395 protein-coding genes and 6 pseudogenes (2 of these 401 cut by a window edge) are annotated in these 461,373 nt (G+C 65.5%); 162 read left to right on the plus strand and 239 right to left on the minus strand.

Annotation, left to right across the window (positions count from 1 at the left end):
• The 33 genes from QP457_RS10330 to QP457_RS10490 form a co-directional block, all read right to left on the minus strand.
• A protein-coding gene (locus QP457_RS10330; RefSeq protein WP_025878978.1) for a protein phosphatase CheZ crosses the window boundary here: on the minus strand, window positions 1–244 show its beginning. It extends 362 nt beyond the left edge of the window; the window shows 244 of its 606 coding nt (coding positions 1–244); it begins with the start codon at window positions 242–244; its stop codon lies off the left edge, out of view.
• A complete protein-coding gene (gene cheY, locus QP457_RS10335) occupies window positions 244–636 on the minus strand; it encodes a chemotaxis response regulator CheY (RefSeq protein ID WP_006365466.1) in 393 nt (130 codons plus the stop codon). The genes QP457_RS10330 and cheY overlap by 1 nt, the downstream gene beginning before the upstream one ends.
• A gap of 19 nt (window positions 637–655) precedes the next feature.
• Window positions 656–1,399, minus strand: coding sequence for an RNA polymerase sigma factor FliA (locus QP457_RS10340; protein WP_025878979.1), 744 nt, complete (start codon window positions 1,397–1,399; stop codon window positions 656–658).
• Window positions 1,396–2,283, minus strand: a complete 888-nt coding sequence (locus tag QP457_RS10345; RefSeq protein ID WP_025878980.1) for a P-loop NTPase — start codon at window positions 2,281–2,283, stop codon at window positions 1,396–1,398. The genes QP457_RS10340 and QP457_RS10345 overlap by 4 nt, the downstream gene beginning before the upstream one ends.
• Window positions 2,270–3,889 (minus strand): flagellar biosynthesis protein FlhF, encoded by a 1,620-nt coding sequence (gene flhF / locus QP457_RS10350; RefSeq protein WP_205405312.1) that lies wholly within the window; start codon window positions 3,887–3,889, stop codon window positions 2,270–2,272. Before flhF ends, QP457_RS10345 begins: the two co-directional genes overlap by 14 nt.
• A gap of 145 nt (window positions 3,890–4,034) precedes the next feature.
• Window positions 4,035–6,137, minus strand: coding sequence for a flagellar biosynthesis protein FlhA (flhA, locus tag QP457_RS10355; protein ID WP_205405313.1), 2,103 nt, complete (start codon window positions 6,135–6,137; stop codon window positions 4,035–4,037).
• On the minus strand, window positions 6,134–7,264 hold the full coding sequence (flhB, locus tag QP457_RS10360; RefSeq protein WP_089240997.1) for a flagellar biosynthesis protein FlhB: 1,131 nt from the start codon (window positions 7,262–7,264) through the stop codon (window positions 6,134–6,136). Before flhB ends, flhA begins: the two co-directional genes overlap by 4 nt.
• 85 nt (window positions 7,265–7,349) lie before the next feature.
• Window positions 7,350–9,476: a bifunctional diguanylate cyclase/phosphodiesterase gene (locus QP457_RS10365; protein ID WP_205405314.1), complete on the minus strand. Its 2,127-nt coding sequence runs from the start codon at window positions 9,474–9,476 to the stop codon at window positions 7,350–7,352.
• Between the two features lie 162 nt (window positions 9,477–9,638).
• Window positions 9,639–10,430 (minus strand): flagellar biosynthetic protein FliR, encoded by a 792-nt coding sequence (gene fliR, locus QP457_RS10370; RefSeq protein ID WP_089241001.1) that lies wholly within the window; start codon window positions 10,428–10,430, stop codon window positions 9,639–9,641.
• Window positions 10,431–10,446: 16 nt separating this feature from the next.
• Window positions 10,447–10,716, minus strand: a complete 270-nt coding sequence (locus tag QP457_RS10375) for a flagellar biosynthetic protein FliQ (protein ID WP_005413254.1) — start codon at window positions 10,714–10,716, stop codon at window positions 10,447–10,449.
• A 77-nt stretch (window positions 10,717–10,793) separates the two neighbouring features.
• Window positions 10,794–11,573, minus strand: coding sequence for a flagellar type III secretion system pore protein FliP (fliP, locus tag QP457_RS10380; protein WP_205405315.1), 780 nt, complete (start codon window positions 11,571–11,573; stop codon window positions 10,794–10,796).
• A 1-nt stretch (window position 11,574) separates the two neighbouring features.
• Window positions 11,575–11,982 carry a flagellar biosynthetic protein FliO gene (gene fliO / locus QP457_RS10385; protein WP_180167000.1) on the minus strand — a complete coding sequence of 136 codons (408 nt, stop codon included), beginning with the start codon at window positions 11,980–11,982 and terminating at the stop codon, window positions 11,575–11,577.
• Window positions 11,979–12,314 carry a flagellar motor switch protein FliN gene (gene fliN / locus QP457_RS10390; RefSeq protein WP_089241007.1) on the minus strand — a complete coding sequence of 112 codons (336 nt, stop codon included), beginning with the start codon at window positions 12,312–12,314 and terminating at the stop codon, window positions 11,979–11,981. The genes fliO and fliN overlap by 4 nt, the downstream gene beginning before the upstream one ends.
• On the minus strand, window positions 12,311–13,315 hold the full coding sequence (gene fliM, locus QP457_RS10395) for a flagellar motor switch protein FliM (protein WP_025878989.1): 1,005 nt from the start codon (window positions 13,313–13,315) through the stop codon (window positions 12,311–12,313). The genes fliN and fliM overlap by 4 nt, the downstream gene beginning before the upstream one ends.
• A 10-nt stretch (window positions 13,316–13,325) precedes the next feature.
• Window positions 13,326–13,841 (minus strand): flagellar basal body-associated FliL family protein, encoded by a 516-nt coding sequence (locus QP457_RS10400; protein WP_191078651.1) that lies wholly within the window; start codon window positions 13,839–13,841, stop codon window positions 13,326–13,328.
• 219 nt (window positions 13,842–14,060) lie between these two features.
• Window positions 14,061–15,194 (minus strand): flagellar hook-length control protein FliK, encoded by a 1,134-nt coding sequence (locus QP457_RS10405; protein WP_205405316.1) that lies wholly within the window; start codon window positions 15,192–15,194, stop codon window positions 14,061–14,063.
• Window positions 15,194–15,676 carry a flagellar export protein FliJ gene (gene fliJ, locus QP457_RS10410; protein WP_089241011.1) on the minus strand — a complete coding sequence of 161 codons (483 nt, stop codon included), beginning with the start codon at window positions 15,674–15,676 and terminating at the stop codon, window positions 15,194–15,196. The genes QP457_RS10405 and fliJ overlap by 1 nt, the downstream gene beginning before the upstream one ends.
• A complete protein-coding gene (locus tag QP457_RS10415; protein WP_089241013.1) occupies window positions 15,673–17,073 on the minus strand; it encodes a FliI/YscN family ATPase in 1,401 nt (466 codons plus the stop codon). Before QP457_RS10415 ends, fliJ begins: the two co-directional genes overlap by 4 nt.
• Window positions 17,070–17,678, minus strand: coding sequence for a FliH/SctL family protein (locus QP457_RS10420; protein ID WP_180167444.1), 609 nt, complete (start codon window positions 17,676–17,678; stop codon window positions 17,070–17,072). Before QP457_RS10420 ends, QP457_RS10415 begins: the two co-directional genes overlap by 4 nt.
• A 29-nt stretch (window positions 17,679–17,707) precedes the next feature.
• Window positions 17,708–18,694: a flagellar motor switch protein FliG gene (gene fliG / locus QP457_RS10425; RefSeq protein ID WP_089241304.1), complete on the minus strand. Its 987-nt coding sequence runs from the start codon at window positions 18,692–18,694 to the stop codon at window positions 17,708–17,710.
• Between the two features lie 10 nt (window positions 18,695–18,704).
• A complete protein-coding gene (gene fliF, locus QP457_RS10430; RefSeq protein WP_100552475.1) occupies window positions 18,705–20,351 on the minus strand; it encodes a flagellar basal-body MS-ring/collar protein FliF in 1,647 nt (548 codons plus the stop codon).
• A gap of 12 nt (window positions 20,352–20,363) precedes the next feature.
• Window positions 20,364–20,729 carry a flagellar hook-basal body complex protein FliE gene (gene fliE, locus QP457_RS10435; RefSeq protein ID WP_025878997.1) on the minus strand — a complete coding sequence of 122 codons (366 nt, stop codon included), beginning with the start codon at window positions 20,727–20,729 and terminating at the stop codon, window positions 20,364–20,366.
• Between the two features lie 806 nt (window positions 20,730–21,535).
• Window positions 21,536–23,041, minus strand: a complete 1,506-nt coding sequence (locus QP457_RS10440; RefSeq protein WP_205404039.1) for a sigma-54 dependent transcriptional regulator — start codon at window positions 23,039–23,041, stop codon at window positions 21,536–21,538.
• The gene (locus QP457_RS10445; RefSeq protein WP_049460600.1) at window positions 23,038–23,415 is read right to left on the minus strand and encodes a response regulator transcription factor; all 378 of its coding nucleotides are present in this window, start codon (window positions 23,413–23,415) and stop codon (window positions 23,038–23,040) included. Before QP457_RS10445 ends, QP457_RS10440 begins: the two co-directional genes overlap by 4 nt.
• Window positions 23,416–23,429: 14 nt before the next feature.
• Window positions 23,430–24,839 carry an RNA polymerase factor sigma-54 gene (rpoN, locus tag QP457_RS10450; protein ID WP_205404040.1) on the minus strand — a complete coding sequence of 470 codons (1,410 nt, stop codon included), beginning with the start codon at window positions 24,837–24,839 and terminating at the stop codon, window positions 23,430–23,432.
• Window positions 24,840–25,139: 300 nt separating this feature from the next.
• The gene (locus QP457_RS10455) at window positions 25,140–25,772 is read right to left on the minus strand and encodes a response regulator transcription factor (RefSeq protein WP_205404041.1); all 633 of its coding nucleotides are present in this window, start codon (window positions 25,770–25,772) and stop codon (window positions 25,140–25,142) included.
• A 91-nt stretch (window positions 25,773–25,863) separates the two neighbouring features.
• Window positions 25,864–26,442, minus strand: a complete 579-nt coding sequence (locus QP457_RS10460) for a PilZ domain-containing protein (RefSeq protein WP_180167006.1) — start codon at window positions 26,440–26,442, stop codon at window positions 25,864–25,866.
• A complete protein-coding gene (locus QP457_RS10465; RefSeq protein WP_099818402.1) occupies window positions 26,439–26,732 on the minus strand; it encodes a hypothetical protein in 294 nt (97 codons plus the stop codon). The genes QP457_RS10460 and QP457_RS10465 overlap by 4 nt, the downstream gene beginning before the upstream one ends.
• Complete coding sequence (gene fliS / locus QP457_RS10470; RefSeq protein ID WP_089241027.1) at window positions 26,729–27,145, minus strand: flagellar export chaperone FliS; 417 nt, start codon at window positions 27,143–27,145, stop codon at window positions 26,729–26,731. The genes QP457_RS10465 and fliS overlap by 4 nt, the downstream gene beginning before the upstream one ends.
• 129 nt (window positions 27,146–27,274) lie before the next feature.
• Window positions 27,275–28,693, minus strand: coding sequence for a flagellar filament capping protein FliD (gene fliD, locus QP457_RS10475; RefSeq protein ID WP_100552479.1), 1,419 nt, complete (start codon window positions 28,691–28,693; stop codon window positions 27,275–27,277).
• Between the two features lie 443 nt (window positions 28,694–29,136).
• Window positions 29,137–30,315 (minus strand): flagellin, encoded by a 1,179-nt coding sequence (locus QP457_RS10480; RefSeq protein ID WP_100552480.1) that lies wholly within the window; start codon window positions 30,313–30,315, stop codon window positions 29,137–29,139.
• An 86-nt stretch (window positions 30,316–30,401) separates the two neighbouring features.
• A complete protein-coding gene (locus tag QP457_RS10485; protein ID WP_100552481.1) occupies window positions 30,402–31,592 on the minus strand; it encodes a flagellin in 1,191 nt (396 codons plus the stop codon).
• A 72-nt stretch (window positions 31,593–31,664) separates the two neighbouring features.
• Window positions 31,665–32,882, minus strand: a complete 1,218-nt coding sequence (locus tag QP457_RS10490) for a flagellin (protein ID WP_100552482.1) — start codon at window positions 32,880–32,882, stop codon at window positions 31,665–31,667.
• Between the two features lie 31 nt (window positions 32,883–32,913).
• On the opposite strand from QP457_RS10490, the gene QP457_RS10495 reads away from it, so the two are divergent.
• The gene (locus QP457_RS10495; protein WP_180167008.1) at window positions 32,914–33,087 is read left to right on the plus strand and encodes a hypothetical protein; all 174 of its coding nucleotides are present in this window, start codon (window positions 32,914–32,916) and stop codon (window positions 33,085–33,087) included.
• Between the two features lie 194 nt (window positions 33,088–33,281).
• Here the strand turns inward: QP457_RS10495 and flgL are convergent, their stop codons facing one another.
• From flgL to QP457_RS10555, 12 genes are all read right to left on the minus strand, one after another.
• On the minus strand, window positions 33,282–34,484 hold the full coding sequence (flgL, locus tag QP457_RS10500; protein WP_205404042.1) for a flagellar hook-associated protein FlgL: 1,203 nt from the start codon (window positions 34,482–34,484) through the stop codon (window positions 33,282–33,284).
• Entirely contained in the window at window positions 34,481–36,361 is a 1,881-nt protein-coding gene (gene flgK, locus QP457_RS10505) for a flagellar hook-associated protein FlgK (protein ID WP_180167010.1), read from the minus strand. The genes flgL and flgK overlap by 4 nt, the downstream gene beginning before the upstream one ends.
• An 8-nt stretch (window positions 36,362–36,369) precedes the next feature.
• On the minus strand, window positions 36,370–37,563 hold the full coding sequence (gene flgJ / locus QP457_RS10510; protein ID WP_100552485.1) for a flagellar assembly peptidoglycan hydrolase FlgJ: 1,194 nt from the start codon (window positions 37,561–37,563) through the stop codon (window positions 36,370–36,372).
• A 1-nt stretch (window position 37,564) separates the two neighbouring features.
• A complete protein-coding gene (locus tag QP457_RS10515; RefSeq protein ID WP_240196375.1) occupies window positions 37,565–38,698 on the minus strand; it encodes a flagellar basal body P-ring protein FlgI in 1,134 nt (377 codons plus the stop codon).
• A gap of 8 nt (window positions 38,699–38,706) precedes the next feature.
• Window positions 38,707–39,399, minus strand: a complete 693-nt coding sequence (gene flgH / locus QP457_RS10520; protein ID WP_025879104.1) for a flagellar basal body L-ring protein FlgH — start codon at window positions 39,397–39,399, stop codon at window positions 38,707–38,709.
• A 22-nt stretch (window positions 39,400–39,421) separates the two neighbouring features.
• Entirely contained in the window at window positions 39,422–40,207 is a 786-nt protein-coding gene (gene flgG / locus QP457_RS10525) for a flagellar basal-body rod protein FlgG (RefSeq protein ID WP_025879105.1), read from the minus strand.
• Window positions 40,208–40,310: 103 nt separating this feature from the next.
• Window positions 40,311–41,060: a flagellar basal body rod protein FlgF gene (locus tag QP457_RS10530; RefSeq protein WP_099818408.1), complete on the minus strand. Its 750-nt coding sequence runs from the start codon at window positions 41,058–41,060 to the stop codon at window positions 40,311–40,313.
• 32 nt (window positions 41,061–41,092) lie between these two features.
• Window positions 41,093–42,316 (minus strand): flagellar hook protein FlgE, encoded by a 1,224-nt coding sequence (flgE, locus tag QP457_RS10535; RefSeq protein WP_205404043.1) that lies wholly within the window; start codon window positions 42,314–42,316, stop codon window positions 41,093–41,095.
• Between the two features lie 32 nt (window positions 42,317–42,348).
• Window positions 42,349–43,032 (minus strand): flagellar hook capping FlgD N-terminal domain-containing protein, encoded by a 684-nt coding sequence (locus QP457_RS10540; protein WP_025879108.1) that lies wholly within the window; start codon window positions 43,030–43,032, stop codon window positions 42,349–42,351.
• A gap of 23 nt (window positions 43,033–43,055) precedes the next feature.
• On the minus strand, window positions 43,056–43,463 hold the full coding sequence (gene flgC / locus QP457_RS10545) for a flagellar basal body rod protein FlgC (protein ID WP_025879109.1): 408 nt from the start codon (window positions 43,461–43,463) through the stop codon (window positions 43,056–43,058).
• Between the two features lie 3 nt (window positions 43,464–43,466).
• Window positions 43,467–43,862 (minus strand): flagellar basal body rod protein FlgB, encoded by a 396-nt coding sequence (gene flgB / locus QP457_RS10550; protein WP_089241053.1) that lies wholly within the window; start codon window positions 43,860–43,862, stop codon window positions 43,467–43,469.
• A 147-nt stretch (window positions 43,863–44,009) separates the two neighbouring features.
• Window positions 44,010–44,954, minus strand: coding sequence for a chemotaxis protein (locus tag QP457_RS10555; RefSeq protein WP_089241055.1), 945 nt, complete (start codon window positions 44,952–44,954; stop codon window positions 44,010–44,012).
• A gap of 131 nt (window positions 44,955–45,085) precedes the next feature.
• Between QP457_RS10555 and flgA the strand changes: the two genes are divergently transcribed.
• The 4 genes from flgA (at window position 45,086) to QP457_RS10575 (ending at window position 47,767) form a co-directional block, all read left to right on the plus strand.
• Window positions 45,086–45,742, plus strand: coding sequence for a flagellar basal body P-ring formation chaperone FlgA (gene flgA, locus QP457_RS10560; RefSeq protein ID WP_191078046.1), 657 nt, complete (start codon window positions 45,086–45,088; stop codon window positions 45,740–45,742).
• A gap of 75 nt (window positions 45,743–45,817) precedes the next feature.
• Window positions 45,818–46,123 carry a flagellar biosynthesis anti-sigma factor FlgM gene (gene flgM / locus QP457_RS10565; RefSeq protein ID WP_025879113.1) on the plus strand — a complete coding sequence of 102 codons (306 nt, stop codon included), beginning with the start codon at window positions 45,818–45,820 and terminating at the stop codon, window positions 46,121–46,123.
• Entirely contained in the window at window positions 46,120–46,458 is a 339-nt protein-coding gene (locus tag QP457_RS10570) for a flagella protein (protein WP_025879114.1), read from the plus strand. Before flgM ends, QP457_RS10570 begins: the two co-directional genes overlap by 4 nt.
• A 91-nt stretch (window positions 46,459–46,549) precedes the next feature.
• On the plus strand, window positions 46,550–47,767 hold the full coding sequence (locus QP457_RS10575; protein ID WP_099818410.1) for an ATP-binding protein: 1,218 nt from the start codon (window positions 46,550–46,552) through the stop codon (window positions 47,765–47,767).
• 95 nt (window positions 47,768–47,862) lie between these two features.
• Here the strand turns inward: QP457_RS10575 and QP457_RS10580 are convergent, their stop codons facing one another.
• Together QP457_RS10580 and QP457_RS10585 are read right to left on the minus strand one after the other, a co-directional pair.
• The gene (locus QP457_RS10580; RefSeq protein ID WP_099818411.1) at window positions 47,863–49,638 is read right to left on the minus strand and encodes an EAL domain-containing protein; all 1,776 of its coding nucleotides are present in this window, start codon (window positions 49,636–49,638) and stop codon (window positions 47,863–47,865) included.
• Window positions 49,639–49,642: 4 nt separating this feature from the next.
• The gene (locus tag QP457_RS10585) at window positions 49,643–51,745 is read right to left on the minus strand and encodes a PAS domain-containing sensor histidine kinase (protein WP_180167013.1); all 2,103 of its coding nucleotides are present in this window, start codon (window positions 51,743–51,745) and stop codon (window positions 49,643–49,645) included.
• Between the two features lie 143 nt (window positions 51,746–51,888).
• Here QP457_RS10585 and QP457_RS10590 point away from each other — a divergent pair, with 143 nt between their 5' ends.
• On the plus strand, window positions 51,889–54,648 hold the full coding sequence (locus QP457_RS10590) for an EAL domain-containing protein (RefSeq protein ID WP_205404044.1): 2,760 nt from the start codon (window positions 51,889–51,891) through the stop codon (window positions 54,646–54,648).
• A gap of 236 nt (window positions 54,649–54,884) precedes the next feature.
• Here QP457_RS10590 and QP457_RS10595 read toward each other — a convergent pair whose 3' ends face one another.
• From QP457_RS10595 to QP457_RS10630, 8 genes are all read right to left on the minus strand, one after another.
• Window positions 54,885–55,412, minus strand: coding sequence for a hypothetical protein (locus tag QP457_RS10595; protein WP_205404045.1), 528 nt, complete (start codon window positions 55,410–55,412; stop codon window positions 54,885–54,887).
• 151 nt (window positions 55,413–55,563) lie between these two features.
• Window positions 55,564–56,028, minus strand: a complete 465-nt coding sequence (locus QP457_RS10600; protein ID WP_205404046.1) for a hypothetical protein — start codon at window positions 56,026–56,028, stop codon at window positions 55,564–55,566.
• 161 nt (window positions 56,029–56,189) lie between these two features.
• Complete coding sequence (locus QP457_RS10605) at window positions 56,190–56,405, minus strand: hypothetical protein (RefSeq protein ID WP_205404047.1); 216 nt, start codon at window positions 56,403–56,405, stop codon at window positions 56,190–56,192.
• Between the two features lie 98 nt (window positions 56,406–56,503).
• Window positions 56,504–57,694 (minus strand): methyl-accepting chemotaxis protein, encoded by a 1,191-nt coding sequence (locus tag QP457_RS10610; RefSeq protein WP_100552494.1) that lies wholly within the window; start codon window positions 57,692–57,694, stop codon window positions 56,504–56,506.
• A gap of 164 nt (window positions 57,695–57,858) precedes the next feature.
• Window positions 57,859–58,473 (minus strand): high frequency lysogenization protein HflD, encoded by a 615-nt coding sequence (gene hflD / locus QP457_RS10615; protein ID WP_205404048.1) that lies wholly within the window; start codon window positions 58,471–58,473, stop codon window positions 57,859–57,861.
• A complete protein-coding gene (gene mnmA / locus QP457_RS10620) occupies window positions 58,470–59,612 on the minus strand; it encodes a tRNA 2-thiouridine(34) synthase MnmA (RefSeq protein ID WP_205404049.1) in 1,143 nt (380 codons plus the stop codon). The genes hflD and mnmA overlap by 4 nt, the downstream gene beginning before the upstream one ends.
• Window positions 59,609–60,070 (minus strand): NUDIX hydrolase, encoded by a 462-nt coding sequence (locus tag QP457_RS10625; protein WP_180167018.1) that lies wholly within the window; start codon window positions 60,068–60,070, stop codon window positions 59,609–59,611. The genes mnmA and QP457_RS10625 overlap by 4 nt, the downstream gene beginning before the upstream one ends.
• 1 nt (window position 60,071) lies before the next feature.
• Entirely contained in the window at window positions 60,072–60,560 is a 489-nt protein-coding gene (locus QP457_RS10630; RefSeq protein ID WP_205404050.1) for a hypothetical protein, read from the minus strand.
• 113 nt (window positions 60,561–60,673) lie between these two features.
• Between QP457_RS10630 and clpS the strand changes: the two genes are divergently transcribed.
• Complete coding sequence (clpS, locus tag QP457_RS10635; RefSeq protein ID WP_025879127.1) at window positions 60,674–61,000, plus strand: ATP-dependent Clp protease adapter ClpS; 327 nt, start codon at window positions 60,674–60,676, stop codon at window positions 60,998–61,000.
• A gap of 113 nt (window positions 61,001–61,113) precedes the next feature.
• Here clpS and QP457_RS10640 read toward each other — a convergent pair whose 3' ends face one another.
• Complete coding sequence (locus QP457_RS10640) at window positions 61,114–61,926, minus strand: APH(6) family putative aminoglycoside O-phosphotransferase (protein WP_205404051.1); 813 nt, start codon at window positions 61,924–61,926, stop codon at window positions 61,114–61,116.
• Between the two features lie 138 nt (window positions 61,927–62,064).
• Between QP457_RS10640 and clpA the strand changes: the two genes are divergently transcribed.
• Entirely contained in the window at window positions 62,065–64,347 is a 2,283-nt protein-coding gene (gene clpA, locus QP457_RS10645; protein ID WP_049467362.1) for an ATP-dependent Clp protease ATP-binding subunit ClpA, read from the plus strand.
• Between the two features lie 72 nt (window positions 64,348–64,419).
• On the opposite strand, the gene QP457_RS10650 is transcribed toward clpA, so the two are convergent.
• The 3 genes from QP457_RS10650 to aat form a co-directional block, all read right to left on the minus strand.
• Window positions 64,420–64,815 (minus strand): hypothetical protein, encoded by a 396-nt coding sequence (locus QP457_RS10650; protein WP_205404052.1) that lies wholly within the window; start codon window positions 64,813–64,815, stop codon window positions 64,420–64,422.
• Between the two features lie 203 nt (window positions 64,816–65,018).
• On the minus strand, window positions 65,019–65,237 hold the full coding sequence (gene infA, locus QP457_RS10655) for a translation initiation factor IF-1 (protein WP_005409596.1): 219 nt from the start codon (window positions 65,235–65,237) through the stop codon (window positions 65,019–65,021).
• Window positions 65,238–65,323: 86 nt separating this feature from the next.
• Window positions 65,324–66,064 (minus strand): leucyl/phenylalanyl-tRNA--protein transferase, encoded by a 741-nt coding sequence (aat, locus tag QP457_RS10660; protein WP_100465323.1) that lies wholly within the window; start codon window positions 66,062–66,064, stop codon window positions 65,324–65,326.
• A gap of 71 nt (window positions 66,065–66,135) precedes the next feature.
• Here aat and QP457_RS10665 point away from each other — a divergent pair, with 71 nt between their 5' ends.
• A complete protein-coding gene (locus QP457_RS10665) occupies window positions 66,136–67,404 on the plus strand; it encodes a hypothetical protein (protein ID WP_205404053.1) in 1,269 nt (422 codons plus the stop codon).
• 59 nt (window positions 67,405–67,463) lie between these two features.
• Here the strand turns inward: QP457_RS10665 and QP457_RS10670 are convergent, their stop codons facing one another.
• Window positions 67,464–68,588 carry a GNAT family N-acetyltransferase gene (locus tag QP457_RS10670; RefSeq protein ID WP_205404054.1) on the minus strand — a complete coding sequence of 375 codons (1,125 nt, stop codon included), beginning with the start codon at window positions 68,586–68,588 and terminating at the stop codon, window positions 67,464–67,466.
• A gap of 345 nt (window positions 68,589–68,933) precedes the next feature.
• On the opposite strand from QP457_RS10670, the gene QP457_RS10675 reads away from it, so the two are divergent.
• On the plus strand, window positions 68,934–70,316 hold the full coding sequence (locus QP457_RS10675) for an N-acetylmuramoyl-L-alanine amidase (RefSeq protein WP_240196376.1): 1,383 nt from the start codon (window positions 68,934–68,936) through the stop codon (window positions 70,314–70,316).
• A 68-nt stretch (window positions 70,317–70,384) separates the two neighbouring features.
• Here QP457_RS10675 and trxB (QP457_RS10680) read toward each other — a convergent pair whose 3' ends face one another.
• The gene (gene trxB, locus QP457_RS10680; protein ID WP_025877237.1) at window positions 70,385–71,356 is read right to left on the minus strand and encodes a thioredoxin-disulfide reductase; all 972 of its coding nucleotides are present in this window, start codon (window positions 71,354–71,356) and stop codon (window positions 70,385–70,387) included.
• Between the two features lie 232 nt (window positions 71,357–71,588).
• Between trxB (QP457_RS10680) and QP457_RS10685 the strand changes: the two genes are divergently transcribed.
• The 5 genes from QP457_RS10685 to QP457_RS10705 all read left to right on the plus strand — a co-directional run bounded on the left by QP457_RS10685 (window position 71,589) and on the right by QP457_RS10705 (window position 78,735).
• Entirely contained in the window at window positions 71,589–73,952 is a 2,364-nt protein-coding gene (locus QP457_RS10685; RefSeq protein WP_180167026.1) for a DNA translocase FtsK, read from the plus strand.
• 36 nt (window positions 73,953–73,988) lie between these two features.
• Window positions 73,989–75,929: a DUF3857 domain-containing protein gene (locus QP457_RS10690; RefSeq protein WP_205404056.1), complete on the plus strand. Its 1,941-nt coding sequence runs from the start codon at window positions 73,989–73,991 to the stop codon at window positions 75,927–75,929.
• Between the two features lie 110 nt (window positions 75,930–76,039).
• Window positions 76,040–76,678: an outer membrane lipoprotein chaperone LolA gene (gene lolA, locus QP457_RS10695; RefSeq protein ID WP_100552505.1), complete on the plus strand. Its 639-nt coding sequence runs from the start codon at window positions 76,040–76,042 to the stop codon at window positions 76,676–76,678.
• A 269-nt stretch (window positions 76,679–76,947) separates the two neighbouring features.
• The gene (locus tag QP457_RS10700) at window positions 76,948–78,246 is read left to right on the plus strand and encodes a replication-associated recombination protein A (protein ID WP_223880159.1); all 1,299 of its coding nucleotides are present in this window, start codon (window positions 76,948–76,950) and stop codon (window positions 78,244–78,246) included.
• Between the two features lie 87 nt (window positions 78,247–78,333).
• Window positions 78,334–78,735 carry a DUF805 domain-containing protein gene (locus QP457_RS10705; RefSeq protein ID WP_205404057.1) on the plus strand — a complete coding sequence of 134 codons (402 nt, stop codon included), beginning with the start codon at window positions 78,334–78,336 and terminating at the stop codon, window positions 78,733–78,735.
• An 84-nt stretch (window positions 78,736–78,819) separates the two neighbouring features.
• On the opposite strand, the gene QP457_RS10710 is transcribed toward QP457_RS10705, so the two are convergent.
• The gene (locus QP457_RS10710; protein WP_180167029.1) at window positions 78,820–79,194 is read right to left on the minus strand and encodes a hypothetical protein; all 375 of its coding nucleotides are present in this window, start codon (window positions 79,192–79,194) and stop codon (window positions 78,820–78,822) included.
• A 254-nt stretch (window positions 79,195–79,448) separates the two neighbouring features.
• On the opposite strand from QP457_RS10710, the gene QP457_RS10715 reads away from it, so the two are divergent.
• The 6 genes from QP457_RS10715 to QP457_RS10740 all read left to right on the plus strand — a co-directional run bounded on the left by QP457_RS10715 (window position 79,449) and on the right by QP457_RS10740 (window position 85,692).
• Window positions 79,449–80,477, plus strand: a complete 1,029-nt coding sequence (locus QP457_RS10715; RefSeq protein ID WP_205404058.1) for an alpha/beta hydrolase-fold protein — start codon at window positions 79,449–79,451, stop codon at window positions 80,475–80,477.
• A gap of 121 nt (window positions 80,478–80,598) precedes the next feature.
• Window positions 80,599–81,978, plus strand: a complete 1,380-nt coding sequence (locus QP457_RS10720) for an ATP-binding protein (protein WP_205404059.1) — start codon at window positions 80,599–80,601, stop codon at window positions 81,976–81,978.
• A gap of 50 nt (window positions 81,979–82,028) precedes the next feature.
• On the plus strand, window positions 82,029–83,075 hold the full coding sequence (locus QP457_RS10725; protein ID WP_205404060.1) for an ABC transporter substrate-binding protein: 1,047 nt from the start codon (window positions 82,029–82,031) through the stop codon (window positions 83,073–83,075).
• The gene (locus tag QP457_RS10730) at window positions 83,072–84,115 is read left to right on the plus strand and encodes an iron ABC transporter permease (RefSeq protein WP_205404061.1); all 1,044 of its coding nucleotides are present in this window, start codon (window positions 83,072–83,074) and stop codon (window positions 84,113–84,115) included. Before QP457_RS10725 ends, QP457_RS10730 begins: the two co-directional genes overlap by 4 nt.
• Complete coding sequence (locus QP457_RS10735) at window positions 84,112–84,873, plus strand: heme ABC transporter ATP-binding protein (RefSeq protein ID WP_205404062.1); 762 nt, start codon at window positions 84,112–84,114, stop codon at window positions 84,871–84,873. The genes QP457_RS10730 and QP457_RS10735 overlap by 4 nt, the downstream gene beginning before the upstream one ends.
• Before the next feature lie 69 nt (window positions 84,874–84,942).
• A complete protein-coding gene (locus QP457_RS10740; RefSeq protein ID WP_205404063.1) occupies window positions 84,943–85,692 on the plus strand; it encodes a hypothetical protein in 750 nt (249 codons plus the stop codon).
• A gap of 187 nt (window positions 85,693–85,879) precedes the next feature.
• Here QP457_RS10740 and QP457_RS10745 read toward each other — a convergent pair whose 3' ends face one another.
• Window positions 85,880–86,683 (minus strand): lysozyme inhibitor LprI family protein, encoded by an 804-nt coding sequence (locus tag QP457_RS10745; protein WP_205404064.1) that lies wholly within the window; start codon window positions 86,681–86,683, stop codon window positions 85,880–85,882.
• A 306-nt stretch (window positions 86,684–86,989) separates the two neighbouring features.
• Here QP457_RS10745 and QP457_RS10750 point away from each other — a divergent pair, with 306 nt between their 5' ends.
• The 4 genes from QP457_RS10750 to QP457_RS10765 all read left to right on the plus strand — a co-directional run bounded on the left by QP457_RS10750 (window position 86,990) and on the right by QP457_RS10765 (window position 90,981).
• Window positions 86,990–87,151, plus strand: coding sequence for a hypothetical protein (locus QP457_RS10750; RefSeq protein WP_205404422.1), 162 nt, complete (start codon window positions 86,990–86,992; stop codon window positions 87,149–87,151).
• 399 nt (window positions 87,152–87,550) lie between these two features.
• Window positions 87,551–89,593: an elongation factor G gene (gene fusA, locus QP457_RS10755; protein WP_205404065.1), complete on the plus strand. Its 2,043-nt coding sequence runs from the start codon at window positions 87,551–87,553 to the stop codon at window positions 89,591–89,593.
• A gap of 248 nt (window positions 89,594–89,841) precedes the next feature.
• On the plus strand, window positions 89,842–90,114 hold the full coding sequence (locus QP457_RS10760; protein ID WP_025877210.1) for a hypothetical protein: 273 nt from the start codon (window positions 89,842–89,844) through the stop codon (window positions 90,112–90,114).
• 111 nt (window positions 90,115–90,225) lie between these two features.
• Complete coding sequence (locus QP457_RS10765) at window positions 90,226–90,981, plus strand: SapC family protein (RefSeq protein ID WP_100554115.1); 756 nt, start codon at window positions 90,226–90,228, stop codon at window positions 90,979–90,981.
• Window positions 90,982–90,983: 2 nt separating this feature from the next.
• On the opposite strand, the gene QP457_RS10770 is transcribed toward QP457_RS10765, so the two are convergent.
• The 3 genes from QP457_RS10770 to QP457_RS10780 all read right to left on the minus strand — a co-directional run bounded on the left by QP457_RS10770 (window position 90,984) and on the right by QP457_RS10780 (window position 97,675).
• Entirely contained in the window at window positions 90,984–93,311 is a 2,328-nt protein-coding gene (locus QP457_RS10770) for an ATP-binding protein (RefSeq protein WP_286041591.1), read from the minus strand.
• Complete coding sequence (locus tag QP457_RS10775; protein WP_306669843.1) at window positions 93,308–94,000, minus strand: response regulator transcription factor; 693 nt, start codon at window positions 93,998–94,000, stop codon at window positions 93,308–93,310. The genes QP457_RS10770 and QP457_RS10775 overlap by 4 nt, the downstream gene beginning before the upstream one ends.
• Before the next feature lie 300 nt (window positions 94,001–94,300).
• Window positions 94,301–97,675 carry an autotransporter serine protease gene (locus tag QP457_RS10780; RefSeq protein WP_205404066.1) on the minus strand — a complete coding sequence of 1,125 codons (3,375 nt, stop codon included), beginning with the start codon at window positions 97,673–97,675 and terminating at the stop codon, window positions 94,301–94,303.
• Between the two features lie 1,356 nt (window positions 97,676–99,031).
• On the opposite strand from QP457_RS10780, the gene QP457_RS10785 reads away from it, so the two are divergent.
• Window positions 99,032–99,478 (plus strand): hypothetical protein, encoded by a 447-nt coding sequence (locus tag QP457_RS10785; RefSeq protein ID WP_205404068.1) that lies wholly within the window; start codon window positions 99,032–99,034, stop codon window positions 99,476–99,478.
• Between the two features lie 37 nt (window positions 99,479–99,515).
• Here the strand turns inward: QP457_RS10785 and QP457_RS10790 are convergent, their stop codons facing one another.
• From QP457_RS10790 to arsH, 5 genes are all read right to left on the minus strand, one after another.
• Window positions 99,516–100,562: an NAD(P)/FAD-dependent oxidoreductase gene (locus QP457_RS10790; protein WP_205404069.1), complete on the minus strand. Its 1,047-nt coding sequence runs from the start codon at window positions 100,560–100,562 to the stop codon at window positions 99,516–99,518.
• 63 nt (window positions 100,563–100,625) lie between these two features.
• Window positions 100,626–100,973 carry a metalloregulator ArsR/SmtB family transcription factor gene (locus QP457_RS10795; RefSeq protein ID WP_019186249.1) on the minus strand — a complete coding sequence of 116 codons (348 nt, stop codon included), beginning with the start codon at window positions 100,971–100,973 and terminating at the stop codon, window positions 100,626–100,628.
• A 31-nt stretch (window positions 100,974–101,004) separates the two neighbouring features.
• On the minus strand, window positions 101,005–102,228 hold the full coding sequence (locus tag QP457_RS10800) for an MFS transporter (protein WP_205404070.1): 1,224 nt from the start codon (window positions 102,226–102,228) through the stop codon (window positions 101,005–101,007).
• Window positions 102,229–102,258: 30 nt separating this feature from the next.
• Window positions 102,259–102,678, minus strand: coding sequence for an arsenate reductase (glutaredoxin) (arsC, locus tag QP457_RS10805; RefSeq protein WP_074038341.1), 420 nt, complete (start codon window positions 102,676–102,678; stop codon window positions 102,259–102,261).
• Window positions 102,675–103,415: an arsenical resistance protein ArsH gene (arsH, locus tag QP457_RS10810; protein WP_205404071.1), complete on the minus strand. Its 741-nt coding sequence runs from the start codon at window positions 103,413–103,415 to the stop codon at window positions 102,675–102,677. Before arsH ends, arsC begins: the two co-directional genes overlap by 4 nt.
• A 40-nt stretch (window positions 103,416–103,455) precedes the next feature.
• Between arsH and QP457_RS10815 the strand changes: the two genes are divergently transcribed.
• The 7 genes from QP457_RS10815 (at window position 103,456) to QP457_RS10845 (ending at window position 109,001) form a co-directional block, all read left to right on the plus strand.
• Complete coding sequence (locus QP457_RS10815; protein WP_046272489.1) at window positions 103,456–103,770, plus strand: metalloregulator ArsR/SmtB family transcription factor; 315 nt, start codon at window positions 103,456–103,458, stop codon at window positions 103,768–103,770.
• A 27-nt stretch (window positions 103,771–103,797) separates the two neighbouring features.
• Window positions 103,798–104,289 carry an arsenate reductase ArsC gene (locus QP457_RS10820; RefSeq protein WP_205404072.1) on the plus strand — a complete coding sequence of 164 codons (492 nt, stop codon included), beginning with the start codon at window positions 103,798–103,800 and terminating at the stop codon, window positions 104,287–104,289.
• A 20-nt stretch (window positions 104,290–104,309) separates the two neighbouring features.
• Complete coding sequence (arsB, locus tag QP457_RS10825; RefSeq protein WP_205404073.1) at window positions 104,310–105,368, plus strand: ACR3 family arsenite efflux transporter; 1,059 nt, start codon at window positions 104,310–104,312, stop codon at window positions 105,366–105,368.
• 3 nt (window positions 105,369–105,371) lie between these two features.
• Window positions 105,372–106,358, plus strand: coding sequence for a thioredoxin-disulfide reductase (gene trxB, locus QP457_RS10830; RefSeq protein ID WP_205404074.1), 987 nt, complete (start codon window positions 105,372–105,374; stop codon window positions 106,356–106,358).
• A 24-nt stretch (window positions 106,359–106,382) separates the two neighbouring features.
• Window positions 106,383–107,213, plus strand: coding sequence for an ArsO family NAD(P)H-dependent flavin-containing monooxygenase (locus QP457_RS10835; protein WP_240196378.1), 831 nt, complete (start codon window positions 106,383–106,385; stop codon window positions 107,211–107,213).
• Entirely contained in the window at window positions 107,177–107,452 is a 276-nt protein-coding gene (locus QP457_RS10840; protein WP_240196379.1) for an NAD(P)/FAD-dependent oxidoreductase, read from the plus strand. The genes QP457_RS10835 and QP457_RS10840 overlap by 37 nt, the downstream gene beginning before the upstream one ends.
• 208 nt (window positions 107,453–107,660) lie before the next feature.
• Window positions 107,661–109,001, plus strand: coding sequence for an ISL3-like element ISStma11 family transposase (locus tag QP457_RS10845; RefSeq protein ID WP_205404075.1), 1,341 nt, complete (start codon window positions 107,661–107,663; stop codon window positions 108,999–109,001).
• An 82-nt stretch (window positions 109,002–109,083) separates the two neighbouring features.
• Here QP457_RS10845 and merA read toward each other — a convergent pair whose 3' ends face one another.
• From merA to merT, 3 genes are read right to left on the minus strand one after another with little or no spacing between them, the layout of a single operon-like run.
• The gene (merA, locus tag QP457_RS10850; RefSeq protein ID WP_205404076.1) at window positions 109,084–110,778 is read right to left on the minus strand and encodes a mercury(II) reductase; all 1,695 of its coding nucleotides are present in this window, start codon (window positions 110,776–110,778) and stop codon (window positions 109,084–109,086) included.
• Between the two features lie 10 nt (window positions 110,779–110,788).
• Entirely contained in the window at window positions 110,789–111,067 is a 279-nt protein-coding gene (merP, locus tag QP457_RS10855) for a mercury resistance system periplasmic binding protein MerP (RefSeq protein ID WP_012480190.1), read from the minus strand.
• A 12-nt stretch (window positions 111,068–111,079) separates the two neighbouring features.
• On the minus strand, window positions 111,080–111,430 hold the full coding sequence (gene merT, locus QP457_RS10860; protein WP_019183730.1) for a mercuric ion transporter MerT: 351 nt from the start codon (window positions 111,428–111,430) through the stop codon (window positions 111,080–111,082).
• 74 nt (window positions 111,431–111,504) lie between these two features.
• Between merT and merR the strand changes: the two genes are divergently transcribed.
• From merR to phoU, 7 genes are all read left to right on the plus strand, one after another.
• On the plus strand, window positions 111,505–111,912 hold the full coding sequence (merR, locus tag QP457_RS10865; RefSeq protein ID WP_012480188.1) for an Hg(II)-responsive transcriptional regulator: 408 nt from the start codon (window positions 111,505–111,507) through the stop codon (window positions 111,910–111,912).
• A 356-nt stretch (window positions 111,913–112,268) separates the two neighbouring features.
• Window positions 112,269–112,703 (plus strand): helix-turn-helix transcriptional regulator, encoded by a 435-nt coding sequence (locus QP457_RS10870; protein ID WP_205404077.1) that lies wholly within the window; start codon window positions 112,269–112,271, stop codon window positions 112,701–112,703.
• 77 nt (window positions 112,704–112,780) lie between these two features.
• Window positions 112,781–113,833, plus strand: coding sequence for a PstS family phosphate ABC transporter substrate-binding protein (locus QP457_RS10875; RefSeq protein ID WP_205404078.1), 1,053 nt, complete (start codon window positions 112,781–112,783; stop codon window positions 113,831–113,833).
• Between the two features lie 50 nt (window positions 113,834–113,883).
• Window positions 113,884–114,828 (plus strand): phosphate ABC transporter permease subunit PstC, encoded by a 945-nt coding sequence (gene pstC, locus QP457_RS10880; protein ID WP_195840019.1) that lies wholly within the window; start codon window positions 113,884–113,886, stop codon window positions 114,826–114,828.
• The gene (gene pstA / locus QP457_RS10885; protein ID WP_154582508.1) at window positions 114,828–115,754 is read left to right on the plus strand and encodes a phosphate ABC transporter permease PstA; all 927 of its coding nucleotides are present in this window, start codon (window positions 114,828–114,830) and stop codon (window positions 115,752–115,754) included. The genes pstC and pstA overlap by 1 nt, the downstream gene beginning before the upstream one ends.
• Before the next feature lie 14 nt (window positions 115,755–115,768).
• Window positions 115,769–116,596, plus strand: a complete 828-nt coding sequence (gene pstB / locus QP457_RS10890) for a phosphate ABC transporter ATP-binding protein PstB (protein ID WP_240196380.1) — start codon at window positions 115,769–115,771, stop codon at window positions 116,594–116,596.
• A 12-nt stretch (window positions 116,597–116,608) separates the two neighbouring features.
• The gene (phoU, locus tag QP457_RS10895; protein WP_205404079.1) at window positions 116,609–117,316 is read left to right on the plus strand and encodes a phosphate signaling complex protein PhoU; all 708 of its coding nucleotides are present in this window, start codon (window positions 116,609–116,611) and stop codon (window positions 117,314–117,316) included.
• A gap of 67 nt (window positions 117,317–117,383) precedes the next feature.
• Here the strand turns inward: phoU and QP457_RS10900 are convergent, their stop codons facing one another.
• From QP457_RS10900 to QP457_RS10955, 12 genes are all read right to left on the minus strand, one after another.
• Window positions 117,384–118,967, minus strand: a complete 1,584-nt coding sequence (locus QP457_RS10900) for a DUF4209 domain-containing protein (protein ID WP_205404080.1) — start codon at window positions 118,965–118,967, stop codon at window positions 117,384–117,386.
• 434 nt (window positions 118,968–119,401) lie between these two features.
• The gene (locus QP457_RS10905; RefSeq protein ID WP_205404081.1) at window positions 119,402–119,818 is read right to left on the minus strand and encodes a hypothetical protein; all 417 of its coding nucleotides are present in this window, start codon (window positions 119,816–119,818) and stop codon (window positions 119,402–119,404) included.
• A complete protein-coding gene (locus QP457_RS10910) occupies window positions 119,815–120,333 on the minus strand; it encodes a hypothetical protein (RefSeq protein ID WP_240196381.1) in 519 nt (172 codons plus the stop codon). The genes QP457_RS10905 and QP457_RS10910 overlap by 4 nt, the downstream gene beginning before the upstream one ends.
• Window positions 120,334–120,447: 114 nt before the next feature.
• Window positions 120,448–121,248 (minus strand): DNA-binding protein, encoded by an 801-nt coding sequence (locus tag QP457_RS10915; protein ID WP_286041597.1) that lies wholly within the window; start codon window positions 121,246–121,248, stop codon window positions 120,448–120,450.
• 78 nt (window positions 121,249–121,326) lie between these two features.
• Window positions 121,327–124,293 carry a Tn3 family transposase gene (locus tag QP457_RS10920; protein WP_041015698.1) on the minus strand — a complete coding sequence of 989 codons (2,967 nt, stop codon included), beginning with the start codon at window positions 124,291–124,293 and terminating at the stop codon, window positions 121,327–121,329.
• Window positions 124,294–124,459: 166 nt separating this feature from the next.
• Window positions 124,460–125,746, minus strand: coding sequence for an arsenic transporter (locus QP457_RS10925; RefSeq protein ID WP_003799992.1), 1,287 nt, complete (start codon window positions 125,744–125,746; stop codon window positions 124,460–124,462).
• Window positions 125,746–126,090 carry a CBS domain-containing protein gene (locus tag QP457_RS10930; RefSeq protein ID WP_205404084.1) on the minus strand — a complete coding sequence of 115 codons (345 nt, stop codon included), beginning with the start codon at window positions 126,088–126,090 and terminating at the stop codon, window positions 125,746–125,748. Before QP457_RS10930 ends, QP457_RS10925 begins: the two co-directional genes overlap by 1 nt.
• 137 nt (window positions 126,091–126,227) lie before the next feature.
• Window positions 126,228–127,640, minus strand: coding sequence for an FAD-dependent oxidoreductase (locus QP457_RS10935; RefSeq protein ID WP_003799988.1), 1,413 nt, complete (start codon window positions 127,638–127,640; stop codon window positions 126,228–126,230).
• Entirely contained in the window at window positions 127,637–129,439 is a 1,803-nt protein-coding gene (gene arsA / locus QP457_RS10940) for an arsenical pump-driving ATPase (RefSeq protein WP_003799986.1), read from the minus strand. Before arsA ends, QP457_RS10935 begins: the two co-directional genes overlap by 4 nt.
• A 40-nt stretch (window positions 129,440–129,479) precedes the next feature.
• Window positions 129,480–129,845: an arsenite efflux transporter metallochaperone ArsD gene (arsD, locus tag QP457_RS10945; RefSeq protein ID WP_003799984.1), complete on the minus strand. Its 366-nt coding sequence runs from the start codon at window positions 129,843–129,845 to the stop codon at window positions 129,480–129,482.
• 40 nt (window positions 129,846–129,885) lie between these two features.
• Entirely contained in the window at window positions 129,886–130,365 is a 480-nt protein-coding gene (locus QP457_RS10950; protein WP_012387025.1) for an arsenate reductase ArsC, read from the minus strand.
• On the minus strand, window positions 130,362–130,739 hold the full coding sequence (locus QP457_RS10955) for a helix-turn-helix transcriptional regulator (RefSeq protein ID WP_003799982.1): 378 nt from the start codon (window positions 130,737–130,739) through the stop codon (window positions 130,362–130,364). The genes QP457_RS10950 and QP457_RS10955 overlap by 4 nt, the downstream gene beginning before the upstream one ends.
• A 145-nt stretch (window positions 130,740–130,884) precedes the next feature.
• Here QP457_RS10955 and QP457_RS10960 point away from each other — a divergent pair, with 145 nt between their 5' ends.
• The 6 genes from QP457_RS10960 to QP457_RS10985 all read left to right on the plus strand — a co-directional run bounded on the left by QP457_RS10960 (window position 130,885) and on the right by QP457_RS10985 (window position 133,443).
• Complete coding sequence (locus tag QP457_RS10960; protein ID WP_200523673.1) at window positions 130,885–131,256, plus strand: metalloregulator ArsR/SmtB family transcription factor; 372 nt, start codon at window positions 130,885–130,887, stop codon at window positions 131,254–131,256.
• Window positions 131,257–131,258: 2 nt separating this feature from the next.
• Window positions 131,259–131,516, plus strand: coding sequence for an SHOCT domain-containing protein (locus QP457_RS10965; protein WP_264884981.1), 258 nt, complete (start codon window positions 131,259–131,261; stop codon window positions 131,514–131,516).
• Window positions 131,516–132,118, plus strand: a complete 603-nt coding sequence (locus QP457_RS10970) for a class I SAM-dependent methyltransferase (protein WP_205404086.1) — start codon at window positions 131,516–131,518, stop codon at window positions 132,116–132,118. Before QP457_RS10965 ends, QP457_RS10970 begins: the two co-directional genes overlap by 1 nt.
• A 19-nt stretch (window positions 132,119–132,137) precedes the next feature.
• Window positions 132,138–132,416 (plus strand): carboxymuconolactone decarboxylase family protein, encoded by a 279-nt coding sequence (locus QP457_RS10975; protein WP_205404087.1) that lies wholly within the window; start codon window positions 132,138–132,140, stop codon window positions 132,414–132,416.
• A gap of 40 nt (window positions 132,417–132,456) precedes the next feature.
• Complete coding sequence (locus QP457_RS10980; protein ID WP_205404088.1) at window positions 132,457–132,879, plus strand: hypothetical protein; 423 nt, start codon at window positions 132,457–132,459, stop codon at window positions 132,877–132,879.
• Between the two features lie 234 nt (window positions 132,880–133,113).
• Entirely contained in the window at window positions 133,114–133,443 is a 330-nt protein-coding gene (locus QP457_RS10985) for a hypothetical protein (RefSeq protein WP_240196382.1), read from the plus strand.
• A 220-nt stretch (window positions 133,444–133,663) separates the two neighbouring features.
• Here QP457_RS10985 and QP457_RS10990 read toward each other — a convergent pair whose 3' ends face one another.
• Window positions 133,664–134,500 (minus strand): hypothetical protein, encoded by an 837-nt coding sequence (locus QP457_RS10990; RefSeq protein WP_240196383.1) that lies wholly within the window; start codon window positions 134,498–134,500, stop codon window positions 133,664–133,666.
• Window positions 134,501–134,687: 187 nt separating this feature from the next.
• Here QP457_RS10990 and QP457_RS10995 point away from each other — a divergent pair, with 187 nt between their 5' ends.
• The 3 genes from QP457_RS10995 (at window position 134,688) to QP457_RS11005 (ending at window position 140,099) form a co-directional block, all read left to right on the plus strand.
• Window positions 134,688–135,251: a recombinase family protein gene (locus QP457_RS10995; RefSeq protein WP_003799980.1), complete on the plus strand. Its 564-nt coding sequence runs from the start codon at window positions 134,688–134,690 to the stop codon at window positions 135,249–135,251.
• Window positions 135,252–135,470: 219 nt separating this feature from the next.
• Window positions 135,471–136,550, plus strand: coding sequence for a site-specific integrase (locus QP457_RS11000; RefSeq protein WP_240196384.1), 1,080 nt, complete (start codon window positions 135,471–135,473; stop codon window positions 136,548–136,550).
• Between the two features lie 504 nt (window positions 136,551–137,054).
• Window positions 137,055–140,099, plus strand: a complete 3,045-nt coding sequence (locus tag QP457_RS11005; RefSeq protein ID WP_205404090.1) for a TrlF family AAA-like ATPase — start codon at window positions 137,055–137,057, stop codon at window positions 140,097–140,099.
• Window positions 140,100–140,185: 86 nt separating this feature from the next.
• On the opposite strand, the pseudogene QP457_RS11010 reads toward QP457_RS11005, so the two are convergent.
• The 4 genes and pseudogenes from QP457_RS11010 to QP457_RS11025 all read right to left on the minus strand — a co-directional run.
• Window positions 140,186–140,319: pseudogene (locus QP457_RS11010) on the minus strand (integrase core domain-containing protein); the annotation flags it as partial.
• Between the two features lie 1,522 nt (window positions 140,320–141,841).
• Entirely contained in the window at window positions 141,842–142,855 is a 1,014-nt protein-coding gene (locus QP457_RS11015; RefSeq protein WP_205404091.1) for an ATP-binding protein, read from the minus strand.
• 7 nt (window positions 142,856–142,862) lie between these two features.
• The gene (locus QP457_RS11020; RefSeq protein WP_205404092.1) at window positions 142,863–144,800 is read right to left on the minus strand and encodes a hypothetical protein; all 1,938 of its coding nucleotides are present in this window, start codon (window positions 144,798–144,800) and stop codon (window positions 142,863–142,865) included.
• Window positions 144,784–145,314, minus strand: a complete 531-nt coding sequence (locus QP457_RS11025) for a hypothetical protein (protein WP_205404093.1) — start codon at window positions 145,312–145,314, stop codon at window positions 144,784–144,786. The genes QP457_RS11020 and QP457_RS11025 overlap by 17 nt, the downstream gene beginning before the upstream one ends.
• Window positions 145,315–145,951: 637 nt before the next feature.
• On the opposite strand from QP457_RS11025, the pseudogene QP457_RS11030 reads away from it, so the two are divergent.
• The 5 genes and pseudogenes from QP457_RS11030 to QP457_RS11050 form a co-directional block, all read left to right on the plus strand.
• A pseudogene (locus QP457_RS11030) lies at window positions 145,952–146,866 on the plus strand (site-specific integrase); the annotation flags it as partial.
• Between the two features lie 122 nt (window positions 146,867–146,988).
• Window positions 146,989–148,779, plus strand: a complete 1,791-nt coding sequence (locus QP457_RS11035) for an ATP-dependent endonuclease (protein ID WP_205404094.1) — start codon at window positions 146,989–146,991, stop codon at window positions 148,777–148,779.
• Window positions 148,776–150,536 (plus strand): ATP-dependent helicase, encoded by a 1,761-nt coding sequence (locus QP457_RS11040; protein WP_205404095.1) that lies wholly within the window; start codon window positions 148,776–148,778, stop codon window positions 150,534–150,536. The genes QP457_RS11035 and QP457_RS11040 overlap by 4 nt, the downstream gene beginning before the upstream one ends.
• A gap of 109 nt (window positions 150,537–150,645) precedes the next feature.
• Window positions 150,646–153,291, plus strand: a complete 2,646-nt coding sequence (locus tag QP457_RS11045) for a hypothetical protein (protein WP_205404096.1) — start codon at window positions 150,646–150,648, stop codon at window positions 153,289–153,291.
• Between the two features lie 230 nt (window positions 153,292–153,521).
• Window positions 153,522–154,613 (plus strand): hypothetical protein, encoded by a 1,092-nt coding sequence (locus tag QP457_RS11050; RefSeq protein ID WP_205404097.1) that lies wholly within the window; start codon window positions 153,522–153,524, stop codon window positions 154,611–154,613.
• A gap of 370 nt (window positions 154,614–154,983) precedes the next feature.
• Here the strand turns inward: QP457_RS11050 and QP457_RS11055 are convergent, their stop codons facing one another.
• On the minus strand, window positions 154,984–155,667 hold the full coding sequence (locus QP457_RS11055) for a hypothetical protein (RefSeq protein WP_240196385.1): 684 nt from the start codon (window positions 155,665–155,667) through the stop codon (window positions 154,984–154,986).
• A 605-nt stretch (window positions 155,668–156,272) separates the two neighbouring features.
• On the opposite strand from QP457_RS11055, the gene QP457_RS11060 reads away from it, so the two are divergent.
• The gene (locus QP457_RS11060) at window positions 156,273–156,629 is read left to right on the plus strand and encodes a hypothetical protein (RefSeq protein WP_205404099.1); all 357 of its coding nucleotides are present in this window, start codon (window positions 156,273–156,275) and stop codon (window positions 156,627–156,629) included.
• A 12-nt stretch (window positions 156,630–156,641) separates the two neighbouring features.
• Window positions 156,642–157,145 (plus strand): hypothetical protein, encoded by a 504-nt coding sequence (locus QP457_RS11065; protein WP_240196386.1) that lies wholly within the window; start codon window positions 156,642–156,644, stop codon window positions 157,143–157,145.
• 90 nt (window positions 157,146–157,235) lie between these two features.
• Here QP457_RS11065 and QP457_RS11070 read toward each other — a convergent pair whose 3' ends face one another.
• The 4 genes from QP457_RS11070 to QP457_RS11085 all read right to left on the minus strand — a co-directional run bounded on the left by QP457_RS11070 (window position 157,236) and on the right by QP457_RS11085 (window position 168,834).
• The gene (locus QP457_RS11070) at window positions 157,236–164,498 is read right to left on the minus strand and encodes a calcium-binding protein (protein WP_286040594.1); all 7,263 of its coding nucleotides are present in this window, start codon (window positions 164,496–164,498) and stop codon (window positions 157,236–157,238) included.
• Window positions 164,499–164,651: 153 nt separating this feature from the next.
• A complete protein-coding gene (locus tag QP457_RS11075) occupies window positions 164,652–165,176 on the minus strand; it encodes a transporter (RefSeq protein WP_205404100.1) in 525 nt (174 codons plus the stop codon).
• A gap of 77 nt (window positions 165,177–165,253) precedes the next feature.
• Entirely contained in the window at window positions 165,254–166,675 is a 1,422-nt protein-coding gene (locus QP457_RS11080; protein WP_205404101.1) for an HlyD family type I secretion periplasmic adaptor subunit, read from the minus strand.
• Complete coding sequence (locus QP457_RS11085; RefSeq protein WP_205404102.1) at window positions 166,672–168,834, minus strand: type I secretion system permease/ATPase; 2,163 nt, start codon at window positions 168,832–168,834, stop codon at window positions 166,672–166,674. Before QP457_RS11085 ends, QP457_RS11080 begins: the two co-directional genes overlap by 4 nt.
• Before the next feature lie 281 nt (window positions 168,835–169,115).
• Between QP457_RS11085 and QP457_RS11090 the strand changes: the two genes are divergently transcribed.
• Both QP457_RS11090 and QP457_RS11095 read left to right on the plus strand, forming a co-directional pair.
• On the plus strand, window positions 169,116–169,316 hold the full coding sequence (locus QP457_RS11090) for a hypothetical protein (protein WP_240196387.1): 201 nt from the start codon (window positions 169,116–169,118) through the stop codon (window positions 169,314–169,316).
• A 382-nt stretch (window positions 169,317–169,698) separates the two neighbouring features.
• Window positions 169,699–170,946 carry an arsenic transporter gene (locus tag QP457_RS11095; protein WP_205404103.1) on the plus strand — a complete coding sequence of 416 codons (1,248 nt, stop codon included), beginning with the start codon at window positions 169,699–169,701 and terminating at the stop codon, window positions 170,944–170,946.
• A gap of 24 nt (window positions 170,947–170,970) precedes the next feature.
• Here QP457_RS11095 and QP457_RS11100 read toward each other — a convergent pair whose 3' ends face one another.
• From QP457_RS11100 to QP457_RS11120, 5 genes are all read right to left on the minus strand, one after another.
• Window positions 170,971–172,410 (minus strand): porin, encoded by a 1,440-nt coding sequence (locus tag QP457_RS11100; protein ID WP_205404104.1) that lies wholly within the window; start codon window positions 172,408–172,410, stop codon window positions 170,971–170,973.
• Between the two features lie 134 nt (window positions 172,411–172,544).
• A complete protein-coding gene (locus QP457_RS11105) occupies window positions 172,545–173,321 on the minus strand; it encodes an ABC transporter permease (protein ID WP_032974771.1) in 777 nt (258 codons plus the stop codon).
• Window positions 173,305–174,138: an ABC transporter ATP-binding protein gene (locus QP457_RS11110; RefSeq protein ID WP_165377137.1), complete on the minus strand. Its 834-nt coding sequence runs from the start codon at window positions 174,136–174,138 to the stop codon at window positions 173,305–173,307. The genes QP457_RS11105 and QP457_RS11110 overlap by 17 nt, the downstream gene beginning before the upstream one ends.
• A gap of 14 nt (window positions 174,139–174,152) precedes the next feature.
• Entirely contained in the window at window positions 174,153–175,214 is a 1,062-nt protein-coding gene (locus QP457_RS11115; protein WP_205404105.1) for an ABC transporter substrate-binding protein, read from the minus strand.
• Between the two features lie 75 nt (window positions 175,215–175,289).
• Window positions 175,290–176,411, minus strand: a complete 1,122-nt coding sequence (locus tag QP457_RS11120; RefSeq protein WP_205404106.1) for a 4-oxalomesaconate tautomerase — start codon at window positions 176,409–176,411, stop codon at window positions 175,290–175,292.
• 109 nt (window positions 176,412–176,520) lie between these two features.
• Here QP457_RS11120 and QP457_RS11125 point away from each other — a divergent pair, with 109 nt between their 5' ends.
• Entirely contained in the window at window positions 176,521–177,423 is a 903-nt protein-coding gene (locus QP457_RS11125) for a LysR family transcriptional regulator (RefSeq protein ID WP_099818458.1), read from the plus strand.
• A gap of 7 nt (window positions 177,424–177,430) precedes the next feature.
• On the opposite strand, the gene QP457_RS11130 is transcribed toward QP457_RS11125, so the two are convergent.
• From QP457_RS11130 to QP457_RS11170, 9 genes and pseudogenes are all read right to left on the minus strand, one after another.
• A complete protein-coding gene (locus QP457_RS11130) occupies window positions 177,431–178,780 on the minus strand; it encodes a chloride channel protein (protein WP_205404107.1) in 1,350 nt (449 codons plus the stop codon).
• A gap of 93 nt (window positions 178,781–178,873) precedes the next feature.
• Entirely contained in the window at window positions 178,874–179,926 is a 1,053-nt protein-coding gene (locus QP457_RS11135) for a sensor domain-containing diguanylate cyclase (protein ID WP_205404108.1), read from the minus strand.
• A gap of 73 nt (window positions 179,927–179,999) precedes the next feature.
• Entirely contained in the window at window positions 180,000–180,866 is an 867-nt protein-coding gene (locus QP457_RS11140) for an aldose epimerase (protein ID WP_205404109.1), read from the minus strand.
• A complete protein-coding gene (locus QP457_RS11145; RefSeq protein ID WP_338126683.1) occupies window positions 180,856–181,872 on the minus strand; it encodes a glycoside hydrolase family 43 protein in 1,017 nt (338 codons plus the stop codon). Before QP457_RS11145 ends, QP457_RS11140 begins: the two co-directional genes overlap by 11 nt.
• A pseudogene (locus tag QP457_RS11150) lies at window positions 181,849–183,318 on the minus strand (MFS transporter); the annotation flags it as partial. The pseudogene QP457_RS11150 and the gene QP457_RS11145, both read right to left, overlap by 24 nt.
• A gap of 10 nt (window positions 183,319–183,328) precedes the next feature.
• Window positions 183,329–185,998, minus strand: coding sequence for a glycoside hydrolase family 3 C-terminal domain-containing protein (locus QP457_RS11155; protein WP_338126766.1), 2,670 nt, complete (start codon window positions 185,996–185,998; stop codon window positions 183,329–183,331).
• The gene (locus tag QP457_RS11160; protein ID WP_205404112.1) at window positions 185,998–187,689 is read right to left on the minus strand and encodes a glycoside hydrolase family 43 protein; all 1,692 of its coding nucleotides are present in this window, start codon (window positions 187,687–187,689) and stop codon (window positions 185,998–186,000) included. The genes QP457_RS11155 and QP457_RS11160 overlap by 1 nt, the downstream gene beginning before the upstream one ends.
• Entirely contained in the window at window positions 187,689–189,668 is a 1,980-nt protein-coding gene (locus QP457_RS11165) for a sialate O-acetylesterase (RefSeq protein ID WP_205404113.1), read from the minus strand. The genes QP457_RS11160 and QP457_RS11165 overlap by 1 nt, the downstream gene beginning before the upstream one ends.
• Window positions 189,665–191,779, minus strand: coding sequence for an alpha-glucuronidase family glycosyl hydrolase (locus QP457_RS11170; RefSeq protein ID WP_205404114.1), 2,115 nt, complete (start codon window positions 191,777–191,779; stop codon window positions 189,665–189,667). Before QP457_RS11170 ends, QP457_RS11165 begins: the two co-directional genes overlap by 4 nt.
• A gap of 111 nt (window positions 191,780–191,890) precedes the next feature.
• Between QP457_RS11170 and QP457_RS11175 the strand changes: the two genes are divergently transcribed.
• Window positions 191,891–192,949, plus strand: coding sequence for a LacI family DNA-binding transcriptional regulator (locus QP457_RS11175; RefSeq protein WP_205404116.1), 1,059 nt, complete (start codon window positions 191,891–191,893; stop codon window positions 192,947–192,949).
• A 20-nt stretch (window positions 192,950–192,969) separates the two neighbouring features.
• On the opposite strand, the gene QP457_RS11180 is transcribed toward QP457_RS11175, so the two are convergent.
• The 8 genes from QP457_RS11180 to QP457_RS11215 form a co-directional block, all read right to left on the minus strand.
• Entirely contained in the window at window positions 192,970–195,534 is a 2,565-nt protein-coding gene (locus QP457_RS11180; protein ID WP_205404117.1) for an exo 1,3/1,4-beta-D-glucan glucohydrolase, read from the minus strand.
• The gene (locus QP457_RS11185) at window positions 195,531–196,940 is read right to left on the minus strand and encodes a sugar porter family MFS transporter (protein WP_205404118.1); all 1,410 of its coding nucleotides are present in this window, start codon (window positions 196,938–196,940) and stop codon (window positions 195,531–195,533) included. The genes QP457_RS11180 and QP457_RS11185 overlap by 4 nt, the downstream gene beginning before the upstream one ends.
• A 47-nt stretch (window positions 196,941–196,987) precedes the next feature.
• A complete protein-coding gene (xylA, locus tag QP457_RS11190) occupies window positions 196,988–198,322 on the minus strand; it encodes a xylose isomerase (RefSeq protein ID WP_205404120.1) in 1,335 nt (444 codons plus the stop codon).
• A gap of 44 nt (window positions 198,323–198,366) precedes the next feature.
• Window positions 198,367–199,860, minus strand: coding sequence for a xylulokinase (gene xylB / locus QP457_RS11195; RefSeq protein WP_205404122.1), 1,494 nt, complete (start codon window positions 199,858–199,860; stop codon window positions 198,367–198,369).
• A gap of 64 nt (window positions 199,861–199,924) precedes the next feature.
• Window positions 199,925–201,454 (minus strand): tryptophan halogenase family protein, encoded by a 1,530-nt coding sequence (locus QP457_RS11200; protein ID WP_240196388.1) that lies wholly within the window; start codon window positions 201,452–201,454, stop codon window positions 199,925–199,927.
• 14 nt (window positions 201,455–201,468) lie between these two features.
• On the minus strand, window positions 201,469–202,488 hold the full coding sequence (locus tag QP457_RS11205; RefSeq protein WP_205404126.1) for a cupin-like domain-containing protein: 1,020 nt from the start codon (window positions 202,486–202,488) through the stop codon (window positions 201,469–201,471).
• Between the two features lie 3 nt (window positions 202,489–202,491).
• The gene (locus tag QP457_RS11210) at window positions 202,492–203,250 is read right to left on the minus strand and encodes a SapC family protein (protein ID WP_180167092.1); all 759 of its coding nucleotides are present in this window, start codon (window positions 203,248–203,250) and stop codon (window positions 202,492–202,494) included.
• 68 nt (window positions 203,251–203,318) lie between these two features.
• Window positions 203,319–206,450 carry a TonB-dependent receptor gene (locus tag QP457_RS11215; protein ID WP_205404128.1) on the minus strand — a complete coding sequence of 1,044 codons (3,132 nt, stop codon included), beginning with the start codon at window positions 206,448–206,450 and terminating at the stop codon, window positions 203,319–203,321.
• Window positions 206,451–206,859: 409 nt separating this feature from the next.
• Between QP457_RS11215 and QP457_RS11220 the strand changes: the two genes are divergently transcribed.
• Window positions 206,860–207,897 (plus strand): LacI family DNA-binding transcriptional regulator, encoded by a 1,038-nt coding sequence (locus QP457_RS11220; protein ID WP_240196389.1) that lies wholly within the window; start codon window positions 206,860–206,862, stop codon window positions 207,895–207,897.
• 24 nt (window positions 207,898–207,921) lie between these two features.
• Here the strand turns inward: QP457_RS11220 and arsN2 are convergent, their stop codons facing one another.
• The 3 genes from arsN2 to QP457_RS11235 are packed head-to-tail and all read right to left on the minus strand — an operon-like array spanning window position 207,922 to window position 209,512.
• On the minus strand, window positions 207,922–208,392 hold the full coding sequence (arsN2, locus tag QP457_RS11225) for an arsenic resistance N-acetyltransferase ArsN2 (RefSeq protein WP_205404133.1): 471 nt from the start codon (window positions 208,390–208,392) through the stop codon (window positions 207,922–207,924).
• 4 nt (window positions 208,393–208,396) lie between these two features.
• On the minus strand, window positions 208,397–208,861 hold the full coding sequence (locus tag QP457_RS11230; protein WP_205404134.1) for a Rap1a/Tai family immunity protein: 465 nt from the start codon (window positions 208,859–208,861) through the stop codon (window positions 208,397–208,399).
• Entirely contained in the window at window positions 208,862–209,512 is a 651-nt protein-coding gene (locus QP457_RS11235; RefSeq protein WP_099818477.1) for a hypothetical protein, read from the minus strand.
• A gap of 141 nt (window positions 209,513–209,653) precedes the next feature.
• Between QP457_RS11235 and QP457_RS11240 the strand changes: the two genes are divergently transcribed.
• Window positions 209,654–209,932: a hypothetical protein gene (locus QP457_RS11240; RefSeq protein ID WP_180167098.1), complete on the plus strand. Its 279-nt coding sequence runs from the start codon at window positions 209,654–209,656 to the stop codon at window positions 209,930–209,932.
• 78 nt (window positions 209,933–210,010) lie between these two features.
• Here the strand turns inward: QP457_RS11240 and QP457_RS11245 are convergent, their stop codons facing one another.
• Window positions 210,011–210,358 carry an RcnB family protein gene (locus tag QP457_RS11245; RefSeq protein ID WP_025877128.1) on the minus strand — a complete coding sequence of 116 codons (348 nt, stop codon included), beginning with the start codon at window positions 210,356–210,358 and terminating at the stop codon, window positions 210,011–210,013.
• A 133-nt stretch (window positions 210,359–210,491) separates the two neighbouring features.
• Window positions 210,492–211,454 carry a helix-turn-helix domain-containing protein gene (locus QP457_RS11250; RefSeq protein WP_286040595.1) on the minus strand — a complete coding sequence of 321 codons (963 nt, stop codon included), beginning with the start codon at window positions 211,452–211,454 and terminating at the stop codon, window positions 210,492–210,494.
• A gap of 94 nt (window positions 211,455–211,548) precedes the next feature.
• Here QP457_RS11250 and QP457_RS11255 point away from each other — a divergent pair, with 94 nt between their 5' ends.
• On the plus strand, window positions 211,549–212,004 hold the full coding sequence (locus QP457_RS11255) for a hypothetical protein (protein WP_205404137.1): 456 nt from the start codon (window positions 211,549–211,551) through the stop codon (window positions 212,002–212,004).
• Between the two features lie 41 nt (window positions 212,005–212,045).
• Here the strand turns inward: QP457_RS11255 and QP457_RS11260 are convergent, their stop codons facing one another.
• Complete coding sequence (locus tag QP457_RS11260) at window positions 212,046–212,585, minus strand: NADPH-dependent FMN reductase (RefSeq protein WP_205404139.1); 540 nt, start codon at window positions 212,583–212,585, stop codon at window positions 212,046–212,048.
• Between the two features lie 123 nt (window positions 212,586–212,708).
• Between QP457_RS11260 and QP457_RS11265 the strand changes: the two genes are divergently transcribed.
• From QP457_RS11265 to QP457_RS11280, 4 genes are all read left to right on the plus strand, one after another.
• Window positions 212,709–213,404 (plus strand): response regulator transcription factor, encoded by a 696-nt coding sequence (locus tag QP457_RS11265; RefSeq protein ID WP_205404141.1) that lies wholly within the window; start codon window positions 212,709–212,711, stop codon window positions 213,402–213,404.
• A gap of 9 nt (window positions 213,405–213,413) precedes the next feature.
• Window positions 213,414–214,670, plus strand: coding sequence for a HAMP domain-containing sensor histidine kinase (locus tag QP457_RS11270; protein ID WP_205404143.1), 1,257 nt, complete (start codon window positions 213,414–213,416; stop codon window positions 214,668–214,670).
• A 60-nt stretch (window positions 214,671–214,730) separates the two neighbouring features.
• The gene (locus QP457_RS11275) at window positions 214,731–215,123 is read left to right on the plus strand and encodes a diacylglycerol kinase (protein ID WP_180167102.1); all 393 of its coding nucleotides are present in this window, start codon (window positions 214,731–214,733) and stop codon (window positions 215,121–215,123) included.
• Between the two features lie 118 nt (window positions 215,124–215,241).
• On the plus strand, window positions 215,242–216,837 hold the full coding sequence (locus QP457_RS11280; protein WP_286041611.1) for a phosphoethanolamine--lipid A transferase: 1,596 nt from the start codon (window positions 215,242–215,244) through the stop codon (window positions 216,835–216,837).
• Window positions 216,838–216,849: 12 nt separating this feature from the next.
• Here QP457_RS11280 and QP457_RS11285 read toward each other — a convergent pair whose 3' ends face one another.
• The 11 genes from QP457_RS11285 to QP457_RS11335 form a co-directional block, all read right to left on the minus strand.
• The gene (locus tag QP457_RS11285) at window positions 216,850–217,986 is read right to left on the minus strand and encodes a serine hydrolase domain-containing protein (RefSeq protein WP_205404409.1); all 1,137 of its coding nucleotides are present in this window, start codon (window positions 217,984–217,986) and stop codon (window positions 216,850–216,852) included.
• Between the two features lie 137 nt (window positions 217,987–218,123).
• Complete coding sequence (locus QP457_RS11290) at window positions 218,124–218,699, minus strand: TetR/AcrR family transcriptional regulator (protein WP_205404146.1); 576 nt, start codon at window positions 218,697–218,699, stop codon at window positions 218,124–218,126.
• Between the two features lie 62 nt (window positions 218,700–218,761).
• Window positions 218,762–220,039: a beta-ketoacyl-ACP synthase II gene (gene fabF / locus QP457_RS11295; protein WP_205404148.1), complete on the minus strand. Its 1,278-nt coding sequence runs from the start codon at window positions 220,037–220,039 to the stop codon at window positions 218,762–218,764.
• Window positions 220,040–220,078: 39 nt separating this feature from the next.
• On the minus strand, window positions 220,079–223,144 hold the full coding sequence (locus QP457_RS11300; RefSeq protein ID WP_205404149.1) for an efflux RND transporter permease subunit: 3,066 nt from the start codon (window positions 223,142–223,144) through the stop codon (window positions 220,079–220,081).
• Window positions 223,141–224,253 (minus strand): efflux RND transporter periplasmic adaptor subunit, encoded by a 1,113-nt coding sequence (locus QP457_RS11305; protein ID WP_205404150.1) that lies wholly within the window; start codon window positions 224,251–224,253, stop codon window positions 223,141–223,143. Before QP457_RS11305 ends, QP457_RS11300 begins: the two co-directional genes overlap by 4 nt.
• 62 nt (window positions 224,254–224,315) lie before the next feature.
• Window positions 224,316–224,945: a TetR/AcrR family transcriptional regulator gene (locus QP457_RS11310; RefSeq protein WP_205404152.1), complete on the minus strand. Its 630-nt coding sequence runs from the start codon at window positions 224,943–224,945 to the stop codon at window positions 224,316–224,318.
• A 71-nt stretch (window positions 224,946–225,016) separates the two neighbouring features.
• Window positions 225,017–225,394: an antibiotic biosynthesis monooxygenase family protein gene (locus QP457_RS11315; protein WP_205404153.1), complete on the minus strand. Its 378-nt coding sequence runs from the start codon at window positions 225,392–225,394 to the stop codon at window positions 225,017–225,019.
• Window positions 225,395–225,442: 48 nt separating this feature from the next.
• On the minus strand, window positions 225,443–226,111 hold the full coding sequence (locus QP457_RS11320; protein ID WP_205404156.1) for a carboxymuconolactone decarboxylase family protein: 669 nt from the start codon (window positions 226,109–226,111) through the stop codon (window positions 225,443–225,445).
• A 37-nt stretch (window positions 226,112–226,148) separates the two neighbouring features.
• Window positions 226,149–226,496 carry a cyclophilin-like fold protein gene (locus QP457_RS11325; RefSeq protein ID WP_205404157.1) on the minus strand — a complete coding sequence of 116 codons (348 nt, stop codon included), beginning with the start codon at window positions 226,494–226,496 and terminating at the stop codon, window positions 226,149–226,151.
• 137 nt (window positions 226,497–226,633) lie between these two features.
• Complete coding sequence (locus tag QP457_RS11330; RefSeq protein WP_205404159.1) at window positions 226,634–227,842, minus strand: MFS transporter; 1,209 nt, start codon at window positions 227,840–227,842, stop codon at window positions 226,634–226,636.
• Entirely contained in the window at window positions 227,839–228,897 is a 1,059-nt protein-coding gene (locus QP457_RS11335; protein ID WP_205404161.1) for an alpha/beta hydrolase, read from the minus strand. The genes QP457_RS11330 and QP457_RS11335 overlap by 4 nt, the downstream gene beginning before the upstream one ends.
• 109 nt (window positions 228,898–229,006) lie before the next feature.
• Between QP457_RS11335 and QP457_RS11340 the strand changes: the two genes are divergently transcribed.
• Window positions 229,007–229,900 carry a LysR family transcriptional regulator gene (locus tag QP457_RS11340; protein WP_205404163.1) on the plus strand — a complete coding sequence of 298 codons (894 nt, stop codon included), beginning with the start codon at window positions 229,007–229,009 and terminating at the stop codon, window positions 229,898–229,900.
• Window positions 229,901–229,990: 90 nt separating this feature from the next.
• On the opposite strand, the gene QP457_RS11345 is transcribed toward QP457_RS11340, so the two are convergent.
• Window positions 229,991–230,572: a TetR family transcriptional regulator gene (locus QP457_RS11345; RefSeq protein WP_205404164.1), complete on the minus strand. Its 582-nt coding sequence runs from the start codon at window positions 230,570–230,572 to the stop codon at window positions 229,991–229,993.
• A gap of 133 nt (window positions 230,573–230,705) precedes the next feature.
• On the opposite strand from QP457_RS11345, the gene QP457_RS11350 reads away from it, so the two are divergent.
• The 3 genes from QP457_RS11350 to QP457_RS11360 all read left to right on the plus strand — a co-directional run bounded on the left by QP457_RS11350 (window position 230,706) and on the right by QP457_RS11360 (window position 233,654).
• Window positions 230,706–231,803, plus strand: coding sequence for an alkene reductase (locus QP457_RS11350; protein WP_205404166.1), 1,098 nt, complete (start codon window positions 230,706–230,708; stop codon window positions 231,801–231,803).
• Between the two features lie 61 nt (window positions 231,804–231,864).
• Window positions 231,865–232,647 (plus strand): SDR family oxidoreductase, encoded by a 783-nt coding sequence (locus tag QP457_RS11355; protein ID WP_205404167.1) that lies wholly within the window; start codon window positions 231,865–231,867, stop codon window positions 232,645–232,647.
• The gene (locus QP457_RS11360; protein WP_205404168.1) at window positions 232,644–233,654 is read left to right on the plus strand and encodes an NADP-dependent oxidoreductase; all 1,011 of its coding nucleotides are present in this window, start codon (window positions 232,644–232,646) and stop codon (window positions 233,652–233,654) included. The genes QP457_RS11355 and QP457_RS11360 overlap by 4 nt, the downstream gene beginning before the upstream one ends.
• Window positions 233,655–233,725: 71 nt before the next feature.
• Here QP457_RS11360 and QP457_RS11365 read toward each other — a convergent pair whose 3' ends face one another.
• Window positions 233,726–234,970, minus strand: coding sequence for an MFS transporter (locus tag QP457_RS11365; protein WP_205404169.1), 1,245 nt, complete (start codon window positions 234,968–234,970; stop codon window positions 233,726–233,728).
• A 104-nt stretch (window positions 234,971–235,074) separates the two neighbouring features.
• Between QP457_RS11365 and QP457_RS11370 the strand changes: the two genes are divergently transcribed.
• Window positions 235,075–236,043, plus strand: coding sequence for an AraC family transcriptional regulator (locus QP457_RS11370; protein ID WP_205404170.1), 969 nt, complete (start codon window positions 235,075–235,077; stop codon window positions 236,041–236,043).
• Window positions 236,044–236,058: 15 nt separating this feature from the next.
• On the opposite strand, the gene QP457_RS11375 is transcribed toward QP457_RS11370, so the two are convergent.
• Window positions 236,059–238,710, minus strand: a complete 2,652-nt coding sequence (locus QP457_RS11375) for an excinuclease ABC subunit UvrA (RefSeq protein ID WP_205404171.1) — start codon at window positions 238,708–238,710, stop codon at window positions 236,059–236,061.
• Between the two features lie 200 nt (window positions 238,711–238,910).
• Between QP457_RS11375 and QP457_RS11380 the strand changes: the two genes are divergently transcribed.
• Window positions 238,911–247,622 carry a glycoside hydrolase family 94 protein gene (locus tag QP457_RS11380; RefSeq protein ID WP_240196390.1) on the plus strand — a complete coding sequence of 2,904 codons (8,712 nt, stop codon included), beginning with the start codon at window positions 238,911–238,913 and terminating at the stop codon, window positions 247,620–247,622.
• On the plus strand, window positions 247,619–247,879 hold the full coding sequence (locus QP457_RS11385; RefSeq protein WP_205404172.1) for a hypothetical protein: 261 nt from the start codon (window positions 247,619–247,621) through the stop codon (window positions 247,877–247,879). Before QP457_RS11380 ends, QP457_RS11385 begins: the two co-directional genes overlap by 4 nt.
• Before the next feature lie 71 nt (window positions 247,880–247,950).
• Here the strand turns inward: QP457_RS11385 and QP457_RS11390 are convergent, their stop codons facing one another.
• From QP457_RS11390 to QP457_RS11405, 4 genes are all read right to left on the minus strand, one after another.
• On the minus strand, window positions 247,951–248,532 hold the full coding sequence (locus QP457_RS11390) for a hypothetical protein (RefSeq protein ID WP_205404173.1): 582 nt from the start codon (window positions 248,530–248,532) through the stop codon (window positions 247,951–247,953).
• Between the two features lie 72 nt (window positions 248,533–248,604).
• Entirely contained in the window at window positions 248,605–249,738 is a 1,134-nt protein-coding gene (locus QP457_RS11395; protein WP_286040596.1) for a serine hydrolase domain-containing protein, read from the minus strand.
• Between the two features lie 153 nt (window positions 249,739–249,891).
• Window positions 249,892–251,835, minus strand: coding sequence for a MacB family efflux pump subunit (locus QP457_RS11400; protein ID WP_205404175.1), 1,944 nt, complete (start codon window positions 251,833–251,835; stop codon window positions 249,892–249,894).
• Window positions 251,836–251,837: 2 nt separating this feature from the next.
• Window positions 251,838–253,019 (minus strand): efflux RND transporter periplasmic adaptor subunit, encoded by a 1,182-nt coding sequence (locus QP457_RS11405; RefSeq protein WP_205404176.1) that lies wholly within the window; start codon window positions 253,017–253,019, stop codon window positions 251,838–251,840.
• Between the two features lie 236 nt (window positions 253,020–253,255).
• On the opposite strand from QP457_RS11405, the gene QP457_RS11410 reads away from it, so the two are divergent.
• From QP457_RS11410 to QP457_RS11420, 3 genes are all read left to right on the plus strand, one after another.
• On the plus strand, window positions 253,256–253,972 hold the full coding sequence (locus QP457_RS11410) for a response regulator (RefSeq protein ID WP_205404177.1): 717 nt from the start codon (window positions 253,256–253,258) through the stop codon (window positions 253,970–253,972).
• 3 nt (window positions 253,973–253,975) lie between these two features.
• Window positions 253,976–255,052, plus strand: coding sequence for an ATP-binding protein (locus tag QP457_RS11415; protein ID WP_180167130.1), 1,077 nt, complete (start codon window positions 253,976–253,978; stop codon window positions 255,050–255,052).
• 128 nt (window positions 255,053–255,180) lie between these two features.
• Window positions 255,181–256,113, plus strand: a complete 933-nt coding sequence (locus QP457_RS11420; RefSeq protein WP_205404178.1) for an ABC transporter six-transmembrane domain-containing protein — start codon at window positions 255,181–255,183, stop codon at window positions 256,111–256,113.
• 15 nt (window positions 256,114–256,128) lie between these two features.
• On the opposite strand, the gene QP457_RS11425 is transcribed toward QP457_RS11420, so the two are convergent.
• The 4 genes from QP457_RS11425 to QP457_RS11440 are packed head-to-tail and all read right to left on the minus strand — an operon-like array spanning window position 256,129 to window position 259,001.
• The gene (locus tag QP457_RS11425) at window positions 256,129–256,512 is read right to left on the minus strand and encodes a nuclear transport factor 2 family protein (protein ID WP_205404179.1); all 384 of its coding nucleotides are present in this window, start codon (window positions 256,510–256,512) and stop codon (window positions 256,129–256,131) included.
• A gap of 41 nt (window positions 256,513–256,553) precedes the next feature.
• Window positions 256,554–257,240, minus strand: coding sequence for a hypothetical protein (locus QP457_RS11430; protein WP_205404180.1), 687 nt, complete (start codon window positions 257,238–257,240; stop codon window positions 256,554–256,556).
• Window positions 257,241–257,283: 43 nt separating this feature from the next.
• Window positions 257,284–258,150 (minus strand): MBL fold metallo-hydrolase, encoded by an 867-nt coding sequence (locus QP457_RS11435; RefSeq protein WP_240196391.1) that lies wholly within the window; start codon window positions 258,148–258,150, stop codon window positions 257,284–257,286.
• Window positions 258,147–259,001: an MBL fold metallo-hydrolase gene (locus QP457_RS11440; protein ID WP_205404182.1), complete on the minus strand. Its 855-nt coding sequence runs from the start codon at window positions 258,999–259,001 to the stop codon at window positions 258,147–258,149. The genes QP457_RS11435 and QP457_RS11440 overlap by 4 nt, the downstream gene beginning before the upstream one ends.
• A gap of 69 nt (window positions 259,002–259,070) precedes the next feature.
• Between QP457_RS11440 and gcvA the strand changes: the two genes are divergently transcribed.
• Entirely contained in the window at window positions 259,071–259,997 is a 927-nt protein-coding gene (gcvA, locus tag QP457_RS11445) for a transcriptional regulator GcvA (protein WP_240196392.1), read from the plus strand.
• A 33-nt stretch (window positions 259,998–260,030) separates the two neighbouring features.
• Here the strand turns inward: gcvA and QP457_RS11450 are convergent, their stop codons facing one another.
• The 3 genes and pseudogenes from QP457_RS11450 to QP457_RS11460 form a co-directional block, all read right to left on the minus strand.
• Window positions 260,031–260,357, minus strand: a complete 327-nt coding sequence (locus QP457_RS11450) for a CPCC family cysteine-rich protein (RefSeq protein ID WP_306669847.1) — start codon at window positions 260,355–260,357, stop codon at window positions 260,031–260,033.
• Window positions 260,334–261,215, minus strand: a pseudogene (locus tag QP457_RS11455) (methylenetetrahydrofolate reductase); the annotation flags it as partial. The gene QP457_RS11450 and the pseudogene QP457_RS11455, both read right to left, overlap by 24 nt.
• Window positions 261,215–262,129 (minus strand): LysR family transcriptional regulator, encoded by a 915-nt coding sequence (locus QP457_RS11460; RefSeq protein ID WP_205404184.1) that lies wholly within the window; start codon window positions 262,127–262,129, stop codon window positions 261,215–261,217. The pseudogene QP457_RS11455 and the gene QP457_RS11460, both read right to left, overlap by 1 nt.
• A 173-nt stretch (window positions 262,130–262,302) precedes the next feature.
• Between QP457_RS11460 and msuE the strand changes: the two genes are divergently transcribed.
• Genes msuE through QP457_RS11475 form a run of 3 tightly spaced genes read left to right on the plus strand, consistent with a single transcriptional unit; the run spans window position 262,303 to window position 265,000 of the window.
• A complete protein-coding gene (gene msuE, locus QP457_RS11465; RefSeq protein WP_205404185.1) occupies window positions 262,303–262,884 on the plus strand; it encodes an FMN reductase in 582 nt (193 codons plus the stop codon).
• 57 nt (window positions 262,885–262,941) lie between these two features.
• On the plus strand, window positions 262,942–263,919 hold the full coding sequence (locus tag QP457_RS11470) for a DUF1852 domain-containing protein (RefSeq protein WP_205404186.1): 978 nt from the start codon (window positions 262,942–262,944) through the stop codon (window positions 263,917–263,919).
• Between the two features lie 40 nt (window positions 263,920–263,959).
• The gene (locus QP457_RS11475) at window positions 263,960–265,000 is read left to right on the plus strand and encodes a methionine synthase (protein ID WP_205404187.1); all 1,041 of its coding nucleotides are present in this window, start codon (window positions 263,960–263,962) and stop codon (window positions 264,998–265,000) included.
• 116 nt (window positions 265,001–265,116) lie between these two features.
• Here the strand turns inward: QP457_RS11475 and QP457_RS11480 are convergent, their stop codons facing one another.
• A complete protein-coding gene (locus QP457_RS11480; protein ID WP_205404188.1) occupies window positions 265,117–266,115 on the minus strand; it encodes a PHB depolymerase family esterase in 999 nt (332 codons plus the stop codon).
• Between the two features lie 87 nt (window positions 266,116–266,202).
• Window positions 266,203–267,606 carry a GntP family permease gene (locus tag QP457_RS11485; RefSeq protein ID WP_205404189.1) on the minus strand — a complete coding sequence of 468 codons (1,404 nt, stop codon included), beginning with the start codon at window positions 267,604–267,606 and terminating at the stop codon, window positions 266,203–266,205.
• Between the two features lie 170 nt (window positions 267,607–267,776).
• On the opposite strand from QP457_RS11485, the gene QP457_RS11490 reads away from it, so the two are divergent.
• From QP457_RS11490 to QP457_RS11505, 4 genes are read left to right on the plus strand one after another with little or no spacing between them, the layout of a single operon-like run.
• A complete protein-coding gene (locus QP457_RS11490) occupies window positions 267,777–269,951 on the plus strand; it encodes a TonB-dependent receptor (RefSeq protein ID WP_205404411.1) in 2,175 nt (724 codons plus the stop codon).
• A gap of 11 nt (window positions 269,952–269,962) precedes the next feature.
• On the plus strand, window positions 269,963–270,841 hold the full coding sequence (locus tag QP457_RS11495; RefSeq protein WP_205404190.1) for an alpha/beta hydrolase: 879 nt from the start codon (window positions 269,963–269,965) through the stop codon (window positions 270,839–270,841).
• A complete protein-coding gene (locus QP457_RS11500; protein ID WP_205404191.1) occupies window positions 270,838–271,323 on the plus strand; it encodes a MaoC family dehydratase in 486 nt (161 codons plus the stop codon). Before QP457_RS11495 ends, QP457_RS11500 begins: the two co-directional genes overlap by 4 nt.
• Window positions 271,324–271,369: 46 nt before the next feature.
• Complete coding sequence (locus tag QP457_RS11505; protein ID WP_205404192.1) at window positions 271,370–274,702, plus strand: PAS-domain containing protein; 3,333 nt, start codon at window positions 271,370–271,372, stop codon at window positions 274,700–274,702.
• A 7-nt stretch (window positions 274,703–274,709) separates the two neighbouring features.
• Here the strand turns inward: QP457_RS11505 and QP457_RS11510 are convergent, their stop codons facing one another.
• On the minus strand, window positions 274,710–275,384 hold the full coding sequence (locus QP457_RS11510) for a response regulator transcription factor (protein WP_205404193.1): 675 nt from the start codon (window positions 275,382–275,384) through the stop codon (window positions 274,710–274,712).
• Window positions 275,385–275,472: 88 nt separating this feature from the next.
• On the opposite strand from QP457_RS11510, the gene QP457_RS11515 reads away from it, so the two are divergent.
• The gene (locus QP457_RS11515; protein WP_205404194.1) at window positions 275,473–277,326 is read left to right on the plus strand and encodes a 3-hydroxybutyrate oligomer hydrolase family protein; all 1,854 of its coding nucleotides are present in this window, start codon (window positions 275,473–275,475) and stop codon (window positions 277,324–277,326) included.
• A 25-nt stretch (window positions 277,327–277,351) separates the two neighbouring features.
• Window positions 277,352–279,076: a fatty acid--CoA ligase gene (locus QP457_RS11520; protein ID WP_205404195.1), complete on the plus strand. Its 1,725-nt coding sequence runs from the start codon at window positions 277,352–277,354 to the stop codon at window positions 279,074–279,076.
• Between the two features lie 67 nt (window positions 279,077–279,143).
• Here the strand turns inward: QP457_RS11520 and QP457_RS11525 are convergent.
• The 3 genes and pseudogenes from QP457_RS11525 to QP457_RS11535 form a co-directional block, all read right to left on the minus strand.
• Window positions 279,144–279,392 (minus strand): annotated as a pseudogene (locus QP457_RS11525) (GFA family protein); the annotation flags it as partial.
• 121 nt (window positions 279,393–279,513) lie between these two features.
• The gene (locus QP457_RS11530; RefSeq protein WP_205404196.1) at window positions 279,514–280,560 is read right to left on the minus strand and encodes an aspartyl protease family protein; all 1,047 of its coding nucleotides are present in this window, start codon (window positions 280,558–280,560) and stop codon (window positions 279,514–279,516) included.
• Window positions 280,529–280,687: a hypothetical protein gene (locus QP457_RS11535; protein ID WP_205404197.1), complete on the minus strand. Its 159-nt coding sequence runs from the start codon at window positions 280,685–280,687 to the stop codon at window positions 280,529–280,531. Before QP457_RS11535 ends, QP457_RS11530 begins: the two co-directional genes overlap by 32 nt.
• Window positions 280,688–280,850: 163 nt before the next feature.
• On the opposite strand from QP457_RS11535, the gene QP457_RS11540 reads away from it, so the two are divergent.
• Complete coding sequence (locus tag QP457_RS11540) at window positions 280,851–281,255, plus strand: hypothetical protein (RefSeq protein ID WP_205404198.1); 405 nt, start codon at window positions 280,851–280,853, stop codon at window positions 281,253–281,255.
• 55 nt (window positions 281,256–281,310) lie between these two features.
• Here the strand turns inward: QP457_RS11540 and QP457_RS11545 are convergent, their stop codons facing one another.
• From QP457_RS11545 to QP457_RS11565, 5 genes are all read right to left on the minus strand, one after another.
• Window positions 281,311–282,885 carry a CocE/NonD family hydrolase gene (locus QP457_RS11545; RefSeq protein WP_205404199.1) on the minus strand — a complete coding sequence of 525 codons (1,575 nt, stop codon included), beginning with the start codon at window positions 282,883–282,885 and terminating at the stop codon, window positions 281,311–281,313.
• Window positions 282,886–283,010: 125 nt separating this feature from the next.
• Window positions 283,011–284,282, minus strand: coding sequence for a carbohydrate porin (locus QP457_RS11550; protein WP_205404200.1), 1,272 nt, complete (start codon window positions 284,280–284,282; stop codon window positions 283,011–283,013).
• Window positions 284,279–285,679, minus strand: coding sequence for a cytochrome c (locus QP457_RS11555; RefSeq protein ID WP_205404201.1), 1,401 nt, complete (start codon window positions 285,677–285,679; stop codon window positions 284,279–284,281). The genes QP457_RS11550 and QP457_RS11555 overlap by 4 nt, the downstream gene beginning before the upstream one ends.
• Window positions 285,676–287,316, minus strand: coding sequence for a GMC family oxidoreductase (locus QP457_RS11560; protein ID WP_100552570.1), 1,641 nt, complete (start codon window positions 287,314–287,316; stop codon window positions 285,676–285,678). The genes QP457_RS11555 and QP457_RS11560 overlap by 4 nt, the downstream gene beginning before the upstream one ends.
• Before the next feature lie 46 nt (window positions 287,317–287,362).
• Window positions 287,363–287,896, minus strand: coding sequence for a sugar dehydrogenase complex small subunit (locus QP457_RS11565; RefSeq protein WP_205404202.1), 534 nt, complete (start codon window positions 287,894–287,896; stop codon window positions 287,363–287,365).
• A gap of 247 nt (window positions 287,897–288,143) precedes the next feature.
• On the opposite strand from QP457_RS11565, the gene QP457_RS11570 reads away from it, so the two are divergent.
• From QP457_RS11570 to QP457_RS11580, 3 genes are all read left to right on the plus strand, one after another.
• A complete protein-coding gene (locus QP457_RS11570; RefSeq protein ID WP_205404203.1) occupies window positions 288,144–288,383 on the plus strand; it encodes a hypothetical protein in 240 nt (79 codons plus the stop codon).
• Window positions 288,384–288,565: 182 nt separating this feature from the next.
• The gene (locus QP457_RS11575) at window positions 288,566–288,865 is read left to right on the plus strand and encodes a hypothetical protein (RefSeq protein WP_205404204.1); all 300 of its coding nucleotides are present in this window, start codon (window positions 288,566–288,568) and stop codon (window positions 288,863–288,865) included.
• A 146-nt stretch (window positions 288,866–289,011) separates the two neighbouring features.
• Window positions 289,012–289,515, plus strand: a complete 504-nt coding sequence (locus QP457_RS11580) for a DUF892 family protein (RefSeq protein WP_205404205.1) — start codon at window positions 289,012–289,014, stop codon at window positions 289,513–289,515.
• A 56-nt stretch (window positions 289,516–289,571) separates the two neighbouring features.
• On the opposite strand, the gene QP457_RS11585 is transcribed toward QP457_RS11580, so the two are convergent.
• The 3 genes from QP457_RS11585 to QP457_RS11595 form a co-directional block, all read right to left on the minus strand.
• Complete coding sequence (locus QP457_RS11585; protein ID WP_205404206.1) at window positions 289,572–290,384, minus strand: DNA-formamidopyrimidine glycosylase family protein; 813 nt, start codon at window positions 290,382–290,384, stop codon at window positions 289,572–289,574.
• A complete protein-coding gene (locus tag QP457_RS11590) occupies window positions 290,377–291,141 on the minus strand; it encodes a DUF72 domain-containing protein (protein ID WP_205404207.1) in 765 nt (254 codons plus the stop codon). The genes QP457_RS11585 and QP457_RS11590 overlap by 8 nt, the downstream gene beginning before the upstream one ends.
• A 122-nt stretch (window positions 291,142–291,263) precedes the next feature.
• Window positions 291,264–291,611, minus strand: coding sequence for a hypothetical protein (locus QP457_RS11595; protein ID WP_205404208.1), 348 nt, complete (start codon window positions 291,609–291,611; stop codon window positions 291,264–291,266).
• Window positions 291,612–292,068: 457 nt separating this feature from the next.
• On the opposite strand from QP457_RS11595, the gene QP457_RS11600 reads away from it, so the two are divergent.
• The gene (locus QP457_RS11600) at window positions 292,069–292,809 is read left to right on the plus strand and encodes a DNA/RNA non-specific endonuclease (protein ID WP_205404209.1); all 741 of its coding nucleotides are present in this window, start codon (window positions 292,069–292,071) and stop codon (window positions 292,807–292,809) included.
• An 82-nt stretch (window positions 292,810–292,891) separates the two neighbouring features.
• On the opposite strand, the gene QP457_RS11605 is transcribed toward QP457_RS11600, so the two are convergent.
• The 4 genes from QP457_RS11605 to QP457_RS11620 are packed head-to-tail and all read right to left on the minus strand — an operon-like array spanning window position 292,892 to window position 294,949.
• Entirely contained in the window at window positions 292,892–293,122 is a 231-nt protein-coding gene (locus tag QP457_RS11605) for a hypothetical protein (protein WP_205404210.1), read from the minus strand.
• A complete protein-coding gene (locus QP457_RS11610) occupies window positions 293,119–293,550 on the minus strand; it encodes a VOC family protein (protein ID WP_205404211.1) in 432 nt (143 codons plus the stop codon). The genes QP457_RS11605 and QP457_RS11610 overlap by 4 nt, the downstream gene beginning before the upstream one ends.
• A gap of 11 nt (window positions 293,551–293,561) precedes the next feature.
• A complete protein-coding gene (locus QP457_RS11615) occupies window positions 293,562–294,023 on the minus strand; it encodes a helix-turn-helix transcriptional regulator (protein ID WP_180167165.1) in 462 nt (153 codons plus the stop codon).
• On the minus strand, window positions 294,020–294,949 hold the full coding sequence (locus QP457_RS11620) for a LysR substrate-binding domain-containing protein (protein WP_180167166.1): 930 nt from the start codon (window positions 294,947–294,949) through the stop codon (window positions 294,020–294,022). The genes QP457_RS11615 and QP457_RS11620 overlap by 4 nt, the downstream gene beginning before the upstream one ends.
• 89 nt (window positions 294,950–295,038) lie before the next feature.
• Between QP457_RS11620 and QP457_RS11625 the strand changes: the two genes are divergently transcribed.
• From QP457_RS11625 to QP457_RS11640, 4 genes are all read left to right on the plus strand, one after another.
• Complete coding sequence (locus QP457_RS11625) at window positions 295,039–296,103, plus strand: hypothetical protein (RefSeq protein WP_205404212.1); 1,065 nt, start codon at window positions 295,039–295,041, stop codon at window positions 296,101–296,103.
• A complete protein-coding gene (locus QP457_RS11630; protein ID WP_205404213.1) occupies window positions 296,100–297,020 on the plus strand; it encodes a PD40 domain-containing protein in 921 nt (306 codons plus the stop codon). Before QP457_RS11625 ends, QP457_RS11630 begins: the two co-directional genes overlap by 4 nt.
• A 79-nt stretch (window positions 297,021–297,099) precedes the next feature.
• Window positions 297,100–297,585, plus strand: coding sequence for a hypothetical protein (locus QP457_RS11635; protein WP_286041612.1), 486 nt, complete (start codon window positions 297,100–297,102; stop codon window positions 297,583–297,585).
• Complete coding sequence (locus QP457_RS11640; protein WP_205404215.1) at window positions 297,578–298,570, plus strand: alpha/beta hydrolase; 993 nt, start codon at window positions 297,578–297,580, stop codon at window positions 298,568–298,570. The genes QP457_RS11635 and QP457_RS11640 overlap by 8 nt, the downstream gene beginning before the upstream one ends.
• 35 nt (window positions 298,571–298,605) lie before the next feature.
• On the opposite strand, the gene QP457_RS11645 is transcribed toward QP457_RS11640, so the two are convergent.
• Window positions 298,606–300,459 (minus strand): XVIPCD domain-containing protein, encoded by a 1,854-nt coding sequence (locus QP457_RS11645; protein ID WP_205404216.1) that lies wholly within the window; start codon window positions 300,457–300,459, stop codon window positions 298,606–298,608.
• Between the two features lie 120 nt (window positions 300,460–300,579).
• Here QP457_RS11645 and QP457_RS11650 point away from each other — a divergent pair, with 120 nt between their 5' ends.
• Both QP457_RS11650 and QP457_RS11655 read left to right on the plus strand, forming a co-directional pair.
• Complete coding sequence (locus QP457_RS11650; RefSeq protein ID WP_240196394.1) at window positions 300,580–302,775, plus strand: hypothetical protein; 2,196 nt, start codon at window positions 300,580–300,582, stop codon at window positions 302,773–302,775.
• Between the two features lie 80 nt (window positions 302,776–302,855).
• The gene (locus tag QP457_RS11655) at window positions 302,856–303,341 is read left to right on the plus strand and encodes a TspO/MBR family protein (protein WP_205404217.1); all 486 of its coding nucleotides are present in this window, start codon (window positions 302,856–302,858) and stop codon (window positions 303,339–303,341) included.
• Window positions 303,342–303,352: 11 nt separating this feature from the next.
• On the opposite strand, the gene QP457_RS11660 is transcribed toward QP457_RS11655, so the two are convergent.
• From QP457_RS11660 to QP457_RS11675, 4 genes are all read right to left on the minus strand, one after another.
• Window positions 303,353–303,649, minus strand: a complete 297-nt coding sequence (locus QP457_RS11660) for a hypothetical protein (protein WP_089235735.1) — start codon at window positions 303,647–303,649, stop codon at window positions 303,353–303,355.
• A gap of 71 nt (window positions 303,650–303,720) precedes the next feature.
• A complete protein-coding gene (locus QP457_RS11665; RefSeq protein ID WP_205404218.1) occupies window positions 303,721–304,404 on the minus strand; it encodes an NAD(P)H-binding protein in 684 nt (227 codons plus the stop codon).
• A 19-nt stretch (window positions 304,405–304,423) separates the two neighbouring features.
• A complete protein-coding gene (locus QP457_RS11670) occupies window positions 304,424–305,098 on the minus strand; it encodes a ChrR family anti-sigma-E factor (protein ID WP_205404219.1) in 675 nt (224 codons plus the stop codon).
• Window positions 305,095–305,718, minus strand: a complete 624-nt coding sequence (locus QP457_RS11675) for a sigma-70 family RNA polymerase sigma factor (protein ID WP_205404220.1) — start codon at window positions 305,716–305,718, stop codon at window positions 305,095–305,097. The genes QP457_RS11670 and QP457_RS11675 overlap by 4 nt, the downstream gene beginning before the upstream one ends.
• Before the next feature lie 144 nt (window positions 305,719–305,862).
• Here QP457_RS11675 and QP457_RS11680 point away from each other — a divergent pair, with 144 nt between their 5' ends.
• The 19 genes from QP457_RS11680 to QP457_RS11770 all read left to right on the plus strand — a co-directional run bounded on the left by QP457_RS11680 (window position 305,863) and on the right by QP457_RS11770 (window position 327,419).
• The gene (locus tag QP457_RS11680) at window positions 305,863–306,630 is read left to right on the plus strand and encodes a hypothetical protein (RefSeq protein WP_205404221.1); all 768 of its coding nucleotides are present in this window, start codon (window positions 305,863–305,865) and stop codon (window positions 306,628–306,630) included.
• A gap of 84 nt (window positions 306,631–306,714) precedes the next feature.
• Window positions 306,715–307,671: an acyl-CoA desaturase gene (locus QP457_RS11685; protein ID WP_180167176.1), complete on the plus strand. Its 957-nt coding sequence runs from the start codon at window positions 306,715–306,717 to the stop codon at window positions 307,669–307,671.
• A gap of 1 nt (window position 307,672) precedes the next feature.
• A complete protein-coding gene (locus tag QP457_RS11690; protein WP_205404222.1) occupies window positions 307,673–308,950 on the plus strand; it encodes an FAD-dependent oxidoreductase in 1,278 nt (425 codons plus the stop codon).
• Window positions 308,947–309,714, plus strand: coding sequence for a DUF1365 domain-containing protein (locus tag QP457_RS11695; protein WP_205404223.1), 768 nt, complete (start codon window positions 308,947–308,949; stop codon window positions 309,712–309,714). Before QP457_RS11690 ends, QP457_RS11695 begins: the two co-directional genes overlap by 4 nt.
• Window positions 309,711–310,976 carry a cyclopropane-fatty-acyl-phospholipid synthase family protein gene (locus tag QP457_RS11700; protein ID WP_205404224.1) on the plus strand — a complete coding sequence of 422 codons (1,266 nt, stop codon included), beginning with the start codon at window positions 309,711–309,713 and terminating at the stop codon, window positions 310,974–310,976. The genes QP457_RS11695 and QP457_RS11700 overlap by 4 nt, the downstream gene beginning before the upstream one ends.
• Window position 310,977: 1 nt before the next feature.
• Window positions 310,978–311,520 (plus strand): DUF2878 domain-containing protein, encoded by a 543-nt coding sequence (locus QP457_RS11705; RefSeq protein ID WP_205404225.1) that lies wholly within the window; start codon window positions 310,978–310,980, stop codon window positions 311,518–311,520.
• On the plus strand, window positions 311,520–312,296 hold the full coding sequence (locus QP457_RS11710) for a DUF1295 domain-containing protein (RefSeq protein ID WP_205404226.1): 777 nt from the start codon (window positions 311,520–311,522) through the stop codon (window positions 312,294–312,296). The genes QP457_RS11705 and QP457_RS11710 overlap by 1 nt, the downstream gene beginning before the upstream one ends.
• Window positions 312,297–312,301: 5 nt before the next feature.
• Window positions 312,302–313,378 (plus strand): class I SAM-dependent methyltransferase, encoded by a 1,077-nt coding sequence (locus QP457_RS11715; RefSeq protein WP_205404227.1) that lies wholly within the window; start codon window positions 312,302–312,304, stop codon window positions 313,376–313,378.
• Window positions 313,379–313,392: 14 nt separating this feature from the next.
• The gene (locus QP457_RS11720) at window positions 313,393–313,926 is read left to right on the plus strand and encodes a lipocalin family protein (protein ID WP_205404228.1); all 534 of its coding nucleotides are present in this window, start codon (window positions 313,393–313,395) and stop codon (window positions 313,924–313,926) included.
• A gap of 269 nt (window positions 313,927–314,195) precedes the next feature.
• Window positions 314,196–316,634 carry an aminotransferase class V-fold PLP-dependent enzyme gene (locus tag QP457_RS11725; protein ID WP_205404229.1) on the plus strand — a complete coding sequence of 813 codons (2,439 nt, stop codon included), beginning with the start codon at window positions 314,196–314,198 and terminating at the stop codon, window positions 316,632–316,634.
• Window positions 316,635–316,939: 305 nt separating this feature from the next.
• Window positions 316,940–318,088 carry an SPFH domain-containing protein gene (locus QP457_RS11730; protein ID WP_089235748.1) on the plus strand — a complete coding sequence of 383 codons (1,149 nt, stop codon included), beginning with the start codon at window positions 316,940–316,942 and terminating at the stop codon, window positions 318,086–318,088.
• A gap of 24 nt (window positions 318,089–318,112) precedes the next feature.
• Window positions 318,113–319,462: a TFIIB-type zinc ribbon-containing protein gene (locus tag QP457_RS11735; RefSeq protein WP_205404230.1), complete on the plus strand. Its 1,350-nt coding sequence runs from the start codon at window positions 318,113–318,115 to the stop codon at window positions 319,460–319,462.
• Window positions 319,459–319,719 carry a hypothetical protein gene (locus QP457_RS11740; protein ID WP_099818559.1) on the plus strand — a complete coding sequence of 87 codons (261 nt, stop codon included), beginning with the start codon at window positions 319,459–319,461 and terminating at the stop codon, window positions 319,717–319,719. The genes QP457_RS11735 and QP457_RS11740 overlap by 4 nt, the downstream gene beginning before the upstream one ends.
• 220 nt (window positions 319,720–319,939) lie before the next feature.
• Window positions 319,940–321,598 carry a tyrosinase family protein gene (locus QP457_RS11745; protein ID WP_205404231.1) on the plus strand — a complete coding sequence of 553 codons (1,659 nt, stop codon included), beginning with the start codon at window positions 319,940–319,942 and terminating at the stop codon, window positions 321,596–321,598.
• A gap of 211 nt (window positions 321,599–321,809) precedes the next feature.
• Window positions 321,810–322,466, plus strand: a complete 657-nt coding sequence (locus tag QP457_RS11750; RefSeq protein WP_205404232.1) for an AprI/Inh family metalloprotease inhibitor — start codon at window positions 321,810–321,812, stop codon at window positions 322,464–322,466.
• A 129-nt stretch (window positions 322,467–322,595) separates the two neighbouring features.
• Window positions 322,596–323,828, plus strand: a complete 1,233-nt coding sequence (locus tag QP457_RS11755) for a hypothetical protein (RefSeq protein WP_180167187.1) — start codon at window positions 322,596–322,598, stop codon at window positions 323,826–323,828.
• 96 nt (window positions 323,829–323,924) lie between these two features.
• Window positions 323,925–324,884, plus strand: a complete 960-nt coding sequence (locus QP457_RS11760; RefSeq protein WP_205404233.1) for a cation diffusion facilitator family transporter — start codon at window positions 323,925–323,927, stop codon at window positions 324,882–324,884.
• 46 nt (window positions 324,885–324,930) lie between these two features.
• Entirely contained in the window at window positions 324,931–325,593 is a 663-nt protein-coding gene (locus tag QP457_RS11765; RefSeq protein WP_205404234.1) for a DNA-3-methyladenine glycosylase, read from the plus strand.
• A gap of 119 nt (window positions 325,594–325,712) precedes the next feature.
• Entirely contained in the window at window positions 325,713–327,419 is a 1,707-nt protein-coding gene (locus QP457_RS11770; protein ID WP_205404235.1) for a PAS domain S-box protein, read from the plus strand.
• Between the two features lie 33 nt (window positions 327,420–327,452).
• Here the strand turns inward: QP457_RS11770 and QP457_RS11775 are convergent, their stop codons facing one another.
• Together QP457_RS11775 and QP457_RS11780 are read right to left on the minus strand one after the other, a co-directional pair.
• A complete protein-coding gene (locus tag QP457_RS11775) occupies window positions 327,453–328,547 on the minus strand; it encodes a crosslink repair DNA glycosylase YcaQ family protein (protein ID WP_205404236.1) in 1,095 nt (364 codons plus the stop codon).
• A 99-nt stretch (window positions 328,548–328,646) separates the two neighbouring features.
• Window positions 328,647–329,327, minus strand: coding sequence for a TraX family protein (locus QP457_RS11780; protein ID WP_205404237.1), 681 nt, complete (start codon window positions 329,325–329,327; stop codon window positions 328,647–328,649).
• Window positions 329,328–329,467: 140 nt separating this feature from the next.
• Between QP457_RS11780 and pip the strand changes: the two genes are divergently transcribed.
• The 6 genes from pip to QP457_RS11810 all read left to right on the plus strand — a co-directional run bounded on the left by pip (window position 329,468) and on the right by QP457_RS11810 (window position 336,447).
• Window positions 329,468–330,415 (plus strand): prolyl aminopeptidase, encoded by a 948-nt coding sequence (pip, locus tag QP457_RS11785; protein ID WP_205404238.1) that lies wholly within the window; start codon window positions 329,468–329,470, stop codon window positions 330,413–330,415.
• 265 nt (window positions 330,416–330,680) lie between these two features.
• Window positions 330,681–330,980: a hypothetical protein gene (locus tag QP457_RS11790; protein WP_100552609.1), complete on the plus strand. Its 300-nt coding sequence runs from the start codon at window positions 330,681–330,683 to the stop codon at window positions 330,978–330,980.
• Between the two features lie 62 nt (window positions 330,981–331,042).
• Window positions 331,043–333,802, plus strand: a complete 2,760-nt coding sequence (mgtA, locus tag QP457_RS11795) for a magnesium-translocating P-type ATPase (protein ID WP_205404239.1) — start codon at window positions 331,043–331,045, stop codon at window positions 333,800–333,802.
• A gap of 25 nt (window positions 333,803–333,827) precedes the next feature.
• On the plus strand, window positions 333,828–334,565 hold the full coding sequence (locus tag QP457_RS11800; RefSeq protein WP_100552611.1) for an MgtC/SapB family protein: 738 nt from the start codon (window positions 333,828–333,830) through the stop codon (window positions 334,563–334,565).
• A 189-nt stretch (window positions 334,566–334,754) separates the two neighbouring features.
• Window positions 334,755–335,813 (plus strand): ATP-binding protein, encoded by a 1,059-nt coding sequence (locus tag QP457_RS11805; RefSeq protein WP_205404240.1) that lies wholly within the window; start codon window positions 334,755–334,757, stop codon window positions 335,811–335,813.
• Window positions 335,806–336,447 (plus strand): response regulator, encoded by a 642-nt coding sequence (locus QP457_RS11810; RefSeq protein WP_205404241.1) that lies wholly within the window; start codon window positions 335,806–335,808, stop codon window positions 336,445–336,447. The genes QP457_RS11805 and QP457_RS11810 overlap by 8 nt, the downstream gene beginning before the upstream one ends.
• Before the next feature lie 72 nt (window positions 336,448–336,519).
• On the opposite strand, the gene QP457_RS11815 is transcribed toward QP457_RS11810, so the two are convergent.
• The 12 genes from QP457_RS11815 to QP457_RS11870 all read right to left on the minus strand — a co-directional run bounded on the left by QP457_RS11815 (window position 336,520) and on the right by QP457_RS11870 (window position 354,572).
• A complete protein-coding gene (locus QP457_RS11815; RefSeq protein ID WP_205404242.1) occupies window positions 336,520–339,636 on the minus strand; it encodes an ESPR-type extended signal peptide-containing protein in 3,117 nt (1,038 codons plus the stop codon).
• A gap of 217 nt (window positions 339,637–339,853) precedes the next feature.
• On the minus strand, window positions 339,854–343,084 hold the full coding sequence (locus QP457_RS11820; RefSeq protein ID WP_205404243.1) for a YadA-like family protein: 3,231 nt from the start codon (window positions 343,082–343,084) through the stop codon (window positions 339,854–339,856).
• A 197-nt stretch (window positions 343,085–343,281) separates the two neighbouring features.
• Window positions 343,282–346,581, minus strand: coding sequence for an ESPR-type extended signal peptide-containing protein (locus QP457_RS11825; RefSeq protein ID WP_205404244.1), 3,300 nt, complete (start codon window positions 346,579–346,581; stop codon window positions 343,282–343,284).
• A gap of 166 nt (window positions 346,582–346,747) precedes the next feature.
• Window positions 346,748–347,236 (minus strand): fimbrial protein, encoded by a 489-nt coding sequence (locus QP457_RS11830; protein ID WP_205404245.1) that lies wholly within the window; start codon window positions 347,234–347,236, stop codon window positions 346,748–346,750.
• Between the two features lie 8 nt (window positions 347,237–347,244).
• Window positions 347,245–347,724, minus strand: a complete 480-nt coding sequence (locus tag QP457_RS11835) for a fimbrial protein (protein WP_286040597.1) — start codon at window positions 347,722–347,724, stop codon at window positions 347,245–347,247.
• A 7-nt stretch (window positions 347,725–347,731) separates the two neighbouring features.
• Window positions 347,732–348,226, minus strand: a complete 495-nt coding sequence (locus QP457_RS11840; RefSeq protein ID WP_205404247.1) for a fimbrial protein — start codon at window positions 348,224–348,226, stop codon at window positions 347,732–347,734.
• A gap of 1 nt (window position 348,227) precedes the next feature.
• The gene (locus QP457_RS11845) at window positions 348,228–349,295 is read right to left on the minus strand and encodes a fimbrial protein (RefSeq protein ID WP_205404248.1); all 1,068 of its coding nucleotides are present in this window, start codon (window positions 349,293–349,295) and stop codon (window positions 348,228–348,230) included.
• A complete protein-coding gene (locus QP457_RS11850; protein ID WP_205404249.1) occupies window positions 349,292–351,970 on the minus strand; it encodes a fimbria/pilus outer membrane usher protein in 2,679 nt (892 codons plus the stop codon). Before QP457_RS11850 ends, QP457_RS11845 begins: the two co-directional genes overlap by 4 nt.
• A 52-nt stretch (window positions 351,971–352,022) precedes the next feature.
• Window positions 352,023–352,763: a fimbria/pilus periplasmic chaperone gene (locus tag QP457_RS11855; protein WP_205404250.1), complete on the minus strand. Its 741-nt coding sequence runs from the start codon at window positions 352,761–352,763 to the stop codon at window positions 352,023–352,025.
• Window positions 352,764–352,827: 64 nt separating this feature from the next.
• Window positions 352,828–353,391: a fimbrial protein gene (locus QP457_RS11860; RefSeq protein WP_205404251.1), complete on the minus strand. Its 564-nt coding sequence runs from the start codon at window positions 353,389–353,391 to the stop codon at window positions 352,828–352,830.
• Window positions 353,392–353,619: 228 nt separating this feature from the next.
• A complete protein-coding gene (locus tag QP457_RS11865) occupies window positions 353,620–353,784 on the minus strand; it encodes a hypothetical protein (protein WP_205404252.1) in 165 nt (54 codons plus the stop codon).
• A 98-nt stretch (window positions 353,785–353,882) separates the two neighbouring features.
• Window positions 353,883–354,572 (minus strand): response regulator transcription factor, encoded by a 690-nt coding sequence (locus QP457_RS11870; RefSeq protein WP_205404253.1) that lies wholly within the window; start codon window positions 354,570–354,572, stop codon window positions 353,883–353,885.
• Between the two features lie 116 nt (window positions 354,573–354,688).
• Between QP457_RS11870 and QP457_RS11875 the strand changes: the two genes are divergently transcribed.
• Window positions 354,689–355,348 carry a response regulator transcription factor gene (locus QP457_RS11875; RefSeq protein ID WP_205404254.1) on the plus strand — a complete coding sequence of 220 codons (660 nt, stop codon included), beginning with the start codon at window positions 354,689–354,691 and terminating at the stop codon, window positions 355,346–355,348.
• 11 nt (window positions 355,349–355,359) lie between these two features.
• Here QP457_RS11875 and QP457_RS11880 read toward each other — a convergent pair whose 3' ends face one another.
• From QP457_RS11880 to QP457_RS11895, 4 genes are all read right to left on the minus strand, one after another.
• Entirely contained in the window at window positions 355,360–358,701 is a 3,342-nt protein-coding gene (locus QP457_RS11880; RefSeq protein ID WP_286040598.1) for a hybrid sensor histidine kinase/response regulator, read from the minus strand.
• 58 nt (window positions 358,702–358,759) lie between these two features.
• Window positions 358,760–361,423 (minus strand): ATP-binding protein, encoded by a 2,664-nt coding sequence (locus QP457_RS11885; protein ID WP_205404256.1) that lies wholly within the window; start codon window positions 361,421–361,423, stop codon window positions 358,760–358,762.
• A gap of 159 nt (window positions 361,424–361,582) precedes the next feature.
• Window positions 361,583–362,758: a low temperature requirement protein A gene (locus tag QP457_RS11890; protein ID WP_205404257.1), complete on the minus strand. Its 1,176-nt coding sequence runs from the start codon at window positions 362,756–362,758 to the stop codon at window positions 361,583–361,585.
• Window positions 362,759–362,772: 14 nt separating this feature from the next.
• A complete protein-coding gene (locus QP457_RS11895; protein WP_099818590.1) occupies window positions 362,773–363,039 on the minus strand; it encodes a hypothetical protein in 267 nt (88 codons plus the stop codon).
• A 208-nt stretch (window positions 363,040–363,247) separates the two neighbouring features.
• On the opposite strand from QP457_RS11895, the gene QP457_RS11900 reads away from it, so the two are divergent.
• The 4 genes from QP457_RS11900 to blaL1 all read left to right on the plus strand — a co-directional run bounded on the left by QP457_RS11900 (window position 363,248) and on the right by blaL1 (window position 368,099).
• Window positions 363,248–363,781 (plus strand): RNA polymerase sigma factor, encoded by a 534-nt coding sequence (locus QP457_RS11900; RefSeq protein WP_180167199.1) that lies wholly within the window; start codon window positions 363,248–363,250, stop codon window positions 363,779–363,781.
• Window positions 363,778–364,638, plus strand: a complete 861-nt coding sequence (locus QP457_RS11905) for a FecR domain-containing protein (RefSeq protein ID WP_286040599.1) — start codon at window positions 363,778–363,780, stop codon at window positions 364,636–364,638. Before QP457_RS11900 ends, QP457_RS11905 begins: the two co-directional genes overlap by 4 nt.
• Window positions 364,639–364,708: 70 nt before the next feature.
• Window positions 364,709–367,135 (plus strand): TonB-dependent receptor, encoded by a 2,427-nt coding sequence (locus QP457_RS11910; protein ID WP_205404259.1) that lies wholly within the window; start codon window positions 364,709–364,711, stop codon window positions 367,133–367,135.
• A 94-nt stretch (window positions 367,136–367,229) separates the two neighbouring features.
• Window positions 367,230–368,099 (plus strand): L1 family subclass B3 metallo-beta-lactamase, encoded by an 870-nt coding sequence (gene blaL1, locus QP457_RS11915; RefSeq protein ID WP_205404260.1) that lies wholly within the window; start codon window positions 367,230–367,232, stop codon window positions 368,097–368,099.
• A 266-nt stretch (window positions 368,100–368,365) separates the two neighbouring features.
• Here the strand turns inward: blaL1 and QP457_RS11920 are convergent, their stop codons facing one another.
• Both QP457_RS11920 and QP457_RS11925 read right to left on the minus strand, forming a co-directional pair.
• A complete protein-coding gene (locus tag QP457_RS11920; RefSeq protein WP_205404261.1) occupies window positions 368,366–368,908 on the minus strand; it encodes a DUF411 domain-containing protein in 543 nt (180 codons plus the stop codon).
• Window positions 368,909–369,029: 121 nt separating this feature from the next.
• Window positions 369,030–369,383, minus strand: coding sequence for a CopL family metal-binding regulatory protein (locus tag QP457_RS11925; RefSeq protein ID WP_100552623.1), 354 nt, complete (start codon window positions 369,381–369,383; stop codon window positions 369,030–369,032).
• Between the two features lie 80 nt (window positions 369,384–369,463).
• Here QP457_RS11925 and QP457_RS11930 point away from each other — a divergent pair, with 80 nt between their 5' ends.
• Together QP457_RS11930 and QP457_RS11935 are read left to right on the plus strand one after the other, a co-directional pair.
• Window positions 369,464–369,898, plus strand: coding sequence for a hypothetical protein (locus tag QP457_RS11930; RefSeq protein WP_205404262.1), 435 nt, complete (start codon window positions 369,464–369,466; stop codon window positions 369,896–369,898).
• A 143-nt stretch (window positions 369,899–370,041) separates the two neighbouring features.
• On the plus strand, window positions 370,042–371,046 hold the full coding sequence (locus QP457_RS11935; RefSeq protein ID WP_240196395.1) for a DUF4034 domain-containing protein: 1,005 nt from the start codon (window positions 370,042–370,044) through the stop codon (window positions 371,044–371,046).
• Window positions 371,047–371,100: 54 nt separating this feature from the next.
• Here the strand turns inward: QP457_RS11935 and QP457_RS11940 are convergent, their stop codons facing one another.
• Entirely contained in the window at window positions 371,101–373,386 is a 2,286-nt protein-coding gene (locus tag QP457_RS11940) for an FdhF/YdeP family oxidoreductase (RefSeq protein ID WP_205404264.1), read from the minus strand.
• Between the two features lie 212 nt (window positions 373,387–373,598).
• Between QP457_RS11940 and fdhD the strand changes: the two genes are divergently transcribed.
• On the plus strand, window positions 373,599–374,456 hold the full coding sequence (gene fdhD, locus QP457_RS11945) for a formate dehydrogenase accessory sulfurtransferase FdhD (protein ID WP_205404265.1): 858 nt from the start codon (window positions 373,599–373,601) through the stop codon (window positions 374,454–374,456).
• Between the two features lie 10 nt (window positions 374,457–374,466).
• On the opposite strand, the gene QP457_RS11950 is transcribed toward fdhD, so the two are convergent.
• Window positions 374,467–375,003, minus strand: a complete 537-nt coding sequence (locus QP457_RS11950) for a peroxidase-related enzyme (protein ID WP_099818599.1) — start codon at window positions 375,001–375,003, stop codon at window positions 374,467–374,469.
• 105 nt (window positions 375,004–375,108) lie between these two features.
• On the opposite strand from QP457_RS11950, the gene QP457_RS11955 reads away from it, so the two are divergent.
• Window positions 375,109–375,990: an AraC family transcriptional regulator gene (locus QP457_RS11955; protein WP_205404266.1), complete on the plus strand. Its 882-nt coding sequence runs from the start codon at window positions 375,109–375,111 to the stop codon at window positions 375,988–375,990.
• A 7-nt stretch (window positions 375,991–375,997) separates the two neighbouring features.
• Here QP457_RS11955 and QP457_RS11960 read toward each other — a convergent pair whose 3' ends face one another.
• From QP457_RS11960 to QP457_RS11995, 8 genes are all read right to left on the minus strand, one after another.
• Complete coding sequence (locus QP457_RS11960) at window positions 375,998–376,558, minus strand: TetR/AcrR family transcriptional regulator (RefSeq protein ID WP_180167211.1); 561 nt, start codon at window positions 376,556–376,558, stop codon at window positions 375,998–376,000.
• 5 nt (window positions 376,559–376,563) lie between these two features.
• The gene (locus QP457_RS11965) at window positions 376,564–378,096 is read right to left on the minus strand and encodes an MFS transporter (protein WP_205404267.1); all 1,533 of its coding nucleotides are present in this window, start codon (window positions 378,094–378,096) and stop codon (window positions 376,564–376,566) included.
• A 124-nt stretch (window positions 378,097–378,220) separates the two neighbouring features.
• Window positions 378,221–378,943 carry a hypothetical protein gene (locus tag QP457_RS11970; RefSeq protein WP_205404413.1) on the minus strand — a complete coding sequence of 241 codons (723 nt, stop codon included), beginning with the start codon at window positions 378,941–378,943 and terminating at the stop codon, window positions 378,221–378,223.
• A 32-nt stretch (window positions 378,944–378,975) separates the two neighbouring features.
• The gene (locus tag QP457_RS11975) at window positions 378,976–379,605 is read right to left on the minus strand and encodes a DUF3299 domain-containing protein (protein WP_205404268.1); all 630 of its coding nucleotides are present in this window, start codon (window positions 379,603–379,605) and stop codon (window positions 378,976–378,978) included.
• Window positions 379,595–380,149: a DUF3299 domain-containing protein gene (locus QP457_RS11980; protein ID WP_205404269.1), complete on the minus strand. Its 555-nt coding sequence runs from the start codon at window positions 380,147–380,149 to the stop codon at window positions 379,595–379,597. Before QP457_RS11980 ends, QP457_RS11975 begins: the two co-directional genes overlap by 11 nt.
• Window positions 380,146–381,399 (minus strand): ABC transporter permease, encoded by a 1,254-nt coding sequence (locus QP457_RS11985; protein ID WP_100465539.1) that lies wholly within the window; start codon window positions 381,397–381,399, stop codon window positions 380,146–380,148. Before QP457_RS11985 ends, QP457_RS11980 begins: the two co-directional genes overlap by 4 nt.
• Complete coding sequence (locus QP457_RS11990) at window positions 381,392–382,087, minus strand: ATP-binding cassette domain-containing protein (protein ID WP_205404270.1); 696 nt, start codon at window positions 382,085–382,087, stop codon at window positions 381,392–381,394. Before QP457_RS11990 ends, QP457_RS11985 begins: the two co-directional genes overlap by 8 nt.
• Entirely contained in the window at window positions 382,084–382,617 is a 534-nt protein-coding gene (locus QP457_RS11995) for a DUF2796 domain-containing protein (RefSeq protein ID WP_100552636.1), read from the minus strand. The genes QP457_RS11990 and QP457_RS11995 overlap by 4 nt, the downstream gene beginning before the upstream one ends.
• A gap of 32 nt (window positions 382,618–382,649) precedes the next feature.
• Between QP457_RS11995 and QP457_RS12000 the strand changes: the two genes are divergently transcribed.
• Window positions 382,650–383,126 carry a MerC domain-containing protein gene (locus QP457_RS12000; protein WP_099818609.1) on the plus strand — a complete coding sequence of 159 codons (477 nt, stop codon included), beginning with the start codon at window positions 382,650–382,652 and terminating at the stop codon, window positions 383,124–383,126.
• Between the two features lie 7 nt (window positions 383,127–383,133).
• Here the strand turns inward: QP457_RS12000 and QP457_RS12005 are convergent, their stop codons facing one another.
• Window positions 383,134–385,323, minus strand: a complete 2,190-nt coding sequence (locus tag QP457_RS12005) for a TonB-dependent receptor (RefSeq protein WP_240196396.1) — start codon at window positions 385,321–385,323, stop codon at window positions 383,134–383,136.
• Window positions 385,324–385,446: 123 nt separating this feature from the next.
• Here QP457_RS12005 and QP457_RS12010 point away from each other — a divergent pair, with 123 nt between their 5' ends.
• The 5 genes from QP457_RS12010 (at window position 385,447) to QP457_RS12030 (ending at window position 389,891) form a co-directional block, all read left to right on the plus strand.
• Window positions 385,447–386,364 (plus strand): AraC family transcriptional regulator, encoded by a 918-nt coding sequence (locus QP457_RS12010; protein ID WP_205404271.1) that lies wholly within the window; start codon window positions 385,447–385,449, stop codon window positions 386,362–386,364.
• 135 nt (window positions 386,365–386,499) lie between these two features.
• Window positions 386,500–386,877: a copper homeostasis periplasmic binding protein CopC gene (gene copC, locus QP457_RS12015; protein ID WP_205404272.1), complete on the plus strand. Its 378-nt coding sequence runs from the start codon at window positions 386,500–386,502 to the stop codon at window positions 386,875–386,877.
• 8 nt (window positions 386,878–386,885) lie between these two features.
• A complete protein-coding gene (gene copD / locus QP457_RS12020; protein ID WP_205404273.1) occupies window positions 386,886–387,770 on the plus strand; it encodes a copper homeostasis membrane protein CopD in 885 nt (294 codons plus the stop codon).
• Between the two features lie 43 nt (window positions 387,771–387,813).
• Entirely contained in the window at window positions 387,814–388,512 is a 699-nt protein-coding gene (locus tag QP457_RS12025; RefSeq protein WP_205404274.1) for a heavy metal response regulator transcription factor, read from the plus strand.
• On the plus strand, window positions 388,509–389,891 hold the full coding sequence (locus QP457_RS12030) for a heavy metal sensor histidine kinase (protein WP_205404275.1): 1,383 nt from the start codon (window positions 388,509–388,511) through the stop codon (window positions 389,889–389,891). Before QP457_RS12025 ends, QP457_RS12030 begins: the two co-directional genes overlap by 4 nt.
• Here QP457_RS12030 and QP457_RS12035 read toward each other — a convergent pair.
• Window positions 389,888–390,778 carry a LysR family transcriptional regulator gene (locus QP457_RS12035; RefSeq protein WP_205404276.1) on the minus strand — a complete coding sequence of 297 codons (891 nt, stop codon included), beginning with the start codon at window positions 390,776–390,778 and terminating at the stop codon, window positions 389,888–389,890. The two genes, QP457_RS12030 and QP457_RS12035, sit on opposite strands and share 4 nt — an antisense overlap.
• A gap of 106 nt (window positions 390,779–390,884) precedes the next feature.
• Between QP457_RS12035 and QP457_RS12040 the strand changes: the two genes are divergently transcribed.
• On the plus strand, window positions 390,885–391,628 hold the full coding sequence (locus QP457_RS12040) for an SDR family oxidoreductase (protein ID WP_205404277.1): 744 nt from the start codon (window positions 390,885–390,887) through the stop codon (window positions 391,626–391,628).
• Window positions 391,629–391,702: 74 nt separating this feature from the next.
• Here the strand turns inward: QP457_RS12040 and QP457_RS12045 are convergent, their stop codons facing one another.
• Entirely contained in the window at window positions 391,703–394,054 is a 2,352-nt protein-coding gene (locus QP457_RS12045) for a GH92 family glycosyl hydrolase (protein WP_205404278.1), read from the minus strand.
• Window positions 394,055–394,517: 463 nt separating this feature from the next.
• Here QP457_RS12045 and QP457_RS12050 point away from each other — a divergent pair, with 463 nt between their 5' ends.
• A complete protein-coding gene (locus tag QP457_RS12050) occupies window positions 394,518–394,766 on the plus strand; it encodes a hypothetical protein (protein WP_089235796.1) in 249 nt (82 codons plus the stop codon).
• Window positions 394,767–394,864: 98 nt separating this feature from the next.
• Here the strand turns inward: QP457_RS12050 and QP457_RS12055 are convergent, their stop codons facing one another.
• A complete protein-coding gene (locus tag QP457_RS12055; RefSeq protein ID WP_205404279.1) occupies window positions 394,865–395,188 on the minus strand; it encodes a thioredoxin family protein in 324 nt (107 codons plus the stop codon).
• A 4-nt stretch (window positions 395,189–395,192) separates the two neighbouring features.
• The gene (locus QP457_RS12060) at window positions 395,193–395,609 is read right to left on the minus strand and encodes a host attachment family protein (protein WP_089235798.1); all 417 of its coding nucleotides are present in this window, start codon (window positions 395,607–395,609) and stop codon (window positions 395,193–395,195) included.
• 584 nt (window positions 395,610–396,193) lie between these two features.
• Between QP457_RS12060 and proP the strand changes: the two genes are divergently transcribed.
• Window positions 396,194–397,681 (plus strand): glycine betaine/L-proline transporter ProP, encoded by a 1,488-nt coding sequence (gene proP, locus QP457_RS12065; RefSeq protein ID WP_191077972.1) that lies wholly within the window; start codon window positions 396,194–396,196, stop codon window positions 397,679–397,681.
• A gap of 47 nt (window positions 397,682–397,728) precedes the next feature.
• Here the strand turns inward: proP and QP457_RS12070 are convergent, their stop codons facing one another.
• The 8 genes from QP457_RS12070 to QP457_RS12105 form a co-directional block, all read right to left on the minus strand.
• Entirely contained in the window at window positions 397,729–398,349 is a 621-nt protein-coding gene (locus QP457_RS12070; RefSeq protein ID WP_205404280.1) for a hypothetical protein, read from the minus strand.
• Between the two features lie 35 nt (window positions 398,350–398,384).
• Window positions 398,385–399,038 carry a hypothetical protein gene (locus QP457_RS12075; protein WP_100552649.1) on the minus strand — a complete coding sequence of 218 codons (654 nt, stop codon included), beginning with the start codon at window positions 399,036–399,038 and terminating at the stop codon, window positions 398,385–398,387.
• Window positions 399,039–399,041: 3 nt separating this feature from the next.
• Complete coding sequence (locus QP457_RS12080) at window positions 399,042–399,383, minus strand: type II toxin-antitoxin system prevent-host-death family antitoxin (protein WP_205404281.1); 342 nt, start codon at window positions 399,381–399,383, stop codon at window positions 399,042–399,044.
• Window positions 399,384–399,479: 96 nt separating this feature from the next.
• Window positions 399,480–400,940: a porin family protein gene (locus QP457_RS12085; protein WP_205404282.1), complete on the minus strand. Its 1,461-nt coding sequence runs from the start codon at window positions 400,938–400,940 to the stop codon at window positions 399,480–399,482.
• Window positions 400,941–401,030: 90 nt separating this feature from the next.
• Window positions 401,031–401,795: a Slam-dependent surface lipoprotein gene (locus QP457_RS12090; protein WP_205404283.1), complete on the minus strand. Its 765-nt coding sequence runs from the start codon at window positions 401,793–401,795 to the stop codon at window positions 401,031–401,033.
• 55 nt (window positions 401,796–401,850) lie between these two features.
• On the minus strand, window positions 401,851–404,961 hold the full coding sequence (locus tag QP457_RS12095) for a TonB-dependent receptor (RefSeq protein WP_205404284.1): 3,111 nt from the start codon (window positions 404,959–404,961) through the stop codon (window positions 401,851–401,853).
• A 273-nt stretch (window positions 404,962–405,234) separates the two neighbouring features.
• Window positions 405,235–406,188: a FecR domain-containing protein gene (locus tag QP457_RS12100; RefSeq protein WP_205404285.1), complete on the minus strand. Its 954-nt coding sequence runs from the start codon at window positions 406,186–406,188 to the stop codon at window positions 405,235–405,237.
• A gap of 82 nt (window positions 406,189–406,270) precedes the next feature.
• Window positions 406,271–406,774 (minus strand): RNA polymerase sigma factor, encoded by a 504-nt coding sequence (locus QP457_RS12105; protein ID WP_205404286.1) that lies wholly within the window; start codon window positions 406,772–406,774, stop codon window positions 406,271–406,273.
• Between the two features lie 177 nt (window positions 406,775–406,951).
• Here QP457_RS12105 and QP457_RS12110 point away from each other — a divergent pair, with 177 nt between their 5' ends.
• The 4 genes from QP457_RS12110 to QP457_RS12125 are packed head-to-tail and all read left to right on the plus strand — an operon-like array spanning window position 406,952 to window position 413,593.
• Window positions 406,952–408,895, plus strand: a complete 1,944-nt coding sequence (locus QP457_RS12110) for a TonB-dependent receptor (protein ID WP_205404287.1) — start codon at window positions 406,952–406,954, stop codon at window positions 408,893–408,895.
• A gap of 2 nt (window positions 408,896–408,897) precedes the next feature.
• On the plus strand, window positions 408,898–412,803 hold the full coding sequence (cobN, locus tag QP457_RS12115; RefSeq protein ID WP_205404288.1) for a cobaltochelatase subunit CobN: 3,906 nt from the start codon (window positions 408,898–408,900) through the stop codon (window positions 412,801–412,803).
• Window positions 412,800–413,276, plus strand: coding sequence for a MotA/TolQ/ExbB proton channel family protein (locus tag QP457_RS12120; protein WP_205404289.1), 477 nt, complete (start codon window positions 412,800–412,802; stop codon window positions 413,274–413,276). The genes cobN and QP457_RS12120 overlap by 4 nt, the downstream gene beginning before the upstream one ends.
• The gene (locus QP457_RS12125) at window positions 413,276–413,593 is read left to right on the plus strand and encodes a DUF2149 domain-containing protein (RefSeq protein WP_089235810.1); all 318 of its coding nucleotides are present in this window, start codon (window positions 413,276–413,278) and stop codon (window positions 413,591–413,593) included. Before QP457_RS12120 ends, QP457_RS12125 begins: the two co-directional genes overlap by 1 nt.
• A gap of 97 nt (window positions 413,594–413,690) precedes the next feature.
• Here the strand turns inward: QP457_RS12125 and QP457_RS12130 are convergent, their stop codons facing one another.
• Entirely contained in the window at window positions 413,691–414,617 is a 927-nt protein-coding gene (locus tag QP457_RS12130; protein WP_205404290.1) for a LysR family transcriptional regulator, read from the minus strand.
• 150 nt (window positions 414,618–414,767) lie between these two features.
• On the opposite strand from QP457_RS12130, the gene QP457_RS12135 reads away from it, so the two are divergent.
• The 4 genes from QP457_RS12135 to QP457_RS12150 all read left to right on the plus strand — a co-directional run bounded on the left by QP457_RS12135 (window position 414,768) and on the right by QP457_RS12150 (window position 417,584).
• Window positions 414,768–415,634 carry a pirin family protein gene (locus QP457_RS12135; RefSeq protein ID WP_205404291.1) on the plus strand — a complete coding sequence of 289 codons (867 nt, stop codon included), beginning with the start codon at window positions 414,768–414,770 and terminating at the stop codon, window positions 415,632–415,634.
• A 69-nt stretch (window positions 415,635–415,703) separates the two neighbouring features.
• Window positions 415,704–416,384 carry a hydrolase gene (locus QP457_RS12140; RefSeq protein ID WP_100465562.1) on the plus strand — a complete coding sequence of 227 codons (681 nt, stop codon included), beginning with the start codon at window positions 415,704–415,706 and terminating at the stop codon, window positions 416,382–416,384.
• Window positions 416,385–416,463: 79 nt separating this feature from the next.
• Complete coding sequence (locus tag QP457_RS12145; protein ID WP_100465563.1) at window positions 416,464–417,105, plus strand: hydrolase; 642 nt, start codon at window positions 416,464–416,466, stop codon at window positions 417,103–417,105.
• Window positions 417,106–417,185: 80 nt separating this feature from the next.
• Window positions 417,186–417,584: an OsmC family protein gene (locus tag QP457_RS12150; protein ID WP_205407013.1), complete on the plus strand. Its 399-nt coding sequence runs from the start codon at window positions 417,186–417,188 to the stop codon at window positions 417,582–417,584.
• A 78-nt stretch (window positions 417,585–417,662) separates the two neighbouring features.
• Here QP457_RS12150 and QP457_RS12155 read toward each other — a convergent pair whose 3' ends face one another.
• The 6 genes from QP457_RS12155 to QP457_RS12180 all read right to left on the minus strand — a co-directional run bounded on the left by QP457_RS12155 (window position 417,663) and on the right by QP457_RS12180 (window position 424,448).
• The gene (locus QP457_RS12155; RefSeq protein ID WP_100465565.1) at window positions 417,663–417,992 is read right to left on the minus strand and encodes a hypothetical protein; all 330 of its coding nucleotides are present in this window, start codon (window positions 417,990–417,992) and stop codon (window positions 417,663–417,665) included.
• 97 nt (window positions 417,993–418,089) lie between these two features.
• Entirely contained in the window at window positions 418,090–419,835 is a 1,746-nt protein-coding gene (locus tag QP457_RS12160; protein ID WP_205404292.1) for a putative porin, read from the minus strand.
• Between the two features lie 42 nt (window positions 419,836–419,877).
• Window positions 419,878–420,576, minus strand: a complete 699-nt coding sequence (locus QP457_RS12165; protein WP_205404293.1) for a cell envelope integrity protein TolA — start codon at window positions 420,574–420,576, stop codon at window positions 419,878–419,880.
• A gap of 3 nt (window positions 420,577–420,579) precedes the next feature.
• Window positions 420,580–420,993, minus strand: coding sequence for a biopolymer transporter ExbD (locus QP457_RS12170; protein ID WP_089235818.1), 414 nt, complete (start codon window positions 420,991–420,993; stop codon window positions 420,580–420,582).
• A 10-nt stretch (window positions 420,994–421,003) separates the two neighbouring features.
• Window positions 421,004–422,788 (minus strand): MotA/TolQ/ExbB proton channel family protein, encoded by a 1,785-nt coding sequence (locus QP457_RS12175; protein ID WP_205404294.1) that lies wholly within the window; start codon window positions 422,786–422,788, stop codon window positions 421,004–421,006.
• 37 nt (window positions 422,789–422,825) lie between these two features.
• Window positions 422,826–424,448 carry a ShlB/FhaC/HecB family hemolysin secretion/activation protein gene (locus tag QP457_RS12180; protein WP_205404295.1) on the minus strand — a complete coding sequence of 541 codons (1,623 nt, stop codon included), beginning with the start codon at window positions 424,446–424,448 and terminating at the stop codon, window positions 422,826–422,828.
• A 201-nt stretch (window positions 424,449–424,649) separates the two neighbouring features.
• On the opposite strand from QP457_RS12180, the gene QP457_RS12185 reads away from it, so the two are divergent.
• Window positions 424,650–424,991, plus strand: coding sequence for a hypothetical protein (locus QP457_RS12185; protein WP_180167240.1), 342 nt, complete (start codon window positions 424,650–424,652; stop codon window positions 424,989–424,991).
• 7 nt (window positions 424,992–424,998) lie between these two features.
• Here the strand turns inward: QP457_RS12185 and QP457_RS12190 are convergent, their stop codons facing one another.
• Window positions 424,999–425,457 (minus strand): general secretion pathway protein, encoded by a 459-nt coding sequence (locus tag QP457_RS12190; protein ID WP_205404296.1) that lies wholly within the window; start codon window positions 425,455–425,457, stop codon window positions 424,999–425,001.
• A gap of 116 nt (window positions 425,458–425,573) precedes the next feature.
• On the opposite strand from QP457_RS12190, the gene gspH reads away from it, so the two are divergent.
• From gspH to QP457_RS12230, 8 genes and pseudogenes are all read left to right on the plus strand, one after another.
• The gene (gspH, locus tag QP457_RS12195; protein WP_180167242.1) at window positions 425,574–426,020 is read left to right on the plus strand and encodes a type II secretion system minor pseudopilin GspH; all 447 of its coding nucleotides are present in this window, start codon (window positions 425,574–425,576) and stop codon (window positions 426,018–426,020) included.
• Complete coding sequence (gene gspI, locus QP457_RS12200) at window positions 426,017–426,379, plus strand: type II secretion system minor pseudopilin GspI (RefSeq protein ID WP_205404297.1); 363 nt, start codon at window positions 426,017–426,019, stop codon at window positions 426,377–426,379. The genes gspH and gspI overlap by 4 nt, the downstream gene beginning before the upstream one ends.
• Window positions 426,376–426,990, plus strand: a complete 615-nt coding sequence (locus QP457_RS12205) for a prepilin-type N-terminal cleavage/methylation domain-containing protein (protein ID WP_205404298.1) — start codon at window positions 426,376–426,378, stop codon at window positions 426,988–426,990. The genes gspI and QP457_RS12205 overlap by 4 nt, the downstream gene beginning before the upstream one ends.
• A 390-nt stretch (window positions 426,991–427,380) precedes the next feature.
• Window positions 427,381–427,638 (plus strand): annotated as a pseudogene (locus QP457_RS12210) (GNAT family N-acetyltransferase); the annotation flags it as partial.
• A 215-nt stretch (window positions 427,639–427,853) separates the two neighbouring features.
• Window positions 427,854–429,101, plus strand: coding sequence for an HlyD family efflux transporter periplasmic adaptor subunit (locus QP457_RS12215; RefSeq protein WP_180167245.1), 1,248 nt, complete (start codon window positions 427,854–427,856; stop codon window positions 429,099–429,101).
• An 82-nt stretch (window positions 429,102–429,183) separates the two neighbouring features.
• On the plus strand, window positions 429,184–429,360 hold the full coding sequence (locus tag QP457_RS12220) for a hypothetical protein (protein WP_180167246.1): 177 nt from the start codon (window positions 429,184–429,186) through the stop codon (window positions 429,358–429,360).
• Between the two features lie 51 nt (window positions 429,361–429,411).
• Window positions 429,412–429,600, plus strand: a complete 189-nt coding sequence (locus QP457_RS12225) for a Blp family class II bacteriocin (protein ID WP_053505629.1) — start codon at window positions 429,412–429,414, stop codon at window positions 429,598–429,600.
• 400 nt (window positions 429,601–430,000) lie between these two features.
• The gene (locus QP457_RS12230) at window positions 430,001–432,127 is read left to right on the plus strand and encodes a peptidase domain-containing ABC transporter (RefSeq protein WP_205404299.1); all 2,127 of its coding nucleotides are present in this window, start codon (window positions 430,001–430,003) and stop codon (window positions 432,125–432,127) included.
• 71 nt (window positions 432,128–432,198) lie between these two features.
• Here the strand turns inward: QP457_RS12230 and QP457_RS12235 are convergent, their stop codons facing one another.
• The 16 genes from QP457_RS12235 to QP457_RS12310 form a co-directional block, all read right to left on the minus strand.
• Window positions 432,199–432,363 carry a hypothetical protein gene (locus QP457_RS12235; protein WP_240196398.1) on the minus strand — a complete coding sequence of 55 codons (165 nt, stop codon included), beginning with the start codon at window positions 432,361–432,363 and terminating at the stop codon, window positions 432,199–432,201.
• Between the two features lie 242 nt (window positions 432,364–432,605).
• A complete protein-coding gene (locus QP457_RS12240) occupies window positions 432,606–444,992 on the minus strand; it encodes a filamentous haemagglutinin family protein (protein ID WP_205404300.1) in 12,387 nt (4,128 codons plus the stop codon).
• A 201-nt stretch (window positions 444,993–445,193) separates the two neighbouring features.
• On the minus strand, window positions 445,194–446,387 hold the full coding sequence (locus tag QP457_RS12245) for a substrate-binding domain-containing protein (RefSeq protein ID WP_205404301.1): 1,194 nt from the start codon (window positions 446,385–446,387) through the stop codon (window positions 445,194–445,196).
• Between the two features lie 227 nt (window positions 446,388–446,614).
• Window positions 446,615–447,814, minus strand: coding sequence for a type II secretion system inner membrane protein GspF (gene gspF, locus QP457_RS12250; protein ID WP_205404302.1), 1,200 nt, complete (start codon window positions 447,812–447,814; stop codon window positions 446,615–446,617).
• Window positions 447,815–447,821: 7 nt separating this feature from the next.
• Complete coding sequence (gene gspE / locus QP457_RS12255) at window positions 447,822–449,264, minus strand: type II secretion system ATPase GspE (RefSeq protein ID WP_180167250.1); 1,443 nt, start codon at window positions 449,262–449,264, stop codon at window positions 447,822–447,824.
• Window positions 449,261–451,636, minus strand: a complete 2,376-nt coding sequence (gspD, locus tag QP457_RS12260) for a type II secretion system secretin GspD (RefSeq protein ID WP_205404303.1) — start codon at window positions 451,634–451,636, stop codon at window positions 449,261–449,263. The genes gspE and gspD overlap by 4 nt, the downstream gene beginning before the upstream one ends.
• Entirely contained in the window at window positions 451,633–452,145 is a 513-nt protein-coding gene (gspM, locus tag QP457_RS12265; protein WP_240196399.1) for a type II secretion system protein GspM, read from the minus strand. Before gspM ends, gspD begins: the two co-directional genes overlap by 4 nt.
• A gap of 11 nt (window positions 452,146–452,156) precedes the next feature.
• The gene (gspL, locus tag QP457_RS12270; protein WP_205404305.1) at window positions 452,157–453,323 is read right to left on the minus strand and encodes a type II secretion system protein GspL; all 1,167 of its coding nucleotides are present in this window, start codon (window positions 453,321–453,323) and stop codon (window positions 452,157–452,159) included.
• Window positions 453,320–454,225, minus strand: a complete 906-nt coding sequence (gene gspK, locus QP457_RS12275; RefSeq protein ID WP_240196400.1) for a type II secretion system minor pseudopilin GspK — start codon at window positions 454,223–454,225, stop codon at window positions 453,320–453,322. The genes gspL and gspK overlap by 4 nt, the downstream gene beginning before the upstream one ends.
• Before the next feature lie 9 nt (window positions 454,226–454,234).
• Window positions 454,235–454,672, minus strand: a complete 438-nt coding sequence (gene gspG / locus QP457_RS12280) for a type II secretion system major pseudopilin GspG (protein ID WP_089235831.1) — start codon at window positions 454,670–454,672, stop codon at window positions 454,235–454,237.
• A gap of 57 nt (window positions 454,673–454,729) precedes the next feature.
• The gene (locus QP457_RS12285; RefSeq protein WP_205404306.1) at window positions 454,730–455,314 is read right to left on the minus strand and encodes a hypothetical protein; all 585 of its coding nucleotides are present in this window, start codon (window positions 455,312–455,314) and stop codon (window positions 454,730–454,732) included.
• Between the two features lie 119 nt (window positions 455,315–455,433).
• Window positions 455,434–455,985 carry a hypothetical protein gene (locus QP457_RS12290; RefSeq protein WP_205404307.1) on the minus strand — a complete coding sequence of 184 codons (552 nt, stop codon included), beginning with the start codon at window positions 455,983–455,985 and terminating at the stop codon, window positions 455,434–455,436.
• A gap of 53 nt (window positions 455,986–456,038) precedes the next feature.
• Window positions 456,039–457,019 (minus strand): DUF4880 domain-containing protein, encoded by a 981-nt coding sequence (locus tag QP457_RS12295; protein WP_205404308.1) that lies wholly within the window; start codon window positions 457,017–457,019, stop codon window positions 456,039–456,041.
• A gap of 69 nt (window positions 457,020–457,088) precedes the next feature.
• A complete protein-coding gene (locus QP457_RS12300; protein ID WP_089237960.1) occupies window positions 457,089–457,619 on the minus strand; it encodes a sigma-70 family RNA polymerase sigma factor in 531 nt (176 codons plus the stop codon).
• 16 nt (window positions 457,620–457,635) lie between these two features.
• Window positions 457,636–458,316 carry an STN domain-containing protein gene (locus QP457_RS12305; protein WP_205404417.1) on the minus strand — a complete coding sequence of 227 codons (681 nt, stop codon included), beginning with the start codon at window positions 458,314–458,316 and terminating at the stop codon, window positions 457,636–457,638.
• 149 nt (window positions 458,317–458,465) lie between these two features.
• The gene (locus QP457_RS12310; protein ID WP_025874361.1) at window positions 458,466–458,930 is read right to left on the minus strand and encodes an Lrp/AsnC family transcriptional regulator; all 465 of its coding nucleotides are present in this window, start codon (window positions 458,928–458,930) and stop codon (window positions 458,466–458,468) included.
• 124 nt (window positions 458,931–459,054) lie between these two features.
• On the opposite strand from QP457_RS12310, the gene QP457_RS12315 reads away from it, so the two are divergent.
• From QP457_RS12315 to QP457_RS12330, 4 genes are all read left to right on the plus strand, one after another.
• Window positions 459,055–459,789: an AzlC family ABC transporter permease gene (locus QP457_RS12315; RefSeq protein ID WP_100552679.1), complete on the plus strand. Its 735-nt coding sequence runs from the start codon at window positions 459,055–459,057 to the stop codon at window positions 459,787–459,789.
• A complete protein-coding gene (locus tag QP457_RS12320; protein ID WP_099818656.1) occupies window positions 459,786–460,100 on the plus strand; it encodes an AzlD family protein in 315 nt (104 codons plus the stop codon). Before QP457_RS12315 ends, QP457_RS12320 begins: the two co-directional genes overlap by 4 nt.
• Window positions 460,101–460,217: 117 nt before the next feature.
• On the plus strand, window positions 460,218–461,045 hold the full coding sequence (locus tag QP457_RS12325) for a hypothetical protein (protein ID WP_205404309.1): 828 nt from the start codon (window positions 460,218–460,220) through the stop codon (window positions 461,043–461,045).
• Window positions 461,046–461,192: 147 nt separating this feature from the next.
• Window positions 461,193–461,373, plus strand: partial view of a PAS sensor domain-containing protein gene (locus QP457_RS12330; protein WP_032128130.1) — the 5' end (the start) only. The gene runs 248 nt beyond the window's last position; the window shows 181 of its 429 coding nt (coding positions 1–181); the start codon lies at window positions 461,193–461,195; its stop codon lies beyond the right edge, outside the window.

Consider the following 461,373-nt stretch of genomic DNA (forward strand, 5'->3'; position numbering starts at 1 on the left):
CGTGATCCAGGCGCGCGCAGGCGTCGTCAAGCTCGCCGGCTTCATCGGGCACGGTCGGCAGTTCGCCCAGCGCCTGGCCCAGTTCGCGGGCCAGCCGCGAAAGGCCGCTCATCATCGGCTGGGTGCGTAGTGCGACCAAGCCGTCGATGCGCTGGCGCCAAGCCGCTTCGTCGCCGGATTCCAGCGCGTCCAGGGCTTCCTGCAGGCGCAGGGCGAGGGCACTCTTGTCGACCGTGGTATCCATCAAGCGCTGGCCGCCAGGCGTTCGAAGATCTTGCCGAGCTTCTCTTCCAGCGTCTGTGCGGTGAACGGCTTGATGATGTAGCCGTTCACGCCGCTCTGCGCTGCCTCGATGATCTGCTCGCGCTTGGCTTCGGCGGTCACCATCAGCACCGGCAGGGTCTTCAGCTTGGCATCGGCACGGATCGCCTTCAGCAGTTCGATGCCGGTCATCACCGGCATGTTCCAGTCGGTGACCACGAAGTCGAACGGCTGGCTCTGCAGCAACGACAGCGCGGCATGCCCGTCCTCGGCTTCGGCGGTGTTGGTGAAGCCCAGATCGCCCAGCAGGTTCTTGACGATACGACGCATGGTCGAAAAATCGTCGACGATCAGGATGCGCATGTTCTTGTTCAAAGCAGAGTTCCTTTGTTGATCAGCTCTCGAGGCCGGCGTCGGCCGCCTCGAAAATCTTCAGTCGGCCACGCAGGCGCAGGACCGCCTGGCCGTGGATCTGGCAGACCCGCGACTCGCTCACGCCGAGCACTGCGCCGATCTCCTTCAAATTCAGTTCCTGCTCGTAGTAGAGCGACAGCACCAGCTGTTCGCGCTCGGGCAGGTGGCCGATGGCATTGCCAAGCTCGCGGCCGAACTCGCCGCGTTCCAGTACCTGCTGCGGGGTCGGGCCGCCCTGGGCGACGGTGTCCAGCTCGCCCTGGTCTTCAATGCGCGACTCCAGGCTGAGCACCTGCCCGCGCGAGGCATCCTCCATCAGGCGCAGGTACTCGGGCAGCGGCATCTCCATCGCGGCGGCCACTTCGGTGGCGCTGGCGGCGCGGCCGGTGCTCTGCTCCAGGCGGCGGATGGTGGCAGCAGCGTCGCGGGCACGGCGGTGCACCGAACGCGGCACCCAGTCGCCACGACGGATCTCATCGATCATCGAGCCGCGGATGCGGATCGAGGCGTAGGTCTCGAACGAGGCGCCCTGGTCGGCGTCGTAGCTGCGCGACGCTTCGATCAGGCCCATCATGCCGGCCTGGATCAGGTCGTCCACTTCAACGCTGGCCGGCAGGCGCGCGGCCAGATGGTGGGCGATGCGCCGCACCAGGTCCGAGTGCTGGGCGATGACCTCATTGGCCGCCGTGCGCTGGACCTCTCTGTACTGGGCGGCGCCTTTCATGCGGCCACCCCGCGCTGCTTGATGATGCGTTCGAGGAAGAACTCGACGCCACCGCGCGGCTCGGTCGGTGCCTGCCAGCGGGCGGTGCGGCGGGCGATCTCGGTGATCGCCAGCGCCGACGGGCTGGACGGATAGGCCTTCACCACCGGCTGCTGGCGCTGCACCGACAGGCGCAGCCAATCGTCCTGCGGCACGCAGCCGAGGTAGTTCAGCGAGACATCGGCGAGGAATTTCTCGCAGACGCGGGTCAGCTTCTCGTACAGCACGCGGCCTTCGTTGGGGTCGCGCACCATGTTGGCCACCACCTGGATGCGGTCCACGCCACGTTCGCGCGACAGCACCTTGATCAGGGCATAGGCGTCGGTGATCGAGGCCGGTTCATCGCAGACCACCACCACGGTGTCCTGCGCGGCCTGGCAGAAGGTCAGCACGCCATCGGTGATGCCGGCGGCGGTGTCCACCACCATGATGTCCAGCTCGCGCTCCAGTTCGGAGAACACGTTGACCAGGCCCACATGCTCGGCCGGGGCCAGCTCGGCCATGTGCCGGCGGCCGGACGCGGCCGGGACCACCAGCACGCCGTTCGGGCCTTCGATGATCACATCATCCAGGCTGCAACGGCCAGCGACCAGGTCGGCCAGGGTATTGGTGGGGCTCAGGCCGAGGATCACGTCGATGTTGGCCAGGCCGAGGTCGGCGTCCAGCAACAGGGTGCGTTTACCCATGCCGGCAAGCGCCACGGCCAGGTTGGCCGACACGTTGGTCTTGCCGACGCCGCCCTTGCCGCCGGTCACGGCAATCGTGCGCACAGGGCCGAGCGGCTCGCTGCGGGTCGCCGTCAGCGGGAAGGTGGTGGTCAGCTTGGCGTACTCACGCGACGGCATGGTTCAACTCCGGGTTGCAGGGCATATCGGCCGCGCGGCGCAAATCTTCAAGGCGAAGTACAAGATTGGCTGCACTGGCCCGGTGCAGGTCGTCCGGGACGTCCTGGCCATCGGTCACCCAGGTGATCGGCAGCTTGTGGTCCACTGCCACCGACAGGGCGTTGCCGAAGCGGCCGGTCTCGTCCAGCTTGCTCAGCACCAGGCCCTGCAGGTTGGCCGCGCCGAAGCGGCGCACCACCTCGTCCATGTCGCCGAAGCTGGTGTTGGCCGGCAGCACCAGCAGGGTGCGGACCTGGCGGGCGGCGCGCAGCCACTGCAGCTGGGCGGCCAGTGCACGGTCGCGCGGGCCCAGGCCGGCGGTGTCGATCAGCACCAGCTTGTAGTCCTTCAATCGCTCCAGCAGCTGGTCCAGGTCGGTGCCGCTGTTGGCCTCGTGCACCGCGATGCCGAGCTGGCGGCCGTAGCCGTACAACTGTTCACGGGCGCCGATGCGCATCGTATCGGTGGTGACCAGGGCGACATCGCGGGCGGCATGGGCTTCAGCGAAGCGCGAGGCCAGCTTGGCGATGGTGGTGGTCTTGCCGGCGCCGGTCGGGCCGACCAGGGCGATCACACCGCCTTCCTCCATCGGATCGACCGGGGCGATCGGCAGCTTGCGCGAGATCAGCCCCAGCATCAGGCCGCGGCCACGATGCGCTTCGGTTTCCAGCGGAATCTGCATGGCCACGTCGCGGGCGATGCCGGCGTCGAAGCCGTACTCGTCCATCAGGTCCAGCGCGGTTGCGCGCACCGGGCAGCCGCGCAGGCGCTCATCGGTGAAGCGGTTCATTTCGCGCTCGATCACCTGGCGCATGCCGGCCACTTCCTGGCGCAGGTGGCGGATCTCGGCGTCGTCGGCAACCAGAGTGAGAGCAGGTGCCGGGGCCAGGGTCGGCAGCGGTGCCGGCGCAACTTCCGTCGGCTGCACGGCAACCGGCGCATGGGCTGTGTCGTCTTCGTGGGCCGTGGTCGCCTGGAGGGCAACCGGCAGCGGCGGCGGCGAGACTGCCGGCAGCTGCGCGCTGTCTTCCAGCGGCGGATCGATCTGGAAGCGGGCGCGGTTCACCGCGGCAGCTGCGGCCGGCAAGGGCGCAACGATGGCGTCGGCAAACGGGGCGAAGATCTGTTCCGGCAGCGTCGATTCATTGACGGCGGCACGCGCCAGCGTAGCGGCGAAACCGGTGCTGCCACGGGTCGGCACGATTTCGTCGGCGCTGTCGAGGGTGCGGCCGGTCGCGCCGACGGCAGCGCGGGCGAGGGCGGCGACGGCGGAAGTGGTGGCTGCCACCGGCTCCGGTGCCGGGGTGTTGCTGCGACGGCGGGTGACCGCGGCGATCACCGCGTCGGCGGCGGTACGCGGCTTCGGTGCGGGCGGCGGCGCCACGTCGCGACGCGACGCTTCCAGGGCGCGCTGCACGGCGCTCTCATCGTAGTTGGCGGCTGCCACGATCTCGATGCCTTCCTCGATCCGGCGGTTGGACAGGATCACGGCGTCAGGACCATGTTCCTTGCGCACCAGGTTCATGGCCGAGCGCATGTCGGCGGCGACGAATCGTTTGATTTTCATGCTGTGGTCACGGGACGAAGTCGGCGGAGTGGCGGTCGGAGAACGCGGGTGGTCGGTGGTCTGCACGGTTCGGGTTCCCCTTGGAATCTGTCTGTTGCGAGTGTTTGAAAGTGGTGTCTGTTTTCTGGCGCTTTGCAGGGCGGCGTCAGCTGATCGTTCCGACCAGCTTCAGGCGCTTGTCCTCCGGCACCTCGCTGTAAGCCAGGACCGACAGCGACGGAACGCTGTGGCGGACCAGGCGGGCCAGCGCGGCGCGCACCGGGCCTGGTACCAGCACCACCGCGGGCTCGTTGCGGGCTTCCTGCTTGCTGACACATTCGGCCAGGCTCTGGTGCAGTCGCTCAGCGAGTCCGGGTTCCAGCGCGGCGCCGTTGCCCTGCGTGGACTCCTGCAAGACACGTTCCAATTGCGGGTTGAGGGTGAACACCGGCAGCTCCGCCGACATTCCGGCGATCTCCTGCACGATGAAGCGGCCCAGCGCGGTGCGCACAGCGGCGGTCAGCGTGGCCGGGTCCTGGCTGTGCGGGGCATGTTCGACCAGGGCTTCGGCGATCTTGCGCAGCTGGCGGATCGGAATGCGCTCGACCAGCAGGTTCTGCAGCACGCGCACCACCGCCGACAGCGGCAGCGCCTTCGGCGTCAGATCTTCGACGAGCTTGGGTGCGCTCTTGGCCAGGTTGGCCAGCAGGTGCTGCACTTCCTCGTGGCCAAGCAGTTCCGGCGCGTGCTCGCGGATCAGGTGCGAAAGATGGGTGGCCACCACCGTGGCCGGGTCGACCACGGTGTAGCCCAGGGTTTCTGCCTGGGCGCGCTGGTGCGGCTGGATCCAGGTCGCATCCAGGCCGAAGGCGGGGTCCTTGCCGGCGATGCCTTCCAGCGGACCGAGCGCACTGCCGGGGTCCAGTGCCAGTTCGCGGTCGGGATGGATTTCTGCGGTGGCCACCGGCACGCCATGCACCAGCACCCGGTAGCCGTTGGCCGGCAGTTCCAGGTTGTCGCGGATGTGCACCGACGGAATCAGGAAGCCGACGTCCTGGGTGAGCTTGCGGCGCACGCCCTTGATACGCGGCATCAGTTCGCCGCCCTGGTTGCTGTCCACCAGTGAGATCAATCGATAGCCGACTTCCAGGCCAAGCGGATCGACCGGGCGCAGTTCATCCCAGCTCAGTTCCGCCGTGGGCGCGGGGGCGGCGGGGCGGCCCAGCGCGTTCAGTGCGTTGGTTTCGCCTGCCGCGGTGTCGGCCTGCGCCGGCGCCAGGCCCTTGCGGTACACCTTCCAGGCGATGAAGCCGAGGATCGCGGCCAGCGTCAGGAAAGCGACGTTGGGCATGCCCGGCACCAGGCCGACCACGCCGAGGATGCCGGCGGTGATGGCCAGCGCACGGTGCTGGCCGAACACCTGGCCGGTCATTGCCTGTGCCATGTCCTGCGAACGCGAGGCACGGGTAACCAGCATCGCCACCGCACTGGAGACCAGCAGCGCCGGCAGCTGCGCCACCAGGCCGTCACCGATCGACAGCAGGGTATAGGTGGCCGCGGCCTCGCCGAACGGCATGCCATGCTGCAGCACGCCCACGGCCAGGCCGCCCAGCATGTTGATGAACAGGATCAGGATGCCGGCGATCGCATCGCCGCGGATGAACTTGCTGGCACCGTCCATTGCGCCGTAGAAGTCGGCTTCCTCGCGGACCTCTTCGCGGCGCAGCTTGGCTTCCTCGCGCGTCAGCAAACCGGCGTTGAGATCGGCGTCGATCGCCATCTGCTTGCCGGGCATGGCGTCGAGGATGAAGCGCGCGGTCACTTCCGAGACGCGGCCGGCGCCCTTGGTGATGACCACGAAATTGATGATGGTCAGGATCGCGAACACCACGATGCCGACGGCGTAGTTGCCGCCGATCACGAATTCACCGAACGCGGCGATCACCTTGCCGGCCGCTTCGTGGCCGTTCTGGCCATTGAGCAGGATCACGCGGGTCGAGGCCACGTTCAGCGCCAGCCGCAGCATGGTGGTGATCAGCAGCACGATCGGGAAGATGGTGAAGTCCAGCGGGCGCTTCACGTAGACCACCGCCAGCAGCACCATCAGCGAGATGGCGATGTTGAAGGTGAACAACGCATCGAGCACCGGCGCGGCCAGCGGCACCACGACCATGGCCAGCAGGGCCAGCACGATCAGCGGCGCGCCCAGACCCTGGCGGATCATCTCAAGCGCGCGGCGGGTATTGAAGCTGGAGGCCTGGGCGCTCATGGACGGCCCCCGTTGCCGAACTCATCAACCTGGATGTGTGGCGTGGACGGCATCGGGCCGGTCCGCCAGCTGCGCAGCTGGTAGACGTAAGAGAGGACCTGGGCGACGGCTGAATACAGTCTCACGGGGATTTCCTTGCCGAGTTGGCCTTCCCGATACAAGGCGCGTGCCAAAGGCGGGGCAGAGACGATGGCAACCTTGTTGCCGTCGGCCACTTCACGGATGCGCAGAGCGGTTTCATCCACGCCCAGGGCGACCACGGTGGGCGCATTCATCGCCCCGCCTTCGTACTTCAGGGCCACCGCATAGTGGGTCGGGTTGACCACCACCACGTCGGCGGTGGGTACCGCCTCCATCATCCGGCGGTTGGCCATCTGCTGCTGCAGCTGGCGGATGCGGCCCTTCACCTCCGGGCTGCCTTCGCTTTCCTTCATTTCCCGGCGCAGCTCTTCGCGGGTCATCTTCAGCTTGCGCATCCAGTTCCAGCGCTGGTACGGCGCGTCGATGGCGGCCAGTACCAGCATCGCTCCGGCGGTGGCCAGCAGCAGCCGCAAGGTGAAGCCCAGGCCGTCGCCGATGGCGGTTTCCAGTGGCTGGTGGATCAGCCCGCGCAGGGTGTTGAAACTGGTCCACACGACCATGCCGGCGGCGACGCCGACGAAGGCTACGCGCAGCAGCGACTTGATGAACTCGGCGACGGCTTCGGGGCCGTACAGGCGCTTGAGCCCGCTCATCGGGTTCATGCGGTTGATGTCGGGCATCATCGCCTTGGCCGACCAGCGCAGGCCGCCCATCACCACCGGCGCCAGGAAACTGGCCAGCAGGCAGACCAGCACCAGCGGGGCGATCACCCACATCAGCTGCAGCAGCAGGTCGCCGAAGTGGCCGAACAGGGCCTTGGGGTGCTGGCGCAGGCTCTGTTCGGGGCTGAGCGCATGGCGCATCCAGGCGCTGGCGCCGCTGGCCATCGAGCCACTCATGGCCATCACCGCGATCACCCCGGCGCCGAATACGGCGGCCGTGCCCAGTTCACGCGAGCGCGGCAGGTTGCCCTGTTCGCGGGCGTCGCGCAGGCGTTTTTCTGTGGGTTGTTCGGTTTTTTCGCCGGCGGATTCGTTCTCGGACATCACAGGCACTGCAGCAGGGGATGCCGGGGTGCGTGCAAGAATCGTTCCGTGACGGCGGCGTGGGCCCTCCACGCATGGCGTGGATCTACTGGGGATTGCGGGGTGGGCCGCTGGCCAGCTCCACCCGTGGCCGCGGCAGGTCGTGCAGCTGCATGAAGCGGGCCGCGTCCACCGGCCGGCCCAGCAGGAAGCCCTGCAGGTAGTCGCAGCCCAGGCGTTCCAGGTAGGCGCGCTGCGCCGCGGTCTCCACGCCTTCGGCGACGATATCCATGTCCAGTGCATGTCCCAGGGCAACGATGGCCGACACTATCACCACGTCTTCGGCGCTGTGTTCCAGGTCGCGCACGAAGGCATGGTCGATCTTGATCTCGGTGGCCGGCAGACGCTTCAGGTACAGCAGGCTGGAGTAGCCGGTGCCGAAATCATCGATCGAAATGCCCACGCCCAGGGCGGAGAAGCTCTGCAGCAGGCGCAGGCTGGTATCGGTGTCGCGCATCACGGTGCTTTCGGTGATCTCCAGCACCAGGTTGCGCGGGGCGATCGCGTAGCGCTCGATCACCTCGCGTACGTCCTGCAGCAGATGTGGCGAACTGAACTGCACCGGTGACAGGTTCACCGACATCGTCCAGCCGTCGTGGCCGGCATCGTGCCAGTGCCGCAACTGCTGGCAGGCCTGGTCCAGCGCCCAGCGGCCGATCTCGTTGATCGCACCACTGCGCTCGGCCAGGCGGATGAAGCGGTCCGGCGGAATCAGGCCCTGTTCCGGGTGGCGCCAGCGGATCAGCGCTTCGGCGCCGGCCACCTTCTGCGTGGCCACGCGGATCTTTGGCTGGTAGTGCAGGAACAGCTGCTCGCTGCCGATTGCCCGGCGCAGGTCGGCCAGCAGGCGGAACTGCTGCTCGGCGCTGTCGTTCATCCAGTCGGCAAACAGCACGAACGCGTTGCGGCCCGACTCCTTGGCCTGGTACATCGCCGCATCGGCGAAGGCCATCAGCTGGCGTTCGCTGGCGGCGTGGTCGGGGCAGATCGCGATGCCGATGCTGGCGGTCACCTGCAGCTCGTTGTCCGGCAGCAGCGGGCCGCTGCCCACCGCCTGCAGGATGCGCCGGGCCAGTGTCGGCAGGTCCTCGTCGTGCTCGATGCGCACTACCAGCACGAATTCGTCGCCGCCCAGCCGTGCCAGCATGTCGTGCGGCCGCAACAGCTGGCGGGTGCGTTCGGCCACCGCCACCAGCAGCGCATCGCCGGCCTGGTGGCCATAGGCATCATTGACCTGCTTGAAGCCGTCCAGGTCCATGAACATCACCGCGAAGCGGCTGCCGCCCTGTTCGGCCTCGGCCAGGGCCTGCACGATGCGCCGCTGCAGCAGCAACCGGTTCGGCAGGCGGGTGAGCGGGTCGTGCAGTGCGGCCTGGGTCAGTTCCTGCTGGGCGTCGGTCAACGAGGTGCTGAGCAGCGAATTGCGCAGGCGCAACAGCTGTGCCTCCACCCGCTGGTCCAGCCAGGACACCACCAGCACCACCGCCAGGATCGCCACGGTCAGCACCACCACCAGCATCGCCAGCCAGTTGTTCTGCAGGCCATCGCCCACCGCGGCGCCGCAGACGCTGCCTTCGGGGAAACGGGCGGCGGCCATGCCGGTGTAGTGCATGCCGACGATGGCCAGGCCGAGCAGGCCGGCGGCGGCCAGGCGGTCGCCGATGCGGGTGTGCTGCGCGCGCAGGCGGAAGGCCACATACAGCGCGGTCCACGACGCGGCCACCGCGACCAGCAGCGACAGCAGCAGCCACACCGGCTGATAATCGATGCCTGGCTGCATGCGCATCGCGGCCATGCCCACGTAATGCATGCTGGCGATGCCGCTGCCCATCAGCAGGGCACCACCGGCCAGGCGCGGATGGGGCAGGGTGCGCAGCGATACCAGCCACAGCGCGAACACCGACGAGCCGATCGCCAGTGCCAGCGACAGCAGGGTGATGGGCAGGTCGTAGCCCAGCGGAATGGGCAGGTCGAAGGCGAGCATGCCGATGAAGTGCATCGACCAGATGCCCAGCCCCATCGCAAAGCCGCCGCCGAGGCGCCACCACCAGGTCGCGCCCTTGCCAGGCGCGGTGACGGTGCGCCCGGCCATCGCCAGCGCGGTATAGGACGCCATCACTGCAACCAGCAATGAGGTCGCCACCAGCCACGGGTTGTACGTGCCTTCCAGCATTCGTCAGTCTCCCGGACCTGCCTGTCAACGGAAAAACTACGGTGGGGCATGCGTAAGGCGGGCGACCAGAGGCCGCCGGTTGCAGCGTCCCCCCGGTCGCTGCCCATTCACTCTAACGCGGGCACCGGGGGGGACGGCAAGCAGCAAAACGTGATGACCGCGTCAGCGGGTCACGGCACCCGCAGCCTCGAAGGCGGCATCGAACAGGCGCTGCACCGGCGGGCCCATTTCACCGACCAGCAGGGTCAGCAGGAACAGGCCCAGCAGCAGCGAGACCGGCAGGCCCAGCTGGATCGGATTCAGCGCCGGCGCCGCGCGGGCCAGTACGCCGAAGGCCAGGTTCACCGCCAGCATCGCCACGGTCAGCGGGATGGCCAGGGTCAGCGCCCCTCGCAGCACGGTCAGCAGGAAGGTCGGGGCGATGCTGAAGAAGGCGTGCGGGTCGGGCAGGGGCGCCCCGATCGGCAGGGCGCGGTAGCTGTCCACCACCAGCGAGATCAGCGCCAGATGGCCGTTGGCGGTGAAGAACAGCAGGCCGAACAGCAGATAGAACCATTGGCCGATGACACCGGAGGTGCCGCCGCGCAGCGGGTCGCTCATCTGCGCAAACGCCAGGCCGGTGCCCTGGGCGACCAGTTCGCCGGCCATCGCGCCCGCCTCGAACACCAGCCGCAGCATGAAACCGATGGCCACGCCGATCGCCAGCTCGCGCGCGATGGTCAGCACGGTGGCGGCGTCGAAGCCGGTCCAGTCCGGTACCGGCGGCAGCAGGGGCGCCAACGCAATGGCCAGGGTACCGGCCAGCATCACCCGCACCCGGCCGGGCACGGCGCGGGTACCGATCATCGGCATCGCCATGGCCACCGCGCCGATGCGCAGCATGGTCCACAGCACGGTGCCGATCATGCCGAAGGCATTCAGGCCGTCGGCAGCCATCTGGGTGGCGGCGTCCATCTGCGTGCGCGTCCGTCTAGCCGATCAGGTGCGGAATGCGCTGGAACAGCAGCGTAGTGAATTCGACCAGATGGCCGATCAGCAGGCTGCCCAGTGCGAACAACACCGCAGTGAGCGCTGCGGCCTTGGCAACGAAGGCGATGGTGGGTTCGTTGAGCTGGGTCGCGGCCTGCACCACGCCCACCACAACGCCGACCACCAGGACGGTCAGCAGCAGCGGGCCAGCCACCCACAGCACGGTGATCAGGCCGCCACGCAGTTCGGTCAAGGCAAGTTCGGGAGACATCAGGGTTCCATCGGTAGCGCCGGGCCATGCCCGGCGGTGGTCAATGCGGCGGCCGGCACTGCCCGGCGTCGCGTCTGTCAGGCCGGATTGAAGCTTGCCGCCAGCGTGCCGACGGTCAGTACCCAGCCATCGACCAGCACGAACAGCAGGATCTTGAACGGTGCCGACACAAGCATCGGCGACAGCATCATCATGCCCATCGACATCAGCACACTGGCCACGACCAGATCGATGATCACGAACGGGATGAAGATCAGGAAGCCGATCTCGAAGGCGGTCTTCAGTTCACTGGTGACGAACGATGCGACCAGCACCGGGAACGGAATCGCATCGGGGCTGGCGTAGGTACCGTGCCCGGCGATGCCGGCGAAGGTCATCAGGTCGGTCTCGCGGATCTGCGCCAGCATGAAGGCGCGCAGCGGCGTGGTGGTCAGCGTCCAGGCGGTCTGGAAGTCGATCTCGCCATTGAGATACGGCGCCATGCCGGTGCTCCAGGCCTTGTCCCAGGTCGGCAGCATGATCATCGCAGTGAGGAACAGGGCCAGCCCCAGCAGTACCTGGTTGGACGGCGTCTGGCCGGTGCCCAGCGCCTGCCGCAGCAGGCCCAGCACGATGATGATGCGGGTGAAGGAGGTCAGCACCAGCAGCATCGACGGGATCAGGGTGATCGCCGTCATCAGCAGCAGCGTCTGCAGCGGCAGGCTGACCGGCGCACCGCCGATCTTGCCGACGTTGATGTCCGGCATCGGTGTGGTCGGTGCGCCCGGGGCGGCGAACGCCAACGCAGGCAGCAGGCACAGGGCGATCAGGCTCAGCCACGGCAGCAGGGCGGCAAGTCGGGAACGGGTCACACGCATGTCAGGGGTCCTTGCGCAGCCGCTGTTGCAGCAGCTGGGCGAAATTCGGCAGGTTCTTCAGATCGGGTACGCGTACCGGCGCGGGTGGAGGCAGCGGTTCGGGCAGGGTGTGCAGGGCGTTGATGCCGCCTGCAGTCACGCCCAGCAGCAGCTGCTGGCCATTGACCTCGACCACCACCACCCGCTCCTTGGCGCCAACATTCAGGCTCGCCACCAGCTTCATGCCCTCGGCCGGGCGGAAGCCGCTGCCGGGCAGGCGCTTGAGCAGCCAGCCCAGGCCGATGACCAGGGCCAGCACCGCCAACAGGGCCAGCACCGCACCGAACAGGCTCGGTGCGGCCGGCGCATGCTGGCCGATCTGCGGGGCCGTCTTGGCGACGGCCAGCGCGGTGGCGGCGAGCAGGCTCAACGCAGTCTCCGGATCCGCTCGCTGGGGCTGACCACATCGGTCAGGCGCACGCCGAAGCGGTCGTTGATCACCACCACTTCGCCATGGGCGATCAGCGTGCCGTTGACGAACACGTCCAGCGATTCGCCGGCACCACGCTCCAGCTCCACCACCGAACCCTGGTTGAGCTGCAGCAGGTTGCGGATCGGCAGGCGGGCGCGACCGACTTCCAGCGACAGCGTCACCGGCACATCGAGGATCACGTCCAGGTTCAAATCCGGGCCGGTCGCCTCATCGGCCTGCAGGCTGCTGAACTGGGCCGGGGTCGGTTCGAGGGCGTCGATATCGTTCATTGCGGGTCTTCCTGGATGACGGGTACGCGCGGACGGGTGCCCGGCGGATGGGTAGCGGTGATCTTTACGGCGTTCATGCCGTTGGCGACGCCGAACTCACCGGTGAACACCGGGATGTTCTCCACGCACAGCGGCACCTGCGGGCTGAGGTCGATCGGCAGGATGTCGCCGACCTTCAACCGGGTCAGGTCGCGCAGGGTCATGCGCTTGCTGGCCAGCACGCTGGACAGGGTGACTTCGGCCACGTTGAGCTGCTCGCGCAGGGTGCGGCCCCAGCTCTCGTCGCGGTCGTTGCGGTCGCTCTGGATGCCGGCGTCGAGCAGTTCGCGGATCGGCTCCAGCATCGAGTACGGCAGGGTCACGTGGATGTCACCGCCACCGCCGTCGAGTTCGACATGCAGGCGGCACACCACCACGTATTCGCGCGGCGTCACGATGTTGGCGAAGTGCGGGTTGATCTCCGAGTTGATGTACTCGAATTCCACGTCCATCACCGGCGCCCACGCTTCACGCAGGTCGGCGAAGGTCTGCTTCAGCAGCAGGTGGATCACCCGCATTTCGGTGGCGGTGAACTCGCGACCTTCGATGCGTGTGGGGTAGCGCCCGTCGCCACCGAAGAAGTTGTCGACGATGGCGAACACCAGGGTCGGCTCGAACACGATCAGGCCGGTGCCGCGCAGTGGCTTGAAGCGGATCAGGTTCAGGTTGGTCGGTACATACAGCGAGTGCATGTAATCGTTGAACTTGATCAGCTCGATGCCGCGCACGGACAGTTCGGCCGAACGCCGGATCAGGTTGAACAGGCCGATCCGCCACAGGCGCGCGAAACGCTCGTGGACCATTTCCAGGGTCGGCATGCGACCGCGGATGATGCGGTCCTGGCTGGCGAAATCGTAGGAGCGTGCTTCGCCACTGGGGGCGTCCGGCTCGGTTTCGACCGCGCCACTGTCCACGCCATGCAACAGGGCATCGATCTCATCCTGGGACAGCAGGTCATTCATCGGGGAGCCCTTACTGGGTCACGAAGCTGGTGAACAGCAGGTCGTCGGCACCGTTGCTGCCGGTCTCTGCCTTCAGCACCTTCTGCACTTCGGCCAGCGAATCGGCCTGCAGTTTCTGCTTGCCGGCGATGTCGGCGATCTGCTGCGGGCTGACCTGCGAGAACAGCATCAGCAGGCGTGCGCGGATGGCCGGGGCATGGGTCTTGATCGCTTCCAGCGCGGCCGGATCGCGGGTCATCAGCTGCACTTCCACTTGCAGGTAGCGCGGGCCGTCGATCGAACCGTTGAGGTTGACCACGAACGCCGGTTCCAGTGCGAAGTACTGCGCCGGGGCCGGGGTGGCAGTCTTCTTCGGCGCCTGCGCGGTCTTGTCTTCGTGCTTGGACTGGGTGAAGAACCACACCCCGCCACCGGCGGCGCCGGCGGCCAGTACGGCGACCAGGGCGGTGATCAGGATCGGACTGCGCGGCTTGGCGGTCTTGTCCTTCTCGGCGGTCTTCTTGGTTTTGTCAGCGGCTGCGGCCACGGGGTGAAGCTCCTGAGGGTTGCTTCACCGGGATATGCAAGGGGTGTGCCGGAGTGACCGGCGAGGGGTGCGACGGAATTCTGTCGGGTGTTCATATCGGTAGCGCCGGGCCATGCCCGGCGGGATGTCGGGAATCCGCCGGGCATGGCCCGGCGCTACCGATTGGCGGTTGCCAACCGTCCCGCTCTTGGTAGGTGCCAACCTTGGTTGGCACGCCTGTCAGGCGTACGCGTCCAACAACCCGCGCTGGCGGATCAGCTGCGATGCCGACACTGTGGTGTCGCCCAGTGACGGTTCTCCGTCACCACCGCGACCGCCGCCGGCCTGGCTGCCCGGATTGCCGTCGCCGCTGTGCTGCTGGCCGACATCGGCATGGGCCAACTGGAAGCCCTGCTCGCCGAGCAGTTCACGCAGGCGCGGCAGGCTGCTTTCCAGCGCCTGGCGTACGTCGACGTGCGGGCTGCTGAAGCTGGCATGCACCTTGTCACCGTTCATCTGCAGACGCACGTCCACCGGCCCCAGGTCTTCCGGATTGAGGCGGATGTGGGCATGACCGATCTTCTGGTCAGCCAGCCAGCCGATGCGCGCACCAATGGCCTGGTCGAAACCATCGTCGCCCAGTACCGGCTTCGGTGTGGGTTCGCCGTTGAAGACAGCATTGCTGGCCAGTGCGGCCTTAAGGTCCTGCAGGGCGGCGGGCAGCGGGGGCTGCAGCGGCGCCGGCGGCGCGCGGTCGCCGATCTGCAGGCTGTCGCCATCCTCGGCCCGATCCAGCGCCTTGCCACCCAGCACCAGTTCGGGCAACGGCAGGCCGCTGGCCTCAGCGTCGCCGGCAGCGGATGCCGATGCGCTGACCGCGGCTGGTGCCGCTGCGGCGGGAAGTGTCGGCGCAGCCAAGGGCAGTGCACCGCCGTCGGCATCGCTGGCCGTCGGCGGCGGCACAACAGGCACCGGATCGACGCCGGTGGGCACGGCCAGCACCAGACCGGCCAACCCCAGCGGCGGCCAGGGCGCGTCGTCCGTGCTGGCCGGGGAGCCCTTGTCATCGGCAGCTGCCGACGTTGCCGGTGCAGCGGGTGTCGAAGTCGCAGGGTCAGTGGCGGCGGTTTCGCCGTCGCCCGGCCGTGGCGTCGTCTTGCCCGGATTACCATCGGAAGTCGATGGAGCGGTGGTAGGTTTCGCCGGGCTGCTGGCGGTGGCCGTAGCACCGGTAGTGCTGCTCGACGCGCTTCCACCCTGCAGCATCTGGCCGAAATCCTTGCCCGAATCACTGCTCGAGGTGCGTGCACCGCTGGCATTGCCGCTGCCGCCGGGCGTCGGTGCGCTGGCGTTGCTGCTCAGGGGGGAGGGCATCACGATCGGCCTCCCTGCTCGCCATCATCCTGGTCTTCGGTCTGTGCCAGGCGCGCGCGACGTGCGCCGATGTCATCCATCTCGCGCTGGTCGCGGCGGTCGGTTACCACCTTTTCCTGCGCGCGGTAGCTGGCGGCCAGCTGTTCCAGCACCGCCTTGTCACGGCTGGCCAGGATCAGGCGTGCGCGCTCGGCTTCGACCTTCTCGCGGTTGCCGTTGACGGTCTGCTGCTGCTGTTCCACCGCGCTGTCCAGCCGGTCCAGGAAGGCGCGCCGGTTCAACAGCTGCGCCGGGCTGGTCGCGGCCATCTGTGCGTCGGCCATCTGCTGCGAGGCATATTCCTCGGCGTAGCGACGCAGTTCGTCCAGGCGCGACAGATGGGTGTCGAGCACGGTCTGGCGCTCGGCCAGGTCGCGGGCGACCGCGTCCTCGTGTTCCTGGGCCCGCTTCAGCAGCGGATCGATGCGCTTGGACTGGATCATGTCAGCCTCTCATTCTCTTGTTCCACCAGGCGCTGCAACGCCGCCTGGCTGTGCGGTAGATCTGCGGCCTTGGCAACATCCTGGCCGAGGAATTCCATGATTTCCGGCCAGCGCTCAAGGGCTTCATCGGTCGCGGCGTCGTTGCCGCGCTGATAGGCGCCGATGGCGATCAGGTCGCGGTTGGCCGAGTAGGCCGAGACCAGCCGTTTCAGCTTGCGGATGCGCAGGCGCCACGGTTCGTCGGCGATTTCCGTGACCACGCGGCTGACCGACGATTCCACGTCGATGGCCGGGTACAGACCGCTGTCGGCCACGCGGCGCGAGAGCAGGATGTGGCCGTCGAGAATCGCGCGCGCGGCATCGGCGATCGGATCCTGCGGATCGTCGCCCTCGGTCAGCACGGTGTAGAAGGCGGTGATCGAACCGCGGCCCTTGGCACCATTGCCTGCACGTTCGACCAGTGCCGGCAGCTTGGCGAACACCGATGGCGGGTAGCCGCGTGTAGTGGGGGGCTCGCCCACCGACAGACCGATCTCGCGCTGTGCCTGGGCGAAGCGGGTCAGCGAATCCATCAGCAGCAGGACGTTCAGGCCCTGGTCGCGGAACCACTCGGCGATGGCGGTGGCGCGGTAGGCGCCATGCAAGCGGGCCAGCGGCGGGCGGTCGGCCGGGCTGGCCACCACCACCGCGCGGCGCAGGCCTTCCTCGCCGAGGGTGCTTTCAACGAAATCGCGCACTTCGCGGCCACGCTCACCGATCAGGCCGACCACGATCACGTCGGCGGCGGTGTAGCGGGTCATCATGCCCAGCAGCGTCGACTTGCCGACGCCGGAGCCGGCGAACAGGCCGACACGCTGGCCGCGACCAATCGGCAGCAGCGCATTGATCGCGCGCACGCCCACATCCAGGGGCTGGGTGATCGGTTCGCGTGCCAGCGGATTGATCGATACGCCGGCCATGCCGACATGGCCTTCCGCGCGGATCGGACCCTTGCCGTCCAGCGGCACGCCATCGCTGTCGATGACGCGGCCAAGCAGGCCTTCGCCCACTTCCACGCCGCCACGGCGGGCCGATGGCACCACCCGCGCATTCGGCAGCAGGCCATGCAGTTCGGCGCTGGGCATCAGGTAGGTGCGTTCGCCGGCGAAGCCGACCACTTCGGCATCGACCCAGCCGCCGTCGACCACTTCCACCTTGCAGCTGGCGCCCAGCGGTGCTTCGCAGCCGACCGCCTCAAGTGTCAGGCCGACCGCCCGGCGCAACACGCCCTCGCGGATCAGCCCGCGGCCGTGCGCGGTGTCGACCTTCAGGCCGTCGAGACGGTTGGCCAGGCGCAGGTTGCGGGGAATGGTCCAGTCGGCCGGCGGAGACGACGGCGATGCGGTGTCGGTGTTCATGCGATGGCTCCGGTCTGGCGGATCACGGCATCCAGGGCGCCGCGCAGGCGCGCTTCCAGCGTGCCGTCGATGCGCACCGCTTCGGCATGCACGCGCAGATCGCCACGGCTCAGGCTGGTGTCGGGCACAAGGCGCTGCTGCGGCGACAGGGTCAACAACGGGGCGAGGGCGGTGATGTCATCCGGATGCAGGCGCACTTCCACCTCACGGTTGCTGCCGCCTACGGCGTCAATCGCCTCGCCGACCAGTTGCCCCAGCAGCGCCGGATCGGCCTCGTAGGCACGGCCGACCAGCGCACCGGCGATGCGTACCGCCAGTTCGCCGAGCGCGCCGACCACTTCATTTTCCAGGCGCGCCAGCGGCCGCCCGAAGTTGTCGAGGATGCCCTCGATCTGTGCGACCAGTCGGCGCACTTCGGCTTGGCCCTGGCTGAAACCATCGGCATGGCCGTGGTCGAAACCTTCCTTCTCGGCGCTGTCCTGGATCGCCTGGATTTCTTCCAGGGTAGGCAGCTGCAGCGGCGGCTCCGGCTCATGCTCCGGGTCCGGCTCGGTGAGTTCGAAGGCATCGTCGTGGTCCAGCACCGGTTCGGGCTGGGCCAGCAGGTCCGGGGCAAGCCAGCGCACGACGTTGCTCACAGCATCGCCTCCGCGCTGCCACCGATGGTGACGGTGCCCTCATCGGCCATGCGCTTGACGATGGCCAGGATCTCGCGCTGCGCCACTTCCACGTCGGACAGGCGCACCGGGCCGCGCGCTTCCATGTCTTCCAGCAGGATTTCGGCCGCGCGTTGGGACATGTTGCGGGTGATCTTGTCGCGCACCTTGATGTCGGCACCGCGTAGGGCCAGGCCCAGCCGCTCGCCGCTGACTTCGCGCAGCACCAGCTGCATCTCGCGGTCGTCCAGGTCCACCAGGTCGTCGAACACGAACATCAGGTCCTGGATGCGGCCACTCAGCGGCGCATCGATGCGTGCGATTTCGCCCAGGATCGCCTGGTCCTGGCCGCTGTCCATGAAGTTGAGGATGTTGGCCGCGCACTGCACGCCGCCGATGTTGGACGACTTCAGGTTCTGGTTGCCGGCGAACTGGCGTTCCATGATCTCGTTGAGTTCGTTCAGCGCATTGGGCGGAATGCCGTCGAGGGTGGCGATGCGCAGCAGCACGTCCACACGGGTGCGGTCGGGCAGCAGCTTCAGCGCATCGGCGGCCTGGTCGGTTTCCAGGTGCGCCATCACGATGGCGATGATCTGCGGGTGCTCGTTGCGCACCAGGTCGGCCACCGCACGCGGGTCCATCCACTTCAGTGCATCCAGACCGGTGGTGTTGCGGCCCAGCAGGATGCGGTCGATCAGGTTGCCGGCCTTTTCGCTGCCCAGCGCCTGCACCAGCATGTTGCGGATGTAGTCGTCCGAGCCCACGCCCAGCGAGGTCTTCGAGCCCAGCTCACTGCTGAACTGGTCCATCACCCGTTCCACCTGTTCGCGGGTGATGTCGGACATGGTGGCCATGGCGATGCCGATCTTCTGCACCTCCTTCGGTTCCATGTGGCGCAGCACTTCGGCCGCGTCCAGTTCACCCAGCGACAGCAGCAGGACGGCGGCGCGCTGCACGCCGGTCAGGGGGGCGACCTCAGTCATTGGCCACCCAGCCCTTGACCACCTGGGCCACGCGCTTGGAGTCGGTCTTCACGGCTTCACGCGCCATCCGCAGTCGTTCCTCATAAGAATCCACCGGCAGGGCCAATGCTTCCGGCCCGCCCAGGCTTGCCCGGTCGGCGCCGAGCGCCGGCAGCGGGGTGCCATCGTCATCGACCAGCTGCACGTCCGCGGTATGCGGTTCCAGCGCCAGTTCTTCGTTCCTGCGGTTCTGCCCGGTGATGCCGCGCAGTGCCGGGCGCAGCACGCCGAACAGCAGCGCCATCACCACCAGCGCACCCAGCAGCATGCGGCCGGCATCGTGCACCCACGGCAGTTCCCACCAGGCTGGGCCTTCCACCGGCGTGGTATCACGCACGAACGGGGCATTCATCACCGACACGGTGTCGCCGCGCTCGGCACTGAAGCCGACGGCCTGCTTGACCAGTGCCTCGACCCGGGTCAGTTCGGCCGCCGACAGCGGCTGCGGCGCAACCTTGCCGTTGGCACCGGCGCGCGGCACGTTGTCCACCAGTACCGCCACCGACACGCGCTTGATGCGGCCGGCCGGCTGCCGGGTGTGCTGCAGGGTACGGTCCAGCTCGTAGTTGCGGGTCGCGTTCTTGCTGCTTTCGGTCGGTGCCTGCGCGGTGGCCGGTGCGGCGGCCTGGCCCGGCGGGCTGTTGCTGGTGGCACCCGGTACGCCCTGCGGGCCCGGCGTGCTGCTGCTGTTCTCGCTCATCTGCTCGCTGCGCAGTTTCTGCGGCTCGCCGTTGTAGAGCTCGCGCGCTTCTTCGGTCACCGAGAAGTCCATGTCCACGCTGACTTCCGGGTTGACCCGGCCGGGACCGGTCATCGGTTCCAGCAGTTCGCGGATGCGCTGGTTGAACGAGGTTTCCTGGCGGCGCACCTGTTCGAACTGGGCAGCGTTGACCGCCGCTTCGCTGTTCGGGTCACTGACGCTGAGCATGCGCCCGCTCTGGTCGACCACGGTGACGCGTTCCGGCGCCAGATCGGGAATGGCGGCAGCGACCATGTGCACGATCGCATCGACCTGGCTGCGTTCCAGCTGCTGGCCGCCGCGCAGTTCCAGGGTGACCGAGGCACTGGCCACGTCACGCTGGCGGGTGAACGCGCTGGGCTTGGGAATGGCCAGATGCACGCGCGAATCGCGCACCGGGCGCAGCGTGTTGATGGTGCGCGACAGCTCGGTTTCCAGCGCGTGCTGGTAGCGCGCGCTTTCCACGAACTGGCTGACACCGAAACCCGGGTCGCGCTCCATCAGCTCAAAGCCGAGTTTGCCGCTGTCGGTCAGGCCCGAGCCCGCCAGTTTCAGGCGGGCATCGTGCAGGTTCTTTTCCGGCACGGTGATGCCACCGGTGGCCGGGTCCAGCTGGAACGGAATCTGTGCGGCACGCAGCAGGTCGGTCGCTTCAGCGGTGGCCTTCTGGTCCAGGCCGGTGTACAGCGGCACCATGCCCGGCTTCTGCGACCAGAAGAACACGAACAGGCCTGCCGCCACGGCCACGGCTATCATCGCCATCAGTCCGAGCCGACGGGTGATCTGCAGGCTTTGCAGCCGGTCGAACCACTGGCCCGCCTTTTCGGCGTTCAGGGATTCCTTGGAGAGCGACAGGGCCATGCGTTTCTATCCTTACAGCGGCATGTTCATCACGTCCTGGTAAGCCTGGACGAGACGGTTACGGACTTCCACGGTGGCGCGGAAGGCGATCTGGGACTGCTGCGAGGCGACCATCACCTTGGCCAGGTCGGCGCCGGGTTCACCCAGTTCGAAGGCTTTGGCGAGGGCGCCGGATTTCTGTTGCGCGTCGTTGACGCCGGCGATGGCGCCGCGCAGGGTTTCGGTGAAGCTGGCAGGCTGGACCTGCGGCGCATCCAGCACCGTGCCCGGCAGGGCATTGCTACGCGGCGCTTCGGCCAGCGGGTTGAGCGCGGGCTGTCCCACCTGGGTCTGGTAGGAGCGGATCTGGGAAAGGATCGAAGTGACGGAGTGGGACATCTGCAACGGTTCCAGAAACAGGGATGGGGGTGTCTGCTGGAGCTAGTGCAAGTGCCGTGCCGAAATCGCTGATCGGTTCAGTGACGTGAGGGTTGGGGGGTGTTCGGCAGGGCTGCGCCCTGCACCTGCCGAAGCAACGGCAACGTCAACGTCAAAAACCTGCATTCCGTGGGATGGCGGGGTGGGTCCGATTGCGGGGGACGCCGCAAGTACGTCCCTGTAGGCTTGGCCGCGGCATCCATGCCGCGGACACCCCCGCAACCGGACCCACCCCGCCTTCGACAGATCTCCGCGATGTGTCGGAATGGCGTTCTGTGCTGCTGGTGGGTGTCGACCTTGGTCGACACAGTAGATCCACGCCATGCGTGGATGGGGCGTTCCTGGGGATGTGTGACGCGTCATTTCACCGGCGTCGGTTTTTTGGCCTATGGCTGCAATGGGAGCGGCGCAGACCTTCAACAGAAATATGTGTCGACAGATACTCCGCGTGCTTCGCAGCCGGCTCGACGCTACGTGGCGCGAACCCTCCGTGACAAGGAAACCGTCGGAGGCGTGGGCGGGTCAGGGTGCGGGGGCGTGAGCGCCATGGATGGCGCGACCGAGCTTACATGGACGTACTTGCAGCGTCCCCCGCACCCTGACCCGCCCGCGCATCGCGCAGGAAGCCAGCTGTTGCCGTTGCTTCGGCCGTTGCTTCGGCCGTTGCCTCTGCGGGTGCCGGGCGGCAGCCCGGCAACAACACCCCACAAACACCAACGCCCGGGCAAGCCCAGGCGTCCGTGCCCCCTTCATGCTGGCAACGCGGGTCAGCTGGCCAGTTCGGCCGGCTCGCGTTCGATGCCGTACTTGCGCAGCTTTTCCACCAGGGTGGTGCGGCGCAGGCCGAGCAGCTGGGCGGCGTGGGCGACCACGCCCTGTGTGCGTTCCAGTGCTTCGTTGATCAGGCCCAGTTCGATGTTGGCCATGTGGTTGCGCAGGTCCAGGCCGTCGTCCGGCAACGCGGCGGGCGCTGCGGCGCGGTTGACGGCGATGCCGTGTTCGAGCGACGGTTGGTTGCCGCTGCCCGGGGTGTGGAACGAGAAGCTGCGCAGGTCCAGGCGCTCTTCGCTGGCAACCACCGGCGGCGCTGCGGCAACTGCCACGGCGGCCAGTGCGGCATCGCCGCGATAGCGTGCCGGCAGATCCTGCACGCGCACCGAGCCACCCGGGTGCAGTACCGCCAGGCGTTCGACCAGGTTGGTCAGCTCGCGCACGTTGCCCGGCCACTCATAACCGGCCAGCGCCTGCAGTGCTTCCGCAGTGAAGCGCACTTCGCCGCGGCCAGTGCGCGCCAGCTGGGTGGCGATGGTTTCCACCAGCGCCGGCAGGTCTTCGCGACGCTCGCGCAGCGCCGGCACGTCGATCGGGAATACGTTGAGGCGATAGAACAGATCCTCGCGGAACTTGCCATCGGCAATCCGGCTTTCCAGGTCGCGATGGGTCGCGGCGATCACCCGCACGTTGCAGCGGATGGTCTGGTTGCCGCCAACACGTTCGAAGCTGCGCTCCTGCAGCACGCGCAGCAGCTTGACCTGCATCGGCAGGCTCATGTCGCCGATCTCATCGAGCAGCAGGGTGCCGCCCTCGGCCATTTCGAAACGGCCCTTGCGCGCGGTCAGCGCGCCGGTAAAGGCGCCTTTCTCGTGACCGAACAGTTCGCTTTCCAGCAGTTCCGCCGGAATCGCGCCGCAGTTGATTGCCACGAACGGACCATCGCGGCGCGGCGAGCGCTGGTGGATGCTGCGCGATACCACTTCCTTGCCGGTGCCCGATTCGCCGAGCACCAGCACGGTGGTGTCGAACGCGGCGACCTGCTCGATCATCGTGCGCAGTGCGCTGACCGCCGGACCGTTGCCGGTCGGGCCCTGGTCCTGCACGGCACCGGCCTGGTGTTCGGCATCCAGGCGCTTGAGGCTTGCGCGACGCAGCAGGGCTTCCATCTGCGCATGGCGCAGCGGCGCTTCCAGCGGCCAGATGTTGGCTTCATGCAGGCCATGCCGGTGGGCGAACGCAGTGGCATCACCGTCGGCCAGCAGCACCGGCGGCGGCAGGCTGCTGCCGCCCAGCCAGGCGTACAGCGCGGTGCTGGCGGCACTGTCGTCCAGGTTGCCGACGATCACCGCCATCCAGTCGTTCTGACGCTGGCGGGCCAGGTCGAAATCGGCGGCGTCGGAAACCCAGCGCGGGTTGAAGTCCATGAATTCCAGCAGGGCGACGGTGCGCTCGGCACGCACCGCATCGTTGTCCAGTACCAGGATGCGCGATTCGCTCACGACCGATCCTCCCTGAGGCCTTCCAGGATCGGCATGACTTCCTGGATGTAGGACAGCTTGCTGACGAAGTTGTCGGCGCCGGCGCGCAGCGCGTGTTCGCGGTGCTCGACGTCGTCGAAGTGGCTGGCGATCACGATGTACGGTGCATCGTCCTGAGACTTGATCAGGCGGGTGGCCTGCAGGCCGCCCATTTCCGGCATCGCCAGATCCATCAGCACCACCTGCGGGCGCAGGCTTTCCGAGCGTTCGATCGCCTCCAGGCCGTTGCCGGCGCTGCCGACGATCTGCAGCCAGTCGATCTTGCGGAAGTGTCGCATCGCCGCGTTGATGAAGCCCTCGTGGTCATCGACCAGCAGAACTGTGAGCTTGTTCATGTCCAACATCCTTTTCAGCCCACCCGGGCCAGCTGCGGTTGCCTGGCGTTGACCCGGCGCCGTTCGCGGGCCGGGGCGATATCCAGTTGTTCGCGGTATTTTGCGACGGTTCGACGGGCAATGTTCACCCCCTGGCGGGACAGCAGGCCAGCGATGGCCTCGTCCGCCAACGGGCGACCGGCGGGCTCGGCATCGATCAGGCGGCGGACCATGGCCTTGACCGCCTGGCCGGACACGCTGGCGCCTTCCAGGCGCACGGCGAAGAAGTGCTTGAGCTCGAAGGTGCCGCGCGGGGTCTGCAGGTACTTGCCGGTGGTGATGCGCGAAACGGTGGATTCGTGCATGCCGATTTCCTCGGCCACTTCCTTCAGGGTCAGCGGTGCCATGGCTTCCTCGCCACGCACAAGGAAGGCCGCCTGGCGCTCGACGATCACCCGCGCGGTGCGCAGCAGGGTGTCGTAGCGCATCGACAGGCCGCGGCTGAACCAACGCGCCTCCTGCAGCATCTCGCGCAGCGCGGGGGCGGCGTCGCTGGTCTCGGCGAGGGCCTGTTCGTACTGGCTGTTGATCGACACCCGGCGGCTGGTGGCCGGGTTCAGTGCCACCTTCCATTGTTCATCGGCGTGCCAGGCGACCACGTCGGGCACCACCACTGCATTGCGCTCGGGCAGCAGGCTGTCGCCCGGGCGCGGCTGCAGCGACAGGATCAGGCGAACGGCTTCGCGCACGTCCTCGATCTCGGCATCGTGCTGGCGGGCGAGGGCAGGGTAGTCGTGGGCGGCCAAGGCATCGAGCGCGCCGTCCAGAATGCGCGCGGCGAGATGACGTGCCGGCACCACCCCGTGCAGGCTGCACAGCTGGGCCAGTAGCGATTCGCGCAGGTCCTGCGCGGCCATGCCGGCCGGCTCGCCCTGCAGCAGGTGCTGACGGATCGCTTCAACGCCGTTGGCATCGATATCGAACTGCGCGCTGGCCAGCAGCTGCAGCTGTGCCAGCGGTGCCTGCAGGTAGCCGGCATCGTCGCAGTGTTCCAGCCAGAAGGCGGCCACGGCCAGTTCGCGCTCGTCCAGGTCCAGCGCCAGGCGCTGCAGCACGCGCAGCTGCGGGTCGCTCGACTCGCCAGCGGCAATGCGCGCCATGCGGTCGTCATCGCCGTCCTGCCAGTTGGCGCCGGACACATCCCACATCGAGGATTCGGGCAGCTCGTCGAACGCAGCCGTATCGAGCGTGGTGCTGGCTGCATCGGTGGCTTCAGCGGCGGGCGCTTCGGCGTCTTCGATTTCCAGCAGCGGATTGGATTCCAGCAGGCGCTGGATTTCCTGCTCCAGGTGCAGGCCGTCGAGCTGCAGCAGCCTGATCGACTGCAGCAACTGCGGGGTGAGGTGAAGCTGTTGACCCAGCTGGGTCGAAAGTGAAGCCTTCATCGTGATTCCCCGGCGCCGCTCCCCGACGCCTTGTGGAACACATCTTGCTTTTGATCCGGCAGGGGCGGAATCAGGGGGTTCCTGAGGGGGTTGGTGGTATTCCCGACAGCTTGTAAGGAAATCCCCTACACAAGCGCGGGAATTTGACGATTGCGGTCGCTAACTCGTTGATTCGTGGTCGATCGCCGAGCTGCGCGCTCGCGCCTGCTGTACGGAATCCCGTCGGGGCACGTGTGGGTGACGGTATTTCGTCGTCAACCCCGTGGGCGGCACCACGGTGTTACCCGTGGCGCGTGGACGTCATTCCAGCTCGTGCTGGTGGCGCGCAGCCAGCAGCAGCAGATCGTTGGCGCGACGGCAGCCCAGTGATTCCATCATGCGCGCGCGATGGGTCTCCACCGTCTTGACGCTGATGCCAAGGTCGGCGGCGATTTCCTTGTTGCTCTCGCCCTTGCCGATGCGGCGAAGGATCTCGCGCTGGCGCGGCGACAGTGCGGCTATGCCGGTCGGCTTTTCGCGGCCGAGCATCGGTGCCAGCATCTTGGCCGAGATCTGCGGGCTCAGGAACACCTGGCCAGCATGCGCGGCACGCAGCGCCAGTTCCAGTTCCTGCGGCGCGGCATCCTTCACCACGAAACCGACGGCGCCGCGATCGAGTGCATCGCGTACGTGGGCGGCGTCATCATGCATGGTCATCATCACGATGCGCGTACCCGGTGCGCGCAGGCGGATGTCGCTCAGTGCTTCCAGGCCGGTACGGCCGGGCAGCGACAGGTCCATCAGCACCACATCCGGCGCGTGCTTCAGGGCCATCTGCAGTGCCTGTTCGGCATTGCTGGCCTCGGCGACGAGCTGCACGTCGGCAAACCCCTGCAGCAACCGCGCCAGGCCGGCGCGAACCAGGGTGTGATCGTCGACGATGAGAACTCGCACAGGCACGCTGGAGGTTGGGGAGGGGGGTCCACCTTAACTTAGCTGAACGGGCACGCCAAGGGCTGGCCGTCTGCCTGCATGGTGGCAGATTTCAGCGTGCGCGACGGGCCTCGGCCACCTGCCGCCGATGCAGCCGGAACAGATGCCGTTCCATCGCCATTTCCAGACCATCGCCGAGGTGATGGAAACGCAGCCACAGGTAGTGGCCGCCGCCGCCATCAGCTGCTTCGGCGATGACTTCCACCGGCAGGTCGATATGGTCGGGCAGCCAGTCGCTGGGTTGCAGGCGGACCACGCCGGCCTGGCCGGGCAGGCTGCCACTGCGCGGGCCCAGCTGCAGGCGGATGCCGCGGCGCGACCAGCGCACCGGGCGCAGCGTCGGTTCCTGGCCCTGCTGGCGGATCAGGCGGCCGAGCAGGACCATGGTCAGGTCCACCTTGGCTTCCAGGCGCTGCAGCTGCAGGCTGGCTTCGCTGCGTTCTTCGTGTTCGTCGATGCGACTGTCTTCGACCAGCGCCAGGCTGCGCAGCAGGCCCTCGGCACTGCTGGTCCGGCCTGTTGCACTACCGGCCTGGAACTCGGCGGGAAGGGCCAGTTCGCAGCTGAGCGTTTCGTCGAACAGCTCGCTTTCGGCCGGGTGGTGCAGGGACGTGGTCGGCAGGACGGTCATGCCAGCGATTCTGCCTGCAGGTAGGCATGCGCGGCGCGAAGGGAGCGGCGGCCGTCCTGCATCTGCACCGATACGGCATCGCGACGCTGGCGCAGCAGGCCAATCAGGCTCTGCTGGCGTTCCAGCAGCGCCGACAGCGGTGCGTGGTCGGCGCTGGTCAACGGTTGGCTCAGCAGTGCATGCAGGGTGCTGTCATGGCCGTCGAGCAGGCTGTCGGCCTGTTCGAATGCCTCTTCGTCGAGGGCTTTCTCGAAGGCATCCAGCTGCGCATTGAGTTCAAGCAGGCTCATGGCGCCACCGCCGCGGGACGGCGCTGTTCGTGCGGAATGGCATTCCAGGCACCGTCGATCTCGCCCAGCAGTTGCAGCGATTCGTCCAGTGCAGCGCGATCGTTGTGCAGGTTGGCCTCGGTCAGGCGCTGCAGCAGGTAGTCATACAGCGCCGACAGGTTGCCGGCGATCTCGCCGCCGGCTTCGTGGTCCAGCGAGCCGTTGAGGTGGGCGACGATCGCGCATGCTTCGCCGATCGCCTTGCCCTTGCCGGCCTGGTCGCCCTGCTCGAGCGTGGCCTGTGCACGGCGCACGCGCTCCAGTGCGCCGGACAGCAGCAGCGCCACCAGTTTGTGCGGATCGGCATCGGCGACCGCACTGGTCACACCCACCTGGCGGTATTGCTCGGCGTACTGACGGCTGGAACCGTACATTCGTGATTCTCCCTTGCGCGGGGTGCCGGGGTGCGGTCGAAGGGACCGTTGACGCCGGCACTGCGATGATTGCTGTTGCGTCCGTTATCGGTGCGTACGGCGCCAAACTTGAGCGCCGCGCGTGTTTCCTCAGCGGTTCAACTGGGCCAGCTGCTGCTGCAGGGCGGTGTTGCTCTGCTGCAGCTTGCCCATCAGGCTGTCCAATGCCACGAACTGCTTCTTGTAACGGGCCTCGACACCGACCATGCGCGCGTCCAGGTCCTTGCGGCGCTTGTCGATGTTGTCCAGCGTGGTGTTCAGTCCCTTGGTGCGGGCGACGAACGCGCCTTCCTTGCCGACCGTGGTGCTGACGTAGCCGTCAACCAGCGAATACAGGCGGCCGGCACCGCCGGTATCGCCGGTGACCGCCTGGCGGATCTTTTCCGGCTGGGCGGCGAGGGCGGCAGCGAACTTGGTGCTGTCCAGCACCAGGGTGCCATCGGCGTTGGGGTAGCCGCGGGTCTGCAGGCCCAGCGCCTTGGCGTCCAGCTGGTCGCCTGCCAGGTCCTTGAGCACGCCGGACATCGTCGAACGCAGCTGCGCGATCGCACCACGCATCTGTGCGTCGCCGGTCAGTGCAGCCGCTTCCTTGGTCTTCGGGTCGTACTTGGTTTCGGTGTTGATCGCCGCGACGGCCGCGTTGTAGGCGGTCACGAACTCCTGCATCACCTTGGTCGCGGCAGTGGTGTCGGTGCTGATGACCACCGTGCTCTTGCCCTGTTCCTTCAGGTTCAGGGTCAGGCCTGGCACGGCATCGGCCACGGTGTTGCTGGCACTCACTACTTCCACACCATCAATGGTCAGCAGCGCATCCTTGGCGGGGCTGTTTTCCTTCAGGCTGCCGACCAGCGCGCCCAGCTTCGGATCGCTGCCGGCGTACTCCAGCTTGATGGCGCTGGCTGCACCGGTCTTTTCCTGGGCGATGGACAGGTACTGGTTGTCGCCGGAGGTGATCAGTGTCGCCTGCACGCCTTCCTTGCGGCCAGCCGCGTCGATCTTGTTGCGGACGGTGGTGAGGGTGTCGCCTTCCTCCACCTGCACGTTCATCGTCTTGGCCTTGTCGCCCACGCCAACGGTCAGCGTCAAGGTTCCGGCACCGAAGGTGTCGGTCTTTGGCACCGAGGTGTCGGCGATCAGCTTGTGCGCCGATGCCAGGTTCTTCACCTCGATCAGATGGGTGCCGTTGGACGCGGCGGCCTTGCTGGTGCCCACGTCGTACAGCGCTACCGACGCGGTCAGCACATCGTTGGCGTTGTTGGGGCCGGCTTTGCCGGTGGCGGTGACGGTGCGGGTGTCGAAGGCAGTGGTGGCCTTCAGCGCGGTCAATGCGGTCTTCAGCTTGTCGAACGCCGAGGTGACCGTGCCGAGCGACGACAACTGCATCTTGGTCTTGGACTGCTGCAGGTTCAGCGCGTTGTCGGCCGGCTTGCGGTCCGCCGCGACCAGCTGGTTGACGATGCTGGAGATATCCAGCCCTGAGCCAATGCCACCGTATCCAAAGTCTGCCACGTCGTTTCTCCTGGTATACGGGCCTGGCCATCGTGCGGCGGCCCGTCGTCAACGAAAATAGCGGCCTGCGCCGCTGGGTCTTGAGGACTTCGTTGATGCATGCGCCGTGCCACTGGCCGGAAGGGCAGTTCTGGCACGCCGGTTGCAGGAGGTCTGGGGCAGGGTGCGGGTGGGTTCACCGCGGGCTGCCGGGGGTCTGTAAAAAACCCTCCCCCAATGCAGGGGAGGGATCAGGCTACTGACAATCGGGGGGAGACGAAGCCGCCCGGTACGTACAGTCAAAATGCACAACGCTGAAAGAGAGGTCCGCAGGGGCGGGCGATGCCAAGCCGGTTCGGGACGCTTCCCGGGCCGGGCATGGCCCGCATCTGTGTACGCCGTGGCTGTCGGGTTGCCGCTACCGTCGGTTCAAGCCGACGGTAGCGGCGCCTTCTTGCCGTGGATCAGCGCAGCAGGCTGAGCACGCCCTGCGGCACCTGGTTGGCCTGGGCCAGCATGGCCGTACCGGCCTGCTGCAGGATCTGGGTGCGGGTCAGCTCGGCGGTTTCCTTGGCGAAGTCGGTGTCCTTGATGCGGCTACGCGACGAGGACAGGTTTTCCGACGAGGTCTGCAGGTTGGCTACGACCGAGGTGAAGCGGTTCTGGATCGCACCTAGGTCGGCGCGGGTGCTGTTGATCGCACCCAGGGCCTTGTCGACCACTTCCAGCGACTGCTGGGCGCCGAGCACGGTGCTCACATCCAGCTTCTGCACGTTGGCGGCGGTGTCGGTGCCGGCGGTGTAGGCGCCGGCTGCAGCCTTCGCGCCCCACACGCCGGTACCGGCGTTCAGGTCGCTGCGCTCCAGGGCGATGTCGGCGGCCACGATTGCCTTGCCTTCCTTCACCGAGCTCAGCTTCATCGTGCCGTCGGCATTGGCTTCGGCGTAGATGCCGGCCTCACCGATCTTGGCGTTGATCGCGGTCGCGACCGCCTTCGAAGCGTCTGCGGTGGTGGCGCCGGCCTTCAGTTCGACCGTACCGATGTCCACGCCCATCACCTTGCCGGTGATGCGTGCGCCGTCGGTGCTGGCAACCAGGGCGTCAGTTGCGCCGTTGGCGAAGGTCGCGGTGCCCAGCGAGCCAGCCTTGGCGTCGATGGTCTTGTCGATGGCGATCGACTGGCCGGCGTTGGCGCCCACCTGGAACAGCTGGCTGGAGAACGAGCCGTCCAGCAGCTTGGTGCCGTTGAAGTCCGACTGCTTGGCGACGCGGTCGATTTCCGAAACCAGCTGGGTCACTTCGGCCTGCAGCGCCTTGCGGTCGCTGGCCGAGTTGGTGGCGTTGGAGGCCTGCACCGACAGCTCGCGGACGCGCTGCAGGTTGTTGCCGATTTCAGTCAGCGAACCTTCGGCGACCTGGGCCAGCGAAATGCCGTCGTTGGCATTGCGGATGGCCACGTCGGTGCCACGGATCTGGGTGCCGAAGCGCTCGGAGATTGCCAGACCGGCCGCATCGTCCTTGGCGCTGTTGATGCGCGAACCGGAGGACAGGCGCTGGATGGTGGTGGCCAGCGAGCTGCCACTGGTGCTCAGGTTGCGCTGAGCATTCAGGGACATGGTATTGGTGTTGATGACTTGTGCCATGGTGCTTTTCCTTTGGCGAAGGTGGAACGTGTTTCAGGATCCGGGCGCCGCGTCATGCAGCGCCCGGAGGTCGATCAGAGAGCAGATCAGCGCAGCAGGCTGAGCACGCCCTGCGGCACCTGGTTGGCCTGGGCCAGCATGGCCGTACCGGCCTGCTGCAGGATCTGGGTGCGGGTCAGCTCGGCGGTTTCCTTGGCGAAGTCGGTGTCCTTGATGCGGCTGCGCGACGAGGACAGGTTTTCCGACGAGGTCTGCAGGTTGGCCACGACCGAGGTGAAGCGGTTCTGGATCGCACCGAGGTCAGCGCGGGTGCTGTTGATCGCACCCAGGGCCTTGTCGACGATTTCCATCGCCTGCTGGGCGCCCTTCACGGTGCTGACGTCCAGGTTGCTGGCGTACTTCGCTGCCGGGGCCGCAGCAGCGGCAGTGGCGGTGAAGGTGGCCTGCGTGTTGCCTGCCCAGGTGCCCGGAGTCGCAGTGATGGCCTTGAACGAGCCATCGGCATTGGCGCTGTCCTTGACCGAAGTCAGGGTCACGCCGGCGGTGCCGTTCACTTCGGCGTAGACGCCGGTTTCACCGATCTTGGCGTTGATGGCGGTCACCAGCGCTTCACGCGACGCCTTGCCGGTGGCAGCGGCGTCGGCGCCCTGCTTGACCGAGACGTCGGCGATGGCCACACCGTTGATCGACAGGCCGGTGGTGGTGAAGTCCGCGTTGGTGCCCGGGTCGGCCAGGACCAGCGCGTTGGTGTCGAACTTGGCGCCACCCAGGGCATTGGCCTTGGCATCGATGGTCTTGTCGATGGCGATGGCCTGGCCGGCGTTGGCGCCGACCTGGAACAGCTGGCTGGAGAACGAACCGTCCAGCAGCTTGGTGCCGTTGAAGTCCGACTGCTTGGCGACGCGGTCGATTTCCGAGACCAGCTGGGTCACTTCGGCCTGCAGCGCCTTGCGGTCGCTGGCCGAGTTGGTGGCGTTGGAGGCCTGCACCGACAGCTCGCGGACGCGCTGCAGGTTGTTGCCGATTTCGGTCAGCGAACCTTCGGCGACCTGGGCCAGCGAGATGCCGTCGTTGGCATTGCGGATGGCAACGTCGGTACCGCGGATCTGCGTGCCGAAGCGCTCGGAGATGGCCAGACCGGCCGCATCGTCCTTGGCACTGTTGATGCGCGAACCGGAGGACAGGCGCTGGATGGTGGTGGCCAGCGAGCTGCCGCTGGTGCTCAGGTTACGCTGAGCATTCAACGACATCGTGTTGGTGTTGATTACTTGTGCCATGAGGAGAGGTCCTTGAGCGGTTGCACGTGAGTTGGGTTAGACGCCCCCGACGTGCCCCGGGGGCGGCTCATGTCAGCGCTGCAACAGGCTGAGCACGTTCTGCGGTACCTGGTTGGCCTGGGCCAGCATGGCCGTACCGGCCTGCTGCAGGATCTGGGTGCGGGTCAGCTCGGCGGTTTCCTTGGCGAAGTCGGTATCGCGGATGCGGCTGCGCGATGCGGACAGGTTCTCCGAGGAGGTCTGCAGGTTGGCGACCACCGATGTGAAGCGGTTCTGGATCGCGCCGAGGTCGGCGCGCACGCTGTTGACCGATTCGAGGGCCTTGTCGACGATCGACATCGCCTTCTGCGCGCCCTCGGCCGTGGTGACGTTCAGGTCCTTGACGAAGCTGGCCGTTGCGCCGGTCAGCGTGCCGCCGTTGGTGCTGGTCTCGGTCAGTCCCAGGCCGGCGATGGTGGCGGCGGTGACGCCGGCCGGCGGGGTGGCCGCGCTGACGCCCAGGGTGAAGGTCTGGCCGTCCTTGACCGACGCCAGGCTGACCACGCCAGCGTTGACGGAGGCAACCACGCCGGTTTCGCCCAGCTTGTTGTTGATCGCAGCTGCGGTGGCCGAGGTGATCGACTCGCCGGCCTTCACGGTGAAGTCGCTGACGGTGACCGTGGTGGCGGTGCCGCCCGGCGGGGTCACCGAGATCTGCAGGCCGGAATAGGTGGTATCGGCGGTGGCCTTGTCGACGGCCAGAGCGGTTCCGGTGTAGCCGTTGGCGAAGTTGGCCGCGCCCAGAGAATCGGCCTTGGCGTTGACCACGCTGTTGATGGCGATGGCCTGGCCGGCGTTGGCGCCCACCTGGAACAGCTGGCTGGTGAACGAACCATCCAGCAGCTTGGTGCCGTTGAAGTCGGCCTGCTTGGCGACGCGGTCGATCTCGCTGACCAGCTGGGTCACTTCGGCCTGCAGCGCCTTGCGGTCGCTGGCCGAGTTGGTGGCGTTGGAGGCCTGCACGCCCAGTTCGCGGATGCGCTGCAGGTTGTTGCCGACTTCGTTCAGCGAACCCTCGGCGACCTGGGCCAGCGAGATGCCGTCGTTGGCGTTGCGGATGGCCACGTCCAGACCACGGATCTGGGTGGTGAAGCGCTCGCTGATGGCCAGACCGGCGGCGTCGTCCTTCGCGCTGTTGATGCGCAGGCCGGACGAGAGGCGCTGGATGGTGGTAGCGAGCGAGCTGCCGCTGGTGCTCAGGTTGCGCTGAGCGTTGAGCGACATCGTATTGGTGTTGATTACCTGTGCCATGGGGTCGTCTCCTCTTATGTGGAACCCGTTGGTGAATGAAACGAAGCGCCGCCTGATTTTTTTGTTTGGCTGTGTGCTTCGCCGTTGCCAAATGAATAACGGCGCTTTGTCAACAACCTTTAGCGGGGAATTTCGTTGCAGCCGAATTTCGTCGCTGAAAGCTGTTTTTCCGGGGATTTCCGCCGGCCCGGAAGGGGCGGGGTGAACCCTGGAAGGGGTGGCCAGTCATGCCCGCCCCACGCTGATGAAGGTATCGGCGGGGCCCGGCTGGGCTTGATGGGCGATCCCGGCACATCCGCCGGGCATGGCCCGGCGAGCGCAGCGGTACATGACCGCGGAAACGAAAAAGGCCGCGATGCAGGGCATCGCGGCCTTGGGCTCCAACGCGGGCGCGTGGAATCAGCGGATCTTGTTGAACAGCGACATCGACTGCATCTGCGAGAACAGTGTCTGTGCCGCCTGCAATGCGGTGCTTTCCAGCTGGTACTGGCTCAACGCATCGGCGTAGTCCAGGTCACGCATCTGCGACAGCGTGGTCTTCAGCGTTACGCCATTGGCCTCGCGCATCTCCGCCGCATTGTCCAGCGCCTTCAGCTGCGCGCCACCGGCAGCGCGGGAATCGATCATCCGTTCCGCAGCGCGGCCGACATCACGCAATGCGCTCTGCAGCTCGTTCTGCTGCGCGGCCATCTTCGCCGGGGTACCGGTATCGGCATCCAGCGCGGCGATCAGCTTGTCCATGGTGCCGAAGATGTCGCGGCTGCTGGCGGCCTGCACGTTGAAGCTGTCCCCAGTCGCTGGCGTGCCTGCGATCTGCAGGCGAACGCCATTGATCTCCAGTTCGCTGCCGGCCTTGTAGGTGCCGGTGCTGGTCACGTTGCCGGCACCGTCCAGTACTTCGTACTGGTCGGCGGCCGTGAAGCGCACACTGAACGCCTGCCCGTTCCAGCTGTCGCTGCCATCGCGGGTGATGTTGGTCAGCACGCCGTTGCCGGTGTTGCCTGCCGCTGCACTGCCATCGACGAAGCCATCGCCGGTGGGAATGCGCAGGAAGATCTCGCTGCCGGGCAGGGCGTCGCGCACGTAGGTGTCCGGGCCGACTTCCACCTGGCGCTGGGTCTGGTCGCCGCGATAGACAACTTTGCCGTCAATCTTGGCGAACGGCGGATCGCTGTCGTTGGTACCACCGAACACGTAGCGGCCGGTGCCATCGCTGCTGTTGGCCAGCGACAGCAGACCGTCGCGGATCTGGTTCAACTCGGTGATCAGGGTCTTCTTGTCAGGCGCACTCAAGGCGGGATTGCTGGCCTGGATGGTCAGATCGTTGACGCGCGCCATCAGGTCGTTGACCTGGGCGAGGGTGTTTTCCTGCACGCCCAGGCGGTTCTGCACGTTGTTGCCGTTGAGCTTCATGCGCTCCAGTGCGGCCAGGCTGCGGTCCAGGCCAACCGCGGCACCTGCGGCGACCGGATCGTCCTTGGCGCTGACGATCTTGCTGCCGGTGGCGATCTGCTGTTCCAGATGGCTGAGCTTGGCCTGCTTGGCCATCATCAGCGCCACCGACTGGCTGTACATCATTCCGGTGGAGATGCGGTTGCTCATCGGCGCACGGCTCCCAGGATGGTCTGGAACATCGAGTCGGCGGTGGAGATCAGCTGCGAGGCGGCCTGGTAGGCCTGCTGCAGGCGCAGCATGTCAGCCGCTTCCTCATCGAGGTTGACGCCCGAGACTTCGTCACGCGCCGCCTGCGCCTGGTCGGCGATCACCTGCTGCGCCCCCAGCGAGTATTCCGCCGAACGCGCCGCCGCGCCGACCTGGGTGGTCAGCCCGCCCAATGCCCCGCCCAGTGTCACCGTGCCGGCGTTGAACGCCTTGGCCGATTCCACCTTGGACAGTTTGGTCGCGTTGCTGTTGTCCGACGAGCCGGCCGGGGTCGGAGTGATGTTGAAGGTGTCGCCATTCTTCGGCACGCCATCGAGCACGAAGCTCCAGCCGTTTGCGCTGATGGTCTGGCCGGGCGTGTAGGTCTGCGGCGGGCCACCATCGATGGTGTAGGTGGTGGCCGAGGTGAACACGATTGCAGCAGGATTGCGCAGGTTGGCGTTGGCCGAGTCGGTCACGGTCACGCCGCTCAGCTTGCCGGTACCGGTGTTGGCCAGTGCCGCCGCACCCTTGATCGCGGCCGCCGCGGCAATGCGCGAGGGATCGGTGATCGCCATCTCCAGGCTGCCGGCCACGCCGGCCGTCGGCTGCAGCAGGAAGCGATCGTTGGCCGCCGGGGTACCACCGACCACCAGCTTCACACCGTTGATGAGCAACGGGTCAGCGGCGGTGCCGGTACCGGTCAGCGGAACGCTCGCACCGGTGTCGGCGCGGCTGGCGGTCCAGTTGCTGCCATCGAACTTCAGCACGATGTTCTGCGCTTCCAGTTTGCCAAGGTCGCCATAGCTGGCGCTGATCGAACCGGTGCCGGTGTTGCTGGCATTGCCGGTGACACGCGGCGTGCCGATGTTGAAGAAGTCGCCGCCCATCTTGCCGTACAGATCGACGCCCTGGCGATGGGTGCTGTTGAAGGTCTCGGCCAGGCCGACAGCCAGTTTGCCCAGTTCGGCCTGGGCCGGGGTCAGCACGGTATCGCGGAACTCGAGCAGGCCCCCGATCTGGCCGCCCACAGCCTTCGGGTCCAGGGTAATGGTGCCGCCCTGGGTCTGCAGTGCGAGCTGCAGGCGCTCGGGCTGGTACGGGTCGGCCACCGTGGTGACCTTCGATGCCGTGGTGCCTACCACCAGCGCCTGGCCGCCGGCGGTGTAGACGTTCATGATGCCGCCGTCCTGGATCACCGCCGTGCCGCCGGTGTAGCCCACCAGCTGCGAGATCAACTGGTCGCGGCGATCGAGCAGGTCAGGGGCGGCGTTGGCGATGTTGGTGCCGATCGCGCCGTTGATCTGCGCGATCTCCGACGCCAGCCGGTTGACCTCGGTGGCACCGGCCATCAACCCGTTGTTGACCTCGCCATTGAGGTTGTTCAGATGGGTGTTGAGCTGGCTGAAGCGATTGGCCAGCGCCTTGCCACCATCCAGCATGTTCTGCCGGTCGGCGGTGCCGGCCGCGTTGGAGGACAGGCCGCTGACGGTGTCGAAGAAGTTCGACCAGACCCCGGCCACGTTGGTGGCCGCGTCGGAGAACAGCGCATTGACCCGGTCGGCCATGCCCGAAAGCTGCTTCAGGCGCGCCAGCTCACCGCTGCTGTCGAGCAGGCGCGAGATCGCCAGCTGGTCGGCCGCGCGGCGGATGTCGACGATGCGGGTGCCGTTGCCAACGTCGCCGTAGCCATAGTTCTGCGGGGTGGCGGTGGCGAAGTCGACCTTCTGCCGGCTGTAACCGGGCGTGTTGAGGTTGGCCACGTTGTGGCTGGTGGTGGCCAACGCACGCTGGAAGGCGAGCAGGGCACTGGTACCGGTGGAAAGTACGCTGGACATGGGGTTCCTCAACGACGAGTGATACCCAGCGCCGCGGTTGCGGTGCTGGCGAAGGTCTGACCGATGCGTGAGCCGGCGTCGGCCACGGCGGCCACGGCGCGCTCGATGGTCGGGCCGCCGGCGATCGCGGCGATCTTGGCCGCGTAGCGCGGATCGGTGGCGTAGCCGGCGCGTTGCAGGCCGCGCGCGAAGCCCTGCACATCGGTGCCGGCCTGCAGCGCCTGCTGGTAGCGCGGGCTGGTCTTCAGCAGGCGCACGTAGTCGGCAAAGCTCTCCGCGGGCGAGGTGTAGGCGCGGAAGCTGGCGGTCTCGTTGCGGCGCACGCCATCGACATACTCATGGGTGCCAGCGGTAGCGCTCTGGCCCTTCCAGCCGGTGGCCTTGATGCCGAACAGGTTGTGCGAGGTGCTGCCGTCGGCATGCTTGATCTGGCGCTTGCCCCAGCCGGTTTCCAGCGCTGCCTGCGCAACCAGGGCGCGGGCGTCCACGCCCAGTTCCTTGGCCGCGCTCTGCGCGTGCTGCCAGATGCTGGCGACGAAGCCTTCGGGTGTGTGCGCGCCCAGCTGGGCGACGGCGGTGCGGGTGGCCAGCGCATCGGCCGGGGTGCCGCTGCTGCCGCGGTTGCTGGCGGTCGGTGCCCACTGGTCGCTGGCAGCGGCCCAATCGGCACCACCGATGGCGCCGGCATAGGGATCGTCGGTGCCCAGCGAACGGTGCATGCTGCTGCTTTCCCGGCCCGCGATCAGGTCCAGCGCCTGCTCCATCGGTGCGACCGAAGACTGCGCGCCCTCCTGCACACCGGCCGCCATCTGCTGCAGCATGCGCACGGCCTGGCCGGCATCCTGCAGCGGCAGCGACGGCGCCGCCGGCGCATTGAGCTGGTAGGCGCGGCTGGCCTTGGCCGGATCCACCCGGGTATCCAGTGCCGGGCCATCGGCCTGTGCGCCGGACAACTGGCGGGTGATCATGCTCGACAGGCCCAGGCCCTTGCCGCGGGTCATCGCCTCGGCGATCTTCTGGTCGTACATCTCCCGGAACATCTTGTTTTCCCCGGGGAACAGCGAATCGCCGAAGCTGGCATCACGCATGCTCTTGACCAGCATCTGCGCGAACTGGCCTTCAAGCTGGCGCGCGACCTTGTCGATCTTCGCCGGGTCGTTCTGCTGTGCGGGGCTCAGCTCGAATGCGGGAGTGATGCGCATGTCAGATCACCTCGAGCTCGGCGCTCAGGGCGCCGGCCTGCTTCAGTGCTTCCAGGATCGCGATCAGGTCGCCCGGTGCCGCGCCAACGGCATTCACCGCATGCACGATCTCGTCCAGGGTGGTGCCGCCGTTGAACTTGAACATGCGACTGCCATCGTTTGTGGCGGTAATGGTGGACTGCGGCGTGGCCACGGTCTGGCCACCGGCAAAGGCGTTGGGCTGGCTGACGTTGGTGTTTTCCTGGATGGTCACCGTCAGCGAACCGTGCGAGATCGCGGCCGGGCCGACCCGTACCTGCTGGCCGATGACCACGGTGCCGGTACGCGAGTTGACCACCACCTTGGCCGGCGCAGCACCCGGGGTCAGTTCCAGGTTTTCGATGCGGGCCAGCAGGCCGATGCGCGCACCGGCATCGGTCGGCGCACGCACGGCAACCGTGCCACCATCCACCGCGCGGGCCGAGCCCTCGCCAAAGGCATTGTTGAGTGCACCCACCATCCGCGAGATGGTGGTGAAGTCGCTGTTGTGCAGGTTCAGGGTGATCTCGCCGCTGGCACCGAACACATCGGGCAGGGCGCGCTCAACGGTCGCACCGTTGGGAATGCGGCCGACGCTGGGCACGTTCACCGAGACGCGCGAACCGTCCTTGCCCTGCGCGCCAAAGCCGCCGACGATCAGGTTGCCTTGGGCAATCGCATAGACTTGGCCATCGGCACCGCGCAACGGCGCCATCAGCAGCGAGCCACCACGCAGCGACACGGCGTTGCCGATGGAGGAAACAGTGATGTCGATCGGCTGGCCGGGCTTGGCGAACGGCGGCAGCTCGGCATGGATCGCCACGGCGGCAACGTTTTTCAGCTGCGGGTTGACGTTGGCCGGCACGTTGACGCCGAGCTCGCCCAGCAGGTTCTTCAGGCTCTGCACGGTAAAGGGCGCCTGGCTGGTGCGGTCACCGCTGCCATCCAGGCCGACCACCAGGCCGTAGCCCACCAGCGCATTGCCACGCACGCCACCCACCTGGGCCAGGTCCTTGATGCGCTCGGCGCTGGCCGGGGCCACCACCATCAGCAGCAGGACCAAGCAGTAGAGCGACGCCATGCGTCGCTGCAGGAAATATCGGAATGAAATCTTCATGGCCATACTCAGAACGGCGTCAGGCCGGAGTTGAAGAAGCGGCTCAGCCAACCCATCGCGTTGGACTGCGCGACAGGGCCGCGGCCGCCATAGACGATGCGCGCTTCAGCCACGCGGCTGGAGGGCACGGTGTTGTCCGCGCTGATGTCGCCGGGGCGCACGATGCCCTGTACCTGCACCAGCTCATCACCCTGGTTCAGGCGAAGGTTTTTCTGCCCCTGCACCACCAGGTTGCCGTTCGGCAGGCGCTGCACCACGGTCACGGTCACGTTGCCCTGCAGGCGGTTGCTCTGCGCGCTGTTGCCCTTGCCGGTGAAGTCGCGCGCGCCCTTGGCCGTCGCACTCAGGATGTCCTTGCCGCCCAGGGTGACCGGTGCACCGAGAATCGACGGTGTGCCGAGGCTCAGGTTCGATTCCTTGTTGGTGGCGGTGTTGGCACTGGTCTGCGCGGTGGTGTTTTCCAGCAGAGTGATGGTCAGCAGGTCGCCGACATCGCGCGCACGGCGGTCCGAATACAGCTGCAGCGTCGGGCCCGCGGCGTAGATCGCGCCGGCGGTCGGTTCGGCCTGCGGCGGCATGATCGGCTGCAACGGCGCCATCGTCGGATAGGGGCGCACGTCGCCAGCGATCACGCAGCCACCGAGCAGGGCAGCCACGGCGCAGGCAAGGGCGGTACGGGCGAAGGAAGAAAGGGGCGACATGGCAGTTTCCCGGTGAGGGCGGTCAGAGCTTGTTGCTGAGGTAGCCGAGCATCGAGTCGGTGGTCGAGATCGCCTTGGCGTTCATTTCGTAGGCGCGCTGGGTTTCGATCATCGACACCAGCTCTTCCACCACGTTGACGTTGCTGCCTTCCAGCGCCCCCTGCACCACGGTGCCCAGGCCGTTCAGACCGGGGTTGCCGTTCTGTGCCGGGCCCGACGCGGTGGTTTCCAGGAACAGGTTTTCACCGCGTGCCTGCAGGCCCGCCGGATTGACGAAGTCGGTCAGGGTCAACGCACCGACTTCCACCGATGCCGCACCGTCAGCCATCTTCACGCTGATGGTGCCGTCGGTACCGATGGTCACCGACTGCGCGCCTTCGGGAATCTGGATGCCCGGCTGCACCGGGTAGCCACTGTTGGTGACCAGCTCGCTGTCCTGGTTGATCTTGAACGAGCCGTCGCGGGTGTAGGCCGAGCTGCCGTCGGGCATCTGCACTTCGAAGAAGCCGCGGCCGTTGACCATCACGTCAAGCGCGCGACCGGTCTGCTGCTGGCTGCCCTGCTCGAAGTTCTTGGCCGTGGCCACCACGCGCACGCCGGTGCCGATCTGCAGGCCGGTGGGCAACTGGGTCTGTGCCGAAGACGAACCGCCGGGCTGGCGCACCTGCTGGTACAGCAGGTCCTCGAAGCTGGCGCGGTCCTGCTTGAAGCCGGTGGTGTTGGTGTTGGCGAGGTTGTTGGAAACCACCGACATGCGCATCTGCTGCGCATCCAGTCCGGTTTTCGCGATCCACAATGCCTGGTTCATCTTCGGAGTCCTGTCTGGGTGAAGCCGGCCGCGCGATGCGGCCCATGGGGTAGGGAGTGCAAGCGGCGTGCCAGCACCGGCGCAGGCCGGTGCCGGAATTCCGTCAGCTGCCCAGGCGCAACAGGCTGTTGGCGCTGCGCGCGTTGTCATCGCCGTGCTTGATCACCTGCACCTGCATTTCGTACTGGCGCTGCAGTTGGATCATCTGTACCAGCGCGCCGGCGGCATCGACGTTGCTGCCTTCCAGCTGGCCGCTGTGCACCGCCGTGCCCTGCGCCTGGGCGAACGGCTGCAGCGGATCGGTATTGCGGAACAGGCCATCCAGGCCGCGTTCGAGGCGCTCATCCGGCGCCTGCACCACCTTGATCCGGCCGATCATCGCCATCGTCTGCGGGCCTTCGCCCTGCGGGATGATCGAGATCGTGCCGTCGTTGCCGATCTCCATCGCCTGGTAGGGCGGAATCGCGATCGGGTTGTTGTTGTCATCCAGTACCGGACGGCCGCTGGAGGTCACCAGTTGGCCGTTCGGGGTCACCGACAGCGCGGCGCCACGGGTGTAGGCCTCGCTGCCATCGGTGGACTGCACGGCCAGCCAGGTGCCGGTCTGCAATGACAGGTCCAGCGGCTTGCCGGTGATGTGCTGCGCGCCGGCGGTGCGGTTGAAGCCCGCATCGACGTGCAGCGCATCCACCCGCGAGGCAAAGCCCGGGCCACGGATCGGGAAGGCTTCGGTGTTGGCCAGCGCTTCCTTGAAGCCGGGGGTGTCCGAGTTGGCGAGGTTGTGGCTGAGCGTTCCCTGCGCCTGCAGGGAGGCGCGGGCACCGGTCATCGCCACGTAAAGGGCTTTATCCATGCGGGGAGTTCCGTGACAGGGTCAGCAGGTCATCAACGGATGTTGATGACGGTCTGGGTGATCTGGTCCTGGGTGGTGATCATCTGCGCGTTGGCCTGGAAATTACGCTGCGCGGTGATCATGTTGACCAGCTGTTCGGTCAGGTCGACGGTGGAGGATTCCAGCGAGCCAGCCTGGATCTTGCCAAGGTTGGAGGTGTCGGCGGCGCCGGTGCGCGGCGTGCCCGAATCGAAGGTCTCCACCCACAGGTTGTTGCCCTTCTGTTCCAGGCCCTGCGGATTGTTGAAGCTGGTCAGCGCCACCTGGCCCAGCGGCTTGTCGTCGCCGTTGGAATAGCGGGCGAACACCACGCCGGTTTCCGAAACGGTGATCTCGTTGAGCTTGCCGGCCGCGTAGCCATCCTGCTGGGTGTTGCGCAGGGCGAACTTCTCCCCGTACTGGGTCGAGCCGCTCACATCCAGCGTCATGTTCAGCACGCCAGCGCCGGTGGTCGGGGTGAAGGTGCCCAGGCTGATCTTGCCGTTGGCCGGTGCGGTCAGCTTGCCGGCGTTGTCGAAGGTCAGCGGGGTCGGCGTGCCGGCCGGCTGGCCATCGACGTAGTTGTGCACCGTCCAGGCGTTGGTGGCCGCTTCCTTCACGAAGTAGGACACCTGGGTGTGGCTGACGCCCAGCGAGTCATAGACGGTGATGCCGCCGCTGGAGTGGCTGTAGCTGTTGGAATTGGTAGGGTCGAAGGGGTTCACCGTCGGCTGCTTGGCATTGCCCGGCAGGGTGAAACCAACCTTGACTTCACTGGTCTGCTTGGGCGGGCTGTCGGTGGTCAGCAGCTGCAGGTCGACCAGGCGGCCGGCATCGAAGTTGGTGCCGTCGGCGTTCGGTGCCAGCACCTGCAGGCGTGCGCCCTGCGGGTTGACCACGTAGCCGGCGGCGTCGGTCTGGAAGTTGCCGGCGCGCGAGTAAACGCGTGCACCGTTCATGTTCATGGTGAAGAAGCCCTCACCGGAAATGGCCATGTCCAGGCTGCGGCCGGTCTGCTCGTTGTTGCCCTGGATGAACTGCTGGGCCACGTTGGACACGCGCACGCCCGAACCGATCGCGTTCTTGGACAGGCCGTAGCTGGTGGCGGCGAACAGGTCGGCGAATTCCGCGCGCGACTGCTTGAAGCCGGTGGTGTTGACGTTGGCCACGTTGTTGGCGGTGACGCTCAGGTCCGAGTTGGCAGCGTTGATGCCGGACAGGGAAATGTTGAAGCCCATGGGATGCTCCTGTTGGATGCGGTGGGTGCGGCTCAGCTGACGCGGAGCACGTAGTCGAGAGGGGCCGTGCCCAGGCCCTTGAGATTCAGGTAGAGGCCGTCGGAACCGACGGTCACGCTTTCCACCGGTGCCTGCACGAAGGTGGACAGCTTGGTGCTCTTGCCGGTGGTGTCGACGTGGTTGGCAACGATGTTGTACTTGCCCGGCTCCATGCGCTTGCCGTTGGCATCCTTGCCATCCCAGGTGAACGCGGTCTCGCCGGCAGCCTTGGCTTCCACGCTGATCGAGGTGACCTTGGCGCCATTGGCGTCGGTGACGTCCACGGTGACGATGCCGGCGGCCGGTGCGGCAACCGTGCCTTCCACCGAGCCTTCCTTCTCCAGCACCAGCTTTTCCGACGGCACCAGCACCTGGTGGCCGACCAGCGCGGCGCCACGCAGCACCTGGTCGCTGGCCATCGACTCCTGGAAGCCCTTCACCGACTTGTTCAGATCGGTGATGCCCTGCACGGTCGACATCTGCGCCATCTGCGAGACCATCTGCGTGTTGTCCATCGGCTTCAGCGGATCCTGGTGCTGCAGCTGCTCGGTCATCAGGCGCAGGAAATCGGCCTGGTCCAGCGTGTTCTTCTTCTTGGTGGCGTTGCTGTTGGGGGCGTTCAGGCCGAGGGCGGCGTAGACGTCCTGGTTGCTCTGGTTGTTGACGGCAGTGGTCATGGCGGTGTCCGGTGCAGCGGGCCTCAGCGGCCCATGGTCAGGGTGGCCAGGGCCAGTTCCTTGGCGGTGGTCAACATCTCCACGCCGGCCTGGTAATTGCGCGAGGTCGAGATCAGGTTGACCATCTGCGCCACCGGATCGACGTCGGGCTGGTAGATGTAGCCATCGCCGTCGGCCAGCGGATGGCCCGGCTCGTAGCGCTTGATCGGCGCCGCGTTGCTCTGGGTGATTTCCTTGACCTGCACCGAGGTGATGTTCGGATCGGTCTTGCTGGTGACCGCCTGGAAGATCGGTTCCAGCGGCTTGTACACCGCGTCGGCGGAGCCGGCGATGCTGTCAGCGTTGGACAGGTTGGAGGCGATGGTGCTCATGCGCACCGACTGCGCCTGCAGTGCGGAACCGGCGATGTCGAAGATCGGCAGGTTGCTCATGGCTTATTGCCCCGTGATCGCGGTGAGCATGGAACGCACCTTGCTTTCGACGAAGCTCAGCGAAGCGCGGTATTCCAGTGCAGCGCGGCCATAGGCGGCGCGTTCGGCATCGGGGTCGACGGTGTTGCCGTCGATGCTGGGCTGCACGCCCTCGCGGGCCACCTGGAACGGATTGAGGCCACTACTGATTTCGTAGTGCTGCTCGTTGGTGGTGGTCATCAGGCCGTTGGCATCCAGCCCCTGGGCGTGGCGCAGGGCCGAATCGAAGTCCAGGTCCTGGGCCTTGTAGCCGGGGGTGTCGGCATTGCCGAGGTTGCTGGCGATCAGCTTCATGCGCTGTTCGCGCAACGGCATTGCCTGGGCATGGACGCCCAGGTAGTCGGTAATCAGGTTGCGCACGGTGCACTCCCACGGGAACATTGCCCGGGAAGCTGCAAGCGGTGTGCCAAAGTGGCGCGCGATCCTGTAGAGCCGAGCCATGCTCGGCTGCGTTTCGTTCAGGCCCCGTGCAAGCCGAGCATAGGTTCGGCTCTACCGGAGAGGGCCTTACGCCGCCATCGCCACCTTGCGCAGGCGGTCCAGCACGAAATCGGCCAGCTCGTGCGGCGAATACTTGGCGACGAAGGCATTGGCACCCACGCGCTCGACCATCGCATTGTTGAATACGCCCGACAGGGAGGTATGCAGCAGCACGTACAGCCCGGACAGGCCGGCATGCCGCCGGATTTCCGTCGTCAGCGTATAGCCGTCCATCGCCGGCATCTCGATGTCCGAGATGACCATGGCGTAGCGATCGGCCGGATTTTCACCCGAGGCATGGATCTGCAGCAGGTGGTCCAGCGCCTGCTTGCCGTCCGAGAGCAGGGTCGCACCCACCCCCAGCTGGTCCAGCACGCTGCGGATCTGCTGGCGCGCCACCCGCGAATCATCCACCACCAGCACCTGCAGCTGCGGGGCATCGGCGGGCATCGCCATGGCCGGGTCGAGCACCGCTTCACCGCGCACCTGGGCGATGTCGGCCAGCACGCTTTCCACGTCGATCACCTGGATCAACTCGCCCTGGAAGCGGGTCACTGCGGTCAGGTAGCTGGATTCAGCGCCCAGTTCCGGCGGCGGGTGGATGTCTTCCACCGCGATGTTGACGATGCGCTCCACGCCGCTGACCAGGAAGCCCTGGATCGAGCGGTTGAACTCGGTCACCACCAGATAGCCCGGTGCAGTGTCCGCATCCGGCTCGCGCTCGGGGTGGCCGATGGCCAGGCCCAGGTCCAGCACCGGCACCGAGCGGCCGCGTACATCGGCCACGCCGGCAAACTGGCCGGGCAGGCCGGGCACCTGGAACAGCTCCGGGCGGCGCAGCACTTCCTGCACCTTGAAGACGTTGACGCCAAAAAGCTGACGTCCGCCGAGGCGGAACAGCAGCAGCGCCAGGCGATTGTGGCCGGCCAGTCGGGTTCGCTGGTCGATCCGGTTGAGCAGGTCATGGGACATGGCTGCTGTATCGGCGCGGGCAGGGCGGAACTTGAGGGCCTGTGCAGAGACGGGCCGGGAAGCTGTCCGCCCTTGGCCAGTGGCACGCAGCTTGCACGCGTCTGGGCCAGGTCTTACCGACAGGAGGCGCCATGCGCCGCATTGCTTCTTTCCTTGCCATTGCACTGGCCGTGGCCGCGCCGTGGGCAACTGCGGCCGACTGGCAGCCGGTGGCCAGCATCCGTGCCGCGGCACTGTCGACCCTGGCCGCCGGCACCGAAGGTGAGGCGGTCGTCGCCGATGCGCTGCGCCTTCCAAAATGTGGCGGCGCATTGCAGGTGCAGCCCACGGCCAACACCACGGTGGAGGTGAGTTGCCCGGACGCCGGCGGCTGGCGCCTGTTCGTGCCGGTGAAGGTGCGCCGCAACCAGACCGTGCTGGTGCTGACCCGTGGCATTGGCACTGGAGAATCCATCGCCGCCGCCGATATCAGTACTGCCCAGCGTGACGCGGCACGGATTGCCGGCGCAGTGCTGGCCGATCCTGCCGCAGCGATCGGCCGCATCGCCCGTCGGCCGTTGCCGGCGGGAACCCTGTTGTCGAGCAATGATCTGGTTGCACAGCGTCTCATCAAGCGTGGAGACAATGTGGCACTGGTATCGCGGCGTGGTTCGGTCGAGGTCCGCATCGCCGGGCGCGCACTGGGCGATGCCGGGCAGAACGAGCGCGTCTCAGTGGAAAACCTGTCCTCGCGCCGTATCGTGCAGGGCACGGTGGACGCGGCCGGTGACGTAATCGTGGCGCGTTGAAATAATTCAGAATTCCCCTAAAGATCACGGCCCTGCGGCCGTTATCCCTTGTGTACGGCAACTCCAGGAAACCCCATGAGCCAGAAAATCGACGGCAACCTGCAGGTCCCCCAGGCACTGCGCAGCGTGACCACCCCGGCCGCAAAGCCCGGCGTGAGCACCGATTCGGCGGCACGTCCGGTCGAGGCGGCCGACAGCCTGCGCCTGACCGGCGAAGCCACCAACCTGCAGGCCATCGAGCGTGAGCTGAGCACCGCCCCGGCGATCGACGCCCAGCGTGTTGCAGCGGTGCGCGAATCGCTGCAGAACGGCACCTACAAGATCAATCCGGACGCGATCGCTTCGCGCATGCTTGAACTGGACCAGCAGCTGCAAGGATGACCGCGGCGATGAGCGAGCCGCTGCAGCGCCTTGCCCAGGCCCTGGACGTTGAACGCCAGGCCCTGGTCGAGCACGACGTGCACGCCCTGATCCGTGCCACCGGTGCGAAGCTGGAAGCGCTGCGTGCGCTGGAAGGCGCGCCACCGGTGGGCGAGGGCGAGCAACTGCAGGAACTGGCCGAGCGCAACCGCGCCAACGGCGTGCTGCTGTCGCGGCGCCGGCGCGAGGTCAACTGGGCACTGCGCCAGATGGGCCGCACCGAAGAGTCCTCGGCATACGATGCCAAGGGCCAGTCGCACACCGTCACCGCGCGGCGGCCACTCGCCGTCGCCTGACAGGCCGGCGGTCGGCTGACCGTCCGATGGCGGCTGTCGGCCGCCGCATGAACGCGTATATTGGGCGCCTGTTTGATCGCCCCGAGCCGCCGTGTCTGCTGCCAACGTTCTGGTTACCGCCCCCCTTCCGCCGCAACCGGTGCTGCAGGCCCTGCTTGAGCGCCTGCGCGAAGGCTTGCTGCTGTTCACCGAAGATGGACAGGTGGCCTTGGCCAACCCGGCCGCACAGAGCCTGCTGGGCAGCGACGAAGGCGCCTTGCCGCCGCCGCAGCGCCTGCGTGAACTGCTGCCGCCGGATGCCCTCGAACATGCGCGCCAGCACGGTCACTGGAACGGCAGCCTGCCGCTGGGCGAGGGCGTGGTCATCGCCCATCTGTACTTCCATGGTGAACCCGGTTCGGGGCACTACCTGGCGTTGTTCCGTCATATCGAAGGCCAGGAAGACTACGAGCGCGAACTGCAGCAGCGCCATGCCGAACTGCGCCAGGCGTACCTGCGCTTGAACGGCACCCAGGAAAAACTGTTGCAGTCGGAGAAGATGGCCTCCATCGGCCAGCTTGCCGCCGGCGTCGCGCACGAGATCAACAACCCGATCGGCTACGTGCATTCCAACCTGGGCAGCCTGCAGGAATACCTGCGCAGCCTGTTCACGGTGATCGAGGCCTACGAACGTGCTCTGCGCGCGCCGGACCCGAAGGCGTTGATTCCGGAAATCGACGATATCCGTGACCGCCTGGACATCGATTTCATCAGCCGCGACCTGCCGCAGCTGATGGCCGAATCACGCGAAGGCATCGAGCGCGTCACCCGCATCGTGCGCGACCTGAAGGACTTCTCCTATTCCGGCCGCGATGAGTCGTGGAAGCTGGTCGACCTGCATTCCGGCCTTGAATCGACCATCAACATCATCTGGAACGAGCTCAAGTACAAGGTGCACCTGGTGCGCGAGTTCGGCCAGCTGCCGCTGGTGGAATGCCTGCCGTCGGAGTTGAACCAGGTCTACATGAACCTGCTGCTCAACGCCGGTCACGCCATCGCCGAGCGCGGCACGATCACCGTGCGTACCGGCGTGGACGGAGACACGGTGTGGGTGGAATTTGAAGACACTGGCGGCGGCATCTCGCCGGAACTGCGCCAGCGCATCTTCGATCCGTTCTTCACCACCAAGCCAGTGGGCAGTGGTACCGGCCTGGGCCTGTCGATCTCCTACAGCATCATCAACAAGCACCACGGCCGCATCGACCTGGACAGCACGCCGGGCGTCGGCTCGCGCTTCCGCCTGGTGCTGCCGATCAAGCAGCCACGGTAAAGGCCTCTGGTAGTGCCGGCCGCTGGCCGGCAACCCGATGAAACCGGCTACCCCGCAGCTGCCGCCCAGCGGCCGGCACTACCCCGTGTGCAGGTTCAGCGCAGCGGTGACCGATCCTCACCACCATCAGCCGGCTCGGCGGCAACCGGCCCACCGTTGCTGCGCCGCTGTTCCTCGTACGTACGGAACGCCTGGTGGATGTGCTTGCGCAGCTCGTCGTCATTCCACGGCTTGGTCAGGAACCGGTAGATCGCACCGCGGTTGATCGCATCGGTCACCGTGTTCAGGTCGGTATAGCCGGACAACACCAGACGGATCGTGTCCGGGTAAAGCATCTTCACCCGGCCCAGAAACTCGGTGCCGCTCATGTCGCTCATGCGCTGGTCGGACAGGATCACCTGCACGTCGTTGATCGCCAGCAGATCGAACGCATCGCGCACGTTGCCTGCGGCCAGGATGCGGTAGCCGTCGCGGCGGAACAGGCGCACCAGCGAGCGCAGCACGTTCTCCTCGTCGTCCAGCAGCAGCAGGGTGCGGTCGGGACGGGTTTCGGCGAATGCCTCCGGGCGCAGGTAACGGCGGCGCAGGGTCATGCCGGCGGCATCGGCCGACATCGGTTCGCCGAACAGATAACCCTGGAACACGTCGCAGTCGTTGCGGCGCAGGAAGCCCAGCTGCGCCTGCGATTCCACGCCGTTGGCGATCACCGTCATGCCCAGCTGGTGGCCCATCGCGATGATCGCGCGGGCGATCGCCGCTTCACGATTGCCGGCAGGCGCGCTCTTGATGAAGCTGCGGTCGATCTTCAACTTGTCCACCGGGTAGCGCACCAGCGCACTCAGGCTGGAATCACCGGTACCGAAGTTGTCCAGGCTCAGGCTGATGCCTTCGTTGCGCAGGTTGGCCAGCGTTTCGTGGACGAAGTTGACGTTGTTGGTCAGCGCGCTTTCGTTGATCTCCAGCGTCAGCATCTGCGCCGGCACGCCAGAGGCCTGGATCACGCCCATGACCTCGGCAAAGAAGTTCGGCCGCAGCAGCTGCAGGGTGGAAACATTCACCGCGATGGTGAAGTCATCGAAGCCCTGGTCGCGCCACAGCCGGGCCTGCTTCAACGCGCCTTCCAGCACCCATGTGCCGATCTGCACGATGATGCCCAGGCGCTCGGCGGTGCGCATGAAACGCTCCGGCACCAGCATGCCCAGGGTGGGCGACTGCCAGCGCAGCAGCGCCTCCATGCCCACCACGTGGCCATCGCGGGCGCTGACCAGCGGCTGGTAGCGCAGCTTGAGTTCGCCGTTGGGAATGGCATCGACGATCTGTCGCGCGATGATGCTCTCGCTATGTGCGCTCGGCGGCGTGTCCACCGCATGGATGCGCACCGCATTGCCACCTTCGCGGGCGGCTTGGTACAGCGCGTCCTCGGCATGGTCGAGCAGGCGCGAGGCATTGCTGGCGTGCTCCGGGCACAGGCTCACGCCCAGCTTGCCGGTCATGAACAGCGTGTAGGGCAGTACCGAGAGGGGCAGCTCCATCTGCTGGCGGATCTCTTCGGCGAAATCCTCGGCCAGCGGCAGATCGGCGGTGCGCGGTACGGCAATCAGGAACTCATCGCTGCCATGCCGCCACAGCATGCCGCGTCCGCGCAGGTAGGACTGCAGGCGCTGGGCGACCAGCACCAGTGCCTGGTCACCGACCTCCGCGCTCATGTTCTCGTTGACTGAGGCGAAGTGGTCGATGTCCACATGCATCAGCATCAGCGGGGTGCCTCCGGAAGCGGCTTCCGCGACCATCGCCTGCAGCTCGGGGTTGCCGGCGCCGAGGCGATCAGGCGCATCATCGATGCTGACCGGGGGCAGGTTGGGGTTCCACATGGGCTCAGTATTCCGCTGACTCGACGGCCGCGGTAACAGCGGCCTGGTAAGGAAGGTGGACATCGACGAGGGTGCCGGCGCCATGCGCCGACTCGATCCGGACATGGCCACCCACGCTCTGCGCACGCTCGCGCATCACGATCAGGCCCAGGCCGCGCGGGCCATCCGGGTCGAACCCCTCGCCATCGTCACGGATCATCAGGTGCAGCCCGCGCTGGTCGACGTCGCGCAGCTGCAGCACCACCTGGCTGGCGCGCGCGTGGCGCAGCGCGTTGGTCAGGCTTTCCTGGGCGATGCGGAAGCACGCCTGTTCGATGCTGTTGTCCGGGCGCGTGGGCAGCGATTCGATCTCAGCCTGCAGCTCGACGCTGGACGAGCGGAACAGCACGCGCGCCTGCCAGCTCAACGCCGCTTCCAGGCCCAGCGCATCCAGCTGCGGCGGCCGCAGCAGGGTGGAGATGTCGCGCAGCTTGGCGACGGTGGTATCGGCCAGGCTGACGATCTGTGCCAGGTCCTCGCCGCGCCGTTGCGCGTCGTCCTCGTCCTGCGCCGCATAGGCCGAAAGCTTGATCGCGGTGATCGCCTGGCCGATGTCATCGTGCAGGTCGCGCGAGATTGCCCGGCGCTCGTCTTCCTGCAGCGAGAACAGACGACCGGCCATCGCCTGCAGCTCGCGGTTGCTGGTCTCCAGCGCGCTGCGGGTCTGCTCCGATTCGCTCAGGTCGCGCACGATCAGCAGTTTGCAGTCACGCCCGCCGTAGCGCACGTCACCCACCGCAAGGCCGGCCTGGAAGCTGCGGCCATCGGCGCGCTGCATGGCCAGCACGCTGCTGTGGCCTGGGCTGTGCTGGGGCTGCCCAGCGCGCATCTGCGCGCGCAGCCGGGCCAGATCGCTGCCTGCCACCAAGGCTGACAGCGGCTCGCCCAGCAGCGTGTGGCTGCCGTAGCCGAACAGGCCGGCCGCCCACGCATTGGCGTACAGCACATGTTCGTCGGACAGGATCACCACGCCATCGGGCAACACCCGCACCAGCTCGCGGAACTGCTCCTCGCGTTCGCGCAGCAGGCGCCGTGACTGCTCTCGTTCGGTCACGTCCTGCAGGGTGCCCAGGATCCGGTCACGGCCGGCCTCATCCACACCGCTGGCCGCACGCAGGTGCACCATCAGCGCGCGGCCATCCATTGCCAGTACCGGCAGCAGCACATCCACCTGCACCTGCTCGCCGGAGCACAGCCCGGCCAGCACCTGATCGGTCTGTGCGGCGGTGGCCGGGTCGGCTGCCACCAGCAGTTCGTCGAAACGGTGCCAGCGTCGCGCCTCGGGCGGGCGACGGCCCAGCAGGCGATAGACCTGGTTGGAGTAACGGCCCTGGCCGGTGGACGGATCCAGTTCCCATGCGCCGATCCGCGCCAGTTCGTGGGCTTCTTCCACCCGGGCCAATGCCTGGTCGCGCCGCAGCTGCGCCAGGTCTTCGGCGGTGCGGTCGATGGCGATGAGCAGGCGCGCCGTGTGCCCGTCGTAGTCGATCGCGTTCGAGCGCAGTTCCATCTGCCGCAGGCTGCCGTCGCGCAGCTGCAACTGCGCGCGCAGGATGCACAGCTGCTCGGGCGCCTCGCGGATCTCTTCCAGCTTGGTCTGCAACGCCTGGTCCTGGCCCGGTGGCCAGAGCACGTCGATGGTCTGTGCCAGTAGCGCGTCGCGGTCCCAGCCGAAGGTGCTGCAGGCGGCCGGATTGGCATCGAGGATGGCCAGCGTGTCCAGGTCATAGACCAGGATCGGGCCCGGGTTGCCTTCGAACATCTGCCGCAGGCGCAGCTCGGAAGCCTGCAGGCGGGCATGGGTGTGCAGCACGTGCTCGGCCAGCGGCCGCAGCAGCAGGTACAGCAGGCCCGCGCTGGCCAGGGCGAAGAACGCTCCCTTCATGCTCTGCCAGAGTGCCGCCTGCTGCGGGTCGGGCACCAGCGCTGTCACCGCGCCGTCTGTGGCGATCATCCAGGCCAGCGCCATCGCCAGGTAGCTCAGCACCACGCGCCGACGGTCGCGCCCCAGCGCCTGCGCCATCCGCGGGTCGGGAACAGGGGCAGTGCCGGTCGGTTCTACGGGCATGGACAGGGCAGGGAGGTGGGCAGGGAAGAGGGGTGCCGGTCATCTTACCGCGCAGGTGTGCCCTGGCCACTCAATTATCCGCCGCAGGCGCCGTTAACCACTGCGTGCCCCGCTGTCGGGCGTTTCATCCGGAGCAAGATCGCGTGGACCAAGGGATCATCGCCAGCCTGCTGCAGCATCCGCTCGCCTCGGCGCTGGTCATCGTCGACCGTAGCGGGCGCCCGCTCGCGGCCAATCCGGCCGCGCGCGAGCATGGCCTGCCGGCTACGGTGGCCGCCTACGCGCCGATGCTGGAAGACCTGCGCCTGCTGGCCGCCGACGGTGGCATCGTCGCCTGCACGCTGCCAGGCGGCCCACGCGGCCACTACGATGGCCACCTGCGCGCCGTGCATGACAACAGCGGCAACCTGCTCGCCTTCACCCTCAGCGTACCCGAGCCGGTGCCGATCGACGGCGGTGGCCGCTGGGAACTTGCGCTGGACAGCGCCGGCCACAGCCTGTGGGACTGGGACATCCCCAGCGACCGGGTGGCCCGCACGCCCGCGCTGGGTGAGGAAACCGCCGCCCAGATTCTGGCGCGCGTGCACGCCGACGACATCACCCAGGTGCGTGCCGCGCTGGATGAACACCTGCAGGGTGGCAGTGAGCAGTACAGCGCCCAGTTCCGCTTTCGCCAGGCCGATGGCCAGTGGCGATGGGTGCTGGACCGCGGCCGGGTGGTGGCCCGTACCGCCGATGGCCAGCCGCTGCGCATGGTCGGCACCCATACCGACATCGAGCAGCAGAAGCAGCTGGAAGCCATGCTGCAGGAGCAGCAGCTGCACCTGCGCGAAGCCCAGCGCATCGCCAGCATGGGCAGCTGGTCGTTCGATCCGCACAGCCGCCACTTCTGGTGGTCGCCGGAGCTGCGCTCGCTGCTGGCGCTGCAGCAAGGCAGCATCCCGGGGCAGCGACGCTGGCTCAAGCAGCTGCACCCCCGCTCACGCGGCGCACTGCGTGCCGCCTGGCGCCGCCTGTGGCGTGATGGCCGCGCCGCCAACATCGAACTGGAACTGACCCGCGGCAACGAACCCTCCCAGCACCTGCGGCTGTGGATGCAACCGCTGCTGGACATGGACGGCCAGCCCAAGCGCTTGCTGGGGCAGGTACAGAACATCACCGAACAGCACCAGACCGATGCGCTCATCCGCTGGCGCACCGAACTGCTCAACCGCGTATCCGCGCTGGGCCGCATCGGCGGCTGCGAGATCGAAGTTGCCACGCGCAACATGCAATGGACCGAGGAGTGCTATCGCATCCACGGCCTGCGCAAGGAACCGATCACCCTCGACCAGGCGCTCGCACTGTACGCCGAGGAGTCGCGTGCGGCGTTCGAAGCGGCGCTGGGGCGGATTGCCGGTGGCGGCCTGCCCGAGCAGCTGGATCTGTGCTTCTACCGCCAATCCGGCCTGCGCGTATGGGTGCAGGTGCTGATCGAACTGGATCGTCGCGATGGTCTGCCGCCGCGCTTCGTGGTCCTGTTCCGTGACATCACCCGCGAGCGTGAAGCCAACGAACGCATCGAGCTGCTGGCGCACTACGATCTGCTCACCGGGCTGCCCAACCGGGTTCTGTTGGGTGAGCAGACGTCCGAGGCCATCGAGGAGGCGCGCGATCGCGGCACCTCACTGGCCATGCTGTTCATCGACCTGGACGGCTTCAAGAACATCAACGACAGCTTCGGCCACGCCACCGGCGATGCGCTGCTGAAGGCCGCCGCGACCCGCCTGCACCAGAACCTGCGCAACAACGACCTGTTCGGCCGCTTCAGTGGCGACGAGTTCATCGTGGTGCTGCGCGACCTGGCCGAGCCGGAAGATGCCGGCCATGTAGCGCGCAAGCTGATCAATTCGCTGGCCGAACCGTTGCGCCGCGGCGATACCACCTTGAAGGTGGGCGCCAGCGTGGGCATCGCCATGCTCGGCGAGAGCCAGACCGACTTCGATTCACTGCTGCGCGCAGCCGACGCGGCGATGTACGCGGCCAAGGAAGCCGGTCGCAACACCTACCAGTATTACAGCCAGGACGCGTTGGCGCGGATCCAGCGGCGGCTGGAGATCGAGCACGGCCTGCATGGCGCCATCGAGCGCGATGAGTTCAGCCTGGCCTATCAGCCGCTGCTGCATGCCCATCACGGCGAGCCGCCAGCCATCGAGGCGCTGCTGCGCTGGCATCGGCCGGGGATCGGCTACTGCAGCCCGGCCGAGTTCATTCCGATTGCCGAGAAGTGCGGCGAGATCGTCCGCATCGGCGACTGGGTGTTGTCCGAAGCCTGCCGCCAGGCGGCCGCGTGGGATCGTGCTGGCCTGCATTTCGAGCGCATCGCCGTGAATGTATCGGCGGTGCAGCTGCGTGATCGCGGCTTCGCCGAGCGCGTGATCGAGATCTGCCACGCCCACGGATGGCCGCCGCAGCGGCTGGAGCTGGAACTGACCGAGTCTGCCTTGATCCGTGACACCGACATCCTGCGCCACTGCTTCGATGTGCTTGAACGGCATGGCGTGCCGCTGGCGGTCGATGACTTCGGTACCGGCTTCTCCAACCTCAACTACCTCAACCGCTTCCCGGTCGGCCGCCTGAAGATCGATCGCAGTTTCGTGCAGGGCATGCTGCATGATTCCGGTACCGCCGAGGTCACCCAGGCGATCGTGCACCTGGGCCACGCCCTGGGCATGAAAGTGGTGGCCGAGGGTGTGGAAACGCACCAGGAAGAGGACATGCTGCGCCGCCAGGGCTGCGACGAGATCCAGGGCTACCTGTACTCGCGCCCGCTCAGCCCGCGCGACCTGGCCCAGTGGCTGCGCCAGCAGCACCTCGCACCAGGCCGCACCGACGCCGCCAGCGAAGTGGTGCTGGCGCGCTGAGGCGCCGCGATCCTGCTTTGGTGGGTGCCGACCGTTGGTCGGAACTGATGTCGGCACGCGCGATCATCCACGCATGGCGTGGATCTACACTGCTCTGGTAGATGTCGACCTCGGTCGGCACTGATGTCGGCACGCGCGATCATCCACGCATGGCGTAGATCTACACTGCTCTGGTAGATGCCGACCTTGGTCGGCATTGATGCCTGCACGCGCGATCATCCACACATGGCGTGGATCTACTTCGGTTCGGTAACCAAGCGCTGCGGAAATTCGGACCGCAGCCGTGCGCGCACCGCTTCGACCACGTTGGCATAGCGTCGCAGCTGGATGTAATAGCCCATGTAGAACAGCAGCAGGGCCACCAGCATCGGCCACGCCGCTGGCCGGGCCAGAATGATCGGCACCAGCATCAGCGTCAGGCCCAGCGCGAACCAGCTGCACAGCCCGACCACCCGCACCTCCCGGCGCCGCGCGTCGATCATCACCCGGCCGCGCATCAGCGGAAAGTAGCGACCGCCGAAGCTGGGAGCGAAGCTCTCGCGAAAGGCGATGCTGCCGTCAGGCAGTGCATGGAACACAAGGCGCAACCAGGTATCGGTCGGCAGGTCATGCTCCAGGCCGGCAAGCGAAAGCTGGGCCAACTCGGCCGGCGTAGCGGCAATGCGTTGGTTGAACAGGACGATACCGGTGCGGAAGTAAAACGGCGCCCACATCACCAGCAGCAGGACTTCGACCAGCAGCAAGGTAATCAGGGCGATGGCCATCGGTCTTCCATGAACGGGACCGGCGCATCATGCCATAGCGGCTGCGTAGTATCCGGAGGCTGCCTGGTAGATTCACGCCATGCATGGATGACGTCCAGAACGAGCCGCAGTCCTGGCGGGCCCGTCCAGAGAATCCAGCGGTTTCTTCGGGTCAATCCTCTTCCACCAGATCGCTGAGATCGAGAACTTGTGGGTCAACACTGTGCGCAACGACGCTTCGGATCATTCCGGGCTTGGGCCGAAGTGAATAGCCTCGCATCGTGTGGATGGGATTGAACTCCAGCCACGGGCAGGATGAATGCCCCACGATAACCGGCATGTTGAAATTTATGTCCTTGGGATCATCCAGTGGCAGAGTCCATTTGCCACCGTGATGCTGGCACACGAGATCGCCAAGATATCGTGCAAACACAACTCGCAGAGCACCCTGTTCGTCCTCCGACATCGCTGCAGACATCAGTGCGTACAGGAACTCAAGGCGATCAAGGCTCTCCAGGCTGCCATCAAGGTCGATGCCGCGGGAGTGCCCTTGGTCGACCAACCACTCAATCTGGTCGTCCATGATCATCAGAAAGTCATCGAAGACCTCGCGGGCCTTTCCAAGGTCGAGTGCCATTTTGAATCCTGAGCAGCAAGGCGGAGCGGGGAGTCTGTCCCGCTTTCGCAGCTCAAGCCATGCAATGAATCTGAAATCACCTTCGGCAGAGAGCGCCGACAGATGCAGTAGATTTGTGACTGCAGTCGTTCAGGTGAAAGCCATCCACGCATGGCGTGGATCTACTTCAACGCACTGCCATCCAGCCCCAGGTCCCACGCCAACCCCAGCAGGTCGTCGCCGGCCACAGCGGGGGCGGGGCGCGCATCAGCCAGCTGCTGCAGCTCCTGCATTTCTTCGCGGGCCACCTCTTCCAGCTGCCGCAGCTGCTCACGCACGCCCGCATTGCGCGGGCGCTCGTTCTCGTTGATCGGGGGCAGGGCGCGGATCAGGGTCATGGTGCGCTTGCAGGATGCATCCAAAGGCGGGTCACACGCAAAGGCCCCGGCAGAACCGGGGCCTTGCACGCTGCCGGAAGAGGCAGCGGACATCAGGATCAGAACAGCTCGACCGTACCGGCGCCCATGCTCTGCTGGGCAACCGGCTTGTGCGGCGGGCGTTCCCATTCGCTGCGCAGTTCGCGCAGGCGGCTGCCGGTGCGCTGCAGGGCCGAGGCGATTTCCTCGTCGAACACGCCGCCGTTGCGATGCAGCAGTTCCTGCAGGGCCACCGCTTCGCGGTTGATCGCGGTCAGGCGGTCCAGGTGGGTATGCACGCCGCCCAACGCCTGGGTGGCGATGTCCTCGAACTGCAGGGCGCGCACGGCTTCGGCCACGCTGCCGTCGATCGAACGCGCGCAGTCGGACACTTCGCGCATGCCATCACCCAGCGACGCATTGATCTGCGCCACGTTGTCCAGCATCGCCGCGGCTTCCTGGCGCGCTTCACGGGAGCGGTCCATATCGCGCGAGGCCATGTGCGAAACCGTCTCGCGGACCTTGGCGATGGCGTCCTTGGAGCTGTGTGCCAGCTTGCGGATCTGCTCGTTGAAGGTGGTCGAGCGCTCGGACAGGTTACGGACCTCGTCGGCGACCACGGCGAAACCACGGCCGGCTTCACCGGCACGCGCAGCTTCGATGGCGGCGTTCAGGGCCAGCAGGTTGGTCTGGTCGGCAATCGACTTGACGTCTTCCAGCAGCGCGAAGATGCCATCCAGGTGCTGCGCCATCTGGTCGATGTGCTGCACGGTGGTGCTGCTCTGGCCGCTCACCTGTTCCAGCGCTTCCACCAGCTGTTCCATGCGGTGGCTGGCGTGCTGGGCGAAGCGGGCAACGTCGAGGCCGGCGCCGCCTTCGTCACCGGCGCGGTCGACGATGCGTGACAGCGCCTGGCTCTGCTGGCGCGACTTGCGGTTCATGGCATCGAAGCTGCCGCCGAGGCTGGAGACGGCCTGGCGGATCAGGTCGCGGGCGCGTTCCACTTCGCCACGCGAACCGTCGATCTCGTTGCCGACGAAGTTGCGCAGCTCGGTCAGCAGCTGGTCCTGCTCACGCAGGACACGGGCATGTTCCGGGGAACGGTGCGCCTGGGCGCGGGCGGTCCACCACGCAAAGCCGAGCCAGCTCAGCGTCATCGTGGTCAGGATCGCCCAACGCAGGGCGACCGGCCATTCGAAACCGATGGCGAAGGGGAGCAGCAGGGTCAAAGCCAGGGGGGCGGCCAGACGGATGAAAATGCGTGAGTACATGGACGTTCTCGGGAGGTGCACGGAGGATGTATCGGCCGTACCCCCCTTCTCTTTAACGTCGATGTGCTCCGAAATGCATTCTGAATGCGCCGGTTTTCCGGCGCGCCCGGGTGGTCTGGGGTCAGGGCCCTATCCCTGCAGGAAAGGGATCCGACCCCACACCGTCAGGCCAGCTGCCGGTCCACGGCCTCGACCATCGCCTTGCGGCTGAGCAGGAAATCCCAGTAGCTGCCACCCAGCTGCCGCCACAGCACCGCGGCGCGCACGGCGGCCAGCAGCAGTGCACGGATCTCGGCCACCACGCCGGTCTGGCCCAGGTAGTGCGGGTTGCCCTGCACCATCACCCGCGGCTTGAGGTGGCTGATCGTGTCCGCATACAGACCGCCCAGCGCGGCCAGTACATCGGGATGGCCGCTGTCACCCAGCTCGGCGGCCTGCTTCTGTGCGCGCTCGATACCCGAGGCGACCTTGTTCACGGTGGCCCCGTCCTGCACGAACCGGCGCTCCAGCTGCAGCACGGACAGGGCCAGCTTGGGCAGGATCGGATCCTGGCCCTGGCTGCGGAAATGATTGTGCAGCAGGCGCAGGCCCGACTTCAGTGCGTGCCGATCACCAAACACCGCCTGCGGCGAGGACGCATCGATGCGGAACACGCTGTCTACGGCGGTGCGCACGGCAGCGGCGTCGGAATGGCCGGTATCGGCGATACGGCGTACCTGCTGCAGGGCCTGGGCAATGCCGGCCAAAGCCAGAACGCGGTCGTCGACAGTGAAACTCATGCAGCGAGTACCTCAAAAGGGGAAGGGGTGGTGCGCAGGCGCTGTTCCAGCGGTGCGTCGGTGGCGGCGATCACCGCGCCACCCAGGCAGACCTCACCGTCATACAGCACCAGGGATTGCCCGGGGGTGACTGCACGCTGCGGCCGGGCGAAGGAAACCTGCACGCTGCCGTCGTCCAGCACATCCACCGTGCACGGCTCATCCGGCTGGCGGTAGCGGGTCTGCGCGGTGCATTCAAAACGCCGTGCCGGCGGCGCACCGGCAATCCAGTGCGCGGTCTCCGAGCGCAGCCGGTTGGACAGCATCCACGGGCTGTCACGGTCCTGGTCCACGTACAGCACGTTGCTCGCCACGTCCTTGCCGACCACATACCAGGGGGCGGCAGGGCGGCCGCGCACGCCGCCGATGTTCAGGCCTTCGCGCTGGCCCAGGGTGAAATAGAAAACGCCAGGGTGTTCAGCGATCACGCTGCCATCGCTGGGGTCGAGGATCTGCCCGGTTTTGGCCGGCAGGTAGCGTCCGAGAAACTCGCGGAAATCGCGCTCGCCGATGAAGCAGATGCCGGTCGAATCCTTCTTGGCGTGGGTCGGCAGGCTCACGTCGCGGGCAATCCGGCGCAGGTCGCTCTTTTCCAGATCACCAATCGGGAACAGCGTGGCCGCCAGTTGTTCCTGTCCCAGCTGGTGCAGGAAGTAGCTCTGGTCCTTGGAACGATCGGCGCCGCGCAGCAGCAGCCACTGATGGCCGCGCTGGGCAATGCGCGCGTAGTGGCCGGTGGCGATGCGCTCGGCGCCCAGCTCGCGGGCCGCATCCAGGAAGTGCTTGAACTTCACTTCACGGTTGCACAGCACGTCCGGGTTCGGCGTGCGGCCGGCGGCGTACTCGGCCAGGAAGTGCTCGAACACCCCCTGCCAGTACTCGTTGGAGAAATCGCGGAAATGGAACGGGATGCCCAGCAGCCCGCACACCGCCACCGCATCGCGGCGGTCGTCCTCGGCGCGGCAGTCACCGCTGCCGTCGTCGGCCCAGTTCTGCATGAACAGACCGGCCGCGGCCTCGCCCTGCTGTACCAAGCGCCAGGCGGCGACGGAAGAATCCACGCCGCCAGACACGCCAACCATCACCCGTGGGCTGCTCATGCGACCTCCCGGACCAGTGCAAGCGGGTAGCGCTGGCCGGCCAGGTAGTCGGCCAGCACCTGCCAGACCAGCGGGCTGCGCTGGCGTCCGGCGGCGGCCTGCAGTTCGGCCGGGGTCATCCACAGCGCCCGATCGATGCCGGCATCCAGCGGCCGCGCCGGGTCGTGCGAGACCGGGCGCGCGGCGTAACAGAAGCGCAGGAACGGGGTGCCGTCAGCGGCGGTCCACTGGTAGCAGCCGATGAAGGCGGTCAGTTCCACTGTCCAGCCGGTTTCCTCGACGGTCTCGCGCAGGGCGGCGGCAGCCAGGCTTTCGCCCGGCTCCAGGTGCCCGGCCGGCTGGTTCAGCACCTGCCGGCCTTCGATGGTTTCTTCAACCAGCAGCACCCGGCCGCCGTCGATCACCACGGTGGCGACGGTTGCGTGCGGTGCCCAGCGCGGGTCCGGCGAGGTGTTCAACTCAGAGGTCGTCCTTCTTGGTCAGCTCCAGCTCCATCGCATCGGCGGTGCGGATGGCCGCATCGATGGCGTCGCTGAGCTGGTCGGAGGTGGCGTCGGCATCGATCTTCACCACGAACATCGCGGTCGACTCCTGCTTCACCCAGCCGCCCATCTTGGCATCCTGCGAGTCTTCCAGCAGGCGGTTGGCCACGGCCATCGGGAACTGCTTGGTCTGCGAGGTATAACCCGGCGACCAGATCTCACGGATGTTGTGGGTACCGAAGTCTTCCACCGACGAGCGCACATAGACGATCTGGGTGCGATCGCCTTCGACGTCGAACACCATCTGGTAGTCGCCGTCTTCATCCACCTCGTAGGTGTAGCCCAGCTTTTCCAGATGACGGGCAACGGCCTTGTCGGCCTTCGCGCTGTCAGTGGTGGTCGCAGCGCCAGCGGTGCCAGCGGCAGCCAGGGCGATCAGCAGGGCGGAGAGAAGGGTCCTTTTCATGAAGATCCTGTGAAACCAAGAGTGTGGGAAGGTGCAATTGTGACGGCGGGCGTCCTTGCCGTCCATTCCGCACAGGGCCGACGCAGGGCCGTCTCAGCCCTTATAATGGACCGATGCCTCGCGAGTCCGCCCCCGATTCCCACCACGAGCACGGCGTTGCCGTGGAGCCCGCGCGCCCGGAAGTAGCGCCGCCGCCGTTCTATCAGGTCATGCTGCTCAATGACGACTACTCCCCGATGGATTTCGTCGTGGACGTCCTGCAGCAGTTCTTCAACATGGACCTGGACAAGGCCACCCAGGTGATGCTGCACGTCCACACCCGTGGCCGTGGCGTCTGCGGTGTGTTCACCCGTGAAGTGGCCGAGACCAAGGTGGCCCAGGTCAACGAGTACGCGCGGATGAACCAGCATCCGTTGCTGTGCACGATGGAAAAGGCCTGACCGCCCACGATCTGTAGAGCTGAGCCGATGCTCGGCTGCTTTCTGCCCGGGCGTATCGACCCCGGATGGAGCGTGCCCACCAAGGTGCGCACCTACCAGGGCAGGCAGAGGGTTCACGCCTCCGCCAGCGCCTGCAAAGCCATCCCGGCTACCGCCTCATCGATGTCGGCCGGGTCGCCGTCATCCCGGAACCACACCGCTGACAGCCCGGCACTGGCCGCGATCCAGCGCAGCAGCCGCGTGCGCTCGATATCAGCCAGCCGGCAGACCTGTTCCAGCCGGGCATGGAAGCGCTCTGGCCGGGTGGCCACATGGATGCCTGGCCCGCACAGGTCCGGGTTGCTGAACATTGTTGTGTAATCGAACGCGCGATCGCCCAGCAGCCGCTTCGGGTCGATCGCCAACCAGCCCCGCGCGCCGAAATCCAGCACGTTGTCGTGGTGCAGGTCACCATGCAGCGGGCGTATCTCCTGCTCGTCCTCCAGCAGTGCCATCGCCAGCGATCTGCACTGTTCCAGCAATGGCGGCAGCGGCGCCCTTGCCTGCAGCAGATCGGCGAACCATCTACGCAGGCAGACCAGATCTTCTGGCGGCGCGCTCCGTGGCCGGTGCAGCTGCTGCAGGACCTGGCACAGGATCATGGTGCAGGCGTCGTCCTCGCCCTTGATCGAACGTTGCCGCAGCGAGTCGCCGTGCGACCGTTCGATCAGGATCGCCGGCCCCTCGTGGGCCAGCAGGCGTGCGGCACCGTCGCCGTTCCACCAGCGCAGCAGGCGATGGCCGTTCTGTTCCTCTGTCTCCGTGCTCACCTTCAACATGGCCGCCTCGCCAGAGGCGGTCAGCACCGGCCAGAGCCGGGCATGGGGGGTACGGATCGAAGGACCATCACGTCGCAATCGCCAGCGGCTCAGGTAGGGTTCGCTCATGGTGAGGGTGCTGTCCTGGAGTGAACGATGATCAAGCGGTTCGCACTGCTAACGCCATCTGAACGTCGCAATCCGCTAGGGTGATGGAAATCGCGTAGTCAGGCCGCATATTGTCCCCAACTGCCGCCGGAGTAATCCATGTTCAGCAAAGACCTCGAACACACCATCGGCCAGTGCTACAAGCGCGCCCGTGAGGCCCGACATGAGTTCATGACGGTCGAACACCTGCTGTTGGCACTGCTCGACAACCCGTCCGCCCAGGCCGTATTGAAGGCCTGTGGCGCCGACGCCGACCGCCTGCGCCAGGAGCTGGAGCAGGCCATCGAGGCCTCCGTGTCCCGCCTGGCCGAAGATGATGGCCGCGATACCCAGCCGACCCTGGGCTTCCAGCGCGTGCTGCAGCGGGCCGTGTACCACGTGCAGTCCTCCGGCAAGAAGGAGGTCACCGGCGCCAACGTGCTGGTCGCCATCTTCGGCGAAAAGGACTCCCACGCCGTCTATTACCTCAACCAGCAGGATGTCACCCGGCTGGATGTGGTCAATTACCTGTCCCACGGCATCGCCAAGCTGGGCGAGGAGGGCGAGCAGCCGTCCTCGTCCGAGGGCGAGGGCCGCATGGAAGGGGGCGAGGGCGAGCCCAAGGGCGATGCCCTTACCGAGTTCGCCAGCAACCTCAACGAGCAGGCTCGTGCCGGTCGCATCGACCCGCTGGTGGGCCGTGCCGACGAGATCGAACGCACCATCCAGGTCCTGTGCCGCCGCCGCAAGAACAACCCGCTGTACGTGGGCGAGGCCGGCGTCGGCAAGACCGCCATTGCCGAGGGCCTGGCCCGACGCATCGTGGAAGGTTCGGTGCCGGACGTTCTGGCCGATGCGGTCATCTACTCGCTCGACCTGGGCGCGCTGGTGGCCGGCACCAAATACCGTGGCGACTTCGAGAAGCGCCTGAAGGGCGTGCTGACCGCATTGAAGAAGGTGCCCAATGCGGTGCTGTTCATCGACGAGATCCACACCATCATCGGCGCCGGTTCGGCGTCGGGCGGCACCATGGATGCCTCCAACCTGATCAAGCCGGCATTGGCATCGGGCGAGCTGCGCTGCATCGGCTCGACCACCTTCCAGGAATACCGCGGCATCTTCGAGAAGGACCGGGCGCTGGCCCGTCGCTTCCAGAAGATCGACATCGTCGAGCCGACCGTGGGCGAAACATACGAGATCCTGCAGGGCCTGAAGTCCAAGTACGAAGCGCACCACGGCGTCACCTACGCCGATGAAGCGCTGCAGGCCGCCGTCGACCTGTCGGTCAAGCACATCGCCGACCGTCTGCTGCCGGACAAGGCCATCGACGTAATCGATGAGGCCGGTGCCCGCCAGCGCCTGTTGCCGGAAGGTCAGCGCAAGGAGCTGATCGACGTCGAAGAGGTCGAGGCCATCGTCGCCAAGATGGCGCGCATCCCGGCCAAGCAGGTCAGTGCCACCGACAAGGATGTGCTGCAGCACCTGGAGCGCAACCTGAAGATGGTGATCTTCGGCCAGGATCCGGCCATCGGCACCCTGGCGTCGGCCATCAAGCTGGCGCGCTCGGGCCTGGGCAATCCGGAAAAGCCGATCGGCAACTTCCTGTTCGCCGGCCCCACCGGTGTCGGCAAGACCGAGGTGACCAAGCAGCTGGCGCTGCAGCTGGGCATCGAGCTGGTCCGATTCGACATGTCCGAGTACATGGAGCCGCATTCGATCAGCCGCCTGATCGGTGCGCCTCCGGGCTACGTCGGCTTCGACCAGGGCGGCCTGCTGACCGAGAAGATCGTCAAGACGCCGCACTGCGTGCTGCTGCTGGATGAAATCGAGAAGGCGCACCCGGACATCTTCAACATCCTGTTGCAGGTGATGGACCGCGGCGTGCTGACCGACACCAACGGTCGCGAAGCCAACTTCAAGAACGTGGTGCTGGTGATGACCACCAATGCCGGCGCGGCGCAGGCCTCGCGGCGTTCGATCGGTTTCACCAAGCAGGACCACGCCACCGATGCGATGGAGACCATCCGTCGTGCGTTCACGCCGGAGTTCCGCAACCGCCTTGATGCGGTGGTGCAGTTCCAGCCGCTCGGCTTCGAGCACATCCTGCGCGTGGTGGACAAGTTCCTGATCGAGCTGGAAATGCTGCTGCAGGAGAAGCACGTCAGCCTGTCGGCCACCCCGACCGCGCGCGACTGGCTGGCCCACCATGGCTTCGACCCGCTGATGGGCGCCCGCCCGATGGCGAGGGTGCTGCAGGACAAGGTCAAGCGCCCGCTGGCCGACGAGCTGCTGTTCGGCAAGCTGGTCAACGGCGGCAAGGTCAGCATCGACGTGCGCAACGACGAGCTGGTTGTCGAGGCGCAGGCCGAGCCTGAGCGGCTGTTGCCGGCCACGGTGGAATAAGCGTCTGCCGGGCACTGCCCGGCGACGGAGGCAACGACAGGGCGGCTCAGGCCGCCCTTGTCGTGTCAGCCTTCAACGGCTGCGCTGGCGGGCCATGCGCTGGAAGGTGGCAGCTTCGAGGGGCTCGATCCGCTCGACCGTGCAGCTGGCGCGGTCGGTTTTCAGCACGCTGCGCGAGCCGCCGCACAGCTGGTTGCTTTCGCCCTGGGTTTCAAACGCCAGCCGGCGCGAGGTCACGGCGCTGTTGCAGGAGGCGGTGAAGATGACGCGGTAGTGCTGGTCACCATTGCGCAGCAGCACATCGCGATCGGCACCGGCGCGCACGATCTGCTGGTCCTCACTCAACGCAATGCAGCTGTCGCCGGTGGTGGCTGGCGGCGTGTCGGCGGCCTGGGAGGCGGGAGCGATCAGGGCGGCAGCGATGAGTGCGAGTGCGGCGAAGCCAGCGGGCAGGGAAGACATGTTCATGACGGGGGCAGGGGGTGGCGATCCGGACTGGATCGGGTGCCACGATGACGCCGCCGGTGCGAATGCGAATCTGCCGCAAGCATGGCTGACCGATGTCACGGTGCATTCGGTCAGGGTGCCGTCCGGCAGGGCCGGATTTCAGGCATGACAAAAGGCCAGCGTCCAGGGCTGGCCTTGTCGGGGTGGCGCAACGCGCCAGCCGCTTACTTCATTCGGTAGGTGATACGACCCTTGGTCAGGTCGTACGGGGTCATTTCAACCTTGACCCGGTCACCGGTGAGGATGCGGATGTAGTTCTTGCGCATGCGGCCGGAGATGTGGGCGATGATTTCGTGCCCATTTTCCAGACGAACGCGGAAAGTGGTGTTCGGCAGCGTCTCGCTGACGGTGCCCTCGAACTCGATGGAATCGTCTTTCGACATGTAGTCCTGTGCGGTTCAGAAAACGGCCACGTTGGGCCTAAGGCGCAGCATTTTACGCGTCAAACGCCCAGCTTGCAAAGATTGTGTTATTCCCCGGCAAAATCCGCTGCCGGCACGCGCCCGACCAGCTGGGTCCAGGCGCCTTCCCGGCCCGGCGCCTGCACCGCGCTGCGGACCTGTTGCAGAAACGGCGCGCGCGGCAGGTGCTCGGCGCCCATGCGCAGCAGGTGCGGGTTCTCCACCTGCGCATCGATCAGTGGCCAACCCCAGCCATGCAGCGTGCGCGCCAGTGCCGCCAGCGCCACCTTGGAGCCGCCGCTGGCGCCACTGAACATGCTTTCGCCGAAGAACATCGCGCCAATGGCCACGCCATAGATGCCACCGACCAGCGTCTGCCGGTCCCACACTTCGAAGGAATGCGCGAATCCCAAGTCGTGCAGCTGGCTGTAGGCATCGACCATCGCCGGGCTGATCCAGGTGCCGTCCTGGCCGGGACGGGGGGCGCTGGCGCAGGCACGCATCACCTGGCTGAAGGCGGTATCGGCGGTCACTTCCCAGGTGCTGCCGCGCAGTTGCCGGCGGAACCTGCTGCTCAGGTGCACACCGTCGGTACGGAACACCATGCGCGGGTCCGGCGACCACCACAGGATAGGCTCGCCCTCACTGAACCACGGAAAGATGCCGCCGGCATAGGCGTTGAGCAGGCGCAGCGGGTGCAGGTCGCCGCCCACGGCCAGCAGGCCATCGGGCTGGCGCAGCGCGGTCTCGGCCGGCGGGAAGGGGGCATCCGGCGCATCGGCCAGGCGCCAGGGCAACTGACGGGTCATGCCGGCATTGTATTCGTCGTGGCGATACGCGATGTCTGGCACCATCACGCTTCACCGGCAAGGAGCCCCGCATGAGCGACCCCATCACCGCCATCCTCGATGCGCACGATGCGCCGCGCACACGCAATGACAGCCTGGGCATGCTGTTGACCCTGGCCAGCGAAGACCGCCCCCAGCTTGGCGCGCTGCTGCTGCAGGCGCTGGAGCGCCGCTCGCCCAGCTCCGCCTTCCTCGATACGGCGCTGGATCTGCTGCCGGATGAAGCCGTCGCGTCGGTCTGTGCCGATGCCTGGCGACGCTATCGTGACGGCGAGCGCAGTGAGCTGCTGACCAGCGTGCTGGAGTTCGCCAGCTACCAGGCGCCGCACACGCTGCAAGGCGACTGGGAGGCGCTGCTGGCGGCGGCTGCCGAAGATGGGGTGCAATTGGCCTCGCAGATCTGGCAGGCACTGCCGCCGCCGCTCGCATCGCATTGGGCGCATCGGTTGACCGAGGCCGACGACGATCGCGAACTGGAACGCGCCAAGGCAGTGCTGTTGGCCAGCCAGCCGGAAACCCATGCTGCCGCGCGTGGCTACCTGGCCGACTGGAGCGATCTGGATGCGCAGGTCTGGGCGCACTGGGCAGGCCTGGCTGATGGCCCTCGGCTGCGCCGCCTGCATGACCAGCAACCGCTGCACCTGCGCTTTGGAATCAGGCAGCACCGTGCACAGGTGGCCGAAGAGCCGGGCTGGCGCAAGCGGATCTGGCGGCTGCACCCCACCTGGAATGGCGGTCAGGTGCAGCATGCGGGGAGCATGGGCGGCCCGCTCGACGCCGTGTGCGGCAGCTGCCATGCACCGCTGCAGCGTCTGTTGCAGACCGACACTGCGGCGCTGGAGGAGGGAGCGGTCGGCTCGATCACCCTGGGCCTGTGCCTGGACTGCTGCGGGTGGGAAGATCCGCCCGTGCGTTTCTATCGCCACGATGCGGACGGCGTGCCCAGCTGCCACCCCAGCCAGCACCGTGAGGTGCCGATCAATCCCACCGACAGCGGCGACCTGATGCAGGCCGAGGTTGGTCTTGCTGTGATGGACAGCCCTCGCTGGCAGCAGCAGGACTGGGGCCAGTCCAATCATCGGCAGAACCTGTCGCGCGTGGGCGGCGCGCCGAGCTGGGTGCAGAGCGCGCACTATCCGGAGTGCGTCGATTGCGGCGAGCAGATGCCTTTCGTGATGCAGCTCGACTCGACGTTGCCGACCACCAATGAAGGCATGTTGCTGTGGGGGAGTGGCGGCATGCTCTACAGCTTCTGGTGCGCGAAGTGCCGGGTGAGCGGGCATTTCTGGCAGTGCACCTGAGCGCAGTGCCCTGAATTGCTCTGGTAGTTGCCAACCTTGGTTGGCACGCTTCTCCGACGCTACGGTTCCGCACGAAACGGGCTGTGCCCCTGCAGCTCCTGCTGGTAGCGCCGCACATCCCGCCGCTCCTGCCAGCACCAGTCACGCAGCGCCTCGGCAAACTCCGCATCGGCCACCCAGTGCCGGCTTCGCACGATGGTCGGCAGGAAGCCACGCGCCAGTTTGTGTTCGCCCTGCGCGCCAGGCTCAAAGCGGGCCACGCCCTCGCGCAGGCAGTATTCGATGCCTTGGTAGTAGCAGGCCTCGAAGTGCAGGCCGGGCAGGGTGGCGCCGCCCCAGTAGCGGCCGTACAGCGTGTCGCCACCGCGCAGGCACAGCGCACCGGCAATGGGTTCGCCGTCCTGTTCGGCCAGGAACAGCACCAGCCCACGGCCCAGTGAAATTGCCAGATGGCGCAGGAATGCCTCGGTCAGCGCTGGCGCGTTGCCGTATTCCAGGAAGGTCTGCAGGTAGAAGCGGTACATGGCTTGCAGATCGGCGCGGCTCGCTTCGTCGCCATGCACCACCCGGAAGCTGATGCCCTGTCGGGTGACCTTGGCCCGCTCCTGGCGGATGTTCTTGCGGTGCTTGTGGTTCATGGCACCGAGGAACTGCTCGAACGTGCTCCAGTCGCCCGGGTTCTGCCACTGGAACTGGATGTCCTCGCGCAGCAGCCAGTCGTCGCCGAAAGCGGTCTCGTCAGCTGCCGTGTGGAAATTGATGTGTGCTGACGACACGCCGAGTGCGGGCATCTGTTCGCGCACTGCCGTCAGCAGCGCAACACGCTGCGAATCGTCACGGGCCAGCAGGCGCGGGCCGGTCACCGGCGAGTACGGCACCGCGCCGAGCCACTTCGGGTAGTAGTCGCGGCCGTGGCGCGCATAGGCGTTGGCCCAGGCATGGTCGAACACGAACTCGCCGTGTGAGTTGGTCTTCAGGTAGCCGGGAGCGGCGCCGACCAGGGTGTCCCCGTCCCACAGGGTGAAGTGCTGCGGCTGCCAACCCCAGTCCTCGCGCAGGCAGCCGTAGGTCTCCAGGCCGGCAAGGAAGGCGTGGCTGACGAACGGGTTGCGGCCGTCGTGCAGGGCATCCCAGTCGGTGGCGGGAACGGGCTGCAGGGAGTCGAGGAAGCGGGCGGTGGGCATGGGGAGAGGATAGGGCAGGTGAGGTAATCAGTGCCAAACGTTCTCGTTCGTGGCGTTCTGGCGCCGCAACTGGCCCTGAGGGTTTTACGAAAACTGCAGCAATGTGGAGTGAAGTGCTGATCCCTAGCGGATGGATGGGCAACGCTCAGATGCGCGCACGCAAGCGTGCATCAGTCCATCGCACAGGAGTTAAGCATGAAACGGAGATCTATCATTCCCACGGCAGTTCTTGGGCTACTTCTCGCAGCATCTAGTTCCTGCCCTGCTGCGTCCGTCGAAGTTGTTCCGCCAGAGCAGGCCACAGATGTGGCGCTTGATCTTATGTTGACCCGGGAGGGGCAGCGCATGCTTGACCGCTTCCAGCTGGCGCGCTCCAAGTCGGCCAACCTTGCCGTGACGGCGTCGGTTGATCTGGTGCGGCAGGTACTGGTCATTGATCTGGATCGGCGGATTCTGGATGGCGAAGACGATCACTCGTTTGAGGATATCGAGCAGCGGATCAGGACTGCGCTGGCAGCTTATGCACTGCAGGCTGGTGCGGGGGAAGTAGTGACCGAGATCATCTACGGGGGGAAGCCTTACTCGCACTACTTTCAGCGCGACTTACAGTTCAGGCAGGGGGTGGCGCCATTAGGAAACTCGGTACTTGTGTCAGCCAGTCATGGCCTGGTGAGCATTCATCCCGGTCGGGAGTGGGAATTCCAGCGTCCGCTCAGTCACGGCATTCGAGAGGATCTCATCACTCCCGGGTACGCGGAGGAGCTGCAGACCTTCCTTCAGGACAGGGGTTCGGCGTCAGTGTATCGGGCTCGCCGCAATACGGGCGATCTTCACCCGGATTCGATGAGGCCGTGGAGTGAGATGTCCGCACGCTATCATCTTATGAACCTGCTCCCTGACCGCACCGACATCTGGCATCACTTTGCCAACAGTACGGAGAGGGATAGGGAGGTAAAAGACGACATCAGGTCGCGGCCTTACTACGCCAATCATCTGGCGGTGGAGGGCATGCTCAGCCTTCATACCAATGCAAGCGACTCACCTTCTGCCCGAGGCACGCGAGCGTACTACCACGCAAACAAGCAAGCAGATCGTGAATTGGGCGATATGGCGCTGTGCTATATGCATGAACTCATTACTGCGCAGGACGCATACACAGAGTTTCCAGTTGCGGCAAAGTCAGAGGCCGCCCGCCATGGCGAGAACGGGTTCGCACACATGCCCTCGGTTGTGATCGAGATAGCGTTCCACACAAATGCTGAAGACGCAGCCGCCTTGCTGGATCCAGTGTTCCGCACTGCCTCCATGAAAGGAGTCGAGAAGGGCTACCGGCTCTTCCGCGAAGGCAAGGGCTGCGTTCCGTTGAAGGCCGAGCCCATCCAGGGAATCCAGTTGCCTCAGGGAAGCTCACAGCAGGTGGATGTCGCCTTCGAGGGCTATCCGCAGTACCCCATCGAACTGGTCACCACGAACGTGGGCTGTCCACCCGGATGGACCTGCAGCGACGGAAAGGTTCACATCACTGCCCCCGACGACAAACCTAGCCAGATTACCCTGCGGTGTGAGAACGCCGGGAGTGCGCCAATTCTGTGGGATACGCGGGTCGTGGACGCCGATGGCGTGGAATCGCCGCCTGTGCGCCACGTCGTGCAGTGCATCCGAACATCGCGCGGGTTGAGTGGGGCTCCGATCATCTCTGCCGGTGTGGAGCCCGCGACGGCAGGTTGAGTGCTTTGAAGCGGGCGCTTTCGCGCCCGCTTCGAGTCAACCATTCCTCGACGCTACAGAAGCCAGCCTCAGCTGGCCTTGCCCTGCGCATCCAGGTAACGCTCGGCATCCAGTGCGGCCATGCAGCCGAAGCCGGCCGAGGTGATCGCCTGGCGGTAGTGCTGGTCGGCCACGTCGCCGGCGGCGAACACGCCTTCCACCGAGGTCTGGGTGGCGTTGCCGCCCAGGCCCGAACGGATTTCCAGGTAGCCGTTGTTCATGGTCAGCTGGCCGTCGAACAGCTGGGTGTTCGGGTGGTGGCCGATGGCCACGAAGAAGCCGTGCGCATCGATGTCGCGGGTGCTGCCGTCCAGGGTCGACTTCACGCGCACGCCGGTCACGCCGGCCTCGTTGCCCAGCACTTCCTCCACCTGGTGGTGCCAGACGGTTTCGATCTTGCCGGCTTCGACCTTGGCGAACAGCTTGTCCTGCATGATCTTCTCCGCCTTCAGGGTGTCGCGGCGGTGGACCAGGTAGACCTTGCGGGCGATGTTGGACAGGTACAGCGCTTCTTCCACGGCGGTGTTGCCGCCGCCGACCACGACCACGTCCTGGTCACGGTAGAAGAAGCCGTCGCAGGTGGCGCAGGCGGACACGCCGCGACCCTTGAACTCGTCTTCGGTCGGGATGCCCAGGTACTTGGCGGTCGCGCCGGTGGAGATGATCAGGGCGTCACAGGTGTACTCGTGGCTGTCGCCGATCAGCTTGAACGGGCGCTGCGACAGGTCCGCGGTGTGGATGTGGTCGAAGATCACCTCGGTCTCGAAGCGCTCGGCGTGGGCCTGCATGCGCGCCATCAGGTCCGGGCCCATCAGGCCATGGGCGTCACCCGGCCAGTTGTCCACTTCGGTGGTGGTCATCAGCTGGCCACCCTGCTGCAGGCCGGTGATGACGACCGGCTTCAGGTTGGCGCGGGCAGCGTAGACGGCAGCGGTCCAACCGGCCGGGCCGGAACCGAGGATGACAAGACGCTGGTGGCGGGAGGGCAGGCTGGTGCTCATGTAGACTCGCGAAAAGGTAGATGGGACAAGGCGCGGCGATGTTTGCACAGCATCCTTGGCTGGTCATAGAGTGGCGGCTGGGGCAGGGCGATTCAAGCCGATGAACAGAACAGCGCCATCCACCGGCGGTTTCCGGCCCTGTCTCCGCTTGTGCGGCAACGGATAACTGAAAACTGACGCCGTCTCGTTTATTATCAAACACTAACAGCGCATTCCAAAGGTATGGTCTAAGGTGGCGAAGCAGGTCCCCGAACGCTCCAAGTCCGACGACAAAAAGGCATCGCGTCGCACGGCGGCAGCGGCCACGACCGACAATCCACGCCGTCAGCGCCTGTGGCGCGACCTGGGTCTGATCGCCATCGCGCCGGCGCTGCTGTATCTGGCTGCAAGCCTTTTCACCTATTCAGCGACGGACCCGGGCTGGTCGCACACCGGCAGCGTGGTCGCGCCGGTACACAACATGGGCGGCCGCGCGGGCGCGTGGATCGCCGACGTGCTGCTGCAGCTGTTCGGCTACATCGCCTTCCTGCTGCCGGTGGTGCTGGGCGCGCTGGCCTGGATCGCGATGTTCGGCCTCAAGCGCGAGAGCAAGGGCGAGAACGATCTGGACCCCGCGTTGCGGCTGGTCGGGCTGGTCGGCTTCCTGATTGCCGGCACTGGCTTCCTGCACGTGCGCCTGTTCAGTGGCGACGTGTCCCATGCCGGCGGCATCCTTGGCAAGCTGGTCGGCAATTCGCTCAGCGTCGGCTTTGGCGCGCTCGGGGCGAACCTGTTCGTGCTGGTGCTGCTGCTGGCCTCGATCACCCTGGCGACAGGCCTGTCCTGGTTCGTGGTGATGGAGAAGATCGGTCGCGGCGTGATGTCGCTGGCACCGTTGCTGGAGCGCAAGAAGGAGCAGGCCACCGAGTGGCAGCAGACCCGCGTGATGCGCGAGGAGCGCCAGGAAGTGCGCAAGGCCGATGCCGAAGTGCGTGCCAAGCGTGAGCCGGTGAAGATCGAGCCGCGCCCCGAGCCGGTGATCGAAAAGAGCGACCGGGCCAAGCGCGACAACCAGATCCCGATGTTCCGCGGCGTCAACGGCGACGGCTCGGACCTGCCGCCGCTGGCCCTGCTGGATGATCCCAAGCCGCAGCCCGTGGGCTACGACAAGGACACCCTCGACGCGCTGTCGCGGCAGATCGAGTTCAAGCTCAAGGACTTCCGCATCGATGCCCAGGTGGTCGGCGCCAACCCCGGCCCGGTCATCACTCGCTTCGAAATCGAGCCGGCGCCGGGCATCAAGGTCAGCCAGATCAGTTCGCTGGACAAGGACATCGCCCGCGGCCTGTCGGTCAAGTCGGTGCGTGTGGTCGATGTGATCCCGGGCAAGTCGGTGATCGGCCTGGAAATCCCCAACGTCACCCGCGAGATGATCTACCTGTCCGAGCTGCTGCGCTCGAAGGAATACGACAAGTCGGCCAGTTCGCTGACCCTGGCGCTGGGCAAGGACATCGCCGGCCGCTCGACCGTGGCCGACCTGGCGCGCATGCCGCACCTGCTGGTGGCCGGTACCACCGGCTCGGGCAAGTCGGTGGCGGTCAACGCGATGGTGCTGAGCCTGCTGTTCAAGGCGTCGCCGAAAGACCTGCGGATGCTGATGATCGACCCGAAGATGCTCGAACTGAGCGTCTACCAGGGCATCCCGCATCTGCTGGCGCCGGTGGTCACCGACATGAAGGAGGCCGCCAACGGCCTGCGTTGGTGCGTGGCCGAGATGGAGCGCCGCTACAAGCTGATGAGCGCGGTGGGCGTGCGCAACCTGGCCGGCTTCAACAAGAAGGTGAAGGACGCGCAGGACGCCGGCCAGCCGATGATGGACCCGCTGTTCAAGCCGAACCCGGAACTGGGCGAGGCGCCGCGGCCGCTGGAGACGCTGCCGTTCATCGTCATCTTCATCGACGAATTCGCCGACATGATGATGATCGTCGGCAAGAAGGTTGAAGAGCTGATCGCGCGCCTGGCGCAGAAGGCGCGTGCGGCCGGCATCCACCTGATCCTGGCCACCCAGCGCCCGTCGGTGGATGTCATCACCGGCCTGATCAAGGCCAACATTCCCACCCGCATCGCCTTCCAGGTCAGCTCGAAGATCGATTCGCGCACCATCCTCGACCAGTCCGGCGCCGAGACGCTGCTCGGTCACGGCGACATGCTGTACCTGCCGCCCGGCACGGCGATGCCCGAGCGAGTGCACGGCGCCTTCGTGTCCGATGAAGAAGTGCATCGCGTGGTCGAGCACCTCAAGGCGATGGGCCCGGCCGACTATGTTGACGGCGTGCTGGATGAAGTGCAGACGATGGGCGATGGCGTGGTGGTCGGTGCGACTGGCCTGCCGGAGACCAGTTCCGGCGGCGGCGATGAGTCCGACCCGCTGTACGACGAAGCGCTGCGCGTGGTCACCGAGACCCGTCGTGCCTCGATTTCCGGGGTGCAGCGTCGCCTGAAGATCGGCTACAACCGCGCAGCGCGACTGATCGAGGCCATGGAAGCGGCCGGTGTGGTCAGTTCGCCCGAGCACAACGGCGACCGCACGGTGCTGGCACCGCCGCCGCCGAAGTAAGCCCTGCCGCATTCCCGACGTCCAAGGAACCGACGCATGCTTCAACCCGTTTCCTGCGCGCTGGCGCTGGCCTGCCTGCTGGCAGCCGGCCCGGCGCTGGCCGATGCCGCCGCGACAGCCGTACCCGCGGTCGCGCCGCCGTCCACCGGCAGCGATGCCGAGGCCAGCAACAACTTCAGCTTCGTCCGCTATCGCGCCGACTACCAGGTGCGCCCTGATGCTGGCAACGTACAGACTGAAACCTACGAGATCCTGCTCAAGACCAAGGCCGCGGTGGAGCAGTTCAGCCAGGTGCGGTTGAGCTACAGCGAGAAGATGGAAACGTTGGATGTGGTCAACGCCTACACGCTGACCGCCGACGGCCAGCGCCGCGAGGTGCCGGCCGATCGCATCTACACCCAGGAAAGCTATTCCAGCGCCTCGGCGGCGATGTATGCCGACCGCAAGGTGCGGGTGATCGTGTTCCCCAACCTGGCGCCGGGTACGCGGCTGTTCTACCAGGTGCGGCGGACCCAGCTGACGCCGTACTTCCCGGGCTACTTCGGCCTGTGGGAAACCTTCAATGTGTTCACCCAGTACGACGATGCCGAAGTGACCCTGAGCGCGCCGGCCAACCTGCCCATGCACGTGGACAGCCGCGGCGTGCAGGGCAGCGATCGCCCGGTGGTGAAGAACGGCCAGGCGACGTGGCGCTGGCGCTACCAGCGCCGCGAGCCGATGCAGGCGCAGAACTGGTCGGCGGCGGTGTGGGAGTTCGGGCCGAACATCATGGCCAGCACCTACCGCGACTGGGCGCAGATGGGTCGCGCCTATCAACTGAAGGCCGGTCCGGCCGCGCAGGTCACCCCGGAGATCCAGGCGCTGGCCGACGAAGTGACTGCCGGTATCAGTGACCGCCGCGCGCAGGCCGATGCGCTGTACCGCTGGGTCGCGCAGAACATCCGCTACGTGGCGGTGTACCTGGGCAATGGCGGCCTGGAGCCGAACAGTGCGCAGAGCATCCTCGACAACCACTACGGCGACTGCAAGGACCACGTAACGATTCTTGAGGCGCTGCTGGCGGCCAAGGGCATCACCAGCTCGCCGGTGCTGATCGGTGCAGGTGGCGGCCCAACGCTGCCGAAGATTCCGCTGCTGGGTCGCTTCAACCACGCCATCACCTATGTGCCCGAGTTCGATCTGTATCTGGACTCGACCAGTGCCTGGGCGCGCTTCGGCCAGCTGCCCGATGGCGATCTTGGCGCGCCGGTGCTGCACACCCGCGATGCCACCCTGGCACGCACGCCGGCCAATGATCCGCAGCGCAACGCGACGGTGATGGACGTACGCTTTACCTTCGACGCACAGGGCAATCTGCGTGGCGAGACGGTGCCGCAGCTGAGCGACAACGCCGAGATCGGCATGCGCGCACAGTTCGCCCAGCTCAATGCGCAGAACCGGGCGCGCGCTGAAGAATCGATCATGGCGGCGTCCGGTTTCGATGGCCGTGGCCAGCTGCAGCTGCAGGGTGTACCGGTCGACCTGACCCGGCCGTTCGGTTATCGCATGGCGTTCCAGGCCGAGGACTACGTGGACTTCGACGTGGCCGGCGGCATGGCCGTACCCGATCCGCCGGGTGGCGAATCGGTGCGTGGGTTGTATGCCAGTGCCTCGGCACCGGACAACGAGACGCCGTTCTACTGCAATGCCAGCCTGCGCGAGGAAACCTATCGCCTGCAGTTCCCGGCCAATGCCCCGATCATCGCGATTCCCGGCAGCCAGCGGTTTGCCAATGCGGCCGGCGAGTATCGGGTCGACTGGAGCCGGCAGGGCCAGGAAGTGACCGTGCACCACCGCCTGCAGCAGAACGCGGTGCGCGGCGCGGAGGCGCTGTGCCAGCCGCAGGACTATGCCGCCTTCCGCGCGCTGTTCCGCGAGGTGCGCCGCGGCTTCCGTGGCCAGGTGCTGTACGGCAGGCTGCCGGGCGCTGGCGGCTGAATCGCCGATCAGCGATCAGGGCGTCATAATGGCGTCCTGATCGCCCATTCATCTTTTGCCGGGCACACTGGCACCCAACTTTCCTGGCCGCGCGCCCACAGGATTCCTGCATGAACCTTCGCCTCCGTCGTTTCCTTGCCACCACCACCCTGGCCGTGGCCTGCGCCGCCGCCGGCAGCGCCTGGGCCGGCGCCCGTGATGACCTGAAGACCTTCACCACCGGCCTGAAGGGCCTGGATGGGCAGTTCAGCCAGCAGGTGTTCGACAGCCGCGGCAAGGTCAAGGAATCCACCAGCGGCCGCGTTGCCTTGTCGGCGCCGCGCCTGTTCCGCTGGGAATACGTGCGCCCGCATGAACAGCTGATCGTGGCCGACGGCAAGAAGGTGTGGATGTTCGAGCCGGACCTGGAACAGGCGACCGTGCGCGAGCAGGGCAAGGAAGAGCAGAACAGCCCGCTGACCGCGCTGATCAACCCGGCGCTACTGGAGCAGCAGTACGACGTAAGTGAAGAGGCCGCACAGCGCGATGGCCTGCAGTGGCTGTCGCTGTCGCCGAAGCGCGATACCGAAGCCAGCTTCCAGTACGCCGCACTCGGCTTCAATGCCCAGGGCCTGGCAAAAATGGAGATCACCGACGCCGTCGGTCAGCGCACCGTGATCAGCTTCAGCGGCTGGAAGCGCAACCCCAGCTTCGCCGCCAACACCTTCCGCTTCACCCCGCCGGCCGGCACCGACGTCATCGGCAATTGATGCGTGACGCCGGGCATGGCCCGGCGCTACCTGCTCTGGTGGGTGTCAACCTTCGCCCTTGGTGGGTGTCAACCTTGGTTGACACGCTTTTGATCTGCCGGCCAGCGGCCGGCACTACCGTTCATGGTCCGCCGGGCAGGGCCCGGCGCTACCGCCCCTGGTAGGTGCCAACCTTGGTTGGCACGCTCTCGCGGTACAATGAGCACGTGCCAAGACATCGCTCCACTTCATTCCCCGGTCCCGATCTGCTGAGTGTCGATCGGGAACACATGCGCCCGCTGGCCGAGCGCATGCGCCCCCGCACCCTGGACGAAATGGTCGGGCAGAAGCGTCTGCTCGCGCCGGAGAGCGCGCTGCGCCGCGCGGTTGAATCCGGGCGCGTGCATTCGATGATCCTGTGGGGGCCGCCGGGCTGCGGCAAGACCACGCTGGCGTTGCTGCTGGCTGAATACTCCGACGCCGAATTCCGTGCCATTTCCGCGGTGCTGTCCGGCCTGCCGGAGGTGCGCCAGGTGCTGGCCGAGGCGGCGCAGCGCTTCGCCGAAGGCCGTCGTACCGTGCTGTTCGTCGACGAAGTGCATCGCTTCAACAAGGCGCAGCAGGATGCGTTCCTGCCGCACATCGAGCGCGGCACCATCCTGTTCGTTGGCGCCACCACCGAGAACCCGTCGTTCGAGTTGAACTCGGCGCTGCTGTCGCGTTGCCGCGTGCACGTGCTGGAAGGCGTCTCGCCGACCGACATCGTTGAAGCGCTGGAACGTGCATTGGGCGATCGCGAGCGTGGCCTCGGCGAGGAACACATCGAGGTCGCGCCGGAACTGCTGCTGGAAATCGCCACCGCTGCCGATGGCGACGTGCGTCGTGCGTTGACCCTGCTGGAAATCGCCGCCGAACTGGCGGGCGGGGAGGGCGGTCGCATCACCCCGCAGACCCTCACCCAGGTGCTGGCCGACCGCACCCGCCGCTTCGACAAGGGCGGCGAGCAGTTCTACGACCAGATCTCGGCGCTGCACAAATCCGTGCGCAGCTCCAATCCAGACGCTGCGCTGTACTGGCTCACGCGCATGCTTGATGGCGGCTGTGATCCGTCGTATCTGGCACGTCGACTGACCCGTATGGCCATCGAAGACATCGGCCTGGCCGACCCGCGCGCGCAGAGCATGGCGCTGGAAGCGTGGGACATCTACGAGCGGCTGGGCAGCCCGGAAGGCGAGCTCGCCTTCGCCCAGCTGGTGCTGTACCTGGCCAGCACCGCCAAGTCGAATGCAGGCTATGCCGCCTTCAACCAGGCCAAGGCCGATGTGCGCGACAGCGGCACCGAAGAAGTGCCGCTGCACCTGCGCAATGCGCCGACCAAGCTGATGAAGGAGCTGGGCTACGGCGCCGAGTACCAGTACGACCACGACGCCGAGGGCGGCATCGCGCTGGACCAGACCGGCTTCCCCGATGCAATGGGCGAACGGGTGTACTACAACCCGGTGCCGCGCGGGCTGGAGATCAAGCTGAAGGAAAAGCTGGACCGGCTGCGCGCTGAGCGCGAGGCGGCGCGGGCGGCCAAGGGCGCATAGCCCGGTTCGCTTCATGCAAGGTTTCTCATTGCCCTGCCTGTACGCATTTGGCAGACTGCGCGGCCCTGTTTTTCAAGGAACGATGCCGTGCAGGAAATGATTCTGCCGTTGAAGCGCTATGCCCAGTTCGAGGGGCGTGCCAACCGCCGCGAGTACTGGATGTTCCAGTTGTTTCTGTTGCTGGCGGGAACTGCGGTGGGCTTGATCGCGCTGACGGTGGCGCTCGTCGCTGGCCTCGTCCTGGAAGCTGATTCCAGCTGGATGGCCGGAATCACGATCGGGGCACTGGCGCTGGTGGGTCTGCTCTGGCTGGCCACGATCGTGCCGCTTATCGCAGTGACTGTGCGCCGCCTGCATGACTGCGGCCAGTCCGGCTGGCTGTATCTGCTGGCCCTAGTGCCGGGTGGTGGCCTGGTGATCCTGATCTTTGCGCTGCTGCCAGGCACGCCGCAGCACAACCCGTACGGCCCTGTGCCTACTGGCCCCTGAGGTCGCCAACGTCGCCTCATGCAACGAAGCCGGCTCTGAGCCGGCTTCGTCGTTTCCGCGCTGCTGTCAGCGGTGCCGGACCGATTACTGCAGAACGCAGTCGCCCAACGCCAGGTAATCCGATCCCGAGCTGAACTGCAGCGTGCAGCTGGCGGTGAAGGAGACGCCTTCCTCCATCGCTGCGAGCTTGGCGTTCTGCTCGTCGTCGGAGGCGGTCAGGCGGGCCAATACCTGGCCATCTTCGTCGCCCGCCTCAAGGACCGGCTCGCCCTGCAGGTTGCTCGAAGCGCCCAGACTCACCGCCGTGAACTGCACGGTCTGGTTGAGCTCTTCCAGCCCGAGAGAGGAATAGCCAGCCTCTTCATAGGCCGAATACAGCCCGGCAAGGCTTGGCGCGGCGTGGCCGGCCAGCGGAGCGAGGAGGCCAACGGCAAGTGCGATCAGTACTTTGTGCTTCAAGGTGTTCTCACAATCATGGGATCCGATCCCATGGGGGTTGTGGAGCTGATGGGGGCCAGGCAGGCACCCGCGGAGGCGGGGCGATTCCTGCGCCCCGATGGCGGGAAAAGTAGATGAACACGGACTTCCGGCGCAAGCGCTGGCGCGCGCGTGATACACAGTGTGACGTCTGATCGATGTGATAATCATTCGCGTTTAAGGTAGACTGCGGTCCCTTGTGAACCGGTGGCCGTGTGCCGCTTTCGCCGTCACTGATGAAGTCTTCCGTCCTGCCACCGTGCCGTGGCCCGCTGGTATCCGGCCTGGCCGCCTTGATGATGGGCCTGCTCCTGGCTACCCCGTACGCATACGCGCAGCAACGCAATCCGCTGCAGAAGATGGGCCAGACCGTGCTCGATGAGCCGGCGGTCAGCTACCGCTTCGAGCGTTTCGTGATCGACAGCCCCGACCAGCAACGCCGCTGGCGGGTGAACGTCGCGATCCCGGCCAAGGCCTCGAAGACCCCAGCGCCGGTGCTGTACGCGCTGGACGGCAACGCCGTGGCAATGGTGCTGGACCAGCCGTTGCTGGCCGAGCTGGCCGCACGCAAGTCGCCGCCGGTGCTGGTGCTGATCGGCTACGACAACGACCTGCGCATCGATTCGGCCGCGCGCACCCGCGACTACACCGCGTGGATCGATCGCGCCGATGATGAAAGCGGCAAGACCCAGGCCGTCGGCGGCGGGGCGGCGGCGTTCCTGGACGTAATTGAGCGCCGCATCAAGCCTGAAGTAGAGCGCCGCGCCAACATCGATCACCAGCAGCAGGCGCTGTGGGGTCACTCGCTGGGCGGCCTGTTCGTGCTCAGCAGCCTGTACACCCGTCCGGCCGCCTTCCAGTACTACCTCAGCGCAAGCCCGTCGTTGTGGTGGAGCCAGGGCGCGCCGCTGGGCGACGTCGAACAGCAGTTCGTGCAGAACGCACACGGCCAGCCCGCGAAGGTGTGGCTGATGCTCGGCGGTGCCGAGCGCGTCGGCGACCGCGGCAAGCGCGACATGAGCAATCCGCGCGTGGTCGCGCATCTGCGCCGCATTGGTGGCGCCACCCCGGATGCGGCAATGCAGCTGTCCGAACGCCTGGGCAACGTGCCGGGGCTGAGCGTGCAGTACCGCGAGTTCCCCGGCCTCGGCCATGGCCCGATGCTGCCGGCGTCCTTCCACGCGGCGCTGCATGAACTGTATGGCGTGACCGATCGCAGTGCCGATGACGGCCAGCCAACCGGTGGTGACAACGCCGCCGAATGAATCCCTCGCACGGCAGTGCCGTGCGACCCCACTACCCAGGCGGACTGTCGACGTGCAGCGGCCAAGGCAACCGATGAATCCCGCGCCACCAGGCGCGGCCTACGTGTGCAAGGAGCCTTCCATGTCGTTCCGTCCGACTTTCCGTCTCACTTCCCTGGCTGCCGGCCTGCTGCTGGCAGTGACCGCCACCGCGCAGCCGGTGTTCGACCAGCCGGCCAGCGCCACCTTCAAGGGCCAGGTTGTCTCGCGCGGTGAGAACGTGGTTCCCGGCAGCACCGCCGACGTCACCGGCCGCGGCTTCGTGCCGGGCCAGCAGGTCAGCCTGCTGCGTGGCGATACCGTGCTCAACAGCCAGCCGGTGGTGGTCGATGCCGATGGCAACTTCAAGACCCAGCTGGCCATTCCGGGCGACGCGGTGCCGGGCACCCACCCGGTGGTAGTGCGCGCCAGCCAGCCCGCCGCCGCAACCGTGCTGAAGCTGCGCGTGTCGCCGCAGTTGCCGCTGTCCGGCCAGGCGAAGTTCGCCACCCAGTCCAACAAGCTGGTGCCGGGCCTGTACCAGTCGGCCTACAGCGCTGCCAGCAACGCAGTGTTCGTGACCTCGGCCGTCGGCCGCCCGCCGGTCACCCAGTCGCAGCTGCTGAAACTGGACCCGAAGTCGCTGAAGGTGACCAAGGCCATCACCCCGGCACAGGTGCCGGGCAGCACCAACGGCGCAGTGTTCGCGGTGTATGGCGTCGGTGTGGATGATGCCAATGGCAACGTGTGGGTCAGCAATACCCGCCAGGACACCGTGGCCGTCTATCGCCAGGCGGATCTGTCGCTGGTGCATCAGTTCCCGGTCGGCACCGTGCCGCACGCTCGCGACGTCGTGGTCGACAGCACGCACGGCAAGGTGTTCGCCTCGGCCACCGGCGAAGACCATCTGTCGGTATTCGATGCGAAGACGCTGAAGGCGCTGGAGCCGATCACCCTGGCCTCAGGCGTGGACGACGAGAAGTTCGTGCCGATGAGCCTGGTGCTGGATGAGCCCAGCGGCAAGCTGTTCACGGTCAGCATCGGTACGCCGGAAGCGGCGGTGATCGATGTGGCCAGCGGCAAGGTCGACAAGGTCATCGACCTGGGCAATTCGATCAGCGCCTCGGGCGTGGCCTTCGATGCCCAGCGCAACCGCCTCTACGTGGCCTCGCAGGGCACTGACAACCTGCTGATCGTCGACGTGGCCAGCGGCAAGGTCGTGCACGACGTGCCGGTCGGCGCCGGTGCACTGAACGTGGCCTTCGATGCCAAGAGCGGCCTTGCCTATGTCACCAACCGCGGCGCCGGTACGGTCACCGCCGTTGATCGTGATGGCAAGGTGGTCGGCAACCTTGATGGCGGCACCTTCCCCAACCACGTTCGCGCCGACGGCAAGGGCAATGTCTTCGCCGTGAACAAGTCGCGTGGCGCTGAAGATCCGAAGGGTGACCGCATCACCCGCATCAGCCTGCGCCAGCCGTAAGCCACAGGGCAGGGCGGCACCCCGTCGCCCTGCCAGCAAGGAGAACCTGCATGAACATCGCTTCCCGCCTGCGCCTGTGTGCGCTCCCGCTTGCCGTTTCGCTGGTGCTGGCCGCCTGTGGCGACAAGGCGCCGCCGTCTTCGGGCACCCCCGACAAGGCCGCGCCGACTGCCGCCGCCGCCGAGGCCGGGGCACTTCCCGCAGGCTGGCAGCGGGTGGCGGGCGATGATGTGCCGACCCTGCCGGGGCAGCAGGCAGTGCTGCCGAGCAAGGTGCAGTCCGATGATGGCGCCGATGTGGATGTGGCCGACACCAGCCGGATCATTGCCGGCGGTGACGACATCATCGCGGTGATCGAAGCGTTGGGGCTGGGCCAGCAGGTGTTTGCCGCGCCGACCAACACCACCACCCAGGCAGGCCTGGCCGCACCGCACCAGTTCCTGTTCAACCGCACCACCGGCGTGGAAGGCGTGCTGAGCCTGCAGGGCTCGCTGTTCATCGGCAACAGCCTGCGCCGTCACACCGAACTGGCAAAGAAGCTGCGCGAAGTGGGCGAGCCTGCGGTCGTGATCGATGACCTGCAGCCGGCACCGGACAAGGTGCGCAAGATTGCCGCCGTGCTCGGCGTGGCCGACGCAGGGCAGACCCTGGCCACGCTGGTGCAGCGCCAGCTGGACGAGGCGGCTGTGATCGGCAAGGGCCTGGGGCATGCGCCTCGGGTGATCCATGTCTCGGCAACGGGTGCCGGCGGTGCGCCGACCGTGGCCGGTGCCGACAGCGCGTCGGCCAAGCTGATCGCGCTGGCAGGCGGCATCAACATCGGCACCGAGGCCGGTGTGGCCAACTATTCGCGACTGAGCAACGAGGGCGTGGTTGCGGCGGCACCGGAGGTGATCCTGGTGACCGAGCATGACCTGCAGTTGTTCGGCGGCGCCGAGGGCCTGTGGAAGGCCTACCCGACGCTGAAGCAGACCCCGGCCGGACAGGCCAACCGGGTCTGGGTGATGCCGGATGCGCAGCTGAAGTACGCCAGCATCGGTTCCGGTGCGGGCGCGTTGGCTCTGGCCCAGGCGCTGGCGGCGCTGCCGAAGGCATGAGTCCTGCGGATCGACGCCGCCGTCGCGGGCGGACGATGTTGTTGATTGCGCTGGTCGCGCTGCTGGGTGCGGTGCTGGCGTCGTTCGCCGTTGGGCCGCTGCGGCTGCCGCCATTGGAAGTGATGCAGGCGCTGGCGGTGAAGCTGGGCCTGCTCGATCCGCAATCGGTCAGCAGTCGTGACCTGGCCGTGGTGTGGCAGCTGCGCATTCCGCGTGCGCTGCTGGGGGCCATGGTGGGCGCGGCGCTGGCGATGGCCGGCGCCAGTCTGCAGGGACTGTTCGGCAATCCGCTGGCCGATCCGGGCATCGTCGGTGTCAGCCAGGGCGCTGCGCTGGGCGCGGTGGCGGCGATCGTGCTCGGTGCCGCGGGTGCAGCCGGCTGGCTGGTGCCGGTGGCGGCATTCGGCGGCGGTGCCGCCGCGATCGGGCTGACCTACGCGCTGGCGCGGCCGGGCAAGGGCAGCGGCAATGCCACGCTGTTGCTGGTGGGCATTGCGATGGCCGCCTTCTGCTCGGCCCTGATCGGTTTCCTCACCTACATCGCCAACGAAAGCGAGCTGCAATCGCTGGTGTTCTGGCAGATGGGCTCGTTGGCGCGGGCCAACTGGGCTGATGTGGTGGCGGTGCTGCCGCTGTTCGCCATCGGCGCATTCGCGCTGCAGCGCCTGGCCACGCCGCTGGACATGCTGGCGCTGGGTGAGCGTCAGGCTCAGCACCTGGGGCTGGATGTGGCGCGTACGCGACGCCTGCTGGTGGCGTTCAGTGCGCTGCTGGTCGGTGCTGCGGTGGCGTTCGCCGGTTCGATCAGCTTTGTCGGCCTGGTGGTGCCGCACGTGGCACGTTTGCTGGTTGGTCCCGGCCATCGCTGGCTGCTGCCGTTGTCGGGGCTGTTGGGGGCGCTGCTGATCGTGGTGGCCGACACCGCTGCGCGCACATTGGACCCGCCTGCCGAGATTCCACTGGGCCTGTTCTCGGCCGCGCTGGGTGCGCCGTTCTTCCTGTGGCTGGTGCTGCAGCAGCGTCGCAAGGCAGTCGCATGAGCGCTTTTCTGCAATTGCGCGACGTGGTGGTGCGCCGCCAGCAGCGCGAGATCCTGCATGGCATCACCCTCGCATTCCAGCCCGGCACGGTGACGGCGCTGGTGGGGCCCAATGGCGCCGGCAAGTCCACCCTTCTCGGTGTGGCGGCCGGCGATCTGCGCGCCGACGGTGGCGACGTGCATCTGCACGGGCGCCCGCTGCGGGACTACAAGGCCGGGCCGCTGGCACGCGAACGTGCGGTGATGCCGCAGGAGCACGGCGTGCGCTTCGCCTTCAGCGTGGAAGAAGTCGTGGCGATGGGGCGCCTGCCGCATCCGCCGGATCCGCAGGTGGACGATGCGCAGGTGGAAAGCGCAATCGATGCTGCCGAACTGCAGGCGCTGCGCCTGCGCGAAGTGCAGCAGCTGTCGGGTGGTGAATCGGCGCGGACCACCTTCGCCCGTGTGCTGGCACAGGACACGCCGTTGCTGTTGCTGGATGAGCCCACGGCTGCGCTGGATCTGCGCCATCAGGAGCGCACCCTGCACAGCGTGCGTGCCTGCGCCGAAGCGGGCGCGTGCGTGATCGTGGTGCTGCATGACCTCAACCTGGCGGCCGGCTACTCCGATCGCATCGTGCTGCTGGAACAGGGCAGGGTGGCCGCTGACGGCGCGCCTTCGGAGGTGCTGACCGAGGCCAACCTGCAGCGCGTCTACCAGCAGGACGTGGTGGTGCTGCAGCATCCGCGCCGCGGTGTGCCGTTGGTGGTGGTTACCTGAGGCGAAGCGGGCACGCTAGGCTGTGCCGCGTATCATGTGCGGCTCGATTTTTTGCAAAGGAATGGCCTGATGACTCTCTCCCGCCCGCGTTGCGCCCTGTTTGTCGCCTTGATCGGCGTTGCCGGTGCTGCAAGTGCTGCTGCGACCACCAAGGTTTCGTTGATGACTGCATCCGAGCAGGCATCGCTGATTGAGACGCGGCATTCGACTGGCAAGGGAGCAGCGGTTTCATCCTTCACCACCGAATACTTCGGCAACGGCGAGATCGGCATGGCCTGGGAGGACAAGCGTGTCCTGCTGCTGTGCAAGAAGGCGGCGTACCTCAACCTGCCTGGCATGAAGCCCGAGGCCGGCACGCTGTCGATCGAGCAGCGGCAGATGGTGGCCTACGAGGCGATGATGGCTGGCTTCGGCGGCATTGCCGCGCTGGGCGCGGTCACTGGCGAGTCGGTCGAGGTTGCCGATGACGGCAGCGAGATGCGTCGCCCTGGCGAATCGACGTGGGCCTACGGCGTGGAGCGCTACGAGGTAGCCACCCAACGCATGCCGGACGGCGCCCTGCGCGTGCGCGTGCGCAAGCAGGCGACGGTCAACAACGCAAAGCCGTCCTCGCCGGACGACACCTTCAGCACCGATGAAGACCAGGCCGCGCGCCTGGCCGAACTGGCGCCCAACGACAGCTGGACCGAAGTGGTGATCCATGGAGGTGCGCGCAAGCCGCGCACCGACCCGGCAATGTCCCTGAAAGGCTGGGTGTCGACCGTTGAACAGCAGGCGGCAACCGTGGGCGATGCCCGCCGGCTGCACGACTGCAAGTAAGGGCGTTTGGGGAACTCAAGATATTCAGTCTTGAGGCGCGGTCCTGGCTGGGTTCATGGACGGAGCCGATGTGGAGCGTCAGCGGTACCTATGTTGTACTGCTGAATGCCCCGTACGTGTCGCTGGCCTGCTCGGGCCCAAGGCTATGATGTTGACGGCAGTGGCCGCACCTTTCTGCGAGGCGCGGCTAGTTGTAAAGGCGTGTCAGCCGCTCCTCTGTCATTCTGCGATGGCAATTGAGAACGTCAATTTTCTCAACGATCGTCAGGGACTCGTAACCTTTTCCATCAACATCGCTGCAGGTTCTCACCTTCTCGACAATCCACTCGCGCTGCGACCTTCGCATGCGCAGGCGCTGCTGTGTCGAGAGCGCCCTCCAGAAGGAGTTGAGGTCTCTATCCACGATGTAAAAATCGGCAGCGACCATTGCCAGACGACGCTCAAGGATGATGTCGCTGTCCGCTATCGTGATCGCAATGGTTGACAGTAGGACTTGTGGAAATTGCAGGCCAGACAGCTCGACAATGGTTGGCCTCCTTCCGTCAAATTCAACCCCAAATCTAAAATTGCCCCAGAAAATTCCCTTGTCGGTGAGTTGCGCGTGGCCGCGTGTCGTGACGTCCTTGGAGCGTTGATCCCTGCGTATCACATTCATGGTGTGATCCGGAATTTCAAACTCTATCGTGGCTTCACATTCGATGAGCGCAAAGGCGCTTTCTGACGCTTTGGTCTGGGTGACTCTGAGATCGATTGGAATCGAATCAACCAGTTCCTCCAGGTCGTCGGTTGATCTGCGGGGCGTTGAAAGTTGGGATAGCCCTTCTACATACATGCGATCCCGGGCTTCGGATCTTACTTTTTCCACTGCTTTCGCGATTACATCAGGCTGGTTGCAATGGAAGTTGTTTGGGTTCTCTCGGACAAATTCCGGTCCGGTGGTGAAGATGTGAATGAGATTGGTCGATGTCAGTATCAGGGCGAGGATATTCAAAGTCAGGCCGTTTGTTTCTCGGGATCGATCTTCGGGAGCTTGCGCAGGTGGCGTACGAAATCATTGGATGCGCCTGGTCGCCCAGGCAAGTGCTTGGAGCCTTGTGCGCAGACCCAGATCTGCATCTACTCGACAAACGCGTGGTGGCACGGATCTTTGCGCTGTTGCGACGTCCAAGCGAGTGGTCCGCAGGCAGGCTTTGCGGCGGGGCTTTAGCGACATCCTTGCGACGAGGACTTGTCTGGCCAAGCCAGACCTCACCAAGTAAGCGGCGGCGAAACGGCATGAGTCGCCATGTGCCATGGGGTGAGATTGCCAGTAACCGGCAGCTGGACCGAAGTGCTGATTCATGGCGGGCCGCGCAAGCCGCACACCGACCCGGCAATGTCCCTGAAGGGCTGGGTGTCGACCGTAGAGCAGCATGCGGCGACCGTGGGTGATGCTCGCCGGCTGCACGACTGCAAGTAAGGCGCCTGTTGGCCTGCGTAGCAGCCACCCATGGGGTGGCTCTACCTTGGGGCTCATCGTTCCATATACGTGTGCAATATTCACTTGCGCGCCAGATTGGCAGGTCTAGAATGCGCCCCATGAACCGGATGCCGCTCCTGAAGTTTTTCACCCTGACCCGCGCAAGCGCGGAACGGGCGTGTCTGCCTGGAGCCCCACGAGGCCGCTGATCGCGGCCTTCGCTGGACCATCCACAGAGCGCCCTCCGGGGCGCTCTTTTCGTTTCCGCCATTTCATTCAATGCGCAACACCAAGGAGAACGTGCCATGCACCAGATCGCCGAGACCGAACGTCAGCCGCACACCCTGTAGCCAACCGGGGTGTGCGGCCCCCGAAGTTGGCCCAGCAGGAACCCATCTCATGAACACCAATACCCAGACTCTGTCGCGTCTTCGCAACCTCGGCATCATTGCCCACATCGACGCTGGCAAAACCACCCTTACCGAACGCCTTCTGTGGAAGACCGGCGAGATCCACCGCGTCGGCGAAGTGCATGACGGCAACGCGACCACCGACTTCTCGGCGATCGAGCGCGAGCGTGGCATCACCATCGGCGCCGCCGCCGTACACGCGCAATGGGCGCCGCGCGATCTGCCGCTGCATCAGCTGACCCTGATCGACACCCCCGGCCACATCGACTTCGCCATCGAAGTCGAGCGCTCGCTGCGCGTGCTCGACGGTGCCGTGGCCGTGTTCTCGGCCGTGGACGGCGTGCAGCCGCAGTCGGAAACCGTGTGGCGCCAGGCTCGCCGGCATGGCGTGCCGTTGATTGCGTTCGTCAACAAGATGGATCGCATCGGCGCCTCGTTCGAGCGCGTGCTGGAACAGCTGCAGGACAAGCTGCGGGCGCGACCGTGGGCGCTGGGTATGCCGCTGGGCAGCGAAGGTGACTTCCATGGCTGGGTCGACCTGGTCGATGGCCGCGTGCTGCACTGGCAGGACGGTGGCGCGGCGACGGTGACGGCCTGGAGCGACGCCGAGCGCGCGCAGTGGCAGCCGCAGCGCAATGCGCTGGTCGAGGCCGTGGCCGACCATGACGATGTGCTGGCAACGGCGTGGCTGGAAGGCCGTGACATCGACGCGGCGATGCTGCGCGCAGCGATCCGCCGCGCGACGTTGGCGGGTGCCGGCGTGCCGGTGCTGGCCGGTGCCGCGTTCAAGGACAAGGGCATCGAAACGCTGCTGGATGCAGTGGTCGATTACCTGCCGTCGCCGTTGGATCGTCCTGCCGTTACCGCTGAAAGCGAGGGCGGCGACGTCCTGCTGCCGCCGGACCCGGACGGCCCGTTGGCGGGCCTGCTGTTCAAGATCACCCACCAGCAGCACGGCGCGTTGAGTTTCGTGCGGCTGTACTCGGGCACCTTGAAGGTGGGCGACAACGTGGCCAGCTCGCAGCACCCGCAAGGGCGCCGCATCAGCCGGCTGGTGCGCGTGCAGGCCGACCAGACCCAGGACATCGGGCAGGCCGTGGCCGGCGACATCGTGGCGGTGCTGGGCTGGAAGGATGCGGTCAGCGGTGAAACGCTGAGCGGGCGAGGGCAGCCGTTGCTTCTGGAGAGCATCCAGGCGCAGGCCCCGGTGCTGGCATGGCGGTTGGAGCCGGCGCGTGCGGCTGATCTGATCCGTTTGGCGCAAGGTCTGGCCAGCCTGGCCCAGGAAGATCCCTCGTTCCGGGTGGAAACCGATCGCGACACCGGTGAAACCCTGGCTTGGGGCATGGGCGAGCTGCACCTGGAAGTGATGGTCGAGCGCCTGCGCAGCGAATGGAAGCTGGACATCGGCATTGGCGCGCCACGCGTGGCGTATCAGGAGACGCCGCAGCGTGCCGTTGAAGGTGTGGTTGGCCGATTGGTCAAGCAGACCGGTGGCCAGGGCCAGTTTGCACACGTGGTGCTGGATGTGGCGCCGCGCGACGACGGCGAGGTTGTGTTCAATGACCGCATCGTTGGTGGCGTGGTGCCGCGCAACTTCATCGCTGCGGTGGAGAAGGGCGTTCGTGCGGCGCTGTCGGAAGGCCCCCAGGGCCATCCGGTGGTCGGCATCGAAGTCAGCCTGGTGGATGGCCAGACCCACGCGAAGGATTCGTCGGAGATGGCGTTCCATCGGGCGGGCAGCGAGGGCATCAAGGCCGCGCTGGCGGCCAGCGGCACGCAATTGCTGGAGCCGGTGATGGCGGTGACGGTGCATTCGCCGTCTGCCTCGGTGGGTGACGTGGTGGGCGATCTGAATCGTCGCCATGGCCGCGTCGCCCGCATCGACGACCAGGACGGTCGCGCCGAAGTCAGCGGTTTCGCGCCGCTGGCGCAGCTGGTCGGTTACACGACCTCGCTGCGTTCGCTGAGCCAGGGACGCGCCAGCAGCGAATCGCATCTGCATGGCTACGAGCCGGTGCGTGCGTCGTAAGGAAGGAGCAGGGGAGCCCGTTCGCGGGCTCCCTTTTTTTGTGTGATATTGGTGTCCGTATCCACGCATGGCGTGGATCTACTGCAAAGCTGGCCTTCGGTAGATCCACGCCATGCGTGGATGGGTGTCATCCGTGCGCCACGCACTTGCACTGCATTGCAACAAAACTGCAGAAAAAGCTGGATTAAAGTGATGCCTCACGATAAATTGCGCACCCCCCGTTGCTTGCCGCCGCCCGCACCCTGCCCATGCGTGATGACAATGATCCCGGAACCCTGGAGCTGACCCTGCCGCGCAAACGCGGTCGGCCGCCCAAGTTCGGGTACGCAATGAGCGACGCGCAGCGGGCCGCGCGCTATCGGGCGCGGCGCGCAGGGCAGGCCAATCACGCTGATGTGCGGCATTGCAGCGACATGGTCCTGCTGGACAAGATCCGCGCGGCGGTCAGTGCACGTGACACCGAACTGGCCGGCTTCCTGGTCCACGTTCTGTGGCAGCGTTACCCGTTGCAGCTGAAATAAGTCGGCCGCGGGGTGGCCGTTGTCACCTGCCTTGTTGATAATGCGGGATTCAGGTTGTTCCCGCTGGCGCGCCCGGGATGGCAGGCGCGCATGATCGACATGGTTTCCACGATGACCACCACCAGCGACACCACCACCGAAGCTGCGCCGAGCAGCGCGCCCCTGTTCTACACCCGTCCGGTGCCGCTGCAGGCAGATCTGCACGCCGATCTGCGCATCCTGCCGGGCAAGCTCGAATTCGCTGCCAGCAGCAACTCGATCCCGCTGGTGCTGGGCGAGTTCTCGCTGGCGCTGCACCACTTCCCGATCCTGTTCGCAGGCCCGAGCGCGGTGCCGATGGCCGCCGTGGGTGTGACCACCGACAACCTGTTCATCACCGATGGCCTGTGGGACGACGAGACCTACATCCCGGCCTACCTGCGCCGCCATCCCTTCATCTTCATCGACACCGGCGCGGACAATGACTTCCTGCTCGGCATCGATGAAGACAGCCCGCGCGTTGTCCGTGGTGGCGAAGAAGGCCAGCCGCTGTTCGTCGATGGCAAGGCTACCGACATGGTGCAGCAGGCACTCGAGTTCTGCGGCCAGTTCACCCGCGAGCACGAACAGACCCAGGCGTTCTCCAAGGCGCTGGTCGACAACGGCCTGCTGGTCGAGCGCAATGCAACCGTGCGCCTGCCTGATGGCCGCGAGTTCAACCTCAATGGCTTCTTCGTGGTCGACGTGGAGAAGTTCATCGCGCTTCCGGACGCGACCGTCGTCGAATGGCACCGCAACGGCTGGCTGGCGCTGATCCACCAGCATCTGATGTCGCTGGGTCGCTTCAACGACCTGACCCGCCGCCAGGCGGGCCGCAACGCCGCCTGATTTCAGGCGGCCGGCGCGGTTCCCGCACCCCGGGAGCCGCGCCAGCGTTGCATCTCGGCCAGCACCTGGCGCGCATCGTCCCACCTGGGTGGCACGCAGTCACCCAACTCCCAGAGTTCACCGGCAAGTGCCGCCATGCCGCCCGCGCCGAGCATCTGCAGCGCTCCCTGCAGTCGATGCGCGTGATGGCGCAACCGCACGGCATCGCAATGACCGATCGCTTCATGCAGGCATTGCAGTTCATGATCGATATCTTCTTCGTAGGCGGCCACCAGTTCCTGGGCAATGCTCTCGCTGGTAGTGGCGGCCACAGGCTGATCGAGCGCCTGCAGCAGCGCATCGATCTGCAGCGGCTTGACCAGCACTGCATCGATGCCGGCCGCCTGGCAGCGCAGCGCATGGTCGCCACCGCTGAAGGCGGAAAGCGCAAGCAGCCGGGCACGAGGCGCTCCTTCTGCCTCATGCAATCGCAATTGCCGGGCCAACGCATAGCCATCCATTCCCGGCAGGCCGATATCCAGCATCACCAGCGGGCAGGGCACCTCCTTCTGCAGTGCCAATGCATCGCCGGCGTTGGCAGCCTCCTGCACCGTCGCGCCCCAGCACCGCAGCTGGGCTGCAATGACCTGTCGGTTCAGCGCGTGGTCCTCGACCAGCAGGATGCGCAAGCCGTCCAGCCGGGGCAGGGGGGGCGCTGTTGAAGCGGCCTGCGCATCATCCTGCGCCGGTTGCACGGGCAGATGCAGAATGAAGCGGCTGCCACGTCCATGCACGCTATGAACATCCAGAGTGCCGCCCATGGCTTCGGCCAGCGTGCGACAGATGGACAGGCCCAACCCGCTGCCACCGCGCTGCCTGCCCGCGTCGGCCTGCTGGAAGGGCTCGAACAGCCCAGCCATCTGCGCTGGCGTGATGCCGATGCCGCTGTCGATGACTTCCATCAGCAGTGCTGCGGGCTTTGCTGGCGCATCCAGCTGCAGGCGCAGCTCAATGCCGCCTACATCAGTGAACTTGACGGCATTGCCGAGCAGGTTGTCGAGCAGTTGCCGCAGGCAGTCCGGGTCTGTCGCCAGCAGCGGGAACGGCTTCTGCGGCACGCAGAGCTGCAGGGTCAGCGCTTTCTTCTGCGCCTGGGGTGCGATGGCCTGCAGTGCCTGCCTGCAGAGCGCGGGGACGTCGCAGGGCTCTCGCTTTGGCCGGAAAGTGCCGCTGGCCAGGCGGGAGAAATCCAGTGTGCGATTGAGCAGTCCGCGCAGCGCGTGGCCCGCATTTGCAGCGGCGGCCACCAGTTCGCGCTGGCTGGCCGGCAGTGGCGCCTGTCCCAGCAGGTCGATTGACGCCATGACGGCCTGGGCGGAATTGCGCACCTCATGGCTGATCATGCCTGTCATCTGTGCGTGCTTCCGATCACGGCCCTGCTGCTGGCGCAATCTGCGCACAGCCAGCAAGGGAAGCGTCAGCAGCAGGGCAGCGGATGGCAATAGCCAGAGAGTGGCACCATCGAAACCTCCGCGGGCCTTGTGGCCGAACGCGGTTGGCAACGCCTGCTGGGCCCAGCGCTGCAGGAGCTGGGCATGTTCTTCGATGGTGATGTCATCCAGTGCTGCCTCGATGCGCTCAAGCAGTTCCTGGTCTTCGCGCCTGGCAAGCAGGTGCAGCTGGGTCGGAAAGCTGGCGTCGAGCACTTGCAGGCGCAGGCTGTGGGAAAAGTAGCGCCGCGTCATCGCGCGCACGGTGGATTCCAGGCCGATTGCAGCGTCGGCAATGCCAGCATCCACCGCAGCCAACGCCGCCCGCATGCTCGGCTGGGGCAGCACGGGCACTGCGGGATAGTGCTCGGCCAGCCACGCCGGATAGGGGCCTCCGTCAACGGCAGCGATCCGCAGCGTGCCGGCATCGGCAACCCGCCGCGGCAAGCGCTCACCGATGCGGCCGGCGAGCACGCTCGCGCCGCCATGAAAGCTGCGCGATGGCGCCAGGCTGGGGCAGGGCAGGTGCGCGCCATCGCCAGCACCCTGCACCAGCACCAGATCAGCCCGTCCATCGCAGACGGCACTCATCGCTGCCAGGGTGCTGGGGAAGGAGACTTCAACGAAGGCCAGGCCAGAATGGCGGGCAACGAGCGCAGCATAGCCATGCGCCAGCGTCTGCAGCACTTCCGTGTTGGCAGCATCTTCGGGGGCAGGGTGCAGCGTGGGCCCTGCAGCCACCCGGACCTCGCGCCCAGCCGCCCATTCTCCGTGCTGGATGTCGCCGGCGGACGTGCAGGGAAGCAATGTGAGCAACGCCAGCAGCAGGGATTTGCGGGCGCGCTTCAACAGCGCGGTCACAGGGCCTCCAGCTGCTGCCGCATGGCGAAGATCTCCGCGTCGTTGCGCAGCCCCAGCTTGCGCAGGGCGGCAATCTTCTGCGTGCTGACGGTCTTGACGCTGCGGTGCCGGTGCAGGGCAATCTCGGAGACGGTCAGCCCGTCCAGAACCAATCGAATGACCTCGCGCTCATTCCGGCTCAGGGAATCGCAGGGCGTCAGCAACTTGCACGAGGGCGGTATCCGGCAAAGTCCTTGCGAGACGCGCACAACCGCGTCGGAGAGTTCAGCCAAAGGCTCGGATTTGCCGACAAAGCCGCTGATTCCCGCATCCAGCAGGTGGTTGATGATCGCAACCGAATTCTGCCCGGCGAAGCCAAGCAGCGTTACCCGCGGCAGCGCCTGTCGAAGATGCTGGACGAGGTCGGCGCCGCTGATATCACCCGGTGCCAGGGTGATGTCGATGATCGCCACATCCGCGCGGCACTGCTGCAGGGCCAGCACGAAGGCCTGGCTGTCACTGTGGCTGGCGACGATCTCGAAGCGGCTGTCGTTGCCGAGATGAAAGGCCGTGCCGCGGCGGACGACGTCATGGTCATCGAGCAGCGCCAGGCGAAGCCGGCGCGGTGCAGGGAATCCGTTCATGCGCAGCAGTGTTGTCAGCGCCGAGTGGCGTGGCGCCCATTCTGGCGCTGCTGTCGCGTCGAGCATCGAAAACGTTCGATTTTTGAGACTTTTCCTAGAGCGGAGTTGGTAAAAGCTGGAGCTCTGTGTCGGGAATGGCGCTGCGCGGGGCCGTCAGCGCAGCCTGTTGCGTCTTTGATCATCGCAATATTCGTGAAGCGCTCGCTGCCGTTTTCGCATGCGGCGCTCCTGAATCCGGGTGTGGCGGCGACCATTAACGTGACGCGTCACGCTCGACGGGCACGCCAACGACAGCGGATCCTCCATGAACTTAGAAAAGGGGCGGCCGCAAGGCCGCCCCAATGCCACTCAATGTGCGTGCTGCAATCAGAACCGCACCGACCACCGCGCGTTCGCGCCATGGTCGCGGCTTTCACTGCCGAACTGGCCGCTGTAGCCCAGTTCCAACTGCTGGCGCGGACTCAGCCATGCCGACACGCCCAGTTCGGCGACCACCGCGCTGTCAGCAATGGGAGCGCCACTGACTGCAAACGCGGTGCCACCGTTGACGAAGGCGAGGTTGGCCACCTGGCTGCGGTCGCCAGATGCTTGGCGGTAGCCCACCGCACCGCGCAGGTGCAGCCAGCTTTCCTGCTGGAACGAGGCCTTCAGTCCCTTGTCGAAACGCAGGCCGGCGGTGGCCACGGTGGTGCCGGTGTCGTCGACCTCGCCCCGCAGCGCCGCCGCACCTCCGTGCTCGTTGATGCGCTTCAGGTCCACTTCCACCCGCGCAACCTGCAGATACGGCTCCAACCCGCCCTCGGGCCCGCCAAAGCGATAACCGGCTTCAAGGAAGGCTTGACGCGTGCGGCCGTCATAGCGCGCGCTCAAGGTGTCGCTGAAGCCCGCGAATGCCACCTCGCGGGTGCTTTCCACTTCGTGCTTGCTCCAGGCCACGCCGCCGCGCAGGCCGAAGCCACCCCAGTTGTGGCTGGCGTAGGCGCCGAAGTGGGCGTTGTCGATCTTCGACTTGGCACGCCGACCATCCTGCTGCTTCACGTCGGTGCGGCCGGTGCCGGCCAGCAGGCCGACCTGCCATCCATCGAACTCACGGTCGATGCCGACCAGCAGGCCGTTGCTGTTGGCTTCGGTGCGTGCCGTTCCGGCATTGCCATCCAGCTTGCCGTTGCCGCCGATCGCCTGCACCCAGACCCCGGTGGCGTCGTTTCCACCGGCGCCTGGTGCGGCTACGCCGGCGCGGCGCGACAACGCCGCATCACGCACATAGCGACTGCTTTCGACCAGCGCCAGCGGCGTCGCAGCGTGCAGTTCGCCACTCAGGTCATCCAGTACGGCCGCCACCTGCTGAGGGAACAGCTGGGTCAACGGCTTGGGAAGGCCCTGGTTGATCGCGAGGGTATCGGCAGCAGCGGCCACGGCGCGCTGGTTCGGCGTACTGGCCGCGGTTGCCAGCAGGGCGCCGCGGGCCACGTCAATGCGCGTGGTATTGGCGGCGTAGGCCACACTGAACTGCAGGAAGGGTGAGAACGCGCTGAAATCGGTCTTCGCGAACTGGCCGCTCACGCCGCCATCGGCGCGCAGCACGTTGAACTGTTCTCCCAGGTAATACACACCCGGCTCGGGTAGTGCCAGCAAGGTTCCGCCCAGCGTCGCAGTGCCGGTGACGTGCAGCTGGTCACTGCGGCTGCCCGGTGCGAGCTCGGCCGCATAGGTGCCGGTAGCGCCCTGCACGTAGTTGCCGTTGATGGTCAGCGTGCCGATGGAATTGCCGGGCGCGATGATGCCATCCACACGGGTGTTGCCGAGCGTGCCGATGCCCTTCAGCAGGCCGTTGGCGCCGACCGTGGTGGTGCCGCCGGTCTGCGTGCCGTTGAAGGAGATCACGCCGCCGTTGACCACCAGGTTGCTGTCCTTCAGTACGCCGCTGGCGCTGATCGTGCTGACGCCGCCGGTGGTGTTCAGTGCAGTGGAAACCAGAGTGCCGTTGAGCAGGAGCTGGCCGCTCTGCACCTCGACTGCAGAGGTGAGGGCGTTGCTGCCGTTCAACTCCAGCGTGCCCTCGCGCAGCACCGCGCCGTTGAAACTGTTGTCGCCGCTCAGGCGCAGCCAACCGATGCCGGACTTGGTCAGCTTGCCGGGGCCTGCGATGTCGTTGGTCCAGTCGTCCCAGGCATCACCTTCCCAGACTTTCAGGCCGCCGGCCTTCTGGTTCATTGCCACGTCGGTGTCCACGCGCAGCGAGCCATAGCCCTCGATGGCCTTGCGCAGATCGACCATGCCCCAGCCATAGACATCGTCCACCCCCGGCGCGCCGAGGTCACGCGCCGTTGTCAGCAGGACGTCACGCACCTGCGCGTTGTCCAGATAGGGGAAGCGCTCGAACAACAGGCCCAATGCGCCGGTGATGTGCGGGGCGGCCATCGAGGTTCCGCTCTTCTTGACGTAGTCGTAGTCCGGCAGCAGGCTCCGCGTGTCAATTGTGACGTTGCCAGCGCTGTCCTTGGAAAGCGTGGCGTCAAGCTTGGTTTTGGCGCCATAGGTTGTGGAAAGAATTGCCGTGCCAGGTGCTGCCAAGCACCAGTTTGCCGCCAGGCCGCAGCGCATGGAGCGATTGCTCAGCTCCAAGGCTTCATTGACGTTCACGACAGCCAGCCAATACGGCTCAACATCCTTCTGTGCGCGTGGCAGCGTGGCGTACATGCCTGCGATCGGCGCCTGTTGTGGAGATGGATTGGGTGCGTCGGTGTTGCCTGCAGCCCATACTTGAATGAGGCCGGTCCTGCGCGAAGCGGTGGCCATCACGGCCAGCCTGTCGGCGAAAACCGCATGCGACAGATAGACGTCCATCTGCTGGGCCGTGCTCGGCTCGGTAGCAAGCCCCCAGCTGTGGTTGATGGCCCGGATCTGCTGTTGTTCGAGCTGTTCGTACAACTGGCTGAAGGCCGCTGTAGGGGCGCTGACGGATTTGGAGCTTCGCTCGAGCGTCATTCGTGGTGAAACACTGAGATGCGCCACACTGTTGGAAAACAGGCGGGCGACACTGAGGTCGGCACCGAAGGCTACCCCGTGCATGCCGGAGCCATCCCGATTGGCAGCGATCGTCCCGGACACATGGGTGCCATGTGTTCCATAGGTGACCCCTTCAAAATAGTTGTTTCGATTGAGCAAAGCGGCATATCGCGGCTCAAGGGTCTGATAGGTGAGCTGGACCTGATCGCCATCGGTCCTGAAGCAACTGTTGGGGCCTTCGATCACTTCTGCCGGGCACAAGCTGCCATCGGCAAGAACGCCCGCCAGGCGGATGCTCCGATGGTTCTTGCCTGCGAACTCGGGATGCCCAAGGCCGGCGCCATCGTCGAAAACACCCAGCCGGACGCCTTTGGCGGTCAGGCCGCGAGCGTAGGCGAACTCGGCGCCCATGGCAGCCAAACCCCAGTCCGCTTTGAACTCATCGGTGCGCCAGCTTTGTGGATCACCAGCATTGCCAAGAATGGCAGTGCTGGCGACCGCTGCTGGCGCAAGCGCCGCCGAGGCGGGGCCGGCAACGGATGAAACAGTAACGCTGCTGATCGTCGGCTGCGCCCATCCTTCCTGCAATTGGCGCTGCTGCTGCCAGGCATCCAGTGATTCGGTGGCCATCGCGGGCAGCGCCGTTGCCAGCAGCAGCGAACTGATTACGGCAATCGCTAAGGGGTTGGGCGAAGGGGAGGGCGGCGAACGGTCGTGCAGCAGTCGAGTCATCATGCAGCTTCCTTGATTGGGTGACGGGACGAGGTGGGCGATTTGCACCGGGCTTGCGGGCCGGGTGCTGGAGAGCGTGCGGAAGCGGGCGCTTGGACGGGGGTTGTGGGCCGCTCCAAGTGGTAACGTCGGCAAGTGCGCATCACCCCCAGTGGCTTGCTGGTGCAATGCACGCCAACCTGCTGGTGCCGCTGGCCTGTTGCGTTCGCCGGACGCGTGACCAGAATCTGGGTGCTCGGTTGCAGCCCAGGCGCGCAGATTTGATGGACGCGCCGGCGTCAGCTGAGGCTGAGCGGCTGATTGCGGCTCGGCGCGATATCTGGTGAGAAAGCGTGTGTGAGCTCGGCAGATCTATCGGGAGACGATCGCTGGGTTCAACGGCGCGGGCGTGCTCGTGGCGGGCCTGGGATTGGTGGCGCGCCAGGTAGACGAACTCAGGGGCGTCAGCCTGGGAGACCGGCTTGGGAGGTAGTTGCAGCTCAGTAGTGGGGCTGGCGGGCCCGGGCAGGAGCAAGTGGCAGCCAGGTCGGCTGGCTTAGAACATAATATACATTATGCGAAATTTTGGATCGCCCGGATCCACGCCTTCGTGGGCTCTGCGTGGTAATGCTTGGCCCGTTTTGCTGAGACGGTCTACTGGTTGTCTAATTGACGGGACAACTAAATTTGTACTTTTGCGCCAAGTAAATTTGTACTTTTTTCAGCGCGACTGCGTTTTCGCTGGCGGCGCAACTAAATCTGTACTTTTGTGCCCTGACTTCTCAATTCGACCTCACGCCTGGATAGGATCTTCTCTCGGCGCAGCAAGTCTGATTCCCAAGCAGCGAGGAGATCAATAAGCTGCCGCCACGGACTATCCGCCGGGATTGTCACTGTCGCCAAGATCGGCGTACCCAAATCCTCTGGCCGGTGCGATAGACGCTCATCGGCACCTTGAGGATCAGTGCTCGCTGACGTTTCCATCAGAGGGCCAAACTGGGCGTAAAATGCCTCAATGTGCTTCTTTAGCGTGGGGCCCGAGCCACGCCCACCGAGTTCTTGTCGAAGATTGCGTTGAGTAGTCACCTGCCCCTTCTCGAGTAGAGACGTGAGCGCCAAGAAAGCTTCCTCTTGCGTGATTGGGGTGGGCATTGTCGTCTTCCAGAAGCTGGCGTCCGAGCCTCATTGTGCGCCGATTGAGGCTCCCTTCAAGTGCCTTTGCCCATTCATCCGCACGCATCGAGACCCTGGGTCATCGGCGTACCAGGCAGCCGACATTTCCCTTCTCCAGCTTAGCGAATTGAGACATTTCCCCCACACGTTAGAACGTGGAGACCGTGGCACTCTTACACCAGTAGCTCATGCAGCAGGCAGACAATGCGCAATGATCTTCCGCCGGAAACCCCAGCGGCTGCTCAAGCAAGAGCGGAGGCTGTGGCAGAGTGGCTCGACGCCGCGGCGTTCGAATCACTCCTGGACCTGGATGCCCGACAAGGGCGCTCGCTGGAACAGTGCCTGCAGTCTGGCGTCGTCTTCGCCGTGTGGGTCCCCGAAAGTCATGCGTTTCTGTTCCCGCAATGGCAGCTCGATTCGGCTGGGAGACCATCTATCGCCCTTTCCGCAGTGCTGGCGCTTCTGCGTGGCGAATATGGCGTTTCGGGCGGCGAGCGGACCTCAGGTTGGGAGGAGCTTGAGTGGCTGATTGCTCCGCATGCGCGCCTGCATGGGAGCTCGCCATCACAGATGCTTATCTTGGCGCCGACTCTGGTACTTGAAGCTGCGCGGCAGGATTTCTCGTCCTGGAGTGCGGACGCAAGGTGGTGAGTGGAAGCCGCGCTTGAGGCATGCGAACAGCCAGGGCCTATGCGGACCGCAAGTGGCTCACGATAGAGGAGAGTATGCCGACGGAGTCACTTCCCACCCCGCGAAGCGTGGCAGAGGCAAAATTACGCTGTAGCGGCAGCCCGAGGTAGTAGAGTCCTTTGATTGTGGTGGAGACGCCTTTGCTGTGTAGCGCTCGCCCGTCCGGGCCCATGGCTTCCCGTTGCAGAAATGAGGTGTTCTGCCGGAAGCCTGTTGCGAAGATCACAGCGTCGACTGCCTGTATTTCTGCATTCGGCCACACCACCCCATCAGTGGTAAACGCAGTGAACATCTCTCGACGGGAGATGGCACCCGTACGCAGCGCGTGTCGATAACGACCATCATCCAGAACGGGGGTGCTCTGATCGCTCAGCCAACGCGAATTGCCCAGACCGGTCCACCTGAGCCAGTCATGAAAATCGAAGCCGAGGAACCGTTGTGGCATGAACTTCACTGGCTCGCGGGTTGCCAGCACGACGTTGGCAGTGGAGTGCAGTTCGTGCGCGATCTGTACCGCTGAGTTGGCCGCGCCGACGACGACGACGCGCTTTCCCTCAAAACCGGCGGGTGTGCGGTAGGCCGAACTGTGCACAATCGTCCCTTGGTACAGCTGCCTTCCAGGGATCTCCGGCAGATACGGAGTATTGAAGCCACCGGTGGCCACCACCACTGCCTGGGCGGTAATGACTGCTCCATCAGCAAGTGTGACGCGATGTTGGCTTGCTCCGGCGATGACCTCGACAACCTCGCTGTTGGCGCGCACTGGCAGGTCGAAGGTAGACGCATACTGGCGCAGGTACGCGGTGACCTCGTCGCGCTTGGGGTAGCGCTTGGCTCCTCCGGGAAACTCGAGGCCAGGCAGCGAGGAATATCCCGCCGGGGAGAACAGGGTCAGGCTGTCGTAGTACGACGGCCAGCTGCCCCCAGCGGCCGGTTGTCGTTCGAGAACCACGTGCGACACGCCTGCGTTCTTGAGCCGGTAGGACATCGCCAAGCCTGCCTGCCCTGCCCCGATCACAACGACGTCGACATTCAATTTATTCATGCGTGTATGCGCCTATATGCATATATATGGGGTGCGTTGATGGATCAAGGATTGCCTGCGGTATTACTTCAAATCACCGGGGCAGCAATAAGGGGCCAGCGCCCTGACCTGCAGCAGGATCTGCTCCAGGCGTGCAACCATCGCCGGGCCATCGACCTGGTAGTAGACCTGACGGCTCACCCGCTCCGCGCGCAGGATCCCGGCATCGTGGAGTCCCTGCAGATGACGTGAGACCACGGATCGCTCTTGTGGAAGGCCGGCGGCGATCTCCGCGATATCTGCACGTTCCACCTGAAGCACACGCTTGAGCACGGCCAAGCGCGACGGCTCAGCGAGCGCCCGAAAAATGGGGTCCGCCAGCACGCTTACTGCTTGCTCAATGGCGTTCGCCTTGGGGGTGCCTTTGCTCATGCGCGAAGCATATATGCACACGCATGCACATTCAAGGGTGCACGCGCTGCGCCTTTGCAGGCAACCAACAGCTTCCGACCAAGGAAACGGTGGCAAGCAGCGCCAATAGGCAGATCAGCCAGACAGGGCCTGCTCGCTCCAATGCAATGGCTGCCAGCGGCGGGGCCGCCGCCTGGGCCAGCAGCATGGGTCGGGCAAGTTGGCCCATGGTCTTGCCGTAGTCCGCCGATCCGATCAGCGCTAGCGGCAGGGTGCCGCGGGCTACCGTGAGTATCCCGTTGCCGGCACCGTAAATGACGAATGCAATGATCGCGACCCATGGGTCTGCGGTAAGTAGCAGCAAGAGCGCAGCCAATGTCGCTGCAATTCCCATGCGCGCAGACCAGGTCGGATGCACGCCTTGTCCGAAGTACATCTCCAGCAAACGAGCGATGACCTGGGCGGGGCCGATCACCATGCCAGCAAGCAACGCCACCGCTGGTGCCAGCCCGATGGCACCGAGCAGTGCAATCAGATGCACCGACAAGGTCGCCATGATCGCGGCTTGGCAGGTCAGCAACAGGCCAATGAGCACAAGCCAGTGTGCAGGCGGTGCTGCAGGTGAAGCGGGTGCTGCAGTGCTGATGTGGGCGGCAGCGGCCGCTGAGGGATGCGGACTTGCGCCAATGCGGGGCTGATGCTTCGGAATGGCGAGCAAATGGATGGGCAATGCGACCAGCAGGTTGAATGCGGCAGCTACCCACAACGCGCCGCGCCATCCCATGGCCTCGTCAAGGTAGGTCAGCGCCGGCCAGCCGAGCGTGCTTGCAAAGCCGGCCACCAAGGTCAGGCCGGCAATGGATCGCTTCGCGTTTGCCCCGAGCAGCTGTCCCAGTGTCGAGAACGCAGCGTCATACAGGCCCGCAGACATGGCAACGCCCAGTACCACCCAGCCAAGGTAATAGGTAGTTGGGGAGTGCGACGTGGCCAGCACTGCCAGCCCCATGGCAAACACTACGGAGCTGACCGCCAGTACGGTCCGCCCGCCCCGCCTGTCGATGGTCCGACCGGCCAGGGGAGCCAGCAGGCCGGCGGCGACCAGCCCAGCGGAGAGGCCTCCCACCAGCAGCCCGAGCGACCAGCCAGTGCTTCTGGACATGGGAAGGGCCAGAACGGCCAACAGGTAATAGCTGCTGGCCCACGCAATGATCTGGCCAACCCCTAGCGCAAGGATCAGCAGGGTCAGCTTTTGCGGCTGCTTTGACGCGCCTTGCATGCTATCGAGCTCTCCCTAGCGATTAGCAAATCAGCGGACGCGCTTGCCGTCCTGATCGATCACCACTTCGCCATCTTCCTTGGTGAAGGGCTCGTGCACCGCTGGCAGGATGTCCAGAACCACCTCGGAGGGCCGGCACAGGCGCGTGCCCATTCTGGTCTGGACGAAGGGGCGATTGATGAGGATTGGATTGGCCAGCATGGCATCCAGCAGTGCGTCCTCACTCAAGGTGGGATCGTCCAACCCCAGTTCCAGATAGGGTGTGCCCTTCTGGCGGATCGCAGCGCGAACATCCAATCCGGCGGCGGCAATCAGCTCGACAAGGCGCGCTCTGCTGGGTGGGTCGACCAGGTACTCAATCACTTCCGGCTCAATGCCGGCGTGGCGAATCAACGCCAAGGTGTTTCGCGAGGTGCCGCACTTGGGGTTGTGATAGATGACAGCGTTCATGCGTTCTCCTTTTCATTCAATGCAGTCTCGACGACGCCGGCCGCGGCGGTCAGGGCAGCCGCTTCGACAGCCCCCTTCCGTTCGCTGTAGCGATCAACCAGGTAGTCACTGCGGCCACGCACCAGCAGGGTGAACTTGACCAGTTCTTCCATCACATCCACGACGCGATCGTAGTAGGCCGACGGTTTCATGCGCCCCTCGTCATCGAACTCCTGCCAGGCCTTGGCCACCGAGGACTGGTTCGGAATCGTCACCATCCGCATCCAGCGGCCGAGTACGCGCAACGCATTGACCACGTTGAAGGACTGGGAGCCGCCACAGACCTGCATCACGGCCAGGGTGCGACCTTGGGTCGGGCGTACGCTCCCCTCTTCCAGCGGCAGCCAGTCAATCTGGTTCTTGAACACGGCCGTCAGGGTGCCGTGGCGTTCCGGGCTGACCCACACGTGCCCTTCGGACCACAAAGAGGCCTGACGCAGCTCCTGCACCTTGGGGTGGGAGGCGGGCACCGAATCGAGCATCGGCAGCTCATGCGGATCAAAAAGTCGGGTCTCCGCGCCCAGATGTTCCAGCAACCGCTGCGCCTCCAACGCCAGCTTGCGGCTGAACGACTGCGGGCGCAGGGAGCCGTACAAGATCAGGATGCGGGGCCGGTGCGGCGCGGCATTCCGCTCGCTCAGCTTTTCGGCCAGCGGAGGGTTCAAGGCGCCAGGGACGACATTGGGAAGGTGTTGCATGGGGGTTGTCCTGCCTATTTGATTCGACTATTCTAGAAGCATGGAACATAAAAACGCAACCCACGCCCTGGCCGCCCTGGGTCACGCCACCCGGCTGTCCATCTTCCGCCTGCTGGTCCAAGCCGGAAGTGGCGGCAAGCTGGCCGGCGACATCGCCCAGTCCCTCTCCCTTCCCGGTGCCACCCTCTCCTTCCATCTGAAGGAGTTGCTGGCCGCCGGCCTGATCACTGCCGAGCAGCGCGGTCGCACCATCTGCTACCGGGCCGAGTTCGAGGCGATGAGCGCGCTGGTGGCCTACCTGACCGAAAACTGCTGCGCCGACGAACAAGCCTGCGAACGCCCTGCTGGCTGCTGACCTCCCCCCTTCTTAGAGATCGCTCAAATGACCCGTCGTGTTCTGTTCCTGTGTACTGGCAACTCCGCCCGCAGCGTGCTTGCCGAATCGACCCTTAAAAAGTGGGGCGAAGGCCGCTATCTCTCCTTCAGTGCGGGCAGCCAGCCGGCCGGTCGCGTCAATCCCTTTGCCATTGCCCAGCTGGAGCGCGAAGGCTTCCCGGTCGAGGGCATGCGCAGCAAGTCCTGGGACGAATTTGCCGGAGCCGATGCCGCTGCCATGGACCTGATCGTCACCGTGTGTGACAGCGCGGCGGCCGAGGCATGCCCGGTGGTGTTTGGTGACTTCGTCCGCGTGCATTGGGGCCTGTTCGATCCGGCCGGCGTGGAAGGTTCGGATGCGCAGAAGGCAAAAGCCTTTGACCGTGCCCATCAGACCATCAAGCGACGCCTGCAGGCCTTCCTGGAGATTCCTGACAGCGCCTGGGACGACCGCGTGGCGCTGAAGGCCCGCCTCGACCCGATCGCTCAGATCGACTAACCGCTTTTCCGAGACCTGCCATGACTACTGATTCCCCCCGCCTGTCCTTCCTGGACCGGTACCTTACGCTCTGGATTTTCTTGGCGATGGCCCTGGGCGTCGGCCTGGGCGCGATGTTCGAAGGCGTGCCCAGCACGCTCCACAGCCTGTCGATTGGATCGACCAACATCCCGATCGCCATTGGCCTGATCCTGATGATGTATCCGCCGCTGGCCAAGGTGAAGTACGAAGAGCTGCCCAAGGTGTTCGCCGACAAGCGCGTGCTGATGCTCTCGCTGGTGCAGAACTGGATCATCGGGCCGTTCCTGATGTTCGGCCTGGCGGTGCTGTTCCTGCGCGACTACCCCGAATACATGACCGGCCTGATCCTGATTGGCCTGGCACGCTGCATCGCCATGGTGCTGGTCTGGAACCAGATCGCCCGCGGTGATGGGCAGTATGTGGCCGGCTTGGTGGCGTTCAACTCGATCTTCCAGATCGCGCTGTTCAGTGTGTATGCCTGGTTCTTCCTGTCGTGGCTGCCGCCGGTGTTCGGGCTGCAGGGCAGCGTAATCGACGTCAGCTTCTGGACCATTGCCGAGGCGGTGTTGATCTATCTGGGCATTCCCTTCCTCGCCGGGTTCCTCACCAGCCGCTGGCTCAAGGCGCGCAAGGGCGTGCGTTGGTATGAAGAGAAGTTCCTGCCGGCGATCAGTCCGATCACGCTGGGGGCGCTGCTGTTCACGATCGTTGCCATGTTCAGCCTGAAGGGGGGCGATGTGCTGCGCATCCCGATGGATGCAGTGCGCATCGCGATCCCGCTGACGCTCTATTTCATCATTCAGTTCGTGCTGAGCTTCTTCATGGGCAAGTTCATTGCCAAGGACTACCCGCGCACGACCGCAATCGCCTTCACTGCGGCAGGCAACAACTTCGAGCTGGCCATTGCCGTCGCCATCGCCGCCTTTGGTCTGGCCTCGCCGGTCGCCTTCGCGGCGGTCATCGGTCCGTTGGTGGAGGTGCCGGTGCTGATCCTGTTGGTCCATGTCGCCCTGCGGCTGGGCAAGCGCTACTTTCCTGCCGACGCGCGGAGTCATTGAGTCATGAGCACGACCCGACACATCCCGTTGTTGATCCTCGGTTCCGGCCCGGCCGGCTGGACCGCAGCGGTCTACGCCGCCCGCGCCAACCTGAACCCGGTGGTGATCACCGGCCTGCAGCAGGGCGGCCAGCTGATGACCACCACCGAGGTGGACAACTGGCCAGGCGATGCCCACGGCCTGATGGGCCCGGACCTGATGGCGCGCATGCAGGCCCACGCCGAGCGCTTCGAGACCGAGGTCATCTTCGACCACATTCATACGGCCGACCTGTCCCAGCGTCCGTTCAAGCTGATCGGCGACAGCCACGAGTACACCTGTGACGCCCTGATCATCTCCACCGGCGCCACCGCCAAGTACCTGGGCATTCCGACCGAAGAGACCTTCAAGGGCCGCGGCGTCTCCGCCTGCGCCACCTGCGACGGCTTCTTCTACCGTGACCAGGACGTGGTCGTGGTGGGCGGCGGCAACACCGCCGTGGAAGAGGCCCTGTACCTGTCCAACATCGCCCGCAAGGTCTACCTGGTCCACCGCCGCGACACCCTGAAGGCGGAAAAGATCATGCAGGACAAGCTGTTCGCCAAGGTGGCCGCCGGCAAGATCGAGACCGTCTGGCACCACCAGGTGGAAGAAGTGCTGGGCAACGACGCTGGCGTGACCGGCGTGCGCGTGAAGTCGACCTTGGACAGCAGCACCCGCGACATCGACGCCCACGGCTTCTTCGTGGCCATCGGCCACCACCCCAACACCAGCCTGTTCGAGGGCCAGTTGACCATGAACAATGGTTACCTGGACATCCGCTCGGGCCTGGGCGGCAACGCCACCCAGACCTCGGTGGAAGGTGTGTTCGCCGCCGGCGACGTGGCCGACCAGCACTACCGCCAGGCCATCACCTCGGCCGGCTTCGGCTGCATGGCCGCACTGGATGCGGAGCGCTACCTGGATGCACTCAAGATCTCCGATCAACAGCAGCGTAAGAGCGCCGCCTGAGTGCGGCGGCGCGAGGGAGCACCGATGGACAGCGTCGATGTGGTGGTAATTGGAGGTGGCCAGTCGGGTCTTTCAGCCGGCTATTTCCTGCGACGCAGCGGGCTGTCCTATGTGATTCTCGATGCGCAAGCGTCGCCCGGCGGCGCATGGCAGCATGCCTGGCAATCGCTGCATTTGTTTTCCCCGGCGGGCTGGAGCTCCATTCCCGGATGGCCCATGCCCGCCAGCCAAGGCCCCTACCCTGCGCGTGCGGAGGTGCTGGCCTACCTGGCGCAGTACGAACAGAAGTATGCGCTGCCGATCATTCGCCCCATCCGCGTGCAACGAATCACCCGCGTCGGCGAACGGCTGCGGGTGGAGGCTAGCGACGGTCGGCAATGGTTGGCGCGGGCGGTGATCAGCGCCACCGGAACATGGGGAGAACCCTACACCCCTGACTACGAGGGGCTGGACTCCTTTGCCGGGATCCAGCTGCATTCTGCCCACTACAGTACCGCTGCGCCGTTTGCCGGAATGCGGGTGGCCATCATCGGTGGTGGCAATTCCGGTGCGCAGATTCTGGCCGAAGTATCGATGGTGGCGGCAACCACCTGGATTACCCAGCACGAACCGGCGTTCCTGGCCGATGACGTCGATGGCCGCGTGCTGTTCGAACGCGCCACTGAGCGATGGAGGGCGCAACAGGAAGGCCGGGAGCCCCAGTTGCCGCCAGGCGGTTTCGGCGACATCGTGATGGTGCCGCCGGTGCTCGACGCGCGGGCGCGAGGGGTGCTCGCCGCCGTGCCACCGCCGGCCCGCTTCTCCCCCACCGGCATGCAATGGCCGATGGCACCGAACGGGCGTTCGATGCGGTGATCTGGTGCACCGGCTTCCGCCCGGCGCTATCGCACCTGAAGGGCTTGGACTTGGTAAATGCGAAGGGCCAGGTGGAGGTCGACGGCAGCGGCCTGCGCGCGGTGGCGGTGCCCTCGGTCTGGTTGTTGGGATACGGGGATTGGAACGGCATGGCCTCTGCCACGCTGGTTGGGGTCACGCGGTACGCCCGCGAGGCCGTCAGGCAGGTCATTGCCTACTGCGCAGACCAGAAGAGGTAGCTGGCACCGCTGTCGACCGCCGTGCCAGCTGCTCCCCTCAACGTCCCGCTCCGGCGGAATTTTTTGGGTATCCGGAATCTGGTGTGGGTTCTGGCTCCTTGGGTCTTTGTAGCTATCACTTTCAAAGAATGGATTTTGGTGTTGGACGGCTGAGCGGATGTGCTAGAGTAAAAGTCGGATTTCAGTGTGGGTTCGCCCAAGGTGCTGAGTGACGGACTTTCTCCAGCTGCGAAGCCTGAAAACGCTTGAAATCCTGACCAGCGAGGACAGTTACGTCGTCAAGGCCGAAGGCGTCAATCAGTGGGTGACCTGCCCGCTGTGCAAGACCGGACGCCTGCATGGTCACGGCTCACAGGAACAGTCGTTTCAGGACACACCGACGCACGGCAAACCCGTCGTGATCTTCATCCAGCGCCGTCGCTATCGCTGTACAAGCTGCACCAAGACCTTGTTTGAGCCTGTGGCGGACCTTGATGGAAAACGCCAAGCCACGGCGCGTCTGGTGCGTTATATCCGCGACCAGTCCTTCTCCAAGACCTTTGCGGCCCTTGCCCGGGAAGTAGCCGTGGACGAAAAGACGGTCCGCCACGTCTTCGACGATTTCATCGAGGAGGTCGAGGCCAAGACCCAGTTCCGGACGCCGCGGGTGCTGGGTATCGACGAGCTCAAGATCATCGGCCAGTACCGGGCCATGATCACCAACGTCGAGCGCAAGACCGTGTTCGATATCCGCCCCAGCCGGGCCAAAGCCGAGTTGATGCCCTATTTCCGCGACCTGCGGGACAAGGACTCGGTCGAGTGGGTGGCGATGGACATGTACCACGTTTATCGGCAGGTGGTGCGCGCCACGCTGCCACAGGCCCGGATCGTGGTCGATCGATTCCATATCCAGCGCATGGCGAACGACGCGCTGGAGAAGCTGCGCAAGCGCCTTCGCAAGGATTTGTCCACCCGGCAGCGCCTCAAACTCAAGGACGAGCGGTTCCTGCTGCTCAAGCGGCAGCACGACCTGACAGGGAGAGATATGGACCGGATGCGGGAATGGTTCCAACAGTTCCCGCTCCTAAGCGAAGCCCACGCGCTCAAGGAAGGATTTCTGTCGATCTGGGATCAGAAGACCCGCCCAGCAGCAGAAGCCGCCTGCGCGAAGTGGCAGGCCAATATTCCGACCGAATTGGCGGCCACGTTCAAGGACCTGACCACCGCCGTGCACAACTGGCACGACGAAATCTTCGCCTACTTCGAGCAGCCGATTACCAATGTCTATACTGAGTCAGTCAACCGAGTGGCCAAAGACATGAACCGCATGGGCAGGGGTTACAGCTTCGAGGTGCTTCGGGCGCGCATGCTCTACGACAAGAAGGCGCGCAAGGATGGCTCGGTTATCGAAACCGTGTTGGTCGATGACGACGACCCAATGACCACGGACTTCGTGTTCCAGCGGATGACCACGGCGGCAACGCGCAAGAAGAAGATCACGCGCGTGGTCGAGTACGGCCCCTATCTCCCGACGCTGGCGCGGCTACTCGAAGAGGGGTATTTCGAATAGTCCTCAACCCATTGTGCAAGAGGCGGCGCTTCAGCCTGAATTTGTGATTCAGCCGATGAAGCATAGGTAAGAGGCCCAGCCACTACCCCGCGCAACAGGACAGTTGCTTTACGTCCTTGGTGAAGGTTTGTGCCGCGAGTTTCAGCCCCTCGACCATCGTCAGGTAGGGGAATAACTGGTCGGCCAACTCTCGCACCGTCATGCGGTTGCGAATCGCCAGTACTGCGGTTTGGATCAGCTCGCCTGCTTCCGGGGCTACCGCTTGCACGCCGATCAGTCGTCCCGAACCGGCCTCCGAAACCAGCTTGATGAAACCGCGCGTGTCGAAGTTGACCAGCGCCCGGGGCACGTTGTCGAGCGTCAGCGTGCGGCTGTCGGTCTCGATACCGTCGTGGTGCGCTTCGGCTTCGCTGTAGCCCACGGTGGCGACCTGCGGGTCGGTGAACACCACCGCCGGCATCGCCGTCAGATCCAGCGTCGCATTGCCACCCGTCATGTTGATTGCAGCGCGGGTGCCGGCCGCCGCCGCGACGTAGACGAACTGCGGCTGGTCAGTGCAGTCGCCGGCGGCATAGATGTGCGGCACGGTAGTGCGCATCGCGTGGTCGATGGTGATGGCGCCTTGCGCATTGACCACCACACCGGCCGCGTCGAGGTTGAGCGTGCGGGTGTTTGGGGTGCGGCCGGTGGCGAACAACAGCCGGTCGGCATGCAGTTCGCCGCGTTCGGTGGTGAGCGCGAATTCCCCATCCTCATAGGCGACCTGGCTGGCCTGGGTGTGGTCCAGCACTTCGATGCCTTCGGCGCGGAACACGGCCGTGATGGCCTCGCCAATGGCGGGGTCTTCGCGAAAGAACAGTGTGCTGCGCGCCAGCATGGTCACCTTGCTGCCCAGCCGGGCAAAGGCCTGCGCGAGTTCGACGGCCACCACCGACGAGCCGATCACGGCCAGCCGATCGGGGATCGTGTCGCTGGCCAGCGCTTCGGTCGACGTCCAGAAGGGCGTGTCTTTCAAGCCCGGGATCGGTGGAATCGCCGGACTGGCCCCGGTGGCGATGAGGCAGCGGTCGAAACTCACCTCGCGCATCCCGTCGTCAGCGGTTGCCACGGTCAGCGTGTGCGCATCCTTGAATCGGGCATCGCCGCGCAGCACGGTGATGGTCGGGGTGCTCGTCAGGATGCCTTCGTACTTGGCGTGGCGCAGTTCATCGACGCGCCCCTGCTGCTGAGCCAGCAAGCGCTTGCGCAGAATCTTCGGCGAGGCGGCGGCAATGCCGTCATCGAACGGACTCTCGCGACGCAGATGCGCAATGTGGGCAGCGCGGATCATGATCTTGGACGGCACACATCCGACGTTGACGCAGGTGCCGCCGAGAGTGCTGCGCTCGATCAGCGTCACACGCGCCCCTTGCTCGACGGCCTTCAACGCCGCCGCCATCGCCGCGCCGCCGCTGCCGATCACGGCCACGTGCAGTGCAGCCTCATCGTCCTCGCGCTTTGGTTCGCCGCCCAGCCGCTCTTGTGCATTGTTCAGCAGGTCGCTGGGTTGCCCCGGCGCATCGGCAAGCTGCGCTCGGTAACCGAGTGCGGATACCGCCGCGACCAGCGAGGTCACGTCCGCGGCGGTACCTACGCTGGCCTCAATCTCGGCCCGGCGCTGTGGGTAGGACACTGAGGCCGAACGCACGCCGGGCACCTTTTCCAAGGCCTGCTTGACGTGCTCGGCGCACGACCCGCAGGTCATGCCATCGATGTGCAGCGTGATCGCCTCGGTCATGAGCGTGTGCTCACTTCTTGACGGTAGACGGGTAGCCGGCGTTCTCGGTGGCTTTGGTCAACGCGGCCGGAGTGGTCTTGGCATCGTCGTAGGTTACCACCGCCTCCTTGGGCTCCCAGGTCACCTTGGCCTCGATGACGCCTTCGACCTTGGTCAGCGCCTTCTTGACCGTGATCGGACAGGTGGCGCAGGTCATGCTCGGCACCGACAGCGTGACGGTTTTGGTGGCGGCCCAGGCGGGAGCGCTGAGGGCAACGGTCAGAGCGAGCAATGCGACGAGTTTCTTCATGGCAATCTCCTTTCAGTAGAACAGGGGCATGAGGTAGGGGAACACGAGCGCGATCAGCACCAGGGCGGTGACGATCCAGAAGATCACCTTGTAGGCCGTCCGCACCTGGGGCACGGCGCATGCGTCGTCCGGCGCGCAGGCGCGAGCCGGCCGGAAGATGCGACGCCACGCGAAGAACAGCGCCACGAGCGCCACGCCAATGAAGATCGGCCGGTACGGTTCCAGCGCGGTCAAGTTGCCGATCCAGGCGCCGGAGAAACCCAGCGTGATCAGCACCAGCGGACCGAGGCAGCAGGTCGAGGCGAGGATGGCGGCGAGGCCACCGGCGGCCAGTGCACCGCGGCCGTTGCTGGGGTCTGCCATGTGAGGGATCTCCTTCCGAGACGTTGCGTGATGCGCTAAGGTTACTTCCGTAGTCAAGTACGGAGTCAAGCGCGATGGTGAACGATCCGCAAACACTGACCATCGGGGCTTTCGCCAAGGCCGCTGGGGTCAACGTGGAGACCATCCGGTTCTATCAGCGCAAGGGGTTATTGCCAGAACCAGGTCGGCCCGTCGGCAGTATTCGCCGCTACGGATCGGCGGACGTGGCGCGGGTGCGTTTCGTGAAATCCGCCCAGCGGCTGGGGTTCAACCTGGACGAAGTCGGCCAACTCCTACAGCTTGAGGACGGCACTCACTGCAGCGAAGCCGCCGAGCTGGCTGCGCTCCAGCTCACCGACGTGCGCACCAAGATGGCGGACCTGACGCGAATCGAAGCGGTGCTGTCACGGTTGGTCAACGAGTGCCATGCGCAGCGAGGCACTGTGTCGTGCCCGCTGATCGATTCTCTGCACGGGAGCTAGGCGCGTGGCTTAACCCGGTTTTCCGTTCCACTGCGCCTCAAACCCCAGTTCGAGCCGGGGGCAAGGTGACCTGCCACTGATTGTTTCCTTGCACCGACATGCGCCAGACAAAGCCCACACTGAAGGCTAAAAGCGCGTAAGCCTTGCGATACCAGAAACCTACCGAACGAGAGCTGTCAGACAAGAAGGGCTAGTGCGGTCTTCCCACACTAAAATCCGGATACCCAATTTTTTTGTGCGTCATTGATCTTTAACTGAATAGGCGCGTGTCATCACCGTGTCACATAGGGGGCGCAGCATTTCGTCATGTCGACATATCTCGACATGCCGACATTTACTGCAACCGGAGCACCGTCATGGCCCAGCCCCAACGCGTCTTGGATTTTGATTACTTCGAAAGGCGCTCACTCAGCGCATCGATGTCGATCGACCATGCGCTGGATGCGCTGTCGGCACTGAGCAACGGCGCACGTCTGGTGATCTTCCGCACGCTGGTGAACCACGAGCCGGAAGGCCTGACCGCCGGTGTCCTGACCGACATGATGGGAATGCGGCACAACACGTTGTCCAACCATCTGGCCGTGCTGAGCCGAGGCGGATTGATCTGCGGCACCCGCGAGGGCCGCTTCGTGCGCTATCGCGCCTGCCTGGACGGCATGCATGGCCTGCTGGCCTTCCTGCTCGACGATTGCTGCGGTGGTCGTTCCGAGCTCTGTCTGCAGCCTCATCCCACCGACCCCGCCTGTGATTGCGTGGCGGAAGTTCCTGCCCCACCCCGGCCGTTCAAATAGTCGTGTATCGCCCGGCTGGGGAGTCGGGTGGGTACCTAACCATCGCACCCAAGCTCATCTGAACCTCGGAGACTTACATGTACCTGCGCCTCACTTTGCTTGCCGCCGCAACGCTCAGCGTCCTCGCCTGCTCGCCGTCTGGAACACCTGCTGCCACTGGCCAGGACAGTGCCGGGGCACCGGCAAAGGCCGGCGAGATTACCGGCATGGTCAGCACCGATGGCTCGTCCACCGTGTTTCCGGTCACCGAAGCAATGGCTGAAGAGTTCCAGAAAGAAAACGCCGGCATCAAGGTGACGGTGGGCATGTCCGGCACCGGCGGTGGCTTCAAGAAGTTCTGCCGCGGCGAAACCGACATCTCCAATGCCTCGCGCCCGATCAAGGCCGAAGAGAAGGAGGCCTGCAAGGCCGCCGGTGTGGAGTACATCGAGCTGCCCGTCGCACTGGACGCACTGACCGTCGTGGTCAATCCGCAGAACACCTGGGCCAATGACCTCACCGTCGAAGAGCTGAAGGCCATGTGGGTGCCGGAAGCGCAGGGCAAGATCACCAACTGGAACCAGGTGCGTCCGAGCTTCCCGAACAAGCCGCTGGTGCTGTACGGCGCAGGGACCGATTCGGGTACCTACGACTACTTCACCGCGGCCATCGTCGGCAAGGAGCATTCCAGCCGCGGTGACTACACCGCCTCCGAAGACGACAACGTGCTGGTGCAGGGCGTCTCGGGCGACGCCAACGCACTGGGCTTCTTCGGTCTGGCCTATTACGAGGAGAACACGGACAAGCTGAAGGCCGTTGGTATCAAGGCCAATGCCAGTGCCCAGGCGGTCGCCCCGAGCGTGGAAACCGCGCGATCGGGTCAGTATCAGCCGTTGTCGCGTCCAATCTTCATCTACGTGAGCAAGCACGCCGCCGAAACCAAGCCCGAGGTCGCGCGTTTCGTGGAGTTCTATCTGGACTCCAAGCACTCCGAGGGACTGGTGCAGGAGGTCGGCTACGTGCCGCTACCCGAGAACGCGCTCGCCGCCATGCGTGAGCGCTTTGCCAAGCGGGAAATCGGCACCGGCTTTACCGGCTCCAAGATCGGCGTCTCCATCGACGAGCTGCTCGAAGAGAAGCTGGTTTACTGACCATCATGGCCGACGCGCCCAACCATGGGCGCGTCGGTTGAGGCTGTGTGATGAAAAGCAGTAGTTACTCCCCCGAGGCGGGCCCGGTCCCCCTTCAGCCAAGCGACGCATTCCTGCGCCGCCGCCACGCCATCGACGCCAGCATCCGCATCGTGCTGTTCGTGGCAGCGGCGCTGTCGGTTTTTGTCACCTTTGGCATCCTCTACGTCCTGCTCAGCGAGAGCCTGAAATTCTTTACCCAGGTTTCGATCATCGATTTCCTGACCGATACCCAGTGGACGCCGGTGTTTGAAGAGAAGCACTTCGGCATCATGACGCTGCTCTCAGGCACGCTGATGACCACGGCCATCGCCCTGGTGGTGGCGGTGCCTGCCGGGACGGTGCTGGCCCTGTATCTCAGCGAATTTGCCAAGCCGCGGTTGCGGGAAACGGTAAAGCCCTTCCTGGAGCTGATTGCCGGCGTGCCCACCGTCGCGTTCGGGTACTTCGCCCTGTTGTTCCTGACCCCCATTTTCCAGTCCTTCATCCCCGGCCTGGCCCGGTTCAACCTGCTCGTGTCGGGGGTGGTGATCGGCATCATGATCCTGCCTTACATCGTGTCCATGAGCGAGGACGCCATGCGCGCCGTGCCCGACTCGCTGCGCGAGGGCGCCTACGCGCTGGGCTTCACCCGCCTGCAGACCGGCCTGAAAGTGGTGACTCCTGCAGCGCTGTCGGGGGTGACCGCCGCCTACCTGCTCGGCATGTCGCGGGCGGTCGGGGAAACCATGGTCGTGGCCATTGCCGCCGGCCAGCAAGCCCGGATCGCGACCAACCCGCTCGAAGGAGCCGCCACCATCACCTCCTACATCGTGCAGTTGAGCATGGGCGATCTTCCGCATGACTCGATTGCCTATCAGACCATCTTCGCTGCCGGGTTGACCCTGTTCGCACTCACCTTCAGCTTCAACCTGTTCGCCTTCTGGCTCCGTAAGCGCTATCGGGAGGCCTACTGATGCGCAATCACACGACCATGGGCCTGGATGATGGGGCCATCACCCGGCGCGCACGCCTCTCGGATCTGTGCTTTACCGCCTTGGGGTTGCTGGTGCTGTTCCTGACCCTGACCATTCTGCTGGCGCTGGTGGCGGACTTCGTGGTGGACGGCGCGCCCCGGCTGACGCCAGAGTTCTTCACCTCCTTCCCATCACGACGCCCCGAGTCAGCCGGCATCCTGTCGGCGTGGATTGGCACCTGCTTGGTCATGTTGGTGACCGCGATCCTCGCCGTTCCAGTGGGCGTCGCGGCGGGTGTGTACCTGGAAGAGTATGCGCCCAAGCACTGGATCACCGACGTCATCGAGGTCAACGTGACCAACCTGGCCGGGGTGCCGTCGATCATCTTTGGCCTGCTTGCACTGGGTCTGTTCGTCCAGATGTTCGGGCTGGGTCAGACGATCCTCGTCGCAGGCATGACCTTGGCACTGCTGATCCTGCCGATCATCATCGTCGCGACCCGGGAATCGTTGCGTGCCATTCCCCAGGACATCCGCGAAGCCGCGTTCGGGCTCGGCGCGGACCAGTGGCAGACGGTCAGCGGCTTCTTGCTGCCCGCTGCGCGTCCGGGGATTCTGACGGGTGCCATCGTGGGGATGTCGCGCGCCATCGGCGAGACTGCGCCGATCATCACTATTGGTGCACTGACCTTCATCGCGTTCCTGCCGCCCTCCCCGATCCAGGCATCGCCCCCGTTTGTCAGCTTCGAGTGGCTCAACTCGCCCTTTACCGTCATGCCCATCCAGATGTTCAACTGGGTGTCACGCCCGCAGGCAGGTTTCCACCTCAATGCTGCTGCCGCCGGACTGGTGCTGCTGGGCATGACCCTGCTGATGAACGGCTTTGCCATCTGGCTGCGGTACCGCCTGCGCCGCCGCCTGCGTTGATCCACGGAGATCCTATGAATCACTCGACCATCCCCATCCCTGTCCCCGTGGCTGAACGCACTGCCGTTGCCGGGTACCCGTCGACGGTGCGCGCCGAGGTGCGTGCGCTCGATTTCCACTACGACAAGTTTCATGCGCTCAAGAACATCAACCTGTCGATCGGCAGCAACCAGGTTACCGCGCTGATCGGGCCGTCAGGGTGTGGCAAGAGCACCCTGCTGCGCTGCTTCAATCGGATGCACGACCTGTATCCGAACAACCGCTACTCCGGCTCCATCACCCTGCTGCCCGAAGACCTCAACATCGTCGGGCCCGATGTCGACCCGATGCGGGTTCGGCTGCGGATCGGCATGGTATTCCAGAAGCCGAATCCCTTTCCGAAATCGATCTTTGACAATGTGGCCTCGGGCATCGTGATTCGCGGTGTGCGCAACCGGTCGGTGGTCAGTGAGCATGTCGAGCGTGCCCTACGCGGCGCGGCGCTCTGGGACGAAGTGAAGGACCGGCTGGACAAGTCTGCGTTCGAACTGTCCGGCGGTCAGCAGCAGCGCTTGTGCATCGCCCGAGCGCTGGCCCCCAACCCCGAGATCATTCTCTTCGACGAGCCGACCTCGGCACTGGATCCCATTGCCACTGCACGGATCGAGGAGCTGATCGATGAGCTGCGCTCCCACTACACCATCGTTATCGTGACCCACAACATGCAGCAGGCGGCGCGCATTTCGGACCAGACCGCATTCATGCACATGGGGTCGCTCATTGAGAGCGGCCCAACGGCGGAGTTCTTTACCAACCCCAAAGAGCTCAAGACCCACGAGTACATTACCGGCCGTTTCGGCTGAGGAGAAGACGTCATGTCCGACCATATTGTCCAATCCTTCGATGTCGAGCTGCGAGCGCTCACGGCGCATATCCTCCAGCTGGGGGTACTGGCCGAGCAGCAGCTGACCGATGCCGTGTGGTCGCTGCGGCGTGGCAACGAGCAGATGGCCAAGGAGGTGGCTGAGCGCGAGGAGCGCTTGAACTTGCTTGCGGCCAGGATCGAGAGTGATGCGGTGAGCATGATCGCGCGCAGACAGCCCTTGGCGATCGACCTTCGCCACGTGATGGCCGCCATCCGCATCAGCTCGAACCTGGAGCGCGTGGGCGATCTGGCGTACAACATCGCCAAGCGGTCAATGGCAATGAGTGCCACTGCGATCCCCGCCGAGCTTGCCGAGCCGATGCAGCGCATGGCAGAGCTCACGCTTCTGCAGTTGAAGTCAGCCAGAGAGTCGTTTGCCACGATGGATATGCATGCTGCCTATCGTGTGTGGACGGAGGATGCGGTGATTGATGCCATGCACACGATCCTGTTCAAGGACATTGTGCAATGCATGGCCGATGAGCGGGCCGCGGCATTCGACCTGGCGCACCTGCTGTTCGTGGTCAAGAACATCGAGCGCGTGGGTGACCATGCGACGAACATCGCCGAGGATGTCGTGTACATGGTCAGTGGTGCGCTGCCGCTGGGCAAGCGGCCGAAGATGGATGAAAGTACCCTGCCCCGCGGCCACGCCTGATGCGTCGGGGGCCAGGCGTGCGTTCTGGCGTACTCTGCCGGGGCGTGCGCGAACGTGCGTGTCGGCTTCAGCGATAGGGTTCGAGCACCATCCTCAGCACGACCCACCACGTAATGACAATGGGATGGGTGACAAGCTGTTGATCGGTGAGTAGTCCGTGTGCGTAGCGATTGCGGAGATTGCAGCCTGCCCGATGCGTCATCAAGGCCTTGAGCTCGAAGTTCAGGCCTCGCGGAAGAATGCCGACCTCGTCATCAAGCTCCAATAGCTCTGACAGCGAGCGCTCCTGTTCGCCTTTGACCTTGTTGAACACCAAGGTGTTGATGCCGTGCGCCTTCAGCTGAGCACGAACCATCGGCTCGACCATGGGAAGCAGATTGATTCCGGCCGTGTCCCACTCATGCTGCAGGCCTGCCACCAGGCCCCGTGCGATCTGCTTGTGGTGCCCCTCGGGAGCGCCCGGACTTCTACCCACGAAGGACAGAACGTCATTGAACGAGCTGCTGAATCGCTCAGAGAGCTTTCGCATGCTGGTTAGAATGAACGGTGCCAGCAAGAAGGTGTAGCGGGTCTGGCAGACATTTTCGATCGCGGCCGTTTCTAGGTGTTCGGGATCGGTGGGATCAAACGGTGGCTGCGAGCGTAGTGGTACGCCGTCGGCGTCCAGCTCAGTGCTGCCAAACCGAGCGCTGAAGTAGTCTGCCTTGAGGGCTTTGGCGTGTTCCACTTCGGCAGTGAAGTCCGAATAGCCGATGAAGCTGAACGCAATTCGCATCAGTGAGGTCGGATAGTCCGTCGTTGCGAGGTGTTCGTCCACCCACGCGTGGATGGGGCGAGTGTCTACTGGAGTGCTGATCTCCCCCATCTCATCGTTGATGCACAGGCGCACGTCCTCCAGCTCGCGCTGGAGCTCGCGAATACGCTCGCGTGGGGCGTGATTCTGCCGCAGCTCGGCAATGCCCTGGGCCATCCAGTACGAGGCGACCATGGCCGAGGTGGCGCGGCCGGCGCGTACCACCAGTGATTCCCCCGCCTTCCGACCGGCCTGGCGACTGCGCTCGACAAGGTTCAGTGACAGCCACAGGCGGCTTGCCAGCTGGAACAGCAGGTGGGTCAGCTCGCTGTCGATGTCTGCAGATGGGTCCATCCCTGCGGCGGTGGACTCCAGCAACGCGGCCGCTGCTTGCTTGTGCTCTGCGTCTGCGCGGCGGAGCAGTTCGTCGGCGAAACGGTTGGCCAAACCCTTCATCGGGCCATCCAGTACCGATTGGAACATGGCCATGAAGGTCAGCCAGAGTTCGGTTCGGAAGGCATCATCCTTGCTCAGGCCGCGCCAGCCCAGATCCAGGGCTCTACGCAGGTGATCTACCGCCTGCGGGGTGATCTCCTCGGTCGCGGCGCGCTGCGCCAGACGGAGGTAGCTGCGCGCCCCAAGCGCCGCCAATTGCTGGATGTCCCGCCCTGTGATCCGGTTCGTCGCCAGCGCGATATCGGCGCAACGTGCTGTGAGCCAGTCAGTTGGTGCCTGACGCGCAAGCGCCGTCAGCGCCTGCAGGTCATTGGCGCTGATGTGGTCCAGTCCGGCTGAGGATCCATCGGGGCTGATGATGCGCGGCATGAACAGGGTGGTGCCGCCGACCTGCAGGCTCATTGAGCTGATCCTGGCGACAAACTGCAGAAGCGCTGAGGCGGTGGCATGTCCGCTCTGCTGGGCTTGGGTGGCGCGTTGGGCAATCCGCTGGGCGAGGTCCTAGTCGTTTTCGGTCCAGTCCAGGTTGGCCAGACCGTCCTCCCAGCCGGACGCGCTCAGCAGTCCCGGCTCAAACGGGACGCTGAGCAAAGACAGCGGCGGTTGCGGGCGCGGTTGCCCGTCAGCGGGGTCAGCAGGATTGAAAGTTGACATGGAACACCCCTGTCAGGGCCTGGGGAGGATGCCGGTCAGGCGTCGGTGACGTCCGCTCTCGCTGCGGTCGCGTGCCGGCCAGGCAGTAATGCCGCCAGGCGGCGCCGCGCTGGTTGCAGCGGCCCCCGGTGGAGGATGGTGTGCTGCATTGCACGCACAGAGCAGATCGCCGGTAGACGTCGTCAAATGCCCAGCGCTCGCTTGTGCGCCAGCGCCGCCTTGGCGCGCCAGCCCATCACCGCTCCGCCAGCGGAGAAGCCGATCGCGTAGTGCAGGCCGACGTTGGGTGCGGTGCCCACCAGTGCAATCACGCCACTGGCCAGCGCGAGCACGGGGTACACCATTCCCAGCAGCAACACCCGCAGCGAACGGGAGCGTTCAATGCCCGCCACACCGGCGTGGCGCCAGCGCACGAAGCCATCGTGGAGCAAGGCGTGGCTGAGCGCGGCGATCCCGCCGAGCAGCAGTCCCGCCAGAACGTGATACAGCTCACTCGAAACCCGGGCATGCAGCGTTGACATGATCGGAAACAGCGCGATGAAGAGCACGAGCATGGTCATGTCGGCTGCGTGCGCACGTCGGGAAATGGTGGTTGTCATCGGTGTGTTTCCTTTCGTTGTTTGATGAATTGGGCGATGGCGTCGGGGTCGTCCCATAGCGGCCGTACGTGTGCCCGGTCTGCCTGCTGCTGTGCAGCCAGGGCGTGGTCAGCCGACCAGTCATGGCATGCCCGCCAGGCCTTGGATGGACGATAGAAGTTGGCGTGCTGCAGTTCGATAAATCCTTTGCGCCTGAGGAAAGCGGGCAGCCGGGGATTTTGCACGCGCTCCACGAACAAGGCCGGCCACGGAATCAAGGTATCGCACAGCTCAATGAATTCGGTCAGCCAACCGCGGCCTTTGAGGCGGGGGTTGAGCTGGATATTGCTCAGGGTCAGTACCGGAACCGCATCACCCAAGCCGGCCAACGGCTGTCGTGCGTGCTTGATCCAGATCCGGGTGCCGGCGCGCTTGAGCTCTACACAGTCGGGGATCTCGGCGGTATCGACCAGCGAGATCCACTTGAACAGCTGCAGTTCGATGCTGGGGATCCGGTTCAACTGGGCATTGCTCATCATCGATCGGGTACCGGGTGGGTCTGTCGGGCCAGTGGAGTGGCGGCGGGAGCGCTGCCCTGCCCCGCCGGCGGGTGATTGCGCGGGAGGGGCCGGGTCGCAGCGGTCATCGGCCTACCGCGAGCGCGCCTTGCGGGGCGGTTTGGGTTTGGTTGGCACCGGCGCTGCCGGCGGGGTGAGCGCAGCGCGCACCTGCTCGGGCAGATCGCCCAGGCGCTCAAGCTGGCTGGCATAGGCGCTGGCCAGTGCGCGCTGGATGTCGCGCTCGCGCAGCGCGTGGGCGCTGGCCTGTTCGGCCTGCTGACGGGCCGTGCTCAGCTCGCTGAGCTCACGCTGGTGCTGGCGGGCTTGTGTGGTGGCGCTGTGCTGGAGCTGCTGCAGGGCCTGGCGCGCCCGGTCCACCTCGGCCAAGGCGCGGTCCTCGGTGGCGCGCAGGTGCGCCAGCAACTCATCGCGCTCGATGCTGTGCTGGTCGGCTTTCTGCGCCAGCTCGGTGCGCAGCGCGGCCACTTGACCTTCCAGGAGTTCGTTGCGGGTATACGCGCCGTCGCGTTGGCGGCGCAGGTCGTCGCGCTGGTCCTGCAGCTGTTGCCGCTGCTCGCGCAGGGCGGCGGCGCTGGCCTCGGCCGTGCGGGCCTGGTGCTGGGCCTGGGTGAGCTGCTCCGACGTCTGGGTGCGCTCATGTGCCAACGCGTCTTGCTGGCTGGCCAGCGCGGCCTGCGCGGCGTGCAGCTCGGCGCGTTCGCCGGCCACCGCGGCCCGCGCGTGTTCGGTGGCGGCCTCCAGAGCGGCGGCCCAGCAGCGTTGCGCCAACGCGTCCACCGCCGCCGGCACGTCCGGGCGGCCCTGTTCCCGGGCGCGCTGGCGCAAGCGTGCGCCGACGCTGGCCCACCAGGTCTCCAAGTGACGGGTCACGGTATTGGGGGAGCCGGTCCCCAGGTGGGCACGAATGCGCTCCACGGGGTCGTCTCAGAAAACGGAAAATAAAGCACGTTAAGCTGGTTGCAGCGGCCGTAGCGACCTGAACTTGCCCGCGCCGATCTTGGCGTTGCTGCGCCAGAGGTAATCGCCAGTCAGGTTGATGTGCTCCCAACCCAGCGGCGACAGATACTGCAATAGAGAATCATCAACGGGCTTGCCGTGGCCACGCAGGGCATTCGCGGCCCGTTCCAGATAAACCGTGTTCCACAGCACGATGGCTGCCGTCACCAGGTTGAGGCCGCTGGCCCGGTAGCGTTGCTGCTCGAAACTGCGGTCGCGGATTTCGCCCAGGCGGTTGAAGAACACGGCACGGGCCAGCGCGTTGCGGGCCTCGCCCTTGTTCAGTCCGGCATGCACACGGCGGCGCAGCTCGACGCTTTGCAACCAGTCTAGGATGAACAGCGTGCGCTCGATGCGGCCCAACTCGCGCAGGGCGACGGCCAGACCATTCTGGCGCGGATAGCTGCCGAGCTTGCGCAGCATCAGCGAGGCCGTCACCGTGCCTTGTTTGATCGACGTGGCCAGCCGCAGGATTTCATCCCAATGGGCGCGGACGTGCTTGATGTTGAGCGTGCCGCCGATCATCGGCTTCAGCGCGTCATAGGCGGTTTCACCCTTGGGAATGTAGAGCTTGGTATCGCCCAGGTCACGGATGCGCGGCGCGAAGCGGAAGCCCAGCAGGTGCATCAGCGCGAAGACGTGATCGGTGAAGCCCGCCGTGTCGGTGTAGTGCTCCTCGATGCGCAGGTCGGATTCGTGGTACAGCAGGCCGTCGAGCACGTAGGTCGAGTCGCGCACGCCGACATTCACCACCTTGGTGTGGAACGGCGCGTACTGGTCGGAGATGTGGGTGTAGAACGTCCGTCCCGGGCTGCTCCCGTATTTCGGGTTGATGTGGCCGGTGCTCTCGGCCTTGCTGCCAGTGCGGAAGTTCTGGCCGTCCGACGATGACGTGGTGCCGTCGCCCCAGTGCTCGGCGAAGGGATGCCGGAACTGTGCGTTGACCAGATCGGCCAGCGCCGCCCCGTAGGTTTCATCGCGGACGTGCCAGGCTTGCAACCAGGCCAGCTTGGCGTAGGTCGTGCCGGGGCAGGACTCCGCCATCTTGGTCAGGCCCAGATTGATCGCGTCGGCGAGGATCGTGGTCATCAGCAGGTTCTTGTCCTTGGCCAAGTCGCCGGATTTCAGGTGCGCGAAGTGCCGGGTGAAACCCGTCCATTCGTCCACCTCCAGCAGTAATTCGGTGATCTTGACGTGCGGCAGGATCATTGCGGTCTGGTCGATCAGGGCCTGTGCGGTGTCGGGCACTGCCGCGTCGAGCGGCGTGATCTTCAGGCCCGACTCCGTGATGATGGCGTCCGGCAGCTCGTTGGCCAGCGCCATTCGGTTGACGGTGGCAAGCTGTGTTTCCAGCAGCGTCAGCCGGTCGTGCAGGTACTGGTCGCAGTCGGTGGCCACGGCCAGCGGCAATTCGCTGGCCTGCTTGAGGCGGGCGAATTTCGCGGGCGGCACCAGGTAGTCCTCGAAGTCCTTGAACTGGCGCGACCCCTGCACCCAGATGTCGCCGGAGCGCAGCGCGTTCTTCATCTCCGATAGCACGCACAGTTCGTAGTAGCGGCGGTCGATGCCCGCGTCGGTCATGACCAGCTTCTGCCAGCGCGGTTTGATGAAGCCGGTCGGCGCATCGGCGGGCACCTTGCGGGCGTTGTCGATGTTCATGTCGCGCAGAACCTCGATGGCATCAAGCACGTCCTTGGCGGCGGGAGCAGCCCGCAGCTTGAGCACGGCAAGGAATTCCGGCGCGTAACGGCGCAAGGTGGCGTAGCTCTCGCCGATGCGATGCAGGAAATCGAAGTCATCGGGCTGCGCGAGCTTCTGCGCCTCGGTGACGCTCTCGGCGAAGGCATCCCAGGACATGACGGCCTCGATGGCGGCGAACGGGTCGCGGCCCGATTGCTTGGCGTCGATTAGCGCCTGACCGATGCGCCCGTACAGGCGCACCTTGGCGTTGATCGCCTTGCCGGATGCCTGGAACTGCTGCTGATGCTTGTTCTTGGCAGCGTTGAACAGCTTGCCCAGAATGCGGTCATGTAGATCGATAATTTCATCGGTAATGGTGGCCATGCCCTCGATGGCCAGCGCCATGAGGGTGGCGTAGCGCCGCTGCGGCTCGAACTTGGACAGATCGGCGGGCGTCATCTGGCCACCCTCACGGGCGATCTTGAGTAGGCGGTTCTGGTGCACCAGCCGCTCGATGCCAGCGGGCAGGTCGAGGGCCTGCCAGGCTTTGAGGCGTTCGATGTGTTCGAGCATGTGGCGGGAGTTCGGTTTGGCGGGCGACTGGCGCAGCCAGGCTAGCCAAGTTGTCTTGCCGTTATCGCGGCGTTTTAGCAGATCGTCGAGACGATGACGGTGCCCGTTCGACAACGGTTCGGCTAGGGCATCGTAGATGCGCCGGTTGGCGCGGGTGATGGCCTCGGCACTGGCGCGCTCGATGGCGTTGAGAGCGGGCAGGATGATCGACTGCCGCCGCAGATGCTCAATCAAGGCGCTGGCCAGCACAATGCCCTTGTCGGTCTGCATGGCCAACTCGGTCAGCAACTGAACAGCCTGCCGGTAGTGGCTCATGGTGAACGGCTGGAAGCCGAACTCCATTTGCAGCTCGACCAGGTGCTCGCGCCGGGTCTGCTCCCGCTGCCCATATTCACCCCAGCTTTCGATGCCAATCTTGAGCTGGTCAGCGACCAGTTTCAGCAAGGGCGGAAACGGCGGTTCATCGGCGCCAAGGATGACGCCGGGAAAGCGCAGATAGCAGAGCTGCACGGCGAAGCCAAGGCGGTTGGCCGGGCCGCGCCTCTGCCGGATGCTGGACAGATCGGTGTCGCTGAACGTGTAGTGACGGATCAGCTCTTCCTTGGCGTCCGGCAATGCAAGCAGGTTGTCACGCTCGGCGGCGGACAGGATCGAACGGCGTGGCATGGATGCTCTTTTTCTTTCTGTGGCCGAGTAAATCCAGTTCCACTAAAAAAAGGCGCGGATATAGAGCGGTATCCCGATGACCGCACTCAAGAGAATAGCCATACGCCAAGCCGCTCACCCTTCTTTACTCCAATACTGCATGTCCGCAAACAGCGCTCCGCTCGCATCAAGTGAGACTCAGGCGAAGAGCTAGCGCAGCTAGTGTCACTGCCAGTACAGGAACAGTTAGTACAACACCCACCTTGAAGTAATAACCCCAAGTGATCGTCATGCCCTTGCGCGCCAGCACATGCAACCAGAGCAGCGTCGCCAGCGATCCGATGGGGGTGATCTTCGGCCCGAGGTCACTGCCGATCACATTGGCGTAGATCATCGCGTCCTTGACCACACCGGTTGCACTCGTGGCATCAATGGAGAGTGCACCCACCAGCACCGTAGGCATGTTGTTCATGACCGACGATAGCAGCGCGGTGAGAATGCCCGTCCCGAAAGCTGCGCCCCATACGCCTCCTTGTGCGAAGTAATCGAGCAGTCCGGCGATATGTTCGGTGAGACCCTCGTTGCGCAGGCCGTAGACCACCAGGTACATGCCAAGTGAAAAAATCACAATCTGCCAAGGCGCTTCTTTGAGCACCTTGCGGGTGGAGATCACATGGCCGCGCGCCGCCACACCCAGTAGAATCAGCGCTCCGGCTGACGCTACAGCGCTGATCGGCACGCCGACATGTTCCAGCCCGAAAAAGCCAACCAGCAGCAGCGCCAATACCCACCAACCGGCCTTGAAGGTGGCGCTGTCAAGAATCGCCTCACGCGGGTTTTTTAGTTGCATAACATCGTAGTCTTTCGGGATGTCGCGGCGAAAGAACCACATCAACATCGCCAGGGTGGCAGCGACGGCGACGATGTTGACCGGCACCATGATGGCGGCATACTCGGTGAAGCCGATCTTGAAGAAATCGGCTGAGACGATGTTGACCAGGTTGGAGACGACCAGTGGCAGGCTGGCGGTATCGGCAATAAAGCCAGCCGCCATCACGAAGGCCAGCGTCGCCGCTGGACTGAACCTGAGCGCCAGCAGCATCGCCATTACGATCGGTGTCAGGATCAGCGCCGCGCCGTCGTTGGCGAACAGTGCCGCCACGGCCGCGCCCAGCAGCACGAAAAAGGCGAACAGCCTGCGTCCGTTACCGTTACCCCAGCGTGCCACATGTAGCGCCGCCCACTCAAAAAAACCGGCTTCATCAAGCAGCAGGCTGATGATGATGACGGCGATGAAGGTGATGGTGGCATTCCAGACGATACCCCAAACCGTTGGAATATCACCCAGATGCACCACGCCGGCTAGCAGTGCCAGTGCGGCGCCCAGCAGGGCACTCCAGCCCACACCCAAACCTTTCGGCTGCCAGATGACCAGTACGATGGTGGCGATAAAAATTAAAAAAGCGGTCAACATTAGCTCAGTCCTTGCTCATGGGGTTGAAGATATCCGCGGTTGCTGGCCAGTCGCTTGATCAAATCGAAGCGCGAGATGATGCCGATCAGCCGCTCGTTTTCGATGACGGGCAGAGACTTGATGTTGTGATCCGCGAGCAGACGCGCGGCCACGGTGACATGGTCTTCGGGCGCCACGGTAAGGACTTCCCGCGTCATGACCTGCGCGGCCGTGCGGCCCTCGGTCTTGTCCGTCTCGGGTGTGCGCCGGCGAAACACAGAGCGGTAGAAGTTCTCCTTCCAGACCGATTCGCGCGGCTCCAACCGCTCGTCGGCGGCGCGATGGACCAAATCACCCTCGGTCACGATGCCGAGCAGACGTCCCTCAGTATCGGTGACCGGAACGCCGTTGATGCGGTGTTAAATCAAGATGCGGGCGATTTCCGCCACAGCCGTCTCGGGCGCGATTTGTATCGGGTTTGGGGTCATCAGGTCGCGAACTTTCATGGTGTGCTCCTTCCTAAAATTTGTGGGTCGATGGGCGGTGAACAACTTGCCACTTCGTTTTTCATCACGCTCGTCCAGGCCTGCGCGCCCATCTGCACCGCGTCCCACGGGCTGCCGAAGGGCGGTGTGTAGCTGAGATCGAGATCGTTCAAGTCTTCGACGCCCATGCCGTGGAACAGTGCCGTTGCGAACACGTCGATGCGTTTCGACACCTCCGAGCGCCAGGGGCCGAGGATCTGCGCGCCCAGGAGCCGGCCAGTCCGGCGATCACCGGTCACCCGGACGCGGAGCTTCTGCGCTCCAGGGTAGTAGGCCTTGTGATCCCAGGTTTCAGTCTCGATGGTGACGGGATCAAAGTCGGCCGTGCGCGCCTCGGCTTCGCGCAAGCCCGTCCGTGCGATTGCCAACTCGAACACTTTCACGGTTTGGGTGCCGACCGAGCCCGCGAACAGACGCTCCCCGCCTACCGCGTTCTCGCCGGCCACACGGCCCTGTTTGTGCGCGGTCGTCCCGAGTGGCAGGTACGCTGGCCGCTGGAGTATCCGATGCCAGGTCTCGGCGCAGTCGCCGGCGGCCCAAATGCCGGGTAGCGTGGTTTCCATGCGCTGCGTGACGCGGATGGCGCCAGAGGGCCCCAGCGCAATCCCCGCAGCGGCGGCTAGGGTGGTGTCGGGTCGCGCGCCGGTGGCGACCAGCACCAGATCGGCAGAGGCGGTAAACCCGCCCGAACCCGATACCGTGAGACCACGCCGGTTATCGGCGGCTTCGATTCGTTCCACGGTGCAACCGACCACGACGCGCACGCCATGCCGTGACAGCTCCTCCCCGATCAGCCTACCGAACGACGGATCGACGCTTGGGAACACGGGATCGGTATGGCTTACGAGTGTGACATCGATCCCTCGATGCCGCAGCGCGTCGGCCATCTCCACGCCGATGTAGCCAGCGCCAATAATGATGGCCGAGCGTGTCTCGCCGCCCATGAGACGGCTATGGACAGCGAAGCCATCTCCCATGGTGTGCAGGAGATAAACGCCGGGGAGATCGAGGCCGGGCAACCCTTGGGGACGGACTGGGACGGCACCGGTCGCGATGACCAGGTGGTCATAGCGCAACGTCTTCACACTGCCGTTCGCCCCGCGCACGACATCGACCGTCTTGGCCGCTGGATGAACCGATACGGCCCGATGGTTCGTCAGGATTTCGATTCCGTCGAACGCGGTGCGATGGGCAAGCTGCCGGTGATCCGGCGTCTCGCCGCTGAGGTAAAAGGGCAGGCCGCAGATGCTGTAATTCGGGTACTCGTCGGCCAGTAGAACCGATACCTCGGTTTGGGGATCGAGCTCGTGAGCCCGCAGCGCCGCGCTGATGCCCGCATCGCTGCCGCCGATGATGAGCAGACGCGTCATAGCGCCACCTTTTGATGTTTCGCGCCGCCAAGGCCGAACCCGTTCCGCGGCTCGACCAAGGCTAGCAAGGGTTCGATGCCAATCGGTTCTTCCGCCTGCATCGGCACCAGGGCGACGCGTTTGGTGTAGCGGGTGCGAACCGCCTCGATCTGGGTCAGCTCAAACGCGGCCCGCCGCTTCAGCAAGGGTGACGCGGTTGGTGCGGCGGACAGGCTGTTGTTGATCAGCCAGGCCCACGGCTCAATGCCAGCGCGGCGCAGGTCTTCCTGTAAATTGGCTGCTTCCAGCACCGGCGTGGTTTCCGCCAAGGTCACAATCATCACCTTGGTGCGCGCCGGGTCCTGCAACTGCATCATCGGCGTGGTGTAGCGCACGTTCGACTCGGCGTGACGGGCCACTTCGCGGTGATAAGCCCCGGTGGCGTCGAGCAGTAGCAGGGTGTGGCCGGTTGGTGCGGTGTCCATCACCACGAACTTTTTACCGGCCTCGCGGATGACGCGCGAGAACGCCTGGAACACCGCGATTTCTTCGGTGCAGGGCGAGCGCAAGTCTTCTTCCAGCATGGCACGGCCTTCGGCATCGAGATCCTTGCCTTTGGTGACCAGCACATGCTGGCGATAACGTTCGGTCTCCGCCTGGGGGTCGATGCGGCTGACTTCCAGGTTGTCCAGCGAACCGGCCAGCGTGTCGGTCAGGTGTGCGGCGGGGTCAGAGGTTGTCAGATGCACGGGCAGGCCGCGTTCGGCCAGCGCCACCGCCACCGCAGCCGCCAGGGTGGTTTTGCCGACGCCGCCCTTGCCCATCATCATGATCAGGCCATGGCCCGTTTCAGCGATCTCATCAACCAGCGTCGACAACGGCGGAAGGTCAACGGGTTTGGCAGGCGCACCGGCGACGACGGGCGCAGCCTCGTCTCGATCGGAGAAGAGGCTGCTCAGCGCCTCGACACCGACCAGGTTGAATGCCTTGAGCGGCAGTTGATCGAGGGGCAGGTCGCGCAGCACGGCGGGCATGTTGGCGATGGCCTCCTGTTCACGGCGATGGATGGCAGCGGCCAGCGCGTCGTGAACGGCTTCGCTTTCCGGCAGCACACCGTTGATGACCAGGTTCTGCCTGGACAGGCCGATGGCGGCCAGTTCCTCGTGCGTGCGTGCGACCTCGTCCAGCGTGGTTTTCTGCGCGCGGGCGACCAATATCAGGCGCGTGCGCTCAGGGTCGGACAGCGCCTTGACCGCTTCAGCGTAACGCTGGCGTTGCTTTTCAAGACCTGCCAGCGGTCCCAGGCAGGACGCTCCTTCCGGATTCTTCTCGATGAAGCCGCTCCACGCGCCCGGAAGTTGCAGCAGACGGATGGTATGACCGGTCGGCGCCGTGTCGAAGATGATGTGATCGTAGTCGGCAATCAGTGTCGCATCGGTCAGCAACGCGGTGAACTCGTCGAAGGCCGCGATTTCGGTGGTGCAGGCTCCGGAGAGCTGTTCTTCGATACCTTTGACCACGTCGTCTGGCAGAGCGCCGCGCACCGGGCCAACGATGCGTTCGCGGTATTGCTGCGCTGCCTGCTGTGGGTCGATTTCCAGGGCTGATAGCCCCGCTACGGTGGAAATGGTGGTGATTTTGTTGCCGATTTCCTGGCTGAATACCTGACCGACGTTGGACGCCGGATCAGTGCTGACCAGCAGTATTTTCTTGCCCTGCCCGGCCAGATGAATGGCGGTGGCGCAGGACAGCGAGGTCTTGCCGACGCCGCCTTTGCCAGTAAAAAACAGGAAAGCGGGTGGGTTTTGTAGAAAAAGCATGATGAAGTCCTTTTAAATAATGAACCAATGATGAACGGGGTCAGCAGGTGCGGCTGCCGCCACCGCAGCAGCCGCCAGACGGGGTTTTCATGGACGGCGCAGCCGCCAACCCAGCCCAGCGGACCAGCTCATCGCGGGTGGGGTAACGCCCTGCGAGGGCCACTTCACCATCGACCAGGATCAGTGGCAGCGCATCCTGACCGGAGCGCTGCAAAAAACCTTTTACGGTCGCATTTTCGGCAAACATCTGTGGCTGCTGCGCCAGGTTGTAGCGTTCGATGTGCGCGCCGTTCTGCTTCGCCCAATCAACATCAGCAGCAAAAGTCACCAAGGCTTGGTCAACCTCCACGCCGCAGACGCCGGTGCTGCAACACAGCGATGGGTCAAACACTTCGATCTTCTTCATTTAAACTCTCCATCAAGTATTCAAATATAAGTCAAAAAAACTACGCCGAAAGCACCCCAATCCGATCCAGTTCCGCCTTCAAGCGTGTCCGGTCGTGCGCAAGTTGCGCCAACGGCAGCGCGTGGAAGGCTTCGATGCGACGCCGCAAGATACGGTAGGCCGTCGTGAACGCGGCTTCGATTTCCGCTTCGGTCCCTGTGGCATGAGCGGGATCGTCAACACCCCAATGCGCACGCAGTACCGAGCCAAGATACGCCGGACAGGTTTCCCCAGCAGCATTCGAGCACACGGTGATGACCACATCCGGAGCCAGCGGCAGGTTGTCCCACGATTTACTGTGCAGTCCGTTCGTGTCGATACCTTCACGCGCCAAGAGCGCCAGGGAACGCGGATGGACGGTCCCGGTCGGCTGACTTCCCGCACTCATCGCTTTCCATCCTGTCGGAGCCAAGTGGTTAAAGGTCGCTTCCGCCAATATAGAACGGCAGGAGTTACCGGTACAAAGAAACAGGATATTCATGTTATCGCTTTCGTTGGAGTGGGTGACAGGGCGGGCAACAGTTCCTTGGCGCAGTTCGAGGCAGCAACCATTTCTACGCATTTAGCGGGACTGCCAGTGCAACACTCATCCGTGAGGTACGCGATCAGATCCAACATCAACGGGATGTCCGCTCGGTAACGCTGGAAACGGCCCTCTTGCTCAACCGTCACCAGGCGAGCTTGTGACAACGCCTTCAGGTGAAAGGAGAGGTTGGCCGGCGGTATATCCAGCGCGTTAGCAATCGCGCCTGCCACCATGCCGTCCGGCCCCTTCTTGACCAACAGCCTGAACACGTCCAAGCGCAGGCCCGATGAGAGGGATTCGAAAATTGATGTTGCGGCTTGCTTTTCCATATTTAAATAATACTACAACCATCAAAATGATGCAAGTGCGTTGACCTGTCTGCTTAGACTATGCCTTATCTTGACATAACCCGTTTCAAAGTGCCGGCTCGTAATATGAGTTGCAATTTATATGTGTAGCGACTAATATTATGCTATGAAATTTCACGAACACAACCAAGAGCAGATCATTCCCGCACTCAAGGTGCTAGGTGAGCCGAACCGCCTGCGCATCCTGTACGGGCTCGGCCTCGAATGCCGTCCGGTGACGGACATCATCAACGCGACGGGCCTGGCGCAAACCAATGTCTCGTTCCACTTGCGCGTGCTGCGCGAGGCGGGATTCGTTCGCGCCGAGCGGCGCGGAGCGTTCATCTATTACTGCCTCGCCGACCCGGAACTGCTGCGCATCCTGCATGACCTAATGCGCTGGCTGGACGCGCGTCAGACGCCGGTCGCGGGACTGTCCGATCAATCCAGCCACCCAGCCGACCCCAAATCGGCGTTGGCAGAAACCGAGGAGGTGTAATCATGTGGCCTTATGGACCGTGGGGATGGTTTCCTTTCATGTGGATATTTCCGCTGATCTTCCTGGTCGTGATGTTGATCTTCCTCTTCCGCGGCGGCCGCGGAAGCGGGGGTGGGCCGATGTGCGGCGGGTGGGGAATACGTGATGAAGGAATGCGTGACAAAAAAGAAGAAAGCGCGAGAGAGATTCTCGACCGGCGTTACGCCCGTGGGGAAATCAACCAAGAGGAATATCAGCGAATGAAAAAGGAACTTGAATAATGATGATTCAGGATCGATTGTTTCCGGCCACGGGAATGCCCGACAGGAACTGGTGGCATGCCTTATGGCCCGACCCCGACGGCGTAATCAAGGTTCTGGACATCAAACCCGGAATGACGGTCGTCGACCTGGGTTGCGGCTATGGCTATTTCACCGCCGCCATTGCCCGGCGGGTTGAACCGGGACGCGTCGTCGGTTTCGACCTCGACCCGGAGATGCTGGAGCAGGCGCAGGCGGCTTGTGAGGGGATGGCGAACTGCAACTGGCTGCCCGGAGACGCCATGGAGTTGAGCCGCCTGCTTGGCGCGCCGGCGGACTATGTACTGATCGCCAACACCTTCCACGGCGTACCGGACAAGACAGCATTGGCCAGGGAGGTCGCAATGGCCCTGAAACCGGGCGGCCGCTTCGCCGTTGTCAATTGGCATCCCCTGCCGCGCGAAGAAACCACCGTCCTGGATCAGCCGCGCGGGCCGAGCACCGAACTGCGCATGTCGCCGGAACAAACCCGCGCGGTGGTCGAGCCGGCCGGCTTCACGCTGGAAACATTGATCGAGTTACCGCCCTACCATTACGGGGCAATCTTCGTCCACGCGAACTGATTCAGAACAGGAGAGAACGATGGCCCACAATCACGACGAAATCATCGAACACTACAACCGCTTTCACGCGGCCGTCTACGGCCCCGAGGGCGCATTGGACCGGAAGACCCGTCACCTGATCTGTCTCGGCGCGGCGCTGGGCGCGAACTGCGAATTCTGCACGAAATACGCCCTCGGCGTGCTCAAGGAACTCCAGGCCAGCGATGCCGAGATCGACGAGGCGATCAGCGTAGCCATGACCGTGGGCGCGAGCAACCCGAGGCTGCTGGCCAAGAAAGTCCGGGCTGAAAATCCATAGCGACGGCAGAACCAATCGAGTCATTCACCAGGAGACCAACATGGAATCGAAAGACCAGGACACCAAGGCAAACGGCGAATCGCAGCCCGGACAAGGCGGCGGATTCAATCCGATGGGCATGATGAAAAAGATGATGGAGAAAATGATGTCCGGCATGATGACGCCGGAGGATATGCCGCGCATGATGCAAACCATGATGGACAGCATGTTCAAGGAAATGAGGACGGAGGATCGAGTGGACTTCATGCAAAACATGATGCCGCGCTGCATGTCCATGATGTTCTCGGAACTGGATCCTGATGCGCGCCGGACACTGGCTGAGGCGATGCTTCAGCGCATGATGGACGAGCTGAAGGGGCAGCGCGAGGCCGCCACTCCGACCGCTGCCCCCGCTGAAGGCGCTGCTCCCGCCTCTGCCTCTGCCGAAGGCGCTGCTCCTGCCGCCGGGCCCGCCAAAGAGTAATTACCTGAGCACGGGTGTAGCACAGGTAACACCAGACTTTTCTCCGGCATCATCGACAGCCTGCCCTTGCGCAGGCTGTTTGCGTCATGGAACTGAGGATGGCTTAGCGTACGATTTTTTGTTTCGTAAACTGACCTCGACTACGCCTTAGCGTGCTTTATTTTCCGAATTCTGAGACAACCCCCAGTTGCTATAGAGATTAGCCATACTTCACTGACCACTAAAAAAGGCGAAATGGAGGTTAAAACGGATGGTAAAACTGTATCTGTTTCTAAAGCGCCTGCAAGCCCTTTAATTAATACGGTCACAACTACACAAAAAACTTTAAAAGCCCCTGAAGCTAAAAACCCAGCAAAAGAGATCCTATCTGAACCAATCAAAAAACCTGTAGTTATTTATCAAGCTAGTGAAATCATGCCTGAACTTAGTCAAGCTGATTTGGACTATATTAAAGCGGTAAATTCAAACGACAAAATCAACTCAATTGAAAGCAAGATCGTTAATAACGAAGCGATTAGCAAAGAAGAATTGAAGATTTTACGCCAAAAAAACCCTAACTATTGATAACTCTTTCCCCTCCCAATCCATTTAATTTATTTAATAAAGTAGATGCCTGGTTAAGACTGCACACTTGCAGTCTTAACCAAGCATCGAAATATGATCTTTCACTGTAAGAGTTTTGGCCAAGTATGGACCAAGCAATGAAGTTGCAAGTCCATACGTGCTAAAACGGTTTTATGGTGAACTAAATAAATAAGCTTTTTTATTCTTTTCTGCTGCAATATTAAATTTTCATGCCTGAAGTGGGCTTATCTTGCTTTGGGTTTGACTGGCTTAACTCCTGTATCCTTGAAGCAGATAAAGATTTAAATGTTGTCTGCTGTGCTGTCACCTTTTGATCTACAATCTGTTTCACTTCAGGATTGTTCGTATAGCGTTTTACATACTGATCACCATAGCGGGCTTTTACTTCTCTAATTTTTAACTCTACATTCGAATTGCTATAAATTCCTGTCGCATAGGTTTCACCTTTTTTAGTAGTTTGACCTGTAATTTTAATTTCAGCGTCTTTAGGTAAATTAGTGCTTTTGAATAAGCCGTCTTTTTGACTGTAGGCTTCATTCAGATTGATATAGTCACCTTGAGCAACTGATAGCCCATTTGCAGACTTAGCAAAATCCGCACCCAATTTACCTTCTATTTTTAGCTGTATTCGGACTTGTTTAGTTATTTCGTGCTTATCTAACTCTAATTCCTTACGGCTTAACTGGGCTTCATCAGCTTGATTATTGAAGTTCTTAACTTCGCTAGTTTTGTATGCTCCTTGATCGTCCACAACCTTATTTTCAAGATTTAATAATTGCTCTTTAACTTCACTATAAATTTGCAAGGCAATATCTTCTGACTGTTGTGGGTCATGATCTGTAACCCGCTTTACGAGCATCATTTCATTTTCAGTAACATTAATTAGCTCAAGGCAATCTCGGCTCTGACGAAACAATACTAAATTGAGCTTGCCACTTACTTTAATCTTTTTATCTATATAGCCGTCCTGTTCGACAAAATCATCTTTAGCAATCAGTAGGCTGCTAGTTAAACCGCTAACTATTTTTACGTCCATTTTTCACCTGTTTTTTCAATTCTTAAAAATTCAGATTTTTTAGAAAATACCACTATAGGGTATGCCCTAACCGGACGTCAGGACAGCCTACCCAGAAACGTCCGGATAGACTCCATCGCTTAATTTATTGACACAAGCTGCGCAAGGTCATAGATTTATTCCTGACACTTTTCTGTTTGGGGGCATCTTGCAAGGTCAACGTATCGGCTACGTCCGGGTCAGCAGCTTCGACCAAAACCCGGAGCGGCAACTGGAACAGGTCGAAGTCGGAAAGGTATTCACCGACAAGGCATCGGGCAAGGACACCCAGCGCCCGGAACTTGACTCGCTGCTGGCCTTCGTGCGCGAAGGAGATACGGTGGTGGTGCACAGCATGGATCGCTTGGCCCGCAACCTCGATGACCTGCGCCGCCTTGTGCAAAAGCTGACCAGGCGCGGTGTGCGCATCGAGTTCGTCAAAGAATGCCTGACCTTCACCGGTGAGGATTCGCCGATGGCGAACTTGATGTTGTCGGTCATGGGCGCGTTCGCCGAGTTCGAGCGAGCATTGATCCGCGAACGGCAGAGGGAAGGCATCGCGCTCGCCAAACAGCGCGGAGCTTACAGGGGCCGCAAGAAAGCGCTTTCGCCCGAACGCGCCGCTGAACTTCTGCAACGCGTCAAGGCCGGCGAACAAAAGGCAAAGCTGGCCCGTGAATTTGGCATCAGCCGCGAAACGTTGTACCAGTACCTGCGCGAAATTGGAGCTTAACGTGCTTAATTTTCCGTTTTCTGAGACGACCCCTCCACGGTGGGCCGCTCACCGCCGGCGACGAGGTCATCGGCGGCGTTATGCACATCCAACTCGGTCAGGCCACGGGCCATGCGGGTCTCCTGGGTTCAAACTTACGGCGGCAGGCGCTGTACTTCCGATAATGTAGAATTATCGGAATACGATGACTCAATCTGTAATGAGGGATACATACTACATATGAAAAGCATCCCTTCATTGACCGTTGATCGGCTCCCTAGCCTGCCCGATCCTGCACAGCTGTCTGCTGGGGCGGCCGCCGCCGCCGACCAGATCGTGGCGGCGGCGCGCAGTGCCAACACCATGCGCAGCTACCGTACGGCCCTACGCTACTGGGCCGGCTGGTATCAAGGACGCTACGGTCAGGCGCTGCGCCTGCCGCTGCCGGCGGCAGCCGTCGTGCAATTCATCGTCGACCACCTGGCTCGCGATACCGCCGAGGGCCTGCGCTGGGAGTTGCCGGCCGCACTGGATCACGCACTGGTGACAGCCAAGCTGAAGAGTCAACCCGGACCCTGGCGGCTGGCCACCCTCACTCATCGCGTCTCGGTGCTGAGCAAGGTCCATCAGCTGCAGCAGCTGGCCAACCCCATCGACAGCGCAGAGGTGCGGCAGCTGCTGGCCAGCGCCCGCCGCGGCGCGCACAAGCGCGGCGAGCGCCCGCACAAAAAGGCCGCAATTACCCGGATCGAGCTGCAGGCGCTGCTGGCCACGTGCGGCGACGATTTGGCCGGGGTGCGTGATCGGGCCCTGCTCTACTTCGGCTTTGCCAGCGGCGGCCGCCGTCGCAGTGAGGTGGCGGCGGCAAGTCTGACTCATCTGCGTCAGCTGCCCGACGGCGGATTCGTCTACCACCTGGACCAAGGCAAGACTCTCCAGAGCGGCCCCAAAGTCGGTGACAGTCCGGACAAGCCGCTGCTGGGCGCGGCTGCGACCGCGCTTCAGGCCTGGCTGGACGCCGCCCAGCTCACCGAAGGGGCGCTGTTCCGCCGGGTCTGGGGAAAGCGGATCGGTTCGGCGCTGAGTGATCGAGCCATCGCGCTGATCATCCAGCGCCGCGCGGCGCTGGCTGGCCTTGAAGGCGATTTCGGCGGGCACAGCCTGCGCTCGGGGTTTGTCACCGAGGGCGCCAGGCAGGGCGTGGCACTGCCCGCGCTAATGGCCATGACCGATCACCGCTCGGTGGCCAGTGTGATTGGCTACTACCAGCATGGCCGTGTGGCCGAAAACCCGGCCGCGCACCTGCTGGAGGAGCGCTGATCGCCTATGGCGGGCGCAGCCGTTGCCGCCGCAGGCGCCCGTCTGCAGGGTACCCAAGTCTGCCGGCTCGATTGTAGGCGTGCCGCAGTACAATCGGACGCAGCACCATGTGCGCGGAGTTCGCACTGAAGGAGGGCGGGGGGATGGATCCATCTGGTTTCCTGCACCAAGACTACGTTGGACGTGACTTCGAACGTTTGGTGACGAAGCGCCACGTCGCTGTCGGAGAGGTCATCGTCCGGCACAGTCCCACCGACCTTGACCAGCACGCTGCCAAGCGGCAGGTTGACGTCCACTTCGTTCAACGACCTGCCCTCGCCATCTTCACTGCGAACTGCCCTGCGCCTTGGGCAGCCTTGATGCGGCGCTGGCGGGACGGACGCCGAACACAGGAGCTGATCTGAAAAGCGTGCCCTGAAGGCCCGTCCAGGCGCACCTGCCTGGCATTCAGCGACGCGATACGTTGGCACCGACACACAACTACGAGAACAGGGGAGTTCAGTAATGGAGCGTACGTCGCAAGGGGCGCTGTGGAGAGTATGGGACTTCCACTGCCATACGCCGGCATCGTATCAATGGAGTGGCTCACCCAAATTGCGTGGAGCGGTTGGCGAGGCTAGGCAGGCGATCGTCGAACAGACGGTCCTATCACTGAAGAATGCCGAACCAGATGTCTTTGTGATCATGGACTACTGGACATTCGACGGTTACCTGGCGGTAGCTGATCACGTGCGCCAGCACCCAGAAGAGCTGCCGAACAAGCAGGTCTTCCCCGGTATCGAACTGCGTGTCGAGAGCTCGCTGGACAAGCGGCTCAATGTGCATTTGGTCATCGATCCCACGGTGGAGCGGCAGGTCCTCCAGGACGTTTTGAATGATCTAAAAGTGAGCCTTCGTGCCGGCGAACGAGGGCTGAGCGAGGCATGTCTGATGCAGTACGCTCGGGAGCTGGGTGCAGACAAACTCACCCCTCACGGCTTCGATCCTGCACGTGTAGCCCAAGATGCTGAGTACGCTCTGACGGTCGGGTGGCAAACCGCAATGGTGACGCCTCAGTCTCTGTCCAAGGCGCTGGAGACGCTGGGCTCGCGTGGACTGCTCTTGATGCCCTGGGACACCTATGGCGGCCTTAAAGACATCAAGTCGGGGCCGCACTATGCGGAGGTCAGGCGTCACATGACAGCCGCGAGCATCTTCGAGTGCAAGGACCAGGGCAATCGCGACGCCTTTCATGGCGTCAGGTCGGCTGCCAATGAGAAGTACTTTAATGCGTTCTGGGAAGCGCTGGGGTCGAGCCCGCGCTTGTGTGTGCGCGGCACCGATGCCCACAAGCATGCGGACTACGGCGTGTTTCCGAACGGCATGAAAACGTGGATCAAGGCTGAGCCAACCTTCCAGGGAATGTGCCACGCGATCAAGGAGCCGTCGTTCCGCTCCTACATCGGGGACATTCCGCCCAAACTGGCGCAGGTGAGAGACAACGGCCGCCTCTTCATGAAAGGGCTGACGGTCACGCGCAAGCCATCGGCCACGCTCGCCGAGGCTTGGTTTGACGGCACGGATATTGAGCTGAATCCGGATCTGGTTGCGATCATCGGCAACAAGGGCTCAGGCAAGAGCGGCTTGGCGGAAGTGTTGGCCTTGGCCGGAAATTCCAAAGCCCATGAATACTTCACCTTCTTGATCGATGACCGTTTCAAGAGCGGGGCCACTCAACGAGCCGCAGCATTTGATGCAGCGTTGACATGGTGTAACGACGACGTCGGGCAAGTGTCGTTGGACCACAGGTTCAAAGAGGATCAACCTGAACGCGTGAAGTACATCTCGCAGGACTACTTCGAGATGCTCTGCAACGATCACATCAACGGACAGTCCGATCAGTTCAGTGCAGAGATTCGGCAAGTGCTTTTCTCGCACTTGGACAGCGCTGACAAGGGCTCGCACGCTGGCTTGGATGAGTACCTCGCGGACAAGGAGCGCCCCACACTGGAGCGCATAAGCGCGCACCGAGTTGCACTCGGCGAGATCAATCGCGCACTCGCTGATCTAGAGCGGCAAGCAAGTGCAGGCCATCTCAATGAACTTAGGGAGCGCCTGGCATCCAAGGAGCTCGAACTCGGCGATCACAACGCCAAGATGCCCGCCGAGGTGCTGAAACCTGAAGTTGGCGGGGATGAAGCATCGCCGGAAGGTGAGCGGCTGAAGGCCATTGCCGAAGAGCTCGCGGCTACAGAGTCGACGCGGCAAAACTCCGAAGCAACCAGGCGCATGCTTGCGTCACGCCGCACCAAGGTGGTCAGCGTTGCGCAGCGCTTGGACGACCATGTCGCATTGGCCACACAGCTAGGGGCGAGCCTAGAAAAGGAGCTGGCAGAAGTGGCTGTCGACATCCGGCCTCTGATCACCGTTGAAGTGAAGTCAGGGCTTCTGCGGGAAGTGGCGGCAGAGGATGCGCTTCACATTGAGCAGCTTGTTAATCGCGAGCTGGAGCATCAAGCCGTTCGCCAGAGACTGGAAGCCGAGCAGAAGCAGCTTCAGGAGAAGCTGGACGGTCCCTCCAAAGCGTACCAGGAGTACCTCACCGCTCGCGCGACGTGGGATCGCGTTCGCGCCCAGATCGTTGGCACGGATGGCCAGACAGACACCGTGGCGTTCTACAAGGCCAGAATTGCAGACCTATCCACCCTGCCCGACCGGTGCAAAGGACTGCAGCAAAAACAGGACGAGATTGTGCGCCAAATTCATAAAGAGCTCCTCTCGATTGCGGATTCGCGCCGACCGCTCTTCAATGGGGTTGAGGAGATTGTAAGGTCAGTGCCTGGTGTAGCTGAAGAACTCAAAGTAGCGTTCCAGAGCGCCCTGTTCTTTGATCGGGCTGCGTTCTTCGACAGCTTCTTTGGACAGGTAAAGCAGAACACGGGCGGCTTCCGGGGCGAGGTGGAAGGCGCATCGAAACTCAACGGACTCCTCCGCTCGATTGACTTCAATGACACAGAAAGTGTTGTTGCTGGCCTCCGATCCGTTCGCAACGAGATCACGCAGAATGGCGACAACGAGCTGCCGTTGCAGCCGATCCTTCGCGCAAAGACTGAGGTGGAGGATTTCTATGACTCCCTGTTCGACCTTCGGAATTTGGAGGCAAAATTCTCTCTGAGCTTGGCAGGCACAAGCATCCAGCAAATGTCCCCAGGACAACGGGGTGCATTGCTGCTGATCTTCTACCTGCTGGTCGACACTGACCCCACCCCTCTGATCCTGGATCAGCCAGAGGAGAACCTCGACAACCAAACGGTCTATTCGATGTTGGTCCCGATCATCCAGCGGGCTAAGCAGACTCGGCAAATCGTGATGGTCACCCACAATGCCAACTTGGCCGTCTGCTGTGATGCTGAGCAGATCATCCATGCGGAGTTTGATCGCGCTGCCGGCTTCGCTTTGCGTTATCAAAGCGGGGCGATTGAGAGCATGGAACTGAATCGGTCGGTACTCAACGTGCTTGAGGGGACCACTCCAGCATTTGAGAATCGGCAGGCAAAGTACCTGCATTGATGGAGGCACCGGCGCTCGCTGCCTTGCGAGCGTCGGCTGACCCACACCCAATTCCCGGTGCATTTCAAGGTAGAAAATCCGGCGTTCTACGGCACCCTGGAGTTCGCAAGGGACCCGTGTTTCATGGCGAATTCTTCCGGGGTTTTCCATCCTAGTGCACTGCGGGGACGTTCCTCGCTATAGAAGCGCGCCACCCTTCGATCTTGCTTCGTGCGTCGGCCACCCTACTCTTGATAACGCACGCTAATCACCCGCGCAAGCCGCTGGGTCATCCTCAACCAAACGCACACCAGCCCTGCAAAGATAGTCACTTTCGTACATTGAACACATGGCGCGTTCCTCGCGAGCAGGGTGCCGTCCCGGGCATCAGGTTGGCGACTGACCAAAAGGACCTGGCTGGTCTGGCACAAGCACAGGCACAGGCACACGACGAGACCTAATCTCCCTAAGTCTTGACACCACTCTTTCATGCTCCCGTCGCCATACTTTGCCTTGATCGCAGCGGCCAAGACCCTTCAAACTTGGATGCCGAAAGTGGATTGGGCAACCGTAGGATGCCCCCCGTTGAAGCAGCGCCCAGTGCGGTCTATCGGTTACGCCATCCAGAATCGCGCGTTGATCGGATCCGCAGAACGCCTCCTGGATCTCCGCGAGCGCGAGAACCCAATGTTGGAATGAACTGATCAGACAGAGCTGCGCCGCGTGCACGCTTGCAAGGCCAAAGTCGGAAACAGTGCTAGCCTCACACGCTCGAGCCAGCCAGCGCTCCATTCGCTCGAACTCGCGCTCCCACTGAAGTCGCCAAAGCGAATAGGCCTGCCCCAAGCAGCACATGTCTGGCTGAATGTAGATCTGCTTGCTCCTCCCATGCCCAAGTCCCCCCATAGCAGCTGTTGCGTATTTCCAACACGCGCCATGACCTCGCAGATAGCGTCGGCGGAGGTGGCGCGCAACGCATCTAAAGAGAAGCTTGTACGGCTGGAGAGTGTCGTCGGCTGACCGCTGGAATTCGGCTTCCAGGAGACGTGTCACCCTGGTGACGTTCGGGATCAACTGGAAGCCTACTGGTGCCGGCTCCATGGCGGCAGCGATTCGTGAATTTGGGTTTAGATCCAGTGATCGCCAGGTCCATGCGGCCCTACCGCTCGGCGATCCGGAGCCCCATAGAGGGAAAGCGCGCCCCGTTCCTGGCTGCTGATAGCCAGCACTGAGTTGGTCACTGTGTGACTGCCAACCCTCCAGCTCATCGAGCGCGATAGCCACAGAGTCAATCTGGCGGCTGTCTCTTAGTGCCGGGGCGGGCAGAGGCAGAAGAGATTCCCCGCAGCGCAGACAAACGAATCCATTGCAGCTCACGCCTTTGGTTTCTAGTGCATTGCCGCAAATCGGACAGCGATCTTGAAGCGACCGGCCATGAATGAAGCAGTTTCGAAAGGTGCGATCTTGCTGATGCCCATAGTGCATGCCGAAACCAATGCACACCGGGCAGTACCGCAATTCAGCCTCAGGGAGCCATCGTCGCGGGTCGGCAAGCATACGAGCCACCTCGCGCAGCTCTTCCTGATCGGCCAAGCACGTGGCTGTACCTGTATCGGGCAAGAGCACCGACTGATCAGCCAGATGGAATCGCCATGCTCGCTTCGTCTTTAGCCAAGCTACGCGGGAGTGATTCAGCCAACCCAAAATCTGAACGATCGACCACGATGAGCAGTAGTCATCGATCAGGAGTCGACTCCAGGCAATCATGCGCGTTCCTGGCGACCGACTCGACTACGGCGGCCGGCAGTGCCTAACGCAGGTGGACTGCGTGCACCATAGTCCGAATCTGCGATTGCTCGTTCCCAGTCACCGCGGGAAAGTACGAGGTCATCGGCATCGCTGGCCTCCGCGTCGAGTCCCACCAACATCAGCGCTTCGGCTATCCATTGCATGCTCACACCCTCTCGCTCTATTGAGCCTCCAGAGCGTGCACGGAACGCCTCAAACATATCGTTGGCACACTTCTCAAGTCGAAATCCGTGGTTGTAGGCACGCGGCCATAGGTACTGGGTGTAGGACCACCCAGATCCCGCCGGATACTCCGTTTCCTCATCGCAACAGCGCAGGCACACCCGAATATCCGTCGCATCCTGCAGGCTTCTGAATTCATTGAGTCGGGACATGAACCTCTCGCTAAGATCAGGCATCTGAACTTTGAGTCTGTCATGCATTGCGCATAGCTGGCTTTGACCAAAAAGGACCACAGTCACCTTGATATCGCGCACGGAGAGCCAATTGACCAATCGCTTCAGCCATCCGAGCTCTTTCGCATGGAGGTTCTGAGCTTCGTCGATCACGAAGAAGAGACGCCTCCCGACGATCGCTAGGGAATAGAGCGCTCGTTCAATCTGATTCCGCTTTCCAGTCAGCGTGCGATCGATGCGCCCCTCATAGCCGATCTCGGACAGTAAGTCCTCAATCAGTGCACCTTCTGCTGGCACCTCCTTGGATGAGGGTTCGTAGACCATGAAACCACAGCCCGGAAACTGAGTGGCCGCAAGCTTTCGCAGAGCAGCTATGCAGGATGACTTGCCAGAAAGCGGGTGGGCCCAGAAGGCAACTGAGGATCGCGCACGCCGAGCTTTGTCGAAAGTAAGTGTGGCCGCCTCCCTTACGACAGGTGTAGCAAGTACCGCATTCGCTCTCAGAAGCGGATGATCGGCGAGTAGATCTGGATAGGTTGCGCGGATAGCCGCCACATTGTCATGAGCGTACATAAGAACCTCACGTTTTCCCAATGACGCTGAAGTCAATTGTTGTTGGCTTGCGAATTCGGCGCACAAGCTGCCGCGTGGATTCGCGTGTCGAGTGGGTGGTTTGCGACTGCTCAGAGCTATAGCCTTTGCGAGCCTCCTCGGCCACGATGGAGGCCGCCCGAGTCACCCGGACAGACTTCTCGTTAGCTTCTAGTGCAGATTGCTCCTGGCCTATCAGAAATACTTGGGCTGGATGTTGGTCCAACATGTCGTGCGCGCTCTTTATTTTTGCCTTGAGCAAGCGCCGCATTTCGCGCGAATGAGGGTGTTGCCATCGGGAGGATATCGGCATCAGTTCATCCAAGCCTTCGCCCTCTGCGGTGTAGGCTTGAACAACTGAAATGTCATTAGGATCAGCGTGAATGCGGATCTTCTTGCCAACCAGCTCCCACCGCGCCGCTAGCTTCTGGGATGAATACTCAACCGACGCGTAGGTGATATACGGAAGCCTGCCTTTCGCTTGACTGCCACGCACAGTAGGCCTGCAGATCTCGAGCCTCAGTGGCAGGGGCATGGAGTCACGGGACGGGCAAAGCGGCGGCAGCGCCCCCTTGGTGCTGGAAAAATAGTCCAGCAGCTGCTGTGCGGGGCTGCACCCGTAATTGGCCTCCGTAGGCTTGTTGTTCCACAGTCCGACGGCCTTGTCCATTCCGCGCATGATGTCCTCCATGGAAATTTTCATACGCACAGCTGCACTCTCTGGGTGGAACCGGCGAGTGTCTACAGGATTGTTACCCGTTGTTGCGCGTGAACGATGAAATACCTCTCGCGCCATCCAGCTGAACACACGTTCAACCAATGAGCGGCGTTTGGGTCGTCTGAGGGCGCCAAAGCTAACGGAAGCACCGGCGGCCTCACGAATCCTGGCACATACGGAGTCGGACAAGTGGGAGAGTGCGTTGTCAACGAAGAGCGTATCAAAGCCGACTCGAATTCCATCGCGCCTATGATCTCCGGCGTGTGGAAGCAGCGCTTCCTTTGCTTCTGCCGACAAGCACTGGCCTCCAATTGCCGCATCTATGCATTCCAGGAAATCGGCGCTGGATGGCTGGCGACGCACTACGAGATCCCATGCCAAGATGTGGCTCGTATAACGATCCACCACCACAATGAGACTCAATCTGCGACACGGCACATATCTCATGCCTTTGGGCGTTTGAATCCCGACGGAGAAGATGATGTGCGCTTCATGCTCATCTGCCTCTACCGCTTCGAAAGGGGCCTTCACCCTCATCTTCGCCAATGGCGACGTGCCTCGCTTGGAGCGGTCTCGGCTGATTTCCCCGAACTGGAGCAGCGCAACCCTCTGATGGTTGTCTGCAAAGAACCGATGTACGTATCGATCGAGACTAACCCGTCCTTGGCGCTCAACGCAGAACGGCCAATCTGATGGCGCGACCCCTGCTTCCGTGCAGAGTTTCAGAAATACCTGGTGAGCTGTGCGAGGCGTGACCCGCCCCTGATCCTTTCCCGCTGGGGAGATGCCGGTTGCCAGGTACTTTTCTAAGGCAACTCGTATGCTCGGACAAGCAGAAAAGGTGTGCTCAAGTGCACCGGCGTAGCCGCCGTGCGACAGATGCGGCATTGAGCGGACAGGGCGCGCGCGAACATTTGGCTTTGTCCGAATGCCTTTTACCAAACCCATGCAACCCACTAGTCGGCCATCTTGCATCGTTTGGAGGCATCGATTCAGGAACAGCACAATCTGATGGCACTGATAGCCGTAACGCCCCTTGATTTGCGCGACCGAATCGCCGGCCAGGTAGCAAGCAAGTGCAGCCCTTCTGCGGTTCCATACGACTAGATCCTCCGGATCAAGCGCGCTGAAATCAAATGGCGGCCATGCCTCCATGTCTGCAAGCTCTGCAGGCAAGGTTCTTCTTGTGTACCTAAACGCGGCGGCCATGATTGAGCCTCATCAGCCGCGTGTGCGTACACCACGGGGCGGTGTCTAGGTTCGATAGAACCGCGCGTGAGCGCAACGCCAGTACAGCTGCCCCGAGCACAAGCGAAGGGTCATGGGCATCGAGGTCGTTGACAAGATTTCCTAAGGTAGTGATCCGGCGAAGCCGGACGTAGGATTCCACCTCTTCTGCAAGCGGACCTAGATCCATTCCTTGGCAGCGGTGAAACGCTGCGATCGCAGCCCTCCAGTTTCGGATGCGCAGGGACGCGCTAAGTAGATCGCTAACGGCAATTGAGGTGATTGGACGAGCGCAGACTTCCTGAAGCACGGCAATGTTGCCCAAGGTTTTGGGGGAGCCGTCATCCACTACCCGACATTGGGAGGATCCGTCCTCCAGGACAACAACGGCATCAGCAATCGCTTCCTGGCTGCCTATCGAAAGGTCTACTTTTGCTCCCGCGTACTCGGCTCTGTAGACCACTGGATCACCCTCGCAGTAGTAGAACAGGAGCATGCTCAGGTCTCCACTGAGCGTGACAGCGTGGCTGGCGATTGGCGACTTAAGATGCCAGAGGTTCGCAGAGTTACTGGTGCGCGCCGCCCTCACGCCCAAGAACTGTTTTCGCGCTCGCGTCGCCAAGCTCATCTGAAAAGATCCAGCCCAAGCCTCACCAAGTCAAGCTTCTGCGGCTGTCGATGAGGGCGAGACTGATATCACGGTCAGGATCTGTCGTGACGCAGGTCGCCTGCTTGATCGCCAGGCCCTGAGAGTCGGCTGCAACCGTACTCCTAGAGTGTCCGCCTGACAATTATCCCGGTGAAATTGGTAGGTCTAGGTATGGAATTAGTTGCAAATTCCGGACTAGATACACTTTTAGTGGAAAGAGTCACCTGTTCATACTCCCTCCTTACAGACTCAATGTCCGGCAAGCAGCTGTTTCGCGGTGCCGGGCTGGCTACGGAAACAGTTGTCCCGTCACTAATTTGATCGCATGTGATTGACGTTGAGAAGTTGCCAGGGAAACAGAGGAAACTCGCCCTGTCTGGTTCGGAAACCCGCCCGCAATTCGTAGGATCCACGGATAGGCCTCCCCATATTTGCTCGAACTACGAAAAAGACCCCCCGAATTCCATTCAAGTCCGTCAGCCAGCATGCCGCGCGTTTCGGCATCGAGCTGATGTTGCCGGTACCCGAAGCCACAGTGCTGCAGTTCGTGGTCGACCATTTTCAGCGCCGCTCGCCCGACGGCGTACTGGCATGGGAGCTGCAGCCAGCGGTCGACCGAGCCTTGGTGGCCGCTAGCCTCAAGGCCAAGCTCGGCCCGTGGACTTTGGCCACTGTGCGCCATTGCGTTGCCGTGCTGTCCACCCCGCACCCACTCAAGCAAGTGGCCAATCCCTGCGAGCAGCCGGCGATCCGCACCGTGCTCAGTCGCGCGCCCCGGGCCGCGGTCAAGCGCGGCGAGCGCCCTCGCAAGAAGACTGCGATCACCCTAGCCGAGCTCGAAGCCATGTTGGCCACGTGCGACGATAGTCTGGAAGGAATGCGGGATCGCGCCCTACTCTGCTTCGGGTTTGCCAGTGGCGGGCGCCGGCGCAGCAAGATCGCCGCCGCCGACCTTCGCGACCTGCGTCGGATCGGCGACCAGGGCTACATCTACCGGCTCGAGCACAGCAAGACGCAGCAAGCCGGCGTCACGGCCACGTCGACGCCGGACAAGCCGGTCCTGGATCGGGCCGCCCTCGCCCTGCAGGATTGGTTGGAAGCGTCTGGGGTCACCGAGGGGGCGATTTTCAGAAGGCTATGGAAACAGCGCGTCGGCCCTGCCCTGTCCCCGGCTGCGGTTGGTGAAATAGTGCAGCGACGGGCGCGCCTGGCCAGATTGGAAGGGGATTTTGGCGGGCACAGCCTGCGGTCGGGGTTTGTAACCGAAGCGAGTCGCCAAGGCGTGGCGCTGCCTGCCATCATGCAGTTGACCGAATACCGGTCGGTGTCAAGTGTTGTGGGGTATTTCCAGACGGGCGGTGCCACGGCGAATCCCGCTGCTCGGCTTCTGGAAGACTGATCGATCCTAGCTTCTCGATTCCGGTGCATATTTGCTAGAAGCGGGCATCCAGGCCAGATAAGTACGCTACCTTTGTATCAAGGAAAGCCCTCTATGTGCGACAGGGGGCAAGGGGATAATCCGTGTACCTGGCACAACTCGAAATTACCAATTTCAGAAAGCTCAAGAAGGCCGGATTGCATTTCCAGAAGGGCTTGAACGTCCTGGTCGGAGCCAACAACGCGGGTAAAACCGCCGTCGTCGACGCCTTGCGAGCCCTGCTGGCCGGACACGACGAGCCCTACCCCCGTCTGGATGCCGAAGACCTCCACCGACCGAAAGTGGGTGACCCGGAGGGTGAAATTGTCTTCCACTACGTGTTCCGCGACCTCAGCGCGGACGACGAGGCCGATTTCCTGGCGGCTCTAAAGCCGGACGCGGACGGGAACATGGAGGCGCACATCACCATCCGTTACTCGGATGCGGACAAGACCGGGAGGCTGCGCGCCAAACGCTGGTGCGGCAACCATGAAGAGGTGGGGCTGACCACGGACATGATGGAGAATCTGCGCGGCGTTTACCTACCGCCGCTGCGCGATGCGTCACAGGGCTTGAAGCCTAACCGCACCAGCCAGCTGTCGCGCCTGTTTCAGCTCCTTGCCACCGACGCCGGGAAGGATGGGATCAACAACGCATTGAAGGAACTCGACGAGGCGCTAAAGAAGCACCAGCCGGTCGTCAGTGCCCATACGGCGATCAAGGGCCGGCACCACGCGATGCTTGGCCCGCAGCTGGCGCAGGCGCTGGACCTCGGTCTGAGTGGCAGTGATTTCCAGCGCCTAGCCTCGCGCCTGTCGCTCATGGTAGATGCCTTCGAGATCGAGCAGAACGGCCTAGGCTTCAACAACCTGATCTTCATGGCTGTGGTGCTCAGCGAACTCGCCAAGAATCCGGAGGCCAGCTACCGCGGCCTCATCATTGAGGAGCCGGAGGCACACCTGCACCCTCAGCTGCAGGCAGTCTTGCTTGGCTACCTCGGAACGATCAAGGCCGCCGAAGGCGAAAAGTCCGTGCAGTTGTTCGTCACCAGCCACTCGCCGAACTTCGCCAGCATCGCCGATCTCGACAGCCTCGCTTGCCTCGTCGACCCCGGGGAAGGCGTCGAGACCTTCTTCCCCCGCACGATCTCATTCGGCAAGGGCAAGCGAGAGAAGCTGGAGCGCTACCTAGACGTGACCCGCGCTGAGCTATTCTTCGCCCGCAGGGTGATCTTCGTCGAGGGCGCCGCCGAATTAATGCTGGTGAGCGTGCTGGCCGAAAAGGCTGGCTATACGCTGCGCGAGCACGGTGTCAGCCTAATAAGTGTCGAGGGACTGAACTTTGACTCGTTCCTCCCGCTGTTCGGTGCCACGGCGCTGAAGATTCCCGTGGCCGTCATCACCGACGCAGACCCCGCAGCTAACGCCGCCGAAGACGAGGAGCCGCAGGCGCTGTACCCGGCGCCCGGTGAACCGGTGCAAGTATCGGACAACACGGCAAAAATGAAGGAACGCGAGGACGACTTCGTCAAGGTCTTCCACGGGCTTAAGACGCTCGAATACGACCTGGCGCTGCACGCCGACAACCGCATGGCGATGTTGGCAGCGCTCAAAGAGTTGCACCCGAAGATCGCCATGAACCTATCTGCGAAGGTCGACGCTGTAGAGGGTGACGCTCTCAAGGCGCGCACCCTTTTCAGCGGTATGTTTGAGCGATCCCAGAACAACGTGCAGAAGGGCCGCTTTGGCCAGGTACTCGCACAGCTGTTCGCCGATGGCGCTGCCTGCGTCGTGCCGGAATACATCGGTAATGCGATCGCCCACGCCTGTCAGGGCGGTAAAGCCGCACCGGCTGCGCCCGCCGCCGCTGTTCGGGACGAGCCCGTCGAGCAATGATCGAGTCATCTGCCGAACAGTTTCAGATCATTGGTGCACCAATCGCGCCGATGTCCGTGATCGCCTGCGCCGGTAGCGGCAAGACGTTCACCGCGGTACGGCGACTCGCAGAGATGCGGCGACAGTTGGGCGATCAACGTGGGCGCATTGCGCTATTGTCTTTCTCCAATATCGCCGTTAACACGTTCCGGCGTGAGTACCAAAATCTGATCCGGAGCGAATTCGCCGGAATTGCCTACGGCCGCGTCGAGATCGACACGCTGGATGGTTTCATCACCAGCAACGTGCTGTGTCCACACGCCTACCGGACGATGGGATGCGATCGGGCCCCCTTTCTAGTCGCCGGTACCGAGCCATTCCTGCGGAACAGAGACTTCAAGTTCTGGGCGGAGCCAGTCGGCAGGCCGGCGTTTCCCGTACGCCCGACCGACCTCCACAAGATCGTGGTCAACTTTCAGGCGGGTCGCCCGAGGTACGACCTTCGATCGCAGAACACACTTATCCCAATCAACAATGGCGCAACCGTCATTTCGAGGCTCGGCGCTCTCGGAGCGTACACCCACGATATGGGGCGTTACTGGTGCCATCGCACCCTCGCAAGGCAGCCCGGCGTTCTACGCGCCTTGGCGCGACGATACCCGCATATCCTGATCGACGAGGCGCAGGACGTCGGCACCGTACATCAGGCCATCATTGAACAGTTGATCGGCGCCGGCTCGCAGGTTTCGTTGATTGGCGACCCTAATCAGGGCATCTACGAGTTCGCTGGCGCCGACGGAACCTTCCTGGCGCGGTATGGTCAGCGGGCAGGCGTCACATGTCTCGGGCTCACAAGAAACTACCGATCCGTACCCGCAGTTCTGGATCTGGCCAATCGACTCTCCGCGCGCGCAGATGCTGCACACAGGGTCGCACCCGAGACAACGCACGGCGCCTTCTTCGCACCATATCGCAATACCGATGTAGAGAACCTTGTTGCCGCTTTCCAAGCCGCGGTGCTGGCAGCGGACCTAAAGGTCGAACGATCAGCCGTGCTTTGCCGTGGCCGAACAATGGCAGACAAACTTTCCGGAAGCGAAGGCGCCCCGGGCCAAGGAACAGTTAAGGGATTCGCGCAGGCCGCGATTTTACGCGACCGCAATAAGGACTACCGCGGCGCATTCAAGCTGGTGGTAGCAGGAATCGTGGGCTTGTTGGCCGATCCTCCGCACGGGCTTGCCGCCCGGATCGCTCAGCCCGCCCGTTCTTCGGACGACCGCGCGCTACGGCGGATAATCTGGGCGTTCACCCGCGACCCGGAGTCGGGATTGCCTGCCGCCACACTGACAGCGAATGCACAATGGCACAAGCTGATGCTGGAAAGGACTCGGGCACTGTTGGCAAAAACTGCGCAGCTCCACGGACTAGTGAGTATCGGGAACCTGGGCAATAAGCTCGCCAGGACAGGATTACCAAATGCACCAATGATCGCCGCTGCCGATCTCGCAGCTAATGCTGCGGCGCGCATCCGTGCGGACACAGTCCACCAGGCCAAGGGCGAAAGTCTAGACGCAGTGCTGTATCTGACCGCCAAGAAGGAACACGCTAGTGCGCTCCTGGCTGGCGTGGACACAGAGGTCGGAAGAATCGGCTACGTTGCGGTGACCCGTGCTCGCAATTTGATCTGGCTGGGCGTTCCCGCCAACTCATTGGAGGAATTGCGCCCTGTGCTTATCTCTCGCGGCTTCCAGGAAGCCGGAGCTGCGGAGCAAGCGTAGGCGCCGCAATCGAATCTCGCGGTCTGCAAGTTGTGCATTAACGCGCCTCAGCAGATGCCCCAAACCGGGACCTGATCAACCGTTTGCAGCCAACTTCAATACGCACCCCATGAACAAATCAATCAATTCCAAGCTCCGCGCTTCCCACATCATCCGCCTAGTCGAAGGTATTCGGGTAATAGGGCCTGATTTCGAACGTTTTGGTGGCCTGTTCATGGAGCAGCTACTCGGAATTCCGCTAACTCATCGGGGCCTGAACGTCCTTGGTTTCCCGGTCGGCGGCGATGTCGATACTACTTCCCCGGACGGAAAGTGGGTGGCGGAGTACTCGGCGGAGACAGGCTACTTTTCCAAGGGCATGGCCAAGGCGGTGAAAGATTTGGATCACGCACTGGCGAAAAAGCCAAAAGCTCAAGAGATTGTGTTGCTCTCGGCCCAGAAGCGGGTGAAGACTACCGAAAAAGTCTTCATGGCGGGGCTCAAGAATCGCTCCGACGTGCAGGGACGTACCGTCCAGGTATGGGATTCTGAGGAAATCGCCACCAAGATCGTCGACCATCTCCTGACAAGCGACCGGGCGGTGAGCCTCCTCAGCCCCTACTTACCAGTGTTGGAGCAGTTGCGGGACGAGCAGGCCGCCACTTTGCAAGTTCCATCGCCTGGCGAGGGCGCTTTGGACAGACCGGCCATCGACGCAGCTTTCGAAGCCGAGCTTGCGAAATCTCCCTGCCTGATCGTCTCCGGCCACGGCGGCGCCGGGAAGTCCATCGCTGCAGCTGCGTTCGCAAAGCGGCATTTCGATGCCTACCACAACCAGCTTTGGCTCAAGGGCACGGACGTTCCATCCGTCGAGAGTCTGAACGCGGTCGCCATGGTCCGGGCTGGCGACAGCCGCAACGTCGCCTATCTGCTGAAGTCGCGCCCTACTCTGCTCATCATCGACGACGCCGATCCGGGACTGGCGCTCGATCAACTGGCAGTGCTGTGCGGGCAAGGATCACACATCATCGTTACGTCCCGCCGGGACGGGGGGTACGTGCCACCGCCATTCGACGAGGCCGAAGCATGCGAGGTGGTGAATCGCGACACAGCTGAGCCATGTCCGGACGAAGTCTTCCAAGAGATTTGGGACGCTGTCGAAGGCCACCCTCTCACCTATGGCCTGATTAACGGCGCCGTCCGGAGCGGTACAAGCTGGGCCGACATTCGCGAAGACTGCCGGGTCATCGGGCAGCTTCCGGACAGATCCGACCGTCTTGCCGATCGACTGCTGGCTCGCGCCCTGAACTCCATGGACCGGGAGCTAGCCTTCTTTCTGTGGGTCGGAAAACCTGACTGCGACCGGGGCTTCGCCACTCGGGTCCTAAGCCCTGTCGGCTTACGGAAGCTCAGCGACGCCTGCCTTACGACGCCTGACCGACCTAATGTCGTGCGCCTCCACGAAGTTGTCTTCGCGAGCCTTCAGGCGCTCCAGATCCGGCTACTCCACGCCGCGGGTGAATTCACCAATCAACTGGCGGCGTACATCGAGGAGGTAGCCACATTGGGAGACAGCCTCCCGTTCTGGACCGTTTCGCGGAGCTTGGCTGTCCGGATCCGGACAGCGATCACCTCAGACGAGCGACCATCGGCATTCGTGTATGCGCTCCTTGAGACCAGCCCACCGGAAGCCCTTGACCCCGCCCTGCTCGAAGACCCATCCATCATTGTCGATCGCGTTGTCGCGACATCCGGCCGCAAAGCACGCGCGATCGACACAATGGCTGTCATTGAAACAATCGAAGCTGGCTATCTCTACCGCAAGGCCCTGGATGGGAAGGAAGCCGCTGAGACGGCGCTAAGGTCAGAGATGCCTGTCTTCGATCGCCTCGAAACCACTTTCCTGCTCACTCTCCGACAACGCGCGGAGATGAAGCACCACCGGGGCAAGGCGTTGCTCCGGCTCGGCGACAAGCGCGCAGCTATCGCGTGCTTCGAAGCTGTACTAGCCGGTCCGTGCCCGCTGAACGAGTCGCGCCTGCAGCTCGTAAAATTGTTGGTCGGTGATCCCGGAAAGGCAGCAGAGGTCGCGACTATGACTCGCGCCCTTCTAAAGGGATATGGCGGGCGCGGCGGCGTGACGACCTCAGTCTTCTTAGCCACAATCGAAAGCCTCCCATGGCGCGCTGAACCTTGGCGAGAGGAACTCATCAAAGCGCATGGCCCCACGATCGAGGCGGTGTTAGTTCGTCTGACAAATCTCGGCATCGGTCAGGCCTATCGGGCACTGGCGTCGATCGGAAGATATTGGGCCCGTCGTGATTCCCAAGCTTTTGTACGCGTCTTCGATGCAGTGCCCCCCAGGGACCCGGACGGGGCCGAAGAGGATGGCGATCTTTTTGCCTATGGCGAACTGCTGCACGAAGCTAGTCACCTGAAGCCAGACGACCGCGCCGAGTTGCAGGCGCGCGCTTTGGCGACTTATGAAGCCGTCAAAAGCTTAGATAGCTATCGGACGCAGCGTACTGCCGAGCTTCTCATCGAGATGGACCGGCCTCAGGAAGCCCTCGACCTCCTCGAACCCCTGCCTAAGATCTCGGAATGCCCCTTCGGCCAGTATCGATTGTCGCGCGCTTATCTGGCGGCCGGTCGGCCGCGCAATGCGAAGGCTGCAGTCGATAAGGCACTGCAGCTCCTTACAAAGGAGTCTTTCCGCCCGGAGTTCGAGATCCAAGCTCGCAAAGTCGAGGTGGCCTTGGCTGCGATGAACGAGTGACAGCTAGCGCTCCCAGCGGCAGGAAAGAATGGCGCAAGGTTGCAATCATCCTTGTTCTGTAAACTGAAAATACCGCATGAGCGACGGTCGATAGGCCTCCCTTCCCTGCCCCCGATAAATCTTCCTATTTCCGGACACGCTTTCGGCCTTGAGTTCAACCGATTGAATTTCGGTGCTAAAATTTTTCGCACGTCACCAGCCAACCAACAACCCAAAGAATAAACATCGTTATGGACATATTCGAAACCCACAAAGGACTTGGAAATAGGAAGCTGCATGACAAGTTCCTTCTGCTGAAAAATGAAATCCTCCTCGGTAGAGAGAGGCAGGTACTTCAAGAATGGGCTAACGGATTTGAAGATCGCGACAACAAGATGCGTATCGAATTCCAAACCACATTCCATTCGACCCTCTGGGAACTCTATCTATTCCAGGCACTTAAGAGCCTAAATTTGAAAGTGGACTGGACAAGGAATCGCCCAGACTTCGTTGTAACCGAACCCTGCGAATTTTACGTAGAAGCTGTTGTTTCAGAAATCAAAAAGGACGGGCGCGCGGAGTCCAGCCGGAACCTCGATGACATCTACAGCATGGTGACAGCACCATGGGAAGATCCCGATCACGATGAAGTTATGCGGGAGGCCATCACCAGATATTCGAACTCTATAAGCGCAAAAAAGAGAAAGTACATCAATGAGTACTCGGGCCTGGATTGGGTTAAGCCAGACGCGCCATATGTAATTGCGATTTCCTCCTACGCGCAAGTCAGGTATGGGAAAGAGTACCACTACCCAATGCTGGCGCTTCTCTATGGGATGTACTTTGACAGCGAAATAAGGACTTACCGGGGACGGGATGGAATCGTAAAGCCAGGGACCGATTCGAGCATCCCGATCAGAATATTTGACGATGAAGATATGCGCTGCGTGTCAGCCGTAGTTTTTTCCTGCACTGTGACACTAGGCAAGTTGACGTCGCTGGCAATTTCAAAGAACGATATCCCGCACCCAACAAACTCAGTGTTCCTGATAAGAGAGGATAATGAGCATCCGAAGTTTAAAATCCAGATAGTCTCTGCTGATAGTCCAGAGGACCACTTTGATGGCTTGTTTGTATTTCATAACCCAAACGCCACCAACCCTCTCCCGCTGAGTCTTTTCGAGGGGACCTCCGCAATTCAGGTGACGCACGATGGACGCGGAGTAGCATTCCAAGGTGGCAATTTACCTCTCGTGGCGAGGCTTAATATGTCAAAACTGGTTGCTCCGGAAGCAGTCATGCAGCTTCTCATGAAGGAAGCATTCGAAAGCTTCAATAGATAGGGACAGGAGACCTATGGCCAAGGCCGCGCGATTGGTACGTGACGTCAGGAGTGGGCGCTTTCGGTCGGTGGCCAATCGCCGCGGGGTCAATCGCCATTAGAGGACGTCCGCTCACATCCCACTTGGAAGCGATCCGACCAAAATCGGCCAAATTTAATGATGTGGATGCCGCACTCCCTGCCTGGTGCGGAGGTTCAGGCGATCTCATTCTGCTGAAAGTGCGCATTCTTTCTTGTCTTTGTCGTTACGTCGATCGGCTGAATCCAAGATCGAACGCTGCCCTCCCCTACTCGCGATAAATCTTCCTTATCACCGCCCCCCGAAGAAAGAGCGCCTCAGCCCGCGCTCTGATGCTTGCCGAAACCCAGCCCTACTGGCCAGCCGAAGTTGGCATCACATCCTTTCGCACAATTTCCAACCTCCCAACATCGCCAACAGGCACAAGCACTGCAGCCTTCCGAGCCGGGTCCCACAGCGCATAGCTATCGCCAAGGCGACCAATCAGACTCAGGCCGCCCTGCACCCTTCCATCAACAGTCACAGATGTCACGTGCTTGCCGCCGCTAGAGGAAATCGTCTTGGCACGCTCGAAACCAAGCCAGCTCGAAGCAATCGAGACGTACACCAGCATCACCAAGACATAGATCAGCCAAGGGGAATCTTTCACGGCAGTCGGTATCACTGGCGAGAGATGTACGGCCAGCGCACATATGATCGTCAGAAAAAGGCCTATCAGCACAGGCCACGCGTTTGACCACCAAAGCAACGCCCCTAGCCCAGTGAAGAAGATCGTTGGACCCAGCCAGGCGAACCGCTTGCTTTTGGATGCCCCGCTCGTCAGCTTTACATCGACCCAGCCGCTAAACAGCAAAGCCACCAGCATGAGAAACAACACCATGCCGATGCCTGCCAGGCCGGCCAGGGCCAGTTCGCTCACGGCAACGAACTGAAAGGGATCAAGGCCAAAGTGGCCCCAGTACGCCTTCAGATAGAGCGCGCCTTGAATCAAGCCAAACGTGACGACAGCCGAACCCCAGCCAGCCACATCGGCCATCGTTAGTCTCTTTTGCGTACTTTCCATGTACTCCCCCTTTCAAGCGCCCCTGACGCATCCCGGATAGTGCCATGGCGTGGAGCGCGGCGTCAGCCACACGGTGCAATCTGATTGCAGCGGACCAAGACTGACCTGAGGGGGCATTAAGGGTTCGCCCCGTCCATCCATTTGTCGCGTCTGCCCTACTCGCGGCTAGAGCCTGTCGGTACCGGCACAGAATATGCGGGCCAATCGGGACGGTCGACAGCCCTTGCAGGCCAAGCCTCTAGTGCCCTTCCCTGCTATGCAACGATTCTGAAAACGTCGAAAACGGTGACGGCATTGCCCTTACTGTATTGGCATCGCACACAACCGGGGGTATTCCTTGCCATGCCACCGAACACCGGTGGTCGGGCCTCGAAATCCCGGTTGTGTAATCGTGACTTACGCTTGCCAGTCGGCACCATCGCTAAGGTGGTGCCGGCTGGTAATCCGTCTGCCGGCTATGGCGGGCGGTGCGTGGAGGCCTTGCGCCTGCCGGTCTGATTGCACGCCGGATTTCGAGCCACGCATCGTCCGCCACCTTTATCGGTGGCGGCTTCTGCCTGCACGCAAGGAGCCCAGCCATGACCACGCCCTATTCCCCTGCCCCACAGCCCATCCATGAGGCACCCTCCGCCGGGCCAGTCGTGGATCCCAATACCCTCATCGCGCTGCTGCACAGCATCGGCTCGGGCGTTGCCGCCAACGGCCAGCCCTGGCCAGAGCGCCATCAGCTACGTGGCCGGCAGATGGCCCTGGCGGATACCGATTGCTCACTGACAGGCCTGCGTGTGGTGCTGGAAGTGCTGCTGGCGGCCGAACGCACCCGCCAGAACGGCGAGCCGGACCAGTACGTCGGCGACCGGGTAATGGAAGGGCTGATCATGGCCGGCATGGGGCTCGCAGCCCACGCAAGCGAGCGGCTGCAGCCGGAGGGCTGAAGGATTGCCTGGGTGAAGTGCACGCTGGTTGTGCGCACTCCGCTGATGAAGGTGCACCACGGGATGATGTGGGTGCTTTTTCTGGCGCTGGTCGTTGCAGCACGGATTCATTGGCCAGAGCCTGAAGAGCCAGAGGTCCTCGCGTACCGGGGCGTATCCGATGAGATGTTCTCGACACTACGCCGTCACGCGCTCCGATTTGCAGAGGCGCGGGCACGGGATGGTTTCGAGCTGACAGACGGGCCGAACGCAGCGTCTTCCTTCCAGATCCAGTGCAGGGGTGTGCCCGTCCTGTACGTGGAGAGGCAGCAGCCCCTTCTATTGATCAGTCTGCCACTTGGGGCCGGGCGGCGGGCGCCTGCCATCCTCTTCCTGCAGGCCACGCTGGCGTGGCCACTGCAGCCATTGAGCTATCTGGATCAGGTCCTCGAGGGTGTGCAGGAGCCAACAGTGCAGGATCGATTGCTGCTGATGGCCGCTGGCGGCGTGCCTGAGGATGAGCGCTGCGACAGGTAAGAGCTGTCGAGCCGGTGCCGAAGGACTTGGGTCTAATCGTCGATGACCATGTGCCGAGGCGCCTTCGCGGGCGCCTCGGCAGCCGTTGCCTTACGCGCTGATGCGCGCCGCGGTGCTCATGGCATGCCCATGATCGTAAGCTGCATGACCCAGTAATGGCTCCGACACCTTGCCCTGCGCCTCACTCCAGCCGGAGCTGGCATCTCCGGCAAATCCGCCGATGGCCTCGATCAGCTGCCGCACTTCGGCACTGGTCGACGCATCCACCGCACGGGCCGCAGCAAGTGAGGTCGCTGCTGGCAACGGCTTGAGCTGGCCGGCGATCGCCGATGCCGAAATGGCGTTGCCTCCATCCCCAGGCTGCACGAACGCGATGGCGTACTGCCCGCCCTGGAAATGCTTCAGCACCCGCATCTGCTGAGCAGAATCGCCGTCAACCCGCACGAGCAGATCATCGCCATCACGGTAGTAGCTCAAGCGGCTGCGTGCGATGCCGTCGAAGTACAGCCAGTCGGTACCGCCGCCGGTGTTATCCACGGTATCCACACCGCCACCTGCACGGTAGAAGTAGGTGTCGTTGCCTGTACCACCGAACAACAGGTCGTTGCCGTCTTCGCCCACCAGCTGGTCGTCGCCCGCACCACCGATCAGGATGTCGTTGCCTGAACCACTGAAGCTGCCATTGCCGCCGGACAGGTAGTCGTTGCCATCGCCTCCCTCGAGCTTGTCATCCCCACCCATGCCGAACAGGGTGTCGTCGCCGCCCAGCCCCTGGATACGGTCGCGGCCATTGGTGCCCACCAGCTGCTCGCCCGCGGCAGTGCCAGCAATCTGGGACGGGTAGTCGCCATCGTTGCCGCCCCCCGGGTTGCCGCCGGCACCTGGCACCAGGGCGTTGATGGCGGCCGTATTCAACGCATTGCCGCCGACAGGTTGCAGGTAGTCCAGTGCCATGTCGCCACCGAGGAAGTGATTGGTGACGGTTACCTTCTGGTTGGCATTGCCGTTGACGGTGATCACCAGGTTGTCGCCGTCACGGGCGAAGGCCAGCTTGGAGAGCGAGATGTCGTTCTGGAAGATCAGCCAGTCCGTACCGCCGCCCGTGTTGTCTATGACATCGATGCCGCCGCCATAGACGTACTGATCATCACCTGCGCCGCCGATGAGTGCGTTGCTTCCGTCCTCGCCGCGCAATGTGTCATTGCCCAGCCCGCCTTCGAGGCGATCGTCGCCTGAGCCGCTGCCGCTGCCATTGCCGCCGGACAGGTAGTCGTTTCCGTCGCCGCCGCGCAGGGTGTCATTGCCGCCCATGCCGAACAGTGTGTCGGCGCCGGCCAGGCCCTCGATGAGATCCTTGCCCGAGCTGCCCGCCAGCTGTTCGCCGGCGGCCGTTCCCTGGATGACTTGGTCGAACTGCCCGCCGGTGCCGCCACCGGCGACAATCTGGTTGATCTGCGCGGTGGTCAGGTACGAACCGCCATCCGGTTGCACATAGTCGATCGCGGCGTCGCCGCCGAGGAAGTGGTTTGTGACGCGGACGGACGGCGTGGCCGCGTTGTCCAGCGTGATCAGCAGGTCGTTGCCGTCGCGGCTGAACGAAATCCGCTCGCGGCTGATGCCGCCGGTGAAGAACACACCGTCAAAGCCTCCCCCGGTGTTGTCCACCGTATCGGTGCCGCTGCCGGTGTCGAAGACGTACTTGTCATCGCCGCTACCGCCGACCAGCGTGTCGTTGCCGCCCCCGCCGACGATCGTATCGTTCCCCCCCAGCCCGTGGATGATGTTGGATTCCGCATTGCCGGCAAGGTAGTTGTCGAGCGCATTGCCACTGCCATTGATGGCACCAGCACCGTTAAGGAACAGATTTTCGATGTTGTCCGACAGCGCGTACGAGGCGCTCGACTGGACCTGGTCCTTGCCGGCACCGACGGCCTCGATCACCACGTCGGCACTGTCATCGACAATATAGACATCATCGCCGGCGCCGCCTTCCATGCGGTCGATACCTTCGCCGCCATCGTGGTAGTCGTTGCCGTTGCCTCCGTACAGAGTGTCGCTGCCGCTGCCACCAAACAGCGAATCATTGCCATCCAGGCCGTACAGCAGATCGTCGCCATCCCAGCCGCCCAGGGTGTTGGCACCGGCATTGCCAGTGATCACGTTGTCCAGCCCGTTACCATTGCCGGTCTGGATGCCGACGGCCAGAATCAGATTCTCGACCTCATCGGCAAGCACCAGGTTCGTTTCATAGCGCCGCTCGATGGTATCGACACCCTCCCCGACATGCTCGACGATCCAGTCGCCGCTGCTATCGTTGATGTAGTAGTCGTCTCCTTCGCCACCCTGCATCCGGTCGCCACCGGCGCCACCGTCGAGGCGGTTGTTGCCTGCATTGCCGGTCAGCTGGTTGTTGCTGCCGTTGCCGGTGCCATTGATGTTGCCGGTGCCGGTCAGCACCAGATCTTCCAGGGTATCGCCGAGCACATAATCGATGCTGGATTCCACCGTGTCATGGCCATCGTCGGCGAGTTCGACTACGACATCGCCCGCCTGGTCGACGACGTAGGTGTCGTCCCCCAGGCCACCCAGCATGCGATCAGCGCCCGCCCCGCCGTCCAGGCGATTGCTGTTGCTGTTGCCCATCAGTTCGTTGTCATCAACGCTGCCAATGGCGGCGATGGCGTTGCTCCCTTCCACCAGCACCAACCGCTCGATGTTGCTCGACAGAGCGTAGTCACTGGTGGCTTGCACGACATCGAGCCCCTCGCCTGCGAGTTCGGCGATGCTGTCCAGCTGACTGTCCACATGGTAGATGTCATCACCGGCACCGCCCTCCAGGTGATCGTCCCCGGACTGGCCATCAAGCACGTCGTTGCCGCTGTCACCCAGCAGGCGGTCGTTTCCTTGGCCACCGAACAGGTGGTCATCGCCGGCGCCGCCATCCAGCCGGTTGGCACCCTCGTTGCCGGTCAGGATGTTGGCAAGTTCGTTGCCGGTGCCGTCGATGTTCGAGTTTCCAGTAAGCAGGAGATCTTCCACGTTGGCCGACAACGCGTGGTTGACCGAGGCGTGCACGACGTCCCTTCCTTCTCCGGCGCCTTCGATCACGGAGTCGCCAGCATCATCCACGCCGTAGATATCATCACCTTGGCCGCCTTCCGCCCGGTCAGCACCGGCCCCGCCATCGAGGAAGTCGACACCTGCACCGCCGCGGAGCGTATCGTTGCCTTTCCCGCCAAGGAGCCGGTCGTCACCATTGTCGCCCTGGAGCAGGTCGTCGCCGCCTTCGCCGAAGAGTTGGTCATCACCGTCGGCGCCGTCGATGATGTTCCCCAACGCGTTGCCGACGATCACATCGTTGTGGCCGGTAGCCAGCAGCACCTGCTGGTCGAGAGCGGAGGCATCCAGCCAGCGCGGAGCCGCGTTGCCGATGATCAGGCGCAGGCCACGCGTTGCGAGCCCACTGTCCGCATCGAAAATGTCCTCGACACGAATCTCATCCACTCCGTTCTGATCGATCCTGAGAATCAGGGTCGAACCCTCCCGGCGCATGACCACGCTGCCCTCGGCGACACCCAGGAGCCGTAGTGTCGATGTGCCCGCGTTGTCTACGATCCGGTCGCGACCATCGCCGGCGGAGAACCGGTACTCGTCGTCGCCCTCGCCGCCTTCCAGCACGTCGTTGCCGAAGCCACCCGCCAGCACATCGTTGCCGGACCCCCCCAGCAGTTCATCATCGCCAGCGCCGCCAAAGAGCAGGTCGTCTCCCTGGTCACCCGCCATCCAGTCGCGGTCGTCCCCGCCTTCCAGGATGTCGGCCCCGGCTCCGCCATACAACGCGTCCATGCCATTGCCGCCGAAGATCTGGTCCGCGCCTTCGCCGCCAGTAAGCGTGTCATTTCCATCATCGCCGCGGATCACGTCGTCGCCGGCCTCACCCTGCAGCAGGTCATCCCCTTCTCCGCCGGAAAGCTGATCAGCACCAGTGCCGCCGGAAATATCGTCATTTCCCTGCAGGCCAACCAGGACATCGTCGCCCTCATAGCCCCGCAGAACATCGTCGCCGGCCGTGGCAGCCTGGACTATCGACTTGATCATGGCCACTGACCACGAGGCACCATTGGCGAAGCGGATCTCGTCGATCCGGGAGGGGCCTGCAGCGTCTTCTCCGAAATAGTTCTGCACCGTCAGCACGTCCGCACCGTTGGCAAGCTGCAGGACCAGATCGTTGCCCACCCGCGTGGCACGCACGTCAGCAGGATCGATGCCGGGCAGGAACTCGATAGTATCCAGGCGATCGGCCGCTGCATCGTAGTTGTTGATCACATCCCGCCCGAAACCAGTGGCGAAGATGTACCGATCATTGCCGGCACCTCCCTGGAGAGTGTCATTGCCCGCACCACCGTCCAGCCAATCGTTGCCATTACCACCGTCGAGATAGTCGTCACCCTCGCTCCCCAGGATCAGGTCAGCGCCGTCCCCCCCGGACAGATGATCATTGCCTGTGCCGCCGTCGAGCGTGTCATCGCCATCATCGCCATTCAGCCGGTCGGCGCCGCCTCCGCCTGCCAGACTGTCATTGCCACCGCGGCCGCTGAGCCACTCATTGCCGTCGCCGCCCTGGATCACATCGTCACTTTCGTACCCATAACGGTCGTCTACCCCCGGCGTTGGTATCAGCACAAGCTGCTTGACGTCCGCAATAGTCCACTGCGTGCCATCAGCAAAGCGGATCAGGTCCACGCGGTAGGCACTGTTGCCGTCATCACGGAAGTAGTTCTGGATGTCGATCCGATCATCCGTACCGCTGATCTGGATGCACAGGTAGTCGCCGCTGCGCCATACCTTCAGGTCTGAAGGGAGCACGCCGCTGGCCATTTCGAGCACGTCGAGGCGCGCTTGGGACGCATCGTGGTTGTAGATGCCGTCATGGCCGGACCCGCGGCCGAACACGTAGAGATCATTGCCGGCGCCGCCATCCAAATAATCATCACCTGCACCGCCATCGATGCGGTCATCGCCGGCACCGCCGTTCAGCGAATCAGCGCCTGCGCCACCGAAGAGCCTGTCGCGGCCGTCACCGCCGTCAAGCGAGTCGTCACCAGATCCGCCGTGCAGCGTATCGGCGCCCGCGCCACCGTCGAGCTGATCCTGCTGGGCGCCGCCATACAGGACGTCATCACCGGCCTCCCCGCGCACGATGTTGCGGCCCTGGCCCCCGAACACCACGTCGTCGCCAGCGCCTGCAGAGATGAATTCGGATACATCCGGCGTATCCTCGCCAAGAATCGTGTCATCGCCGGTCCCGCCAATGCCACGACGCAGTCCGACCTGTTCCAGCGACTGGATGAAGACTGAGTCTTGAGCATTCTCGGCCATCCACGCACGCAGCAGCGTCTCGCCCTGAGTCCAGGTAACCGCACCTGATACCTGCCGCGGCAATGCCCTGGCCAGCTCTACCAGATCGATGGCCGCGTTGGTGCGATCGGCGGAATAGCGGGACAACAGCACCGTGTCGACGGGCGCAAAGTCCACGTCCGTCTTTCCAGTGACGGTATCGATGGTCAGCGTTACCTTGTTGATGTAGGCCTGCAGACGGGTCTGCAGCGCAAGTTGTGCGTAACTGCCCTCGAAGAAGGCATCGTAGACCCGCCCATAGTTGTTGAGGTTCTCTGTGCCCCAGAATACGGCGCCGATGGGTTCCATTCCGAGGATGGCTTCGACGACACGCACCTTGCGCGTATAGGCTTCGTCCATGGTGCCGGGTTCACCCAGAAACACCTGCTCGCCCGGTCGAAGCCGGATGACGTTCTCCGAGCTTTCGTCATATCGGCCGCCACTCATGTGGAGGACGATGCTCTCGTCGCTGAACCTGGGGTTCGTCCGCGCCCACTGGTAGAGCACTTCCCCCAACAGTTCACGCTGAGTACTGCGCGTGGTCGCTGCAGAGAATGCCTGGATCGCCTGGAGCAGAGCGGGCGACAGCGAGGCCGCCTCGCGCAGGTCCCTCAGCATGCCCATGCCCTGCAGATTCGCGAGTCCCGCCAGCGCCTCGGGAATCACGATACGGTCCACATAACGGCTGTGGATGGTGTCGGCGTCAAAGTTGAAGTCCTGCATCAGCCGGGTCGATTCCACCCCGTTTGCATCCACGCGAGTGTAGCTGCTGGTGCCCATCAGGTTGCCGCCGGGCACGTCGTCACTGGCAGGCCCATTGCCAACAAAGTTCGTGGAAAGGCGGGTGATTCCAAGTTCCGCCAACGTCTTCAGTTCACTCGATTCACTGATGCCATTGCCGTTGCCATCCTGCCAGATCTTCAGCGAGCTGAAAGCCGCGTCGGCTGCGTCGATGGATCCATCGCCATTGGAATCAAGATCGGCGAGCGCCTCCATCCCGTTGAGAGCGAGGCGACCATTGCGCAGGCGGGTACGGTCGCCGAACAGTTCACTACCATTCTCGACCGCGCCAGAGCCGTCGATATCGCGCACCAGTAGACCATCGCGTGCACCGACCCAACCGGTTGCCGTGCGAATGCCGTCGCCGTCATAGTCGAAAAGTGGACCGGACAGATCGCCATCAACGATTGTCGATACAACGCCGTCTCCATCCAGGTCCAAGGCGATGGGATCGTAGCGCTCGATGCGGTAGTCGTCGCCCCGGATCGCATCGCCCAGTTCACCGAGCTTGTCCTGCAGTGGTCCGTTCACTTCGTCCCACAGCATGCCACCCAGGTAGCCGCCGAGGACGGCAGCCAGACCGATGGCGATAGTCACCGGAAGGCCGACTGTGAGACCGAAGGCACCCAGCAGGGCCATCGCGCCATACCCGAAGGCCTCTGCCAGCAACAGGCTGGTACCTGCCTTGCCCAGGCCATTCCAGTCCTGGTTCAGCGCTGCTTGGCCAATCTGGTACGCGTCGAACGCCGGCCCCAGATACTCTCCGAGGGCTCTGCCGGCGGCACTGTTGCCGAATGTGCCCAGGTCACTCAGTGCCTGGGTCTTCATGTTCCCCAAGAAGCCGCTAAGCTGATCCTGGGTATGGATGCTCTGGGTTACCAGGCTGTCAGCCATCGCGTTGTAGTGATTGGCCAGGTTCTGGTAGGTCTGGGAGAAGCTGAGGTCCGGATTGTTGGCGTAGCGCTGCGCGTTGAGATCTGCATAGTGCGCGTTGGCTCGGATTCCCTTTTCCAGCCCCTCGATCTGAGCGTCGAACGGCGAGCGCCCCTGCGCAACGGCCAAGTCATAGCCTTTGTTGTATGCATCGTAGAAGCCACCGATGAAATTGTTCAGGTGCCCTGCGAGATCGCCAGCATTCTGCTGAATTTCTTCAAGCGTAATTACGGAAGTTGCCACGGTTCACACTCCTTGTTGAATCAGGCCAGATAGAAGGGATGACACACACTCGTGCGATGTCCCCGCGCGAGGCGGGGGCAGTACTGAGATTCTGTTTCGTACAGGCGGCGCGTCCGAATACGGGAGCGTATTTAGACGACTACCTTCTCGCGTTCATCGCGCTGGAGGACGGGGAAAGAGGAGCTTGGGGGTCCCGACCAACAACAACCACGCTGCCATGGCCGCACCGTATGCGAGCACGCCGCCCACCAGGAACGTGCCGAAGAAGCTGCCGGTGAACAGCTGATACAAGCCTTTGCCACGTCCTGCAGCGCTGTTTCCAATGGTCAGCACAATCACCGGCAGCAGCATCAGCCCGCTGCAGAGAATCAGGGAGAAGGCACCCAGCAGCCAACGCTTGGCAGGGGGGTTCCATGGCACGGGATAGCCTACGAGCAGTCGTCTCATCCGGAAGAACAGCACCGGGATGGCGACCAGATACATCAATGCGACGTATAGCCATGTTCCAACATCGGCGCTGCTGCGATCGAACAGGGCCTGCGGGTAGGCCCCTGTGCGATGCAGCACATCGGCGCCCGCCACCAGCACCGCACTCATTGCCATCGCGGGCCAGAACAGGCGCGAGACCCCGCCCCATTGTGCGTTACGTTGCTGCTGCCCATCGTTCATGCCAGACATGAGAGCCTTCCTGAAAGAATGTGTCATGAGGGATCCAGAAGCGTATCCGGGTCGCCAAGGGGCGGCTGGACGGGGTGCTAGCGCTCGCGCATCGCCTCGCCTGTATGCTGCTGCAGCGGACTCAGCAGGTAATCGATGACCCGCCGTTTCCCGGTCTTGATCTCGGCACTCAGGCTCATGCCAGCGGTCATGCGCACGCGCACCCCGTCGATCTGCAGGGTGGCCGTGTCGAGTTTCACCCGTGCCGGGAAGACGAGGCCGAGATTCTCGTCCTGCATCGCATCGTGGGAGACGCTCACTACTTTTCCTGTCAGGTAGCCGTAGCGGGTATACGGGAAGCTCTCCACCTTCACGGTCACCGTCTGGCCGGTGCGCACAAAGCCGATGTCCTTGTTGAGAATGGTGGCTTCGACCTCCAGCGCTTCCTCGCTGGGGACCACAGCCAACAGCGGTTGCGCCGGAGTAACCACGCCGCCCACCGTGTGCACGACCAGTTGCTGCACGGTGCCATCGACCGGGGCGCGCAGGGTCATCTGGCGGTCGCGCTGTTCCGTCCGCGATACTTCCGGAGTCATCTGCCCGATCTGTTCCTGTGCCGCGCGCAGCCCGTCCAGGGCTTGTTGCCGAAAGTCGGCCACCAACACCCTCAACTCTTCTTCAGCTGCCCGCTGGGCCGATCGGATCTCCTGCACGCGATTGCGCTGTGTGGCAAGGTCACGCTCGCCTGCGATGCGTTCCTGCTCGCGCAGCAGATAGTCGTGGCGACCCACGTAGTTGCCTTGCAACAAGCTGCGGTAGTCGTCTGCGCGCAGCCGAGAGATGCGTGCAGACTCCTCCAACGGTTTCACCGAGGCCTGGGTGGTTTCCAGTTCCGCGCGCCGCTGTGCGATCAATGCCTGCAGATTGTGGCGCTTGGCCTGCAGTGCCTCGTACTGGCTGCGCGCCAGCGCCTGCTCGGCCTGCACACGGTCGGCAGGCAGGTCGATGTCGACACGGAACACGGGAGCCGCGCCGTCCTCCAGAGCCTGGGTGAGGGCTTGCAGGCGCAGAGCGGACATGCGCGCGTTCAGCAATGCTTCGTCCGCTTTGGCAACGTCGGCCGCAGTGGCAGTGGCATCGAGCTCGATCAGCACCTGCCCTGCTTTCACCGTCTGGCCGTCACGTACCAGGATCCGCCGCACCACGCCGGTTTCCGCGGGCTGCACCACCTTGGTCCGCGAGCCCACGACGGTCCTGCCGGGCGCCACTGCGACGATATCGAGCTTGCCGAGGGTAGCCCAGAGCAGCGCCACGCAGAACAACGCGATGATGATGCGCATGGTCCACCGCGCGGTGGGTGACGCAGGTGTTTCAATCAGTTCCAGGTGCGCGGGCAGGAAGGCGCGCTCCTCGGCCTCGCGCGAAGGCGGATCCATATCGTGCCGGACACGCCAAGCGCTACGGAACACTGCCAGGTAGCGCGCTGCGAAGACACGCACTCCGTCACGGATGTGCTTCATGCCGCACCCTGTTGCAGGCGATGCAGCTGAGCGTAGTGCCCGCCTGACTGCGTCAGCAGCTCATCGTGCGTTCCGCTCTCGACGATGCGGCCGCGATCCACGACCACGATCCGGTTGGCCCTGCGCACAGTGGACAGGCGGTGCGCGATGATGATGACGGTACGGCCCCTGCAGATCTCGCGCATGTTGGACATCACCGCGTGCTCCGACTCGTAATCCAGTGCACTGGTGGCCTCGTCCAGGATCAGAATGCGTGGGTCGGTGATCAGTGCACGGGCAATCGCCACGCGCTGTCGCTGGCCGCCTGAAAGGCCTGCGCCTTGCTCACCTACCTTGGTGTCGTACCCTTCAGGCAGCGCCGAAATGAACTCGTGGGCGCCGGCCAGGGTTGCCGCCTTGATCACTCGCTCGAGCGGCATGCCTGGATCGCTCAGTGCGATGTTCTCGCGCACGCTGCGGTTGAACAGGAAGTTCTCCTGCAGCACGACGCCCAGCTGCCTCCGCAACCAGGCTGGATCGGCCAGGGCCAGATCGTGCCCGTCCACCAGGACCCGCCCTCGCTCAGGCGTGTACAGGCGCTGGACCAGCTTGGTCAACGTACTCTTGCCGGATCCTGAGCGCCCAACGATGCCGATCACCTGCCCGGCGGGAATATGCAGGTCGATGCCTGCAAGGATCTCGGGGGTATCTGGGCGGTAGCGGAATCCAACCTGCTCGAAAGTGACATCACCACGGATGGGAGGCAATGCCATCCGGCTGCCTGGGAGCTCGGTGCGGGTATTGAGGATGTCACCCAGTCGCTGGACCGAGATGCCCACCTGCTGGAAGTCCTGCCACAGCTGCGCAAGGCGGATGATTGGGGCGGCCACCTGCCCGGACAGCATATTGAAGGCGATCAGTTGCCCCAGTGACAGCTTGCCATCGATCACCAGCTTCGCGCCCCAGAACAGGATGGCCACGCTGACCAGCTTCTGCACCAACTGCACGCTCTGCTGGCCGACGGTGGCGATCTTGGTGACTCCAAAGCCGGCATTCACGTACCCGGCGAGCTGGTTGTCCCAAGTGCGCGTGACGCGTGGATCGACTGCATTGGCCTTCACTGTGCCGATACCGCTGATCGTTTCGACCAGGAAGGACTGGTTGTCAGCGCCTCGTGCGAACTTCTCATCCAGCCGTTTGCGCAGTACCGGTGTGATGCCCGCCGAAATGAGCGCATACAGCGGTAACGAGATCACGACGATCAGAGTCAGCCAGCCACTGTAGTGGAACATCACTGCCAGGAAGACCACGGTGAAAAGCAGGTCCAGTACCGAGGTCAATGCCTGTCCGGTCAGGAAGTTCCGGATGTTTTCCAGCTCGCGCACGCGTGCGATGGTGTCGCCCACGCGGCGGGATTCGAAATACGCCAGCGGCAATGCCAGCACATGCCGGAAGAGGCGGGCGCCGAGCTCTACGTCGATCTTGCTGGTGGTGTGGGCGAATACGTAGGTACGCAGTCCACCGAGCACGATGTCGAAGACGGCGATGGACACCAGGCCGATGGCAATCACATCCAGTGTAGTCAGGCCTCGATGCACCAGCACCTTGTCCATCACCACCTGATAGAACAGGGGTGTGACCAGTGCGAACAACTGGATGAAGAACGAAACCGCGAAGACCTCCAGCAGCATCTTCCGATACTTGACCACCGCTGGGATGAACCAGCTGAAATCAAACCGGGCCAGTTCGCCGAGAACCGAAGCCCGCGACGCCACCTGCAGCAATCGCCCACGATAGCGTTGCTGGAGCGTCGCCATGTCGATACTCTGCGGGCGCTTCTGGGCCAAGTCGTGGATCAGCACCTGATCGCCATTGATGCGGGCGATGATGAACGCATCACCATCCTCACCGAGCGCCAGTGCAGGCAGGTTGGCCAGCCCGAGGCGCGCAGGTGGCGTCGACACCATCCGCGCCTTGAAGCCCAGCTTGCGGGCCGCCAATACCAATGTTGTCTCGTCCGTGGGGGTATTGCCCAGCCCAGCGTCGTGCGCCAGCTGACTTGCGTCAGCCGCAATACCGTGGAATTGAGCAAGCAGTACCAAACCGCGCAGCGCAAGATCCTGCTGACCCTGCACATGCACTTCCCCCGGCACCGAAGGTGCCGCGTCTCCCTGTGGCATAACATCCCCTGCGCAGCTTCCATTGTGCGCAACCCCGCGCGGAGCTTGGAGTCAGTGAATAGCCCTGTCAAGTGGAGGCGGGGCTCGATACGGCTTGCCTCCCGGGCGCCGAGCACGACGACGAGAGGGACGACCAGTGGCCTTTCCTTCCCTGCCGCGGTGCGGGCCAGTTCGACATTGGCACCGGCAGTTTCAGCAAGGACGACCCGAATACGTCGTGGTTGTGCGCGAAGGCGCGCCGACGCCGGCGCCATGAGCCAACGTAATCGTGAACGCCCCGCTTGGGCACGGTCGTCAGCGAAAGTGCAGCGGGCTACGCGTGGTTCGAGAATGCACGCGAATTCCGCTTGACGCCTTGGCTCAATGATCCGATGGGCGATCGCCCGTCGCTTGCACCGTGCCTGCCCGATTCCTGGCCGTCACATGCTGGTGCACTGGTTGGCACAGGTGCGGCATCCGGCTCAGTTCTGGCCGCACTTTGAAAAACTGGCTGCGGAGATTCTGGACCAATGCGAGCACGCGGAAAGGGACCGGGCGCACGCGGGCATCCAGGCCATGACTCGAACGTCACGCGCTGGAGCTTCCGCCCTGGCACCAGCGTGATGACTGCCTGCCGCCGAGGAAGCCGGAAGCGTGATGAGTGGTGCTGTCGCAGCAGGGTTTCGCATCTGCAGGGCAGCCGCGCGCGACGCGATCATCACGGCGCCACTTGCATAACTCCGCAACCGGCCACCGGCCGGGAGCACCTGCCGAACTGGTGTGCAGCTGGCAGGGTATGATGCCGACTTTCTCGCACTTGCCGCGATGCAGCGCGCGCGTCGCTGTTGGCTACGCGCCGGTGCAGTTGAGACCCCCACTTACTCCATGCTCGCTCCCTATTCTCCCTTCATCATCTGGGCGGCCGTGGCCGTTGCCACCGTCGGCCTGCTGTTCCGGCCGTTCCGTATTCCGGAATACGTGTGGGCGCTGGGCGCGGCCGCACTGCTTCCGCTGCTCGGGGCGGTGTCGCTCGGCACGACCTGGCATGCGGTCGCCGAAGGGCGCGATGTCTACCTGTTCCTGATCGGCATGATGGTGCTGGCCGAGCTGGCGCGGCGCGAGGGCCTGTTCGACTGGCTGGCGCTGTATGCGGTGCGGCATGCCGGCGGTTCGGGGCGGCGCCTGTTCGATCTGGTGTTTCTGGTGGGCACGGTAGTAACGGTGTTCCTGTCCAACGATGCCACGGCGGTGGTGCTGACGCCTGCCGTCTATGCGGCATGCAAGGCGGCGCGCGCTAATCCCCTGCCCTATCTGTTCGTGTGCGCGTTCATCGCCAACGCGGCCAGCTTCGTGCTGCCCATTTCCAACCCGGCCAACCTGGTGGTGTACGGCAACCACATGCCCTCGCTGCTGCAGTGGCTGGCGCAGTTCGCGCTGCCCTCCTTGGCTGCGATCGGCGCCACCTATCTGGTGCTGCGCTGGGTGCATCGGCGTGAGATCGCACAGCCGCTGGCCGCCGCGCCCGAGCATCGCCCGCTTACCGAGGGTGGCCGGCTGAGTGCGCTGGGTGTGTTGTTCACCGGCACCGTGCTGCTGGTGACCTCCGCAATGAACGGCCCGCTGGGCCTGGCCACCTTCTGTGCAGGCGCACTGAGCGTCGCGGTGGTGGCGATCCGCCAGCGCCACAGCCCGCTGCCGCTGTTGCGCCACGTGTCGTGGGGCGTGCTGCCGCTGGTGGCCGGCCTGTTCGTGCTGGTTGAAGCAGTGTCGCAGACCGGTGTCATCCAGACGGCGGCCAGCAACCTGCAGGCGCTGGCGCAGACCTCGCCGCACCAGGCGGGCTGGCTGGCCGGCGCCTCGGCCGCACTGCTCAGCAACGTGGCCAACAATCTGCCGGTGGGTCTGGCGGCCGGCTCGCTGGGCCAGATGGCCGAGCTGCCGGCGCAGACGCGTGCGGCATTGCTGATCGGCGTGGACCTGGGCCCGAACCTGTCGGTGACCGGTTCGCTGGCCACCATGCTGTGGCTGGTGGCGCTGCGCCGCGAAGGCGAGCATGTCAGCGCGCTCGACTTCCTGCGGGTCGGCGCGCTGGTGATGCCGCCCGCGCTGATCGGGGCGTTGCTGCTGCTCTGATCAGGGCGCGGGCGCAGTGCTGGCCTAGAACGCCACCTGCAGGCGGGTGTTGAAGGTGGTGCCTTCGTCCTTTCCCGGCCCGGTGCCGCTGCGGTTGTTCGTCTGCCAGCCGATGGCCTCGAACATCACGCGGCTGAAATCGTTGAGGTACCAGTTCGTGCCGAGCGTCCACGCGTGGCCGGTACCGCCGCTGGGCAGTTCGGCGTAATCCACGTCTTCATAGCGTGCCTTCAGCTCCCATGCGCCCCTGCCGCCGCGCGTGACCGGGTCGGCCACCTTCACCCGGCCCCAGGTGCCGGCCTTGCCCGAATAGGCCGGCGTGGCGCCGGCCAGGAACCAGCCAGCCGAGAGGGCCCAGGCCTGGTGGTCGAGGTCGTAGCGACCGCTGGCATCGGCGCCACGCAGGTTGCGGGTGCCCCATTCGCCGGTCGCCCAGGCCGGGCCGAAGAAGCCCGCCAGCTCTGCGCCATAGCCGGTGCTGCGCTCGGCGCCCAGCAGCGTGCCCGGGGTGATCTTGACCAGATCGTTGAAGTGCCCGGCGATGGCCGAGCTGCGCACCACGCTGCTGGCGCCGGCGGCGATCTCCTCGTGGAAGGCCCATGCGCCCAGATGCACCGTCGCGGTGGAGCTCTCGATGGGGTTCCAGTGCACGCGCGTGGCCCAGGTCTGGCTGTCGTTGTCGGTGCCGGCGTTGTTGAGGTCATTGCCCGCCACCGAAAGGCTGGCGTGCCAGCCCTTGCCGTACACGCGCTCGGTAAGGCCGACACCGAACAGCCCGCGCTGCGGCAGCATCAAGGTGCCCACCACGTTGCGGTCCTGGAAGGGTGTGTTGGAGGTGCTGCTGGAGCCGTCGATGCCGCGATCGTTCAGGCGGTTGCCGACGGTGAGGTCGGCAGGCAGGCCGAACAGGTGGTGATCGACGGTGGCATAGACCGATTTCCAGGCCACGTCGTTGTCGGCGAAATCGCCCTCCACGGCCCAGCCGAGGATGCCGTAACGGCCTTCGGCACCCAGGCGCACCGAACGGATTTCGGTGCCGGACAGGTTGCGGTCGCTCACCGCGGAGCCGTCAGTACTGGAGGCATCAACAAACAGGCGCCCGCGCGGCCGGAAGGTGACGTTGCCGTCGGCGCTGCTGAACTCCGGCGCCCCCTTCGACCAGGACACTTTGGGCTGTTTGGACTGTCCCGATTCCAGCGCGGCAACCCGGGTTTCCAGCGAGGGCGCGGGCGTTGCCGTTTCCGGTGATGGGGCTGCAGTGCCCTGCCCGCCCTCGACAGCGCGCAGGCGCGCCTCCAGCTGCTGGATCTGCACGGACTGTTGCTGCACCAGTTGCGAGAGCTGGGCTTGGCTCAGTGGTGCAGGCGGTGATGACGTGGACTGGGCGCCGGCATGGCCACTGGCCAACAGCAGGCCAAGCGCGACCGACAGCGCTGCCGGCGGCAGCACGGTGGAATGGTTCATGGTCTCTCTCTCCGGCCAGCCGGCCCCCTGGCCGGGCGCTGGCCTGTTGCGGTGGTGCGGGGGAAGATCGGGGAAGGAGGCGCGCGCCGCCGGATCAACCCGGCGGCGCGGCAAGCGGGCTCAGGCGGCCGCGCTCAGCTGGTGGCCTGCGTCTGCGCGTTCGGGCGCCAGGTGATCAGCTTGTTCTCGACCACATCCAGCAATGCGTCGATGACCAGCACGAAAGCGGCCAGGATGATGATGCCGGCGAACACGCCCACGGCATTGAAGTTGCCCTCGGCCTGGGCGATCAGGTAGCCCAGCCCTGCCGAGGCACCGAGGTACTCGCCGATGATCGCGCCGACCACGGCGAAACCGACCGAGGTACGCAGCGAGGACAGGATCCAGCTGGCCGCCGCCGGGAAGTACACGTGGCGCAGCAGGTCGCTGCGGCCTGCGCCGAGGATGCGGGCATTGGCCAGCACCACCGGGTTCACTTCGCGCACGCCCTGCATGGCGTTGAAGAAGGTGGTGAAGAACACCAGCGTGACCGCCAGCGCCACCTTCGACCACAGCCCCAGGCCCAGCCACAACACGAAGATCGGCGCCAGCACCACGCGCGGAATCGCATTGAAGCCCTTGATGAAGGGATCGAGGATGCGTGCCGAACGGCGGCTCAGACCGAGCCACACGCCGCCTGCCACGCCCAGCCCGGTGCCGATGATGTAGCCCAGCGCGGTTTCGGTCAGGGTGATGTAGACGTGCTGGTAGAACGAGGTATCGGACAGCCAGGTCCAGGCCTGCTGCACGATTGCCGTTGGCGAGGGGAAGAAGAACGGATCGATCACGCCCAGCGCGATGCCGCCTTCCCAGCCGCCGAACACGGCGACCACCAGGGCCAGCTGGATGAATTTGTCAGTCTTGGCGTGCATAGCTCTTCTCCACTTCGCCGCGCAGGCAGGCCCAGATGTCGCGGTACAGGTCGGTGAATCGTTCGTCCAGCTTGATTTCGGCCACGTTGCGCGGCCGCTCCAGGTCCACGTCGAAGCTGCGCACGACGCGGCTGGCCGGGCCGGAGGACAGCACCACCACGCGGTCACCCAGCGCGATCGCCTCTTCCAGGTCGTGGGTGATGAGGATCACCGAGCGGCGATCCTCCTGCCACAGCCGCAGCAGTTCGTTCTGCATCAGGTGGCGGGTGTGGATGTCCAGCGCCGAGAACGGCTCGTCCATCAGGATCACCTTCGGCTCGACGATCAACGCCTGCGCCATCTGCACGCGCTTGCGCTGGCCGCCGGACAGCTGGTGCGGGTAGCGGTGCTCGAAGCCCGTCAGGCCGACCTTGGCCAGCCAGGCATTGGCCTTGGCCTTGCGCTCGGCTTCAGGCACGCCTCGGAAGCGCAGGCCCAGTTCGACGTTCTGGTAGGCGGTCTTCCACGGCAGCAGTGCATCCTGCTGGAACAGATAGCCGACCGATTCCTGCACGCCGCTGACCTTGCGGCCATCGATGGCGACGTCGCCGGACGACGGGGTCAGCAGGCCCGCCACGGAATTGAGGATGGTGCTCTTGCCGCAGCCGGTGGGGCCGACGATGGCGAGGAACTCGCCGTCGCCCACCTGGATGTCGACATCGCGCACGGCGGTGAATTCGCCGAAGGACATGGTCACCTTGTTGATGGCGACCATGGTCTGTGCAGGCTCCAGCTGCGGCGCGCCGTTGAGCTGGCGCACGGTGGCATTGAGGGCCATGGGGTTACCTCCGCTTAACGTTGGGCAGCCGGCGCCGCAGCGTGGGCACGCTCGACGAAGGCATTGGTGTAGGTCCTGGACAGATCGATGTTGGCCTTGGCCACGTCCGTGTTGAATTCGCGCAGCACCTTCAGCGGTGTTTCCAGGTCGGCCGCGGTGAAGTGGCCATCGGTGGTGAAGATCGCGCGGGCGTTCTCCACGGCCCGGGCATAGGTGGCGCGGTCGCCGGAGACATAGCTGTCAGGCAGGGCCGCGACGATGTCCTCGGCGCTGTTGTCGGCGATGAACTTCAGCGCCATCTGCTCGGCACGGGCGATCTTTTCGGCCGCTTCCGGGCGTTTGTCCAGGAAGCTCTGGTTGGCGTACATCACCGAGGTCGGGTACAGGCCGCCATAGACCTGGCGTGCGCCGTCATCACTGCGTGCGTCGAGGATGATCTTGCCGACCTTGCGTTCGGTGATCAGGGTGGCGGCAGGATCGTAATTCACCAGCAGGTCGATCTTGCCCTGCTCCAGCGCGGCGACCGCAGCGGCACCGGACCCCACGCCGATCAGCGAGATGCTGTCGACCGGGATGTCATGCTGGGCCAGGAAATGCCGCACGAAGAAGTCCGATGAGGAGCCCGGTGCGGTGATGCCGACCTTCTGGCCCTTGATGGTCTGCGGGCGCGCCGGATCGAACGTGGCGTCTTCGCGGCCGGCCATCACCAGGCCGGAATTGCGCGAGAGCAGCACGAAGGCGACCACGTCCTTGCCCTTGGCCTGCATCTGGATGGTGTGGTCGTAGAAGCCGACGGCCACGTCGGTGGAGTTGGCAACCAGCGCCTGCAGTACCTTGGAGCCACCCTGGGCGAAGTTCTCGGTCTTCACGTCCAGGCCGACGTCCTTGAAGTAGCCCTTGGCGTCGGCGATGAAGAACGGCAGGTTGTTGAGATTGTAGGAACCGACGCTGATGCGCACCGGGGCATTGTCGCCGCCGCGCGCGCCGCCACCGGCGGCCGTGGCGTCCGGCTTGCTGCATCCGGCCGCGGCCAGGCCGACCGCGCACAGCGCGGCCATGAAGAACTGCTTGTACATCATCCCTCCCAGGAGTGAAGCATCTACGTTGTGGTGGCGGGCAAGCACGGCTGTGCCGGCCCGACCGGTTTCAGATCATGCCGCTGACGTCCATTGGCGGGCTTGATTGACACTGGCCCTGGCGGGCGCGGGCGAGGTGGCGAACACGCGACCTTCAAACAGACGACGTGCGGTGCGCACCACGCTGGCGACCACCGGCGCGTCGTCCGAGCTGCGACTGAGGCCCACCTCCAGGGCCCCACTCGGATGTTCGAGGGTAATGCTGCCGGGCAGCGGCAGGCACCCGACCAAAGTGTGGGCCAGCGTGCCCGGGGTGACGGCGGCGGTCGCGATGCCCACCGCACCGGTGATGGCCAGCGCGGTGTGACACTGGTGCGGCATGAAATAGCGCACCTGCAGCTGGCCGCCGTGTTGCGGTGCAGACAGCAGCACCGGCTTGGGAATGACCTTGTTGCCGGCGTCGGCGATGCCCATGCGGGCACCGGCCTCGATACGCAGCGCCTCCAGCCGCGCCATGAACGCAGCATCCGCGTTCAGTTCGGCAGGTGAGGCATCGCCGTGTACGCCCAGGTCTTCGGCCTGCACCAGCATCAGCGGCATCGCGCAGTCGACCAGGCTGACCGGCACGCCGTCGATGGTTTCCCGGGCATGGCCGCTGGGCAGCAGCTTGCCGGTGCGTGCGCCGGCCGCGTCCAGGAAGGACAGCCGCACCGGCGAGGCCGAGCCCGGCGCGCCGGCAATGCGCGTATCCCCCCGGTAGACCACGTTGCCGCCCGGCGTTTCCACCGTGGCGATGATCAGCTTGCCGGTGTTGACGTTGTGCACGCGCACTTCGGTCTGCGGGTCCTGTGCCTGTACCAGCCCGCGCTCGATCGCATACGGGCCCACGGCCGCCAGCATGTTGCCGCAGTTGGGCGAGGTATCGACCACCTGCTGCTCCACCCGCACTTGGGCGAACAGATAGTCCACGTCAGCATCGGGGCGGCTGGAGCGGTCGATGATGGCCACTTTGCTGGTCAGTGCGTTGCCGCCGCCGATGCCGTCGATCTGCAGCGGGTGGCCCGAACCCATCACCTCCAGCAGCAGGCGGTCACGCTCGGCGATATCAGCCGGCAGATCGCTGGCCAGGAAGAACGGGCCCTTGGAGGTGCCGCCGCGCATGAGCACGCAGGGAATGCTGAGCAGATCGTTGGACATACGTGTGATAGATTGATGCGTATAGGGGATGAATGACCCCTCTGTGATTCGATACTGGCATGACCCCAATTGATCTGTGAATTGCTGATTTTTGGATGATTGATACCTTATGAGCATCAATTGCGAAATTCTGGATCTGCGCGCGTTCCTGCTGGTGTCGGAAACCCGCAGCTTCCATCGCGCTGCCGAGATCCTGCATGTCTCCCAGCCGGCGTTGAGCCGACGCATCCAGAAGCTTGAGCAGGCGGTGGGCTCGCCGCTGCTGGAGCGCACCACGCGCAGCGTCAGCACCACGGCCGTGGGCGAGAACCTGCTGCCGCTGGTGCGGCGCATGCTGGAAGAATTCGATGGGTCGCTGTTCTCACTGCGCGGCCGCGAAGACACCCGCGGCGCTACCGTGACCATCGCCTGCCTGCCTACGGCGGCGTTCTACTTCCTGCCCAGCGTGATGGCGCGCTTCCACGAGGCGCATCCGAACGTGCGCTTCCGCATCCTGGATATCCCGGCCACCGAAGGCCTGCAGGCGGTGGAGCGCGGCGAAGTCGAATTCGGTATCAACTTCATGGGCGCCAACGACCCCAACCTCGATTTCGACGTGCTGGCCGAGGATCCGTTCGTGCTGGCGTGCCGGCGCGATCATCCGCTGGCCCGCAAGCGCACGGTGGAATGGGCCGACCTGGCCGAGCACCAGCTGATCACCGTGCATCGCACCAGTGGCAATCGCACGCTGCTGGACGGCGCATTGGCGCGCGAGAACCTCAAGCTGAGCTGGCATTACGAAGTGACCCACCTGTCCACCTCGCTGGGCATGGTCGAGGCCGGCATCGGGGTATCGGTGCTGCCGAAAATGGCGACCCCCGACGGCGATCATCCGACGCTGGTGACGCGTTCAATCGGCAACCCGGTGGTGTCGCGCACCATCGGTATCGTGCGCCGTCGCGGTGCCCTGCTCTCGCCCACCGCAGAGCGGTTCCTGCAGATGCTGATGAGCCAGTGGCGCGCGCAGACCTGAGTGCGGCTTAGTCCGCAGGGCGTGTTCCCGCTGTGGCTGTGGTGCCGCCAGCAACGGCGCTGTTGGCCAGCAACTGTTCGGCCAGGCCGCGGTAGATCGGCACACGGCAGACCATGCCGGACACGCCCCGGGCAATCAGCACGGTGGCCAGGATCGGCAGCAGCAGATCGCCGCTGTCGGTCAGCTCCAGCGAGATCACTGCCGAGGTCAGTGGCGCCTGGGTCACGCCGGTCAGGTAGGCGCACATGCCCAGCAGCACGAACGCCTTCGGGTCCACTGCCGGCATCAGTACGGCGAGGTTGTGCCCCAGCCCTGCCCCCACCGCAAGCGCTGGTGAGAACAGCCCGCCGGGGATGCCCGCCACGTAGGACGCCAGGTTGGCGAGCAGCTTCATCAGGCCGAACTCGTGACCGACGATTGCCTGGCCCTGCACCAGACTGCGCGCCTGCTCATAACCGGTACCAAACGCGCCATTGCCGAACAGCAGCGCAAGCACCACCACGATCAACCCGCAGGCCGCGGCCAGTGCCACCGGATGGTCACGCTTGAGCCGGCCCAGCCAGCGCGGATGACCGGACATGGTCAGCAGTACGACCCGCGCGAACAGTCCGCCCAGCAGGCCGGCAACCACGCCACACAGCACAATGGCGCCCCACGCCTGGCCCAGGGGCAGCAACGCCGAGACGTGGCCGAAGTAGGTGTAGTTGCCCAGCAGGCCCAGGGACACCACGCCGCCCACGATGACGGCCGTGAGCAGGGTGCCCGAGAAGCGGTGCTCGAACCGCCCGCTCAACTCTTCGATGGCGAACACGATGCCCGCCAACGGCGTATTGAAGGCCGCAGCGATGCCGGCCGCGCCCCCTGCCAGCAGGAAGTGCGACAGCTCGCGGGGATCCTTGAACCCGAACCAGCGCCCGAACAGGTACATCAGGCTGGCACCGACGTGCACGGTGGGGCCTTCGCGGCCAACCGATGCGCCGCCAAGCAGGGACAGCGAGGTCAGCAGCAGTTTGCCCGCCGAAACCGCAGGCGAGAGGTTGACCTGCCGGAATTCCGGGTCCGGCTGTTCCAGCGATGCGATGACCTGCGGAATGCCGCTGCCACGGGTTGGCCTCAACGCACCGGCGGTCAGCCAGGCCAGCAGCGCGAAGATGCCCGGCGTGAGCAGCAACGCCCACCAAGGGGAATGGGCAATGACACGCTGGAAGACATGGAAGGCGGCATCGCTGGCCTTGGCGAACACGATGGCAACCAGTGCCACGGCCACCGCGCCGCTCCACAATGCCGCGCGCCGGCGCCATCCTTCGGTCAGCACCATCGCTGACAGGCGTGCGCGGAGAGGTTGAAGATCGAACATCGGTTGATTCTGTGAGCGCCGATGGGCCCAGGGAAGTGGCGAGTGTGGCGGTTGGCGCTGCGGTATCCGGTGAAATGGCAGGCCCGGTGCAGATCACTCGGCGTAACGTGCCGTGTTCTTGCCGTGCCGTTTGGCGTGATACAGGGCCTTGTCCGCCTTCGCCAGCCAGTCCTCTGCGGTGCCGGTGCCCGCGGCTGCGGCGATACCGATACTGACGCTGAAGCCGATATCGGCGGACTCAGGAGTTCGCGGCTCCTGCAGATGCTGCCTGATCTGCCCGGCCACGTGCATGGCCTCCGCCGGCGTCCGCTGGCCCAACAGGACGGCGAACTCATCGCCCCCCAACCGCGCCGGCATGTCGCCCGGCCGAGCCAAGTGGCGCAGCACGGCCGCGATGTGGCGAAGCACTTCATCGCCGGCGCGATGGCCGTGCGAATCATTGATCTGCTTGAAATCATCGACATCGAGCATCAGCAGGCAGGCATCGCCGCCCTGATGCGGCCGCTTTTCCAGCACCTGCTGGGCGCGCTGGATCAGGAAGCCGCGGTTGGCCAGTTCGACCAATGGATCCATCCGGCTCAGCCGCTGCAGCTGGCGATTCTGTGATTTCACCCGCCGCGCCAGTCGCCAGCTCAGCACGCTCAGACCGATGCCATAGACGAACAGGAAAGGCAGGCTGAGGACAATCGTGCGCTGCGAGGTGACCGGCTGAAACGGCAAGCCCAGGGCGAGCCAGGCGATCACGAATCCGGCCACCAATGCCAGGGTCGCCCGCGTTGCCAGGCGGATACCGCCGGCGGCGATCTTGTCGGCCACCAGCAGCGCGGCAAACAACGCACTCGGCACGGTACTGAGGGCCATGAAGGCGATCCACGCGCCTCCGAGCAGGGAGTCGACGATCATGCAGCGGAACTGCACTGCGGCAGGCGCGCGCGCGCGGCGTGTCAGCACCAGCGCCACTGCAGGCCATGCGACGGCATTGAGCAGCAGCAGTACCCATGCCGACGCATCCGCCTGACGCTCCAGGATGATCGAGGCAATCGGAAGCGCCCCCAACCCATTTCCCACGAACCGCATCCAGCCGATGCGCCGTGCAGCGCCGACGCCCTCGACCGCGACTTCCGTTGAATCAGTGAAGAACGGCATTGCCGGCTCTCCCGATCATCTCCCCTGCCATGCGCCCAGACATCCGTTTGCCTGCGAGTCTGGCATCTGCACGTCAACAACAGGTCAATGGCCGGTGCTTGCCACCGGTGTCGATCTCCCAGCGCAACTCGAAGGTCAGCTGCAGCCGTTGTCCCGGCTGCAACCTGGTGGGGGCAAGCGTGAACCCATCCGGCGGGCCGGTCTGTGGCTCCACGCAGGTGGCGTGCGCGGCGCCGTCATAGACCACCCAGTGATCGGTGTCGGCGCTCAGTCGCAGCCGCTGGCCAGCGGAAACCAGCGTGACCTCGCGATGGTTGATGAAGCAGTCGTCCCAAGGGCCTTGCGCCGGATCCACGCAGGGCAGGACGGCGATGCCCTCTCCGTCGCGGGGGTACATCGCGGCTGGCGCGAACAGCAACCGGTCCGGCTTGCGGAACCACGGGTGCCAGCCGAGCACGGCCGGCATCGGCGTGTCGCCTGCCTGTACGGCCAGGCGCAGTTGCAGGCAGTCGGGCTGCACGTGGATGTGCTGCGATGCCCTGCCCCCGAAGGGCCAATGGCCATCCTCGGGAAGGTCCAACGACAGCGATGCGCCGTCCGATTCAAGGCGGTTGATGCGCCAGGGCCGTGAGAAGCCAACGCCATGGATGGCGTGCACGCCAAAGTTCACCGGCAGCTGATAGCACCTGCCGTCGACGCTGAAGCGTCCCTGCCGGATGCGCCCGGCCCAGGGGACCATTGGATAGCACCCCCAGCCGATGGCGGCCGCCTCCTGCTGTTCGCCGATCAGCCATTCCACACCGTCGAAACGGATCCGGGCGATGCGACCACCGGCTTCCGGTGCCACTGCCACTTCCAGGCTGCCGGCCCGCAACCAGTGCAGCGGACCGGCAGGCATCGCGGCCTGCGCATCATCCTGCGGAGATGTCTCAGGCGCCATAGGGATCGATGGTCCGGATGCTGCCGTCTGCTTCCATGTGCAGCGGCGTGCACTTGACCGAACGCAGGTGGGTGACCCCGCCAGACAACAGTGCGTCGTGGTAGAACAGGTACCACTGCCCCCGGAACGCACAGATGGAGTGATGGGTGGTCCAGCCCACCACGGGCGTGAGGATCACGCCGCGATAGGTGTACGGCCCGTACGGGCTGTCGCTGGTGGCATAGCACAGCAGATGCGTATCGCCGGTGGAGTACGACAGGTAATACCGGCCCTGGTATCTGTGCAGCCACGGCCCTTCGAAAAATCGACGTGCGTGGTCATCGGCACGCAGCGGCTGTCCGTGCCCGTCCAGGATGACGATTTCGCGCGTGGCTTCGGCCAACCGGGTCATGCTCGCGTCCAGTCGCGCGATACGCGGGCCCAGTGCCGGCACGTCGCCGGCAGGTTCCTCATGCGCCGGGTCGTAGCGGTTGTCCCGGTACTTCTGCAGCTGGCCACCCCAGATGCCACCGAAACAGAGGTAGTGCGTGCCGTCGTCGTCCTCGAACACGGCCGGGTCGATCGAGTACGCGCCCTCGATGGGCTCGGGCTCGGCGGTGAAGGGGCCTTCCGGCCGATCCGCCGCCGCAACGCCAATGCGGAACATGCCGTCGGCATCCTTGGCCGGGAAGTACAGGTAGTAGCGGCCATCGCGGCAGGCGGCGTCCGGCGCCCACATCTGCCGGCTGGCCCATGGCACGTCGCGCACGTGCAGCGCCACGCCGCAGTCGCTGGCCTCGCTGTCGGGCGTGTCCATCCGCAGCACATGGTAGTCCTGCATGCCGAAGTGCCCGCCCTCATCGTCGAAGGGCGCGCCGCTGTCGATGTCGTGCGACGGATAGATGTACAGCCGCCCCTCGAATACGTGCGCCGAAGGGTCGGCGGTGTAGATGTGCGTTACCAGTGGTTGCGAGATGGCGTGTGCTGCCAGCTGGTCCAGACTGCTGCCCTGTCGCCGCGACTGCAGGTCCTGCTCGATGCGGGTTTCCATGCGCTTGTTGATCTCGTAGAGGAAAAGCAGCGCTACTGCAGCCAGGAACGGCAGTGAGCAGTACACGCTCACCGTCAGGCGGATGCCGTCCACCACGGCCTGCGGCTGCTGCGGGGCGCCTGCCTGATAGCCATGATGGGCGAGGATGCCGGCAACCAGCGCACCACCGATGCTGAGCCCGATCTTCAGGCCACACAGCATTGCCGAGAAGACGATCGCGGTGGCACGGCGGTGGTTCTTCCATTCGGAATAGTCGGCGACGTCGGCGATCATCGCCCACAGCAGCGGGATGGTGATGCCGTAGCAGAACCCGTGCAGCATGAAGGCAGCGAAAGCCACGGCAACCGCCGTGGGCGGAAAGAAATAGAACGCCAGCAGGAACACGGTGGACACCAACAGTGCACCACCAAAGACATCACGCTTGCCGAACCGGTCGGCCAGGCGGCGCGATACGCCGATGCCCAGGATCATGCAGACGATGCCGCAGGCGTTGAACAGGCTGAATGCTGACGTTGCCGGGTCCTTCGGCCAGGCGAACCCGGACAGGCCCATGCCGTTGAGCGCCGCGTTGACGGCAGCGATGAAGCGGTTGAACCCGGAGCTGTCGAGAAAACCCGCCAGGGCGGCTTCGCTCATGTAGTACTGGAAGTAGTAGACGTAGGTGCCGCCCTTCAGGGACAGGTTGATGAAAACCAGGATGGTGAGGGCCAGCATCACCTTCCAAGGACGGTTGCGCAGCAGATCGGACAGGTCCTGCAGCACGCCGGCGGTCTGTTCCTTCGCCGGTACGATGCGCTCGCGCGTGGTGGCGAAGGTGATCAGGAAGAACACCGTTCCCACTGCCGCGAACACGGTCATGACCCGCTCGAAGCCCAGCACGCGGTCGCCGTCGCCGAGGATCAACACCAGCGGCAACAGCAGCACCTGGATGATGAACTGCGCGACCATCACCGCCACGAAGCGGTAGGCCGACAGGCTGTTGCGCTGGGCCATGCTGCCGGTGAGCACGCCGCTGAGCGCCGAATACGGCAGGTTGTTGGCCGCATACACGAGCATCAGCAGGCCGTAGGTGGTCACGGCGTAGATGATCTTGCCGCGCGGCGCCAGGTCGGGGGTGCTGAAGGCAAGCAGCGATAGCGCCCCGAATGGAAGTGCGGTCCACAGGATCCACGGCCGGAACTTGCCCCACCGGCTGGCCGTCCGGTCGGCGGCGATGCCGATCAATGGAGTGAACACGAACGCCCCGAGCACGCCGATCACGAAGATGATCGTTGCGGCCGTGGCCGGCGGCAGCCGGAACACATCGGTGTAGAAGAACGCGAGGTACGTGATCAGCGTCTGGAAGATCAGGTTCGCCGCGAGGTCGCCCAGGCTGTAGCCGAGCTTCTCCCGGATGGACAGCGTGTGCTCGGTGCTTTCCATGCGACGTGCATCAGTCACGGTTGGCCTCCACGCGGAACCCGCCCTTCGCACGGATGTCGGCGCTGGAGCTTCCCACCCTCACTTCATACGCACCCGCCGGCACCGCATAGCCGCCGCGCGCTTCGTCATACTGGCGCAGGTCCTGCTGTGCCTGCAGATCGAACGCTACGGTGCGCCGCTCGCCGGCGGCCAGGTGGACGCGCTGGAAGCCGCGCAATGTCTGGCGTGCGTCGCCGGGACCCGCCTCCAGCCGTCGTACATACAGCTGCACCACTTCGTCGCCGGCACGCTTGCCGGTGTTGGCTATCTCGACCTGCACCCTGAGCTTGCCGTCGTGGGTGATGCGCGGCGAATCAAGCTGCAGCTTGCCGTAGTCGAACCGGGTATAGGACAGCCCATGACCGAACGGATACAGCGGCGTGCCGCGGAAGTAGCGGTAGGTGCGGCCTTCCATCGTGTAGTCGTCGAACGCGGGCAATGTGTCATCCGCCCTGTAGAAGGTCACCGGCAGGCGCCCGCCGGGATTGACTTCGCCGAACAGCGCCTGGCCGACGGCGGTGCCGCCGCGCTGCCCGGGATACCAGCTCATCAGGATGGCGGACAGATTCTGCTGCGCCCACTCCACCGCCATCGCCGAGCCACCAGTGAGCACCATCACCACCGGCTTGCCAGTGGCGTGCAGCGCTTCCAGCAGCGTGCGCTGTGGCGCGGGCAGGCGCAGGTCGGTACGGTCCCCGCCGGCGAAGCCCGGGTAGTTGACCTTCATTTCTTCGCCTTCGACATCGCCGGTGAGGCCGCCCACGAACACCACCACGTCGGCGTTGCGCGCGGCCTCCAGCGCCGCTTCGAACGGCGGCTTGGCACCGGGCATGCGCCACCCCAGGCGGACACCAGCGTCGCGCTCGTCGTCGAAGTACTCAAGCCTCAGGTCATAGGCGCGGCCGGCCTGCAGGTCCAGGTCCACGCCATCGCCGCGCAGGCGATCGCTGTTGGCCCAGTGGTCGAGCACCCGCTTGCCGTCCACGTAGAGGCGGAAGCCGTCGTCGGCGGCCGCCTCGATCCGGTAGCGCCCCGAGACGGGCGGCAGCAGCTGGCCACTCCAGCGGATGCTGAAACCATCGCTGGGGATGCCCTGCCCCGGCGCGGCTTCACCACGGGCCAGCAGGTTGTCGGTGGGAGAGCCCCGGTCCCAGCGGAATCCGATCTGGGCATCAGTGCGCACCAGCGCCGGCGTGCCGGAAAGATCAGCGGTACGGAAGTACTCGCCACGCAGGCCGCGCTCCGGGGAATCGGCCGAGGGTCGCAGGTAGGTCGCTTCGATCAAGGGCGTGGCGCTGGGATCGTCGCGCCCTTCAACCAGGTCCGCGCCGCGTGCGTAGCTCACCTCGATGCCCTTGGCGGCATCGCGGATGCCCTGCAGCAGGGTGACCGGCGCGGCTGGGGTGCCGAAGTAGTTGCCCAGCAGTGCCATGGTGTCATCGGCGGTGGGGCCGATCACGGCGATGCGCTTGAGGGTGCGCGACAGCGGCAGCACGCCATCGTTCTTCAGCAATACCAGCGATTCCTGGGCGGCCTTCAGGGCCAGCGCATCATGCGCCGGGGCCTGGTTGACCGACGCGGGAATCCGCGCCCAGCGCACGCGCTCGGGCGGGTCGAACATGCCCAGCCGCATCCGCGCGGCGAACAGGCGGGTCACCGCATCGTCGATCTCCGCCTCGCTGATCAGGCCCTGCCGTACGGCGGCTGGCAGCGTGGCGTATTCCTGGCCGCACTCCAGTTCGGTGCCGTTCCTGACCGCCAATGCGGCTGCTGCTTCGCGGCTGGGAACGATCCGGTGATGCTTCCAGATGTCGACGATGGCCCAGCAGTCGGATACCACGTAGCCCTTGAAGCCCCAATCGCGGCGCAGCACATCGCGCAGAAGGAAGCGGCTGGCGCTGGCGGACTCGCCATACACCCGGTTGTAGGCCCCCATCACCGCGTCCACCTGCCCCTCCTTCACCAGCGCCTCGAACGCCGGCAGGTAGGTGTCATACAGGTCGCGTTTGCTGGGGCGGGCATCGAAGTGGTGGCGATCAGCTTCGGGGCCGCTGTGCACGGCCAGGTGCTTGGCGGTGGCGTCGAGCTTGCGGTACACAGGGTCGTCACCCTGCAGGCCGTGCACGAAGGCCACGCCCATGCGGGCGGTGAGGTACGGGTCCTCGCCGTAGGTTTCCTGGCCCCGGCCCCATCGCGGGTCACGGAAGATGTTGATGTTCGGCGACCAGTAGGTCAGTCCTTGGTAGCGGCCATGCGAGCCTTCGCGGAGGAACTGGTGATGCTTGGCACGGGCCTCGTCGCTGATGGTGCTGGCAACCTGCCCCATCAGCGGCACATCGAACGTGGCCGCCAGGCCGATGGCCTGCGGAAACACGGTGGCCTGCCCTGCCCGCGCCACGCCATGCAGGCCCTCGTTCCACCAGTCGTAGGCAGGAACGCCGAGGCGCTCGATTGCGGGCGCGGCGTTCTGCATCTGCGCTGCCTTCTCCTCCAGGGTCATCCGTGCGACCAGGGCGGCGGCGCGGGTTTCAACGCTGGCCGAGGTGTCGAGCCAGGGCGCAGGCCCGGTAGCGTGACCGGTCGTTGCCAGCGCGATGGCAGCGCACAGGGCCAGCGTGCGGAAGATGGGAGTGCGCGTCATCATTTGCTCCTCAGGGCACGCTCGTCGCGCGCAAATGGTCCCAGCAGGGCGCCGACGAAGCCGCCTGCACGATCCGTACTCAATACCGTTCCGTCCACGTCATCGGCCAATGTCTGCCAGCCACGCCCGTCGCCGCTGTCGAAGGCGAACGCATAGCGGCCTTCGTCACCGGCGATCTTCAGGCGCAGCGAGCCGGATGCCATCGCCTCACGGGTTGCCAGGGTGCGGGTAGCACCGCTGCCGTCGCGCGCTTCGAGGAAGACCGCCACGTGGTCACCGCCGACGCTGCGGACACCCAGGAAGTACCAGTGCGTCTCGTTCTGGAAAGCTGCCAGGCCGGCGGCCACGCCCGCTGCCGGGCGGGTCATATCGGTACTGGCCTCGAAGCGCAGGTGCTGCTGGCGTCGGCCGAGGAACGCCGGGTTGCGCAGTGTGTCCAGGTTCTCCGCCAGCGGATGCACGGCCAACGCCCCCGGCCGCTCGCGCAGGTCTGCCCACGGCTGCCTGGGGATGCGCACGCGCAGCCAGCCGCTGCCGAGTGTCGGCGCATCGAATTCATCGCGCTCGGTGAAATTGCCGGTGGACGGCGCCTGTGACGCCTCGCCCTGCATCCACGAGGGCGCTCTGGCCGCATACGGAATGGCCTGGTTGGCCGGCAGGATCACCGGCCAGCCGTCCTGCCACTGCACCGGCAGCAGATAGGTCTCCCGCCCGGTGTTGTAGTGGCGGATGTCGTAGTTGCGGCTGGCAAGGAACACCGCCCACCAGGAGCCGTCCGGACCCTCCACCAGATCGGCATGCCCGGCATTGGTGATCGGCAGTGGCCTGCCATCGGGCAGGTCGCGCTGGGTGAGAATCGGATTGCCCGCATAAGGCACGTAAGGCCCCCACACCTCGCGGCTGCGCAGCACCACCTGCGAGTGCTGCGGGCCGGTGCCGCCTTCCGCATCGGAGAGGTAGTACCAGCCATCGCGCCTGTAGAGGTGCGGCCCCTCGATCCAGATCGGGTTCCTGGCCGGCTCCACCCCGCCGTCGATCAACACCCTGCGCGGTCCCACCGGGGTGAAACGCTCCAGATCGATCTGCTGCATCCAGATGGCACGGTGGCCCTCGTAGCGTGGTGTGCCGGGCGGTACATCGTTGTTGAGCAGATACACGGTGCCGTCATTGTCGAAGAACAACGACGGATCGATGCCGTCGATGCCGGGCAGCCAGTGCGGATCGGACCAGGGGCCGGCGGGATCGCGCGCGGTCGCGATGAAGTTGCCGCCGCTGTCGACCGCCGTGGTGACCACGTAGAACATGCCATCGTGGTAACTGATGGCCGGTGCGAAGATGCCGCGCGACACGCCCAGGCCGTCGAAGTCCAGCTGCGACGGTCGGTCGATCACGTTGCCGATCTGCTTCCAGTGCACCAGGTCCACGCTTTCGAAAACCGGGATGCCCGGGAAGTAGGTGAAGCTGGAATTGACCAGATAGAAGCGCCCGTTTGCGGCGACGACGCTGGGGTCGGCATGGAACCCTGCAAGAATGGGGTTGCGATAGTGTCCGGCCGGCAACGGCGCATCGAATGCCGCGTCGCGACCGCGGTACTCGAACCAGTCGAAGTAGACCGGCGGCACAGGCGCCGCTGCCCACGCCTGCGGCAGGAATGAAGACAACACGAGCAGTGAGGCCAGCAGCAGGCGCATCAGGGAACCTCCGCAGGAGAAATGGAAAGCTCGAAGGGACCGGCGGGCGCGCCGCTGCTGTCGTGCAGGGTGCACACCGGGCCATCGGCCCAGCAGTAGCGCACGCGGGCGGCGGAACCGGCCTCGGCGCTGCGCAGCACGACGTCGTGACCGTCCAGCACCGCGTCGGCGTAGTGGCAGTGGTGCGCATCGGCGTCGCACAGCTCGAAGCCGATGGGACCGTTCGCGCCGGTCGTGACCAGAGCGCCGGCCACGTCGTCGAACGCGATGCGTACACCGGCCCGCGTGGCCGATGCCTGGCGCGCTATCGGGCCGGACGGCGCTACGCCGCGCTCGCTGTAGACCACATGACGCGCTGCCCGCGCCAGCCGCCGGCCCAGTTCCTGCTTATTCGGCGGGTGGATGTCGTAGGCATCGCCGATGTCGATGGCCACCGCCAGCCCGGTGCGCGGGTCTTCCACCGCAGCGAGCCGCTGCGCTTCGCGCACCTGCGCCCAGCCACTTTCAACCGGCGCCACGGCAGGCTGGCCATAGCCGGCCAGTTGCACCAGCAGCAGCGGCGTGTGCGCGCCGAACCGTCTCCGCCAGTCGTCACGCAGGCTGCGCAGGCGTGCGAGGTATGCCATTGCGTCGCCGGTATTGGATTCACCCTGGTACCACAGCACGCCGCGCAGGCCATAGGCGCCCAGTGGCGAAATCATGCCGTTGTACAGCGTCGACAGTCCTGTAGCGGCATGCCACGGTGCCAGCGGCGGCGCCTGTACACCGGGCGCCATCCGATACTGCCAGCGCGCATCCAGCGCGATGCGCGTACCGTCATCCAGGCGGATGGCGTGCGCACTTGCGGGCCCTGCAAGCCCACCCTCACCGTAGGTGTCCAGGACATTGATCACCACCGTATTGGCACCGGCCTTCAGCAACCCGGGCGGCAGCGCATACGTCCGCCGCTCACCCGCGCCGTACTGGCTGCCCACGGCGACGCCGTTCACCCAGGTCATGTCCGTCTCGTCGACGGGACCCAGCTCAAGCCAAGCGTGCTTGCCGGCCTGCGCGGCCGTCAGGGTCACCTGGGTGCGGTACCAGACCATGCCGTTGTAGCCGGCCAGCGCCGGCACACCCCAGCGCTCCCACGCGCCGAGCGTGGCCGGTGCGCGTTGCCATCCGCTGCTGTCGGTGCCGGGCTGCCAGGGCGTATCGGCGGCGGCACCTTCGCGTGTTGTCCACCAGTGTTGCCAGTGCTGGCCCCAGCGGGTGTTTGCCGCTGCGGGATCGCGGGCAGACAAGGCGAGCACGTCCAGTGCTGGCCCCATGCCGCCCTGCATGCGCAGGGCATCGGTGCTGGTCCAGGCCTCGATGCGCGAACCGCCCCACGCCGCCTGGATCAAGCCCATGGGGACATCGACCGTCTTCTGCAGTTCGCGCGCAAAGTAGAGGCACGCAGCGGAAAAGTCGCGCACCGTGTCCGGCGCCGCCGTATGCCATGCCACAGACGCCGGAAAATCACTCTGTGGTGAAACCGCCGCCGCCTTCGGTACGGTGAACAGGCGGATCTTCGGTTGCGTGGCGCTGGCGATCTCGCTGTCTGCGTCCAGCGTGCGCCGCACCGGCAGTTCCATGTTCGACTGCCCGGAACACAACCAGACGTCGCCGATCTGCACGTCGTGCACGATCTGGGTTGCGTCCCCCGCACGCACCGACATTGCATGGGGGCCGCCGGCGGCCATGGACGGCAGCGTTGCCTGCCAGCGGCCGTCGGCCGCCGCGTGGGTGCTGACCGTCCGCCCTGCAACGGTCACCGAAACCGTGGCACCTGGCGCGGCCCGGCCCCATACCGGAACCGGCTGCTCACGCTGCAGCACGGCGTGATCCTGGAACAGTGGATGCAGCAGCGCCATCCCTGGTTCCTGCGCCGCTGCATTCGTGGCACAGCCGCCCATGGCGACCACCAGCATCCAGCCCACCCACGACGTCGGCTTCATCGCCCATCTCCCGGTGCGGACGGAAACTGCAACGCCTGGTACCAGGCCAGCGGATGCGGCGGCGCGGCTTCGCCTGCGGGCAACGGCCTGCCGCTCACCGACTGGAAGTACGCCACGCTGGCATCGCGCCACCACTGTGCTTCGCGCAGCTGGATACGCAGGAAGGCCGCGACCTGCGCATGCCGTTGTGCATCCACCCTGCCCTGCAGCCCTGCCCAGGTGCACTGCATGCCCTGCACCTGCCGTACCCCCTGCGAGTAGCGCGCGACCAGCTCGTCCCACAGCGTCCGCCCCGAGGCCATGCGGTGGTCCCACGGCACGTGGTGGAACCACAGCAGCAGCGGCGCTGGAACCCGCGCCAGGTCGCCATACTGCTCAGCCACGTCGGGGGAATACTGGGCCACGGCATTGCTGCCGCCTGCGGTGCGGTCGAAGCCGATGCCGCTGTGATCCGCACGGTGGTAGTACACCGACGTCCAGTCCGCGCGTGGGCCGCCATCGACCCACGGACCCGGACCATGGTGGTGTCCCCGCGCCATCAGATGGTGCAGGCCCAACGGGGTCATGTAGTTCACCGCGGCCTCGCGCGAGGCCATCATCATGCCGACGATGGGCTGCACCACGCCGGGATCGGCCGAGAAGGTCAGCGCCGCCCAATCTGCCGCGATGTCCCCGGCCGATTGCCGCGGATCCCACGCAAGGCGCCCGAAGGCGTACCAGTTGGCCTGGTCGAAATGCGATCCACTCCAGGTGCGATCGGTGCCGATGTTGGCGACGCCGGCCATGCCGGCCAGGGCTTGCGCCACGGTGGAGCCTTTGCCGCGTGCGCGGGTGTCGGCCCGCAGCACTTCCTCGTACAGCGGCCCCAGGTAAACCAGATGCGTGGCGAAGCCCAGGTATTCCTTGGTGATCTGCACTTCCATCATCAGTGGCGTGCGCGGCATGGCCCCGAACAGCGGATGGAACGGCTCACGCGGCTGGAAGTCGATGGGCCCGTTCTTCACCTGCAGGACCACGTTCGGGCGGAAGGCGCCGTCCAGGCCGACAAATTCGCTGTAGGCCTGCGTGGCCCGGTCGGCGGGAACGTCGTGCGCATAGACGAAGGCGCGCCACATCACCACGCCGCCGTGCGGGGCCAGTGCATCGGCCAGCAGGCTGGCGCCGTCGGCGTGCGAGCGGCCATAGTCCTGCGGGCCGGGCTGCCCTTCGGAATTGGCTTTCACCAGGAAGCCGCCGAAATCGGGAATGCGTGCGTAGATCTCGGCGGCCTTGTCCCGCCACCAGCGCTGCACGCCCGGGTCGAGCGGATCTGCGGTGTCGAGCCCGCCCAGCTCGATGGGTGCGTTGAAGCGCGTGCTCAGGTAGACGCGGATGCCGTACGGCCGGAACAGATCCGCCAGTGTTGCCGCTTTGTCGAGATACTGCGGCGCAAGACTCTGTGCGTTTGCATTCACGTTGTTGAGCACGGTGCCGTTGATGCCTACGGATGCATTGGCGCGTGCGTAGTCGGTGTAGCGCGGGTCGCGCCACTCCGGCAGCGTCTGCCAGTCCCACAGTGACTGGCCTGCATAGCCGCGCTCCACATACCCGTCGAGGTTGTCCCAATGGTTGAGCACGCGCAGCCGAAGCCGTGGCGATTGACGCACATCGAGGGCATCGATCCTCGCGCCCGTCTGCAGCAGCCGCAGCAGATGGAACACGCCATACAGCACGCCGATATCCCGTGATGCGGCGACCAGCAGCACATCGCGCTCGCCCACCCGTGTGCGCTTGAGCAGGTAGCCCTCCTCGCCCAGTGACTGCAACTGCGCCCGCAACGGTGCGATCAACGCTGACGACTGCGGGGTACCCAGCACCAGCGCGGGACCGATGGCCGCCGTACCCGGTGCCTGCGGATCGCTGCCGAGCAGTCCGCCGAGTCCACGCTCCAGCTCATCGCGCGCGGCGCGCTGCGTGGCCGTCTGATCAGGGGCCACCACCTGCCCCAGGCGGGTGCGGTAGTGGGCAGCGAGCGTCGGCTCGAGCGGGGCGTAACGCATCCACAGCGCGTAGCCATCCTCTGCGCGCGCGTTGCCCATGCAGGCCAGCAACGCCAGCACGCTGGCGAACATCCAATGACACCGCTCGCCATCGAAACGGAACCGCAGGGGGGCCAGCAAACCTTGTAAGCTCGGCGCGTGCGCTGGATGCAGCAGCGTCACAAAGAAGAACGGGAGCGCGTATTGGACAAGCCGAAGAAATCGGTCCGCCGCAAAACCAGTGGCGTGACGATCGACGAGGTGGCAGCCCTGGCCGGAGTGTCGCCGATGACGGTGTCGCGGGCGATCAACCAGGGCAAGGTGCGCGACGTCACCCGCGAGCGCGTGATGCGCGCAGTGCGTGAACTGGGCTATACGCCCAACCTCGCCGCCAGTTCGTTGGCCGCCGCGCAGCACACGCGTATTGCACTGATCTACACCGACCCCAGCGGTGCCTACCTGCGCGAACTGCTGGTCGGCCTGCTGCGGGTAGCGTCCAACGCTGCCATCCAGCTGGTCATCGACTACTGGGACGAGCCGGGCCCCACCGCCCAGCGCAAGGCCGCGCGTGCCCTTGCCGGGCGCGTGGACGGCGTCATCCTGCCGCCGCCGCTGTGCGAATCGAAGCCCGTGGTGACCGAGCTGGTCAGGGCGGGTATCCCGGTGGTGGCGATCGCGCCAGGTCACCTTGGCAACGGCGTTTCCTGCGTGCGCATCGACGACTTCCACGCTGGCAGGGAACTGGCCGAACACCTGATCCAGCATGGTCACCGCCGCATCGGCTTCATCTGCGGGCGTACCGATCTCAGCGCAAGCGCGCGGCGCTATGACGGATTTGTCAGCGCGCTGCACGACGCCGGGCTGGAGGTCGACCCCGCCCTGGTCGAACAGGGCGACTACACCTACCGCTCGGGGCTCGCCGCTGCTGAGAAGCTGCTGTGCCAGCCCCGGCCGCCCACTGCGATCTTCGCCAGCAACGACGATATGGGCGCGGCGGCAATCTCCGTTGCCCACCGCCGTGGCCTGGAGGTACCCCGCGACCTGTCGGTGGTGGGCTTCGATGACAGCTCCGCCGCCACCACGGTCTGGCCTGAACTCACCACCATCCATCAGCCGATCGCCTCGATGGCCGATGCGGCCATCGATATCCTGCTGCGCACCATCCGCCGCCGCACAGACGGCGAGCGGGTGCTGATCGACCACGTGGTGCCGCACCAGCTGGTGGTACGCGATTCGGTCGCGCGCCCACCTGGTTCCCGATAGCGCAGAGCGCGGCGTCACGGTCACGCGCCCGCGCAGCCGATGGTGGTCTCTGCTTCGTTCAGAGCGCCCAGTGCGACACGCGACACCGACAGTGTCATCGCCCCCGCCGTTCCGATCGACCACGGGCGATCCAGCTTGCCGACATCCGCGCCAGCGGCCACCAGGCACTTCAGCGGCACACCCACGCGCGTCCATTGGCCCACCGGCAGCGTTGCCAGCGTCGGCGTGAGCGCAATGCGGGCCGAGCAGCCAGTGCCGCAGCCCACTGCCAACCATGCCTCGCCGCGGGGTGCAGACTCCACCCGCAGCGTGGTCAGCAGCATCAGGTCGCCGTTGCTTTCGCGCTGCAGGTCCAGCGCCGTGTGCGACTGCAGCGTGGCAAGCGCCTCCCCCTTGCCCGACCACGCAAGACGGCGACCGTCCTCCTGCGCCAGGTGATCCACCCCGGTGATCTTGAGCAGATCGCCATCCAATGCCTCCGGCACCTTGGTGACCGTCACGCCTTGCCCCGTACCGTTCTGCAGGCGCAGGGCCATGCCCGAACCGGCATCGCCGCGCGCGAAGAACACGCCGGTGGCGCCTTCGTTGCCGGTCACGCCAGAGACCTCCGGCAGCGCCGGCAGATCGCCGTTGTCTGCGTAGGTCAGACCGAAGCCGAAAGCGAACTGCGGGTCGTAATCCTGCTGCCCCACGTTGTTGGCGTACTGCGTGGCCGAACGCGGCCAGCTGAAGCTCAACCTGCCCTTGAAATCGTGCTGCACGCTGCCATCAGCCTTGCGCAGCAGAACGTCGGCAACGCCGGCACCTTCCGAGCCGGGCAGCCACGCTGCAACGAACGCATCCGCGGCGTTGATCTCGCGGTTGACCCACAGCGGGCGTCCGCTCAGGAACACGGCAACCACGGGGATGCCTTCGGCCTTCAGCCGTTTGATCAAGGCAAGATCCGAGTCGTCCCCCGGCTTGTAGGCCAGGGTCGGCAGATCGCCCTGGAACTCGGCATACGGGCTCTCGCCGAATACCACCACGGCCACGTCCGGCTTCGTCGCGTATTTCCCATCGACCGCAAGCACTGCCTCGCCACCTGCGGCCGACGCATGCTGGGCGATGCCCTCGTAGATCGTGTCCGCGTTGGGGAAGTCCCTGCGCGTGGTACCGGTGCCTTGCCAGTTCAACGTCCAGCCGCCGGCCTGCTTGCCCACGTCGTTGGCACCATCACCGGCGACCAGGATCCGCTGCCGGGGGGACAACGGCAGTACACCGCCCTGGTTCTTCAGCATTACCAGTGATTCGCGCACGGCCTGCCGCGCAAGGGCGCGATGTTCCGGTGCACCAATCAGCGCGAACTGCCCGCCGACCGCGCGCGCGGACGGCTTGCCCGCCTCGAACAGGCCAAGTCGCATCTTCACCCGCAGGATCCGGCGCACGGCTTCATCCAGCCGCTGCTGGCTGATGGTGCCGTTCTTCACTGCAGCCAGCGTGGTTTCGTAGAAGCCTTTCCAGCTGTCCGAGGCCATGGCCATGTCCAGCCCTGCATTGATGGTGGCCGGGCAATCGGTGGTCGTGCATCCCTTGACCTGTCCATGTCCGTTCCAGTCGCCCACCACGAACCCACCGAAGTGCATGCGGCCCTTCAACGCATCGGTCAGGTACTGCATATGACCATGCATTTTTTCGCCGTTGACGCTGTTGAAGGACGCCATGACGGTCTGTGCGCCTGCCGCGATCGCCGGCGGATACCCGGCCGCGTGGATGCGCACCAGGTCTGCTTCGCTGATCCGGGTATCACCCTGGTCCTTACCGTCGGTGGTGCCGCCGTCGCCGAGGAAGTGCTTCACCGAAGCGATCACATGACGACCATCGAGGAACGCGGGCGTACCCACTTTGCCCTGCAGGCCTTCGACCATTGCACCGGCATAGCTGGCCACCACCTCGGGCGATTCGGAATAGCCCTCGTAAGTACGCCCCCAGCGGTCGTCCTGCGGTACCGCCACGGTCGGTGCGAATGCCCACTCCATGCCGGTCGCGCGGGTCTCCAGTGCGGTGACTTCGCCGATCCGACGCAGCAGATCCGGGTTGCGGGCCGCGCCCAGGCCGATGTTGTGCGGGAACAGCGTCGCGCCGATGATGTTGCTCTGCCCGTGCACGGCATCAATGCCGAACAGCACCGGAATCGCTTTGCCACCGGCGGAGGTGTCCATCGACGCTGCGTAGAACGCATCGGCCAGCGCCAGCCATTCGGCCGGCGCGGCATCGTAACGGCTACCGGGATCGGAATTGCCGCCGGCCAGGACCGAGCCCAACCGATAGCGGCGCACGTCGTCGGGCGTGATGCTGGCGATATCGCCCTGCACCAGCTGGCCGACCTTTTCCTCCACCGTCATGGTGGCCATCAGGTCGGTGATGCGCTTCTCCAGCGCGGGGTCCTCGGCCAACGGCCAGGCGACCTGCGGCCACGGATCCGCCGTCGCGGCCGCAGGTCCGGCAACCTTCTCATCCCTGCCGCAGGCCGTCAGTGCCAGCAGCAGCGTGGTCAGCAGCACGCCAGCATGGGCGCGGCCAACGTGTCGATGGGTCATTGCGTTCATCCTTGCATCTGCTCCAGTTCCTTGCCCTTGGTTTCGTGCACGTACCTGAGCACGAAGAACACCGAAATGACCGCTGCCACCAGGTAGATGCTGTACGTGGCTGCCAGCCCGGCGGCGGCCAGCAGGATGGGGAAGGTCACGGTAACGGCGAAGTTCGCGGTCCACTGCGCCGCACCGGCCACTGCCAGGCCCGAACCGCGGATCTGGTTGGGGAACATTTCGCCCAGCATCACCCACATCACCGGTCCCCACGAGATGTTGAAGAACACGACATAGGCATTGGCCGCCACCAGCGCCAGCGTGCCCATGCCTGCAGGCAGCTGCAGGTGCGTATCGACCAGCGAGCCGCTGGCGAATGCCGCCACCAGCACCGCCAATGACACCGCCATGCCGGCCGAGCCCACCCACAGCAACGGCTTGCGCCCGATGCGATCGATCAGCAGCACGGTGACGATGCACGCACCAATGCTGAGCGCACCGGACAGCACGTTGATCAGCAATGCGTCGTTCTCGGAGAAGCCGACGGCCTGCCAGAGCACGGCACCGTAGTAGAAGACCACGTTGATGCCGACCAGCTGCTGGAAGGTGGCCAGGCCGATACCCACCCAGACGATGGAGCGGATCCGGCCGGTGCTCTTGCTGCGCAGGTCAGACAGCCGCGGCCGATGGTGGTCGGTCGACAGCGAAGCGTCGATCTCGGCAAGCTTCGCCTGCGCCTCGGCACCGCCGTACAGCCGCGCAAGCACCTGCAGTGCCTCGTCCTTGCGGCGCTTCACCATCAGGTAGCGCGGGCTTTCCGGAATGGTCAGCAGCAATGCCAGGAACAGCAGCGAAGGCACGGCCTGCATCCAGAACATCCAGCGCCACGCCGCATGGCCGCCCCACAGCGCCTCGGTGGAGGCACCGGCGGTGGCCGCCAGCAGGTAGTTGGACAGGAACGCGACGGTCAGCCCGCTGATGATGGCGATCTGCTGGACCGTGGCGAGGCGGCCACGGTAGCGTGCCGGTGCCACTTCGGCGATGTAGGCCGGCGAGATCACGCTCGCGGCCCCCACCGCGAAGCCCCCCAACACCCGCGCGACGACGAACATCACCGAGGACGATGCGGCCCCTGCGCCGATCGCCGACAGCAGGAAAAGCACCGCCGAGACGATCAGCACATTGCGGCGACCGAGACGGTCGGCCAGGCGGCCGGCACTGAAGGCACCGACGGCACAGCCCAGCAGCATCGAGGCGATCTCGAACCCCTGCATCCACTCGCCGGACCTGAACGCCTGATGCAGGCCATCCTGGGTGCCATTGATCACGCCGCTGTCGAACCCGAACAGGAATCCGCCAATCGTCGCCACCACGCTGATCAGTACGATCAATCGGGTGTTCTCTCCACCGTTCATTGCCTGCTGCATTGCCCTGCCCCTCCCCGGTTCGGTGTCATCGATGCGAGCCGTCGCGCTCAACGCAGCAGGTACTGGTTGATCAGGTTCTCGTAGCGCTCCTGCTTGCCACTGATCTGCCGTGGCTCGCCGCCCTTGGCACCCAGCGCAGCCAGCTCTGCGAGGCTGAGCGCGCCGCGCGCGAAGTCATTGCCGGCACCACTGTCGAAGCTGGCGTAACGCTCCTGGCGCCACTGCTCCAGCGGCGAGTCGTTCAGCAGCGCATGGGCCACTTCCAGTCCGCGGGCGAACGCATCCATGCCGCCGACGTGGGCAATGAACAGATCTTCCAGGTCGGTCGATTCACGGCGCACCTTGGCGTCGAAGTTCAAGCCGCCTTCCAGGCCGCCCTGGCGCAGCACCACCAGCATCGCCCCCACGGTGTCGTACAGGTCGGTGGGGAACTGGTCGGTATCCCAGCCGTTCTGCGCGTTGCCGCGGTTGGCGTCGATGCTGCCGAGCAGGCCGTGGTCCGAGGCGACCTGCAGATCGTGTTCGAAGGTGTGGCCGGACAACGTAGCGTGGTTCGCCTCGATGTTGAGCTTGAAATCCTTGTCCAGGCCATGCTCCTTCAGGAACCCCACCACGGTGGCGCTGTCGAAGTCGTACTGGTGCTTCATCGGTTCCATCGGCTTGGGCTCGATCAGGAAGTTGCCCTTCAGGCCGATGCTGCGGCCATGGTCGCGCGCCATGGTCAGGAACCGCGCCAGGTGGTCGACTTCGCGCTTCATCTGGGTATTGGCCAGCGCGGCATAGCCTTCGCGGCCGCCCCAGAACACGTAATGTTCGCCGCCCAGTTCAACGGTGGCCTCCAGCGCCGCCTTCACCTGCACGGCGGCACGCGCCACCACCGCAAAGTCCGGGTTGGTGGACGCACCGTTCATGTAGCGCGGGTGCGAGAACAGGTTGGCCGTGCCCCACAGCAGTTTCATGCCGGTGGCATCCTGGCGCGCCTTGGCCAGGCCCACCATGTGCTTCAGGTTCTTTTCGTACTGCGTGACGTCGTCGGCGTCCGGCGCCAGGTCGATATCGTGGAAGCACCAGTACGGCACGCCCAGCTTGGTGAAGAACTCGAACGCCGCGTCCACCTTCGCCTCGGCGGTCGCCATCGGCGAGCCGGCCTCCCAGGAGAAGTCGCGGGTACCCGGGCCGAACGGATCGTGCCCGGCGTTGCAGAAGGTGTGCCAGTAGCAGACCGCGAAGCGAAGATGCTCCTGCATGGTCTTGCCACCGATGACCTTGTCGGCGTCGTAGACCTTGAAGGCGAGCGGGTTGTCCGAGCCCCGTCCTTCGAAGGGAATGCGGCCGATGCCGGGGAAGTATTCCTTGGCGCCGATGAAGGGTTGCGTGCTCATGGTGCGTCTTCCTGTCGTTGTGCGAGGTGTCGCGGAAAGAGGAATCAGCCGCGATACAGCGGCGTGATGGCGTCGAGATGTCGCAGGAACCGGGTATAGGCGGCGGCGTAGGCTTCGCTGCGCGAGGGGTCCGGGCGCGCGGACCGCAGCGGGTCGAGCGCAACGTGCCGGTCGGTGATCGCGGCGATCGAGGCGGCGTCACCGCGCGCGTGAGCGACGGCCCACAGCGCCTGCAAGGCCGCACCGAACGCCGCGCCTTCGGGCTGGGTCGGTACGTCCACGGGCAGGCCGAACACATCGGCCACCAGTTGCCGCCACTGTCCGCTGTTGCTGCCGCCGCCGGTCAGCACAATGCGGTCGAACTGCATGCCCGCGCCGACGAATGCGTCGTAGCCAAACTTCAGCGCGTAGGTGGCCCCTTCCATGGCCGCGCGGTAGATGTGCGCCGGCGTCATGTTGGTCGTATCCAGGCCCGCCAGCACCCCTTTGCCCTGCGGCAGGTCCGGCGTGCGTTCGCCGTTGAGGAACGGCAGCATCACCAGCCCGTCGGCGCCGGGCGGCGTGGCGTGCAGGTAGCCGTCGCCATCGCGGCTGCTGAAACCGAAGGCATCGGCAACCTGCCCGGTCACCACGGTGCAGTTCATCGTGCAGATCAGTGGCAGCCAGCCGCCGGTCGACGAGCAGAACGCGGCCCACGCGCCGTTGGGATCGACCACGGGGGTGTCCGAGAACGCAAACAGCGTGCCTGACGTGCCCAGGCTCATCGCCAGGCGACCAGGCACGACGCAGCCGGTGCCGATGGCCGCCATCATGTTGTCGCCGCCGCCGACGGCCACCTTCACGGTGGGCGGAAGTCCCAATGCCACGGCGGCCTCAGGCGCAATGTCGAACACCTCATCGGGTGCAGCGATGCGCGGCAGGCAACCGGCAAGATCGCGCTGCGGATCGGTCGCGTGCAGCAGCTCATCCGACCAGGTGCGGGTGCGCACGTCCAGCCAGCCGGTGCCGGACGCGTCGCCGTACTCGCAGAAGCGTTGGCCGGTCAACACGAAATTGAGGTAATCGTGCGGCAACAGGATGGTGGCCAGCCGGGCGTAGGCGTCGGGCCGGTGCATCTTCGTCCACGGCAGCTTGGAGGCGGTGTAACCGGCAAGCACCGGGTTGCCGGCCAGTTCGATGGTGCGTGCGGCACCGCCAACCGCGTCCATTATCTGCACGCATTCGGCCGCGGTGCTGGTGTCGCACCACAGCTTGGCCGGTGCCAGGACCTTCCCTGCCGCATCGATCGGTACGAAGCCATGCTGCTGCCCGGAGACCGCAAGCGCGGCAATGAGCGAGCGCAGCGCCGGATCGATTGCGGCAAAGCAGCCCTGCAGCGCGGCGACCCAGTCGTCTGGGCGCTGTTCCCGGCTGCCATCGGCGGCACTGGTCAGTTCCAGTGGCGCGCTGGCGCTGGCAACGAGGCTGCGTGCATCAGGATCGTAGACGACCACCTTCAGGCTCTGCGTACCGGCGTCGATTCCTGCAACCAATTCCATCCACTGCACCCCGTAATGATGTGAAGGTAGCGCTACCAATTCTGTGCAACAGCACACACTGCGGCTACGCCACGTCCTGCCCCGTTTGCCAGGCTCCGGGCGCGGCCTTGCAGTAGCGTTCGATGAAGTCCGCCTGCGACGGCATCTTCGCCACCGCTTCCTGCACCGGCTGCCGGAGTCGGTGCAACAGCGTGCGCAGGTCCGCGTCGCCGATCGCGCGCGCAAGCGGATGCGGCGGTCCCGGCAGGATGCCCTGGCCCATCAGGACGCTGGTCCAGGAGTCGACCCGGAACAGCTCGCCGGGGTCCTGCCAGGCATGGGCACGTTCGCGCCACGCGCGCAGGCGGACCTGCAGTGACTCGGGAAGCGCCATCTCGCGGCACGCCTTCCACATCGGCTCGTCGCGCTGGTTGGCGTGGTAGTGCAGGATGATGAAATCGCGGACATGCTCCATCTCCTGGCGGCTGACGTCGTTGTACAGCGCCACCAGCGAAGGGGTGATGCCCTCGGACGGGAACAGCTGGATCAGGCGCACGACGGCGCAGATGGTCAGGTGGATGCTGGTCGATTCCAGCGGCTCGATGAAGCCACTGGCCAGCCCCAGTGCCACCACGTTGCGGTTCCAGGCCTGCAACCGGCGTCCGCTGCGGAACGGTACCAGCCAGGGATCGCGCAGGGGCCGTCCGTCGACATCACGCAGCAGCTTGGCCTGGGCCTCGTCATCGGACATGTGGCGGCTGGAGAACACCAGGCCGCAGCCGACCCGGTGCTGCAATGCGATATGCCAGCGCCATCCGGCCTCGTGCGCGATGGCACGGGTGTAGGGCACCGGCGGCGTAGCCGCGTCGGTCTGCACGGCAACGGCACGATCGCTGGGCAGCCACTCGTTCCAGTCTTCATAACCGGTATGCAGAGTCTGCTCGGTCAACAGGCCACGGAAGCCGGTGCAGTCGATGAACAGATCGCCTTCGATGACCTGGCCGTCCTCCAGCAGCAGCGATGCAACCGAACCGTCATCGGCATGCTGGCGGACTTCACGGATCTTGCCTTCCACCCGCCGCAGCCCGTTGGCTTCGGCCTTGCCGCGCAGGAATCGGGCGTAGAGCCCGGCGTCGAAATGGTAGGCGTAGTTGACCTGGGGCTGGGTCTGCAGCGAAAACCGGTCGGCTTGGGACGCGACGCTTTCCAGGCAGAAGTCGCCCAGTTCCGAAGGCATGCCGCGACGCAGGCTGTCCAGCCAGAAATGATGGAACGGCGTGGCCCACGTACCCTGCCCGATCGTGCCGAAGGGATGGATGAAACGCTCACCCGGGCGACGCCAGTTCTCGAACGAGATCGAGAGCTTGAACGTGCCGGCGACCGCGCGCAGGAACTCCTGCTCATCGATCTGCAGGAAGCGGTGGAACGTGCGGATGGGCGGCACGGTGGATTCGCCCACACCCACGGTACCGATCTGCTCGGACTCTACCAGGGTGATGTCCAGCTGCTGGCGGAACTGGTGCGCCAGCGCGCAGCCGGCCAGCCAGCCGGCAGTGCCGCCACCGGCGATCACCACTCTCCGGATCCGCCCTTGTGTAGTGTCCGCAGCGTTCAATGCGATGCTCCCCATCAGCGGTTGAGTCGACCCAGCAGCTGCGCGCGCATGCGCCGCGCCTGCGTCTCGTCGAACGGTGCCAGCTCCCCCCGGGCGGCTTCGGGCAGGTGTTGCCCTGCCCGCTCGCCGGGACCAAACACGTAGTAATCGAAGATCCTTGCCCAGGCCTGTTTCTCGCGTGCCGGTAGATCACGCAGGGCCCACATCGCATGCTGCAGCGCCGGCAGGGGCGAGCCCAGGAAGGCTGGCGCGCTGCGCCACCAGTAATTCACCAGCACGTTGAACGGTTCCAGGCTGCGCACGTGGTGCCACCACAGGCCCGGGATGAAGATGGCATCCCCGGGTTCAAGCGTGGCGGTCTGCGCGCTTGCCATGGCATCACGGAAGCGCGGATGGCGGTCGACGTCCGGGCGTTCGAAGTCCACCGTGCTGACCACCTGTCCTCCAGGGGTCGGCTCCATCGGCCCCGGGTAGAGGTTGCCGATCTGCTCCGGCGGAAACAGGGTGAAGCGGCGCCGGCCCACCGCACAGCACGCCAGGTTGTCGGGGATGTCGTAATGGCAGGAGGCCGTTACCCGGTTGCCGATCCAGATGCTGGCCGAGGCATCGATGCCCTGCCCGGCCAGGCCGGCATCGTTGTGCTGCGCGAACCCGGGCAGCGCCCGTGCGATCAGCAGCGAAGCGACGTAGTAGGTGGGCGGGTTCGGCGAATCCAGATGATCGCCAATTGCGTCCAGCACCTCCGTCAGCACGCCACGCCGGACCTCGAAGTTCAAGCGAGTGAAGTCGGCGTTGTAGAACGGGCGCCCTTCGATCTCGGGGCCGCCAAAGGAATAGGGAACCGGCACGCCTGCGTCGAAGCCGCGAAGGTAGGCCATCGCCTCCTGCAGGGAACGTGCACCGGCCTGCACCAGCCCCCATCCGTTCGCGATGCCGCGCAGCACCACCGGTTCGCCGGCAGCCACCAGCGACTCCAGCGGCAGCGCCGTGGCATCGAGCCCTTCCAGGGTACGCATCGGGAGGCCGTCCAGCACCGGTCAGTTCCTGCCTGCCGCAGCAGCGGCATCCTGCGCCCGCAGTCGCCGCTGCTTCTCGGCGATGAGGCGGCGCATGTTGTGCAGTGACGCCAGCATCAGATAGGCGCCTTCCAGATAGCCGGCGCGGTTGAGCGCGGCCAGCGCGGCACCGTCCAGCTGCGCCAGCCGATCACGGTCGATCGCGTGCAGGCCGTTGACACCGATCCGATGCTCCGGATCGATCCGCACGTCCAGCGTGACCGGTTGGATCAGCCCGTTCGCATCGAGGGCGGCGAACATCTCCGCGGCAAACGCATGGCCATCGTGAATGCCGCGCAGCACGCCGGCGACGTGTTCGAGATAAGGCGAGTTCCCTCCCTGCGGCAGGAACACCGGCTCCCCCTCCATCGCGCTCACGCGCGGATGGTCCAGATCCACATGCAGCACGGCCTCCCGGGTGAGCGCGCCATCAACGTGGTTCTCCTGGAAGCCGATCAGGAATGGCCCCTTGGCCGCCGCACCGGGCAGGTACGCCGCATTCCAGCGGTCGCCCTGCAGGAACAGGTTCTCGTGCTGCTCGAAGCCCAGCAGAGCCACCGACTGCCAGCCACCGGTGTCGGCATCCCTGCGCAGGAAGATCGGGTACTCCCGCTGCAGTTCTGCAAATTCACTCGGGTACGCTGGCACCATGCCGACCGCATCGCCGAACTCCGGCCCGAAGCCGGTGGCAACGCGAAGATCGCGGTGGGCAACGTTGTTGAGCATTTCGTAACGCGGCATGGACGTGTCCCGTTCGGTCAGATGCCTTCAACCGGTGCAGCTGCCGTGGCAGCTGCACCCCCCACGGTTCAGAACTTGTAGCGCACGCCGAGCATATACCGCGGACTCTGGTCGGCCAGCTTGACGATCATCTGCGAGGTGCGCGAGCGCCAGAGGACATCCTCACCGGTCAGGTTGATCGCCTCCAGGCCGAACGACCAGTGATCATCCAGGGTGTAGTTCACGCTGAGATCCCACTGCTCATACGCCTCCACATAGTACGGATTGCGGCTGGCACCCTGGTTGGCCAGGATCAGGTACTGGTCGCGCCAGTTCCAGGCAAGGCGTACCGACCAGCCGTACTTCTCATACATCAGCACGGCGTTGGCGGTGTCGCTCAGGCCGGTGAGCGAGAACTGGTCGATGCCCGGATCGCCGGCATTGTTGAAGCCCACATCACCATCGACCAGGGTGTAGTTGGCCAGAATGCCAAAGCCGGTATCGCCGAAGAAATACTGTCCACCCAGCTCCCAGCCGTGCAGCTTGGCCTTGTTCTGGTTGATGGGACGGTTGACGTTGAACTGGTAGAGCGGATCGGCAGCCGTGCCGTAAAGATCGTAGGCTGCCTCGGTGGCCAGCACCTGGGCGTCGGTGCCGTTGTAGGCGGCCAGCCCGGCCGGATTGTTGCGCAGCAGGGCCAGGGCGGTGAACAGCGAGGTGTCATTGGCCGAGCACGCCGCCGCGTTGGCAGCGCCCACCTGGGTGACGCAGGCACCGCTGTTGAGGAATGCCAGGGCCGCCTGCGCGTCCGGACCGGAGGTAGGATCGCGCAGGCCGTACAGATTTTCCTGGACAATGGTGTTGCCAACGAAGTTGTCGACCGATTTGTTCCAGTAGGTCAGCGACAGGTAGCTCGCGTCGGCGAAGTACCACTCGAGTGCCAGGTCCAGGTTGTCCGATTCCAACGGTTTCAGCTGCGGGTTCTGTGCAGTGCCGCTGGCCCGCGAGGACGGGTCGATCAGGACCGAGCCGAACGGCTGCTGGGCAGTCGGGCCGGCATATAGGTTGCCGATCGGTGCGCGCGCGATGCTCTTGCCGAACGAGACACGTCCCTTCAGGTCCTCGCGAAGATCGATGCTGAAATCAAGGTTGGGCAGGATGTAGCTGTAGTTGCTCTTTTCGGTGAACGGCTGCTGCTCGTCGGACAACACCACTCGGAAGTCGTTGTTGGACTGCCACTCGATCGCTTCCGGGATGGCGATGTTCGAGGTGGAGACAACGTCCGTCGTTTCATAGCGCACACCCAGTCGGGTATTGGTACGCATCCCGCCCAGCTCGCCATCCAGCTCAACCTGGAAGTAGGCCGACTTCGTCTTCTCTTCCACCAGGTTGTCGGCGGCGCGCTTGGGGCTCACGCCGAGGCCCACGCCATACTCGTTTGCCGCCCACTGCGCGAGGCGGCCGGCGTCGCCGCGCCATGCGGTCCAGCTGCTGGCACTGTAATCATCAAACAGACCGACGATGTTGACCGGCTGCATCAGGTCCATCAGCCCGCCGGCCGTGTCACGGTTGACGTTGGCTACGCCCCAGTCACCCAGTGTCGAATAGGCCTCTTCGGCCTGGATGCGATGGGTGGTGGCCTTGCTGCTGTCCACGCCGAACTGGAAGCGACCGCTGTCGAAGATCCACTCGCCATCCACGCGGCCCTGCTTGATCTCGCTGATCTGGGTCTGCGAGTTGACGCGCAGCACCTGGCTGCCGATCTCGCCCGGCACGAAGCCCGGGTTGACCACGCCGTTGGTATTGGCGGCTGCATCGGCGGTGGACGGGAACCAGACCTGGGTGCCGATCGGCAGGCCGTTGTTGAAGTTCAGCTCCTGCACCCATGAGCCGCCGCAATGCGGGCCGGTGGTGCAGTTGTTGGTGCCGGCGATGCTCATGAAGATGGAGCCACCGCCAGTGAGCGGGTCGTTCGGGCGGCTTTCGTTCTTCGAATTGTGCGCATCGAAAGTCAGCTTGAAGCGGTCGGTCACGTTCCATGCCGCATTGAAGCCCAGCGACCCCAGCTTGTACTTCTGCATGCTGCGCTGCTGCTCAAGGCCGAAGTCCTTGGTGCCGGCGATCTCGCGGATGTAGGTTGGGGTCGCTACCGCGCCACTGGTGTCGAATTCGACGTCGGTGTAATTGCTGTTCTGCAGCCACATGCCCTGCTCGCCACGATTCTCGGTGATCTCGTTGGTCGAATAGGTGTAGTCCAGGGTCAGGGTCACCGCATCGGTCGGCGCGAACTGCAGCACCGCCTGGCCGTTGATGCGCTCACGTTCGAACTCGGAGAACGCATAGCGCAGGTCATTGGGCCGGGCGTACAGCGCGCCCACCGCCGGTGCGTTGACTACCCTCGGGTTGCCCGGCATGGTGCCGGTCCACGGCTGCACATTCCAGTAGTTCTCGGTGGCCTGCACCGAGCCGCCCTTGCGCTTCTGGTAGCTGGCGCTCACGCCCACGCCGAAGGTCTTTTCCGGATTGGTGTAGCTGAAGATGCCGGACAGCTCCGGTGTCAGGTCGTCACCGAATGGCTGGCTGCGGTCGGAGACAGCTTTCGCGCCGGCACTGGCGACGATGCCCTCATGGTCGAACGGCCGCGAGGTAAGGATGTTGATGGTGGCACCGATGCCACCGCTGGGGACATTGGCCTGGCTGGTCTTGTAGACCTCGATGCCGTTGATGGCTTCGGCAGCCAGCTGGGCGAAGTTGAAGGCGCGGGTACCGCCGTCGACACCACCGATGGCGACCTGCCCGGACGCACCGAATGCATCGGCGCCGGGCATCTGGCGCCCATTGAGCGTCACCATGTTGAACTGAGGGCCGAAGCCACGCGCCGTCACCTGTGCACCTTCACCATCACGTCGTTCGATCGAGATGCCGGTGATGCGCTGCAGGGACTCTGCCAGGTTGGTGTCGGGGAACTTGCCGATGTCCTCCGCACTGATCACATCCACCACGCCGGCCGAGTCGCGCTTGATGTCCATCGCCTGGCTGAGGCTGTTGCGGATGCCGGTGACCTGCACGGTATCCAGCTGTTTCGGACTGGGCGGGTTCTGCTGCTGGGCGACAGGCGCGGCGGGTGACGTCTCCTGTGCGAATGCGGGATTGATGACCAGGACCCCACCGACAAAGGTGAACATGGCCCTGGAGGTGAACTTCGCCAGCGTCCGGCTCATCGACGAGCCCTCCGGCCTGGGGTACGACGGAACGAAAAAGCGCTCATGACTCTCCCCTCTGACATACGATCGAATGGATGTACCGCCCCTCCTGGGGGCACGCACGGGCGATGCCCGTCTTCCACACCGAACATCGCAGTACGCTTTGCACCCACTGCGACTCACACTCGCTTTCAGACCTGCCGGAACAGCCGCGCGGTAAAGGGGGGGGGGCATCCGCTGGCCTTACACCGGTCCAGTGGTAGCGCTACCATCGCGTCAGGGCGCAGACTACTCACCCGCAATCGCGCTTGTCATCATGCAGCGCAGCAAAGGGAATCGACACTTGAAGAACGGCCACAAAGCGGTCCGCCGGAAAGCGAGCGCCATCACCATCGATGACGTCGCTGCGCATGCAGGCGTTTCCGCCATGACGGTGTCGCGCGTCATCAACGGCCATGCCGGGGTACGCGAGGGCAACCGCGAACGCGTCCTGCGCAGCGTGCACGCGCTGGACTACCGGCCCAACCTCGCCGCATCCGCACTGGCCGCCGCGCAGCGCACGTGCATCGCCTTGATCTACACCAATCCCAGCTCCAGCTACCTGCGCGAACTGCTGGTCGGCGCACTGCGCGGGTCCACGCGGTCGGCGGCGCAGCTGGTGATCGCTGCATGGGATGAACTGGGCGCCCAGGCACGTCGCGAGGCGGCACGGCAACTTTCCACCACCGTGGCAGGGGTGATTCTTCCGCCGCCCCTGTGTGAGTCAAAGGACATCGTCGATGTATTCGTCAATGCCGGCATTCCCGCGGTCTCGATCGCGTCCAGCCGCTTCAGCGACAGGATTTCCTGCGTGCGCATCGACGACCGCCAGGCCAGCCATGACATGGTGGCGCATCTGGTCTCCCTTGGGCATACCCGCATCGGTTACATCAAGGGCGATCCGAACCAGACGGCCAGTGCGCATCGCTGGCAGGGCTACCGGGATGCCCTGGCCGAAGCTGGTATCGTCTACGACGGCGCGCTCGTCCAACCGGGCTACTTCACCTACCGGTCTGGACTGGAGGCTGCCGAGCAGCTGCTGACGCTGCAGACGCCACCCAGCGCGATCTTCGCCAGCAACGATGACATGGCATCGGCGGTCGTTTCCGTGGCGCATCGTCGCGGCCTGCAGGTACCGGGCGATCTTTCGGTGGTCGGGTTCGATGACACATCCGCTTCGACGATGGTGTGGCCGGAGCTGACCACGATCCATCAGCCCGTAGCGGAGATGGCCGACAACGCGATGGACATCCTGTTGCGGGCGATCCGTCACTCCGCCTCGCCGGGACGTGCGGCAGTCAATCACGTACTCGCGCACCGGCTGATCACGCGCGCTTCGGTATCGACACCGCAGCGGCCCTCTGCACTGCGGGCATCGCCGATTGCAACGCGGCAATCCGCTGACGCCGATGGGCGCGGCGGCTGAAGCACCGCCCCGGGCCCGGTTGCCCTACAGCCGCCGCATCATCAGCTGGGCTGAGCCTGGGCACAGTCCACTGAACTGCGTCGACGCGGCGACGAATCCAGGTGCTGCATCGCGCGCGACGCACTCATAGCCAAGCTGCCCGAAGAACGGTGCTGCCGTGGTCGTGAGAAGGAACACCGTCCTGCCGCCCGCCGCTTTGGCATGCCGTTCCAGTTCCACAACCAGGTGCTGCCCCAGGCCCCTGCCCTGCGACATCGGCCGGATCGCCAGCGAGCGCAGGAGCACCACATCCCGGCTCGATTCGTAGCCCACACAGCCGAGCAGCTCTCCATCCAACGTCGCTGCCAGAAGGGTGATTGGCCTGCCTGCACGCAGATCCTCTGTTGGCAGGCCGCTGGCCTCCAGCAGGGCCAGCACATCGGCAGACAACGCTGTCTCCATCACGCGCATGCGGCAGCCCTCTCTTCGTTCCGGCCCGGCGTGCAGCGGCAGCAAGCGCTCATCGTGCTCTCTGCGCGGCGTGGGCGCGGTCGCTGCTGGACGCCGCGTGTTGGCAGGGAAGCGCGGTCTGAAGTGCTTCGATGACCAGAGATGCGGCATCCTGCTGCAGTCGTTCGGCAGGCAGCTGCCGGATGTGCGAAGCCACCCGGTCGACCAGTTCATGGGGAAGGATCTGCCCCTGGCAGCACCACTGCCCTCGGCCTGCGTCCGCAATACCCTGGATATAGGCGCTCGCGCGGGCGCTTGACAGGTCCCGGCACTGATCACTGCTGCAGAATCCGCTTTCGCCCTTGCCCTGCAGGAGCCTGGCCAGCTCTGCTCCGCTCACGAACCACGTGCGCGCAGCCGGTGCCGTCTCGGCCAGCGCGGACCCCGCCAACAGGCAGAGGCAGAGCACAAAGGCGGCGGGCACGCAGCGCGCTCTCCTGCCGACCGGATCCCTGCGGATGCCCGTGTCTGTCATCTAGTTCTCCTGGGCAGCATGGCCGCGCTCCTGAATACGGTCCAACTGATTGCGTGGAGTGAACTGCGGGTCGTCCGCTCCCTCCAGCATGAGCTCGACCATTGCATCGAAGGTTGCAGCGGTCTCGCCAGACTGCGCAGGCGTCATGAAGCCGGAATCGCCCTTGCCGGCGAGGTGGACCGCAGCAACCGTCTCCCGCTCGCCGTCCTCGGCCCACAGGTAGTCGTGCACCAGTGCCTCGCCGTGCTCGCCAGGCTCAAGGAAATCGGCGGCGCCGCGCGCCATGGCCAGAAACACGACCAGGTCATGGAGGTTCTCGGAATACGTCAGTGACCCTGCAACGAAGTACGCCCCTGCCTGATCGTAGGCCGCAAGCTTGATGTTCTCCGCCTGCGCGGATTGCAGGATGGCGGCCAACGCTGCGCGGTTGTCCGCATGCCGGGCCAGCATTGCATTGCAATCGGCGAGGAATTCACCCAGCTCCACATCACTGGACGCAGCCAGATCGGCGCCGCCGGGCAGGCGCCACCGGCCGGCGATCGATCGCCAGTCCTTCCACCTCGATGCCGCAGGCACCGGCGCGGCCAACCAGCGTGCAAGACGCTCGCGTGGCAGCCGCAGCCTGAGCAGGGCCGAATAGGGTTCGGACATGGCTCGCATCCATTCTCTGATCTTCGACAGCGAGCTTGTACCAAACAACGTCAGCCAAGCCAACTGCCGCAACCGGGCACGTGCTGTTAACGCTCCCGCATTATGCTGACTGCCTCATTGGATTTCCGCGAGGCGCGCCCCTTGACCAAGCTGCATGCCCTGATGATCGCCAGCTGCCTGTGTGCCTTCAGCCCACTGGCCCTGGCTGAAACCGTAAACCTGACCAACAGCGCCGACGGTGCCAACCGCGAGGCCGGCATTGCCGCGGTCAAGAAGAAGCTGCAGGACGCCTGCACCGATCGCAAAGGTTCACCCGACGCGGCGTCGTTCGAAGTGGTCTTTGAAAAGACCAGCGACAACCCGAACGTACCGAAGCCGTATTACGTGGACGGCAGGATGAAGTGCGAGTTGCCGGGGTAAGCGCGCGATGCCACCGGCGGCCGTGCCTGCAGTACCCCCGCGGCGGCTGCGCGCCGCCCGGGGCCCATGCCGGAATCCCTAGCGACGCAGGGCGTCGATGATCACGCCGGTGGCGATCTCCACCAGCAGGTATTCCGTATCCGACTGCCGCACCCAGCGCTGACCGCGGCCGGGGTCGCGCAGACGGTAATGCGCGTAGTCGTCCACCCAGTAGCGCCGGTCAACCTCGGCCCAAGGCAAGCGGTCACCGCGGCGCCATGCCTTTTTCTGCCAGCCCGGCGGGGGTGCGTCGCGGTTGTGCGGGCCGCCTGCATGGGGCGGCGGTCCGTTGCCCCGTGCATGATGCGGCGGATCGGCCCAGGCAGGCGCAGCAACCAGGGTCACTGCCGCACCCAGGGCAATGCCAAGCAAACGTCCGGTTTTCATGGGGATACTCCCGGTCCAGCCGCAGTATGCGGCGTTGTGGCCCTGAATATAGAGCAGCGCCTGTGAATGAATCCGTGCGCCCGGACCGGACCCGATGGGCGTCCGCAAGCCCGCAGTCAGCAATGCAGCTCCCTCACCCTCGAACCTGGGTAGGATTCAGGCCCAGTCGCCTGCGCAGCAATCGCCTGAGCGTCGCAGAATCGCCCAAGCCCACCTGCGCGGTCACCTCTTCCACCGAAAGCCCGCCACTTTCCAGCAGCACCCGCGCCCGGTTCAAGCGCACCGACTGGATCAACTGCTGCGGCCCGTAGCCGAGCACCTTGTTCACTTGGCGGTTGAGGGTGCGTGTGGACATGTTGGCCCGCGCGGCAAGCGTGCCCACGGTGACTGGTTCCGGGAGCGTCTCTGCGATGTGGCGGGTCAACAGCGCAATCAGGTTGTTCTCGGGCACCATCATCGCCGGCGACATATACAGCGACTGCAGGCGACGCTGCTCGACCAGCAGCGCCTGGCCCAGCATGGCCGTGAGTTGCTCGCCGAAGCGCTGGCGCAGCACGTAAAGCACCAGGTCCATGTGTGCCATCGCGGCGCCGGCAGTGACCAGCGTGCCATCCGCATGCACCATGCGATCGGGTTCGACGCGTGTGGTTGGCGCCACGCGCCGCAGCGCAGGGGCCAACCACCACGTTGTGGTCACGCAGCGTCCCTCCAGCAATCCGGCTGCGTTGAGCAGAAACACGGACGAACAGGAGCCTGCAATCGTGCCGCCCGCTCTTGCATGGCGGCGCAGCGCAGCGAGCAAGGGTGGAATGTCCGGCTGGGCCAAGCGCGCGTCGAGTTGGCTGGCATCGTCGATGTCCAGGCCCGGCAGGATCCAGCATTCATGCGCAGAGGAGCGCGCAGGCAACGTGTCCACCTGCAGGTGCAGGCCGTTGCCAAGCGGAATGCTTCCTGGCGTCACCGCGCAGACCCGCCAACGCGGCGGTGCAACCCCGACCCGGCACGCCAGCTTGGCCGCGGTGGTCAGAAGATCAAGGGTGAGGGTGACGCTGGAGGCAAAGGGTGCGCGCGGCACCACCAGGACGAAATCATGCATTGGCTGATTCTGCGCGATTGTTGGCAAATCGGCCACTTAAGACCCGCGCCGCAGCGCGGTTGAATGGGCGCTCCCTCACCCACGAGCGCTATCCATGCCCACCATCCTCATCAAGACACCCGCCGACGCACTGACCGCTCTTCAGCGCGAGCGGATGATCGCCGCGGTGAATACCGCTGCAACGCAATGCAGCGGCCTGGGGCCTGATCCCCGCCAACGCAGCCTGTGCTGGGTGATTGCCGAGGAGGTGCCGGCCGGCTTCTGGCGCTGTGGCGGCAGTGCCGACTTCCTCCACGTCATTCCGTGCCTGGTCCACGTCCTCGCACCCGCCGGCGTACTCGACGAACAGCACCGGTCCCGTTACGCGGCGGTTGTGCACCAGGCCATTCTGGAATCGCTGGCCCTGCCGGATACGCAGCGGCTGGTTGCTTCGATCATGGTGAGCGATGTCACCGATGGCACGTGGGGGCCCAACGGCCAGCTGTGGACACTGCCGCAGTTCGTGGAGGCCGCGGGGTATTCCCATCTGCAAGCACCGGTGAACCGCTGACGCCACAAGCCCTTGTCAGCAGACTGCACCAACGATCATGTTCAATCACCCTCTGGTCGCTGGCAGTAGCGGGAAAATTCCTGAAGAAAGGCCTCCGCCGGTCCGCGATTGACCGGCTGCCTTACGGCATCGGCAATGGCCTCCGACTCCATCTTCATGAAGGGGAAGCGCAGGAACAGTTCTTCGTTGAAGCGGGAGCTGATTGTCGACAGCACAAGCCGCAGAGACGCGAGCATGTCGTCGCCGCGATGGGATGCGTGCACCAGCGCGATGGGCTTTGCAATCACAAGGTCGCCCGATACGAGCCAATCGATGGCGTTCTTCAGGCCGCCCGGAATGCCTCGTGCGTACTCGGGGCTCGAAATCAGAATGCCATCGCAGGCTTCAATGCAGCGCTTGAAGTGCACAACGCTGTCAGGCAAGGGCAGATCTTCAAGATCGGGAGAAAAAACGGGCAGTCCGCCGAGGTCGGCGTAGGTACTCAGTGCGATATCCGGTGGCGCGATTTCTTCCAGCGCCCTCAACAATGCGGTGTTGGTGGACAGCCGGCGAGCGCTACCGGATAGGGCAAGGATCTTCATCCCGGCACGCTATCACAGGCACCTGCCGCCGTGTCCAGCAATGACCCGCAGCGCGCCCTTGCACGTGGCAAACTAGCGGTGGTCGTTCAACGTCCATTGATCATGCACGGATGCGCATAGCCCATGACACGTCTGCTCATCATTGAAGACAACCCCGAGCTGGTTGCAAATCTCTACGCCTTCTTCGAGCCACTGGGCTACGTGCTTGACGATGCGCGGGATGGTGCCACCGGCCTGCGCAGGGCAACGCAGAACGATTACGACGCCATTCTGCTTGACCTGATGCTGCCCCGCCTAGATGGCATGGCACTGTGCCAGGCGCTCCGTCAGGAGTTCCAGAACCCGGTGCCGATCCTGATGCTGACCGCCCGGGATCCGGTGGAGGACCGCGTGCAGGGGCTCGCGTCGGGTGCGGATGATTACCTGGTCAAGCCCTTCTCCCTGAAGGAGCTGGACGCACGCATCAAGGCGCTGGTCCGCCGCGCCCAGGGCCGGCAGGTCCAGAGTGTGTTGGACTGGGGCGATCTGCGCGTCGACACCCGTTCACCGCAGGCGTGGCGCCAGGGCCACACCCTCAATCTGACCCCGACAGCGCACAAGCTGCTGATGTGCCTGGTGCGGGCTGCCCCCGCGGTGGTGCGCAAGCAGGAGATGGAATACCTGATCTGGGGCGACGAGCCGCCGGAGAGCGGTGCACTGCGCACGCACATCCATGAGCTGCGCCTGCAGGTGGACAGGCCGTTCAACCCTGCACTCATTGCCACGGTGCACAGCGTTGGCTGGCGGCTGGACAGGCCCGCACTGGCACCTGCCGAGTAGTTGCTGCCGATGACTACCCGCTCGCTGAAGTCGCTTTATCGAAGCCTGACACTGAGAACGCGCATCACGGTGTCGTTCGTGCTGCTGATGGCCGGTGCCATGGGCTTCATTGTGCTGGTCGAACTGGTGGACTACGACGAGGTAAGAGCCTCCGTCGTTTCGATGACCCAGGACCGCGAGGTCCATCGGCTGCAGGCCGCACTGGCCAGTGGCGAGCAACCGGAACTGACGAAAGGCAGCCAGCTGTATGACGCGCGCTCGGCTCCTCAGGTGCTGCGCAGGTACGGGCCGGGCTACCACGGTGAAGAAGGCCCGAACGAATGGCATCTGCGGGTCTTCGAAAGCAACGGACAGCGCTACTACCTGCTGCAGGATGGCGAACACTATGCCTACCTGGAGCATCTGATCAATGCCTTTGCGGCGCTGGTCATCCTCACCTGCGTGCTTTGCGCGTTCTGGATCGGCCGCCGAACCGCGACCCATGTCATCGCGCCCATCACCCGTCTGGCCGAGGCGGTGCAGAACAAGCACAAGCCCTTCCCCTACCAGGATGCACGCGATGAGATAGGTGTGCTTGCGCGCGCTTTCGCCCAGCACAGCGACGAGCTTGAGCAGTTCCTGCAACGCGAACAGTGCTTTGCGGGCGATGCCAGTCATGAGCTGCGCACGCCCTTGGCGATCATCGGTGGCGCGGCCGAGACACTGGTGCACCAGCTGCCCGCCGACAGCCACCTGGTGGCCAGCGCCGATCGCATCATGCGCACCACCCAGGAAATGCAGCGGCAGTTGACCTGCCTGCTGCTGCTTTCGCGTGACCCCAGGACGGTTCCGCGCAGCGTCGTGCCTGTGCGGGCGCTGATCGAGGAATGCAGGGAGCGATGTGCGCCGTGGCTTTCGGGCAAGCCGGTGCGCTTGGTTCTGGATGCGCCGCAGGACCAGCAGGTGCTGACCAATGCAGAGCTGGCACGTAGTGTGGTCTGGAACCTGCTGCGCAATGCCTGCCAGTACACCGACGAGGGCGAAGTAAGGGTCGAGCTGCGGGGCGGCACGCTGCGCATCGCCGATACCGGCCCGGGACTGCCGCCCAGCATTGATGCTCAGCAGTTCCAGCGTTTCATGCCCAGCGCCCGGCAGAGCGGCGAAGGCCTGGGCCTGTCCATCGTGCAGCGCGCTGTCGAACACATGGGGTGGCAGATGACGGTCGAGACTTCGGCGCAAGGCTGCCGATTCACCCTGCAGATGCTCCCAGCCACGCCCGGCACCTGACAGCTTCCTGACACGGGCCTGCACATCCTTGCCGGATCTCAATATGTAGGCAGGACCGAAATGCAGCCAGGGCACCCCAATGGCAACGGCAAGTACCCGCACGGAAAGACCGGCCTGCGCCGCATCTTCCATACCCTGATCCATTCACGCGATGGCTTCATCGCCACCTTTCGGGGAGAGGCGGCCTTCCGCCAGCTGCTCTTGCTGCATGGCGCACTGGCGGTCGTGGCCTTCCTGCTGGATGTCAGCCGAAGCGAGCGCGCCCTGATGCTGGTGGTCTGCTTCATCAGCCTGATGGTGGAACTGCTCAACTCGGCCATCGAAGCGGTGGTCGACCGCATATCTTTGGAACATCACCCGCTTTCCAAGAATGCGAAGGACATGGGCAGTGCGGCGCAGACCACGGCGCTGTTGATGGTCGCTACGGTATGGGCCGTGGTTCTGCTGGGCTGAGCACGAAAGCTGACAACTTCCTGATAAACGCATCCAGATACTGCGCGCACTTCTCGTACAACGGATTGTGCACGTGCGTCCATGCTTCAGACTTTCCCCTCATCATCCGATCGTGCTTGTGTGGTGCACCGCGTTGTTCTTCGCCACGCTGGGAAACATCGCCCTCTGGAAAACACTGTGGTCCGTCATGGACATCCATGACCTGCGCAGCACCCTGTTCTTCTTCAGCCTGCCGGTGCTGCTGTTCTGCCTGTTCAATCTGCTGTTCACGCCGATCGGCATCCTTCCCTATGTACGCAAGCCGGTACTGGCGCTCCTGGTTCTCATCAGTGCCGCGTGCAGCTACTTCATGCTTCATTACGGCGTGCTGATCGACCGCGACATGGTGCAGAACGCGCTGGAGACCAACCAGGCCGAGATGACGTCCTATCTCTCGATCCCGCTGCTGCTGACAGTGCTGTTGCTGGGCGCCCTGCCCTCGTGCGTCCTGCTGGTCATGCGCACCGGAAACAGCGGCCGCCCCCTGCGGGCGGCGCTGGTATGGCTGGGAAATGTGCTGGCGACGTTGATGGTGCTGACGGCGGTGTCGTTTGCGTTCTACAAGGAGTATTCGTCGTTGCTGCGCAACAATCGCTACATCCGCGAGCAGGTGTTGCCGCTGAACGTGGTCCGCCACACCTATGGCTATCTCAGGAGCAGCTACAGCGCCAAGGCGCAACCATTGCGGGCTGTCGGCGAGGATGCCACCCGCACACCCGGCAAACGCCCCCGCCTGGTCGTCGTGGTGGCTGGCGAGACGGCACGAGCACAGAACTTCCAGCTCAACGGCTACCCTCGCCCGACCAACCCGTACCTGTCACGCAAAGACAACGTCATCAGCTTCGGCGACGTTTCCTCCTGCGGTACCGCAACGGCGGTGTCGCTGCGCTGCATGTTCTCGCAGATGACGCGGTCGCAGTACGACGGTGTGGCTGCGGCGTCGGAAGAGAACGTGCTCGACATCCTGCAGCGGACTGGTGTCAGCGTGCTTTGGCGCGACAACAACAATGGAGGTTGCAAGGGCGTGTGCGAGCGCGTGCCCACCGATGACATGCCTCCGCTGAAAGTGCCTGGATTGTGTGTCAACCGGGATGGCACCTGCCATGACGAAATCCTGCTGCACCAGCTGGGCGCGCGCATCGAGGCGATGCCGGGTGATGGGCTGATCGTGCTGCATCAGCTGGGCAGCCATGGGCCCACGTACTTTGAACGCTATCCGGCCGATGCCACGACATTCAGCCCCACCTGCGACAGCAACCAGATCCAGAAGTGCAGCAATGACGCGCTGGTCAACACCTACGACAATACGCTGGTCTATACCGACCGCCTGCTGGGCAAGGCCATCGACCTGCTGCAGACCTACGCGGACCAGCGCGATGTAGCCCTGATCTATGTGTCCGACCATGGCGAGTCGCTTGGCGAGCACGGCCTGTATCTGCATGGGACGCCCTACTTCATCGCGCCACGGGAGCAGACCCAGGTGCCGCTGGTGATGTGGTTCTCTCCTGCCTTCGCGACCCATGCACGACTTGAGGTTGCCTGCCTGCGTCATGCTGCGGGCACCAGATCCTACAGCCACGACAATCTCTTCCACTCCCTGCTGGGGTTGTTCGATATCAGCAGCGGGGTTTACGAGCCGGGCCTGGATGTGTTCGCGGGCTGCCGCCTCCCCTAGCGCCGTCGACTGTCACAGTGTCTCCGCCAAACGCAGTACGTCCATGGGAAACGCGGCGTAATCGTCGAGCGGAGCGCTGTGGCTGTCCCGCCGGTGGATCTGCCTGACCGCGACCACGCCCTTGCCGGGAACAATGACCAGGTGCTGGCCGAGATAGCCGTTGGCTGCGTATGCCGCTACCGGCCCCCGGTCGATGTCGAAGATGTCGCTGAGTTTCAGTCCGCGCCCGCTGATTTCTGCCGCGTAACGCTGTGGCCAGGCAGGTCCCAGGCGTTCGGCCAGGAAGCTGATCAGCGCTGCCTTGCTGTCGAACAGCCGGCCCTCGGTGGCCAGCAGCACCTCCTGCATCCCGGCGTCCACGCTGCGGGCAGACAGGAGGGCTGCTGCCGCTGATTTCAGCCGGTAGTGCTCCCAAGCGGGGATGCGCCACCACAGCAGGCCGACATCGGGGGAGCGTGCGCTCTCGGCGGTCATCAACGCCACCGAGCGCTCGCTCAGCAACCGCTCGCCGTCCGGGGCGACGCCACCGGCCAGCATCAGTCTTCCGATCGCCGCCAGATCAGGGGCTGACAGCGATAGCCCGGCCATGCCCAAGGGCGTGCCGGCCTGATCCTTCATCCATGCATGACCGGACATGCCGAGTGGCTTGAACAGCCGTTCGTCCAGGTAGACATCCAGCGGCTTGCCGGCAAGCCGTTCGACGATGCCCGGCAGGAGATTGGTGGCCTTGTTGTTGTAAGCGAACGTGGTGCCTGGATCGGTGGACACCTCGGCCGCCAGCGCCAGCTTCACCAGATCCGGTGCGCCCTCCAGTTCCACGCCGGCGTTGGCTACGTTCTGCAGTCCGGAGGTGTGGTCCATCAGCATCCTGATCGTGATGTCCCGCTTCCTGCCCTGCCGCCATTCCGGGTAAACAGTGCTGACCGGCTCGTCGATGGAAGCGAGCCTGCCGTCATCGAGCAGCAGCCCGATGGCCAGGGCGACGACGGACTTGGTCGCCGACATGAGGTGGATCCGTTCTTCACCGGCGGCGGGCGCGATCTGCAGCAGGACAGCGCCTTCTCGCTCAATGAAGACCGCATCGGAATGCGCATTGCGGGCATTCTGCTCGATCGCTGCGAGGGCGTCAGGCGTGTTGGCGCCGGCCATCCAGGGGCGCAGCGCGAGGAAGAATATGCAGGCGAACAAACAGGCTCTCATGCCGGGCTCCTCCACTGGACAGACACACGATGACTACATTTGTAGTCATCGTGCAGTGCATGAAGTCATGCGCCGACCGGGTGCCTTCACCCACGCTCGGGCGGCGCCTGCCAGGCATCCGACGGCCTTTGTGCATAGGCGCGCACGAAAAGCGCGACCGTGGCATGGCTTCCAGACATGGGCGTTGCCCTATTTGGCAGGCCATGCTCTGCAAGGATGAGCCTGAGAAACTTCTCACTGTCACTGGAATGCAGCGACCCTGCGGAGGCCGTCGCCATCGCCTGTTCGGCGAGATCGAAGTACGGCTGGAGCACCGCACGCCAGTGCTCCATGTAGACAGCGCGGGCATGATCCGAACGCGAGAGCGTCCTGCAGAAGGCCTGGCATGAAGGGTTTGCCGCCAACCGTCCGATGCCATCATTGATCCGCATCAGCGCATCGCCAAGATCCAACGTTCCATGCATGTGCAGCCCAGCAACCGGCAAGGATGCCAGATGGCTGTCCATGACGGCCCCGTAGAGCTGCGCCTTGTCACGATAGTGGGCATAGATCGTGACCTTGCTGACGTCACAGGCCTCAGCGATGCGCTTCATCGTCGCGCTCTCAAACCCGTCTTCCGCAAACACAGCGCCGGCTGCATCCAGTATCCAACGTCGGCTCAACGCCCGTGCACCTTCCCAGCGCAGGGCGGTTTTGCTTGGGAGGCCGCTGGAGCGAACCACGCTCACATCCGCCTGAACAATGCACTGGCATTCACGCCGCCAAAGCCAAATCCATTGGTCAACGCGAACTCGATCTCCGCTTTCCGCGGCCCGCCGGCGACGATGGAAAGCCCGTCTGCCAACGGATCCGGGCGGCCGAGGTTGAGCGTCGCCGGCGCGACCTGATCGCGCAAGGCAAGCACCGTAAAGATTGCTTCGATGCCGCCAGCCGCCCCGAGCAGGTGCCCGGTGCTGGACTTGGTGGCAGAGATGAGAAGATCTGGACGGGCGCCGAACAAGGCACGCATGGCCGCAAGCTCTGCCCGGTCCCCCACCTGGGTCGACGTCGCGTGCGCATTGATGTGGTCGACCTGCTCAGCGGAAATGCCGGCCTGCGCCAGCGCGATCTCCATCGCCCTGCGGGCGCCACTGCCGTCGTCGGGTCCCGCAGTCAAATGGTAGGCATCCGAAGTGGTGCCGTAGCCGACCAGCTCGGCCAGCGGGGTGGCACCACGCGAGCGCGCGTGATCCAGCCGCTCGATCACCAGCAGCCCCGCCCCTTCGGACATGACAAAGCCGTCCCGCTGCTCATCAAACGGGCGGGACGCAGCCTGTGGTGTGTCATTGAACGACGTGCTCAGTGCCTTGGCAGCGGCGAAGCCACCGAGGCTGACCCGGTGCATTGCTGCCTCTGCACCACCGCACAACGCGATGTCCGCCTCACCGGACCGAATGAGACGCGCCGCATCACCAATGGCTTGGACACCCGCCGCGCAGGCCGTGACGGGAGCGCCCTGCGGACCTTTGAACCCGTAACGGATCGATGCCTGCCCAGCCGCCATATTCGCCAGGAAGGTGGGTGCAGTGAAGGGCGACAACCGCCCAGGCCCTCGGCTTTCGGTGGTGTGGACCGCATTGACGATGGATCCAAACCCGCCGATCCCGGTGGCAATCACGGTTGCCGTTCGCAGCCGCCCACGCTGATCGGCTTCCCGCCAACCGGCCTGCTCAAGGGCTTCATGGGCGGCGACCAGCGCGAACTCGACAAACCGGTCCATCTTCTTCAGATCTTTCGGCGCGATGATGCCGGTAGAATCGAAACCCGCCTCGGGATCTTGAATGCGGTCAGGCACGCGGCCGCCGACTTCGCAGCCGGTTCCCGCGGCAAGCTCGGCACCCAGCGACCCGATCCCGGAGCGCCCCGCCAGGAGGCGCGACCAGACGGTTTCAACTCCACAGCCGAGTGGACTGACCACGCCCATTCCGGTCACCACAATGCGGTCTCTGTCGGCAGTACTCATGGCTCACGTCCCATTTGGAGGAGGTTCTTCGGGCCACCATCAGGCGACGGGGGTCTTGTCCGCTCGCACCTTGAACCAGATGGCGTACATCGCCGGCAGGAACACCAGTGTCATCACGGTGCCGGCAATGGTGCCGCCGATCAGCGTGTAGGCAAGCGTTCCCCAGAACACCGAATGGGTCAGCGGAATGAACGCAAGCACCGCTGCCAGAGAAGTGAGGATCACTGGACGGGCGCGGTGAACTGTCGCCTCGATGATGGCGTGGAAGGTATCCATCCCCGCTTCTTCGTTCTCGTGGATCTGGCCGATAAGGATGAGCGTGTTGCGCATCAGGATGCCCGACAATGCGATCAATCCAACCAGCGCGTTGATGCCAAACGGCTGCTGGAACAGCAGCAGGGTCGGCACCACGCCGATCAGCCCCAACGGACTGGTCATGAAGACCATGATCATCGCGGAGATGGAACGTACCTGCAGGATGATGATCAGCAGGGTCACCGCCAGCATGATTGGGAACAGCGGCAGCATCGCGCTCATCGCCTTGCCCGATTCCTCGATGGAACCGGCCTGGGTAATCGCGTAGCCCTCGGGCAGCGAGGCAATGAGCGGCGCAAGCTGCTTGCTGATAGCGGTGGATACATCCGGTGGCTGCAGTGCATCGTCAATGTCACCGCGCACGGTGATGGTGGGTACCCGATCGCGGCGGCGCAGCACCGGCTCTTCCATCCGAACCTCGACCGAGCCGATCTGCGACAGCGGCACTCGCTGGCCAGCAGCACCGACCAGGGTGAAGTCTGCGATGCGCGCAGGATCCAAACGCGTTTCTCCACCAGATCGAGCGACAACCTCAACGGTGCGGATGTCCTCACGAACGGCAGTGACGGGCACGCCGCTCAGGAAGAACTGCAACTGCTGCGAGACGGACGCCGAGGTCATGCCCATGGCCTGCAAGCGGTCCTGATCGAGCGTGAAGTGCAGCGTTGGCGTGCGCACGCCCCAATCGTTGTTGACCGTGCGCATCATCGGACTGGCGTGCATGGTCTGCTCCACCTTGGCCGCAATGCCACGGATGACATCCGTATCCGGACCGCTGACACGGTAGGCCACCGGGTATGGCGAGTAGGGCCCGAACACCAACTGGGTCACACGCACACGCGCCTCTGGTGCCAATCCCTCAGCCACCGCCTGGCGCAGCCTTGCTTTCAAGGCATCGCGCTGTTCCTGGCTGTCGGTACGCACCACGATCTTGGCGAATGCCGGATCCGGTAGTTCCGGCGAGATGGCAAGATAGAACCGGGGAGCGCCCTGACCAATATAGGCCGTGACGATCTTCGATTCTTCCTGCTCCGAAAGCCACTTTTCGACCTTCCTGGTAGCCAGGCTGGTCTGGTCGATGGCGGTGCCGTAGGGCATCTGCACTTCGACCAGCACTTCCGGGCGGTCGGAGATGGGGAAGAACTGCTTCTTCACCAGCCCCATGCCCACCACAGCAAGCACGAACAGACCGATCACCGAACCTGCGGCAAGCCACTTACGCGCAATCACGCGCGCCAGGATTGAACGGAAACGGTTGTAGCGCGGCGTGTCGTAGAGGCTGCTGTGTCCGCCTTCGACGGTCTTGAGTTCAGGGAGGAGCTTCACCCCGAGGTAAGGCGTAAAGAACACCGCGACCACCCACGACACGATCAGCGCAATGCCCACGATCCAGAACATGTTGCTGGTGTATTCGCCCGCAGTGGACCGGGCGAAACCGTTGGGCATGAAGCCCACCGCAGTGACCAGGGTGCCGGCCAGCATGGGCGCTGCCGTATGGCTCCACGCGTAGGCCGATGCCTTGACCCGGCTATAGCCCTCTTCCATCTTCACCACCATCATTTCGATGGCAATGATGGCGTCGTCCACCAGCAGACCGAGCGCAAGAATCAGCGAGCCGAGCGTGATGCGGTCAAAGTTCTTGCCGGTCGCAGCCATCACCATGAACACGGCAGCGAGGGTCAGCGGCACGGCCGCAGCCACCACGACACCCACCCGCCAGCCCATGCTGACAAAGCAGACCAGCATCACCACCAGCAGCGCGGCAAAGAACTTCATCATGAACTCGTCGACCGACGAGCTGATGTTCACGGCCTGATCGGTGACCTTGTCCAGCGCCATCCCGACAGGAAGCCCGTCATTGATCTTCCTGACTTCCGCGTCGAGTGAGGCGCCGAGATCCAGGCCATTCCAGCCGTCGCGCATGACGATGCCCAGCAGCATGGCTGGCTCGCCACCGTTGCGGATCATGAAGGTCGACGGGTCCTCATAGCCACGCTTGACGGTGGCGATGTCCCGTAATTTGAGGGTCCTGCCCTGTGCAACGATGGGTGTATCGCGGATCTTGTCCAGCTGATCGAGCGCGCCATCGAGGCGAATGAAGATCTGCGGGCCCTTGGCCTCGACCGAGCCTGCCGGCGTCAGGGCGTTCTGCCCGTTCAGCGCCCCGAACACGTCCTGCGGTGTTATGCCCAGGTTCGACAGGCGTTCGTGCGATAGCTCCACATAGATGCGCTCGGATTGCTCACCAATGATGTTGACCTTCTTTACGCCAGGTACGTGCAGCAATCGCTGACGCAGCGTCTCGGCATCACGCGCGAGCAGGCGGAACGGTTCACCCTTCGCTTTCAGTGCGAAGAGAGCAAACGTGACATCGGCGTATTCGTCGTTGACCATCGGGCCGATCACGCCCGTAGGCAGATTTGCGGCTTCGTCAGCCATCTTCTTGCGCGCCTGGTAGAACTCCTCCTGTACCTCCGACGGTGGCGTGCCATCCTGCAATGTCAGCGTAGTGAAGGACAGGCCAGGCCGGGTGTAGGTTTCGCTGCGGTCATACCAGCGCAGTTCCTGCAGACGCTTTTCCAGCTTCTCGGCGACCTGGTCCTGCATTTCTGTTGGCGTAGCGCCAGGCCAGGCCGTCACGATGGTCATGACCTTGACAGTGAACGCAGGGTCCTCAGCGCGGCCGAGCTGGAAGAAGGAAACGATGCCGGCAACGGAGACCAGAAAGATCAGGAAAACCGTGATGGCACGCTCGCGCACCGCAAGTGCCGACAGATTGAACCCACTCACTGGTGGGCTCCGTCTGCAGCGGCGTTCCTGGCGGTCTCAGCGATGCGAACCACCTGCCCTTCGCGGAGTAGATGGGCGCCGAGGGCAGCCACGCGATCCGATGCTTTCAGGGCCCCCTCAACCACTACCCGGTCATCACCCAACTGCTTGACGGCGACCGGCGTCCAATGGGCTTTGAGCGGCTCACCACCGATCACCCAGACGCCGGGACCGGTACCAGGATCGAACAGCGCGCCCAACGGCACCTCGACGCCGGCCGACGCACCGGCAGGTGCTGCGCTTGCAAGTTCGACCGCCACCGTGGAACCCAGCGGCAGCGCCGTGCTGCCCTCTTCCAGGGTGTAGCGGGCTTCGAAGGTCCGGGTGGCGGGGTCGGCCGATTCCGAGAGCACGCGCAACCGCGCGGGGATCTTGCCGCTTGCCCCGAACGGGGACGCTGAGGCCACGGAGCCGATCTGGGGTCGCAGCGTCTCGGGCAACTGGACCACGGCCTCCCGACTGCCTGCACGGGCAAGCCGGGCGACGATCTGCCCCGCCGCCACGACCTGACCGGGCTCAGCGGAGATGGTCATGACCACTCCGTCGGCATCGGCGACGAGCGCCGTGTATTGACTGGCATTACGTGCAACCCGGGCTTGCGCGTCGGCCGCCTTGAGCTGTGCCGATGCTGCGTCCGCCGCCGCTTTGATCTGATCGTAGGCCGACCGGGAAACGACGCCCTTGGCTGCCAGATCGCGGTATCGCGCTTCGTCTGCGGTGGCTTGCGCGCTTTGCGCTCGGGCCGCGATGACGGCCTGCTGCTGGGAGGCCGCTGCCAAATTCAGATCGACGGGATCAATCCGATAGAGCACGTCGCCGCGCTTTACCGTCTGCCCCGTCTCAACCAGGCGCTCGGTGACCTTGCCACCCACCCGAAAGGCCAGATCACTCTGTACGCGTGCGGCGACGGTTCCTGTGAACGTGCGCGCGCCTCCCGCCCCCGGTTGCACTTGGGCAATCCGGACGATGGGCGGAGCGGTCCGGGGATCGACGTCATCCGACTTTCCGCAGGCCACAAGGAACAACGGAGCAACACAGGAGAGGGCTGTGACTATAAAACGGCGACGCATGCGGCCTTCCGGAGTGGGGTATCCGGAGGGATTCTGTTCCTAGTGACTAATATAGTCAATAGTCACTGCGGGCGTGACTCAAGGCTCCGGAGGACCAACTCCTGCAAGGCACTTGGCGCTTCTTTGTGCAGGGGCGCCAGGTGCGGCAGCGTTACAGGGTTCAGATAAGGAAGCAGGACCTGGTAGACCGCACGGCTGGTGTCCTCAAGCGGCGTCGTGCTCTCAAATGCCCCAGAAGCGCGTCCATCCTTGATGATGTCTTCAACAAGCTGCCTGATGCGCCCTTCATACGCCTGCGCGGAAGGCCATTGATCCGTCGCGGCCGCAACGGCAATTTCATACAGGCGCCGATCCTGCAGAAACAGGCGAAGACCGGCCTCCACAAAGACGGTGAACAACAACCGCAGCCTCTCGGCAGGCGCTTGCACGCCTTGCAGGGCCTGATGAACCTCGCTTTCGATCTGACTGAGGCAATTGGCGCAGATCACCTCGCCAATGGCCTGCTTGGAGGAAAAGAACTTGTAGACGTACGCCTTCGAGAAGCCGATGGCTTTGGCGAGGTCGGACACCGTGGTCTTGTCATAGCCGTAGTGGCTGAAATGCGCGGTGGCAGCCTCGATGATCTGGGTGCGCACGCCGTGCTCGGCGGGGCCGCGTCCGGCGTCGAGTGCTGCGGAGGTCGAAGTTGACATCGTGGAAGCGTAGCGCCGCGCCGTCACGCCGGCAAATGGTGACCGTTTGGGTATCGCCCCCCACCCGGCGATTATTTGATTTTCAGCTCCGGCAGAAGAGGATCAACATCAACCAGTTCCAGTGACTTGACCATGTGCAGCGTGCCGTTTTTGTACTTGAGGAAATGCGAGCTCTTCACATGCTGTTCGTAAGCCTGCCGGCTCGCATAGATTTCAAGGATTGTCAGCCGGGTCGGATCTTCCTTGTCAAAGACCGCATACAACGACAGCACGCCGGGCTCCAGCTCCATTGAAGCGCGAACCTCCTCCGCCAAGGCGTCTCTATAGGCGGGCAGATGGTCTGCATTGACGGTGATCTTCGAGAGCCTTGTCATCTGTGCCTCCTGCGCTCCAACACTGAAGGGTCCTGCCAGCATGCTGATCAACGTTCCGATGATCATCTTTTTCATTCAATCCTCCAATGCGTGCGCCATGCGACGGTATCTCTCGTCTGAACATCATTCGTGCCGAACGTCCAGCTGGCATTGAATACCGACACGAACACGTTCCGCGGCCTCCAGGCCGAAGCGCGCTTCGAGAACAGCAGCCAGCGAGTACAGCTGCTCTGGGCGCAGCCCTATGTTCATGCTGATGCCAATGTGAGACTGCAACTGCGGCTCCACCCCGGACATGGCAGCCAGCATGCTGACCGTGGCCAACTCGCGGATTTGCCAATCAAGGTTGTCGCGCTCGAAGATGTCGCCAAACAGATGCGTACGCAGGTACTCATTTGCCTGGGGTGCGAAATCGAACAAAGGCCCTGAGACCGGGCCGCCAGCCAGCCTGGTCTGATTGGCCGTGCCTGCGGCGAGCAGAGCGTCTCCTTTGGGGATCGGCCTGCCCGGCTCGCGGCCAGCTTCATCCTGGATGCCCCGCTGCCTGCGTGCCTGCGCCACCCTCATCAGTTCGCTCAACGCGTTCAGGCTCCGTGGGAAACCTGCATAAGCATAGACCTGCACGAGGATCTCGCGCACCTCTGCCACGCTCAGCCCCGCGTCCAGACCTTGATTCAACGCCTGATCAAGGGCACTCATGTTACCCGCCGCTGCGCAGGCGCTGATTGGAATGATGGCTTGCTGGTGGGCATCCAGCTCGGTGACAGAGAACCGGCTGTACTTGATGTTCATAGCTGCTCCTTCGTGTGCAGGGAACGTAGCCAGACGTCTACTCGAACTCGATCCGCGCTTCCACCGGTCCCTCCGCGCGAAGCGCCTGTAAGTCCCCCTCGATGCGGCCCAACCGCACCAGACCCTTCGAGTAACCGAACGGCCTGTGGAAGATCGCCAGATTCCCCCACGGCGCGTAGAAGGCGATATCGCCGGCCACTGGCGTGATCCCGTCCGGTTCGCCGGCAATGTTGAGGCGGTGAGGGAGCTGCGCGATCTTCTCCGTAGCAGCATAGTCCTCAAGCTGAAGGGTAATCGGCAACTGGGCGGCGAAGTCGCGTGCGGGAACGCTGTCCGCCAACGTGGCCGACAATGTCTGGTCGTTGATGATCAGCCGGATCTTCATTGCAGGGACCTTCGGGTTGGGTGCGGTTTTCATGAGCGCAACGGCGTGCTGATTCTGCCCGGCAGAACATGCAGGCACCGCCGCGAATGCAAGGCAAAGCGAAAGCAGCTGCGCAATGATCCACGCTGCGCGTCCCATCAGCCTCGGGCTTCCGTGGCAACCGCCGAGCCGGACGCGGATGCAGCATCGGCGGCCGTGACATGGGCAAGCAAGGCCGCGAGCAACAGCAGGCCTGCGCCGGCCAGGAACGTACTGGCGAAACCAGCGCTGTCCAACAGCAGGCCACCGAGGGTGGAACCCAGCGCGATCGAGCACTGCACCACCGCTACCATCAGCCCGCCGCCCGCCTCAGCGTTGCGGGTGAACGTACGCGCCAGCCAGCTCCACCAGCCCACCGGTGCAGCCGTGGCCAGCAGCCCCCATACCGAAAACAGTGCGGCAGTCGGCCAAAGGTGCGAACCCAGCGGCACCAGCGTTACGGCAATCACCGCCATCAGGATCGGGACAGCCACCAGCGTGCGGTAGAGCCCGCGCCTGATGAATGCCCCGATCGCGAGCGTGCCCACAAAGCCGCTTGCACCCATGGCCAGCAGCACCAGCGGAACTGCGGATTCCCCTGCACCCGTGACCTTCTCCAGGAACGGGCGCACATAGGTGAACACGGCAAACTGCCCCATGAAGAACGCGCCGCACGCCGCCATGCCCAGCATCACCACCCGCCGCCGCAACAGGGCCAGTACCCCGCCGTGGGATGGCCCTCCTTCTGCGGGCATGGAAGGAAGGCACCGCCACTGCCATGCCAGCGCGATGGCTGCCACAGGCAGAAGGCACAGGAACGCGCCGCGCCATCCGATCACGCCGCCAAGGTAACTGCCCAGTGGCGCGGCCACTACCGTCGCCAGCGCGTTGCCGCCATTGAAGATCGCCAGTGCTCGCGGCACCTGCGCTGCAGGCACCAGGCGCATGGCCGTGGCCGCAGACAACGACCAGAACCCACCGATCACCACGCCGATCAGCGCCCGGCCCATCATGTACATCGGGTAGCTCGGAGCCATCGCCACCACCACGCCCGACACCGCCATCACCGCGGTGAGCGTCAGCAGCAGCGTCTTCCGGTTGATGCTGCCGGCCAACCGGGAGATCGACAGGCTGGTCAGCACTGCTAAGGCGCCGGAGATGGCAATTCCATACCCGGCCAGCCCTTCGGACACACCGAGGTCAGCCGCCAGGGGCGTGAGCAGGCTCACCGGCATGAATTCGGAGGCGATCAGTGCGAACACGCATAGCGTCATCGCGAGCACACCGCCCCAGTTGGCCCGTTCGGCCGTCGCGTCGTTACTGCTCATTTCCCAGCGAGGCCTTGCTGGAAGAACGTCGCCAACCTGGCGAAGGGAATCAGGTCGGTGCGGTCATACAGGTCTACGTGGCCGGCATCTTTCACCCAGTAGAGTTCCTTCGGCTGGGCTGCCCTGCGGTACGCATCCTCGCTGAACTCACGGGAATGTGCATGGTCACCCGAGATGAACAACATCGGCCGCGGCGAGATGGTCTCGATATCGTTGAGAGGATAAAAATTGACGAACTTGACCAGGCTGCTGAACAGCGGCTGGGTGGTTCGTTCGGGCTGCTCGCCTGCGGCCGCATAGGCACCGCGCGGCGTACGGTAAAAATCGAAGAACTCACGCTGCACGTCCGGCGTATCGGCGTCCAGCGTGTTCACGGTGCCCGGCACATAGGCGGCCTGCCCACCGTTGAACTCAACCAGGCGCTGCTTCGTCGCCGCTTGGATCATCGCTTTGCGCTGTTGAAGCGACTGCGTGTTGTTCAACCCCTGGCGCACAGCGGCGCCCATGTCATACATGCTGACCGTCGCGATTGCCTTGATGCGTGGATCGATCTTCGCCGCGCTGATCACGAAACTGCCACTGCCGCAGATACCCAAGCCGCCAATTCGTTCCGGGTCCACGAACGACTGCGCGCTCAGCAAGTCCACCGCCGCACTGATGTCATCCGAATAGATTTCCGGCGACACCAGGTGCCGAGGCGTACCGGCGCTTTCACCCCAGAAGGACAGGTCGATCGCCAGCGTAACGAAGCCCTGCTCAGCCAGCTTCTGCGCGTACAACTGTGAACTCTGCTCCTTCACTGCGCCCATCGGATGACCGACTACCACGGCTGGCGCGCGGGCACCCCGCACCTGGCCCTGAGGCCGGTACAGCGTTCCGACCACCTCCATCTGGTACTGGTTGCGGAAGCTGACGCGCTCGCCTTTTACGCTGGTGCTTCTGTAGAAATTGTCGGCGCCGGCGGTTCTTGCTGCGACCGGTGCCTCGGCGGCCACGGCCGACTGCGGAACGAAATGGCTGGCAATCAGTGCCAGCAGCAGCGTGGTGGGTTTCATGTGCGGACGGCCTCAGTGGGAACTCAGGTCGCCAAGATAGGCGGCGCCTGCTACCGCGATAAGCCGGCTGAAAGTTGATGCATTACTGAGTTGAGCTCACAATTGACCCATGAGCAGCGTGAAGACCAACGACCTGCAGGCCTTCCTGGTGGTGGCACAGGAGCAGAGCTTCACCAAGGCAGCTGTTCGCCTGGGGGTGACACCCTCGGCGCTCAGCCACTCCATGCGGCTGCTCGAGGAGCGCCTGGGCATCCGGCTGCTGGCCCGGACCACGCGCAACGTCTCCCCGACCGAGGCGGGCGAGCGCCTGATGCGCTCCATCGCACCGCACTTCGAGGCCATCGGCGCCAGTGTGGAGGCATTGGGGGATCTGCGCGATCGCCCGGCCGGAACCCTGCGGATCTCCTGCACGGACGATTCGATGGAGACCATCATCCGCCCTCGCCTTGCCGGATTCCTCGCCGAGTATCCGGACATCACAATGGAGTTCTACGTCGATTACGGCTTCACCAACGTGGTGGAACAGCGCTTCGACGCCGGCATCCGGCTGGGCGAGGCGCTCAGCAAGGACATGATCGCGGTCAGGGTCGGGCCGGATTGGCGGCTGGTGGTGGTGGGATCGCCCGACTACTTCCAGAAGCATGCCAAGCCAAGGAAGCCCGCCGATATCACCCAACATCGCTGCGTGCACATCCGGCATCGCCCGAATGGCGCCATCTATGCGTGGGAGTTCGAGGAGAAGGGCAAGGAGTTCACCGTGCGCGGCGACGGACCACTGGTGTTCAACAGCATGATCCACGTGATCAATGCCGCCCTGGACGGCCTGGGCCTGGCGTACGTGCCTGAGCCGATGGTGGCCGATCACATTACCGAGGGCCGGCTGCTTGCCGTGCTCGACAAATGGTGCGTGCCTTTTCCGGGCTATCACCTGTACTACCCGAACCGCCGGCAGCCCTCGCCGGCATTTTCGGCGCTGGTGGGCTGGCTGAAGCGGGACGCTTAAGGTCCGCGGCGACGCCAGGTCGGACTGAAGCACGGCGGCCTGCATCGCGCGCGCCGGCTGACGGCCCAGACGCACGCGGGCAGGCGCGACTCAGCGATCGGGCGCATCCGACAGGCGCGCCATGACAGCCGCCCGGCACGCATCCAGGATTTCGTCCGCCAGCGGCGAATCATCCGGACAGGACCTGGACAGCACCACCGCACCCACGGCCATGGCCATCAGGGCTATCCGGCGCGCACGCGCCTCCGGGCTGGCGTGCTCGCTCGACGGATCATCCTCGCCGGCAGGGCGCCCTACCTGGGCTTCAATGCCGGCGGCAAAGGCTGCCTTGACCGTTGCCGGCTGGCGCGCGGCGTCTGCACTCAACGCGGCCATCGTGCAGCCGTGGCCGGGGTCATCCCGATGCTCCCGGGAAAGGTAGTAGCCAAGAAATCCCGCCAGATCCATGCCCGCCGCAGCGTCGGCAGATTGCGCCAGGCCGCAGATGGAGGCTTCGGCCATGAGGTCGGTCTTGGAGCCGAAATGCTTGTAGAAGCCACCGTGGGTAAAGCCTGCAGCCGCCATCAGGTCTGCGACGCCTACACCGTCGTAGCCCCGCTCCCTGAAGAGCGTGGATGCGGTTTCGACAATGTGCGCCCGGTTGGCCTGCGCTTGTGCCTTGGTGACCTTCATGACCCGATGCCCCAGGGGATGTGCTGCGGAAGGACGGCAGTCTAGCACATATTGATTACATTCATCATCAAACCATTGACAGCGAGGATTACGGTCATCATCATTGCAGCAACGACCACCAGCCCAACATCAGATGACGACCACGACACTCTTCCAGCCCTACCCCCTTGGCCCGCTGACGCTGGCCAACCGCATCGTGATGGCACCGCTGACGCGCAACCGCGCCGATGCCGGCCTGGTGCCCAACCGGCTGGCGGCCACCTACTACGCCCAGCGGGCCTCGGCGGGCCTGATCATCACCGAGGCCACCCAGATCTCGGCCCAGGCCCAGGGCTACCAGGACACGCCCGGGCTCTACACGCAGGATCAGATCGACGGCTGGCGCCAGGTCACCGACGCCGTGCACGCACGGGGCGGGCACATCTTCGTGCAGCTCTGGCACGTGGGCCGCATCTCGCACGTGGATCTGCAGCCCGGACATGCCGCACCCGTCTCCGCTTCGGCCATCCGTGCGCAGACCAAGACGTTCGTGCACAACGGCTTTGTTGATGTGTCCGAGCCGCGCGCATTGGAGATCGACGAACTGCCGGCCATCGTCAACGACTTCCGCCAGGCCGCCGCCAATGCCATCGCCGCCGGCTTCGATGGGGTCGAAATCCACGGTGCGAACGGCTACCTGCTGGAACAGTTCATCAAGGACGGCGCCAACCAGCGCACCGATGCGTACGGCGGTTCGATCGAGAACCGCGCGCGCCTGCTGCTGGACGTCACCGCCGCCGTGGCGCAGGAGATCGGTGCCGATCGTACCGGTGTGCGCATCTCGCCGGTTTCCCCGGCCAACGCGATTTCCACCGTCAGCGACCCGCAGCCGCAGTACGACTACATCGTTGATCAGCTCAGCGCTCTTGGCATCGTGTACCTGCACGTGGTGGAAGGTGCTACCGGTGGCCCGCGCGACGTAGCGCCGTTCGACTTTGACAGCCTGCGCCGACGTTTCACCGGCACCTACCTGGCCAACAATGGCTACGACCTCGAACTGGCCAACGCACGGCTTGCCGCTGGCAAGGCAGACCTGGTCGCGTTTGGCCGTGCCTTCATCAGCAATCCCGATCTGGTCGAACGCCTGAAAACCGGCGCACCGTTGAACGCGTTGAATCCAGCGACGTTGTACGGCGGCGGTGCGGAGGGCTACACCGACTACCCCGCATTGACCGATACGGCGCCGCAGTAACCCGTTCGACAGCGCCGCGCTGCACACCCCGTTCGCCCCTTCCAATTCCAAGAGATACACCATGAGCCAGCTTCCCATCGTCCTCATCACCGGCGCCTCCAGCGGCATCGGCACCGTTTACGCCGAACGCTTCGCACGCCGCGGCCACGACCTGGTGCTGGTTGCGCGCGACAAGACGCGCCTGGAAACATTGGCCGCGCGCCTGCGCCAGGACACCGGGGTGGCCGTAGAGGTCCTGCCGGCCGACCTCACCCAGCGCAGCGATCTGGCCGCCGTGGAAGCCCGCCTGCGTGACGATGCCCGTATCGGCATCCTGATCAACAACGCAGGCATCGCCCAGTCCGGCGGCTTCACCGCGCAATCGGCCGACAGCATCGACCAACTGGTAACACTGAACACCCTCGCCCTGACGCGCCTGGCCGCTGCCATTGCACCGCGATTGGCCACCGCCGGCGAAGGCGCGATCGTCAACATCGGCTCGGTAGTCGGCCTGGCACCGGAGCTTGGCATGACCGTCTACGGCGCGACCAAAGCCTTCGTGCTGTTCCTGTCGCAGGGCCTCAGCCTGGAACTGTCGCCCAAGGGCGTCTACGTGCAGGCCGTCCTGCCGGCGGCCACCCGCACCGAGATCTGGGAGCGTGCCGGCATCGACATCAACACGCTGCCCGAAGTGATGGACGTTGGCGAACTGGTCGATGCCGCCCTGGTCGGCTTTGATCGCCGCGAGACCGTGACCATTCCGCCGCTGCATGTGGCCGAACGCTGGGACACGCTGGAGGCATCGCGCCAGGGCCTGCTCTCGGATCTCCGCCAAGCGCAGGCTGCGGAGCGTTACCGCGCATGAAAGCCTTCCTCATCGACCGCTATGGCAAGAAGGAAACGGGGCACGTCGGTGATGTAGCAACGCCGCCGCTGCGCGAGGGCGATGTGCTCATCCGCGTGCACGCGGCCAGCGTCAACGCGCTGGATACGAAGATCCGGCGTGGCGAGTTCAAGGCGGTCCTGCCGTATCGCCTGCCTCTGATTCTGGGCAACGACCTGGCCGGTACGGTGGAGCGTGTGGGCGCGGGCGTTTCCCAGTTCAAGCCGGGCGATGAGGTATATGCACGTCCCGACGATGATCGCATCGGCACGTTCGCCGAGTTCATCGCAGTCAACGCGGGCTCTGTGGCGCCAAAGCCCGGCAACCTCAGCATGGTGGAGGCCGCCTCGCTGCCGCTGGTCGCACTGACCGCGTGGCAGACGCTTGTGGAAACGGCACGGCTGAAGCCAGGACAGAAGGTCTTCATCCAGGCGGGATCCGGCGGCGTCGGCACCGTGGCCATCCAACTGGCCAAGCATCTTGGTGCGTTCGTGGCGACCACGACCAGCACGGCCAACGTCGCGTGGGTGAAGGCGCTGGGCGCGGATGTCGTCATCGATTACAGGCAGCAGGACTTCGCCTCCGAGCTCCGCGACTACGATGTGGTGCTCAACAGCCTGGGTAAAGAGGAGCTGGAGCGCTCGCTGCAGATCCTCAAGCCGGGCGGACATCTCATCTCCATCTCCGGGCCACCGACGCCGGCCTTTGCCGCCGCACGCGGGCTCAGCTGGCCGCTCAAGCAGGTCCTGCGCCTGCTCAGCCGTGGCATCCGCAGGAAGGCCAGGCAGAAAGGCGTGACCTACACCTTTGTCTTCATGCGCGCCGACGGGCAGCAGTTGCGCGGGATCACCCCGCTGGTCGAGTCCGGTGCGATCCGCCCGGTCATCGACCGGGTGTTTCCGTTCCAGGACACCCAGGGCGCGTTGGCTTATGTGGAGAGCGGGCGGGCGAAGGGCAAGGTTGTTGTCGAGTTGCCTTGGTTGGACTAATGCGGCCCGCTGGCCAACTGTGGGTGTGGCGACCTTCAGTTGGCCAGCAGGACGCTCAGGACAGATGACGGCTAAAGGTGAAACACCGGACCTGCCGACAACGCCGCCGCGCTCACCCTGACACGCAACGCAATGAGCACGCTGGCGAGCAGCATCACCGCCGCGGCAACGGTGAGGACGGCAACGATGCCTCCCAGCCCGAACACCAGGCCGCCCAAGGCCGCCCCCGCCGCGATCGAGGACTGCACAGCAGCAACCACCATCCCGCCGGCACTCTCGGCCTGATCGGGCACCGCACGTGCAACCCAGCTCGACCAGGCAACGGGCACGCCACCGAAGGCCAGGCCCCACAGCGCGACCAGCATCGCCAGCCCGCCAACGCCCACCGGCAACAGGACCATGCCCAGCGCGGCTACCCCAACCAAGGCAGGCATGATCACCAACGTGACTTTCAAGCTGCGCTCCATGAGCCAGCCGGCCAGGAGTGTGCCGACAAAGTTCGCCACGCCGAATCCGAGCAGAATCAGCGCCAGGCCATCCGCGCTCATCTGCCCCAGGCTCTCCAGCGTCGGGCGGATATAGGTGAAGAGCGAGTACTGACCGGTGTGCGCCAGAACGCAGCCCAGCATGCCGACCGCAACGCCTGGCCGGCGCAAGAGCCCCACCACCGACTCCGGAACTGCTGCCTTGCGCGGGGCCATTCGGGGCAGCGTGAACCACTGGAACGCAAACGTGAGTCCACCTACCGCGGTCGCGGCCCAGAAGGCGCTGCGCCAGCCCAGCAGACCACCGAGGTAGCTGCCCAAAGGCACCGACACCACCGTGCCGACCGCAATGCCGCTGAAGATGATGGAGAGCGCGCGAGGCACGCGCTGCGGCGGCACCAACCGCATGGCCACGGCCGCTGCCATGCTCCAGAAACCACCCAGGGCGATGCCCAGAAGGACGCGCATCACCAGCAAAACGCCCATGCTGGACGACAATGCCACCAGGGCGTTGGAGAGGATCATCAGGCCCGTGAAACCCAACAGCACCAGGCGCCTGTCCGTCGAACGGGTCAGCCGAGGCACAAGCAGGCCGGCGAACAGGGCCACTACCGCGGTGACCGTCACTGCTTGACCCGCCAGCGCCTCCGACACCCCCAGGTCCGCCGCCATTGGCGTCAACAGGCTGGCAGGCAGATATTCGGCCGTGAGCAGCCCGAAGACACCCATGGCCAGCGAAAACACGGCCACCCATGCCGATGACGACGGCTCCCCGCTATCCCGGGTCACAGAATCAGGCGCGACCGCGGTATCCACTACGTTATTGCTCATCAAAGATCCCAGTGCATTCGTGCAGCCGAGAGTCTAGGGAGGCATGGCAGGATGATCTATGATTGTCCGGCCTGTATTTTTGATCGAAACCCCGAGCTGTCTCCATGAGCCACGCCCCACACCTGCCCTCCGACCTGATCAGCGAGCTGCTGACCGGCATGCGGCTGCATGGCGTTCAATACCGACGCATTCAGACCGGGCCGACCTTTGGGCTTGGATTTCCCCCGAAGCCAGGCCACGCCTACTTCCATTACCTGGCAGTGGGCACTGCGACTCTTCGTGGCGAGGACGGCAGCCAACACCTGCTCTCCGCCGGGGATGTCGTGCTTCTTCCCCGCGGAGAAGGACACGCGTTGCTGTCGGGCGAGAACCATCCCGTCCAGTGCCTGGAAACGATAGACGCAGCCCCGCTGGGTGACACGGTGAGCGGGATAGACACGTGCCCGAGCACCCATGCCGTGCCAAGCGCCGTGCTTTTCCACGGATGCATGGTGTTCGATCTGGGTGGCATGCAAGGGTTGAGCAAGGTGATGCCGGCGGTGATGTTGGCCGATGGCAACGGTACCCAGTTTCCCGGGCTGTTGCCGATGGTCGACGCGATGAAGCGCGAGGTGTGTTCCGGACGTATCGGATTTGCCGGCATACTCGCGCGGCTGGCGGACGCAGTTGCCGCGATGATCGTCCGTGACTGGGTCGAGCGCGGTTGCGACGGCGCATCGGGCCTGGTCATGGCCATGCGCGACCCTCGTCTATCGCTGTCGTTGCTTGCCCTGCACAAAGACCCTGGGCGTGACTGGACCGTCGAAGCGCTGGCTGCAGAATCCAACATCTCGCGTTCTGTCTTTGCAGACCGGTTCCAGACTGTTATCGGAACCGCGCCCCTGCGCTACGTGACCGAGCTGCGAATGCAATTGGCGAGTCAATGGCTGACCCACCACCAAAGCCTCTCCATCGAGGTCGTGGCAGAGCGTCTTGGCTACGCGTCGCAGGCAGCGTTCAGTCGCGCCTACAAGCGCGTGATGGGCCACTCTCCTGGGGCGACTCGGCGCGGGCGCTCCTTGATCTCACCATAGTCCACTCCCGGCCACTCAGCCTCCCTGCCCCAGCTCCCGCGCAAGGAAAGGCGCCGTCCCGCTGCCTTTGGCGCGGGCCACCTGTTGCGGCGTTCCCTTCGCCACAATGGTGCCGCCCGCAGCGCCGGCGCCCGGCCCGAGGTCGATCACCCAGTCCGCCTGCGCGACGGCACGCATGTCGTGCTCGATCATCACCACCGTATTTCCGGCCTCCACCAGCCGCTGCAGCTGGACCAGCAGCCTGTCCACGTCCGACGCATGCAGGCCGGTGGTGGGCTCGTCCAGCACGTAAAGCGTGCGCCCACGCTGGCTGCGCTGCAGCTCGGTGGCCAGCTTGATACGTTGTGCTTCGCCGCCTGACAGTTCCGTGGCCGGCTGGCCCAGTCGCAGGTATCCCAGTCCGATGTCCTGCAGCAACTGCAGCGGGCGGGCAATGACATCCTCCTCGATGAAGAACGCATGCGCCTGCTCAACCGTCATCTGCAGGACCTCGGCGATGTTGCGGCCGTTCCACGACACCTTCAACGTGGCCTCGTTGTAGCGGGCACCGTGGCAGGTGGGGCAAGGCGCATAGACGCTGGGCATGAACAGCAGTTCGACACTGACGAATCCTTCACCCTCGCAGGTCTCGCATCGGCCCTTGGCCACGTTGAACGAGAAGCGGCCCGCATCGAAGCGATGGCGGCGCGCATCGGGTGTCGCCGCGTACAGCTTGCGCACGTGGTCGAACAGCCCGGTATAGGTGGCCAGGTTGGAGCGTGGCGTGCGGCCGATGGGCTTCTGGTCAACCTGCACGACCCGCTGGATGGCGTCCACATCACCTGCAAGCTGACCTCGCGTCGTCTCGATCACGGTCGGCCCTTCCGTAGGCGCGCCCTCCGCTCCATCGTCTGCGGGCTCATGCCCCAGGTGCAGCAGCATCAGCTCAGGCAGTGCCTGCGCCATCAGGCTGGACTTGCCGGAGCCCGAAATGCCGGTCACTGCGGTCAGCAGCCCCAGCGGCACCTGCGCATCCACACCCCGCAGGTTGTGGCGGTGGATGCCCTTCAGCTCCAGCCAACTGTTGGCGCTGCGCTGCCGGCTGGCGGCCGCAGGCACCTGGTCGAACAGGTACCGGGCCGTGCGTGAATCCTGCACGTGCCGCAGGCCTTCGGGCTCGCCGCTGTAGAGCACGCGCCCGCCATGCTCGCCCGCCTCAGGGCCGACATCCACCAGCCACTGCGCGCGGCGCATCAGCTCCAGATCATGTTCAACAACGAACACCGAGTTTCCGCAGTCACGCAGCCGGTCCAGCGCGTCGTACAGCGCCTTGCTGTCGGCGGGATGCAGGCCGGCCGAGGGCTCATCGAGCACGTACAGCACACCAAACAGCAAGGAGCTGAGCTGGGTGGCCAGTCGCAGGCGCTGCAGTTCGCCGGCCGATAGCGTTGGCGTGGCGCGATCCAGCGAGAGGTAACCCAGGCCCAGGCCTCGCAGCTGGTGTACACGCGCCATGACACCGCCTGCAAGCCGCTGTGCAGCCAGGCGCTTCTCCTCCGACAGGGCAGAGGTCAGCCGCACATCGGGGGCCGCGGCATGGGCGGCGCGACCACTGGCTGCCCGCTGGGTGCGGTCGCGGCGGGTGGCGCTTCTGCTGGTGCGTTCACCCCGGCTGTGCGCGCTGAAATCGCCCTGCGCGATGGGCTCCAGCAGGTCCGCCAGTTGATCCAGCGGAAGGCGCATGAATTCGCCGATGTCCACGCCTGCGAAGGTGACCGAGAGCGCCTCCGGCTTCAGGCGCTTTCCGTGACAGGCCGGGCACAGCTTGCCTTCCATGTAGCGGGAAACCCGCTTGCGCATCAGCGCGCTCTGGGTATTGGCAAACGTGTGCAGTACGTAGCGCCGGGCGCCGGTATACGTGCCCATGTAGCTTGGCTCCAGCTTGCGCTTGAGCGCGGCACGGGTTTCGGCGGGCGTGAAGCCGGCATAGACCGGCACGGTCGGCGTCTCCTCGGTGAACAGGATCCACTCCCGGTCCTTCTTCGGCAGCTTCTTCCACGGTATGTCGATGTCGTAGCCGAGCGTGACCAGGATGTCGCGCAGGTTCTGGCCATGCCATGCCGGCGGCCAGGAGGCGATGGCGCGTTCGCGGATGCTCAGCGACGGATCCGGAACCATCAACGCTTCGGTCACCTCGTAGACGTGCCCAAGGCCGTGGCAGGTGCTGCAGGCACCCTGTGGCGTATTGGGTGAGAAGTCCTCGGCGTACAGCATGGGCTGATTGGCCGGGTATGCCCCCGCACGCGAATACATCATGCGCACCAGGCTGGACAGCGTGGTGACACTGCCCACCGAGGAACGTGCATTGCTGGCGCCGCGCTGCTGCTGCAGGGCGACCGCCGGCGGCAGACCGTCGATGGCATCCACATCGGGCACGCCCGCCTGGTCGATCAGGCGCCGTGCATACGGCGCAACCGACTCGAAGTAGCGCCGCTGCGCCTCAGCGAAGACCGTCCCAAAGGCCAACGATGACTTGCCCGAACCCGATACCCCGGAGAACACCACCAGTGCATTGCGCGGAATGGAGACATCGACATTCCTGAGGTTGTGCTCGCGCGCGCCGCGCACCTCGACGTAGCCGCCGGCTGCGGCAGCGCACGAGGATTCTCCGAAAGGGTTGTTGGACATCGTTGCGTTCCTGCAGGCAGTGAGCGGTGCGCATCAAAGCGCGCCCAAGGATGCATTTTCGCTGCTGCGAGGTGAATGGAGCGAGGGAGTTCCGCCCCGGGGGCTCGACTCCGCCATCAGGGACCGGAAACCCGGCCTTCACAGCTACCACGGCACCTGCAATGCAACCATGCAGGACGCACCCTCCCCCTTGGTAGCCCATGCCCCACCTTCGTCGTCTATTTGGCCGCTGGCTGCGCCTGCGTCGTCGTGTGCGTTGGCGCTGGCGTGAACACCAGGCCTCGGTCCCCGCCATCGAGGCAACCGAGGGCCCACTGCGTGCCGCGCTGTACAGCGTTGAACAGATGGAGGTGTACGGCCGCGCGCTAGCGCGCCAGCACCGCGTGCGGATGCGACCCGGCCCGGAGCGCCTGCTCGAACGCCTGCAGGCCAACGAGCGGGTGCTGGAAGACGCCAATTCGCTGCTCAGCAGCGTGGTACGCGAACAGCGGCCGGTCACCCCGGCGGGGGAATGGCTGCTCGACAACTATTACCTGATCGAAGAACAGATCCAGACCGCGCGCCGCCATCTGCCGCGCGGCTACAGCCGGCAGCTGCCTTCACTGGCCTCCGGCCCATCAGCCGGGCTGCCGCGAGTGTATGAACTGTCGATGCAGGCCATCGCGCACGGTGACGGCCGCATTGACGCCGACACGCTGGGCCGCTTCATCGCCTCGTACCAGTCGCTCGCGCCGCTGAGCCTGGGCGAGCTGTGGGCGGTTCCCATCATGCTGCGCCTGGCGCTACTGGAGAACCTGCGGCGCATGGCGGCGCGGGTGATGCGCGATGGAACCGACCGCCGTTTGGCTTCGCAATGGGCTGACAACCTCAATCAAGCCGCTTCCGAGACCCCGACCGATGTGGTTCTGGTGGTTGCGGACATGGCGCGGTCCGCGCCGCCCTTGACCGGCGCCTTCATCGCCGAGCTGACGCGGTCGCTGCATGGGCGCGGCGGTGCGTGGGCCATGCCCGTGGCCTGGCTGGAACAGTGGGCGGCAGCGGCTGGGCAGCGCATCGACGAACTGGTCGCCGCCGAGGGGCAGCAGCAGGCGGCCGACCAGGTATCCATCGGCAACAGCATCGGCAGCCTGCGCTTTCTGTCCACCATGGATTGGCGCACTTTTGTTGAAGACATGAGTGTGGTGGAGCAGCGGCTGCGCGAAGACCCGATGGCCGTGTATGCGCAGATGGATTTCGCCACCCGCGACGCGTATCGCCACGTGGTGGAGAAGATCGCCCGCGGCAGCCGCATGGCAGAGGAGCGCGTTGCCACCATCGCGCTGGACCTGGCACGGGCGGCGACACCGCCGGAGGGACCGCGCACGCACGTGGGCTACTGGCTGGTTGGCGAAGGCGTGAACGCCACCGTTGAAGCAGTGGCCGAGGCAGCACCGCGCCACCGCAAGGCACGGCGACTGGCACATCGCGTGCCGCTTGCGCTGTACCTGCTGCCCATCGTCCTGCTGGCGGTGCTGGCTACTGCTGGCCTGCTGGCAACCAGCAGTGGCGCGGTGCCCCTCTGGCTGGCCGCGCTGCTGGGGCTGCTGGTGTTCAGTGAGCTGGGCATCGTGCTGGTGAACTGGACCGCGACGGTTCTGGTCGCCCCCAGGCCGCTGCCCAAGCTGGATTTCAGCGAGGGCATCCCTGCCGCCTGCGCCACCGTGGTCGCGATCCCCTCGATGCTGTCCAGCGTCGACGGGATCGATGTGCTGGTCGAGGCGATTGAAGTCCGGTTCCTGGCCAACCGCGATCCTCAGCTGCGCTTCGTGCTGCTGACGGACTTTCTCGACGCGGCGGAGGTCACGACGGCGACGGACGACACCCTGCTTGCGCACGCCACGGCACGGATCGAGGAGTTGAACAGGCGTTACGCGCCCGAGCGCGGCGATCGTTTCTACCTGCTACACCGCCCCAGGCAATGGAACCCGGGTGAAGGCGTGTGGATGGGACACGAGCGCAAGCGCGGCAAGCTGGCGGCACTCAATGCCCTGCTCCGTCTGGGCGATGCGGCCGCGTTCATGCGCATCGTCGGTGACGCGGCTGCGCTGATCGGCGTCCGTTACGTCATCACCCTGGATTCGGATACACAACTTCCGCGCGATGCGGCACGCGCGTTCGTCGCCACCCTGGCGCACCCGCTCAACCGCCCGCGCTTCGATCCCACGCTGCAACGGGTGGTGGAGGGCTACGGCATCCTGCAGCCCAGCGTCGGCACCAGTCTCGGGCGGCGCCGCACTTCGCGTTTTGCCCGGATGTTCGGCAGCGAGCCGGGCATCGATCCGTATACGCGCATGGTCTCGGACGTCTACCAGGACCTGTTCGACGAAGGCTCGTTCGTGGGCAAGGGCATCTATGACGTCGAGGCCTTCGAGCACGCGCTCGAGGGTCGCCTGCCCGAGAACCGCATCCTCAGCCACGACCTGCTGGAAGGTTGCTATGCACGTGCGGGCCTGGTCAGCGATGTGCGCCTGTACGAGGACTACCCCGAGCGCTACGCCGCCGACGCCAAGCGCCGTGCGCGCTGGATCCGCGGTGACTGGCAGCTGTTGCCCTGGTTGATGCCGTGGACACCGCGCCCGGGCCAGGGATGGGAACGCAACCGGCTCAGTCTGCTGTCGCGCGGCAAGTTGCTGGACAACCTGCGCCGCAGCCTGGTGCCGATCGCTGCGCTGGCCTTGTTGGTGGTGGGCTGGTTGTATGCCGTAAACCCTGCCGCATGGACCGCGTGGGTGCTGGCGCTGTGGTACGCGCCGCCACTGATAGGCATGCTGCGCGATGCCCTGAGCGTTCCGGACGACACGCCGCTGGAAGCGCACTACATCAAGGTCGGGCGCGGCACGCTGCAATCGTTGCTGCGCGCGTCCACCCAGGTCGCGTGCCTGCCCTTCGAGGCATTGCTGGCGAGCGACGCGGTGCTGCGCACACTCTGGCGCATGGCCGTCACGCGCCGCCACCTGCTGCAGTGGAACCCTTCAAGCGAAGTCGAGCGCCGTCTCGGCAGCGACCGCGGCGCGGAATGGCGGGTGATGGCGCCGGCCTCACTGCTGGCGATTGCTTTGGTGGTTGTGGTGGCCAGCGTGCGTCCGCAGGCGCTGCCGTTCGCCCTGCCCTTGCTGTTGGCCTGGGTCTTTGCCCCCGCGTTGATGGCGTGGCTGGGCCGGCCACCGGCCGCGAGCGTGGCGGAGCTTTCCGTAACGCAGCGGGCGTTCCTGGGCCGGCTGGCGCGTCGCACCTGGTCCTTCTTCCAGGCCTGGGTGCGCGAGCAGGATCATTGGTTGCCACCGGACAACATCCAGGAGCATCCGTCGCTGGTGGTGGCACGCCGCACCTCGCCAACCAACATCGGCCTGTCCCTGCTGGCCAATCTGTCGGCGTGGGATTTCGGCTATCTGCAGCTTGGCGCGGTCGCTGAACGTACGGCCCTCACCTTCGACACGCTGGACCAGCTGCCGCGCCATCGCGGTCACTTCCTGAACTGGTACGACACTGAAACCCTGGCGCCGCTGCCGCCGCGCTACGTTTCCACCGTGGACAGCGGCAATCTTGCCGGGCATCTGCTGACGCTGCGCCAGGGCCTGCTCGCGCTGGTGGATGCGCCGGTGCTGGCGCCGCACACCTTCGATGGCCTGGCCGATACGCTCGGCGTGCTGGAAGAGGAACGGCAGCGCCATCGCCGCGACGATGCAGCACTGGTCGAGGCGCTCAACCATCTGCGCCAGCGTCTGGCCTCAACGCGTGTCGACCGCCCTGTCGGAACGGCGGAGATTCTCACCCGCCTGCAGGAACTGGTCGGCCTGGCCGACGTCGTGCTGGCGCAGTGGCCCGCGCCGCCATCGCCCGAGGAAGGTGAGCTGCACTGGCCGACCCTGTTCGCCGCCGAATGCCATGCCGCCCAGGCGTCACTTGCCAATCTCCCTGCCGATGCCAATGCGGACGACGAAGCACCGGTGCCCAGCCTGCGCCAGCTGGCTGCGCGGCGCGGCACCGCCGGTGCGAATGCCCGTGCGCGCATCCAGCAGTTGCAGGCCCTTGCGCACCGCGCCGGGCAGTTCTCGCTGATGGAATACGGGTTCCTGTTCTACCGCACCCGCAACCTGCTTTCGATCGGCTACAACGTCGACGACCATCGCCTCGACAACAGCTTCTACGACCTGCTGGCCTCTGAAGCGCGACTATGCTCTTTCGTCGCCATCGCCCAGGGACAGTTGTCGCAGGAGAGCTGGTTCGCGCTCGGCCGGATGCTCACTGAGGTCAACGGCACGCCGACGCTGTTGTCATGGAGTGGCTCGATGTTCGAGTACCTCATGCCGCAGCTGGTGATGCCCAGCTATCCGGATACGCTGCTGGACCAGACCGCGCGGCACGCGGTCGAGGCGCAGATCGTCTACGGGCGGACCCTGAACCTGCCGTGGGGGGTGTCAGAGTCCGGCTACAACGCCGTCGATGCCCGCCTGAACTACCAGTACCGGGCGTTCGGCGTACCGGGGTTGGGGCTGAAGCGCGGCCTGGGCCAGGATCGGGTCATCGCGCCCTATGCCAGCATGATGGCGCTGATGGTGGCGCCGGAAGCGGCGTGCCAGAACCTGCAGGTGCTGGAGGGATTGGGGTTTGCCGGGCGCTTTGGCATGTACGAGGCGATCGACTACACCCCTGCCCGGCTGCCGCCGGGGCAGGATCACGTGCTGTTGCGCTCGTTCATGGCCCACCACCAGGGCATGGGCCTGCTGTCGCTGGATTACCTGTTGCGCGACCAGCCGATGCAGCGCCGCTTCCTTGCCGATGTCGAGTTCCAGGCCACCTTGCTGTTGCTGCAGGAACGCATTCCGCGCATCGGCGTCTTCCATCCGCATGAGGTGGAAGCGCTGGGCGAGCACTCGGCCACGGCCGAGGACGAGACGGCGCTGCGCGTACTGCGGGACCCGGGCGGCCCGCGCCCGGAGGTGCAGCTGCTGTCCAACGGACGCTACCACGGCATGCTGACCCATGCCGGCGGCGGCTACAGCCGCCACGGCGATCTGTCGCTGACCCGCTGGCGCGAGGATGGCACCACCGATGCCTGGGGGTCGTTCTGCTATCTGCGCGATGTGGACAGCGGCGAGTTCTGGTCTGCCGCGTACCAGCCCACCTGCGTAGCGGTGGACAATTACGAGGCGATCTTCTCGGACGCCAAGGCGGAGTTCCGTGGTACCCGCCGCGGCTGCGAGAGCCATCTACAGGTCGCCATCTCCGCCGAGGACGACATCGAGCTCAGGCGCCTGCGCCTGACCAACCGCAGCCGTCGCCCGCGTACGGTGGAGATCACCACCTATGCCGAAGTGGTGCTGGCACCTGCGGCGGCCGACGATGCGCACCCGGCCTTCAGCAATCTCTTCGTGCAGAGCGAGATTCTGGCCGCCAAGCAGGCCGTGCTGTGCACGCGTCGGCCCCGTTCGCACGACGAGGTGCCACCTTGGATGTTCCATCTGGTCGCAGTGCACGACGCGGAGGTGGTGGCGATCTCCTACGAAACCGACCGTGCGCGCTTCCTGGGCCGTGGCAACACGCCGCGGACGCCGCAGGCGTTGACCTCCGATGCCGATCTTTCCGGCACGGACGGTTCGGTGCTCGACCCGATCGTGGCGATCCGTGTCCGTGTGGTGCTTGAGCCCGAGCAGACCGTGCAGCTGGACATGGTGTATGGCGTCGGCACCGACCGCCCCGGTTGCGAGGTGCTGGTAGACAAATACCGTGACCGCCGCCTGGCCGACCGCGTCTTCGACCTGGCATGGACACACAGCCAGGTGGTGCGCCGGCAGATCAACGCCAGCCAGGCCGAGGCGGCGCTGTACGAGCGCTTGGCCGCCCACGTGCTGTATGCCGGTCCACTGCTGCGCGCAGGTGCCGGGGTCCTCCTGCAGAACCAGCGCGGACAATCCGGGCTGTGGAGCCATGCCATCTCGGGTGACCTGCCCATCGTGCTGCTCAAGGTCACTGATGCGGACAACGTGGAACTGGTCAGGCAGCTGGTGCAGGCGCACGCCTATTGGCGCCAGAAGGGACTCAACACCGACCTGGTGATCTGGAACGACAGCAAGGCCGGCTATCGACAGGAACTGCAGGACCAGATTCTGGGAATGGTGGCCGCCAGTTCGGAGACGGGCCTGCTTGATCGCCCCGGCGGCATTTTCGTGCGGCCAGTGCAGAACATGACCCACGAGGATCGCGTCCTGTTGCAGGCGGTGGCACGGGCGGTGATCAGCGACGAGGACGGAACCCTCGCCGCACAGGTCGGCCGCCAACCGCTGCCTCCGCGACGGATCCCGCCCCTGGTGCCGCAGGCAGTGCAGCAGGAACTGGCACTGTCGTCGGAGGCAACGCCGGGGCTGCCCATCGTCGCCGACGCGGGCCCCGACGCCGGCTTGCCCCCGGGCGCCGGGCACGACGAGGAGATGGATGACCCGTGGCCGTTCCTTCCCTACCGCGGCGCCGGCCAGTTCGACAACGGCACCGGCTGTTTCAGTGAGGACGGCCGCGAGTATGTCGTGGTGGTGCGCGAAGACGCGCCGACGCCGGCGCCGTGGGCCAACGTGATCGCGAACGCCCGCCTGGGAACGGTCGTCAGCGAAAGTGCGCCGGGCTACACTTGGTTCGAGAATGCGCACGAGTTCCGCTTGACGCCCTGGGTCAATGACCCGGTCTCGGACACGGGCGGCGAGGCGTTCTACCTGCGCGACGAGGACACCGGTCGTGTCTGGTCGCCGATGCCGCTGCCGCGCAGGGGCACCGGGGCCTACCGTACGCGCCATGGATTCGGCTACACGGTGTACGAGCATGTCGAGGACGGCATCGCCAGCGAGCTGTGGGTATTCGTCGACGTCACCGCGCCGCTGAAGTTCTCGGTCCTGCGCCTGCACAACCTGTCGGGCAGGACACGGCGGCTGTCGGCCATCGGTTACGTCGAATGGGTGATGGGTGACCTGCGCGCGAAGTCGCGCATGCACGTGGTCACCGAACGCGACCACCAGACCGGGGCGCTGCTGGCGCGCAACGCCTACAGCACCGACTTCGGCGGCCGGATGGCCTTCTTCGACACCGATGCCGACGGCTGCGGCTGGACCTGTGATCGCCTGGAGTTCATCGGCCGCAACGGCAGCCTGCAGGCACCGGCGGCGCTGCGGCGCGAACGGCTGGATGGACGGATGGGTGCGGGCCTGGATCCCTGTGCGGCGATCCAGGTGCCCCTGGAGCTGGCGCCGGGCGACCGTAGTGAAACCACGTTCCGCCTCGGCGCGGGGCGCGACCGCGAGGAAACGCTTGCACTGGCACGAAGCCGCCAAGGCGCCCAGGAGGCCATCGACGCGCTGGACGCGGTGCGCATCCATTGGCGCAATGTGCTGGCCACGGTGCAGGTGCGTACGCCGGACCCGGCGTTGGACGCACTGGCCAATGGCTGGCTGGTCTACCAGACCCTGGGCTGCCGCTACCTGGCGCGCAGTGGCTACTATCAGTCAGGGGGAGCGTTCGGCTTCCGCGACCAGCTGCAGGACGCGCTCGCTCTCGTGCACGCTCGCCCGGAGCTGACCCGCGAGCACCTGCTGCTATGCGCTGCACACCAGTTCACCGACGGCGATGTGATGCACTGGTGGCACCCGCCGCAAGGTCGCGGGGTGCGCACCCGCTGCTCCGACGATTATCTGTGGCTGCCACAGGGCGCCTGCCGTTACCTGGAGGTCACCGGCGATGCCTGCGTGCTGGACGAGACGGTCGGCTTCATCGAGGGGCGCGCGGTGACCGCGGAGGAAGAAGGGTATTACGACACGCCTACCCCCTCGACGCAGCGCGACACCCTGTATGCGCATTGCGTCCTCGCGCTGGAGCGCGGTTGCCGGCTGCTCGGCGAGCGCGGCCTGCCGTTGATGGGCAGTGGTGATTGGAACGATGGCATGAACCGCGTCGGCGACCAGCAGCGCGGTGAAAGTGTCTGGCTCGGCTTCTTCCTGCATGACACGCTGCGTCGCTTCATCGGGGTGGCCAACGCGCGTGGCGACACCTCCCGTGCGCAGTGGTGCCAACAGCAGGCCGAAAACCTGCGCCAGAATCTGGAACAGCACGCCTGGGATGGGGAATGGTATCGCCGCGCCTGGTTCGACAACGGCACCCCGTTGGGCTCGTCACAGAACCAGGAATGTCGCATCGACTCGATCTCCCAGAGCTGGTCGGTGCTGTCAGGCGTTGCCGCGCCTGAGCGTGCCACGCAGGCGCTGGATTCGCTCTACACGCATCTGGTGCGAAAGGACGCCCAGCTGATCCAGCTGCTCGATCCGCCGTTCGACCAGACCACGGAAGACCCCGGCTACATTCGTGGTTACGTACCGGGCGTGCGCGAGAATGGCGGCCAGTACACCCACGCGGCCGTGTGGGCGGCGATGGCATTCGCACAGCAGGGAGACGCGGTGCGTGCCTGGGAGCTGGCCGGCATGATCAATCCGCTCAATCACGCGCTGGACCCGGAAGCGGTGCAGACCTACCGCGTCGAACCCTATGTGTTGGCAGCGGATGTATACGCCGTGTCTCCTCATGTCGGGCGCGGCGGCTGGACGTGGTACACCGGCTCGGCCGGCTGGATGTACCGCCTGCTGGTGGAATCCCTGCTCGGGATACGTCGTGACGGTGATCGTCTATCGCTTGCACCGTGCCTGCCCGATCACTGGCCATCATTCGAACTGAGCTACCGCTTCGGTCGCAGCTTCTACGAATTCGTGGTGACCCGCACTGCGCAGGGCCAGCCAACGTTGCATGTGGATGGCATGCTGCAGCCGGACCTTACCGTCCTGCTTCGGGATGACGGGCATCACTACCGTGTTGCGCTTGATCTCGGTGCGCCCCCGGGATGAACGTTCGCCCCGAAATACAGGTGCAGCTTGATGCACTTGCCGACATGCTGGTGCACTGGTTGGCGCAGGTGCGGCATCCGGCGCAGTTCTGGCCGCAGTTTGAAACGCTGGCTGCAGAAATTCTGGACCAATGCGAGCACGCGGAGAGGGACCAGGCGCATGCGTGCATCCAGGCCATGCTCAAACGCCACGCGCTGGAGCTGCCGGCCTGGCACCAGCGCGACGACAGGCTGCCGCCGAGGAAGCCAGAAGAATGAGGGTTGGTAACACCGCGGTGCTGGAAGGCCGCGAGGAGCGGCCAAGGCCGACTCCTCAGGTCAGCCGGACCTCACCGTGTGAAGTACAGGCACCCGGCTACGGTGATCGGCGTCGGATCGGCGTCGATGCGCTGTGCCACCAGTGCCATCACTTCGATACCATCGCCGTGGGCCTCCGGCGCTGACCGCACCACGCGCATTCCTGCGGGGACACCCTGCGCCCCCGACGTGTCGAGGGAAAGGGCCTTGCTGAGGTCCGCAGCAAGGGCTGCATCGAAGACGGCCACCACGGAACTACGCGACAGTACCAACCGTGTGGACGGATGACCGAAGACGAGAACCGGTGCTGGAAGCTGCATTTCCGCGACAACACCGGGCATGTCGCCCAGTGCGTTGCTGTAACCCCCGTCTTCACCGGCGATTGGTTGCCAGCCAGCCGATGACTTTCCGCTGGTTGCGATGCCACGCACCTGATTGGCCAAGGTCCGGAATGCGGTGCGATCGACCTTGCACGCCACAAGCGCCAGTGCTCGATCGATGTCTTCCTGGCTGGGAGCGGCCCTGCGGATCGATTCTGCTGCTGGCGCCGTGGGTGCCATGGCAAGTCCCAGGCATGCGAGCAACAGAACCTTGTTCAACGTACGGGTGATCAACGCGAAATGCTCCTGCCTGGGTATGTGCAAAGATCGTTCGACACTACACCGGACAGACGGAAAGCACAGCCGCTATCGGTAAGCTTCAGCATTAGCGGCGGCCTCCCGCTCAGCAATCTTCTCGACCAGCGTATCGATCGCCGTCTGCATGGCGCGCGCAGTCTGGTCGCCGCTCTGGTTGGTGATGACGAAGATGCCAAGATCGTACTTGGGCACGATGTAGATGTAGCACTGCGAACGCGGCACACCACCGTGATGGGCGTAGTACACGCCCTTCAGCTGATCGCCGGCGACGATGTTCCAGAAGTAGCCGATGCTGAACTCGGAGTCGAATTTGACCAAGGGCCGATGCGATTCCTTTACCACGGGCCCGTTCGCCAGCTGGAACCTGAGGTACTTCACCATCTCCGGAACAGTCGCCTTTACGTTCCCGGAAGCGCCCCACGGCAACTGCGGCATCGGCGTGGTCGGCACCGGATTGTCGCTGTGATAGCCGACTGCAAGGCGCAGCGCCTCGTCGTCGCTCAGTGTGAGTCGTAGCCCTGTCATCGCTGCGGAATCCCCAAGGTATCCGCGCAACAGCGACGCGTAGTCGCGCTTGTAGACGGTCTCCAGGATATGCGCCGTCAGCTCCGTCCCGGCACTGGAGTACGCGTAATCCTTACCGGGCGCCCGGCCAATCTCGACAGCGTGCAGATCCTTGAAGAAGTCGGCCTTGCCGTAGTGCGCGTAGATGGCGTTGAGTTCGCCTGGCGTACGATGATCGGTGAAGTCCGCCAGCACCGTGTTCGCACGCTCCGGCAACATGTTCGGCAGGCCGCTGGTGTGCGACAACAGATGGCGGATGCGGATGGGCTCGCCCTTGTACTGCAGGTTCGGATAGTCCCCCTGCAGGTACTGTCGAACATCATCGTCCAGACTCACCTTGTGTTCCAGGACGGCATTGGCCATCAGGGTGCCCGCCAGGGTCTTGCTCAACGAACCGATCTCGTAGAGCGTCGCATCGGTCGGCAGGCCTGGCTTGCCGGTTTCCATGTCGCCGCGATGACGGATGAATTCCTTGCCCCGGTACACGACGCCGATCGAGGTTGAATGAAGCAACGGCTGCTGGATCAGCGTTGCGGCAACGTCATCGATCTCCGTCCCCAGATCCTTCGCTGGAACCTTTTCGCTGGCGCAGCCTGCAGCCAACAGCGCGGCGGACACCAGGAGGCAGCTGAGCCATCGCCTGTTTCGGACACTCATCGAAGTCACGTGCATGCGTCGCCGCTTGAACGGAGGTGCGGAATGGGGCCTTAAGATAGCCGATGGCCAAGGCCCACGCCTGTGCCGGTTCTCACGGCTGGGCAGGCTCGCACCCTACTCCGCCGCCAGCGCCTGGATCGGGTCCAGCTGTGCGGCACTGCGCGCCGGGAAGTAGCCGAAGCCCAGGCCGATGGCTGACGAGCACGCCAGTGCGGCCAGCACCGGCTCGGCAGTAAACAGGAACGGCACGCCCAGCGACAACAGGCTGGACAACGCACCCGCGCTGAAGGCCAGCAGCACGCCGAGTACGCCGCCGAAGAGACAGATCAGCACCGCTTCGATCAGGAACTGGCGCAGGATGTCACCCTGCCGCGCCCCCACCGCCAGGCGCACACCAATCTCGCGCACGCGCTCCTTCACCGATACCAGCATGATGTTCATCACCCCTACCCCGCCGACAATCAAGGCTACGGCGGCGATGGCCGACACCAGTGCGGCCATGGTCTGGCTGGACTTCATCACCGCCTTGCGGATCTGGTCGGCGTTGTAGATGAAGAAGTCGCGGCGGCCATGCCGCAGCTGCAGTTCGGCGGCCAAGGAAGCTTCGGCTGCGGTGGTGGAGACATTGTCGCGCACGCGCACGATGATGCTCTCCAGCCGCTGGCTGCCCAGCAGGCGCGAGGATGCCGAGGTATACGGCACATAAACAGTGGGCGTTGCACCGCCGGCAAAGGCGCTGGCGCCGACCACGCCGATCACCTCTACCGGCATGCCGCCCAGCAGTACCGTGCTGCCGATCGGGCTGCCGCTGAACAGTGCGGCGGCGGCCTTCTGGTCGACCACGCCCACTGCGCGGTGCGCGTCCACTTCAGCATCGGTGAAGAAGCGCCCGGCCTTCAGGCGCAGGCCGCGTACGCGCGGCAGATCAGCACCGACGCCCATCACCTGCGTGTTGGCGCGTCGGCTGCCCTGCAGCGCGGCCACCGAGCCGCTCAAGGACGGACTGACGCTGTCCACGTAGCTGAGTGCGGCCAGATGGTCGGCATCAGCGACCACCAGCGTTTCGATTTCCGCCGAACGCGGGTCACCGAAATCGGTGCCCGGGAAGATCTCCAGTGTGCTGGCGCCAAGCTCGTTGATCTGTGATTCCACCTGCGCCTGTGCGCCTTTGCCCAATGCCACCACGGTGACCACGGCGGCCACGCCGATGATGATGCCGAGCATGGTCAGCAACGTGCGCAGGCGATGGGCCAGCATCGAGCGCACTGCCATGTGTGCAACCTCGCGTACGCCATCCAGTCGAGCACGCCGCTCGGCACGCGACGACTGGCCGCGCTTGGGCGCGGATCTGGCCTGCACGGCCGCGCGACCGCCCGCACCGCTATCGGCCACGACGCGCCCGTCGGCGATCTCGATCACCCGCGCCGCGTGGGCGGCAACCGATGCATCGTGGGTCACCAGGATGACCGTGTGGCCTTGCGCATGCAGGCGCTTCAACTCAGCCATCACCTGTTGGCCGCTGGCATGGTCCAGCGCGCCGGTGGGCTCGTCGGCCAGCACGATGGCGCCGCCGTTCATCAACGCACGGGCGATGGACACGCGCTGCTGTTGGCCGCCGGACAGCTGGCTCGGCCGGTTGCCGGTACGTTCGCCCAGCCCCAGCGTTTCCAGCAGTACGCGTGCCCGCGCCGTGCGCGTTGAGGCATCCACGCCTGCGTAGATCGCTGGCAATGCGACGTTCTCGGTGGCGCTCAGATTCTCCATCAGGTTGTAGCGCTGGAAGATGAAGCCAAAGTGCTCGCGACGCAGGCGCGCCAGCTCGTCCGGCGACATCTGCTCGGTGGCCGCGCCGTCTACGCAGTAGCTGCCTTGGGTGGGGCGGTCCAGGCAGCCCAGGATGTTCATCAGCGTTGACTTGCCCGAGCCAGACGGGCCGATGATGGCGATGAACTCGCCGGCATCGATGAGCAGCGATACGTCCTTCAGCACCACCACTTCACCGGCGGCAGTACGGTAGGCGCGCGATACGCCATGCAGTTCAAGCAGCGCGTGGGTCATGTTCACATCCCCAGCAGGCTGCTGGCCTGCGGGTCGCCACCACTGGGGGCCTGGCCGACCACCACGTTCTCGCCAACCCGCAGGCCGGACAGGATCTGCACGGCGGTGGCAGTGCGCAGGCCGGTGGTCACTGCGCGCTCGTGGGCGCGCCCCTTGGCATCAACCACGCGCACGCTGCCGCGATTGTCGTCGCCACTGTCCGATCCGTTCAGTGCGGTCAACGGTACCTGCAGTGCGTTGCTGGCCCGGGCCAGCTGCAGCGTCACCTTCACGGTCATCGAAGGTTTCAGCTTCAGGCCAGGGTTGGCCACATCGAACAGGCCCGCGTAGTACACCGCCTTTGGTGTCTGCGCCGAGCTGCCGGTAGCGGCCGAAGCCGCGTCGGCAATCGAGGACGGCGCGGGCTCCAGCTGCTGCAGGTGGGATTCGTAGCGCCGTCCGCTCGGCCCCAGCGTCGAAAACCACAACGGCTGGCCAACTGCGATCAGTTCCACATCGGCCTCGGCGATCTCGGCACGTACGGTCATCGTGTCCATCTGTGCCAGCATCACGATGGTCGGCGTGGTCTGCATGGAGTTCAGCGTCTGCCCGGCCTTGGTGACGATGGCGACGATGTAGCCGTCGCTCGGCGAAAGAATGCGGGTATAGCCCAGGTTGATCCGGGCCGTTTCCACCTGGGTCACCGCTTGGTCGATCTGCGCCTGCAATGCAGCCACCTCCGAGCGTGCCGCGTCGCGGGCCACTCGCGCGGCCTCGAAGCCCTCCTGCGAGACCAGCCGCGATGCCACCAGCTGCGACTGCCGATCCAGCATGCGGCTGGCCTGCACATAGCGGGCCTGGCTGGCGGCATGCTGCGCGCGCAGCGCGTTGGTGGATGCTTCAGCACTGCGCAGAGCGATGCGCTGCGGTTGCGAGTCGACCTCGGCGATCAGGTCACCGGCCTGCACGCGCTGGCCCAGCACTACGTGCAAGCGTTTGACCTGCCCGGACACCTGCGCGCCCACCGCCACCAGTTCCTTCGGATTGACCCGGCCCACCGCCTGCACGGTCTTCTCCAGATCAGCCACCCTTGCCGGCGCAATGATCAGGGCGCCATCATCGCCATCGGCGAACGCCCACCAGCCGACACCGCCTGCCAGGACGGCCACGGCGGCGGCGATGATCAGAGTCTTGCGGGTTTTCATCGGGATGCCCGGCTGCTTGCAGTCACCCATCGCGACCGCCAAGGCCTCAGTCTGGAAGCCTTGGTTGGAGGTTTCCTGGAGCCAGTGTGGAGATCGCATGGAGCCGGGGCCTGCGTTCAGGTGTACCACCCGCCGCTGAACCCTCCGGTACGGGTCCACACAATCTCGACACAATCTCGACCGGGCCTCCATCAAGGGGAGCTAGCCTCGCCGGGTTCTTCCACCCCCTGCCCGCGATGAAGCGCGATATCCGCACCCATCAGATGCCTTTGATCCTGATTGCCGAAGATGAAGGCGAAATCGCCGATATCCTTGGCGCTTACCTTGCGCGTTCCGGAATGCGCAGTGTCAGGGCCAGCGATGGCGAGGCGGCGCTGGCCAGCCACCACCAGCTGCGCCCCGATCTGGTGCTGCTGGATGTGCAGATGCCGAAGAAGGATGGCTGGCAGGTACTGAGCGAACTGCGCCGGCGCGGCAACACCCCGGTCATCATGCTCACCGCACTCGACCAGGACCTGGACAAGCTGACCGGCCTGCGCGTGGGCGCCGACGACTATGTAGCCAAGCCGTTCAACCCCGCCGAGATCGTCGCGCGCATCCAGGCGGTGCTGCGCCGTAGCGCCCCTTCCGGGGCCGAGGTGCCCAACGGCGTGATCCGCCAGGGGCCGTTCGAGATCGATCTGCGCAGCCACGATGTGACGGTCCATGTCGAAGGCCAAGGATATGCGTTGACTGTCACCCTCACTGAATTCCGCCTGCTGGTGCACATGGCCCGTGCGCCGCGCCAGGTACATGCACGTACCGATCTCCTGCACGCGTGCCTGCCCGAGGGCGATGCCCAGGAGCGCACAGTGGACAGCCACGTGAGCAAGCTGCGCCGCAAGCTGGAGGATGTGGGCGTGCGCGGCATTCCGGCGACCATCCGCGGCGTCGGCTACCGGCTGCTGGGCTGACGGATGACCACCAAAGGCAAAAGCATCGGCCGCCAGATCACGCTTTCGATCGTGGTGGCATCGCTGTGTTCGACGGTACTGTCGATCGCCGGCTTCTATCTGTTCTATTACCTGATGGAAGTCTTCTACCCGCGCTGGTACGACACGCCGCAGACGATGCTGCCGTCGGGGCTGGAATGGCTGTGGATCGGCCTCACTGCCACCGTGGTCATCGTATTGGCTTCGCTGATCGCTTCGCGCCTGACCTGGCGCATCATCACGCCCTTGAACTCGGTGGCCGAAAGCCTGCGCCGCGTGGCCAGCGGCGATCTGGATGCACGTGCGCGCGGCGACCACACCTCGATGACCGAAGCGGCCACGCTGGTCAGCGACTTCAATTCCATGGCCGAGCGGCTGAGCCGGATGTCGCAGAACCGGGTGTTCTGGAACGCGGCCATCGCGCACGAACTGCGTACGCCGATGACCATTCTGCGCGGACGCCTGCAGGGCATCGCCGACGGTGTGTTCGAGCCACGGCTGGAGCAGTTCACCAGCATGCTGACCCAGCTGGAAGGCCTGACCCGCATCATCGAAGACCTGCGGGTGGTGAGCCTGGCCGAAAGTGGTCATCTGGACCTGCGCCTGCAGCGCAGCGACGTCAGCGTGCAGGTGGCTGCGGTAGTGGAGGCGATGTCCGACGCCCTGGCGGTGAGTGGCTTTTCAGTGACGCTGGAGGCGCGCGCCGCGCTGGCGGACTGCGATCCGGCACGCATCCGCCAGGCGGTACTGGCCTTGCTGGAAAACGCGCGCCGGCACGCTACGCCCTGCCCGCTGCGGGTATATGTGAAGCTGGCCGAGGGGCACTGCACCGTGACCGTGGACGACGGCGGGCCCGGCGTGCCGGATGAACTGCGCGACAGCATCTTCGAGGCCTTCCAGCGCACCGATGTGTCGCGGTCGCGGCAGAGTGGTGGCTCCGGGCTCGGCCTGGCCGTGGTGCGTGCGATCGCCGTGGCCCATCACGGAACGGCACAGTGCCGGCCGAGCGAGCGTGGCGGCACTGTGTTCGAGATCCGCTGGCCGGTGCACGCCCGTCGCTGAACGCCGCCGGTTTCTCCACGCGATCTCCATCGTTCCTCCATCCCCGCTCCAAGGCGTTGCCGATACTGGGTATTGCCGGGGGTGCCTGCATCGATTCCCTGCCCCACCCTTGATCCACCCAGGTTCCCATGAAGCACCCACACGATCCGGCTGCTGCAGCCGGCAGCATCGGCCAGCAGAATGCGGCCGCCACGTTGAAAGCCATCCTGCGCACCTACCCCTGGCAGCTCACCGGCACCTTCTCGCTGGTGGCGCTTGAGAATGCGCTGCTGCTGGCCTATCCGCTGTTCGCCGGTTTCGCGGTGGATGCGATCATCCGTGGCAACGTCGGCCATGCCATTTCCTACGCCGGCGTGGTGCTGTTGTTCTGGCTGGTCGGCGCCGCCCGTCGCGCAGTGGATACGCGCACGTTCACCCGTATCTATGCCGATCTGGCAGTGAACGTGGTACAGGCGCAGCGACGCATGGGCCAGGCCACCTCCACCTCGGCGGCGCGCGTGGTCTTGGCCCGCGAGTTCGTCGACTTCTTCGAGAAGCACGTGCCGATCATCGCTACGGCGCTGGTCTCCATGTTCGGCGCGGCGGCGATGCTGCTGGCGATCGAACCCCTGGTTGGCGCGGCCAGTCTCATTGCCCTGCTCGGCGCGATACTGTTGCTGCCCTCGTTCGCTCGCCGCAACGAGCAGTTGCATGGCCGCCTGAACAATCGGCTGGAGCATGAGATCCGGCTGGTCGACCGGGTCAGCCCGTCGGTGCTGCGCCGCCACTACACCACGCTGTCACGGCTGCGCATCCTGCTGTCAGATCGCGAAGCCAGTGCCTTCGTGGTGGTCGGCGCGGCGGCCGCGGCGTTGTTCGCCTTGACCATTGGCCGCCTGGCCACGACCGATGGCGTGACCCCGGGCCACGTCTATGCGGTGATGACCTACCTGTGGACCTTTGTCGGCAGCCTCGACGATGCACCGTCGATGGTCGACCAGCTGGCCAGGCTGAAGGACATCGGCCGCAGGGTCAGCCCGGGGATGGAGGATGCGGAGGACAGCGCCCGTCCTGGGCCATGAGCCACCGTGGCCTGTCTAGGCGATCGCCTCCATTGCCGCGGGCAGAGCAACAACGGAGCCGCCCAGCACCTGCCAGACGCCGGCTGTCTTCCCCCAGAAGCGGCAGTACCTGAAGCGGCCGGAGAATGCTGCTCCGTCGATGGTGCCGGCCAGAACTGCAGTGGTGAGCGCAACAGCCGTCTGATCATGCAGGGCGATTTCCACAGATTGCCAGTCGGCCATGCTCAATTTCTGGCGACCGGAACGATGCAGTGCCAGATCGTCCTGCTTGCCAAAGACCTCGCCCGAGGGCCCCACAAAGATCAGGGCGTCCGCAATCAAGGCGTCCAGCGCTGCCACGTCGCTGCTGAGCATCGCGATACGCAGGGCTTCTTCGAGTTGCCGTATTTCAGTGTCCATGCGGGCTCCATAGCGATTGCTGTATCAATGAGGACCTACCATCACTCCCGATGGGCTTCGGGCGCCAGTGTATGGATCACACTACCCTGTGCGTCCAGGAACTCGATTGCACCGTAGCCTTCCGGCGTCACAGTCAGGCGCAGTCTGGCGCGGTCCTGTTGATCGTTCAGCGCAATCGCGGGGGTGCCATCGGCAGCCACTGCCATCTCGATGCGGGTTGGGGTCTGCACGCCGGGAATCAGGCGATTGTCCAGCCGCGGCTCGCGAATCAGCGGCGGGGCCTGGTTGATCGAGAACCGCACGTTCCCGTCAGGCGACACGCGCCAGCCAATGGCATCCATGGCCGGGTGGTCAAGCGCCAGTACGGCCATGCCGCCCTGTACGTCTGCGGTTCCGAAGCCACCACGCTCGCTCCCCTTGTGGTCGTACAGCACCATGCCCGCAACATTGAAGGCCCGCTTGTACTGGATGCCGTCGATGATGGGCGGAGGCGTCTGGCCTGAGAGCGTCATTCGGATCACGCCGTTCTCGTCGACGATGTCGATCCGGCGGGCCGTGATGCGCTCTTTGTCAGCGGCATCCACGCGGGTCTGCGGCGAGGTGCTGACGATCAGCTTCTGCAGCTGCTCGACCGAAGGGCGTTTGGGGCTGGTCGTTTCCGCTGCCCGGGAGGTCACGGAAAGGGCGGAAAGCGCGATGGCGATCGCAATGCGGCTTGCTCGATTCATGGGTTCTCCCAGGACCAGGAATGATTCATGCGCGGGTACCGCACTACGTCGGCCACGTCAGCCACGCACCCGGTTCAACGGCCTGCACGGCGACTGCGCGGTCACGGGCAGCCTTGCGAAGGCGCCCAAGCGGGTCGTCCACTTCTACATACTTGTCCATTCCGCTGATGCCATAGTGAATGGGCACCAGCGTGCGTGCGCCGAGGATCGCCGCCGCTGCCACCGCCTGCTCCGGCGTCAGTACGCCCGGCTGTCCACTTACGGGTTCGCGCCAGCCGAACGTGGCGCCATTGATGGGGAGGAAGGCCGCATCGAACGGGCCGAACTGGCGCCCGATACGCCACCAATGGCCGTGCCATTGGGTGTCGCCGCCATGGAAGATGCGTCGGCCGCCCGCTTTTACCACCCAGGACACCTGCGTATCGCCGTAGCCGTCCGATGCCGGTACCGGCGTTGCAGTGAAGTCGCCCAGCAGTTGAGGCTCCCACAGCGCGCTCGGCCGCGCACGTGCGGCTGCGGGTAGCGGCAAGGGCTGCAGGCCGGCTGGATATGCGATTGTTCCCCCTTTGGTCAGCGCCGCCGCTACCGCGTCCGCATCGAAGTGGTCCGAGTGGGTGTGGGTGATCAATACATGGCTTTCGCCCAGCACATCGTTCACCGGCACCAGCCGGTCCGGCAACGCCTTGCCCCATGTTGCGGGATTCACCAGCGGATCAATCAGCAGCGTGCCTTCCGGCAACTGCAGTCGCACCCCTGCCCACGCCAATCGCTGGGCACGCAGGGTGCGCAGTGCCGTCGGTGGTGCAGCGGCGCCGACAGGGACCAGCGCCGCGGCGGCCACACCGGCGCAACTGGCAAGAAAACGTCTGCGGCTACCTGGGGCCGGCGTTTTAAACGAATCGCTCTTCATGCAGCCTGCTCCCTTGCTGCCAGCACGGCATCCAGGGAGAAGATCGACTGCGCGACGATCGACGTGAGATTGTGTCCATGCCATTCTCGCTCGAATGCCGTCGGCACGACCCCCGACGCGATGCATTCCTCCAGTCTGATGGTTGCTATCAGTGGCGTGGCTTCCGCTGGTGTGGCTCGCAGCCGGATGTCCACGACGATTTCCTCCATTCGCCGCAGGTAGTGGAGTGCATTGCCCAGCACCGGTGCATCGAAGACACCTATATGCCCGCCGACCACCCTGCTGCGCCCGAACTGCTGAATGCGGCCGATGGCGGCGCGCTGCAGTGCCGGGTCTGATCGTGAGAGATAGACGATGTTGCCGACGATGTTGTCGCCAACGCAGACCAGATCGGCGGTCGGTACATCCACGCTCATGTGGTCCATCGTTTTGCCTGGGTTGTACAGGAAGCGCAACTGGTGGCGCCCCCAGCGCATGGCGAAGTTGTCGAACACGATATCCGGATCGCGGTAGAACGATGCCACCGGCCGGTTCTGCGAAAGAAAAGCGTGCCGGTGATGGCGGTGCGCCAGGGTCAGCGCCTCCGGAAAGAGCGTCATGCCGCAGATGTGGTCGCTCATGAAATGGGTGGCGGCAACCAGCCGAACCCTTTTGCCCATCTGCCCCTGCAGCACCTCCCGCAACCAGGCGGCATCCTCCTCGCTGCCCAGCGCATCCACCAGCAGCACCTGGTCACCGTTTACGAATGCGGTAGCGACCGATTCAACCTGGTCACCGACGAACATCAGCACATCTTGGGCGAGCTCCTGAATACGCACGGCGGACTTTCCCGGTGGGAGGATGTGCATCATCGCCAGCCCATGCAGCGCCCGACAAACGAGTAGTTCTGCGCTTCGCATTAGAAAAATTCATGCGCTACGATGGCAGTGCCCCTGCCCTGGAAGGCGCTCGTGAAAGCCCGCCCCACTGCTCCACTGAATGCGCTGCGCACGTTCGAAGCAGCTGCCCGCCACCTCAGCTTCAATCGGGCGGCGCGCGAGTTGTTCGTCACCCCGGCTGCGGTCAGCCACCAGGTCAAACATCTCGAGGCCTATCTGGGTGTAAGCCTGTTCCAGCGCACTAACCGCGCCGTCGCACTCACTTCGGAGGGTGCGGCGCTGGCAACAACGGTCGGCGAGTTGCTTGGGCAGTTGGACCTGGCGCTGGACCGCGCCAGGACGCGAGCACCGCACGAGCTGCGAGTGACAACCATGGAATCGTTTGCCGCGAAATGGCTGGCCGCAAGGCTGCACCTGTTTCACCATGCGCACCCCAACGTCCGGGTGCGCATCGACACCGGCAATGAACATGCTGACTTCCTGCGCGGAGGCTTCGATGTAGGCATCCGCTACGGCGCGGGCAGCTACACCGGCGTACACGCAGAACTGCTGATGAAGGCGCCAGTGTTTCCGGTGTGCTCGCCAACGCTGTTGGCTGACACTGCGCGCAGGCTGCAGCAGCCAGATGATCTGCGCCACTACACGTTGCTGCACGATGAAAGTGCCACGGGCCGCCCTGGCGTGCCCGCATGGTCGCACTGGCTGATGGCTGCGGGCGCTACCAACGTCAACGCCAGCGCCGGGCCCGTTTTTCCCAGCATCTATCTTGCACAGGAAGCAGCGGTGGCGGGCCACGGCGTGGCGCTCGGCGTAGCGCCGCTGGTGGAAGATGATCTTCGACAAGGCAGGCTGGTGAAACCCTTCAGCCTGGAGCTGGAGAACCGTTACGCATTCTGGTTGATCTGCCGGGAAGTGGCTCAGGATCGCCCCGAGGTGGAGGCGTTCTGCAAATGGCTGGCAGAGGAATAATTGAGTGACCGGCCACGGCAGTGCCCACGCGTCTTACGGTAGTTCGTGGGGAAAAGGCAGGCGAACATAGGGAAGATCCTTCATCTGCGACGCGCCGAACGCTTTGTAGTTGGCGCGCCCCTGCGTCAGGCTGAGACATCCGTTTGGGCCGTCGCGTACGACGTCCGCGTCGTAGTCGTCCTGTCCATCGTCTTCCCAGAAACAGACAGCGCATATTCTGAACGTCCCGCGCTCGTCGAGTGTCCTGTGGCCGCAGCACGGACAGCGCAGCGGAAGATCCGGGGTCTGCACCAATTGCACTGACATTTGAGCCAAGCACTCATCGCCCGCACGCATCCGGTAGTGCTCCACCCATTCCATGGATTGTGCGATACCGCCGAAGGGAAACAGATGAGGGCTGACCTGCCCATGGGCTTCGGTCAACCCGTCCACCAGGCGATCCACGAACACATCCGGCCCTGCGCTTCCCAGGAGGCGGCCGAGCGAGACGCCGTAGCGGGACAACATGGAGGTGCTTGCAGACACGCCGCACATCGCCGCATAGCGTACAAGTCGCGCGATGCTGGCGGGCCCTGGAATGCCGACCAGCACCGGATGGGTGATGCCACGCGCGCGCAGTTCATTCAACCAGGTCAGCACGACGTCGGCATCGAATGCGAACTGGGTGATGACAAGCGGTGCCATGCCTCGCGCTTCGATGCGCTGGCACTTGCGTTCAAGCACGCGCCACCGATCGGCGCTGGTCATCACCGGATGACCTTGCGGATGCCCGCCCACACCCACGACCTTGATGCCGGCGCGCTCGAGGACACCGCTCTCGATGATCGATGCACTGTCGGCGAACGGTCCGGCAGGTTTGGACAGATCACCCGCAATCACCAGACAGCGCTCAACGCCGGCGTCGATGACGGCACGGTCGATGAAGTGCTCAAGCGCTGCCCGCGAGCCGATGCGGCGTGCGGACAGGTGTGGCATCGGCTCGAAACCCAGTTCGCGCACTGTGCGTGCCGCAGCCAGTCGCGCAGTGTCGTCCTCGCTCGGCAGGTAGGGAATGGAGATGGTCGCGCCCTGTGCCATGCGCGCAGCCTCGGCGCGCAGCGCAGGCATGGCCTTGGCACTCACCTCCAATGAAACGGCGCTGACGAACGCCTGCGCCCGCTGCGCGCGGTCAGCAGGCCCGCTCGGTGGCGGCCGCAAACGGCCGATGGCACCTGACATCAGCCGGCTCCGCGCAGGTTGCCGGCGCTCGTGGAGCTGTGCCGTGCCAGCTCGACGAACGCCTGCAGGTAATCGATGGCGGTATCCGCCTCGCGCGCACCCAGATAGATCTGCTTGGGAATGCCTTTGGTGCCCAGCCGTACCGGCACCACGTCCATGCGGGCGGCGTACTCTTCCACCAGCCAGCGCGGCATGGCGGCCACGCCACGGCCACTGGCCACCATCTGCATCATGATGTCGGTGGTTTCAATGGCCTTGTGCCGCCGTGGCGTGATGCCGGCCGGCAGCAGGAACTGGTTGTAGATGTCCAGCCGCTCGAACGGCACCGGGTAGCTGATCAGCACTTCCTGGCTGAGCTGGCGGGGCTTTACGTAGTCCACCTTGGCCAGCGCGTGGCCCTTGGCCACCACCAGCACCTGCTCGTAGTCGAAGACGGGGATGAACTTCAGGCCGGGCTTCAGCAGCGGGTCGGGCGTGACCAGCAGGTCGATTTCATAGCCGAACAGCGCGCCGATGCCGCCGAACTGGAACTTCTGCTTGACGTCCACATCCACGTCCGGCCAGGCGGCCAGATAGGGCGAGACGATCTTCAGCAGCCACTGGTAACAGGGATGGCATTCCATACCGATACGCAACGCGCCGCGCTCGCCCTGTGCGAACTGGCCCAGCCGCTCCTCGGCCAGGTCCAGCTGCGGCAGCACCCGGTTGGCGACCGCAAGCAGGTATTGCCCGGCCTGGGTCAGCCGCAAGCTGCGGCCTTCGCGCAGCCAGACGTTGGTGCCCAGCTGCTGCTCCAGCTTCTTCATGCTGTGGCTCAGGGCCGACTGGGTCAGGTTGAGCACGCCTGCGGCAGCGGTCAGCGAGCCTTGCTGCTCGACCTGCTGCACGATGCTGAGATGGATCCGCTCCAACATGACGATGAATCTCACTCATGGATTGGTGAAGTAATACCATTTTACGTCATGGGAAGGGCTGGCTAGCATCGGCTCATGCCTTCGGATGCCTGCCAGCCCGGCCCCCCGCCGGCCTGCAGCACTGCGCCCCTGCAGATCACCCGAAGGAGCCCCTCCCCAGCTGAAGCGAAGAGATGACCCGCCCCCTCCGTATCGTCGCCGTTTCCGGCGGGCTGCAGCGCCCCTCAAGGGCCGCGGCCCTGGCCGAGTACCTGCTGGACCTGATCGGCGAAGGCGTGCCCTGCGATCAGCACCTGATTGAACTGGGTGAACTGGCGCCGCAGTTGGCCGGTGCGCTCTGGCGCTCGCAGTTGCCCGAGACCGTGGAGCGGCAGCTGGCCGCTGTCGAGCAGGCCGATGTACTGGTGGTGGCCACGCCGGTCTACCGCGGCTCGTACACCGGCCTGTTCAAGCACTTCTTCGATTTCATCGACCAGGACGCGCTGATCGATACCCCCATCCTGCTCGCCGCCACCGGCGGCAGCGAGCGCCACGCGCTGATGATCGACCACCAGCTGCGACCGCTCTTCAGCTTCTTCCAGGCCCGCACCCTGCCCTTGGGCGTCTACGCGACCGACCGCGATTTCGCCGAAGGCCGCCTGCACGACGAAGCGCTGATCCAGCGGGCGCGCCTGGCGGTACAGCGGGCGATGCCGTTGCTCGCCCTCTCCCATCGCGCAGCACCTGCTCCCCTTGTGGCTGCTGCCGCTCTCTGAATGCCGACTGCCATCGACCTGCATTCGGATGTCACCCCGCAAACCGGAACACAGCCTATGACGACCAGCAACTTCACCTTCAGCATCAGCCGTATTCCTTTCAACGAGGACTACCAGCCTGCTGATGGCACGCGTATCACCACCAACTTCGCCAACCTGGCGCGCGGCGAATCGCGCCAGGAGAACCTGCGCAACACGCTCGGCATGATCAACAACCGCTTCAATGATCTCGCGCACTGGGACAACCCGAGCGCGGATCGCTATGTCGTCGAGCTGGACATCATCTCGGTGGAGATGCACATCGATGGCGGCGACGGCGGCGATACGTTCCCGTTGATCGAGATGCTGCGGCCGACCATCGTCGACACCCTCACCGGTACGCGCACCGAAGGCATTGTCGGCAACAACTTCTCGTCGTATGTGCGCGACTACGATTTCAGCGTGGTACTGCCTGCCAGCAACGAGGGCAAGGCCACCTTCGGCATTCCCGACGGATTTGGCGATCTGCACGGCAAGCTGTTCCAGCACTTCCTGGAGTCGGAGGCCTATCGTGCGAACTTCAGCAAGGCGCCGGTCATCTGCATCAGCGTCTCCAGCAGCAAGACCTACCACCGCACCGAGAACCACCATCCCATCCTGGGCGTGGAGTACCGGCAAGGCGAGTTCTCCCCCACCGACCAGTACTTCGACAAGATGGGGCTGAAGGTGCGCTACTTCATGCCGCCGGGCAGCGTCGCGCCGTTGGCGATCTACTTCCAGGGCGACCTGCTGGGCGATTACTCGAACCTGGAACTGATCGGCACCATCAGCACGATGGAGGCCTTCCAGAAGATCTACCGCCCCGAGATCTACAACGCCAATTCCGTGGCCGGCAAGGTCTACCAGCCCAGCCTGAAGCACCAGGACTACTCCTCCACCCGCATCGTCTACGACCGCGAGGAGCGCAGCCAGCTCGCGGCCAAGCAGGGAAAGTTCACTGAAGAGCACTTCATCAAGCCGCACCGCGCCGTGCTTGAGCAGTGGGTCGCCCGCTGATCCATCAATTTTCCATTCGCCCCCCAGGACTCAAGACGCAATGTCGACGAAGAAACTGCTCCCCACCTCCACCGCAGGCAGCCTGCCCAAGCCCTCCTGGCTGGCCGAGCCCGAGAAGCTCTGGTCGCCCTGGAAGCTGCAGGATGAAGCGCTGAATGAAGGCAAGCAGGACGCCCTGCGCCTGTCCCTGCAGGAACAGCAGCATGCCGGCATCGACATTGTCAGTGATGGCGAACAGACGCGGCAGCACTTCGTCACCACCTTCATCGAACACCTCAACGGCGTCGATTTCGAGAAGCGCGAAACCGTCCGCATCCGCAACCGTTACGACGCCAGCGTGCCCACCGTGGTGAGCGCTGTCAGCCGCCCGAAGCCGGTGTTTGTGGAAGATGCGAAGTTCCTGCGCAGGCAGACCACGCAGCCGATCAAATGGGCGCTGCCGGGCCCGATGACCATGATCGACACCCTGTATGACGCGCACTACAAGAGCCGCGAAAAGCTGGCTTGGGAGTTCGCGAAGATCCTCAACGAGGAAGCGAAGGAACTGGAGGCCGCCGGCGTGGACATCATCCAGTTCGATGAGCCCGCCTTCAATGTGTTCTTCGACGAAGTGAACGATTGGGGTGTAGCCGCCCTGGAGCGCGCTGTCGAAGGGCTCAAGTGCGAAACCGCGGTGCATATCTGCTATGGCTACGGCATCAAGGCCAACACCGACTGGAAGCAGACGCTGGGTTCGGAGTGGCGCCAGTATGAAGAATCGTTCCCGAAGCTGCAGACCTCCAGCATCGACATCATTTCGCTCGAGTGCCACAACTCGCATGTGCCGATTGACCTGATCGAGCTGGTACGCGGCAAGAAGGTGATGGTCGGTGCCATCGACGTGGCTTCCAATACGGTTGAAACGCCGGAAGACGTGGCCAACACCCTGCGCAAAGCACTGCAGTTCGTGGACGCTGACAAGCTCTACCCAAGCACCAACTGCGGCATGGCGCCGCTGTCGCGTGAGGTGGCACGGGGCAAGCTGCGCGCGCTCAGTGCGGGCGCACAGATCATCCGCGAGGAGCTTCTGGCACAGGGCTGAGAGGGAGGGCGCATGCTGTCGAACGCGCCCGGCTTCCCCAGGAAAAGGCCGCGCGCCAGCGCGGGAGCCCTCCACTCCCGCACTGGCGCCGCCTCCCCTGCTCCTGCGCCCCACACTCAGCGTTGCTGATCCTTCAGGAACAGCCATGTGATCAGCGTGGCATCCGGACCCTTGGGGTCGGTGAACGGCAGCCCGGACTGGCTGCCGCTCCAGGCATGCCCCATGCCCTGCACCACGTAATGCTGGACCAGCGTCCTGCCGCCGTAGGTGTAGGTGTCGACCGTGTAGGCGCGCCCGCCCGGCACCTGGCCGTGGAAGGTGTTGGTCGGCACATACTTCACCGAGTCGTTGTCCAGCCCATCGTCGGCCAGGTCATTGGTCTGCAGGAACTGGCGCACGGCCTGCTGTCCATTCACCGGGTTCACCGTGGCGTCGGCGGTGCCATGGAACACCAGCACCGGGATCGGTCGCGGTGACGGCGAGCCCGAGCACTGCCAGGCCAGCCGCCCGTTGCTGTCCGGTGAGTAGATGCTGCCGGCCAACAGCGCGTATGCGCTGCCGGAGATCGTGGTCGCACCCTTGTACATGCCACCGGAATGGATCGCGCCCGCAGCGAACACATCCGAATAACAGGCCAGCATGATCGAGGTCATCGCCCCGCCAGCGGAAATGCCGGTGACGTACACGCGATGCGGATCGATGCTGTAGCCCGCTTTCACCTTGTCCACGATGCCGGCCAGGATCGAGGCCTCGCCGCTGTCGCGCGCCTGGTTGATCGGCAACTGCCAGTTCCAGCAACGTGCCGGATTGGAGGTTACGTTCTGCCGCGGGTAGACCACGATGAAGCCCTCGGTGTCGGCCACCTCGTTGAAGCCGGAGGCCTCGCCCATCAGGTTCGGCCCGGTCACGCAGCCGTGCAGCACCAGCAACAGGGGCAGCGGCTGCGTTTGGTCGTAGCCGGCGGGCACCCATACCTGGTACTCGCGGGCGCCGAACAGATTGCCGTACAGGCCAACATCCCAATGCCCGGGTGGGTCTGCCGCAGATGCGGTGCCCGTCGTGGCCAGCCAGGTGCACAACAGCAGCGCCTTGATTGAATCGATTCCAGATTTCATGACCAGATCCTCATGCGTGAGTCGTGGATGAAGTGGTACCGGAAATCCTCTTGGACCGACCTTCCAGAGGGTGCTGCGACGCCGCTGTCAAACCCAGCCGGTGGCGTAATGGATGCCGATCACCACGAACACCGCGAGGGTCTTGATGATGGTTACTGCGAAAATGTCCTTGTAGGCCTGGCGATGGGTCAGCCCGGTCACCATCAGCAGGGTGATGACCGCACCGTTGTGCGGCAGGCTGTCCATGCCGCCGGAGGCCATCGCCGCAACACGGTGCAGCACCTCCATCGGGATGCCTGCGGCCTGTGCGTTGGCGATGAAGGTCTCCGACATTGCCGCCAGGGCGATGCTCATGCCGCCCGATGCAGAACCGGTGACGCCGGCCAGACCGGTTACGGTGACCGCTTCGTGCAGCAGTGGATCCTTGATGGAGCCCAGTGCGTTGGCCACCACCATGAAGCCAGGCAACGCGGCGATGACCGCGCCGAAACCATATTCCGAAGCGGTGTTCATGGCGGCCAGCACTGCACCGCCAATCGCTGCCTTGGTGCCCTCGGCAAACCGGGTGACCACCGGACGCCAGGCCAGCGCCAGCACCGACAGGATGCCCACCAGCAGCGCACCCAGCACGGCCCAGATTGCGGTGATCTTCGCCACGTCCTGTACGACGGGCGCGGCGCTGCCCATGATCGACGGTATGAAGCTGTGCTCGGCGCCGTACCAGTGCGGCATGCCGAGGGTGAACAGCTTGTTGGAGACGAACACCAGCAGCAGCGGCAGCACCGCAATGCCCGCATGTGCCAGGTGGGTGCCGGCGAACGGTGTGGGCTCGTTCACCAGGGTGGCCGGATCGCCGTAGCCTTCGCCGTTGCGCAGCGCGACGCGACGGCGCCACTCGAGGTAGGCCATGCCAACCGCCAGCACGAAGATGCCGCCAAGCGTGCCCAGCACGGGGGCCGCCCAGGTATCGGTGCCGAAGAACGTGGTTGGAATGATGTTCTGGATCTGCGGCGTACCCGGCAGCGCATCCATGGTGAAGCTGAAACCGCCCACCGCCAGCGTGGCCGGAATCAGGCGCTTGGGGATGTTGCTCTGGCGGAACATTTCTGCCGCGAACGGGTAGACCGCGAACACCACCACGAACAAGGACACGCCGCCATAGGTCAGCAGGCCCGACACCAGCACGATCGACAGCATTGCCCGCTGCGGTCCGAACAACCGGATCGCCGCGCCGACGATGGATCGGGAGAATCCGGAAAGCTCGATCAGCTTGCCGAATACCGCACCCAGCAGGAACACAGGAAAGTAGAGCTTGAGGAAGCCGACCATCCTGTCCATGAACAAGCCGGTGAACATCGGCGCCACCAGCGAGGGATCGGTCAGCAGAACAGCGCCCAGTGCGGCGATGGGCGCGAACAGGATCACGCTGTAACCGCGGTATGCCACCAGAATGAGGAAGGCCAGCGCTGCAAGTACGATCAGTAACGACATACGGCGCTTCCAGGTGGGGACGCGCCCAGTATCCGGATCTGGCGACTGCTGCCGACTGGACCTAGGTCCACTCGCCGGTGCGCCACGGCGCCGCTAGCCTAGGCAGCATGGATGGCAATGGGCCATCTGCCTTGGGGGAGGACCGAATGAAACGGAATTGCTTGAGCCTGATGATCGGCATGCTGTTGGCCACCGGGCCGGTTCTGGCGCAGGACGCGCCGCAGGGCACGCCGGCAGCGGGCAGGACCGCTTCGGCGACCAATCTGGACAGCATCACGGTGACCGCGCGCAAGCGCGAGGAAACCCTGCAGGAGGTGCCGGTTGCCGTCACCGCTTTCACTTCCGAAGCCTTGGACAAGATGAATGTCCAGGACATCAGCGACCTGGATGGACAGGTGCCCAACCTGACCATCTACGCGGCGCGCGGAGCCAGCAGCACGGTCACGGCCTACATCCGCGGCGTCGGCCAGTCCGATCCCACCTGGGGCGCTGACCCAGGCGTAGGCATCTACCTGGACGACGTCTACATTGCCCGCCCGCAGGGGGCGTTGCTGGACGTGTTCGACGTCTCGCGCATCGAGGTGCTGCGCGGCCCGCAGGGCACGCTGTACGGCAAGAACACCATCGGCGGTGCCATCAAGTACATCTCGCGCGGCCTGCCCACCCAGACCGAAGGCTTCGCCCAGATCACCGTGGGCAACTACAGCCAGCTCGACGCCAAGGCGGCGATCGGCGGCCCGATCGGCGGCGCCGACGGTGGTCTGCGCGCGCGCGTGGCGGTGGCCAGCATGAATCGTGACGGCTTCGGCGAGAACACGTTTACCAACCAGCCGGTCAGTGACAAGCAGATCAATGCGGCACGCTTCAACCTGGGTGCGTATGCGGGTGACGATTTCGACGTGCAGTTCGCCCTGGACTGGATCGATGACCAGTCCGGCATGCGCGGTTCGAAGATGCTGGCGCCCAACCCGTTCGTGCGCGCCTACCCGCCGATGGATGACCGCTACGACATCCGCTCGGGCATGCGCAACCTCAACAGCGTGGAGACCAAGGGTGCCTCGGCCACGGTGAACTGGCGCCCCAGCGAGGACGTTGCGCTGAAGTACGTGGTGGCCAAGCGCGAATCGGACAGCGATGCGAACATCGACTTCGACAGCACGCCGGTCAAGCTGGCCGATGTGGGCGGCACCTACCACGACGACCAGGTCAGCAACGAGGTGCAGCTGAACTACGATGCCGGCGGACGCGTGCGCGGCGTGGTCGGCCTGTACCAGTTCAGTGGAGAAGCCGGCGGCCAGATCCGCAACAACTTCTTCAACCTGCAGTTCGGCGATACCCGTGGCAAGGTACTGACCGACAGCATCGCGCTGTATGCCGACTGGACCTTCGACCTGACCAGCAAGCTGAAGCTGGACGTCGGCGCCCGTTACACCGACGAGGACAAGCGCGCGATCGTGCTCAACCGCTTCTACTCGGATGCGACGTTCACGCGCCCGATCGCCATCGCCGCCGATTTCGACAAGAAGACCAACTTCAAGAACGTCTCGCCCAAGGTGTCGCTGGACTACCAGATCACCCCCGACATCATGGTCTACGGCCTGGCCACGCGTGGCTTCAAGTCCGGTGGCTACAACATCCGCGCCAATGCCGTGGCGGTGCCGCGCTCGGCCGAACCGTTCGATGACGAGACCGTGGACAGCTTCGAGATCGGCAGCAAGATGGCCTTCCTCGACCAGCGCCTGTTCCTGAACCTGTCGGCGTTCCACAACAAGTACAAAGACATCCAGCTGTCGGTGTTCACCGGCATCGATACCAATGGCGATGGCGTCGACGATGCCTTCTTCGGCGACTTCACCAACGCCGGCGCCGGCACCATCAACGGCCTGGAAATCGAGTACCAGTACCTGCCCAGCCAGCACTGGTTGATCTCCGGCAACCTGGCCTGGCTGGATGCCAAGTATGACGAGTACATGGATCGTGGCGTCAACGTTGCCAAGCAGATGAAGTTCACCAACGCACCGGACTTCTCGGGCGCGTTGAACGTGGAGTACCGCACCGAGCTGGCCAATGGCAGCAACCTGTCCGCTCGGGTGAGCTACAGCTACCAGAGCGAGGTGTGGCCGACCACCGACCTGAGCCCGGTGATCCGCCAGGATGGCTACGGGCTGGTCAATGCCGGCGTGATCTGGAAGCTCGACGATGCCTGGACCTTCTCGCTGCAGGGCACCAACCTGGCCGACAAGGAATACCGCACCACCGGTTACAACATTCCGGCGGTCGGCACGCTGATTGGCTTCTATGGGCCGCCGCGCCAATATAGCCTCAGCGTCCGTTACGATTTCTAGGAAGCGTCTGCATGACACCGTCTTACGATGATCTGTACTGGAAAAGTGACGATGGCCTGCGCCTGCATGCGCGCGACCATGCTCCGGGTGCGGGGCAACCGCCCCGCGGCACGGTGGTCTGCATCCCCGGTTTGACCCGCAATGGCGCCGACTTCGATGCCCTTGCGCAGTCGCTGACCGCCGTCGGCTGGCGGGTGATCGCCGTTGACCTGCGCGGACGCGCAGGCTCGGAACGTGCGGTGGATCCGTCCAGCTACAACCCGCGCGCGTATGCCGACGACATGGTCGCCCTGCTGCGGTCGCAGAACATCGACACGGCGGTGTTCGTCGGCACCTCGCTGGGGGTGCTGGTCACCATCACCCTGGCCTCGCGTGCACCCGGGCTGATCGCCGCGGCGGTGCTGAACGATGCCGGCCCCAAGGTGCCGCGCGAAGCCCTGGCGCGGATCGGCAAGTACGCCGGCAAGCCCGTGCCACCGATGGACCTGGCACAGGCCACGAGCTATGTGGAGTCCATCGGCAAGGCTGCGTTCCCGCGCTTCACCACCGACGACTGGCGGGCGATGGCCGTGCGCACCTTCCGCCAGCGCAGCGATGGCCTGCTGGAACTGGACTACGACCCGGCGGTGATCCGCACCACGCGGCCGTGGGTGCTGTGGCTGCTGCGCCCGGTGTTGTGGCGGGCCGTGCGTGGCCTGACGTCGCGGGTGCCGGTGCTGGTGGTGCGCGGGGCGTTGTCGGACATCCTGCCTGCCGATGTCGCACGGCAGATGGCAGCCACATCGCCCAACGCCCGCCTCGTTGAAGTGCCGGAGGTGGGCCATGCCCCGATGTTGTCCGAGCCCGAGGCGCGTGATGCGATCCTGGCCCTGCTGGAGCGCGTGCGATGAGTTCCGAAGTTTCGACAGATGAGCTGCCTGCCGCCCTGCAGGCCCTGCGGCAATGGGCGGCAAGTGAACGGCTGAGCGGCAGCACGCGCATCACGCAATCGCGCATCGATGCTTTCGCCGACGCCACCGGCGACCACAACTGGATCCACACCGATCCGGCCCGCGCCCAGACCGGCTTGCCGGGTGGGCAGACCATTGCGCATGGCTTCCTTCTGCTCTCGCTTACCGTCGAGGACGATGTGGCGGCCCTGGCCTGTTTCCCCGGCATCGCCCACGTACTGAACTACGGATTGAACAAGGTCCGCTTCCTGGCGCCGGTACCCAGCGCTTCCGAGGTGCGGGTGCGCTCGCAGCTGATGTCTCTGGAAGCGCGCAGGCCAGGGCAGTGGCTGTTGACCCAGCAGAAGACGGTGGAAGTGATCCCCGCTGGCGAGGTGGCCGTGGTCGCCGAACAGCTGTCGCTGATCGTGCTCGCCGACTAGCGCCGGCCGGCTGCCCGCCGGCCACGGTTCTCTCTACACTGGAGCGATGTTGACGCCCTCCATCGTCCTGTTCGCCTGCATCGCGTGGACCGTGCTGCTGTTCGGCGTCGCCCTGTGGGGGGAACGCCAGGGGCATCGGCTGTCGAAGGTCTGGCCGGCCATCTACGCGCTGTCGCTGGGCGTGCACTGCACGGCATGGACCTACTACGGGGCCGCCTCGCAGGGCGTGCAGTGGGGCTTTCCGATCCCGCCGACACTGATCGGCATGGCGCTCATTTTTGCCTTCGGCCTGCCCTTCCTGGTGCGGCTGGGACGACTGGCCAAACAGCACAACAGTGCCACCATCGCCGATCTGGTGGTCGCGCGGCTGCGAGCCGACCAGGGGCTGGGCATCACCATCACCCTGGTCGCGCTGTTCGGCATCATTCCCTACATCGCACTGCAGCTGAAAGCGGTCAGCCAGGGGCTTGCCGCCCTGCTCGGTGATCAGTTCGCGCCCGTCGGCTGGCAACTGGACATGTCGTTCTGGTTCGCGCTGACGATGGCGGCGTTCACCACGCTGTTCGGCGCACGCAAGGCGTCGGCCACCGAACACAACCGCGGCATCGTAGTCGCGCTGGGCCTGGAATCGCTGTTGAAGCTGACGGCACTGCTGGCGATCGGCCTGTATGCCGCGCGCTCGGTGCACAAGGCCGGCGTGCCGCTGCTTGAGAAGATGGCGCACCTGCCGCCGCCGGCAGTGGTGCCGGATTACCTGACCATGGTGGCGCTCGGTGCGATGGCCGCGTTCACCCTGCCCCATCAGTTCCATGTGGGCGTGGTTGAACTGCGGCAGTCGTCGGACCTGAAGACGGCGCGCTGGCTGTTCCCGGTGTACCTGCTGTTGATCGGCCTGCCGTCGGTGCCGATGGCACTGGCTGGTGCCGCGCAGTTGCCGTCTTCGGTGTCGCCCGACCTGTATGTCCTGGCCCTGCCGCAGGAACGCGGCCACCATCTGCTGGCACTGCTGGCCTACCTGGGCAGCCTGAGCGCGGCCACCGGCATGATGATCCTGTCCGGGCTGACCCTGTCGATCATGCTCGGCAACCACGGCGTGGGTTCACGCCTGCTGAGCGGCGTCAACGGCTTCAACAGCGGCGCCGATCTGCGACCGCGGGTGCTGGCCTTCCGTCGCGCCGGCATCCTCGCCGTGTTCCTGATGTCGTGGCTGTACAGCCGCGCGATGAGCGGCACCGAGGCACTCAGCGATTTCGGCCTGATGTCGTTCACCGCGCTCTCCCAGCTGGCACCGGCCGTGCTGCTGGCGGTGTACCGGCCGCGCATGCCCTCCCCGGCCATCATCGCCGGCATCGTGCTGGGTTCACTGGTCTGGCTGTGGCTGGTGCTGCTGCCGATGGTGATCCCCGCCCCGCCGCCGTCGGCCAGCCCCGACGGACTGCACTGGCTGGCGATGTTCTCGCTGCGCATGCAGCCTGGCCATATCGCCATCAGCATGGGGGCGAGCCTGGCGGTCAACCTGGCCACCGTTGTGCTGGTGTCGCGTGCGGTGCGTCCCTCGATGCCACGGCAGCGCGACGCGGTGGCCGCAGCATCCTTGCGCAAGACGGCCGGTCGCTTCCTCGGCCAGGAACGGGCGCGCCAGCTGATGGACGGACACGCCGGGCAGATGCTGGATGACGAGCGCGTCACCGCCATCGAGCGGGAGCTGACTGCCGTGGTCGGTGCGGGCATGGCACGCCTGCTGGTGGAGGCTGCCCGCGATGGTGGTGCCGCACCGCTGGACGCCGTTACCCGCGCGGTCGGCGAAGCCACCCAGGTGCTGCGCTTCAACCAGCGCCTGCTGGAAGCCGCCTTGGAAAACATGAGCCAGGGCATCAGCGTGGTCGATGCGCAGCTGCAGTTGGTGGCCTGGAACAGCCGTTATGCCGCGCTGTTCAAGTTCCCGCCGGAGCTGCTGCAGGTGGGGCAACCGGTGTCGAACCTGACGGCGTGGGCGTTGGGACAGCTGAAGATCGGCGACGCCCCCGGCGACTCGCGCGACAAGGCGCTGCAACGCCGGGTGGTGCACATGCGGCGCGGTACCCCGCATCTGTCCGAGCGGATCTTCCCGGACAACACCATCGTTGAAATCCGCGGCAACCCGATGCCCGGTGGCGGCTACGTGGCCACCTTCACCGATGTCACCGCTTTCCGTCGGGCCGAGGACGCGCTGAAGCGCAGCAACGAAAACCTGGAGCGCCGGGTGCAGGACCGTACTGCCCGGCTGGAGCAGGCCGTGCATGAAGCCGAACGAGCCAACGTGGCCAAGACACGCTTCCTGACCGCTGTCGGCCACGACCTGATCCAGCCCCTGCATGCGGCGCAGCTGCTGACCGATGCCATGTCGCAGCACATCGAATCGGAGTTCCTGGACAGCTTCCTGCGCCAGATCCGTGGCGCGCTGGACTCCACCGACGATCTGCTGTCGGGCCTGCTCGATATTTCGCGGCTGGAAGCCGGCGGACTGGTCGCCGATCCGCGTCCGTTCGCGCTGTCGACCGTGCTGGATCCACTTGCACAGGAGTTCGCCGTGCTGGCGGCGGCGCGCGGCCTGCAGTTCCGCCATGTGCGGACCCGCGCGTGGGTGCACAGCGACCCGTTGCTGCTGCGTCGGGTGCTGCAGAACTTCCTGGCCAATGCCATCCGCTACACCCGCCGTGGCGGCGTGCTGCTGGGCGTGCGCCGGCATGGCCAGGCCCTGTCGATCGGCGTGCATGACAGCGGCCCCGGCATCGCACCGGAGCAACAAGCGGTAGTGTTCGAGGAATTCCATCGTGGCGACCGCAGCAACGGCCAGGGCCTCGGTCTGGGCCTGACCATCGCGAGCCGCATTGCCGACCTGCTGCACGCGCCGCTGCAACTGCAGAGCGCGCTCGATCGCGGCTCGACCTTCTCGATCACCGTGGCGCGGGCAGCGCCGCCTGCGGCCCCGCGCACTGAACCCGCCGCTGGCAACAGCAGCATCAAGGGTATCCGCGTGCTGGTGGTCGACAACGATCCGCAGGCCCTGGAGGCAATGCGACAGATGCTGCTTTCGTGGGGCTGCGATGTCATCGCGGCGCGCGATGTCAATGCGCTGGGTGCTTCAGCGCAGGAAGCTGCACTGTGGTTGTTCGACTACCACCTTGATGATGGCGATACCGGCGTCGCACTGTGGAAGCGCCTTGTCGCCGTCCACGGGCCGCGGCCAACAGTGATTCTCAGCGCCGACACCGGCAGCGACACCCGCGAGGCGGTGCGCAGCGTGGGCCTGTCACTGCTCAACAAGCCGTTCAAACCGCTGGCACTGCGCTGGGCGATCAACCATCTGCTGGCAACGGCCGCTACGGCAACGCCCTGACCAAGGGTCAGGCGTCCTGCGTCTCTTCGATCTGCCGCGAGGGATCGGTCAACCCCATCTCGTGCAGCACACGGATGGCCTGCGCACGATTACGCACGCCCAGCCTGCCCATGATGCGGGTCATGTGCGCCTTGACCGTGCGCAACTGCACGCCCAGCCGGTCCGCGATCTGCTTGTTGAGCAGCCCTTCGGCCACCAGGCTCAGCACCCTGTACTGATGCGAGGACAGGCTGGACAAGCGCGCCGCAAGATCGGCGTCCTTGTTGAAGGGCGCAACCCGCGCCACTGGCTCACGCAGCAGCGCCGGAATCCAGCGCTCACCTTCCAACACGGTCTGCAGCGCGGACTGCAGGTCGGTCAGCCCTGAACTCTTGGGCAGATAGCCGGCTGCGCCCAGATCGATGGCGCGGCGGATCACGTGCGGCTCTTCATTGGCCGAGACGATGATGATCGCCAACCCCGGTTGCAGTGCACGTATGGTTGCCAGCCCGGCAAGACCGTGGTTGCCCGGCATATGCAGGTCCAGCAGCATCAGGTCGATCTGCTGGCTCTCTATTGCTTCCAGCACGCTGTGCAGCGAATCGGCCTCGCTGATCTGCAGGTCAGCCACTGCCTCCTCGGCCGCGCGATGCAGCGCCGCGCGGAACAAGGGGTGGTCATCGGCGATGAGCAGGGTCGGCATGTCCAGCCGAGGTTAGCAAATCGCCTGCGGTTGGGCACGGGTACCAAGGTACGCTGGCGTGCGCCGCCCGGATCGTTAGGGTGGAGCAATGAACATCCACCGCCCCGTTACGCTGCTGTGCGCCACGCTGCCGCTGCTTGTGGGCAGCATCGCCAGCGCCCATGCCGCCCCGCCCCGTGCCACCACCGCTGTTCCGGTGTTCGAGCAGTGGCGGGAAACCCTGCATCGCGGCAACGATGAACTGCTGACTGCGGGACTGGGAATCGACGCCCTGCGCTCGACTACCGCGCCAGCATTCAGCAACCCGGCCCAGCCCACGGCAGAGGAGGCCCGGCGTCGTGCGATCTGGAGCAGCTGGCGTGGTATCGCTGACCTGAGTCCCGGCGGTGGTTTCGGCGACGTCTACGGCAGCCTGCAGGCAGTGCCCGGCCGCGAATTCTCGGCCTATGCGCGCATCGATGGCGCGCGCCAACCCCACCGCGTGCTGGTGCAGGTACCCGACACCTTCGACGCCTCGCGACGCTGCCTGGTCGTCGCTGCGTCATCCGGCTCGCGTGGCATCTATGGCGCGATTGCGGTCGCCGGCAGTTGGGGCCTGGCTCACGGCTGCGCCGTCGCCTATACCGACAAGGGCGCCGGCAGCGACTACTACGACCTGGACGCCCAGACCGGCTTCCAGGCCGACGGCACGCCCGCCTCACAAGGCGCGTTGGCCTTCATTCCTGCGGGTGCGGCAACCAGGCAGGGGATAGCTTTCAAACATGCCCATTCGGGTGACAACCCGGAAGCAGACTGGGGTCGGCATCTGCTGCAGGCGCTGCAGTTCGGCCTGCAGTCACTGGACCGCGCCTACCCCGAATCCGCTCCATTCACGGCGGCCAACACGCGCACGCTGGGCGTGGGTGTATCCAATGGCGGTGGCGCCGTGCTGCGCGCGGCGGAGATCGACGGCGACTGGTTCGATGCGATGGTGGCCGGCGAACCCAATGTCTCGGTTGCCGGCGCACCGCCGCTGTACGACTTCGTTACCCAGGCCGCGTTGCTGATGCCCTGTGCCCTGCTGGCAGAGGACGATCTGCCGCAACCGCCGATGTCGGCGCAGGCCGTGCCGGTGTGGACCCAGCGATGTGCCATGCTGAAATCCGCCGGATTGGTGCAAGGTGATGACGCTACGGCACAGGCACGGTCGGCACGGCAGCAGCTGCTCGACGCTGGCTTGAGCGCCGACGCACTTCGTGCCGGCGCGCTCTCGACCGGGTTCGATCTGTGGCGCGCCATCGCGGTCACTTATTCGTCAGCCTATGGACGCTACGGCGCCGGCGAACATCCCTGCGCGTACAGCTTCTCCGCCGCTGGGGCAGACGGCAGGCCCGGCGCGGCCACCGCCGAGGCCCGGGCAACCTGGTGGAGTGAGGGCAGCGGCATTCCGCCGGGCAACGGCGTTGTGCTGGTGGATGGCAATGCCACCGGGGCGGAAGCTGATCCACTGCACGGTTTGAACTGCCTGCGTGCACTCGGCAATGGCGATAGCGCCGACGCACGGCGGGTGCGCGCCGGCATCGCCGCGGCCACCGCCGAGGCGCCGCGGCGCGGTGTGCCGATCGTGGTGATCCATGGCATCGACGATGGGCTGGTGCCGATCAGCATGACCAGCGATCGCTACGTGCCACGTGCACGCAAGGCGGGGGCACAGATCGCCTATTGGCGTGTGAACAACGCACAGCATTTCGACTCGCTGCTGGCCTTCCCGGATTACCGGAAGCGCTACGTGCCGCTGCTGCCCTACATGTTCGCGGCGCTGGACCAGGTGTGGGGTCACCTTGAGGATCCAGCCCATGCGCTGCCAACGGATGCGCTCATCCAGCCGAACCCACGCGCGGAAGCGCCCTTGCTGCGCGAGCAGCTGTCCATTCCGGCGGTCACGACCCTCTCCAACCGCTGACACGCCGCCCACCAGGAAGCCCCACATGTCGTCCGCCACCGCTACAGACACGCCCGCTGCCGAGGCCAACGCCTTTCCCCTGCTGATCAAGCAGTTGCTGCTGACGCCGCTGGCAGTGCGTCCACAGCAGGAAATCGTCTACGGCGACAAGGTCCGCTTCGACTACCGCACCCTTCAGACGCGCATCGGCCAGTTGGCCGGGTTGCTGACCTCGCTGGGGGTCAAGCGCGGCGATACGGTGGCAGTGATGGACTGGGACAGCAACCGCTACCTGGAGAGTTACTTCGCCGTGCCGATGATCGGAGCGGTGCTGATGATGGTGAACATCCGCCTGGCGCCTGAGCAGATTGCCTATATGCTCAATCACAGCGGCGCGCGGGTACTCCTGGCCAACCGCGAATTCCTGCCGGTGCTGGAAGCCATCGACGAACAGTTGCCGGATCTGCGCACGCGCATTCTGCTGGCCGATGAGGTTGGCCCGCTGCCAACGGGTTTCGTGACCGAGTATGAAGCCGGACTGCGCGAGGCCACGCCCATCACCTGCTTCCCGGACTTCGACGAGAACACCCGCGCCACGACGTTCTATACGACCGGCACCACGGGCCTGCCCAAAGGCGTGTACTTCAGCCATCGGCAACTGGTGCTGCACTCGCTTGCGGCGATGGCCGCACTCGGCAGTGCGTCCAGCCAGGGGCGCCTGCACCGCGACGACGTCTACATGCCGATCACCCCGATGTTCCATGTCCACGCCTGGGGCATGCCGTACGTGGCTACGCTGCTGGGCATCAAGCAGGTCTACCCCGGACGCTATCTGCCGGGCAAGCTGCTGGCGCTGATCGCCCGCGAGAAGGTGACGTTCTCGCACTGCGTGCCGACCATCCTGCATATGCTGCTGGGCGATGCCACGGCGGCCGATACCGATCTGCGCAGCTGGAAGGTGATCATCGGTGGTGCGGCACTGCCGCGGGCACTGGCGCAGCAGGCACTGGCCCGTGGCATCGACATCTTCGGCGGCTACGGCATGTCCGAGACCTGCCCCCTGCTCACCATCGCGCAGATCGATGCGCACGCCCTGGACGACCCGGATGAGGAGCTGTCGCTGCGTACCAAGGCCGGCATCCCGGTGCCATTGGTGGATCTGCGCATCGTGGACGAAGACATGAACGACGTTGCCCACGATGGCGTCGCTACCGGCGAAGTGGTGGCCCGCACGCCCTGGCTCACCCAGGGTTATCTGCACAACCCGGACGCTTCAACGGCGTTGTGGGCGGGCGGTTACCTGCATACCGGGGACATCGGTAACATCGATGGCGGCGGCTACCTGCGCGTGGCCGACCGCATCAAGGATGTGATCAAGACCGGCGGCGAATGGATCTCCTCGCTCGCCCTGGAGGACATCATCGCCCTGCATCCTGCGGTCAACGAGGTCGCCGTGATCGGCATCAGCGATACGAAATGGGGTGAGCGACCGCTGCCGCTGGTGGTCCGGCAGCCCGGCAGCGATGTGACCGAAGCAGAGATCATCGAACTGGTCGCAGCACGCAGCCGCTCAGGCGACATCTCCCGCTACGCGATCCCCGACCGCGTCAGCTTCGTGGATTCGCTGGAACGCACCAGCGTGGGCAAGATCAACAAGAAGAAGCTGCGTGGGCTGCATGATCCGGAGGTAGCTGCTGGTGGCCCGGGCTCACATGAAGCGGACCATCCCACCCATCGAGGTACTTCGGCAGCGCATCTGCAACGTCGATGACACGCTCCCGGTAGAACAGGTGCATCGTTGGCGCAAACGCTGCACCCAGCACGCCCTCGGCAGCTCGCGCAACAAGAGCGTTGGGAACCACGCGCATGCCCAGGCGATTGGTGCCAAACAGCACCTCACCGCAGTTCAGGCAGAAGGTCTTGCAAAGCTGCTTGGCCGGGTGCTGGAAACGCGCATTCTCCGCCCCTGAAACGCTCACCGATTCGGCCGCCCATGCGGTGGCCGAAAGCATTGCAACGCCGTAGAAATCCCTGCAGGTGGCGCAGTGGCAGTTCGCCTGCGCAGCAGGACGGCCATGCAGTTCCATGGTATTTGCGCCGCACAGGCAGGTGATGCGAAGGGACACGGACGCTTCCTGAAGGGAGTGGCTGGCGAGGAGTGTGCTGTTACCGCTCGTCCTTCACAAGAGGCTGTCGGTGCTGAAGCTCCTACTTCCCGGCCGGGTCCACACCAATGTACTGGTTCCGTCGCAGATAGACCTCCCCGGTCTTCATGTCCAGCAGCATGTTGAACTGCCGGAGAACACCCGCGCCGAGCGTGCCGTCGCCAGTAGAGGCGTCATCGTCGATTGGAAACGACGCAGCGGCGTTGCCGATGGCCAACCCCTGGATGCTTGCAGACGGGACGCGCACATCCACGGCGCGAATGACATTGCCTGCGCTGCCGGTGAAACGGGACGTTCCCACTTTCTGGGTGAACACCTCCATCAGCCCATGGCGCGAGCTGTACGCATGGCTGAGATCGATGCTGCCGTTGCTTCCCGTATCCAGTGCCAGCCACGGCTTGAAGATGGCGTCGCCATTGCCGAGCGTGACTTCGATTGCGGGCGTATTGTCGATCCAGCGGACGTTGACGCGGGTATAGCCGGTTACATCCGGCAGGCTACGATGGACGAGCAGCTGCTGCCGGTCGTAATCGATCTCGACCACCTTCCCTTCAAAGAACTTCCATCCCAGAACCGCATCAAAGGGACGGTTCCTGTAGTCGACCACTACCGCGCCCATGCGCGTATGCAGCCCGCCGATCTCAACGTCGTTGCACGTGCTGTAGTCCATCGTGGTGACGCCGTCTGAACCTGTGTTCTCAGTGCGATCATCGATGACCACCGATGCCTTCGGCACGATGGCGCGCGATATGGCCAATCCGTCCGCGCCGGTGTCCACCAGGAATCGCAAGGACTCGGACCTGTTGACGCTGCCGCGGACGTAGATCCGGTGGTCCTTGTCCTGCTCGAACGGGATAGCCACGGGCGTGGCATTGGCGCCGGCACTCGCGCCTGAAGTGGCACAAGCGATGGCGGCAACCAGAAGTACATGCGGGATTCCAGGCACGGGCGACTTCCCTTTCGTTTGGCGGTGGTAGCGTGGCACCTGATGGATGCCACCAATGCGGAAAGGGTTTAAATCGATGCCGATACTGCGGGTGATGCCGAACGATGGGGTGTTACTGCGGTGGCGCTGACGGAACCGGCGCATCACGTTTTTCTGGCGGCGTCATGTCGGCAGAGGCATACTCGCGCGCCTTTACGCGAAACGGGGCAATGCAGCCGGCAAGGCTGATGCAGATGGAGAGGGAAAGTGCGATCAGGGCCAGTGTTTTCATCGAGCTGCCAGGTTGTGCGGGTATTCTTGGAGCGCCATGGTCAGGTGCTCGTGGCTATAAGTCCATAGCCATCTGCCGCTGTCGGCATACTGCCTCGTGATAGGCTGGCCCAGCAGAACCCGTGCACGATATCGCAGCTGCATTCCCTTCCGGGATGACTTCCATGAAGACCCCACCCGTACCTGCCGCCGAGTCGAATCGTGCAATGGAAGGCCAGTCGCCCAACCTGTTCCTCGCCCTGCGCGATCTGCTGCTTCCCTACAAGGCCGATCTTCTCGTCGTGCATGACGAGGACGATCACTTCTACGCCAATTGCAGGAACGTAGACGCCAAGGGCAAGGCTCAGTTCTTCAGCGCGGTGAAAGTATCGGGTCGCAGGCATTCATTCCATTTCATGCCCATCTACACCTTCCCCGACTTGTTGGCCGGCATCAGCCCGGCCCTGAAGAAGCATATGCAGGGGAAGTCCTGCTTCAACTTCGATGCCTGGGATCCAGTGTTGCTGCACGAACTGCAGATGCTGATCGAGCAGGGTGTCTCCCGCTACCGGGTGGCCGGCAAGCTGTGAGCACACCACGCGGCATCTGCCGCCGGTGTGCCCACGGAGCGGCCGCGGTATGGATTCAGTGCAACGGCACCTTCAGCACCGATGGCGCGGACGTCGGCGAACTGAAGGTCACCGCCCCGCCCAACTGGCTGATGCCTGCATAACGCAGGTCCACCGTATCGACCACCAGCGTGAGGCGACTGCCGGCGGGGATGTTCCAACTGCTCGCTTCCAACCGAAGAGCGAGGGTGGTCGCCTGGCCCGGCGCAACGCCGCGCAGGGTGTACGGCTTGTGGCTGATCAGCTGGCCATTGCCCAGCACATCTTCCGCGTACAGGTAGGCATACAGCGTGGTGTTGGCGCGGCTGGGAGTGACGGTCACGCGCACTTCCGGCGCACCGTCCAGGCGGCGTGCGTTCCAGTAGATGGGCCCCTGCCAGACGCCTGCAGCGTTGCGCCCGATGAAAGGCACGTATGCACCCGGCGGAAGGTTGATCATCTGCAGCGAGCCCGACACCATCGCCACGCCGGAATTTGCGGCGGTAGGCAGGCCACTGCCGATGCGGTAATTCCAGCCATTGCTGCGCCCGTTTTCAGCCAGGCCTCCGGTGGGCAGAAGCAGGCCACCGGGTGCGGTCAACGCGTAGCTGACCGCGCCACTGTTGGTGGCCTGCCAGTTCGGGTAGCTGCTCCAGCTGCCCTTCTGTGACTTCAGCTGCACCGCCGGCTCGCGGTCGATGCCGTTGGTCACGCCCTTGAGGTAATGATCGAACCAGTCGCCCACCGAGTCATAGACCTCGTTGGGAATGCCCAGTGCGCCCAGGGCCTCGTTGAGGGCGTGGTCGCCATGGCGCAGCTGCAGCTGCTTGGGGCCTTTCAGCTGATTGAAGAAATCCACCAGCTGACCCGGCGGAAACAGGCTGTCGTTGAAGGCGTTGGCCAGGAATACGGCCGGCTGGTTGGCGTTGATCTCGTTGATGCTCGCAGCGGGGCTGCGGATCGCGGCCACCGGCAACAGCGATTCCACTGCGCCCTGATAGTTGCCGACCACGACGTTGCGGTTGATCGTGGCCAGTTCGGACCCGGGGCGGCCGGTGACCAGGCCGGCGGCCACCAGCAGCGCGATTCCCTGTGCACTGGGGGTGTCGTTGGAGTACAGCGACGCCTGCAGGTCGGCCCATCCGCTGAGGGCGGCCACTGCCTTGATGCGGGGATCGCGTGCCGCCGCCAGCAGGCTGGTGCCGGCGCCGTAGGAGATGCCCGAGACGCCGATCCGCGCCGGGTCGGCCCGGGTGTTGTCCAGCGCCCAGTCGATCAATGCGCTGACATCCTCGACCGTCGCGGGCCCGGCGATGTCGATGGCCCCGCCGGACTCCCAGAAGCCGCGCGAGCTGTAGCTGATGACCACGTAGCCGCGTTTGGCCAGCGACTGTGCGACCCCTACGTACTCCACGCTGGGAACGGCCCAGCTGCTGGGCATCACCAGCAGCGGGTACTTGCCGCCACCCGCGTCCTGGGGCTCGATGACAAAGACCCCGAGGGGTGTGCCATCCCAGCTGGGAACGGTGCGGTGGGTGGTCTTGACCGTGGCGGCCCAGGCGGTGGGCGCCAGTCCGGTCAGCAGGATCAACAGCAGCAATACCTTGCGCATCGTCGTCTCTCCCCGTCGTTTGTGGTGCAACGGGTTGGACCGTACCAGTGCGAATGGTGGCTGACACCTTGCGCCGCAACATGGGGCGGCGGCCCTGCCACCCCACGCCGCGGGCCTGAATGCGCCTACAGCGTCGCCTGCGCCTGCAGGGTGAATACCCAGCTGTCGGGTCGGCTGGCATAGGCGCCGGGACGTGCCACGTACTGCACCGCCGGCCGCAGTACCAGCCACGGGGCGACCTGCACGCCGTAGTTCAGTTCGACGAACTGCTCGTTGCTCTGCACATCCTTTCCGGCCAGCTGCTGGTGCCGTGCGAGCCGGTCGGAGATATCCAGCCGGTTCCAGGCCAGGCTGAGCACATCATCTTCGCGCGACGCGATCACGCCGCGCCAGCTCACGCCCGCTTCCCACGAGTAGCGCATCAGCCCTGTTTTCGCGTCCGCGCGAGTGGCCACGCCGAACACCGAGATGCCGCGCACCGTATCGCCCTCGGGCTTCCACACGCGCTGCGCGGCCTGCACGTACGAACCGCTGCGATGCGAGGCGCGAGGTGCGGCCGGATTACCGATGTCATCGGCGTTGGAGGTGTCCAGGTAGTAGCCGACCTTGTAGGTGCCGCCATAGTCCTCGCCGGACGTGCCGTGGCTGTAGCCCACTTCCACGGGCAGGAACAGACCGGTCTTTCCCCTCGTCGAAACACGGAAGCCACTGTTGGCCTGCTTGCGCGTCGGGTTGACGTCGTAGATGCCGGTCTGTGCGTACCAGCCCGACGGATCGTTCCACTTGACCCGCAGCCCCCACTGGCCCGTGGGGTTGTCCAGCCAGCCGGAGCTGTAGATCGGGCCCAGCGGATGCCCGCATTGACCGTTGTTGTTGAAGTTGCAGGTGTAGGGCAAGCCACCGAAGTCGTTGCCCATCGAATAGAAGCCCCCTTTCAGGCTCAGCCGCTTGTCCAGCAGCAGCCGCTCGTAGGAGAGCTCGTTGAAGCGCAGGTTCTGGCCCTGACCATAGAAGGCCTGGTTCTGGATATAGGAACCGGTGGACCGCTCGTTGATGGCGTTGCCGAAGCGATCGGAGAACACCACGCGCAGCGTGCCGTCGAAGCCGAGTGCTTTGCCGGTATCGATCGTCGCGCCCAGGTCAATGTGTTCGGCGGTGGACCAGCCACTGCCCTTGTAACCGTCGCTGTTGACGCCGCTGCCGATCACGATGCGTGCGCTGGGGGTTACACCACGATCCTGCAGCCAGAGGCGCGCGGCCCAATCGGCACTCAGCGGCGTCTGCACGACGCTGTCCACTGGCTTGGGCTTGGCGGTGGCAGTCGCTTCGGCGGCCGACACCGGGCCATTGACCGCGAGCAGGAGCAGCCCGATGCCGTTCAAGGAGAGCAGCTTCATGCCGCGGCCCTCCTGTCCTTGCGCTTCTTCCAGGCGCGGCGCGCCAGCAGCACGACGCCGACCAGCGCCAGCACGGCAACGATCAGCATCGGCAGCCACAAGCGTGCGATCTTCGCCAGCAGTGGCTTCTCGCCGCCGGCGCGGGTCAGTGCGACCTGCGCCTCGGTGACCTGATCACCCGGCCCGAACTGCGTGCGCACGTAGGTCGCCACCGCTGCGATATCGGCGTCACTCAGGTCCTGTACGAACGAACCCTTCGAGAAGTGCGGCATCAACGCGTGTTCGCCCTGCACGTCGCGGTCAACGCCGCCGATGATGGTGGCGATCAGGTTCTGCGGACGGGTCATGCCGACGGTAGTGTTGTGCACCAGGGAGGGGTAGTACCCGTCCCTGCTGCCCTCGCCACGCGATCCATGGCAGCTTGCACACAGGCCCGAATACAGCACTCCGCCCGATGCCAATGCGGCACCCGTACCGCGTACCGGTTGCTCGCCCGGCGCAGCGGCGGCATCGCCCCAGGCGAAGGCGGCCCGGGTGGCGTCAGGGTCGGCCACGGCCGGCACCGTGCGCAGGTAAGCAACGATCGCGGCGATATCCTCGTCCTGCAGCTTGGACAGGCTGTTGCTCACTGCTTCTGCCATGCCGCCACCGGCCTGCGCCTTGCCGGCAACGCGGCCGGTCTTCAGGTACTGCGCCAACTCGGCGTCGCTCCAACCGCCGACACCGCTGACGGGATGGGAGGTGATGTTGGGTGCATACCAATCACCCAGCGAGCCGCCGGCGAAGGCCTTGCCGCCCACTTCCTGCATCATCAGCCCGCGCGGACTGTGGCAGCTGGAGCAATGTGCCAGGCCTTCCACCAGATAGGCGCCGCGATTCCATTGCGCACTCTTGCCCGCATCGGGTTTGAACGTCTCCTTGTCCAGGAACAGCAGGTTCCACACCGCCATGGACTGGCGGATGCTGAAGGGGAACGGCAGTTCGGTCGCGTGCGCTTCCTCGTCGACCGGCGCCACGTCCTTCATGAAGTAGGTATACAGCGCGTGGATGTCCTCGTCGGTCAGCTTGGCATACGAGGTATAGGGCATCGCCGGATACAGATGAGCGCCATCCTTGCGCACGCCTTCACGTACCGCCTTGGCGAAGTCATCTTCGCTGTAGAGACCGATGCCATGGCTCTTGGAGGGCGTGATGTTGCTGGCCCAGATCTCACCCAGCGGGGACGCAATCGCGTAGCCGCCGGCGTAGGGTTTGCCCTGTTTCGGGCTGGTGTGGCACGCCACGCAGTCTGCGGCAACCGAGAGGTAGCGCCCACGTTCGGCGACCTCGTCTGCGCGCGCGGATTGGCTGGCTGCGGCCAGCATCAGCACCATCAGAGCGGAGACGAAGGTCTTCATGCCGCACGCTCGATGGCATCTGCAGCCCGCAATGCCAGTGCGGCCATGGTCAAGGTGCTGTTGACCACGCTGGCCGACACCATCGGGCCGCCGCCAGGCAGCCACAGGTTCGGGTGGTCGTGCGCTCGGCAATTGCCATCGACCACCGAATCGCGCGGGTCAGCGCCCATGATGGTCGAGCCCATGATGTGGTTGTTGGCGTTGAGCGCCGTGGTGATGACGAATTCCTCGGCGTTGAACAGCGAGCCGATATGCCGCAGCTGTTTGCAGGACTCGTCATAGCCCTTGCGGGCGTAGTCGCCCAGCGAGTAGTGGATGTCCGGGCAAGCCAGGCCATGGCCATCGACCCGTGTCTTCGACAGCGTCAGCCGATTGCTCGGGTCCGGCAAGGGTTCCAGGCTGATCGAAAGATCGACGCCGAAGATCGCGCGACGGCGGATTTCTGCATCCAGCGCGTCGCCAACCAAGCCTTTCTTCAGCGCCTGGTCGGTGGCGATCGCCACGCGGCTGATGTTGTTGAGGATGATCTTGGTGGCCGAGTACTGCGAGCGGAAGGCACCGTCGCGCGGACCGACCATGCAGCTGGACTGCGCCGGTCCGCGTCCCAGCCAGATCGGGCGATCGGCGATGAACGAGCAGTGGAACCCGGAGTGATCGAGCATGTTGCGCCCGACCTGGTCGGAACTGTTGGCGATGCCGTTGGGGTTCTGCTCGTTGGCGGCAAGCAGCAGCAGGCGCGGCGTCTCCAGTGCGTTGCAGGCGATCACGAAACTGCGGCCGGTGGCCTTGTGGCTGACCTTGTTGTTGTCATACCAGTGAATGGCCGTCACCCGGTTCTGCGCATCGGTGTCGATCCTGTAGGCCACTGCTTCGGCCAGCACCTGCGCACCCAGTTTCTCGGCCGCTTCGATGGTATGGATGCCGTTGTACATCGCGCCGATCGGGCAGATCGGCTGGCAGTTGTTGTTGCCGCAGCAGGCCGGCCGATCATTCCACGGCGTGACCATGCGACCCTGCGGAATGGGCACCAGGTTGTAGCCGTGCGGATTGACCACCTCGGCAAATACCTTGTCGCCGTTGCCCCAGGGGATCATGTCGGCGAGGTAGGGCTTGGACCGTTCGGAGGGGCTCTGCTTGCCCGGGTCATTCGGCCCGGAGACACCCATGGCCTCTTCCGCACGGCAGTAGTACGGCTCGATGTCGTCGTAGCTGATCGGCCAGTCGCGCCCTACCCCATAGGTGGACTGCATCTTGAAATCCACCGGCAGGTGGCGCCAACAGGAGGCGGCCCAGTGCCAGGTGGTGCCACCCACGGCCTTGATGAAGCCCTGGTGGAAGCTACTGGCATCGGGGCCGGTCAAACCCACGTAGTCGTTGGCCGGGAAATACAGCGGCGCGGTGGCCAGCGGCGACTGCGGATACGGCCCCTGGAAGTCGCTGCCGATGCGTCGCTCGAAGCTGACGTTGCGCCAGTTTTCGACGACGTCGGAGCGATGCAGGCGCGGGCCCGCTTCGAGGACCAGAACCGATTTTCCGGCACGAACCAACTGATGGGCGATCAATGCGCCGACGACGCCTGAGCCGACGATCACAACATCGGCATCGGCGTCGCCATCACGGAAAACCGGAGCTTTCATGAGGGGGAATCCAGATCAATTACGGGAAAGAGATGAAAGCGCTGGCTCAGCCGTGCGCTCGTACCGCCGCCGGCGGTTCAGCCGTCCACCATGCAGGGCCGCCTTGTGCGTAGGTCGGCGGGAACAGGCCGTCGTCCACGGGCCGCTGCATCAGCGCATCACGATAGGAAACGGTGATGGCCTGCGGGCCCTTGCCGACGCTGCCGGTGTACCAGGCAGTGATGATGGCCAGCGCTGTGGGCCGTGCGTCGCCAGCAACTTGCAGCAGCGCTTCAGGGCCTTGTGCCTGTTGCGCCTTGGCCGCGAGTGCCGGGAACTGGGCGTGCATCTCGGGATGCAGCTTGGCGAATGCGGCTTCGATGCGCCCGGCGGTCGCCGGATCGAGATCGTTCTTGCCCGTCAGCGCCTGCGAGAGCTGCAGAAAGCGCCCGTCCGCCTGCTTCGCAGGGGCGGCACTGGCAGCGGGTGCTGGTGCCTTGCCACTGCAGGCAGCCAGCAGCGAAGCCGAGCCGACCGCCAGCAGGAAGGTTCTGCGCGTCAGGCCTTGCCCACTCCCTTCCAATCCCTCGGGAACACTCATGATGTGGACTCCTGATGCCTCACGTCTTCGGCTGCCCCTGACCGCGACGCGGGGGGCACCTACGGGTGAAACTGTAACGCACCTGCTCGTCGTCGCGGGGTGAGTGGTAGCGGCCGCAGAACGGCGAAGCGCCCTGCTTTGCGGCATCAACGCAAGCAGATTTCCGCCGGCAAGCAGGGGCCCCCGTCACGCCCGCACAACGCCGTCAACGCTAGAAACAAGGGCTTTCCTACTCTGGAGAGTGGCCATGCGGGTACTGCTGCTGTGTGCCGTGGCGACGATGGCATTGTCGGCCTGCGATCAAAGCGAACCGACCGATAAGGCACAGCATGCCGATGCGGTTCGGCAAACCGCACCAACCGGCAGCGCGCCGGCGCGCAACGTGCCCGGCGGTGGCAGCGGGACCGCAGCCTCCCAGGACCAGTCGTCAGGAACCGGCGCCAGCAGCGGCAAGGAGGCCCCGCCGGAGTCTCCTGCAAAGCGCTGAGCCCAGAAGGGTGGCCGGCTTGGCTCGGACAGGCACGCTGGACGTCCCTGCGATGGGCCAACGCCCCTTTGCCACAACAGTGATTCCGGCGCCTCCGCCGCGACTGACCTGGACTGATTGACGCAGCCCGATGTGAAATTGGACCCCGACAGGATTCACGCCAACAACGCCTGTGCGGTGGCATGTTCAAGGTGACCCAAGAGGATTACCACATGCCTGACACCGGACTCTTCTACGTCTTTTCAGTGGATTACGCGGCCGACGCGCGCGGCGGCCTCGACCGGATCACCTCGATCACCTTCCGCTGCAATCAATGCCACCACGTGTCCCGTGCCGACGCGGACCTGAAGCGGGTGGCGGGTGGCACGCTTCTCACCTGTGGGAGATGCGGGACCCACCAGGCGGTCAGCAACGCGCGTTTTGCCGATGGCGCGCATGCCGCAGCGGCCGAGCGGCCCGCCGTCGCCGCAGGTGAGCGCTGATGCAGCGCTGCCCGTGATGGAGCACGGCGATGTGAGCAGGATGCATGCACCACACGCCCGTTGGGCATCTGCCGTTCACTGCATCTACCCCGTATCCCTACGGCCTCACGGCTACGGTGAAGTCTCCCTTCGTTCCGGAGCACACCATGGCCATCAAGACCGCTGAAGATCTGTTCATCCACGAACTTTCCGACATATACAGTTACAGTGCCGAGAAGCAGCTGATCAAGGCACTGCCCCGCCTGGCGCGCGCCGCTGACAATCCTGACCTCTCCGCTGCGTTCGAGACCCATCTGGAAGAGACCCAGGGGCAGATCGAGCGTATCGACCAGGTGGTCGAGCTGTTGGGGATCCGCCTGAAGCGCATCAAGTGTGCGGCAATGGAGGGGCTGGTGGAAGAAGGCAAGGAGGCCATTGACAGCATCGACAAGGGCCCCGTGCGCGATGCGGCGCTGATCGGCGGCGCACAGAAGGTGGAGCACTACAAAATCGCCTCCTACGGCACCATTGCCGCGCTGGCCATGCAGCTGGGATACAAGGACGCCGTGCCCCTGCTTCTGGAAACCCTGGAGGAAGAGAAGGCCACCGACCAGAAGCTGACCCTGCTGGCCAGTGGCGGCGGCAACGCCAAAGCCGCGAAGGCCGGGTAAGCGCAGGTCCACTGCACATCCGGCCGGCGCGTCCGCCCGATCCTGCGCTCCGCGTTTCAGCGCACGACCTTGCCGGCACCGCGCTGTGCTGCAGACCTCGCCCGCGTGCGCTTCTTCGCGGCTGGCGGTAGCGGCAGTACTCGATAGTCAATCTGGCACACCGGGCAGAAGAAGGTGCGCCGATGCGTGGTCCCCATATGGACCTTGCTGACCAGACCACCACAACGGGGACATGTCCGCCGGGTGTGCACCTGCCAGCGCTTTTTCAGCTCGAACCCGCGCTTCCATTCCAGGAAGTCGAAACTGTATTCGCGGGCCTGCCTGACCAGTTCGGCAAGCTTGCGCGGCGGAACATCGCCTACATGGTTGGCCGGATGGACCCGGATGCGGAACAGCACCTCATTCTTGATGATGTTGCCCACGCCGGAGAACAGCGTCTGGTCCAGCAGGGCGTCGCAGACCAGGACATCGGGCATCGACTTCAGGCGACGACGTGCGAGGCTGGGATCCCACAGGTCGCTCATCACGTCGCTGCGCCAGTCGTATACCTCGTCCAGCGGACGCGCGATCAGTTTTACCGAGCAGGTGTAGAAGTTCAGTTCGCCGTTGTCAAAGCGCAGCGATACCCACGCTGGGGTCTCCTTGCGCTCGTCGATGCGCCAGCTGCCGAACATCATCAGGTGGATGCGCAGCGTGACATGGCTGAATTCCAGCAGGAAATGCTTGCCCCAGCTGCGCACGGCCCGCACCCGGCGGCCCTGCAGGCAGGCCAGGTCGAGCGTGCTGTTGCCGCTGACCTCGCGGACCGTCTTCCCTTTGAATTTGGCGGCGGCCTCGCGCAGCAGCACGATGGAAGGACCTTCAGGCATGAAGCTGCTCCAGCAGGGCCTGCAGTTGCAGTGCATCGGGAACGGCATGGCCGTGTGCCGTGTTGTCGAGGATGACCCAGGCCCCGCCCGGCCCGGCGGCCTGCGTTGCTGCGCCGGCCAGCCTCCACAGCTCCGGCTGCTGGTACGCGCTGTAGTAGATCCGCGGCTGCCCGTGCCACCGCCAATAGCTCCAGTGCCTGGCTCCGCCCGGCTGGTCAGCCCCTGCAACCCGCGCGGGATCGGCCGCGACCCGTGCAATGTCATGGTCTTCCAGCAGCGCATCGGCCTTTGCGTCGAACCAGCTGGGGTGGCGGGGCTCGCACGCCATGGGCGTCGCGGTACGCCGACGCAAGGCCCGGAAGAACGCCGACGCGGTGCGGCCGTCGTAGGCCAGACTGGGTGGCAGCTGCAGCAACAGCGCGCCCAGCCGATCACCGAGATGCGCCACCTCGCGCAGGAAGGGGTCCAGCAACGGCGCCGCGCCGCGCAAGCGTGCGACGTGGGAGATCGCCTGCGGCATTTTCACCGAGAAGCGGAAATCGTCCGGCACGCTCGCCGCCCAGCGTGCGTAGGTGGCAGGCTGATGTGGACGGTAGAACGACGAGTTGATCTCCACGATCGGAAAGCGCGATGCGTAACGCTGCAGCGCGCTGTCGCCCGTTCCGAACATGTGCGCGACATCGGTGGGCAGCGACCACCCTGCGCAGCCGACGGCGACGCGGTGCGCCGAGTGTGGGTCATGAGATTCAAGTGCCATTGCGCTACGGTGATGGCGGGACCGTAGCAGTGCGGTGAATACACGTCGGCTGCGGCGTGAAGCACGCCGCCGGGCGTGGCCGGCCTACCGAGGGGGCGCTGCCCGGCATCGACCCTTGCTGCTCAGAGGCTGGCGCTCACCATACCGCCGTTCGGCGGCTTCCGCGTTGCCAGGGAATGTCCATTGCGTGGCGCAACGCGTTCGTGGGTGGCGGCCATCACCTGGTTCACGCGATGAAGTGTGCCGCGACCACCGGGCTCGATACCGATGATGTAGACGAAGCGGCCATCGCAGCGCGACTGCGCCGATTCAAGCCCGTCGGTCTCGGAGAGAACACGTTTCAGCGCCTTCTCCCACGCTCTGCCCGGGGCCGATGCCAGCTCCACCACCACCGCGGTTTCCCCGCAGTCCAGCGGCATCACCTCCACACGCAGGATGCGCAGTGTCTTGACGGTCTCGGCGCTACCCATTTTCGATCCTCCTCGGCAAACGACGGCGGCAGTATCCACGCCCGGCGCCAAGGCGCCGTCAAGAAGCCATGGATACCGCGTGCAGGTCGGCTGGCAGCGTTGCCGTGATGCGTCGCGGCAATCCCCGACGGGCACCTGCAGCCGCGCAATGCCCCGGTAGCGGCCACGCCATTAGCAGGTCTTCTTTTCATGCATGGGCGCCCTGGTCTGACAGCAGCCCAGTGCTTGCGCGCAGTCACATCTTCGCACTTTGCTCGTTGACCAGCTGGCGTCAACAAATGACGCTAACGACACCGCGACAGCGTTCGTAACGCCCTGCAGCGGTCGAGATTCCAGGCAATACCGGCCACGGCCGGATCGCGTCCCCCGTCCCTGTCACCGCATCGTCCTTCACACGGAAAGGCCTGGCCTGCCGTGGTGGACGGCTGCGCCTTGCCCATACCCATGGAGATCCGCAATGCGCCTTGCCACGTTCTTCTTTGCCCTTGTTTTCAGCAGCTTTGCCGGTGCCGCACACGCCCAGGTCGTGACCCTCAACAAGGGCGGATTCGTATTGACCTATGACTGCAGCATCCACAGCGCGACCCGATACGAATACACACTGGTGGCCGACACCGGCTCGGCCGCCCGCCCGTCCAGCTTCTACAAGGACCCGGACCTGCCGGCCGGCTGCCTCGGCCAGACCAGCACCGCCTCCTATGCCAGCGTGCAGTCCGGCTATGACCGCGGCCATCTGGTGACGTCCAACCACATGGACTACGACACCACCTACATCCGTCGCGCCAACTACATGACCAACATCGTGCCGCAGGTGTCCAGCTTCAACCAGGGCATCTGGGTCAAGGCCGAGAACGTGGCGGAGTGCTATCGGGACATTGCCCCGGTCGACGTCTATGGTGGCGTCGTCTATGGCGATGCATCGAATGACTATTTCTTGTCCAGCCATGGCATTCCGACCCCGGAATTCTTCTGGAAGACGATCATCACCAAGGATCCGAACACCGGCACCGCCAAGGCCATCAGCTGGATCATTCCCAATGAAACGGGACTGGGCAGCCTGGACAGCTATCTGGTCACCATCGCGGATCTGGAGGAGTTGCTGGGCGCCAGCTACGTGGCGATCAACGCACCGGCGTCGCTGAAGAACATGCTGCCCAGCGCCAGCTGGCCGCTGCCGAGCGGATGCGATCTGAGCTGAGCCCCCAATGGCCCGACGGAGTGCGCTCCGCCGGGCCTATCGCGCCTGGCAGCTCAGCCCGGATGATCTCTGCTAGCCCATCTCAAGGCCCAGCCCCGGCGCGCGCGCCTGGCGCTGCGCGCCGGTAATGCAGCGCAAACAGATACAGCCCGGTGAACAACTGCAGGAACAACGGCGGCAGCGGCGAGTACGTGATCCACGCCGGGGGCTCGCCCTGCCCCATCCCGCGCGCCACGAAGTTGGCGATCACCGCCAGGGTGAAGACGATCGAGGTCCACCGGTGCACCGGACGCGCCCAGCCACCGGCCCTCATTGCGGCGTCCTCTCGGCAGGCTTCACGGGACGCTCGATCATCTTCCAGCCATTGCCGGACGGATCACGGAACCCGGCATCCACCGCACCGTAACGCTCCACCGGCTCCTGGGTGAATTCCACGCCACGGGCCTGCAGTTGTTTGTAGCTGGCCCGGCAATCATCCACCGCCAATACCAGCGGCGGCATCGCGCCCTTGGCCACCATCTGCTGCAGGGTCAGCGCAGTGGCTGCGTCGTGCACGGGCGGCCCCGGCTTGAACAGCCCGAGCTGGAAACCGCCCTCGTCGCCCGAATGCACCGTCAGCCAGCGATAGTCGCCGCTGCCCACGTCGGTGTGCACCTGGAAGCCGAGTTTGTTGACGTAGAAATCGAGCGCTGCATCCTGGTCATGCACATACAGGCCGACCACATTCACCATGCCAGTCATAGGATCCTCCCTCAGGTGGGATCTACGCTAACAAGGCCGCTGCGGCGGCGCTTCTCCAAAACTGCGATGTTCAGGTCCGGGCGCTGCGCGGCGCGCGCATGACATTCCGGTACCGGGCCCTGCACCGGAGCACGGGCGCGCTCACTGTCGCGGACGGCGCCGGGGCTGTTGCCGGTGATATCGCGGAAGATCCGGCCGAAGGTGCCCAGGCTGGTCCAGCCGGTCTGCAGTGCGATCTCAGTGATCGGCAGGTCGGTATCGCGCAGCAGAGCGACCGCGCGCTCGATGCGCCGACTGAGCAGGTAGCGGTGCGGCGGCATCCCGAAGGCGTCCTTGAAGGAACGCGCGAAATGGGCCGTGGAGACCGCACTGACCTGTGCCAGCCGTGCCACCGGCCAGTTTTCATGGCTGGCCCGGTCCATGTGGTCTTTTGCACGCAGCAGGCGGCGCAGCAGTTCCGGGGTCTGGGTCATGGCGTGGCCACCCTGCGCAGCAGGGATCGTGCAGCATGCCGGGCCGCCGCTGCCTCGGTGCACAGCCACTCACGGAAGTGCGCGACTTTCGGTGCGCTGCTGCGTGCTGCGGGGCTAACAAACCAGAAGCTGCGGCCGTCGCTGACCACGCCGGGGTGCGCCTGCACCAGGCGTCCGGCATCCAGTTCGGCCTGAAAGAGGATCGGCGAGCCGATGGCAATTCCTTGGCCGGCGATCGCTGCGGCGATATCCAGATGCTCGACGGCGAAGTTCGTGAAGAAGCTCTGTGCTGGTGGTGCCCGAGTCTGGCCAAAGGCCAAGAACCACACTGCCCACCAATCGGGACGACCCAGCAACGGCACCTCCGGCAGCCGCGCCCCGCCCAGGCCGGTGGCAGCTTCAAGCAGCGCGGGCGCACACAGTGGCGTGAACACGCTGGGGAACAGCTCCACTGCGTGCAGCCCCGGCCAGTCGCCGTGACCGTTGCGGATGGCCGCATCGAAGCGCCCGCCTGCCAGGTCCTGCGGCTCCGCCGACAGATCAAGCTCCAGAACCTGCTGCGGATGCCGGGCCCGGAAGCCTCCCAGTCGCGGCGTCAGCCAACTGGTGCCCAGCGTGGGCAGCGTGGTCAGGCGCAGGCGGGAGGCATCCATGTCGGCGGCTCGCATGAAGCTGGCACGCAGGCCGTCGAAGGCGCGGGTAGCCTCCTTTGCGACGCTGGCACCGGCCTCGGTCAGTTCGACGTGCTGGGCGTGGCGCAGGAACAGCCGTGCACCGGTCTGCTCTTCCAGCCGCCGGACGTGATAACTGACCGATGCCGCCGTGGTGTCCAGTTCTTCCGCTGCACGCGCAAAGCTGCCCAGCCGCGCCGCGGCCTCGAAGGCGCGGATGGCAACGAGCGACGGAAGGTGGCGTTGGGCGACCATAAGTGTGGCTTAGCCTGAGCCGCGATATCCGCGTGGTCAATCCCCCCATACGGCACCGAAGATGGAGCCTCGGACAGCGGGGATCAGACATGCAGCGACGTGGATTTCTAGGCGGCCTTGCCGCGTTGTACGGTGCCGGCGCCTTAGGGCTCTGTCTGCCGCTGGGCGCTGCTCCGCCCCATACCGGCAGAGACCATGCCAATGACTGGCGTTGGCTGCAGGGCAACTGGAACGTGCGTCACCGCCGGATTCAGGAACGCTTGGTGGCCGACACGCGCTGGGTGGATTTCACCGGCACCAGTGCGGTCTGGCTGACCCTGGGCGGGCTGGGCACCATCGATGACAACCTGATGCTGCTGCCCGGCGGCCCGTACCGCGGCCTGGGTGTACGTGCCTTCGATCCGGCCTCCGCCACCTGGGCAATCTGGTGGCTGGACGGGCGAGCTCCCACCCGCTTTGAAGCGCCGGTGCATGGCGGTTTCAGCGGCAGCGGCGGCAGTTTCCTCGGCACGGATACATTCAACGGCCAGCCCATCCAGGTATGGTTCCGCTGGCACGACATCCACGCTGCGCAGCCGTGGTGGGAGCAGGCATTCTCCGCTGACAACGGCGTGCATTGGGAAGTGAATTGGCGCAACTGGTTCACCCGTTCGGCAGCGATACCCTCGCCCTTACCTCTGCAGGCGGATGCGCCCCGCGACTTCGACTTCCTGGTCGGCCGTTGGACCGTGCAGCACCGTCGACTGCGCGAACGGCTCTCTGGCAGCAACATCTGGGACCACTTCGATGGCACGTTGCACAACTGGCCGGTGCTGGGCGGCTTCGGCAATGTTGGCGACAACGTCATGAATTTCCCCGCTGCGACCGTACGCGGCATGGGCATCCGCGCGTGGGATGCCAGCAGTGGCCAGTGGTCGAGCTGGTGGTTGGATGGCCGCGATCCGAGGCGGATCGGCGCGCCGGTCCGCGGCGGTTTCGTCGATGGTATCGGCACGTTCATGGGAGACGACCAGCTGCGAGGGCAGCCGATCAGAACGCGTGTGATCTGGTCGAACATCACCTCGCGTTCCGCACGCTGGGAACAGGCGGCATCCGCAGACGGAGGAGCGACCTGGGAGACCAACTGGATCAGCGATTTTGAGCGGCAGTCATGAACGCGCTTACCGCTCTGGTCACGGTCACGGTCACGGTCGCTGGACTGCTGGGGGGTGATGTCGGCCAGGATACGCTGGCACTCGACCACCACGCAGAACGTTTCGCACCGGGCATCGCATCGACCCGATACAGCGAAATCCGCCTGACGCTGAGCCCCGACGGGCACACGGCACTCTGGTTCAGCCGTGACCGGCCAGGGGGCGCTGGGGGATATGACATCTGGGTCTCGAGACTGCAGCGTGGGAAGTGGAGTGTCGCGCGCCCGGCGCCCTTCAATACACCCGGCCGCGATTTCGATCCGGCCTTCACGGCGGACGGCCGTTTCGTGCTGTTCTGCTCTGATCGCCCGGGTGGACTGGGCGGCGATGACCTGTACAGGGTGCCCGTGCAGGCCCTGCGATTCGGGGTCGCCGAGAATCTCGGGCCTGCCGTCAACAGTCCCGCCAACGAGTTTGCGCCGATGCTCGCGGCCGACGGTGGCACCCTGCTGTTCTCCAGCGACCGAGCAGGTGGCGCCGGTGGCCACGATCTATATGTCGCGCAGGTGGACGACGGCCAACTGCAACCTGCACGTCCGGTTGCAGGCGCGATCAACACGGCCGCGCAGGAGTTCGACGCCACCTTCCTGGGCGATGGCCGGACCATCGTTTTCGCACGCGCACAGGATTTCGGCAGTTCGCGGGTCGAGCAGTTCGCGGCACGCGCGTTCGGTGACCGCTACGAGCCCGGCATGCGACTGCCCGCACCCGTCAACGACGGTGCGAGCGACAGCTATGGTGCCATGCTCGACTGGTCCCGCCCTGGCACGCTGACCTATTCAGCGCGTCGCGGCGATGGCGCCAGTCTGGACCTGTATCGGGTGCGCTATCGGCGGCCACTGTCCCTGTCGATTCCGGGGCCCCCGGTTCGTCGATAGAAAAAGAGCCAACGAAGAGAGCATGCACATGCCTTCCGCACAACAGGTTGCCTGCCGCTGTGGCGAAGTGAAGTTGAACGTGACCGACACACCCATCGCCTGCGTCGACTGCTGCTGCAACAGCTGCCGCGCCGCAGGCCTGCGCCTGCAGCGCCTGCCTGGCGCCCTGCGGCTGCTCGGACCGCATGGAACCACCAGGTTCGTCATGTATCGCAAGGACCGGGTGGAATTCCTGGCAGGATTCGAGCGCCTCGCTGCATTCCGCCTGTCCGCTGATGCCGGCAGCCGTCGCGTGCTGGCCACCTGCTGCAACACGCCGATATTCCTTGAACTGAACGGCGGCCACTGGCTAAGCCTGTATGGCGGGCTGTGGCCGGAGGATGCCCGGCCGCCGCTGCAGATGCGCACAATGGTCGGCGATCTACCAGATCCCTCCGTGCTGCCCGCCGATGTACCCAACCTCAAGCAACACTCGCTGCGCTTTTATGCCCGGTTGATGAAGGCCTGGATTGCGATGGGCCTGCGCAGCCCGGATATCCGCATCGAAGGAGAGGTCCATGCCTGAGCCAGACAAGATCGAGATCGAGAGCATTTCACGCAGGTCACTGCTGATCGGTGCTGGGCTTCTGCTGGCTACGGGATGGCTGCCAACCGTACGGGGCGCCAGCGCGGACGTGCCCGAACCCATGGATGCCGCGGCGTTCGCCGCCCTCCGGCGCTGGATCCGCACGCCGTTCGGGCGTATCGCCTGCGTGCAGAGAGGGGAAGGCCCGGCCGCGCTGTTCCTGCACGGCTTCCCCTTGAGCGGTTTCCAGTGGCGGCATGCGATCGCGCAGCTCTCCTCGTCCCGGCGCTGCATCGCGCCGGATTTCATGGGGCTGGGCCATAGCCGGGTGGCCGCGACGCAGGACCTGTCGCCGCAGGCGCAGAGCAACATGCTTGCTGCATTGCTTGATGCGCTGTCCGTTCCTGCGGTCGATCTGGTTGCCAATGACAGCGGCGGAACCGTGGCCCAGTTGTTCGCTGTACAGCACCCGCAGCGCGTGCGCACGATGCTGCTGACCAACTGCGATGTGCACGAGAACAGCCCGCCGCTGCAGATGAAGAACTCGCTGGCCGCTGCACGTGCTGGCACCTATCACCAGAAGATTGCCCGGCATCTGCAGGACCGTCAGTACGCGCGGTCGGCGGCCGGAATCGGTGGCTCGGCCTATGCTGTTCCGGCACATTTCAGCGACGAGGCCATCGAGTACAGCTTTCGGCCACTGGTGTCCTCGCCGCTGCGTCAGCAGCAGTTGAATCGCCATCTGGCAGCCTTCGAGCCGAATCCGCTACTGGCCATCGAAGCTGCACTGAAGCGAAGTACGTTCCCCACGCGCATGGTGTGGGGAACGGCCGATCCACTCTTTCCTGGCCGCTGGGCGGAGTGGCTGCACCAGAGCCTGCCTGCATCGCGCGGTATCCGCTGGGTGGAAGGCGGACGCCTGTTCTGGCCGGAGGAACAGCCTGCGCTGCTTGCCGAAGAGGCTCGGGCACTCTGGAGTGCCTGACCGGCTGTGCCAGCAGTTGGGCTGGCGTGCTGGAATCAGCGCACCATGGACCTTTCAGCCTGTTCCTGGGAAATCTGCTCCCGCTCCTGCTGCTGGCTCGCCTGGTCTGACGTTGCCGCCAGGGCCTGGCCCTGCTGGAGCTCCCGCACATGCTCGCTGACCGGCGTCGCCACCGCCTGCGCGGTCTCGGTGCGCGCGATCTGTCGATCCGCGGCGTGCGGCTGGCCCTGCACCGCGAATGCATACCTGCCGTCGTCACTGAGCACGGCCTCGTCAATCCGCTGCATGCCCTTGTCCTTGGCCGCTACCAGCAGTGCCATGCCAAGGCGTTCGCTCATTTCATCCGGCTGTCGCCCCATCGCCTGGTCGAGGCTGCTGACCGCGCCTTGGCTCTGCAGCCACATGCCATGGTCCGGGCTGGCAGTGTGCCGGGGGTCCTGCCGGGGCAGCAGCGGTGACGGCGGCGGCAGTGACTGCAGGTGCTCGCCCTGCACCGCCGCGTCGATCTTCTGCAGATCCTTGCCGCCGGCCGCGGCGATGTGGAACATGCGCTCGGCCATGCCGTAGGTGGATTGCCCCTGGTTGCGTGCCAGCCCCTGGGCAAAGGCATCCACGTCCTGCTGCGGCTTGCCGCTGCCGTCCTCGGCAAGCACCTGCCACGATGGCCCCAGCATTGGGTTGTCCTTGACCATCGACTGGGTGCGCTCCATCAGCGTGCGCATCTGGGCCTCGCTGAAGCTCAGGGTGTTCAGCTCGCCGGCCTTCATCGGCCCGCGATCGCCGGCGGGGTCGCCGGACAGCGCCGCGTTGACCATGCCGGCAATCTGTTCGCCCTGCGCATTCCCGCGCAGGTCGAAGGTGAATTCGTAGCGGCGCTGCGCCGTGTCCTCCTGGCCATCGGCGCCGTAAGCGCTGACCCGGGTTGCCGGCAGATTGCCGCTGTACTGCACGCTGCGCAGCTCGGTGCGGCTGCCGTCTTCGCGACTGACCTGCACCACATCACCGCTGTTGCGTGCACCGGCCAGGTCGACACCAAACGTGTCGCCGTAGCCGACCTTCAGCCGCGTCTGCGAACTCATTCCCAGTCGCTCGACCGTGGCCAGATCCTGCACGCCCGCGGTCTGGCTGTTCAGCGTGCCGTTGTCGATGAAGTGTTCATAGGCCTGGCGGCCTTCGGGTTGATTGATGTCGAAGGTCGCAGTGCGGACGGCGGAATGACCGAGCGCGTCCTGGCGACCGGCGATCGCGCTGAACCTGCCTGCAGTGAATCCCGTGCCGTTGAAGGCTTCGACCGCCTCGTTCGGCCCGGTGGTGACGCGCACCCGGCCATCATCCAGGCGATCCACGCGGTAGCTGGCACCGCTCGCCTCGGTCGTCTGGGTCTGCATGGCGATGTTGCGGAAACTGCCTTCCAGTGCAGTGCCAGTGAACTGCTGGCCATCCAGGGTGACGCTGCCACCGTTGGGAATGGTCTGCGGATCGAAAGGATTGATGCGGGTGGGATCGACGTCCACCGCGTCGCTGGGCAGGCTGACCCTGTAGCGCCCGCGTACGCCGGTGCTGCTGGTGTCCTGGAAGCCGGCACTTTTCACGCTTGCACCGACCACCGACTCCATCGTCAGCAGGTAGTCCCTGCCACCGTCGGCTGTCGGGCTGCGGGCCATGTTCAGCGACGTGCCCTGGAACTGCGATGCAAGACTGGACGCTGCGCGTTTCTGCTCGGCGCCCACCTTCAACGCCCCATCGCCCTCGTTCAACGTGACCGAGTAACCGCCGGCGGCAGCGCGGACCTCGCTGTTGGCCGAGGTGTAAGTCGGATCGAATGACGCCGTGGCGGCATCGCGCGGCGCATCCGGGGTTGCGCCTTCCTTGCTGGTCTGGGCATTCATGCCGTGACCTCCTTGAACAGAGACGCGCTGATTATAGGGCGCAGGGCGCGCGGCACGTTCACATCGCGCCGCAGCAGCATCCACGATAGTGATGGCCATCCCATTCCCTGCCGAGGGTCCATGCCCCGCTCCCTCGCCCGCCCGCAGCGATGGCTCCACCATGCCCGCAAGCTCCTGCCTTATCTGCTGGGCCTGTATCTGCTGTACCTGCTCGCGGGCAATGTCTTTCTCAACACGCCGCTGTTCGATCAGGTCACCAATCGCAAGCCGCACAAGTTCGTGATGACCACCGGGCCCGCGATCACGCTGCTGCCGGGCCATGTGATCGCCTGGAACGTGCAGATGCGCGGCCACGTCAATCGCACGGTGTATGTGCTGCGCGCAGACCGGGCCAGTGCGCGTCTGGCGTTGTTGCCACTGTTTCAGCGCGAGGTGCGCGTGCCGTCGCTGCACGCGACCGGTGTAGCCGCCGAGATCGCGCGTGTGGATGAGGCCATTCCCTCACCACCGCGCGGTGATCGCGGCTGGACGTTGCGATTCGATGCCATTCACAGCGACAGCATCCGCAGCTTCCGCGCCGGCAAATTGTTGATCGTCGGCGAAGGCAGCGGCACGGTCGGCTTCGTCAAGCAGCTGCGCGGCGGGCCATCGGAGCTGCTGGACTCGGAGGTGGCTTTCGCGGATGCCGATGTGAGCATTGATGGCACCCAGCTGCTCGGCGACATGCAGTTGAAGTCGCAGTTCTCCTATCCACGGCACTACCGTGACCAAGCGCCGGGCCTGGAAAAGCTGGGCCTGCTGCACGCAGTGCTGGAGGTACAGGCGCGCAGCCAGGGGTTGCGCCTGGATACGGACACGCAACGACCCGCCGTTGCCAGCGCTGCCGTACCGGGGCAGTTGCAGGCCTCGCTTACCCTGGACCAGGGCGCACTGCAGCAAGGCAGTCATGCCGTCTGGCGGGTTCCATTGCAGGTGGGGGCCGGCGCACCGGATCGAGGAACGCTGGCGATACAGCTGGATGCCGCTCGCGATATCCGTCTGCAGGCGCGATTGCCGCAGCGCGATGGCACCGGTGCTGCACTGGACGCGGATCTGATCATTGCCGGGCGACACCTTCCATTTGAGGATCCCAGCGAGGTGCTGGGGCGCACCTCCGGCACGGTCAAGGGCGAATGGACCTTCACCTCGCTCAACTGGATTCCCGCACTGTTCGTGCAGAAGCCCTGGTTCCAGCTGCAGGGCGGCGGCGTGCTGCGCGCGGACCTGCGCCTGCAGAACGGCGAGCTGGCCGCCGGCAGCAGCGTCGATATTCCCGCGGCGCGGGCGGTGGCCGAGGTCGCCGGCGTGCACATGCAGGGAACGGCCAGCGCGCATGGGCAACTGCAGGCCGGCACGCCGACGCGCGCCGTGCTGGCAGTGAAGCTTCCCACGTTCAATGCCCGTGCGGGCAACCCCAAAGGTGCCACGCTGTTCGATGGGCGCGACCTGGCGCTGACACTGACCGGTGACGGGCGCCTGCGCGAGCTGCGCAAGGGTGTGCGTGCGCAGCTGCGCTTCGACGACGCAACCATTCCAGACCTCACCGCCTACAACCGCTACCTGGGCAACGGCCAGGTGCGGCTGCTGGGAGGCGCCGGCCGGGTGAGCGGCGATGCTCAGCTTGATACCCAGGGCCGGGTCGGCAACGGTAGCGTGCGCCTGCGCAGTCAACGCGCACGGCTGCAGGTGGCGGGGCTCGACCTGCAGGGCGACGCGCGCGTGGATGGCAGGCTGAAGCGTGGCGATTTCAGCCAGCGCCGGTTCGATCTGGGCGGGAGCGTGATCGAGCTGCGCAATGTGCAGGTGGGTGACCAGCAGCGACCACAACCGTGGTGGGGCCGTGTCACCATCGCCCGCGGCGACATCGATGCGCAGTCACCCTTCCAGGTGGACGCACGTGCGGACCTTGCCATGCGCGATGCCGGCCCGCTGCTGGCGCTGTTTGCCGAGCGCAGTGATTACCCGCGCTGGGCATTGTCCCTGCTCGATTCCGGCCACGTGGACGCGCATACCCGACTGCGCTGGCGGGCCGGGCATCTGGTGCTGGATGGGCTGCAAGCGGAAAACGAGCGTCTTTCGCTACGTGCGCGGCTGGATCTGCTGGAGCAGCGCAAGCGCGGCGACCTCTACCTGCGCTGGGGCCTGCTGGGCGCCGGCATCGAACTGGATGGCCAGCGCCGGCAATGGCATCTGGCCGGCGCGCGGGAGTGGTTCGACGGTCGGCCTGCGTTGTTGCCAGCCCCTGCGCAGTCTGGCACCGGTGGCACAGCCGACTGACCGGGCGCCTGCATCCAGTCGCGACGCAACTGCGTACAACGCGCTGTCACAACCGGTGGCAGTGCAGGAGGAGATACACCATGAATGTCCGCAGGCAGGTTGTTGGTCTTCTGGGCTGGGCCGTGGTTACTTTTCTGGCTGCCGCGCTGGGTGCTCGCGCCTCTATTTCTGCGGCGGACTTCTACGCAGGCCTCACGTTGCCTTCATGGGCGCCGCCTGCCAGCGTGTTCGGTCCGGTGTGGACGGTGCTGTACGCGCTGATGGCGCTGGCCGCGTGGCTGGTCTGGCGCCAAGGCGGATGGCGCGCGGCCACGCCTGCGCTGGTGCTCTACCTGCTGCAGCTGGCTCTCAATGTGTTGTGGAGCTGGCTGTTCTTCGGTTGGAAGCAGGGGGCGCTGGCGTTTGCGGACATCCTGCTGTTGCTGGTGCTGATCGTGGCCACGGTGGTCGCCTTCCATCGTGTGCGCCCGGCAGCGGCGTGGCTGCTGCTGCCTTACCTGGCATGGGTGGCGTTCGCCAGCGCGCTCAACTTTGCCGTGTGGCAGGCCAATCCGGGCGTGCTTTAGCCGGGCAATGCTTACAAAGCGTGTGGCGCCTGCTGCCACTGGCGCAGCACGCTGCCCCTGAAAGCCTGCTCGCCGCAGCCGGTCGGACAACGCAGTACGCGTGCGGCAGAGGTGCTGACCAGTCCATCGCCTTCCTGCGCCTTGAACACCAGCTCGCAGGACAGACAGCGCGCCACCAGCGAGTAGAGATGGACGATGCGGCCGCTGCCGGGATCCTGCAGCGCGTTGACATCCAGCAGGTCGAAACGGCCGTTGTCAGGCGCTGGACGCGAGGGGCGAAGCGGAGAGGACGATGGCTGCAGGTTCACGTCGATGCGTCACAGAAGAAGGAGCCTCGACTGTAGTTGCCGCGATGTGCAGCAGATGTGCACCACGGTCCTCAGTCTGCGGAAGCAGAACCCAGTCGATTGATCTGCGCACATTCCAGTACTGCTGGCGGGTCCGGCATCGTCGCCAGCACGATCATCGCGCGGCCGATGGCCTCGTTGCTGGTCACCAGCGAAGGCAGGACGCGGCCCGCCGCCGCCATCAAGGGGCCGCCGAAGCGGTACAGCGGCTTCAATGCCGCATGACGGGTGCCGGTTCCCGCCACCGGGCGTACCCCGGCTGGACGCAGCATGACGGTGCGCACCGCGAGCTGCGCCAGCGCGGCCTCGGTCTCGCCCTTGATGCGCAGCGGCATGATCCGGCTGTGTGGATTGGCGTGGGCGCCAGAGACATACAGGAACCGGCCGTCCGGATTCGCTTCCGCCCACGCTGCAGCCACAGCCAGAGTGGCATCGAGCGTCACCTTCTGATACTCATCCTCGGCGGTGCCGACCGGTGGCGCGCCGGCGCAGTAGAAACAGGCATCGAATCCAGCCAACTGCGGGCTCACGTTGCGGGCCTGCTGGAAATCCGCGAGCACGATCTGCTCGATCCGCGCGTCCAGCCCGGCCTGGCTGCGGACCAGGGCTGCGGTCCGCGCAACCTGCGGCGAAGCGAGGCAGGCACGGGCAACGCCCTGCCCGACCAGTCCGGTTGCACCGGTCAGCAGAATCCGCAGCGGGCGTGTTTCGTGCATGCGTTGACCTTGAAGAAGACTAGAGTTTGACGAAGCGCTGGATTTTGCGGGCCAACCAACCACTGAACACCAGCGGCGCGTCCAGCGCGGAAACGCAGATGCACGGTACACCAGGCGCCGTTACCGGCTGGTGCTCGACGTCCTCGTCCAGGTCTGCAACATCGCCCGGCGCGAACAGCCCCAGCGCATCATTGTAGGAGCCTCGCAGGATCTGGGTCAGTTCGCTGCGGCCGTGGCTGTGCATCGGCAAGCATTTGCCCGGCGCGATCTTCAGCATGATCAGCGAAGGCATCTGCTCGGCGCGGATGCAATGCACACCGGGCGCCATCCAGCGCCAGTGCAGCCGACCCAGCGAATCGCCAAAGTAGGGATGCAGCGACTTCGGCAGATGGTCCGGGTCGGCCTCGGGCCGTTCCGGCGGCATCGACCGCAGCGGGCTCGGCACGATGCCGGCATGGTCCTCACCGAGCTGCGCAAGCATTGCGTCGCGCAGCCCTGCCCGCCGCGCCTCAGCTGCCGGCGGCTGGGTCTGCTCCAGCAGTGCGGCACCGATGGCCTCCGCTTCGCGCAGGCGCTGGCGGCAGTGCGGACACTGTTCCAGATGCGTGCCAGCGACGATGCTCAAGGGCGTCGGCAGGGCACCGGCGGCGTAGCTCATCAGCGTCGACTCATGCAGATGGTGGTGCGGATTCATGGTGCACCCCCGACCTTCGACTGCAACTGCAGGAACGCTCGTCGCAGGTGCGATTTGACCGTGCCCAGCGGCATGCCCAGCGCCTGTGCGATCTCGCTGTGACTCTTGGCCTCGAAATAGGACATCCGCACCAGGCGCGCCTGTGTGGCCGGCAACTCGTTGATACGCTGGCGCAGACGGGCGTGGTCGGCGAACTGTTCGGCGCTGCTGCGTTCGCTGACATCTCCAGCGGCAGCATCCTCCACCGCCTCCTGCACCTGCATCCAGCTACGCTCACGGCGCACCCGGTCGATGTGCAGGTTGCGGCCGATGCGGTACAGCCAGGTGCTCAACGCGCCCTGCGCAGGATCGAATTCGGACGCGCGCAGCCACAGGCGCAGCAGGCACTCCTGGGCCAGCTCTTCGGCCACCGCTGCGGGCGCGCCCAAGCCGCGCAGGTAGATGCACAGGCGCGGCATGAAATGGTCGTAGATGCGCATGAAACATTCACGGTCGCGCAGCCGGGCGACGCCGTCCATCTCGCCATTCCAGTTCGTCGGCTCGTTGCTGGGCTGCTGTGAACTGGACACGATCCGCGCGGTGTCAAAGGAAAGAGAGGGGCTGGCGGGAGGACGGTACATCGGCGGGGGCAGCCGTTGAGTGAAGAGGAGTCCTTCCCTCTACGCACAGCAGCGCCGGTTGGATGCACCCCGGGTGGGCGCCAGCGTGCATCCAGCCTGCACCGACGTACGTACAGCAGGGCAATCCTCCCATGGATCGCCCCGATGCGCCTTGTCTGGTTGCTGCTTCTCACCCCCTGCGCTGCCGGCGCCGCGCCGCTGTTGCGTTCGGAAGGCGTTGCCACCCTGCCCAATGGAACCACCGCCTACCGCGAGGTGCATTGGCAGCGCGGGGCCGGTGATGGCAGCGAGCGCTGGGTGGAATACCTGTGCCCTGCTGGGCAGCCTTTCGCCCGCAAGCAGATGCCCGCCGCCGTGCGGGCCCGGGCGCGGGGCTATGTGCTGCAGGACGCCCGCAGTGGTCAAGCGGCCCGCGTGGTGGTCGGCCGCGACGGTGTCCAGGTCGACTGGAAGGAAGACACGTCCGCGCCTTCACGAACGAAGCAGCTGCCTCTACCCGCGGATGCCGTGATCGATGCCGGTTTCGATGCCGCCGTGCGGGCCCACTGGCAGACGCTGTTGGGTGGTACGCCGGTCAGCCTGCCCTTTCTGGTGCCCGGGCGGCAGCGCTTCTATCCCGTGCAGGTGCAGTACCGCGGCCCGGTGCGCTGGCAAGGGCTTGCCGCCCATGAGATCGAGGTCCACCTTGATACCTGGTTCGGGGCGGTGGCGCCGCGTCTTTCGCTGGTCTACGCCGAGGCCGATCGCCGTCTGCTGGAGTTCCGCGGCACCAGCAATCTGCGCGATGCGCGCGGCGATTATCCGCAGGTGACCGTGCGCTTCTCGGCACCCGCAACGGAACAACCGGAGCAACGCTGGCGCGATGAACTGCAACGACCGCTGGTATCGAGCTGCGTTGTTACAACCAAGTGAAAACACAGACGGATGCGATCCACTGCATCCAACCTGCACTGCTACACGTAGAGGTAGGCAATCGACTCCCTCGGGCTCCCGTCCATGGCATCCGCAGCGCCTCCACTCCGCAGACGTTCGCGCCTGTTGCGTACCTTCAAGCGCTGGTTCGATACCGATGCCGGAAGCGAAGCGGCGGCCGACGGTGGCCAGGGTGACCGCATCGACTGGCTGCGCGCCCTGCCCTTCGCGCTGTTGCATGTGGCCTGCCTCGGGGTGATCTGGGTAGGCGTGTCCTGGACGGCGGTTGCGGTCGCCGTGTTCCTGTACGCAATCAGGATGTTCGCCATCACCGCGTTCTATCACCGTTACTTCTCGCACCGCACCTTTGAGGCATCGCGCACCGTGCAGTTCGTGTTCGCGGTCATCGGTGCTGCCAGCGTGCAGCGTGGCCCCCTCTGGTGGGCAGCCCACCACCGCCATCACCACCGCCACGCGGATCAACCGCAGGACCCACACTCCCCGCGCCAGGGTGGATTCTGGCGCAGTCACATGGGGTGGTTTCTTACCCGCAGTGCCTTTGCCACCGACCTGCAGCGCATTCCCGATCTGGCCCGGTACCCCGAGCTGCGCTGGCTGGACCGGTTCGACACCGTGGTGCCCGTGTTGCTGGCCGCTGCGCTGTACGGCCTCGGTGCGGTACTCGAGCGCGTGGCCCCGGCCTTGCATACCTCCGGCCCGCAGCTATTGGTGTGGGGCTTCTTCATCTCCACCGTCGTGCTGTTCCATGCCACGGTCACCATCAATTCGCTGGCGCACCGCTTCGGCCGGCGCCGCTTCGAGACCCGTGATGACAGCCGCAACAACCTGTGGCTTGCCCTGCTGACCTTCGGCGAGGGCTGGCACAACAACCATCATTTCTTCCCCGGCACCGCGCGCCAGGGCTTCCACTGGTGGGAGATCGACATCAGCTGGTATGGCCTGCGCGTCATGGCCGCGCTGGGCCTGGTGAAGGGGCTCAAGCCGATCCCGGCCTGGGTGCTGGCCAAGGCGAGGCACTGACATGCGTATCGCGGTCATCGGTTCCGGCATCGCCGGTCTGTCCAGCGCGTGGTGGCTGGACGGCGAACATGACGTCACCCTGTTCGAGGCCAACGACTACCTGGGCGGCCACACCCACACCCACGACGTGACGGTGGACGGACGGAGGATGGCGGTCGACACCGGGTTCATCGTCTTCAATCCGCACCACTACCCGCTGTTGTCGGCCCTGTTCGATGAACTTGGGGTGGCCTCGCAGCCCACCACGATGAGCTTCTCGATGCACAGCGAGCGCAGCGGCGTGGAGTACAACGCCACCTCGCTCGATGGGCTGTTCTGCCAACGAAGAAACCTGGTGTCCCCGCGTTTCTGGGGCATGCTGGCCGACCTGCGGCGCTTCTATCGTGACGCCCCCCTGCTGCTCGGCGAGGAGAAGGGGCCTACGCTGGGCCAATACCTGCACAGCCAGCACTATGGCGAGGCGTTCGTGCAGGAGCATCTGCTGCCGATGGCCTCGGCACTGTGGTCATCACCGACCGCACAGGTGCTGGACTTCCCAGCGCGCTACCTGGTGCAGTTCATGGCCAACCACCAGATGCTGCAGATGACCGGGCGTGCGTCCTGGCGCGTGGTCAAGGGCGGTTCGGCCCGCTATGTGGATGCCCTTCGTGCGCGCTGGCGGGTACACGAGCGGCTGGAATGCCCAGTGCACGCGGTCGAGCGCATGCCCTGGGGCGCGCGCGTCCACACCGCGACCGGCGTTGAAGGCTTCGATGAAGTGATCCTGGCCTGCCACAGCGACCAGGCCCTGGCGCTGCTGGCCGACGCCGACCCGGTTGAGCAGGCGGTGCTCGGTGCGATCCGCTACCAGCCCAATGAGGCGGTGCTGCACACCGATGCCTCGCTGCTGCCCGCCAACCGCAAGGCCTGGGCGGCCTGGAACGCGCATGTGCCGCGCGATCCCGCAGCGCCCTGCACGGTCAGCTACTGCATGAACCTGCTGCAGGGGCTACCCGGCGACACTCCGTTGGTGGTGACCCTCAACCGCAGCGAGGCCATCGATCCGGCCAAGGTGCTGCGGCGCCTGCACTACGCACATCCGGTACATGACCACAGCGCCGTAAGTGCACAGCAGCGTTGGGGCGAGGTGCAGGGACATCGCCATACCTGGTTCGCGGGTGCGTACTGGGGCTGGGGTTTCCACGAGGACGGCATCCGCAGTGCCCGCCGCGTGGTCGACGCGCTGCAGGCACGCTCATTCCGCAGCCACAGCGCGCAGCAAGCGGAGGTGCCCGCGTGAGCGCCAGCGCCATCTACTTCGGCCACGTCGAGCATCGTCGCCACCACCCGCATGCCCACGCGTTCCGCTACCCGATCGCGCAGCTGCTGCTGGATCTGGACGAGCTGGACCAGGTATTTGCCGGACGCTGGCTGTGGTCGGTCGGGCGCCGCAACCTGGCAGAGTTCCGCCGCAGCGACTACTTCGGTGATCCCGCGACCTCCCTGGCCGACGCAGTGCGTGACCATGCCGCGACGGTGCTCGGGCGGCGCCCCGACGGCCCGGTGCGGCTGCTGACCCACCTGCGCTTCGGTGGCCACGTGTTCAACCCGGTCAGCTTCTACTACTGCTACCAGGCTGACCGGGAGACCCTGGACTGCATCGTCGCCGAGATCACCAATACGCCCTGGAAGGAGCGACACGCCTACGTGCTTCCGGTCGAAACTGCGATACGGCAGGGCCGCGCCCTGCGCTGGCAGTTCGACAAGACCTTCCACGTTTCACCCTTCATGCCCATGGATTGCGCGTATGACTGGCGCTTCACCGCGCCCGCGGACGACCTGCGCGTGCACATGCAGGTATGGCGCAACGGCCAGCGCCAGTTCGATGCCACACAGAGCATGCAGCGGCGGACCATCGATGGCCGTGGGCTTGCCCGGGTATTGGCCTGCTACCCGATGATGAGCGCGCAGGTGGTCGCCGCCATCCACTGGCAGGCATTGCGCCTCTGGCTCAAGCGCAACCCCGTGCACGACCATCCTTCCCTAGCCGAGAAACCGCGATGAACGAAATGACCCCCTCGGCCACCCTGCCCCAGCCCGGCACCCTGGACGCGTTCCTCCGCCGACGCCTTCTGGCCCAGCTTGCGCCGCTGCACAACGGACGTCTGTGCGTGCGTGATGCGTTTGGCGAGGTGCAGCTGGGCAACGCAGGCAGCGACCTTCAGGTCACCGTGACCATCGATGACCCGGCGTTCTACCGCAAGGTGGCGGCGAACGGCAGCGTTGGCGCCGGCGAGAGCTACATCAACGGTAATTGGCGCTGCGACGACCTGGTGGCGCTGGTGCAGCTGCTGGTACGCAACCGCGACCTGCTGGATGGCATGGAACGCGGGCCGGCGCGCATCGGCGGCTGGCTGCTGCGCGGCTGGAACCGGCTGCGGCGCAACAGCCGCGAAGGCAGCCGTCGCAACATCGCCGCCCATTATGACCTGGGCAATGATTTCTTCGCCCTGTTCCTGTCGCCGGACCTGATGTACTCTTCGGCGCTGTTCACCGATGCCGGTGACTCACTGGAAAGCGCATCGCGACGCAAGCTGGATCGCATCTGCCAGCAGCTGCGACTGCAGCCGGGTGATCGCGTGGTCGAGATCGGCACCGGCTGGGGTGGCTTTGCCGTGCATGCCGCGCAGCACTACGGCTGCCATGTCACCACCACCACCATCTCTGCAGAACAGCACGCATTGGCCGCACAGCGCGTGCGCGAGGCCGGCCTGCAGGATCGCGTGACGTTGCTGATGCAGGACTACCGCGATCTGCAGGGGCAGTTCGACAAACTGGTGTCCATCGAGATGATCGAGGCCATCGGTGCCGAGTACCTGGACACCTACATGGCCACCCTGCAGCGGCTGCTCAAGCCTGATGGGCTGGCCCTGCTGCAGGCCATCACCATCGAGGACCAGCGCTATGAACAGGCGCGGCGCAGCGTGGACTACATCAAGCGCTTCGTGTTTCCGGGCAGCTTCATTCCCTCGATCAATGCCATCCTGGCCGCCAAGACCCGGGCCAGTGACCTGCAGCTGATCGCCCAGCGGGACTTCGGCCACTCCTATGCATTGACCCTGCGCGCCTGGCGGCAGCGCTTCCTCGCGCAGTTGCCTGCAGTACACGCGCAGGGCTTCGATGAGCGTTTCTGCAGGCTGTGGGAGTTCTACCTGGCCTACTGCGAAGGTGGCTTCCTGGAGCGCTCCATCGGCGTTTCCCATCTGCTGCTGGCACGCCCTGGCTACCGCCCCGAAGCGGATTCCCATGGCGAGCGGACCGGCTGACATGCGCCGCACCTGGGTCAACGTGATGGGCAACCAGCTGGTATGGCTGTGCGCCGTCGCCGGTGCCGGCCGGGGCTGGCAATGGCCGGCAATGCTGTCAGCTACCGTATACATCGGCACCCAGCTGCTCACTTCAGCGCAGCCCCGTCTGGATCTGCGCTTGTTGCTGCTCGCGCTGGCCTGCGCATTCCTGGTGGATGGCAGTGCGGCCGCCAGTGGTGGCGTGCACTACGCCGCTGCGCCGCTGGGTTGGGTGCCGCCACCGTGGATTCTCGCCCTGTGGGCTGCCTTTGCGATGACGCTGACTGCATCGATGGCGTTCCTGCAGCGACACTGGCTGCTGCCGGTGGCCCTCGGCCTGCTGGCGCCGCTGGCGTATCTATCTGCGGCGCGCGGATTCCAGGCGGTGCATTTCACCCCCCCGGCCTGGCAGGGCGTAGCAACACTGGCGCTGGGCTGGTGCATCGCGCTGTCGCTGCTGTGCGCGGTGGCACGCCGCGGACCGCCCGGCAACCACGCCACCCCATTGATTGGAGCAACCTGATGAGCAGCTTGTGGTGGGTACTGCTGTATGCCGTGCTGATCATGGCCTGGGGCTGGGCGTGGCAGCGCAGGCACCAGAACATCGGCATCGTCGATGTGCTGTGGGCAAAGGGTGTGGCCGCAGGCGCCCTGCTGCTTGCATGGCTGGGCGATGGCGCGCTGCAGCCCCGCATCGCGCTGGCGCTGCTGGGTGGGCTGTGGGGAGGCCGGCTTGCCCTGCATCTGTGGCGGCGTGTGCGCAGCGAAGCAGAGGACGGTCGCTACCGTTATCTGCGTGAGCACTGGCACGGCCACCAGGGAAAGATCTTCGGCTTCTTCATGGCACAGGCCGTGCTGGTGGTGCTGTTTGCGCTGCCGTTTGTGGCCGTGGCCAACAACCCGCGCAGCGACATGCCTGCCTGGATCGCAGCGGCGCTCGTGGTGTGGCTGCTCAGTGTAGGTGGCGAAGCACTCGCCGACCGCCAGCTGGCTCGTTTCCGTGCCGACCCGGCCAACAAGGGCCGCACCTGCCGCGAAGGGCTGTGGCGGTATACGCGCCACCCCAACTACTTCTTCGAGTGGCTGCACTGGTTCACCTATGTAGTGCTGGCAGCGGGGTCGCCGCTGTGGTGGCTGGCCTGGACCGGGCCGGTGCTGATGTATGTATTCCTGCGCTACCTCAGCGGCGTTCCCTTCACCGAGAAACAGGCGCTGCGCAGTCGCGGTGACGACTATCGCGACTACCAGCGCAGCACCCCGATGTTCTTCCCCTGGTTTCCGCGCAGCCCCAAGGAGTGATCCCGATGAACAGCACCCCGTCCCTTGCTCCGGTTGCCGATACCGAGGGCGGACTCACCGGCTGGGCCGAGCGTGGCTGGCTGCCCGATGCGGCGCTGCGCGCGGGCATCCGTCGCCTGTGCGCACAACGCCTGGCCGAAGAGTCGGCCGGCAGCATGGAGGCGCAGTCGCAGCGCTTCAGCCGCCGCATTGCCGAACTGGCCAGCAGCCCGCTGGCCCTGCACGTGGATGCAGCCAACCGCCAGCACTACGAGGTTCCCGCCGCCTTCTTCAAGGGCTGCCTGGGGCATCGCCTGAAGTACAGCAGCTGCTACTACCGTACCGGCAGCGAGACGCTGGACCAGGCCGAGGACGCGATGCTGGAACTGTACGGGCAGCGCGCCGGGCTGGCCGACGGCCAGCACATCCTGGAACTGGGGTGCGGCTGGGGCTCGCTGACGCTGTGGATGGCCGAGCGCTACCCGAACGCACGCATCACCGCCGTGTCCAACTCGCATAGCCAGCGCGACCATATCCTGGCGCAGTGCCAGGCGCGGGGGTTCGGCAACGTCGAGGTGCTGACCCGCGACGTCAACCAGCTGGAGCTGCCTGCAGGGGCATTCGACCGCTGCGTGTCGGTCGAGATGTTCGAGCACGTGCGCAATTACGATCGCCTGCTGGGTCGCATCGCCTGCTGGCTGAAGCCGGACGGCGCGCTGTTCGTGCACATCTTCGCCCATCGTACGCTGATGTATCCGTTCGAAACCGAGGGCGACGACAACTGGATGGGCCGGCACTTCTTCACCGGCGGCCTGATGCCGGCCGCGGACACGCTGCTGCACTTCCAGCGCGAACTGGTGCTGGACCAGCGCTGGCTGCTGGATGGCACTCACTACCAGCGCACCGCCAACCATTGGCTGGCCAACCAGGATGCCGCCCGCGAGCAGCTGCTGCCGATCCTGGCGCAGACCTATGGCGACGAAGCCGCCGCACGCATCTGGTGGCAGCGCTGGCGCATGTTCTGGATGGCCTGCGCCGAGCTGTTCGGCTACGACGACGGCCAGCAATGGCTGGTCGCCCACTATCTGTTCCGCCCGCGCTGAAGGAGACCGCCACCATGCGTATCGCCCCACTGTTCACGCTGCTGGCCGTGGCCCTGTTCGGCGCAGGCTGCAGCAGCCACGACACCCGCCCGATTCCGCTGCCACCGAAGGTGGACGTGCCCCGCTTCATGGGCGACTGGTATGTCATTGCCCATATTCCTTCGCGGCCCGAGCGCGAGGCCTTCGATGCCGTGGAAAGCTATGCGCTGCAGGCTGATGGGCGCATCAAGACCACCTTCACCTATCGCAAGGGCAGCTTCCAGTCGCCACAGAAGTCGATGCACCCGGTAGGTCGGGTGGAGAAACATGGCAATGGTGCGGTCTGGGGCATGCAGTTCATCTGGCCCATCCAGGCCGAGTACCTCATTGCCTGGCTGGATGAGGGCTACACGCAGACCATCGTGGCCCGCAGCAAGCGCGACTATGTGTGGTACATGGCGCGTACGCCGCAGGTAAGCGAAGTGGAGTATCAGCAGGCGGTCGACCGAATCAAGGCGATGGGGTACGACACCGGAAAGCTGCGCCGGGTGCCGCAATCGGTGCGCTGAGCATCCGCGAAGGACGTTCCAGAACGGAATGATGGACGCCGGCATCGATGGCGCCATAACGCTCGATCGGCTCCTGGGTGAACTTCACGCACTTGGCCTGCGATAGCGCCAATCGGGGCAGTTGGCCCATGAATAGGGGAATAGATAAACCCCCGCCCTTTCACGGATTATCAATCATGCTTTATGTGATTAATATCACTTAAAGACAATTAATCCCATGCAATAAAGGCGGCGATGATTAACCGGCCTCCGGCCACATGGAGCGTGCCATGCAGGATCTCTCGCCGCACCAGTGCAAGGTGGTATCCGATCGAAAATGGTCTCTCAGCACCTTCATGGAGTTCTATGAGCGCGTCCTGAGCCAGCGCATTTTCGGACCCTACGGAAAGCTGCTGGCCGAGGAGATCGCTGGCGACATCCAGGCGGGCTTCAATGCGTCAGACGTCCTGGAGGTCGCCTGCGGTACCGGGGTCATCACCGCCAACCTTTACCAGCACCTTACCAGGCCCCTCGGCCTACGGTTGGTCGCCACCGATCTGTCGGCAATCGCCGTTGACGTGGCACGCAGCGTGCTGAGCGATGAGGTGCAGCGCAACGTGCCGCTCCTTGCCGATGTGGACATGGCAGAGCTGCCCTTCGCGGACGCCAGCTTCGATGTCATCGTATGCGGATTCGGCCTGATGTTCCCGCCGGACAAGGCGCGCGTCGCCCGCGAGTTCAGGCGGGTGCTCCGCCCTGGTGGACGGGTCTACGCCACGGCATTCCACTACAACCAGCTTTTCGAGCTGACCCGCGAGCAGTCACGGCAGCACTTCGGCATGCCATCCCGGCTGATGGATGCCGCCCTGAGCCTGACCGACCCGTCGCCGATCACGCGCGCGTTCGCGATCGAAGGACTTTCCCCGCGCGAGGGCGACATGGCTGAATTGCGGCCCCTTGCGTTCGCCATGGGGGACGCCGATACGCGCGAATTCCTGTTCAACGCCTGCGTCCTTCTGGAGGAGTTCAACCAGTGCGACACCCCCACCAGGGAGCGCTATCTGGACACGATGCTGGACGCGGTCCATGCAACAGTGCCAGACCGGCGTTACCACGTGGAAGCCTGGTTGCTGCGCGGCTGTGTGGATGCTGCACATACACCTGCGCGGGCCGCCATCCGGGCCCCGGATTTCTCACCACTGCTGGCGTTCCACCTGCCGCTGCAGCAGGATGCGCCCGCGATGCACGGCTTCGAAAGCGCTCGCGCACAGTTCCTCGCCGACCACCCTGGTTACCCCCATGATCAGGTCGAGGCCATGCGCCAGCAGGAATATGCGCGACTGGATGAGCAACAGGTGACCTATCTGGATCACGTGGGCGGAACATTGCCACCCGACAGCCTGCTTGAGCAGGATTACCAGGCACTCAAGCGGACGATTCTCGGCAATCCGCACAGCGGATCGAAAGCATCCCAGGACGCACTTCATAGGGCGCGTGAGGAGATCTACGCCTTCTTCGGAACCACACCGGAGGAGTACGAAATACTGTTCACCGCCAATGCCAGCAGCGCAATCCGGTTGGTGGCGGAGTCATTCCCGTTCCAGGCCGGGTCGCAGACACTGCTGACCAAGGACAATCACACCTCGGTACACGGCTTGCGCGAGTACGCCACGGCGAAGGGCGCACAGGTAAAGTACATTCCGCTGGATGACGAGCTGCTGTTGCATGAAGGGCTGATGTGGCGCGCCTTGCAGCGGCTGCAGCCCGGCGCGCCGCATCTGCTCGCCTTTCCTGCGCAATCCAATGCCACCGGCGCGCGGCACGACCTGGCCTGGATCGAGCGTGCACAGGCACACGGCGCGATGGTGCTGTGCGACGCTGCGGCCCTGGTGCCGCAATACCGGCTTGACTGCGCCCGGCATCGCCCCGATTTCGTGGTGGCCTCGTTCTACAAGATATTCGGCTACCCCACCGGCGCGGGTTGCCTGCTCGCCCGACGGGCCGCACTCGGCCTGCTGAAACCTCCGTCGTTTGCCGGTGGTGGTGTGTGCTACTACTCCGGGCCGTGGTCGCCCACCGATCGCCTGCTGTACCGCGACGCGGGCCAGCGATTCGAAGTCGGCACGCCGAACTACGCAGCCTTCCCAGCCATCGCCAGAGGCTTTGAATTCGTGGCCGCGCTGGGCGGAGTGGAAGCGGTCGGGTTGCGCTCGCGTGCGTTGGCCGAGTGGCTCCAGGCGCAGCTGTCATCGCTTCGCCACCACATCGGTGGCGAGCTGCCGCTATGCCGGGTCTATGGCCCGCCCGCTGCGCAGCGGGGCGCGACGCTGATGCTGAACTTCTTCGACTGCTATGGCTCCATCCTGCCGCACGCCCGCATCAAGCGGGCCGCAGACCGGTTCGGCATCACCCTGCGCAATGGCTGCTTCTGCAACCTGGGCGCCGTCCAGCAGGCGACCTACGCGACCGCGGGCGCCGAGCATTGTGAACTGGACAAGACCGGGAAGATTCTCGACTGCACGGCATTCGACGAGAAGATCCTGGAGAAGGGTGATTGCGGTGCGGTCAGGATTTCGTTCGGGCTGGGATCGAACTTCGCCGATGCCTATCGCTTCCTGTTGTTCGCCACCTGCCTGCTGGACACAGACGCTTCAGGTCTGGAATGTGTGATGGAGGAATCACCGGCACCGGCTCCGGAAACACCGGCTGCCAGCACTGTGCCGGCTTGAGTCGCCGCGGGGCCGTGCTCAGGCCGGATTGTCACCGCCTGGGGATCGCTGGATCCGGACTACACCGAAGCCCGTTTCCGCACACCTGTTCGCGCGCCGCTGGATGGCGATTTTGCCTGCCATTGCGGCGATAGGCTACGGAACTGGTGCCGCTGATCGGTCACGGCCCGATCAACTGTGCCCTGGCCTGAGACGCGAGATGAATGGGGATTCGCCCGGCTGCTAGCCGCGCGTAGCCTGCCTCCTCTATAGTCAGCCGAGCACGACAGGCGTGGTGCCTGTCCGGCAACTACAGGGAGTGGGTCATGGGTCTGGTACAAGCGGTGAAGGGTGCAGTCGGCGGCGTGCTGGCTGACCAATGGAAGGACTTCTACACCGTGCCGACCGGCCTGCCGTCCACGGCAGCCCTGTTTGCAGCGGTGCCGCAGGGCACCAATGCCGGGCGCGGCTCGAACACCAGCGGCTCCTCCAACATCATCAGCAACGGCTCGAAGATCGTCGTGCCGGAAGGCTACGGCCTGCTGCTGTTCCAGGATGGCGCGATCACCGCCTTCGTCGCCGAGCCGGGTGGCTACGAGTGGCGCTCGGACGATCTGAACTCGCAGTCGATCTTCGCCGGCGACGGCCTGGTCAGCACCTTCATCAAGCAGAGCTGGGAGCGCTTCAAGTTCGGCGGCCAGCCGGGCTCGCAGCAGGCCGCCTTCTTCGTTTCGCTGAAGGAACTGCCGGACAACCGTTTCGGCACCCAGTCGGAAATCTACTGGGACGATGGCTTCCTCAACACCCAGGTCGGCGCGGTCACGCGTGGCTCGTACACGCTGAAGATCGTCGACCCGATCCTGTTCGTGAAGAACTTCGTTCCGGCCAGCTACCTGCAGCCGGGCCAGGTATTCGACTTCACCGACCTGGACAACGCCGCTGCCAGCCAGCTGTTCAATGAAGTGGTGGGTTCGCTGGCGCCGGCGTTCAGCCTGTATACCAACGATCCAAGCAAGGGCAACCGCATCACCAAGCTGCAGCAGGATTCGCTGGGCTTTGCGCAGAGCCTGTCGGCTGCCGTCGAGCAGGGCTACCAGTGGAAGTCCGATCGCGGCCTGGCCATCGTCAAGACCGCCATCGTCTCGATCGAGTACGACGCCAACACCCGTGAGCTGCTGAAGACCGTGCAGCGCGCCGATGCCTTGTCCGGCTCGCGCGGCAATTCCAACCTGCAGGCCAGCGTTGCCCAGGGCATCCAGTCCGCAGGCGAGAACGGCGGTGCCGCCGGCCTTGTCGGCGTGGGCATGGCGTCGGGCATGTTCGGCGCGGGCAACCTGCAGCAGCCAGCAACCCCGGCCGCGCCGGCTGCCGACGACCCGGTGGCCAAGCTGAAGAAGGCCAAGGAAATGCTGGATCTGGGCCTGATCACCCAGACCGACTATGACGCGCTGAAGGCCAAGGCGCTGGGACTGTAAGCAGACGCAGGACGCGCAACCACCATGTCCGATCCCAGAAACACGCCTCCGCCGCTGCCCCGATCCGCTTCAGCACCGCCGCCCCTGCCGGCGGCGGTGCTGGACGGGCCGGGTTCGCCGCAGGACGTCCCTCCCCTGCCCGGCAGCTTCCCGCTCGATACCTCGAAGCTGCCTGAGGCCATACGCAATGAGATCGAGGCGCCCGACCCGGTCGCCATCGACACCTCCGCGGCCGAACTGAAAGACGGTCTCAACCGCTGCCCGAAGTGCGGCGCTACCGATATCCGGCCCAAGCTGGGTACCGATATCCTGGTCTGCCTGTACTGCCGTCACGAATGGCATGGCGCACGGGTGGAGGAGGAGTTCGGGCTGGGTGAAGCCATCGACCAGCTGCGTGGCACCGTCATCGCATCGGGCGCGCGCGATATCGATGCCGACACCTCGGCACTGATGACCTTCAAGTGCACCGGTTGCGGCGCCGAAGTCACGGTCAACACCGAAAGCACGATGACGGCGCGCTGCCACTGGTGCCGGCACGTGTTCGGCGTGAACGAACAGATCGCCAACGGCGCCGTGCCTGACGCCGTGCTGCCGTTCCACATCAAGAAGGAGGATGCGGTCGCGCGCATCCGCCAGTTCGTCGACAAGCGCCGGATGTTCGCGCTCAAGGCGTTCAAGGAGCAGTTCACCCCGGAAAACGTGGTGGGTGTGTACCTGCCCTACATGATCGTCGACGGCAATGTCAGTGCGGCCGTGGCCGGCAAGGGCGAGATCAAGACGCGCGAATACACCCGTGGCAGCGAAAAGAACAAGCAGACCTACTACGACGCGGATGTCTACCAGGTGGAACGCCAGGTCGATTTCACCGTGGACGACCTGCCGCTGGAATCGTCGGCCGAGCGCGGCAACCTGGACACGCGCGCCAACACCAACAACATCATCAACACGATTTTGCCGTTCGACACCAAGAATGCGGTGAAGTGGAACGCCTCCTACCTGGCGGGCTTCACTTCGGAAAAGCGCAACCTGGACGTCGAAAAGCTGCGGCCGCGACTGGAAGACCAGCTGCTGTCGATCGCCCGCGCGCAGGTGGAAGGCACGGTGCGCCGTTACGACCGTGGCGTACGCTGGGAACAGGAGCAGCTGGAGGTGCACGGCACCCGCTGGGTGGCCATGTACCTGCCGGTGTGGCTGTACTCGTACCACCAGCCCGGCAAGAACGGCGGCATGCTGCACTACATCGCGGTGAACGGTCGGACCGGTGAAACCATGGGCAGCGTGCCGGTGCAGCAGTGGAAGATGCTGCTGGCGGCGCTGACCGCCGGCACGATCATCGAAGCCCTCGCAATTGCCTTCCTGGTGGCCAGCACATGAGTGATGACAGTGGTCTTTGGTTGTTGGCTGCAGGCCCGGCCGGCGCGACCGCGCTGTACTGGGCGCTGTACCGGTTCTACCGCAACACCGACAAATCGCATTCGTTCGAACACGAAACCGAGATCGATGCCAAGCCGGTGACCGGCTCGGATCGCCGGGTGGATTCGATCTCAGGCACGCAGGAAAAGCGGATCCGCGGTGACAACGTGTATGAGTATCGAAAGCGGGTGGCGCGGGTGAAGACCGGCCCGGAATAGTCGACCCGGCCGGCCAAGGCCGGCCATGACTGTGGCGTACTGCCCAGATCCGGGCGCAATGCCGTGCCTATACTGCTGCCGCCCTGGTCCGGCGGCGCCTTCGCGCCCGTCGATCCGGGCGGCGGGGCTGGATGTCCCCGTCCGGCCCGTGGCAGCAGCCGTGGGCCCTTGCAGTGATTCGTAACCCGACGCGGTTGAACCAATCACCAGGGAGGACGCTATGCGTTACACACGCCGTGATTTCCTAGCAACCACTGCCACCGCCTCATTGGCATCGCTGTTCGCGCCCAGTGCCCTGGCCAGTGGCCAGAGCGCGAGCGACGGTACCGCAGTGGCGCGTTTCCACCGCCACAACGTCACCAGCCCGGAAGGCCAGCGCATGCTGGCCAGTTATGCCCGAGGCATCCAGGCAATGCTGGCGCTGCCGGCTGACGACCCGCGCAACTGGTTCCGCAATGCGTTCGTGCACCTGATGGATTGCCCGCACGGCAACTGGTGGTTCTATGTCTGGCACCGCGGCTACGTAGGCTACTTCGAACAGACCATCCGCGAGCTCAGCGGCGATCGCCAGTTCGCCATGCCGTACTGGGACTGGACTGAACTTCCGCAGATTCCGGTTGCGATGTTCGACGGTCTGTTGACCCCGACAGACAAAGCCTATACGCCCTACACCCGCAACCTGGCGGTGTTCACCCAGTTCATGAAGCCTGCGTTGCAGCGCCACTGGAACACCCTGGACAGTGGGCAGCGGCAGCAGCTGTCGCTGCGTGGTTACAACAGCGCCGAAGACGTCTGGAACGACGTCACCGGCTACAACGCCAAGGAACAGACCGGCATTTCCGGCAATGCGGCGTACGCGGTTACCTGTGGCGCCCGTTATCTATGGCGCGAGCATCCGGGCTTCGACCCGAAGACGGCCTCCGCCGTGTCCGCCGACACCATCCGTGCCGGCCTGTCACCGGTGGAGTTCAACAACCCTGACATCAGCCGCAGCTTCACCAGCTCGCGCACCACCTCGCACGTGCTGCAGCCCGATGGGGCCACCAAGTTCTCGGTGCTGGAAGGCTTCCCGCACAACAAGGTGCACAACTGCATTGGCGGTGTCGGCGCCGTCGATCCCGGCCCCTACGGCAACATGACCAACTTCCTGTCGCCGCTGGATCCGATCTTCTACCTGCACCACGCCAACATGGATCGCCTGTGGGATGTGTGGACACGCAGGCAGCAGGCCTTCGGCCGCCCGATCATGCCGACCGACGCTGCCGAACGCCGGCAGTTCATGGACGAACCGTTCCGCTTCTTCGTCAATGGCCTGGGCCGCTACGTCGGCACGCGCCCGGCCGCGGAATTCTTCTCCACCACCGCGTTCGACTATGACTACGTCTATGGCCGCGGTGTCCGTGCCGCAGAGCAGGCCGCAACGGCTCCGAACGCCGCGAAGGCCGCGCGGCTGGTGCGCAGCAAGCGGACCGACGGCGCCGTGCGTGTGGCTGTGCCCAACGAAGCGGTTCGTGCGCATCTGGCGGCCACCGGCCCGCGCATGCTGATTGCGGAGGTGACCCTCGAGCGTCCCCATGGACTGCACAACACGCGCGAGTTCGACGTCCTGATCAATGCACCGGCCGACGTCACCTCGGTCAGCGCGGACAGTCCGTACTACGCCGGCACGGTCTCATTCTTCGGGCCGAGCATGGCGGCCATGGGCCACGATCATCCAACGACGTTCGCCGTACCACTGCCGCAGACGCTGGGCGCGCTGCGCGCGGATGCTGCCGGCGGCGGTTCGACGACGCTGGAGATCCGCCTGGTCGCCTCGTCGGGCCAGGCACCGCAATCGTTCCCGGTGCTGGATGCGGCGATCCTGGTGGCTCCACACTAGCGGGCGCTCCGGGCGGGTGGCGTCGCAGCGGGGCGACGCTACCTCGGGCTGCCGCATGCAGGCGGCGGTCCAACCGGCGAGGGTGCACTCGGATTGACCCGCGCTGGCGTAGGCCCATGGACGGCCTTCATCACATCCGCCCTGCCCCGCCGGGCCTATGCTCCCGCCCACACACTCCGCTGTTTCCGTTGTCCCCAACGAGGATTCAACGATGGCGACCGTGTTCCCCTACCTCGGCTTGCTGGCCCTCTGCAGCCTTGCCGCACCGGCGACCACACTGGCCCAGGATGCTTCCATCGGCTTCGGCCAGCAGTCCAGCAGCACCCAGTCCTCCAGCACTTCGCAGACAACGGAAACCACCCGGTCGACGTCGGGCTCGAGCAACGATGACAGCGCCGGAAAGAACACGGGCGACTCGGCATTCGGCAATCTCGGATCGATGACGACCCGGTCGAGCAGCACCGGCAGCTCGCATTCCGAGTCGCGCAGTGAGCGCAAGGGCGCGGAGATCGATATCGGTTTCCATGAAGACCGCAGCGACGACTTGGGCCACGACCGCCACCGCGGCGATCCGGTCAATGAAAGCGATCTGTTCGGCAACTGGACGCTGGGCCAGGAAAACGGCAACAGCTGCACCATCGAACTGAAGAACAGCCCGTGGTTCGGTGGCTATGGCGCGTGGGTGCCGGCCGGTTGCCCGGACGAGTTCTTCGCGGCCAACCGCTGGCTGCTGTCGGGCAACCAACTGCTGATTACCGATACCGACAACAAGGTGATCGGCCGCTTTCGCCAGAGCGGTGGCGGGCGCTGGTCGGGGCGACGCGAATCAGACGGTGCACGGCTGTATCTGAATCAAGTCGGGCGCTGAGAGCTGATGCTGCCCTGAAGGAGCGCGTTCTTGTCCACGCAAGGATATGCGTGGATCTGGATTTCGATTCAAGCGCTTTCGCGAACGGCCGATATCCGGGGGTGAAGCCCGACTCATGGACGATGCGCGATGCCGTTGCAGGACCCCCGCCCCGACACCCTTTCGCCTCCTTCAAGCTCGCCTTGGCCGGCAGCGTCCAAAATCCTGACCGACATCTACGCCCACAAGGCGTTGTTCGCGCTGGCGGGCACCCTTGCGATGATCGTCTTCTTCTGGCGGATCCACTACCTGCCAAGCCTTGCACTGACCGATATCGGTCTTGTGGCGGCGGCCATCGTCTTCTTTTCGGTCGTGATGGTCATCGTGGTCATCTTGACGCTCATGCTCCCCGCCGCTGTGCTGATCGAGTGGCAGAAATCAGGATTCATCACCGACAGAAGCAGCATCCGCACATCTCAGACGCAATGGTTGGCGTCCGCTGGCCTCAGCATGGGTATGGCCATGCTGGGAGCGGCCCTGGCAACAGGCTGGATGTACGTCTGGCTTTTCACTCCACTCGGCGACGCTGCACCCATCCTGTTCGCAGGCGCCATTCTGGTCGGTGCCGCTGGCGCCTTCGCGCCGATGGGAATGAAGCCCAAGCCCATTGATGAGCCCGTCGGCAGCGTTCTGCGGAAGAAGAAGATCTGGTGGGCACTGAGGCTGACTGCACTGTCCGCTTGCCTTTACCTGTTCACGCTACCCTTGATCGCGATCGTGGTCTTCGGCACCCATTCCGCAGCCGCCACGATGAGCGGCTGGGAAGTGCTCCTGGTCTCGCTCGGGCTGCCGCTCCTTCACTTGGTCATCCTGAGCATCAGGACACTCCCGCTCTGGTCCCGGGTACTCGCACTTGCCTTGGTAATCGCCCCGATCCTGCTCATTGCAGGCACCCTGTTCGAATCACTCGACCGCGCTGCCAGCACGTTCCAGCTGGGGATGCTGCCCCACCAGAGTGTGGTGGTATCGAGCGAGGGCTGCAGGATGGTTCGGGCATCCGGGGTGTCAACCAACTGCCGCAGAATCGACGGCCCCGGGAAGGAGTTGTATGAGATCCGGGATGTCTTCCTGCTCAATCGCCTTGGCAGCCACACCGTCATCGCCGAACCGGGCTGGACGCCGAAGACCCGAACCCGGTCGATCCCCGTGCCCAGCAGCGAAGTGTTCACCTGGTACACGACGCCTGATGCTCCCCAAGCAACTCCCCCACCGCAGCCTCCGGAACCTCCTGCGCCAACATCCGTCGCACCGCCACCACCGGTGAAGTCCGCCACCGGCGCGGTGCGCAAATCAAGGCCGCGGCAAAGGGCTCCTGCCTGCTAGCCCAGAGGTGGGCAGAGGTGTGAAGGACCTTCCCCTGCACACGCCGGGGACAAGGTGGACGCGATCATCAGTCTTCCGCGCTACCTTGTCTCTGCCATGTCCTCGCCCTCCGGCTCACGCCTGGTCATCTACGCCGCCCTGGCCGGCAACCTTGCCATCGCCGTCGCAAAATTCATCGCGGCCGCCGTGTCCGGCAGCTCGGCCATGCTCAGCGAGGGCGTGCACTCGCTGGTCGATACCCTCAACGAAGTGTTGCTGCTGTACGGCCTGCGCCGTGCCGAGAAGGCCCCCGATACCCTGCACCCGTTCGGCTACGGCCGCGAGCTGTACTTCTGGAGCTTCATCGTCGCCCTGCTGGTATTCGCCGCCGGCACCGGCGTCTCGGCCTACGAAGGCATCCAGCACATCCGCCAGCCGGAGCCGGCCAGCAATCACGCCATCAGCTACAGCGTGCTGGGCATCTCCATCCTGTTCGAAGGTGCTTCATGGTGGGTGGCGCTGCGCGAATTCCGCCGCAGCAAGGGCTCGCTGGGATACTTCGAGGCATTCCGTCGCAGCAAGGATCCGTCCACCTTCACCGTGCTGCTGGAAGACAGTGCCGCCCTGCTCGGCCTCGGCTTCGCCCTGGTCGGGCTGCTGGCCGCGCAGCTGCTGGAGATGCCGGTGCTGGATGGGGTCGCCTCGCTGTGTATTGCCGGTGTGCTGGCGCTGACCGCGTTCCTGCTCGCGCGCGAGACCAAGGGCCTGCTGATCGGTGAGCCGGCCCACCCGGCGGTGGCGCAACGGATCATGGCCGTGGCCGTGACCGACCCGGATCTGCGCCGCGCCAACGGTGTGACCACCCTGCAGATGGGCCCGGAACAGGTGGTGGCGATGCTCAGTGCGGAATTCGAGGACGACCGAACCACGCCGCAGATCGAGGCCTGCATCACCCGCATCGAGTCTGCGGTGAAACAGGAGTTCCCGGAACTGGTGGCATTGTTCATCAAACCGCAGACACCGGAGGTGTTTGCCGCGCGTCGGGCCGCGCTCGATCGTCCAGCCACGGCGGACTGACCCCGCGCTGGCGACAGCTTCACCGCTGACAGGCGATGATTGCAGCATGCCGAAGCAGACAGGTCCAGACGCCCCGTTCACCGTGCAGCCCGTTGACGGGACTCGACTACCGCGCGCCTTCTATCAGCGACCTTCAACGGTGGTCGCCCCCGAGCTGCTGAACAAACTGCTGGTGCGCAACGATGGCCGCGTGGCACGCATTGTCGAGGTCGAGGCGTATGCCGGCAGCGACGATCCGGCGGCGCACTCCTGGCGCGGCATGACCGCGCGCAACGCCAGCATGTTCGGCGAAGCAGGCCATCTCTATGTCTACTTCACCTATGGCATGCACTGGGGCAGCAATGTCGTCTGCGGTGACGTCGGCGAGGGTGTTGCGGTACTGCTGCGCGCCGCCGCGCCGGTCGCCGGGCAGGAACTGATGTACCCGCTGCGCCCTGCCGCCCGTCGCGACCACGACCTGGCCAGTGGCCCCGGCAAGCTGTCGCAGGCGTTTGGCCTGGACCGGCACTTCGACGGCGCCGATCTGGTGACTGCCAGCCACGGCATCACGATACTGGACGATGGCATGGCGCCGCCGGACGACCCGGTGGTGGGGCCGCGCATCGGCATCACCCGTGCCGTGGATTTTCCCTGGCGCTGGCACGTGCGCGATCACCGTCACGTTTCGGTACGCGCGCCCCGCGCGGCAACGCCAAAGAGACCTGCATGAAACCCATCACTGAAGAATCATTGACACCAGCCTCACTGTTCCACGCAACGGCATAACGTGCCGCGCCCTAGCGTGATCGTTGTGACCTGCCCTTCCCTGCCGGAGACGCAGTGCCTGCCATGGATGAAGCTTCCAGACTTCTCGAGATCGATCGCCTGGGTGTTCTCGATACACCGCCTGAGCCCGTGTTCGATGCCATTGTTGCCGCCGCGCTCGCTGCCACCGGCATGCCCATCGGGTTGATTTCCATCGTTGCCGCGCAGCGGCAATGGTTCAAGTCCAACATCGGGCTGGGCGACATTACTGAAACGCCCCGCTCCATCTCTTTCTGTTCGCATGCCATCGAGCAGGACGAGCTGCTGGAGATTCCAGACGCGAGGCAGGACCCACGGTTCGCCAGCAGTCCGCTGGTCACCGCAGGGCACCGGGTACGCCACTACGCTGGAATAGCACTGACCACCGCCCATGGCGCGCGCATCGGCACACTGTGCCTGCTCGACACGTTGCCCGGCGTGCTGTCGCCGTCGCAACGGGAATTGATGGTCCATCTTGGCCGGGTCACCACGCAGGTGCTGGAGCAGCGCAGCGCACTGCTGCGACAGGTCGACCAGGCGCAGGCACTGCATCGCGATCTGAAGCGCAGCGAGGACTTCCTGCAGCGCACCAACACTGCCGCCAAGGTTGGCGGCTGGGAACTTGACCTGGGCACCGATGAGGTGCGCTGGACGCGCGAGACCAAGCAGATCCACGGCGTGCGCTCCAGCTACCAGCCCACCCTGGAATCGGCACTGTCGTTCTACCGTCAGGACAGCCGCAGCATCATCCAGACTGCCGTGCAGCGTTGCGTGGAGGATGGCACGCCCTGGGAGGTGCAGCTGCCGATGCGCACGGCCGACGGACGCAGCATCTGGACCCGCGTGGTGGGCAACCGGCAGCAGGTGGAGGGCCATCCACGGCTGGTGGGCGCGATCCAGGACGTCACCGAAGAACGCGCGGCGCTGGACGCCCTCGAGGCGAGTGAGGTGCGCTATCGCCGGCTGTTCCACTACAGCCTCGGGCTGATCTGCACGCATACGCTAGATGGCACGCTGACGTCGGTGAACCCGGCAGCGCTGCAGTCTCTGGGCTATGAGGAACGCCAGATCATCGGCCGCAGCCTGTGCGAATACATGCCGCCCGAGCGCCGCGATGTGTTCAATGCCTACCTGAAACGCATCGAGGCCAACCACACCGATACCGGCGTCATCGAGCTCATTGCCGCCGATGGAACGCTGCGCTATTGGTCCTACAACAACGTGCTCGACAGCGAAGGACAGCCGCCCTTCGTGCTCGGCCACGCCCAGGATGTCACCGCGCTGCGCCTGCAGGAGCAGCGCCTGCGCGAACTATCGCTGAAGGATCCACTTACCCAGTGCCACAACCGCCGCTACCTGCACCGGCTCGATGAGATGACCGCCGGAACATGGGCATGCCTGGTGTTCGACCTGGACGATTTCAAACGGATCAATGATGCGCAGGGCCACCGCCGCGGTGACGTGATCCTGGTCGACTTTGCCGCGTTCCTCAGGACGCCGCTGGGTGCGGGAGAGACCGTGGTCCGCCTGGGAGGAGACGAGTTCCTGGTGGTGCTGACCGCATCGGCGTCCGCGCGCCTTCCCCTCCTTGAGGGCTGGTATGCCGCCAACGCAGCGCAGTCGCCGACGGCGTTCTCCATGGGCGCGGCGCTCAGTGCGCCGGGTGAATCGGTAGCCGACACCATCCATCATGCCGACAGCCAGCTCTATGACGCGCGTGCACGGGTACGCACGGAGCGACGCGACGAATAGCGGCAGCGCCCGCTGTCATCCCAAGGCAACGCCTCAGCCAGCGAGAAAGCGCGTCATCCGCTCCAGCTCGTCATCCAGCGCATTGCGGAACAGAACGTCCTTCATGGGCGAGGCGCTGGCGAAACCGATATCCGGCTGCAGGGCGCCGTCCTTGGCGGTGACATTGGCCCAGCCGACCACCTGGTCGCGCCACAACAGCGGCAGCGCGTAGTAGCCGAAGCGACGCTTGGCCGCCGGTGTGTAGGCCTCGAACCTGTAGACCCAGCCCCAGAGCAGCTCGAACCGTCGCCGATCCCAGGCTACCGGATCGAAGGGTGCCAGCAGCCGCACCTGCTCATCGGCCTGGTAGCGCCGCGACCGGGGATTCTCCTCGGCCGGCCAGTACCAAGTGGTTCCGTCGATGATGCAGCCGGCCAGGCGCTCGCGTGCCAGCCGCAGTGCCTGCTGGATCTCGGCGGCCAGATGTGGAGCGCCATAGCCCAGCAGCCGCGCCAGATAGGTGAGGCTGGCCGAAGGCAACGGCGCGTACTTGCGCACCACCAGATCGATCAGTGCGGTGGCGCGCTGTAGGCGTGCGGCCTTGCCGCCCTCGGCGAGTGCATGTTCTGCAACGGCATAGATGCGGGTGCCACTGTCACGCCGCGCGATGCGCAGCAGGCCACGATAGTGCATGCCATCCAGCAGGTGGGTACTGGCATTGCTGGTGCCGCCCCAGTAGTTGGTCACCCGGCCATGCGCGAACGCCTGGTCGACCTCGCGCGGATGTACTGCACCGCGCTCCTGAACGAACGCCAGCACCTCGGCCGCCTTACGCCGCGTGCTGGCGTCCCACGGCCTGCGGGACACCCGCGGGTGCATCAACGACAGGTGTTCGCGCGGCAGGAAGCCGTAGTTGACCAGGAAATCTTCCTCGATCGGCAACCGGCTGTAGCGGCGCTCCAGGTCCCCGGCCTGATAGCCCTTCACCCGGTGCCGCAGGGTCAGGTCCTGGGCACGCGCAGGCGCACGGATGGGATCGGCCTGCACGAAACCCAGGCGGCGTATCGCGGTCAGCAGCGTGGTGGGCGTGAACAGCGTGCGGGCTACGGCGTAGCGACGCAGATCGTCGAGGGTGGGCGGGGTCGGCATTGGCCGATTGTAGAGGCGAGCGTGCCCGGTGTGCGTTGCGGCCGGGAAAGACACCAGCGGCGTGATCGGAGCAGCGTACCGCCACGATGAATGCCGCCGCTAGCGCAGCCACTGCGCATAGGCGGCCAGGACCGCAAGGTGCCCCACGTAGTACACATAGAACGCCCAGCGTGAACGCGGAACCGTCCACGGCACCCTGGCCAACGCCAGTACCAGCGGGATGGCCAGCAACGCCCATCCGTTGCCGTTGACCCAGCACAGCCCGCCGAATCCGAACGCCAGCAGCCAGTACGCCCGGTGGCGGAACGCGATCCAGCCCGGCATCACGAATGCCACGCCCGCCCATTGGTAATCCACGAAGAACGGCAGCAGGCCTGCCGCCACCAGCAGCAACAGTTGCCGGTTGTTGGCAAGCGCATACACCGCCACGGCGGCTAGGCAAAACGTCAACAGGATGTTGAGGGGCAGCCAGCTGCTGAAGGCCAGCGCATGCAGCGGCTGCGCGAGCAGGCCCCATGCGGACAAGCGCCGGATCGATTTGCCCAGATCGGCAGCAGGCTGCGCCAGGTTGCAGGCCATCACCAGCGCGAACAGCGGGAAGGCGATGCGCCCAAACTCGCTGACCACCGGCATATAGCCACCGAAAACCACTTTGGCGACGTGGTCACCGGTCATCGACAGCAGCGCGAGCCACTTCATCGACTCACGGGCACCACTGCTGAGGGTGCCGCGCGCCGGTGGGGCGTGTACGGTGACGTCCTGCGCGCTCAAGTCATTCATCCTCTGCGTCCTGCAGGGTCTCTATCGCCAGGAATCGCCGGCCATTGCCCCTTGAACGCAAAGAATACTTGAACCTGACGCGGATGACGCTGGCCGATACGCCCCGCTATCCTTGTGCACCCCGCTTGTGAGGCACCACCATGCGCACGCTGTACCCGCCGATCACCCCGTACCGCGAACACACGCTACCCGTCGACGCGCTGCACACCCTGCATATCGAAGAGTGCGGCACGCCTGATGGCATTCCGGTGGTGTACCTGCATGGTGGCCCGGGCGCTGGCATCTCGCCCACCCATCGCCGCTTCTTTGACCCGGCGCGCTACCGCATCGTGCTGATCGATCAGCGCGGCAGCGGCCGCTCCACGCCGTTCGGCGAGCTGCGTGGCAACACCACGCAGGATCTGGTGGCCGACATCGAGAAGGTGCGCGAACTCCTGGGCATCGAGCGCTGGCTGGTCTACGGCGGTTCCTGGGGTTCAACCCTGTCGCTGGCCTACGCACAGGCCCATCCCGACCGTGCCACCGGGCTGATCGTGCGCGGCGTTTTCCTCGGTCGCGAGGAAGAGAACCGCTGGTTCGCCGAGCTCAACGGCGGTGCCCGCTGGATCTTCCCGGAGCGTTGGGATCGCTACGAGGCGCACATCCCGGAGGACGAGCGCGGCAACATGCTCGAAGCCTACTGGAAGCGCCTGGACCACGCCGACGAAGCCGTCCGCATCGCCGCGGCACAGGCCTGGCTGGGCTGGGAAGACAACGCCGCCACGCTGGTGCATGACGTCGACGCGGCCTCCGCTACCGATCCGCTTGATACCCTGGCCAAAGCGCGCATCGAGGCGCATTACTTCCGCCACAACACCTTCCTGGCACACGGCCAACTGCTGCGCGATATCGATCGCATCCGCCATCTGCCCGGCGTCATCGTGCAGGGACGCTACGACATCATCTGCCCACCACGCAGTGCCTGGGACCTGGCCAAAGCCTGGCCGGAAGCCACCCTGGAGATGGTCATCGCCGGCCACAGTGCCAACGAAGCGGCCACTACCGATGCTTTGGTGCGGGCCACCGACGCTTTTGCCGACCGCAGCTGAACAAAAGGGGCCAACGGCCCCTTTTTCTATACCAAGGTATAGCCGGGCTAACCCACGGGCCTCTAGGCCTGCTGAATGCGAGCGCGGACAATAGCGCCACTGGCCAGCCACTGGCCGCCCCACGCGGAGACGCAGATGGATCCCGACCCTGCCGGGCGCGACGCGCGCCCCTGCCTGCCCCCTTGTTCACTGCTGGCGACTGACGGCCGGTTCCTGTCCGTGTAAGCGATGGGAGCCCCGGGCAGCGCCTGTCCGGAGGAATCCCATGTCCTACAAGATTCTCTACATCACCGTCCGCCGCCTGATCGGTGAGCGCGATGTTTCCGCCCTGCGCAGCCTGCTGCTGCAGCACGGCCCTGTCCTGTTCGCCCGTTCGCTGGCCCTCGGCTCGCCACGGGTGGTGGCCGACGCCCTGTCGCTGCTGCCGATCAGCGAGCGCATCAACGTGCTGCGCCATCTGCCCTACCCGCTGCGCGATGCGATGAAGCCGCTGTGTATCGGCGGCAGCCAGCGGCTGCGCATGCAGCCCTGGTCGCCCGCGGTGCTGGCCATGCGCCACGCCTGACTACCCGCCCCTTCCGCTCCACGCGCCGGCTCCGCCCGGCGCCGTTCCAAGAGGACCTCCCCATGAGCCTGCTCAACGCCTGGTTCAACGCCTTCCTGCGCAGCCGCCGCGCGGGCAACCTGTTCGGTCGTCGTGCGATGCCCGAAGCCGGTTACGGCCGTGGCAGCACGCAGGCCGCACCGGCCACGCTCACTGCCGGACTGCTCGCGCTTGCACAGGGCAGCGAAGCCGATGCGCTGGCTACCCTGCAGTCGCATGTCGACGGTCTCAGCCCGCACGAAGCCGAAGAGCGCCTGCTGCGCTTCGGCCCGAACGAGGTCGACCACGAGAAGCCGCTGCCGTGGTGGCGCCATCTGTGGCAGTGCTATCGCAATCCGTTCAACCTGCTGCTGACGGTGCTGGCGGCCGTGTCCTGGCTGACCGAAGATGCCAAGGCGACCGTGGTGATCGGCGCGATGGTGGTGCTGTCCACCTTGATCCGCTTCGTGCAGGAGGGGCGCTCCAACCGCGCTGCCGAACGGCTGAAGGCCCTGGTGGGCAATACCGCACGCGTGCTGCGCCGCGCTGCGGGCACCGAAGCGGCGGAAGTGGCCGACCAGTACTTCGGCGCACAGCTGCACAGCCGGCGGCCGGCACGGCTGCTGGATCTGCCGATCCGCGACCTGGTACCGGGCGACCATATCGTACTGTCGGCCGGCGACATGATCCCCTCCGATTGCCGTGTCCTCGCGGCCAAGGACCTGTTCGTCGCACAGGCCGCGATGACCGGCGAATCGTTGCCGGTGGAGAAGTTCGTGCAGGCGGGCAACGCCGAGGCTGGCCTGATGGAACAGGCCAACCTGTTGTTCATGGGTACCAATGTGGTGTCCGGCACGGCAACAGCGCTGGTGCTGGCGACCGGCAACAGCAGCTACTTCGGCACCCTCGCCCAGCGCAGCATTGCTAGCGATCGCGCGCCGACGGCATTCCAGGCCGGGGTCAACAGCGTCAGCTGGCTGCTGATCCGCTTTGCATTGGTGATGGTGCCGTTTGTGCTGCTGGTCAATGGCTGGACCAAGGGCGACTGGACCGAAGCGTTCCTGTTCGCGCTGTCGGTGGCGGTCGGCCTGACCCCGGAAATGCTGCCGATGATCGTCACCTCCACCCTGGCCAAGGGCGCGGTGCTGCTGTCGCGGCGCAAGGTGATCGTCAAGCGCCTGGACGCGATCCAGAACTTCGGTGCGATGGAAGTGCTATGCACCGACAAGACCGGCACCCTCACCCAGGACAAGATCGCGCTGGAGCGGCACACCGATGTGTTCGGGCAGGATTCGGAGGATGTGCTGACCTTCGCCTACCTCAACAGCCACTTCCAGACCGGCCTGATCAACCTGCTTGATCGTGCGGTGCTGGAGCATGTGGAGCTGCAGAGCTCGCTGCGCCTTTCACAGGACTACCGCAAGGTCGATGAGATCCCGTTCGACTTCGAGCGCCGCCGCATGTCGGTGGTGGTATCCGAGCGCGAGGACCATCACGAATTGATCTGCAAAGGTGCGGTGGAGGAAATGCTGGCGGTGTGCAGCACCGTGCGCGAGAACGGCCAGGACATGCCGCTGGATGAGCAGCGCTTGGCGCGCGTGCGGCAGACCACCGAGGAACTGAACGAACAGGGCCTGCGCGTGGTGGCCGTGGCGATGAAGGAAACCGCGGCCAGCCAGAGTGTGTACTCGCAGGCCGACGAGCGCGATCTGACCCTGGTGGGCTACGTGGCCTTCCTCGATCCGCCGAAGGAGTCGGCCGCGCAGGCGCTGCAGGCGCTGGCCGCGCACGGTGTGGAGGTAAAGGTATTCACCGGCGACAACGAACTGGTCACCGCCCGGGTCTGTGCCCAGGTCGGCCTGGACGCCGACACGATCGTGACCGGCCCGCAGATCGAGCGCATGGACGATGCGGCCGTGGCGCGTGCACTGCAGGAACACCGCGTGTTCGCCCGCCTCACGCCGCTGCACAAGGAACGGCTGGTGCGCGAGCTGCGTGCACAGGGCAAGGTGGTCGGCTTCCTCGGCGATGGCATCAACGATGCTCCAGCACTGCGCGCGGCCGATATCGGCATCAGCGTGGACAGCGCGGTGGACATCGCCAAGGAGGCGGCCGACATCATCCTGCTGGAAAAGAACCTGATGGTGCTGGAGGAAGGCGTCATCCAGGGGCGGCGAACCTTCAGCAACATGCTGAAGTACATCCGCATGACCGCCAGCTCCAATTTCGGCAACGTGTTCTCGGTGCTGGTGGCCTCGGCGTTCCTGCCGTTCCTGCCGATGCTGCCGTTGCAGCTGCTGGTGCAGAACCTGCTGTATGACATCTCGCAGATCGCCATTCCCTTCGACAACGTCGATGAGGAGCTGGTGCGCAGGCCGCTGAAGTGGAACCCGGCGGACATCGGCCGCTTCATGGTGTTCTTCGGGCCGATCAGCTCGATCTTCGACCTCAGCTGCTTCGCCTTGATGTGGTACGTGTTCGATGCACGCACACCGGCTGACCAGGGACTGTTCCAGTCCGGCTGGTTCGTGGTCGGCCTGCTGACCCAGACCCTGATCGTGCACATGATCCGCACGCCCAAGGTGCCGTTCCTGCAGAGCATCGCCGCGCCGCCGCTGCTGCTGATGACCGGGGCGATCATGGCGATCGGCGTGATCCTGCCGATGAGCCCGCTGGCCGGCTACTTCAAGCTGCAGGCGCTGCCGGCCGGCTACTGGCCGTTCCTGGTGGCGATCCTGTTCGGCTATGCGGTGCTGACCACCGCGCTGAAGAAGCTCTACATCCGCCGTTACGGCTGGCAGTAAGCGCATCGGCGCAGGGAGAACCGTCATGGACTTCAACCCCCACCTGCCCGCGTTCAACGCGGGCGCCACCCTCAGCTCGCTGATCAGCCTGTCCGTCGCCTTCGTGCTGGGCGCGCTGATCGGCCTGGAGCGGCAGTTCCGCCAGCGCACCGCCGGCCTGCGCACCAACACGCTGGTGGCGGTGGGCGCCGCGGTGTTCGTCGACCTGGCCGTGCGCTTCCACGACCTGTACGGCGGGCCGCCGTCACCGCTGCACGTGGTGGCCTACGTGATCTCCGGTGTCGGCTTCCTCGGTGCCGGCGCGATCATGAAGGATGGCGCACAGGTATCGGGCCTGAACACCGCAGCCACCTTGTGGGGCTCGGCGGCGGTCGGCGCGTGTGCCGGCATCAAGCTGCTGCCCGAGGCGGTGCTGGCTGCGGTGTTCGTGCTGGCCGCCAACACCCTGCTGCGACCGGTGGTGAACCGCATCCAGCGGCAACCGCTGCCGGAAGCGTTCAGCGAGGCAACCTACGCGATCAACGTGGTCTGCCAGCGTGAGCAGCAGGCCGAGGTGCTGGACCGGCTTCTGCTGTTGCTGGAACAGGCGCAGTACCCGGTGCGCGCGGTCGACCAGCGCCCGTTCGGCGAGCGCGATGTCGAGATCGAAGCGGTGCTGTACGCCACCACGGTCGATGGCGGCGAACTGGATGCCGTGCTGGCGACGTTGGCGGCCACGCCGGGTGTACTGCAGGGGTTCTGGAACGCCAGCCTGGAGGAGTAGTGCCGGCCGCTGATGGATGCATTCCGCCGGGCATGGCCCGGCGCTACCGTGCACCGCCTTGGTAGGTGCCGACCGTGGTCGGCACAATCCGTCAGGCACCATGACCGCGCACAACCCATGCCGACCAAGGTCGGCATCTACCGGACAGCGCTTTGCTATCCTTCCCACCCACGCCAGGGAGCCATCCCGATGCCATCGCTGTCGCCCCGCCGCCCCCTGGTCGTGCTGGCCCTGATCATCGTGATGGCGGCCATCTTCCTGGTCGATACGGTTACCGACTACGCCGTTGCCGCCGCCTGCTTCTACGCAGCCGTCATCCTCGCGGCGTCAAGACGGCTGCCCGCACGCGGCCTCATCCTGCTTGCCGCGGTCTGCATCGCGTTGACCGGCCTCAGCTTCTTCCTGACCCGCTTCGGCACCTACCGCATCGGCCTGGTCAATTCAGCGATCGGCATGCTGGTGATCGGCATCACTACCTATCTGGCATTGAAGATGGAAGCGGCCAAGGCCGCGGTGCAGGACGCACAGGCGCGCCTGCTGCGGGTTGCCCGCGCCTCCACCGTCGGCGAGCTGACCACCTCCATCGCGCATGAAGTGAACCAGCCGTTGGCGGCCATCGCCAGCAGCGCCGAAGCCAGCCAGCGCTGGTTGGCCCAGGATCCACCGAACCTGGACAAGGCACGTCAGACCATCGCCCGCATCGTCGCCGATGCCCATCGTGCCAGTGACGTGATCGCCCGCATCCGCGGCCTGACCCAAGGGGCTGCACCTGAGCGCCAGGCCTTCGACCTCAACCAGGCCGTGGAGGAAATGCTGGCGCTGTCGCACAGCGAACTGGAGCAGCATGGTGTGACGGTCGCGCTGGTGCTGGGCAGTGACCTGCCCCCCGCCCATGCCGATCGCGTGCAGGTGCAGCAGGTGATCGGCAACCTCATCCTCAACGCCGTCGACGCGATGGCCGGTACGCCCACGGGCGAGCGCAGGCTGTCGCTGCTGACCGCGCATGATGGGCACGGCCACGTCAGCCTGAGCGTGCGCGATCGTGGTATCGGCCTGCCGGCAGAGCAGCCCGATCGCGTGTTCGATGCATTCTGGACCACCAAGTCGAACGGCCTCGGCCTGGGCCTCAGCCTGAGCCGCTCGATGATCGAGGCCAACGGCGGCCATATCCGCGCCGAGCGACCCGCTGGTGGCGGCGCCTGTTTCATCTTCGAGCTGCCCACGCACATGAAAGCTACCCATGCGTAAACCCACGACAATGCCTGTGGAACCGTCACCGATCGTCTACGTGATCGACGACGATGCCTCGGTGCGTGCTGCGCTGGAAGATCTGCTTGCATCGATGGGCCTGCAGGTACGGGCCTTCGCCTCGACCGGCGAATTCCTTGCCCATGCGATGGAGGACGCCCCGGCCTGCCTGGTGCTGGACGTGCGCATGCCTAGCCAGAGTGGCCTGGATTTCCATCGCACCATGGCCAGCCATGGCCTGCACCTGCCGGTGGTGTTCATCACCGGGCACGGCGACATCGCCATGGGTGTCAATGCAATCAAGGAAGGCGCCATCGAATTCCTGACCAAGCCCTTCCGTGACCAGGAACTGCTGGACGCCATCCACAAGGGCATCGACATCGATCGCCAGCGACGCCGCGAGGGCGACCTGCTGGGCGCATTGCAGCAGCGCTGGGACACCTTGAACACCGGGGAGCGCGAGGTCGTCGCCGGCGTGGTACGGGGCCGGCTCAACAAGCAGATCGCCGCCGACCTTGGTGTCAGCGAGATCACGGTGAAGGTGCGTCGCGCGCAGGTGATGCGCAAGATGGGCGCGCGCACCCTGGTGGATCTGGTGCGGATGTACGATCGGCTGCAGGCCGCCGCGCCCTGATCGAATCCCGCGACGGCGCGGCACGCTCCGGGCAGGTCCCGCATGCCCCTCTGCGAGGCATGCGGGACGGTGTTACCAGCTGAAGCCAGCGCCGGCCGAAACGCTCTGGTCACTGCCGCTGAAGGCGCCGCCGAGTGAAACCGAAATGTTCTTCTTCTCACCCACGATGCGCTGATAGCCCACGGCCAGTGCCGTACGCCCGTTCTGCGCGCCCACACCGGCGCCGACACGGTTGTCGCCGCTCAGCCCAGCAGTGTTCAGGGCCATGCCTGCGTAGGCCGCACTGATCGCACCCATGCGGTCGAAGCGCTTGTCGATTGCCTGGAAGCGACTGTTCGACCAATCGCGCTCGGCCTGGAAGCGGTCTTCCATCTGACCGACATTGACGGCATCGGTCGCACGGGTACCGTTGGCCACGTTGCTGATGACGCGTTCATTGCCCTGGGAACCCACCGACACTTCCTGATCACGATCGGCGACCGAACCGGCGCCGATCGCCACGGAGCGATTGCCGGATGCCGAGGCGCCGTCACCGATGGCGACTGCCCCCTCGCCTGTCGCACCCGCACCGTTGCCGATGCCGATCGAACCGCTGCCCGCGGCGTGGCTGCCGTCTCCGATGGCAACCGAACCCTGGCCGGTGCCCGGCGAGGTCCCCGGCCCACCAGGATTGCCCGGACCACCGATGTTGCCGTCGGCGATACGCTCCTCCACCACGCCTACACGGCCATCCAACGCAGTCCAGCGTGCTTCCCAATCGGCCTGCACCTGCCACAGCTGACCACCGTTGATCGCCTCGCGGCTGCCCGCAGCAATCAGGCCGTTGCCCAGGTTCGCGATGACGGTGCCCTGGCTGCCGCCCAGCGTTGCGCGGTCCAGTGATACGTCGTCGTAAACCAGTGCGCCCAAGGCGCGGCCATCATTCGGATCAACCAGGCCGGACGCCTTCAGCTGGGCAATCGTGGCCACGTCAGCATCGTCAACACCGTTGGCCACGCCACCGATGCGGCGGGCACCGGACGTGCCTGCCATGTCGACCAGGCTTCCGTCCTGCTGGCTGCCGACCTTGATGCTGTCCGAAGTGGCGTCGTACTGGACGATGCCGGCCGAGCCGTTCGACAGATTGTTCACGTCCTGGCTGAGCTGGGTCAGGTTGCCTTCGTTGATGGTCACGCGCCCATCCAGGTTGCTGATATCGCCCTCGGCAACCGCGACGCGGTCATTGGTCGCCTTCAGCTGCGCGCCGTTGACGGCCTCGTCGCTGTCATCGGCAACACGACCCTCGGCAACGCCCTTCACCACGCGATTGCCGTCCGTACCGGACACGTCGACAACACCACCGTTCTGCATGGCTGCCACACTGACCACGCCCGTGCTGGCATCGTGGGTCACCAGACCCAGTCCGCCGGCCGCCAACTGGCTCACCTGCGAGGTCAGGTGGGTGATATCACCTTCATTGGTGGTTACCCGGGAATCCAGACGGGTAACATCACCCTGGATGATGGAGATGTCCCCTTCCGCCGCGACAACACGCTCATTTGTGTCGTGCAGCTGCCCACCATTGACTGCTTCGGTGCTGCCGTCGGAGACATCGCCGGCAGCAACGTTCTTCAACACGGTGCCCTGTGCGCCGCTGAAGCTCACCGATGCCTTGTCGGCACCGTCATAGACCACGGCGCCTTCGAGCGTATCGCCGATCGCACCCATGTCGTCGCGCAGCCCCTGCTCGGTCGCCTGCAGCTGTGACAGGTTCACCGCATCGTTGGCCGACACGCCGTCGTCGACACCGGCCAGCACGCGATTGCCGCTGGTGCCGGCGAAGCTCACCGTGCCGCCATCGTGGTCACCGGCAACGGTAATGGTACGGGTGGTGGCGTCCTGGCGGACAAGGCCGACGTTGCCGGCATCGAGGTCGCTGACCAGGGTGGTGACCCGGTTGTCGACGTTGGTCACCCGCCCGTCCAGCATGGTGATATCGGCGGCGTTGCGCGCCACCTGCTGGTTGGTCTGGTGCAGCTGCCCACCATTCACCGCATCGGTGCTGCCATCGGCAACATCACCGTCGGCGATGTTCTTCAGCGTGGTGCCATCGGCGCCACCGAAACGGACGGACGACTTGTCGGCACCGTCGTACATCACCGCACCGTCGACGGTGCTGGCCAAGGTATCCAGGGCCGTGGCGTTGGCTGCCGTACGGCCGTCCAGATTGGCAAGCGCGGCGCCAACATTGGTGTGCGCACTGCCGCCTACGTTATAGCTCGGCGCAGTCACGTTGCCATTGGCATCGACCGAAGCACCACCACCCAGCGCCGCTGCCGTGCTGCCGGCGCTGGCCTTGAGCTGTCCGAAGTTCACCGCATCGGTGTCGGTCGTGGCGGCACGCACGTTGACGATCTGCCGTTCGCCTCCCACCGTGCCAACCGACACGCTGTTGGCACGGTTGGCCACGGCGCCCTGGCCGATCGCCACAGCATTGGTGCCGTTCTCGGTCACCTGCGCGTTGCGGCCCAAGGCAACACCATACTGCGCAGCGGCATCGACACTGGCGTTGGCGCCCATCGCCAGCGAACGCTCGCCCTGCGCCCGCGCCGTATCGCCGAACGCCGCAGCGGCCACACCGCTCGCCAATGCGGCGTTACCCGTGGCGGTGGCGTTGGAACCGGTCGCCTGGGCATCAGTACCCATGGCCGTCGCGCGCGACGCGGTTGCGCTGGAACCACCACCCAGGCTCAGGCTGAAGTTGCCCGTTGCGGTAGCGGAGTAGCCCATGGACACGGAATTGAAGCCGTCGGTTACCGCACGATCACCAATGGCGACGTTCGCAAGGTTGTTGGCCACCGCACCATTGCCAACAGCGACCGAGCGTCCACCCAGCGCCTGCGAGTCCGGGCCAACGGCGACGGCATTGGCACCCGTAGCGACGCCACCGTCCAAGCCACCCAGCACGCCGATACCTCGCGGCGCCGGAGCATCGGCGATGCACGTGCCGCGCTCATCGACACTGCCGGTAGAGCCGTCGGACATGATGCAGGCGTCTGCAGCCATTGCGTTGCCGACCGACAGGCCCACAGCGATGGCCAGCAGCGCACGGCGACCGGCGCTGCGCTTGCCGCGGGCCCTGGTCAGCTCAGATGCAACCATCCAGCGGCCAATGGCCTGGTTCCAGACGATTCGATGGATCTTGTTCATGGCGGTTCCTCGTAGTTGATTCGCGCGGTACATGACGTTCGCCGCGGGGGGGACAGTGACCTCGTAGTGCTTGAGGCCATGCTCCTATCCCCCCCCATCCGGAAACATCGGACGCGGCCCAATCACGCATCCAGAACCCAGGCCCGCGTAGGCATGCCGCGGGAATTCAGCGACATGAAGACGGCTCTTCAGTCAGCGGATGCCTGTCAGTCGACCGTCAGTCGAAGGCCATGCCAAAGCCAATGCTCAGCAGCGGCTGGTCGCCCCGCGCGGCAGATACCCCACCGTTGACGTTGTAGCGGCCATCCCGACTCCAGCGTGACAAGCCCAGGGCCAATGCGGACTCGCCGCGATAGCTGGCGGTACCGAAGTTCAGCGTGACCTTGCCCGGCAGGTTGGGCGTGACCTGCACCAGCGCCGCCGAGGCAGCGATGCCGCGATTGATCTGTCGCGACATGTGCGAGGCCTGTGCGCCAATGGCCTGTTCCATCGCCTCAACGCGTTGGTCGGTGTAGCGGTTCACCGAAGCCATCTGCTCCTGCAGCTGCGCCACGTTGACCGCATCGGTATCGGCGCTGCCGGCCGCCAAGTGGGCAATCTGGCGCTCGCCTCCGACGTGCCCGACCGACACGCTGTCGGCGCGATCGGCGATGGCATCGGATCCGAGCGCCACGCTGTTGTCTGCATTCGCCTGCGCACCGGAACCGGCTGCCACCGCGCCCTGGCCCGTGGCTTCAGCCGGCGCACCATTGGCCACCAGTGCCTCGTTGTCGGTAGCGCCGTAGTACGGCAGATCCGACCCGGCACCACCGCCCGGCTGGCCTTCCAGCGCGCCGACACGATCCTGCAGTCCATCCAGCTGCCGGCCGATGCCTTCGCCGATGGCCGACACCTGGCCGCCATTGACCGCCTCGCGGCTGCCCAGCTGCACGCGACCGTCGGCAACGTTGGCCAGCACGGTGCCTGCGGCACCACCGAACACCACCTGGCTGCGATCGCTGCCCGCCACATAACCAACCGTCTCCTTGACGTCACCATCGTCGCCGACCAGCCCGGCCTGTTTCAGTTGGCGCAGATTGATGGCGTCGGTGTCGTCGCTGGCATCGGCCACGTGGGTGATCTGGCGTTCCGCACCATCGCGCCCGATCGATACGGCGTTGGCGCGGTCGGCCACCGAGCCTGCGCCCAGTGCAACGGCACCGTCTGCGGACGCCTGCGCCCCCTGCCCCAGCGCGATGGCCGCAGCACCGTCGACCTGCGCCGACGCGCCGATGGCCAGCGCACCCACACCGCTGATCGAGGCGTCGTCGCTGCCATCACCCCGACCATCAACCTTCAGATAGCGGCTGTCCTCTGGCTGCGCCGCCGACAGACCGGCCTGCATCTGTGCCAGGGTCACTGCATCGGTTGCGTCATCGGCAGCGGCCAGGCCCTTCAGCTGCCGCGCACCCGCCGAACCCGTCAGGTCGACCACGCTACCGGCACGAGCGGCCGACACGGAAATCTCGCCGCTGGCGGCATCCTGGCGCACCAGGCCTGCGTCGCCGTCGTTCCACGCATCGATCTGGCGCTGCGTATCCAGCACGTCGTCTTCGGTGTGAGTAACGCGCTGGTCCAGCACCTGCAGCTGCCCGTCCACTGCGTCCAGCGCGGAACCGGCATCGCGGAAACTGCTGCCCTGCACGACATAGGTGGGGCCCGTCACGGTACCGGTGGCCGCGTCGACCTGCGCGCCGCCACCGAGGGCGGCGACCGTGGCCTGCAACTGCTGCAGGTTGACCACATCGGTCGCGTCAGTGCCGTTGGCCACGTTGATCAACTGGCGTGTACCCACAGTGCCGCCACCAATCGACAGCACCTGGTCGCGATCCGCAACCGAGCCTGCGCCCAGCGCCACCGCGTTCTCGCCGTCGGCGCGCGCGCCGGCACCGATGGCGACGCTGTCCTGCCCGGCAGCACGCGCGTCGGCGCCCACGGCCAGTGAATGCTGGCCACTCGCTGCGGCGGCACTGCCCAATGCGGTGGTGCCGGTACCGCCGGTGGTCGCGGGCGCATCGACACCACCGGCTGCGGCCTGGAAGTAGCGCTGGGCAACCACCAGATCGCTGCCCAGATCGACCAGTCCGGCACGCTGCGCGCGGTCTTCCGCATCCAGTGCATGCAGCGCATCACCGGCGCTATGCACGGTGGTGCCGACCACATTGAAATCCGGTGCCCGCAACGTGCCATCGGCGGCCACGCCCGCGCCTGCACCAAGCGCCGCCGCCACACTGGCCACGGCGGCATCGGCCTGCGCCTTGTTGATGGCCTCGTCGCCAGCGGCCGCATCGGCCACACCGCCCAGACGGCGGGCACCCACGGATCCAGCCATGCCAATGGCGGCGCCATCACGACCCGCACCGACGGTCAGATCCGCGCCGGCCGTGGCCTGTTGAACCATGCCGATGGTGCCTTGGCTGATACGGGTGTGCAGATCATTCACCGACACCTCGACGCTGGACAGGCCACCGTCCAGCGCGGTGAGCGCGCTGCCGATGGTGGTGTGGGTTCCGCCGTGGGCGAGATCGAAAGCGGGTGCGATGACAGTGCCATCGGCCGACAACGCGCCACCGGTCGCCTGCAGAAGTCCCTGCAGCTGCTGCACGCTGACCACATCATTGTCCTGGGTGCCATCGGCCATGTTCTCGATGCCACGGCGTGCGGTGGTTGAACCCAGCGCAACCGTGGCGTTGCCGCGGCTGACCGAACCGGCGCCGATGGCAACGCTGTTGGCGTGCGTCGCACGGGCGCCTGCGCCGATCGCGGAGGAGTACTGCCCGCTGGCCGTAGCAGTGCGACCCAGGGCAATACCGCGCTCGCCCGTAGCCACCGCCGCTGAACCCAATGCGGTCACCACCGTGCCGGCACCGTTGGCCTGGAAGCCGATCGCGGTCGCGTTCCAAGTGGTGCGCGTACTGGCGCCCAGCGAGGTCGCCCCGCTGATACCCGAGCCGTTCTGGCTGTCAGACGTAGCACCGAAGCCGATCGACACGGCATTGGTGCCTGCGGCGACCGTGTTGCTGCCCAGTGCGATGGCACCGTTGTTGGCGCCATTGCTGGCCGGTCGTGCAACGGCATTGCTGCCGATGGCGATCATGTTGATGCCGTTGACGCTGGCCGCCGTGGCGTTGTTGCCGGCGTTGACCACCAGCAGGCTGTCATCGGTGGCGGCCAACGGCATGACGCCACGCAGCGCCGCCGGGTCCACGCAGGCGCCCTCCTGCTGCACGTTCGGTGCACTGCACAGTGCCTGCTGGATGTCGCTGGCCAGCACGTGCGGAGCGACCAAGGCGAGCAGTACGGCGGCAACGCCCGCGCTCATGCGACGGCGAGGGCCCTGGGCCAGTTCCGAGGCGACGACCCACTTGCCGGTGGCCGCGTTCCAGACGATGCGATAGATGCAGTTCATGGTCGTTCTCCGAGGGCGCGGACGCCCGTTGGGGGTTGACAGCAGGTCGTTGCAGCCATAACTGGATGCTAGGCAAGCGCCCCCCCGCTGGCGTATCGGACGCGGCCTAAAGCACGCCCGGATACACCTGTGGAATGGTTGGTGATTCAGCGGGTTGCGGCGGGGTGCGGCCTGAACCGGTGCACCCCGCCCCGGGCTCAGTCGCCCAGTACCACGCCGACGCCCATGCGGAAGATCGGCTTGTCGCCGCGCGCCATGGACGCGCCGCCGTTGACGTTGACGCGCCCGTTGTCGCTCCAGCGCGACACGCCCACGCCCATCGCCGTTTCACTGCGGTAATTGGCCAGGTTGGCGTTGATGGTGGTCCTGCCCGGCAGGTACGGCGTCATCGGCGCCAGCGCAGCGGCTGCGGCGATGCCTCGGTTGGCCTGCCGGTTGACCTGGTCCAGACGCTGCTCCAGGCCGCTCCAGGTATCCTGCACACGCTCGTCGGCGTACGCCTTGACATCGTGCACACCTTGCTGCAGCTGGCCAACGTTCACCGCATCGGTAGCCTGCACGCCGGCCGCCACGTTGGTGATCTGGCGCTCGCCGCCCTCGCGTCCGACCGACACGCTGTTTTCGCGGTCGGCCACCGAACCGGCACCCAGCGCAACACTGTTGTCGGCCCGGGCTTCCGCGCCCGCACCTGCCGCCACGCTGCCCTGGCCGATGGCCTGGGCCGGGTTGTCACCCGCCTGATCGCCCGGTTGCGGATTGGCACCGTAGTACGGCGGATTGCCGCTGCCAGCACCGGCATCGCCGGCTTCCAGGGCACCAACGCGGCCATCCAGATCGCCGATGCGGCCCTGCAGCAGGTCACGCAACGCGGCCAGCTGGCCACCGTTCACGGCCTCACGGCTGCCTGCACCCACGCGGCCATCGGCCACGTTGGACAGTACTGTGCCATTGGCGCCGCCGAAAGTGACCTGTGCACGCTGGCTGCCTGCATCGTAGGTCACCGCATCCAGCATCTGTCCGCCATCGCCGACCAGACCTGCCGCCTTCAGCTGGCGCAGGTTCACCGCATCGGTATCCTCGCTGCCATCGGCCACATGGGTGATCTGGCGTTCGGCACCGGCCGCGCCCATCGACACGCTGTTGGCACGATCAGCAACGGCACCCGCGCCCAGCGCAACGCTGTTGTCAGCCTGCGCCATCGCACCCTGGCCCAACGCCACGCTGCCCGCACCATTAGCCTGGGCCGATGCACCTACCGCCATTGCACCCAGCCCGTTGGCCTGCGCATCATCACTGCCATCGCCTGCACCATCGACGCGCACATAGCGGTTGCCGGTGGCGCGTAGGTCATCGACGGCCGAGTTCAGCTGGCCCAGGTTCACCGCATCACTGGCGTCGGTGCCGGCAGCAACACCCTTGAGCTGGCGTTCGCCGTCGGTGCCGCGCAGGTCCACCACGGTGCCACCGGTACCTGCACCGATCGTCACTGCAGCGTCTGCAGCGGACTGCTGCACCAGGCCCGCTTCGCCATTGCCCAGTTCCACCAGCTGCTGACGCAGCTGGGTGATATCGCCTTCGTTGCGGGTCACGCGGCCGTCGATCACGGTCAGGCCACCATCAACCGAGGACAGTGCATCGCCCACGTTGTCGAAGGTCTGGCCCTGCACGCTGTATCGCGGGCCGGTCACGGTGCCGGTCGACGCGTTGTGCGCCGCGCCGCCGCCCAGGCCATCGATGACCGGACGCAGCTGCTGCACGTTCACTGCATCCGCAGCCGCGGTACCGTTGGCGACGTTGATGACCTGGCGGGTACCATTACCGCCCATGCCCCAGCCCACCGACACTACGTTGTCGCGGTCTGCTACCGCCTCGGCGCCCAGCGCCACCGAATTCTCACCCGTGGCACGGGCATTCGCACCCAGTGCCATCGCGCCGTCGCCATTGCCTGCACGCGCGCCCCAGCCGATGGCCACGCCCTGTGCCGCACTGGCGGCGGCGCTGGCACCTGCGGCGACGCTGCCCGAGCCCGTTGCGGCCGCCTCGTCGGCCACACCCGAACCGTCCGCCTTGAAATAACGGCTGCCTGCATCCAGCGCGTCGCGCAGGTCGGCCAGATCCTGGCCGGTACTGCCCACACGACCGTCCAGCGCGGTCAACGCATCACCCACGTTGCCGTAGCTGCTGCCAGCCACGGTGTAGGTCGGTGCACCGATGCGCCCCTGCGCATCGGCAACACTGCCACCGCCGAGCGCATCGGCCACCGACGTCGACGATGCCTGCAGCTGGGCCAGCGTCACGGCCTCGTCGGCCGCCGTCGCATCGGCCACACCACGGAGGCGACGCGCCCCGGCAGTGCCGTTGAAGTCCACCGCAGCACCGTCGGTGCTGGCGCCCACGGTCAGGTCGGCACCCGCCGCTGCCTGCTGCACCAGGCCCACCGTGCCGTTGTCCAGCGAGGTGCTCAACTGGTTCAGGGTGGTCGTAGTGGTGGTCAAGCCATCGTCAAGCGCCTCCAGCGCGCTGCCGACGGTGGTGTGGGTGCCGCCATGGCCCAGCACATAGCTGGGCGCGGTGATGCTGCCGTTTGCGGCAAGGTCGGCACCACCGCCCAGCGCCTGCACGCCTGCGCGCAGCTGCTGCACGATCACCGCATCGTTGGCCTGCGTACCCGCAGCGACATTGACGACCTGGCGGCGCAGCGTGGCGCTGCCGACCGACACCGTATTCTCACGGTTGGCGACCGACGTACGGCCGATCGCCACCGCACCGGCAGCCGAGACCTGCGACGAGCCGCCGAGGGCGACGCCGCCTTCGGCGCTGACCGAACTGTTGTCACCCATCGCCACTGCTTCAGATGCGCTGCCGCGCGCACCGCGCCCCACGGCCACCGCCCCCGAACCACTGGCATTTGTGTTGTAGCCCACGGCCACGCTGTTCCAGCCGCCGGCGTTGGCATTGGCACCTACGGCCAGCGAGCCGGCCGCGCCCTGCGCGTTCTGGCTGTTGGCACTGGCGCCCATGCCGATCGCCACCGCGTTGTTGCCCTGGGTGCTGGCGTTGGCGCCCATGGCGATGGCATTGTCGGCGTTGCCGTCCGCATCCGCCAAGGCGCGCGCGTTGTTGCCGATGGCAATCGCGCCCACTCCTGCGGCCGTGGCAGCGGTACCGGAGCCATTCACCTTCACATACTGGTCGTCGACTGCAGCCTGTACACCGATGGTGCGGGCCTGCGGCACTTCACTCCCAACACCATCGGCATCAGCTGCGACACAGACACCCTGTGCATCGAGCATGCCCTGCTGGCCATGCACCAGGACGCAGGTGGTGCCGCTGTCTTCGGCAGCCCACAGCGGCAAAGCCAGCATCAGCAGGCTCACTGCAGCCAACCCGCGTGCAGCCCCCTTGCCGCCCTTCTTGCTGCGGCCCGTGGCCAACTCCGAAGCAACCACCCACTTGCCGATGGCCGCGTTCCACACAATCCGGTAGATGCTGTTCATGATGTTCTCCGTAGGCGATGCGCCTGCTTGGTCGGGCGGGTCGAATGGCGGCCGATGCCGCGTCTACGGACAAATGCTAGAAAGCATCGGCCTCGTCCCGAATCGGACGGGGCCTAAATGGCGATTGTGGCGATGACTGAACGCGTGCCGTTCAGCCTGGCATCTCTCAGTTGTAGGTCATCGACACGGTGATCGGCCGGCTTACCGTTCCCGCTGCCACGGTCGCCGCGCTCTGCAGGAAACGCGCACGGAAGGCGTGGGTTCCGGCGGCGGTGGTCATCTGGGACAGACCGCCGGGAGGCAGCCGGGTACCGTTGCTGGTGCGCTGCAGTTCGATGCCGATACCGGCAACCCCCTGGAACAGCGTGGCATCGTTGCTGTCGGCGCTGCCAGTGAAGCGAAGGCCAACCCGGGTCACCAGCGGATCACACTGGCTGACCACCACGTTGACGGCCTGGAACGGCGTACTGAAAGCGCCGGTGAACTGGGTGGCCTGATAGGTTCCCAGGTCGACATCGGCCACGGCAATGCGGCACACGCCCGGCAGGATGGTGCCGGTCACGTTGAAATTGGTGGTGGTGGCGGTCTGCGCCGATGCCACACCAGACAGGGTCAGCAAGGAGGCAAGCAACAGGCCTGGAATTGGAAGGTGCATGGAAGCTCTCAGTTGTAGGTCAGGGAAACGGTGATCGGGCGCTGGACGCGTCCAACGGAGACCGGCATTGCCGACTGCAGCAGGCGCGCACGGAACGGGTAGACGCCGTCCGCCGTCACGTATTGGGTGCTGCTACCCGGCGGAAGGGGCACGTTCAGCGACGACACCACGCGTACCAGTTGCACGCCCACGCCGGGCACGCCCTCGAACAACCCGCTGTTGTGGCTGTCGGCGGTGCCGTCGAAGGTCATGGCCACGCGCAGGATCAAGGGATCGCAGTCGCTGACGGTGCCGCTGAAATCAACGTAGGCGGTGCCATGGCTGCCAGTGAAGACATTCGCCAGATGCGACCCCAGATCCACATCCGGGAAGGAGATCCGGCATGCGCCGGGCAGGATCTCGCCGGAAACGGTGAATGGCTGGGTGTCCTGCGCCCGCACGTTGGCCGCCAACATGGCCAGCACCAGGAAAAGAGCTGTGCGATGCATATGCGCCTCAGTTATAGGTGACCTGTACGGTCACGGGGGTGTTGATGGTGCCTGCTGACACCGCGCCGGTGCGGACCAGGCGTGCGTACAGCAGGTGTCCAGCCGCCGGCGTTCCACTGGTAATCCAATCGAAGCCAGCCTGGTTGGGCGCCAGCGTCTGCTGGGCGGGCGTGTACAACCACACCGCCAAGCCGCGCACACCGCCTGTGGCGGGTATCGCGAAGTAGCGCGCGTCGCTGCTGTCGGCGGTGCCCGCCATGCGCACATGCAGCACCCGCAGGTCACTGGCGCAACTGCTGCGGTTGAGCGTGAAGCTGACCATGGGAGACTGCGGATTGGCGGTGAAGTACGCCGCGTCGAAGGTACCCACGTCGACATCAGCGACGCTGAACTGGCAGGTTCCCGGCTGGAAACGCCCGCTGAAACGCAGGGTCAGATCAGCCGCTTGCGATGGCAGCGGCAGCAACGCAGCAAGCGCGGCCAGCAACAGCACAGCGCGCATGTCAGTTGTACTCCAGCGTGATGGTGGCCGCGCCATTGGCCTGCCCCGAGGACGCGGCAGCTGCAAGCCGGTAGTAGCGTGCGCGCAGCATGATCGTGTACTGCGCGTTGTTGACCTCGGTCAGGGCCACGCCGGAATCCCGCATGGTGTTGAAGCCGACCGAGTCCTGCGCCTGTGTTCCAATCTGGATGCCGATGCCGGTGGCGGTCATGTTGACGCCGTCATCCTGCAGCGCCATGACCGATCGCGTGCGGTCGGCAACCGCAGTGACCGGGTCGACACGATAGCGGATGCGGTTGTCCACCCGCCCGTTGGCGGTCTGCACCGTACCTGTGGTCAGGTGGCCGCGGTAGCGTCCGAAGAACGCAGGGCAGTTGCGCAGCACCACGGGCACATTCACCCACCCCGTGGCGGAGCCGACCGCAGGGATCTCGCTCATCTGGTGTACGCCAAGATCCACGGGAACGTCGCTGGCGCTGCAGGTGCGCGAAACGATGTTCAAACTGCCCTGCACGCGACCGCTCCAAAGGAGTACGTTGCGGTTGGCTCCGGTCATCCGGTATTCGAACTGCGGCAGGCTGGTGCCTGTCACGGTTCCTGCGTTGATGGGGCCGATCTTGATCAGGCTCACGTCGTAGGACTGGAGCGGCCAGAGCAGGAAGGCCGTAGGCGGCGGCAGGTTCGTTTCACCTTCGGATACGATCGGAAATCCAGCGCCGTTGAACCAGACGGCTACACCCACGCCGGGCACATTGGTTTCATAGACGGTGCCGTAGCTAGGGTGCACGTAGCTTGACGCGCGATACGGCAGCGAGGTGTATTGGCGGATGCGATCAATCCGACCCGGCGTGCAGGTAATCTGGTTGGCAGGGCCGGCATAGTAGGTCGCACGGAAGATCTCCGTACCCACCGGCACGTCCGGCCCCACAGTAATCGAGCCATTGAGATTGGCGATGTTGACCAACGGCCTGTCACCATCGACAAGCCGGCAGTTCTGCGCCCAGGCAGGGGTACTGGCCAGCAGCATCGCGGCCAACACAACGCGGGCCACCAACATGATCGGGTTCATGGCGCTTTCTCCAGAGTAGCCACGTGAGGTCGAGCGCCGGGCTCGGACTGCTGTGCAGCTGCCGCGGACTGGCAGCGCGCTTCCACTACGGTGTAACCGTCGCTGGACCGCGACGTCGGTACCTGCACCTGCATCACGCACTGCTCGTCGCTGCCAGGACCCCACTGCACCTGTACCGGCCCGGATGTCTGCAGGCCGGTGAGCAGCAGGCGACTGCCCTGCCCCACCACGCCAACATTGGTGCCTTGGGTGTCAGTCGCCTCGGCACCGAACGGCAATGGCTGGCCGTCATCGGTACGTGCATCCACCATCAGGCCGTGGCTTGCGCGCGTGCTGAAGGCCAACCGCACCAGGGAGCCGGCACGCGGCGCGACGCTGCGTGCTGTCTCCTGCAGTTCCACGTCGAAGCCGGTGCCCTTGGGATCGATCGAGACGGTGTTCAGCTGGTAAGGCGTCAGGAACGGGACCACGGCGTAGCCGCGCTTGTCCAGGCGCGCACCACCACCGTTCTCAATGCGTGCGCCGGCCGCGCCAGCGGCATGTACCAGCGCGGCGGTTTCGCCCAGCGGCGGGGACAAGGTCAGCCCGTCGCCATGCAGCACCATGCCGCCTGCGGCGCCCATGCCCAGCTGGGTGTAGTCGCTGCCATTGCTGATGCTGGCCGTCCACTGGCCGCGCGCACCGCGGTAGCCGGTGTTGAGATCAGCGCTGTTGCTGCCCGCGATGCGTGACAGGGTAGCGCCATAGCTGAAGCGGTCGTCCCGCGATGAGATGCCATTGGTCGACAGCTGCGTGGCCGGCTCGCCATTGCGGCTGCGGGTATGCATCAGGTTGCCCAACGGCGCACGCGGAGACCTGCCCAGCGGCAGCGACACCATCAGCATCAGCCGGTTGTCCACCCGTGCCTGCTGGGCCCTTGCGGCCGGCATCTCCACGCCGGGAATACTGTCCTGCAGGTAGCCGCGGCCGAAGTCGATCGAATCGCGGGTGCGCTGGAAGTTGACGCTGTAGCTCAATGCCTTCCACTGGTTGCTGTAGCCGATGCTCAGGTCGAGCTGGCGACCGGGTGCGTTCCAGAAATCGCGACGGGTGCCGATCACGAACAGCTGCCCGCCGCGCTCGCCCAGCTGCTGGTTCATGCTCAGGTCCATGCGGTTGCGCTGGCGGGCCACGGTGTCGATGTCCAGATCGCGGGCACGCGCATCGCGCAGCGATGCCCAGTCGCGCAGGCTCACGTAGTCGCGGGTGGCATAGCGGTAGGCGGCCACGGCAAAAGACGTTCCCGTGCGCACGACGTTGCGGTTGTAGGCCAGCCGAAAGCTGCTGCCGGACATCGGCGGCAGCCCCTGCACGGCCGTCCGCGCCAGCGACACGTCTGCGGCCACCGCGCCGAAGGATGTGTTGATGGCCGCCCCTGCAAGGCCGGCACGATAGTCCTCGCCCACGACCATGCCACTGTAGGTACTGAGCGTGTTGCTGAGGCCGCGCTGGTACTGCAGTTGCAGCAGCTCCGGCGCCGCACGCAGCGTGCTTTCATCAACGCGTCCAGCGGACAGGTTCCAGCGCGACTGGCCTGGGCGCAGCAGCTGCGGCACCGCCGAGTACGGCACGGTGAAGCGGCGCGAGCGGCCATCCGCCTCGCGCACCTCGACGTCAAGGTCACCGGCGTAGCCGGTTGGATACAGATCGTCCAGCTCGAACGGCCCCGGCGCGACGCTGGCCTCGTGCAGCACGCTGCCGCGCTGGCGCACGATCACCCGTGCGTTGGTCTCGGCCACGCCGCGGATCACCGGCGCGAAACCTCGCTGCGACTGCGGCAGCATGCGATCGTCGCTGCCCAGGCGAACGCCACGCAGGCGTACGCCTTCGAACAGGTCGCCCGGCGTGGAGGTGTCGCCCAGCATCAGCTGCGCCTTCCACCGCACGATATCGTGCTGCAGATACGCGGCCGTTGAGCGGTAGCGCTGGGGTTGGTTGCCCCCCAGGGTCATCGCGCCCTGGTGCACCAGCTGCCATCCGGCGACGCGGCCGGTGGCGTTCAGCCCCAGGAAGCCCGAATAGCGGGCCGTGCTGCCGTTGTTGTAGTGATACGCGTTGGCGTTGTAGCTCAAGGCGAACGCGGGCACGCCGGCATCCCACTGGCTGGGATCGACATAACCGCGTGCGTCGTTGCGCAGGTACAGCTGGGGCACCTGCAGGTCCAGCGTCTGCCTGCCCGCATCGAACGCTGCGGCGGCACCGGGCACCAGATCTCCCAGGTTTCCGCAGAACAGCTCCTGCGGCCATGGCAATGCGGGCAGGTGCTGAGCGTCGGACTGCAGCCGTTCCGGAGCGATGCCGTAAGCCTGCAGGCTGGCCGGATCCAGGCACAGGCGGGAACTGCCCTCCACCTCGCGGTAGACGATGTCCGTACGGGCCTGCCACTGCCCGTTGAGACGGACGTCGCCACGATAGGTACCGGGCGCGACATAGTCAGCCTTTGCGAAGCGTTCAAGATCCAGGCGGGCCGAAGCACCGGCCGGCAGGAAAGCCGCATCGAACGTCACTGCATCATCGGCACCGGGCTCGGTTGCCGAGACGCTGTGGGCGAACAGGATGGTGGCCACCAGCATCGGCAGCCGGGCATGCCGCAGGCGGCAGGCGCCGTTGCCCGGCGCCCGGATCGGGGCGTTCATCAGGGTGTCTCCGCAGGAACAGGGAATGGCGCGCACCCGGTGCGCGCTGTACTCAGGGCTGCAAGGCAACCTGGGTCGGCACCAGGGCACCGAAGTCGTTGATGACGGTGATCGCGCCCTTCAGTTCGCCCGGGGGCCGGGTTGTGAGACCCTCCAGCGCGAACTCGGCCTGTGCGAACGGTGCGACCATGCCGCCCCCCTGCATGCCTTCTTCCTTACCATTGGCCCACAGGCCGACACTGGCGAAGTTGACGTGGTAGGGCGTCGGGTTGTCCGCGCGCAGCACCAGTCCGCCGGACGCAGAGTGCAGCGACCAACGTACCTTCTGATGCGCCAGCACCGGCTCGCCGGCCAGGTTCGGCGGGCGGTAGAAGACCTTGATGCGGGTACGGAACGCGAACTGCAGGATGTTGGCCGTGCTGCCACCGTTCTTCGGCGGAATCTCGAGCATGTTCAGCCAGTACAGCGTTTCACGATCGGCTGGCAGCGTGGCACCGGTGAACAGGATGCGGGTCGTCTGCTGCTTCTTCGGGTCGAGACGGAACACCGGTGGCGCGACCGCGAACGGCGCCTTGGCGCTGTCCGGCGTGGACTGGTCGTCACCGTCATCCAGCCACACCTGGACCAGCACAGCGCGCTCGCCTTCGTTCATGAATTTGAGCGTGACTTCCTTGTCCTGCGCGGGATAGACCACGCGGGTGCCACCGATCACCACCGATGCGTCGGCAGCCTGGGCGAACAGTGTGCCCAGGGCGAGGACGCCGGCACAGAGCATGCGGTTGAAGGAAAGCATGGATCACCTCATGGATGAGGCCGCACTCAGGGCCGCCGGCACGTGCCGACGGCCCCGCGCGGCATCAGTTGTAGACAACCTTGTAGTTGACGTACGACTGCACGAAGCCGGGCGCAGCAGCGCCATTGACGGCGACGTACTGGCTGGCCATGTCGATCACGGCGGTGTTGTTGGCGATGGTCACCGGATCGGTCTTGAAGGACGGATCGCGCAGATCGACCACGGCGTTCTTGTACAGCACCTGGATCTGGGTGTTGACGGCCGGTGCATTGGCTTCCTGGTTGCGCAGGTTGCCGTTGCCCGCGTCCACCTGGCCGGCGGTCGGGTCGAAGTACAGCTCGGCGATCTTGCCGTTCTGGCAGGTGCCCTGGCCCGGGCCGCCGATGACAAGCTGGTACGGATGCAGGCCCGCAACGTCACCTGCAGCTGCCAGCTGGTTGGCCTGGACCGGGTCCATCGGCACGGTGATGTTGGTGGTGCCGATGGCGCCTGCACCACCGGAAATCGTGCAGGTCAGGTCGGTCACTTCGCCGGTGAATTCGATGACGCCCGAGCCGTAGGACTGGGCATTGGCGGCCGCAGCGGCCAGCAGCAGGGTTGCAGCGGAAGCAATCGGGAGGAGCTTCATGGTGTTGGATTCTTCTTCACAGGTGTGATCCGCGCGAGGCGGTGGAAAGGCCCCGCCGCCGGGGAGGACGGCGGGGCCGGGAACGGGCGGGACACCTGGGGAGAAGCGTCCTTCCCGGTAGACCGGTTCATTGGCCTACGGGAGGAATGCTAGAAATCGAAGGCGATTGCCTCCATCGGACCCGGCCGAGATTTCGGCCGTGGTCGCTGAACGCGGTTTACCCGCCGATCACACCTCATCACCCCCGTCGTCGGTGGGTGCATGCAGGTGCCAATGACGGCGCAGCTGGCTGCGGCGCCTCGGCGAGGCGAACAGGTAGTGATTCAACAGTTCGAGGAAGTGCGCCTGCGCGGCTGCGGGCAGCCGGGTGAAGTGCAACAGCAGGGCGGTCAAACGGGGGTCGTCTCGAACGGGCACATCATCACCGCAGCAAGGGGTACGCCTCCGAGCCTAGGCATCGGCAACGCCGGGTCCATCGGACCCGTCCTCAATCAGTCGGCGGATCCGTCCCCACCTGCCCCTGCACGTGCGTTCTGTGACGCCTGCACAAGGCCGTGCGTCAGCGCGTACTCGAAGATCTCCGCATCGCGCTGCAATCCAAGCTTGCGCATCGCTGCGATCTTCTGCGTGCTGATGGTCTTGCGGCTGCGTCCAACGCGCTCGGCAATCTGCATCACGCTCAGCCCCTCTGCGAACATCCGCAGCACCTCCGATTCCCGCTTCGACAGGGCTTCTACCTCCTGCATATCGCCCTGCGGCCCAGCTTCGGCGATCAGCCGCGCGATCTCCGCTGATATGAAGGCCTGCCTGCGGCTGGCGGCGTGCACCGCCGGAACCAGCTGCTCCAGCGGATCACTCTTGCTGACGATGCATGAAACCCCGGCCCGCTGTATCGAGCGCAGGACCAGGGGGCTTTCCATGCCGGTCAGCACCACCAGGTGCAGGGCCGGAAAGCGGCGCTGCAGAAAGCGCAGCAGCGTAACGCCGTCGCCATAGCGGCCGTTGGGCATCGAGAAATCGCAGACCGCCACGTCAACCGGGGTGCGGCTGAGCAGATCGACCAGTTCGGTGGAATCGCGTACCAGTCCGGCGATGGCGAGGCCCGGCACGGCCTGCAGCAGGTGCTCCATGCCGGCCAGCAGGACCGGATGGTCATCGGCCACGACGATGTTCAACGGCATGCTCGCTTCCTCTCGTGATGGTGAGCCGCACGACCTGCCAGAGGGCGGTCGGCTGCCTTATAGTGGTCCGCGCAAATTACGGCAATTTCTGTCGGTTTAAGCAACAGAGACCCTCCATGTCCCATCCGATCATCCGCGTCGCCATCGCCGACGACCATCCGGTCATCCGCATGGGTATCGAAGCCGCCATCGATGAAATCCCTACCCTGTCCTGCATCGGCGCGGTGGGTGATTCCTCTGCGCTGGTCGCGCTGCTGGAGCAGTCCGCCTGCGATGTGGTGGTGACCGACTACGCAATGCCCGGCGGCGCCTTCGGTGACGGGCTGCAGCTGCTGGACCATCTGCGCACGCATTTCCCGGACCTGCGCCTGATCGTGATGACCGGGCTCGACCAGCCGGCGATGATCCAAGCGCTGCACGCCAGCGGCATCGACCACATCCTGAGCAAGGCCGATGACACCAGCCACGTGCCGGCGGCAATCGCAGCGGCATGGGCCAACCGTCGCTACCTGTCGCCGTCGATCACCCAGCTGCTCCCTGCACGCGGGGCGCCGCGCGCCATCGCGGCGCTGTCGCCGCGCGAGCACGAGGTGCTGGTGCTGTTCGTCTCGGGACTGAGCGTCAATGAAATCGCAACCCGGCTGGACCGCCGCAAGCAGACGATCAGTACGCAGAAGACCGCAGGCATGGCCAAGCTCGGCATCGACAAGGACGCCGATCTTTTCAAGTTCGCCAGCGAGCTGGGGCTGCGCACAGCCCGGCCAGATACGGAATAGCCACAGCCTGGTCACGCCTGGTCCCGCAGGCCATTGCGATAGGCTTCGATCAGATCGCGCAGTTCGGACAGCAGTGCAACGCGTTCGTGCTCCGGCAGCGATTGGCCTTCGCGCAGCAACCGTTCGGCATCGCCAAAGCGCGTGCCAAGCGGCTTTTCACCCATCATCAGCAGCACGCCCTTCACCGCATGCAGCTGCTCCAGCAGCCCCGCGTCGTCGCCGCTCTCGCCTGCGGCCTGCATCGCGTTCAGATCGCGGGTGCTGGTTTCCACGAACAATGCGCGCAGCTTGTGCGGCTTGTCCTTGCCTGCCGGCGAAGGCGAGCGTGGCGGCGACGGCAGCGCCTGCAGGTAGCGGTCCAGCATCGCCAGCAGCCGGGCCAGGTCCAGCGGCTTGAGCAACAGGTCGTCGATGCCCGCCGCGCGGCAGCGTTCACGCTCGCTGGCCAGCGCGGTGGCGGTCACGGCGAGGATCGGCAGCGTTTCGCCGCGACCGCGGAGCGCCTGTGCAAGCTGGTAGCCATCAAGCACCGGCATGTTGATGTCGGTCATCACGATATCCCACACCCCGGATTGCCAGCCGGTCAACGCCACCTGTCCGTTTTCCACCGCATCGACCTGGCAGTCAAGCTCCTCCAGCTGCTGCTGGATCAGCTCGCGATTGACCGGGTTGTCTTCCACCAGCAGAACGCGGCCCCGCGTACGGCGTGCTCCAGCCTGCGGCACAGCGTCGTGCGTCCGCGGCACAGGCATCCACTCCCCGCGCAGCGCCTGCAGCAGTGCTGGACTGGCATAGCAGGAGACGTGCACCGCATCATCGCGCTGCTCAGGCGACAGCGGCCCCCTGGGATAGGCCCGCACGACCCTGGCATAGCTTGGCAGCACCGCCTGCTCTTCTTCATCGGTCCAGGCACGGCGCTCGCCGAAGATCAGCAGCGTGGCTCCAGGAACGCCATCCGCGGGGCGCTCGATCACCGTCACATCGGCGCCCCAGTGGTGCAGCAACTGCCCGATCTCCTGTCGCCACTCCTGTGCCGACGACAACAAGGCAATGCGGCGACCGGACAGTGGCTGGTCTGGCGTTGTCGCAACGGCTGAACGCTGAACGGGGACGTCGAGGGTGAACACGCTGCCCACGCCCAGCGTGCTCTGCACCTGGATGCGGCCACCCAGCAATTGCGCCAGCTGCTGGCACAACGCCAGGCCAAGCCCGCTGCCGCCGTAGCGCCGGGACACGCTGGCATCGCCCTGCTGGAAGGGTCGGAACAGCGTGGCAACCTGTTCTTCGGAAAGACCAATGCCCGAGTCGACCACCTGCAGGCGCAGCTGCCGCTGCTCGCCTGTTCCGCCACCCGCCTCGGCGCGCAGGGTGATGCGACCGGAGGCAGTGAACTTCACCGCATTGCTCAGCAGGTTGTTGAGGATCTGGCGGACGCGGTGAACGTCGCCGATGAAGACCTCATCCAGTGCTGGATCGATGGCGAAATACAGCTTCACGTCCTTGCGCTGGGCTTCCGGGGCGTACAGCAGCGCAGCCTGTTCGATCAGCGGACGCAGCGCGAACGGCAGCGGATCGATGTCCAGCTGCCCTGCTTCGATCTTGGAGAAATCCAGCACGTCGCTGATGATCGCCATCAGCGAATCGGCCGACAGACGAATCCGCTGCAGGCGCTCATGCTGGTCCGGCTGCAGCGGCGAACGTGCCAGCAGCTCAAGATGCCCCAGCACGCCATTGAGCGGCGTGCGGATTTCATGGCTCATCGTCGCCACGAACGCGGTCTTTGCACGACTGGCAGCCTCGGCCGCTTCGCGTGCGCGTTCCGAATCCTGCCGCGCCTGCTGCAGCGTGTGCTGGAGTTCCACCTGCGCGGTGGCATCTCGCATCGCGCACACCCAGACCGCCTGGTCGTGGTAGTTGGCTGCCGCGAGGGCGACCTGCAGCTGGCGGGCGTCGTCCGTGCCGGCGTCGAGCGCCCAGTTGAATTCACCGCCACGGGCTGGCAGGCCACGCGCATGCGCGATCAATTGGGCATAGAGTTCCGGCACCGCTTCGTCCTGACCGGATTGACCGACCAGTTCGCGCGCCACCTGGTTCTGCAGCAGTGCGGCACCATCACGCCGGCGCAGCAGCGCCAGGCCGACGGGTGCGGTACCGATGATGGCCTGGCTCAGCGCCTCGCTCTCATACACCCGCGAGGCATCGGCCAGCGCCGGTGCGAAGACGCGACGGTCCATCCGCCACAGCAGCATCCACAGTGCCGCCAGGATCAGCAGTGCGGTGAACACGCGCAGCAGGATCGCCGCATGCTGCTCCCGCCACAGGTCTGCCCAGCCGTACAGGTGGGTAAGGCGCCAATCCACCCCGCGCAGCGCGCCGCTGACCAGGAACCGGCCGTCGTGGTACTGGCGCTGCCCTGCGACCGATCGCGCATCCGCCAGCGCCGCAGCCAACGTGGCGGGCGATTGCGCGAGCGCCCCGCCCGCCAGCACCACACGCCCGTCACCGGTGGTCACCAGGTAGCTGCCGGGATCGGTTGCTTCCAGTCGTCCCTTGAGGTTGTCGATGGATTCGAACACCACGCGCCGGAAGTACGGTACGTCCGCACGCGCCATGGTCATCACACCGATCAGCGCAGGTTGACCGTTGAGCGGATTGTCACCCAGGAAAGACACCAGGCGGCGCCCCTGCGCCGCACCCACTACCGGGCCGGGCGCGGGAACCCGATCGCCCACGGCAGCTTCCATCTGCATCAACTTCTCGAACGCCTGGGCACGGGTCGGCACCCGCAGGGTCTGCAGCAGCTGGGCCTCGTCGATCACGCCGGCTACCGCCAGCAGCCGTCCCTTCGGCTCATACGCGTACATGGTGATCGGCCCCTGCGTCTGCAGAGCGGTGATGGTCGCAGCCGTGTATGCCGAGTATTCGTGCAGCATGCCCAGGTAGGCTTCGAGCTCGCCCTGCGGCATCGGCCGCGCGGGATCGCCCAGCACCAGCCAAGGCACCGATGCGCGCCCTTCCGCCCGCACCACACGCTGCTGCCCCTGCGCCAGGAAATCACTCAGCAGAGGCGCACCCAATCGTCGCAGCTCGTCCTGCTGGTCGGTCCACAATGCGTCGTTGGCATTGATGCTGCTCGCATAGGCGCGGTCGCGCTGGGACAGGAAATAATCCAGCGCCGACTGCGCCTCCTGGAAGGTCTGACGCTCGCGCGAATGGAACGCGCCGATGCCACCGACAAGGCTGGCCACAGCCGTCAGCACGATCAGGATGCTGATCAGCCCGCCACCACCGAACAGCAGGCGTCGCTGCAGCCTGCGCAGTGCATCGATCTGGTTGATGGGCGCTGCAGGCACGGCCGGATGCATGGTGTTTCCCCTTGAATGATGTCGTGCGATGGCGCCCGCGATGAATCTAGTCCAAGCCCTGCCCGACCGCCAGCAGCCGCTGCCCCGGCCGGGCCGGCGCCAGCAGCGCCTGCAGCAGCGACTCACCGGAATAGCAGGATACCCGCCAGGTGCAGCCACGCCGCTGCGCACGCAGGGGGCCATCGGCACTGACCCGCACCACGCACCGGCTGTCCTCGCCAAGAACCGGCAGCTCCCGCGCCGGCCCGCGCTCGAACAGCACCAGCGGCGTGGCCGCATCGACATCGTGCTGGGCCAGCAGAGCAGGATCCTCAATCACCTGCACTTGGGCGCCCCACACCTGCAGCCGCCGGCTCAGTTCATCGCTCCAACCGGCCGCCGCCGAAGCAAGGACCACGCTGCGTCCTGCCAGCGGCCGAGGCGCAGCGCCAGCCACGCGCCCCACCGGTACCGCGAAGGTAAACACACTGCCGACGGCCGGCGTGCTGCGCGCATGGATCTCCCCGCCCATCCGAAGGCACAGCTCCCGGCACAACGACAGCCCCAGCCCGGACCCGCCGAAGCGACTGATGATGCTTGCATCGGCCTGCACATAAGGTTGGAACAGACGCTCCAGCTGCGACGGGCTCAGACCGATGCCGGAGTCAGCCACCTCCATCTGCAGCAACAGTGCCTCGCCCTGTACGTCCACACGCACCCGCAGCGCGATGCGGCCGGAAAGGGTGAACTTCACCGCGTTGCTGACCAGGTTGCGCAGAACCTGCTCGATCCGCGCCTGCGGGCCTTCCACCTGGGCAGGCACCGCCGCATCCACCGACAGGTCCATCACCAGTCCCTTGGCCTCGGCCAGCGGAGAGAACAGCACGGCAACCCGCTCCAGCAGGGCGATCGGTTCGAACGTTTCGGCCTGCAGCTCCAGCTGGCCCGCTTCGGCACGGGAGAAATCCAGCACGTCGTTGATGATCTGCAGCAGCGAGTCAGCCGATTGGTTGATGCGGCGCAGTCGGGCCTGTTGATCCTCATCGAGCGCGGACCGGCCAAGCAGTTCGAGGTGGCCAAGGATGCCGTGCAGCGGCGTGCGGATTTCGTGGCTCATCGTCGCCAGGAAGATGCCCTTGGCGCGGCTTGCCGCTTCGGCGGCCTGGCGTGCCTGCGCCTGCTGCTGCTCCAGCTCCACGCGCGCGCTGAGATCGCGCAGCGCGCACAGCAGTACGCTGCGCCCCTGGTAGGTGGCGCCCACGGCACCGACCAGCAGTTGCCGGCCGGGCGATTTGTCATTGGCAGGAACTGGCAGCTCGAACTCCACCGGCGCCTGGAACACGCCGGTCCCGGACTCGTGTTCGGACGCCAGCTGCACCAGTTGCAGGTACAGCGGTACGCCACTGCGCTCGGCCGCCGCGGCATAGTGGCGCATCAGCTCGTTCTGCAGGACAGGGCGGGCCTCGCTCCGGTCGATCAGGCACAGGCCCACCGGCGACAACTGGATGAGGGACCGGCTGAGCTGCTCGCCCTGGTAGACGCGTGCTGCGCGCGCCAGCGCGGGGCCGAACACGCGCCAGTGCAGCCAGGCGAGCAACGTCCACAGGCCCAGCAGCAGTCCGCCCCCCAGCACGGCGGCCACAGCGTACAGGCGCCTGCCATCCTGGGCGATGTCACCCACGCAATAGGTATTCACCAGCAGCCAGTCGGTGCCGGCAACACGCAACGCCTGGTAGAAGCGCAGCCCCTGCCGGAACGCCGCCACGGACTCGTCGCCCTGCCTGCCAGCGCGCAGCACACGCATTGCGCTGTCCAGCGGCAATCCGGTGGCATCCGCGGTGCCGGCAACCACCCGGCCGTCAGCGGTCACCACGAATGACGTGCCACGATCTGCAACCGCCATCACCCGTGCGAGTCGATCTGTCGGTTCCAGGGTCACGAATGTACCGATCGCACCGCCCTTGTCGTGCGCCGAAAGCCGCACCGCGATCGAAGGTGCGGCGCTCACAGGATGGCGCACCAAGGTGATCTGCATGTCGCTGGCCGTGCCGGGCGCAGCAGCTGCGGAGGGCGTCGACAGCAGCTGCAGGTGCCGGAACAATCCCGCACGATGGCCGGCACCGGTGGCAGCCAGCAGGCGCTGCTCGGTCAAGCCGTCCCCCAGCACCAGGAACTGGTGGCTGGGATCGAAGAAGAAGCCGCTGGCAGCCGTATCCGGTTCTCCCTGTGGCGTGCTCAGCCTGCGGATCACCGACAGCGAATGGGCCAATGTGAGATAGCGGTCCAGGCGGGCAAGGGGCCATGTGTCGGTGCCGACCCCCAGCACCATCTGCGGAGCGCTTTCGGGCCCGGCGCTGACGATCATCCGCTGACCACCGGCCAGGTAGCGCTGCCGCTCTGCCAGCCGGGTGGCGACGTCGCTGTCCGGACGATGTCGCCAGGCATACTCGGCCATGTTCAACATGCGCTGGTGTGCCGCGTCCGCCGCCACCAGATGCGCCTCGACTGCGGCATGGGTGCGCTGCAGCCCTTCCAGACGACGTGTCTGGAAGCCGCTGGCGTGCAGCAGCACCAGCGCGACCACCCCGGCCACGATGGCAAGGCTGAGCAGGCAGCCGCCCCACAGCAGCACGCGATGCTGGTAGCGGCGCAGCGCACTGACGTCGCAGTCTTCGCCGTCGAAGGAACTGCGGCCTCGCAACAGCGGTGGAAGGGAGGGGAACCAGTGCATGGGGGAGCAGGAGGCGGCCCCGGCGCACAGCGTCGGGTGGCGCTCTCGTTGAAGGGCCGGTGATGGGATCACGAGGCTATCGACGCCCTGCCCCCCTCCCCATAGGACGGGGCTGAGTTCGATCCGTCGCGACCTTTCAGGCACCGTCGTGGCAGGCGGTCAGTCCCGCAGCAGACGCCGGTGCTTCAGCCGTGTATCGGCCAGCCCCACCGCCAGCAGTACGATGCTTGTCAGCCACCCTGCGGCCAGCAGGTGCATCCATGGCAGCACGAAACCGAGCACCACCAGCGCCGCCGCCCCCGCCAGGTGCGAACGCGGCACGCGGCCGTAGACCGCCCGCTTGTACAGTGCGCTGCCCAGCAGGTAGATCAACGGTCCCGCCGCCAGCATCGCGGCATACGGCAGGGTCACTGCCGCCTCCGGCTCCTCCATCACCAGATCATTGCCGACGGCGGTGGCGATGATGCCGGCGATCAGCAGCGCGTGCACGTAGTGGAAATAGGCGCCGATGCGACCGGGGTCGTCGGAACGGGTGATGGTGTCGGTAGCGTCCCGGCTGGAGATGCCGAAGTACAGCCACCACATCGCGATCGTACCGGCGAAGGTCGCCAGCACCGCCGAAACCACCTCTCCACTCCAGTGTTCCACCTCGCTCAGCACGCCGCCGGTTGCCAGCAGCGTCTCACCCAGTGCGACGATCACGAACAGCTGGCAGCGCTCGGCCAGATGCCCACCTTCGATGGTCCACTCGCGGGTACGCGAGCGACCGAGGCCGGGAAACGCGAAGCCGAACATCGGCGAGATGTATTCGCAGGCGACGGCCAGTGCCCACAGTGCCAGCCGCGCATTGCCCTCGACCGCTGCACCGGCCAGCCAGAAACAGGCCGACACGCTGACCCAGGCCAGCATGCGCCTGAAATTGGCGGCCAGCGGGTGTGCGCGCCCTACTTCCAGCAGGACGAACAGCGTCCGCCCCACCTGCATCGTGGCGTAGGCGCCGGCGAATATCCACGCGCGTCCGGCAAAGGCTTCGGGGATGGACGAAGACATCAGCAACGCCAGCAGCATTGTGACGAACAGCAGGCCGCGGATGCGCGGCGCTTCCGGGTCGAACCAGTTGCTGACCCAGCACGCGTACTGCCAGCCGAGCCAGACCGCAAACCACAGCACCAGCGTCTGCAGCACGCCCAGCAGGCCCAGGTGGTGCAGCAGGTGGTGGCTGAGCTGGGTGACGGCGAACACGTAGACCAGATCGAAGAACAGTTCTTCGTAGGTCACCCGTGCATGATGGCCATCGCGACGACGCAGGGCGGGAAGACGGGGTGATACCGGCATCGCGGATCCTCGCTTCAGCGGCCCAGCCGCCAGAAAATGACACCGGCCACCAGCGCCGGAACGGCAAACACCAGCAGCAGGATCGGCAACTCCTCGCGCACTGTATAGCCCGCCCGGCTGACCCCCACCCACAGATTGGCCACCGACACCAGCAGCCAGGTGCCGATGAAGGCCAACAGCGCCGTGGGCAGCTGCGAGCTGCCGGTGCTCCAGAGCCTGCCGAACAGGGCGAAGACGCCCAGCAGCAGGAACCCGCCGACGATCACCAGAAGCACGTGCATGGTCACTCTCCCCGATGGCTGCCCTGCAGCCTATCTGCGGCCGAGTGTGCGCGGCAGAGGGTGATCGTGGATTCACTTTCCGGCGGCCACGAACAATGTCGCCGCGGAACACCTGATAGCAAATGCGAACAGTTCCCATTACTATCGTGGCGCCGCGTAGGCCCGTCTTGCGTGGCCCCACCCCTTCCCGCCTGCGCCGCTTTTCCGGATGTCCACGCCACCGCACTCCCCACCACCTGCGCTGCCGCTGGTGTCCTCGCTGGTGCGCCACTACGAGGAACTGGTGGACTACCTGCGTCGTCGCTTCGCCTCGCCCGGGCTGGCCCGCGAGGTGGTGCACGATGTCTGCATCCGCCTGCTGGAACGCCCGGCCCCGGCCGACGTGCGGCAGCCGATGGCGCTGCTGCGGCGGATGGCCCACGACGCCGCGGTTGATCGTTGCCGTGCCGAAGACCTGCGCCGCCAGTGGGTGGAACCCCGTGCCGAACTGCCCGACGCCGCCTACGAAGGCGCCGGCCCGGTCAGGCAGGCCGTTGCCACGCAGGAACTGGAACGGCTGGTCGAGGTCATCCGTGCGATGCCCTGTCGACGCCGCCAGGTGTTCATCCTGCACAAGATCCATGACGTGCCGCAGGCGGCGGTTGCGCGGCGCATGGGGATCGGCCTGAAGGCCGTCGAGCGCCATCTGCGGTTGGCGATGGTCGAATGCCGGCAGACGCTGGATGCGGGAGCGCTGACGTGACAGCACCACGTCGCCCGCGCCCGCCGCGTCCGGACAAGACCGCCGCGCCCTCGCCTGATCGTGTGCTGGAACAACATCGGGACACGCTCAAGGCACTGTTTCCCGTGCCCGATGCGGCGCAGCTGTATCGCCCTCATCGCAGCCGTCGGATCGGCGGCGCCGTGCTCGGCCTGCTGCTGGTGGCTGGACTGTGCGGGCTTTACGCCTTCGATCCCGGCTGGCAACAGGGCGATTACCAGACGGCCATCGGCGAGCGCCGCAGCGTGCTGCTGGCCGATGGCAGCCGCATCGAACTGGATGCAGACAGCCATCTGCAGGTGCGCAGCCATCTGCGTTCGCGCCGCACGGTGCTGGTCTCCGGACGCGCCCGCTTCGACGTGGCGCCTTCGCGCTGGCGTCGGTTCCAGGTCGATGCTGGACCGGTGCAGGTGCGCAACTACGGCACCGTGTTCGATGTGGATCGACGCGGTGACCGCAGTGAAGTCCGCCTGTGGCGCGGCAAGGTCGGCGTGCGCGTGGCTGGCCGCGATGGCGAGCAGCGCCTGCACCCTGGCCAGCAGCTGCTGGCAGGGACAGGCCCGGTCCAGCAACCGCAGCCGATCGCCGCCGGCAGCGGAGAATGGACCGAGGGCCGGCTGCAGTTCGCGCAGACCCCGCTGGGCGAAGTGGTACGCAGCCTGCAGCGCTATCACCGCGGCGCGATCGTACTGGACGAACCCGGTCTGGCCACGCTGCAGGTTTCGGGCGTGTTCGATGGCGACCATGCCGCCACCGCGCTGGCGCTGCTGCCGGAGATCCTGCCGGTCGCCGTCCACCAGCGCGACGATGGCAGCGTCCACATCTCCGCACATCACTGAATTCCGTATCGAGGGTGGGTTGTGGCCCTGCTCATCCGGCTGCTGCTTGAACCCCTCTGAAGGACCCCGCATGACCCGCATTGCGCTGCCCGCCGCCCTGCGCCGCCTGACGCCTGCCCTGCTGGCCGTCAGCCTGTGCGCCGCCCTTCCGGTGGCGGCGCAGTCCACCCCCACGACGGTGGACGTCCATCTTCCGGCAGCCCCGCTGCAGCAGTCACTCAATGCGATGGCCAAGCAGAGCGGCATCCAGCTGCTGTTCGCTGCGGACAGGGTTGCCGGCCGCCAGGCGCCAGCACTGGACGGCCGCTATGCCCCGCGCGAGGCGCTGCAAAGGCTGATTGCCGGCCAAGGCCTGGACGTCGAAGAACGCTCGCCAGGCGTGTTCGTGATCCGCAGTGCGGTCGCAACCGCGACGCCGGCGGCAAAAGCAGACAGCCCGCGTACGGCAGCAACGCCGGCAGCCGCGACTTCGCTCGGCAGAGTGACCGTGTCGGCGTCCACCGCGCGCATGCCGCAGGGCGAGACCGCCATGCCCAACACCATCACCGTGCTCGCCCGTGAGGACATCCAGCAACAGCTGGCACTGGGCTCGGATGTATCGCGCGTGCTGTCCTCGCAGATCCCGGCATTCGCCCCGGCACGCGAGAAGATGTCCAACTATGGCGAAAGCATGCGCGGGCGCGGCATCCTCTACATGGTCGACGGCGTGCCACAGTCCACGCCGCTGCGCGACGGTTCGCGTGATTCACATACCATCGATCCGGCGATGATCGAACGCATCGAAGTGATCCACGGCGCCAACGCGCTGCAGGGTATCGGCGGCACCGGTGGCATCGTCAACATCATTACCCGCAGCGCGCCGAGCGAACCGGGTGCTTTCCTGCTGGATAGCAACCTCTCACTCACTGCCGCCTCGCCGGGCCGCCGCGATGATGATGGCCAGCGTGCTTCGGCACTGGTGGGTATCCGCGGCGAACAGTTCGACCTCGTTGCCGGCCTGGCCCATGAGCGGCAGGGCCTGTACTACGATGGCGACGGCCGTGCGATCGGCACCAATGCGCAGGGCGAACTGATGGATTCGACCTCGACCAACATCTTCGCCAAGCTTGGCTGGAACATCGCCGAAGGCCAGCGCCTGCAGTTGATGGCCAACCGCTACGAACTGCGCGGCCTGGACAATTACCTGCCCGTGGATGGCAACTTCCGTACCGGTCGCCCGGCCACGTCGGTGCCCGGCGATACGCCGCTCGATCCGCCGATGAACCGCTCACGCTCGCTGACCCTGGACTACAGCAATGCCGATCTGTTCGGCGGCCAGTTCCTGGCGCAGGCCTTCGCGGTTGATTTCGAAGGGCGTTACGGCGCCAGCCAGTGGGACCCGTGGGGCAACACGGGTGCCAACGCTGCCTGGGACCAGACCCAAAATGAATCGGACAAGCGCGGCTTCAAGCTGACCCAGAGCTGGCGCCGCATCGGCGACACCTCGCTGGACGTCACCCTGGGCCTGGATGGCCTGCGCGACCGCACCCACCAGGTATTGTTGGCCAGCGGCCTGAACTGGGTACCGCTGACGACCTACCAGAGCCTTTCCCCGTTGTTGCAGTTGCAGTGGTGGCCCACCGACCACGTCATGCTGTCCGCTGGCCTGCGTTACGAAAAGGGCGAACTGGAAGTGGGCGACTACACCACCCTGCCCCGCTACGGCGCACGCAAGGTGGCCGGTGGCAAACCGACGATGAGCGAGACGCTGCCCAATTTGGGCGCGGTCTGGTACATCAACGATCGCCTCAACGCCTACGCATCGTATTCGGAAGGCTACACCGTGGCCGACGTCGGCCGCGTGCTGCGCGCGATCAACCGCGATGGCCAGCGCGTGGACAACCTGGTGGACCTGTCGCCGGTGGTGTCGGACAACCGCGAGATCGGGCTGGAATATGACGATGGTCGCTTCAGCGGCGACATGGCGTACTACACGTCCGAATCCAAGCTGGGTTCGGTACTGGTCTATGACGCCGGCATCGATGCCTACAACGTGCAGCGCCAGGCTACGCGGGTGGAAGGCTTCGAGACCAACCTCCGCCTGCGCCTGGGCGACAGCCGCCTTGGCCTGGGCTATGCCCGCGCCAATGGCCGCTACGACGCCAATCTGGATGGTCAACTGGAAAGCGACCTGGCGGGCGTCAACATCGCCCCGAACCGGCTGACCGCGTTCTGGGAACAGAGCTGGACCTCGCAGCTCAGCACCCGCCTGCAGGCCAGCCATGCCTTCGATCGCGACTTCGACCTGCGCGGCGTGCCGGTGGCTAGTTTCAAGGGCTACACCACGTTCGATCTGGTCGCCCGCTATGCGCTGGACAAGAGCAGTTTCACGCTGGGCGTGCAGAACCTCGCCAACAAGCAGTACATCACCTACTACTCGCAGACCACGCCATCCAACCCGAGCTATTTTGCCGGGCGCGGACGTGTGCTGACGCTGGGATGGCAGTACCGCTACTGAGAGATGGCGCCCTTATGGGTGCCATGAAATCTATGCGTGACGCGACGAAGGAGGCCCATGCTAGTTTCTGGGCCTCCTTCATCGGTGTCCTCCCATGCGCCTGCAGACCCTCGCCATCACGCTCGCTGCCCTGCTTCCCGCTGCGGCTTCTGCCGCCGAACCGCCGCTGCCGCAGCTGCGTGCCTACACCGTGGATGCCTCCTGGCTGCAGCCGATGGCGCCTCTGCAGATTGCCGACCACACCTGGCAGATCGGCACCGAAGACCTGACCGCGCTGCTGGTGCAGACGCCGCAGGGCGCGGTGCTGCTCGATGGCGGCATGCCGCAGATGGCCGACCACCTGCTGCGCAACATGAAAGCACGCGGTGTTGCGCAGCAGGATCTGCGCCTGATCCTGCTCAGCCATGCCCACGCCGACCACGCCGGCCCGGTTGCTGCGCTCAAGCGCGGCACCGGTGCGCAGATCGTGGCCAATGCAGAATCGGCGGTGCTGCTGGCGCGCGGGGGCAGCAACGACCTGCACTTCGGCGACGGCATCACCTATCCGCCGGCCAACGCCGACCGCATCATCATGGATGGCGAAGTGGTCACGGTGGGCGGCATCGACTTCACCGCGCACTTCATGCCGGGCCATACGCCGGGCAGTACCGCCTGGACGTGGACCGACACCCGCGATGGCACGCCGGTGCGCATCGTCTACGCCGACAGCCTGAGCGCACCGGGTTACCAGTTGAGGGACAACCCGCGCTATCCGCACCTGATCGACGACTACCGTCGCAGCTTCGCCACGGTGCGCGCTCTGCCCTGCGACATCCTGCTGACCCCGCATCCTGGTGCCAGCAACTGGAACTACAGCGCTGGTGCCAAGGCCGGTGCCAAGGCCCTGACCTGCAAGGCCTATGCGGATGAGGCCGAGAAGAAGTTCGACGCGCAGCTGGCCAAGGAAGCGGCCGGGGCCCGCTGATCCTGTAGCCGAGCCGATGCTCGGCTTGCCGGCCGAAAGCAGCCGAGCGTGGGCTCGGCTCTACACGTGGCGCGCCGAAGAAGGACTACGTGGATGCAGCCGAATGGGCGCTCGACACGCAGCTGGCCAAGCGGCCGGGGTCCGCTGATTCTGTAGAGCCGAGCCGATGCTCGGCTTGCCGGCCGAAAGCAGCCGAGCGTGGGCTCGGCTCTACACAGGCCGCGTGGAAGGGTGCCGGTCAGACCGACCGGCACCGCCACTGACTGTCAGCCTCCCTGCCCGTGCTGTGCGAAGGGCTGGGTGCTGCCATCGGCCAGCACCAGCTCTACGGTATACGGCTGCACATAGCCATCAGGCATTTCCATGCCCGGAGATCCGGCCGGCATGCCCGGCAGCACCAGGCCACGCGCCGTCGGCCGTTCCTTCAGCAGGCGCTTGATGTCGCTGGCAGGAATATGGCCTTCCACCACATAGCCACCGATCTCGGCGGTATGGCAGGACGCCTTGCCGGCCGGTACGCCGAGGCGCTGCTTGACCGGATGCATGTCATCGGTGTCGCGTATCTCAACCGGGAAGCCTGCGGCTTTCAGGTGGTCGGCCCACACGCCACAGCAACCACAACTGGCCGTCTTGTGCACGATGGCCAGCGGCAGTTCCGGATCGATCGTCGCCTCAGCCATCACTGCGACTGCCGAGGCGGTTGCGGTTGCGGTTGCGGGCGAGGACACGGCTTCTTCAGAGGCGCGCGCGCAGGCGGTGCCCAGCAGAACGGTGGTAAGCAACAGGCTCAGGGAAAGAGTGCGGTTCATATGTCAGGTTGTCCTTTGCAATCGCAGGCGCGAGCGCCTGCCACCCACACGACGGATTCGCGTGGGTCAGGTAAATGAGGGGGGTACTGCAGGACGGCAGGCACGCAATGCCTGCGCGCGATCAGGCGATCGGCGGACGGATCAGGTGCGGCAGCGCAGGCGCGGGATGACCGGGTCGCAGCGCCTCGCCGGGCACTGCACGTCGCGGCGATGCAGCAACGCTTGCCGCCGACGGCAGCATGGCCACACTGGCCGGCACGCATTCGCAACCCTCGCTGCTGCACGCGCCTGCGTCCCGTTCATCGCAGCAGGCGGGCGCGGCAGAGATTGCAGTGTTGGCGCTCTCGTGGGGCGCACCGCAATGACCATCGCTGGCCTGACCGTTGATGCCGCCCGAGGCAAGCGCCAGCGCCGGTGCATTCAGCACCAGGGTCAGGAGCAGCATCAGTCGCAGCAGCAGGCCGGATATATCCACGGGCTGATGATAGCCGACGCACGAGGCACCCGCCGCCACTGCCTGGTGTCATCATGGATGACGTTCATTGGAGCATTTCCATGTCTGCCCGCTGCGCCCCTGCCGCCCTCCTGCTGTCTGCGTTGCTGAGCTTTCCGGTCATGGCAGGCGAACGCCAATGGACCGTGCTGTCCAGCGGCGATGCTGACGATACCCATGAACGCTGGCAGGTGAGCGCGACGCGGTTGCATACGCTGCCCGCCTTCGACCCGGCGCGCGCCGAGCCGCCGCTGTCGGTACATCAAGCGACGGCGGCAGCGCTGGCCCACGCACGCCAGCGTTATCTCAGCGATGACTTCGTGGTCTCCGAGGTCAGCCTGCAGCGCTTCACCGCCGGCGCGGCGCCGCCTGCCGAAGACGCAGCGCGCGGCTGGGTGTACCTGGTCAGCCTCGACTACAACGCCAAGGGCTGGACCCAGATGGTTCCTGTGTTGCTGGATGGTAGCATCGTGTTGAGCGACAACGAGAAACCTTAGGGGCGGTACGCGCCGGCCTGTTCGGCTGGCTGACCCGTCCCGGACTTGCGCGGTGCACCGGTCTGTGGCGATATGGCGGTCGCGCCCGCGCCCCTAGGCTCGGGCCTCCTCCAGGACACGGAATTGTCTCGATGAATGGAATCATGCGATCGCTGCTGGCGCTCGTCCTGCTCTTCGCCGCCACGTCCATCCGTGCCGACGAACTGACTGATCGCCACGCTGTTACCCGGCAGGCCACCGAACTGTTCGAGAAGCAGGATTTCGCCACGCTGGAACGACTGGGCGAACGCTACCGCACGACGGATCAGCGCTTCGGCAGTGGCGTCTGGAAACTGTCCACCTACTACGCCGGTATCTCCAGAGCGTTCAGCATCACCAACCGCGACCCCGCCTATTGGGCTGGCCGCGAGAAGATCGTGCGCACCTGGATCGAACGGCATCCGAAGTCGCCAGCGGCGCACCTGGCCATGGCCAGGATGCTGTCCAGCCACGCATGGAGCATTCGCGGCAGCGGTTATGCCAACACGGTCAAGGACCAAGACTGGGCGCCCTTCAATACCTACCAGCAACAAGCCATCGACTACCTGCAGCAGCACAAGGCCGTCGTCTCGACGGATCCATACTGGTACGAGCTGATGGAACACCTCGCCATCGAGCGCAGCTGGCCACTGGAGCAGTTCATCGCACTGCACGACGAAGGGATCAAGCGATTCCCCGGTTATTACCCGCTGTACTTCGCGGCCGTCCGCTACTTCGCGCCAAAATGGGGTGGCGATGCACAGGGCTTGGAGATCTACGCACGGCGGGTCATGGCTTTGGCGCCGCCGCGCGATCAGTACATGCTGTATGCGCGCATCTACTGGGTAGCCTCGCAGGATGAGTATGGCAAACGCCTGTTCATCGATTCGGCCGTCGACTGGCCGAGCATGAAACGCGGCTTCGAGGACATCCTGGCGCGCTACCCGGACGAATGGAACCAGCAGGCGTTCGCCTACTTCGCCTGCCAGGCCAATGATCGGGAAACGGCCCGCGGACTGGTGACAAAGATCCAGGAGCCCATCCTGGCGGTGTGGCGGGATACCGCCGACTACTACCGTTGTTCGTTTGCCCTGGACGAAGATACCAACCCACACCTGGGCGCCCGCTAGCGCCGAGTCTACTCGACGCCACCGGCCCCGCCGGCAAGCAGGCATGACTCTCCTCTACGCTGGCACCTCGACCTGCGCGCGCATCCGTACCGGAATGGACTTCGCCGCTGGCGTACCGCTGATCCGATCGTAGTAGTCCAGCGGCAGCAGCGGGTTCAGCTCCGGGTAGTAGCCCGCCAACGCGCCGCGCGGCATCGGATAGTCAAGCACGGTCAGGCCTTCGATGTGCCGCGTCACGCCGTCGTCGCTGATCGTTTCCAGGCTCACCAGGGCTTCCTTGCCGAGCCCGCGCGCCAGACGGTCCTCGATGTTCATGAACACCACCATGCGATCGTTGTACACGCCCCGGTAGCGGTCGTTGTAGCTGTAGATGGTGGTGTTGTACTGGTCGTGCGAACGCACGGTAGCCAGCCGCAGCATCTCCGGGTCATCGACCACCGTGTTCACTTCCAGACCCGGCATGACCAGGATGTTGGCCTTGCCGTTCGGCGTCGGCCACACGCGCCGGCGCGGTGGAATATCCAGGTGGAAGCCGTGCAGTGCCCGGATGCGTTCGTTGAAGCCTGCGTAGATGTCCGGGTAGACGGCGGCGATCAGGTCGCGGATCGGGCCGTAATCATGCATGTACGCGGCCCAGTCCACCTTGCTGTCCGGCAACGCCGCCATCGCCATGCGGCAGACGATCTCCACCTCCGGCAGCACGTGCTCGCTGGCCGGCTCCAGCACACCACGCGATGCCGTCACGTTGGACATCGCATCTTCGATGGTGACGAACTGTTCTCCCCGCGGCGTGCGGATCCACTCCGAACGCGCCACCACCGGAAGGATCAGCGCGTCGCGGCCATGCACAAGATGACCTCGGTTGAGCTTGGTGGCGATGCCCACGGTCAGTTCCAGCTTGCGCATGGCTTCGTAGGCGCGTTCGGTATCGGGCACCGCATGGATGAAATTGCCGCCCATGCCGATGAACACCTTGGCGCTGCCATCCAGCATCGCCGCGATCGACTCGACCACGTGGTGGCCGTGTTCGCGTGGCGGATCAAAACCGAATACCTGCTGCACACGATCCAGGTAGCGCGCCGTGGGCTTCTCATCGATGCCGACCGTGCGATCGCCCTGCACGTTGGAATGCCCGCGGATCGGGCCGATGCCCGCGCCCGGCTTGCCGAAGTTGCCGCGCAGCAACAACAGGTTGGCCACCTGCTGCAGCAGCCGCGAACCCTGCTGGTGCTGGGTCAGGCCCATTCCATAGCAGATGACCGTCGCGCGCGAACGGATATAGATCTCCGCGCAGCGCCGTATCTGCTCCTGCGCGATGCCCGACACCCGCACGATCTCATCCCAGTCCTGCGCCAGCACGTCTTCGCGCAGTGCCTCCAGGCCAACGGTATGCTCGGCCAGGAAGGCATGATCCAGCACCTGCTCGCCCTGCGCTTCGCGCTCGAACATCACCTTCATCATGCCCTTGATCAGCGCCAGGTCGCCGCCGATGCGCACGTGCACGAACTCGCTGGTGATCTCGGTGGAACCGAACGTGGCCATCTGCACCACATCCTGCGGTTCGGTGAAACGGATCAGGGCGCGCTCGGGCATCGGGTTGACCGCCACGATCGGCACGCCGCGTTTGCGTGCTTCCACCAGGTTGCTCATCATCCGCGGCGAGTTGGTGCCGGTGTTCTGGCCCATCACGAAGATCGCCTCGGCGTGTTCGAAGTCGTCCAGCACGATGGTGCCCTTGCCCACGCCGATCACCGGCGGCAGGCCCCGGCTGGTCGGCTCGTGGCACATGTTCGAGCAGTCCGGGAAGTTGTTGGTGCCGAACTCGCGCACGAAGATCGAATACAGGAACGCCGCCTCGTTGGGCGTGCGGCCGGAGGTGTAGAACTCGGCTTGGTCAGGGTTATCCAAAGCCTGCAGATGCTGGCCGATCAGCGCGAACGCCTCGTCCCATTCGCAGGGAACATAGTGATCGGTGGCGGCGTCGTAGCGCATCGGCTCGGTCAACCGGCCCTGCAGCTCCAGCCAATAGTCGGTCTGCGCCATCAGCTCGGTGACGGTGTGCTGGGCGAACAGCTCGCGGGTCACCCGGTGCTGGGTCGCTTCCCAGGCCAAGGCCTTGGCGCCGTTCTCGCAGAATTCCAGCTTCTTGCGGTGGTCGGCATCGGGGAACGCGCAGCTGGGGCACTTGAAGCCACCCGGCTGGTTCATCGCCAGCAGTGCCTTCGATCCTTTGCCGATCACGCTCTGCTGCAGCAGCACCTTGGCGGTCGCACCGGCGGCCCCCCAGCCGCCTGCCGGTTGGTTGTAGGGCTTGTAACGCGGCGGCTTCTGTTCGGACATGGTCGGGAACCTGCGTTGGTGGAGTGCCTGCCTGCAGTGCCGGGCCCGCGCCCGGCTGCCGTGGCCAGTCAAGCACGCCGGCAACCGCGGCGCCATAGCCCGGCTGTGGTAACGCAGGCTGCCATGGCAACGGTTACCGCCGCGTCTTCACTGGATGGCTGCGTTATTCTGCGGGCGTAGCCTGCCCTTCTGCTTTGCCCAGGATGTGCCGCATGCCAGGATCGACGCCGCCCTCCCCTCCGCCCGCCGGCACGGCACTGCGCACGTTGCAGCGCTGGCGCAGCACGGGGCAGGAGCAACAGGTGGACGTGATCGCCGAAGAAGTGCCGGTGGTGATGCGCTACAACGGTGCCGCCTTCGCGGTGATGATGGCCACGCCGTGCGACCTGGAGGATTTCGCCTTGGGTTTCTCGCTCAGCGAAGGGTTGATCGAGCGGCCAGATCAGCTGCTGTCCGCCGAGGTGCAGCCACAACTGGAAGGCATCGAGCTGAAGATGACCGTGTCCGCCAACGCCCCTGGCGCAGGGCTGGACCCCGACAATGGCCGCCTGCTGCCTGGTCGTGGCGGTTGCGGATTGTGTGGTGCGCGTCAGCTGGAAGACGTGCTGCGTCCGCTGCCCCCGGTGAAGGACCGCCGCACCTATCAGACGGCTGCCCTGCAGCGGGCGCTGGCCGGGTTGGCCCCGCACCAGCCGATGAATGCTGCCAGTGGTTCGACCCATGCAGCGGCGTGGGCCGATGCCAGCGGCCGCATCGGCTGGGTGCGCGAAGACGTGGGCCGTCACAACGCCCTGGACAAGCTGATCGGTGCGCTGCACCACAACGAGCACAGCATCGATGGCGGCCTGCTGCTGGTGTCCAGCCGTGCCAGCTACGAAATGGTCAGCAAGGCAGCACGCGCCGGTGCCAGCGTGCTGGCCGCCGTCTCGGCACCCACCGCGCTTGCCATCGATCTGGCCCGCAGCGCCGGGCTGTGCCTGGTGGGTTTCGCCCGCGAAGGGGGCTTCAACGTGTATACCCATCCGGAGCGACTGCAGGGGGATGGCCTGCACGGCCATCCGCCCGCCTGACGCGGCGCTCTCAGCGCAGCGCCACCTTCGGGAAGTCCACCGGCACGTCAAAGGCCACGTTGACGTAGTTGGTGAACAGATTGAGCGCTACATGGGCCAGGATCTCCACGATCTGCTCGTCATCGAAACCAGCCGCGCGCAGCGCCTGCACGTCAGCGTCGGCAATCTGCGCACGCTGCTCGACCACCTTCAGCGCGAAGTCCAAGGCGGCGGCGGTGGCCGGATCGCTGGACTGGCCGATCTGTGCAGCGGCCATCTGTTCGCCACTGGCGCCGGCCTTGCGCCCCAGCGCCGTGTGCGCGGCCAGGCAGTATTCGCAGGCATTGCGGTTGGCGATGGCCACCGCGATCTGCTCACCCAGCAGCGGCGACAGACGGCCGCCACCCAGCGCGCCAAATGCGCCCCACATGCTCTGCAGCGCGGCAGGCGAGTTGGCCACGGCACGGAACATCGCCGGCGTGGCGCCGAAGGCGGCGTGGACCTGGCCCAGCAGGGCCTGGCGCTCGGGCGTGGTCGAGGTCGGATCGATCAGGGGAATGCGGGACATGGGGTACTCCTTGCGATAGCGCCCGGGATTGGACGATGGGCGCATCGTAGGTAGACTCGCCGGACGAATTGAGCACTTATCTCCAGATATGTTGTCCATTCATCCATGATCGCCACACTGCCCCCAATCCCACCGTCCGACGATGTGCCCGACCGGCTGTCGACCCTGCTCGAACGGTTCCGGGTACAGGCAGCGCTGTTCCATTCCGGCCCGTTGTGCGGACGGCACGTGTTCGAACCGCAGCCGGGGCGCGCCTTCCTGCACATCCTGCGCAAGGGGGAAATGGAGGTGCATCACCCCGACGCGGACTGCATCACGCGCCAGCTGAAGGTCACCGCCCCCAGCCTGCTGCTGTACCCGCGGCCACTGCGGCATGTGTTCCTCAACGCGCCGCTGGACGGCCCTGATTTCACCTGCGCCACGCTCGATTTCGACGGCGGTGCACGCAATCCGGTCGTCCAGTCGCTGCCGCCGGTGATGGTGGTGCCGCTGTCAGCCATCGGTGAACTGGACGGCACCCTGCACCTACTGTTCGCGGAAGCCGACCGCCAGCGCTGCGGCTCGCGCCTCCTGACCAACCGGCTGTTCGAGGTTGCCCTGATCCAGGTGCTGCGCTGGGTGATCGATCATCCCGATGCTGCGGGGGTAAGCCACGGGTTGATGCGCGGGCTGTCCGATGCGCGCCTGGCACGCACGCTGGTAGCCCTGCACCAGTCGCCGCAGCAGGCCTGGACCCTGCCGAAGATGGCGGCCATCGCCGGGCTGTCGCGCAGCGCGTTCGCGGCGGTGTTCAAGGACGTGATGCAGACCACACCGGCCAGCTACCTGCTGGATTGGCGCTTGAGCCTGGCCTGCACCCAGCTGCGCGCGGGGGCAGCGGCCAAGCAGGTGGCGACCGAGGTCGGCTTTGCCGATACCGCGTCATTGTCCAAGGCGTTCCGCAAGCGCCTGGGGCTCTCGCCCCGCGCGTGGCTGGCGACGCTGTAGCCCGCGGCTAGTCCTTAGGGGACTGCTCAGGAGAGAGCAGCCCGCCGATCCGCTCGGTCAACTGTGCGCGCACGTTCTCGTCCAGCTGGCCTTCGTACATGGCCTCGTAGATCCACAGGCCGTCGGCGGCCAGCCGCGCCACGAAATTGTCCAGCGCCGCAGGGTCGTCGCTGCCGGCGGCCGGTGGCGAAGGTGCCCAGCGCTGCACTACCGGCGCCCACGGCCGGTCGCTGGGGAACTCAGGGTCCACCGAGTCCAGCATGAACATCAGCTCGGCGCGGGTGGCACTCTGCGCCGAAACGCGCACGAAGGTCTGGTAGCGCTCCAGCGCAGTGGCCTCGCCGGCCGACTTGCCCAGCAGCGCCTCCATCGATGCTTCCCAGCTCTGCACCAGGTGCTCGTCGATGCCGCGCAGCAACGCTTCGCGCGACGGGAAGTGGTACAGCAGGCCGCCACGGGTCAACTGCGCCTCGGCCGCCACCGATTCAAAGGTGACCGCACGCACGCCGTCGCGGTTGATCACGCTGACGGCGGCGTCGAGGATGCGCTCGCGCTTGCTGGTTCTCATTGCCGCTATTTTACGCGATCGGAAGCGCCGTCGCGGCCGCCAGCACGTCCACGCAGCAGGCGCGCGATGATCACCGCGCCGGCCGCCAGCACCGCGCTGATCACCAGCAGCACGATCTGGTAACCGCGATCGTAGGCCGCGGCAGCCAGGGCGAACCACTCACCCTGCCCCGCCTCACGCGCCACGTGCAATGCCTGGGTGAACCCCTCGCGCGCGGCGGCCGGAATGTCCGCCGACTCCGGCAGGAACGCGCCGTACATCGCAGCGCTCAGGCTGCCCAGCAGCGCGACCGCCAGCAGGCCACCGAACTCGTAGGACACCTCCTCCACCGACGAGGCCATGCCCGCACGATGCGGCGGCACGTTGTTGAGGATGGCGGTGGACGCCACCGAGATCGCAGCACCCATGCCGAAGCCGGTGATCGCCATGCCGGCCACCACCCAGCCCAGGCCGTGCGGGAAGCCCAGCGCCACCACGCCCACACCTGCCGCGCCAGCCGCCAGGCCGCCACAGATCAACGGACGCAGGCCGACACGATGCAGCACGCTGCCGCCCAGCAACGCGCTGGGCAGGCTGCCCAGCGCCGCCACCGATACCAGCAGGCCGGCCTGCAACGGGCTGAGGCCGGCCACCAGCTGGAAACGCTGGGTGGTGAGAAGCTGCAGCCCGGCCATCGCAAACAGGGTGAACACCGCCGACAACGTGCCGGCGAGGAACGCCGGGTTACGGAAGATGGCGAAATCCAGCAGCGGATAGGGCAACTGCTGCTGACGGCGGCTGAAGGCGAAGCCGGCGATGAGCGCCAGCAGCAGCGAGACAGCGCCCACACCGTACGAAGGCGGGGTGGCGATCAGCGACTTGATCGCCAATACCAGACCCGACAGCGCGGCCAGGGCAAGCAACGAGGACAGCAGGTCCCACGGCCGCGTGCTGTCGCGCCGCCCTTCCGGCGCCAGTACCAGGGTCGCGATGAAGGCGACCACCACCACCGGTACGTTGATCAGGAACACCGAGCCCCACCAGAAGTGCTGCAGCAGCCAGCCACCGATGATCGGCCCCAGTGCCGCACCGACGATGGCCACCGAACCCCAGATCGCGATGGCGATGTTGCGCTCGCGCTCTTCATGGAAGCTGAGCCCGATCAATGCCAACGTGGCCGGCATCATCGCCGCCGCACCCACGGCGAGGAAGGCACGCGCTGCAATCAGCTGCGCGGCGGTCGCAGAGAACGCGGCCGCCAACGAGGCGACGCCGAACACCACCAGGCCGATCAGGAACATCCGCCGGTGGCCGATGCGGTCACCCAGGGTGCCAGCGCCCAGCAGCAGGCCGGCCATCACCAGCGGATAGGCGTTGATGATCCACAGCGACTGCCCGGCGCTGGCCGAGAGTTCCTCGGTCAGGGTCGGCAGCGCCGTGTACAGCACCGAGTTGTCCAACGTGACCAGCAGCAGGCCGGCGGCGACGGTGAACAGCAGCGACCAGCGTCGGGCGCGCGACAGGGACGGAGCACCGTCCAAGGGCTGGGAGAGAGCCATGGGGAACCTGGAGGGGAAGGAGTACGCCCATAACTATACAGGACATCCTGTATAGTTATGGATGTCCCAGCGAACGCCATTCAGCTTCCGGGAGGCGCCATGCCCGCTGCCGCAAGGCCCTGGCTTACCTGCACTCCGCAGGCAATGCAGCGACCGCCTGCACTATCGGCTCCTGCATGGCCTGGCCTACTTCGGCATCCAGCTCGCCACGCAGATGGCCGTGCTGCCGCTGCATCGCGTCTTCGCACAGCGCACGCACCCGCGCACGGGCGTTGCTGCGCAGCGTGCTGCAGCGCCAATCCCCCCCTCCCAGCGGCAGCACCGAATAGACCACGCTGTTGCAGGCGTTGCCGGCGCGTTCTGGCAGTGGGCGCCCGCCGAAGTCACGCGGCGCACTGCTGCGCTGCGGGTCGAAGTAGCTGTCCGGGAAGGTGCGTGCGTACTGTTCGATATCCACCTCGATGCTGCCGCCATCGCCTGCCGGCAGGCGCAGTGGCTGGCCGCAGCCGGTGGCATCGGCGCGGTGCTGGATGTACTGGTAGATCGGCCGGTCCAGGCTCGCATCCTGCGTGGTCACGGTGCTCACCGCCGCCAGCACCGGCAGTGACGCACGATTGGCCATGCGTGCCAGCACTCCCGCCTGCGCCGGTTCGCAACGGTCGCGCAGCGTCGCCACCAGCAGGAACAGCAGGTCATCACGAAAGGCCTTGTCTGCAGCCATGTGATGTTCGATGCGTGCCTGCGCTTCCGCCGCCGGTGCGGGAAATGCCACTGCCGGTGGCGAGGGCGCGTGCGTTGCGTTCCACAGCAGCGCCACGCCGGTCCCTGCCAGCAGCAGCACCACCATCAGCAGCGCGACGGTGTGTGCGCGGAGCCTGGTCATCGGGTGATCGCGGAAAGCGTCGCCGCGGCTGCGTCATAGGACGCGCTGGCGATATCCGCCTCGAAGTGCTTCACCTGCAGGCGCCCTGACAGCCGGTAGGGATCCCACAACGCGCCCATCGTGATCGGGGTGGCCAATGTCACATGGATGATCTGGTTCGGCGGAGGCGGCGGTACGTGGATGCACGCGCCATAGAACGGCACGAACAGCAGCTCGTCCACCTGTCCGGCGTCGTTCATTGCCAGCGGCACCACATAGCCATCCAGGTCCAGCGCCCGTCCATCCACGCCATCGACCACCGCCGACGAGCCGAACTGTTGCGCGCGCATGGGGCTGGAATGATCGATGGTCTGCCCCGGCAGCGAGCCCGAACCGGTGTCGTCAATCAATCCGCCTACCCCATCCATGCCGTTGCCACGCGACAGCCCGATCTGCGGCGGTGGACGCTGGAAGCTGTCCTCCCCGGGCATCAGCGCGTCCCAGCGGTCGATCACTGCGACTTTCGCCGCTGGCGAAGCGGCAGCGGCATCGTCCCGTGGTCGCGGTACCTCCACGGCGGGTCGGCCACAGCTGGTCAGCAGAACACCGGCAAGCACACCGGTAAACACCTTCGCGCTACGGTTCATATGGCCTCAATTCGGCGTCGGCCATGCTGTAGGCCGAGCCGGCAAGATCATCGTCCACCCGCTCGGCACGCAGCACCCCGGTCAGGAAGAACGGCGAGTACATGTCGGGCATGGCGATCGGCTGCGGCAGCACCACGTGCACGATCTGGTTCGGTGGCGGCGGTGGCACGTGGATGCACGCGCCGTAGTACGGCACGAACAGGAATTCGAGCAGTCGACCGTCTGCCGCATTGGCCAAGGGCACGACATAGCCCGGCAACCGCACCGCGCGATCCAGTACCGCGTCCACGGTACGGAAGGTACCGAACTGGGCCATGCGCCGGTTGCCGCTGTGCTTCACCTCCGGCCCCTCACCGCGCTCCAGTGCGGCCAGTTCATCGCCCGGCAGCATCTGCAACCAGTCCAGCTCCTGCTCGCTTTCGGTGCCGGCACTGTCCTGCACCGGCGAGGGAGGCAGTGCCTGCACACCGGTATCGGTCGGCCGTGTGCAGGCAGCCAGCAGCATGGCCGCAGCCAGCAGCAACCCGCGGACACCCGTGCTCATGACGCAGGCGCCAGGCCATCGGCCAGGGTGCGCCGGTAGGCCAGCAGCGCAGGCAGCAGGCCTGCGACCGCGCTGATCAGCAGCACGCCACCCACCCAGGCTAGTTCGCGCGCGTCCGGCCAGACGTGGGTGATCGACAGACCGAAATTGGCCAGCGCCCAGCTGCGCCCCACCACGCTGGCGCAGGTCAGCACGGCCAGCGCCAGCGCGCAGGCCATCGCTGCGGTGGCCACGGCTTCAACGACCAGCAGGCAGGCCACATAGGCCGGACGCGCACCGGTAGCGCGCAGCACCGCCATCTCGCGACGCCGCTCCTGCAGCGTCGATACCAGCAGCGCCATCAGCGAAACCATGCCCAGCAGCACCACCATCGCACTGATCAACTGCAGCGCGCGCTCGGCGGTGCCCAGCGACTGCCACAGCTGCTGCAGGGTCACGCCGGGCAGGATCGCCTGCAGCGCTTCGTCGGGATACTCGTTGATGCTGCGCTGCACGCCGAAGGTGGCGATGCGCGAGTTCAGGCCGAGCATGAAGGCGGTGATGCTGGTCGGGGTCAGGTCGAGCTGGCGTGCCTGTTCGGCGCTGACATGCTGGCTGCGAAGCTGCACGCCGGAGCGCCAGTCGACATGGATCGCCTCGATCGCCGGCAGTGACACCAGCACGGAAGAATCCACCGGCGTGCCGGTCCGCTGCAGGATGCCGACCACACGGAACGGCTTGTCGGCATGCGTGGCCAGCGTTACCGCACCCGTGCCATGGGCCAGCACGATGTCAGCGCCCACGCCGATGTGCGCCGCCTGTGCCACTTCAGCACCAACCACCGCGTCATACAGGTCGTCGAACGGCTTGCCCTGTGCGAACGCCAGCGGATGCCCTGCGCCATGCCGGTAATGTTCGAAGTAGCCGGCAGTGGTGCCGATCACCCGATAGCCCCGCCAGGAATCGCCCAATGACAGCGGTACTGCCCATTTCACCTGCGGCAGCGCCGACAGTTCCTGGTAGGACTGCCAGGACACGTTGTTGGTCGGGTCGCCGATATGGAACACCGAGTACAGCAGCAGGTTCACCGGCCCCGAGCGCGCGCCGACGATCAGGTCAGTGCCCGACACGGTGCTGGCAAAGCCCTCGTGGGCCTGCGTGCGGATGCGTTCCACCCCCAGCAGCAGGACCACACTCAGGGTGATGACCAGCACGGTCAGGCTCACGCTCAGGGCGCGGCTGCGCAGGCTGGCCCAGGCCAACTCAAACATGTGCGCCCCCTGCACGGTTCAGATCACCCAGCGACAGCACCTGGTCGAACAACGGCTGCAGGCGGTCATCGTGGCTGACCACCAGCGCGGTGGTGCCGGCGGCGCGGCACTGCGCGGACATCAGCTGCAGGAAGGCCGTGGCCGCGTCGGGGTCCAGCGCCGAAGTCGGTTCGTCGGCCAGCAGTACCGCTGGGCGGCCGATCAAGGCACGGGCAGCGGCAACGCGCTGCTGCTGGCCGACGCTGAGCGTGCCCGCCGCACGCGGCATCAGTGCCGGGTCCAGCTGCAGCGCGCGCAGCAGGCGCGCGATCTCGGCATCCAGCCCACCGTCGATGCGCGCATTGCGCAACGGCGAGAAGCGCACGCCCAGGGCGATGTTGTTGCGCACGCTCAGGAACGGCAGCAGGTTGAACTGCTGGAAGATCACGCCCAGCTGATCGGCGCGGAAACGATCACGCGCGGCGGCACCGAGCGTGTTCACCGCGTGGCCGGCGACACGGATACTGCCGCGGCCCGGCAGCAGGATGCCTGCCAGCAGGCCCAGCAGCGTGCTCTTGCCCGAGCCGCTGGTGCCGCGCAGCAGCACGCTGCTGCCCGTACTCACCTGCAGCTGTGCGATGTCAAGCACTGCCCGGTCTGCGTAGCCGAACTGCACGCCCTGCAGGTCGATGATGGCGGCCTCGTTCATGGCGCCAGCGGCACCCGCAGGCTGTCGGCGGTCACCACGCTGCGGCCTTGCCCGGTCGACGTCGCGGTATTGACGATCACCTCATGCAGACCCGGAAACAGCGTCGGCAGCGGCAATGCCAGCCCACGCAATGCCGCCGGGTTGGCGCAGTGGTAGCGCAGTGCTGCGGTGAATCCGGCATGCGTGTGCTGGCCAGGCTGGGTTGCCACTGCTACTGGCGCAAAGCCCTCCGCAGTCGCCTCGGCATGGTCCAACCGGCACTGCGCAGCGCTCGGCAAGGTGACCCAGCTGCCGCTCTGCAGGATCGACCGCGCCCGCGCCAATGCGGCCTGTTCGCGGCTGTCGGCAGGTGGTCGTTCGAAATCGAGGATGCCGATGCCCGGCGCACGCAGTGCCAGCTCCAGCGTTCCCTGGTCCACGGCCAGATCGACATCGGCCTGGCCATGGACATGCGCATCGTGATGGCGCACGTCGTGGGCGTTCGCAGAATGAGCAGCAAGCAGCAGTAGAAGGGCGGCAGAACGTTTCATGGGGGAGCTCCGTATTGTTACTATGTAACATTATGGACCACATCCCGACCTCGCCCGCAAGGGCCCGCACCCAGCCGCCAGCTTCGGCACGCTGGCATCCCCGCTTCGATCTGGCAGGCGCCTGGCTGTCGCTGGCCTGTGCCGCGCATTGCGTGGCCCTGCCCCTGCTGCTGGCCTTCACGCCCGCGGCGATGATGGCGCTGCGCTCGTTCCAGCACCCTGGCCACGCGGCGATGACCGCGCTGCTGGTGATGTCACGCTGGGAATGGCTGTTCGCGCTGCTGGCCTCGACGATCGCCGTGCTCAGCACCGCCGCCGGCCGGCGCCGCCATCAGCGCGCACTGCCGCTGTGCGTGGCCCTTGCAGGCGCGATCCTGCTGCTGTCCGCCTCGCTGTACCTGCCGTTGAAGGAATCGCTGCTCTGGCATGGCGCTGCCACCGCCTGCGGAGGGGTGATGCTGGCCGTCGCACATCTGCGCAACCGGCGGGCCCTGCGGTCCGCCGGCTGATGCTCCTTCAGAACCGGTAGCCGACCTCGGCACCGACAATGCGCGGGCTGTCCACCGGCCCGTAGTAGTTGCCATCGCGGCCGAAGGCCAGGTTGTCGAAGATCAGGCCGTTGATGCGGCGCTTGTCGGTCAGGTTCTGCACGAACACGCGCGTGCTCCACGGGCCCCGCTCGTAACCCAGTTGCACGCCCAGTACGGCCACGGCCGGCTGGAACGCGCGGTTGCGCTCGTCCAGCGCGCTGGAACCGGTGAACTGCGATTCCACCCGGGCATAGATGCCGGAATCGAACTGATACCGCGCGGCCAGGTAGCCGGTGTAGTGCGGCGTCAGCTTGACCCGCTTGCCGTGCAGGTTCTCCTGCGGGCTGACCCACAGCTTGGTGTACGTCGCATCGACATAGCCGACATTGGCCATCACCGTGAACCCCGGCGCGACTTCAAACACCCCTTCCAGCTCTGCACCGCGCGAACGTATCGAGGCATCCGAGCCCACGTAGTCGGAGGAGATCGGCCGGCCGTTGGCATCGGTGGCCACCTGGATTTCCTGCCAGTTGTCCGAGCTGATATGGAACAGCGCGCCGCCGATATGGCCGCGGCCGCCCGCCAGGTTCATCTTGAAGCCCACTTCATGGCTCCACATGCGTTCGGATTCGTAGCGCAGCACCTTGTCGTTGATCACATCGCTCTGCGCGGCGGCCAGGTTGAAGCCACCGGGGATATAGCCCTTGGCCGAGGCCGCGTAGAACGACAGATCATCGCTGGCGTCATAGCGCAACGAGACGCGCGGCAACGTGGCCGAGAACGTATGCGCCAGGGCGGCGTCGCGGTAGCGCACCAGGCCCCCGGCACCCAGGTCGAGGAATCCGGCCCGCTGTTCGGTGGAGCGGCGGGCCTGCTCGTGGCGGATGCCGAGGCTGGCGGTCAGCTTCGGCAATGCCGGCAGCGTGTAGCTGGCGGTCGCGAAAACACTGTAGTCCTCACCCTTGGAGGTCTGCCGCGGCGCCAGGTTGTAACTGTCCAGCCCGCGCAGCGCCGGGCCGACGAAGGTGCCCTGGATCGAATCCTTGTCGATGCGATAGGTCGATACACCGGCCATCCAGGTCAGCGCCTGGTCGCTGGGCGAGCTGAAGCGCGCCTCGGCATTCCATGCATTCTTCTTGTCGTAGATGTAGCCGGCCAACGCGGAGCTGGCGGTCATGTCGAAGTCATAGCCAGCCGAGGTGGTTTCTTCGCTGCGGTACGAGGCGGCAACATCCAGGGTGCCGGACTGCAGTTGCCACTGCGCGCTGAGGCCGGCAACGGTCTCGTCCTTTTCGGTGCGCTTGGGCGCATCGTTGATGTAGGTGAAGTCACCCGCGTGACGGCCACCATTGAGACGGTCGCCATAGGTGCGGTTGTACAGGCCGGTATCCAGCGGCAGGTACTCGTACTCGAACATGCCCGGTGCGCGTGTGCGCAGGTGATAGGCCAAGGCGTTGACGGTCACGTAATCGCTGGGCCGCCAGCGCAGCTTGCCTTGCAGGTAGCCCTCTTTCACTTCGCCGCGCGCGCCGTACGGGGTCAGGTTCTTCAGGTGGGCATCCTCATCGGAGCCCATGAACGCCACCGAGCCCGACAGCGTGCCGTCCTTGCTCAGCGGGCCCGCCAGGAAGCCATCCACGGCCGTGCCGTTGCCGTTGCCGAACCAGGTGCTGCGCACGTTCACCTCACCCTCGCGGGTATCGGCCGGGCCGCGCGTGCGCACCAGCACCAGCCCCGATTCGCTGTTGGCGCCGTACAGGGTTCCCTGCGGCCCCCGCAGCACCTCGACCGATTCCACCTGGTTGAGTACCGCGTTGCTCAGCTCGCGGAACGGGATGCCATCGATGTAGACCGACGCGCGGTTGACCAGGAAAGGATTGGATTCGATGCCGCGGATGGAAATGAACATGTTGCTCAGCTGGCCCATCACGTTGAACTTCACGTTGGGGGCCAGCTTGTCCAGGTCACGGAACTCGGTGACACCGGCTTCTTTCAGCGCCTGCCGGTCAAGCACGGTCACCGACAGGTCACTCTTCAGGTAGGGCGTATCGCGCTTGGAACCGGTGACCACCACGCCATCGAGGGTGGTGGCATCGGCGGACTGCGCGTGGGCGGGAAGAACAGGAACGAGCAACGACGCTGCGACGAGGGCAGCGGAGGAAACGGGGACTTTCAAGGGCAACCTCATGAGGAACGGAAACGCGCCTGGCGGGCCGGCTGGCGCAAACTGTTATCTTGTAACATTCGACGCTCGCCGCCACTCCATTGCAGTCAGCGCTGCTCCATTCCTGGACCCGCCATGCCCGCCCTCGCCGACCAGTTGCACCGGGAAGCCGCCCAGCCCATGGAGGGAACCGTGACCAGCGAGGATGGCTCGGTCGTTCTGCTGCGCCATGGTTTCCAGGCCAGCGAAGGCCCCATGGGGCACCCGCACCAACTGCGGCTGGGCCTGCTGCTGGCCGGTGGCGGCAACCTGTACCAACGCACGACTGCCGGGGTATTGCATGCACCGTGGCATCCGGGCCAGTTCAACGTGGTACTGCCCGGCGATCATGGACACTACGCCAGCCCTGCGGTGGAGCTGCTGGGAATGGCCATCGATACCGCGCAGTGGCGCGATGCTCCTGGCGGCTTCCCGGACGTTCCTTCCCTTTCCCTGCGACTGCATCGCGACCCGGTCATCGCCTCCGTACTGCACGCACTATGGTCGAGCGCACAGGCTGACGCCTGCGTGCCTGGCTTCCTGCAGTACGGTGCAGAGGTAGTGGTGCGGCGATTGGCCCAGCTTGCCGGCCAACCACACGCCCGGCCGCCGATGGCCGCACCGCTGTCATCGCGGCAGCTGCGCCAGCTGCAGGGCTTCATTGAAGAACACCGTTCGCAGCCGCTGGATGTCGCAGCACTGGCCGGCGTACTCGGCATGGAACCGACCACCTTCAGCCGCGCGCTGCGCGCCGCCACCGGCATGCCACCGTATGCCTACCTGACCCAGCAGCGCATGCAGTGGGCGCAGTGTGCGTTGTCCGCAGGGCAGAGCGTCACCGATGTTGCGCTTGCCTGCGGCTACGCCAATCCCAGCAAGTTCGCCGCGGCCTTCCGGCGTGTGGCCGGTTGCACGCCCAGCGCGTGGGCCGCGCAAGGCACCACCCACCCAGGCCCTATCCGTCGAACGGACGCTGACCCAGCGTCTTCGTCACGTGGTCGAGGGAACAGATGATGCGCGCGGCCAGCGCGGTGTCCAGGACGCCGGAAGGGCATGAGTGGACCTGACGGTTCGGTAATGTCCGGGTCAGGGCGATGACAGGCACTGCCCCGCAGGCTGTCGTTCACTTTCTTCCCTCGGTGAACCTCGATGTCGCACTCCCTGTTGCGCCCTGCTTCGTTGGCCTTGCTGTTGCTCGGCCTGGCCGCAGCACCATGGGCGCTGGCCCATCCCAGCCTGGTGCGTTCCTCCCCGGCTGCGGGTGCCACCGTGGCTCCTGCCAACCAGATCGAACTGCAGTTCAGCGAACGGGTGCTGCCGCGTGCCACCCGCATCGAACTGCGCATGGCCCATGGCCGCCTGCAGATGGCCATACCCACGGCCTCGCAGCAGGTCTCCGCCGACGGATACACGCTCCGTGCCGGCTTCGCGACGCCCCTGTCCGCCGGCGAATACCATCTGCAGTGGCGTGCGGTCGGCCAGGACAGCCACCCGATCACTGGTGATTACCGCTTCACTGTGAAATAACAGCAGTGGTGGACGAGCTCTCTCCCTATGGCCTGCGGCTGGCCCTGTACCTGTTGTCGATGCTGCTGTTCGGGAGGCTGCTGTTCGTGCGCCCGGCGCTGCCGCGCGGCATCTTCCTTCCATTGACCGCCGGTGCCCTCGCCCTGGTGGGGGTTGATGCGCTGGCACGCGTCTCCAGCCTACTGGGTCTGCCAGCGGCCGACATCGACCGTGACACCGCGATCTGGTTCGCCACTGGCACGCCGGTGGGCGTTGCCACGACGCTGCGCGCATTGGCGTTGCTGCTGGCTTTCGTCCTGCTGCTGCCGACTGCAACGGTGCGGGGCGCGCGTCGACTGGCGCTGCTGGTACTTGCCGCAGCGGCCTTGGGCAGCCTGGCCTGGAATGGCCACGCCGTCGCCGGCGACGGGCTCGCTGGCGATCTGCGGCTCGGCGCCGGCATCGTGCACCTGCTTGCGGCGGGCGCGTGGGTAGGAGCGATCGCCGCGTTCCTGCAGTTGGCGCTACGTCGCCAAGGGCCGGGCCTGCGTCATCGCACGCACCAGCTGTGGAAAGCCACGCACCGCTTCGCCCTGCCAGGCACCGCCATCGTCGCGTTGCTGGCGATGACCGGCACCTACAGCTACGTCGACCTGGGTGGCTCGCTGCACACCCTGACCGGCACCGCCCACGGGCGCTGGCTGCTGTTCAAGCTGGGCCTGGTTGCCGCGATGCTGCTGCTGGCGGCCCTGCATCGTTGGCGCCTGGTGCCTGCACTGGCCGTGGCGATCCACGCAGGCTGGCAACCCCGCCCTCTGCGCTCGCTGCGCCGCGGCCTGGCCTGCGAGGCCACATTGGCGCTGCTGGTACTGGCCTGCGTGGCCGTGCTCGGCACCCTGGACCCGCGGGCATGAACAGCGCTCTGCTAGCCTGCGCCTGCATCTCTCCAGGTGAATCATGAAGCTGCTGATCGTTGAAGATGAGCCGAAAACCGGCAGCTACCTGCGCCAAGGCCTCGTTGAAGCCGGCTACGTGGTGGATCTGGCCTGCGACGGCCTGGATGGACTGCATCTGGCCCAGAGCGGTGAGTACCACCTGGTCATCCTTGACGTGATGCTGCCCAGGCTGGACGGCTGGAACGTGCTTTCGCGGTTGCGTGCCGGCGGCGACCAGGTGCCGGTACTGTTCCTGTCCGCGCGCAGCAGCATCGCCGATCGGGTCCAGGGGCTGGAGCTGGGGGCCGATGACTACCTGGCCAAGCCGTTCGCCTTCGCCGAGCTGCTGGCCCGTGTGCGCACCCTGCTGCGGCGTGGCCAGGCAACGCCGCTGGCCGAGCGGATCGTGGTCGCCGACCTGGTGGTCGACACTCTGCGCCGGCGGGTGGAACGCAACGGCCAGCGCATCACGCTCAGTCCGAAGGAATACACCCTGCTGGAGCTGCTTGCACGTCGTCGTGGCGAAGTGCTGCCACGTTCGTTGATCGCCTCGCAGGTCTGGGACATGAATTTCGACAGTGATACCAACGTCATCGACGTGGCGATCCGCCGCCTGCGCGCGAAGATCGACGACGACTTCGTCGACAAGCTGATCGTGACGGTGCGCGGCATGGGCTACGTGCTGGAGGCACCCGAGGACGCCACGGCGCGCAACGCATGAGACCGCGCCTTTCCATCGCCACCCGGCTGACCGTGCTGTTCGCCACGGTGGCCACCGTGGTGCTCGCTGCACTGGGCGTGGCGATCTACCTCAGTGCACGCCACGACCTGGTCGCGCAGGACTTTACCGAGCTAGAAAACAAGGTCGCGTTGATCGCCGACCTGGCTGCAGGCGGCGCTGCCGGGCAACGTGCGCAGCGTTTGGCCGAGGCGCTCGGCCATCATCCCGATATCGAATTCCACATCATCGACGAACACGGCACGCCGCTGTTTTCCACGGCATCGCCCCTGCTTCGCAAGCATGCACGGACGCAGCCGGCCGATCTGGCGGTACGTCGCCACGACTGGACCTTGGCCGATGGCAGCTGCCTGCACGTGCTGCATCTGCGCCAGCCGCTGGCAGACGGCAGCACGTTGACCACCCTGCTGGCCATCGACGACGCACGCCACGCGGCGTTCCTGCAGCGCTTCCGCCACCTGCTGGCAATCGCCATCGTGACTGCTGCATTGGCCAGCAGCCTGCTGGGGGGCTATGTGGTGCGGCGCACGCTGCGCCCCCTGCGGGCGCTGTCCGACGAGGCCCGGCAGATCACCGCAGGACGTCTGCAACGGCGTCTTTCTGCCGATGCCGCGCCAGCAGAACTGGAGCAGCTGGCGCAGACACTCAACGGCATGCTGGCCCGCCTGCAGCAGGATTTCGCCCGCCTCACCGAATTCTCCGGTGATCTGGCCCACGAACTGCGTACGCCGATCACCAACATGTTGACCCAGGTGCAGGTGGTACTGGCGCACCCACGCAGCAACGACGCTTACCGCGAAACCCTGGCCTCCTGTGCTGAAGAACTGCAGCGGCTGGCCCAGACGGTCAGCGACCTGCTCTATCTGGCGCAGGCCGAGGCACCGGGTGCCCTGCCCTCGCGCGAGCACGTGGCGCTGGAAGATGTGGTGGACTCCCTGCTGGAGTTCTACAGCCTGCTGGCCGAGGATCGGCAGCTGCAGCTGCGCCGCGAAGGTCGCGCCAGCGTGCAGGGCAATCGGTTGATGCTGCACCGGGCAATCGCCAACCTGCTGTCCAACGCGCTGCAGCACGCCACTGCGGGTACGCCGGTGGTGGTAACGCTGGAAGAGGCCGCCGGGCAATGCCGGATCACCGTACACAACAGCGGCACGGCGATCAGCGCCGACATCCTGCCGCGGCTGTTCGATCGCTTCCATCGCGGCGAGCGCGGACACACGCGCAGTGATGGCGCAGGCCTGGGCCTGGCGATCACCCGCGCCATCGTGCAGGCGCATGGCGGTTCAGCCACCGTGACATCCGGCGCAACGGGTACGACGTTCGAACTGCTGCTGCCCTCGCGGCCAGCAACACCCTCAGCCTAGATCGCCTCGAACACACCCGCCACCCAGTCGATGAACACCCGCAGCCGTGGCGATGGCGTGCGGTTGCGCGGATAGACCAGGCTGACCGGGCTCGGCGTGGGCGGCATCTCGGGCAGCAGCTCCAGCAGCTGCCCGCGCGCGATGTACGGGTCCATCCGGTAACGCGGCGCCTGGATGATGCCCAACCCGGCCAGCGCGGCACCGAGGAAGGCGTCGGCACCGGACACCCGCACGCGTGCCGGCAACGGCACATGGCGCACCTGGCCGCCCTGCTGGAACTCCAGCGGAATCAGCTGGCCGGTGGCGCTGGAACGGTAGCCGACCATCTGGTGTCCCGCTGCCAGCGACGCGATGTTCTCAGGCTGCCCGTACGCCTGCACGTAGGCAGGCGATGCCACCGTGACCTCGCGCAGCAACGCCAGGCGCCGCGCGGCCAGATCGCTGTCGGCCAGGGTGCCCACGCGGATGGCCGCATCCACGCCCTCGCGCAGCAGGTCGACATAGCGGTCGCCCTCGCTGACCTCCAGTTCGATGTCCGGGTAACGCTGCAGGAAATCCGGCAGGTGCGGGAACAGCAGGTGACGGCCCAGCGTACCGTGCACTTCGATGCGCAGTGGCCCGCGCGGTGGCACGTCACGGAACGCGGCTTCAGCATCATCCATGTCCGCGATCAGGCGCAGGCAGCGGCCATAGAAGGCTTCGCCTTCCAGCGTCGGCACCACCACGCGCGTGGTCCGGTGCAGCAGGCGCACGCCCAGGCGCAGCTCCAATGCCTTGATCGCGTCTGTCACCGTGGCCCGCGGCAGCCCCAGGTCTTCGGCGGCACGGCTGAAGCTGCGGCGCTCGACGATCCGGACGAAGGCACGCAGGGCAGTGAATCGATCCATTGTTCGGCTGACCGGATGATGTTTCCGGATTATCCATGATTATCCGCGACGGCGGAGAGACGAAGATGGCCCTGCGCCATCCCGGCGTGACTTCCTGGAATGTGCCATGACCTCCCCCGCTTCCCGCTCTGTCGCCCTGGTCACCGGCGGCTCCCGTGGCATCGGCGCTGCCATCTCGCGCCGCCTGGCCGCCGACGGCCACGCCGTGGCAATCAACTATGCCGGCCGCCGCGATGAGGCCGAGGCACTGGCTGCCGAACTGACCGCCCATGGCGGCCACGCCATGGCCCTGCAGGCCGATGTGGCCGACCCGCACGCCGTGCATGCCTTGTTCGACGCGATCGAGGCGCGCTTCGGTGGCATCGACGTGGTGGTCAACAGTGCCGGCGTGCTGCAGTTGGCCGCACTGGCCGACAGCGATGATGCATTGTTCGACCGCGTGATCGGCATCAACCTCAAGGGCGCATTCAATGTGCTGCGCGAGGCCGCGCGACGCGTGCGCGATGGTGGCCGCATCGTTACCCTGAGCACCAGCGTGGTGGGCATCAAGCTGGAAAACTACAGCGTGTATGCCGCCAGCAAGGCCGCGGTGGAAACGATGGGGGCGATCCTCAGCAAGGAACTGCGCGGGCGTGGCATCACCGTGAACGCGGTGGCGCCCGGGCCGACCGCCACCGATCTGTTCCTGGACGGGAAGTCGCCGGAGCTGATCGAGCGGCTGGCGAAGATGAACCCATTGGAGCGGCTGGGTACGCCGGAAGACATCGCCGGTGCGGTGGCGTTCCTGGCCGGTGCCGATGGTGGCTGGATCAACGGCCAGGTGCTGCGCGCCAATGGTGGGATGGTGTAGATCGCATGCCAACCAAGGTTGGCATCTACCAGATCACGCCACATCGGTAGTCGCCCACCTTGGTGGGCGCTGCGTCACGGACTCATCGAATACGGCGCCTGCGCGCCCTGCCCCGGCCAGTCCTTGTTCGGTTCGGCCTGCATGGTGAAATGCAGCTCGCCACCAGCCAGGATCTCATCGTGGCGCAGGAAGGTGCGCTGCAACGGCTTGCCGTTGAGGGTCACGCTGCCGACATAGGTGTGCTTGTCGTCCAGGCCTTCGGCCACGATGGTGAAGGTCTTTCCGTTCGGCAACCGCATTGCGGTCTTCGGCAGGAACGGCCGGCCGAGGATGTACTCGCCCGAGCCCGGCGCCACCGGGTAGAAGCCCAGCGCGGTGAACACATACCACGCCGACATCTGGCCCACGTCATCGTTGCCGGCCAGGCCATCGGGGCGGTCGGCGTACTGGGTGTCCATGATCTGCTTCAGGCGTGCCTGCGTGCGCCACGGCTGGCCGGCATGCGAGTACAGGTAGGCCACGTGGTGGCTGGGTTCGTTGCCATGCGCATACCAGCCGATCAGGCCGGTGATGTCTTCCATGTGTTCGAAGATGGCCGGATCGACCTTGGCGTTGAACACTTCATCCAGGCGCGCCAGCAGCTTGTCGCTGCCACCATGTGCGGCGGCCAGACCAGCCACGTCCTGCGGCACGTACCACGAGTACTGCCAGGCATTGCCCTCGGTGTAGTCGGTGCCGTAGCCGCTGGCGCTGGGGTCGAACGGGGTGCGGAAGTTGCCATCGCGCTTGCGCGCACGCATGAAGCCGGTGTCCTTGTCGAAGGCATTGCGCCAGTTGCCGGCACGCTTGTCGAAGGTTGCCGCCACATCGGCCTTGCCCATCGCCTGTGCCATGCGCGCGATGGTCCAGTCATCGAAGGCGTACTCCAGCGTCTTGCTGGCCGCTTCGCCTTCTTCGTCGATCGGCACGTAGCCCAGCTCACGATACTGCGCGATGCCATCGTAAGGACCGTAGTTGGCGGTCTCCACCATCGCCTTCAGCGCCTTGTCCGCGTCGAAACCACGGATACCCTTCACGTAGGCATCGGCGATCACCGGCACCGCGTGGTAGCCGATCATGCACCAGTCTTCCAGGCCATGGAACGACCACACCGGCAACATGCCGTAAGGGCTGTGCTCGTGATGGGCCAGCATGGAATTGACGAAATCGCTGTTGCGCTTTTCCGGCTGCACCAGGGTCAGCAACGGGTGCAGCGCCCGATAGGTATCCCACAGCGAGAACGTCGAATAATTCGTATAGCCCTTGGCCTGGTGCACGGCATTGTCGGCGCCGCGGTACTGGCCGTCGGCATCCATGAACAGCGTCGGCCCCAGCAGCGTGTGGTACAGCGCGGTGTAGGCGCTGCGAAGTGCATGCTCCGGCGCGTCGATATCCAGCACCGACAATGCCTGCGTCCACTCCTGCTTTGCCTGCGCACGCACGCGGTCGAAATCGAAGTCGGCCACTTCGGCATCCAGGTTGGCGATGGCGCCCGCCTCGCTGACCGGCGAGATCGCCACCTTCACCACCAGCGGCGCCTCCAGCTTGCCGAAGTCGAAGGTGCCCACCAGCTGCCGCCCCTCGATCTGCGCGCGCTGCTTCGGGTCCTTCTCGCCCGGGGGCGCAAAGCCCTTGTAGACGATGTCCTGTTCGGAGTTGTGCAGTTCGTGGCTGGCCAGGGGCCGCGAGAAGCGCATCGCGAAGTACAGCTGGCGGCCGGCGGCCCAGCCGCGGGTCTCGCGGAAGCCGGTGACGGTGCCATCGTCGCGCACGCGTACCCGTGACCACAGGATCTTGCCCGGGTAGTCATACATGCTGGTGCGCATGTCCAGCAGCACCTTGGCCTCGGTGCCCTTGGGGAACGCATAGCGATGCACGCCCACGCGCGCGCTGGTGGTCAGCTCGGCGCGCACCTTGTAGTCGTCCAGGGTGACCGCGTAGTAGCCCGGCTCGGCCTTCTCGTCGTTATGGCGGAAGCGCGAGGCGTAACCACTCCTGGGCTTCTCGGGGTCGCCGCGCTCCAGGCCCGGGTTGCCGGTGAACGGCATCAGCAGGATGTCGCCCAGGTCTGAATGGCCGGTGCCGGAAAAATGCGTGTGCGAGAAGCCGACCATGCTGCTGTCGTCATAGCGATATCCCGCCGCCCAGCCATAAGCCTTCTCTCGCGGCTGGATGCGAGTATCCGGACTGAGCTGGACCATGCCGAACGGCACTGTCGCACCGGGGTAGGTGTGCCCCTCACCGCCGGTACCGATGAACGGATCGACCGAGGCATAGGCCTTGTCGGCGGCAGTCTTGGCCGGGGCGGCCACAGCCAGGCCGGAGGCAAACATCGCCGTAGCGGCGACAGCGATCAGGAGACGACGGTCCAGCGTGGGCATCGGCATTTGGATCGATTCAGATGGTGGTCAGATCCTAGCACCGGGGTGGCGGTGTCGCATGCTGCAGTGCGGATGCCGCCTTCAACCTGTGCCTCTGCAACCAATTGAATGGATCGGCGCTGGGATTGAATGGATGCTGGCAAGGGTGGCAGGCCCATTTCGATGCGAACGCGCCAGCGGTTGTCGAAATGCGCACTCCTGAAAAAAATCAGCCCGTAAATGGAGACTTCGAGATGCAATCCCTATTGGAACAGACCGCCATTGCGTGTGCAGGATGTCCGCGCAGCGCGAACGCACGCTGCCGGGTGTGGAACCCCGAAATGAGCCTTGGGAGCTGCTTGCCGTGACTACGGCGGGCGGTGCGCGGCGGCCGCATGGCCCTCCGGCTTTTCCCAAAGCTCAGCCGAAGTTCCAACCCCGCACCGCCCGCCACCCTTGCGGTGGCCACGTCCCCTCAAGGAGCCATCGCATGTCGCATGAACCGCCCATCCTGACCCCGGAAATGGAATCCCTGTTCTTCCGCATCGAGCACGCCCTGAACACCGCCGAGGGCATGGCGATGATGATCGGCGAGAACGAGCCGGCCGACCCGCAGGCGCATCTACGTCCGGGTTACAGCGTGCAGAAGATCAGTGTTGCGATGATGGCGCTGAGCCAGCATGGCCGGCGGTTGCTGCATGAACTGCGCGAGCAGCATGTGCGGGTGACGCTGCATTGAAGCATGTAGAGCCGAGCCCATGCTCGACTCTGGTGTGATCGAGCACTACGGTTGGTGACGGAGCACGCCGAGCATGGGCTCGACTCTACAGGAGCCGCTCAATCCGGCAGCGCGCTCTGCAGTGTGCCGAGATCTGCCGCAGCCACCGGCCGCACCACGCGCGCCACTTCCTTGCCGTCATGCAACAGGATCACCGTCGGCCATAGCTTCACCTGGAATGAGCGGCCCAGCGGTTTGCCCTTGCCGTCTTCGATCTTCCAGTGCGGCAGATCATGCGCATCCACGAAGGCCTGCAGCGCAGGTTGCGCGGCCTGGCAATGGCCGCACCACGGGGTGCCGAATTCCAGCAGCAGCCAACCAGCCTGCGCATCCACCTCCGCGCGGGCCGGCTCGGCGGCAACATGATCACGCATGAAGGGCATGCCGTTACGCCTGCAGCGTGCGCTGGATGTCTTCCAGCGGCGCGTTGGTCAGATCCTTGGCGATATCGACCAGCAACCGCGCCTGCGTCTCTTTATGCAGCAACGGACGGATGCGGCCAAGCGTGGTGGGATCGGCGATCAGCACCAGATGCGCGTAGCGGTTGTTGAGTGCATCTTCGTTGAGCTGCTCGGCCACCTGCTTGGCGAAGGTCGCTTCGTTGAGCTGCGAGATCGACATGTCCTTGGGCACCGCGCCGGACGGCCCCTGTCCGGACACACCCTGCTCGCTGATGTCCTGCAGCCGCAGCTCGCCTTCCTGCTTCAAGGTGAGCTTCTGCTCGCTGCCGACGTTGGTGAACACGCGGGCCGAGCCACCATCGGCGACGATAACCAGGGTGCCTTCGGGAATGCGACGGGTCATGCGTTACTCCTTGCGTTGGTTCATGACCACCGTAAAAGGCGTGGCGTGAGCGAGGTGAGCACAACATGTTCATTCGATGTGCGTGGGTCATCTGCATGAACAGGCAACATGGAACGCTGCGTTCGTGACAGCGCGATTCTCGGCACGCTCACACTGTAACCGTTATCATGAACGCATGATCGACACGACCCACTGCGCGTCAGCACCTGTTGCTGGCATGCGGGAAGCACTGCCGACCGGCGCTTCGCTTTCCATCATTGCTTCCCCCTCGCCTTTCCATCGCCTCGCGCTGGATCCCGGCGGATGACGCCTGCGGGCCCTGCCCCGCCTGTCCCCTGCGCCTGCCACCACCCCACGTGCACTGACGCGGTCTGACACGTAGTCGGACCCATCCGATTGTCCCGCGTTCTGGCAGCGGGCAATGCTTGTCGCGTGCGCGGCGTTTGATCGCACACACCTTTCGCCCCGTTCCGGGCCTTCCATTCGATGCCCCTGCGCCTGCTGCGCCAGCATCGCCGTTTCCGACTTTCGGGACATCCGTACCGCCCATTCCACTCCATTTCCATTCTTCCAAGGGAGTCCCCATGCAGGACAACTCCGATGCCCATGCCCATTTCGGCTGGTTCAAACGCCGCCGCCATCTGAAGGTCGACGAGATCACCGTTGTCGACAAGCCCATGCTCAAGCGCGCCGTGGGCGCCGCTGCACTGGGCAATGCGATGGAATGGTTCGACTTCGGTGTCTATGGCTATCTTGCCGTCACCATTGGCCAGGTGTTCTTCCCCTCCAGCAACCCCACAGCGCAGGTGATCGCTGCGTTCGCCACGTTCACCGTGGCCTTCCTGGTACGCCCGCTGGGCGGCATGGTCTTCGGGCCCCTGGGCGACCGCTACGGGCGCCAGAAGGTACTGGCCTTCACCATGATCATGATGGCACTGGGCACCTTCGCCATCGGCCTGATTCCCTCTTACGAACGCATCGGCATCTGGGCACCGGTACTGCTGCTGCTCGCGCGCGTGGTGCAGGGCTTTTCCACCGGTGGCGAGTATGGCGGCGCGGCAACCTTCATTGCCGAGTACTCCACCGACCGCAACCGCGGCCTGATGGGCAGCTGGCTGGAGTTCGGCACGCTGGGCGGCTACATCGCTGGCGCCGGTACGGTCACCGCACTGCACATGCTGCTGAGCAGCGCGCAGATGCTGGACTGGGGCTGGCGCATTCCGTTCCTGGTGGCCGGCCCACTCGGCCTGCTGGGCCTGTACATGCGCATGCGGCTGGAGGAAACGCCGGCGTTCCGTGCCTACGCAGAGGAGGCGGAGAAGCGTGACCACGAACGTCCGGGCCTGGGTGAACTGCTGCGTGTGCATGGCCGCCAGTTGATCGTGTGCATGGGCCTGGTGCTGGTGTTCAACGTGACCGACTACATGCTGCTGACCTACATGCCCAGCTACCTGAGCGTGACCATGGGTTATGCCGAGAGCAAGGGCCTGCTGCTGATCATCATCGTGATGCTGGTGATGATGCCGTTGAACATCGTCGGTGGCCTTTTCAGCGACAAGCTGGGCCGGCGCCCGATGATCATCGGCGCCTGCATCGCGCTGCTGGTGCTGGCGGTGCCGAGCCTGCTGCTGGTGGGCAGCGGCAACGACTGGCTGATCTTCCTTGGCCTGATGCTGCTGGGCCTGGCGCTGGTGTGCTTCACCAGTTCGATGCCCTCCACGCTGCCGGCACTGTTCTATACGCCGGTGCGCTACAGCGCGCTGTCCATTGCGTTCAACGTGTCGGTGTCGCTGTTCGGTGGCACCACGCCGCTGGTGACCGCCTGGCTGGTGGAGCGCACCGGCGATCCGCTGGTGCCGGCCTACTACCTGATGGGCGCGGCGGTGATCGGCCTGATCACGATGATCTTCGTGAAGGAAACAGCCGGCCTGCCGCTGCGCGGTTCGCCGCCGGCCGTGGGCTGCAACAAGGAGGCGGCGGCGCTGTTGAAGAGCGATGCCCCGGTGACAGTGGATCGCACCCTGCCGCCATTGCCGGACGTGGCCGAGCCGGAACAGGTGACCCCTGCCTGAGTGGCTGAGGCAGCGCCGGGCATTGCCCGGCGCTGCCGGTAACGCGATTACTCGGCGCGGGTCAGCTTGCCCGGGGTCCAGCGGTACACCCAGGCATGCTGCCCTTCCGGCGGGCAGGCCACCTTGCCACGCACGCACAGCTTCGAAGTGCGGGTGCTGTTGAAGGTGACGCGGATACGGTCACCGTCCATCGTGATCGCTTCCATCTCGCCGGGAATGTGCGCACTGGCATCATCGGCGTAGCCGGACGCGCGGATCAACGCGTAGGTTTCGTCGTCATAGGCGGATTTGCCCGGTGATGCGGTCTGGCCCCGCGCATCGCCTTCGGCCAGCGGGGTCATCACCACCAGTTCGTTGAGCTGCATCGCGCTGCCGGTCTGGGTCGCGGTGTAGAGATAAATGATCTCCGGGCGGCCATCGCCATCGAGGTCGGCATTGCCGGCCCACAGCGGACGGTAGTCATACTGGCTGTCGGTACCCGGATGCAGGCGCAGGGAGGCCTCGGCGGTACGACGTGCCTTGTCGTAGCTCATCGGCTCGCTCTTCGCTTCATCCTTGGCGTCGGCCGGCGTTGCATCCTGGGCAAGCAGCGGTGCCGCCACCGTCAATGCCATGGCCGCCACCAGCGCGCGCAGGCCGATGGCCTGCCAGTGCTTCCGCTCGTACATCCCTGTTCCTCGATCACTGAATCTGCGGAGTCGGATCATCGCACAGGCGGGCCGGCGAGCGGCGTGCTGTCGGCATGCAGTTCCATCGCGCGCATGACGATAGGCTTGGCCCAGTCCGGGGTGTGCAGCAGTTCCACCACCGACACCGGATACTGCAGGCCCTGGCGATCCAGCGCCAGCACCGGCAAGGGGGCAACACGTCCGTAGCGATCGGCCGGCGCGCTGTTGTCGTACACGTGCAGTTCGGCCAGATGCGGCATCAATGCCAACAGGTTCTCGCGCGCGGAATCGAAGCGTGCGCGGATCTTGTCCTGCGGGATGTCGTGGCCACCGCCAGCAACGCGGGCGGCCACGCGGGCCACATGCAGTTCGACGGTGGCCAACCCGCAGAACCAGATCGCCACGTCGTGCTGGCTGCAGGCCTCGCGCAACAGGCGCGGAATGGTGTTGCCGCCCAAGGTGGTTTCAAAGGCAAAATCGCTGCCGTCGGCGATCGCCTGGCGCAGCCGTCGTGCGCCTTCCTGCCACGCTTCAGCGTTGGCTTCGGCCAACGGCCAGCCAGCCTCCACCAGCCGTCGGGTGAAGCTGTCCGGGTTGTACCAGCCCAGGCCGTCGGCCTCCAGCCAGGTACCGAGCAGCGAACTCTTGCCGGCGCCGTTGACGCCGGCCAACGCCAGGATCCGCCCCATGAGTCAGAGCGGACGGCCGAGCGCGACCTTGTGGCCGCGGCGGATCGGCTTGCCCATCACCTTGCCCAGCCCCTCACCCTGCTGCAGCCCGGCCAGCGCCTGGTCGAACTCGGTACGCAGGCGCGAGAGCACGTCGCTGCGCTCGTCGCTATCGCTGCCGCTGGCCCTGGCCAGCAGCTCCTGGTAGGTCTTGATGTCCACGATCACCGCTTCGGGGTGGTTGTGGTTGGTGATGACCAGCGCCTGCTTCTCGCGCACGGTACGCATCAGGCTGGGCCAGCCACGGGTCTTGACCGAGGATGCCGGGGCCTTGTCGAGGCCGGGCAGGTCGAGCGGGAGGGTCATGGCACGGCTCCAGCGGAAGGATATGAGGCCACTATACCCAATTTGGCCAAATTGGGGATAAATGGACCCTCCCGCTCTCCGGACCGGGCCGACGGCTCAGAACGCCCGTTCCCATTTCAGGCTCAGCAGGCTGCGGTCGTGGCTGTACAGCCAGTCTACGTTGCTGTCGATGCGTGCGTAACGCAGGCTCAGGCTGGGCACCAGCCCGGCTATGGCCAGGCGCTCGCTGCGCACGATGGCGATCAGGTTCTGCTCGCTGTCCTGCCGACGCGCTTCCAGCAACGGGCTCCACGCATCGTAGTCACGCTCACGCAGCGACACGAACACGGTAGCCGTGGTGCCGCTCCACTGGCGTGCTGCGCCCAGGCGCAGGCCGCGTTGCCGGTAGCCATTGGCGGGATCAGCGGCGCTGCTGTCACTCAGGTCGACCCCGGCAAATACTGTCCAGCGTGGGTTGAGCGCACGGAACCAGGTGGCATAGATCGCCGCCAGTTCACCGTCGTAGTTGCTGGCCAACCCCGGCTGTCGATAGCGCTGGCGTTTCCAGTCGGCTTCCAGCTTCAGCAGGCTGCGCGCATCTGCGGCGAACTGCCATTCGCCATGCACGCCGGCACCGCCCTGCAGCGCATGGTTGCCCAACCCCTGGTAATCGTAGCTGGGCGCCAGCAGCACGGTATGCCGTGCGCTGCGCCAGCTGTAACCGGCCTGCACGCTGGCATTGAGCTCGTTGTAGTCGCTGTGCCCGCGCCACGCCTGGCCGAACGCCAGCCCGCGCAGGTACAGCCCATGGTGGCCGGCCAACGGCAGGCGCCGTTCCAGGCTGGCGTCGTAGTCCAGGCCGAATGCTGCCTGTGCATCGGGCAACCGGCGTTCGATGAAACAGGTGGTGCCGTCACCGAACAGGCAGGTACGGCTGGCCGAACTGCGGTTGATGTTGTCGCTCCAGGCCGGGCCAGCGGCGATCCCACCCTTCCAGCGTTGGCGCGCCTGCAGGGCCTGCAGGTAGCCGTCCACCCGCGTACGCACGCCCGCTGTTGCCGGATCGTCGCCATCGATACCGGCTGCGATCGCCTCGAACAGGGCGATGGCATCGCGGTCGCGCTGGTCTTCGGCGTAGACACGTGCCAGTTCCAGCCGCGCCGGCAGGAAGTCCGGCTGCGCGGCGAGCACGGCCTCGTATTCGGCGGCGGCATTGCCGTGCTGTCCAGCCACCCGCGCCAGCGCGCCCTGCGCGTAGTGGCGCAGCAGCGGATCGTGGCCGGGCAGTTCGATGTACTCGGCCAGGAAGGCGGCCACGGCCTGCCATTGCTGATGCTGCAGCGAGAGATAGAGCGCCTGGCCGAGGTCGTCGACAGTGCGCTCCACGCGGTACTGCTGGCCGTCGAGGGTGATGGTCGGTCGCTCGTGCTCGGCCTGGCGCAGGCGTTGCTGGTCCTGCTGCTGATGACGCAGCTCGCTGCCCTGTTCGAGCACGCGGCGCAGGTCATCCTGCTGGGCGCGGGCATCATTGAGCGGCCATGCCAGCAGCAGGACGACAAGAAAGAGAAGGTGGCGCATGTTCGATCCGGTTGAAGCACTATCGCGGGCCGAAGCAGGGACTGGCGGATCGCGGCTTGTCCCTGCCCTGCCCCGTCAGGGGCGTGGCGATCAGTTCTTGCTGCCGCCGAAGGCGGTGTCGTACTGGCTGTTGCCGGCGAAGGTGGCGATGCCGGCCAGGGTAGCGGCGTTGGCGCCGAAGAACTGGCCCTGGCTGGTGCCGGCAACCGTACCGTTGGCCGTAGCCGAACCGGCGAACGACGCGTTGGCGCTGTTGATCGATGCAGCCACGGCCACGGTCAGGCCCGAGCCGGCCAGCGCGCCGTTGAGGCGGCCGGTGCCGAAGTCGGCGCGGAAGGTGCCGCTGAGCAGGTTGCTGCCGTTGAACTTGTTGAGGCCTGCGACGGCGTAGGTGGCCACGCCTGCCGGCAGCGTGGTGCCCGCGCGGTCACCGGCGAAGTAGACCTGGCGGTTGTTGAAGCCGCCAGCCGCGCCATCCTTGGACCATTCGCCGAACCAGACATCGCCGCTACCGACCTTGACGAAGTTGAAGTGGCCCATGCCGGCGTGGCTGCCCGGGGTACCGGTGATCGGCATGGCGAGGGTGCGCACGGTGGTGCCGTTGATGACCGTGGGTGCCGAGTAGGCGCTCAAGCCCTGGAAGTCCACACGCGTGCCACCCGAGACGGTGCCGACGCCAATACCGGCCTTGCCTGCCGAGTGCGGGCCACCATTGACCTGCGATTCGCCGACGTTGATGTTCAACTGCGGATCGGTGACGGCGCTGGCCGCACCGACGATATCGGCAGCGTGGGCGGCACCGGCCAGGGCCAGGCTGGCGGCGACGGTAAGCAGGGAACGGGAGATCATTTTCATGGAAAAACTCCTTGGATTGAGGGAACTACAGGTACAACGCTTGCAACGGTGGAACTCAGAAGCGCGCAGTGAGCGCAAGCTTGACGGTGCGACCCGGCGCCGGCAGCGTGGAGCGCGTGGCCGGGTCGACGTAATAGCGGTTGCCGAGATTGCTGCCGACCAGTTCAACGCTGGCGTGGTCGTTGAAGCGCCAGCGCGCATAGGCATCCACGGTGGTGATGTTTCCCCAGGTGAACGGCACGTTCTGCCAGAGCAGGCTGCTGCCACCTGCCAGCAGACGATCGCGGTAGACCTGCAGGTCGGGGTTGTTGTGACGCCGGTAGTGCACGATGCGGCTGCCCAGTTCCAGCCGCTCATCGAACAGGCGCGTGCCCAGTGACAGATTCACCGACAGCTTGGGAATCGCCTGGGTCAGCAGGTAGCCGCCCACGAAACCGTCCTGTACGCAGTTCGGCACCAGCCCGCGGTTGGCGTCGAGCAGCACCGCGCTGCTCTCGTCGCACACCTCGTTTTCCAGCGTGCGCGCGATACCCAGGTCGCTGAAAAAGCGTCGATTGTCGAAGCGCGCCTGCAGTTCGATGCCACGGATGGTCTGCTTGTCGATGTTGTCGAACAGGAAGTAGGCGTCGCGCTCGATCACATCGCGCGTCTTGTGCACGTAGTAGGCCAACTTGACGTCGGCATCGGCGATGCCACCGAACAGCGCGGACAGATTGTGTACATAGCCCAGCTCGTAGTTGTAGGCATGCTCGGGCTTGAGCGCGTACAGCGGATTGAGGCTGCTGGAGAAGGCAATGGTGCTCTCGAACATGCTCGGGAAGCGCACCGCCTCGCTGTAGCGCAGGTAGATGCGCGCGGCCGGCGACAGGTTCACCGTTGCCGAGAAGGTGGGCAGCCAGGCATGGTCGCGACGGCGGGTATTGCGTCCATCCACCGGCCGCGACTGCACTGTGTTGCGGATGCTGCAGACCTGGTCGCTGCCGGGGAACAGCGGCAGCGCGCCGGGGATGGCGGCCACTTCGCCATTGAGGCACGGATTGGTGGCACGGGAGTAGTTGCCGTCGGCATCGGGCAGCCAGGCGATGGTGTGCTCCACCGGCTGTGGCGTCTGGTAACTCTGCAGCAGGCCACGGATCGCATCGTCGACGAACCAGCCCATGCCGATGCTCTCCCAGAAGGCGCGCTCGGCTTCGAGCGAATCCACCTGCGCCTGCACGCTGGCTGGGCGCTCCGGCAGCTCATTGACCCGGTAGCTTGCCTGCTTGCCGCCCACCCCGCGGGTCAACAGTTCGGGATGCTCGCCGAGGAAGTCATCAAAGGCCCAGTAGCGGCTGTAGCGCACGCCGGCATTGAGGGTGAGGAAATCGACCGGCCGCCACTCCAGCGTGAGGTAGCCCTCGCCTTCCTGGCGACGGCCCGCGCGCGGGTACATGCGCCAGCCATCACTGACGCCGAAGTACGGGTCTCCCGACCCCAGTTTTTCATACTGCCAGTTGCCCCCCACGGTCAGGTCAAGCGTGGAATGCAGGCCGAAGCGGTTGCTCAGGGTCAACCCGGTACGGTCGTTGCGGGCATTGGCCAGTGCGGTGTTGCGCAGGATCGGGCTGCGGCTGGGGTCCCAATCGGGGTTGCCCGAGGCGAAGTTGGGGAAACCACCGGCGGTGTAGGTATCGCTGTTGGTTTCGGTCCGCCACAGGTTGGCGCGCAGGTCGAGCCAACGGCTGCCGGCCGGCTGCCAGCGGTACTCCAGGTTCCAGGCATCGGAATCGACCCGGCTGAGCGGCCACTGGATGCGCCCGTAATCCGGCGCGGACAGGATGCGCGAAGGCATGATCTCGCCGTAGTGCGAAAGCGTGTGCCGCCAGGTGGCCTTGAGCTGCTGGTCATCGCTGATCTGCCAGGTGGCCTTCAGCAGCCACGACTCCTGTTCGCTGGACGTGTTGGGGACTTCATCACCCGGCTTGAAGTAGCGCGCCAGCGTGGTGATGTAATCGATGCCCTGGTATTCGTACTGCTCGCGCGGGTCCTGATCGTAGTAGGCACTGCCCTTGCTGCCCGAGAAATAGTTGCCGCGCTTGCGCCACGCGTAGGCCGCCATCACGTCCACCCGCTCACCGCGCCAGCCCAGCGCCAGCCGCCAGGCCTGGTCATCGCCATCGAACGGGTTGTCACCGCTGCGCGATTTCACCGGCACCACCAGGGTGCGGTCAGCATAGGGCGAGTTCGGCGACTGCTGCGGGAAACCCTCCACCGTGCGGTAGTCCTCGCCGGTGTGCAGCCGTGGCAGGCGCGGTGACACCGCATTGCTGCTGCCTTCGATCTTCAGCTCCCCGCCGAAGCGCTCGCCGGCCGGCACGATGTCGTCGACGTCGAGGGTCTTGATGACCATCGCTCCGCCGATACCGCTGTGTACATCACGCACCAACGCTGGCCCCTTGATGACCTGGATGCCACCAATCAGGTTGGGATCGATGTAGTTGCGGTTGCTGACGCCGTTGTAGCCCCGCCATACGGTCAGCGCCTGCTCGCCACCGTCGATGCTGACCGGCACCCGCCCCGGCCCCTGGATGCCGCGGATGTTGAGGTCCAGCGCGCCGCTGTTGCGGGCGTCGCCGCTGAACACGCCGACCAGGTCCTTGACCACATCGGCCGGGTTGGCGCCGCGATAGCGCTCCACGCGGTCGCGACCGGAATAGGCCGTGCTCAGGTCGAGCGCGAACACGTCGTCGTATCCCCAACGATCACGTGTTTCGCCGCCGTCGGCCTGCAGGCGCCCGCCTACTTTCAGCGTGTCGGTGACCACCACCCCGCCGTCAGCGGCGGCGGCCTGCAGGGTCCAGGTGCCGCCCGGCTCCTGCTGCGCGCGCAGGCCACTGCCCTGCAGCAACTGGTCCAGCGCCTCGGTGGGGCTGTACTGGCCCTGCACTGCACGCGAGCGCCGCCCTTCCACCAGATCGCTGCGGAACACCACCTGCACCTGCGACTGGCGGCCGAAACTGCGCACTGCGTCGGCCAAGGGTTGTTCGGGAATGACATATGCGCGCACGGAGGCGGTAGCGGCCTGGGCGTGGGCGGTCGGCGCCCATGCGAAGGGAACCAGTGCCGTGGCGATGGCCAGGGCGAGGACGGTGGCGCGGCGATGACGGGCGGATGCCGGGAACGGCATGAACGGTGACTCCTCAAGGTGGCGGTACCGTGCGCACATCGGGTGCACGCGGCTCGGTTGGCTTGAGAAGAAACGCGGTTTCGCTCTGGCTATACCACTAGAGACAAGGCGGGGCCGGATCTGCCCACGGTTTTTTTGTTGACCGGCAGATCATCCACGCATGGCGTGGATCTACCCGGGCTCTTGGTAAATCCAAGCCATGCGTGGATGAACCCGATTCACGCAGTAGATCCACGCCATGCGTGGATGGGCCCACTCGCCCACCCCTCGACATCACCACAGCAACAACGCGCCGCCCGGCAGGCGCTGGCTGCGCAGACCGGCCTGCTGGGCCACGGCGGCGATTGCCGCATCGGGCTGCTGCAGATGGAACAACCCGCTCACCGCCACCTGAGCGCCCTGCCCGCGCAGAACCCAGACCGGCGCACTCCGGTAGCGGGCAAGATGCTCGATCGCCTGTTGCGCAGGCAGATCATCAATGACGATCTCGCCGCGCCGCCACGGTGCGATGGCCTCCACATCGGTCAGCTGCAGCGGCTGCAGCCAGCGGCCATCACGGAACGCGCGTGCCTGCCCGGCCTGCAGCCGCTGCGCAGCGGCATGACCCGGCCTGATCTCGACTTCGCCCTGGCTGACCTCGGTGGTCACCACGGCATCCTGCAACGCAACGCTGAATGCCGTGCCGATGTCACGGATCTCGCCGCCGCCGGCCTCCACCCGGAACGATCGTGCTTCGTGCGCGACCTGGAACCAGGCGCTGCCACGCAGCACCTGCAGGCGGCGCTGGCCGGCGCTGAAATCAAGCGCCAGCGCGCTGCCTGCATCCAATATGGCAGTGCTGCCATCCTGCAACTGCACCGTGCGCGGCGCGTTGCCGCTGCGCACATCGCTGCGGACCAGCAGCCACGCGTGCGGCGCCACCGTCACCGAAAGCAGCAGCACCGCCGCACTGGCCAGCAGCCAAGGCAGTCGACGACGCGGCTGCAGCGGCCGCAGCGCGGGTTCGGCGGTCAGTTCGGGAAGCGCAGCCAGGACATCCGGGCCGGCGGCATCCAGTCCTTGCCAGAAGGCCTGCTGCTGGCGCCAGGCATCGGCGTGCCGGGGATCGGCCTGCAGCCAGCGTTGCAGAGCGCGTTGCTGGCGCTCCGGCAACCGGCCCGCATTGCACCGTATCACCCAGCGCAACGCCTGCCTGGCCTGACGCGGCGAGGGTATGGACGTAGTCATGATTGTGGCCTGCGGCACCACCAACGGGTGCGCCTTACAGTTGAGACAACGGTAAGCGGCATTTGCCCACGGCACCTGCAGGTCATGCGCGGCTTCCCCGCTGCTGTTGCTGGATGAGCAGGGCCGCGCGCAGCACGTACTTGCCCACCACACTCTTGGAAATACCCAGGCGCAGAGCGATCTCGCGCTCGCTCAGGCCAAGGTAGCGGTTGAGCACGAAGCACTCGCGCACCTGTGGCGGCAACGCCAGGATGGTCTGGCTGATCTCGCGCAGCTGGGCCTGGTCCAGCACCTGCGCCTCGCCATCATTGCGGGCATCGGCCAGGTCGCTGGCGTACTCCGCCATCGCCCGCCGTTCGCGCGCGTCGGCTTGGCTGCGGTTGAGCGCGTGGTGGTAGGCCATGCGGTACAGATACCCGCGCGGTTCCAGGATCGGCGGGTCGCCGGGCACGCTACTGGCCTTCAGATAAAGGTTCTGCAGGGTGTCCTCGGTACTGGCCGGGTCGAGGTAACGGGCAATGAAGCGGGACAACGCACGGCGCTCGCGGATCAACAGCTCGATCAGCGCCAGGGCATTGGGAGACATAAGTGCCAAGGCCGGACCGGGGAATGATGGGCGTGATGGCGACGGTCCGGACCGGGAGTGTAGGCGGCAACCGCCGATCCTGCACCCCCGGCCATGACGGAAGGCAGGACCTTCGGCCTATGAAGGCCACGTGAAAGTAATGTTATGTTATATCGTCACCATTAAAGCCCCCTTCCCATGATCCGATTCCCCGATGCGGGCCGCCTGTCCTGCGCCGTGCTTCTCGCCTTGGCGCCGCCGCTGGCCGTGGCCGCTGCGACACCCTCTCAGCTGGACCCGGTGGTGGTGACGGCCACCGCCACCGACCGCCTGGCCAGCGATGCGCCGGCCTCGATCAGCGTGATCACCCGCGAGCAGATCCAGCTGCGGCCGGTGCTGGACCTGGCCGATGCCCTGCGTGGCAGCCCGGGCGTGACCGTGGCCGGGGTCGGCTTCGGCCGACGCGGCATCCGCATCCGCGGCATGGACCCGGGCTACACCCTGGTGCTGCTGGATGGCCAGCGCGTGAGTGCCTCGGCCGACGCGATTGCCCATTCCGATTTCGACCTGGGCTGGCTGCCGGCCGCGGCGATCGAACGCATCGAAGTGGTGCGCGGGCCGATGTCGTCGCTGTACGGATCGGAGGCGCTGGGCGGCGTGGTCAATGTAATCAGCCGTCGCGCCACCGATGACTGGCAGGGCAACCTGATCTACAACGGCGGCGTGGTGGCTGGCGATCGCGGCGGCAACAGCACCCAGGCTGGCCTCTACGCAGGCGGCGCACTGGTGCCCGGCGTGCTGGGCCTGAGTGTGTTCGCCGAGCACCGGCAGAAGGACGCCACACGCGACCCCACCGACGAGCGCTTGGACGAGCAGGAAGCCCGCCGCGCCAACACCGGCCGCGCGGTGCTCACGTGGACCCCGGACGCGCGCCAGCGCATCGATCTGTCGCACCTGCAGGGCAGCGAACAACGCCGCCGCCATGCGCTGCAGGCCGGCACTGCACCGTACGTGTATGAAACCGTGGATGACATCCAGCGTCGGCAGACGACACTGTCGCACCAGGGCGACTGGGCCTGGGGCCAGACCCGGGTCAGCGCCTATCGTGCACAGCTGGACCGGGACAACCGCCGCGATCGCGGCGAGGCGACCCGCCCGCAGCAGCTGACCGACCAGATTGTCGATGCACGTGCAACCGTCTCCCTCGGCACACACCACCGCGTCAGCGTGGGTGGCGAATGGCGGCGCCAGGAACTGGAGGACGCCTCGGGCGCGCGCAGTGGCCATCTGCAGGCCGACCAGACCGCTGTGTTCGTACAGGACGAGATCCAGCTCAACGACAGCCTGTCGCTGGTCGTTGGCAACCGCAGCGATCGCCATCCCGAGTTCGGCTGGCACCACAGCCCGCGCGCATACGCGGTGTGGCATGCCAATGAAGCATTCACGATCAAGGGAGGTATCGGCAGCGGATTCAAGGCGCCCAGCCTGAAACAGCTGTCGCCCGAGTACTCGGCGGTGGGCGGTGGTGGGCGCTTCACCATTGTCGGCAATCCACAGCTGAAGCCGGAACAGAACAGCAGCGCCGAACTGTCGGCGGCGTGGCAGCGTGACCGCTGGTCGCTGCAGGCCACCGCGTTCCAGAACGACCTCAAGGACCTGATCCAGACCACCTGCGTGCGTGCCTGCGGCGTGCGTGGCCGCGAGCTGCGCAACTACACCAATGTGGCGCGTGCGCGGATCCGTGGCGTCGAGCTGGCAGCTACGGCGCCGATCAGCGAGCACCTGACCGCCGAAGCGAACTGGAGCTGGCTGGACCCGCGCGACCGCCAGACTGACCGATGGCTGCTGGAGCGGCCCCGCCGCAGCGGCGCCACCGCCCTGAACTGGCAGCGCGGCCCGTTGCAGGCGGCCGTGCGTGGCGAATACATCGGCCCACAGCAGCAGGCTGCCGGAACTGCGCAGACCACCCTGCCCGGCTACTGGCTGTGGTCGCTGGATGCGCGCTGGCGCATCACCGACACGGTGAGCGTGCTTGCGGGCGTGGACAACCTGGCCAACAAGCGGCTGGATGAGACCGGCGCGCTGTATCCGTATCCGGAAACTGGCCGCTACGTGCACGCCGGCATCGAGCTGGGCTTCTGAGCATGCGCGGATGGCGACGGTGGCTGGCGCTGCTGCTGCTGTGTGTGGCCGCGCCGATGGCCCACGCTGCGGCAGCAGCGCCTGCAATGCGGGTGGAGGTGGTCAGCAGCAGCTTCGTACTGCCGGGCAGGATCGCCCGCCTTGATGCGCTCGGCAGCCCGCAGGGCGTGCGCTTCCGGCACCGCGTGGTCGACGCCGCAACATCGCTGCCGGCGGACTGGCCACGCGGCATCGATCTGGTGCTGCTGGATACGCCGCGCCCCAATGACGTCGAGCAGGTCACCTCGGCAGTGAACGCAGCACTGCGCGACGCCCCGGTGCCCTGGTTGCGCGTGGGCGGTGGTGCGCCGGTTTCCCATGGCCTGCCCGCCGACGTCGCCCGTCAGATTGCCGGCTATTACGGCAACGGTGGCGAAGCCAACATCCAGCATCTGACGCAGTACCTGCGTGGCTGGCACGACGCTGCGGAGGCGATCGCGGTGCCGCCGCCACAGGTGATGCCGGCCACCGGCTACAGCACCCGCGGCGGACAGTGGCTGGATGACGCGGCAGCGCTGCAGGCGCAGTGGCGGCAGGAGGGACAAGTCGCGTGGCCGAAGGTGGCGGTGCTGATCTCGAGCAGCATGGTCGGCACCATGCAGACCGAAGTACTGGACGCGTTGATCGAGGCCGGCCGTGCACGCAAGGTGGCGCTGTTCGGGGTGTGGTTCGATGCGGCCGCCGACGATGCCCTGCAGCACGCGCTGCGCGGGATCGCGGTGGATGCGGTGGTCAACCTGACCCATCTGCAGAACGGTACTGCACGCGCCGCCGAGTTCGCGGCGCTGGATGTACCTGTGCTGCAGGCCCTGAACTACCGCCAGGGCGATGCCGATGCCTGGCGCGATGCTGCCAGCGGCGTACCGATGTCGATGCTGGCCACGTTCGTGGCGGTGCCGGAGGCATGGGGAGCGAGCGATCCGATGGTGGTCTCGGCCAACACGCGCGGGGAACTGTTGCCGATTGCCGAGCAGGTGGATGCGCTGGCCGCAAAACTGCAGCGGTTGGCCGCGCTGCGGCATACCGCGGCCGCCGACAAACGGCTGGCGCTGCTGTTCTGGAACGCGCCCGATGGCGAGAAGAACCTGTCGGCTTCACACCTGAACGTACCGCGCAGCATCGAAGCGCTGCTGCCACGCCTTGCACAGTCGGACTATACGGTGGACGCGGCCGACGAAAAAACCCTGATTGACCGGCTGCAGGCGCTGCTCAGCGGTTACTACCATCCCGAGCGCCTGGACGCGCTGTTGGCACAGGGCCTGGCCGACACCCTGCCGGTGGCCGACTACACACGTTGGCTGGCTACCCTGCCCGCCAACCGCCGCGACGAACTGCGCCGCCAATGGGGCGACCCGGCCGATCATCCAGCAGTGCGCCGCATACAGGGGAAGGCGGTGTTCGTGCTGCCACGCCTGCGCATGGGCAATCTGCTGCTGATGCCGCAACCACCACGTGCAGGCGAGGTCGGCCAGGCTACCCACGATATGGCCTCGGTGCCCAGCCACTACTACCTGGCGGCCTACCTTTACCTGCGCACGCAGTGGAAGGCCGATGCGCTGATCCACTTCGGTACCCACGGAACGCAGGAGTGGACGCCGGGCAAGGACCGTGGCCTGTGGGCCGGCGACTATCCCTGGCTGGCGGTGGGTGACCTGCCGGTGTTCTACCCGTACATCCAGGACAACGTGGGCGAGGCCATCCAGGCCAAGCGCCGTGGCCGCGCGGTGGTGGTCAGCCACCAGACCCCGGCCTTCGCCCCATCCGGCCTGTACGACGAACTGCGCGACCTGCACGCCGTGGTGCACGAACTGCAGCAGCTGGATGAAGGCCCGGTACGCGACGCCACCGCCGCGCGCCTGCGCGCGCTGGCCACCGACAGCGGCATCGCTGCCGACCTTGGCTGGAGCGCACTGGACATGCAGGCCCGCTTCGCCAGCTTCCTGCCGCTGCTGCACGACCACCTGCATGAGCTGGCCCGGCGCAACCTGCCCCTGGGCCTGCACACCTTTGGCCAACCGGCGACGGCCGATCACCGGCTGCTGATGGTGATGCAGCAGCTGGGCCCGGCCTATCTGCAGGCACTGGGCGAGGACGCAGCGGAGGCCAGCGCCGTGGACTACCGGCAGATCCAGCAGGGCATCGCCTATCGCACGCTGGCCCGCCACCTGCGCGACGGCGTGCCGATCGACAGCGTTGCCGACACGGAACTGCGCCGCGAACTGCAGCGCGCCGCGCAGCTGGACGCATCGTTGGCCGATCCGCAGGAAACAGAGGCTTTGCTGCACGGCCTGGCCGGTGGCTTCGTGCTGCCCGGTGCCGGCGGCGACCCGATCCGCACACCGGAGCTGCGCAGTGGCCGCAACCTGTTCGCCTTCGAACCGGACCGTATTCCCACCCGCGCCGCCTTCGACACCGGCGAGACAGCGCTGCAGCAACTACTGCAGGCCTATGCCGATGAACATGGCGGACAGCTGCCGCAGAAGCTCGCCATCAGCCTGTGGTCCAGCGAGGCCATCCGCCATCTTGGCGTGCTGGAAGCGCAGGTGCTGCATGCCCTCGGCCTGCGCCCGCGCTGGGACAGCGGCGGCAAGGTGGTGGCGCTGGACATCGTGGCGGACGCCGACATGAAACGGCCACGCATCGATGTCGTGGTGCAGGCCACCAGCGTCTATCGCGACCAGTTCGATCCTTTCCTGCGCATGCTGGCTGCGGCGATCGAACAGCTTGCGGCGATGCCGGCCACCGCCAGCAATCCCATCGCGCGACACGCACAGGACCTGCAACAACGCCTGCAGCAGCGCGGTGTGCCCGCTGAACGAGCCGCCGCCCTGTCGCGCCTGCGCATCTTCAGCAATGCGCCCGGCACGTATGGCAGTGGCCTGAATCATGCCGTATTGGAGCGCGGCACCGTTGCTGGAAAGGACGATGCAGCACTGGCCGCCGGCTTCCTCGATCGCCTGCAGCATGGCTATGGCAGTGATGGCCAGGCCACCACCCTGCCCGGCAGCAACCTGTTCGCCGAACAGCTGCGCGGGGTGCAGGCGGCGGTGCTGTCACGATCGTCCAATACCCACGGCCTGCTCAGTACCGATCATCCGTTCGAATACCTCGGTGGCCTGGCCCTGGCCGTGCGCCACCTCGACGGTGCCAGTCCATCGCTTTACATCTCGGACCTGCGCGAACCGACGCCGCGCACGCGCAGTGCGGCGCGCTTCCTTGCCGATGAGCTGCGTGCACAGACGCTCAACCCACAGTGGATCAGCGCCATGCAGGGCGAAGGCTATGCCGGCACGCTGGAAGTGCTGAAGAACGTCGACAATCTTTTCGGCTGGCAGGTAACGGCGCCGGATACGGTGCGCGCCGAGCAGTGGCAGGCCGTGCATGACACCTTCGTCCGCGACAGTCGCCAGTTGGGAATGGCGCGCTGGTTCGAGAGCCACAATGGCGATGCGCAGGTGCAGATGATCGAGCGCCTGCAGGAAGCCATCGCGCGCGGCTACTGGCAGGCCGACGATCGCACCCGCAGCGAGCTTCAGGCGCGGTTGAATCAGCTGCAGGCATCTGCTGCGGCCGCGTCGCCAGCAAGCTCCAGTGGCTACGGACTCGCACGTGGCCCGGTACCTGCTGCAGCGGTCACTGCGGCGGCGGCCACCATCGAGACCCTGCCTGCCGATGCTGCGCCGACGCCAGCGGCCAGTGTGCGTGGACGGGTGATGCAGCAGGTGCCGCCGCCCTCACCGCACACCCCATCGCTTTGGCTTTCCCTGGTCACGCTGCTTGGCCTGCTCGGCGCAGGCGCGGCCCTGCAGGCCTGGCGCAATGCGCGACGGGCGCCCTCCCACTCCCCTTCCAACACGGCCAACGCATGAATGCCCTTGAAGCCACCCTCTACGATCTGTCCCATCTGTTTCTGGCACCGGTACTGCTGCTGATCCTGCTGGCACTGGCCTATGCCTTCCTCAGCTTCGGTGCGTTCCTGTGGGAAGCGCTGCAGCGGCGGCGTGGCCATTACCGCCCCGAACTGCTGGCCTGGCAGTCCCGCCACGGCGGCAGCAGTGAAGATCTTGAGCTGCGCATCCTGAAACGGCTGGAGGGCCTGCGCATCGTGTCGCGGACCGCGCCGATGCTGGGCCTGGTCGCAACCATGATCCCGATGGGCCCGGCGCTGCTGGCGCTGACCCGCAGCGATGCACAGGGCGTGGGCGAAAACATGGTGGTCGCCTTCTCGTCGGTCATCCTGGCCCTGGTTGCGGCCAGCCTGACGTTCCTGGTGCTGACCGTGCGCCGGCGCTGGCTGCTGCAGGAACTGCGCCAGTTCGAACGCCTGCAGGAGGTGCGCTGATGCGCTTCCTCGATGACGACGACGCCGATGATCCGATCCTGTCGGTGGTCAACCTGATCGACCTGTTCCTGGTCGTGGCCGGCATCCTGATGATCGTGATCGTGCGCAACCCGCTCAATCCGTTCGCCAGCCAGAACGTGACCGTGATCGAGAATCCCGGCCAGGCCGACATGCGCATCACGGTCAAGCAGGGCGAAGAGCTGACCCGTTACGAATCCACCGGCGAGATCGGCGAAGGCGGTGGGGTCAAGGCAGGGGTGACCTACCGGTTGCCCGACGGCCGCATGGTGTACGTGCCGGAGGGCGCCGCGCCGTAGGCCAGTAGATCCACGCCATGCGTGGATGAAGAACTGCTCCAACCGAGCAAGGCCGGCCCATGGATGGTCACGCGCCCCCTCCACGCAGGGCATGCATCTACGGTTCCTGCAGCGCATCGAAGCGCTCGGCCAGGTAGTCGATCAACGCGCGCACTGCCGGCAGCAGGCCGCGCCGCGAGGGGAACACGGCATGCACGATGCCGTGCCTGGGTTGCCATTGCGGCAGGATCGGCACCAGCGCGCCACTGGCCAGTTCGTCGGTGATCATCATCCTCGGCAGCATCAGCACGCCGACACCGGCCACCGCCGCACTGCGCAGGGCGATCATGTCATCGCTGACCAGTCGCGGACGGTGGTGCACGCTGGCCGTCACCTCCTCTGGCCCGGCGTACTCCCAGGCGTGCACCTGCGCCGGCGATGCCAGGTCCACGGTCGGCATCATCGCCAGATCGGCAGGCACTTTCGGCGTACCCATCTGCTTGAGCAGGGCCGGGCTGGCAGCAGTACACCAGATGCGACGGGCCAGCACGCGCACCACCAGATCGCTGTCCTCCAGCGGTGGCGGGCGTACGCGGATGGCCACGTCCACGCCCTCGCCCACCACGTCGACGCGCCGGTTGGTGGCATCCAGCTGCAGGGTCACCTGCGGGTGCAGGGCCAGGAAGTCGGCCAGCATGTCGCCAATGCGCGCGTGCAGCAGGGCGATCGGACAGGCCAGCCGCAGGGTGCCCCGCGGCTCGGCGCGTGACAGCGCGATGGCCTCCTCGGCCGCCTCGGCTTCCACCAGCATCGCCTTGCAGTGCCGGTAGTAGTCCTGGCCGATCTCGGTGACCGAAAAGCGGCGGGTGGAACGTTGAATCAGGCGCACACCCAGCCGTTCCTCCAGCAGGGCGATGCGGCGGCTGAGCTTGGACTTGGGCATGGCCAGTGCGCGCCCTGCCTGCGAGAAGCCGCCGTGCTCGACCACCATGGCGAAATAGAACAGGTCGTTGAGGTCGCAGCGGCGGATGTCGGCGATGAACACGGGACGATCTCCTGCGGCCCTTGCCGGGCCTTCATCGTTCACAAAATAGGACTATGACGGCAAATTCTGCCGACTACCGGGCCCATTGTCACGGCGATATCGTCTCCGCAACGAAAAACAGCGACCGGTTGCCCCGGTCAGGAGATCGCCATGAAGCGTGTCACCGGTACCTACAGCGCCCCCCGCCCGCACTGGGTGGGCGACGGCTTCCCCGCCCGTTCGATGTTCTCCTACAACACCCATGGCCAGCACCTGAGCCCGTTCCTGCTGCTGGACTACGCCGGGCCGTACAGCTTCCCGCCCAGCGAAACCCCGCGCGGGGTCGGCCAGCATCCGCATCGCGGCTTCGAGACCGTCACCATCGTCTACGAAGGCGAAGTCGCCCATCGCGACTCGACCGGCGCCGGCGGCACCATCGGCCCGGGTGATGTGCAGTGGATGACCGCTGCGTCCGGCATCCTCCACGAGGAATTCCACACGCCGGAATTCAGCAAGCGCGGCGGCACGCTGGACATGGTGCAGCTGTGGGTGAACCTGCCGGCCAAGGACAAGATGGGTGCGCCGGGTTACCAGACCCTGCTCGATGCGCAGATTCCTTCGGTGGCCCTGGCCGACGGTGCCGGCCGCGTACGCGTCATCGCCGGGGCATTCGATGGCCACGCTGGACCGGCACGTACCCGTACCCCCATGGACGTGTGGGACATCCGCCTGCTGCAGGGCCAGCACGCCGAGCTGCCGGTGGCCGATGGCCGCACCCTGGCGCTGGTGGTGTTGAAGGGAACGGTGCGAATCAACGGCGGCCAGGCAGTCGGCGAAGCACAGCTGGTGACCTTCGACCGCAGCGGCGAAGACGTGTTCATCGATGCCGACAGCGACGCCACCGTGCTGCTGCTCAGCGGCGAACCGATCGACGAGCCGGTGGTGGGCTATGGGCCGTTCGTGATGAACACCCAGGCCGAGATCAGCCAGGCCGTCAACGATTTCAACGGCGGCCGCTTCGGCCAGATCGCGCACTGATCCACTGCATTGCGGCGGGCAACCGCCCGCCGCCTTCCGGGCCTTCGCCCCCTCCCCAGGAGACTGACCATGAGTACCCCCGCCAACTTCAACGGCGCCCGCCCGGTGATCGACCCGGACAACGCCGCGATGCTGCTGATCGACCATCAGAGTGGCCTGTTCCAGACCATCGGTGACATGCCGTTCACTTCCGTACGTGCGCACGCCACCGCCCTGGCGAAGATGGCCACGCTGGCGAAGATGCCGGTGATCACCACCGCGTCGGTACCGCAGGGTCCGAACGGCCCGCTGATCCCGGAGATCCATGACGCCGCACCCCATGCACAGTACGTGGCGCGCCGCGGCGAGATCAATGCATGGGACAACCCCGAGTTCGTCGCCGCTGTGAAGGCCACCGGCCGCAAGCAGCTGATCATCGCCGGCACCATCACCAGCGTATGCATGGCCTTCCCCTCGATTGCCGCCGTCGCCGACGGCTACCAGGTGTTCGCGGTGGTCGATGCTTCCGGCACCTATTCGAAGATGGCCGAGGAAATCACCCTGGCGCGTGTGGTGCAGGCCGGCGTGGTGCCGATGGATACCGCTGCGGTTGCCTCGGAAATCCAGCGCACCTGGAACCGCGAGGACGCCCAGCAGTGGGCGGCGATCTACACGCAGATCTTCCCCAACTACCAGCTGCTGATCGAGAGCTACCAGAAGGCGCAGGACGTGCAGAAGAACCACGAGCAGCTGGATTCGCAGCGCAGCTGAGCCCAGTGCATCCACGGCGATTTCCGCCTGCCGGCACGCCGCCGGCTCCACCGCAAGCCCCCCCGACCAGGACACCCTCATGGCCAGTGAACCGATCCGTGACCCCGTCAGCGACCACCTGCTGACCCCGCAGAATTCCGCCTTCATCATCATCGACTACCAGCCGGTACAGGTGAACTCCATCGCCTCGATGGACCGCCAGCTGCTGGTCAACAACATTGTCGGCACCGCCAAGGCGGCGGTCGCCTACGGCCTGCCGATCGTGCATTCAACCGTGAACGTGCAGACCGGCCTGAACAAGCCGCCGATCCCGCAGCTGCGCAAGGTGCTGGGCGACTACCCGACCTACGACCGCACCACCATCAATTCCTGGGAAGACGTCGAGTTCCGCAAGGCGGTGGCAGCGACCGGCCGCAGGAAACTGATCATGACCGCGCTGTGGACCGAAGCCTGCCTTACCTTCCCCGCACTGGATGCGCTGAAGGAAGGCTATGAAGTCTACGTGGTGGTCGATGCGGTGGGCGGCACCTCGCTGGCCGCGCATGATGCCGCGCTGCGCCGCATCGAACAGGCCGGTGGCCAGTTGATCAGCGTGACGCAGCTGTTCTGCGAACTGCAGCGCGACTGGGTACGGGCGGAGACGGTGCCGGCCTTCATGAATCTTTTCATCGAAACTGGTGGTACGGCCGGCATCCAGTTCTCGTACGATCGTACGGAGTGATTCCGTGGCGGCCCCGGCTCCGGCTGGCGCCGCCTTTTCCTGCAGCCGGGCATGGCCCGGCGCTACAACCGGGGATTCCCATGGCCTACGCACGCATTGTTTCGACCGCCGACAACTACCTGCACCACATCAGCAACGGCCATTTCGATGTCGCGGCCGATGAGCCCGCCTCGCTCGGTGGCCAGGGAAAGGGCTTTGCCCCGTTCGACCTGTACCTGGCCTCGCTGGCCGCGTGTACCGCCATCACCCTGCGCATGTATGCCCAGCGCAAGGGCTGGGAGCTGGGCGAGTTCCACGCCGAGCTGCGTTCCGAACGCGATGCGGACGGGCGCTTCCACGTGCACCGCGTGCTGCATGCCACCGCCGAGCTGAGTGATGCGCAGTGGCAGCGCCTGCTGGAGGTGGTGGAAAAGACCCCGGTGACGCTGGTGATGCGCGAGGGTGCACGGATCACCAGCGAGCGCGGGGTGGCAGCCTGATCGCCGGGCATGGCCCGGCGCTACCGGAGCAGCCTGGCGCCATCAGGTAGCGCCGGGCCATGCCCGGCGGCCTTGGCTTCAACGCCGTGAATGCAGCACGGTGCGCTGGCGCATGGCGTTGAATTCCTGTTCGACCTGCTGGATGTCTTCGGCCTGGAAGCCGGCGGCATCCAGCAGCTGATCGGCGGCCGCGGCAGCCAGCGGATCATCCTCGCGCTGGCGCCAGCAGCGTGCCGGCAGGAAATAGCCGACCTCGCTGCGCCCGCGCATGATGACGACCGGGCGCCCTGCATACAGCAGGAATTCGGCCAGGTGCTGGCGCAACCCCTCCACCGAGACATAGGCCGGCCCGATGCCCAGTGTGTGTGCGGCGGGCTCGGAACTCTCGAACAGCTTGCGACGGCTCATCCACTCCTCCTTTGTGCAACGCGTGGTCTTCCTTCCTTAGACGGGCGCGTCGCCGCGCCCCCGCCACACGTGTCGTGACTGCGATCACGCTGTCCGATCAGAAACCGGTGTTGAACTCCAGCTGGAACACGTCGATCGACAACGGCGGGCCCGACACTTCCTTGGCCGCCATCCACTTGCCGCTGATCCAGCTGCGCGCATCCAGCGCATAGGCGCCGCCGACGTAGTAACCGCGCGCATTGGTACCGCCCAGGTGGAAGTTCGGATCGTTGTAGGCGTCGGGCAGTGCATCGGCCTCGATCCGCTTGTAGCCCAGCAGGGCCTGCCACTGGCCCTTCTCCTTCAGCTCGGTGGCGCCGAAAGTCGCCTGCAGCATCCAGGCGGTGTCGCCGCTGCGGAAGGTGTCGATGCTGGCAGTGCCACCGGCGCCATAGTTGTTGACGATGCCATTGTTGGCCCGGGCGAACATGGCCTGCTTGTCATAGGCGAGGTTGCGGATGTAGTCCGCGTCCAGGCGCATGCCGATGTCCTGCGCAAGCTGTGTATCCCAGCGCAGGTTGAAGGTCGCCAGGCGGAATGCAGAGGCCAGGCCCACGTACTGTGGCGTGGGCGTATTGGCCGGATCCAGCGGATTGCGGGCGATGTCGCGGATCAGCATCAGGGTGTTGCCCTTCTGCATGAACGCCGGCCGCGACCAGTCGGTATCGCAACCGACCGCGCCCGCGTACAGCGCGCACGGCGACGACAGGCGCCCACTGATGTTCTTGAAATCGTAGTAGCCCAGCGCCGCACGCAGGCTGTTGTCATCGTTGAAGCGCCAGTTCACCCCCACCTGTGCACCGGACAGCCACTTGTTCTCGTTGGGCGTCTTCACCCGGCTCTGGCTGGGAGCGCTGTCGGAGGTGTACTCCAACGGCACCACCGCCAGGTTGCCGAACAAGCCGACGTCGTCAGCGATGTCGTACCTGAGATTGGCGGCCAGGCCATCGAAGTTCAGGTCGTTGGAGAACAGCGTGTCGCTGGTCCAGAACGGATTGCCGAAGCGTCCGCCACGCACCGTCACCCAGTCGGCCGGGCTGTAGGCCAGCCATGCCTGGTCCAGCCACACATCCTTCTTGCCCAGGCCGCCGCCAAGCTGTTCGGTGGTGGACACCGGCCCGTTGCTGCTGCCGCTGGCCAGGCGCACGCCTGCGGTGGTGTGCTCGCCGATCATCGCTTCGATGCCCAGCCGTGCCCGGATGCGCCACAGGTTGCGGCGGTCCTGGCGGGTGTTGAGCAGCGGCGGCAGCTGCAGGTTGGTGTTGTTGTTGGTATCGAAACCGTTGCCGGCATTCACCGAGGCCCAGTTGGTTTCGATGTCGCTGTTGCGCTCGGAGTAGAAGCGCGACTCACTGCGCACGCGCATGTCACCGGTCACCTTGATGCGCTTGGTCCACTCGGCCACTTCGTTCGGCGCGGCCCAGCCCTCGGCTTTGGCCTGCGCCATCACGTCCTGGCGCACTTCATCACGGATGCCATCCCGCACGCTCTGCGGCACGTACGGCACACGTACGTCGCCCGCTTCCAGCGCCACGCCGCCGCTGCTGCTGGCTGTGCTGCCCGCGGTGCCGCGCTGCGCAGCCGCCGCCGCCTCCGCTTCGGCCTGTACCAGCAGCGCCTGGCCGTCTTCGGGCTTGAGCGCGCCACTGGCAATCAGCCCCTTGATCAGCTTGACCATGGTGGTTTCGGCAGCCATTGCACTGGCCGGCACGGCCAGGCTGAGCAGTACGGCGCAGCACAGCAGCGCCCGTCGGGCCGGCCGCGGGCGGCGGGATGCGGTTCGAGCGCGGTCGTGGTCGTTCATCACGGTTCTCATCGAAAGAAGGGAAATCACGGAAGTCATCGGTCAAGCGCCGGGGCGGCGCCCCTGGATCAGCACGCGCGCGGGGAAATCCAGCGACGCCGGTGGCATCTGGTCGACTTTGCCGATCTGCCGCAGCGCATCGAGCACGGCCACGTCGGCCTCCTCGTTGCCGCTGCCACGCACCAGCTCGACCTTCTCCAGCCGGCCATCCGGCGCCAGCCACACATTCACCTGCAGCTGGAAGGCCAGGCGCTTGACCCGCGCATCGCGCGAGATCGCCTGTTGCATCAGATAGCCCAGGTAGCGGCCATAGCTGGCATTGCCGGCACCGCCACGGCCGACACCCGACGAACCACCGCCGCTGCCCGACTGGATGCCGAAGCTGTCGCCGCCGGCCTGCGCATCGGCGTCCATGGTTACTGGGTCGGCGTTGTCCGGCGTCGGCGTCGGCTCTTCGGCCGGCGTTGGCTGGTCCAGCGGTTCCGGCTCAGGCACGGTCTCTTCCGGCGGCGTCTCTGGCTCGGGCGGTTTTTCCGGTGGCGGCGGTGGTGGCGGCGGTGGTGGCAACGCCAGCATCGGCGGCTGCACCACCGGCCGGCGGGAGCTGGCAGTGTCCTTGAACAGCAGCCACCACAGGGCAACACCCAGTACCAGCAGCGCCGCCAGCACCAGCGCGATCGTCACCAGCAACTGGCGTCCGCGCGTACCAGGCTCCTGCAGGGGTGGTCGATGGCCGGCCATGCCTCAGCCCTGCGCCTTGCCGGTGACCAGGCCGACCTGGGCCAGCTCCAGCCGCCGCAGCAGATCCAGCACCTCGACCACGCGCGCGTACTGCACCTGCGCATCACCGCGCACGATCACCGGGAAATCCGGCGACGTCGCGCGTTCGGTACGCAGGCGGTCCTCCAGCTCGGCCATCGTCACCGGGTAGGCATCCAGGAATACCTGGCCGCTGGGGTCGATGGTGATCGCCTTGGTCTTGGGCTTCTCCAGTGCGGTGCTGTTGCTGGCCTTCGGCAGGTTGACCTCGATGCCGGGAATGGAGGCGTTGCTGGTCAGGATGAAGATCACCAGCACCACCAGCAGCACGTCGACGAAGGGCGTCACGTTGATGCCCTTCTCGCGTTTCTTGATGCCGAACTTCGCCTTGTAGGCCATGGCCGGTCCCTCAGCCCTGGACCGCGGCCGGGCCGCGTCCGTCCTGCTCTTCGGCCAGGCGGGCGGCGAACTCGTCGATGAACACCGCCATGTCGGCGCCGATCGCTTCGGCGCGTGCCCCCAGCCAGTTGTAGCCGAACAGTGCCGGGATCGCGACGCCCAGGCCGGCGGCGGTACACAGCAGCGCTGCCGCCATGCCCGGGGCCACCGAGTTGATGTCCACCGCACCGGCCATCGCCGCCACCACGAACACCAGCATGATGCCGATCACGGTGCCGAACAGACCCACATAAGGTGCACCCTCGATGGTGGTCGACAGCCAGTTCATGCGCCGCGCCATCGCCTCCTGTTCGCGCACCATCACCGCGTCCATCGACGCGCGGATGGCGGCGATGGTCGCCGCGCTCAGATAGCCGGAGTTGCCGTCGCGCTGATGGCGCTGCTGCATTTCATCGATGGCGACCTGGTAGATGCGCCACAGCGAGCCGTCGTGCATTGCCGGCGGCACCTTGCCCTGCCGGTCCATCTCGGACAAGGTGCGCAGCGGCACGCCAGAGAGCTTGCTGAAGCTCTCGGTGAACACTGCATTGGCCTTGCTGGTACGGCCGAAATGACGGCTCTTGGCGATCATGATCGCCCAAGACAACAGCATCATCAGGCCGAGGATGGCCACCACCACCCAGGCGTCGAACGGCATCGCCTTGAGGATGAAAGCAAAGTGGCTCTGTCCGGCCGATTGCTCGTCAGCACCGTAGCTGATCAGGCGCGAATCGGCTCCCTGCGCCGTGGCATCGGCCAGCAGCAGCGCCGCCGGGCGCGCCACGCGTGAGATCCGCAGTTCATCCAGCGCACCATCGAAGTTGGCCAGCGGCTGCGTCGCACCCGGTGCATCGGCACCTACCACCGCAGCGGTGCTCAGTGCCGGCAATTCACCACTGAGCTGGGCCACCACGCGACCGTTCAGATACAGCTGCAGCGCCCCCTTCTCGGCGGTAAGCGCGAGATGCGCCCACTGTCCCTCCGGGATCGGCTGTGCCGGCGTGCTGCGTTGACCGTTGAGCTGCACGAACGGCACGCGGTTGTCGATGCCCACCACCAGCTCGGCGCTGCCATCGCGCCGGGCGTAGATCGCCTGCGTGGTGGTCTGCGCACCCGGTTTGATCCAGGCCGAAACGGTGAGCGGCGCGCCCGCTTCCTGTGCCAGCGAAGCGCTGGCCGGCAGCGGCAGCGGGCCCGCGCCCAGCTGCACGCCACGCCCGATCACCGTGCTTTCCGCCGCAGGCACTACCGCACCGGCCGTGTTGCCATAGGCCGTGGTATCACGCGCCGGCGCATTGGCTTCGGCAAAGTGGTAGACCAGCGTGTAGTCCGGATCGAACACCTGCTGGCCATTGCCGCTGGCCGGTGCCTTCGCGTTGCCGTAGTACATCCAGATCGTCTGCGGCGCGCTGGCGGTCAGTGCTGGAACGTCCACCCAGACCAGTGCCAGGCCCAGGTTCAGGTCGAACTGCTCGATCTGATGGGCCAGCACAGTGCGACCGTCGGCAGAAACGAAGCGCAGGTCGTTGCCACCCTCCTGGGTGCCATCAAAACCGAAATTGCCGGTATGCAGGCGCAGCAGCAGCGGTGTACGCCCGGGATTGCCGGCCAACCCCGCGCCCTGTGGGCCGGCGTCGACGGTGATCGGCTTGCGGTACTTCCATTCGGCCTGCCACCAGTTGGCATCGGCCGCGGCGGCGGGCAGCGCGATCAGCGCAGCCAGCAGCAGCAACATTCGGGAAAGCAGACGGTCCATGCAAAAGGTCTCCGGAGAACGCATCTCAAGGGAAGGGTCAGTAGCTGGTGCTGATGTTGAAATGCAGGCGCGGGTCGTCCTTGCGCGTGACCGGGCCATCGGCGTAAGGCCAGGCGTAGTCCAGGCGCAGCTGCAGGTGTTCGCCCAGGCGCAGCTGCGCGCCCAGCCCGACCGATGCCAGGTTGTACTTGTCGCGCTGTTCCGGCAGCGGCTGACGCAGGCGCAGGTAGGCCGCGTCGGCAAAGCTGTACAGCCGCAGGTCGGTACCACTCCACAGCGACCACGCCGGGGTGCGCCATTCCAGGTTGGCCAGTCCACCGTAGTCGCCGATCGCTTCGGCCGAGAGGTAGCCACGCACGGTGTACATACCGCCAGCGGCGAACTGCTCGGCCGAGACCAGCGGTGCATCGGTCGCCTGCAGCGAGCCACGCGCATACCACTGCCAGTCGTTGCCGAAGGTGTGTGTATTGGAGACATCCGCCTTGAACGCCACGAAGCTCGGGTCGGCCCAGTAGCGTTTCTGACCGAAATCGGTGGCGTTGCTGCCATAACCGAACAGGCGCCGGGTTCCCGCCACCAGCTGCGTGTTGATGCTCAGCTGATCGTTCTCGCCCTGGCGCACACCGACGAAGGCCAGCGTGACCGGCGCGTACTTCAACGGCGTCTTCAGGCTGTCCTTGCCCATCTGCGTGTCTTCTTCGGTGTCCTTGAAGTCCACGCCGAGGCTGAGCTGACGCCACCACTGGCTGCTGCCAACCAGGCGGTAGTTGAGCTTGAGGCCGATCGAATGACCATTGCCGATCACATTGGTGCCGGTGCCGGTGCCCGCGCCACCTTGTCCGCCGGCATTGAGCACCCGGCTGTCGGACTTGTAGCCCGATGCCTCCAGGCTCCACGGCGTGCCCTCGAAGGGGACCGTGTAGGACGCAGAGAACACTTTTGCCTGATCGGTGTCTTCCGGCGCGATGAACACGCCGATGCTCGCGCTGTGTCCACGCCGCCACAGGTTGTCGTGGGCCAGCGATGCACTCAGCCGCAGCTTCTCGGTGTCGGCACTGTGGTCGTTGTTGAGCGCCGCGCTCGCGCGCCACGGCGACTTCTCTTCCACCTGCAGGTCCACATCCATGGTGCCCGGCACCTGGCCTTCGCGCACCAGCGGAAGCACCTGGCGACGACCACCTTCGTTCAGCGCAGTCAGTTCCTTCTGCGCCTGGTCGAAGTCCGGCACCCGCCCCTCAGCCAACGCCGGTACCCGCTCGCGGATGCGTTCGGGTGAGTCATGGCGGGCACCGACCACGCGCAGCTGGCCAATGGGCGTCTGCTGCACCTTCAGCAGCACCACGCCCGCGTTGACCTGCTGTTCGGGCAGCTCCACATAGACCGATTGGTAGCCGGCCTGTTGATACAGCGCGTTGACTGCATCACGCGCCTTCTCGACATCGGCGAGCGTTTTTCCGGGGCCGAGGAACGGTTCGACTGCGCGTTCGATCTGGCGCGCATCGAGCACGGTGTTGCCGCGCACGATGTACTCGTTGATGTTCACCGTGGGCGCTGGCGCGGCGTCCTGCGCGAGCACTGGAAATGGCAGCGCCGCCAGGGCCAGCATCAGAGGATGCAGGCGCAGCGGAAGGCGAGCGGCACGGCACGGAACGGGAGTCATCGAAGGCATCGCGTCGTATCGAAGGGAATGGCCAGGGAGCGGCGCGTGGGTCTACCAACAGGACGTGCAGGCCGCGTCAAAACCGCCAACAGTTTTGTGACAGCACTGTCATCTGTTGACGATGCTGAAACAGGCGCAGGCGGACACTTCGCCTGGTACACGTCTTCATTGCAGAACGCCTGCTGCCTCGGGAGATTCAACATGCACGCCATCCTGCTTGCGCCAAACCGCCCTGCCCTCTGTATGGCGCTGGTCCTGGGGCTGGCTTCGCCTTGGGCGCGGGCCGACCAGGCCGCCAAACAGGCAGACGCAGCGCCATGCATCGAAGTACAGGTCAATGGCGAGCGCATCCCCGCCTGGGACTGCCTGCAACGCAAGCTGGCGCCGAGGGAGAGCGCAGCCGCCCGCCCTGCTCTTCCCGAAGCCGAACGCGTGATGCGCAAGCCCGGCAACCAGATGCTGCAGTACAACCTGGAAGGCACGCGGCAACGCATGGGCGATGCGTTCGGGCGTTCGGTGGTGCCGCAGCGCCCGGCGCGCTGAGCCGTGTTCAGTGCCGTCCCAGCGCGGCGGGAACGATGCCATCGGTGGGCAGCGGCGGCAGTTCGGGCACGGGCAGCGAGCGCGGCTGTCCTGCCTGCTGCAGTTCAACCGCGCTGGCGCTGATCGCTGCCAATACGGTGGATGGACCCAGCCGCTGGCCTGGAGCATAGGCCTGCGCAGGCGCCCCATCCACCGACAGCAGCGCCAGCGGCGCCTGTTGCCCGGCCATTACGCCCAGCACGCTCACATCGGTCTGCACCGCGCCGGGCGAGAGCAGTCGCACCAACGGTGCGCTCGCAGCGTTGTCGACGGCCGGGGCAGCAGGTACGGCGACCTGCACCGGGGCGGCGGCAACGCGAGCCGGCGCCATGAACAGGGCCATGCCCCAATATCCCGCCACGGCCAGCAGCAGCATGGCCGCCAGCAGGGTCAACGTGCGATTGCGATCCCAACGCCTGCCGTCCATGTTCCGCACCTTCGCCAGGGTCCTGTGCGGCCACGCTAGCAGCTGTCGCTGACGCTTTTGTTTCATCATCCGCACCTACGCTGGCAGGTATCGGCAAGGACGGGAGGCGATGTCCGATGCAACGCAGGCCACGCGGCTTCACCCTGATTGAACTGATGGTGGTACTGGTCATCATCGGCATCTGCACGGCGGGTATCGGCCTTGGCCTTGGCAGCCTGCTCGACCCTGCGCGGCAGCTGCGCCAGGAATCGGAGCGGTTGGCGCAGCGCCTGCAGGTCGCGCGCGATGAAGCACGCATCGATGGTCGGCCGATCCGCTGGCAGGCCAGCGCAGAAGGCTATCGCTTCAGCCGCCGCGACAACGAAGGCTGGGTCGAGCTGCGGCGCGATGACCTGCTGCGCCCCCAGCAGTGGCAGACCCGCGGCATTGAAGTGCAACCAAAGGCCGCCATCGAGTTGAGCCCCGAATGGATCGGCGTGCCGTGGGAGCTGGCGTTGTCGCTGGACGGCCGTCGACTGCGTCTTCGTGATGATGGCAGTGGACAATTGCAGGTCGTGCAGTGAAGCGGAAGCAACACGGATTCACGCTGATCGAGGTGCTGATCGCGTTGGCCATCGTGGCCATCGCCTTGGCGGCGGTGATGCGCTCGGTGGCGGTGGCAACCGATGACCAGTCGCGCCTGCGTGACCGTCGGCTGGCCCTGCTGTGCGCGCAGGACCGCTGGCAGGAGCTGCGCCTGGCCGCACAGCCACCCGGCGATGCACGCCTGCTGTGCCTGCAGGGGCGCACCCGTTTCCTGGTGCAGCAGCACCTGGGCAGCGGTGCCGACGGGCAACCGCAGCTGGACTTGAGCGTGGTGGCCGAAGATGCACCGAAGCAGTCGCTGGCGCGCCTGCAGCTGCCATGGACGGCGATGCCATGAAACGCGCTGCGCGGGGCTTCACCCTGATCGAAGTGATGATCGCCATCACCATCATGGGCGTGCTGGCGGTGATCTGCTGGCGCGCACTGGACAGCGTTGCCAGCACCGATCAGCGCCTGCGCCAGGCCGATGCCGAGACCAGCACGGCGATGCGGGTGCTGCAGCAGTTCCAGCGCGATATCGAGATGCGGGCCGACGATGCGCTGATGAACGGCGCGGTGCGACCGGCCGATCAGCCTGCGCGGCTGCTGCCGCCGTCGTTGACCAGTGAGCGCCATCCCGATGGTGGCTTTACCCTGGAGATCACCCGCAGCGTCGGCAGTGATGGGCTGCAGTGGCAGCGCGTTCGCTGGTGGCGGCAAGGCAGCACGTTGTGGCGTGCCAGCGGTGCGCCTTCCGATCATTATCCGCTGCCTGCGCCTGAGCCGACGCGCGGGCTGATGGTGGCCCGTGATGTGCAGCGCTTCGAGGTGCGGGCATGGCAGCCGGGGGTGGGTTGGGCGATGCTGCCCAGCCAGGGCGAGGTACTGCCGGCGACCGGTCTGGAGTTGCGGTTGGGGTTGCGCGATGGACGCGGGCCGTTGAGCTACCGGCGGGTGCTGGCGCTGTGAGAGGGACACTATGTTGGCCAGCCCAACCACCTGACGTTGTTAGTTTTTCCGGCCTGGACACCCGCAGAGTGTGTCCAAGGGAGTGTCCGATTTTAGCTGGCGTCGCCTTATGCAGCTAGTGGCAAGTGCCGCCTTCGTCCGATGACCGGTAGCTCCTGCTCCCAACCGTTGCACATGCCTTACACCTGCATCCTGCCCCTGATGTTCAGTGAACTCACTTTGGCCCAAAACCCCACGGCGACACCGCCGAAAATCGAGACATCCTTGTTCAGTGACACGGACGATGCGTATCGTAGGAACCACGTCTCGGTGATCGGTGAACACGACGGATTCTATGGAAAGAATAACGTCGCCCCTCCGTAAGACCGACGGACGGCAGGCAGCGGCAACGACGAGGATCTGTGCCTGCATTTCTTCCAGTCGGTCAAGCACTTCAGCCACGAACTCATCGCACACCCGACCCAGCTGGACTACGCGCTCGATCGCATTGGCGGCGATTGCACCGCGCAACGGCGAGATGCTCGGTGCGGTTGACCGCATGCCGATGCGGACTACCACCGTGGCGAGTACGGCATCCTCATCCGTTCGGACCTGAAGGGCCGCGGCATCGGCTGGCGCTCGATGGCGATCATGATCGAGTACGCCAAGTGACTGGGCCTGGACGTGGTGGAAGGCCATCCGTTGGTTGCAGATCGCGCATAGCCAGTGCGCGTCAGAATGTTGACGTCACTGTTGAAAGAAAGACTGCTGTGGGTATGTTTTTCGTTGGTTGATGACGATTTGGAATTTGCGCCGCGTGCTATTGCGCACCGCAAATCAAGTTGGCTAGTATCGATTGCACACAGGGGAAGTGTTACTGCCGAATGTCTTCAGATCTGTTTCGCAAGGAAGTGCTGCAAGCAAAGCGCGCCGGCTGGTTGGGATCGATTTCCATCGCGCAACCGATCAGGCTCTGGGTTCTTGCAATCGCAGCTTTTATCGCCGCACTAGCTGTAGTGCTGCTACTTTCTTTTGGCACCTATACCCGCCGTTCGCACGTCGGGGGGCAGCTTGTTCCAGTTAATGGCATCGCGCAGGTCATGGCTCCCGCCAATGGATTCATGTCGGAAGTCAGTATTGCCGAAGGTGAGCACGTCGAAGCGGGTGAAGTAATCGCGGTCTTGACCGTCCCGCGCGCCACCACCAACGATGGAGATACTCTGACTGCGCTTGAGTCCCGTTTCGAGCGTAGGACGACCGGTCTTGAGGCAGCGCAGGCGGCCAAGAGGATGCGGCTGGGCGCACAGCAGGAGGGATTGCGTGGCCAGCTTTCCAACGCACAGCGGGAGTTGGCGCAGATCGACGCGGAAGTGCTGACGAGGAAGGATCAGATCAGGATTGCACAGGAAACGTTGGAACGCCTCCGGCTCCTTGAAGACGATCGTTACGTCAGCATCCTCCAGATCAAGCAGCAGGAATCCGCAGCGCTCACGCAGAAGGGCGAGATGCAGGCATTGCAGCGACAGGCGATCGCCACGCGCAGAATGATCGAGCAGATCACGCAGGCTCTCAATGAACTGCCTGGAGAAAATGAGGCTGCGGAGGCGACATTCCAGCAGGACCTTGCATCGCTTGAGCAGGAACGCGTGGAGAATACCGCGCGTGGGCGGCTGGCCATTGTCGCTCCGGTTTCTGGAGTTGTAGCCACCCAGCAGATCAAGGCCGGCCAAGCCGTGCAGAGCGGCCAGCCAATCATGAGCATCCTGCCTGGGGATGGCCGCCTGGAGGCAGAACTGCTGGTTCCCAGCCGCGCGGTGGGCTTCATAGAGCCTGACGACAAGGTCCTGCTCAGATACCAGGCATATCCTTACCAGAAGTTTGGACATCATGAAGGGCGGGTTTCGCGGATCAGTCGAAGCACACTGGGTGCCACGCAGAATGGCGGCGCAACAGAGCCGATGTACCGAATCACCGTCGCTCTCGCAGCGCAAACCGTAAGCGCATACGGCAAACCCGAGACACTCAAACCCGGAATGCTGGTGGATGCGGATGTTCTGGGTGAGACGAGATCGTTTTTTGAGTGGGTCCTTGAGCCGATCTACTCAATCAAGGGAACTGTGTTCGGACAATGACTGCAGCATTGGATGAGACAGCGTGTCGCTGGCTGAGCCAGCCCATGCACACTGGACGTGTGCCAATTTCAGGAGATCGATTGTGCGTGAACTGACCATGGATGAAGTTTTCGAAGTCGAGGGTGAAGGTGCGATGGGCGCCTTTCTCAATGGTGCCGGTGCGGGTGGTTTTGCCGGTGCGCTCGTCGGCGGCCCGGCCGGGTCCGCTGCCGGTGCGCTCATCGGCGGTGGAATTGCCGTTGCGCTTTACCTGATGTAAGTACATCTTCTCTGAAACTCAAACAATCGTATTCAAATAGGGGGAATCATCATGCGTGAACTCAACAATGCCGAAGTTGCCAATGTCGATGGCGCGGGTGAAGGCGCTTCGAACGGCTTTGCCGGTGGTGTGGTCGCCGGTGCTGCAATCGGGTTCCTGGTGGGCGGCCCGGTGGGCGCGTTCGCTGGCGCCGTCAGTGGTGGCATCCACGGTGCGATCGTGGGTCACTACCTGATGTGATGGGTGTCGCGCAGGGGTGCTCGCGCGCCCCTGCGCGATCTGTTTGGAGCCACTGGCTTCGGAAAATGTTGGCACGAGGAGAGCAGATCATGAAGTTTCCCGGTATCGACGAAAAGACATTCGCCATCTGTGTGTGCTGCCTGGCCGTGGTCGCGGCATCTTCAGACCGCCGGATTTGGCCACTTCTGTGCGTTGGTGCGGTGGTGGTTGCCATCGCCAGATTCGCGGATGCAAGGCGCAAGCGGATTCAGCGAGAACACACGTCGAATTAAACTCCTGTGCGGGGATGCATTCACGCCGCCTGGGTTCGTGCGGCGTGCTCAATAAAGGCCATCGGCACTGATGATCGTGCCAAGGCCTTCTGTTTCAGATTGACTGGGATCTTGGGCTTGTCATCGGAATGAAAGTGATACTGCAGTCGGAGGCAACGGAGTGTGGGCTGGCGTCGATCGCGATGATCGCCGATTTCCACGGAAAGAGGATCGGCCTGAGCGAGATCCGCCGACGCTATCCGTTGTCGCTCAAGGGTGCCAAGTTGGGCCAGCTCATCCACATTGGCCAGCAATTGGGGTTGTCTTCGCGGCCCTTGCGGCTTGATATGGAGCATCTTTCCCAGCTCAAACTGCCTTGTATCCTGCATTGGGATCTGAACCACTACGTGGTGCTGGCAAAGGTTGGCCGCAGCAATGTCAGGATTCTTGACCCCGCCATCGGGGAGCGGGTGCTTCCGATGCAGGAAGTGTCCGAGCATTTCACAGGCGTGGCACTTGAGCTGGCCCCCACGGCGGAGTTCCAGAAGGAGGCCAGGCCAGCTTCGATCTCGCTGCGGCAGCTGACGGGGGAGATCAACGGCCTGTGGCCCTCATTGGCGCTGGTCCTGCTTCTCTCGCTCGCGCTCCAGGTCTTCGTAGTCCTTGCGCCGTTCTTTACCCAGTGGGTGGTTGATCAGGCACTGGTCTCGGCAGATCGGGATCTGCTCACGGTACTGGGAATAAGCTTCGGGCTTGCAATGCTGTTGCAGGTGGCCATCGGGCTGTTGCGCGGATGGTCTGTCATCTATCTCTCCTCTACGCTTGGGTTGAGATGGATGGGAAACGTTATCGGGCATCTGTTGCGCTTGCCGCTGGACTTCTTCGAGAAGCGACATCTGGGTGATATCACCTCCAGGGTTTCCTCGGTGCAGTCCATCCAGAAGACGTTGACCACCAGTTTCGTCGAGGCGCTCATCGACGGCCTGATGGCGATCGTCACGCTCGGTGTGATGGTTCTCTACAGCTGGAAGCTGGCGCTGGTGACGCTGGCGGCAGTGGTGCTGTACACCCTCGTCCGCGTCACCGCGTACACGCCAGTTCGCGATCGTACCGAGCGCCAGCTCGTTGCCAGCGCAAAGCAACAATCGCATCTGCTCGAGTCGATCCGCGGCATGCAGAGCATCAAGGTGGCCGGCCAGGAGTCGATGCGGACGGCAACCTACGAGAACCTGATGGTCAGTACGGTCAATGAGGAAGTCAGGCTTTCGAAGCTGACGCTCGGATTTACCAGTACCAGTCAGTTGATCTTCGGCATCGAGAGAATTGCTGTTATCTGGATTGGTGCAATGCTGGCCATGAACAATGTGTTCTCGGTCGGCATGCTGGTGGCCTATCTTGCGTACAAGGATCAGTTCGCACTGCGAATGGCGGGGCTGATCGACAAGGCTGTCGAGTTCAGGATGCTTAGGCTGCATGGGGAGCGATTGGCTGATGTCGTTCTCAGTGCACCTGACCTGGATTTCGATCGAATCGAGACGGTGGTACCGATCGCGTCCTCCATTGAGGTCAAGGATCTTTCCTTCCGTTATGCCGAAGGCGAACCCTGGATCATCCGCAATTGTTCCTTCCGCGTAGAACAGGGTGAAGCGGTGGCCATCGTGGGCGCATCCGGCTGTGGCAAGTCGACCCTGATGAAACTACTGCTCGGATTGCTCAAGCCCAGTGAAGGAAGCGTAAGCATCGGCGGCGTGGATATCCAGAAGCACGGTCCACGCGGCATTCGCTCCATGGTGGGAGCAGTCATGCAAGATGACCAGTTGTTTGCCGGAAGCATTGCCGACAATATCAGCGGCTTTGACAGCGGCTTCGATGAACAGCGCATTGAGGAAGCTGCTCGAATGGCCGCCGTGCATGATGACATCGCGGGGATGGCGATGGGTTACCACGGTCTTATCGGCGACATGGGCAACTCGCTCTCAGGCGGTCAGAAGCAGCGCGTGATTCTGGCCCGCGCCCTCTACCGCCGGCCACGGATTCTGTTTCTAGATGAGGCCACCAGCCATCTTGATGTCATGCGCGAGCGCTTGGTCAACGAAGCCGTGCAGCGTATGGAGCTGACCAAGGTGATCGTGGCCCATAGGCCGGAGACCATAAACAGCGCCGACCGCGTGCTCGTGATGGAGCAGGGACGGATCGTCCAGGAGGTGCGGCCCCAGCGTGCAGCTTCGCCGGCACCTTCCGCCGATGCCGAGGAATGCGTTGCAGCAACCGCCTGACGGGCGACACGGAACGAGTCTGGCCCTGTGCGGCAATACAGTACTTGTCTTGGGGAAGCGCCCGGCCCGCCCTACAGACTGGTGGCGCGCCACGCGCGCCCGATCAACCCGCCCATCAGTGGCGCAATCGGGAAGACGGTGTAGAGGGCGGCCAACGCCAAGGGCGGAACGGACACGAGAAAGTTGCGTTCCGATTCGATCAGGCGAGGGTAAAAGATCCCCAGTCCGATACGCATGGCATGGATCTACTGAACTGCGTCCACGCATGACGTGGATCTACTGCCCCGGTCGCCGGGCGCTGTCCCGCGCCCGGCGACGCCGTGTCGGTGGTCCTCACCGCTGATGGCTGCTCCCTGCCCTCCGTGCCGTCCTGGCTGGGGCCGCCACCGCTCCCTGGCAGCTGGCCCGATCCTGTGTTCTGCGCGTGGTGGGTGCGGGCCTTGGTCCGCACCGTTCCTCATCCACGCATGGCGTGGATCTACTGGGTCGGCTGCTTGCCTGCGTCTGCCCGGGCCTGCGGGAACTGGAAGGCGCTGTTGACGTCGTAGCCCGTGGCGGCGGCCGTGTTTCCGCGTGCGGGCGGGTCGATGCTGCTGCTGGCACTGCCGAAGCCGAGAATCTGCACGCTGATCACCGACGGCTGGTTGCGCCGCGCATCGTCCTGGCTCTTGCGCATCACATCCTGTGCGGCCTGGCTGGCGCTGTTGGCCGCAGCGCTGGCCGACGCCAGCGCGTTGACGTTCACCGAGGCCAGTACCGGCAGGCCCTTGCTGTCGCCCTGCACCTGGATGTTGGCGGCGTTGAGCACCTGCAGTGCCGCCAGGTTGATGTTGCCCGACACGCGGATACCTGCCTCGCCCGCGTCGATGGTGCCCAGCGGCGCGATCAGGTCGACATCACCCGGCGCCACTTCGGCGATCGGGTTCAACGTTGCGATGCCTGCACCGCTGGCGGGGGCCTGCGGCGACAGGATCACGTTGCCCCAGGTGTCGTAGACGCGACGCGGCGGGGTGTACAGCAGCGTGGTCTGCGAACCGCGGCCGGCATTGATGTCGCCCTGCTCGGACCACGCCAGGATGTCGCCACCAAAGGTGGTCATCACCCGCGACAGGCCCAGCAGCACGCTGTCCTGGCTGAACAACCGGATGTCGCCCTGCCCCTGGGTGACCAGGCCCGCGCTGGCCGGAGGCACCACGCCCTGCACACCCACCACGATCTGCCCGCCCGGTGCCATCAGCTCGATGTTGCCGCCCGCTTCGGTGCGCACGCCGGAACCGCCGTACATCACGATATCGCCAGTACGGTTGATGGTTGTGCCATTGGCATCCTTGTCCGGCATCAGCGTGGCGATCGCTTCGCGCCCGCGCAGGTAGGAACCGAACCGCGGCCCTTCTGCATTGGTGTACTCACGACCACCTTCGCGCAGTTCAGCGTAGTAGACCTGGCGCAGGAAGATGCGCTGCTGCTCCTTCGGCAATGCATCGAACAACGCCAGCGCCTCGGCACCGTCGGCAGCCCTGCCGAAGCGCTGCTGCAGCCACTGCTTCAGTTCCTTGTCGTAGATCTTCACCGCCTTGCCCGGCTGCGAGGCCAGCGACTGTGCCGGGTCGGCCAGGTTGGCCGGGTCGAGATAGCGCGCACGCAGCGCGACGAAGTCGATCTGCTGGTTGCCGGCGGTCAGGCCGACACTCGCCCCGGGGCGGGTATCGCCCTGCACGATACCGCCCAGCGTCACGATGCTGCCCACGTCCTCCTGCCGCAGCTGACGACCTGCACTGACCTCCAGATTGCCGGGACCGGCCACCACGGCATCCAGGTGCACGATGTCGCGCCCTGCCTCCACCACCGAAATATCGGTGGCCGTACTGTTCAGGGCGGTCAGCGAAACACCCAGGATGTCGCGCCCGGCGCGCATCTGCACCGCACCGGCCGCCTCGAACAGAGCAAACTGCGTGCGCTGGCTGCCGGAGCGATCCAAGGTACGCTGCGCGCCCGATTGCAGGCCGATGATGTCCCCGCCCACGGCATAGAAGCGGCTGGGCGATAGCGCACCCGGCAGATTCGACAACGGTGTATTGGGACCGAACGCGAACAGCGGCAATGCCGCCTCCGGCGTCGCCGAATGGCCATCCACCGACAGGTTGTGGTGCGGCCGCGTAAGGCTGCCGCTGCCATCGCCCACCTGGGCCATGAAGGCCGGATCGAACGGCCCCGGCACGCGTGTATCCGCGGCCGAACGTGCGATCTGGGTAGCACCCGGCTGGGCGAAGATGCCGCCGCCGGCCAGTACATCCAGGCGGCCGCTGGCCGAGGGTGCCAGCAGCAGTACGTCCTGGGTGTTGTCCTGCATGCTCAGGCGGTCGAAGGTGATGTTGCCCTGCGCGGCAACCGCGCTGAACCGCGAAGGATAGAGCCAGTACTGCAGCAGATCGCGCCCGCCGGCCTGCAGCTGCACCTGCTCAGGCGCGAGGTTGCTGCCGCTGAGATTCAGGGGTCCGGACACACCCGTCGAAAGATCGCCTCCGGCACTGAACAGGTCCACGGCGGTGGATGCGGTCCACAGCGAGAACCAGGTGGTGCCTGCGGCGCGGCTGCCGTTGTCCTGGGTCACACCGCTGTAGTTGGCCACCGCTACCCGGCCGGCATCGCCAACACCGCCCAGCACCACATCCCCGCGCGCCTGCAGCGATGCCGTGGCATCGCCCAGCACCAGCACCGGACCGCCCATCGCGCGTGCACTGTCGGCGGCGAACAGGTCGGCCGCACGCTGGCGGCCGAGCGTGCCGTAGTTCTCCAGCGTCACGCCCATGCCACCGATGCGGCCGGCCTCCAGCAGCAGGCTGCCCCGCAGGTTGCTGAAGGTGCCGTTGAGGTCAAGGTCCTGCGCGGCCCTGGCCGTGTTGAGGCTGGAGAACGTGGCGGTCAATTGCGGATTCAGCACACCGCCGGTGCGCAGGCGCAGATCGCCGCCGCCGGTCAGGTGCAGCTGGCCATCGCTGACCCGGCCGGTCGAGCCGACTGCGGCAACGATCGCACCCGAGTGCGGCGCGGTCATGAACCCCAAGGCATCGCCCATCGCCTCGCGCACACCGGCGTTGCGGCCGGCATCGAGCGTGAGATTGCCGCCACCGAGCGTACCGAAACCGGTGAAACCGACCATCCGCGGTGTGCTGTCTGCGGTGGCCGAGACGTTGGTGTAGGTACCGAAGTTGACCCACCAGCTGGTCGGCACCGGCGTCACCCCGGTGGTGCTGCCGGTACCCTGCCGCCAGAGCCAGTTGCCCACGGCGGCACTGCCATGCAGGGCCATGTCGCGGTCGCTGCTGCCCGATTCGGCGCGCGCGGTCCACACATCGCCGACGATGTCCCGCCCGGCCTCCACGCGCAGGTTGCCACCATGGTCCGGATACCACGCCTGGTAGCCCGCCAGTGCAGCGTCGTAGCTGCCGGGCACCACGTCCTTGCCGAGCAGGGCGCTGTTCCAGGGCGCCGGCGCACGCGGCGAATTGAAGGCCGCATCACGCCCGTTGCCAAGCGAGGTGGGTGTGCCGGCGGTGTAGACGCCGAATCCGGATTTCATCACCACGTCGCCGGCCGCCAGCAGTTCCAGGTCGCCCTTGCCGGTGCGCAGCACGCTCCACGCGGGTGTGCCGGGGCGCTGGCCATAGGTGGTCACCTCGGTCTGCGTGCCTCCGCCGAAGCAGTAGGTGGGCGCCGAGCCGCAGAACTCGTCTTCGGTCATGCCGAAGATCGCCGCGAAGTCCTTGGCCGATGTGCCGACGTAGGATTCATCGCCCCAGAAATCCAGCGAACCCTGTGCGGCCACCTGGCGCGGTGCGGGGCCGCAGTAGCCGTCTGCCAGCGCACAGAACTCCTCTTCGGTGTAGCCGAAGATATCGGCCAGTTCGGCGATCGGTCGACCGGCATAGGAGGTATCGCCCATCCAGTCCAGCGAGGCCTGCTCGGTCAGCACGCGGTCGCCCACGAAAATGATCTCGGTCTTCACCGTGCCCACCGATCCCTGATGGGTATCGGCCAGCACCACGCTGCCGTCACTGCCCCAGCGACGCGTGCGCGGATCGGCGGCGTCGCTGTCCGCGCCGGCCACGGCGGTCAGGTCCCACGACGTCGTGCCTTCCGCCAGCATCGGCGCCAGCGCCCAGTTGCGACCCTGGTTGCCATTGGCATCGGCAGGTCGCAGCTTCACCGGTGCATCGCCGGCCAGCTCCACCTTGGTCATGGAGGGAATGTATGCGCCTGGTTTCAGGTCTACCGCGCGTGCCAGGCGCAACGCGATCGGCAGCACGGCACCGGCGGGCCACTCCTGTGCGGCCATCTGCACGCTGCTGCGAAGCCGGAAGCCGCCGCCCAGGCGCGCGCCTGCTTCCAGCTGCAACGGCTGGTCAAGCAGGGTGCCGGCGGCGAAGGTCTGCCCATCACGGGTGGTAACCGCCGCACCGAGCACGGTGCCGGCAGGCAGTCGCAGACTGTCGGCCAGTGTCATCGCTGCGGGCAGCACGGTACCGGCGGGCAGCACGGCCGATTCCACCGGCACCGCATAGTTCAGCGTGGTGCCCGCCGGGAATTCGGTACCCGGCTGCAGCTGCACGCCATCCACCGGCACCACCAGGCCGCCACCGAACGGTGTGTTGGCGCCGCCGCTGCTGCGACCCTCGATCAGTTCCCAGCCGGCTTCATCCGGGTTGGCGGGCGGTGGCGCGAAGCCATCGTTGATGCTGCCATGGATGTTGATGTTGCCTTCGGCCCGAAGCACCAGCGAGGCCGATTCGCCAAACCCGCGCCGCGCCGCGTCGAGACGGTCGGCGTCGGGACCGTAGCGATAACCGGACAGGTCGATGTCACCGGAAACTGTCAGGTCGCCGCCGGGGTTGTCCGCACTACGGCGCGCCACCACCTGCACACCCGGACGCAGGCGGTGGCTGCCCAGCGCTGCGGTGCGCTGTTGCAGATCGGCATTGGCCAGCGCCCCGTCCATCCACGTGCGGTTGTCCGGATCGACGATCTGGTCCAGCCACTGCTGGGTGACCACCTGCGGCCGGTTGCCGTGTACATCCACGCTGGAGGCCAGCGGAGCATCGTCATAGCGGCGCACGCCGTTGACCTGGATGTCGGCCGCACCGGTGATGCGCATACCGTTGGCAACGGCAATGGCCGCATCATCAGTACCGATCCGCGGCACGTCGATCTTCAGCGTGCCTCGCGCAGCGCCGTCGTTCTGCCCGGCCTGGCTGCCCACGGCGACGCCGCTGCCGGAACGCAGGTCGATGGCGGCGCCGGCGCCGATGCTGACCTGGCCTGCGGCGCTGCCCAGTTCGACCGTCGCCCGGTTGGGGCTGTCGATGATCTTGCCGTAGCTGTCCACGCGCAGGCCACTGCCATGCGCGTCGAGCGTGCCGTTCACCTGCAGCGCGTCGCGGGCGTACAGGCGGATGCTGCCGACCTGCTCGCCGCTGGCGTCGATGCGCCCGGCCACGGTCAGGCTGCCCTTGTCCACGCTGATGTCGACCCGTCGCGCCTTCACCTCGTCGCCGATCTGCAGATCCCCCTCGCCGATCTGGAAGGTGCGCGCGCCGGTCACGCCGCTGCTGTTCAGCCGCTGGTTCAACCCTGCGAAATCCTGCAGCTGGCGTGCACGCACCACCAGTTCGGCCGCGTCGTAGGGCACCACGGTGCCACCGGCGTCGTAGCGGCCGCTGGCCGCGCCGTCCACACGCCCGGCCAGATCCGCGCGACCGGCCAGGGCATTGACCGTCAATCGCCCACCGCGGTTGTTGCGCGCCGACACATCGATGCGCGAGGCGGTATCGGTGGTCACCTCGCCCCTGTCGCTGGACAGCAGCACATCACCGCCCCAGCTGTACTTGTCCACGTCGAACAGGCTGACCTTGCGACCCGCCAGATCCAGCGCAGCATGCGCACCCACGCCGATGCCCTGGCGCGCACTGGCCGACAGGCGGCCGGAGGCCAGGGCGATCGTGCTGTCCAGCAGGATGCGATCAGCGTCGATGCTGAGCTCACTGCCCAGCGCATCACCGCCAGCCCTGCCGTTGCCCCCGTGCAGGGCGAAACTGCCGCCGATGCGCAGGGCGAGCTGCGCGCCCGGGTCTGCGGTCAGCAGGGGCGTGCTGATGGCCACGCTGCCACCGCTGTACTGCCAGCCCTTGTCGGCCAGGTACTCGCCGCGCTGCTGGTACGCATCCAGCGTTCCCTTCGCCGAGAACACCATCTGTTCCGAAGCCCCGAGGTTCAACGCGCTGAAGCCAAGTACCTGACGGTTGGCCGCGACCTCGGAGCTGGGCCTGCTGTACGGCGCACGCCCCAGCGTCAGGGTGCGCGTGACGATATCCAGCTGGCCATCGCCCAGGCGATCCACCATCGGCTCTGCCGGCGGCACGGCCGCGTTGCTGCCCGTGGCCTGCGTGGCCGCCAGCGCACCATCCCACACCAGCGTATCCACCAGGATGCGCGCACGGTCGCTGGCGTTGCCATAGCCGTGGATCGCCTGCGCGCCCAGCACCAGGGTGCGCAGGCTGCCAACGCCGGTGGCGCTGTCGCGCGCATCCAGGTCGACGCTGCCGAACACATTCACCGAATCGCGCGCCACCAGGCTCAGCGTGTCCAGCGCGGGTGCGCCGGTAGCCGCGTTGCCACGCAGCAGCTGCTGCAGCACCGTCTGGTTCATGGTCATGCCGGCGGGCAGTGCACCCGCTGCCGCCGCCTGTGCGATGGCTTCGGCGCTGCCGAGGTTCAATGCAGCCATGCTGACGCCCAGCTGGCGCGTGCCGTAGCTGGCCGAATCGCGCAGTTGCAGGGTGCCATCGGTGGCGACAGCGATGCTGCCGTCGGACACCAGCCGCGCTTGTCCCTCGCACGCGTCCTGGCAGCCGCCGATATCGATCGCCACCGGGCCGGCGGCAACGCCGGTGGTGCCGGTGATCAGGTTCAGGCGCTGGTTGGACACCGCCAGCAGGCCGCCCGTGACCTGGTAAGGCAGCGTGTCGACGGCGTCGCCACCGGCACGTGCGTACGGCAAGGTGTTCACGGTCGCCCCGGCTTCGACCAGAATGCCGGCGCCACCGGCGGCTGCCGCCACCAGGATTTCCGGTGCCTGCAACGTGGCCCCGGAACGGATCGCCACGCTGCGGGCCTGGCCGGTCACCGTCACCTGCGACGCCACCTGGTTGATCTGACCACCGATCACCATGCGCGCCGGCTGGAATGCATTGAGGGCCTGGTCGGTAAAGGTCACGCCTCGGTCGCGCGTTTGCGCAACGCCATCGGCAGCGATGACCTCCAGCGTGCCGATGGCCGGATTGGCCATCGAAGCCACCAGGGTGCCGCCCCGCCCCTTGTCGTTGGCCGCGGCAAACCGCGCGGTACCGGCGAAGTCGATTGCCGCCGCGCCCTGGCGTCCGGCGCCCTCACCCAGCGCCAGGGTCAGGCCCAGCGCATCGATGGTCTGCCAGCCGCGCGATTCGCCGCGGCGGTCGGCCGTTGCCTGCACGAAGGCGTTGTAGCTGGTTTCGTTGTAACCCGAATGCCGCCGCACCACCGCCGCCGGTGTCAGCAGCACGTCGGTCAGCAGCGGCGATTGCACAGCGCCCAGACCGCCACGCTGGTGGCCGGACACGCGCCAGGTGCCGGTGCCGGTCGGCAGCGGCTGGGAAACGCCGGACGCACCGGTCGCGCCAAGCTCGACACGGAACGCACCGGGCTGCAGCGCGAAGTTGGCCGGCAGCAGCGTGTAGGTGCCCGCCGGCAACCCGGGAACACCCGCCGGCACGGTGATCTGCTGACCGATACCGGGCGCGGCGAAGCCATCGGTGCTGGTGGGCGCGAACGCGCCCGTATAGCCGGGCACGATGGCATACACCGGGTTGCCCGAGGCACTGAACGCGTAGCGGGGGTTGGCATCGGCCAACGCGGTACGCAGCACGTCCACCGAACCACCCCGACCGGAGATGAATGCTGCGCCGGTCAGGTCGCCGCCACCGGACATGTCCAGCAGCGCGCCCGGGCTCACGTTCACCTGGTTGGCTTTGAGGGTGACGCCCATCGAGGTGATGCCACCGGCGGTCAAGGAATCCACGCTGCGGCTGCCGATGCGCCAGTTGACCCCATCGGCGGTACCGCCATAGGGCAGCGCCAGGCCGGCACCGCTGGTGGAGGTGATGCTGCCGGGCAGCAGTTCCACCCGGCCGCCGGCCGTACCGCCCATGGCCAGACCACCCAGCTGCAGGGTTCCCATCGGCGCCCACACCGCACCACCCTGCTGCACGGTAGCGGCCACCAGTCGCAGCGAGCCGAACGCCGATGCAGGGACACCCGCTGCCGTACCGTTACCCTGGATGCGCAGCACCGCATCCGGGTTCGCCCAGTAGTCGACGGTGTCCACGGTCTGCGCCGATGCACCCGCCACCACCCGGCCCACCGCCCCGGACGTCGGATAGAGGCGCGCCGCGGTCAGGTCGATCGAGCCCGGTGCCAGCAGCGAACTGACCGCCGCGTTGCTGGCGATGCTGGAAAGAAGGCGCACATCACTGCGGCTGTTCAACGAGAGATGGTCGAAGCTGGGCAGCCAGGTGACATCGCGAAGATCGATGAGATCGCCATTGACCGCCAGCGCATGATCGCCCGCAGTCGCTGATACCGCACCCTGGGTGAACTGCAGGCTCTCGCCCGACAACTGCTTCCAGCGCGCCTGCGCCAGACGCACATACGGTGCCGACAGCGAGATCGCGCTGGGCGCGCTTGCGCTTGCGCCTGCGGCCACGCCCAGACTGGACTGCCCCTGCCCGTAGATGCGCAGGGACTCGGCCATACGCAGGTCGACATTGCCGAGCGTGCGGAGGTCGCCGAAGACCGAGAGATTGTCGAATCCGCCGGCCTGGATCTGCTGCACCGACAGTGTGGCATGCCCATAGTCCAGCCGCGCTGGCAACGACGTCTCGGCCGCGGTCTGCTGGCTGAGCGTGATCGCCCGTTCGCGCAGCACCTCCTCGGTTGCTCCGCGTGCATGCACGCTGCCGCCAAAGGCGAGGCCCAGCGTGCCACCGCGCGCCCCACTGCCACCGGCCGCCGCATCCATCGCCCCTTGCAGGTACAGCGCATTGGCCGAACGCAGCACTATCTGGCCGCCGTCGCTGTCGACCCGGGTACGACCCTGTCCATCAATATCCAGCTCGGCCGAGGCACCGCGCGCGTCAAGGCGTGCACCGCGTTCGACTACGACGAAGGCTTCCGGCGGCCGGTTGTCGATGAAGGCCGACGTCTCCCAGTCGAGCGCGCCACCGATCTCGATGCGCCCGCCCGTCCGTACCTGTCCGCGCAGGCGGCCAGCAGCATCGACCACCGAAACCGAATCGGCGCTGGCGTCCAGTACCGCCCGGTCACCGATCCGCCAGGTACGCTCGGTGCGCTGGCCGGCGTACAGCGCCGTGTCCGGGCGCACATCGTCGATGCTGATGCGGCCGCCGCGTGCCTGCAGCGTCCCCTCCACGTCGATGTTGCCCGCGCCCAGCAGCGAGATCGCCTGGCCTGGATCGACGGCGATACGCGCGTCGCGTCCCACGCGCAGGTCGCCGCCCACGCTATTGCGGTCCGAACGCAGGGTGATGCTGGCGCCGCTGCGCTGGCGGATGCGCCCGTTCTGCGGATCAGCCGCGTACAACGGCGCCGACCATGCCTGCAGCGCACTCGTCCGATCCTGCGCCGTGCGCGCGTCTTCGGCCAGGCGCAGACCCGGCGTCTGCACGACCAGCTCGGTGCCGTCGGCGATATCCAGGCCCTGATGGGCATTGATGTCGTACTGCGTGAAGCCACTGCCGAACAGCGCCGCGTCCAGCTGCAGTGCGCTCGCTTCCTGCAGGGCTGTGCCGACCACAACCTTGCCGCCGGTGCCCAGCGCGAACGTGCCACCGCCCTCGCCACGGCCGCTGAAATAGCTGCTTTCGCCCAATCGCACGCGACCACTGCCATCTGTCGCCACCTCGGCAGTGTTGGCCTGCAGGTTTACGCTGCCGCCCTTGCCGATGCGGCCCTTGCCCTGCATGTCCAGCGCAGCACCGGCGTCGACATCGACAGCGACCTGGCGGCCCACCGTCACGTCATGGCTGCTCTGCAGGCGCAGGCTGCCACCCTCGGTCCACGCCACGCCGCTGTCCAGCCCGATGCCAAGCGCCGCATTGCTCCAGCCACCGGCCAGATCAATCCGGGTACCGTCGGCAATGGCAACGTCGGCGCGGCCGTTGCGCAGCAGCGCCGTCGGCCGGCCCAGCACATCCAGCAGATTGCCCGCCTGCAGCCGGCCACCCACGATGTGGATGTCACCGGCCAGGTTGACGGTGCTGCCGATCAGGTTGAGTGCGCCGCCAGCCTGCAGCGTCAGCGGCGCATCGACGGAGGCGCGGCCGGCGGTAGCCAGGTCGATGGCACCCCACTGCTGCGCGTTGAGCAGCCCGGCATCAAGCCACACGGTGTCGCGCCGCTCGCTGCCGATCGGCGACTGCAGCGTCAGGCCGGGGATCGCTGTACCGCCCTGCACGCGCACATCTGTATCGAACGCGCCATTGCGGCCCAGGCCGTCATAGCGCCCCAGATACAGCCCGGCGTTCCGCGCCACCGCCGTCTGCGCCTGCGCATAGCCTTCCAACGCAGCATCGGGCCGTCGCCCCTGCTGCGCGCCCTGGAAGGTGGTGGTCTCCACCTGGCCGTCCAGCACTGCGGTCGGCGCGGACACTACAAGGCGCCCGGCATCGCGGCCGACGGTGTAGCCGTTGTCAGTCCGCTGCGCAGCGAAAACGATGGGGTTGCGGAACGCCTCGGTGACACCCCAGCGCTCCTGCTTTACCTCGTAGCCCTTGTACAGACCATCGAACAGCATCTCCGCCGGCGCGTCGTCCAGCCGGTATACCTGCCCGTCGACGCCGCGCAACCAGCTCTGCTGTATCGCCCCGCTCTGCACGTCCAGGCTGCCGCCCGCCAGATTGATCCGCGAGCCTGCGCCGGTGACCACCTCGCTGCCGCCCAGCAGCACCGTGCCGCCCTGCGCCGCCCATTCGCTGATCGAGTGGCCCTGGTTGTCCAGATAGCCGCCCACTTCCAGCAATCCGCCGGCGGCATACCAGCGATCGCCCTCGTAGCCGCCAGTGCCGGCCGGCACGTGGATCAGCTGCCGACGGTCGATCCAGACTTCGCTGCTGGTCAGCTTGCCGCTGTCGCGGTTGTCGGGCGAATCGCGCAGTTCATTGCCCTGCACCTTGACCTGTACATTGTTGCTTTCCATCGCCACCTTTACACCCACCGCGCCGGAGACATCCACACGCGCGGCGTTGTCCAGCTGGCTGCGGCGACCGGCATCGGCAATCACCTGGCCGCCGGTGGCCACCGTCAGCGAGTTGCCCTGGAAATGGATGTCGCCCCCGGAAACGATCTCCACCCGCGACTGATCGCGTCGATCGCTGTGCAGGGACAGATTGTCGAAGGTCGTCGTCCGCGACGCTGCACGAAGTGCATCCTGTTCGGCCGACTCCTTCAGCAGTGCATCGCGCTGGGTATCCAGTGCGCTGGCCTTGCCATCGTCTTCGATCAGCACCGCCGTGGTCGAGCCTTCGGCCAGGGTGACCTTGGCCCGGGTGTCACTGGCCGAGGCCAGCAGGTGCACGGTGCCGCGTTGGCCCAGCGTGGTGCTGGCCACGGCCACACCGGCCTGCTCGACGCTGCGCCCGGCCAGGGTGATGTCGCCCTCGCGGGCCAGCAGCAGGCCGGTATTGCGGACGCTGCCGGCGCTACTGTCGGTGAGCAGGCGCGGCGCGATCTCGTTGCCGCGTGTGGTCGAAGCGGTATTGGCCGCCGTACCCACGCCGCGGCGGATCACGAAGCTGTCGCCGGCCGCCAGCTGGGCCTGGCCCTTGCGCGTCTCGATCTGGCCCGCGTTCTCCACACTGTGGCCTGCCAGCAGCACATAGCCGCCGCCACGCGTTGCGCTGGTGGGTTCATGCGTGGTGATGCGCGCGCCCCGTTCAACCATGACCTTGCCCACGGCATCGGTGAGGGCCGAGGTGTTCGCGTCGGCACTGTACAGGCCGTTGTCACGGAACTGCGCGTCGCTGATGCGTGCTGCAGCAGCAACAAGGTTGCGGACGTTGACCTGGCTGTTGTTGCCGAACACCACGCCGCTGCGATTGGCCACGAACACCGTGCCGTTGGCCTTCAGCTGGCCAAGGATCTGGCTGGGCCGCGCGTCCGGATCATTCACCCGGTTCAGCACCGCCCAGTCGGGGTTCTGCAGGAAGTTGAGGGTGGTGTTGCCACCGATGTTGAAGGATTCCCAATTCAGGATCGCCTGGTCAGCAGTCTGCTCGATGCTGACCTGTATGCGGCCATCGCTGCCCTGCGACTGGATCGCCTCGCGCGCATTCACCCAGCCGCGCGTCAGGGGGTTCTCATCGACCTTCAGTCCATCCTTGCCCAACCCATCGGCCACCACGAAGCCTGCCTCGCGACGCGACTGCCGGGCCTGTTCCTGCATGCGTCGCTGCAGAGCGATCGCCTGCGCCGCGGTACCAAGGTTGTCGATCGACTGCTGCAGCTTCTGCCGCGCGGCGTCCTGCTGCTGCGCGGGCAACTGGAACTGGATGGGCACGCCATTGGGCATGCGCCCGCTCTGTGCGGCCGCACCCTGCGCCGCGCCGCGGTCGGCGAACCAGCCCGGACTGAACGCCTGTTGCGCATGGCTGGCGGGGGCAGCCAGGGTTCCCAACGCCACCGCGATGGCCCAGGCCATCGGGTGGTTGCGGCGCATCGGCGCAGCCGAATGAACAGCGGACGTGTGCGGGAGCGACATCGGAACCTCATCAACCTGGTGGGCCGCAGCTGCGGCAGCGATCGGGAGGCACGCGCAACGCATGCCCTGCCACTGATAGACGGTTCACGTGACATGAAGCCGACAGCAATGCACTGCACTGGCCCGCACCGCCGCCGGAAAAGGAGACGCCGGCCCAAAGGGCCGGCGTTGGGTAACACAGATTTCAACTACCGGACGCGATTACAGCGGACGGCCGATGCCGGCGCAGGTGCTCGGGTTGTTCAGGCCAGCGGCGTTGCCGGCGAGCACGAAGCGGTTGCGGATCGCGTCGCGCCACACCTTGGTCAGCGGGATGAAACCGTGGTCGGTGATCGCCTTGGCATGGGCCACCAGCGCCGGGGTGGCGGTGTAGTCAGTGGCGTAGTGGCGCATCAGGAAGCCACGCAGGCTGTTGGCGACGGTCGAATCCTTGTAGCACTGGCCGATGATCAGGTTGGTGTAGCCGGCGATCGGATAGCCAGCCGACGGATTGCCGAACACCGGCACCCAGTTGGCCGGATTTTCGGCAGCAGTGCCGGTCGGCGGAGCGACGGTTTCCAGGGTGGCCTGCACGCTCACCTGGTCCGGCGAGAAGCCCTTGACCTTGGCAACCTTGGTGGCATCGGTCAGGCTCGGGATCACGTCCGGACCCACATAGCCGATGCGGCCGGCCTGCGCGTACACGGCGTTGTACAGCGAGTTGCCGCCGGCGGCCGGCGCGGCCACCAGGAAGGCCGGCAGGTTGTTGTTGGCATCACGCTTGTACAGATCGGCGAAGGTCGACTTGATGGCGAACTTGCCATCGACCAGGTTCGAGGTGGCGGCCAATTCCGGCGCACAGGCGGCGGTCAGGAAGCGGGTGAACATTTCGCTGGTGCCGCTGCTTTCCGGACGGTAGACCACCTGAATCGGGCCACTGCGGTTGGCATCGATGGTCGACCAGTCAGTGATCGCACCGGAGAACACGCCACAGATCTGTGCCACGCTCAGGTCAACCGCCGAACCGGCCTTGTTGAACGGAATGGTCACCGAGGTAGCCACCGACGGCACCTGGATCAGGTTGCCATAGCGATTGGCATTGCTGGCCTGGTTGTAGGTGGCGGTGTAGGTGCTCAGTTCGGTCGAGCTCAGCACCGAATCGCTGCCGGCGAAATGCACGGTGCCAGTGGTCGAGAACAGCGCCGAGTTGTTTTCCAGGAAGGCCTTCTTGCCAGTGCCCGAACCGGTCACGGCGTAGCTGAAGTTGGCCGGCAGGATGCTGTCGGCCTGGCCCTTGTAGAGGTCGGCCGGCAGCGAAGCGCCGCCGCCGGTGACGGCGGTCTGGGCCGAAGCGGCGCCAGCAGTGGCGAGCAGCGCGGTAGCAACCAGCGCGGCCAGGGTCTTGTACTTGTTCATGATCTTCTCCTGAAGGGTTTACTGCGAAGGTGAAACACCAAGGGAGGAACGGTCACTACACGCCTGCTGCCGCCGAGGGCCTCCCAGCCCACTCTGCGGCGACAGGGACATGCTGGTCGTCGCCGATGACAGGCCGCTTAAGAAACCTGTGGAAGATCGAGAAAAGGTGTGGAGGATTGTGTGGAGAAACCGGGCATCAGTAGATCCACGCCATGCGTGGATGCACGTCATTGCACCAGCTGGTTCATTTCCATGATCGGCATCAGCACGGCCAGCACGATGGTCAGCACCACGCCCCCCATCACCAGGATCATCGTGGGCTCCAGCAATGCAGTGAGTGCCATCGCGCGGCGTTCGATCTCGCGCGAGATGGTCTGTGCAGCGCGGTCGAGCAACGGGGCCAATGAACCGGTCTTCTCGCCACTGGCCACCAGATGCACCAGGATCGGCGGATACACTTTCTGCACCTTCAGCGCAGCGCCAAGCGAAGTACCTTCGCGCACGCGCGCGGCCACATCATCGGCACAGCGCGCCAGCAGCGCGTTGCCCAGTGTCTGTCGTGCGGCGTCCAGTGCGCGCAGCAGCGGCACGCCGGCATCCAGCAGGATCGCCAGTGTCGATGCAAAGCGAGCGCTGTTCACGCCCAGCACGAATCGCCCCACCATCGGTAAGCGCAACAACAGGCTGTCCCAGCGCAGGCGAAGATCCGGCCGCCGCAGTGCCAGCCGCCAGCCGACCACGAGTGCGCCGATGCCTATCCCCGTCCATACGCCCCACGCGCGTACGAAAGCACTGGCCGCCAGCATCACCTGGGTCAGCATCGGCAGCGTCTGCCGTGCCTGCACGAACGCCGTCACCACTTGGGGCACCACGTAGCTGAGCAGGAAGATCACGATCGCCACCGACACCAGGCTGATCGCCGCCGGATAGATGAACGCCGTCAGCACCTTCGCCTGCAGCGCGTTGCGCTCTTCGATGTAGTCGGCCAGACGTTCCATCACCCGCGCCAGATCGCCGGAATCCTCGCCGGCCCCCACCAGGGCACGATAGATCCCAGGGAAATCGCGCGGCCGCGCCGCCAGCGCCACGGTCAACCGCTGGCCAGCGCGCACATCGGCACGCACTGCGGTGAGCGCCTGCGCAACGTGCGGACGTTCGGCCTGTTCGATCACCGCACTCAATGCGCTTTCCAGCGGCAGGCTGGCGGCCAGCAGGCTGGCCAGTTGCCGCGTGGCCCAGGCCAGTTCGCTGGCCGACAGTCTGCGCGTGCCCCAGCCACTGCCGGCATTGCGTGCGGCTGATACCTGTACCGGTGTCAGCCCGCGCCCGCGCAGTTGCTGGCGCACGCCGCGCGCGTTGTCGGCGTCCAGCTGTCCCTTCTCTATGCGCCCCTGTGCGTTGGCGGCCTGGTAATCGAACAGTGCCATGCGCGCCTCAGTCGTCACCGGTCACGCGCAGGATCTCCTCCAGCGTGGTCACCCCGCTGTCGACCCAGCGCTGCCCGTCCTGGCGCAGGCTGCGCATGCCGGCACGCCGCGCGGCCTCGCGTAGCGCGGGTTCGCCCTGCCCTTCATGGATCAACGCGCGCACGCGCTCATCCACCACGAACAGTTCATGGATGCCGGTGCGCCCACGGTAGCCGCTGTTCGCGCAGGCGGAGCAGCCTACGGCCCGCCACACTGTGCGCCCCTCGGTATCGGTCTCGGCACGCCTACACTGCAGGCACAGCCTTCGCACCAGTCGCTGTGCCAGCACACCGCGCAACGATGAGGCCAGCAGGAACGGTTCCACGCCCATGTCCGCCAGTCGGGTCACCGCCGAAATCGCATCGTTGGTATGCAGCGATGCCAGCACGCCGTGACCAGTCAGCGACGACTGCACCGCGATCTGCGCCGTTTCCAGGTCGCGGATCTCACCGATCATGATGGTGTCCGGATCCTGGCGCAGGATCGCGCGCAATGCCGTACCGAAGCTCATGCCGATGCGCGCGTTGACCTGGATCTGGCCGATGCCGGCGAAGTCGTACTCCACCGGGTCCTCCACGGTGAGGATGTTGCTGGTGCTGCTGTCGAGCTGCCCGAGCGCCGCATACAGCGAGGTGGTCTTGCCGCTACCGGTCGGCCCGGTCACCAGCACGATGCCATGCGGCTGGCGGATCAACCCGGTGAAGGTGGCCAGGGTATCGTCGGCCATGCCAAGGCGTTGCAGCTGCAGGCGCCCAGCGTCCTTTTCCAGCAGGCGCAGCACCGCGCGCTCGCCATGTCCGGTCGGCACCGTGGACACACGGATGTCCAGCGGTCTGCCCCCCACGCGGATGGCGATGCGCCCGTCCTGCGGCAGGCGCTTCTCGGCGATATCCAGGTGGGCCATGATCTTGATGCGCGATACCAGCGCCGCATGCAGCGCACGCCGTGGCTGCACCATGTCACGCAGGGTGCCATCGACGCGGTAGCGCACCACCGAATGCGTTTCGAAAGGTTCGATGTGCAGGTCGCTGGCGCCATCACGCGCGGCCTGCGCCAACAGCGCGTTGATCATGCGGATCACCGGCGCATCGTCCTGCGCATCCAGCAGATCGGTCACCTCGGGCATGTCCTGCATCAGCCGGTCGAGATCGACTTCGCTTTCGGCCGCGCCGACCACCGCAGCAGCGTCGCCACCGTCACGATACTGCTCGCCCAAGCGCTGCTGCCAGGCCGCCCCTTCCAGTACCTGGAACGGCAGCGGCCCGTGCCGGCGGCGCAGCTCGGCCACCGCCCAGGCGGCGGTCTCGGTGGTCCCCAGCAGTACCGGCGCGCCCCCTGCTTCGGCCAGCATCACCCCGTGGCTTCGCACCCAGGCATACGGCAGCAGTGGCAACGGCACGGGCGTGCTCATGGGCCGATGACCAGTTCCGGGGTGTAGCCCAGCCCGCGCAGCTGCTGCAGCGCCGGGTCGAGCGTGGCCGGGTCGCGCGCCACCCGCACCCGCAGACGCTGTCCCGTTTCACCCGGCGTGGTCTCGGCATAGGCCTGCAGGCCAAGCGCGCGTACCTGTGCCACGGCCTGGGTGGCACGTGCCGCGTCCAGCCCCTGTGCAAACTGCACCACCTGCACATTGCCCTCGCTGGCCGGATACAACGCCGCAAGGCTGCCGTTCTGCAACGGCTGGCCCTGGCCATCACGCGCATTGCCCTGGCCAAGCACCGACAGGTCCTGCGGCGGCAGCTGCGGTGCCGACAGCGCCGGCAACGCCCAGCTCTGCACCGGCTGCGCAGCGGCCTGTGCATTGCGCATGTAGTCATAGCGGTCGCGGGTCAGGCGCTGTCCGGCGGCCGGGTCGCGCACCACGTGCGGGCGCAGGAACACCATCAGGTTGGTCTTGGCCCGCTTGCGCGTGTCGCTGCGGAACAGCGCGCCCAGCACAGGGATCTTCCCCAGCCCCGGTACCGCATCGCGGCCATGGCTGACGCTGTCTTCCAGCAGGCCGCCCAGCACCATGATCTGGCCGTCATCGAGCAGCACGCTGGTATCCAGCGCCCGCTTGTTGGTGATGATGCCGGCGCTGCCCGAGCTCTGCGCATCGATGCTGCTGACTTCCTGGTAGATGTCCAGCTTCACCGTGCCGCCCTCGGAAATCTGCGGGCGCACCCGCAGCTTAAGGCCCACGTCCTCGCGTTCGATGGTCTGGAACGGGTTGTTGCTGCCACCGCCACCGTCGGTCACATAGCGGCCACTGACGAAGGGCACGGTCTGCCCGACCATGATGCTGGCCGCCTCGTTGTCCAGGGTCATCAGGTTCGGCGTGGAGAGGATGTTGGCGCCGCCCTTGCTCTGCAGGGCATTGGCCAGCGCCTTCATGTTGAGGATCTGGCCGACGCCCGGCAGATTGATCGTGCCGTCGATCACGCCGATGTTCAGGCCGTCCTTCGGCAGTGCATCCAGCGTGGTGCGCGCGGTAGTGCTGATGCCACTGCCACCGGTGGTGCCACCGAAGTGGGTGCCACCGAACGTGCGGCCGTTGCCCAGCATCCATTGCACGCCCAGTTCAGCGGCATCGGTCTGGTTGACCTCCACGATCAGGCTCTCCACCAGCACCTGCGCCCGGCGCTGGTCGAGCTGGTCGATCACCCGCCGCAGGTTGCGGTACACCGGCTCCGGGGCGGAAATCAGCAGGGTATTGGTGGCGATGTCCGCCTGCACCGAGATGCCGTTCTGGCTGAAGCCGGTGCTGCCGGCATCGATCGGATCACGACGCCCCGGGTCAAGCCGCGGCGATTCCAGCGCATTGCCCTTGCTCTTGCCCTGTGCGGGTTGCGCCGGCGTGCTGGCGCTGCGGTTGGTCTCGCCCGGCAGTGCGGTGATGCCGTCGCTGCTGCCCATCGCCGGCGCATCGCTCTGCCCCGCCACCACGCCACGCAGCACCCCGGCCAGCTGCGTGGCCTGGGCATTGCGCAGGTACACCACATGCAGGTTGCCGGACTCGTCCTGGGCCTTGTCCAGCTTCTCCACCAGCTGCCGCGCCAGGCGCGTGCGGCCCGGGCTGCTGGAGCGCAGCAGCACGCTGTTGCTGCGCGGGTCGGCCATCACCACCACCTTCTGCGCCGGCTCCGCGCCCTGCGCGTCCAGCAACGGTGCGACCATCGCCGCCACGTCCACGGCAATGCCCTGCTGCAGCTTGACCACGTCGGTGTCCATGCCGGCCGGCGTATCCACGCTGGCGATCACCCGCGCGATGCGCTCCAGATTGTCGGCGTAGTCGGTGATGACCAGCGTGTTGTTGCCCGGGTTCGCGGTGATCGGATTATCCGGGCTGATCATCGGCCGCAGTACCGCCACCAGCGCCCCCGCGCTTTCGTAGCGCAGGGCAAACGTGCGCGTGGTTATCTCGCCTCCCGCACCGCCGGCACCAACGCGCCCGCCCAGCAGCTTGGCGTCGGCCTGCGGTACCACCCGGCTGACGCCCCCGCTTTCAACCACGGCAAACCCGCGCATGCGCAATGCACCCAGCAACAGCTGGTAGGCCTGCACTCGGCTGACCGGCCCATCGGAGACCACGGTCATCTTGCCGGTCACCCGTGGATCGACCAGGAACTGGCGGCCGGTGAAGCGTGCCGCCATGCGCAGCACCCCGCCGATATCGGTGTCCACCAGGTTCAACTGTACCGGTTCGCCACTGGCGTCCTGCGCCTGCACCGCCGCCGGAAGATGGGCCAGGCCCACCACCAGTGCCAGTACCGCGCTGCAGCCCAGGCTGCGCATCGACTTCATGGATGGCCACCGCCATTGGCGGCCATCACGATGTTTCCGGAAATCCGTGCCGCCGGCATGTTCGCGTCCCCTGTGCGTTGCAGTTGCAGTTGCTGCAGTTCGATGGCCGGGTCGGCCAGCAAGGGCAGCAGCCAGTTCCAGAGCGCATCGGCGGGCACGCTCTGCACCCGCAGGTGCCAGCGCCCGTCACGCTGTTCGATGTGCAGGCTGTCGGCCAAGCCGGCAGCGGTGATCTGCTGGCGCAGCCCGGCAAGCGTCGGGTGCTGGCCCTGCGCCTGCCGCTGTTGTTCACGGGCACGCAGCAGCGGTGCAAGTGCCGCCGACTGTGCCTGCAGCCGTGGCAGTTCAGCCTGCCAATGGCCGCGCTGTTTCAGCAGCGGCTGCAGCCAGCCCAGCCACAGCGTGGCCGCCACTATCGCGGCAGCCATCAACAGCAGCATCGCGCGCTCGCGCGCCGCCAGCCGCTGCCAACGGTGCTGCAGTCCGCGCAGGGATGCAGCTGTACGCAACCCGGCTGCGGTCACGGCGCAGCCCCGCTGCTGATCCGCAACCGGCCACCGGCTTCGCGCGCAAGCTGCAGCCCGTGTGCCTGCGTCGCCTGCTGCCAGCGCTCCAGCCGTTGCGCGTCCTCGGCCAACGCCTGCGCGTCGGCATCCAGCTCCATCTCCAGCTGGCCCGGCTGATAGCGCAGGCTGCGAACCTGGCCCGCCAACTCAGGTATGGCTTGCAGCACGCTGGCAACCTGCTGCTGCACGGCAGGAAGTGCCCGTGGCGCTGCCGGCACCGCCAGCGCCCGCCGTGCCTGCAACACCGGGTCGACCACATCGTGGATCTCCGGGAAGTGCGTGCTGAACTGCCGCGCCATGTCCTGCCGCAAGGCTTCACCCTCGCCCTGCCAGCGCGATACCTGCAGTTGCAGACCCAGCGCAGCCAGCACCGCCGCCGCCAACGCAAGGCCGATGGCCAGCCGCGGCGCACCTGCCCCCACGGCCGGCAACGGCAGCGACCAGCCAGGCAGCGGACCGCTGGACTGCGCCGCCTGCGCCAGCACGCTGGCCGGCAGGCGCTCGGCCCAGGCAGGCGGTACGGCATCGATCCACTGCACCGCCTGCACCCCAGCCTGCTGCAAGCGTACGGCAAGCATCTGCATCACCGAGGCCAGGTCACGCCCGCTGCACCACTGGACGAAGCCACGATCACGGCCGCAGCGAACCAGTACATGCTCGCCACACAACTGCAAGGTGGCCTGCCCGGCCGACCACGGCAGCAGCAAGGGGGTCGGATGCAGCGCCTGCAACTGCAGCCCACAGTCCTGCAACTGCTGTTGTACCCGCGCAATCGCCTGCAGGCCAAGCCACGCCACCGCCACCGTGCCATCGGCCGCCTGTGTCCCATGGCCGAGCACTACCTCCTGCAGATCATCCAGCAGCATCGCTTCCACTTCGCCCTGCAGGGCCGCCTGCAGGCGGCGCCCGGACAGCGGCGGCAGTTGCAGTTCCAGCAGGATCAGGTCCTGCGGGTCCAGGCTCGCATGCACTATCGCCTGCGGAAAGCGCTGGCCCAGCGTCGACAGACGGTCACTGCCCGTCGCCAGAACACGGTCCTTGTGCAGCTGCGCCCACTCGACCGCGCTGTCCCCATCCAATCGATCCAGCGCCGGCAGGCGCATTCTCAGCTGCGTGCTCATGCACCGATCCTTGTCCATACCCGTTGCACACGCACGCTGTCATCGCGGTACTCGCGCCAGATCAATGCGCGGAAATCCACCGATGCGCCGTCTGCCTGTACCTGGCCAACCGCCAGAAACCACTCGCTGTGGATACCCAGCGGCATCAGCGCCATCTGTTCGTTGCTCAGCTGCAGCCGGTTGGCGATGTCACCGCGGTTGAGCAGCCAGTGGCCACGATCGCGCTCGCCCAGCAGCGCCTGCAGGCGCCCGGCATCCACCCCGGGTGCAATCGCCTGCAGCACGGCGATATCACCTGTATTGGCGTTGACCAGGGTCTGCGCAGGCAGCACCACCGTGCGCCCTGCCAGTGCCTGTACCGCCACCGGATCGGCGCCGGCCAGTACCTGTTCGATCAGCGACTCGCGCGGCAGCGGTGCGCGCGCCTGCCGCGCGCCATCGCGCAGGCGCGACTGGATCTGCGTTGCGGCACTGGCACAGGCGGCGCGAGGCAGCCCCTGCCCGGCACACAGCGTGGTGAACGCACGCATTGCCTCCGCTGCAGGTTGGCCGTCGGCCAGCAGCGTGCGCAGGTTGAACCTCGACTGCGCGTCCACCAGCTGCAGGTGCACCGGCAGTGGCACCTGAAGCTGCAGCGGACGCGCCCAGCGTCCGCTGCCAACTGTGGTCAACTGCTCGCGCGCGTCGTCACGCAACTGCTGCGCCGCGCGCTCCAGGGTGGCGTCCACCGCCATACGCACCTGCATGCGCAGCTGATCGCTGCGTACCGCACGCAGCTGCGCCGATTGACGGGTCAGCAGTGCCGTGGCGATCACCGCCACCAGTGCCACCACCAGCATCGCCACGATCACCGCCATGCCCTGCTGGCGGGCAAATGCACCTGGAATTTTACGGCGTGCCATTGTCTGGCCTCACAACTGCCAGGAGCCGATATCCGCGTTGCCGGCCTCACCGCCGGGCTTGCTGTCGGCCCCCAGTGAGAACACATCGATATCGCCGTGCGTGCCGGGGTTCTGGTACTGGTACGGGTGCCCCCACGGGTCATCCGGCAGGCGGTCGAGGTAGGGCGTTACCGGCATCGCAGCACTGCCCTGCGGTGGCTTCACCAACGCCTGCAGCCCCTGCTCGGCACTGGGGTAGCGACCATTGTCCAGCCGATACAGCTTCATCGCCTGCATCAGCGCGGCGATGTCCTGGCGTGCAGCCACCACGCGGGCCTGATCAGGGCGATCCATCAACCGGGGCACGATCAGTGCAGCCAGAATGCCGATGATGACCACCACCACCATGATCTCGATCAGGCTGAAGCCCTGCTGCCGAGCCCTGCGACCACCCATCTGCGTTGCCATTGTTCCGCCCTCATCATCCTGGAAGAGACCGCTGCCCCATGGTCAGCGGCGCATGTGTCAGTACGATAAACATCCTGCGGAAATCCGCTGTTCCTGCAGCCGATCATCCACGCGGCGTGCATTGGCCACGCAGGCAGCGTCCAGCAGCGACGACGGAATACGCGCAAGCGTGTCGTCCACGCAGCGCTGCAGCAGTGGCGTGGCGCACGCCTGCAGCAGGCGCATGCACTGCAGGGGCGACCAGGCCATGCCATGGTCGAAGCCGATGAACTGCCGATACACCTGGTGATAGCGAAGATCGTCGTGCAGGCGTTGCACGCTCACAGGCGCGCGCAGCGCGACCAGCAGCACCGCACGCTGCACCATGCGCACCTCCCCGCACTCCTGTGCCAGCGTGGCCAATGCCGATTCCGGCCACGGCTGCAGGCGCGCGTCCAGCGCCTGCCGCAGCAGCAGCAACGGATGCCCGCTGGCATCCAGCGCTGACCATCTTGCGGCGTCGGCCCAGGCATCGCTGGACAGCATCCACACCCACGGCTGTCCGTAGCGCTGCACATTCACGGGTGCATGCCGTGCCTGCTCCAGCGACTGGCTCAGGTGGCGATCCAGCTCCAGCATGCTGATCCTGCGACTGTCGTTCATCGGCGTCGCCTGCGCTCCGCGACGCGGGAGCGTCGTACTCTGCAGAAGACGTCAGCAAGGCAACCGAAGCGACAGCACGAACGCGATGTTGAGCAGTGCGTGGCAGCATCGCGGGAATGTCACCGCAGCGTCATCCGCCTGCAGGCTTCCAGGTCCAGGCGCGGAGCATCGCCGCCACAGCGTCGGGCCAGCACGGCAACGTCGCTGCGCTGTGCGAATGCGGCCAGTGCGTGCATCGCATCCGGGTCATCCAACAGTACCGCCATCGACGCCTGCAGCAACGGCAGCTGCCATCCCTCCATCTGCGCATCGGTAGCGGCCACGAACCAGTGCCACAACCGGTGGTAGCGCACGTGATCGTGAAGCGCCGCAAGACCGTCGATGCCATGCATCGCCATCAACAGCAGCGCGCGCGCCAGTGCAGCTGCAGGCAGCGCCCCCGATTCGGACAGCGGCAGTGCCTGCCGCTGCAACCGCAACAGCATCGCCAACGGATGGTCCTGCGGCTCGAATTCCAGCAGCACCGCCTGCTGTCGCCACTGCGCGTCGGACACCACGCATACCCACGGCGCGCCATAGCGGTGCACCATCAGCGGCCGCCGCTGGGTGGTTTCCAACAGCGCCGAGAGATTACGGCGCAGATCCAACACACCGATGGTCTCGTTGCGCATCCTTGGCCTCTCCATGCATGCAGCGGCCGTGCGCGTCGCGCGCAGCCAGGGTCTTACCCCAAGACGGCAATTCCACCCGGAAAGCGACGCAGGCCGAGCGACATCGTCTGCCCGAGCTGCTCCAGCGCCGCATCCGGATCATCGATGCGGAAGCGGCCGCTGACCGGGGCGCGCGCCAGTGCCGATTCGCCCAGCAGCACCTTGCCGCGCCGGTAGCGGTTGATCTCGGCCACCACCTCACGCAGCGGCGCGCGGCGGAACACCAGCATGCCTTCGGTCCACGCGCTGACTTCGGCCGCCACCGCTTCGGCCACCACGCCGCTGAGGCGCTCGTCATACACCGTCTGCTGGCCGGCCTGCAGCTGCAGGCGACCTTGCGGATGCTCGATGCGAACGCTGCCACGCAGGCAGGTCACACGCACCTGGCCGTCGGTGTTGCGCACATCCAGGCGTGCTGCGCCCTCGTCGGCTACAAGACAGCCCGGCCCGGCGAACAATGCCAAGCGTGTCCCCGCTCCAGCGTCGATCGCAGCCTGTCCCTGCACCAGCTCGAAGCCCTCACCCTGCGCGTCGCTGCGCCGGCGCAGGCTGCTCTGCGTATCCAGTTCGATCTTCAGATGTGGCGTCGGCGCAATCAGCAGCCGCTCGCCGGTACCGGTGTGGAAATCGGCCGTCATCGCCGTCACCGAAGGCCACAGACCCAACGGCGGGTGCAGCGCAGCCACCACGGCCAGGCTTGCAGGTGCCGCCACGGCCGCACCAAGGAATGCGCGCCGGCTCCAGCGTTGCACCGGGGTTGCCGCCTGCGGCTGGCGTGCGGCGGCAGGCAGCTGCTCACCGGCCAGGCGTACCTGTTCCCATTGCCGCTTCGCGCGGGCGAAGGCCTGCCGATGGACGGGATCGGCCTCGCACCATTGGCGGAATCTCCTGCCATCGGCCGCAGTGGCCTCGCCCGAGGTCAACCGCACCACCCACGCGTGGGCCTGGCGCTCCACGGCGTCGAGCGGGCGGTGCGGTTGATCGTCAGCGTCCATGAGGGCTCTTGCCGTCCCCGCACGCTGCGGGGTTCTGCTCGGCGTCAAAGTGTAGACGGATGCCGTGCCTCAGAACCGCACCTGCCGCCCCTGCCCGCTGCGTTCGGCCAGGTAATCCTGCGCGGCTTTCAGCTCACGCTGCACCAACCGCAGCGACACCCCCAGATGCTCGGCCACATCACGCTGCTGCAGGCCGTCCACGCGGATCGCCAGCAGTATCCGGCGGCGGCGCTCAGGCATCCGCTGCAGCAGGCCGACCATGTCTTCCAGTGCCATTTCCTGCTCGGCCGCCTGTGCCGGCCCCGGGCCGGGATCGGCCATGTCCATCAACGTATCCACTTCTTCCAGGCTCAGCAGGCGATGGTCGGCGCGCTGGCGGTCGATCACGGTGTTCATCGCCATGCGCAGCAGATACGCCGCAGGGTTCTGCACCGGGTCCAGGCGGTGTCGACGCGTGCTCAGGCGCATCCAGGTGTCCTGCAGCGCGTCGCCGGCCAGCTCTTCCGAGCCCAGCTTGCGCACCAGTCGGCGCTTCAGTTCGTCGTAGGCGCCCAGCAGATGGTCCATCAGGTCCACCGCCCCAGCCGTGCTGTTGCTCATGTTCGATTCCTTGACGTCATGGTTGGGGCGGGCGCCGGCCACAGTCGTGGCCCGCGCTGGAAGGACGGATCTGCAGGGTCACCGGCTGCGGCAGCGCGGCAGCATCGGCGCCCAGCCGCAGGGCCTGCATCGCCTGCAGAAGGCGCGCATCGCGGCGTGCGCTGCCACTGCCGGCAAGCAGTTCGGGGACCTGCACCTGACCATCGTTGGCAATGCGGAAGCGCAGCGTCGCCGCATAGGCTCCCGGTGCCAGGTCAGGGTCGCCACAGAAAGCGGTGCGCAGCCGTTGCTGCAGGTCGCCGAAGCGGCGACGCTGCCCCAGGTCGGCGGCCACATCGGTCAGGGAGGATCCGGTGGCCGCGTGTGCACCGCGGCGCAGCACCACGCGTTGTGCACCAATCAGCTCGGCCTCGACACCCGTGTCCTGCAGCACCACCTGCAGCGCCTGCAGTGGCGGCAGGCTGGCCTGCAGCGGATGGCTGCTGCGGCCGGTACCGAGATCGCCGGGATACATCACCGACCACCCGCTGACGACACTGAAGCGCTCGACCGCCTGTTCCAGCGGTTGCGCGGGAATGTCATAGGATCGGATGTCGTCCTGTGCGGCAGCAGCGAAGGCGAACAGCAACCCGGCGGCGGCGGCCACCCTCCAACGTCTGATTGCATGCTGTCCATTCAGCCCCCTGACGTAGAACACATGACCCTCGGCAGCGACATCAGCTGCAGCGGCGGAGCGCGGTGCGACCAGGTGGGTCGACCTGCACACGGCCGGCAAGCGGGTCAAACCGTAGCGGCGTCACGTGTCATTGCGATGACGGCGGCGCGCAGGGGACGCGCCGGGCCGGTTCAGACCGGCAGTTCAGTGGTCTGCTTGATCCGCTGCATGGGGATTTCGGTCTTGGTGTTCTGCACCCCGGCGATCCGGTTCAGGTGCTGGATCTGGAACTGCCGGTACGCGTCGAGGTCGGCCACTGCCACCCGCAGCAGGAAGTCACAGTCGCCAGCCATCAGATGGCATTCAAGCACTTCCGGGAAGGACTTGATGCTGTTGATGAAGTGATTGGTGGTGTCTTCGTCCTGGCCGCGCAGCCAGACACGGACGAACACAGTGAACCCCCGTCCGATCCTGGCCGCATTCAGCAGGGCCACGTAGCGATCGATGTAACCGCCCTCTTCCAGCAGGCGAACCCGGCGCAGGCAGGCCGACGGCGAGAGCCCCACTTGGCGGGACAGCTCCAGGTTCTGCAGGCGGCCATCGCGCTGCAGGGCGTCCAGGATGCGACGATCCAGGTTGTCGAGCTGGTACTGCATGAAATTCCACTCCTTGACCGGATCACCGCATGATATTGCACATTCGGACGAACCAATGGCATCAACGCAACCCGATTTCGTGATCGGACCGTTAGCATGGGTCACCCCCACTCGTTGTTGATCCATGGACGCCCGAACCACCCTGCCCCTGCCTGATCCCGCCTGCGACACCGCACCACGCGCCGAGTTCCTGCGCGGCCTGCGCGCCGCCGTACCGGTGATGATCGGCTTCATTCCCTTTGCCCTGGTGCTCGGCGCCCAGGCGGCCCAGAAGGGCCTGTCGGCGCTGGAAGTGCCACTGATGACCGGCCTCAACTTCGCTGGCGGGTCTGAATTCGCCGCGGTCGAGCTGTGGACCTCGCCGCCGCACATCGCGTTGATCGTGGCGATCACCGCGCTGGTCAACAGCCGCCACCTGTTGATGGGCGCCAGCCTGGCACCGTTGCTGCAGCATCTGCCGCGCCGTCGCGTGCTGCCGGCGCTGTTCTTCATGTGCGATGAGAGCTGGGCACTGGGCGTGGCCGATGCGCGCCGTCGCGCACTGGGCTTCAGCCTGGCCTACTACCTCGGCGTGTCGGCCGGCCTGTACACCGTGTGGGTGCTCTGCACCGCGCTGGGCGCGATCGTCGGTCCGTTGCTCGGCGACATCCATGCCTACGGCTTCGACATGGCCTTCCCCGCCGTGTTCCTGGTGCTGCTGCGTGGCATGTGGCAAGGCATGCGCGCCGCCCGGCCATGGCTGGTCAGCCTGGTGGTGGCAGCGGGCACCTACCTGCTGGTGCCCGGCGCCTGGTACGTGGCCAGCGGCGCGCTGGCCGGCCTCGCCGCCGCCTGGCTGCTGGCGGAGGACGCGGCATGATCTTCAACGGCCTGATCCACTGGACCTCGGTGCTGACCATCATCCTGATGGCCGCCGCCACCTATCTCACCCGCATCATCGGTTTTCTCGCGCTGCGCAACCGCACCCTGAGCAAGCGCGCGGTAACGGTGATGGAAGCCGCCCCGGGCTGCGTGCTGATCTCGGTGATCGCCCCGGACTTCGTGGCCGACAAGCCGGCCGATCTGGCCGCGCTGGCAATCACCCTGATTGCGGCCACGCGGCTGTCGATGCTGCCGACGGTGCTGATCGGCGTGGTATCGGCGGGGGTGCTGCGGTATGTGATGGGGTGAGCAGCAGAGGACAACCGGCGCCGACAGTCAGCCTCCAGATGCAACACGTCTGATTGTGCGTGCGCCGGGGCGTCTGCAAGGATGCATCCACCGCCCTGGAAGGGTGATCTCCTGCAGATGGAATCCTGGTTGCGGCACGCCACAGGCGCAGCAGCGTTGCTGCTCTGCACCAGTGCGTGCACTACCCTCGATACTCCCCCGCGCGATAGTGTCGGCGCGGACGGAGCGTTTGCGACGCTCCTGCGCGGCAACGCCTCCCAGCTGAGCGTTGGCACCGCGTCGGTGTTGCCCGGCCAGGAGAGTTCGGAACAGACGACGCGCTCGCATACTTGCCAACTGGAAACAATCGCAGTGGTGGTGCGCTGGGTCGAACCCAGCCTATCCGCTGGGCAGGCCGTGAATCTATGCACTGCCGCCGCCCACGCGGCGCGGCAACCGCTCCACGGCGCAGACCTGAACGATACGCCGGTCCGCTATCAGGTCACGATCGTCAGCGACGGTGGCGGCATCTGGCAACAGCCCGCCAGGCCGGCACGACCAGAACTGGTGGTGGCGTTCTGGTTTCCCGCCGGCGCCGATGCCGATGCACTGCGCGCGCGCGTGATCTCCACCACCGCGCACGAATTCCACCATATCGCCACAGCGATGGTCGGGCAGCGTCGATGGGGCGCGCACCGGGAACCGGAGGCATACCTCGCCGGGGCATGTGCGCTGCTGGCGATTGAAGGAGAGCTTCGGCGCGAACAGCTACCCGGCCGCCATGATCCCCGCGCTGACAGCCTGCTGCCGGCGGCTGCACGCCGTTCTGGAAATGCCGGCAACGCGATCGGCCGGTCGTTGCAGGCATTCTTCAGCGGGAATCGTATCCAACGCGATGACGAAGACGGGCGCGCACTGCTGCGGCACTGCCAGCAGAGCATCGGCTTCCCCGGCATCGCCCGCTAGCGCCGACCCTTCGCCACCCCTGCGACAGCCGGTCGCAGCCCCCTCCCGGCGCACGCTTGACCTATATCAATCCGCCCACCGCCACGGGCGCGTATCTCTATGCAGGAACCCAATACGCCGGCGTCACCGGCATCCAAAGGACCTGCGATGAGCTACACCCCCGACAACGCCCAGCTGCTCAACGCCATGCAGAACGTGATGGTGATCTCCACCACCGACCTGCAGGGCAACATCACCTATGCCAACGACCTGTTCTGCACGCTCACCGGGTTCGCGCGCGAGGAACTGATCGGCCAGCCGCACAGCATCGTCCGCCATCCGGACGTGC

It is taken from the genome of Stenotrophomonas sp. As-7, from assembly GCF_030291015.1.
Classification (GTDB): domain Bacteria; phylum Pseudomonadota; class Gammaproteobacteria; order Xanthomonadales; family Xanthomonadaceae; genus Stenotrophomonas; species Stenotrophomonas lactitubi.

Excerpts from the sequence above, each read along its gene's own strand:
- QP457_RS10905 (WP_205404081.1), bottom strand. The coding sequence starts at position 119,818 with ATGACAACCACCATTTCCCGACGTGCGCACGCAGCCGACATGACCATG.
- QP457_RS11570 (WP_205404203.1), top strand. The coding sequence starts at position 288,144 with ATGCGGGTACTGCTGCTGTGTGCCGTGGCGACGATGGCATTGTCGGCC.
- QP457_RS11615 (WP_180167165.1), bottom strand. The coding sequence starts at position 294,023 with ATGACCCAGACCCCGGAACTGCTGCGCCGCCTGCTGCGTGCAAAAGAC.
- QP457_RS11625 (WP_205404212.1), top strand. The coding sequence starts at position 295,039 with ATGCAGCGACGTGGATTTCTAGGCGGCCTTGCCGCGTTGTACGGTGCC.
- QP457_RS10975 (WP_205404087.1), top strand. The coding sequence starts at position 132,138 with ATGGCCCACAATCACGACGAAATCATCGAACACTACAACCGCTTTCAC.
- QP457_RS10405 (WP_205405316.1), bottom strand. The coding sequence starts at position 15,194 with ATGCCCTCCCCCCTGAGCAGCAACGCCAGCGCACCGACGCCCGGCGGC.
- QP457_RS12050 (WP_089235796.1), top strand. The coding sequence starts at position 394,518 with ATGTCGCATGAACCGCCCATCCTGACCCCGGAAATGGAATCCCTGTTC.
- QP457_RS10820 (WP_205404072.1), top strand. The coding sequence starts at position 103,798 with ATGACCCGTCGTGTTCTGTTCCTGTGTACTGGCAACTCCGCCCGCAGC.
- trxB (WP_205404074.1), top strand. The coding sequence starts at position 105,372 with ATGAGCACGACCCGACACATCCCGTTGTTGATCCTCGGTTCCGGCCCG.
- QP457_RS11885 (WP_205404256.1), bottom strand. The coding sequence starts at position 361,423 with ATGCACTGGTTCCCCTCCCTTCCACCGCTGTTGCGAGGCCGCAGTTCC.
- arsC (WP_074038341.1), bottom strand. The coding sequence starts at position 102,678 with ATGAACGCTGTCATCTATCACAACCCCAAGTGCGGCACCTCGCGAAAC.
- QP457_RS10795 (WP_019186249.1), bottom strand. The coding sequence starts at position 100,973 with ATGAGCAAAGGCACCCCCAAGGCGAACGCCATTGAGCAAGCAGTAAGC.
- QP457_RS10875 (WP_205404078.1), top strand. The coding sequence starts at position 112,781 with ATGTACCTGCGCCTCACTTTGCTTGCCGCCGCAACGCTCAGCGTCCTC.
- QP457_RS11640 (WP_205404215.1), top strand. The coding sequence starts at position 297,578 with ATGCCTGAGCCAGACAAGATCGAGATCGAGAGCATTTCACGCAGGTCA.
- QP457_RS12120 (WP_205404289.1), top strand. The coding sequence starts at position 412,800 with ATGAATGCCCTTGAAGCCACCCTCTACGATCTGTCCCATCTGTTTCTG.
- flhA (WP_205405313.1), bottom strand. The coding sequence starts at position 6,137 with ATGAGCGCCCAGGCCTCCAGCTTCAATACCCGCCGCGCGCTTGAGATG.
- QP457_RS11095 (WP_205404103.1), top strand. The coding sequence starts at position 169,699 with ATGCTCGCTCCCTATTCTCCCTTCATCATCTGGGCGGCCGTGGCCGTT.
- QP457_RS12000 (WP_099818609.1), top strand. The coding sequence starts at position 382,650 with ATGGACCACATCCCGACCTCGCCCGCAAGGGCCCGCACCCAGCCGCCA.
- QP457_RS12185 (WP_180167240.1), top strand. The coding sequence starts at position 424,650 with ATGCACGCCATCCTGCTTGCGCCAAACCGCCCTGCCCTCTGTATGGCG.
- QP457_RS10415 (WP_089241013.1), bottom strand. The coding sequence starts at position 17,073 with ATGAACACCGACACCGCATCGCCGTCGTCTCCGCCGGCCGACTGGACC.
- QP457_RS11120 (WP_205404106.1), bottom strand. The coding sequence starts at position 176,411 with ATGTCCAACGATCTGCTCAGCATTCCCTGCGTGCTCATGCGCGGCGGC.
- QP457_RS11875 (WP_205404254.1), top strand. The coding sequence starts at position 354,689 with ATGTCCCATCCGATCATCCGCGTCGCCATCGCCGACGACCATCCGGTC.
- QP457_RS11825 (WP_205404244.1), bottom strand. The coding sequence starts at position 346,581 with ATGAACAGCATCTACCGGATTGTGTGGAACGCGGCCATCGGCAAGTGG.
- QP457_RS11255 (WP_205404137.1), top strand. The coding sequence starts at position 211,549 with ATGCCCACCATCCTCATCAAGACACCCGCCGACGCACTGACCGCTCTT.
- QP457_RS12090 (WP_205404283.1), bottom strand. The coding sequence starts at position 401,795 with ATGAAAATGATCTCCCGTTCCCTGCTTACCGTCGCCGCCAGCCTGGCC.
- QP457_RS11940 (WP_205404264.1), bottom strand. The coding sequence starts at position 373,386 with ATGTCCGAACAGAAGCCGCCGCGTTACAAGCCCTACAACCAACCGGCA.
- QP457_RS11430 (WP_205404180.1), bottom strand. The coding sequence starts at position 257,240 with ATGAATCGAGCAAGCCGCATTGCGATCGCCATCGCGCTTTCCGCCCTT.
- QP457_RS10700 (WP_223880159.1), top strand. The coding sequence starts at position 76,948 with ATGCGCCCGCTGGCCGAGCGCATGCGCCCCCGCACCCTGGACGAAATG.
- fliS (WP_089241027.1), bottom strand. The coding sequence starts at position 27,145 with ATGTACGGTTCCAGCCGTCAGTACGCCGAGCAATACCGCCAGGTGGGT.
- QP457_RS11005 (WP_205404090.1), top strand. The coding sequence starts at position 137,055 with ATGGAGCGTACGTCGCAAGGGGCGCTGTGGAGAGTATGGGACTTCCAC.
- pstC (WP_195840019.1), top strand. The coding sequence starts at position 113,884 with ATGAAAAGCAGTAGTTACTCCCCCGAGGCGGGCCCGGTCCCCCTTCAG.
- clpA (WP_049467362.1), top strand. The coding sequence starts at position 62,065 with ATGTTCAGCAAAGACCTCGAACACACCATCGGCCAGTGCTACAAGCGC.
- QP457_RS12035 (WP_205404276.1), bottom strand. The coding sequence starts at position 390,778 with ATGGATCGATTCACTGCCCTGCGTGCCTTCGTCCGGATCGTCGAGCGC.
- QP457_RS12075 (WP_100552649.1), bottom strand. The coding sequence starts at position 399,038 with ATGGGGCGGATCCTGGCGTTGGCCGGCGTCAACGGCGCCGGCAAGAGT.
- QP457_RS11575 (WP_205404204.1), top strand. The coding sequence starts at position 288,566 with ATGTTCAAGGTGACCCAAGAGGATTACCACATGCCTGACACCGGACTC.
- QP457_RS10445 (WP_049460600.1), bottom strand. The coding sequence starts at position 23,415 with ATGAACAAGCTCACAGTTCTGCTGGTCGATGACCACGAGGGCTTCATC.
- QP457_RS11990 (WP_205404270.1), bottom strand. The coding sequence starts at position 382,087 with ATGAACGAGGCCGCCATCATCGACCTGCAGGGCGTGCAGTTCGGCTAC.
- QP457_RS11870 (WP_205404253.1), bottom strand. The coding sequence starts at position 354,572 with ATGCCGTTGAACATCGTCGTGGCCGATGACCATCCGGTCCTGCTGGCC.
- QP457_RS12095 (WP_205404284.1), bottom strand. The coding sequence starts at position 404,961 with ATGCCGTTCCCGGCATCCGCCCGTCATCGCCGCGCCACCGTCCTCGCC.
- QP457_RS10725 (WP_205404060.1), top strand. The coding sequence starts at position 82,029 with ATGAACATCGCTTCCCGCCTGCGCCTGTGTGCGCTCCCGCTTGCCGTT.
- QP457_RS10580 (WP_099818411.1), bottom strand. The coding sequence starts at position 49,638 with ATGTGGAACCCCAACCTGCCCCCGGTCAGCATCGATGATGCGCCTGAT.
- QP457_RS11935 (WP_240196395.1), top strand. The coding sequence starts at position 370,042 with ATGCGATCGCTGCTGGCGCTCGTCCTGCTCTTCGCCGCCACGTCCATC.
- flhB (WP_089240997.1), bottom strand. The coding sequence starts at position 7,264 with ATGTCCGAGAACGAATCCGCCGGCGAAAAAACCGAACAACCCACAGAA.
- QP457_RS10675 (WP_240196376.1), top strand. The coding sequence starts at position 68,934 with ATGCTTGACCGCTTCCAGCTGGCGCGCTCCAAGTCGGCCAACCTTGCC.
- QP457_RS11355 (WP_205404167.1), top strand. The coding sequence starts at position 231,865 with ATGAGCCAGCTTCCCATCGTCCTCATCACCGGCGCCTCCAGCGGCATC.
- QP457_RS11985 (WP_100465539.1), bottom strand. The coding sequence starts at position 381,399 with ATGTTTGAGTTGGCCTGGGCCAGCCTGCGCAGCCGCGCCCTGAGCGTG.
- QP457_RS11755 (WP_180167187.1), top strand. The coding sequence starts at position 322,596 with ATGCCGTTGCAGGACCCCCGCCCCGACACCCTTTCGCCTCCTTCAAGC.
- QP457_RS11425 (WP_205404179.1), bottom strand. The coding sequence starts at position 256,512 with ATGGACACTGAAATACGGCAACTCGAAGAAGCCCTGCGTATCGCGATG.
- QP457_RS11800 (WP_100552611.1), top strand. The coding sequence starts at position 333,828 with ATGGACTTCAACCCCCACCTGCCCGCGTTCAACGCGGGCGCCACCCTC.
- QP457_RS11435 (WP_240196391.1), bottom strand. The coding sequence starts at position 258,150 with ATGAAGAGCGATTCGTTTAAAACGCCGGCCCCAGGTAGCCGCAGACGT.
- merP (WP_012480190.1), bottom strand. The coding sequence starts at position 111,067 with ATGAAGAAACTCGTCGCATTGCTCGCTCTGACCGTTGCCCTCAGCGCT.
- QP457_RS11330 (WP_205404159.1), bottom strand. The coding sequence starts at position 227,842 with ATGAGCAGTAACGACGCGACGGCCGAACGGGCCAACTGGGGCGGTGTG.
- QP457_RS10760 (WP_025877210.1), top strand. The coding sequence starts at position 89,842 with ATGCGTGATGACAATGATCCCGGAACCCTGGAGCTGACCCTGCCGCGC.
- QP457_RS11970 (WP_205404413.1), bottom strand. The coding sequence starts at position 378,943 with ATGGTGGTGCTGCTGCTGGCAGGGACCGGCGTGGCGCTGCTGTGGAAC.
- QP457_RS11305 (WP_205404150.1), bottom strand. The coding sequence starts at position 224,253 with ATGCGTCGCCGTTTTATAGTCACAGCCCTCTCCTGTGTTGCTCCGTTG.
- QP457_RS11850 (WP_205404249.1), bottom strand. The coding sequence starts at position 351,970 with ATGAACGCCCCGATCCGGGCGCCGGGCAACGGCGCCTGCCGCCTGCGG.
- QP457_RS11735 (WP_205404230.1), top strand. The coding sequence starts at position 318,113 with ATGTCCGATCCCAGAAACACGCCTCCGCCGCTGCCCCGATCCGCTTCA.
- QP457_RS11215 (WP_205404128.1), bottom strand. The coding sequence starts at position 206,450 with ATGAGCCGGACGCTGGCGAAGTTCACCTCCAGGGCCATGTTCACCTTT.
- QP457_RS11780 (WP_205404237.1), bottom strand. The coding sequence starts at position 329,327 with ATGAATGACTTGAGCGCGCAGGACGTCACCGTACACGCCCCACCGGCG.
- QP457_RS11060 (WP_205404099.1), top strand. The coding sequence starts at position 156,273 with ATGACCACGCCCTATTCCCCTGCCCCACAGCCCATCCATGAGGCACCC.
- QP457_RS10480 (WP_100552480.1), bottom strand. The coding sequence starts at position 30,315 with ATGGCACAAGTCATCAACACCAATACCATGTCCCTGAATGCTCAGCGC.
- QP457_RS12140 (WP_100465562.1), top strand. The coding sequence starts at position 415,704 with ATGAGTACCCCCGCCAACTTCAACGGCGCCCGCCCGGTGATCGACCCG.
- QP457_RS11685 (WP_180167176.1), top strand. The coding sequence starts at position 306,715 with ATGGCATCCGCAGCGCCTCCACTCCGCAGACGTTCGCGCCTGTTGCGT.
- QP457_RS10610 (WP_100552494.1), bottom strand. The coding sequence starts at position 57,694 with ATGTACTCACGCATTTTCATCCGTCTGGCCGCCCCCCTGGCTTTGACC.
- flgJ (WP_100552485.1), bottom strand. The coding sequence starts at position 37,563 with ATGCGCATCACTCCCGCATTCGAGCTGAGCCCCGCACAGCAGAACGAC.
- QP457_RS11540 (WP_205404198.1), top strand. The coding sequence starts at position 280,851 with ATGAAGACCCCACCCGTACCTGCCGCCGAGTCGAATCGTGCAATGGAA.
- QP457_RS10835 (WP_240196378.1), top strand. The coding sequence starts at position 106,383 with ATGGACAGCGTCGATGTGGTGGTAATTGGAGGTGGCCAGTCGGGTCTT.
- infA (WP_005409596.1), bottom strand. The coding sequence starts at position 65,237 with ATGTCGAAAGACGATTCCATCGAGTTCGAGGGCACCGTCAGCGAGACG.
- QP457_RS10715 (WP_205404058.1), top strand. The coding sequence starts at position 79,449 with ATGAAGTCTTCCGTCCTGCCACCGTGCCGTGGCCCGCTGGTATCCGGC.
- QP457_RS11965 (WP_205404267.1), bottom strand. The coding sequence starts at position 378,096 with ATGGCTCTCTCCCAGCCCTTGGACGGTGCTCCGTCCCTGTCGCGCGCC.
- hflD (WP_205404048.1), bottom strand. The coding sequence starts at position 58,473 with ATGAGTTTCACTGTCGACGACCGCGTTCTGGCTTTGGCCGGCATTGCC.
- QP457_RS10365 (WP_205405314.1), bottom strand. The coding sequence starts at position 9,476 with ATGCTGGAAGGCACGTACAACCCGTGGCTGGTGGCGACCTCATTGCTG.
- QP457_RS10990 (WP_240196383.1), bottom strand. The coding sequence starts at position 134,500 with ATGGACGTAAAAATAGTTAGCGGTTTAACTAGCAGCCTACTGATTGCT.
- QP457_RS10730 (WP_205404061.1), top strand. The coding sequence starts at position 83,072 with ATGAGTCCTGCGGATCGACGCCGCCGTCGCGGGCGGACGATGTTGTTG.
- QP457_RS11705 (WP_205404225.1), top strand. The coding sequence starts at position 310,978 with ATGCGCCGCACCTGGGTCAACGTGATGGGCAACCAGCTGGTATGGCTG.
- QP457_RS11180 (WP_205404117.1), bottom strand. The coding sequence starts at position 195,534 with ATGAACGCAATGACCCATCGACACGTTGGCCGCGCCCATGCTGGCGTG.
- QP457_RS11105 (WP_032974771.1), bottom strand. The coding sequence starts at position 173,321 with ATGCACGCCAAGACTGACAAATTCATCCAGCTGGCCCTGGTGGTCGCC.
- QP457_RS11840 (WP_205404247.1), bottom strand. The coding sequence starts at position 348,226 with ATGCGCGCTGTGCTGTTGCTGGCCGCGCTTGCTGCGTTGCTGCCGCTG.
- QP457_RS11520 (WP_205404195.1), top strand. The coding sequence starts at position 277,352 with ATGTCGTCCGCCACCGCTACAGACACGCCCGCTGCCGAGGCCAACGCC.
- QP457_RS12030 (WP_205404275.1), top strand. The coding sequence starts at position 388,509 with ATGAGACCGCGCCTTTCCATCGCCACCCGGCTGACCGTGCTGTTCGCC.
- QP457_RS10600 (WP_205404046.1), bottom strand. The coding sequence starts at position 56,028 with ATGGCACTCGACCTTGGAAAGGCCCGCGAGGTCTTCGATGACTTTCTG.
- QP457_RS11545 (WP_205404199.1), bottom strand. The coding sequence starts at position 282,885 with ATGCGCAAGGTATTGCTGCTGTTGATCCTGCTGACCGGACTGGCGCCC.
- QP457_RS12300 (WP_089237960.1), bottom strand. The coding sequence starts at position 457,619 with ATGAGCAACAGCACGGCTGGGGCGGTGGACCTGATGGACCATCTGCTG.
- QP457_RS12145 (WP_100465563.1), top strand. The coding sequence starts at position 416,464 with ATGGCCAGTGAACCGATCCGTGACCCCGTCAGCGACCACCTGCTGACC.
- QP457_RS11365 (WP_205404169.1), bottom strand. The coding sequence starts at position 234,970 with ATGAGCAATAACGTAGTGGATACCGCGGTCGCGCCTGATTCTGTGACC.
- QP457_RS12175 (WP_205404294.1), bottom strand. The coding sequence starts at position 422,788 with ATGGACCGTCTGCTTTCCCGAATGTTGCTGCTGCTGGCTGCGCTGATC.
- QP457_RS11950 (WP_099818599.1), bottom strand. The coding sequence starts at position 375,003 with ATGTCCCGCATTCCCCTGATCGATCCGACCTCGACCACGCCCGAGCGC.
- QP457_RS11690 (WP_205404222.1), top strand. The coding sequence starts at position 307,673 with ATGCGTATCGCGGTCATCGGTTCCGGCATCGCCGGTCTGTCCAGCGCG.
- QP457_RS12180 (WP_205404295.1), bottom strand. The coding sequence starts at position 424,448 with ATGACTCCCGTTCCGTGCCGTGCCGCTCGCCTTCCGCTGCGCCTGCAT.
- QP457_RS10485 (WP_100552481.1), bottom strand. The coding sequence starts at position 31,592 with ATGGCACAAGTAATCAACACCAACACGATGTCGTTGAATGCTCAGCGT.
- QP457_RS11375 (WP_205404171.1), bottom strand. The coding sequence starts at position 238,710 with ATGTCCAACAACCCTTTCGGAGAATCCTCGTGCGCTGCCGCAGCCGGC.
- QP457_RS11135 (WP_205404108.1), bottom strand. The coding sequence starts at position 179,926 with ATGCCGTTCTTCACTGATTCAACGGAAGTCGCGGTCGAGGGCGTCGGC.
- merA (WP_205404076.1), bottom strand. The coding sequence starts at position 110,778 with ATGACCGAGGCGATCACGCTGCACATCGATGGCATGACCTGCGGGTCG.
- QP457_RS10720 (WP_205404059.1), top strand. The coding sequence starts at position 80,599 with ATGTCGTTCCGTCCGACTTTCCGTCTCACTTCCCTGGCTGCCGGCCTG.
- gspH (WP_180167242.1), top strand. The coding sequence starts at position 425,574 with ATGCAACGCAGGCCACGCGGCTTCACCCTGATTGAACTGATGGTGGTA.
- QP457_RS12310 (WP_025874361.1), bottom strand. The coding sequence starts at position 458,930 with ATGCAGTACCAGCTCGACAACCTGGATCGTCGCATCCTGGACGCCCTG.
- QP457_RS12325 (WP_205404309.1), top strand. The coding sequence starts at position 460,218 with ATGGAATCCTGGTTGCGGCACGCCACAGGCGCAGCAGCGTTGCTGCTC.
- QP457_RS11470 (WP_205404186.1), top strand. The coding sequence starts at position 262,942 with ATGACGACCAGCAACTTCACCTTCAGCATCAGCCGTATTCCTTTCAAC.
- QP457_RS11230 (WP_205404134.1), bottom strand. The coding sequence starts at position 208,861 with ATGACAGACACGGGCATCCGCAGGGATCCGGTCGGCAGGAGAGCGCGC.
- QP457_RS11050 (WP_205404097.1), top strand. The coding sequence starts at position 153,522 with ATGGACATATTCGAAACCCACAAAGGACTTGGAAATAGGAAGCTGCAT.
- flgC (WP_025879109.1), bottom strand. The coding sequence starts at position 43,463 with ATGAGCAACCTGCCGATCTTCGACATCGCCGGTTCCGCACTGCAGGCG.
- QP457_RS12315 (WP_100552679.1), top strand. The coding sequence starts at position 459,055 with ATGGACGCCCGAACCACCCTGCCCCTGCCTGATCCCGCCTGCGACACC.
- QP457_RS12135 (WP_205404291.1), top strand. The coding sequence starts at position 414,768 with ATGAAGCGTGTCACCGGTACCTACAGCGCCCCCCGCCCGCACTGGGTG.
- QP457_RS11910 (WP_205404259.1), top strand. The coding sequence starts at position 364,709 with ATGACCCGCATTGCGCTGCCCGCCGCCCTGCGCCGCCTGACGCCTGCC.
- QP457_RS10555 (WP_089241055.1), bottom strand. The coding sequence starts at position 44,954 with ATGTCCCATGACCTGCTCAACCGGATCGACCAGCGAACCCGACTGGCC.
- QP457_RS10925 (WP_003799992.1), bottom strand. The coding sequence starts at position 125,746 with ATGTTGACCGCTTTTTTAATTTTTATCGCCACCATCGTACTGGTCATC.
- QP457_RS11040 (WP_205404095.1), top strand. The coding sequence starts at position 148,776 with ATGATCGAGTCATCTGCCGAACAGTTTCAGATCATTGGTGCACCAATC.
- QP457_RS11860 (WP_205404251.1), bottom strand. The coding sequence starts at position 353,391 with ATGAAGCTCCTCCCGATTGCTTCCGCTGCAACCCTGCTGCTGGCCGCT.
- QP457_RS10780 (WP_205404066.1), bottom strand. The coding sequence starts at position 97,675 with ATGACTCGACTGCTGCACGACCGTTCGCCGCCCTCCCCTTCGCCCAAC.
- QP457_RS11125 (WP_099818458.1), top strand. The coding sequence starts at position 176,521 with ATGAGCATCAATTGCGAAATTCTGGATCTGCGCGCGTTCCTGCTGGTG.
- QP457_RS10530 (WP_099818408.1), bottom strand. The coding sequence starts at position 41,060 with ATGGATAAAGCCCTTTACGTGGCGATGACCGGTGCCCGCGCCTCCCTG.
- QP457_RS11260 (WP_205404139.1), bottom strand. The coding sequence starts at position 212,585 with ATGAAGATCCTTGCCCTATCCGGTAGCGCTCGCCGGCTGTCCACCAAC.
- QP457_RS11505 (WP_205404192.1), top strand. The coding sequence starts at position 271,370 with ATGTTGACGCCCTCCATCGTCCTGTTCGCCTGCATCGCGTGGACCGTG.
- fliE (WP_025878997.1), bottom strand. The coding sequence starts at position 20,729 with ATGTCCCACTCCGTCACTTCGATCCTTTCCCAGATCCGCTCCTACCAG.
- QP457_RS10605 (WP_205404047.1), bottom strand. The coding sequence starts at position 56,405 with ATGACCCTGATCCGCGCCCTGCCCCCGATCAACGAGAACGAGCGCCCG.
- QP457_RS11270 (WP_205404143.1), top strand. The coding sequence starts at position 213,414 with ATGACTACCCGCTCGCTGAAGTCGCTTTATCGAAGCCTGACACTGAGA.
- lolA (WP_100552505.1), top strand. The coding sequence starts at position 76,040 with ATGAACCTTCGCCTCCGTCGTTTCCTTGCCACCACCACCCTGGCCGTG.
- QP457_RS11710 (WP_205404226.1), top strand. The coding sequence starts at position 311,520 with ATGAGCAGCTTGTGGTGGGTACTGCTGTATGCCGTGCTGATCATGGCC.
- flgK (WP_180167010.1), bottom strand. The coding sequence starts at position 36,361 with ATGTCCAGCGTACTTTCCACCGGTACCAGTGCCCTGCTCGCCTTCCAG.
- QP457_RS11560 (WP_100552570.1), bottom strand. The coding sequence starts at position 287,316 with ATGAAAGCTCCGGTTTTCCGTGATGGCGACGCCGATGCCGATGTTGTG.
- QP457_RS12085 (WP_205404282.1), bottom strand. The coding sequence starts at position 400,940 with ATGCGCCACCTTCTCTTTCTTGTCGTCCTGCTGCTGGCATGGCCGCTC.
- QP457_RS12295 (WP_205404308.1), bottom strand. The coding sequence starts at position 457,019 with ATGGACGCTGACGATCAACCGCACCGCCCGCTCGACGCCGTGGAGCGC.
- QP457_RS11480 (WP_205404188.1), bottom strand. The coding sequence starts at position 266,115 with ATGAAATCTGGAATCGATTCAATCAAGGCGCTGCTGTTGTGCACCTGG.
- QP457_RS11315 (WP_205404153.1), bottom strand. The coding sequence starts at position 225,394 with ATGAAAAAGATGATCATCGGAACGTTGATCAGCATGCTGGCAGGACCC.
- QP457_RS11100 (WP_205404104.1), bottom strand. The coding sequence starts at position 172,410 with ATGAACCATTCCACCGTGCTGCCGCCGGCAGCGCTGTCGGTCGCGCTT.
- QP457_RS12055 (WP_205404279.1), bottom strand. The coding sequence starts at position 395,188 with ATGCCCTTCATGCGTGATCATGTTGCCGCCGAGCCGGCCCGCGCGGAG.
- QP457_RS11020 (WP_205404092.1), bottom strand. The coding sequence starts at position 144,800 with ATGGCCGCCGCGTTTAGGTACACAAGAAGAACCTTGCCTGCAGAGCTT.
- QP457_RS11535 (WP_205404197.1), bottom strand. The coding sequence starts at position 280,687 with ATGAAAACACTGGCCCTGATCGCACTTTCCCTCTCCATCTGCATCAGC.
- QP457_RS11360 (WP_205404168.1), top strand. The coding sequence starts at position 232,644 with ATGAAAGCCTTCCTCATCGACCGCTATGGCAAGAAGGAAACGGGGCAC.
- flgA (WP_191078046.1), top strand. The coding sequence starts at position 45,086 with ATGCGCCGCATTGCTTCTTTCCTTGCCATTGCACTGGCCGTGGCCGCG.
- QP457_RS11380 (WP_240196390.1), top strand. The coding sequence starts at position 238,911 with ATGCCCCACCTTCGTCGTCTATTTGGCCGCTGGCTGCGCCTGCGTCGT.
- QP457_RS12320 (WP_099818656.1), top strand. The coding sequence starts at position 459,786 with ATGATCTTCAACGGCCTGATCCACTGGACCTCGGTGCTGACCATCATC.
- QP457_RS10630 (WP_205404050.1), bottom strand. The coding sequence starts at position 60,560 with ATGAAAAGGACCCTTCTCTCCGCCCTGCTGATCGCCCTGGCTGCCGCT.
- QP457_RS11275 (WP_180167102.1), top strand. The coding sequence starts at position 214,731 with ATGCAGCCAGGGCACCCCAATGGCAACGGCAAGTACCCGCACGGAAAG.
- QP457_RS11350 (WP_205404166.1), top strand. The coding sequence starts at position 230,706 with ATGACGACCACGACACTCTTCCAGCCCTACCCCCTTGGCCCGCTGACG.
- QP457_RS10985 (WP_240196382.1), top strand. The coding sequence starts at position 133,114 with ATGGAGGTTAAAACGGATGGTAAAACTGTATCTGTTTCTAAAGCGCCT.
- fliN (WP_089241007.1), bottom strand. The coding sequence starts at position 12,314 with ATGAACGATATCGACGCCCTCGAACCGACCCCGGCCCAGTTCAGCAGC.
- QP457_RS10790 (WP_205404069.1), bottom strand. The coding sequence starts at position 100,562 with ATGAATAAATTGAATGTCGACGTCGTTGTGATCGGGGCAGGGCAGGCA.
- QP457_RS12165 (WP_205404293.1), bottom strand. The coding sequence starts at position 420,576 with ATGGCCGGCCATCGACCACCCCTGCAGGAGCCTGGTACGCGCGGACGC.
- QP457_RS10800 (WP_205404070.1), bottom strand. The coding sequence starts at position 102,228 with ATGCAAGGCGCGTCAAAGCAGCCGCAAAAGCTGACCCTGCTGATCCTT.
- gcvA (WP_240196392.1), top strand. The coding sequence starts at position 259,071 with ATGGCAGTGCCCCTGCCCTGGAAGGCGCTCGTGAAAGCCCGCCCCACT.
- QP457_RS11245 (WP_025877128.1), bottom strand. The coding sequence starts at position 210,358 with ATGAAAACCGGACGTTTGCTTGGCATTGCCCTGGGTGCGGCAGTGACC.
- QP457_RS10340 (WP_025878979.1), bottom strand. The coding sequence starts at position 1,399 with ATGAAAGGCGCCGCCCAGTACAGAGAGGTCCAGCGCACGGCGGCCAAT.
- mnmA (WP_205404049.1), bottom strand. The coding sequence starts at position 59,612 with ATGAGCAGCCCACGGGTGATGGTTGGCGTGTCTGGCGGCGTGGATTCT.
- QP457_RS11770 (WP_205404235.1), top strand. The coding sequence starts at position 325,713 with ATGGATGAAGCTTCCAGACTTCTCGAGATCGATCGCCTGGGTGTTCTC.
- QP457_RS12025 (WP_205404274.1), top strand. The coding sequence starts at position 387,814 with ATGAAGCTGCTGATCGTTGAAGATGAGCCGAAAACCGGCAGCTACCTG.
- QP457_RS10970 (WP_205404086.1), top strand. The coding sequence starts at position 131,516 with ATGATGATTCAGGATCGATTGTTTCCGGCCACGGGAATGCCCGACAGG.
- arsH (WP_205404071.1), bottom strand. The coding sequence starts at position 103,415 with ATGCAACACCTTCCCAATGTCGTCCCTGGCGCCTTGAACCCTCCGCTG.
- QP457_RS11590 (WP_205404207.1), bottom strand. The coding sequence starts at position 291,141 with ATGGCACTTGAATCTCATGACCCACACTCGGCGCACCGCGTCGCCGTC.
- QP457_RS11595 (WP_205404208.1), bottom strand. The coding sequence starts at position 291,611 with ATGGGTAGCGCCGAGACCGTCAAGACACTGCGCATCCTGCGTGTGGAG.
- QP457_RS11325 (WP_205404157.1), bottom strand. The coding sequence starts at position 226,496 with ATGAAGATCCGGCTGATCATCAACGACCAGACATTGTCGGCCACGTTG.
- QP457_RS12110 (WP_205404287.1), top strand. The coding sequence starts at position 406,952 with ATGATCCGATTCCCCGATGCGGGCCGCCTGTCCTGCGCCGTGCTTCTC.
- QP457_RS10515 (WP_240196375.1), bottom strand. The coding sequence starts at position 38,698 with ATGAAGATTTCATTCCGATATTTCCTGCAGCGACGCATGGCGTCGCTC.
- QP457_RS10460 (WP_180167006.1), bottom strand. The coding sequence starts at position 26,442 with ATGACCGTCCTGCCGACCACGTCCCTGCACCACCCGGCCGAAAGCGAG.
- QP457_RS11340 (WP_205404163.1), top strand. The coding sequence starts at position 229,007 with ATGAGCAGCGTGAAGACCAACGACCTGCAGGCCTTCCTGGTGGTGGCA.
- QP457_RS11805 (WP_205404240.1), top strand. The coding sequence starts at position 334,755 with ATGCCATCGCTGTCGCCCCGCCGCCCCCTGGTCGTGCTGGCCCTGATC.
- QP457_RS11490 (WP_205404411.1), top strand. The coding sequence starts at position 267,777 with ATGATCGGCATGCTGTTGGCCACCGGGCCGGTTCTGGCGCAGGACGCG.
- QP457_RS12150 (WP_205407013.1), top strand. The coding sequence starts at position 417,186 with ATGGCCTACGCACGCATTGTTTCGACCGCCGACAACTACCTGCACCAC.
- QP457_RS10595 (WP_205404045.1), bottom strand. The coding sequence starts at position 55,412 with ATGGCCATCGCCCTGATTACCTTGCTGCTGGTCGAAGTCCTGCTGCTG.
- QP457_RS11790 (WP_100552609.1), top strand. The coding sequence starts at position 330,681 with ATGTCCTACAAGATTCTCTACATCACCGTCCGCCGCCTGATCGGTGAG.
- QP457_RS10665 (WP_205404053.1), top strand. The coding sequence starts at position 66,136 with ATGAGCGACCCCATCACCGCCATCCTCGATGCGCACGATGCGCCGCGC.
- gspD (WP_205404303.1), bottom strand. The coding sequence starts at position 451,636 with ATGAAGTCGATGCGCAGCCTGGGCTGCAGCGCGGTACTGGCACTGGTG.
- phoU (WP_205404079.1), top strand. The coding sequence starts at position 116,609 with ATGTCCGACCATATTGTCCAATCCTTCGATGTCGAGCTGCGAGCGCTC.
- QP457_RS11085 (WP_205404102.1), bottom strand. The coding sequence starts at position 168,834 with ATGCCACAGGGAGACGCGGCACCTTCGGTGCCGGGGGAAGTGCATGTG.
- gspG (WP_089235831.1), bottom strand. The coding sequence starts at position 454,672 with ATGGCAACGCAGATGGGTGGTCGCAGGGCTCGGCAGCAGGGCTTCAGC.
- QP457_RS11665 (WP_205404218.1), bottom strand. The coding sequence starts at position 304,404 with ATGCACGAAACACGCCCGCTGCGGATTCTGCTGACCGGTGCAACCGGA.
- mgtA (WP_205404239.1), top strand. The coding sequence starts at position 331,043 with ATGAGCCTGCTCAACGCCTGGTTCAACGCCTTCCTGCGCAGCCGCCGC.
- QP457_RS11110 (WP_165377137.1), bottom strand. The coding sequence starts at position 174,138 with ATGGCCCTCAATGCCACCGTGCGCCAGCTCAACGGCGCGCCGCAGCTG.
- QP457_RS12155 (WP_100465565.1), bottom strand. The coding sequence starts at position 417,992 with ATGAGCCGTCGCAAGCTGTTCGAGAGTTCCGAGCCCGCCGCACACACA.
- QP457_RS10840 (WP_240196379.1), top strand. The coding sequence starts at position 107,177 with ATGGCCGATGGCACCGAACGGGCGTTCGATGCGGTGATCTGGTGCACC.
- QP457_RS11630 (WP_205404213.1), top strand. The coding sequence starts at position 296,100 with ATGAACGCGCTTACCGCTCTGGTCACGGTCACGGTCACGGTCGCTGGA.
- QP457_RS10670 (WP_205404054.1), bottom strand. The coding sequence starts at position 68,588 with ATGCCCACCGCCCGCTTCCTCGACTCCCTGCAGCCCGTTCCCGCCACC.
- fusA (WP_205404065.1), top strand. The coding sequence starts at position 87,551 with ATGAACACCAATACCCAGACTCTGTCGCGTCTTCGCAACCTCGGCATC.
- blaL1 (WP_205404260.1), top strand. The coding sequence starts at position 367,230 with ATGCGCCTGCAGACCCTCGCCATCACGCTCGCTGCCCTGCTTCCCGCT.
- QP457_RS11930 (WP_205404262.1), top strand. The coding sequence starts at position 369,464 with ATGTCTGCCCGCTGCGCCCCTGCCGCCCTCCTGCTGTCTGCGTTGCTG.
- merT (WP_019183730.1), bottom strand. The coding sequence starts at position 111,430 with ATGGCAGACCCCAGCAACGGCCGCGGTGCACTGGCCGCCGGTGGCCTC.
- fliJ (WP_089241011.1), bottom strand. The coding sequence starts at position 15,676 with ATGATCCAGTCCAAGCGCATCGATCCGCTGCTGAAGCGGGCCCAGGAA.
- cobN (WP_205404288.1), top strand. The coding sequence starts at position 408,898 with ATGCGCGGATGGCGACGGTGGCTGGCGCTGCTGCTGCTGTGTGTGGCC.
- flgE (WP_205404043.1), bottom strand. The coding sequence starts at position 42,316 with ATGGGCTTCAACATTTCCCTGTCCGGCATCAACGCTGCCAACTCGGAC.
- QP457_RS11725 (WP_205404229.1), top strand. The coding sequence starts at position 314,196 with ATGCAGGATCTCTCGCCGCACCAGTGCAAGGTGGTATCCGATCGAAAA.
- QP457_RS12170 (WP_089235818.1), bottom strand. The coding sequence starts at position 420,993 with ATGGCCTACAAGGCGAAGTTCGGCATCAAGAAACGCGAGAAGGGCATC.
- QP457_RS11975 (WP_205404268.1), bottom strand. The coding sequence starts at position 379,605 with ATGAACCGTAGCGCGAAGGTGTTTACCGGTGTGCTTGCCGGTGTTCTG.
- QP457_RS11055 (WP_240196385.1), bottom strand. The coding sequence starts at position 155,667 with ATGGCCGATGTGGCTGGCTGGGGTTCGGCTGTCGTCACGTTTGGCTTG.
- QP457_RS11460 (WP_205404184.1), bottom strand. The coding sequence starts at position 262,129 with ATGTTGGAGCGGATCCATCTCAGCATCGTGCAGCAGGTCGAGCAGCAA.
- QP457_RS11475 (WP_205404187.1), top strand. The coding sequence starts at position 263,960 with ATGTCGACGAAGAAACTGCTCCCCACCTCCACCGCAGGCAGCCTGCCC.
- QP457_RS11670 (WP_205404219.1), bottom strand. The coding sequence starts at position 305,098 with ATGAATCCGCACCACCATCTGCATGAGTCGACGCTGATGAGCTACGCC.
- QP457_RS11730 (WP_089235748.1), top strand. The coding sequence starts at position 316,940 with ATGGGTCTGGTACAAGCGGTGAAGGGTGCAGTCGGCGGCGTGCTGGCT.
- flgM (WP_025879113.1), top strand. The coding sequence starts at position 45,818 with ATGAGCCAGAAAATCGACGGCAACCTGCAGGTCCCCCAGGCACTGCGC.
- arsB (WP_205404073.1), top strand. The coding sequence starts at position 104,310 with ATGACTACTGATTCCCCCCGCCTGTCCTTCCTGGACCGGTACCTTACG.
- QP457_RS11370 (WP_205404170.1), top strand. The coding sequence starts at position 235,075 with ATGAGCCACGCCCCACACCTGCCCTCCGACCTGATCAGCGAGCTGCTG.
- QP457_RS12225 (WP_053505629.1), top strand. The coding sequence starts at position 429,412 with ATGCGTGAACTCAACAATGCCGAAGTTGCCAATGTCGATGGCGCGGGT.
- merR (WP_012480188.1), top strand. The coding sequence starts at position 111,505 with ATGGTGAACGATCCGCAAACACTGACCATCGGGGCTTTCGCCAAGGCC.
- trxB (WP_025877237.1), bottom strand. The coding sequence starts at position 71,356 with ATGAGCACCAGCCTGCCCTCCCGCCACCAGCGTCTTGTCATCCTCGGT.
- QP457_RS11450 (WP_306669847.1), bottom strand. The coding sequence starts at position 260,357 with ATGGAATGGGTGGAGCACTACCGGATGCGTGCGGGCGATGAGTGCTTG.
- QP457_RS10375 (WP_005413254.1), bottom strand. The coding sequence starts at position 10,716 with ATGTCTCCCGAACTTGCCTTGACCGAACTGCGTGGCGGCCTGATCACC.
- QP457_RS10640 (WP_205404051.1), bottom strand. The coding sequence starts at position 61,926 with ATGAGCGAACCCTACCTGAGCCGCTGGCGATTGCGACGTGATGGTCCT.
- QP457_RS12045 (WP_205404278.1), bottom strand. The coding sequence starts at position 394,054 with ATGCCGATGCCCACGCTGGACCGTCGTCTCCTGATCGCTGTCGCCGCT.
- rpoN (WP_205404040.1), bottom strand. The coding sequence starts at position 24,839 with ATGAAGGCTTCACTTTCGACCCAGCTGGGTCAACAGCTTCACCTCACC.
- aat (WP_100465323.1), bottom strand. The coding sequence starts at position 66,064 with ATGACCCGTCAGTTGCCCTGGCGCCTGGCCGATGCGCCGGATGCCCCC.
- QP457_RS12235 (WP_240196398.1), bottom strand. The coding sequence starts at position 432,363 with ATGCGTATCGGACTGGGGATCTTTTACCCTCGCCTGATCGAATCGGAA.
- gspE (WP_180167250.1), bottom strand. The coding sequence starts at position 449,264 with ATGAGCACGCCCGTGCCGTTGCCACTGCTGCCGTATGCCTGGGTGCGA.
- QP457_RS10690 (WP_205404056.1), top strand. The coding sequence starts at position 73,989 with ATGCTTCAACCCGTTTCCTGCGCGCTGGCGCTGGCCTGCCTGCTGGCA.
- QP457_RS11515 (WP_205404194.1), top strand. The coding sequence starts at position 275,473 with ATGAACATCCACCGCCCCGTTACGCTGCTGTGCGCCACGCTGCCGCTG.
- QP457_RS11610 (WP_205404211.1), bottom strand. The coding sequence starts at position 293,550 with ATGACTGGCATGGTGAATGTGGTCGGCCTGTATGTGCATGACCAGGAT.
- QP457_RS11960 (WP_180167211.1), bottom strand. The coding sequence starts at position 376,558 with ATGAGAACCAGCAAGCGCGAGCGCATCCTCGACGCCGCCGTCAGCGTG.
- QP457_RS12060 (WP_089235798.1), bottom strand. The coding sequence starts at position 395,609 with ATGACCCGTCGCATTCCCGAAGGCACCCTGGTTATCGTCGCCGATGGT.
- QP457_RS11750 (WP_205404232.1), top strand. The coding sequence starts at position 321,810 with ATGGCGACCGTGTTCCCCTACCTCGGCTTGCTGGCCCTCTGCAGCCTT.
- QP457_RS11830 (WP_205404245.1), bottom strand. The coding sequence starts at position 347,236 with ATGCACCTTCCAATTCCAGGCCTGTTGCTTGCCTCCTTGCTGACCCTG.
- QP457_RS11845 (WP_205404248.1), bottom strand. The coding sequence starts at position 349,295 with ATGAACCCGATCATGTTGGTGGCCCGCGTTGTGTTGGCCGCGATGCTG.
- QP457_RS10935 (WP_003799988.1), bottom strand. The coding sequence starts at position 127,640 with ATGACGCGTCTGCTCATCATCGGCGGCAGCGATGCGGGCATCAGCGCG.
- QP457_RS11265 (WP_205404141.1), top strand. The coding sequence starts at position 212,709 with ATGACACGTCTGCTCATCATTGAAGACAACCCCGAGCTGGTTGCAAAT.
- QP457_RS11645 (WP_205404216.1), bottom strand. The coding sequence starts at position 300,459 with ATGAATGCCCAGACCAGCAAGGAAGGCGCAACCCCGGATGCGCCGCGC.
- QP457_RS10540 (WP_025879108.1), bottom strand. The coding sequence starts at position 43,032 with ATGACCACTGCCGTCAACAACCAGAGCAACCAGGACGTCTACGCCGCC.
- QP457_RS11000 (WP_240196384.1), top strand. The coding sequence starts at position 135,471 with ATGAAAAGCATCCCTTCATTGACCGTTGATCGGCTCCCTAGCCTGCCC.
- QP457_RS11920 (WP_205404261.1), bottom strand. The coding sequence starts at position 368,908 with ATGAACCGCACTCTTTCCCTGAGCCTGTTGCTTACCACCGTTCTGCTG.
- QP457_RS11900 (WP_180167199.1), top strand. The coding sequence starts at position 363,248 with ATGTCCACGCCACCGCACTCCCCACCACCTGCGCTGCCGCTGGTGTCC.
- QP457_RS11550 (WP_205404200.1), bottom strand. The coding sequence starts at position 284,282 with ATGAAGCTGCTCTCCTTGAACGGCATCGGGCTGCTCCTGCTCGCGGTC.
- QP457_RS11485 (WP_205404189.1), bottom strand. The coding sequence starts at position 267,606 with ATGTCGTTACTGATCGTACTTGCAGCGCTGGCCTTCCTCATTCTGGTG.
- QP457_RS11720 (WP_205404228.1), top strand. The coding sequence starts at position 313,393 with ATGCGTATCGCCCCACTGTTCACGCTGCTGGCCGTGGCCCTGTTCGGC.
- QP457_RS10735 (WP_205404062.1), top strand. The coding sequence starts at position 84,112 with ATGAGCGCTTTTCTGCAATTGCGCGACGTGGTGGTGCGCCGCCAGCAG.
- QP457_RS11510 (WP_205404193.1), bottom strand. The coding sequence starts at position 275,384 with ATGCCGACCCTGCTCATCGCCGATGACCACCCCTTGTTCCGCGCGGCG.
- proP (WP_191077972.1), top strand. The coding sequence starts at position 396,194 with ATGCAGGACAACTCCGATGCCCATGCCCATTTCGGCTGGTTCAAACGC.
- QP457_RS10960 (WP_200523673.1), top strand. The coding sequence starts at position 130,885 with ATGAAATTTCACGAACACAACCAAGAGCAGATCATTCCCGCACTCAAG.
- QP457_RS11495 (WP_205404190.1), top strand. The coding sequence starts at position 269,963 with ATGACACCGTCTTACGATGATCTGTACTGGAAAAGTGACGATGGCCTG.
- xylB (WP_205404122.1), bottom strand. The coding sequence starts at position 199,860 with ATGGAATTGGTTGCAGGAATCGACGCCGGTACGCAGAGCCTGAAGGTG.
- QP457_RS11955 (WP_205404266.1), top strand. The coding sequence starts at position 375,109 with ATGATCGCCACACTGCCCCCAATCCCACCGTCCGACGATGTGCCCGAC.
- QP457_RS11400 (WP_205404175.1), bottom strand. The coding sequence starts at position 251,835 with ATGACCCACGCGCTGCTTGAACTGCATGGCGTATCGCGCGCCTACCGT.
- QP457_RS11820 (WP_205404243.1), bottom strand. The coding sequence starts at position 343,084 with ATGAACTGCATCTATCGCATCGTCTGGAACGCGGCCACCGGCAAGTGG.
- QP457_RS11345 (WP_205404164.1), bottom strand. The coding sequence starts at position 230,572 with ATGAAGGTCACCAAGGCACAAGCGCAGGCCAACCGGGCGCACATTGTC.
- QP457_RS11620 (WP_180167166.1), bottom strand. The coding sequence starts at position 294,949 with ATGGTCGCCCAACGCCACCTTCCGTCGCTCGTTGCCATCCGCGCCTTC.
- clpS (WP_025879127.1), top strand. The coding sequence starts at position 60,674 with ATGCCTCGCGAGTCCGCCCCCGATTCCCACCACGAGCACGGCGTTGCC.
- pstA (WP_154582508.1), top strand. The coding sequence starts at position 114,828 with ATGCGCAATCACACGACCATGGGCCTGGATGATGGGGCCATCACCCGG.
- QP457_RS10570 (WP_025879114.1), top strand. The coding sequence starts at position 46,120 with ATGACCGCGGCGATGAGCGAGCCGCTGCAGCGCCTTGCCCAGGCCCTG.
- xylA (WP_205404120.1), bottom strand. The coding sequence starts at position 198,322 with ATGAGCACGCAACCCTTCATCGGCGCCAAGGAATACTTCCCCGGCATC.
- QP457_RS11855 (WP_205404250.1), bottom strand. The coding sequence starts at position 352,763 with ATGCTTTCCTTCAACCGCATGCTCTGTGCCGGCGTCCTCGCCCTGGGC.
- QP457_RS12285 (WP_205404306.1), bottom strand. The coding sequence starts at position 455,314 with ATGAACGACAGTCGCAGGATCAGCATGCTGGAGCTGGATCGCCACCTG.
- QP457_RS11995 (WP_100552636.1), bottom strand. The coding sequence starts at position 382,617 with ATGAAACGTTCTGCCGCCCTTCTACTGCTGCTTGCTGCTCATTCTGCG.
- QP457_RS11440 (WP_205404182.1), bottom strand. The coding sequence starts at position 259,001 with ATGATGCACATCCTCCCACCGGGAAAGTCCGCCGTGCGTATTCAGGAG.
- gspF (WP_205404302.1), bottom strand. The coding sequence starts at position 447,814 with ATGGCACTGTTCGATTACCAGGCCGCCAACGCACAGGGGCGCATAGAG.
- flgG (WP_025879105.1), bottom strand. The coding sequence starts at position 40,207 with ATGAACCAGGCATTGTGGATCGCGAAAACCGGACTGGATGCGCAGCAG.
- QP457_RS11420 (WP_205404178.1), top strand. The coding sequence starts at position 255,181 with ATGAAGCACCCACACGATCCGGCTGCTGCAGCCGGCAGCATCGGCCAG.
- copC (WP_205404272.1), top strand. The coding sequence starts at position 386,500 with ATGTCGCACTCCCTGTTGCGCCCTGCTTCGTTGGCCTTGCTGTTGCTC.
- QP457_RS12245 (WP_205404301.1), bottom strand. The coding sequence starts at position 446,387 with ATGAACAAGTACAAGACCCTGGCCGCGCTGGTTGCTACCGCGCTGCTC.
- QP457_RS11155 (WP_338126766.1), bottom strand. The coding sequence starts at position 185,998 with ATGACGCGCACTCCCATCTTCCGCACGCTGGCCCTGTGCGCTGCCATC.
- QP457_RS11815 (WP_205404242.1), bottom strand. The coding sequence starts at position 339,636 with ATGAACAAGATCCATCGAATCGTCTGGAACCAGGCCATTGGCCGCTGG.
- QP457_RS11760 (WP_205404233.1), top strand. The coding sequence starts at position 323,925 with ATGTCCTCGCCCTCCGGCTCACGCCTGGTCATCTACGCCGCCCTGGCC.
- QP457_RS11680 (WP_205404221.1), top strand. The coding sequence starts at position 305,863 with ATGCGCCTTGTCTGGTTGCTGCTTCTCACCCCCTGCGCTGCCGGCGCC.
- QP457_RS10785 (WP_205404068.1), top strand. The coding sequence starts at position 99,032 with ATGCGCAATGATCTTCCGCCGGAAACCCCAGCGGCTGCTCAAGCAAGA.
- fliM (WP_025878989.1), bottom strand. The coding sequence starts at position 13,315 with ATGAATGACCTGCTGTCCCAGGATGAGATCGATGCCCTGTTGCATGGC.
- QP457_RS10950 (WP_012387025.1), bottom strand. The coding sequence starts at position 130,365 with ATGAATATCCTGTTTCTTTGTACCGGTAACTCCTGCCGTTCTATATTG.
- QP457_RS11130 (WP_205404107.1), bottom strand. The coding sequence starts at position 178,780 with ATGTTCGATCTTCAACCTCTCCGCGCACGCCTGTCAGCGATGGTGCTG.
- fliF (WP_100552475.1), bottom strand. The coding sequence starts at position 20,351 with ATGGCCCTGTCGCTCTCCAAGGAATCCCTGAACGCCGAAAAGGCGGGC.
- QP457_RS11980 (WP_205404269.1), bottom strand. The coding sequence starts at position 380,149 with ATGAGCACGGGTGTCCGCGGGTTGCTGCTGGCTGCGGCCATGCTGCTG.
- QP457_RS12230 (WP_205404299.1), top strand. The coding sequence starts at position 430,001 with ATGAAAGTGATACTGCAGTCGGAGGCAACGGAGTGTGGGCTGGCGTCG.
- QP457_RS12010 (WP_205404271.1), top strand. The coding sequence starts at position 385,447 with ATGCCCGCCCTCGCCGACCAGTTGCACCGGGAAGCCGCCCAGCCCATG.
- QP457_RS11160 (WP_205404112.1), bottom strand. The coding sequence starts at position 187,689 with ATGCGCCTGCTGCTGGCCTCACTGCTCGTGTTGTCTTCATTCCTGCCG.
- QP457_RS10490 (WP_100552482.1), bottom strand. The coding sequence starts at position 32,882 with ATGGCACAGGTAATCAACACCAATACGATGTCGCTCAACGCTCAGCGC.
- QP457_RS11080 (WP_205404101.1), bottom strand. The coding sequence starts at position 166,675 with ATGAAGCACATCCGTGACGGAGTGCGTGTCTTCGCAGCGCGCTACCTG.
- QP457_RS11530 (WP_205404196.1), bottom strand. The coding sequence starts at position 280,560 with ATGCGCCGGTTCCGTCAGCGCCACCGCAGTAACACCCCATCGTTCGGC.
- QP457_RS10585 (WP_180167013.1), bottom strand. The coding sequence starts at position 51,745 with ATGCCCGTAGAACCGACCGGCACTGCCCCTGTTCCCGACCCGCGGATG.
- QP457_RS11745 (WP_205404231.1), top strand. The coding sequence starts at position 319,940 with ATGCGTTACACACGCCGTGATTTCCTAGCAACCACTGCCACCGCCTCA.
- QP457_RS10650 (WP_205404052.1), bottom strand. The coding sequence starts at position 64,815 with ATGAACATGTCTTCCCTGCCCGCTGGCTTCGCCGCACTCGCACTCATC.
- QP457_RS12070 (WP_205404280.1), bottom strand. The coding sequence starts at position 398,349 with ATGTACGAGCGGAAGCACTGGCAGGCCATCGGCCTGCGCGCGCTGGTG.
- QP457_RS11415 (WP_180167130.1), top strand. The coding sequence starts at position 253,976 with ATGACCACCAAAGGCAAAAGCATCGGCCGCCAGATCACGCTTTCGATC.
- QP457_RS11895 (WP_099818590.1), bottom strand. The coding sequence starts at position 363,039 with ATGCACGTGCTTCTGGTGATCGTCGGCGGGTTCCTGCTGCTGGGCGTC.
- QP457_RS12160 (WP_205404292.1), bottom strand. The coding sequence starts at position 419,835 with ATGAACGACCACGACCGCGCTCGAACCGCATCCCGCCGCCCGCGGCCG.
- QP457_RS11220 (WP_240196389.1), top strand. The coding sequence starts at position 206,860 with ATGACGGTGTCGCGCGTCATCAACGGCCATGCCGGGGTACGCGAGGGC.
- QP457_RS11775 (WP_205404236.1), bottom strand. The coding sequence starts at position 328,547 with ATGCCGACCCCGCCCACCCTCGACGATCTGCGTCGCTACGCCGTAGCC.
- QP457_RS10965 (WP_264884981.1), top strand. The coding sequence starts at position 131,259 with ATGTGGCCTTATGGACCGTGGGGATGGTTTCCTTTCATGTGGATATTT.
- QP457_RS11115 (WP_205404105.1), bottom strand. The coding sequence starts at position 175,214 with ATGTACAAGCAGTTCTTCATGGCCGCGCTGTGCGCGGTCGGCCTGGCC.
- fliR (WP_089241001.1), bottom strand. The coding sequence starts at position 10,430 with ATGGACGCCGCCACCCAGATGGCTGCCGACGGCCTGAATGCCTTCGGC.
- QP457_RS12190 (WP_205404296.1), bottom strand. The coding sequence starts at position 425,457 with ATGGACGGCAGGCGTTGGGATCGCAATCGCACGTTGACCCTGCTGGCG.
- msuE (WP_205404185.1), top strand. The coding sequence starts at position 262,303 with ATGACCCGCCCCCTCCGTATCGTCGCCGTTTCCGGCGGGCTGCAGCGC.
- QP457_RS12080 (WP_205404281.1), bottom strand. The coding sequence starts at position 399,383 with ATGACCCTCCCGCTCGACCTGCCCGGCCTCGACAAGGCCCCGGCATCC.
- QP457_RS11405 (WP_205404176.1), bottom strand. The coding sequence starts at position 253,019 with ATGAAAACCCGCAAGACTCTGATCATCGCCGCCGCCGTGGCCGTCCTG.
- QP457_RS12040 (WP_205404277.1), top strand. The coding sequence starts at position 390,885 with ATGACCTCCCCCGCTTCCCGCTCTGTCGCCCTGGTCACCGGCGGCTCC.
- pstB (WP_240196380.1), top strand. The coding sequence starts at position 115,769 with ATGAATCACTCGACCATCCCCATCCCTGTCCCCGTGGCTGAACGCACT.
- QP457_RS10955 (WP_003799982.1), bottom strand. The coding sequence starts at position 130,739 with ATGGAAAAGCAAGCCGCAACATCAATTTTCGAATCCCTCTCATCGGGC.
- arsA (WP_003799986.1), bottom strand. The coding sequence starts at position 129,439 with ATGCTTTTTCTACAAAACCCACCCGCTTTCCTGTTTTTTACTGGCAAA.
- QP457_RS12105 (WP_205404286.1), bottom strand. The coding sequence starts at position 406,774 with ATGTCTCCCAATGCCCTGGCGCTGATCGAGCTGTTGATCCGCGAGCGC.
- QP457_RS10345 (WP_025878980.1), bottom strand. The coding sequence starts at position 2,283 with ATGCCGTCGCGTGAGTACGCCAAGCTGACCACCACCTTCCCGCTGACG.
- QP457_RS11565 (WP_205404202.1), bottom strand. The coding sequence starts at position 287,896 with ATGAGTGTTCCCGAGGGATTGGAAGGGAGTGGGCAAGGCCTGACGCGC.
- QP457_RS11045 (WP_205404096.1), top strand. The coding sequence starts at position 150,646 with ATGAACAAATCAATCAATTCCAAGCTCCGCGCTTCCCACATCATCCGC.
- QP457_RS12100 (WP_205404285.1), bottom strand. The coding sequence starts at position 406,188 with ATGACTACGTCCATACCCTCGCCGCGTCAGGCCAGGCAGGCGTTGCGC.
- QP457_RS11765 (WP_205404234.1), top strand. The coding sequence starts at position 324,931 with ATGCCGAAGCAGACAGGTCCAGACGCCCCGTTCACCGTGCAGCCCGTT.
- QP457_RS11285 (WP_205404409.1), bottom strand. The coding sequence starts at position 217,986 with ATGGCCGGCGCCAACACGCCTGACGCCCTCGCAGCGATCGAGCAGAAT.
- QP457_RS11555 (WP_205404201.1), bottom strand. The coding sequence starts at position 285,679 with ATGAAGACCTTCGTCTCCGCTCTGATGGTGCTGATGCTGGCCGCAGCC.
- QP457_RS11500 (WP_205404191.1), top strand. The coding sequence starts at position 270,838 with ATGAGTTCCGAAGTTTCGACAGATGAGCTGCCTGCCGCCCTGCAGGCC.
- fliP (WP_205405315.1), bottom strand. The coding sequence starts at position 11,573 with ATGCGTGTGACCCGTTCCCGACTTGCCGCCCTGCTGCCGTGGCTGAGC.
- arsD (WP_003799984.1), bottom strand. The coding sequence starts at position 129,845 with ATGAAGAAGATCGAAGTGTTTGACCCATCGCTGTGTTGCAGCACCGGC.
- flgH (WP_025879104.1), bottom strand. The coding sequence starts at position 39,399 with ATGTCGCCCCTTTCTTCCTTCGCCCGTACCGCCCTTGCCTGCGCCGTG.
- QP457_RS11235 (WP_099818477.1), bottom strand. The coding sequence starts at position 209,512 with ATGTCCGAACCCTATTCGGCCCTGCTCAGGCTGCGGCTGCCACGCGAG.
- QP457_RS11810 (WP_205404241.1), top strand. The coding sequence starts at position 335,806 with ATGCGTAAACCCACGACAATGCCTGTGGAACCGTCACCGATCGTCTAC.
- QP457_RS11185 (WP_205404118.1), bottom strand. The coding sequence starts at position 196,940 with ATGCAGCAGGCAATGAACGGTGGAGAGAACACCCGATTGATCGTACTG.
- QP457_RS10815 (WP_046272489.1), top strand. The coding sequence starts at position 103,456 with ATGGAACATAAAAACGCAACCCACGCCCTGGCCGCCCTGGGTCACGCC.
- QP457_RS11385 (WP_205404172.1), top strand. The coding sequence starts at position 247,619 with ATGAACGTTCGCCCCGAAATACAGGTGCAGCTTGATGCACTTGCCGAC.
- QP457_RS11740 (WP_099818559.1), top strand. The coding sequence starts at position 319,459 with ATGAGTGATGACAGTGGTCTTTGGTTGTTGGCTGCAGGCCCGGCCGGC.
- QP457_RS11250 (WP_286040595.1), bottom strand. The coding sequence starts at position 211,454 with ATGCATGATTTCGTCCTGGTGGTGCCGCGCGCACCCTTTGCCTCCAGC.
- QP457_RS10765 (WP_100554115.1), top strand. The coding sequence starts at position 90,226 with ATGACCACCACCAGCGACACCACCACCGAAGCTGCGCCGAGCAGCGCG.
- QP457_RS11715 (WP_205404227.1), top strand. The coding sequence starts at position 312,302 with ATGAACAGCACCCCGTCCCTTGCTCCGGTTGCCGATACCGAGGGCGGA.
- QP457_RS11890 (WP_205404257.1), bottom strand. The coding sequence starts at position 362,758 with ATGCCGGTATCACCCCGTCTTCCCGCCCTGCGTCGTCGCGATGGCCAT.
- fdhD (WP_205404265.1), top strand. The coding sequence starts at position 373,599 with ATGCCAGGATCGACGCCGCCCTCCCCTCCGCCCGCCGGCACGGCACTG.
- QP457_RS11655 (WP_205404217.1), top strand. The coding sequence starts at position 302,856 with ATGAATGTCCGCAGGCAGGTTGTTGGTCTTCTGGGCTGGGCCGTGGTT.
- QP457_RS10870 (WP_205404077.1), top strand. The coding sequence starts at position 112,269 with ATGGCCCAGCCCCAACGCGTCTTGGATTTTGATTACTTCGAAAGGCGC.
- QP457_RS11580 (WP_205404205.1), top strand. The coding sequence starts at position 289,012 with ATGGCCATCAAGACCGCTGAAGATCTGTTCATCCACGAACTTTCCGAC.
- QP457_RS11600 (WP_205404209.1), top strand. The coding sequence starts at position 292,069 with ATGCGCCTTGCCACGTTCTTCTTTGCCCTTGTTTTCAGCAGCTTTGCC.
- gspK (WP_240196400.1), bottom strand. The coding sequence starts at position 454,225 with ATGGCACGCCGTAAAATTCCAGGTGCATTTGCCCGCCAGCAGGGCATG.
- QP457_RS10980 (WP_205404088.1), top strand. The coding sequence starts at position 132,457 with ATGGAATCGAAAGACCAGGACACCAAGGCAAACGGCGAATCGCAGCCC.
- QP457_RS11650 (WP_240196394.1), top strand. The coding sequence starts at position 300,580 with ATGCCCCGCTCCCTCGCCCGCCCGCAGCGATGGCTCCACCATGCCCGC.
- QP457_RS12240 (WP_205404300.1), bottom strand. The coding sequence starts at position 444,992 with ATGTCGCTCCCGCACACGTCCGCTGTTCATTCGGCTGCGCCGATGCGC.
- QP457_RS11410 (WP_205404177.1), top strand. The coding sequence starts at position 253,256 with ATGAAGCGCGATATCCGCACCCATCAGATGCCTTTGATCCTGATTGCC.
- QP457_RS11075 (WP_205404100.1), bottom strand. The coding sequence starts at position 165,176 with ATGTCTGGCATGAACGATGGGCAGCAGCAACGTAACGCACAATGGGGC.
- QP457_RS11140 (WP_205404109.1), bottom strand. The coding sequence starts at position 180,866 with ATGGCGCCTGAGACATCTCCGCAGGATGATGCGCAGGCCGCGATGCCT.
- QP457_RS10900 (WP_205404080.1), bottom strand. The coding sequence starts at position 118,967 with ATGAGCCTGCAGGTCGGCGGCACCACCCTGTTCATGCCGCGCATCATC.
- gspL (WP_205404305.1), bottom strand. The coding sequence starts at position 453,323 with ATGAGCACGCAGCTGAGAATGCGCCTGCCGGCGCTGGATCGATTGGAT.
- QP457_RS11335 (WP_205404161.1), bottom strand. The coding sequence starts at position 228,897 with ATGAAACCCACCACGCTGCTGCTGGCACTGATTGCCAGCCATTTCGTT.
- QP457_RS12205 (WP_205404298.1), top strand. The coding sequence starts at position 426,376 with ATGAAACGCGCTGCGCGGGGCTTCACCCTGATCGAAGTGATGATCGCC.
- QP457_RS11835 (WP_286040597.1), bottom strand. The coding sequence starts at position 347,724 with ATGCATCGCACAGCTCTTTTCCTGGTGCTGGCCATGTTGGCGGCCAAC.
- QP457_RS11675 (WP_205404220.1), bottom strand. The coding sequence starts at position 305,718 with ATGTACCGTCCTCCCGCCAGCCCCTCTCTTTCCTTTGACACCGCGCGG.
- QP457_RS10910 (WP_240196381.1), bottom strand. The coding sequence starts at position 120,333 with ATGAGCAATGCCCAGTTGAACCGGATCCCCAGCATCGAACTGCAGCTG.
- QP457_RS11165 (WP_205404113.1), bottom strand. The coding sequence starts at position 189,668 with ATGAAGCCGACGTCGTGGGTGGGCTGGATGCTGGTGGTCGCCATGGGC.
- QP457_RS11025 (WP_205404093.1), bottom strand. The coding sequence starts at position 145,314 with ATGCTCCTGTTCTACTACTGCGAGGGTGATCCAGTGGTCTACAGAGCC.
- QP457_RS10465 (WP_099818402.1), bottom strand. The coding sequence starts at position 26,732 with ATGAGCCTGCTTGAACTCAATGCGCAGCTGGATGCCTTCGAGAAAGCC.
- flhF (WP_205405312.1), bottom strand. The coding sequence starts at position 3,889 with ATGAAAATCAAACGATTCGTCGCCGCCGACATGCGCTCGGCCATGAAC.
- QP457_RS12290 (WP_205404307.1), bottom strand. The coding sequence starts at position 455,985 with ATGCGCAACGAGACCATCGGTGTGTTGGATCTGCGCCGTAATCTCTCG.
- QP457_RS11585 (WP_205404206.1), bottom strand. The coding sequence starts at position 290,384 with ATGCCTGAAGGTCCTTCCATCGTGCTGCTGCGCGAGGCCGCCGCCAAA.
- QP457_RS10775 (WP_306669843.1), bottom strand. The coding sequence starts at position 94,000 with ATGCTCGACGCGACAGCAGCGCCAGAATGGGCGCCACGCCACTCGGCG.
- QP457_RS12125 (WP_089235810.1), top strand. The coding sequence starts at position 413,276 with ATGCGCTTCCTCGATGACGACGACGCCGATGATCCGATCCTGTCGGTG.
- QP457_RS11015 (WP_205404091.1), bottom strand. The coding sequence starts at position 142,855 with ATGTACGCTCATGACAATGTGGCGGCTATCCGCGCAACCTATCCAGAT.
- QP457_RS11170 (WP_205404114.1), bottom strand. The coding sequence starts at position 191,779 with ATGTTCGCCAGCGTGCTGGCGTTGCTGGCCTGCATGGGCAACGCGCGC.
- QP457_RS11210 (WP_180167092.1), bottom strand. The coding sequence starts at position 203,250 with ATGCCGCGTTACGAAATGCTCAACAACGTTGCCCACCGCGATCTTCGC.
- pip (WP_205404238.1), top strand. The coding sequence starts at position 329,468 with ATGCGCACGCTGTACCCGCCGATCACCCCGTACCGCGAACACACGCTA.
- QP457_RS11310 (WP_205404152.1), bottom strand. The coding sequence starts at position 224,945 with ATGTCAACTTCGACCTCCGCAGCACTCGACGCCGGACGCGGCCCCGCC.
- QP457_RS11605 (WP_205404210.1), bottom strand. The coding sequence starts at position 293,122 with ATGAGGGCCGGTGGCTGGGCGCGTCCGGTGCACCGGTGGACCTCGATC.
- QP457_RS10740 (WP_205404063.1), top strand. The coding sequence starts at position 84,943 with ATGACTCTCTCCCGCCCGCGTTGCGCCCTGTTTGTCGCCTTGATCGGC.
- fabF (WP_205404148.1), bottom strand. The coding sequence starts at position 220,039 with ATGAGTACTGCCGACAGAGACCGCATTGTGGTGACCGGAATGGGCGTG.
- QP457_RS10920 (WP_041015698.1), bottom strand. The coding sequence starts at position 124,293 with ATGCCACGCCGTTCGATCCTGTCCGCCGCCGAGCGTGACAACCTGCTT.
- QP457_RS12215 (WP_180167245.1), top strand. The coding sequence starts at position 427,854 with ATGTCTTCAGATCTGTTTCGCAAGGAAGTGCTGCAAGCAAAGCGCGCC.
- flgL (WP_205404042.1), bottom strand. The coding sequence starts at position 34,484 with ATGAGCAACCGCATCTCCACCGGAATGATGTACAGCCAGTCGGTGGCG.
- QP457_RS11700 (WP_205404224.1), top strand. The coding sequence starts at position 309,711 with ATGAACGAAATGACCCCCTCGGCCACCCTGCCCCAGCCCGGCACCCTG.
- QP457_RS11320 (WP_205404156.1), bottom strand. The coding sequence starts at position 226,111 with ATGAACATCAAGTACAGCCGGTTCTCTGTCACCGAGCTGGATGCCCAC.